The 453034-nt window shown below is 71.9% G+C and carries 423 protein-coding genes, 1 tRNA gene, 6 pseudogenes and 1 riboswitch (2 of these 431 only partly in view); of the genes and pseudogenes, 217 read left to right on the top strand and 213 right to left on the bottom strand.

Annotated elements, in window-relative coordinates; all coding sequences use genetic code 11:
- The 5 genes from SMD20_RS17055 to metX form a co-directional block, all read right to left on the bottom strand.
- Positions 1-2017, bottom strand: partial view of a TIR domain-containing protein gene (locus tag SMD20_RS17055; protein WP_329581786.1) — the 5' portion only. It extends 935 nt beyond the left edge of the window; 2017 of the gene's 2952 nt are visible here — the first part of the coding sequence; the start codon lies at positions 2015-2017; its stop codon lies beyond the left edge, outside the window.
- A 170-nt stretch (positions 2018-2187) separates the two neighbouring features.
- Entirely contained in the window at positions 2188-2361 is a 174-nt protein-coding gene (locus SMD20_RS17050; protein ID WP_329581782.1) for a hypothetical protein, read from the bottom strand.
- Positions 2362-2482: 121 nt separating this feature from the next.
- Positions 2483-2965 carry a CoA-binding protein gene (locus SMD20_RS17045; RefSeq protein ID WP_329581780.1) on the bottom strand — a complete coding sequence of 161 codons (483 nt, stop codon included), beginning with the start codon at positions 2963-2965 and terminating at the stop codon, positions 2483-2485.
- Complete coding sequence (locus SMD20_RS17040; RefSeq protein WP_329581778.1) at positions 2962-4311, bottom strand: O-acetylhomoserine aminocarboxypropyltransferase/cysteine synthase family protein; 1350 nt, start codon at positions 4309-4311, stop codon at positions 2962-2964. Before SMD20_RS17040 ends, SMD20_RS17045 begins: the two co-directional genes overlap by 4 nt.
- Before the next feature lie 22 nt (positions 4312-4333).
- Positions 4334-5548 carry a homoserine O-acetyltransferase MetX gene (metX, locus tag SMD20_RS17035; RefSeq protein ID WP_329581775.1) on the bottom strand — a complete coding sequence of 405 codons (1215 nt, stop codon included), beginning with the start codon at positions 5546-5548 and terminating at the stop codon, positions 4334-4336.
- 79 nt (positions 5549-5627) lie between these two features.
- Between metX and SMD20_RS17030 the strand changes: the two genes are divergently transcribed.
- Together SMD20_RS17030 and SMD20_RS17025 are read left to right on the top strand one after the other, a co-directional pair.
- Positions 5628-6176, top strand: coding sequence for an OsmC family protein (locus SMD20_RS17030; RefSeq protein ID WP_020546081.1), 549 nt, complete (start codon positions 5628-5630; stop codon positions 6174-6176).
- A gap of 10 nt (positions 6177-6186) precedes the next feature.
- A complete protein-coding gene (locus tag SMD20_RS17025) occupies positions 6187-7428 on the top strand; it encodes an NAD(P)-binding domain-containing protein (RefSeq protein ID WP_329592578.1) in 1242 nt (413 codons plus the stop codon).
- On the opposite strand, the gene SMD20_RS17020 is transcribed toward SMD20_RS17025, so the two are convergent.
- From SMD20_RS17020 to SMD20_RS17000, 5 genes are all read right to left on the bottom strand, one after another.
- The gene (locus tag SMD20_RS17020; protein WP_329581765.1) at positions 7388-8362 is read right to left on the bottom strand and encodes a glycosyltransferase family 2 protein; all 975 of its coding nucleotides are present in this window, start codon (positions 8360-8362) and stop codon (positions 7388-7390) included. The two genes, SMD20_RS17025 and SMD20_RS17020, sit on opposite strands and share 41 nt — an antisense overlap.
- Positions 8359-9537 (bottom strand): hypothetical protein, encoded by a 1179-nt coding sequence (locus tag SMD20_RS17015; RefSeq protein ID WP_329581762.1) that lies wholly within the window; start codon positions 9535-9537, stop codon positions 8359-8361. Before SMD20_RS17015 ends, SMD20_RS17020 begins: the two co-directional genes overlap by 4 nt.
- A complete protein-coding gene (locus SMD20_RS17010; RefSeq protein WP_329581759.1) occupies positions 9534-10163 on the bottom strand; it encodes a hypothetical protein in 630 nt (209 codons plus the stop codon). Before SMD20_RS17010 ends, SMD20_RS17015 begins: the two co-directional genes overlap by 4 nt.
- A gap of 113 nt (positions 10164-10276) precedes the next feature.
- Entirely contained in the window at positions 10277-11290 is a 1014-nt protein-coding gene (locus SMD20_RS17005; RefSeq protein ID WP_329581756.1) for a hypothetical protein, read from the bottom strand.
- Complete coding sequence (locus SMD20_RS17000) at positions 11275-12312, bottom strand: hypothetical protein (RefSeq protein WP_329581754.1); 1038 nt, start codon at positions 12310-12312, stop codon at positions 11275-11277. The genes SMD20_RS17005 and SMD20_RS17000 overlap by 16 nt, the downstream gene beginning before the upstream one ends.
- A gap of 164 nt (positions 12313-12476) precedes the next feature.
- On the opposite strand from SMD20_RS17000, the gene SMD20_RS16995 reads away from it, so the two are divergent.
- The 5 genes from SMD20_RS16995 (at position 12477) to SMD20_RS16975 (ending at position 17404) form a co-directional block, all read left to right on the top strand.
- The gene (locus SMD20_RS16995) at positions 12477-13406 is read left to right on the top strand and encodes an NAD-dependent epimerase/dehydratase family protein (RefSeq protein WP_329581752.1); all 930 of its coding nucleotides are present in this window, start codon (positions 12477-12479) and stop codon (positions 13404-13406) included.
- Positions 13403-14533: an ATP-grasp domain-containing protein gene (locus SMD20_RS16990; protein WP_329581749.1), complete on the top strand. Its 1131-nt coding sequence runs from the start codon at positions 13403-13405 to the stop codon at positions 14531-14533. The genes SMD20_RS16995 and SMD20_RS16990 overlap by 4 nt, the downstream gene beginning before the upstream one ends.
- Positions 14523-15317 carry a hypothetical protein gene (locus SMD20_RS16985; RefSeq protein WP_329581746.1) on the top strand — a complete coding sequence of 265 codons (795 nt, stop codon included), beginning with the start codon at positions 14523-14525 and terminating at the stop codon, positions 15315-15317. Before SMD20_RS16990 ends, SMD20_RS16985 begins: the two co-directional genes overlap by 11 nt.
- Entirely contained in the window at positions 15314-15961 is a 648-nt protein-coding gene (locus SMD20_RS16980) for a hypothetical protein (RefSeq protein ID WP_329581744.1), read from the top strand. Before SMD20_RS16985 ends, SMD20_RS16980 begins: the two co-directional genes overlap by 4 nt.
- 261 nt (positions 15962-16222) lie before the next feature.
- Complete coding sequence (locus tag SMD20_RS16975) at positions 16223-17404, top strand: hypothetical protein (protein ID WP_329581741.1); 1182 nt, start codon at positions 16223-16225, stop codon at positions 17402-17404.
- 19 nt (positions 17405-17423) lie between these two features.
- Here SMD20_RS16975 and SMD20_RS16970 read toward each other — a convergent pair whose 3' ends face one another.
- Positions 17424-18617 carry a cytochrome P450 gene (locus tag SMD20_RS16970; protein WP_329581739.1) on the bottom strand — a complete coding sequence of 398 codons (1194 nt, stop codon included), beginning with the start codon at positions 18615-18617 and terminating at the stop codon, positions 17424-17426.
- A gap of 235 nt (positions 18618-18852) precedes the next feature.
- Between SMD20_RS16970 and SMD20_RS16965 the strand changes: the two genes are divergently transcribed.
- Genes SMD20_RS16965 through SMD20_RS16940 form a run of 6 tightly spaced genes read left to right on the top strand, consistent with a single transcriptional unit; the run spans position 18853 to position 28408 of the window.
- On the top strand, positions 18853-20358 hold the full coding sequence (locus tag SMD20_RS16965; protein WP_329581736.1) for an FAD-dependent monooxygenase: 1506 nt from the start codon (positions 18853-18855) through the stop codon (positions 20356-20358).
- A 48-nt stretch (positions 20359-20406) separates the two neighbouring features.
- On the top strand, positions 20407-21258 hold the full coding sequence (locus SMD20_RS16960; protein ID WP_329581732.1) for a phytanoyl-CoA dioxygenase family protein: 852 nt from the start codon (positions 20407-20409) through the stop codon (positions 21256-21258).
- Positions 21258-22295 carry a ketoacyl-ACP synthase III family protein gene (locus tag SMD20_RS16955; RefSeq protein ID WP_329581731.1) on the top strand — a complete coding sequence of 346 codons (1038 nt, stop codon included), beginning with the start codon at positions 21258-21260 and terminating at the stop codon, positions 22293-22295. Before SMD20_RS16960 ends, SMD20_RS16955 begins: the two co-directional genes overlap by 1 nt.
- A 43-nt stretch (positions 22296-22338) precedes the next feature.
- A complete protein-coding gene (locus SMD20_RS16950) occupies positions 22339-23400 on the top strand; it encodes a ketoacyl-ACP synthase III family protein (protein ID WP_329581728.1) in 1062 nt (353 codons plus the stop codon).
- The gene (locus SMD20_RS16945) at positions 23397-27167 is read left to right on the top strand and encodes a type I polyketide synthase (protein ID WP_329581725.1); all 3771 of its coding nucleotides are present in this window, start codon (positions 23397-23399) and stop codon (positions 27165-27167) included. Before SMD20_RS16950 ends, SMD20_RS16945 begins: the two co-directional genes overlap by 4 nt.
- Entirely contained in the window at positions 27164-28408 is a 1245-nt protein-coding gene (locus tag SMD20_RS16940; RefSeq protein ID WP_329581722.1) for a cytochrome P450, read from the top strand. Before SMD20_RS16945 ends, SMD20_RS16940 begins: the two co-directional genes overlap by 4 nt.
- Here SMD20_RS16940 and SMD20_RS16935 read toward each other — a convergent pair.
- The 5 genes from SMD20_RS16935 to SMD20_RS16915 all read right to left on the bottom strand — a co-directional run bounded on the left by SMD20_RS16935 (position 28398) and on the right by SMD20_RS16915 (position 33770).
- On the bottom strand, positions 28398-29411 hold the full coding sequence (locus SMD20_RS16935) for an NAD-dependent epimerase/dehydratase family protein (RefSeq protein WP_329581719.1): 1014 nt from the start codon (positions 29409-29411) through the stop codon (positions 28398-28400). The genes SMD20_RS16940 and SMD20_RS16935 overlap by 11 nt on opposite strands.
- Before the next feature lie 25 nt (positions 29412-29436).
- The gene (locus tag SMD20_RS16930) at positions 29437-30180 is read right to left on the bottom strand and encodes an ABC transporter ATP-binding protein (protein WP_329581716.1); all 744 of its coding nucleotides are present in this window, start codon (positions 30178-30180) and stop codon (positions 29437-29439) included.
- Positions 30177-31274, bottom strand: coding sequence for a FecCD family ABC transporter permease (locus tag SMD20_RS16925; RefSeq protein WP_329581713.1), 1098 nt, complete (start codon positions 31272-31274; stop codon positions 30177-30179). Before SMD20_RS16925 ends, SMD20_RS16930 begins: the two co-directional genes overlap by 4 nt.
- Positions 31271-32296 carry an ABC transporter substrate-binding protein gene (locus tag SMD20_RS16920; RefSeq protein WP_329581711.1) on the bottom strand — a complete coding sequence of 342 codons (1026 nt, stop codon included), beginning with the start codon at positions 32294-32296 and terminating at the stop codon, positions 31271-31273. The genes SMD20_RS16925 and SMD20_RS16920 overlap by 4 nt, the downstream gene beginning before the upstream one ends.
- A 292-nt stretch (positions 32297-32588) precedes the next feature.
- On the bottom strand, positions 32589-33770 hold the full coding sequence (locus SMD20_RS16915) for a hypothetical protein (protein ID WP_329581708.1): 1182 nt from the start codon (positions 33768-33770) through the stop codon (positions 32589-32591).
- 146 nt (positions 33771-33916) lie between these two features.
- On the opposite strand from SMD20_RS16915, the gene SMD20_RS16910 reads away from it, so the two are divergent.
- The gene (locus SMD20_RS16910; protein WP_329581705.1) at positions 33917-34555 is read left to right on the top strand and encodes a class I SAM-dependent methyltransferase; all 639 of its coding nucleotides are present in this window, start codon (positions 33917-33919) and stop codon (positions 34553-34555) included.
- 35 nt (positions 34556-34590) lie between these two features.
- Here the strand turns inward: SMD20_RS16910 and SMD20_RS16905 are convergent, their stop codons facing one another.
- A complete protein-coding gene (locus SMD20_RS16905) occupies positions 34591-35952 on the bottom strand; it encodes an aminotransferase-like domain-containing protein (RefSeq protein WP_329581700.1) in 1362 nt (453 codons plus the stop codon).
- A gap of 58 nt (positions 35953-36010) precedes the next feature.
- On the opposite strand from SMD20_RS16905, the gene SMD20_RS16900 reads away from it, so the two are divergent.
- The 3 genes from SMD20_RS16900 (at position 36011) to SMD20_RS16890 (ending at position 39009) form a co-directional block, all read left to right on the top strand.
- Positions 36011-36637: a LysE family translocator gene (locus tag SMD20_RS16900; RefSeq protein WP_329581698.1), complete on the top strand. Its 627-nt coding sequence runs from the start codon at positions 36011-36013 to the stop codon at positions 36635-36637.
- Between the two features lie 702 nt (positions 36638-37339).
- Entirely contained in the window at positions 37340-38278 is a 939-nt protein-coding gene (locus SMD20_RS16895) for a hypothetical protein (protein ID WP_329581695.1), read from the top strand.
- Positions 38279-38718: 440 nt separating this feature from the next.
- A complete protein-coding gene (locus SMD20_RS16890; RefSeq protein WP_329581692.1) occupies positions 38719-39009 on the top strand; it encodes a hypothetical protein in 291 nt (96 codons plus the stop codon).
- Here SMD20_RS16890 and SMD20_RS48360 read toward each other — a convergent pair.
- Positions 38961-39092 (bottom strand): annotated as a pseudogene (locus tag SMD20_RS48360) (alcohol dehydrogenase catalytic domain-containing protein); the annotation flags it as partial. The gene SMD20_RS16890 and the pseudogene SMD20_RS48360 overlap by 49 nt on opposite strands.
- 265 nt (positions 39093-39357) lie before the next feature.
- A complete protein-coding gene (locus tag SMD20_RS16885; protein ID WP_329581691.1) occupies positions 39358-39765 on the bottom strand; it encodes a VOC family protein in 408 nt (135 codons plus the stop codon).
- 85 nt (positions 39766-39850) lie between these two features.
- Here SMD20_RS16885 and SMD20_RS16880 point away from each other — a divergent pair, with 85 nt between their 5' ends.
- A complete protein-coding gene (locus tag SMD20_RS16880) occupies positions 39851-40447 on the top strand; it encodes a TetR/AcrR family transcriptional regulator (RefSeq protein ID WP_329581688.1) in 597 nt (198 codons plus the stop codon).
- A gap of 70 nt (positions 40448-40517) precedes the next feature.
- Here the strand turns inward: SMD20_RS16880 and SMD20_RS16875 are convergent, their stop codons facing one another.
- The 3 genes from SMD20_RS16875 to SMD20_RS16865 are packed head-to-tail and all read right to left on the bottom strand — an operon-like array spanning position 40518 to position 44074.
- Positions 40518-42116: an ATP-binding protein gene (locus SMD20_RS16875; protein ID WP_329581685.1), complete on the bottom strand. Its 1599-nt coding sequence runs from the start codon at positions 42114-42116 to the stop codon at positions 40518-40520.
- A 21-nt stretch (positions 42117-42137) separates the two neighbouring features.
- Positions 42138-42893, bottom strand: a complete 756-nt coding sequence (locus SMD20_RS16870; protein WP_329581683.1) for an SDR family NAD(P)-dependent oxidoreductase — start codon at positions 42891-42893, stop codon at positions 42138-42140.
- Complete coding sequence (locus tag SMD20_RS16865; RefSeq protein WP_329581680.1) at positions 42893-44074, bottom strand: acyl-CoA dehydrogenase family protein; 1182 nt, start codon at positions 44072-44074, stop codon at positions 42893-42895. The genes SMD20_RS16870 and SMD20_RS16865 overlap by 1 nt, the downstream gene beginning before the upstream one ends.
- A gap of 86 nt (positions 44075-44160) precedes the next feature.
- On the opposite strand from SMD20_RS16865, the gene SMD20_RS16860 reads away from it, so the two are divergent.
- Together SMD20_RS16860 and SMD20_RS16855 are read left to right on the top strand one after the other, a co-directional pair.
- Positions 44161-45546, top strand: coding sequence for an enoyl-CoA hydratase-related protein (locus SMD20_RS16860; RefSeq protein WP_329581678.1), 1386 nt, complete (start codon positions 44161-44163; stop codon positions 45544-45546).
- Positions 45543-46655, top strand: a complete 1113-nt coding sequence (locus SMD20_RS16855) for a CaiB/BaiF CoA transferase family protein (RefSeq protein ID WP_329581675.1) — start codon at positions 45543-45545, stop codon at positions 46653-46655. The genes SMD20_RS16860 and SMD20_RS16855 overlap by 4 nt, the downstream gene beginning before the upstream one ends.
- Positions 46656-46800: 145 nt before the next feature.
- Here SMD20_RS16855 and SMD20_RS16850 read toward each other — a convergent pair whose 3' ends face one another.
- Genes SMD20_RS16850 through SMD20_RS16840 form a run of 3 tightly spaced genes read right to left on the bottom strand, consistent with a single transcriptional unit; the run spans position 46801 to position 50103 of the window.
- Positions 46801-47634 (bottom strand): SDR family NAD(P)-dependent oxidoreductase, encoded by an 834-nt coding sequence (locus SMD20_RS16850; RefSeq protein ID WP_329581671.1) that lies wholly within the window; start codon positions 47632-47634, stop codon positions 46801-46803.
- Positions 47635-47674: 40 nt separating this feature from the next.
- Positions 47675-49309, bottom strand: coding sequence for a class I adenylate-forming enzyme family protein (locus SMD20_RS16845; protein ID WP_329581665.1), 1635 nt, complete (start codon positions 49307-49309; stop codon positions 47675-47677).
- Positions 49294-50103 (bottom strand): enoyl-CoA hydratase/isomerase family protein, encoded by an 810-nt coding sequence (locus tag SMD20_RS16840; RefSeq protein ID WP_329581662.1) that lies wholly within the window; start codon positions 50101-50103, stop codon positions 49294-49296. Before SMD20_RS16840 ends, SMD20_RS16845 begins: the two co-directional genes overlap by 16 nt.
- A 115-nt stretch (positions 50104-50218) precedes the next feature.
- Between SMD20_RS16840 and SMD20_RS16835 the strand changes: the two genes are divergently transcribed.
- The 6 genes from SMD20_RS16835 to SMD20_RS16810 are packed head-to-tail and all read left to right on the top strand — an operon-like array spanning position 50219 to position 56968.
- Entirely contained in the window at positions 50219-51097 is an 879-nt protein-coding gene (locus tag SMD20_RS16835) for a branched-chain amino acid ABC transporter permease (RefSeq protein WP_329581659.1), read from the top strand.
- Positions 51097-52908: a branched-chain amino acid ABC transporter ATP-binding protein/permease gene (locus SMD20_RS16830; RefSeq protein ID WP_329581657.1), complete on the top strand. Its 1812-nt coding sequence runs from the start codon at positions 51097-51099 to the stop codon at positions 52906-52908. The genes SMD20_RS16835 and SMD20_RS16830 overlap by 1 nt, the downstream gene beginning before the upstream one ends.
- Positions 52905-53600, top strand: a complete 696-nt coding sequence (locus tag SMD20_RS16825) for an ABC transporter ATP-binding protein (RefSeq protein ID WP_329581654.1) — start codon at positions 52905-52907, stop codon at positions 53598-53600. The genes SMD20_RS16830 and SMD20_RS16825 overlap by 4 nt, the downstream gene beginning before the upstream one ends.
- A 47-nt stretch (positions 53601-53647) precedes the next feature.
- On the top strand, positions 53648-54859 hold the full coding sequence (locus SMD20_RS16820) for an ABC transporter substrate-binding protein (RefSeq protein WP_329581651.1): 1212 nt from the start codon (positions 53648-53650) through the stop codon (positions 54857-54859).
- 17 nt (positions 54860-54876) lie between these two features.
- Entirely contained in the window at positions 54877-56025 is a 1149-nt protein-coding gene (locus tag SMD20_RS16815; RefSeq protein ID WP_329581649.1) for an acyl-CoA dehydrogenase family protein, read from the top strand.
- Positions 56015-56968 (top strand): acyl-CoA dehydrogenase family protein, encoded by a 954-nt coding sequence (locus SMD20_RS16810; protein ID WP_329581647.1) that lies wholly within the window; start codon positions 56015-56017, stop codon positions 56966-56968. The genes SMD20_RS16815 and SMD20_RS16810 overlap by 11 nt, the downstream gene beginning before the upstream one ends.
- Before the next feature lie 39 nt (positions 56969-57007).
- Here SMD20_RS16810 and SMD20_RS16805 read toward each other — a convergent pair whose 3' ends face one another.
- The 10 genes from SMD20_RS16805 to SMD20_RS16760 form a co-directional block, all read right to left on the bottom strand.
- Positions 57008-57820: a FadR/GntR family transcriptional regulator gene (locus tag SMD20_RS16805; RefSeq protein WP_329581646.1), complete on the bottom strand. Its 813-nt coding sequence runs from the start codon at positions 57818-57820 to the stop codon at positions 57008-57010.
- A complete protein-coding gene (locus tag SMD20_RS16800) occupies positions 57820-58644 on the bottom strand; it encodes an SDR family NAD(P)-dependent oxidoreductase (RefSeq protein WP_329581643.1) in 825 nt (274 codons plus the stop codon). Before SMD20_RS16800 ends, SMD20_RS16805 begins: the two co-directional genes overlap by 1 nt.
- Positions 58641-59747 (bottom strand): acyl-CoA dehydrogenase family protein, encoded by a 1107-nt coding sequence (locus tag SMD20_RS16795; protein WP_329581641.1) that lies wholly within the window; start codon positions 59745-59747, stop codon positions 58641-58643. Before SMD20_RS16795 ends, SMD20_RS16800 begins: the two co-directional genes overlap by 4 nt.
- Positions 59744-60784: an acyl-CoA dehydrogenase gene (locus SMD20_RS16790; protein ID WP_329581638.1), complete on the bottom strand. Its 1041-nt coding sequence runs from the start codon at positions 60782-60784 to the stop codon at positions 59744-59746. The genes SMD20_RS16795 and SMD20_RS16790 overlap by 4 nt, the downstream gene beginning before the upstream one ends.
- Before the next feature lie 539 nt (positions 60785-61323).
- Positions 61324-61944 carry a DAK2 domain-containing protein gene (locus SMD20_RS16785; protein ID WP_329581635.1) on the bottom strand — a complete coding sequence of 207 codons (621 nt, stop codon included), beginning with the start codon at positions 61942-61944 and terminating at the stop codon, positions 61324-61326.
- 4 nt (positions 61945-61948) lie between these two features.
- Positions 61949-62950 carry a dihydroxyacetone kinase subunit DhaK gene (locus SMD20_RS16780; protein ID WP_329581632.1) on the bottom strand — a complete coding sequence of 334 codons (1002 nt, stop codon included), beginning with the start codon at positions 62948-62950 and terminating at the stop codon, positions 61949-61951.
- Positions 62951-62986: 36 nt separating this feature from the next.
- Entirely contained in the window at positions 62987-64066 is a 1080-nt protein-coding gene (locus tag SMD20_RS16775; protein ID WP_329581629.1) for an ABC transporter permease, read from the bottom strand.
- Positions 64063-65106 (bottom strand): ABC transporter permease, encoded by a 1044-nt coding sequence (locus SMD20_RS16770; RefSeq protein ID WP_329581626.1) that lies wholly within the window; start codon positions 65104-65106, stop codon positions 64063-64065. The genes SMD20_RS16775 and SMD20_RS16770 overlap by 4 nt, the downstream gene beginning before the upstream one ends.
- A complete protein-coding gene (locus SMD20_RS16765) occupies positions 65103-66605 on the bottom strand; it encodes a sugar ABC transporter ATP-binding protein (protein ID WP_329581623.1) in 1503 nt (500 codons plus the stop codon). Before SMD20_RS16765 ends, SMD20_RS16770 begins: the two co-directional genes overlap by 4 nt.
- Before the next feature lie 56 nt (positions 66606-66661).
- Positions 66662-67702: a substrate-binding domain-containing protein gene (locus SMD20_RS16760; RefSeq protein WP_329581620.1), complete on the bottom strand. Its 1041-nt coding sequence runs from the start codon at positions 67700-67702 to the stop codon at positions 66662-66664.
- Between the two features lie 187 nt (positions 67703-67889).
- On the opposite strand from SMD20_RS16760, the gene SMD20_RS16755 reads away from it, so the two are divergent.
- Positions 67890-68633, top strand: coding sequence for a DeoR/GlpR family DNA-binding transcription regulator (locus SMD20_RS16755; protein ID WP_329581618.1), 744 nt, complete (start codon positions 67890-67892; stop codon positions 68631-68633).
- 350 nt (positions 68634-68983) lie between these two features.
- Here the strand turns inward: SMD20_RS16755 and SMD20_RS16750 are convergent, their stop codons facing one another.
- The 4 genes and pseudogenes from SMD20_RS16750 to SMD20_RS16740 form a co-directional block, all read right to left on the bottom strand.
- A complete protein-coding gene (locus SMD20_RS16750) occupies positions 68984-69799 on the bottom strand; it encodes an ABC transporter permease (RefSeq protein WP_329581615.1) in 816 nt (271 codons plus the stop codon).
- The gene (locus SMD20_RS16745; RefSeq protein ID WP_442942598.1) at positions 69796-71244 is read right to left on the bottom strand and encodes an ABC transporter substrate-binding protein; all 1449 of its coding nucleotides are present in this window, start codon (positions 71242-71244) and stop codon (positions 69796-69798) included. Before SMD20_RS16745 ends, SMD20_RS16750 begins: the two co-directional genes overlap by 4 nt.
- 90 nt (positions 71245-71334) lie before the next feature.
- A pseudogene (locus SMD20_RS48355) lies at positions 71335-71808 on the bottom strand (ATP-binding cassette domain-containing protein); the annotation flags it as partial.
- Positions 71809-71932: 124 nt separating this feature from the next.
- A complete protein-coding gene (locus tag SMD20_RS16740; RefSeq protein ID WP_329581610.1) occupies positions 71933-72517 on the bottom strand; it encodes a TetR/AcrR family transcriptional regulator in 585 nt (194 codons plus the stop codon).
- 141 nt (positions 72518-72658) lie between these two features.
- Between SMD20_RS16740 and SMD20_RS16735 the strand changes: the two genes are divergently transcribed.
- Entirely contained in the window at positions 72659-73207 is a 549-nt protein-coding gene (locus tag SMD20_RS16735) for a DUF4242 domain-containing protein (RefSeq protein WP_329581608.1), read from the top strand.
- Entirely contained in the window at positions 73204-74289 is a 1086-nt protein-coding gene (locus SMD20_RS16730) for an acyl-CoA dehydrogenase family protein (protein WP_329581605.1), read from the top strand. The genes SMD20_RS16735 and SMD20_RS16730 overlap by 4 nt, the downstream gene beginning before the upstream one ends.
- An 87-nt stretch (positions 74290-74376) precedes the next feature.
- Here SMD20_RS16730 and SMD20_RS16725 read toward each other — a convergent pair whose 3' ends face one another.
- The 5 genes from SMD20_RS16725 to SMD20_RS16705 form a co-directional block, all read right to left on the bottom strand.
- Positions 74377-74586 (bottom strand): hypothetical protein, encoded by a 210-nt coding sequence (locus tag SMD20_RS16725; RefSeq protein WP_329581603.1) that lies wholly within the window; start codon positions 74584-74586, stop codon positions 74377-74379.
- A 167-nt stretch (positions 74587-74753) separates the two neighbouring features.
- Positions 74754-75857, bottom strand: a complete 1104-nt coding sequence (locus SMD20_RS16720; RefSeq protein WP_329581601.1) for an ATP-binding protein — start codon at positions 75855-75857, stop codon at positions 74754-74756.
- A 109-nt stretch (positions 75858-75966) separates the two neighbouring features.
- On the bottom strand, positions 75967-76386 hold the full coding sequence (locus tag SMD20_RS16715; protein ID WP_329581599.1) for an ATP-binding protein: 420 nt from the start codon (positions 76384-76386) through the stop codon (positions 75967-75969).
- 47 nt (positions 76387-76433) lie between these two features.
- Positions 76434-76718 (bottom strand): hypothetical protein, encoded by a 285-nt coding sequence (locus SMD20_RS16710; RefSeq protein WP_329581598.1) that lies wholly within the window; start codon positions 76716-76718, stop codon positions 76434-76436.
- Between the two features lie 142 nt (positions 76719-76860).
- Positions 76861-77148 (bottom strand): hypothetical protein, encoded by a 288-nt coding sequence (locus SMD20_RS16705; RefSeq protein ID WP_329581597.1) that lies wholly within the window; start codon positions 77146-77148, stop codon positions 76861-76863.
- 275 nt (positions 77149-77423) lie between these two features.
- Between SMD20_RS16705 and SMD20_RS16700 the strand changes: the two genes are divergently transcribed.
- Positions 77424-78251 (top strand): helix-turn-helix domain-containing protein, encoded by an 828-nt coding sequence (locus SMD20_RS16700; RefSeq protein WP_329581596.1) that lies wholly within the window; start codon positions 77424-77426, stop codon positions 78249-78251.
- A complete protein-coding gene (locus SMD20_RS16695; RefSeq protein WP_329581593.1) occupies positions 78242-78448 on the top strand; it encodes a DUF397 domain-containing protein in 207 nt (68 codons plus the stop codon). The genes SMD20_RS16700 and SMD20_RS16695 overlap by 10 nt, the downstream gene beginning before the upstream one ends.
- A 94-nt stretch (positions 78449-78542) precedes the next feature.
- Here SMD20_RS16695 and SMD20_RS16690 read toward each other — a convergent pair whose 3' ends face one another.
- Positions 78543-79448 (bottom strand): universal stress protein, encoded by a 906-nt coding sequence (locus tag SMD20_RS16690; protein WP_329581591.1) that lies wholly within the window; start codon positions 79446-79448, stop codon positions 78543-78545.
- 160 nt (positions 79449-79608) lie between these two features.
- Between SMD20_RS16690 and SMD20_RS16685 the strand changes: the two genes are divergently transcribed.
- Together SMD20_RS16685 and nhaA are read left to right on the top strand one after the other, a co-directional pair.
- Positions 79609-80505, top strand: a complete 897-nt coding sequence (locus tag SMD20_RS16685) for an alpha/beta fold hydrolase (RefSeq protein ID WP_329581588.1) — start codon at positions 79609-79611, stop codon at positions 80503-80505.
- A 113-nt stretch (positions 80506-80618) separates the two neighbouring features.
- Complete coding sequence (gene nhaA / locus SMD20_RS16680) at positions 80619-81914, top strand: Na+/H+ antiporter NhaA (RefSeq protein ID WP_329581585.1); 1296 nt, start codon at positions 80619-80621, stop codon at positions 81912-81914.
- Between the two features lie 3 nt (positions 81915-81917).
- Here nhaA and SMD20_RS16675 read toward each other — a convergent pair whose 3' ends face one another.
- Positions 81918-82400 (bottom strand): hypothetical protein, encoded by a 483-nt coding sequence (locus SMD20_RS16675; protein WP_329581582.1) that lies wholly within the window; start codon positions 82398-82400, stop codon positions 81918-81920.
- Positions 82401-82436: 36 nt separating this feature from the next.
- Entirely contained in the window at positions 82437-83360 is a 924-nt protein-coding gene (locus tag SMD20_RS16670; RefSeq protein ID WP_329581579.1) for a ferritin family protein, read from the bottom strand.
- A gap of 143 nt (positions 83361-83503) precedes the next feature.
- On the opposite strand from SMD20_RS16670, the gene SMD20_RS16665 reads away from it, so the two are divergent.
- The gene (locus SMD20_RS16665) at positions 83504-84163 is read left to right on the top strand and encodes a DUF305 domain-containing protein (RefSeq protein ID WP_329581577.1); all 660 of its coding nucleotides are present in this window, start codon (positions 83504-83506) and stop codon (positions 84161-84163) included.
- Here the strand turns inward: SMD20_RS16665 and SMD20_RS16660 are convergent.
- The 11 genes from SMD20_RS16660 to SMD20_RS16610 all read right to left on the bottom strand — a co-directional run bounded on the left by SMD20_RS16660 (position 84145) and on the right by SMD20_RS16610 (position 92745).
- Entirely contained in the window at positions 84145-85023 is an 879-nt protein-coding gene (locus SMD20_RS16660) for an AMIN-like domain-containing (lipo)protein (protein ID WP_329581574.1), read from the bottom strand. The genes SMD20_RS16665 and SMD20_RS16660 overlap by 19 nt on opposite strands.
- A 101-nt stretch (positions 85024-85124) precedes the next feature.
- Positions 85125-85874, bottom strand: coding sequence for a sulfite exporter TauE/SafE family protein (locus tag SMD20_RS16655; protein ID WP_329592577.1), 750 nt, complete (start codon positions 85872-85874; stop codon positions 85125-85127).
- A gap of 42 nt (positions 85875-85916) precedes the next feature.
- A complete protein-coding gene (locus tag SMD20_RS16650) occupies positions 85917-86483 on the bottom strand; it encodes a rhodanese-like domain-containing protein (protein ID WP_329581572.1) in 567 nt (188 codons plus the stop codon).
- A gap of 12 nt (positions 86484-86495) precedes the next feature.
- Positions 86496-87800: an MBL fold metallo-hydrolase gene (locus SMD20_RS16645; protein ID WP_329581569.1), complete on the bottom strand. Its 1305-nt coding sequence runs from the start codon at positions 87798-87800 to the stop codon at positions 86496-86498.
- An 80-nt stretch (positions 87801-87880) separates the two neighbouring features.
- On the bottom strand, positions 87881-88150 hold the full coding sequence (locus tag SMD20_RS16640) for a metal-sensitive transcriptional regulator (RefSeq protein WP_091076783.1): 270 nt from the start codon (positions 88148-88150) through the stop codon (positions 87881-87883).
- 7 nt (positions 88151-88157) lie between these two features.
- Positions 88158-89387, bottom strand: coding sequence for a cytochrome P450 (locus SMD20_RS16635; protein ID WP_329581564.1), 1230 nt, complete (start codon positions 89385-89387; stop codon positions 88158-88160).
- Positions 89388-89450: 63 nt separating this feature from the next.
- The gene (locus SMD20_RS16630; RefSeq protein WP_329581561.1) at positions 89451-90215 is read right to left on the bottom strand and encodes an ABC transporter permease; all 765 of its coding nucleotides are present in this window, start codon (positions 90213-90215) and stop codon (positions 89451-89453) included.
- Positions 90216-90226: 11 nt separating this feature from the next.
- Complete coding sequence (locus tag SMD20_RS16625; protein ID WP_329581558.1) at positions 90227-90991, bottom strand: ABC transporter ATP-binding protein; 765 nt, start codon at positions 90989-90991, stop codon at positions 90227-90229.
- Positions 90991-91389 (bottom strand): DUF1048 domain-containing protein, encoded by a 399-nt coding sequence (locus SMD20_RS16620; protein ID WP_329581555.1) that lies wholly within the window; start codon positions 91387-91389, stop codon positions 90991-90993. Before SMD20_RS16620 ends, SMD20_RS16625 begins: the two co-directional genes overlap by 1 nt.
- Positions 91386-91721, bottom strand: coding sequence for a PadR family transcriptional regulator (locus SMD20_RS16615; RefSeq protein ID WP_329581552.1), 336 nt, complete (start codon positions 91719-91721; stop codon positions 91386-91388). Before SMD20_RS16615 ends, SMD20_RS16620 begins: the two co-directional genes overlap by 4 nt.
- 121 nt (positions 91722-91842) lie before the next feature.
- A complete protein-coding gene (locus SMD20_RS16610) occupies positions 91843-92745 on the bottom strand; it encodes a LysR family transcriptional regulator (RefSeq protein WP_329581549.1) in 903 nt (300 codons plus the stop codon).
- Positions 92746-92841: 96 nt separating this feature from the next.
- On the opposite strand from SMD20_RS16610, the gene SMD20_RS16605 reads away from it, so the two are divergent.
- Complete coding sequence (locus SMD20_RS16605; protein WP_329581548.1) at positions 92842-93216, top strand: YybH family protein; 375 nt, start codon at positions 92842-92844, stop codon at positions 93214-93216.
- 9 nt (positions 93217-93225) lie between these two features.
- Here the strand turns inward: SMD20_RS16605 and SMD20_RS16600 are convergent, their stop codons facing one another.
- Genes SMD20_RS16600 through SMD20_RS16585 form a run of 4 tightly spaced genes read right to left on the bottom strand, consistent with a single transcriptional unit; the run spans position 93226 to position 98483 of the window.
- Entirely contained in the window at positions 93226-93459 is a 234-nt protein-coding gene (locus tag SMD20_RS16600) for a hypothetical protein (protein ID WP_329581543.1), read from the bottom strand.
- 10 nt (positions 93460-93469) lie between these two features.
- Positions 93470-95602 carry a hypothetical protein gene (locus tag SMD20_RS16595; RefSeq protein ID WP_329581541.1) on the bottom strand — a complete coding sequence of 711 codons (2133 nt, stop codon included), beginning with the start codon at positions 95600-95602 and terminating at the stop codon, positions 93470-93472.
- A complete protein-coding gene (locus SMD20_RS16590; protein ID WP_329581538.1) occupies positions 95599-97179 on the bottom strand; it encodes a peroxidase family protein in 1581 nt (526 codons plus the stop codon). The genes SMD20_RS16595 and SMD20_RS16590 overlap by 4 nt, the downstream gene beginning before the upstream one ends.
- 2 nt (positions 97180-97181) lie before the next feature.
- Positions 97182-98483, bottom strand: a complete 1302-nt coding sequence (locus SMD20_RS16585; protein WP_329581535.1) for a cytochrome P450 — start codon at positions 98481-98483, stop codon at positions 97182-97184.
- 209 nt (positions 98484-98692) lie between these two features.
- Between SMD20_RS16585 and SMD20_RS16580 the strand changes: the two genes are divergently transcribed.
- The gene (locus SMD20_RS16580) at positions 98693-99652 is read left to right on the top strand and encodes an acyl-CoA desaturase (protein WP_329581532.1); all 960 of its coding nucleotides are present in this window, start codon (positions 98693-98695) and stop codon (positions 99650-99652) included.
- On the opposite strand, the gene SMD20_RS16575 is transcribed toward SMD20_RS16580, so the two are convergent.
- Entirely contained in the window at positions 99649-100041 is a 393-nt protein-coding gene (locus tag SMD20_RS16575) for a hypothetical protein (protein ID WP_329581529.1), read from the bottom strand. The genes SMD20_RS16580 and SMD20_RS16575 overlap by 4 nt on opposite strands.
- Before the next feature lie 51 nt (positions 100042-100092).
- Here SMD20_RS16575 and SMD20_RS16570 point away from each other — a divergent pair, with 51 nt between their 5' ends.
- Positions 100093-100245: a hypothetical protein gene (locus SMD20_RS16570; RefSeq protein ID WP_329581527.1), complete on the top strand. Its 153-nt coding sequence runs from the start codon at positions 100093-100095 to the stop codon at positions 100243-100245.
- A gap of 41 nt (positions 100246-100286) precedes the next feature.
- Here the strand turns inward: SMD20_RS16570 and SMD20_RS16565 are convergent, their stop codons facing one another.
- Positions 100287-100826: a hypothetical protein gene (locus SMD20_RS16565; RefSeq protein ID WP_329581525.1), complete on the bottom strand. Its 540-nt coding sequence runs from the start codon at positions 100824-100826 to the stop codon at positions 100287-100289.
- Between the two features lie 132 nt (positions 100827-100958).
- Positions 100959-101660: an aspartate/glutamate racemase family protein gene (locus SMD20_RS16560; protein WP_329581521.1), complete on the bottom strand. Its 702-nt coding sequence runs from the start codon at positions 101658-101660 to the stop codon at positions 100959-100961.
- 222 nt (positions 101661-101882) lie between these two features.
- Between SMD20_RS16560 and SMD20_RS16555 the strand changes: the two genes are divergently transcribed.
- Complete coding sequence (locus SMD20_RS16555; protein ID WP_329581518.1) at positions 101883-103661, top strand: acetolactate synthase large subunit; 1779 nt, start codon at positions 101883-101885, stop codon at positions 103659-103661.
- Between the two features lie 80 nt (positions 103662-103741).
- Here the strand turns inward: SMD20_RS16555 and SMD20_RS16550 are convergent, their stop codons facing one another.
- Positions 103742-104491, bottom strand: coding sequence for a DeoR/GlpR family DNA-binding transcription regulator (locus SMD20_RS16550; protein WP_329581515.1), 750 nt, complete (start codon positions 104489-104491; stop codon positions 103742-103744).
- A gap of 130 nt (positions 104492-104621) precedes the next feature.
- Between SMD20_RS16550 and SMD20_RS16545 the strand changes: the two genes are divergently transcribed.
- Together SMD20_RS16545 and SMD20_RS16540 are read left to right on the top strand one after the other, a co-directional pair.
- On the top strand, positions 104622-105299 hold the full coding sequence (locus tag SMD20_RS16545; RefSeq protein ID WP_329581512.1) for an NUDIX domain-containing protein: 678 nt from the start codon (positions 104622-104624) through the stop codon (positions 105297-105299).
- Positions 105296-105907, top strand: a complete 612-nt coding sequence (locus SMD20_RS16540; RefSeq protein WP_329581508.1) for a GNAT family N-acetyltransferase — start codon at positions 105296-105298, stop codon at positions 105905-105907. The genes SMD20_RS16545 and SMD20_RS16540 overlap by 4 nt, the downstream gene beginning before the upstream one ends.
- A 161-nt stretch (positions 105908-106068) precedes the next feature.
- Here the strand turns inward: SMD20_RS16540 and SMD20_RS16535 are convergent, their stop codons facing one another.
- From SMD20_RS16535 to SMD20_RS16520, 4 genes are all read right to left on the bottom strand, one after another.
- Positions 106069-106749: a TetR/AcrR family transcriptional regulator gene (locus SMD20_RS16535; protein WP_329581506.1), complete on the bottom strand. Its 681-nt coding sequence runs from the start codon at positions 106747-106749 to the stop codon at positions 106069-106071.
- 129 nt (positions 106750-106878) lie between these two features.
- Positions 106879-108864: a carbohydrate binding domain-containing protein gene (locus tag SMD20_RS16530; RefSeq protein ID WP_329581504.1), complete on the bottom strand. Its 1986-nt coding sequence runs from the start codon at positions 108862-108864 to the stop codon at positions 106879-106881.
- Positions 108865-109443: 579 nt separating this feature from the next.
- Positions 109444-110040 carry a TetR/AcrR family transcriptional regulator gene (locus tag SMD20_RS16525; protein WP_329581502.1) on the bottom strand — a complete coding sequence of 199 codons (597 nt, stop codon included), beginning with the start codon at positions 110038-110040 and terminating at the stop codon, positions 109444-109446.
- 20 nt (positions 110041-110060) lie between these two features.
- Positions 110061-110981, bottom strand: coding sequence for an alpha/beta fold hydrolase (locus SMD20_RS16520; protein ID WP_329581499.1), 921 nt, complete (start codon positions 110979-110981; stop codon positions 110061-110063).
- A gap of 215 nt (positions 110982-111196) precedes the next feature.
- On the opposite strand from SMD20_RS16520, the gene SMD20_RS16515 reads away from it, so the two are divergent.
- Positions 111197-112408: a hypothetical protein gene (locus SMD20_RS16515; RefSeq protein WP_329581497.1), complete on the top strand. Its 1212-nt coding sequence runs from the start codon at positions 111197-111199 to the stop codon at positions 112406-112408.
- 383 nt (positions 112409-112791) lie between these two features.
- On the opposite strand, the gene SMD20_RS16510 is transcribed toward SMD20_RS16515, so the two are convergent.
- Positions 112792-113487 carry a hypothetical protein gene (locus SMD20_RS16510; protein ID WP_329581495.1) on the bottom strand — a complete coding sequence of 232 codons (696 nt, stop codon included), beginning with the start codon at positions 113485-113487 and terminating at the stop codon, positions 112792-112794.
- Between the two features lie 66 nt (positions 113488-113553).
- Between SMD20_RS16510 and SMD20_RS16505 the strand changes: the two genes are divergently transcribed.
- From SMD20_RS16505 to SMD20_RS16460, 10 genes are all read left to right on the top strand, one after another.
- Complete coding sequence (locus SMD20_RS16505; RefSeq protein ID WP_329581493.1) at positions 113554-115761, top strand: hypothetical protein; 2208 nt, start codon at positions 113554-113556, stop codon at positions 115759-115761.
- 123 nt (positions 115762-115884) lie between these two features.
- Complete coding sequence (locus tag SMD20_RS16500) at positions 115885-117000, top strand: GntR family transcriptional regulator (protein ID WP_329581491.1); 1116 nt, start codon at positions 115885-115887, stop codon at positions 116998-117000.
- A 54-nt stretch (positions 117001-117054) separates the two neighbouring features.
- Positions 117055-118347, top strand: coding sequence for an extracellular solute-binding protein (locus SMD20_RS16495; protein ID WP_329581489.1), 1293 nt, complete (start codon positions 117055-117057; stop codon positions 118345-118347).
- The gene (locus SMD20_RS16490; protein WP_329581486.1) at positions 118344-119276 is read left to right on the top strand and encodes a carbohydrate ABC transporter permease; all 933 of its coding nucleotides are present in this window, start codon (positions 118344-118346) and stop codon (positions 119274-119276) included. Before SMD20_RS16495 ends, SMD20_RS16490 begins: the two co-directional genes overlap by 4 nt.
- A complete protein-coding gene (locus SMD20_RS16485) occupies positions 119269-120081 on the top strand; it encodes a carbohydrate ABC transporter permease (protein WP_329581483.1) in 813 nt (270 codons plus the stop codon). Before SMD20_RS16490 ends, SMD20_RS16485 begins: the two co-directional genes overlap by 8 nt.
- A gap of 30 nt (positions 120082-120111) precedes the next feature.
- The gene (locus SMD20_RS16480; RefSeq protein ID WP_329581480.1) at positions 120112-121119 is read left to right on the top strand and encodes a Gfo/Idh/MocA family protein; all 1008 of its coding nucleotides are present in this window, start codon (positions 120112-120114) and stop codon (positions 121117-121119) included.
- Positions 121116-121886: a sugar phosphate isomerase/epimerase family protein gene (locus tag SMD20_RS16475; protein ID WP_329581478.1), complete on the top strand. Its 771-nt coding sequence runs from the start codon at positions 121116-121118 to the stop codon at positions 121884-121886. Before SMD20_RS16480 ends, SMD20_RS16475 begins: the two co-directional genes overlap by 4 nt.
- Complete coding sequence (locus SMD20_RS16470) at positions 121883-123334, top strand: beta-N-acetylhexosaminidase (protein WP_329581475.1); 1452 nt, start codon at positions 121883-121885, stop codon at positions 123332-123334. Before SMD20_RS16475 ends, SMD20_RS16470 begins: the two co-directional genes overlap by 4 nt.
- Positions 123321-124346 carry an NAD-dependent epimerase/dehydratase family protein gene (locus tag SMD20_RS16465; RefSeq protein ID WP_329581472.1) on the top strand — a complete coding sequence of 342 codons (1026 nt, stop codon included), beginning with the start codon at positions 123321-123323 and terminating at the stop codon, positions 124344-124346. The genes SMD20_RS16470 and SMD20_RS16465 overlap by 14 nt, the downstream gene beginning before the upstream one ends.
- A gap of 1 nt (position 124347) precedes the next feature.
- Positions 124348-125355 (top strand): dihydrodipicolinate synthase family protein, encoded by a 1008-nt coding sequence (locus SMD20_RS16460; protein ID WP_329581470.1) that lies wholly within the window; start codon positions 124348-124350, stop codon positions 125353-125355.
- A 77-nt stretch (positions 125356-125432) separates the two neighbouring features.
- On the opposite strand, the gene SMD20_RS16455 is transcribed toward SMD20_RS16460, so the two are convergent.
- Entirely contained in the window at positions 125433-126578 is a 1146-nt protein-coding gene (locus tag SMD20_RS16455; protein WP_329581467.1) for a mandelate racemase/muconate lactonizing enzyme family protein, read from the bottom strand.
- Positions 126579-126774: 196 nt separating this feature from the next.
- On the opposite strand from SMD20_RS16455, the gene SMD20_RS16450 reads away from it, so the two are divergent.
- From SMD20_RS16450 to SMD20_RS16400, 11 genes are all read left to right on the top strand, one after another.
- Complete coding sequence (locus SMD20_RS16450) at positions 126775-127371, top strand: DUF1707 SHOCT-like domain-containing protein (protein ID WP_329581464.1); 597 nt, start codon at positions 126775-126777, stop codon at positions 127369-127371.
- Between the two features lie 129 nt (positions 127372-127500).
- Positions 127501-128247 (top strand): DUF6461 domain-containing protein, encoded by a 747-nt coding sequence (locus tag SMD20_RS16445; RefSeq protein WP_329581461.1) that lies wholly within the window; start codon positions 127501-127503, stop codon positions 128245-128247.
- Between the two features lie 121 nt (positions 128248-128368).
- Positions 128369-128941, top strand: a complete 573-nt coding sequence (locus SMD20_RS16440) for an MFS transporter (protein WP_329581459.1) — start codon at positions 128369-128371, stop codon at positions 128939-128941.
- 110 nt (positions 128942-129051) lie between these two features.
- The gene (locus tag SMD20_RS16435) at positions 129052-129606 is read left to right on the top strand and encodes an MFS transporter (RefSeq protein WP_329581456.1); all 555 of its coding nucleotides are present in this window, start codon (positions 129052-129054) and stop codon (positions 129604-129606) included.
- A 109-nt stretch (positions 129607-129715) separates the two neighbouring features.
- A complete protein-coding gene (locus SMD20_RS16430) occupies positions 129716-130282 on the top strand; it encodes a sigma-70 family RNA polymerase sigma factor (protein WP_329581453.1) in 567 nt (188 codons plus the stop codon).
- 188 nt (positions 130283-130470) lie between these two features.
- Positions 130471-132726 carry a heavy metal translocating P-type ATPase gene (locus SMD20_RS16425; protein ID WP_329581451.1) on the top strand — a complete coding sequence of 752 codons (2256 nt, stop codon included), beginning with the start codon at positions 130471-130473 and terminating at the stop codon, positions 132724-132726.
- A gap of 216 nt (positions 132727-132942) precedes the next feature.
- Positions 132943-133569, top strand: coding sequence for a DJ-1/PfpI family protein (locus tag SMD20_RS16420; RefSeq protein ID WP_329581449.1), 627 nt, complete (start codon positions 132943-132945; stop codon positions 133567-133569).
- Positions 133566-134558 (top strand): ABC transporter substrate-binding protein, encoded by a 993-nt coding sequence (locus SMD20_RS16415; RefSeq protein WP_329581446.1) that lies wholly within the window; start codon positions 133566-133568, stop codon positions 134556-134558. Before SMD20_RS16420 ends, SMD20_RS16415 begins: the two co-directional genes overlap by 4 nt.
- Positions 134555-135619: a FecCD family ABC transporter permease gene (locus tag SMD20_RS16410; protein WP_329581445.1), complete on the top strand. Its 1065-nt coding sequence runs from the start codon at positions 134555-134557 to the stop codon at positions 135617-135619. Before SMD20_RS16415 ends, SMD20_RS16410 begins: the two co-directional genes overlap by 4 nt.
- The gene (locus SMD20_RS16405; RefSeq protein ID WP_329581442.1) at positions 135616-136437 is read left to right on the top strand and encodes an ABC transporter ATP-binding protein; all 822 of its coding nucleotides are present in this window, start codon (positions 135616-135618) and stop codon (positions 136435-136437) included. Before SMD20_RS16410 ends, SMD20_RS16405 begins: the two co-directional genes overlap by 4 nt.
- Complete coding sequence (locus SMD20_RS16400; RefSeq protein ID WP_329581439.1) at positions 136427-137395, top strand: GlxA family transcriptional regulator; 969 nt, start codon at positions 136427-136429, stop codon at positions 137393-137395. Before SMD20_RS16405 ends, SMD20_RS16400 begins: the two co-directional genes overlap by 11 nt.
- A 51-nt stretch (positions 137396-137446) precedes the next feature.
- Here SMD20_RS16400 and SMD20_RS16395 read toward each other — a convergent pair whose 3' ends face one another.
- A complete protein-coding gene (locus tag SMD20_RS16395; RefSeq protein WP_329581437.1) occupies positions 137447-138631 on the bottom strand; it encodes a DUF2786 domain-containing protein in 1185 nt (394 codons plus the stop codon).
- 215 nt (positions 138632-138846) lie between these two features.
- On the opposite strand from SMD20_RS16395, the gene SMD20_RS16390 reads away from it, so the two are divergent.
- Genes SMD20_RS16390 through SMD20_RS16355 form a run of 8 tightly spaced genes read left to right on the top strand, consistent with a single transcriptional unit; the run spans position 138847 to position 147368 of the window.
- Positions 138847-139980, top strand: coding sequence for a zinc-binding dehydrogenase (locus SMD20_RS16390; RefSeq protein ID WP_329581434.1), 1134 nt, complete (start codon positions 138847-138849; stop codon positions 139978-139980).
- Positions 139981-140017: 37 nt separating this feature from the next.
- The gene (locus SMD20_RS16385) at positions 140018-141379 is read left to right on the top strand and encodes an ABC transporter substrate-binding protein (protein ID WP_329581431.1); all 1362 of its coding nucleotides are present in this window, start codon (positions 140018-140020) and stop codon (positions 141377-141379) included.
- Positions 141376-142266 (top strand): carbohydrate ABC transporter permease, encoded by an 891-nt coding sequence (locus SMD20_RS16380; RefSeq protein WP_329581428.1) that lies wholly within the window; start codon positions 141376-141378, stop codon positions 142264-142266. The genes SMD20_RS16385 and SMD20_RS16380 overlap by 4 nt, the downstream gene beginning before the upstream one ends.
- The gene (locus SMD20_RS16375) at positions 142260-143090 is read left to right on the top strand and encodes a carbohydrate ABC transporter permease (protein ID WP_329581425.1); all 831 of its coding nucleotides are present in this window, start codon (positions 142260-142262) and stop codon (positions 143088-143090) included. Before SMD20_RS16380 ends, SMD20_RS16375 begins: the two co-directional genes overlap by 7 nt.
- 5 nt (positions 143091-143095) lie before the next feature.
- Positions 143096-144256, top strand: a complete 1161-nt coding sequence (locus SMD20_RS16370; protein WP_329581422.1) for a mandelate racemase/muconate lactonizing enzyme family protein — start codon at positions 143096-143098, stop codon at positions 144254-144256.
- Positions 144257-144266: 10 nt separating this feature from the next.
- Positions 144267-144941 carry a GntR family transcriptional regulator gene (locus tag SMD20_RS16365; protein WP_329581419.1) on the top strand — a complete coding sequence of 225 codons (675 nt, stop codon included), beginning with the start codon at positions 144267-144269 and terminating at the stop codon, positions 144939-144941.
- Complete coding sequence (locus SMD20_RS16360; protein WP_329581416.1) at positions 144934-146349, top strand: NAD-dependent succinate-semialdehyde dehydrogenase; 1416 nt, start codon at positions 144934-144936, stop codon at positions 146347-146349. Before SMD20_RS16365 ends, SMD20_RS16360 begins: the two co-directional genes overlap by 8 nt.
- Positions 146346-147368, top strand: a complete 1023-nt coding sequence (locus tag SMD20_RS16355; RefSeq protein WP_329581413.1) for a DUF2804 domain-containing protein — start codon at positions 146346-146348, stop codon at positions 147366-147368. The genes SMD20_RS16360 and SMD20_RS16355 overlap by 4 nt, the downstream gene beginning before the upstream one ends.
- 20 nt (positions 147369-147388) lie before the next feature.
- Here SMD20_RS16355 and SMD20_RS16350 read toward each other — a convergent pair whose 3' ends face one another.
- Positions 147389-147685, bottom strand: a complete 297-nt coding sequence (locus SMD20_RS16350) for a hypothetical protein (RefSeq protein WP_329581411.1) — start codon at positions 147683-147685, stop codon at positions 147389-147391.
- A 72-nt stretch (positions 147686-147757) separates the two neighbouring features.
- Between SMD20_RS16350 and SMD20_RS16345 the strand changes: the two genes are divergently transcribed.
- A complete protein-coding gene (locus SMD20_RS16345) occupies positions 147758-148999 on the top strand; it encodes a DUF5685 family protein (RefSeq protein ID WP_329581408.1) in 1242 nt (413 codons plus the stop codon).
- Positions 149000-149205: 206 nt separating this feature from the next.
- Here the strand turns inward: SMD20_RS16345 and SMD20_RS16340 are convergent, their stop codons facing one another.
- Complete coding sequence (locus tag SMD20_RS16340) at positions 149206-149898, bottom strand: DoxX family protein (protein WP_329581406.1); 693 nt, start codon at positions 149896-149898, stop codon at positions 149206-149208.
- A 156-nt stretch (positions 149899-150054) separates the two neighbouring features.
- Positions 150055-150483 (bottom strand): hypothetical protein, encoded by a 429-nt coding sequence (locus tag SMD20_RS16335; RefSeq protein WP_329581403.1) that lies wholly within the window; start codon positions 150481-150483, stop codon positions 150055-150057.
- Positions 150484-150496: 13 nt separating this feature from the next.
- On the opposite strand from SMD20_RS16335, the gene SMD20_RS16330 reads away from it, so the two are divergent.
- The 3 genes from SMD20_RS16330 (at position 150497) to SMD20_RS16320 (ending at position 153817) form a co-directional block, all read left to right on the top strand.
- A complete protein-coding gene (locus SMD20_RS16330; protein WP_329581400.1) occupies positions 150497-150811 on the top strand; it encodes a cytochrome P450 in 315 nt (104 codons plus the stop codon).
- A gap of 201 nt (positions 150812-151012) precedes the next feature.
- Positions 151013-151138 carry a hypothetical protein gene (locus SMD20_RS16325; RefSeq protein ID WP_329581398.1) on the top strand — a complete coding sequence of 42 codons (126 nt, stop codon included), beginning with the start codon at positions 151013-151015 and terminating at the stop codon, positions 151136-151138.
- A gap of 189 nt (positions 151139-151327) precedes the next feature.
- Complete coding sequence (locus tag SMD20_RS16320) at positions 151328-153817, top strand: excinuclease ABC subunit UvrA (protein WP_329581396.1); 2490 nt, start codon at positions 151328-151330, stop codon at positions 153815-153817.
- Between the two features lie 207 nt (positions 153818-154024).
- Here SMD20_RS16320 and SMD20_RS48350 read toward each other — a convergent pair whose 3' ends face one another.
- The 14 genes from SMD20_RS48350 to SMD20_RS16255 all read right to left on the bottom strand — a co-directional run bounded on the left by SMD20_RS48350 (position 154025) and on the right by SMD20_RS16255 (position 167248).
- The gene (locus SMD20_RS48350) at positions 154025-154261 is read right to left on the bottom strand and encodes a group II intron maturase-specific domain-containing protein (protein ID WP_442942597.1); all 237 of its coding nucleotides are present in this window, start codon (positions 154259-154261) and stop codon (positions 154025-154027) included.
- 148 nt (positions 154262-154409) lie between these two features.
- Positions 154410-154799 carry a DoxX family protein gene (locus SMD20_RS16315; RefSeq protein WP_329581394.1) on the bottom strand — a complete coding sequence of 130 codons (390 nt, stop codon included), beginning with the start codon at positions 154797-154799 and terminating at the stop codon, positions 154410-154412.
- Between the two features lie 233 nt (positions 154800-155032).
- Positions 155033-156274, bottom strand: a complete 1242-nt coding sequence (locus SMD20_RS16310) for a DegT/DnrJ/EryC1/StrS family aminotransferase (RefSeq protein WP_329581392.1) — start codon at positions 156272-156274, stop codon at positions 155033-155035.
- Between the two features lie 15 nt (positions 156275-156289).
- A complete protein-coding gene (locus SMD20_RS16305) occupies positions 156290-156697 on the bottom strand; it encodes an HIT family protein (protein ID WP_329581390.1) in 408 nt (135 codons plus the stop codon).
- Complete coding sequence (locus SMD20_RS16300) at positions 156690-158348, bottom strand: CTP synthase (RefSeq protein ID WP_329581387.1); 1659 nt, start codon at positions 158346-158348, stop codon at positions 156690-156692. The genes SMD20_RS16305 and SMD20_RS16300 overlap by 8 nt, the downstream gene beginning before the upstream one ends.
- Positions 158345-159793 carry a glycoside hydrolase family 3 N-terminal domain-containing protein gene (locus SMD20_RS16295; protein ID WP_329581384.1) on the bottom strand — a complete coding sequence of 483 codons (1449 nt, stop codon included), beginning with the start codon at positions 159791-159793 and terminating at the stop codon, positions 158345-158347. Before SMD20_RS16295 ends, SMD20_RS16300 begins: the two co-directional genes overlap by 4 nt.
- 11 nt (positions 159794-159804) lie before the next feature.
- On the bottom strand, positions 159805-160686 hold the full coding sequence (locus SMD20_RS16290) for an HAD family hydrolase (RefSeq protein ID WP_329581381.1): 882 nt from the start codon (positions 160684-160686) through the stop codon (positions 159805-159807).
- Complete coding sequence (locus tag SMD20_RS16285; RefSeq protein ID WP_329581378.1) at positions 160683-161765, bottom strand: glycosyltransferase family 4 protein; 1083 nt, start codon at positions 161763-161765, stop codon at positions 160683-160685. The genes SMD20_RS16290 and SMD20_RS16285 overlap by 4 nt, the downstream gene beginning before the upstream one ends.
- Complete coding sequence (locus tag SMD20_RS16280) at positions 161762-162286, bottom strand: dCTP deaminase (RefSeq protein ID WP_329581375.1); 525 nt, start codon at positions 162284-162286, stop codon at positions 161762-161764. The genes SMD20_RS16285 and SMD20_RS16280 overlap by 4 nt, the downstream gene beginning before the upstream one ends.
- The gene (gene dcd / locus SMD20_RS16275; RefSeq protein ID WP_329581372.1) at positions 162283-162837 is read right to left on the bottom strand and encodes a dCTP deaminase; all 555 of its coding nucleotides are present in this window, start codon (positions 162835-162837) and stop codon (positions 162283-162285) included. Before dcd ends, SMD20_RS16280 begins: the two co-directional genes overlap by 4 nt.
- Before the next feature lie 40 nt (positions 162838-162877).
- Positions 162878-163840, bottom strand: coding sequence for a diiron oxygenase (locus SMD20_RS16270; protein ID WP_329581370.1), 963 nt, complete (start codon positions 163838-163840; stop codon positions 162878-162880).
- A gap of 69 nt (positions 163841-163909) precedes the next feature.
- Entirely contained in the window at positions 163910-164938 is a 1029-nt protein-coding gene (locus SMD20_RS16265; protein WP_329581367.1) for a polysaccharide deacetylase family protein, read from the bottom strand.
- Between the two features lie 139 nt (positions 164939-165077).
- Complete coding sequence (locus tag SMD20_RS16260) at positions 165078-166064, bottom strand: ROK family transcriptional regulator (protein WP_329581365.1); 987 nt, start codon at positions 166062-166064, stop codon at positions 165078-165080.
- The gene (locus SMD20_RS16255; RefSeq protein WP_329581363.1) at positions 166061-167248 is read right to left on the bottom strand and encodes an MFS transporter; all 1188 of its coding nucleotides are present in this window, start codon (positions 167246-167248) and stop codon (positions 166061-166063) included. Before SMD20_RS16255 ends, SMD20_RS16260 begins: the two co-directional genes overlap by 4 nt.
- A gap of 68 nt (positions 167249-167316) precedes the next feature.
- Between SMD20_RS16255 and SMD20_RS16250 the strand changes: the two genes are divergently transcribed.
- Complete coding sequence (locus SMD20_RS16250) at positions 167317-168501, top strand: ROK family transcriptional regulator (protein ID WP_329581360.1); 1185 nt, start codon at positions 167317-167319, stop codon at positions 168499-168501.
- 54 nt (positions 168502-168555) lie between these two features.
- On the opposite strand, the gene SMD20_RS16245 is transcribed toward SMD20_RS16250, so the two are convergent.
- Both SMD20_RS16245 and SMD20_RS16240 read right to left on the bottom strand, forming a co-directional pair.
- Complete coding sequence (locus SMD20_RS16245) at positions 168556-169581, bottom strand: Gfo/Idh/MocA family oxidoreductase (RefSeq protein WP_329581357.1); 1026 nt, start codon at positions 169579-169581, stop codon at positions 168556-168558.
- Between the two features lie 71 nt (positions 169582-169652).
- Positions 169653-170507: an AfsR/SARP family transcriptional regulator gene (locus tag SMD20_RS16240; protein ID WP_329581354.1), complete on the bottom strand. Its 855-nt coding sequence runs from the start codon at positions 170505-170507 to the stop codon at positions 169653-169655.
- Positions 170508-170785: 278 nt separating this feature from the next.
- Here SMD20_RS16240 and SMD20_RS16235 point away from each other — a divergent pair, with 278 nt between their 5' ends.
- Genes SMD20_RS16235 through SMD20_RS16195 form a run of 9 tightly spaced genes read left to right on the top strand, consistent with a single transcriptional unit; the run spans position 170786 to position 181101 of the window.
- Positions 170786-172858 (top strand): Agd3-related carbohydrate deacetylase, encoded by a 2073-nt coding sequence (locus SMD20_RS16235; RefSeq protein ID WP_329581351.1) that lies wholly within the window; start codon positions 170786-170788, stop codon positions 172856-172858.
- Positions 172855-174267, top strand: a complete 1413-nt coding sequence (gene pelF, locus SMD20_RS16230) for a GT4 family glycosyltransferase PelF (RefSeq protein WP_329581348.1) — start codon at positions 172855-172857, stop codon at positions 174265-174267. The genes SMD20_RS16235 and pelF overlap by 4 nt, the downstream gene beginning before the upstream one ends.
- Positions 174264-175664, top strand: coding sequence for a hypothetical protein (locus tag SMD20_RS16225; protein WP_329581345.1), 1401 nt, complete (start codon positions 174264-174266; stop codon positions 175662-175664). The genes pelF and SMD20_RS16225 overlap by 4 nt, the downstream gene beginning before the upstream one ends.
- A 22-nt stretch (positions 175665-175686) precedes the next feature.
- Positions 175687-176412 (top strand): sugar phosphate nucleotidyltransferase, encoded by a 726-nt coding sequence (locus SMD20_RS16220; protein WP_329581342.1) that lies wholly within the window; start codon positions 175687-175689, stop codon positions 176410-176412.
- Entirely contained in the window at positions 176409-177269 is an 861-nt protein-coding gene (locus SMD20_RS16215; RefSeq protein WP_329581339.1) for an NAD-dependent epimerase/dehydratase family protein, read from the top strand. Before SMD20_RS16220 ends, SMD20_RS16215 begins: the two co-directional genes overlap by 4 nt.
- On the top strand, positions 177266-178153 hold the full coding sequence (locus SMD20_RS16210) for an endo alpha-1,4 polygalactosaminidase (protein ID WP_329581336.1): 888 nt from the start codon (positions 177266-177268) through the stop codon (positions 178151-178153). Before SMD20_RS16215 ends, SMD20_RS16210 begins: the two co-directional genes overlap by 4 nt.
- 1 nt (position 178154) lies before the next feature.
- Positions 178155-179462: a nucleotide sugar dehydrogenase gene (locus SMD20_RS16205; RefSeq protein ID WP_329581333.1), complete on the top strand. Its 1308-nt coding sequence runs from the start codon at positions 178155-178157 to the stop codon at positions 179460-179462.
- Entirely contained in the window at positions 179459-180409 is a 951-nt protein-coding gene (locus SMD20_RS16200; RefSeq protein WP_329581330.1) for an NAD-dependent epimerase/dehydratase family protein, read from the top strand. Before SMD20_RS16205 ends, SMD20_RS16200 begins: the two co-directional genes overlap by 4 nt.
- The gene (locus SMD20_RS16195) at positions 180406-181101 is read left to right on the top strand and encodes a hypothetical protein (protein WP_329581329.1); all 696 of its coding nucleotides are present in this window, start codon (positions 180406-180408) and stop codon (positions 181099-181101) included. The genes SMD20_RS16200 and SMD20_RS16195 overlap by 4 nt, the downstream gene beginning before the upstream one ends.
- A gap of 95 nt (positions 181102-181196) precedes the next feature.
- On the opposite strand, the gene SMD20_RS16190 is transcribed toward SMD20_RS16195, so the two are convergent.
- From SMD20_RS16190 to SMD20_RS16175, 4 genes are all read right to left on the bottom strand, one after another.
- On the bottom strand, positions 181197-181433 hold the full coding sequence (locus tag SMD20_RS16190) for a hypothetical protein (RefSeq protein WP_329581326.1): 237 nt from the start codon (positions 181431-181433) through the stop codon (positions 181197-181199).
- A gap of 124 nt (positions 181434-181557) precedes the next feature.
- Positions 181558-183576, bottom strand: a complete 2019-nt coding sequence (locus SMD20_RS16185; RefSeq protein WP_329581323.1) for an SUKH-4 family immunity protein — start codon at positions 183574-183576, stop codon at positions 181558-181560.
- A gap of 85 nt (positions 183577-183661) precedes the next feature.
- A complete protein-coding gene (locus SMD20_RS16180; protein WP_329581320.1) occupies positions 183662-183964 on the bottom strand; it encodes a hypothetical protein in 303 nt (100 codons plus the stop codon).
- Entirely contained in the window at positions 183961-184587 is a 627-nt protein-coding gene (locus tag SMD20_RS16175; protein WP_329581317.1) for an SDR family NAD(P)-dependent oxidoreductase, read from the bottom strand. The genes SMD20_RS16180 and SMD20_RS16175 overlap by 4 nt, the downstream gene beginning before the upstream one ends.
- A gap of 413 nt (positions 184588-185000) precedes the next feature.
- Between SMD20_RS16175 and SMD20_RS16170 the strand changes: the two genes are divergently transcribed.
- From SMD20_RS16170 to SMD20_RS16145, 6 genes are all read left to right on the top strand, one after another.
- Positions 185001-185675, top strand: a complete 675-nt coding sequence (locus SMD20_RS16170) for a TetR/AcrR family transcriptional regulator (protein WP_329581314.1) — start codon at positions 185001-185003, stop codon at positions 185673-185675.
- Between the two features lie 239 nt (positions 185676-185914).
- Positions 185915-186769: a helix-turn-helix domain-containing protein gene (locus SMD20_RS16165; RefSeq protein ID WP_329581311.1), complete on the top strand. Its 855-nt coding sequence runs from the start codon at positions 185915-185917 to the stop codon at positions 186767-186769.
- A 186-nt stretch (positions 186770-186955) separates the two neighbouring features.
- Positions 186956-187900, top strand: coding sequence for an NADP-dependent oxidoreductase (locus SMD20_RS16160; RefSeq protein WP_329581309.1), 945 nt, complete (start codon positions 186956-186958; stop codon positions 187898-187900).
- Positions 187901-187934: 34 nt separating this feature from the next.
- Positions 187935-188873, top strand: a complete 939-nt coding sequence (locus SMD20_RS16155) for an alpha/beta hydrolase (protein ID WP_329581306.1) — start codon at positions 187935-187937, stop codon at positions 188871-188873.
- Between the two features lie 44 nt (positions 188874-188917).
- Complete coding sequence (locus SMD20_RS16150; protein ID WP_329581303.1) at positions 188918-189502, top strand: cupin domain-containing protein; 585 nt, start codon at positions 188918-188920, stop codon at positions 189500-189502.
- 534 nt (positions 189503-190036) lie between these two features.
- Positions 190037-191875: a cellulose binding domain-containing protein gene (locus SMD20_RS16145; protein ID WP_329592575.1), complete on the top strand. Its 1839-nt coding sequence runs from the start codon at positions 190037-190039 to the stop codon at positions 191873-191875.
- 157 nt (positions 191876-192032) lie between these two features.
- Here SMD20_RS16145 and SMD20_RS16140 read toward each other — a convergent pair whose 3' ends face one another.
- From SMD20_RS16140 to SMD20_RS16125, 4 genes are all read right to left on the bottom strand, one after another.
- A complete protein-coding gene (locus SMD20_RS16140; protein WP_329581301.1) occupies positions 192033-192674 on the bottom strand; it encodes a hypothetical protein in 642 nt (213 codons plus the stop codon).
- Between the two features lie 887 nt (positions 192675-193561).
- On the bottom strand, positions 193562-194383 hold the full coding sequence (locus SMD20_RS16135; RefSeq protein WP_329581300.1) for an alpha/beta fold hydrolase: 822 nt from the start codon (positions 194381-194383) through the stop codon (positions 193562-193564).
- 19 nt (positions 194384-194402) lie between these two features.
- Complete coding sequence (locus SMD20_RS16130) at positions 194403-194972, bottom strand: DJ-1/PfpI family protein (RefSeq protein ID WP_185074998.1); 570 nt, start codon at positions 194970-194972, stop codon at positions 194403-194405.
- An 88-nt stretch (positions 194973-195060) separates the two neighbouring features.
- Entirely contained in the window at positions 195061-195804 is a 744-nt protein-coding gene (locus SMD20_RS16125) for a GntR family transcriptional regulator (protein ID WP_329581294.1), read from the bottom strand.
- 459 nt (positions 195805-196263) lie between these two features.
- On the opposite strand from SMD20_RS16125, the gene SMD20_RS16120 reads away from it, so the two are divergent.
- The 7 genes from SMD20_RS16120 (at position 196264) to SMD20_RS16090 (ending at position 204622) form a co-directional block, all read left to right on the top strand.
- Entirely contained in the window at positions 196264-197610 is a 1347-nt protein-coding gene (locus tag SMD20_RS16120; RefSeq protein ID WP_319708204.1) for an extracellular solute-binding protein, read from the top strand.
- Positions 197611-197657: 47 nt separating this feature from the next.
- Positions 197658-198557 carry a carbohydrate ABC transporter permease gene (locus SMD20_RS16115; RefSeq protein WP_329581289.1) on the top strand — a complete coding sequence of 300 codons (900 nt, stop codon included), beginning with the start codon at positions 197658-197660 and terminating at the stop codon, positions 198555-198557.
- Positions 198557-199468 (top strand): carbohydrate ABC transporter permease, encoded by a 912-nt coding sequence (locus SMD20_RS16110; protein WP_329581286.1) that lies wholly within the window; start codon positions 198557-198559, stop codon positions 199466-199468. The genes SMD20_RS16115 and SMD20_RS16110 overlap by 1 nt, the downstream gene beginning before the upstream one ends.
- Positions 199468-200535 carry an ABC transporter ATP-binding protein gene (locus SMD20_RS16105; RefSeq protein ID WP_329581283.1) on the top strand — a complete coding sequence of 356 codons (1068 nt, stop codon included), beginning with the start codon at positions 199468-199470 and terminating at the stop codon, positions 200533-200535. Before SMD20_RS16110 ends, SMD20_RS16105 begins: the two co-directional genes overlap by 1 nt.
- Entirely contained in the window at positions 200535-201611 is a 1077-nt protein-coding gene (locus SMD20_RS16100) for an ABC transporter ATP-binding protein (protein WP_329581280.1), read from the top strand. Before SMD20_RS16105 ends, SMD20_RS16100 begins: the two co-directional genes overlap by 1 nt.
- 120 nt (positions 201612-201731) lie before the next feature.
- Entirely contained in the window at positions 201732-203192 is a 1461-nt protein-coding gene (locus SMD20_RS16095; RefSeq protein ID WP_329581277.1) for an NAD-dependent succinate-semialdehyde dehydrogenase, read from the top strand.
- A 194-nt stretch (positions 203193-203386) separates the two neighbouring features.
- Entirely contained in the window at positions 203387-204622 is a 1236-nt protein-coding gene (locus SMD20_RS16090) for an iron-containing alcohol dehydrogenase (protein WP_329581275.1), read from the top strand.
- 146 nt (positions 204623-204768) lie between these two features.
- Here the strand turns inward: SMD20_RS16090 and SMD20_RS16085 are convergent.
- A pseudogene (locus SMD20_RS16085) lies at positions 204769-205124 on the bottom strand (ISL3 family transposase); the annotation flags it as partial.
- A gap of 237 nt (positions 205125-205361) precedes the next feature.
- Between SMD20_RS16085 and SMD20_RS16080 the strand changes: the two are divergent.
- Positions 205362-205757 (top strand): DUF2809 domain-containing protein, encoded by a 396-nt coding sequence (locus tag SMD20_RS16080; RefSeq protein WP_329581272.1) that lies wholly within the window; start codon positions 205362-205364, stop codon positions 205755-205757.
- Positions 205758-205838: 81 nt separating this feature from the next.
- Positions 205839-206211: pseudogene (locus tag SMD20_RS16075) on the top strand (transposase); the annotation flags it as partial.
- Positions 206212-206264: 53 nt separating this feature from the next.
- Here SMD20_RS16075 and SMD20_RS16070 read toward each other — a convergent pair.
- From SMD20_RS16070 to SMD20_RS16055, 4 genes are all read right to left on the bottom strand, one after another.
- Positions 206265-209501 carry a BTAD domain-containing putative transcriptional regulator gene (locus SMD20_RS16070; RefSeq protein WP_329581270.1) on the bottom strand — a complete coding sequence of 1079 codons (3237 nt, stop codon included), beginning with the start codon at positions 209499-209501 and terminating at the stop codon, positions 206265-206267.
- A 76-nt stretch (positions 209502-209577) separates the two neighbouring features.
- On the bottom strand, positions 209578-210717 hold the full coding sequence (locus tag SMD20_RS16065; RefSeq protein WP_329581267.1) for a serine hydrolase domain-containing protein: 1140 nt from the start codon (positions 210715-210717) through the stop codon (positions 209578-209580).
- 25 nt (positions 210718-210742) lie between these two features.
- On the bottom strand, positions 210743-211309 hold the full coding sequence (locus tag SMD20_RS16060; protein ID WP_329581265.1) for a dihydrofolate reductase family protein: 567 nt from the start codon (positions 211307-211309) through the stop codon (positions 210743-210745).
- Between the two features lie 31 nt (positions 211310-211340).
- Complete coding sequence (locus tag SMD20_RS16055) at positions 211341-211931, bottom strand: NADPH-dependent FMN reductase (protein ID WP_329581262.1); 591 nt, start codon at positions 211929-211931, stop codon at positions 211341-211343.
- A 178-nt stretch (positions 211932-212109) separates the two neighbouring features.
- Here SMD20_RS16055 and SMD20_RS16050 point away from each other — a divergent pair, with 178 nt between their 5' ends.
- The 4 genes and pseudogenes from SMD20_RS16050 (at position 212110) to SMD20_RS48345 (ending at position 216675) form a co-directional block, all read left to right on the top strand.
- Positions 212110-212460: a DUF1801 domain-containing protein gene (locus SMD20_RS16050; protein ID WP_329581259.1), complete on the top strand. Its 351-nt coding sequence runs from the start codon at positions 212110-212112 to the stop codon at positions 212458-212460.
- Between the two features lie 967 nt (positions 212461-213427).
- A complete protein-coding gene (locus SMD20_RS16045) occupies positions 213428-214459 on the top strand; it encodes a hypothetical protein (protein ID WP_329581256.1) in 1032 nt (343 codons plus the stop codon).
- A gap of 500 nt (positions 214460-214959) precedes the next feature.
- Positions 214960-215337: a hypothetical protein gene (locus SMD20_RS16040; RefSeq protein WP_329581253.1), complete on the top strand. Its 378-nt coding sequence runs from the start codon at positions 214960-214962 to the stop codon at positions 215335-215337.
- Between the two features lie 37 nt (positions 215338-215374).
- Positions 215375-216675, top strand: a pseudogene (locus SMD20_RS48345) (IS701 family transposase).
- A 50-nt stretch (positions 216676-216725) separates the two neighbouring features.
- Here the strand turns inward: SMD20_RS48345 and SMD20_RS16030 are convergent.
- The 3 genes from SMD20_RS16030 to SMD20_RS16020 form a co-directional block, all read right to left on the bottom strand.
- Positions 216726-219053 carry a beta-L-arabinofuranosidase domain-containing protein gene (locus SMD20_RS16030; protein WP_329581248.1) on the bottom strand — a complete coding sequence of 776 codons (2328 nt, stop codon included), beginning with the start codon at positions 219051-219053 and terminating at the stop codon, positions 216726-216728.
- Positions 219054-219161: 108 nt separating this feature from the next.
- Positions 219162-220568, bottom strand: a complete 1407-nt coding sequence (locus tag SMD20_RS16025; RefSeq protein WP_329581245.1) for an arabinofuranosidase catalytic domain-containing protein — start codon at positions 220566-220568, stop codon at positions 219162-219164.
- A gap of 380 nt (positions 220569-220948) precedes the next feature.
- Positions 220949-221545 (bottom strand): GNAT family N-acetyltransferase, encoded by a 597-nt coding sequence (locus SMD20_RS16020; protein WP_329581242.1) that lies wholly within the window; start codon positions 221543-221545, stop codon positions 220949-220951.
- Between the two features lie 76 nt (positions 221546-221621).
- Here SMD20_RS16020 and SMD20_RS16015 point away from each other — a divergent pair, with 76 nt between their 5' ends.
- The gene (locus SMD20_RS16015) at positions 221622-222014 is read left to right on the top strand and encodes a hypothetical protein (protein ID WP_329581240.1); all 393 of its coding nucleotides are present in this window, start codon (positions 221622-221624) and stop codon (positions 222012-222014) included.
- Between the two features lie 123 nt (positions 222015-222137).
- Positions 222138-222995 (top strand): SAM-dependent methyltransferase, encoded by an 858-nt coding sequence (locus SMD20_RS16010; protein WP_329581237.1) that lies wholly within the window; start codon positions 222138-222140, stop codon positions 222993-222995.
- A 109-nt stretch (positions 222996-223104) separates the two neighbouring features.
- On the opposite strand, the gene SMD20_RS16005 is transcribed toward SMD20_RS16010, so the two are convergent.
- On the bottom strand, positions 223105-223419 hold the full coding sequence (locus SMD20_RS16005) for a hypothetical protein (RefSeq protein WP_329581234.1): 315 nt from the start codon (positions 223417-223419) through the stop codon (positions 223105-223107).
- A gap of 951 nt (positions 223420-224370) precedes the next feature.
- On the opposite strand from SMD20_RS16005, the gene SMD20_RS16000 reads away from it, so the two are divergent.
- The 5 genes from SMD20_RS16000 to SMD20_RS15980 all read left to right on the top strand — a co-directional run bounded on the left by SMD20_RS16000 (position 224371) and on the right by SMD20_RS15980 (position 233320).
- Positions 224371-225648 (top strand): ROK family transcriptional regulator, encoded by a 1278-nt coding sequence (locus SMD20_RS16000; RefSeq protein ID WP_329581231.1) that lies wholly within the window; start codon positions 224371-224373, stop codon positions 225646-225648.
- Between the two features lie 209 nt (positions 225649-225857).
- Positions 225858-230780 (top strand): ThuA domain-containing protein, encoded by a 4923-nt coding sequence (locus SMD20_RS15995; protein ID WP_329592573.1) that lies wholly within the window; start codon positions 225858-225860, stop codon positions 230778-230780.
- Between the two features lie 65 nt (positions 230781-230845).
- A complete protein-coding gene (locus SMD20_RS15990; RefSeq protein WP_329581227.1) occupies positions 230846-231481 on the top strand; it encodes a hypothetical protein in 636 nt (211 codons plus the stop codon).
- Positions 231482-231570: 89 nt separating this feature from the next.
- Entirely contained in the window at positions 231571-232587 is a 1017-nt protein-coding gene (locus SMD20_RS15985; RefSeq protein WP_329581225.1) for a COG1470 family protein, read from the top strand.
- 79 nt (positions 232588-232666) lie between these two features.
- Positions 232667-233320: a hypothetical protein gene (locus SMD20_RS15980; protein ID WP_329581221.1), complete on the top strand. Its 654-nt coding sequence runs from the start codon at positions 232667-232669 to the stop codon at positions 233318-233320.
- A gap of 315 nt (positions 233321-233635) precedes the next feature.
- On the opposite strand, the gene SMD20_RS15975 is transcribed toward SMD20_RS15980, so the two are convergent.
- Both SMD20_RS15975 and SMD20_RS15970 read right to left on the bottom strand, forming a co-directional pair.
- Positions 233636-237478, bottom strand: coding sequence for a S8 family peptidase (locus SMD20_RS15975; RefSeq protein WP_329581218.1), 3843 nt, complete (start codon positions 237476-237478; stop codon positions 233636-233638).
- Positions 237479-237650: 172 nt separating this feature from the next.
- Entirely contained in the window at positions 237651-240527 is a 2877-nt protein-coding gene (locus SMD20_RS15970; protein WP_329581216.1) for a helix-turn-helix transcriptional regulator, read from the bottom strand.
- 272 nt (positions 240528-240799) lie between these two features.
- Between SMD20_RS15970 and SMD20_RS15965 the strand changes: the two are divergent.
- Positions 240800-241635: pseudogene (locus SMD20_RS15965) on the top strand (IS5 family transposase).
- 475 nt (positions 241636-242110) lie between these two features.
- Here SMD20_RS15965 and SMD20_RS15960 read toward each other — a convergent pair.
- A tRNA-Ile gene (locus tag SMD20_RS15960) sits at positions 242111-242184 on the bottom strand.
- Between the two features lie 493 nt (positions 242185-242677).
- Positions 242678-243610: a LysR family transcriptional regulator gene (locus tag SMD20_RS15955; RefSeq protein ID WP_329581213.1), complete on the bottom strand. Its 933-nt coding sequence runs from the start codon at positions 243608-243610 to the stop codon at positions 242678-242680.
- 96 nt (positions 243611-243706) lie between these two features.
- On the opposite strand from SMD20_RS15955, the gene SMD20_RS15950 reads away from it, so the two are divergent.
- Positions 243707-243934: a DUF6158 family protein gene (locus SMD20_RS15950; RefSeq protein WP_329581211.1), complete on the top strand. Its 228-nt coding sequence runs from the start codon at positions 243707-243709 to the stop codon at positions 243932-243934.
- Entirely contained in the window at positions 243931-244167 is a 237-nt protein-coding gene (locus tag SMD20_RS15945) for a hypothetical protein (RefSeq protein WP_329581208.1), read from the top strand. Before SMD20_RS15950 ends, SMD20_RS15945 begins: the two co-directional genes overlap by 4 nt.
- 20 nt (positions 244168-244187) lie before the next feature.
- Here the strand turns inward: SMD20_RS15945 and SMD20_RS15940 are convergent, their stop codons facing one another.
- Positions 244188-244349: a hypothetical protein gene (locus tag SMD20_RS15940; protein ID WP_329581205.1), complete on the bottom strand. Its 162-nt coding sequence runs from the start codon at positions 244347-244349 to the stop codon at positions 244188-244190.
- Positions 244346-245977, bottom strand: a complete 1632-nt coding sequence (locus SMD20_RS15935; RefSeq protein WP_329581203.1) for a sodium:solute symporter family protein — start codon at positions 245975-245977, stop codon at positions 244346-244348. The genes SMD20_RS15940 and SMD20_RS15935 overlap by 4 nt, the downstream gene beginning before the upstream one ends.
- 86 nt (positions 245978-246063) lie before the next feature.
- Between SMD20_RS15935 and SMD20_RS15930 the strand changes: the two genes are divergently transcribed.
- A complete protein-coding gene (locus tag SMD20_RS15930; protein WP_329581200.1) occupies positions 246064-246846 on the top strand; it encodes a putative hydro-lyase in 783 nt (260 codons plus the stop codon).
- On the opposite strand, the gene SMD20_RS15925 is transcribed toward SMD20_RS15930, so the two are convergent.
- Complete coding sequence (locus SMD20_RS15925; RefSeq protein WP_329581198.1) at positions 246831-247403, bottom strand: AAA family ATPase; 573 nt, start codon at positions 247401-247403, stop codon at positions 246831-246833. The two genes, SMD20_RS15930 and SMD20_RS15925, sit on opposite strands and share 16 nt — an antisense overlap.
- Positions 247404-247497: 94 nt before the next feature.
- Between SMD20_RS15925 and secY the strand changes: the two genes are divergently transcribed.
- On the top strand, positions 247498-248808 hold the full coding sequence (secY, locus tag SMD20_RS15920) for a preprotein translocase subunit SecY (protein ID WP_329581195.1): 1311 nt from the start codon (positions 247498-247500) through the stop codon (positions 248806-248808).
- Here secY and SMD20_RS15915 read toward each other — a convergent pair.
- Both SMD20_RS15915 and SMD20_RS15910 read right to left on the bottom strand, forming a co-directional pair.
- Entirely contained in the window at positions 248789-249466 is a 678-nt protein-coding gene (locus SMD20_RS15915; protein ID WP_329581192.1) for a response regulator transcription factor, read from the bottom strand. The genes secY and SMD20_RS15915 overlap by 20 nt on opposite strands.
- On the bottom strand, positions 249463-250419 hold the full coding sequence (locus SMD20_RS15910; RefSeq protein WP_329581189.1) for a sensor histidine kinase: 957 nt from the start codon (positions 250417-250419) through the stop codon (positions 249463-249465). Before SMD20_RS15910 ends, SMD20_RS15915 begins: the two co-directional genes overlap by 4 nt.
- Before the next feature lie 464 nt (positions 250420-250883).
- Here SMD20_RS15910 and SMD20_RS15905 point away from each other — a divergent pair, with 464 nt between their 5' ends.
- Positions 250884-251594, top strand: coding sequence for a class I SAM-dependent methyltransferase (locus tag SMD20_RS15905; RefSeq protein ID WP_329581186.1), 711 nt, complete (start codon positions 250884-250886; stop codon positions 251592-251594).
- Positions 251595-251600: 6 nt separating this feature from the next.
- Here the strand turns inward: SMD20_RS15905 and SMD20_RS15900 are convergent, their stop codons facing one another.
- Positions 251601-252509, bottom strand: a complete 909-nt coding sequence (locus SMD20_RS15900; RefSeq protein WP_329581182.1) for a phosphotriesterase family protein — start codon at positions 252507-252509, stop codon at positions 251601-251603.
- Positions 252510-252670: 161 nt separating this feature from the next.
- On the opposite strand from SMD20_RS15900, the gene SMD20_RS15895 reads away from it, so the two are divergent.
- Positions 252671-253123, top strand: coding sequence for a TIGR02611 family protein (locus SMD20_RS15895; protein WP_329581179.1), 453 nt, complete (start codon positions 252671-252673; stop codon positions 253121-253123).
- Positions 253124-253143: 20 nt separating this feature from the next.
- Here the strand turns inward: SMD20_RS15895 and SMD20_RS15890 are convergent, their stop codons facing one another.
- Entirely contained in the window at positions 253144-253464 is a 321-nt protein-coding gene (locus SMD20_RS15890) for a GroES family chaperonin (RefSeq protein ID WP_329581174.1), read from the bottom strand.
- Between the two features lie 63 nt (positions 253465-253527).
- Between SMD20_RS15890 and SMD20_RS15885 the strand changes: the two genes are divergently transcribed.
- Complete coding sequence (locus tag SMD20_RS15885; protein ID WP_329581172.1) at positions 253528-254091, top strand: DUF1349 domain-containing protein; 564 nt, start codon at positions 253528-253530, stop codon at positions 254089-254091.
- A 7-nt stretch (positions 254092-254098) separates the two neighbouring features.
- Here SMD20_RS15885 and SMD20_RS15880 read toward each other — a convergent pair whose 3' ends face one another.
- A complete protein-coding gene (locus tag SMD20_RS15880; RefSeq protein ID WP_329581170.1) occupies positions 254099-255046 on the bottom strand; it encodes an endonuclease/exonuclease/phosphatase family protein in 948 nt (315 codons plus the stop codon).
- Positions 255047-255084: 38 nt separating this feature from the next.
- On the opposite strand from SMD20_RS15880, the gene SMD20_RS15875 reads away from it, so the two are divergent.
- Positions 255085-256338 carry an ArgE/DapE family deacylase gene (locus tag SMD20_RS15875; protein WP_329581167.1) on the top strand — a complete coding sequence of 418 codons (1254 nt, stop codon included), beginning with the start codon at positions 255085-255087 and terminating at the stop codon, positions 256336-256338.
- Here SMD20_RS15875 and SMD20_RS15870 read toward each other — a convergent pair.
- The 4 genes from SMD20_RS15870 to SMD20_RS15855 form a co-directional block, all read right to left on the bottom strand.
- Positions 256289-257584 (bottom strand): FAD-dependent oxidoreductase, encoded by a 1296-nt coding sequence (locus tag SMD20_RS15870; RefSeq protein WP_329581165.1) that lies wholly within the window; start codon positions 257582-257584, stop codon positions 256289-256291. The two genes, SMD20_RS15875 and SMD20_RS15870, sit on opposite strands and share 50 nt — an antisense overlap.
- 117 nt (positions 257585-257701) lie before the next feature.
- On the bottom strand, positions 257702-258508 hold the full coding sequence (locus SMD20_RS15865) for an ABC transporter ATP-binding protein (protein WP_329581162.1): 807 nt from the start codon (positions 258506-258508) through the stop codon (positions 257702-257704).
- Positions 258508-259515 (bottom strand): FecCD family ABC transporter permease, encoded by a 1008-nt coding sequence (locus SMD20_RS15860; RefSeq protein ID WP_329581160.1) that lies wholly within the window; start codon positions 259513-259515, stop codon positions 258508-258510. The genes SMD20_RS15865 and SMD20_RS15860 overlap by 1 nt, the downstream gene beginning before the upstream one ends.
- Entirely contained in the window at positions 259512-260597 is a 1086-nt protein-coding gene (locus SMD20_RS15855; protein WP_329581157.1) for a FecCD family ABC transporter permease, read from the bottom strand. The genes SMD20_RS15860 and SMD20_RS15855 overlap by 4 nt, the downstream gene beginning before the upstream one ends.
- A gap of 87 nt (positions 260598-260684) precedes the next feature.
- Between SMD20_RS15855 and SMD20_RS15850 the strand changes: the two genes are divergently transcribed.
- Complete coding sequence (locus SMD20_RS15850; protein WP_329581153.1) at positions 260685-261707, top strand: ABC transporter substrate-binding protein; 1023 nt, start codon at positions 260685-260687, stop codon at positions 261705-261707.
- On the opposite strand, the gene SMD20_RS15845 is transcribed toward SMD20_RS15850, so the two are convergent.
- Positions 261704-264130: a helicase-associated domain-containing protein gene (locus tag SMD20_RS15845; RefSeq protein ID WP_329581150.1), complete on the bottom strand. Its 2427-nt coding sequence runs from the start codon at positions 264128-264130 to the stop codon at positions 261704-261706. The two genes, SMD20_RS15850 and SMD20_RS15845, sit on opposite strands and share 4 nt — an antisense overlap.
- A 78-nt stretch (positions 264131-264208) precedes the next feature.
- Positions 264209-264703, bottom strand: a complete 495-nt coding sequence (locus SMD20_RS15840; protein ID WP_329581148.1) for an ATP-binding protein — start codon at positions 264701-264703, stop codon at positions 264209-264211.
- A 230-nt stretch (positions 264704-264933) separates the two neighbouring features.
- On the opposite strand from SMD20_RS15840, the gene SMD20_RS15835 reads away from it, so the two are divergent.
- From SMD20_RS15835 to SMD20_RS15810, 6 genes are all read left to right on the top strand, one after another.
- The gene (locus SMD20_RS15835) at positions 264934-265755 is read left to right on the top strand and encodes a helix-turn-helix domain-containing protein (protein WP_329592571.1); all 822 of its coding nucleotides are present in this window, start codon (positions 264934-264936) and stop codon (positions 265753-265755) included.
- Positions 265756-265992, top strand: coding sequence for a DUF397 domain-containing protein (locus tag SMD20_RS15830; RefSeq protein ID WP_049559738.1), 237 nt, complete (start codon positions 265756-265758; stop codon positions 265990-265992).
- A gap of 88 nt (positions 265993-266080) precedes the next feature.
- Entirely contained in the window at positions 266081-266338 is a 258-nt protein-coding gene (locus SMD20_RS15825; protein WP_329581143.1) for a hypothetical protein, read from the top strand.
- 43 nt (positions 266339-266381) lie between these two features.
- The gene (locus tag SMD20_RS15820) at positions 266382-267143 is read left to right on the top strand and encodes a hypothetical protein (protein ID WP_329581140.1); all 762 of its coding nucleotides are present in this window, start codon (positions 266382-266384) and stop codon (positions 267141-267143) included.
- Between the two features lie 22 nt (positions 267144-267165).
- Complete coding sequence (locus SMD20_RS15815) at positions 267166-268050, top strand: maleylpyruvate isomerase family mycothiol-dependent enzyme (RefSeq protein ID WP_329581138.1); 885 nt, start codon at positions 267166-267168, stop codon at positions 268048-268050.
- Complete coding sequence (locus SMD20_RS15810; RefSeq protein ID WP_329581134.1) at positions 268047-268313, top strand: sigma factor; 267 nt, start codon at positions 268047-268049, stop codon at positions 268311-268313. The genes SMD20_RS15815 and SMD20_RS15810 overlap by 4 nt, the downstream gene beginning before the upstream one ends.
- Positions 268314-268317: 4 nt before the next feature.
- On the opposite strand, the gene SMD20_RS15805 is transcribed toward SMD20_RS15810, so the two are convergent.
- A complete protein-coding gene (locus tag SMD20_RS15805) occupies positions 268318-268902 on the bottom strand; it encodes a histidine phosphatase family protein (protein WP_329581132.1) in 585 nt (194 codons plus the stop codon).
- 58 nt (positions 268903-268960) lie between these two features.
- Here SMD20_RS15805 and SMD20_RS15800 point away from each other — a divergent pair, with 58 nt between their 5' ends.
- The gene (locus SMD20_RS15800; protein ID WP_329581130.1) at positions 268961-269929 is read left to right on the top strand and encodes a zinc-binding dehydrogenase; all 969 of its coding nucleotides are present in this window, start codon (positions 268961-268963) and stop codon (positions 269927-269929) included.
- A gap of 69 nt (positions 269930-269998) precedes the next feature.
- Here SMD20_RS15800 and SMD20_RS15795 read toward each other — a convergent pair whose 3' ends face one another.
- Positions 269999-270910, bottom strand: a complete 912-nt coding sequence (locus SMD20_RS15795; protein WP_329581128.1) for a TIGR03621 family F420-dependent LLM class oxidoreductase — start codon at positions 270908-270910, stop codon at positions 269999-270001.
- A gap of 76 nt (positions 270911-270986) precedes the next feature.
- Between SMD20_RS15795 and SMD20_RS15790 the strand changes: the two genes are divergently transcribed.
- The 9 genes from SMD20_RS15790 (at position 270987) to SMD20_RS15750 (ending at position 279263) form a co-directional block, all read left to right on the top strand.
- Positions 270987-271754, top strand: a complete 768-nt coding sequence (locus SMD20_RS15790; protein ID WP_329581126.1) for a phytanoyl-CoA dioxygenase family protein — start codon at positions 270987-270989, stop codon at positions 271752-271754.
- The gene (locus tag SMD20_RS15785) at positions 271739-272695 is read left to right on the top strand and encodes a phosphotriesterase family protein (RefSeq protein ID WP_329581123.1); all 957 of its coding nucleotides are present in this window, start codon (positions 271739-271741) and stop codon (positions 272693-272695) included. The genes SMD20_RS15790 and SMD20_RS15785 overlap by 16 nt, the downstream gene beginning before the upstream one ends.
- Entirely contained in the window at positions 272692-273900 is a 1209-nt protein-coding gene (locus SMD20_RS15780; RefSeq protein WP_329581121.1) for a cytochrome P450, read from the top strand. The genes SMD20_RS15785 and SMD20_RS15780 overlap by 4 nt, the downstream gene beginning before the upstream one ends.
- Complete coding sequence (locus SMD20_RS15775; RefSeq protein WP_329581119.1) at positions 273897-274721, top strand: SDR family NAD(P)-dependent oxidoreductase; 825 nt, start codon at positions 273897-273899, stop codon at positions 274719-274721. The genes SMD20_RS15780 and SMD20_RS15775 overlap by 4 nt, the downstream gene beginning before the upstream one ends.
- A 64-nt stretch (positions 274722-274785) precedes the next feature.
- Positions 274786-275643, top strand: a complete 858-nt coding sequence (locus SMD20_RS15770; protein WP_329581116.1) for a Gfo/Idh/MocA family protein — start codon at positions 274786-274788, stop codon at positions 275641-275643.
- Between the two features lie 206 nt (positions 275644-275849).
- Positions 275850-276800 carry an ABC transporter substrate-binding protein gene (locus SMD20_RS15765; RefSeq protein ID WP_329581113.1) on the top strand — a complete coding sequence of 317 codons (951 nt, stop codon included), beginning with the start codon at positions 275850-275852 and terminating at the stop codon, positions 276798-276800.
- A 2-nt stretch (positions 276801-276802) separates the two neighbouring features.
- Positions 276803-277837 carry a FecCD family ABC transporter permease gene (locus SMD20_RS15760; protein WP_329581110.1) on the top strand — a complete coding sequence of 345 codons (1035 nt, stop codon included), beginning with the start codon at positions 276803-276805 and terminating at the stop codon, positions 277835-277837.
- Positions 277834-278607, top strand: a complete 774-nt coding sequence (locus tag SMD20_RS15755; protein WP_329581108.1) for an ABC transporter ATP-binding protein — start codon at positions 277834-277836, stop codon at positions 278605-278607. The genes SMD20_RS15760 and SMD20_RS15755 overlap by 4 nt, the downstream gene beginning before the upstream one ends.
- The gene (locus SMD20_RS15750) at positions 278604-279263 is read left to right on the top strand and encodes an adenosylcobinamide amidohydrolase (RefSeq protein WP_329581105.1); all 660 of its coding nucleotides are present in this window, start codon (positions 278604-278606) and stop codon (positions 279261-279263) included. The genes SMD20_RS15755 and SMD20_RS15750 overlap by 4 nt, the downstream gene beginning before the upstream one ends.
- Here SMD20_RS15750 and SMD20_RS15745 read toward each other — a convergent pair.
- Both SMD20_RS15745 and SMD20_RS15740 read right to left on the bottom strand, forming a co-directional pair.
- Positions 279230-280906 carry a hydantoinase B/oxoprolinase family protein gene (locus SMD20_RS15745; protein ID WP_329581102.1) on the bottom strand — a complete coding sequence of 559 codons (1677 nt, stop codon included), beginning with the start codon at positions 280904-280906 and terminating at the stop codon, positions 279230-279232. The genes SMD20_RS15750 and SMD20_RS15745 overlap by 34 nt on opposite strands.
- Positions 280903-282906 carry a hydantoinase/oxoprolinase family protein gene (locus tag SMD20_RS15740; protein ID WP_329581099.1) on the bottom strand — a complete coding sequence of 668 codons (2004 nt, stop codon included), beginning with the start codon at positions 282904-282906 and terminating at the stop codon, positions 280903-280905. Before SMD20_RS15740 ends, SMD20_RS15745 begins: the two co-directional genes overlap by 4 nt.
- A 106-nt stretch (positions 282907-283012) precedes the next feature.
- Here SMD20_RS15740 and SMD20_RS15735 point away from each other — a divergent pair, with 106 nt between their 5' ends.
- The 6 genes from SMD20_RS15735 (at position 283013) to SMD20_RS15710 (ending at position 290790) form a co-directional block, all read left to right on the top strand.
- Positions 283013-284488, top strand: coding sequence for a zinc ribbon domain-containing protein (locus tag SMD20_RS15735; protein WP_329581094.1), 1476 nt, complete (start codon positions 283013-283015; stop codon positions 284486-284488).
- Complete coding sequence (locus SMD20_RS15730; RefSeq protein WP_329581091.1) at positions 284488-286215, top strand: serine/threonine protein kinase; 1728 nt, start codon at positions 284488-284490, stop codon at positions 286213-286215. The genes SMD20_RS15735 and SMD20_RS15730 overlap by 1 nt, the downstream gene beginning before the upstream one ends.
- A gap of 82 nt (positions 286216-286297) precedes the next feature.
- Positions 286298-286954: a response regulator transcription factor gene (locus SMD20_RS15725; RefSeq protein WP_329581088.1), complete on the top strand. Its 657-nt coding sequence runs from the start codon at positions 286298-286300 to the stop codon at positions 286952-286954.
- 70 nt (positions 286955-287024) lie between these two features.
- On the top strand, positions 287025-289097 hold the full coding sequence (locus tag SMD20_RS15720; protein ID WP_329581086.1) for a DUF6421 family protein: 2073 nt from the start codon (positions 287025-287027) through the stop codon (positions 289095-289097).
- The gene (locus SMD20_RS15715; protein WP_020546263.1) at positions 289094-289723 is read left to right on the top strand and encodes an SDR family NAD(P)-dependent oxidoreductase; all 630 of its coding nucleotides are present in this window, start codon (positions 289094-289096) and stop codon (positions 289721-289723) included. Before SMD20_RS15720 ends, SMD20_RS15715 begins: the two co-directional genes overlap by 4 nt.
- A complete protein-coding gene (locus SMD20_RS15710; RefSeq protein WP_329581082.1) occupies positions 289720-290790 on the top strand; it encodes a threonine aldolase family protein in 1071 nt (356 codons plus the stop codon). Before SMD20_RS15715 ends, SMD20_RS15710 begins: the two co-directional genes overlap by 4 nt.
- 9 nt (positions 290791-290799) lie before the next feature.
- Here the strand turns inward: SMD20_RS15710 and SMD20_RS15705 are convergent, their stop codons facing one another.
- A complete protein-coding gene (locus tag SMD20_RS15705; protein ID WP_329581079.1) occupies positions 290800-292200 on the bottom strand; it encodes a phytoene desaturase family protein in 1401 nt (466 codons plus the stop codon).
- Between the two features lie 15 nt (positions 292201-292215).
- Positions 292216-292869, bottom strand: a complete 654-nt coding sequence (locus SMD20_RS15700; protein WP_329581077.1) for a DUF305 domain-containing protein — start codon at positions 292867-292869, stop codon at positions 292216-292218.
- A 120-nt stretch (positions 292870-292989) separates the two neighbouring features.
- Between SMD20_RS15700 and SMD20_RS15695 the strand changes: the two genes are divergently transcribed.
- Positions 292990-293700, top strand: a complete 711-nt coding sequence (locus tag SMD20_RS15695; protein WP_329581074.1) for a DUF3105 domain-containing protein — start codon at positions 292990-292992, stop codon at positions 293698-293700.
- A gap of 32 nt (positions 293701-293732) precedes the next feature.
- Here the strand turns inward: SMD20_RS15695 and ald are convergent, their stop codons facing one another.
- On the bottom strand, positions 293733-294848 hold the full coding sequence (gene ald / locus SMD20_RS15690; protein WP_329581071.1) for an alanine dehydrogenase: 1116 nt from the start codon (positions 294846-294848) through the stop codon (positions 293733-293735).
- 119 nt (positions 294849-294967) lie between these two features.
- On the opposite strand from ald, the gene SMD20_RS15685 reads away from it, so the two are divergent.
- Positions 294968-295897, top strand: coding sequence for an excalibur calcium-binding domain-containing protein (locus SMD20_RS15685; RefSeq protein ID WP_329581069.1), 930 nt, complete (start codon positions 294968-294970; stop codon positions 295895-295897).
- Here the strand turns inward: SMD20_RS15685 and SMD20_RS15680 are convergent, their stop codons facing one another.
- Genes SMD20_RS15680 through SMD20_RS15670 form a run of 3 tightly spaced genes read right to left on the bottom strand, consistent with a single transcriptional unit; the run spans position 295898 to position 299784 of the window.
- Positions 295898-297277: an NCS2 family permease gene (locus tag SMD20_RS15680; RefSeq protein ID WP_329581066.1), complete on the bottom strand. Its 1380-nt coding sequence runs from the start codon at positions 297275-297277 to the stop codon at positions 295898-295900.
- 57 nt (positions 297278-297334) lie between these two features.
- Entirely contained in the window at positions 297335-297568 is a 234-nt protein-coding gene (locus SMD20_RS15675; RefSeq protein ID WP_329581063.1) for an EF-hand domain-containing protein, read from the bottom strand.
- A 14-nt stretch (positions 297569-297582) separates the two neighbouring features.
- A complete protein-coding gene (locus SMD20_RS15670) occupies positions 297583-299784 on the bottom strand; it encodes a molybdopterin cofactor-binding domain-containing protein (RefSeq protein WP_329581061.1) in 2202 nt (733 codons plus the stop codon).
- A gap of 94 nt (positions 299785-299878) precedes the next feature.
- Between SMD20_RS15670 and SMD20_RS15665 the strand changes: the two genes are divergently transcribed.
- From SMD20_RS15665 to SMD20_RS15645, 5 genes are all read left to right on the top strand, one after another.
- Positions 299879-301372 (top strand): PucR family transcriptional regulator, encoded by a 1494-nt coding sequence (locus SMD20_RS15665; RefSeq protein WP_329581058.1) that lies wholly within the window; start codon positions 299879-299881, stop codon positions 301370-301372.
- 259 nt (positions 301373-301631) lie between these two features.
- Positions 301632-302975, top strand: a complete 1344-nt coding sequence (locus tag SMD20_RS15660) for a helix-turn-helix domain-containing protein (RefSeq protein WP_329592569.1) — start codon at positions 301632-301634, stop codon at positions 302973-302975.
- 44 nt (positions 302976-303019) lie between these two features.
- Positions 303020-303640, top strand: coding sequence for a copper resistance CopC family protein (locus tag SMD20_RS15655; protein WP_329581055.1), 621 nt, complete (start codon positions 303020-303022; stop codon positions 303638-303640).
- Positions 303637-305610 (top strand): cytochrome c oxidase assembly protein, encoded by a 1974-nt coding sequence (locus tag SMD20_RS15650; protein ID WP_329581053.1) that lies wholly within the window; start codon positions 303637-303639, stop codon positions 305608-305610. Before SMD20_RS15655 ends, SMD20_RS15650 begins: the two co-directional genes overlap by 4 nt.
- A 194-nt stretch (positions 305611-305804) precedes the next feature.
- A complete protein-coding gene (locus SMD20_RS15645; RefSeq protein WP_329581052.1) occupies positions 305805-306218 on the top strand; it encodes a sensor histidine kinase in 414 nt (137 codons plus the stop codon).
- A gap of 15 nt (positions 306219-306233) precedes the next feature.
- Here the strand turns inward: SMD20_RS15645 and map are convergent, their stop codons facing one another.
- Positions 306234-307082, bottom strand: coding sequence for a type I methionyl aminopeptidase (gene map, locus SMD20_RS15640; RefSeq protein ID WP_329581050.1), 849 nt, complete (start codon positions 307080-307082; stop codon positions 306234-306236).
- Between the two features lie 5 nt (positions 307083-307087).
- Here map and SMD20_RS15635 point away from each other — a divergent pair, with 5 nt between their 5' ends.
- A complete protein-coding gene (locus tag SMD20_RS15635) occupies positions 307088-307291 on the top strand; it encodes a hypothetical protein (protein ID WP_344214442.1) in 204 nt (67 codons plus the stop codon).
- Positions 307292-307306: 15 nt separating this feature from the next.
- Here the strand turns inward: SMD20_RS15635 and SMD20_RS15630 are convergent, their stop codons facing one another.
- Together SMD20_RS15630 and SMD20_RS15625 are read right to left on the bottom strand one after the other, a co-directional pair.
- The gene (locus tag SMD20_RS15630; protein WP_329581048.1) at positions 307307-307951 is read right to left on the bottom strand and encodes a cyclase family protein; all 645 of its coding nucleotides are present in this window, start codon (positions 307949-307951) and stop codon (positions 307307-307309) included.
- Positions 307948-308199 carry a CBU_0592 family membrane protein gene (locus SMD20_RS15625; RefSeq protein WP_329581046.1) on the bottom strand — a complete coding sequence of 84 codons (252 nt, stop codon included), beginning with the start codon at positions 308197-308199 and terminating at the stop codon, positions 307948-307950. The genes SMD20_RS15630 and SMD20_RS15625 overlap by 4 nt, the downstream gene beginning before the upstream one ends.
- 72 nt (positions 308200-308271) lie before the next feature.
- Here SMD20_RS15625 and SMD20_RS15620 point away from each other — a divergent pair, with 72 nt between their 5' ends.
- Entirely contained in the window at positions 308272-309225 is a 954-nt protein-coding gene (locus SMD20_RS15620) for a LysR family transcriptional regulator (RefSeq protein WP_329581044.1), read from the top strand.
- A 63-nt stretch (positions 309226-309288) separates the two neighbouring features.
- Here the strand turns inward: SMD20_RS15620 and SMD20_RS15615 are convergent, their stop codons facing one another.
- Complete coding sequence (locus SMD20_RS15615) at positions 309289-309867, bottom strand: hypothetical protein (protein ID WP_329581041.1); 579 nt, start codon at positions 309865-309867, stop codon at positions 309289-309291.
- Positions 309868-309997: 130 nt separating this feature from the next.
- Here SMD20_RS15615 and npdG point away from each other — a divergent pair, with 130 nt between their 5' ends.
- On the top strand, positions 309998-310657 hold the full coding sequence (gene npdG, locus SMD20_RS15610) for an NADPH-dependent F420 reductase (RefSeq protein WP_329581039.1): 660 nt from the start codon (positions 309998-310000) through the stop codon (positions 310655-310657).
- Positions 310658-310668: 11 nt separating this feature from the next.
- Here npdG and SMD20_RS15605 read toward each other — a convergent pair whose 3' ends face one another.
- From SMD20_RS15605 to yczR, 6 genes are read right to left on the bottom strand one after another with little or no spacing between them, the layout of a single operon-like run.
- Entirely contained in the window at positions 310669-311274 is a 606-nt protein-coding gene (locus SMD20_RS15605; RefSeq protein ID WP_329581037.1) for a response regulator transcription factor, read from the bottom strand.
- Complete coding sequence (locus tag SMD20_RS15600; protein WP_329581035.1) at positions 311271-312371, bottom strand: sensor histidine kinase; 1101 nt, start codon at positions 312369-312371, stop codon at positions 311271-311273. Before SMD20_RS15600 ends, SMD20_RS15605 begins: the two co-directional genes overlap by 4 nt.
- 28 nt (positions 312372-312399) lie before the next feature.
- On the bottom strand, positions 312400-313119 hold the full coding sequence (locus tag SMD20_RS15595; protein WP_329581032.1) for an ABC transporter permease: 720 nt from the start codon (positions 313117-313119) through the stop codon (positions 312400-312402).
- The gene (locus SMD20_RS15590) at positions 313116-314039 is read right to left on the bottom strand and encodes an ABC transporter ATP-binding protein (RefSeq protein ID WP_329581030.1); all 924 of its coding nucleotides are present in this window, start codon (positions 314037-314039) and stop codon (positions 313116-313118) included. The genes SMD20_RS15595 and SMD20_RS15590 overlap by 4 nt, the downstream gene beginning before the upstream one ends.
- 46 nt (positions 314040-314085) lie before the next feature.
- Entirely contained in the window at positions 314086-314787 is a 702-nt protein-coding gene (locus tag SMD20_RS15585; protein WP_329581028.1) for an alpha/beta hydrolase, read from the bottom strand.
- 13 nt (positions 314788-314800) lie between these two features.
- Positions 314801-316231 carry an aminotransferase-like domain-containing protein gene (gene yczR, locus SMD20_RS15580; RefSeq protein ID WP_329581026.1) on the bottom strand — a complete coding sequence of 477 codons (1431 nt, stop codon included), beginning with the start codon at positions 316229-316231 and terminating at the stop codon, positions 314801-314803.
- Between the two features lie 59 nt (positions 316232-316290).
- Between yczR and SMD20_RS15575 the strand changes: the two genes are divergently transcribed.
- Positions 316291-317463, top strand: a complete 1173-nt coding sequence (locus SMD20_RS15575; protein WP_329581024.1) for a trans-sulfuration enzyme family protein — start codon at positions 316291-316293, stop codon at positions 317461-317463.
- Positions 317464-317505: 42 nt separating this feature from the next.
- Positions 317506-318441: a serine/threonine dehydratase gene (locus tag SMD20_RS15570; RefSeq protein WP_329581022.1), complete on the top strand. Its 936-nt coding sequence runs from the start codon at positions 317506-317508 to the stop codon at positions 318439-318441.
- A gap of 48 nt (positions 318442-318489) precedes the next feature.
- On the opposite strand, the gene panB is transcribed toward SMD20_RS15570, so the two are convergent.
- The gene (gene panB, locus SMD20_RS15565; protein WP_329581020.1) at positions 318490-319338 is read right to left on the bottom strand and encodes a 3-methyl-2-oxobutanoate hydroxymethyltransferase; all 849 of its coding nucleotides are present in this window, start codon (positions 319336-319338) and stop codon (positions 318490-318492) included.
- 186 nt (positions 319339-319524) lie between these two features.
- Between panB and SMD20_RS15560 the strand changes: the two genes are divergently transcribed.
- The 3 genes from SMD20_RS15560 to SMD20_RS15550 all read left to right on the top strand — a co-directional run bounded on the left by SMD20_RS15560 (position 319525) and on the right by SMD20_RS15550 (position 323237).
- A complete protein-coding gene (locus SMD20_RS15560) occupies positions 319525-320886 on the top strand; it encodes an MFS transporter (RefSeq protein ID WP_329581017.1) in 1362 nt (453 codons plus the stop codon).
- A 181-nt stretch (positions 320887-321067) separates the two neighbouring features.
- Complete coding sequence (locus SMD20_RS15555; RefSeq protein ID WP_329581014.1) at positions 321068-322618, top strand: DHA2 family efflux MFS transporter permease subunit; 1551 nt, start codon at positions 321068-321070, stop codon at positions 322616-322618.
- A gap of 7 nt (positions 322619-322625) precedes the next feature.
- On the top strand, positions 322626-323237 hold the full coding sequence (locus SMD20_RS15550) for a TetR/AcrR family transcriptional regulator (protein WP_329581011.1): 612 nt from the start codon (positions 322626-322628) through the stop codon (positions 323235-323237).
- A gap of 149 nt (positions 323238-323386) precedes the next feature.
- On the opposite strand, the gene SMD20_RS15545 is transcribed toward SMD20_RS15550, so the two are convergent.
- Both SMD20_RS15545 and SMD20_RS15540 read right to left on the bottom strand, forming a co-directional pair.
- Positions 323387-324178, bottom strand: coding sequence for an ABC transporter permease (locus tag SMD20_RS15545; protein ID WP_329581008.1), 792 nt, complete (start codon positions 324176-324178; stop codon positions 323387-323389).
- A complete protein-coding gene (locus SMD20_RS15540) occupies positions 324175-325197 on the bottom strand; it encodes an ATP-binding cassette domain-containing protein (RefSeq protein ID WP_329581005.1) in 1023 nt (340 codons plus the stop codon). The genes SMD20_RS15545 and SMD20_RS15540 overlap by 4 nt, the downstream gene beginning before the upstream one ends.
- A gap of 50 nt (positions 325198-325247) precedes the next feature.
- Between SMD20_RS15540 and SMD20_RS15535 the strand changes: the two genes are divergently transcribed.
- Positions 325248-326003, top strand: a complete 756-nt coding sequence (locus SMD20_RS15535) for a TetR/AcrR family transcriptional regulator (protein WP_329592568.1) — start codon at positions 325248-325250, stop codon at positions 326001-326003.
- Positions 326004-326342: 339 nt separating this feature from the next.
- Here SMD20_RS15535 and SMD20_RS15530 read toward each other — a convergent pair whose 3' ends face one another.
- Complete coding sequence (locus SMD20_RS15530; protein ID WP_329581002.1) at positions 326343-326708, bottom strand: MerR family transcriptional regulator; 366 nt, start codon at positions 326706-326708, stop codon at positions 326343-326345.
- Positions 326709-326787: 79 nt separating this feature from the next.
- On the opposite strand from SMD20_RS15530, the gene SMD20_RS15525 reads away from it, so the two are divergent.
- A complete protein-coding gene (locus SMD20_RS15525; RefSeq protein ID WP_329581000.1) occupies positions 326788-327423 on the top strand; it encodes an SDR family NAD(P)-dependent oxidoreductase in 636 nt (211 codons plus the stop codon).
- An 18-nt stretch (positions 327424-327441) separates the two neighbouring features.
- Here the strand turns inward: SMD20_RS15525 and SMD20_RS15520 are convergent, their stop codons facing one another.
- From SMD20_RS15520 to SMD20_RS15495, 6 genes are all read right to left on the bottom strand, one after another.
- Positions 327442-328509 carry a DNA alkylation repair protein gene (locus SMD20_RS15520; RefSeq protein WP_329580997.1) on the bottom strand — a complete coding sequence of 356 codons (1068 nt, stop codon included), beginning with the start codon at positions 328507-328509 and terminating at the stop codon, positions 327442-327444.
- A gap of 47 nt (positions 328510-328556) precedes the next feature.
- Positions 328557-329120, bottom strand: a complete 564-nt coding sequence (locus tag SMD20_RS15515; RefSeq protein WP_329580994.1) for a MarR family winged helix-turn-helix transcriptional regulator — start codon at positions 329118-329120, stop codon at positions 328557-328559.
- A gap of 4 nt (positions 329121-329124) precedes the next feature.
- Positions 329125-330135: a hypothetical protein gene (locus tag SMD20_RS15510; RefSeq protein WP_329580991.1), complete on the bottom strand. Its 1011-nt coding sequence runs from the start codon at positions 330133-330135 to the stop codon at positions 329125-329127.
- A gap of 40 nt (positions 330136-330175) precedes the next feature.
- Positions 330176-331951, bottom strand: a complete 1776-nt coding sequence (locus tag SMD20_RS15505; protein WP_329580987.1) for an NAD+ synthase — start codon at positions 331949-331951, stop codon at positions 330176-330178.
- A 33-nt stretch (positions 331952-331984) separates the two neighbouring features.
- Entirely contained in the window at positions 331985-333460 is a 1476-nt protein-coding gene (locus tag SMD20_RS15500; protein WP_329580984.1) for a BTAD domain-containing putative transcriptional regulator, read from the bottom strand.
- A 174-nt stretch (positions 333461-333634) separates the two neighbouring features.
- On the bottom strand, positions 333635-334837 hold the full coding sequence (locus SMD20_RS15495; RefSeq protein WP_329580979.1) for an MDR family MFS transporter: 1203 nt from the start codon (positions 334835-334837) through the stop codon (positions 333635-333637).
- 59 nt (positions 334838-334896) lie between these two features.
- On the opposite strand from SMD20_RS15495, the gene SMD20_RS15490 reads away from it, so the two are divergent.
- Positions 334897-335868, top strand: a complete 972-nt coding sequence (locus tag SMD20_RS15490) for a DUF5937 family protein (RefSeq protein WP_329580976.1) — start codon at positions 334897-334899, stop codon at positions 335866-335868.
- Here SMD20_RS15490 and SMD20_RS15485 read toward each other — a convergent pair.
- Positions 335859-336887 (bottom strand): terpene synthase family protein, encoded by a 1029-nt coding sequence (locus tag SMD20_RS15485; RefSeq protein ID WP_329580973.1) that lies wholly within the window; start codon positions 336885-336887, stop codon positions 335859-335861. The two genes, SMD20_RS15490 and SMD20_RS15485, sit on opposite strands and share 10 nt — an antisense overlap.
- Positions 336888-336895: 8 nt before the next feature.
- On the bottom strand, positions 336896-337441 hold the full coding sequence (locus tag SMD20_RS15480) for an EF-hand domain-containing protein (protein WP_329580970.1): 546 nt from the start codon (positions 337439-337441) through the stop codon (positions 336896-336898).
- Positions 337442-337617: 176 nt separating this feature from the next.
- Here SMD20_RS15480 and glnA (SMD20_RS15475) point away from each other — a divergent pair, with 176 nt between their 5' ends.
- Positions 337618-338979: a type I glutamate--ammonia ligase gene (glnA, locus tag SMD20_RS15475; RefSeq protein ID WP_329580967.1), complete on the top strand. Its 1362-nt coding sequence runs from the start codon at positions 337618-337620 to the stop codon at positions 338977-338979.
- Positions 338980-339046: 67 nt separating this feature from the next.
- On the opposite strand, the gene SMD20_RS15470 is transcribed toward glnA (SMD20_RS15475), so the two are convergent.
- Together SMD20_RS15470 and SMD20_RS15465 are read right to left on the bottom strand one after the other, a co-directional pair.
- Positions 339047-340969 (bottom strand): S8 family peptidase, encoded by a 1923-nt coding sequence (locus SMD20_RS15470; RefSeq protein ID WP_329580964.1) that lies wholly within the window; start codon positions 340967-340969, stop codon positions 339047-339049.
- Between the two features lie 162 nt (positions 340970-341131).
- Positions 341132-341758 (bottom strand): AAA family ATPase, encoded by a 627-nt coding sequence (locus SMD20_RS15465; protein ID WP_329580961.1) that lies wholly within the window; start codon positions 341756-341758, stop codon positions 341132-341134.
- A gap of 442 nt (positions 341759-342200) precedes the next feature.
- Here SMD20_RS15465 and SMD20_RS15460 point away from each other — a divergent pair, with 442 nt between their 5' ends.
- Complete coding sequence (locus tag SMD20_RS15460; RefSeq protein ID WP_329580958.1) at positions 342201-342914, top strand: PaaI family thioesterase; 714 nt, start codon at positions 342201-342203, stop codon at positions 342912-342914.
- A gap of 76 nt (positions 342915-342990) precedes the next feature.
- On the opposite strand, the gene SMD20_RS15455 is transcribed toward SMD20_RS15460, so the two are convergent.
- A complete protein-coding gene (locus SMD20_RS15455; protein ID WP_329580955.1) occupies positions 342991-343848 on the bottom strand; it encodes an alpha/beta hydrolase in 858 nt (285 codons plus the stop codon).
- Positions 343849-343912: 64 nt separating this feature from the next.
- On the opposite strand from SMD20_RS15455, the gene SMD20_RS15450 reads away from it, so the two are divergent.
- Positions 343913-344638, top strand: coding sequence for a type 1 glutamine amidotransferase (locus SMD20_RS15450; RefSeq protein ID WP_329580953.1), 726 nt, complete (start codon positions 343913-343915; stop codon positions 344636-344638).
- On the opposite strand, the gene SMD20_RS15445 is transcribed toward SMD20_RS15450, so the two are convergent.
- Positions 344604-345194: an HXXEE domain-containing protein gene (locus SMD20_RS15445; protein WP_329580951.1), complete on the bottom strand. Its 591-nt coding sequence runs from the start codon at positions 345192-345194 to the stop codon at positions 344604-344606. The two genes, SMD20_RS15450 and SMD20_RS15445, sit on opposite strands and share 35 nt — an antisense overlap.
- A 79-nt stretch (positions 345195-345273) precedes the next feature.
- On the opposite strand from SMD20_RS15445, the gene SMD20_RS15440 reads away from it, so the two are divergent.
- From SMD20_RS15440 to SMD20_RS15430, 3 genes are read left to right on the top strand one after another with little or no spacing between them, the layout of a single operon-like run.
- Complete coding sequence (locus SMD20_RS15440) at positions 345274-348201, top strand: bifunctional [glutamine synthetase] adenylyltransferase/[glutamine synthetase]-adenylyl-L-tyrosine phosphorylase (protein ID WP_329580950.1); 2928 nt, start codon at positions 345274-345276, stop codon at positions 348199-348201.
- A gap of 32 nt (positions 348202-348233) precedes the next feature.
- Entirely contained in the window at positions 348234-349265 is a 1032-nt protein-coding gene (locus SMD20_RS15435) for a hypothetical protein (protein ID WP_329580947.1), read from the top strand.
- A gap of 18 nt (positions 349266-349283) precedes the next feature.
- On the top strand, positions 349284-349817 hold the full coding sequence (locus SMD20_RS15430; protein WP_329580944.1) for a GNAT family N-acetyltransferase: 534 nt from the start codon (positions 349284-349286) through the stop codon (positions 349815-349817).
- On the opposite strand, the gene SMD20_RS15425 is transcribed toward SMD20_RS15430, so the two are convergent.
- Entirely contained in the window at positions 349798-350346 is a 549-nt protein-coding gene (locus SMD20_RS15425) for a TetR/AcrR family transcriptional regulator (RefSeq protein ID WP_329580940.1), read from the bottom strand. The genes SMD20_RS15430 and SMD20_RS15425 overlap by 20 nt on opposite strands.
- Before the next feature lie 96 nt (positions 350347-350442).
- On the opposite strand from SMD20_RS15425, the gene SMD20_RS15420 reads away from it, so the two are divergent.
- The 3 genes from SMD20_RS15420 (at position 350443) to SMD20_RS15410 (ending at position 353017) form a co-directional block, all read left to right on the top strand.
- Positions 350443-350895 carry a nuclear transport factor 2 family protein gene (locus SMD20_RS15420; RefSeq protein WP_329580937.1) on the top strand — a complete coding sequence of 151 codons (453 nt, stop codon included), beginning with the start codon at positions 350443-350445 and terminating at the stop codon, positions 350893-350895.
- Between the two features lie 170 nt (positions 350896-351065).
- On the top strand, positions 351066-351767 hold the full coding sequence (locus SMD20_RS15415; protein ID WP_329580935.1) for a B3/B4 domain-containing protein: 702 nt from the start codon (positions 351066-351068) through the stop codon (positions 351765-351767).
- Between the two features lie 803 nt (positions 351768-352570).
- Entirely contained in the window at positions 352571-353017 is a 447-nt protein-coding gene (locus SMD20_RS15410) for a hypothetical protein (protein WP_329580932.1), read from the top strand.
- Between the two features lie 488 nt (positions 353018-353505).
- Here the strand turns inward: SMD20_RS15410 and glnA (SMD20_RS15405) are convergent, their stop codons facing one another.
- Together glnA (SMD20_RS15405) and SMD20_RS15400 are read right to left on the bottom strand one after the other, a co-directional pair.
- Positions 353506-354930 carry a type I glutamate--ammonia ligase gene (glnA, locus tag SMD20_RS15405; protein WP_329580929.1) on the bottom strand — a complete coding sequence of 475 codons (1425 nt, stop codon included), beginning with the start codon at positions 354928-354930 and terminating at the stop codon, positions 353506-353508.
- A gap of 94 nt (positions 354931-355024) precedes the next feature.
- Complete coding sequence (locus tag SMD20_RS15400) at positions 355025-356092, bottom strand: hypothetical protein (protein WP_329580926.1); 1068 nt, start codon at positions 356090-356092, stop codon at positions 355025-355027.
- Between the two features lie 77 nt (positions 356093-356169).
- Between SMD20_RS15400 and SMD20_RS15395 the strand changes: the two genes are divergently transcribed.
- On the top strand, positions 356170-356631 hold the full coding sequence (locus SMD20_RS15395; RefSeq protein ID WP_329580924.1) for an RDD family protein: 462 nt from the start codon (positions 356170-356172) through the stop codon (positions 356629-356631).
- Between the two features lie 60 nt (positions 356632-356691).
- Here SMD20_RS15395 and SMD20_RS15390 read toward each other — a convergent pair whose 3' ends face one another.
- The 14 genes from SMD20_RS15390 to SMD20_RS15325 all read right to left on the bottom strand — a co-directional run bounded on the left by SMD20_RS15390 (position 356692) and on the right by SMD20_RS15325 (position 371840).
- On the bottom strand, positions 356692-357456 hold the full coding sequence (locus tag SMD20_RS15390) for a class I SAM-dependent methyltransferase (protein WP_329580921.1): 765 nt from the start codon (positions 357454-357456) through the stop codon (positions 356692-356694).
- The gene (locus tag SMD20_RS15385) at positions 357456-358133 is read right to left on the bottom strand and encodes a DUF4191 domain-containing protein (protein WP_329580919.1); all 678 of its coding nucleotides are present in this window, start codon (positions 358131-358133) and stop codon (positions 357456-357458) included. Before SMD20_RS15385 ends, SMD20_RS15390 begins: the two co-directional genes overlap by 1 nt.
- A 63-nt stretch (positions 358134-358196) precedes the next feature.
- Positions 358197-360572: a beta-glucosidase family protein gene (locus tag SMD20_RS15380; protein WP_329580917.1), complete on the bottom strand. Its 2376-nt coding sequence runs from the start codon at positions 360570-360572 to the stop codon at positions 358197-358199.
- Between the two features lie 65 nt (positions 360573-360637).
- Positions 360638-361453 (bottom strand): alpha/beta fold hydrolase, encoded by an 816-nt coding sequence (locus tag SMD20_RS15375; protein ID WP_329580914.1) that lies wholly within the window; start codon positions 361451-361453, stop codon positions 360638-360640.
- Positions 361429-361815 (bottom strand): VOC family protein, encoded by a 387-nt coding sequence (locus SMD20_RS15370; protein WP_329580911.1) that lies wholly within the window; start codon positions 361813-361815, stop codon positions 361429-361431. Before SMD20_RS15370 ends, SMD20_RS15375 begins: the two co-directional genes overlap by 25 nt.
- 94 nt (positions 361816-361909) lie before the next feature.
- Complete coding sequence (locus tag SMD20_RS15365; protein ID WP_329580909.1) at positions 361910-362866, bottom strand: helix-turn-helix domain-containing protein; 957 nt, start codon at positions 362864-362866, stop codon at positions 361910-361912.
- An 84-nt stretch (positions 362867-362950) separates the two neighbouring features.
- Positions 362951-363880 carry a lipoyl synthase gene (lipA, locus tag SMD20_RS15360; RefSeq protein ID WP_329580907.1) on the bottom strand — a complete coding sequence of 310 codons (930 nt, stop codon included), beginning with the start codon at positions 363878-363880 and terminating at the stop codon, positions 362951-362953.
- Between the two features lie 42 nt (positions 363881-363922).
- On the bottom strand, positions 363923-364906 hold the full coding sequence (locus tag SMD20_RS15355) for a M48 family metallopeptidase (protein ID WP_329580905.1): 984 nt from the start codon (positions 364904-364906) through the stop codon (positions 363923-363925).
- A 58-nt stretch (positions 364907-364964) separates the two neighbouring features.
- On the bottom strand, positions 364965-365657 hold the full coding sequence (lipB, locus tag SMD20_RS15350) for a lipoyl(octanoyl) transferase LipB (RefSeq protein ID WP_329580903.1): 693 nt from the start codon (positions 365655-365657) through the stop codon (positions 364965-364967).
- 38 nt (positions 365658-365695) lie between these two features.
- On the bottom strand, positions 365696-366433 hold the full coding sequence (locus SMD20_RS15345) for a peptidase E (protein WP_329580901.1): 738 nt from the start codon (positions 366431-366433) through the stop codon (positions 365696-365698).
- A 35-nt stretch (positions 366434-366468) separates the two neighbouring features.
- Positions 366469-367362, bottom strand: a complete 894-nt coding sequence (locus tag SMD20_RS15340; RefSeq protein WP_329580899.1) for a TIGR01777 family oxidoreductase — start codon at positions 367360-367362, stop codon at positions 366469-366471.
- Between the two features lie 96 nt (positions 367363-367458).
- Entirely contained in the window at positions 367459-368916 is a 1458-nt protein-coding gene (gene sucB / locus SMD20_RS15335; protein ID WP_329580897.1) for a 2-oxoglutarate dehydrogenase, E2 component, dihydrolipoamide succinyltransferase, read from the bottom strand.
- Between the two features lie 38 nt (positions 368917-368954).
- Positions 368955-370319, bottom strand: a complete 1365-nt coding sequence (gene lpdA / locus SMD20_RS15330) for a dihydrolipoyl dehydrogenase (RefSeq protein ID WP_329580895.1) — start codon at positions 370317-370319, stop codon at positions 368955-368957.
- A gap of 51 nt (positions 370320-370370) precedes the next feature.
- Positions 370371-371840, bottom strand: a complete 1470-nt coding sequence (locus SMD20_RS15325) for a leucyl aminopeptidase (protein ID WP_329580893.1) — start codon at positions 371838-371840, stop codon at positions 370371-370373.
- Positions 371841-371948: 108 nt separating this feature from the next.
- Here SMD20_RS15325 and SMD20_RS15320 point away from each other — a divergent pair, with 108 nt between their 5' ends.
- The 3 genes from SMD20_RS15320 to SMD20_RS15310 are packed head-to-tail and all read left to right on the top strand — an operon-like array spanning position 371949 to position 374208.
- Positions 371949-372308 (top strand): GntR family transcriptional regulator, encoded by a 360-nt coding sequence (locus tag SMD20_RS15320; protein WP_329580890.1) that lies wholly within the window; start codon positions 371949-371951, stop codon positions 372306-372308.
- Complete coding sequence (locus SMD20_RS15315) at positions 372305-373288, top strand: hypothetical protein (protein WP_329580888.1); 984 nt, start codon at positions 372305-372307, stop codon at positions 373286-373288. Before SMD20_RS15320 ends, SMD20_RS15315 begins: the two co-directional genes overlap by 4 nt.
- Positions 373285-374208, top strand: coding sequence for a CPBP family intramembrane glutamic endopeptidase (locus tag SMD20_RS15310; RefSeq protein ID WP_329580885.1), 924 nt, complete (start codon positions 373285-373287; stop codon positions 374206-374208). The genes SMD20_RS15315 and SMD20_RS15310 overlap by 4 nt, the downstream gene beginning before the upstream one ends.
- Before the next feature lie 24 nt (positions 374209-374232).
- On the opposite strand, the gene SMD20_RS15305 is transcribed toward SMD20_RS15310, so the two are convergent.
- A complete protein-coding gene (locus SMD20_RS15305) occupies positions 374233-375201 on the bottom strand; it encodes an adenosylcobinamide-GDP ribazoletransferase (protein ID WP_329580883.1) in 969 nt (322 codons plus the stop codon).
- Between the two features lie 33 nt (positions 375202-375234).
- Here SMD20_RS15305 and SMD20_RS15300 point away from each other — a divergent pair, with 33 nt between their 5' ends.
- Complete coding sequence (locus SMD20_RS15300; RefSeq protein WP_329580880.1) at positions 375235-376035, top strand: ABC transporter ATP-binding protein; 801 nt, start codon at positions 375235-375237, stop codon at positions 376033-376035.
- Between the two features lie 9 nt (positions 376036-376044).
- Here SMD20_RS15300 and SMD20_RS15295 read toward each other — a convergent pair whose 3' ends face one another.
- Complete coding sequence (locus SMD20_RS15295; RefSeq protein ID WP_329580876.1) at positions 376045-377034, bottom strand: bifunctional adenosylcobinamide kinase/adenosylcobinamide-phosphate guanylyltransferase; 990 nt, start codon at positions 377032-377034, stop codon at positions 376045-376047.
- Positions 377035-377152: 118 nt separating this feature from the next.
- On the opposite strand from SMD20_RS15295, the gene SMD20_RS15290 reads away from it, so the two are divergent.
- The gene (locus SMD20_RS15290; RefSeq protein WP_091076403.1) at positions 377153-377359 is read left to right on the top strand and encodes a hypothetical protein; all 207 of its coding nucleotides are present in this window, start codon (positions 377153-377155) and stop codon (positions 377357-377359) included.
- Between the two features lie 78 nt (positions 377360-377437).
- Here the strand turns inward: SMD20_RS15290 and SMD20_RS15285 are convergent, their stop codons facing one another.
- Positions 377438-378439 (bottom strand): aldo/keto reductase family protein, encoded by a 1002-nt coding sequence (locus SMD20_RS15285; RefSeq protein WP_329580871.1) that lies wholly within the window; start codon positions 378437-378439, stop codon positions 377438-377440.
- A 57-nt stretch (positions 378440-378496) separates the two neighbouring features.
- Between SMD20_RS15285 and SMD20_RS15280 the strand changes: the two genes are divergently transcribed.
- The gene (locus tag SMD20_RS15280; RefSeq protein ID WP_329580868.1) at positions 378497-379486 is read left to right on the top strand and encodes an SMI1/KNR4 family protein; all 990 of its coding nucleotides are present in this window, start codon (positions 378497-378499) and stop codon (positions 379484-379486) included.
- Positions 379487-379599: 113 nt separating this feature from the next.
- Here the strand turns inward: SMD20_RS15280 and SMD20_RS15275 are convergent, their stop codons facing one another.
- Entirely contained in the window at positions 379600-380184 is a 585-nt protein-coding gene (locus SMD20_RS15275; RefSeq protein ID WP_329592567.1) for a DUF3043 domain-containing protein, read from the bottom strand.
- Between the two features lie 152 nt (positions 380185-380336).
- Between SMD20_RS15275 and SMD20_RS15270 the strand changes: the two genes are divergently transcribed.
- From SMD20_RS15270 to SMD20_RS15245, 6 genes are read left to right on the top strand one after another with little or no spacing between them, the layout of a single operon-like run.
- Positions 380337-381149, top strand: coding sequence for a PspA/IM30 family protein (locus SMD20_RS15270; protein WP_329580866.1), 813 nt, complete (start codon positions 380337-380339; stop codon positions 381147-381149).
- A complete protein-coding gene (pspAA, locus tag SMD20_RS15265; RefSeq protein WP_329580863.1) occupies positions 381146-381424 on the top strand; it encodes a PspA-associated protein PspAA in 279 nt (92 codons plus the stop codon). Before SMD20_RS15270 ends, pspAA begins: the two co-directional genes overlap by 4 nt.
- Before the next feature lie 5 nt (positions 381425-381429).
- Positions 381430-382329, top strand: coding sequence for a zinc metalloprotease HtpX (htpX, locus tag SMD20_RS15260; RefSeq protein WP_329580860.1), 900 nt, complete (start codon positions 381430-381432; stop codon positions 382327-382329).
- 5 nt (positions 382330-382334) lie between these two features.
- Positions 382335-382892 carry a PspA-associated protein PspAB gene (pspAB, locus tag SMD20_RS15255; protein WP_329580858.1) on the top strand — a complete coding sequence of 186 codons (558 nt, stop codon included), beginning with the start codon at positions 382335-382337 and terminating at the stop codon, positions 382890-382892.
- Between the two features lie 25 nt (positions 382893-382917).
- A complete protein-coding gene (locus tag SMD20_RS15250; protein WP_329580856.1) occupies positions 382918-384279 on the top strand; it encodes an alpha/beta hydrolase in 1362 nt (453 codons plus the stop codon).
- A gap of 21 nt (positions 384280-384300) precedes the next feature.
- Positions 384301-384948, top strand: a complete 648-nt coding sequence (locus SMD20_RS15245) for an SIMPL domain-containing protein (RefSeq protein WP_329580853.1) — start codon at positions 384301-384303, stop codon at positions 384946-384948.
- A gap of 7 nt (positions 384949-384955) precedes the next feature.
- Here the strand turns inward: SMD20_RS15245 and nadA are convergent, their stop codons facing one another.
- The gene (gene nadA / locus SMD20_RS15240) at positions 384956-386107 is read right to left on the bottom strand and encodes a quinolinate synthase NadA (RefSeq protein WP_329580850.1); all 1152 of its coding nucleotides are present in this window, start codon (positions 386105-386107) and stop codon (positions 384956-384958) included.
- Between the two features lie 179 nt (positions 386108-386286).
- On the opposite strand from nadA, the gene erpA reads away from it, so the two are divergent.
- The gene (erpA, locus tag SMD20_RS15235; protein WP_242381778.1) at positions 386287-386640 is read left to right on the top strand and encodes an iron-sulfur cluster insertion protein ErpA; all 354 of its coding nucleotides are present in this window, start codon (positions 386287-386289) and stop codon (positions 386638-386640) included.
- A gap of 98 nt (positions 386641-386738) precedes the next feature.
- On the top strand, positions 386739-387725 hold the full coding sequence (locus tag SMD20_RS15230; RefSeq protein ID WP_329580845.1) for a carbohydrate kinase family protein: 987 nt from the start codon (positions 386739-386741) through the stop codon (positions 387723-387725).
- Between the two features lie 63 nt (positions 387726-387788).
- Here SMD20_RS15230 and SMD20_RS15225 read toward each other — a convergent pair whose 3' ends face one another.
- From SMD20_RS15225 to SMD20_RS15215, 3 genes are all read right to left on the bottom strand, one after another.
- A complete protein-coding gene (locus tag SMD20_RS15225; RefSeq protein WP_329580842.1) occupies positions 387789-388217 on the bottom strand; it encodes a CBS domain-containing protein in 429 nt (142 codons plus the stop codon).
- A gap of 61 nt (positions 388218-388278) precedes the next feature.
- Positions 388279-388524, bottom strand: coding sequence for a sulfurtransferase TusA family protein (locus tag SMD20_RS15220; RefSeq protein WP_026214000.1), 246 nt, complete (start codon positions 388522-388524; stop codon positions 388279-388281).
- A complete protein-coding gene (locus SMD20_RS15215; RefSeq protein ID WP_329580837.1) occupies positions 388521-389654 on the bottom strand; it encodes a cysteine desulfurase family protein in 1134 nt (377 codons plus the stop codon). Before SMD20_RS15215 ends, SMD20_RS15220 begins: the two co-directional genes overlap by 4 nt.
- 151 nt (positions 389655-389805) lie before the next feature.
- Between SMD20_RS15215 and ctaC the strand changes: the two genes are divergently transcribed.
- From ctaC to SMD20_RS15195, 4 genes are all read left to right on the top strand, one after another.
- Positions 389806-390633 carry an aa3-type cytochrome oxidase subunit II gene (gene ctaC, locus SMD20_RS15210; RefSeq protein ID WP_442942485.1) on the top strand — a complete coding sequence of 276 codons (828 nt, stop codon included), beginning with the start codon at positions 389806-389808 and terminating at the stop codon, positions 390631-390633.
- Complete coding sequence (gene ctaD / locus SMD20_RS15205) at positions 390630-392327, top strand: aa3-type cytochrome oxidase subunit I (protein ID WP_329580831.1); 1698 nt, start codon at positions 390630-390632, stop codon at positions 392325-392327. Before ctaC ends, ctaD begins: the two co-directional genes overlap by 4 nt.
- On the top strand, positions 392327-392740 hold the full coding sequence (locus tag SMD20_RS15200; RefSeq protein ID WP_329580828.1) for a cytochrome c oxidase subunit 4: 414 nt from the start codon (positions 392327-392329) through the stop codon (positions 392738-392740). The genes ctaD and SMD20_RS15200 overlap by 1 nt, the downstream gene beginning before the upstream one ends.
- A 151-nt stretch (positions 392741-392891) precedes the next feature.
- Positions 392892-394100: a L,D-transpeptidase gene (locus SMD20_RS15195; RefSeq protein ID WP_329580825.1), complete on the top strand. Its 1209-nt coding sequence runs from the start codon at positions 392892-392894 to the stop codon at positions 394098-394100.
- Positions 394101-394178: 78 nt separating this feature from the next.
- On the opposite strand, the gene trpD is transcribed toward SMD20_RS15195, so the two are convergent.
- Positions 394179-395216, bottom strand: coding sequence for an anthranilate phosphoribosyltransferase (trpD, locus tag SMD20_RS15190; RefSeq protein WP_329580822.1), 1038 nt, complete (start codon positions 395214-395216; stop codon positions 394179-394181).
- A 6-nt stretch (positions 395217-395222) separates the two neighbouring features.
- On the bottom strand, positions 395223-395621 hold the full coding sequence (locus SMD20_RS15185; RefSeq protein ID WP_033408361.1) for a hypothetical protein: 399 nt from the start codon (positions 395619-395621) through the stop codon (positions 395223-395225).
- Between the two features lie 208 nt (positions 395622-395829).
- Between SMD20_RS15185 and ctaE the strand changes: the two genes are divergently transcribed.
- The 4 genes from ctaE to qcrB are packed head-to-tail and all read left to right on the top strand — an operon-like array spanning position 395830 to position 400077.
- Positions 395830-396483, top strand: coding sequence for an aa3-type cytochrome oxidase subunit III (ctaE, locus tag SMD20_RS15180; RefSeq protein WP_329580819.1), 654 nt, complete (start codon positions 395830-395832; stop codon positions 396481-396483).
- 14 nt (positions 396484-396497) lie between these two features.
- Positions 396498-397307 (top strand): cytochrome bc1 complex diheme cytochrome c subunit, encoded by an 810-nt coding sequence (qcrC, locus tag SMD20_RS15175; protein WP_329580815.1) that lies wholly within the window; start codon positions 396498-396500, stop codon positions 397305-397307.
- On the top strand, positions 397304-398419 hold the full coding sequence (gene qcrA, locus SMD20_RS15170; RefSeq protein WP_329580813.1) for a cytochrome bc1 complex Rieske iron-sulfur subunit: 1116 nt from the start codon (positions 397304-397306) through the stop codon (positions 398417-398419). The genes qcrC and qcrA overlap by 4 nt, the downstream gene beginning before the upstream one ends.
- Complete coding sequence (gene qcrB / locus SMD20_RS15165; RefSeq protein WP_329580810.1) at positions 398416-400077, top strand: cytochrome bc1 complex cytochrome b subunit; 1662 nt, start codon at positions 398416-398418, stop codon at positions 400075-400077. Before qcrA ends, qcrB begins: the two co-directional genes overlap by 4 nt.
- A gap of 162 nt (positions 400078-400239) precedes the next feature.
- Here the strand turns inward: qcrB and SMD20_RS15160 are convergent, their stop codons facing one another.
- Positions 400240-400527 carry an Lrp/AsnC family transcriptional regulator gene (locus SMD20_RS15160; RefSeq protein ID WP_329580808.1) on the bottom strand — a complete coding sequence of 96 codons (288 nt, stop codon included), beginning with the start codon at positions 400525-400527 and terminating at the stop codon, positions 400240-400242.
- A 17-nt stretch (positions 400528-400544) separates the two neighbouring features.
- Positions 400545-402314 carry a DEDD exonuclease domain-containing protein gene (locus SMD20_RS15155; RefSeq protein WP_329580804.1) on the bottom strand — a complete coding sequence of 590 codons (1770 nt, stop codon included), beginning with the start codon at positions 402312-402314 and terminating at the stop codon, positions 400545-400547.
- A gap of 30 nt (positions 402315-402344) precedes the next feature.
- On the opposite strand from SMD20_RS15155, the gene SMD20_RS15150 reads away from it, so the two are divergent.
- The 3 genes from SMD20_RS15150 to SMD20_RS15140 all read left to right on the top strand — a co-directional run bounded on the left by SMD20_RS15150 (position 402345) and on the right by SMD20_RS15140 (position 408003).
- Entirely contained in the window at positions 402345-403853 is a 1509-nt protein-coding gene (locus SMD20_RS15150) for a serine/threonine-protein kinase (RefSeq protein WP_329580801.1), read from the top strand.
- The gene (locus tag SMD20_RS15145) at positions 403843-405279 is read left to right on the top strand and encodes a serine/threonine-protein kinase (protein ID WP_329580798.1); all 1437 of its coding nucleotides are present in this window, start codon (positions 403843-403845) and stop codon (positions 405277-405279) included. Before SMD20_RS15150 ends, SMD20_RS15145 begins: the two co-directional genes overlap by 11 nt.
- Positions 405280-406605: 1326 nt before the next feature.
- On the top strand, positions 406606-408003 hold the full coding sequence (locus tag SMD20_RS15140) for a hypothetical protein (protein WP_329580796.1): 1398 nt from the start codon (positions 406606-406608) through the stop codon (positions 408001-408003).
- Positions 408004-408012: 9 nt separating this feature from the next.
- On the opposite strand, the gene SMD20_RS15135 is transcribed toward SMD20_RS15140, so the two are convergent.
- From SMD20_RS15135 to SMD20_RS15110, 6 genes are all read right to left on the bottom strand, one after another.
- A complete protein-coding gene (locus SMD20_RS15135; protein WP_329580791.1) occupies positions 408013-411018 on the bottom strand; it encodes an FtsX-like permease family protein in 3006 nt (1001 codons plus the stop codon).
- Positions 411015-411824: an ABC transporter ATP-binding protein gene (locus SMD20_RS15130; RefSeq protein ID WP_329580789.1), complete on the bottom strand. Its 810-nt coding sequence runs from the start codon at positions 411822-411824 to the stop codon at positions 411015-411017. The genes SMD20_RS15135 and SMD20_RS15130 overlap by 4 nt, the downstream gene beginning before the upstream one ends.
- Entirely contained in the window at positions 411821-412486 is a 666-nt protein-coding gene (locus tag SMD20_RS15125; RefSeq protein WP_329580786.1) for an ATP-binding cassette domain-containing protein, read from the bottom strand. The genes SMD20_RS15130 and SMD20_RS15125 overlap by 4 nt, the downstream gene beginning before the upstream one ends.
- 209 nt (positions 412487-412695) lie before the next feature.
- Positions 412696-414594, bottom strand: coding sequence for a PH domain-containing protein (locus SMD20_RS15120; RefSeq protein WP_329580783.1), 1899 nt, complete (start codon positions 414592-414594; stop codon positions 412696-412698).
- A gap of 122 nt (positions 414595-414716) precedes the next feature.
- Entirely contained in the window at positions 414717-415208 is a 492-nt protein-coding gene (locus SMD20_RS15115) for a PH domain-containing protein (RefSeq protein WP_442942484.1), read from the bottom strand.
- The gene (locus SMD20_RS15110; protein WP_329580780.1) at positions 415205-415438 is read right to left on the bottom strand and encodes a hypothetical protein; all 234 of its coding nucleotides are present in this window, start codon (positions 415436-415438) and stop codon (positions 415205-415207) included. The genes SMD20_RS15115 and SMD20_RS15110 overlap by 4 nt, the downstream gene beginning before the upstream one ends.
- A gap of 110 nt (positions 415439-415548) precedes the next feature.
- Between SMD20_RS15110 and SMD20_RS15105 the strand changes: the two genes are divergently transcribed.
- Both SMD20_RS15105 and SMD20_RS15100 read left to right on the top strand, forming a co-directional pair.
- Positions 415549-417099 carry a sensor histidine kinase gene (locus SMD20_RS15105; RefSeq protein ID WP_329580778.1) on the top strand — a complete coding sequence of 517 codons (1551 nt, stop codon included), beginning with the start codon at positions 415549-415551 and terminating at the stop codon, positions 417097-417099.
- Positions 417096-417743, top strand: coding sequence for a response regulator transcription factor (locus SMD20_RS15100; RefSeq protein ID WP_329580776.1), 648 nt, complete (start codon positions 417096-417098; stop codon positions 417741-417743). The genes SMD20_RS15105 and SMD20_RS15100 overlap by 4 nt, the downstream gene beginning before the upstream one ends.
- 273 nt (positions 417744-418016) lie before the next feature.
- Here SMD20_RS15100 and SMD20_RS15095 read toward each other — a convergent pair whose 3' ends face one another.
- Entirely contained in the window at positions 418017-419078 is a 1062-nt protein-coding gene (locus tag SMD20_RS15095; RefSeq protein WP_329580773.1) for a phosphotransferase family protein, read from the bottom strand.
- 144 nt (positions 419079-419222) lie between these two features.
- On the opposite strand from SMD20_RS15095, the gene SMD20_RS15090 reads away from it, so the two are divergent.
- From SMD20_RS15090 to SMD20_RS15065, 6 genes are all read left to right on the top strand, one after another.
- On the top strand, positions 419223-420545 hold the full coding sequence (locus tag SMD20_RS15090) for an NYN domain-containing protein (RefSeq protein ID WP_442942483.1): 1323 nt from the start codon (positions 419223-419225) through the stop codon (positions 420543-420545).
- A gap of 113 nt (positions 420546-420658) precedes the next feature.
- The gene (locus tag SMD20_RS15085) at positions 420659-421612 is read left to right on the top strand and encodes a C40 family peptidase (RefSeq protein WP_329580768.1); all 954 of its coding nucleotides are present in this window, start codon (positions 420659-420661) and stop codon (positions 421610-421612) included.
- Between the two features lie 341 nt (positions 421613-421953).
- A riboswitch (cyclic di-AMP (ydaO/yuaA leader) is annotated at positions 421954-422119 on the top strand.
- A gap of 73 nt (positions 422120-422192) precedes the next feature.
- A complete protein-coding gene (locus SMD20_RS15080) occupies positions 422193-422729 on the top strand; it encodes a C40 family peptidase (RefSeq protein ID WP_329580766.1) in 537 nt (178 codons plus the stop codon).
- A 94-nt stretch (positions 422730-422823) separates the two neighbouring features.
- Complete coding sequence (locus tag SMD20_RS15075) at positions 422824-423705, top strand: hypothetical protein (protein ID WP_329580764.1); 882 nt, start codon at positions 422824-422826, stop codon at positions 423703-423705.
- 21 nt (positions 423706-423726) lie between these two features.
- Entirely contained in the window at positions 423727-425109 is a 1383-nt protein-coding gene (locus SMD20_RS15070; protein ID WP_329580761.1) for a M48 family metallopeptidase, read from the top strand.
- The gene (locus SMD20_RS15065; protein WP_329580758.1) at positions 425106-426218 is read left to right on the top strand and encodes a glycosyltransferase family 4 protein; all 1113 of its coding nucleotides are present in this window, start codon (positions 425106-425108) and stop codon (positions 426216-426218) included. Before SMD20_RS15070 ends, SMD20_RS15065 begins: the two co-directional genes overlap by 4 nt.
- Positions 426219-426222: 4 nt before the next feature.
- On the opposite strand, the gene SMD20_RS15060 is transcribed toward SMD20_RS15065, so the two are convergent.
- From SMD20_RS15060 to SMD20_RS15035, 6 genes are all read right to left on the bottom strand, one after another.
- Positions 426223-427089: a carbohydrate ABC transporter permease gene (locus SMD20_RS15060; protein WP_329580754.1), complete on the bottom strand. Its 867-nt coding sequence runs from the start codon at positions 427087-427089 to the stop codon at positions 426223-426225.
- A complete protein-coding gene (locus tag SMD20_RS15055; protein ID WP_329580751.1) occupies positions 427086-427961 on the bottom strand; it encodes a carbohydrate ABC transporter permease in 876 nt (291 codons plus the stop codon). The genes SMD20_RS15060 and SMD20_RS15055 overlap by 4 nt, the downstream gene beginning before the upstream one ends.
- Positions 427961-429307: an ABC transporter substrate-binding protein gene (locus tag SMD20_RS15050; RefSeq protein WP_329580748.1), complete on the bottom strand. Its 1347-nt coding sequence runs from the start codon at positions 429305-429307 to the stop codon at positions 427961-427963. The genes SMD20_RS15055 and SMD20_RS15050 overlap by 1 nt, the downstream gene beginning before the upstream one ends.
- 183 nt (positions 429308-429490) lie before the next feature.
- Positions 429491-429865, bottom strand: coding sequence for a hypothetical protein (locus SMD20_RS15045; protein WP_329580745.1), 375 nt, complete (start codon positions 429863-429865; stop codon positions 429491-429493).
- A 331-nt stretch (positions 429866-430196) separates the two neighbouring features.
- Positions 430197-430820 (bottom strand): DUF6461 domain-containing protein, encoded by a 624-nt coding sequence (locus SMD20_RS15040; RefSeq protein ID WP_329580742.1) that lies wholly within the window; start codon positions 430818-430820, stop codon positions 430197-430199.
- 411 nt (positions 430821-431231) lie between these two features.
- On the bottom strand, positions 431232-432980 hold the full coding sequence (locus SMD20_RS15035; protein ID WP_329580740.1) for an AMP-dependent synthetase/ligase: 1749 nt from the start codon (positions 432978-432980) through the stop codon (positions 431232-431234).
- Between the two features lie 138 nt (positions 432981-433118).
- On the opposite strand from SMD20_RS15035, the gene SMD20_RS15030 reads away from it, so the two are divergent.
- The 7 genes from SMD20_RS15030 (at position 433119) to SMD20_RS15000 (ending at position 438899) form a co-directional block, all read left to right on the top strand.
- Entirely contained in the window at positions 433119-433886 is a 768-nt protein-coding gene (locus SMD20_RS15030; protein ID WP_329580737.1) for a metallophosphoesterase family protein, read from the top strand.
- A gap of 21 nt (positions 433887-433907) precedes the next feature.
- Positions 433908-434345, top strand: a complete 438-nt coding sequence (locus SMD20_RS15025) for an SRPBCC family protein (protein ID WP_329580733.1) — start codon at positions 433908-433910, stop codon at positions 434343-434345.
- A gap of 1 nt (position 434346) precedes the next feature.
- Positions 434347-435507: an ArsA family ATPase gene (locus tag SMD20_RS15020; RefSeq protein WP_329580731.1), complete on the top strand. Its 1161-nt coding sequence runs from the start codon at positions 434347-434349 to the stop codon at positions 435505-435507.
- Between the two features lie 57 nt (positions 435508-435564).
- Positions 435565-435999, top strand: coding sequence for a DUF5304 family protein (locus SMD20_RS15015; RefSeq protein ID WP_329580729.1), 435 nt, complete (start codon positions 435565-435567; stop codon positions 435997-435999).
- A 14-nt stretch (positions 436000-436013) separates the two neighbouring features.
- Positions 436014-436946: an ROK family glucokinase gene (locus SMD20_RS15010; protein ID WP_329580726.1), complete on the top strand. Its 933-nt coding sequence runs from the start codon at positions 436014-436016 to the stop codon at positions 436944-436946.
- 10 nt (positions 436947-436956) lie between these two features.
- On the top strand, positions 436957-437670 hold the full coding sequence (locus SMD20_RS15005) for an endonuclease/exonuclease/phosphatase family protein (protein ID WP_329580723.1): 714 nt from the start codon (positions 436957-436959) through the stop codon (positions 437668-437670).
- Between the two features lie 98 nt (positions 437671-437768).
- On the top strand, positions 437769-438899 hold the full coding sequence (locus SMD20_RS15000; protein WP_329580720.1) for a hypothetical protein: 1131 nt from the start codon (positions 437769-437771) through the stop codon (positions 438897-438899).
- Positions 438900-438933: 34 nt separating this feature from the next.
- On the opposite strand, the gene SMD20_RS14995 is transcribed toward SMD20_RS15000, so the two are convergent.
- Positions 438934-439398, bottom strand: a complete 465-nt coding sequence (locus tag SMD20_RS14995; protein ID WP_329580717.1) for a hypothetical protein — start codon at positions 439396-439398, stop codon at positions 438934-438936.
- A 46-nt stretch (positions 439399-439444) separates the two neighbouring features.
- Positions 439445-440203, bottom strand: a complete 759-nt coding sequence (locus tag SMD20_RS14990) for an alpha/beta hydrolase (protein WP_329580716.1) — start codon at positions 440201-440203, stop codon at positions 439445-439447.
- Between the two features lie 160 nt (positions 440204-440363).
- Between SMD20_RS14990 and SMD20_RS14985 the strand changes: the two genes are divergently transcribed.
- On the top strand, positions 440364-441071 hold the full coding sequence (locus tag SMD20_RS14985; protein ID WP_329580713.1) for a lysophospholipid acyltransferase family protein: 708 nt from the start codon (positions 440364-440366) through the stop codon (positions 441069-441071).
- A 64-nt stretch (positions 441072-441135) separates the two neighbouring features.
- Positions 441136-441558, top strand: coding sequence for a DoxX family protein (locus tag SMD20_RS14980; RefSeq protein ID WP_329580711.1), 423 nt, complete (start codon positions 441136-441138; stop codon positions 441556-441558).
- 76 nt (positions 441559-441634) lie between these two features.
- Here SMD20_RS14980 and mmuM read toward each other — a convergent pair whose 3' ends face one another.
- The 3 genes from mmuM to SMD20_RS14965 form a co-directional block, all read right to left on the bottom strand.
- On the bottom strand, positions 441635-442501 hold the full coding sequence (gene mmuM, locus SMD20_RS14975) for a homocysteine S-methyltransferase (protein WP_329580708.1): 867 nt from the start codon (positions 442499-442501) through the stop codon (positions 441635-441637).
- Positions 442502-442603: 102 nt separating this feature from the next.
- Entirely contained in the window at positions 442604-445045 is a 2442-nt protein-coding gene (locus tag SMD20_RS14970; RefSeq protein ID WP_329580706.1) for a VIT domain-containing protein, read from the bottom strand.
- Positions 445042-445665: a MerR family transcriptional regulator gene (locus tag SMD20_RS14965; protein ID WP_329580704.1), complete on the bottom strand. Its 624-nt coding sequence runs from the start codon at positions 445663-445665 to the stop codon at positions 445042-445044. The genes SMD20_RS14970 and SMD20_RS14965 overlap by 4 nt, the downstream gene beginning before the upstream one ends.
- A gap of 128 nt (positions 445666-445793) precedes the next feature.
- On the opposite strand from SMD20_RS14965, the gene SMD20_RS14960 reads away from it, so the two are divergent.
- Together SMD20_RS14960 and SMD20_RS14955 are read left to right on the top strand one after the other, a co-directional pair.
- Complete coding sequence (locus SMD20_RS14960) at positions 445794-446261, top strand: Dps family protein (RefSeq protein WP_329580701.1); 468 nt, start codon at positions 445794-445796, stop codon at positions 446259-446261.
- Positions 446262-446437: 176 nt separating this feature from the next.
- Positions 446438-447460 carry an alkaline phosphatase PhoX gene (locus SMD20_RS14955; protein WP_329580698.1) on the top strand — a complete coding sequence of 341 codons (1023 nt, stop codon included), beginning with the start codon at positions 446438-446440 and terminating at the stop codon, positions 447458-447460.
- 16 nt (positions 447461-447476) lie between these two features.
- On the opposite strand, the gene SMD20_RS14950 is transcribed toward SMD20_RS14955, so the two are convergent.
- The gene (locus SMD20_RS14950; protein ID WP_329580696.1) at positions 447477-448391 is read right to left on the bottom strand and encodes a bifunctional helix-turn-helix transcriptional regulator/GNAT family N-acetyltransferase; all 915 of its coding nucleotides are present in this window, start codon (positions 448389-448391) and stop codon (positions 447477-447479) included.
- 22 nt (positions 448392-448413) lie between these two features.
- On the opposite strand from SMD20_RS14950, the gene SMD20_RS14945 reads away from it, so the two are divergent.
- Positions 448414-449364 (top strand): lactonase family protein, encoded by a 951-nt coding sequence (locus SMD20_RS14945; protein WP_329580693.1) that lies wholly within the window; start codon positions 448414-448416, stop codon positions 449362-449364.
- A 113-nt stretch (positions 449365-449477) separates the two neighbouring features.
- Complete coding sequence (locus SMD20_RS14940) at positions 449478-450503, top strand: 6-phosphofructokinase (protein ID WP_329580691.1); 1026 nt, start codon at positions 449478-449480, stop codon at positions 450501-450503.
- 186 nt (positions 450504-450689) lie between these two features.
- On the opposite strand, the gene SMD20_RS14935 is transcribed toward SMD20_RS14940, so the two are convergent.
- Together SMD20_RS14935 and SMD20_RS14930 are read right to left on the bottom strand one after the other, a co-directional pair.
- The gene (locus tag SMD20_RS14935) at positions 450690-451508 is read right to left on the bottom strand and encodes an MHYT domain-containing protein (protein ID WP_329580688.1); all 819 of its coding nucleotides are present in this window, start codon (positions 451506-451508) and stop codon (positions 450690-450692) included.
- An 81-nt stretch (positions 451509-451589) separates the two neighbouring features.
- On the bottom strand, positions 451590-452498 hold the full coding sequence (locus SMD20_RS14930; RefSeq protein WP_329580685.1) for an MHYT domain-containing protein: 909 nt from the start codon (positions 452496-452498) through the stop codon (positions 451590-451592).
- Between the two features lie 187 nt (positions 452499-452685).
- Between SMD20_RS14930 and thiI the strand changes: the two genes are divergently transcribed.
- Positions 452686-453034: the 5' end (the start) of a tRNA uracil 4-sulfurtransferase ThiI gene (thiI, locus tag SMD20_RS14925; RefSeq protein ID WP_329580683.1), read on the top strand. Its footprint extends 851 nt past the window's final position; 349 of the gene's 1200 nt are visible here — the first part of the coding sequence; its start codon is at positions 452686-452688; its stop codon lies beyond the right edge, outside the window.

Below are 453034 nucleotides of genomic sequence, written 5' to 3'. Positions count from 1 at the left end.
GCAGCAGCTCTTCCAGACGGCACCAGTACGGCTCCGCCTCCGCGTACTCGCCCATGCCGTCGAGCGCGGCGGCGAGCGCGTGCAGGGCCGCCGCCCGCACCTCGTCAGGGCCCTCCCCGGCATCCTCGCCAGGCGCCGCGGCCGGGGAGCCGGCGGCGCGGGCCGGGGTGGACGGGGGATGGGCGGCGTGGGCCGGGGTGGACGAGGGGTCGGTGAGGGCGAGACGGGCCAGGTCGGCGGCCGGGGCGTAGTCGGCGACGGTTACGAGGAGCAGGGCGGCGCGGGCGGCGGCGGTGCGGGTGCGTGGGGCGTCGTCGCCGTGGTGTTCGCGCAGCCGGGCCGTGAGGTCCCGTGCGTGCCTGGCGGCGGACACGAGGTTCGACGCCCGCTCGTCGATCGCGGCCAGCCTGGACAGCAGGGGCTCGGCGACGTCGGCGGGCAGTTCCTCCAGGGGCGCCAGGTGACGTGCGTGCGCCACGACCTCAGGCCCCGGCTCCGGCGCGGTCAGGTGTTCGGCTACGGCCCGGGCCACCGCGGGCAGGCAGCCGCGCCGGGCCGGCTCCGGCACGGCGCGCAGCACCCTCGCGTGCACCGACACGCATGCGCCCGCCGCGACGACGAGGCACCTGCGGGTCAGCGACTCCAGCGCGGGCAGCAGCCGCTCCTGCGTCTCCTCCCTGCTCCAGCCGTGGAGCAGCGCCGCCGCACGGCTCAGCAGGGCTCGCGGGAGCGGGGCCGGCGCGAGGAACGACGCCAGGCCGAGCACCGTCCAGGCCGGGATGTCCAGCTCGCGCAGGATGTCCGCCAGCACGTTGTCCGCCGTGCCCGCGACCTGGTGGCGGTACTCGGCCAGCGAGATCATGCCGCGGCCCGTCCGCAGTTTGGCGCCGGCCACGCGGAGGTCATGCGGATGACCGCCGAGGCCGCGGACGAGCGCGGCGGCCTCGGCCTCCTCCCCGGGCCCGTACGCGTCCCTGAGCAGGGCGAGCCCCTCGGCCTCCGTCAGGCCGCCCAGCCGTACGGGGCCGCCGAGGTCGGTGAAGCGGTCCTCCTGGCAGGTCAGGATCGTGCGTACGTACCGGGAGGGGATCAGCAGCTCCCGGACGGTCTCGTCGGAGATCCCCGCGGGAAGCTGGTCGACGATCCACAGCGCCGGCTCCGCCCGCCCCCTGAAATGGGCGGCGACATGCGGGAGCAGGCGGTCGTCGGGCACGCCGGCGAGCGGGATCCCGGTGGCGACGGCCATGTCACGCACCAGGCGGCGGTAGTCGAGCAGCAGGTCAGGGCCCGTCTCTCGGGGGTCGAGGGTGAACCAGTGCACCCCGCCGGGAAAGGCGGCGGCGAACTCCTGGGCGTACTGGGCCGCCAGCGTGGTCTTGCCGCTTCCCGGCAGCCCGGAGACCACCGCCACGCCCATCCGAGGCCCCGGCGCGACGAGCGCGGACGCACCCGCGTGCAGGGCCGAGTGCAGGCGCCACAACTCGGCGTACCGGTGGACCGCCTCGCGGTCGGGCAGCGGCTCGCCCGGCCACCAATGGGGCGGCGCGGCGCTCGCCGCCGCGCCCAGCGGCCCGGACAGCGCCGCCACCCGCTCGGCCACCTCTTCGGCGAAGCGCCGGCGTTCGGGCTCGGAGGCGGGCGGCCGCCGGTACTTCAGGTCGCGTAACTCGACGGGCTCGATGTGGTCCGAGCCGTCCTCGGGATTGACCACGAGGACGCGCCCCCGCACCGTACGGCTCCGCTGTGCCAGCAGGAACGCGAACGTCAGCTCAAGCTGGCAGGCCGGCCGCGTCGGATAGGCCCGCGAGTAGTAGGCGAGCAGGACGGCCGACCTGAGCACGCCCTCCGTGATCTTCCTGGTGATGCTCTCGTGGTGGCCGATCGACCGTTCGTCGCGGAAGACGCGCAGGGGCCGGCCGCGCACCTTCGCCCCGCGCAGCGCGTCCTCCAGGGCCCGCGCCTCCTCGCGGTCGTCGCCGGCGTAACTGAGGAAGACGTCGTACTCGTCCGGCCCCATGACCGTCCCCTCGGAAGACTGGTGGACGCCCGATACGGTGTTCGACTGCTCAGGTAGAGGATTATCCACCTTCGGCGGATCGCTGCCATTCAGGATGAAAAAAGCCTCCCAAAGGAGGAGGATCCTCCGTCCGGTTGCGAAGGGCGCTCCTGCCTCTTGGGAGGCTGCTTTCAGTTCCCGCCGACAACCGCCCTGAGGGCGATCAGGAGGATGAACAGCGGGATGGTCATACTCGTTCCGAGAACGGCGAGTATGAGGCACAAGCGGACGGTCCGGGCCTTGCTTTCCAGGGCGTCCCGGACCGTCCGCCCGAATGCGTACGCTTCCTTGTCGTCATTTGTCATGACGAGACAGTCCCGTATCGGCACCCTGACGTGCAACAATGTGAAAATTATTCAAGCGGCATAATCAACCGCCGGGACTAATAATCATGATGTCCGGGATGAGAATCTTGAACGTTCCGCGCTACTGGAGGCCGGAGCGGACCGAGGTGATGCGGCGGGTGTTGAAGCCGAGCCAGTGCATCCGCCCCACATACCGCGCGTGCTCCACCTTGAGGCAGCGGTCCATGATCACGGTCACGCCGCCGTCCTCGGCGATCCGCGCGCCCTCCTCGTTGATCACGCCGAACTGGCACCAGAGGGCGGCGGCGCGGATCGACACGGTCTCCCGCGCGAGGTCCGGCAGCGCGTCGGGGGCGCGGAAGACGTTGACCAGGTCGACCGGCACCGGCACGTCGAGCAGGCTGGGGTAGCTGGGCTCGCCGAGGATCTCCTTCTCGCGCGGGTTGACCGGGATCACCCGGTAGCCGTGCCGCTTGAGGTAGTAGCCGACGAAGTGGCTGGCCCGCAGCTCGTTGCCGGACAGGCCGACGATCGCGATCGTCCTGGTGGAGTGGAGCACCCGCTGGATCGTCAGCGGGTCCTGGTAGCGTCCGAGCTCGGTCATGCCGTCCCCGCCTTCTTCCCGATCGCCGCGCCGACGCGGGCGAAGCCCTGTTCCAGGTCCCAGATGAGGTCCGCGACGGACTCGGTGCCGACCGACAGCCGCACCGTGCCGGGCCCGACGCCGGCCGCCCGCAGCTCGTCGTCGCCGAGCTGGCGGTGCGTCGTGCTGGCCGGGTGGATGACCAGGCTCTTGGCGTCGCCGACGTTCGCCAGGTGCGACCAGAGCGTCAGTCCGCCGATGAGGCCCTGCCCGCCGGCCCGGCCGCCCGCGCAGTCGAAGGAGAACACCGCGCCCGCGCCGCGTGGCAGGTATTTCTCCACCAGGGGCGCGTACTTGGCGCCGGGGAGGCCGGGATAGGTCACGTTGGAGGCCAGCTCGTGCCCGTCGAGGTAGGCCGCGACCGCCCGCGCGTTCTCGACGTGACGGTCCATCCGCAGCGACAGCGTTTCCAGGCCCTGCAGGAACAGGAAGGCGTTGAACGGCGACAGCGCCGCGCCGAGGTCGCGCAGGGTCTCGGCGCGCAGCTTCATCAGGTAGCCGTACTCGCCGAACGTCTCGTGGAAACGCAGCCCGTGGTAGGCCGGCGACGGATCGGCGACGACCGGGAAGCGCCCGTTGGACCAGTCGAAGGTGCCCGCCTCCACGACCACCCCGCCGATGCTGGTGCCGTGGCCGCCGATGAACTTGGTGGCCGAGTGGACCACGATGTCGGCGCCCCACTCGATCGGCCGGCACAGGTAAGGGGTCGCGAACGTGTTGTCCACGACGAGCGGCAGCCCGTGCTCGTGCGCGATGGCCGCCACGGTCTCGATGTCGAGCACGTTGCCGGCCGGGTTGCCGATCGTCTCGGCGAAGAACGCCTTGGTGGCGGGTCGCACCGCCTGCCGCCAGGCGTCCGGGTCGTCCGGGTCCACCCACGTCAGCTCCACGCCCATCTTGCGCAGCAGGTGCTTGAGCTGGTTGACGGTCCCGCCGTAGAGAGCCGAGGACGACACGACGTGGTCGCCGGGCTGCAGCAGCGTGAAGAGCGCGGCGGCCTGCGCGGCGATGCCGCTGGCGAAGGCCACCGCGCCGCTGCCGCCCTCCAGGTTGGCCACCCGCTCCTCGAACACGGCGACGGTCGGATTCATGATCCGTGAGTACGTGTTCCCGTACTCCTGCAGGTTGAAGTACGCCGCCGCGGACTCGGGGTCCTCGAAGACGTAGCTGGTGGTCTGGAAGATCGGCACCGCCCGCGCGCCCGTGTTGGGGTCGGGCCGCTGCCCGGCGTGCAGCTGCCGGGTCTCGAAGCCGAACTCGCGGGCCTGTTCGGCCCGGGGGAGGTCGCGGGGGGACTGGTCGGTCACGAGAAGAACCTCTTCCTCGCTGTCATCCGGCTCCGCCGAGGAACCGGCGGATGATGGGAGTCTGCCGCGCCTCTTCGAGCAGGAAGCAGTCGTGCCCGTACGGGGCCTCGATCAGCTCGTACGAGACCGGCTTGCCGGCGGCCCGCAGCGCCCGCTCGATCTCCTCCGAGGCCGACGGCGGGTAGAGCCAGTCGGAGCTGAAGGCGATGAGCAGCGTCCGCGCCTCGACGCCGGCCAGCGCCCGCGCGAGCGAGCCGCCGCCGTGCCGCCGGGCGAGGTCGAAGTACGTGAGGGCGCGCGAGAGGTAGAGGTAGGTGTTGGCGTCGAAGCGCTTGACGAAGGCGTCGGCCTGGTGGCGCAGGTAGCTCTCCACCTCGAACTCCGGCTCGGTGATGGTGTAGCGGAGGTCGTCGGCGTGCTGCAGCCGCCGGCCGAACTTCTCGGTCAGCGCGGGCGCGGACAGGTAGGTGATGTGGCCGACCATCCGCCCGACGCCCATGCCGGCGTCGGGGGCGCGGCCGGTGCCGTAGTAGCGGCCGCCCTGCCAGGCCGGGTCGCGCAGGATCGACTCGCGGGCGATCGCGTTCCAGGCCACGCCCTGCGGGTGGAGCGCGTGCGTGCTGGCGATGGCGACGACGGCGTCCACCTGGCCGGGGTAGCGCACCGCCCATTCGAGCGCCTGCATGCCGCCGAGCGAGCCGCCGGCGACCGCGGCGAGCCGTTCGATGCCGAGGGCGTCGAGGAACGCGCGCTGGGTCCGTACCATGTCCGCGACCGTGATGACCGGGAAGTCCGGCCCGTACGGCCGGCCCGTCGCCGGGTCCACCGAGGACGGCCCGGTCGTGCCGCGGCAGCCGCCGAGCAGGTTCGTGGAGACGACGAAGAACCGGTCGGTGTCGAACGCCTTGCCGGGGCCGATCATGCCGTCCCACCAGCCGAGCGCCTTGCCGCCCGCGCCGTCGCGCTCCTCGGCGCCGAACCCGTCGCGGGTGCCCGCCTCGGCCGGCGCCGTGGACACGCCCGCCGCGTGGGCGTCGCCGCTGAGGGCGTGGCAGACCAGGATGACGTTGTCGCGCCGGGGGGACAGGGTGCCGTAGGTCTCGTACGCCACCCGGACCGGATGCAGCTCGCGGCCGCAGTCGAGCCGTACGGGCCGGGGCAGGTCGAGGTAACGGGTCTCGACGGCGCCCACAGAGCCGGGGCCGCCGGCCGTGACGGTCCTGGCTGGCTGCGACATGGGCTTATGGTAGCCGCCACGCCCGGTGTATGGTCAAATACCTACCGGAATAGCGGGTAGTGAGGGAAGGGCGGAAGGTATGACCACGGTCTCCAACGGCGTGAACGTGCAGGCGCTGCTGGACGCGCGCGAGGCGCTGAAGGACGCGCCCGAGGCCGCGCGGTTCGTCTGGCGGGCCTCCAGCACCTGGCGGAACGGCGTGCACAGCACGACGACGGTCAAGGAGTTCTTCGGGCTCGGGGAGGAGCGCTCCCACCGCAGCGAGGCGGTGTTCGACGCCGACCACCCCGAGGTCTTCGCGGCCGAGGACAACGGCATCACGCCGATCGAGTACCTGCTCGTCGGCCTGGCGAGCTGCCTGACGGCCGGCGTCGCCTCCGTCGCCCAGAACCGTGGCATCCAGCTCCGCTCGGTCGAGGCGCGGCTCGAAGGCACCCACGACATCCGCGGCATCCTGGGCGCCGACAGCGACGTACGCAACGGCTTCGACGACATCAAGGTGACGTTCGAGATCGACGCGGACGCCTCGCGGCAGGACATCGAGGCCCTGGTGGCCCAGTCCCAGAAGCGCTCGGCGGTGTTCGACGCCCTGACGAACCCGACCAACGTCACCGTCGAAGTCGCCTGAGGGCCGAGCCATCACCGAGCGGGTCACGACGGTCGTCATCGGGGCGGGGCACGCGGGCCTCGCCGCCGGCCACTTCCTCACCGCGCGCTCGATCGACCATGTGGTGATCGAGCGCGGCGAGGTGGCCAACTCCTGGCGCCGCGAACGATGGGACTCCTTCCGGCTGCTCACCCCCAACTGGCAGAGCCGCCTGCCGGGCCTCGCCTACGAAGGCCCGGACCCCGACGGTTACATGACCACGAAGGAGGTGACGCAGCTCATCGAGCGCTTCGCCACGCTCTCCGGATCCCCCGTACGGACCGGCACGGCCGTCACGTCCGTCCGGCCCGACGGCGACGGCTACCTGGTGACGACCGGCCACGGCGAGATCGCCTGCCGGACGGTGGTCGTCGCGACCGGGGCGTGCAACCTGCCGGCGGTGCCGGCCTTCAGCGAGGCGGTGCCGGCGTCGGTGCGGCAACTGACGCCGTTCGACTACCGCGAGCCCGGCCGGCTCCCCGAGGGCGGCGTGCTCGTCGTCGGGGCGTCGGCCACCGGCGTGCAACTGGCCGCCGAGCTGCGCGCCTCCGGCCGGCCGGTGACGCTGTCGGTGGGGGAGCACGTCCGTCTGCCGCGCACCTACCGGGGACGCGACGTGCTCTGGTGGATGGACGCCTCCGGAGTGTGGGACCAGCGCCACGACGAGGTCGAGGACCTGGAACGGGCCAGGCGGCTGCCCTCGCCCCAGCTCGTGGGCACGCCCGAGCGCACGACGCTCGACCTCAACGCGCTCACCGCGATGGGTGTCGAGCTCGTGGGCCGCTGGGCGGGCGTGCGGGACGGCCGGGCGCTGTTCTCCGGCGGGCTGCGCAACGTGTTCTCGCTGGCCGACCTCAAGATGGAGCGGCTGCTGGGCACGTTCGACGCGTGGGCCCGCGAGCACGGCCGGGACGGCGAGGTCGGCCCGCCCGAGCGGTTCGCGCCCACCCGGGTGCCCGAGTCGGCGCGCTGGCAGCTCGACCTGGGCAGCGGCGAGATCAGCACGATCGTGTGGGCCACCGGCTTCCGGCCCGACTACCGCTGGCTCGACGTGCCGGTGCTCGACGCGAAGGGCCGGCTGCGCCACGACGGCGGCGTGGCCGGCAGCCCCGGCCTGTACGCGCTGGGCCTGCCCCTGCTGCGGCGGCGCAGGTCCACGTTCATCCACGGCATCGAGGACGACGCCCGCGAGGTCATCGCCCACCTTGCGCGTCACTTGGCCGCCCGGCACTGACCGGCGGCGGCGGGGTGGGGGCGCCCTGGAAGAGGGTGTCCTCGGGCCGCAGCGGCACGTTCGCCTCGCGGACGTAGTACGCGGGCCGGGGCGGCGCGAGGCGGTGGACGTAGCGGCCGACCACCGCCACGGCGGCCAGCGTCACCGCCGGCACCAGCAGGTGCGCGCCGGGCAGTCCCAGCGCGGCGGCGACCAGGCCCAGCGCGGCCAGCAGGTAGACCGCGTTCAACGGCCGCCAGGAGAACCCGAAGAACAGCTCGAAGGAGTGCCCCGCCAGCCGGGCCAGGCGCAGCTTGGAACGGCCGGCGTCGCGTTCGCGATGGCTGACCTCGACCAGGGTGTGCCGCGCCCCCACCAGCGGCACCGCGGCCATGAACCACGGCAGCCGCAGGTCCGTGATCGTGCGGGCGACGGAGGTGCGGACGAGCCGGAACGTGGACGCCCCCCGGGGCATCTCGATGCGGAACACCGCCCGCGCCGCCCAGTGCATCCCGGCCGAGCCGAGCCTGCGCACGAGGGGGTCGCGCCGCCGGACCCGGCGGCCGAAGACGACGTCGTAGTGGCCGCCGGCGGCGCCGTCGAGCAGCCGCCAGATCTGCGACGGCGGTACTTGCAGGTCGGCGTCGCACTGGACGGTCCAGGGCTGCCCGGCGTGCCGGAACCCGGCCGCCATGACGGCCTCGATGCCGAAATTGCGGGTGAAGGACAGATAACGCACCCGCGGGTCCGTCCCGGCGAGCGCGCGGATGCGGGCGAGGGAGTCGTCGGTGCTGCCGTCGTCCACGAAGAGGATCTCCAGGTCCTCCACGGCGGCCAGCTCCGCCGTCAGCTCCCGGTAGGCCACCTCGACCTGCGTGCCCTCGTTGAAGCAGGGGACGAGCACGGTCAGTCCGGTCGGTGCGCCAGTTGGTGCGCCAGTTGGTGCACCCGTCATCGCGCCCTCCACAATGCCAGGCCGAGGACGAGCGGGTTCGCCCCCAGCGCGTACACGGCCCCGGCCGCCCCGGCCAGGGAGATCGCCACCACGCCCAGCCCGGCGACGGCGGCCAGGGCGACGACGACCGCCCTGGCGTTGGCCCGCAGGTTCGTGTGCTCGACCACGAACGTGGCGCCGCTCGCCAGCGCCTGCATCGGCAGCAGGGTGAGGGCGAGCACGGCGAGCGCGACCGGCCCGTCCAGCCCCCACGCGGCCAGCACGATCCCGGCGATCAGCAGCCACAGGGCCGCGCCCAGCGCGGCGAGCCCGGCCATGCGCCGGGCGAGCACCCGCGCCCCGGCCACGCCGCCTCCCGCCACGCGCAGCGAGAGCTGCGGCTGGTAGATGCGCTGCACGGTGTAGAGGATCGACAGCGCGAACCCCCAGCCGAGCATGACCAGGTAGAGGTCGCCGCTGTGGGCCGCGTACGGGCTGAGCGCCAGCTCCACGAACAGCGCGCCGATCATCGCGTTGTTCATGACGTCGGCCGCGCCCATCAGCAGCACGGTCCCGGCCAGCACGCGGCGCGCCCCCGGCCGTGGCCGCCTCGCGCGCGGCAGCCCCGGCAGCAGCGCGACGTTGAGCGCGGTGACCAGCGCCAGCAGCCCGGTCAGGTAGCCGGCGGGACCGATCCCCGCCAGGAACGCCAGCGCCGCCATCGTGCCCATCCCGACGCCCAGCACGGCGAAGTGCACGGTGTCGCGGGTGTAGTGGCCGAGCGCGCGGTGCAGGGCCACGCCCAGCATGCCGCAGCCCAGCCCCACGTAGTAGGCGACGCCCAGCAGGTAGAGCGTGACCCGCGCGTCCGGGGCGAGCGCCAGCGCGGTCACGGCCGCGAGCGCGGGCGGCAGCGGCACGTAGGCGACCAGCGCGCGGAGCATCCCGGTGAGGTCGTCGCGGGTGCGGCGGGCCCGCGGGATGAGCTTCAGCGCCGCCTTCTCGCCGCCGGACTGCACGACCATGCACAACCAGCCGACCGCGCCCATCACCGCCGCGTAGGCGTTGAAGTCGGGGCGGCTCCAGGCCAGGGCGAGCAGGGCCGCCGAGCCGTACAGCATGAGACGGAAGACGGCCCGGCCGGCCAGCAGCGTCGTCAGCCGGGACAGGCCGACGCGGTGGGAGACGGCGGTCATCCGGCGTCCAGGTCCGCGATCACGCGCTCGCGCAGCGGGTACGAGCCGTCCCGCAGGTGGGCCCGCAGGGCGTCCTCGACCGCCTCGGCGCCGAAGCGGTCCAGCACGCCGGTCGGCGAGGGCCCCCTCTCCACCTGGAACAGCGCGGCGAAGAACGTCCGCAGCGGGCCGGACTCGAAGCGCTCCGGCAGGGGGAGCAGCTTCCGCACCGCCTCCGGGTCCGGCGCGGCGACCGGCGGCGCGGCCGGCCACGTGTCCGCGCGGCCCGGCCCGGCGAACCAGGCGCGTACATGCCCCAGCCGCTCGGCCGCCCACGGGTCGTCCGGCGCGAGCCGCGCCCGGGCCAGCCGCAGGTCGTAGCAGGTGGCGTGCAGGGCCGCGCACACCTGGGCGAAGGCGACGGGCTTGGCGGGCAGGTCGCCGGCCGGGACCTCGCTGACCTCGGCCAGCAGCCCTGCGGCGCTCTCGTCGGTCCTGGCCCGCGCCACGAGCGCGTCGAACTCCCGGTACCAGCGGGTCATGGCGGCCCGGTCCGGCGTGGAGTCGTCGTCGTTGTCGCGGATCCACCGGATCATCCGGGCCGGCAGGTAAGGCTCCAGCGGATCCCCGGCCACGGACCGGGGCACGACCGGCGCCGCCCGGAACACGGCCCCGCAGGAGCGGCACGACCGGCGCCGCCCGCGCAGCCGAACGGGATGCGGGTCACCGCACTGGACGCAGCGCGCCGCGACGGCCCCCTTCACAGCGGGACCGCCAGGGCGGAGGAGGGCCGCAGCTCGGCGCCCAGGTCGCGTTTGACCTCGGCCTGGCCCTTGCCGAGCACCAGCCCGCGCCGGCCCGACCCGATGGCCCATTCGATCATGCGGACGTACCCGTCGAAGTAGAGGTGCTTGCGCCCGCCCTGCTCGGGCGGGACGGCCCCCCAGCTCAGGCAGACGGGCCAGCCGGGGTGGTCGAGGATGAGCGACAGGCCGAGCAGCCTCCGGCCGTCCCGGTACGTCAGCGCGACGCTCTCGCCGCTGCCGATCAGCGTCTCCAGGTAGGGCAGGGGGAGCGGCGGGGCGGGCGACAGCCTGCTGCGGTGCTTGAGGTCGTTCTCGGCGCGCAGGCGGGCGGCCTCGTCCGCGCCGACCAGGTCGCGGGCCGGGCCGACGCGCACCGACAGCTCGGCGGCGAACGTCTTCGCCCGCCTGCGCAGGGAGTCGCGGCGGCGCGGGTCGAGCACGGCGTACCAGTCGTCCAGGCGCGGCCAGGGCAGGGCCAGCCTGGCGAGCGGCGCGGTGGGGATGCGCAGCCGGAGCGGGCCGGGCAGCAGCGCGTCCTCGCCCTCCGACACCTCGCGCCAGACGGTGCTCCGCCAGCCGGGGCCGAGCGCGCGGCGCACCGCGCGGAGGTAGGCGGGCAGGAGCTCGGGGTCGTGCTCGTCCCGCCACCACCAGCCCTTCTGGGAGCGGTTGCCCGGCGCGTGCACGTCCACGACGCCCGCCGGGGCGCGCGAGCCGCCCGGGGGGCCGGCGTACCTGCCGCGCCGCAGCCTCGGGGCGCGCAGCGAGGCCGCCACCGCGCCCGTCGCGCGGCCTTCGCGCCGCAGCACGGCCACCATGACGGGGGCCTGGGCGGCCCAGGCGTAGGCGCGCAGCAGGTCCCAGCGCCAGGTCACGCGCTGCCCCGCGGCCCGGCGTAACTCCTCCCAGTCGCCGGGCTCCGGGTCGTGCCGCGGGTCCAGCAGCTCCACCTTCATCCGAGCGCCCACCGGGGCACCGCCACGAGTCTCATGGGGAGGTATTCGAACCCCAGGGAACGTTTCTCGTCAACGAAGCCGCGTCCGGCGTACAGGCTCTCGGCCTTGCCGGCCACCGCGTGCGCGACGATCCGGGTGTAGCTGTAGAAGAAGAGGTCCTTGCGCCCGCCCTCGGCCGGGGTGAGTGCCGCGAACGGCCCGTACATCGGGGTGACCGGGTGGTCGTAGACGACGGCGACGCCGATCAGCCGGTCGCCGTCGTGGTAGGAGACGGTCCAGACGTCGTCGCGGGGGATCAACTCGGCGAAGTAGGCGGCGGGCAGCGACAGGCGGCGGTCGAACGCGGCGGCCGGCCGGGCGAGGAGCCGGCGGGCGAGGGCGGCCGGGCCCTCGCCCGGCGCGGGGCGCGAGGTGATCCTGACGGCCTGGCGCTCGTGGAGGTCGGCGAGCTCGGCGGGGTCGAGGTCGGTGCGCCCGGCGCCGGTCACGACGCGCAGCGTGCCGTCCTGCTCGACGCGCCGGGCCTGGCGGCGCAGCGAGGCGCGGCGGCTGCCGCTCAGCGTGCCGAGCCAGCCGTCGGCCGACGTCCAGCGCAGGGGTAACAGGGTCGTGCCGGGGGAGGGCCGGACGACCGCGCCGCGCCTGGCCACCAGCGGCAGGGCGGGCTCGGTGACCATGCGGTAGACGACCCCGGCCAGCCACGGGCCGAACTCCTTGCGGGCGGCCCGTTCGAAGCCCCTGATGACCGCGCGGCCCTCCGCGCCGTCCGGCAGGACCCAGGTGGGGCCGTTGGAGTGGGCGGGCAGGCGTACGTCGAGCAGGAACGGCCTCTGGCCCGACCTCAGCGCCCCGACGGCGCCGACGACGCGCTCGCCGTCACGGGCCACGCACAGCAGCGGCCGCGCCCAGGAGCCGTCGAAAGAGGCACGGATGACGTCGTACGACCAGATCGCCGTCAGCTCCCTGGCGCGGCGGAAGTCCTCCCAGCCTGCGGGCTCGGGGTCACGGCCGGGCTGGAAGAAGTCGAACCTCACCGTACGTCCTTGACTGACACGTAATACAACGAATCTGCAACAGAGTCATTTGAGATAAACGATCGCAGTATATGTCTGATTTGATCATCGCCGCGTCCATGATCGGGCGCTCCGCCCATCCGCCCGCGCACCACCGCAGCGCACGGCACTCACCAGGGGAAACCATGAAAGTAGGCGTCACCGGGGGCAACGGCTTCATCGGGCAGTACGTATGCGAGGAGTTAGCCGCCCGCGGCCACACTCCGATCGTCTTCGATCACCGCCAGCGGGGCACGGGCACGTACGAGTTCATGCTCGGCGACATCAGGGACGCCACGGCCATGGTCGAACTGGCCGCCCACGCGGACGCGATCATCCACCTGGCGGCCGTGCTCGGGACCCAGGAGACCATCGACAACCCGCGCCCCGCCGCCGAGACCAACCTCGTCGGCGGCCTCAACTTCCTCGAAGCCGTCGCCCAGTACGACCTGCCCGGCGTCTACATCTGCGTCGGCAACCACTGGATGGACAACAGCTACTCCATCTCCAAGACCGCGGTCGAGCGCTTCGTGCGCATGTTCAACGCCCACCGGGGCACCCGCGTCAACCAGGTCAGGGTCGTCAACGCCTACGGACCGCGGCAGATGGCCGCGCCGCCGTTCGCGCCCGGCAAGGTCCGCAAGATCACCCCCGCCGTCGTCTGCCGCGCGCTGTCCGGCATGCCGGTCGAGCTCTACGGCGGCGGCGCCCAGATCTCCGACATGGTCTGGGTCGGCGACGTCGCGCGGGGCCTCGTCTCCGCGCTGGAGACCGCGGCCGGGCAGGGCCCGCTCAAGCACGTCGTGGAGGTCGGCCCCGCCGAGTCCACCAGCATCCGCGCCGTCGCCGAGATGATCATCGACATGTGCGTGGACCGCGGCTACGACCGCGTCCCGATCGTGGACCTGCCCATGCGGCCGGGCGAGACCCCGGAGACCGCCGTCACCGCCGACCCGCAGACGCTGCGCTCGGTCGGCATCGACCCCGCCACGCTCGTCTCGCTGCCCGAGGGCATGGCCAAGACCGTCGACTGGTTCATCGAGAACCGCGGCACGCACTGGAGCCCGCCGCGATGAGGCGCCTGGTCATCCTGGGCGGCTCGGACGGCACGGTCAGTGCCTTCCGCGCCGCCCGGCGGCTGGGCCTGGCCACCATCTGCGTGGACATGCGGCCGGACGCGCCCGGCGTCGCCGAGGCCGACGAGTTCCTGCACATCAGCACCCGCGACGTCCCCGCCGTCGCGGCCGCCCTGCGCGACCGCGACGGACTGGCCGGGCTGCTCGCCCCCGGCAGCGACATCAACCTCCCGTCGCTGGTCGAGCTGGCCCGCCTGCTCGGCCTGCCGTGCGGCCTGACGGACGCGACGCTGCGCGCCTCGACGGACAAGCTCTATTTCCGCGAGGTGTGCGAACGGCTCGGCCTGCCCGGACCCCGTCACTGCGCGGGTGACGCGGACCCGGGGCTCCGGCCGCCGCTGCCGGTCATCGTCAAGCCCGTGGACTCCGGCAGCTCGCGCGGCATCACGATCTGCCGCGAGCCCGGCGAGCTGCCGGCGGCGATCGCGCACGCGAAGGAGGTCTCCCCGAGCGGGCGGGCCGTCATCGAGGAGCTGCTGACCGGCGAGGACCTCTGCGCCGAGGCCATGCTCCAGGACGGCAGGATCGCGCTGCTCGGGCTGAGCAGGCGGGTCACCGCGCCGCCCGCGGTGGTGGCGGTCGGCCACGACATGGCGCCCGCTGACGACGTCCTGGAGAAGGAGGTCGTCCGGCAGCTCGAACGCGTCTGCGGCGACCTCGGCTACCGCGACGGCCCGCTCAACGTCGATCTGTTCGTGGACGGCGGGCGGGTCACCCTCGTCGAGATGGGCGCGCGGATCGGCGGCAACGGGCTGGGCGAGGCCCTCGGGCTCATGCACGGCGTGGACACGGTCGAGGCCACCGTGCGGCTCGCGATCGGTGAGCGTCCCGGCCTGACCCCGGCCCGGCGCGTTCCCGCCTTCGTCCGGGTGCTGCGCGCGCCCGCGGAGGGGACGCTGGTCTCCATCGACGGGCTGGAGTCGCTGCCGGACGGCGCCGAGGTGGTCGTGGTGGCCAAGCCCGGCGACCACGTCGTGCCCTACACCGAGTGCCGGGCCAAGCTGGGGTACGTCGTGGACCGCGAGCCGGCCGACCTCGACGCGCTGATCAGGGTAGATGTCCGCTAGCGCGTCCGCTGCCCGGGCTCCGGGCGGATTCCCCGGCGTCCTGTGGCGGCTGGCCTACCGGCGGGCCGTCCGGGCCGCCTTCGCCCGCGTGCCCTTCTACCGGGACCAGTGGGTGCGGGCCGGGCGGGAGCTCGGCGCGCCCGAGCCCACGCCGAGCGCGGACCTCGCGGGGCAACTGCACCGGCTGTGCCCGTTCGGTGAGCCGTACGACGCGGGCGCGGAGCCCAGCCTGTGGATCGGCCCCGCCGCCGACCTGCGGGCCGCCCTTCGCACGGTCGGCGTACGCGGGCGGGCGCCCGTGCTGGAGGTGGGCCCGGCGGTGCTCGACCGGCGCGCGCTCGGCCCGTTCCGGCGCTACGGCGTGCTGCTGGCCGCGGGCGCCAAGGTCAGGAACGAGCGGCGGCGGCGCGAGCTCAACGAGCCCGCGCTCCGCCTCGCCGCCGGCGCCGGGCGGGCGGTCCTGGTCGGCGAGCGCGACGCCGTGGCCGAGTTCCTGCCCGCGCTCGCCGGGATCGAGACCCGCGTACTGATCCGCGCCGGCCTGCACGGCGACGCGGAGCTGGCCCATGACCCGCATCTCGGTTACTACGCCGCACGCGCCCGGTGCGGCCACCTTCACCTGCTGTGGCGGCGCTTCCACGCGCGGACGACGGCGGACGGCACGCCCGCCGTCACCGCGCTGCGCCGGCGCAGGCCCGTCCTGGTCGACGTGGTGCCCGACGGCGCCGCCACGCTCGGACGCTGCCCCGTCCACGGCGCCCCGATCCTTGGAGTCCTACCGTGATCAGAGCCAACCTGGTGACGCTCGTGATGGGCGTCGTGGCCGTCGCACTGGCCGGGCTGGTCCGTTTCGTCTTGCCGTACGAGCAGGACATCACCACCCTCTGGGGCTTCCTCGTGAAGCTCACCCCGCAACTGGCCGCCATCGTGGCGGTCGCCTGGCTGGACGTGGAGACCGCCCGCCGGCTGCGCCTGCACCTGATCGCCCTTCCCGCGCTCTTCTTGGGGTTCCTGCTGTACTTCGTGCCCGCGACCTTCATCAGGGCGATGGACATCGAGGACGGATCGGGCACCTTCGAAGACCTCTACCTGCACGTCGTGGTGTTCGTGCCGTTCCTCATCGTCGCGCTGCTGGTGGCGTACCGGATCGGCGGCGGGTCGCGGGAGGGCGTGCTGCGTACGGGGGCGGCCATGTCGATCCTGCACGTGTCCGGGCTGGAGGACCTGGTGGCGGTCTCGATGAACCGCCGGCTCGACGGGATCCCCGAGGTGTGGGCGTGGGCGGACCACATCACCGTGCGGCTCGGCCATCCGGCGACGAAGGCCGAGGCGTACGCCTTCATCGCCGCGCACGTCGTGGCGGCGCTGCTCGTCCTGTTCCTGCCGCGCAGCCTCTTTCGCCGGCGCGACCGGCGGCCGGCCGCCTGACCGACGACGCGCAAGGGGCGCCTCCGTGGACTGCCTCGCACTGACCGCGCGCTGCGCCCTGGGGTTCGTCTTCCTGGTGGCGGTGGTGCCGGCGTCCGCGCCTCCTGCCGCTGCTTCGGCACGGGCTGCACGCTCGCTGCAACAAGCTGACAGGCCGCTTGACACCCGCGTCACCACTATTTAAACGTTTTTGGGAACGGAGGCGCGCCTCGGCGGTGATGCGCGGCTCACTTGCCGTGAAACACCTCACCGGAGGATGCCATGACAGCGGTCACCCCCTCGTTACCCTCGCCCAAGCGCCGGCACCGGATCGCCGCCGCCCTCGCCGTGCTGCTGGGCGCCGCCGGAGCCGCGGTCGCGCCCGGCGTGACCCCGGCGTACGCCGCCGCGTGCGGCGACGGCACCTTCCAGTCGCAGGTGACGGTCAGCGGCAGCACCTGGACCGCCCGCGACAGCGCCGGCGGCACCGTCTACAGCGGCACCGACTTCCGGGCCGCCGTCCAGGCCGGCATCGGCAGCCTCACGGCCGGGCGCACCTCCATCCAGCGGGTCGTGGTGCGCGGCAACGGCACCATGAGCGCCGGCAGCCGGATCTCCCTGCCCAGCTATACGTCACTGTCGGTGTGCGGCACCGTCAACGTCACCGGCTCCGGCTCCGGCGACTACGCGCCCGTCTACTCCCGCGGCACCACGAACATCGAGGTCCCCTATCTCAACGTCACCGGCACCCCCGTCTACGGCATCTTCCTGCGCAACGTCACCAACGTCTGGCTCGGCCAGCTCGACATGCGGCTCGGAGCAGGGCTCGGCGTACGCATCGACAACCGCGGCGACACCAGCCAGTGGACCCGCAACGTCCGGGTCGACAACGTGTACGTCCAGGGCGCGAGCTCACACGCCATGGAGACGTACGGCGTGGACGGCCTCACCGTCGGCACCGTGACGGCGCGCAACGTCGGCGAGTCCGGGCTGCTGCTCAACCAGACCGTCAACGCCACGGTCGGCACCGTGGACGCCGACAACGCCGGCGCCGGCACCGGGTACGCCGCCTTCCGCATGGCCAACCGCAACGGCCGGATCGGCAGCTCCTACCCGAACAACATCCGCGTCGGCACGGTCAAGGCCCGCGGCGGCGGCCGGGGCGTCTTCTGCGTCTCCGAGAGCGGGGGCGCCACCATCGACCGGGTCGACATCGCGGGCACGGGCAACAACTCGGTCCTGGTGGAGAACTGCTACAACGTCGTCATCGCCGGCGTGTCGGGCACGATCAGCGGGGGTGGCGAGGTCCGGATCGCGGCCCGTACGGAGTTCCCGCCGTCGTCGGGCATCAGGTTCCAGAACCTGACGGTCAGCAACACCGGCATCCGCTGGAGCCCGTGCACCGGCAGCAACAACACGATCAGCAACGTCACCCGCAACAACTCCACCCTGACCTGGTGCTGAAGGGCTCGGCTGCGCCCGCTCATCGGTGACGGCCGGCGCCCCAGGTGACCGGCAGCCGGTCCACGCCGTACACCGCCGAGCGGTCGCGGGTCGGCACCTCGGCCGCCGGCACCGCCAGGCGCAGGTCGGGGAAGCGCGCGAAGAGCGCGGTCAGCGCCACCCGGAGCTCGGCCCGCGCGAGATGCTGCCCGAGACACTGGTGGACGCCGTGCCCGAAGGCCAGGTGCCCGGTCGCGGAGCGGGACAGGTCGAGCGCGTCCGGGCAGGGGAAGCGCCCGGGGTCGCGGTTGGCCACCGGCAGCGCCAGCACCACGGTCTCCCCGGCCGCGATGACCTGGCCGCCGATCTCGACGTCGACCAGCGCGGTACGCCGCACGTCGAACTGGAGCACCGACAGGTACCGCAGCAGCTCCTCGACCCCCCGCTCCGGGTCGGCCGCCAGCAGGGCCCGCTGGGCCGGGTCGGTCAGCAGCGCGAACGCCCCGAGCGCGAGCATGCTCGACGTCGGCAGGTGGCCCGTCGCGAGCAGCACCATCCCGAGGTTGGTGAGCTCCTCGTCGCTCAGCTCGCCGGTCGCCGCGGCGTGCGCCAGCAGCCCGCCCTCCGCCGGGTCCACGGGCCGGGCGAGGACGTCGCGCACCGTCCCCGTGATCGTCATGACGGCCGTGGCGACCTGATCCGGGCGCGAGTCGAGGTTGTTCATCACCGCCGTGGCCGCCTGCACGCGCTGCCGGTCCTCCACCGGCACGCCCAGCATCTCGCAGATGACGAGCGCCGGGATCGGCATGGCGAACGCGGTGAGGAGGTCGGCGGAGCCTCCGCTCGCCATGCCGTCGAGCGCCTCGGCGGTGTGCCGCCGGATCGCGGGCATCAGCCCGGCCACCCGCCGGGGCCCGAAGTGGTGGGCGAGCAGGCGGCGGAAGCGCGTGTGCTCGGGCGGGTCCATGTGCGGGAAGATGCCCGGCTCGGCGGGCGTCGGGCGCTCGGTCGCGCGCTCGCCGCCGACCGGCTGGTGCAGCAGCTCACGCCGGGTGCTGAAGCGCGGGTCCGCCAGGATGGCGCGGGTCTCCGCGTACCCGGTGGACACCCAGCCGAGGTGGCCGTCGGGGTAGGCCAGCCTGCTGAGCGGGGGGCGGCGCCGCAGCGCGAGGGGCGGGTCGAAGGGGGTGGGCCGGTCGGTTTCCAGGGACTGGGCGGTCTGGCCGTCGCTCATGGGTTGGCCTCCCCTGCGAGCTGTTGATCAAGGCCGAAGGGGATTATGCATGACAAACACGGAAAATTCCACCACTAGGAATTCTTTGATCATCGACTTAACATCGGCATCGGCTGACAGAACAGTCACCTGTCAACACATCAGCAACAGGACCGCGCACCGGCCGTTCCCGCCGGTTGGCGGCCGGTGATCCGACGATTTCCCCAGCAGTCTCACCCCCTCAGCAGAGGTGTGCATGACACAGGTCGCGATAGTCGGTGGTGGACCGATCGGGCTCTTCCTCGCCTGCGAGGTGGCGCTGCACGGTGTGCCGGTGGTGGTGCTCGAACGATTGCCCGAGATGGAGGAACATCCGAAGGCCGAGGGCATCACCGGGCGGGCCATCGACATCCTGGACCGCCGCGGTCTCATGCTCGGGGTGGACGGGACCCCGGCGCAGCCGACGCCCGAGGAGCGCGAACGCATCGCCCTCGGCGAGCGGCGGCCCGACAGCCTGCAGCCCAAGGCGTTCCCCGGCGCGCGGCACTTCGCCACCATGTTCGTGCTCCGCCCGGAATCTCCCGACCTGCTGGTGCCCCAGCAGGTGCTGGAGCGGGAGCTGGCCCGGCGGGCCGCCGAGCTCGGCGTCGAGGTACGGCGCGGCCACACGCTCACCGGCTTCGCCGAGGACGGCGACGGCGTACGGCTCGACGTCGAGGGCCCCGACGGGCCGTACGCGCTGGAGGCCGACTGGCTGGTCGGCTGCGACGGCGGCCGCAGCACGGTCAGGAAGCTGGCCGGCATCCCCTTCCCCGGCACCGACGGCGTCACGACCGGTTACCGCGCCTTCGCCGAGATCGACGACCCTGACTTCCACCTGCCCGGCTGGTTCCGCAAGGACAACGGGCTCCTGGTGTACGAGGAGGGCCCGCCCCGGTTCATCACCCTGGAGTTCATCGGCCGCCCGGCGAACAGGGACGCGCCCATCACGCGGGAGGAGTTCCAGGAGTCGCTGCGCCGGCTCAGCGGCACCGGCGTGACCGTCACCAAGGTCCACAAGATCAACCGGTTCACGGACAACGAGCGGCAGGCCGCCACCTACCGCCAGGGACGAATCCTGCTGGCCGGCGACGCGGCCCACGTCCAGTCGCAGTGGAGCGGGCCCGGCCTGCGGCTCGGCCTCGGCGACGCGATCAACCTCGGCTGGAAGCTCGCCGCCGTCGCCCGCGGCCGGTGCCCCGAGGACCTGCTCGACACCTACACCGCCGAACGCCACCCGGTCGGCGCGCAGACCCTGGAGGTCCAGCGCGCCTCCATCGCGCTCATGCGCCCCGGCCCGCACGTGGACGCGCTGCGCCGGCTGGTCACCCAGCTGCTGCTCGACGAGCACACGAACCGGCACCTGACCGCGCTGATCGACGACCTGCACATCACGTACGACATGGGCGACCCGTCGCTGACCGGCCCGCTGGCCGGCGGCTTCTGCCCCGACCTGCGGCTGAAGAGCGCCGACGGCCCGGCGCGGCTCGCCGAGCTGCAGCGCGGCGGGCGGCCCCTGCTGCTCGACCTCGGCGCGGACCCCGGACTGCGCGCGCTCGCCGAGCCCTGGGCCGACCGGGTGGACGTGGTCACCGCCGAATGCGCCGAGGCTCCGGCGGACGCCCTGCTGATCCGCCCGGACGGCTTCGTCGCCTGGAGCGCGCCCGCCGGAGGGGCGTCGCTGACCGCCGCGCTCGAACGGTGGTTCGGCCCGCCCGCCTGACCCTCTCGTACGGACCATCCGACCACTCAGCCCCCTGCGGAGGCCGGGATGAGCGATTCCACCCTGACGACCCTGACCACCCTGCCCGCCTCGGCCGCGATCGAGGAGGCGATCGAAGCGGTCGAAGCCGCCGGAGCAGTGATCATCGAGGACTTCATCGACCCCGGGACGCTCGCGGGCCTGTGGGCGGACCTGCGCGCCGACCTGGAGCGCACGGCGGACGGCGACGGTCGGCTGGTCGGCGAGAAGACCCGGATCCTGCCCGGCCTGGTCCGCCGCAGCGCGCACTCGGTCACGGTCCTGCGCCAGCCGCACTTCCTCGGCGCGGCCCGGCACTTCCTGCAACGGCCGGTCCGCGCCTGGCTCGGCGAGCAGCGCATCGAGTTCGTCCCGACGATCCAGCTCGGCATCTCGCGGGCGATCCAGATCCAGCCGGGCGTCCCGGTCCAGGGGCTGCACCGGGACGACACCGCCCACCTGCGCACACATCCCGGCCCGGAGAGCCGGGTCCAGGTCATGATCGCGGCCAGCGAGTTCACCGCGCGCAACGGCGCCACCCGGGTGATCCCCGGCAGCCACCGCTGGGACGACGAGCGAGGGCCGCGCGAGGACGAGGCGGTGCCCGCCGAGATGCGCGCCGGGTCCGCGCTGCTCTGGCTCGGCAGCACCTACCACGGGGCCGGCGCCAACCACTCGGACGGGCCGCGTACCGGCCTGTCGTACGCCCTGGACCTCGGCAACCTCCGCCAGGAGGAGAACCAGTACCTGTCCATACCGCTGGACGTGGTCCGCGGCTACCCCGAGGACGTCCAGCGGCTCCTCGGCTACGAGCCCTGCCCGCCGATGTGCGGCCTGTACGAGCTGGACGACCCGATGCTGCTGCTCCGAGGAAAGGCTTGATGCGTACTTCCGGCACGTACCTGCGCAGCATCGGCGTCCACCTGCCGCCCGTGGTCGGCATCGAGACGGCCGTCGCCGAGGGCCGTTACCCGGCCGCCGAGGTGGAGCACTTCCAGCTCAGAGGCGCGGCCGTGGCGGGCGACGTGCCCGCGCCCGAGCTCGGCCTGCGCGCCGCCCGGCAGGCGTTCGAGCGCTCCGGCGGGCTGTCGCCGCACGACCTCGACCTTCTGCTGTACTGCGACGTCTGGCACCAGGGCCCCGAGGGCTGGGCCCCGCAGTACTACCTCCAGCAGCACCTGACCGGCGGGCACGTCCCGGCCGTCGAGCTGCGGCAGGGCTGCTGCGGCCTGTTCAACGCGCTCCAGCTCGCCGCCGGATACCTGCGTCCCGGCGGCAGCGCGCTGCTCGTCGGCGCCGACAACCACGGCACGCCGCTGGTCGACCGGTGGCGGATGATCGAGGGCACCGTGATGGGCGACGCCGGCTGCGCGCTGCTGCTCACCACCGACACCGGGTTCGCCGAGCTGCTGTCGGTCAACGTACGCGTGGTGCCGGAGGCCGAGGCCGTCAACGACGGCGGCGTGCCGATGTTCCCGCCGGACGCGACCGTGGGCCGGCCGCTGGACTTCGCCGCACGCAACCGGGAGTTCCGCAACCGCCTGTTGCACGGCGACGGTGCCCAGGTGATGCTGGCGATCCAGACGGCGATGCTGGAGCTGGCCGACCGCACGCTCAAGGAGGCCGGGCTCACGCTCGACGACGTGGCGCGGGTCGCCTTCCCCCACGTACGCCGCGACGACGTGGAGCACCGGGGCGTCAACTGGTTCGGGCTGACCCTGGCCGACACCACCTGGGAGTACGGCGCCGGCGTCGGCCACCTGGGGGTCGGCGACCAGTTCGTGGCCCTCGACCACCTGCTCGCCACCGGCGCGCTGGCCCCCCGCGACCACATGCTGCTCCTCGGGTTCGGCGCCGGCACCACCCTGGCCTGCGCCGTGCTGCGGATCCTGGACATCCCTCCCGAGTACGCCTCCTGAGGAGGGGCCGCACCGACCTGTTCCGAACGAGCCAGGAGGCGTCATGGAGACGGCGGACATGTACATCAGCGGCGTCGGGTCGTACCTGCCCGGCACCGTGGACGTGGATCACGCGGTGGCGGCCGGCTGGTACCCGGCCGAGGAGGCCGAACTGCACGGGATCGCCTCGGTCGCGGTGGCCGGCGACGTGCCCGCGCCGGAGATGGCGCTCCGCGCGGCCCGTACGGCGGTGGCGCGCAGCGGCCGCTCGCCCACCGACCTGGACCTGCTCCTCTACACCTCGACCTGGCACCAGGGCCCGGAGGGCTGGCCGCCGCAGGCGTACGTGCAGCGCCACCTGGTCGGCGACGGCGTCCTGTCGACCCAGCTCAAGCAGGGCTGCAACGGCATGTTCGCGGCCCTGGAGCTGGCCGCGAGCTACCTGCGGGCCGAGCCGGGACGGCAGGCGGCCCTGCTGGTCGCCGCCGACAACTACGGCACGCCGCTGGCCGACCGCTGGCGGATGCTGCCCGGCGCGATCGCCGGCGACGCGGGCAGCGCCCTCGTCCTCGACACCGAGCCGGGGTTCGCCCGGCTGGCCTCGGTGTGCTCGGTGTCGGTGTCGAAGGCCGAGGAGATGCACCGCTGCGCCGAACCGCTGTTCCCGCCGGGCGTCACCGAGGGCCGCGCGCTGGACTTCGCCGCCCACAACGACACCTTCCGCCGCCGCGCGGTCGCCGGCGGCGAAGGGACCATGGTGCTGGTGACCCTGGACGAGCGCATGGTCGAGGTGATCGACCGCGCCCTGTCGCAGGCGGGCGTCAAGGCGGCCGACGTGACCCGGCTGACCTGCATGAACACCTCACAGGAGATCGCCGACCAGATCTGCGAGCACCGGCTGGGCATCCCGGCGTCCCGCTCGACCTGGGACTTCGGCCGCACCATCGGCCACTGCGGGGCGAGCGACCAGATCCTCGCCCTGGAACACCTGGTCCGCGGCGGCGAGCTCGGCCCCGGCGACCACCTGCTGATGTTCGCCTACGGCCCCGGCGTGACCATCTCGGCCGCCGTCGTGGAGATTCTGGAGTCGCCCGCGTGGTCGCGGGCTCGGGGAGGGGACGCGTGACGGAGCGACAGTTCGAGGCCATCGCGGTGATCGGGATCGGCTGCCGGCTGCCCGGCGGCGCCGACTCGCCGGAGCGGTACTGGAACCTGCTGTGCGAGGGACGGGACACGAGCGGGCCCGCGCCCGCCGACCGCTGGCGCTCCTACGCCGACCGCGGCCCGTCCTACGCGGCGGCGGCCCGCCGCGCGGTGCCGTACGGCCACTTCCTCGACGGGGTGGCGGACTTCGACGCGGAGTTCTTCGGGCTCTCCCCGCGCGAGGCGGAGCTGATGGACCCGCAGCAGCGCCTGGTGATGGAGACCGCGTGGGAGGCGCTGGAGCACGCGGGGACCCCGGCCGGCGCGCTGGCCGGCACGGACGCGGGCGTGTACGTCGGCGTGTGCACCGGCGACTACGGGCACCGGCTGCTCGAGGACCTGCCCGACATCGAGGCGTGGACCGGGATCGGCGCCGCCACCTGCGCGGTCGCCAACCGGGTGTCGTACGCGCTGGACCTGCGCGGCCCCAGCATGGCCGTGGACACGGCGTGCTCGGCGTCCCTCGTCGCCGTGCACCTGGCCGTGCAGGCGCTGCGGTCGGGGGAGACCGACCTGGCGCTGGCGGGCGGCGTCAACCTCATCCTGTCGCCGGGCGAGACGCTGACCCTGGACGCGGCGGGCACCCTCGCGCCGGACGGGCGGAGCAAGTCGTTCGACGCCGCCGCCGACGGCTACGGCCGGGGCGAGGGCGCCGCGGTCGTGGTGCTCAAGCGGCTGAGCGACGCCGTACGGGACGGGGACGTCGTGCTCGCCACCATCCTCGGCAGCGCCGTCAACCAGGACGGCCACACCGCCGGCATCATGGCGCCGTGCGGCCAGGCGCAGGAGCACGTCATGCGCCGCGCGCTGCGGCAGGCCGGCGTCGAGCCCGGCACCGTCGGCTACGTCGAGGCGCATGGCACCGGCACCGCGGTCGGCGACCCCCTGGAGGCCGCCGCGCTCGCCGCCGTCTACGGAACCGGCCGGGAGCGGCCGTGCCTGATCGGCTCGGCCAAGTCCAACATCGGCCACCTGGAGGGCGCCGCCGGCGTCGCCGGCCTGGTCAAGGCCGTCCTCGCGGTGCAGCGCGGCGAGATCCCGCCGAGCCGGCTGGACACCCCCACCCCAGCCGTCGACTGGGCCGCCGCCGGGCTGCGCGTCGCCGACCGGCCGACGCCCTGGCCCGAGGCCGCGCACCCGCGCCGGGCCGCCGTCTCCGCCTTCGGCTACGGCGGGACCGTCGCCCACGTGGTCCTCGAACAGGGACCCCCGGCGCCCCCACCCGCCGAGGGAGCCGCAGGAAGCCTGTTCCCGATGTCCGCCGCATCACGACCGGCCCTGCGACAGGCCGCGGCCGACCTGGCCGGCGTAGTCGGACAGGTGCCGCCCGCCGATCTCGGGCACACGCTCGCGCTGCGCCGTACCCACCTGTCGCACCGCGCGGTGGTCGTCGCCGAGAACGAGACCGCGCTGGCCGCCGGGCTGCGCAACCTCGCGGCCGGCACCCCGCACGACGCCGTGGCCACGGGACGGCCGCTCGCCGACCCCGGCCCCGGGCCGGTGTTCGTCTTCTCCGGGCACGGCTCGCAGTGGGCCGGGATGGGCCGGGACCTGCTGGCCGCCGAGCCGGCGTTCGCCGCCGTGATCGACGAGCTGGAGCCGGTGTTCGCCGAGGAGATCGGGTTCTCGCCGCGCGAGGCGCTGAGCGAGGGCGAGCTCACCGAGGTCGACCGGGTCCAGACCATGATCTTCGCGATGCAGGTCGGCCTGGTCGAGGTCTGGCGCGCGTACGGCGTGCGCCCCCACGCGGTGATCGGCCACTCCGTCGGCGAGATCGCCGCCGCGGTGACGGCCGGCGCGCTGAGCCGCCTCGACGGCGCCCGGCTGATCTGCCGCCGCTCCCGCCTGCTGCGCCGGGTCGCGGGGCGGGGCGCGATGGCCATGGTGCAGCTTCCGTTCGCCGAGGCGGAACGGCGGCTCGAAGGCCATCGGGGCGTGGTCGCCGCGATCGCGTCGTCGCCCGGGTCCACGGTCGTCTCCGGCGAGCCCGACGCCGTCGCCGAGGTGCTGACCGGCTGGCTGGAGGAGGGCATCCCGGCCCGCCGGGTCGCCTCGGACGTCGCCTTCCACGGACCCCAGATGGACCCGCTCATGCCGGACCTGACCGCCGCCGCGGCCGGCCTGACGCCCGGCGTCCCCGGCATCGCCGTCTACTCGACGGCGCTGGACGACCCGCGGGGGAGGCCCGGCTTCGACGGCGCGTACTGGGCGGCCAACCTGCGCCGGCCGGTACGCCTCGCGGGCGCGGTCGGAGCCGCCGCAGCCGACGGCTACCGCGCGTTCATCGAGATCTCCGCGCACCCGGTCGTCACGCACTCGGTGCTGGAGACGCTGGGCGACGGCGGGTACGAGGACGTCTTCGTGGGCGGGTCGCTGCGCCGCAACCGGCCCGGCCGGACCGCCCTGCTCACCGCCATCGCCGCCGCGCACTGCGCCGGGCTCGACGTGGACTGGCGCCGCCTGCAGCCCGCCGGCGGGCCGGTCACGCTCCCGGCGTACCCGTGGCAGCGGCGCACCCACTGGCGTCCGTCGTCGCCGCCCGACACCGGCGGCCGGGGCCACGAGCCGGACACGCACACGCTGCTCGGCGACCACGTCGATCTCGCCGGTACGGACGTCCGGCTGTGGCGTACCGTCCTCGACGACCACACCCGGCCCTATCCCGGCAGCCACGCGATCGAGGGCGTGGAGATCGTGCCGGCCGCGGTGCTCACGGCGACGTTCCTGGCCGCCGCCGGTGGCGAGGAGCTGTCCGGCGTGACCATGTCGGCTCCGCTGCTGACCGCCGACCGCCGCGAGATCCAGGTCGTCCGCCAGGGCGCCGAGCTGCGGCTGGCCGCCAGGCTCGCGGGCGAGCAGGACGCCGCCTGGCAGCTCATCGCCACCGCCGCGATCCCCGCCGCGCCGACGGTGCCACCCGAGCCCCGGCCGCGGCCGCTCGCCCCTGCCGATCCCGGCCTGGTCATCTCCCGGCTGGCCGCGGTCGGCGTACCGGACACGGGGTTCGACTGGAAGGTCGAGGAGCTGCGGCTCGGGGACGGCGCGGTGCGCGCCCGCGTCCGCTGCGGCCCGGTCCCGTCCGGGGCCTCGCCGTGGACGCCCGTCCTGGACGCGGCCATGTCGGTCGCGCCGAGCGTGTTCCCCGGCGACCCGCTGCTGCGCATGGTGACCAGGATCGACCGGCTGGTCACCTCGGGCGCGCCGGACGGCCCGGTCACCATCGAGGTGCTGCTCGACGACGAGCAGGCCGACACGGCACAGGTACGGATCATCGACGACGCCGGCACGGTCGTCGGCAGGCTGACGGGCCTGCGTTACCCCGTGATCGACGCGCCCGCCCCCGCCGGAAGCGGCGGCGCGCAGGGTGAGCGGCCCGCCGACTCGTTCGCCCACCTGGAGCCGGAGGAGCTGCGTACCTTCCTCGTCGAGGAGGTCGGCGCGCAGATCGCCAAGGAGATGCGGCTCGCCCCCACCGACCTCGAACCGCACCGGCCGCTCATCGAGCAGGGGCTCGACTCGGTGATGACCGTGGTCGTCCGGCGGCGGCTGGAGCAGCGGTTCCGGTGCTCGCTGCCGGCGACGCTGCTGTGGGCGCAGCCGACCGTCGCCGCCGTGGCCGGCCACATCGCCGGGGTGCTGTCCGGTGGGGAAGCGGTCAGCGCCGCCGAGCCCGGCGGGGGAGCGCGGTGAGCGCCGCCGAGCAGGCCCCGGCCCCGACGCCGGCCCCGGCCCCGGCCCCGACGCCGGCCCCGACGCCGGCGTTCCCGATGGCGCGGAGCTGCCCACTCGCGCCGCCCGACGCGTACGCGCGGATGCGGGCCACCGCCCCCGTCGTCCGGGCCGCCCTCCCCAACGGCGCGCTGGTATGGGCGGTCACCCGCCACGCCGAGGCGCGGCAACTCCTCAGCGACCCGCGGATCAGCTCGGCCACCGGCCGCCCGGAACGCCCGCGTGGCCCCGACGACGACCGTCCCGACGACGGCTTCTTCGTGGACCTGGACCCGCCGGAGCACACCCGGTTCCGCCGGGTGCTGATCCCGGAGCTCGGCGTCCGCCCGATGACCGCCCTGCGGCCCGCCCTCCAGCGGATCGCCGACGCGGCGATCGACGAGCTGCTGGCGGCCGGGCCGCCCGCCGACCTCGTCGCCGGGTACGCGCGCCGGGTCCCGGCCCGCGTCCTCTGCGAGCTGTTCGGCGTCCCGCCCGCCGACCACGGCTTCTTCGAGTCACGGCTGCGGATGTTGTCGGTGACGAGCATGGACCCGAGCGTCGCCGCCGAGGCGTCCAGGGACGTGCGCGGCTACCTGCGCGACCTGATCCGCGACGCCGAACGGGAGCCGCGCCACGGCATCATCCGCCGACTGGCCGCCCGGCACCTGCCCACCGGCGAGCTGACCGCCGACGAGCTGGTCAACATGGGTTTCCTGATGCTGCTCGCCGGTTACGACTCGCCGGCGAACACGATCTCCCTGGGCGTGCTCACGCTGCTGCGGCACCCGGAACAGCTGGCCGCGCTGCGCGCCGACCCCGGCCTGCTGCCGGGCGCGGTCGAGGAGCTGCTGCGCTTCCACTCGGTGCAGGACTGGGTCAGCTTCGACCGGGTCGCGACCGCCGACCTGGAGATCGGCTCGGCGCGGATCCGGGCCGGCGACCGCCTGACGGTGCTGGCGGCCTCCGCGAACCGGGACGAGCGGGCGTTCGAGCGCCCGGACACGTTCGACATCCGCCGGTCCGCCCACCACCACCTCGCCTTCGGCCACGGGGTGCATCAGTGCGTCGGCGCGAACCTGGCCCGCGCCGAGCTGCGGGTCGCCCTCGGCACGCTGGTGACCCGGCTGCCGGAGCTGCGTCTCGCGGTCGGGTTCGAGGAGGTGCCGTTCGCGTACGACGCCCCGTTCTTCGGGCCGCACGCGATGCCGGTCACCTGGTAGGGCCGGCGAGGTAGGCGTCCTCGGCCGCGTACGGGAACCAGACGTCGGGGCCGTGCCGTTCGACCAGGTCGGGGAAGACGTCCGGCCAGCCGCCGCCGGCCGCCTCGGCCGCGCGTACGGCGGGCACGGCCCATTCGACGTCCTGGCGCAGCGCGTCGTCGTAGGAGAGGGCGGGGGAGTAGCCGAGCTCGGCGCGGGCCCGCTGGGTGTCGAACACGATCGGCTCGGCCACGTTCCACGGATGGAAGCCCAGGCCGTCGGGGCGTGACGGGCCGGCGAAGGTGACGATCTCCGCCTCGTGGCCCATGACGGCGAAGGTCCTGGCGGCGATCTCGGCGACGGTCAGCGGGTCGTCGGCGATGTTGAGCACCCGGGCCGCGGGCCGCTCGCCGCACAGGCGGATCAGCTCGGCGACGTTCGCGACCGCCGTCGTGGGGAACCGGCTCCGGCCGTCCTGGGCGATCACGACGTACGGCCGCCTGTCCAGCGCCCGCTTGATGAACCACCAGTGGTCCAGCGACGTGCCGTGGGGGCCGTGCAGCACGCCCGTACGCAGGACGCTGACCGGCAGGTCGGGCGTCGCCAGCAGCAGGCGCTCCAGCGCCGCCTTCCCCGCCGGGTAGTCGTGGGCCTCGCGCTCGATCGTCGGCCACGTCTCCGGGATCGGCACCGGCAGGCCGGGAGCCTGATAGACCGCCCCCGACGAGATGACGACCAGGGAGCCGACCCGGCCGGCCAGCCGGGCGAGCTGCGCGCCGTGGTAGGGGGTGAACGCGACCGTGTCCACCACCAGGTCGTGGCCGTCGAGGGCGGCGAGCAGCGCCTCGGTGTCGGCCCGGTCGATCTGTACGGACCGCGCTCCCGGCGGCGCGGCGGCGTCCGGGCGGAGCCGGCGCTGACCGAGGGTGACCGCGTAACCGGCCGCGGCCAGCCGGGCGGCGGTGGCCCGGCCGATCTGGCCCGTGCCGCCGATGATGAAGGCGCTTCGGCCGTGAACCGTCACCAGTTGATCTTACCGCCGCCCGCGATCATCGCTCCTCGTGGAGCCGCTCGAAGACGAGCTGGGTACGGCGCACCGCGCGCACCCCGTACACCTCGGAGATCAGGCCGGGGGTGAGGACCTCGCTCGGCGGGCCGCCGGCCACGACGCGGCCCGCGTTCATGACGTAGAGGCGGTCGCAGAAGGCGGCGGCCTGGTTGAGGTCGTGCAGCACGGCCAGGGTGGCGATCCCCAGCTCGCGGATCAGGTGCAGGAGTTCGAGCTGGTGGCGGATGTCGAGGTGGCTGGTGGGCTCGTCGAGCAGGAGCAGGCGCGTCTGCTGGGCGAGGGCGCGGGCGAGCAGGACCCGCTGTTTCTCGCCGCCGGACAGGGTGGCGAAGATCCGGCCGGCGGCCCCGCTCAGGCCGACCCGCTCCAGCGCGCGGCCGCACACCGCCGCGTCGGCGGCGGCGTCCGCCTTATAGGGCGTACGGCCCATCGCGACGATCTCCGCCACCGTGAAGTCCAGGTCGGCCGGGATCTCCTGGGCGAGGACGGCGGTACGCCGGGCGGCCTCACGGGCCGGCAGCCGGTGCACGTCGTCGCCGTCCACGGCGATGAGCCCGGCGGACGGGCGCAGGGCCCGGTAGACGGCGCGGAGCAGGGTGGACTTGCCGCAGCCGTTCGGCCCGACCAGGCCGACCAGCTCGCCGTCGGCAACCTCCAGGCCGGCCTCGCGCACGATCGGGTGCCCGTCCAGCGTGACGGCCACCCCTCTCAGGTCGAGCCTCATCCGACGGTCACCGCCCGGTCCACAGAACGGCGGCGCAGCAGCCACAGGAAGAACGGCACGCCGAACAGCGCGGTGACGATGCTCAGCGCCAGCTCCTGCGGCGCGTTGACGGTCCGCGCCGCGATGTCCACGAGCTGCAGGAACACGGCCCCGAGCAGGGCCGTCACCGGCAGCACCCGGCGGTGGTCGGCCCCGACGAGCAGGCGCGCGGCGTGCGGCACGATCAGCCCGACGAACGCGATCGCGCCGCTGGTGGCCACCATCACGCCGACCAGCAGCGAGGTCAGCACGAACAGGGTCAGGCGGAACCGGTTGACGTTCACGCCGAGCGAGACGGCCGTCTCCTCCCCGGCGGCCAGCGCGTTCAGCGGACGGTGCTGCACCAGCAGGTACGCCACCCCGACGACGAGCACCACGGCGGGCAGCGGCAGCAGGTGCCAGCGGGCCCCGCCGAGGCTGCCCATCAGCCAGAAGAGCACCTGCTGCGCGGCTCGCCCGCTCTGCGCCAGTTGCAGCACGAAGCTGTAGGCGGCCTGGAACAGGTACGCCAGCGCCACCCCGGCCAGCACCAGCCGCGACGGCGTGAGCCGCCCGGCCCGCTGCGCCAGCACGTACACGAGCCCGAGCGCCAGCAGCGACCCGGCGAAGGCGGCGGCCGACAACGACAGCCCGCCGAGCGCCGAGGCCCCCAGGATCAGCACGAGCACCGCCCCGAACGACGCCCCCGAGGAGACGCCGAGCAGGAACGGGTCGGCGAGGGGATTGCGCACCAGCGCCTGCAGCACCGCCCCGACCACCGCCAGCCCGGCCCCGACCAGCAGCGCCAGCAGCGCGCGCGGCAGCCGGAACTCCCAGATGATCTGCTCCTGGACCGGCGTCCACGTACGCGGCACCGCGCCGGGCACCAGCCGGTCGGCCACGATGCCCCACGCCTGGGGCAGGGCGACCGGCACCGCGCCGATGCTCACCGCGAGCCAGGTCGAGGCGACGGCGGCGACGGCGAGCGCGACGACGAGCAGGACGAACCGGCTCGCCCGCCGGTCACGGAGGACGGGCCCGGCCGGCGCCGGGCTCCGCGTGGTGGTGCCGGTCACTGCGCGAAGGCGTCCGGGTGCAGGAACCGGGCGAGGTCGGCGACGGCCAGGAGGTTGCGGTAGCCGGGATGCTGGGCCGCCACGGGCAGGGCGAGGTAGCGCCGCTCCTTGGCCGCGGGGCTGTTCCTGGCGATGGCGAACGCCTCCTCGGCCTTCGCCGGCGAGCTCGGCGTGTCCTCGCCGCGCAGCGTGGCGTAGTCGCTGACCAGCAGCGCCTCCGGCTGGGACGCGCTGACCTCCTCGGCGCTCACCTCGGTGTAGTCGGCCTTGACCCCGGCCAGCACGTTCACGCCGCCCGCCATGGTGATCATCTGGTTCGTGACGCCGGCGCCGCCGTAGGCGTTGACCGGGCCCTTGCCGCCGTCGGTGGCCAGCACCTTGACCGGCGTACGGCCCTCGACGCGCTTCTTGACGTCGGCGAGCCGTCCTTGCAACTCGGTGACCAGCTTCTCCGCCCGGTTGGGGACGCCGAAGATCCGGCCGAGGTTGCGCAGGTCGGTGAAGGTGTCGTCGAGGGTGAACCGCAGCACCTCCTCGGGGCTGCACCAGCCGCCCAGGATGTAGACCGGGGAGCCGGCCGCGTCCAGCTCCTCCACGGTGGCGTACCCGCCGGCGGCGTCGAAGCTCGCCATCGCGTTGTCCAGGACGAAGTCCGTGCCCTGGGCGAGCATGACCTCCTTCTGCGGCAGCATGATCGTCTCGCTGATCTGCGGGATCTTGTCGTACTGCTCCTGCTGCCCCGGCAGGAACGCGCTCTCACCGAAGAACGTGCGCCCGGCGATCCGGTCGCCCAGGCCGAGGGCGAGCAGGGTCTCCAAGGCGGGGTGGTAGCCGGTCACCACCTTGGACGGCGGGCGGTCGAAGGTGAGCTCACGCCCGCAGTTCTCGACCGTCACCGGGAACCCGGCCTGCGCCGCCTGCCCGTTCTGTTCGACGGTCTCCCGGGCGGCCTCCTGGACGGCCGGCGCCTGCCCGCAGGCGGTCAGTGTCAGAGCCGTCGCAAGGACGAGCAGCCTTCTCATGGTGGTCTCCGGAGGCGAGCGGACGGTCGATCGTGCTGAGAAAACACCACATTCTGCTCATAAATCGCAATTGCTAGCAACTCGCAATAAACTCCTACGTGATGGTGGTGGGACGGTGACATACGCTGTCGCAGCAGGGCGCGGCAGCAGGGCGCGGCAGCAGGGCGCGGCAGCAGGGCGCGGCAGCAGGGCGCGGCAGCAGGGCGCGGCAGCAGGGCGCGGCAGCAGGGCGCGGCAGCAGGGCGCGGCAGCAGGGCGCGGCGGTGGACGGCGGCGGGGGGACTGCAGGCGGTCACAGCAGGCGGTCGCGCCGGGCGGCCGCCGCCTGCCGGACTTCGGCGAAGAACGACGCGATGCGGCGCTCCCGCCATCCCTCCTCATCGAGGTCCTCCGCGTCGGGGGCCTCCGCGTCGGGCCCCTCCTCGCGGGAGACGTCCGTCTCGTCCGTCTCGTCGCGTTCTGTGGCGTATTCGGCGTACAACAGCCAGCAGCCGCGGATCCCGCTGAGCAGGTCCTCCAGGAGATCGAGGGCCGGACGGGCGGGGTCCAGGGGAGTGAGCCGCAGGCCGAGGGCGTCCAGGCGCGGCTCGCGCTGGTCCTCGCGCCACTGGGCGAGCAGCCGTTCGGCGGCGTTGATCCGCTGCTGGAGCTGCGTCAGGTCGGGGATCTCGCCTTCGGCGACCCGCAGGGCCTCGCGGATCAGGGACATCACCGCCTGGCGGGGGGAGGCGCCGTCGGCCATCAGCTCCAGGACGAGGGTGGGCGTCTCGTGGGGGAGCGCCTCGATGGTGTCGGCCTCGACCACGATCTGCGCGGCGGGCAGCCCGGCGTACTCGGCGGTGACGGTGGCCGCCGCGTCCAGCCAGTGTGCGGCGGCGACGGCGGCGGCCGCCGGGTCGATCTCGGTGAAGAGCGTCTCGGGGCCGAACGGGTCGTCGTGCAGCAGGTTGTTCGCCTGGGCCACTTGGACGGGGGAGGCGTCCTCACGGGTGAGGGCGACCGCCTGGCGGGCGCGTTCGGCCAGGTTGCCCAGCTCGGCCTGCTCGATGGCGGCCAGTTCCGCGGCGACGTCGATGGTGACGCGGGTGGTCAGCTCGGCGGCGCCGAGCGCGTGCAGGGCCCGGCCCACCCGGTGCGCGGCCTCTTCGACCCGTACGAAGGAGCGTGCCAGGTAGCCGTCCGAGGGCAGGTTCGGGCTGGTCAGCGCGGTCAGGACGACGGCGAAGGCATCGCGCTCCGCCTGCCGGCGCTCGCCCTCCGAGCCGGGCTCCTGGCTGCCGGCGGCGCTGGCCGGATGGGTGTAACACCGCCAGCAGACCTCGGAGAGCCGGGTCAGCGCCCTGGCCAGGGCGAGGGCGTCGTGACTGGACATCCCGGCGGGAAGATCGGCTACGACCGCCGCGGTGTCCCCCAGCCCGGTGTTCCAGGAGGCGATGAGGGCGTTGCGGCTGCGATCGACGGCGTACCGGGTCAAGAGGGCTCCTCGCAGGTGAGCATGGACGATGCTGGGACACGCTCAGCATGGAGCATCAGAACTCACCCGGGATCCGAATCCGCGCGTCCGCCGCGGAGGGGCGACGGCCGGGCGCGGGCCGCGGCCCTCGGGTAGGGTGGCCCGTCATGATCGAACGCCCCTCCTACCTCACCGCCACGGCGAACGCCTACGACGCTGTCGCGGCCCTGTACGCCGGCCTCTTCCGGAACGCGCTCGACGACCAGCCGCTGGACCGCGCGTCGCTGGAGGTGTTCGCCGAGCTCGTACGGACCAGCGGGGGCGGGCCGGTCGCCGAGCTCGGCTGCGGCCCTGGATACGTGACGGCGTACCTGCGGAAGCTGGGACTGGACGTCTTCGGCCTCGACCTGTCGCCGGTGATGATCGACCTCGCCCGTGAGGCGTATCCGGAGCTGCGCTTCGAGGTCGGCTCGATGGACGCCCTGGACCTGGCCGATGAAGAGCTGCGGGGCATCGTGTCCTGGTATTCCGTCATCCACGTGCCGCCGCAGGAGCTGCCTGCGTACTTCAGGGAGTTCCGCCGGGTCCTGGCCCCGGGCGGCCATCTCCTGCTCGGCTTCTTCGAGTCCGAAGGGGAGCCGGTGACGCCCTTCGACCACAAGGTGACGCAGGCGTACCGGTGGCCGATCGACGAGCTGGCCGCGCTGGCAGGCGCGGCCGGCTTCGCCGAGGTCGGCCGGGTGCTGCGCGAGCCTCACGAGGGGGAGCGGTTCCGCCAGGGCCGCCTGCTGATGCGCCGGCGGTAGAGGCGGGTCTCCCGCCCGAGATCGCCGGAGGGGAGTCACTCGGCGAGGAGATCGTCCGGCGTGGACCGGGCGAGGCCGGCGAGGACGGCCAGGGCCCGGGAGAGGGTCTCCGGTGGGGGTGAGGCGAGGCCGAGGCGGACGGCGTTGGGGGCGCTGTTCCGCCCGACCGCGAACGCGGCCCCGGGGGTGACCGCGATGCCGTGCCGCGCGGCGGCCGCCACGAACGTGTCGGCCCTCCACGGCGCCGGCAGCTCCCACCAGCAGTAATAGGAACGCGGATCGCTGCGTACGGCGAAACCGGCGAGGTGGCTCGCGGCGATCTCCTGGCGCATGGCCGCGTCCTGCTGCTTGGCGTGGGCCACCGACCGCGCGGTGTCGTCGCTCAGCCACCGGGTGGCCGCCTCCAGCGCGAACCGCATCGGCGTCCACCCGCCCGAGCGCAGCGCCGTCGCGACGGACGCGACGGCGGCGTGCGGCAGGACCGCGAAGCCGAGCGACAGGCCGGGCGCGAGCCGCTTGGACAGGCTGTCGACGAGGACCGTGTGCTCGGGGGCGTACGCGGCCAGGGGCGGCAGGTCGTCACGGAGGAACGACCAGATCGCGTCCTCGATCGCGAGCAGGTCCAGGCGGGCGAGGACGCTCGCGAGCTCGGCCCTGCGCTGCTCGGGCATGCTGATCGACAGCGGGTTGTGCATGGTCGGCTGGACGTAGACGGCCTTCAGCGGGGCCTTGCTCGCGGCGTTCGCGAGGTCCGCCGGATCGAGGCCCGCCGCGTCGGTCCGCAGCGGGACGAGCGTGACGCCCGCTCGGGCCGCGATGCCCTTGAGCACCGGGTAGGTGAGCTCCTCCACTCCGAGTCGCCCGCCGGGAGGGACGAACGCGGAGAGGGCCGCCGCGATCGCCTGACGGCCGTTGCCCGCGAACAGCAGCCGCTCGGGGTCCGGGCGCCACCGCCCGCGCGCGAGCAGGTCGGCGACCACGCCGCGGGCCGACGCGGTGCCCGCCGCGCCGACCGGCCGCATGACCGACTCCAGCACGTCGGTGCGGAGCAGCGGGTTGATGCCGTCGGCGAGCAGCTTCGCCTGCCCGGGGACGACGGGATAATTGAGCTCCAGGTCGATCCGGCTGCCGGCGGGCTCGGCCAGGGCCGGCCCCGGCCGAGGATCGGCAGCCCGGACGAACGTGCCGCGACCCACCTCTCCCACCGTCAGCCCCCGGCGGGTCAGCTCCTGGTAGACGCGGGCGGCGGTGGAGCTGGCGATGCCGTGCCTGCGCGCGAACGCCCGCTGCGGCGGCAGCCGGTCGCCCGGCCGCAGCCGCCCCGCCGCGATCTCCCCGGCGATCAGGTCGGCGACTGCTCTGAAGTCCTCCACCTTCGGGCCACCCAATCCCTTCATTGCTCCGACTTCAATTCACCATATTGTACCGAGATCGCGAAGTCGATAGCTTCGTCCCATGGTCGAACAAACCGCGGTGCTCGGCGTGGCGTCCGTGGGTCTCGGGATGGTGCTGTCGCCGGGGCCCAACATGATGTACCTGATATCCCGGAGCACCAGCCAGGGCCGGCGGGCCGGCGTCATCTCCCTGGCCGGCGTCGCCGCCGGATTCCTCGTCTACCTCGTGGCCGCGAACCTCGGTCTGGCCGTGCTGTTCGCCGCCCTCCCCGGACTCCTCACCGTCATCCGGGTCGCGGGCGCGCTGTACCTGCTGTGGCTGGCCTGGCAGACGCTCAAGCCCGGCGGAGTGTCGGTCTTCGCGTCCCAGGACGTGCCGCCAGAGCCGCCGCGCCGGCTGTTCCTCATGGGACTGATGACCAACCTGCTCAACCCGAAGATCGCGCTGCTCTACGTCGCGGTCATCCCGCAGTTCATCGCCCTCGACCAGGGCAACGTCCTGCTCCAGGGCACCGTGCTCGGCTGCGTGCAGATCGCCGTCGCCCTGCTGGTCAACCTCGCGATCGTACTGGCCGCCGGCGGCATCGCCGGGTTCCTGGCCGTCCGCCCCACCTGGCTCCGGGCGCAACGCCTGGTCATGGGGTCCCTCCTCGCCGTACTCGCGGTCACGCTCGCCGTCGTGCCGTAGGGGACCGTGTCCTGAAGGCGGCTGATCACACGCGAGAAGGCGAGGCGCGGCGCCGATCGTGAAGCGGTCCTGCGAGCACCGCCTCCTGCGGGCACCGCCTCCTGCGAGCGCCGCCTCCTGCGAGCGCCGCCTCCTGCGAGCACCGCCTCCCCCCGGCACCTGAGCAGGCGGCCGAGCTCGTCCGGACATTGGGCTGCGTCGAGCCGTCCGCCCCGCCGACCGGATGGAAGAAGCGACCGGGTGGGAGAAGCGACCGCGTGGAAGAAGACGCCCGAGCCGGCGTTCTCCTCCGTACACTGCCGAAAGGTCGCATACGCCGTGAAGGGGCGGTAGGTGTCGGATCCGGAGATTCTCGCAGAAAGCGCCGCGCCGGCATCGCGAGGAGCCGCAGAACGAGATCAACAACCGGCTCAGGCGACCCGCGTCCGCGGCGGCACATGGCTGGCCCTGTCATGTGCGGTCGCCGTTCTGAGCGCGGGGTGCGGCGGCGCGCCTGCGCCCCGCGACGCGCCCGTGCGGACCGCCACCTCCCCCGGCGTCACCGCGGCAACGCGCGATCCCTCTCCGGCCTCCACCGCCCGGGGCCGGGGCTGGGAGCTCGCGCATGTCGGCGATCAGCGCGGAACCCGGCTGAGAGCGGTCGCAGCCGGCGGGCCGCACGATGTGTGGGCCCTCGGCAGCCCCGACGAAGGAACCGGCCCGGTGCTGCTCCTGCACTTCGACGGCCGGCGTTGGCGCGAGCGCCCGGCACCCGAGCTGACGTGGGACTCCAAAGATCACGAGAGGTTTCCCGCACTCGTCGCGACCGGGCCGCGCGACGCCTGGATCTTCGCCGCCACCACCGCTCTGGCCGCGCACCACTGGGACGGCGAGCGCTGGAGCCGGGTGCGGCTGCCGGACCTGGACTACGACCCGGGCGAGCGGGCCGGTGCCACCGCCCTCGCCCCCGACGACGTGTGGCTGGTGGTGGGGGATCACGCCGCGCACTGGGACGGGCGGGCATGGACCGTCATGCGCCTGCCCGCCTGGGCGGCGTCGGTGTCGGCCGCGGCGCCTGACCAGGTCTGGGCGGTCGGCGGCACCGGCCGGCCGCTCGCAGAGGGGAGCGCCAGCTCACAGGCGGCGACCATGCGCTGGGACGGCCGGTCATGGCAGCTCGTCCCCGCGCCTGAGGACCGCACTCCCAGCCACGAGATCAACAGCTCGGGCCGGCCGGACGGCAGCATCCCGAAGATCACGCTCACCCAGGTCGTCGCCCACGCACCCGGCAACGTGTGGGCCCTCGGCACCCGCGAGGTGTTCGACTACGAGGACGGAATCAGCAATACCACGATCACCATGCACTGGGACGGCAGGGCGTGGTCCTGGATGCCGGGCTCGCCGACGGTCAGCGCGGCCGGGGCCGACGGCGCGGACGGGATCATCCTGGTCGACTGGGACGCCGAAGAAGGCGGCCTCAGCGCGACCATCCGCGTGGCGCCCGACGGCAGCCGGACCAAGCTCCCTCCGATGACAGGGGCGAACCGTAGACGAGAGATCGACGTCTCCGCGGTGACCGCGGTGCCAGGGACGAGGACGGTCTACGCGGTCGGCCTCGTCTATGGCAGAGACTTCGGCCCCATGATCGCCCGCTACCGCTGAGTCCCGCCGCACCGGAGTGCGACGCACGGCCACGCCGTCCGCCGTCCGCCGTCAGCGACAAGCATCGGCATCGAGGGCCGGCGGCAGGATCCAGCCGGCTGACGACCCGTTCTATGCGTCGGGCGGTCGCTCGGCGGGGAACAGGATCGCGCTGAGGAGGTAGGGCGTGCGGCCTGGCGCGGGTGTGTTGGCCAGCCGGTCGCGCAGCACCGCGAGCAGGTCGGCCGTCATCGCGCTGAGCTCGTCGGGGCTGAGCCACAGGGTCTTCTGAATCCACGATCGCCAAATAGCGATATGCCGCGCGTATATCGGACCACCGTATTCTCACGGAAAGTGTGATTTCGCCTTGCCGGAGAGCATGCCTGTCGTTCCACGCGCCGAGCCGCTTGGCGGCCTCCAGCCTTGAGGCGGCCAGGTCGACGGCGACGATGTGCCTGGGCGTGAACAGTCGCGCGGTCGTGATGGCCGCCAGGCCGATGGGCCCGGCGCCGACCACGACGACGCTGTCGCCCGGCCGCATCCGGCCGTTGAGCACGCCGACCTCGTACGAGGTGGGCAGGATGTCGGCGAGCATGAGCGCCGCCTCGTCGCTCGCTCCCTCGGGCAGCTCGTGGGTGGAGGTGTCGGCGAACGGGACGCGGACGTACTCGGCCTGGGTGCCGTCGATGCGGTGGCCGAGGATCCAGCCGCCGCGGCCCAGGCGCTGCCCGTACGTGACGGTGCGACAGTAGCGGCAGCGGCCGCACGCGGTGATGCAGGAGACCAGCACCCGGTCGCCCTGCTTGACGGTGGTGACCGCGCTGCCGGCCGCCATGACGGTGCCGACGGCTTCGTGGCCGAGGATCCGGCCGGGCTCGACCGCCGGACGTCGCCCTTGAGGATGTGCAGGTCGGTGCCGCGGATGGTGACGGCGTCCACGCGCACGATCGCGTCCGTCGGCTCGGTGAGCCGTGGACCCGGAGTCTCCTCCACGCGAGCCGGCCTGGCCCGTGATAGATCAGCGCCTTAATCAGGACCTCCACTATCACCTGTGACGGCGGGGGCGGGAGAAGGGGCGAAGGTCCTCGTTCCCGCCGCCGTCAGGAGGGCACGTACTGGGCCGCGTACTCCTCCGACGGCGCGATGGGCGTGATCACGTCCACGAGCACGCCGTTCGGATCGGCGACGATGAAGTGGCGCTGGCCGAAGTCCTCGTCGCGCAGCTCCAGCTCCGGCGTCAGGCCCTCGCGGACGACCAGCCGCTCCCACTCGGCGTCGACGTCGGCGACCTCGAAGTTGAGCAGCAGCCCCGCGACCGGCCGGCGGTAGGCCGCGGGCAGCGTCGGGTGCTCGTGGTCGAGCAGGGCGAGCTCGTACGGCCCGCGGCGCAGGCTCACGTACCAGTCGGCCTCGAAGGTCACCTCATAACCGAACAACCGGACGTAGAAGTCCTTCGACGCGGCCAGGTCCGCGGTGCACACCACCGGATACACGCTGTTCAGCTCCATGCGCTCCTCCTCGTCACGTTCACATACCGCTGGTATGTCGGCGTACGCTATTTGAGATACCATCGGTATGTCAAAGAGGGGCGGAATGACCAGGACCGAACAGAAGGAGCGGACGCGCCGCGTGCTGCTCGACACGGCGAGGCGCCTCTTCGCAGCCCGGGGCTACGCCGGGGTGGGGCTGGCGGAGCTCGTACGAGAGTCCGGCGTCACCAAAGGCGCCCTCTACCACCACTTCACCGGCAAGACCGACCTCTTCCGCGCCGTGCTGGAAGAGGTGCAACGCGAGGTGGCCAGGCGGGTGGCCGAGGCCGCCGAGGCGGAGGACGACCCGTGGGCGCAGCTCAAGGCGGGTTGCGCGGAGTTCGTCGCGGCCGGTGCCGATGCGGAGGTGCAGCGGATCATGCTGATCGACGGCCCCGCGGTGCTCGGCTGGAACGACTGGCGCGCGATCGACGAGGCCACCAGCGTCCGGCACCTGACCGACGCCCTGACCGTGCTCGTCGCGGACGGGACCCTTCCCGCCCAGCCGGTCGCACCGCTGGCCCGGCTGCTGTCGGGGGCGATGAACGAGGCCGCGCTGTGGCTGGCGCAGTCCGCCCCGGCCGACCTGGCCGACACCCAGGCGGCGCTGTCTCGCCTCCTTGACGCCCTGCGTGCTTCGCCCGCCCCGCCCAAATCATGAGCGCCCGCCCCGCCTGGATCATGAGGACACATCTCGAGAGCAGGAGGCGCGCCAGGTGGGGGTCAGACCGTCACACGCGCAGGATGGTGACTTGGCGGCCGGCGGGTGTGGTGGCGTGTTCGAAGTGGCCGCGTTCCTGCCAGGGTGGGGCTTCGGGGCGGCGGTTGAAGATGACCAGGGAGCCGGTGGTGAGGGTCAGGCGGTCGAGGTAGTGGTCGAGTTGGGTGAGGCCGGCGTGGGTGGGGTCGGTTTCGCCTGGTCGCCAGACTTTCAGTTCCATGACCTCGCGTTGGAGCTGCCGTTCGCCGTCGGGGGTGGTGTAGGGCCAGCGGATGAGGACGTCGAGGCGTTTGGTGCCGGCGGCGTATTCGCGGTCGAGGTGGCCGCCGCCGTTGATGAGGCGGTGCAGGAAGGCCATGAGGATGATCTGGCAGGCGGCCTCGTGGTAGCCCTCCTGCTGGATGAGGACTTCGCCGTGTTCGCGCCAGAAGACGACGAACTCCTGCAGCAGGCGTGGCAGGTCGAACCGGCCGTCGGGGAGCACGAAGCTGCGGGGCTCGGCCTTGACGAACCGCTCCGTGCGATCGCCCAGGACTCGTAGCAGGACCTCGCGGTAGATAGGGTTGGCGATCTCCAGGTCCCTGGTTCCGCGGATGAGGCCCAGGTCGTGAACGTAGGAGACGTCATTGTCGAAGGTGGCGTCGGTGTCCGGGTATGTTCCGGCCAGGATCGGTTCGATCACTCGTTCCACCCGTGGTTCGTGCAGTCGTGCCACCAGGGAGTCCAGGTGGGTGGCGCGCGCTCGGATGAGCCGCTCCTTGGCCTCCTCGACCCGCTCGCAGGTGATGGCGCCGGTCACTCTCATCTTGGAGATGATTTCGTAGGCGAGGGCGTTGACCAGCCAGGGCTGGCCCTGCGTCAATTCGAAGGTCCGGTCCACCGCGTCTTTGGTGAACTCCTGGCCGGTGGCCTGGGTGTGCTGGCCGTAGAGCTCGGCGATGTCGTCGGCGGTGAAGTCGCCCAGGCGCAGTGAATCGGCGACGATGTTGAACGGGCTGGCCGGGTTCGACCCGTCGGATGGGCTGCCCGAGGCGACCTTGTAGTCACGCACGTCGCGCAGCCCGCACAGCACCACCGAAGCAGGAAACGGAAGCCCCTTGTGCCGGGCGTTGTGACCGTGGCGGAGCTGATTGAGGATGCTGATCAGGCTGTCGCCCTGCAGGGCGTCGATCTCGTCGAGGAACAGCACCACCCGGCGCGGGCAGCGGCGACACCACTCACGCAGCGCCTTGCCGAACTGGGTTCTCACCGGGTTCTGTGGCCAGGGGGCCGGCGGAAGCAGTTCGTCCGGCCATCCCGACAGCTCGGCGGCCTCGCGAAGGGAGTCCAGCAGAATCGTCTCCGCGGCGGCGATGTCGTCGCCGGCCGTTTTGGCGCGCTCGCACGAGAGCGACAGCGCGGCGATGTCGCCCTCGGCGGTCAGCTCGGAGGCCAGGGTGTCCAGGGTGGTCGTCTTGCCGGTCTGCCGGGGCGCGTGCAGCACGAAGTAGCGGTCCATCTCGATGAGCTCGCGCGCCTGGGGAAGCCGCTGCGTGGGGGGCAGCATGTAGTGGCGTTGGGGATCGCACGGACCGGTGGTGTTGAAGTACCTTGCTCGGGGTAGCCGCATGACTGCATTCTGCCACCGATTTCACTTGGGCCCACCCGCGTGGGCGTGCGCCGCCCGTAGTGCGCCGTCCATCCGGATGACCTCGCCGTTCAGGTAGTCGTGGTGGATGATCGCCAGCGCCAGATGCGCGTACTCGTCCGGGCGGGCCGGCCGCCGCGGGAACGGGACGCCGGCCGCCGGCCCCTCGCGCAGCTCGGCGGGCGTCTCCACGAGGCCCGGGGCGATGGCGTTGACCCGGATGCCGTGCTCGGCGAGGTCGCGCGCCGCGGGCAGGGTCAGTCCGGCGACGCCGCTCGCGGCCGAGGAGTACGCAGCCTGCCCGATCTGCCCCTCGTAGGCGGCCACCGAGGCCGTGTTGACGATCACGCCGCGCTGGCCGTGCTCGTCCGGCTCGGTACGGGCGATCGCCTCGGCGGCCAGCGCGAGCACGTTGAACGTCCCGACGAGGTTGACCTGCACGACCCGCGCGTACAGGTCGAGGTCGTGCACGCCGTTCCCGTCCAGGATGCGCGCCGACGGACCGATGCCCGCGCAGTTGACGACCGCGCGCAGCGGCAGGCCGGCGGCGGCCGTCGCCACGGCGGCCCGCACCTCCTCGGGGCTGGTGACGTCGGTGGGAAGGTACTCCACCCCCCGCACCGGCTCCGCGGCGTCGATGCGTTGCTTGAGATCGAGTACGAAGACCTCAGCGTCCTCCTTGACCAGCAGCTCGGCGGTCGCGGCGCCGATGCCGGAGGCACCGCCGGTGACGATGACGGCCGTGTGGGCGACCTGCATCAGTGCTTCTCCCTGCCGAGCGAGGTGATCACGGGTGGGGTGTTCCCGGCGAGCGAGCGGCCGATGACCATGCGCTGGATCTGGTTGGTGCCCTCGAAGATCTGCATGACCTTCGCCTCGCGCATGTAGCGCTCGACCGGGAAGTCGCGGGTGTAGCCGTAGCCGCCGAGCACCTGGACGGCGTCGGTGGTGACCTTCATGGCGTTGTCGGTGGCGACCATCTTGGCGATGGACGCCTCCCGCCCGAACGGCAGGCCGAGGTCCTTCAGCCGGGCGGCGTGCAGCGTCATCGCGCGCGCGGTCTGCACGGCCGCCTCCATGTCGGCCAGCAGGAACGCCAGCCCTTGGTGCTCGATGATCGGCCGGCCGAACGTCGAGCGCTCCTTCGCGTACGCCACGGCGTGGTCGAGCGCGCCCTGGGCCAGGCCGGTGGCGACGGCGGCGATGCCGAGCCGGCCGGAGTCGAGCGCGGCCAGCGCGATGCGGAGACCGTCGCCCTCCGCGCCGATCCTGCGCTCGGCCGGCACCCGTACGCCGTCGAGCCGCATCGTCGCGGTCGGCGAGGCGGTCAGGCCCATCTTGCGCTCGGGCGGGTCGGCGCTCAGCCCTTCGGCGCCGGCCGGGACGAGGAAGCAGGAGATGCCTTTGCGGTCGTCGGAGGTCCGCGCCATCACCGTGTAGAAGTCGGCGCGCCCGCCGTGCGTGGTCCACGCCTTCGCGCCGGTGAGCACGTAGTCGTCGCCGTCGCGGACGGCGCGGGTGGTCATGGCGGCGGGGTCGGAGCCGGCGTGCGGCTCGCTCAGGCAGTACGCGCCGAGCAGGTCGCCGCCGAGCATGCCGGGCAGCCAGGCCCGCCGCTGCTCGTCGGTGCCGAAGCCGGCCAGCCCGAAGCAGGACAACACGTGCACGCTGGTGCCGACGGCGACGCCGGACCAGACCCGGGCGACCTCCTCCAGCACCCGCAGGTACACGTCGTAGGGCTGACCGCCGCCGCCGTACTCCTCGCGGTACGGCAGGCCGAGCACGCCCATCGCGCCGAGCGTGCGGAACACCTCGCGCGGGAACTCCTCGTCGGCCTCGGCCTTCGAGACGCGGGGGGCCAGCTCCCTGTCGGCGAGGTCCCGGACGATCTCGATCAGGTCGGCGCTCTCTTCGCTGGGCATGACGTGCGATGCGGGCATCCAGGCTTCCTTCGCGCAGTACGGAATCAAGTACCAAAGTATCAGAGACTGTACTGGGCGCCAGAGGGTGCCGTAGAGTCGGTGCCATGCCACCGCCCGACAGGAGCCGCACCCGGCCCGAGGAGACATTGGCGCAGCTCCGCGAGCTGTTCCTGGCCGAGGGATTCGCGTCCTTCAACATCGGCGATCTCGCCGAGCGGCTGCGCTGCTCCCGTACCACCCTGTACGCGGTGGCGCCCAGCAAGGAGCAGATCGTGGTGGCCGCCGTCCGTTCGTTCTTCAAGACGGCGACCGAGCGCATCGAGGCCAAGGTCACCGCCTCCGGCGACCCGGCCCGGCAGCTCGCCGTCTACCTGGAGGCCGTCGCCGCCGAGCTGCAGCCCGCCTCGGCCGCGTTCCTCGCGGACGTGGCCGGCTTCGGCCCGGCCAACGAGGTCTACCAGGAGAACACCCGCTTCGCGGCGGAGCGGGTGCGGAGCCTGGTCACGGAGGGGGTCAGGGCCGGGGTGCTGCGTTCGGTCCACGCGCCGTTCGTGGGGGCCGCGGTGGCCGAGGTCATGAACTCCATCCAGCGCGGCGCCATCCAGTCGGCCACCGGGTTCGACGCCGCGCAGGCCTACCGGCACCTCGCCGACCTGATCCTCGCCGGGCTGACCACCGCGCCGGCCGACGAGCGGGCCGTCACCGGCGGCTCGCTGCGCTACGAGGTCGCCGACGGCGTGGCGACCATCGAGCTCGACCGGCCGGAGTACTCGAACGCGCTGGACTTGCCCACGGCGCGGGCGCTCGGCGACGCCGTCGAGGCCGCCGCGGCCGACCCCGGGGTGCGCTGCGTGCTGCTGCTCGGCCGCGGCCGCAACTTCTGCGCCGGCGGCGACGTCACCGCCATGCACGGCGCCGCCGACCGCGCCCGCTACGTGCTGGAGCTGGCCACGACGGCGCACCGCGCGGTGCTGGCCCTCGCCGGGCTGGAGGTCCCCGTCGTGGCCGCCGTCCAGGGCGCGGCGGCGGGCGCCGGACTGGCGCTCACCCTGGTGGCCGACGTGGTGCTCGCCGGCGAGTCGGCGACGTTCCTGACCGCGTACGCGCAGGCGGGGCTGACCCCGGACTGCGGCACGTCCTGGCTGCTGCCGCAGGTGGTGGGGCTGCGCCGGGCGCTCACCCTGACCTTGACCGACCGCCGGCTGACGGCGGCGGAGGCCGCCGACTGGGGGCTGGTCACCGGCGTCCACCCCGACGACGAGCTCGCCGAGGCGGCCAGGCAGGCGGCGGCGCGGATCGCGGCCGGGCCGTTCCCCGCGCTCGGCCGGACCCGGCGCCTGCTCCGGGACGCGCCGGCCCGGTCGCTGGCCGACCAGCTCGGCGTCGAGGCCGCGGCGGTCGCCGAGGCCGCCGCGTCCGCCGCCGCCGGGGCCCGGCTCGACGCGTTCGTGAACGGCAAGCGCAAGGAGAAAGGTGGAACCCCCCGATGAAGGACGGCCCTCTGGCGGGACTGCGCGTAGTGGAACTGGCCGGGCTCGGCCCGGCCCCGCACGCGGCCATGGTGCTCGCCGACCTCGGCGCCGACGTCGTCAGGATCGAACGGCCGGCGGGCCGCGGGCTCCGGTTCGGCGCCCCTGACGCGACCGACGCCGTGCTGCGCGGCCGGCGGCAGGTCCACGCCGACCTGAAGTCCGCCGACGGGCGGGCCGTCGTCCTCGATCTCGCCGAACGCGCGGACGTGCTGATCGAGGGCCTGCGCCCCGGCGTGGTGGAACGGCTCGGCGTGGGCCCCGACGTCTGCCTCGCCCGCAACCCCGGCCTCGTCTACGCCCGGATGACCGGGTGGGGCCAGGACGGGCCGTGGGCCGGCCAGGTCGGCCACGACATCAACTACATCGGACTGACCGGCGCGCTGCACGCCATGGGGCGCGCCGACCAGGCCCCTCCGCCGCCGCTCAACCTGGTCGGCGACTTCGGCGGCGGGTCCATGCTGCTGCTCGTCGGCGTGCTGGCCGCGCTGTTCGAACGTTCCCGCTCCGGCCGGGGCCAGGTGATCGACGCCGCCATGGTCGACGGCACCGCGCTGCTCAGCCAGATGACGCTCGCCCTGCGCGGCATGGGGGCCTGGCGCGACGAACGGGAGGGCAACCTGCTCGACGGTGGCGCGCCCTTCTACGACACCTACGCCTGCGCCGACGGCGGGTTCGTCGCGGTGGGCGCGCTGGAGCCGCACTTCTACGCGGCGCTGCTGGCCGGGCTGGACCTCGACCCGGCCGAGCTGGGCGAGCAGAACGACCCGGCCAACTGGCCGGCGATGCGCAAGCGGTTCGCCGCCGCGTTCGCCTCCCGGACCCGCGACGAGTGGGCCGCGCACTTCGCCGGCACCGACGCCTGCGTCACCCCGGTGCTCAGCTTCGCCGAGGCCCCCGGCCACCCGCATCTGGCGGCGCGTGGCACGTACGCCGAGGCGGACGGCGTCGTCCAGGCGGCCCCGGCGCCCAGATTCTCCCGCACCCCGGCCGCCCCGGTGGCCCCGGTCCCGCGTACGGCGGCCGACGCGGCGGACGTACTGCGCGAATGGGGCCGCTCGGAGACGTGACCGCCCTGTGCTGCGCGAGCGGGGTCGGCCGGGGGAGCTGACGGCCCTGTGCTGCGCGGGTGGCGCCGGCCGGGGAGCTGACCGCCGCGTCAGAAACGCGAGGGGTCGCGATCAGCCCGGCCGGAGGAACCCGAAGGCGGCATGATCAGCTGGACCCGGCCGCGGTGGAACCGCCGAGCCGGGCCAGGGCCTTCGCGATCGACGACGCCGTATCCCCGGCCGTCCAGCCGGTGACCGGGGTGAGGGTCTCCGGCGCGTACACGCCGAGGTCGGCGCCGTCGAAGCGGACGATCCGGCCGGTCACGCCACGGGTGGCGTCGCTGAGCAGCGCGACCACCACCGGCGCCACGTCCCCGGGCGAGCCCAGCGCGGGCCGGTCGGGGCGGGTGTCCAGGGCGGCCATGCCGGTCTCGGCCAGCGGCGACACGGCGTTGACCCGGATGCCGGCGGACGCGCAGTCCCGCGCCCAGCCGGCGGTCATCGCGGCCACCGCGCCCTTCGTGGCGCCGTAGGCGCTCATGCCGGGGATGCCGAACCGGGCGCCGGACACGACCGTGACGATCGACCCGCCGGCGCCGCGCCGGATCATCGCCCGCATGGCGTGCACCGCGGCGAACTGCACGCCGAGCACGTTGACCTCGGTGATCCGCCGCAGCCGGGCCTCGTTCTCCTCCCACGGCGGGCCGTGGTGGGTGATCCCGGCGTTGGCGACGAGGCCGTCGAGCCGGCCGAACTCCAGCTCCGCCGTCCCGGCCAGTCGCGCCGCGACCTCCCACGACCCGGCGGAGCCGGGTTCGGCCACCGCGTGCCCGTCGGCGGCGGCGATCTCCGCGGCCACGGCGTGCGCGGCGGCCCCGTCCACGTCGTTGACCACGACCGCGGCGCCGTGGGCGGCGCACGCGAGCGCGTACGCGCGCCCCAGACCCCGCCCGGCACCCGTCACGACGACGCAGCGCCCGTCCAGCAGGCCCTCACCCATCAGCCCGCACCGCCCATAAGCCCGCCCATAAGCCCGCCCATCACCCGGTCCCCGGGTCGAACAGCTTGACCACCGCGGACTTGTTGATCTTGCCGGTCGGGTTGGTCGGCAGCGAGCGGACCACCCGCAACAGCTCAGGCTGCTTGTGCCGGGCCAGCCCCTGCCCGGTCACCGCCCGCCCGACCTCCTCCAGGGTCAGGTCCTCCCGGTCCGAGACCACGGCCGCGCCGATCCGCTCACCGAGCCGCCCGCCGGGCACTGGGACGATCGCCACGGCCGCCACGTCGGGATGGCGCACGATGGCCTCCTCGATCTCCCTGGCCGAGAACTTCTCGCCGCCCCGGTTGATGACGTCCTTGAGCCGCCCGGTGATCCGCACCTGCCCGTCGGCGGCCAGCGAGCCGAGGTCCCCGGTACGGAACCAGCCGTCAGGGGTGAACGCGTGCGCGTTCAGCTCCTCGCGCACGTACCCGAGCATCATCTCGGGGCCGCGCAGCAGCAGCTCGCCCGTCTCGCCCGGCGCGGCGTCCCGGCCCGAGGAGTCCACGACGCGCAGCTCCACGCCGGGCGCGAGCCGGCCGTCGGTCTCGGCCCGGAACTCCATCGGATCCAGCTCGTTCGGCAGCGTCGCGGTGGGCAGCTCGGTCATGCCCCACGCCCGGTAGGCCGCGATGCCCAGCTCGCCGGCGTGCCGGATGAGGTCCGGCGGCACCGCCGCGCCGCCGCAGCAGTACTGGCGCAGCGGCGAGCGGTCCCGCCCTTCGGCGGCGTACACGCCGAGCAGTTCACGCAGGAACGGCGTGGCGCCGGCCATGTACGTGGCGCCGGTCCGGTCGGCCAGCTCGGCGCACGCGGCCGGGTCCCACCGTTCCATCAGCACCGCGGTCGCCCCCACCTGGCAGGGGATCATGAAGCCCTGCAGGAGGCCGGTGATGTGCGTGACGGGGGAGGCCATCACCATGCGGTCGCGGAAGGTCAGGCCCCACTCCACGACGGTCGTCCGCAGCTCGTGCCGCAGGCCCGCCACGGAGTGCACGACGCCCTTGGGCTCGGACTCGGTGCCCGAGGTGAACAGCACCAGGCAGGGGTCCTCGGGGGCGGCGGGCTCGACCCCGGACGGCAGCGCGCCGGGGCCCTCCCCGTCCGCCGCCCGCCAGCCCGCCGACCGGCCGGTGGTGAGCAGCCGCGCGGCGGGTTCGTGCCCGAGGTCGCGCAGCGCCTCGTCGAACTCGTCCGGGTAGGCCCGGCGCCGGTCGTCGGCGTACGTGACGACGGCCGCCGGCCGGATCTGGTCCAGCACGGTGCGGATCTCGCGCGGGCCGTACAGCGGCACGATCGGGCTGCTGATCGCTCCGATCCGCCAGATCGCCGCCGCGACGGCGACGGCGTGCGGTCCGGTCGGCAGCAGCCAGCAGACCGCGTCGCCCGGCCGGACCCCGCCGGCGAGCAGGGTACGGGCGACCGCGGCGGACGTGGCGGCCAGCTCGGCGAAGCTCGTCTCGCCGTGCGCGGTGATGATCGCCGGCCGGTCCGGCCAGCGCGTCGCCCCGTGGTCCAGCAGGTCGCCGATCCGCTCCTCGGTGCGGAAGCCCCGGCGCCGCCAGGCGTCCATGAGCTCGGGGGCGACCACCCGCGGCCTGCGCCTCCAGTCGGCCGCCCTCATGACGTCGTCCACTTCGGCTCGCGCTTGTCCAGGAAGGCGGCGGGGCCCTCGACGGCGTCCGGATGGTGCCGGTGCCGCCGGATCAGCTCCCAGCCGAGGTCCATGTCGGCGGCGATGAGCCGTTCCTCGAACGCGCGCAGCACCCGGCGGCTGAGCCGTACGGCCTCCGGCGAGTTCCGCCCGACCATCGCGGCCAGCTCCATCCCACGCCCGAGGAGCGCGTCCGGCTCGACGACCTCGGAGACGAGGCCGGCCCGCTCGGCCCGTTCGGCGGACAGCGACTCGTGCCGGCCGAGCAGGACGAGCCGGGTCAGCAGGTCCGGCCGCATCCGCAGCCGGAGCTGCAGCGGCTCCAGCGCGGACACCTGGCCGACGCTGACGTGCGGGTCCAGGAAGCGGGCCGCCGTGGAGGCGATGCAGATGTCGGCGTCGGCCACGAAGTGCAGGCCGCCTCCCGCGCACACGCCGTTCACCGCGACGATGACCGGGATGCCCAGGCGCGGTCCCGGCAGGAAGTCGAGCTCGTCGGCCGCGGTGTCGCCCACCTTCACCCTCGGCACCGAGAGCATGGACACGTCGGCCCCGGCGCAGAACGCCTTGCCCGCGCCGGTGAGCAGCACCGCGCGCAGCTCCGGCGCCCCGGCGGCGGCCCGCCACAGGTCCGCCAGCGCGTCCATGAGCTCGTCGTCGAGGGCGTTGGCGGACTGCGGGCGGTTGAATGTCACGACCAGCGTCCCGCCGGCGACCGTGCTGAGCAGCACCCCGTCGGCACGTTCCAGGTCTGCTCCGCCGCTCTTGCTCGACACGGGCGCCTCCCCACGGGCGCCGGGACGCCCTCCTTGACTGTCATCCAAATCATATATACGTTTCGCGCCATGGTGAAGAGAGACGTCACATCCCGCGCCGGAACCGGGTCCCCCCATGCATGACTTTCTCCAGACGGTGCTCGTGCCGGGTCTGGCGGACGGCGCGATCTACGGATTGGTCGCGGTCGGCTTCGCCACGCTGTTCACGACGACCGGCGTCATCAACTTCGCCCACGGGCAGATGGTGATGCTCATGCCGATGTCCGTGCTGGTGGCGGTGGGCGCCGGCCTGCCGGTCTGGCTCGCGTACGTGGCCGCGCTCGCCGTGATGGTGGTGGTGGCGCTGACCGTCGAGTGGACCGCGGTGCGGCCGTTCGTCCAGTCGGGCCAGTCCGCCTCCTGGCTGCTGTCCACCCTCGCGGTCAGCGTGGTCCTGGCCGAGCTGCTGGCCGTCCCCTACAGCGGGGAGTCCCGCAACTTCACGTACGGCGTCAGCAAGCACCGCTTCGACCTGGCCGGCCTGGCGGTCTCGCCCGCCGAGCTGACCGCGGTCGCCGCGCTGTTCGCCGTCGCCGGGCTGCTCCTCCTGTTCTACCGGCGCACCCGCGTCGGGCTGGAGCTGCGCGCGATCGCCGACGACCTCGACGGCGCGGAGGCGATCGGCATCTCCCGCGCCCGCGCCTCGCAGATCGCCACGGTGCTGTCCGCGCTGGTCGCCGCGGTGACCGGGGTGCTGGTGGCCTCCACCCAGCTCGTCACCCCGTCGCTCGGGATGTCGTACACCTTCTACGGGTTCGTGGCCACCGCGATCGGCGGCATGGGCAGCATCGGCGGCGCCGTCGTCGGCGGCCTGGTCATCGGCGTGGTCAGCCAGTTCGCCGGGGTCCACGTCGGCAGCCTCACGGTGAACCTGACGGTGTTCCTGCTGCTGGCCCTGGTCTACGTGGTGCGCCCGCACGGCCTGTTCGGCGCGGCGCCGGTGCGGGCGGTGTGATGTCGTACCGGATCTCCGACCTGTCCAGGTCCCTGCGCGCCGCCGCGGCCCGCGGCCGCGACGCCACCCCCGCTCCCGTCCGCCGGGTGTTCGCCAGGCCCGCCGCGCACGGCGCGGCGATGCTGGTCGTCGCGACGGCGCTGCTGGCCCTGTGGGGCCCGCTCTCCTACAACGGCTACGTCCTGCAGCTGGTGTGCCTGTACGCGGTCGCCACGCTCGGACTCAACATCACCACCGGCTACGCCGGCGCGCTGTCCCTCGGCCAGGGCGCGTCGTTCGCGATCGGCGCCTACGTCACCGCCGTCCTGGTGGTCTCGTACGGCTGGCCGATCTGGGCGGCGCTGCCGCTCGCCGCGCTCGCCGGGCTCGCCGCCGGTGCGCTGGCCGGGTTCCCCGCCGGCCGGCTCGGCGCGATCGGCCTGGCCATGATGTCGCTCGGCCTGATGCTCGTCGTCAACGACATGCTCATCCAGTTCCAGTCGGTGACCGGCGGCAACAACGGCCTGGCCGGCATCGACGCCCGGCTCTGGTTCGGCGGCGAGCCGGTCTCGACCCCGTGGGTCGTGGCGATCGTGATCGTCGTCGTGGCGAGCGTCAGCTACTGGCTGCACGCCCGCTACCGGACCTCGCGCCTCGGCCGGGCCACCGTCGCGGTCCGCGACGAGCCGATCGGCGCGTCCGCGCTCGGCGTCTCCGGCTACCTCACCAAGGTCGTCGCCTTCGCCGCCGGATCCGCGCTCGGCGCGCTCAGCGGAGGGCTGTTCTCCTACCTGTCCGCCTACATCTCGCCGGACGCCTTCTCCTCCAACCTGTCCATCCTGTTCCTGGTCATGGTGGTGCTCGGCGGCAGCGGCTCCCGGCTCGGCCCGGTCGTCGGCGCGGTGCTGCTCGTGCTGATCCCGCTGCGCCTCGACGAGTACCCGCACCTGAACAACCTGCTGTACGGCGCGCTGCTCATCGTGCTCATGCGGCTGCGGCCACGCGGCCTGTTCAGCCGCACCGCGGCGCCCGCCCCCGAGGCGCTGCGCGACCTGGCCGCCACCCCGGAGGTGGAGGTGCCCGAACGCGCGCCGGGCGAGCCGATCCTGCGGGTCACCGACCTGCGGCGCAGCTTCGGCGGCGTGGACGCGCTCGCCGGGGTGTCGATGGAGCTGCGGCGCGGCGAGATCGTCGGCCTCATCGGGCCGAACGGGTCGGGCAAGACGACGCTGCTCAACGTCGTGTCCGGGCACTACCCGCCGACCGCCGGCCGGATCACCCTGCACGGGACCGACCTCGGCGGCCTCGGCGCCGCCGCCGTGGCGAGGCGCGGCGTGTCCCGTACCTTCCAGACCCCGAAGACGTTCCCCGGCATGAGCATCGAGGAGCACCTGGCGCTCCCGGCCGTCCACGGGGAACGCGACGAGGCGATGCGGGACGCCTGCCGGCGCGGCGCGCTCACCCTGCTGGAGCTCGGCGGCCTCGACCCGCACGACCCGGCCGCCGGCATGCGGGAGAGCAGGGAGATGAGCCACGGCCGGCTCCGCTTCCTGGAGGCCGCCATGGCACTCGGCACCTGTCCGGAGGTCCTCCTCCTGGACGAGCCCGCGGCCGGGCTGTCGGCCACGGAGATCGAAGGATTCGAGCGCGTCGTCAGTGACGTCGCCGCAGCGGGAGTGGCCGTCGTGATCGTCGAACACCATCTGGACATGATCAGCCGCCTGGTCGACCGGGTCGTCGTCCTCGACCTCGGCAAGGTGCTGTGGGAGGGCGAGCCCGGGGACCTGCACGACGTGGACAGCGTCCGCGCCGCGTACATGGGGGTCGCGTGAACGGCGGCCGGCTCAAGGTGGACGCACTCAGCGTCCGGTACGGCGGCGTCACCGCCGTCGAGGACCTGTCACTCACCGTCGAGCCCGGCACCTGCCTGGCCCTGCTGGGCGCCAACGGCGCGGGGAAGACCTCCACGCTGCGCGGCATCGGCGGGCTGGAGTCCGCCACCGGCGGGATCTGGCTGGACGACCTGCGCCTCGACAACCTCCCCGCGAGCAGGCGGGCCAGGGCCGGGCTCGGCCACGTGCTGGAGGGCCGGCACGTGTTCAAGAGCCTGTCCGTCGCCGAGAACCTCCGGGTCGCCGCCGCCCGCGCCGCCCGCAAGGCCGAACTCGACCCGCTCGACCTGCTGCCCGAACTGCGCCCGATGGAGCGGCGCCTCGCGGGCGGCCTGTCCGGCGGCCAGCAGCAGATGCTCGCCATCGCCCGCGCGGTGGCCGGCGGACCCCGCGTGATCATGCTGGACGAGCCCACGAACGGCCTGTCGCCCAAGCTGGTCGGCCGGACCATCGAGATCCTCGCCGACCTGCGGGACGCCGGGTTCGCCGTCCTGCTGGTCGAACAGCGGGTCGAGGTCGCCCAGAAGCTGGAGGCCGACGTCGTGGTGCTGCGGCACGGGCACGTCGCGCACCGGGTGCGCGGCGCCGACCCGGACCTGCCCGACCTGCTGCAGGCCGCCTACCTCTCCTGACCCACCCCCACCACCCCCCGCGAAAACCCCCCAGGAAGGACACCCCCATGAGGAAACGTGCCACAACGGGCACAGCCGTGGTGTGCGTGGCGCTGCTCGCGCTCGCCGCGTGCGGCGACGGCGGATCCTCCGGCGACGCCGCCGAAGGCACCACCATCAAGATCGGTTTCGTCGGGGCGCTCACCGGCCCGCTCTCCCCGAGCGGCCAGAACTCGCTGGCCGGGCTCAAGGCCGGCGCCGAGTACGTCGAGCAGCACAACCCCGGCACGAAGATCGTGATCGAGCAGCGCGACACCAAGGGCGAGCCGACCGCGGCCGTCGCCGCCACCCGGGCGCTCGCCCAGGACGGCGTGTCCGCGCTCTACTTCACCACCGAGGCGTTCCCGCCCGTCCAGGACGTGCTCAACCAGGTGAAGGTGCCCGGCGACACCGCCGGCGGCATCGGCTCGATCGCCGCCGACGTCGGCGACTCCAAGCGGTACAAGTATGCCTTCAGCACCGGTGCCGGCACCTCCGGCGAGACCTCGATCACGCCGCTGCTGTCGTACGCGGCCTCGGCCGGCAAGACGGTCGCCGTGCTCGACGACTCCTCGGCCTTCGGCACCTCGCAGACCAAGGACACGCTCGCCATCGCGCAGAGCCAGTTCCCCGACGTCAAGATCGTGCAGGAGAGCTTCCCGAACACCGCCTCGGACGTGACCGCGCAGCTCAACAAGCTCAAGGACGCGGGCGCCGAGTCGCTCATCGTCTGGTCGTACGGCGCCCCGCTGGTCGCCACCATGTCCAGCCTGAACAAGATCGGCTGGAACCCGCAGATGTCCGCGGTGCTCGGCATCGGCGACCCGGCGACCACCGAGCTCATCCCGGAGGGCATGAAGAAGACCCTCGCCGCCGGGCCCATCGCCAAGACGTTCCTGTCGTCCTCGACCGGCGACAACTCGATCACGGCGGACTTCGTCAAGCTCTACCTCAAGGCCAAGGGCAAGACCGAGTTCAACGCCCTCGACTCGGTGGGCGCGGTCTCCTTCGACTGGGCGCTGCTGGTGACCCAGGCGGCGCAGCAGGCCAAGTCCACCGAGCCCGACGCGATCAAGAAGGCGCTCGTCTCCGGGGGGACCTTCAAGGGCGCCAACGGCACGTACACCTTCGGTCCCGACAAGCGCATCGGCATCGATGCCGACCAGCTCGGCGTCTTCGTACCCGCTCAGCCGTGCCCGGACGGCAAGTGTGTCGAAGCCGCCGTGAGTGCGGGGGAGTAATGCCCGAGGAGACCTCAGTGGATCTCCGGCTGGGAACGCGGGCGGACGCGTTGCGCGTCCGCCTGCGCGCCCTGCTGGCGGAGCTCCTCCCCGACGACTGGACGACGTCGTTCTCGCCGGACCCGGCGGTCCAGTCGGTGGTGACCAGGGTCGTCGAGCGTCTCGCCGAGGAGCAGCTCCTCACGCTCAGCTGGCCCGAGGAGTACGGGGGCGCCGGCACCGACATCTGGCAGCAGGCCGTCCTGCGGGAGGAGATGTGGGCGCACTTCGAACCCCGCGGACCGCAGTACATGGGCCTGAACTGGGTCGGACCGGTGATCATGGAGGTCGGCACGCCGGAGCAGAAGGCCCTGCACCTGCCGGCCATCTCCTCCGGCCAGGCCGTGTGGTGCCAGGGGTTCAGCGAACCCGGCGCCGGCTCCGACCTCGCCTCGCTGCAGCTCGCCGCCGAGCTCCACGACGGTGAGTGGGTGCTGAACGGCCAGAAGATCTGGACCTCGTACGCGGGACTCGCGCAATGGTGCTTCCTCGCCGCCCGCACCGGCAGGGGCGCGGCCAAGCACGACGGCATCACCATCTTCCTGGTGCCGATGGACTCGCCCGGCATCCGGGTCGTCCCGATCGACTCGATCATGGGGGAGCAGCACCTCAACGAGGTGTTCTTCGACGACGTACGGGTCGCCCCCGGCGCGGTGCTCGGCGAGGTCGGCCGCGGCTGGGACGTCATCCGGCGGGTCATGAAGCACGAGCGGATCGGCATCTCCCGGTACGCCCGCGACGAGCGGGTGCTCGCCGCGCTGGCCGGCCACCCGTCCCTGACCGAACCGGCCGCCCTGCACGAGTACGCCCGCGCCCTGGTGCACGCCCGGGTGGCCAGGCTGCTCAACTACCGCGCCGTCGCGCTGAACGACGCCGGCCGGCTCACCGACAGGGAGGCCTCCATCGCGCGGCTGGCCTCCATCCAACTCGACCAGGAGGTGGCCGCGCTGGCTCTCGACCTCTCCGGCGCCGACGCCCTCGTTCCCGACCCGTCGGCCGGCCTGCTCGGCCACGTCGAGGACGTCTTCCGGTACGCCCGTTCCGCGACCATCGCCTCCGGCACCATCGAGGTGCAGCGCATGCTCGTCGCCCGCTCCTCGATCGAGGGGGACCGGCGTGCGTCGTGACTGGCCACAGGCGGCCGTCGCCTACCAGGAGAGCGTGACCAGGGCCTTCGACGCCCTGGGCGGGGTGGACCTCGCGCGCGCCGCCGAGGCGGACCGGACCCGGCGCGAGGCGCTCGTCGCGCCCGCCCTCGACCGGCTCGACCTGCGCGGCCTCGACCCGTGGGGCGACGAGGACGAGTCGGCCGCCGTCATGCTGGCGGTCCGGGCGGCGGGCGCCGTCGTGCTGCCCTGGCCGCTGGCGCACGAGCTGGCCGTCCCCGCGGACCTGCGCGGCGACGTCGGCGGCGTCCACCTGATCTCGGGGAACGCCCACCGGCTCGACCACGCGGACCTGCTGCGCGACGCCGTCGCCGTCGACCTGGACCGGGGCGTCGCCCGCCGGGTGACGGCCGGAGCGCCGCGCCCGGCGCCGCTGGACCCGTTCGCGTCCGGCGTCGTCCTCGGCGCCGAGGTGCCGGGCGTGGACGCGGCGCGGGTCACGGCGATGCGCCTGCTGCTCGACGCCTTCTGGGTCGCCGGCGCGCTCGCCACCGCCGCCGAACGGGCGGTGACGCACGCGAGGGACCGGCAGCAGTTCGGCAAGCCGATCGGCAAGTTCGGCGAGATCCGGTGGCGCGTCGCGGACCTGTCCCTCGCGCTCGACGGGCTGGAGGAGCTGGCGCTGCACGCGTGGTGGCTGGTCCGCCGGGGCGAGGCGCGCTCGGCCGACCTGCTGGCGCTGCGGGTGCAGATGATCGAGGCGGCGAACACGGTGCTGGCCAACGGGCACCAGGTGATGGGCGCCATGGGCCTGTGCGAGGAGCACGACCTCACCGTGCTCGACCGCCACCTGCAGAGCGTGCTGCACCGGCCGGCCGGGCGGATCGCCTCGACCGGGCTGCTGGCGCGGGCCGTCGCGGCGGAGGGGTTCGACGGCGTCTACCCGGTGGCCGCCTGGCGGTAGCGCGAAGGCCGGCCAGGTCCTGGCCGGCCTTTCACCGGATCAGTCGCGGCCGTCCATGCGCGGGTTGCCGTACTCGTCCAGCACCTGGACGGGCGGCGCGTCGTCCGAGGCGACGTACAGCTGCGACGCCTCCAGATGCGCCCGCATGAGCTTGCCGGCCAGCGCCGCGTCCCCCGCCCCGATGGCCTTCTCGATGGCGCCGTGCGCCCGCAGCACCGCGTGCCGCCGGTCCACCGGCGGGTAGCTCGCCTCGTCGGAGGCCCGGCGGGCCCACCCCCGCTCCTGTACGCTCCAGACGCTCTCCAGCATCCCGACGACCACCCGGAGCGTCTCGTTGCCGGCCGCGTCCACCAGCCCCTCGTGGAACCTGACCGACGCCCCGGTGAACGCCGGCCCGTCCTCCACGACCTGCGCGGCCTCCTCGTTGAGCTGCCGCAGCCGTACGGCGACCGCCTCGTGGTCGTCGCGGCCCGCCGCGTGCTCCGCGCACAGCGGCTCCAGCAGGTTGCGGGCCGCCGCCAGGTCCCGCATGGGGGTGGCACGCGCGTGCAGCAGCAGCCCCATGTGGTACGCGGCCGACCCGGGGGCCGGGGCCTTGATGACGGTGCCGCCGCGCTTGCCGCGGCGGACCACCACCAGCCCCTCCGTCTCCAGGATGCGGAACGCCTCGCGCAGGCTCGGCCGGCTGACCGGGTACTCCTGGAGCAGCACCGGCTCCGTGGGCAGCTCCGCCCCGTCGGCGAGATCACCTTCCAGGATGCGCAGCCTGAGCTGCGCCGCCAGGGCCTCGGCCACCCGCGGTGTCCGCAACGGCATGCGGCGGGGGCGTGGTGGGATCTCGGACTCGGTCATCAGAGTGTTTCACCGCCGTCGATGAAGATGGTCTGGCCGGTGATGAACGAAGCGAGGTCCCCCGACAGATGGACGGCCAGCGCCCCCAGCTCCCTGGGATCGCCGGTGCGCCGCATCGGGATGCGCTCCTTCAACCAGGCCTGACCTTCTGGACTGTCGTGAAGAGCCTGCGTCATGCTGGTGCGGAAGTGCCCCGGCGCGATGGTGTTGACGGTGACGCCGAAGGCCGCCCACTCCTTGGCGAGCGCCCGGGTGAGCTGGGTGATGGCACCCTTGGCGACCTGGTAGCTCACCGTCAGGTTGGCCGACCGGGCGACGCTGCTCGACGCGATGTTGATCACCCGGCCGCGCCTCCGCTCCAGCATCCCCGGCACAAATGATCTCACGAGGTGGAGCGACCCGCGGACGTGCGTGTCCAGCACCGAGTCCCACTCCTCGTCGGTCATGGCGACACTCGCCGGCCCCGAGCCCGGCTGCCCCACCTTCTCCCCGGACGCCTCGTCCACGGGCAGCGGGACGACCGGCCGCTTCACCAGGTTGCCGGCGTTGTTCACCAGGATGTCGACGCCGCCGACCTCGGCCAGCACCGCGTCGCGCAGCCGGTCGAGATCGGCGGGGCTGCGGATGTCGGCCGGGAACGCGTACGCCTGGCCGCCCGCGGCCTTGATCTCCGCCGCGAGGCTCTCCAGCTCCTCGGCGTTGCGGGAGACGCCGCACACCACGGCGCCCGCCCCGGCGAGCGCGGTGGAGATCGCCCGGCCGAGTCCGCGTCCGGCTCCGGACACGACGGCTGTCCTGCCCAGCAGGGGGTGGGTCTCTGTCATGGCGTGCCTTTCGGTAGTCCGAGCGTACGCTCCGCGATGATGTTGCGTTGGATTTCCGACGTGCCGCCGTAGATGGTGGCGGCCAGCGATTCGAGCCGCTCGTCGAAGAGCGCGGGGTCGTCGAACGCCCGCGCCCCGGCGCTCTCCAGCGACAGCAGGGCCGCGCGCTGCACCGACTCCGAGCCGAGCAGCTTGAGGATCGACGACGCGGGGGACGGCAGGCCCGCCCACCGCTGAGCAGCGGTCCGCAGCCCGGTCAGCCGCACCCCCTCCGCGTCCGCCAGCGACCGGCCCAGCCGGACGAGCTGGTGCTCCGACAGCTCCGGCGCCGTCAGCGTGGGCTCCAGCGCGCGGGTGGTCTCCAGCCAGGTGTTGATCCAGATCATGTCCCGCTCGTGTTCGAGGCTGGACATGGCCACGCCCCAGCCGCCGTGCAGCGGGCCCAGCAGCGCGTCCTCCGGCACCTTCACGTCGTCGAGGAAGACCTCGCAGAAGGACTCGACCGCCGGCCCGGCGGTGCGGATCGGCCGGACCTCCACCCCGGGGCTGCGCAGGTCGAGGATCAGGCAGGAGATGCCGCGGTGCGGCCTGGCCTCCGGGTCGGTGCGGACGTACAGCGCGCACCACCGGGCCTCGTCCGCCTGCGTCGTCCACACCTTCTGCCCGTTGACGGTGAACACGCCGTCGGCGAGCGTCGCCGTCGTGCGCAGCGCGGCGAGATCGGACCCGGCGCCGGGCTCCGACATGCCGAGCGCCCACCACTCGTCCCCGCGCGCGGCCGGCCGCAGCAGCCGCTCCCGCTGGGCGGCGGTGCCGTACGACCTGATGGCCGGCGCCGCGACCCCGGCGCCCTGGATGTTCATCAGCCGCGGCACCCGGCGGCGCGCGCCGGCGAGCTTGACGGCCAGCGCGTCGGGGACGCTCAGGCCGCGCCCGCCCTCGCCCCGGTCCCATTCGGGGATCAGCCAGCCCGCGTCGAACGCGGCGGCCTGGTACTCGGTACGGAGCTTCACGTCGCGGCGGTGACGCCGGTAGTTCTCCGCGTAGTCCGCGGGCAGGAAGCCGTCGAGGAACGCCTCGAACTCGGAGGTCACATCCGTCATCGGGAGATCCGCCTTTCGATCCGCGCCGCCGCCAGGTAGAGGGCGTCCGGCTCCCCGAGCAGGCCGGCCGTCTGGTGGGCGCGCCGCAGGAACAGGTGGCAGTCCGCCTCGAAGGTGACCCCCATGGCGCCCATGAGCTGGGTGAACAGCGACGTGACCCGCACGGCGGTCTCGGCGGCGACCGCGTTGGCCAGCAGACAGTCCCGGGCGGTCAGGCTCAGGGCCGCGCCGTAGACGAGACTGCGAGCCCGCTCGACCGCCGTGTAGGCGTCCGCCAGCTGATGCTTGACCGCCTGGAAGGCGCCGAGCGCCCGCCCGAACTGCCTGCGCTGGAGCACATGCTCGACGGCCCCGTCCAGGGCGCCCGCGGCGATCCCGGCCAGGTCGGCGGCGACACAGACCCGAGCCCCCGCCAGCACCCGTTCCAGATCGCCGAGCGTCGACTCCCGCCACTCGGCAGCGGCCACGCCCGCCTCGTGCCCGAGCCGGAAGGCCGGGAGCGGCCGGGACGGATCGATCAGGGTCTCCTGCCCCACCGCCTCGACCCCCTCGGCCCCCGGATCGACCACGACGACCCACGCCCGCTCCGGGCCCTTCACGACCAGGGTGAACGCGGCGGCGCCATGGCCGCCCAGAACGTGCACCCGCTCGACGCGGCACCGGCCGTCCCCGTCGACCACCCCTTCGGCGATCCCGAAGCCCGCGGGCGCCCGCCGGAACTCCTCCCGATGCACCCCGGCCGCGACCTGCGTACGGAACGCGAGCGCCGACGCCAGCAGGGGAGCGGTGAGCAGGGCGCGCCCGGCTTCTTCGAGCATGACCACCAGGTCGATCATCCGGCCGATCCCGCCGAGCTCCTCGGGTATCCCGATGTCGGCGTAACCGCCGTCCGCGACCGTCTCCCACCCGCCCGGCTCGCCGCCGTCGAGCGCGGCCCGCATGACCGCCGGGCCACGCAGCGATCGGAACTGGGCGCGGGCGGTGTCGGCGAGGGCGAGGCTGTCCTCGTCCGGGGCTAGAAGCTGCCAGTCCGTCATCTTTGTCCGGGTTCTCCTCGCTGGAGTGGGATCGCCGTCAGGACAGATGCTACCTGTATATGATTTAGATGTTAAGCGTGGCATGAAGGCGCGGTCCACCGCATCATTGGGTGATGATCCTGAACAGGCAGGGAGGCGAGCGCTGCGCTCGGGCTGTGCCGGCCACCGGCACGCCTACTCTCTGGACGCCGTCGACGAGGAGATCGACGCGCCGAGGTTCCGGCGGCTGTGGCGGGGCGAGCCGTACGTGGAATTCCCGGATTGCCCGCCCCTCGCCTTCGGGGCGGGCCGGCTCACGGAGCTGCGCGGAGGCGGGGGCGGGGGCGGAGGCGGCGCTGGGCCGGGCCGGGCCGCCCGCGTTGGAGGACCGTTCGTCCAAGTGGGGGGCGATGCTGACGCACGGCATGCCGAAGGGCCGGCTCGACCCAGCGCGCGGCGGGTCCGCCGGCCCCGGCCGCACCGGCCGCAGTCCTTCGTGAGCAGGCTTCTTGACGAGCGCGGTGTGCTCCCGCAGCGGTGTCACCCGCGCCCGTCGCGGGTCATCGAGACGAGGTGGCCTGCTGCCAGCTCTGCAGGAACCGCCACATGGCGGTCGCGCCGGGGTCCTGCAGGCCGATGCTGCGTTCCTGCAGCCAGGCCGCGCGCCCGCGCCGGGACTGCAGAGCGCGGGTCTCGATGACGGCCTTCTCGGCGACGGCAGTGGCCGCGTCCAGGCCGGCGGCGCCGGTGGTGGCGGCGCTCAGAGCGTCGGCGGCGGGCAGGATGACGTCGACGATCGTCTTGTCACCGAGCTGGGTCTTGCCGCGCTGGGCGATGTTGTCGCCGGCCGCGCGGACGAACCTGGCGGCGGCCGACACGTCGACGTCCTCGACGTCCGCCCACGTCTTCGATCCCGCGAGCAGGCCCCCCGCGACGAGGGCGGCGAGCGTCGAGGGGTTGGCGTTGGCGAAGGCCTTCGCGCAGGTGCGGGCGATCTCCGCCGGCGTGATGTCCTCGGGAACCGTGTCCAGCGCCTCGATGACCGCGGCGGCCCCCAGCGAGACGGTGATGCCGAGGTCACCGTCGCCCAGTGCCTGGTCGAGGTCACGCAGTTCGTCGGCTACGCCGATGAGCTGCGACAGGCTGCGCTTGATGGTGTCGATCAGCTCTGCCGAGCGCATGGTTTCAGACCTCCAGGAAGAACGGCGAGGACGCCGGCGCGTTGAGAAGTTCGAGGCGGGCGTCGTCGAGCTTGAGCAGGGAGATCGAGGCTCCGGCCATCTCCAGGCTGGTGGCGTACTCGCCCACGTACTTCTTCTCGATCGACAGACCGCGCTCCGACAGCACCTGGTGCGCCCGGCGGTAGATGACGTAGAGCTCTTCGAGGGGCGTGGCGCCGAGGCCGTTGACCAGGACGGCCACGCGATCGCCCGAGACCAGGTCCAGGTCCTCGACGAGCGCGCCGATGATCCGGTCGGTGATCTCGTCCGCCGTTTCGAGCGGGCCCCGGTGGATGCCGGGCTCGCCGTGGATGCCGATGCCGATCTCCATCTCGCCTTCGGCGAGGGTGAAGCTCGGCTCTCCGGTGGTGGGCATGACCGTCGGGGACAGGCCGATGCCCATGGTGGCGGTGTGCTCGACGACGTCCTCCGCGACCGCCGCGACCTGGTCGAGGCTGTCGCCGCGCTCGGCCGCGGCGCCGGCGGCCTTGTAGGCGAACATGATCCCGGCCACGCCGCGTCGCTCGTGCTTGCGCTCCTTCGGCTGGCTGGCGACGTCGTCGCGGCCCAGCACCGTGCGGGTCTCGATGTCCTCGAGTTCGGCGAGGTCGGCGGCGAGGTCGAAGTTGAAGACGTCGCCGCCGTAGTTGCCGTACAGGTACAGCACGCCGGCTCCGCCGTCGACCGCCTTCGTGGCCTCGAAGCACTGCTGGGAACTGGGCGAGCTGAAGACGTTCCCGATCGCCACTCCCGAGCAGAGCCCTCGCCCGACATAGCCCTTGAACAGCGGCAGGTGGCCCGAGCCGCCGCCGGTGACGATGCCCACCTTGCCGGTGACCGGCGCGTCGGCCCGGACCAGGATCCGGCGGTCGTCGCCGGGGTTCTTCACCAGATCGGGATGAGCCAGGACGATGCCCTCGATCATCTCGTCGACGAAGTCACCAGGCTTGTTTATGATCTTCTTCACGCTTCTACCTTCCAGGTGAGTACGAGAGTGCCGACATCACGTGCTTGCGCGCCGGGCGAGTCGCCGGCGCACGGGCCTGGTCCATCGCCGGCGCACCTCGTCGTAGATCATGACGGCGATGAGGATGACCCCCTGCGCGATCGCGTACTCGTAGGCGGACATCCGCATCGCGGTGAATCCGCTCGACACGATCTGCAGCGTCAGGGTGGCCAGCACGACGCCGAGGACGGAGGCGAAGCCGCCGTTGGGGTTGGTCCCGCCGAGCACGGCGATCACGATGACGAGCAGCACGTACGACGCGCCGTAGTCGGCGGAGGCCGTCGGGTTGCGGGCGATGAACAGGATGCCGGCGATGCCGCCGAGCAAGCCGGTGAGAACGTAGGTGTTGAGCAGGATCCGGCGGGTGGCGATGCCCGAGTAGCGGGCGGCGGTCGGGTTGGCGCCCTGCAACTGGATCCGCAGTCCGAGGGGCGTGCGGGTGACGAGGACGCCGAACGCGATGGCGACGAGCACGAAGATGACGAACAACAGCGGGACGCCGCCGATGGTCGACAGCCCCAGGTTGGTCAGAGCCGACGGCGATCCGGACAGCGTCTTGCCTCCGGTCCAGGCGACCGCGATGCCGTTGTAGATCTGCATCGTGCCGAGCGTGGCCAGGATCGGGGTGATGCCGAGGCCCGAGACGAGCAGGCCGTTGACGAAGCCGCCCGCCAGCCCGACGGCGAGGCCGGCGAGCACGATGACCGGGGCGAGCTGCTCGGCCTGGGCCGGATCTCCCGCGGCGATCGTCGTGAACAGCGTCGACATGGTGATCGCGGACAGGTTCGCGATCGACACGAGCGACAGGTCGATGCCGCCGGTGAGCATCGCCAGCATCATCGCCAGCGAGATCACGCCGATCTCCGGTGCGGAGAGCGCGATGTTCTGCAGGTTCGTCGAGCTCAGGAACACGGACGGCTTGAGCACCGAGAAGAGCGCGAAGGCGATGATCAGCAGGATGAGCATGCGCCGCGCCCCGCCCTGCGGCGAGATCCGGTCGAGCAGACGGGCCCAGCCGTTGTCGACGGTGCTGTTCAGCTTGCCCAGCGGGCCTTGCTCCAGTGGGGTGGTCTTCATGCCGTCACCTCCTGCCCGCTGTTGATCTTGACCCGGCTCCGGGCCTTCCTGGTTCCTCTGGCGGCGAGCGCCTGCACCCCGACGCCGATGACGAGCAGGACGCCGACGGCGGTGCGCTGCCATGCGCTGGGCACGCCGGCGAGGGTGAGACTGTTGTTGATCACCTGGATCAGCAGGACGCCGAGGACGGTCCCGAGCACCGAGCCGCGGCCTCCGAAGATCGACGCGCCGCCGAGGACCACGGCCGCGATGATGTCGAGCTCGGTGCCGACGAGCTCATGGGGGTTCGCGCTGCGCCCCATGATCATGTAGATCATGCCGGCGACCGCGGCCATCATGCCGACGATCACGTAGACCACGAGCTGGGTGCGCGTCACCCGGATGCCGGAGCGGCGTGCCGCGTCGAGGTCGCCGCCGATCGCGTAGATGCTCCTGCCGAACATCGTGCGCCGCAGCACGACGCTGAGCGCGAGCGCCAGCACGATGGCCGGGATCACCAGGAGGTGCAGGTACGCGCGTCCGCCCGAGGTGGTGACCTCGATGAGGTTCGTCGTCGAGATCGCCGCCATCGGCTCGGGCAGGTTGGCGATGTACCGCGAGCCGACGTAGGCGAGCAGGATGCCGTTGAAGACGCCCTGGGTGCCCAGGGTGACGATCAGTGTGGGCAGCCGGAACCTGGAGATCAGGAAGCCGTTGACCGACCCCAGTCCCGCCCCGATGAGCAGCGCGGCCGCGAACGCCCCGGCCAGGCCGAGCCCGAGCGGGTCGCCGCCGAACACGGTCACCGTCGTGTAGGCCGCGAAGACCGCGATCGCCGCGAACGACACGTCGATGCCGCCCGAGATGATCACCATCAGCACGCCGAGAGCCATGATCAGCGGCACGATCGAACTGCGCAGGATGCTGAAGGCGGTCGGGAGCGTGAAGAAGGCGGGATTCGCGATCGACATGCCCACGATGACCAGCACCAGGACGATCGCGAGGACGCCCTCGTTGTTGGGTCCTCGCAGCCGGCGCAGGACCGAGCCCTGGGCGCTCATGCGGCCACCTTCTCCCGGATCGCCTCCACAGTGACCTCGCCTTCCTGGAGGATCTCGGCGATGCGCCCGTGGCGCACGACGAGGACGCGGTGGCAGCACGCCACGAGCTCGGGGGCGTCGTCGGAGATGACCAGGACGCCCCTTCCTTCGGCGGCCTCAGCACGGAGGATGGCGAGGATCTCCGCCTTGGACCCGACGTCCACCCCGACGGTGGGGCCGTTGAGTATGAGGACGCGGGGACGGCGGGCCAGCCATTTGGCGAGCACCACACGCTGCGCGTTGCCGCCGGAGAGCGACCTCACCGGAGCGCGGGTGTCCGGCGCCTTGACGCGCAGCCGCTTGAACAGGCCGTCGATCGTCTTGCGCATGGCACGCCGGTTCAGCATCCAGGCGCGGTTCCTGTGCTGGTCGGGCGAGCCGGCGATGATGTTGTCGGAGATCGACTTGTCGAGGAACAGCCCTTCGGTGAGCCGGTCCTCGGGCACGTAGCCGATCCCCGCGCCGATGGCGTCGCGGATCGAGCGCAGCCGGACCGCCTTGCCGTCGACCTTGACGGTGCCGGTGTCGTGCGGCAGGGCGCCGAAGAGGGACTCGGCGATCTCCGTACGCCCGGATCCGAGCAGCCCGGTGACGCCGAGGATCTCCCCGCGCCGCACGGAGAAGGAGACGTCCTGGTACGCGCCGCGCAGCCCGAGCCGCTCGACTTCGAGCACGACGCCGGCATCCGGCCCCAGATCCGTCACCTGCCGGGACTCGTCGAGCTCCCGGCCAGTCATGTACCGGGTGATGGCTTTGGAGTCGAGGTCGGCCGCGTCGCCGGTGATGACGTGCTCGCCGGAGCGGAGCACGGTGACCCTTTGCGAGATCCGCAGTACTTCGTCCAGCTTGTGGGAGACGAAGATGAGGGCCACGCCGCGGGAGCGCAGCCGCTCGACGACGGTGAAGAGCCGGTCCACCTCGGTGTGGGTGAGCGCGGTCGTGGGCTCGTCCATGATCAGCACGCGGGCGTCGTTGACGAGCGCCCGGCAGATCGCGGTCAGCTGCTTGTCCGCGACGGACAACTGCTCGACGTCGGCGTCGAGATCGACGTCGAACCCGAGATCGTCGACGATCGCCTGCGCGGCGGCCTGGGCGGCGCGTCCGCTGTAGAGACGCCGCCGATCGGCGACGGCCGAGGTCAGGACGATGTTCTCGGCGACACTGAGGTTCGGGAACAGGGAGAAGTCCTGATAGATCACCTGGATGCCGCGCTTGATGGCGTCCGTCGGATTCATCGACCGATAACCGGTTCCGTCGATGACGATCTCGCCCGAGTCGGGCCGCTCCACACCAGATATGATCTTGATGAGGGTCGACTTGCCGCTGCCGTTCTCGCCGGCCAGGCAGAGCACTTCGCCGGGCAGCACGTCGAGCGAGACACCGTTGAGTGCGGTGACACCGCCATAGGTCTTGACGATGTCCCGCACTGCGAGGACGGGCGGGGGAGTTGCAGGGGACATGGGGAGGCGCCTTTCCACTGGGGTCCGGCGAGCGTGCCCTGGACCCCCTTCTGCGATCAGAAGTCGTACTTCTTGGCGGTTTCGGCATCCGCCTCGATCGCGGCGTCACCGAGGAAGACGTTGTCGTAACCGTCGAGCTTCGTGAGGTTGCGGTAACCCTCGATGCCGAGGTCCGTTCCGGGCTCGATCTTCCCGCCGGTGGAGAGGATGCGCGCGATCTCGAGCTGTGCCTTGCCCGCCTGCGCGGGGTCCCAGAAGAAGATCTTGTCGATGGAGCCGGTGGCGAGGTACTTCGACGCGGCTGAGGGGATCGACGTGCCCATGACGCACACGTCCTTCTCCTTGCCGGCCTCCTCGACGGCGCGGGCGATGCCGGGGACGTCGTTGCCGGCCGAGCCCTGGAAGCCCTTGATGTTCGGGTGCTTCGCGAGGATCTCCTTGGCCTTCTGGTAGGCGGCGGTCTCGTTGTCGGTGCTCTCGATCGGGTCCTCGACCCGCTTCATCCCGGGGAAGTTCGCCTGCTGGAACTTCTCCGCGGCGCCGACCCACTCCATGTGCGTCTTGGCGGTCAGTCCGCCGACGAACTGCACGTACTCGCCCTTGCCGCCCATGCAGTCGCCAAGGCTCTTCATGATCTTCTCGCCGTAGACGGCGTTGTCGAACGCCTCGATGTCCACGTCCACGTTCTTGATGCCGGTCGCCTCGTGCGCGACGGTGATGATGCCCTTGGCCTTGGCCTGGGTCAGCACGCTGCTGAGGGCTTCCGGAGAGTTCGGCACGACGGTGATCGCCGTCGGCTGCTGGGCGATGAGGTTCTGGATGATCTGGATCTGCTTCTCAGGGCTGACGTCGTCACCGCCTTCGGTGCGGGTGTCGATGCCCTTCTCCTGCCCGTAGGCCTTGACGCCCTCATCCATCCGGTCGAACCACGCGATGCCCTTGACCTTGACAACGGTGACCATCGTGGTGTCCGAGGCGGAGGCGCGGGCGGTGGAGCTCTCGCCGCTTTCGGCTCCGTCGTTCACGGTGCCGCAGGCTGTCACCGACAGGGCCAAGAGCCCGGTGGCCACGACTACTGGTGTGCGCTTCCGCTTCATGCCGTCTCCCGTGCGTACGGATCCTGATTCCGTGCATCATTACCTTGAGCTGGGCACAGACTAGGTGTTACATGAGCATATGTCGATAGTTTCCAGGAGGTTTCCACACGCTTACGTGTAAAGTCCTGCACGGAATCGCGCATCAGGCGGACCCGCGTTATGCTCGCGATCCGATGGAGGGGGTTGGATGGGACGTCGGGAACGCATAGTCGAGCTCCTCCAGGAGCACGGCTTCCAGAGTGTCGCCTCGTTGGCTCGGCAGTTCGGTGTCGATGCCTCCACGATCCGTCGGGATCTCGAACACCTGGCCACCACCGGCACGATCAACCGCACCCACGGTGGCGCCGTTCCCGTGAGCGTTCCCCCGCCGAGTCAGGGAGCGGTGCCGCAACAGCAGGAGAAGCAGGCGATCGGCCTGGCCATGGCCGAGCGGGTGCTGGAGAACCAGACGATCCTCATCGACGGCGGGTCGACGTGCCTGGAGGTGGCACGCCACCTGTCCCGTTCACGCCTGACCGTGGTGACCCACGACCTGCTCATCGCTCTCGAGATCGCCCGCAAGCCCCAGTACAACCTGGTGTTCATCGGCGGTGAGCTCCTGCCGACGACCACGTCCATGTGGGGCCCCACGTCTTTACAACAGCTCGAGAACATGCGGGTCAACGTCGCCGTGTTCGGCGCGGAGGCGGTGCTGGAAGACGGGATCTACGCCAGCTCCAGCTACGCCACCGAGGTCAAGCGCAAGATGTGCTCGATCGCGAGCGAAGCGTTCTTCGTCGCCGACAGCACGAAGTTCGGGCGCGAGGCGCTGTTCAAGGTCTTCGGGTTCGAGCGCTTCACCGCGGGCGTCACGGACACCATGCTGGACCCCATCCGGGCCGCCCACTGGGAGATCCCGCTCATCCGGGTCAATCCCTCCGCCAAAGGGTGAGGCCCCGCTCCGTCGGTCGTCGGCACTGAACGCGTGCGGTCCGCCCACGCCCCTGAGGCGTCTCCAGGTATGCCTCGATGAGGACGCACGTCTTGCAGGGCGGGCTGTGCCGCAGGCGTAACTCGCCGTTCGGACGCGTCGGCCCGGCGGCGCGCGGTGCGGCCGGCCCTGCTCGCCATGAACCATCACCCGACGGCGGCTCCTGCCGCGGTCATGAGCGCCTGCGTGGCGAGACGCGCCGGTGGTGCGGCCTAGGTAGGAGCGCGCCGGTGGTGCGGCCTAGGCAGGAGCGCGCCGGTCGGCCGATCTTCCCCGGTGGCGTAGCAGGCTCACCGGCGGCGCGCCCGCGGTCACGCGTGCTTGCCGCGGCCCGCGCCGACCACGCGGTCGAGCAGGAAGCCGATCCCGCCGATGAGCAGCATCGTCGCCGCCAGCCGCTCGTAGTCCAGGTTGTCGCGGGCGTTGAGCACCGCGTACCCGAGCCCGTTGGAGACGCCGAACATCTCGGCGGGCACCAGCACCACCCAGGCGATGCCGAGGGCCACCCGCAGGGCGGTCCGCAGCGGCCCGGCCAGCCCGGGGATGATCGTGCTGCGGACCACCTCCCAGCGGGTCGCCCCTAGGGAGCGTGCGACCAGTGCCGCGCCGGGGTCGAGCGCTCGCCTGCCCGAGGAGACGCCGAGGACGATCGGCCACAGCGCGGCCAGGGCGATGAGGGTGATCACGGGTGCGTCGTCCGAGCCGAGCAGGACGATGACGAGCGGCGCCCAGGCGAGCGGAGAGGTCATGCGCAGGAACTGGACCACCGGGGCGGTTGCGTACTCGACCAGGGCCCTGGAGCCGAAGAGCAGCCCCAGGGGCACGCCGATCACCGTCGCGATCAGCAGGCCGGACAGCAGGCGTCCCAGCGACGCGGTCACCGCCGAGAGCGTGACCTCCTCGACGAGCATGCCGCCCAGCGCGCCGATCGCCGAGACCGGACCCATGCGGGACACCACGGCGTTCCCTGCGAAGATCACGTTCGCGAGGAGACCCCACAGCAGGACCACCAGGATCACCACGGCGGCCCGCCAGCCGGCCCAGATCGCGGGACGGCGGCGGTGCGGGTCCGCTGTCGTCGCGGGCGCGGCGGCCTCGGGCCTCAGGAAGTCGACCGACGCTTTCACGGCTCGATGACCTCCGTGCGCACCCTGGGCGCACCGAAGGCGCTCAGCCCGCCGGTGGCGTCGAGCGCCGCCGCCGAGATGTCGGTGGCCACGAGGTCGCCGTGCACCTCCCCGGGATCGAGGTCATCGAGCCAGGTCACGTTCGCGTCCACGACTGTCTCCTTCATCGCGCGTACGAGCTCGCCGGTGTAGCCGGGATAGGGATGAGGCTGGAAGTCGATGCGGCGCGAGTCCCATTCGGGATGCCGGACGGCTCCGGACGACACGTAGGCCGGGTCGGTTCGCGCGGTGAAGGTCCGTTCCAGCGCGGGCAGCGGCTGCGGGAGGTAGCGGCCCTCCGACAGCCGGCGGGCGGCGCCCTCGCGGTCGCCCCGGATGGCGAGCTGCGCGGCGATGATCGCCTCGGTGGCCCGGAGCGCGACGTCCGGCCGGTCGCGTACGAGCTGCTCGCGGACGACCGTGACGCAGCACGCGTGGTCCTTCCACACGTCGCCGGTGAAGCGCAGGATCTTCCCGATGCCGAGAACCTCGGCCGCGGCGCAGAACGGCTCGGCGACGATGTACCCGGAGATCGAGCCCGACTGCAGCGCCGTGGGCATGTCGGCCGGGGGGATCACGACGAGCTGGGTCGTCCTGTCCCGGGCGCTCGGCGCGGTGTCGAGCACGGGCTTGATGCCCGCCTTGCGCAGCAGCTTCTGCAGCACGACGTTGTGGACGGAGAACCACGCGGGGACCGCGACCTTCGTGCCGGCCAGGTCCTCCACCCGCTCGACGTCCTTAGCGACGGTGAGGGCGGAGCCGTTCGCGTGATTCCAGGCCAGCACCTTGACCGGCACGCCGGCGTCGTAGCGGAGCTGGATCGCGAGGGGCATCAGCAGGTGGACGATGTCCACGTTGCCGCCCTGGAGGGCCTCGACGAGAGGTGCCCATCCCCGGTACAGCACGGGGGCGGGGGTGGTGATGCCGCGCTTGCCGAACTGGCCGGAGTCGTGAGCGAGCAGCAGCGGGGCGGCGTCGGTGATGGGCAGGTAGCCGATGCGCAGCGTCGCGGACGCAGCACCGCCGGGCCTCGCCGGGGTGGCGGCGGTGGTGGTGGCGGCGGTGGCGGTCCGGTCGCCGGTGCCCAGGAGGGATCCGACGACGGGGGCGGCGAGCAGGGCGAGTGATCCGGTGATGGTCAGCGCCTCCCGCCGCGTGCTCGCCATCCCGGCGCTCAAGGCCGCGGCGGGAGGGTCAGGTGCCTTGCCGTCGTGGCCGCTCAGCTCGTCGCGTTCGGCTGGGGAGCCGAAGCGTGCGAGCAGTTCCCTGCGCGCCGAGCCGTCGGCGAGCTGTTCGCGGCGCGTCACCGGAGAGGTCACCAGCTCCAGAGGACCGGGTCCGGGATGCAGGAGGCCGATCCGGTCGCCGAGGAGCAGCGCCTCGTCGAGGTCGTGGGTGACCAGCACGGTGGACAGGCCGAGCGTCGTGTGCACCGAGCGGAGCCAGTCCTGGAGCTCAGCCCTGGTGAGCGGATCGAGCGCGCCGAAGGGCTCGTCGAGGAGCAGCAGCGAGGGCCCGGCGACGACCGCGCGGGCCACCGCGACGCGCTGGGCCTGGCCTCCGGAGAGCTGGGCCGGGTAGCGGCCGGCCAGCTCGCCGATGCCGAGCTCGGACAGAACCTCGCGCACCCGCCGGTCGGCGGCCTCCTTGCCGCCGAGCGGGCGGCCGCCGTTGGCGCGGTACTCCAGGCCGAGGCGCACGTTGCGGGCGACGGTACGCCATGGCAGCAGGTGCGGGTACTGGAAGACCGATCGGGTCGCACCGCCGTCGTCCTCGGGGCGGTGGACGGTGCCCGACGTCGGCGCCTGAAGCCCGGACAGCACTCGCAGCAGGGTCGACTTCCCGGCTCCCGACGGCCCGACGAGGGCGAGGAACTCTCCTTGTTCGATCCGCAGGTCGATGCCGGACAGCACGTCGTGCCGTCCGTAGCGGACGCTGACGCCGGCCAGTTCGGCGATCTTCTGCTGCATACGGCTGTCCTCTGGTGGCACGGTGGGCGGCGCCGGTCGTCCTGGCGCGCACGGTGAACGGGCAGGCGGACTCGGCACGCCGCCGAATCGCCTCGCCCACAAAACCTACCAGACAAGAAGGTTTTTAACGAGAGGCGTTCTCCGGCGTATTCGCGCCCAGCAGTCCGGCGGCCATCTCGCGCGCCAGGACGATCGGCGCCGTCGAGCGCGCGCACTTGACGCCGGCGATGCCGCCGTCGTACAGGACCTGGGTCCGCGCGACCAGGGAGTCGCGCTCGGGGCCGCGGTCGCCGAGCGCCTCCGACCACCGGGCGCGCACCCAGGCGCGGTGCGCCTCGACCGCCTCCGCCACCGGATGGCCGGGCTCGGGGAACTCGGTGGCCGCGTTGAGATAGAGGCAGCCTCGGTACGAGCGCCGCCCCGCCCCGGCGATGGCCAGGTCGAACGAGGTGAGCACCCGCTCGACCCCGTCCCGGACGCCCGTCACGGCGGCCCGGTAGGCGGCCCGGTCGGCGGCGTCCTGGCGTTCGAGGTAGGCCACCACGAGCGCCTCCTTGGAGCCGAACGCCTGATACAGGCTCGACTTGGCGACTCCGGCCGCGGCGATGACCTGGTCGATGCCCACCGCGCGGATGCCGTGGAGCGTGAACAGACGGGTGGCGGCGTCGAGGAGGCGGTCGGCGGGTCGGAGCGAGGGGAGTGCGGCCATCCCAGGAGTGTATGCCGGGGCGGCCAGGTGGAGCCGGGGATGACACCCGAGTATTCCCCATAAGACAGATCTGTTTTACTGTCTTATGTCAGATCCGCCCCGTCGCGCACGGGGCCGGCCCCACCGACGCCTGGAGGCCCTGTGCCGCTCTATCTGATCGAACTGACCACGACCGCCGCCGACCGGCCCGCCGTGGAGGCCGCCATCGCCGAGGTCGCCCGGCAGGCCGCCGGCCTGGGCGGCGAGCTGATCGAGTCCCAGGTGACGAGAGACCTGTCCCCGGTCTACGTCGTCATCGAGGCCGCCTCGTGCGCCGGCCTGCGTCTCGATCTGGAAGCCCTGCCCGGGATCTCCGCGATCGCGGGCCCGGACGAGGTGCGGCTCGTCGGCGCCGACCTCGACGACGTGAAGTCGGCGAAGAGAACGGTCGATTACCTGGTGGAATGGGACATCCCCGACGAGATCGGGATGGAGGACTACCTCGCCCGCAAGAAGGCCAAGGCGCCGCTGTACGCGGAGGTGCCCGAGGTGAGCTTCCTGCGCACCTACGTGCGCGAGGACACCAGCAAGTGCCTGTGCCTGTACGACGCCCCCGACGAGTCCGCCGTACGCCGGGCACGCGCCGCGGTCTCCACCCCGGTCAGCCGCCTCTACGCCCTCGGCCACGGAAACGAGGGGGAGGAAGGATGACCGTCATGGCGCCTGCCTGGCGGCAGCACCTGCCCGACGTCCTCGCCCACCTCGCCGGCCGGGCGGCGTCCGTGGACGAGACGCCCCACCAGGGCGACGACGGCACGATCGGCCCGCGCGACCTGCTGCGCCACCTCGGCCGGCGGAACCTGCTCAGCCTGGACGCCGGTCCCGGGGACACCGGCGTCGCGGAGGTCGCCTCCCTGATCGACGTCATCGCCGGCGAGTGCCTGAGCTCGGCCTTCTCCTTCTGGGCGCACCGGATGGTGATCGAGTACCTGCGCGAGGCCGGGAGCGGCGGCCCTCTCGGGCCGCTGCGGGCCGGACTCGCCGCGGGCACCGAGGTCGGCTCCACCGCGATGGCCGCCGCCCTGCAGGAGATGGCCGGCATGCGTCCCGTTCCCGTCGTCGCCACGCCGTACGCCGGCGGGTACCGGCTGGACGGCCCGATCAGGTGGGCCTCCAACCTGGTCCCCGGGGCCGCGGTCGTGCTGCCGGCCCGGGTCGGCGACGGCGCGGGGCGCATCGTCGCGGTCGTACGCGTCGGTGACCCCGGTGTCGCGGTCGCCCCGCCCAGGCGATTGCTCGCGCTCAACGCGACCGCCTCGTCCTCGATCACCCTGACCGGCGCCCGGGTGGACGCCGGGCACGTCGTCACCGACGACCTGGCCGGATTCGTGCGGCGTGCCCGGCCGGTGCTCCTGCTGCTGCAGACCGCGTTCTGCCTGGGGCTGGCGCGCCGGTCCCTGGACGAGGCCCGCCGGCTCGTCCAGGGCGAGGCCGCCGCCGTCCTCGTTCCCGATCTGGAGGAGTCGACCGCGCGGCTGGGCGACTACGCCGAACGGGCGCGGCGGGCGCAGCACGCGCCCGCCGCCGCCGACCCCCTTGAGATCACCCGGCTGCGGTACGACGCCGCCCACCTCACCCTGGCGGCCACTCGTCTGGAGGCGACCGCGAGCGGCGGGCGCGGCTACGCCACCGGCACGCCGGTCAACCGGCGGCTGCGCGAGGCGGCGTTCCTCCCGGTGCAGTCGCCGAGCGAGATTCAACTGCGCTGGGAGCTGTCGCAAGCGGCGACCTGACCGCCTCCCGGCCCGGCGTCAGGAAAGGGCGCAGCCTTCGATCGCCTGCTGCAGACGCTTGCCACGGAGTGATCGACCGTTTGGGTGTCACACGCGCAGGACGGTGACTTGGCGGCCGGAAGGGGTGGCCGCCTGCTCGAAGCCGCCGCGCTCCTTCCAAGGCGGGGCTTCGGGACGGCGGTCGAAGATGACCAGGACGCCGGTGTTCAGAGTCAGCCGGTCGAGGTAGCGGTCGAGCTGGGCCAGGCCCTCGGGCTTCGGATCGTCCGCGCCTGGCCGCCACACCTTGAGTTCCATGGCTTCGCGTTGCATCAATCGGTCGCCCTCCGGGCCGCTGTACGGCCAGCGAACGAGCACGTCCAGGCGTTTGGTGCCGGCGGCGTACTCGCGGTCGAGGTAGCCGCCGCCGTTGACCAGGCAGGGACCTGTGGTATTGAAATATCTTGCTCAGGGTGGCGGCATGGTCACAGTCTGCCACCAATTGAGTCTGGGGACCCAAAGATCCTCGTGCGGACCTCGGCCAGCTTCTCGTCGGTGAAAGGTCCCTGCTGTTCCCGGCGTAGCAGGTCGGCGCACAGGGGCGAGTGCCGCAGCAGGAACTGTCGGTAGATCGGGTTTGCGATCTCCGGTGCTCCGGTTCTCCGGATAAGGCCCAGATCGCGAACGTAGGAGACGTCGTCGTCGAAGGACGCGTCCGCGCCCGGCAGTGTGCCCTCCATGATCGCGCGGATCACCTGTTCCACCCGAGGCTCGTAGAGTCGCGCCATGAGAGCGTCCAGGTGGACGGGCCGCTCCTGGATCAGCCGCTCCTTGGCCTCATCGACATGTGCGGTGGCGATGGCGCCGCTCGTCCCCATCCGGAACGTGATCTCGTCGGCGAGGGCGTTGACCAGCCAGGGCTGGCCCTGGGTCAGGTTGAAGACCCGGTCCACCGCGCCTTTGGTGAACGCTTGGCCGGTCGCCTGGCTGTGCTGGTCGTACAGTTCGGCGATCTGGTCGGCGGTGAAGTCGCCCATCCGCAGTGACTCGGTGATGATGGCGAACGGGCCGGCCGGATTCGACCAATCGCGGTTGCCCCCCGAGGCGACCTTGTAGTGGGGCACGTCGCGGTGCCCGCACAGCACCACGGACGAAGGGAAGGGACGGCCCTCATGCCGGGCGTTGTGGCCGTCGCGAAGCTGGCTGAGAATGCTGACCAGGCTGGCGCCGTGGAGGGCGTCGATCTCGTCCAGAATCAGGACTACCCGGCGGCGGCTGCGGCGGCACCATTCGCTCAGCGCCGCACCGAACCGGCTGCCCGGCGCTACCTGGGGCCAGGGATTCGGCGGCAGCAGTTCCTCGGGCAGTGTCGACAAGGCGGCGGCCTCGCGGAGCTTGTGCAGCAGGATCTCCTCCGCGGCGGCGTGGTCGTCGCCGGTCGTCCTGGCGGTCTCGCAGGAGAACATCAGGGCGGCGGTGTCGCCCTCGGCGTTCAGCTCGGCCTCCAGCGTGTGCAGCGCGGTCGTCTTGCCGGTCTGGCGAGGCGCGTGGAGCGCGAAGTAGCAGTCCCTCTCGATGAGCTCGCGCACCTGCGAGAGCTGCGGCGTGAGCGGCAGTATGTAGTGGCGCCTGGGGTCGCAAGGTCCGGCGGTATTGAAGAACTTCGCTCTTGGTGCTCGCATGGTCACAGCTTGCCACCTACTTGGTTGTTGCGCCGAGGGGCGAGCCCTCGCAGACGAACCAGACGATCTTGCCGTCCGGTGTCGGATCGACACCCCATCGCTCGGAGTAGGCCGCGACGATAGCCAGTCCGCGTCCGTGCTCCTCGTCCGGCCCCGCGGGTAGCGGAGTCGGCCAGACGGGGCTGTGGTCGGCCACCTCGCCCCGGACGCTTCGGCCCTGCCGGTGCAGGGAGAGGGTCACCGCGGACTTCGCGTGCACGATCGCGTTGGTGACGACCTCCGACACGACCACGGTCAGGTCGTCGGCCAGAGGGGACAGGCCCCACACCGCGAGGGCCTCGCGCACGAGCCGGCGCGCTGCGGCCACCGCTTCAGGTATGGCGGGCAGGTCCCAGCTTGCTTCCTTGCCGTCTCGTGCGGGGGGCGGAGCCGGCATCGGCGGGATCTCTCCCGGAGAGCCTCGATCGGGAAGGTCATGTGTGTTCACCGCGCCCACCCCTCCAGCAGGGCTGTCCAGAGCTTGATCGCCGCTGCCCTTTGCAGCCAGGGGCTCTCGCTGACGTGGGTGCTCGCGGAGGAGCGTACGGTGCGGCGGATGAAGGCCAGGCCTGCCGCCTCGCACAGCTCGTATGACGTGGGGATGCAGCCGCAGGTGTGACTCCTGACCCTGATGGACACGGCCCTGTCTGTGGAGGCAGACCAGCTGATCTTGGTGAGACCGTTCTTGGCTGGTTTGAGGTGTGCGCTGTGGAAATCCGACGTGCTCATGCCGACCGCTCTACGTATGCATACAGCGCCCGGCCGTGGATCTCGCGGAGAGCTGTTTCCGTCGCCTGGAATCTCGTGAAATCCGTCATATGCGAGGCTTTCCGGAATACCATTTCGGTGACGTCATGGCGAAGGCGCCTTATCATGCGCCCACCTCTGCGGCGATGATGGCGGCGGCATTGTCGGCATGGGCCACCACCCATCTGTCGCGCAGCCACAGCCGTGCCCACCATGGCCGCCAGGTGAACACCCAGCCGCAGTATCGGCGAATGGCGGTGATGTGAAGCCTGACGCCGGTCTTGGTGCACATCTGCAGGACGGGCGAGCCGGTCGCGGGCATGACCAGCGAGATGTCGTGGCCCAGGCCGCGCAGGTCCCAGCCCAGCCGGGCCAGGTGCCGGAATCTTTCGTGCTCTTCGCGTTCTGTCATGCTCCCGCCTTTCCGGGCTTTCCTGTGGGTACGGTCGAACGGCGAATAGCGGTGTCGAGCTATTTGCGCCGGACCGGGTGAATGCTGTGGGCAGGCTTCTGTGTCTGCGCTGGATAAGAAGGTGTGCGTTCAGCGTGCCTTCTCGGTGTAGTGGCGGGCGACTGATTCTCCAGGCCAAGACAGCAGGGCTAATGACGGCAGCCGGTCAGGTGTGGTTTAAAGGAGTCATCAACTCCGCGAGAGTTTCCGTTTTCTCCAGTAAGAGAGGAAATGTCATGGAGGTTGTGCCCTCGATCAATCCGGACTCTCCGCGCGTACGCTTCGGTGCAGAGATGCGGCGGCTGCGGGAGGCCGCCGAGCTCTCCCAGGCTGCGGTGGCGGCCCGGCTCGGCTGCACGCAGACGCAGGTGAGCAGACTGGAGAAGGCGAACCGCACGCCGTCACGGTCGGACGCCGAACGGCTGGACCTGCTCTTCGGCACGTCCGGCGGCGTCTCCTTCGCCCGGCTCTACGAACGCATCGTCGCCCAACCGGGAAACCCTCCCTGGTTTCGTAACTGGGCTGAGGAGATCGAGCCCAGCCTCCTCGTGCTGCGCTCGTGGGATCCCCTGCTCGTTCCGGGTCTCCTTCAGACCGAGGCATACGCTCGCCACATCTTCAGCCATGGGCCTCGGATCACGGCGGAAGAGGTGGATGAACGTGTCGAGGCTCGGATGCGGCGGCAGCGCGTCCTCGATCGGCAGGAACCTCCCATGCTGCTGATGCTCCTCGATGAGGGTGTGCTGTTCCGTAGGATCGGTGAGCCCGAAGTTATGTGCGAGCAACTGGGCCATCTGCTGGAGATGGCCCAACGACCTGGCCTCTTCATTCAGGTCGTCGATCCGGAATGCGTGGCCGGCTTGGCCGGGGCCTTCATGATTGCTGAGTTGCCCAACGGGCAACCTGATGTCGTCAGTTCAGACTCACCGACGCAGGCGCACATCACGGCGGACCGTGATGTCGTGGCCGCCATTTGGCAGCGGTACGAGGCGATCAGGGTGTGGGCGTATCCTGAGCGCGTATCCCTCCAGAAGATTGAGGAAGCGAGACGTACATGGATCTGAGTGCCGCCGTGTGGCGGAAGTCGTCGCGTTCTTCGGATAACGGCGGCCAGTGTGTGGAGGTCGCGATGAATCTTCCTGGAGTGGTCGCCGTTCGTGACAGCAAGGACCCGGATGGGCCCAAACTGCTGTTCACTCGCGATGAGTGGAAGGCGTTCATCGGCGGTGTCATGGATGGCGAATTCGATAGCCGGGCTTAGCTCTCTCGATTGACCTTCATCTCGCCTCTTACAGCACGGATTCTGGCACGCCTATCTTCGTCCCATTCGGACGGCTCACCGGAGTTCGCGGAGGTCAGTCCGGTGGGATTCTCGGTCTCAGGACGGCTGCGGGGGTCACCGCGACCGGGCACCCCGCTTCGGTCAGCGCGCTCTGCGTGACCGGCCCCAGGAGCAGGCACGGACGGGACTCGTTCCCCCGGTTGCCGAGGACGAGGAGCGCGGCGTCCTCGGCCGCGGTGAGCAGCGCGCGTTGCGGGCGTTCCGGTACGAACTCGGTGACCACCGGCACGTCCGGGTGCCGGGCGGCCAGGCGCGTCACGACCTCGCGGAAGCGGTCCTCGGCTCCTCTGCGCAGCGCGTGGGAGTCCACGAAGGGCAGCGGATCCGGCCAGGACGACGATCCGCAGTCCGTCCAGCAGCACAGCGCCGTCACGGTGCCGAGGCGCAGTGCGGCCTCGGCCAGGGCGAAGTTCAGGGCCGTGAGGCAGGCGGGCGAGCCGTCCAGGCCGACCACGATCCGGACGGCGCCGGCGGCGGGTGGCCGGAGCTCCGGGCGTACGACGACGACCGGGGTGACGCAGTGGGCGGGCACCTGGACGGCCGCCGACCCCACCCGCAGGTCGTCGAACCCGCCCTGCCCGCGAGATCCCAGCACGGTCAGCTCCGCCTCGCGCCCGACCTCCAGGAGGACCGCCGCGGGGGTGCCCCGTGCGAGGAGCCCCCGCGCCTCCACCTCGGGGGCGAGCTCGCGGGCGCGGCGGACGCCTTCGTCCACGACCCCCTGCGCCACCTGCTCGATCTGCGCCATCATCTCGGCGGAGACGGGCTTGGTGGTGTACGGCCAGTGCAGGGCATGACAGACCAGTACGGGCCGCCTCCGCAGCCGCGCCTCCTCGACCGCCCAGCGCAGCGCGTTCCGGCTCTCGGTCGATTCGTCGTAGCCGACCAGGATGGGCCGGCCGGTCTGGCCGTCGTTCACTGCCGCCCCCAGGAGAGGAACCCTCTGGTGCTGCCTTCCCCAGGGAAGGTGGGACGAGCCCACGGGAGAGCAAAGGCTCGGCCCGCCGCGCTGATACGGTGAACCTGGTGCGCCGGGAAGCCTGGTCGGCAAGAGATCGTTCGGCTTCCGGGAGACGCAGATGACCGATTCCCTCAGACAGCACCCCGCGGGTGACCTGGTCCTGGCCCGCGTGGGGGCGCGGACGGTGGAGTACCGCACGCACGGCGAGGGCCCCGGCACGGTCCTGGTGTTCCACGGCGGTCACATGCGGGCGCGGATGGCCCTGGGCGAGGACGTCTTCACCGGCGCGGGACTGCGGGTGCTCGTCCCCTCGCGTCCCGGCTACGGGCGCACCCCCTTGATCACGCCCACCGCCCCGGCGGAGGGCTTCGCCGACGACCTCGCCCGCCTGTGCGGGGAGCTGGGCATCGACCAGGTCGCGGCGGTGGTCGGCATCTCCGCCGGCGGGCGTACCGCGCTGACCATGGCGGCCCGCCACCCCGGCCTCGTGCGGCGGGTGATCCTGCAGAGCTCGGTCGCCTTCCTGCCCTGGCCCGGCCCGCGTACCCGTCTGGGCGCGCGGATCCTGTTCGGCCCCGGGACGGAGGCCGTCACCTGGGCGTTCGTGCGCGCGATGATCCGCTTCGTGCCGGAGCTGGGCCTGCGGGCGCTCACCCGCGACCTGTCCCTGCTTCCCGTCGGCCAGGTGCTGGCGCGGCTGAGCGCCGCCGACCGCGCCACGTTGACCGAACTGTACGCCTCGATGCGCTCGGGCCGCGGGTTCGCCGCCGACCTGCTCCCGGTGGCCGACTGCACCTCCCGCGTCGGCCAGCCTGCCCTCGTCATCGCCACCCGCAACGACCGTTCGGTGCCCTTCGCCCACGCCGAGTCCCTGGCCGCGGCGCTCCCACGGGCCGAACTGGTGGAGAGCCGCGCCGACAGCCACCTGATCTGGTTCGGCTCCGACTATCCCGCCGTCGCCGCCCGGATCCGCGCGTTCCTCGGGACCGAGCCCGGCGGGCCCGCGTCCGCGTAGCCGCGGCACCCGCCGAATCTTGCTGTTTGCCCGCTTTGATACGTTGTCACCAGGTGTGCCGGGAAGTCTGGTCGGCAGGTGATCGACCCGTACCCTGTCACGAGCGGAGACCCATGCCCGGCACCCCGACCCGTAACGCGCCACGCCTGCTCCGCCGGAGCAGCAGCTGGCCCGAGGCGCGCCGCATCGCCGACATCCTGCGCAAGGAGACCATCGGCGGCGCGCTGTTGCTGGCCGCCGCGCTGGCCGCGCTCATCTGGGCCAACTCGCCGTGGGCGCAGACCTATCAGGAGCTGCGCGCGGTCGAGGTCGGGCCCGCCGCGCTGCACCTGAACCTCGATCTGGCGACCTGGGCCGCGGACGGCCTGCTGGCGATCTTCTTCTTCGTGGCGGGGTTGGAGCTGAAACGCGAGTTCGTCGCGGGCGACCTGCGCGACCCGTGGCGGGCCGCGGTGCCGGTGGCGGCGGCCTTCGGCGGGGTCGTCGTGCCCGCTCTGGTGTACCTGGCGATCGCCGGGCCGGCCGGGGCGGGGCAGGGGTGGGCGATTCCCACGGCCACCGACATCGCGTTCGCGCTGGCGGTGCTGGCGGTGATCGGCCGCTCCCTGCCGGACGCGCTGCGTACCTTCCTGCTGACCCTGGCCGTGGTGGACGACCTCATCGCCATCGTCGTCATCGCCGTCTTCTACACCTCGCACCTGGCGGTGCTGCCGCTGCTGGGCGCACTCGTCCCGCTCGCGGTCTTCGGCACGCTGGTCCAGCGGGGTGTGCGGTCCTGGTGGCTGCTGCTGCCGCCGGCGTTCGCCACCTGGGGGCTGGTGCACGCCTCGGGCGTGCACGCCACCGTGGCCGGGGTGCTGCTGGCGATGACCGTTCCCGTCCTGTGGCGCAAGAACGGGAACGGACACGGGACCGGGCCGGCCGAGCACTTCGAGCACCGGTTCCGGCCGATCTCGGCGGGGATCGCCGTCCCCGTCTTCGCGTTCTTCTCCGCCGGGGTCGCGCTCGGCGGGCTGAGCGGCCTGGCCGGGACGCTGACCGAGCCGGTCGCCGCCGGGATCGTGGCCGGGCTGCTCGTGGGCAAACCGCTCGGCATCCTGGCCGCGACCTGGCTGGTGGCCCGCTTCACCCGCGCCACCCTGGCCGAGGGCCTGGCCTGGATCGACCTGCTGGGACTGGCCGTCCTGGCCGGCATCGGATTCACCGTGTCGCTGCTGATCGGGGAGCTGGCGTTCGGCGCGGGCGGCGCGGAACAGGTCAAGGTGGCGGTGCTGGCCGGCTCGCTCGCCGCCGCGCTCCTGGCGACGGTGATCCTGCGGCTGCGGGCGCGTGCCCACCGGCGCGTCCACGAGGCGGAGAGCGCCGACGCCGACGGCGACGGCGTCCCCGACCTCTACCAGACCTCCTGAACCTCACTTGGTCCAGACGGACTGGGCTCCGCTGTGGCCCGCCCGCACGATGGCGACGGTGCCGCCCACCCCGCCGACCAGGGCCAGGAGCGCCAGCACGATGATCACGCCGGCGTGCCACCGCGGTCGCGCGACGGCCCCTCCGGGGGCCGCCGGGCGCCCGCGGTGTCCCCTGAACCGGGTCGCCAGGGAGAGGCCCAGCGCGGCCGGCCAGAGCATGATGACGAACGGCAGCACCTGCTCGCCCTGCTCCTCGTGGGCCTCGATGAGCTCGTTCTCCCCGACCGTGGCCGCCAGCGTCTCGCCGCTGCTGATCGACAGCGGTACGGCGATCAGCGCGATGGTGGACACGAACAGCACCGCCGGCCACAGCCGCCGGGCCGCCGCGGGCCAGAACGCCATCACGATGGTGCCGAGCGCCGCGAGCGGCAGGCAGACGACGGCGGCATGCACGATCAGCGGGTGCAAGGGCAGTCCGGTGAACATGTTCCGTTTCCTGTGGAGTGGTCAGGACAGCTCTGATCAGGACAGCTCGTCCAGCGCCTGCTGGAAGGCACGGGCGTGTCCGGCCTCGTCCTCGGCGTCGTTCGAGAAACGTTCGGCCGCCTGGGTGTCGCCCGCCGCCTCGGCGCGCTTGGCGAAGGTCGGATACATGGTCTCGGACTCGTAGCGTTCGCCGGCGACGGCCTTGGTGAGGTTGGCGCGCGTGTCGCCGACCAGCCCGGCGAGCTTGGCCTCACCGGCGAAGTGCTCGTGCAGCTCCACGTCGGAGGTGCCGCGGAACAGTTTCGCCACGGCCGGGTTCTCGGCGTGCTCGGCGAACTGCCGGTACTTGGCGTACGCGAAGGCCTCGCCGTGCAGCGCCTTGTCCAGGGCGGTCCTGGTCCGCTGCGCGCGGACCTCGGGCGGCCCCTGCGGGACCTGCTCCGCCTCGGCCTTCGGCGGTTTCGGCAGCGTGCCCCGGCCGGACTCGACGGCGCGCAGCGCGGCGGCGAACGCCCGCGCGTGCCTGCCTTCGTCGCGGGCGACCTCGGAGAAGCGTCCGGCCGCCCGGCTGTCGCCCCCGGCCTTGGCCTCCTTGGCGAAGCCGGGATACATGGTGCGGGACTCGTAGATCTCCCCGGCCTCCGCGGCGCGCAGGTTCTCGGCGTCGCCGTGCACGAGGCCGGCCAGCGCGGCCGATTCCCTGAAGTGCTCGCCCAGCTCGACGTCGGCGGTGCGCTCGAACAGCCGGGCCACCGACGGCAGGTTCTCCCGCTCGGCCTGGGCCGCGTACAGACGGTAGGAGGCGTTGGCGAACGCCTCACCGCGCATCGACTGGTCGAGATCCTTCTGGGTCTGTGGACTGGGCGGGTCCGCCGGTGAGGCGAGCGCGGCGCCCATGGGCGTGCTCAGTGCGATGGTGAAGGCGCCGGTGATGAGTGCGCGTGCGGACAAGGTGATCATTTCGACCTCCCCGGCCGGGTACGGATACCTACGGCCATCAGGGGAGGGCTTGCCTGGACCGGGTAGTCGATAACGGTCGATATGGCAAAACCCAGCCAAGGACGCGAGCCCAGGTAGGTGTCGGATCGGCGTTTGGGGGACGCATGAAGCGACGCTGTACGAAGACCGCGATGGCCGCCGGAGCAGTCCTGGCCGCCGTCGCCGTGGGTCCCGGGGCCACGGCGACGGCCCAGGGTCCTTCGGACCAACCGACCTGCCCGGGAGCCGGGCAGACGCATCCCATCACCAGCGAGTACGACTACCTGTCGCAGATGGTGCCGCACCACGAGGACGCCATCACGGCGGCGCGGCAGTTGCGGCGTTCCGGGCGGCCCGAGATGCGGCAGCTCGGGCAGTCCATCGTCACGACGCAGACCGCCGAGGTCGGCGAGATGAAGGGCTGGCTGGAGCGGTGGTATCCGGGGAGCCCCGCGCCGAGCCCGCGCGCGACCACGGTGCCCGATCTGTCAGGGCTGTCCGGGGATCAGCTCGACCAGACGTTCCTGCGGCACATGATCCCGCACCACATGATGGCGATCATGATGTCGCAGCAGCTCCTCATGCACGGCGAGGCGCGACATGCCGAGGTGGCCGGTTTCGCCCGCAAGGTGCGCGACGGCCAGCGGGCGGAGGTCCGGACGATGTGGCGGTACCTGACTCAGTGGTTCGGGGAGCAGAGCCTGCCCTGCGTCCCGCATGGGCCCGGAATGCCAGGCATGCCCGGCATGACACCGGGGCCGCGCGGTCACGGCTCCAGGGACTGAGGGACCGAGTCCGTCGGGCCGTCCGGCTGCTGCGTCCTGCCCGCCGCGTCGTAGATCTTCACCCACTTGACGGACGGGAACTGCTTGAGCGTCGGCCTGATCTGGTCGGCCACGGTGAACGCCGCTCCGCCGCCGGAGACCCGGCCCGTCAGATAAACCCGGGCGACGCCGTTCCTGATGGTGAGCTTGCTGAAGCCGGTGGCCTTGGAAGTGACGAAACGCAGCCCCTGCGCCTTCTCCGCCTGCGTCGGGCCGGCGAACAGCCGCTGCAGCGCGCCGTACGCGGTGGCGGGCGCGGCGACCGGACGTGACACCGCCGTGGCGGAGCGGCCGGCGTTCATGAAGTAGGCGCGGACCGGCACCGTACGGTAGGGGGTCACGAGGTCGATGACGACGCGGCTCGGCCCGGTCAGCGTGTGGACGCGGAAGGGCACGCGCCTGGCCAGCCCGGCCCCGAAGGTGAGCGTGGCCTCGAAGTCGCCGGTGTTGACCACCTGGATGACTCCGGGCAGCGCGTACGTCCGGCGCACCGGCCCGTACGTCACGTCGCCGCGCCGGTCGTGACCGGCGGCCTGACCGAAGCGGATCTGCAGCAGCGCGTTTCCCGTGGCGGTCACGGGCTTCCCGGATCCGTCGGCGATCAGCTCGGACACGTACCGGATGTCACGCTGAGCGGGCACACGGCCGCGGAACTCGAAGACCAGCCGATCCAGGCCGTCGTGATGTGCGGCGCGGATGCCCACCAGGACGGGCGTGGCTGCCGGCCGCTGGACGGCCTGCGCGGGCACGGCGAGCAGACCCGTGGAAGCGGCGACCATCGCGGTGGCGATGAGGGGGCGGACCGGGAGCATGGCGACCATCTCTTTCCCCGTGAGTGCTCCTGATCTCAGGGTGCACCAAGACGCCGCAGGAAGATACCAGCAAATGTCCCTGTTTATCGGGCCTTTTCGTGGCGGCCCCGCTAGGCCCGCGCCTGCTGGACGAGCACGAAGACGCCCATGGCCAGCACGAACCAGCCGAACGCCGTACGCGCCCGGTGACCGTCGATCCGGCCGGCGAGGGAGCCGCCGGCGAGCCCGCCGACGACGGCGGCCGCGGTCACCGGGAGCGCCAGTGACCAGTCGATGGGCACGCTGTGCAGGTATCCGGCCAGTCCGGCCAGGGACTTCATGGCGATGACGAGCAGCGAGGTGCCCACCGCCACGCCCATGGGCAGGCCGCCGAGCAGGACCAGCGCGGGCACCACCAGGAAGCCGCCACCCGCGCCGACGAGCCCGGTGACCGCGCCGACGGCGACACCCTCGGCGATCACGTGGAGGACCGGCAGCTCGTGGTCGGCCGGCGCGACGCCTGGGGTGCGGCGGCCGCGGATCATGGCGATGGCCGTGGCGAGCATCATGGCCGCGAAGGCGGCCATGAGCAGCGCCTCGGGCAGGTGCGGGCCGATCAGCCCACCCGCGTACGCGCCCGCCATGCCGGCCGCGCCGAAGACGAGCCCGGTACGCCACCGGATCCGCCCCGCGCGGGCGTGCCCGATCGCGCTGACCGCGCTGGTGACGGCCACGATGAGCAGGGACATGGCGATGGCCTGCCTGGCGGGCACATCGGCGAGGTAGACCAGCACGGGCACGGCGAGGATCGACCCGCCGCCGCCGAACAGGCCGAGCGTGACGCCGATCAGCGCGGCGGCGGCCAGGGTCAGGACGATCATCATTACCCCCGGGGGTATCGACAGGTCATGGGGGAGCCCCGCTCAACCGCTCGCCCGGGAGAGGCGGGTCAACGTGGCTTCGACGTCCACCCCGCCGGCCCGGTTGTACGGCAGTTTGGACAGCAGCAGCCCCATGGCGCAGGTGTCGGTGAGCGCCGCGAACGTCAGGCCCGCCCCGACGAACCCGGCCACCAGCACCATGGCCGGGACCCAGAAACTCGCCACGACCGAGGTGAGCACGATGCTCCCGGCGGCGAGCCGGACCTGGCGCTCCAGGGGCCAGCGGGCCCGGCCTCTGTTGACGGGCGCGCCGGAGGCGATCCAGGCGTTCATGCCGCCGTCCAGGACCACGGCGTCGGGCAGCCCGGCGTCGCTCAGCGCCGCGCGGGCGCGTTCGGCGCGGCCGCCGGACTGGCAGACGAGCAGCATGCGTCCGCCCGCGCCGGCGACGATCCGCCGCAGATGCGCGTCGACCTGGTCGAGCGGCAGGTTGACGGCGCCGTCGATGTGCGCCGTGCCGTACTCGGCCGGGGTGCGCACGTCCACGACGAGGACGTCCGGGTCGGCCGCGATCAGCGCGCGAGCGGCGGCGGTGTCGATACGGGACATAGGTGCTCTCTCCTAATTGATCTTCTCAAGGACGTCGGCGACGCCCGCTCCGGTGAGCGCGATCGGCCGGTAGCCCTCGCGGGCGAGGTACGCGGCCGCGATGGCGGCGCGGCGGCCGGAGGCGCAGGCGACGAGCACCGGCCGCTCCCGGTCGAGCGCGTCGGGGACGTCCCGGGTGAACAGGTCGGGCAGGAAGCGCTCGACCGCGCCCGGCAGCCGTGCCTGCTCCCACTCGCCGGGCATCCGCACGTCCAGGAACTGGGCGTCCGGCCGGCGCAGGAGCCGCACGAAGGCATCGAGGTCCACGAGCCGGTAGGTCTGCGTGGCGTTCTCGCCGAGATCCCGTACGACGCCACGGACGGTGTCGACGCCGATCTGGGCGAGCTGGGTGACGGCCTCGGCGATCTCCTGGCCGGGCTCGGCGACCAGCGTGATCGGCTCGCCGCGGGGGAGCAGCCAGCCGGTCCAGCTGCCGAAGTCGTCGTCCATCTCGATGCCGTACGAGCCGGGCAGCATGCCCTCGGCCTGGACGTGGCGCGGGCGGAGGTCCACGACCTGACCGGTGGGCTCGCTGAGTTCGGGCACGCCGGTGGGCGGCATGGGCGGGACGCCGAGCATGTTCGCCGGGCCCATGTGCCGGTAGAAGGCCGGGATGGGCATCGGAGCGGCCAGCAGGGTGTCGGCGAACTCCTCGGGATCGTCGATGGCCAGCAGCGGGTTGTCCGTCAGCTCCGTGCCGATGGTGGAGGTCAGGCGGCCCGCGCCGGTCGCCGTGCAGAAGGAGCCTTCGCCGTGGGTGGGGTAGAGGGCGGTGCCGGGCGGCAGCGCGGCCAGCCGGCGCAGCGAGAGGTGCTGCAGGCGGGCCAGGGAACGGGCGCGTTCGGGCCCGAGCAGGTCGGGCCGTCCGGCCGAGGCGACCAGCAGGCTGCCGCCGGAGAACAACGCGACCGGCGCGCCGTCGATGAGCACCAGGTAGCTGGTGTGCTCCGGGGTGTGGCCGGGCGTGTGCACGGGCCGCACGGTCAGGCCGTCGCCGCCGTCGAAGTCCTCCAGGTGGAAGGCGGGCGTGTGCCGGTAGGCGGGGGCCGCGGCGGCGGGCAGCACCAGCTCGGCTCCGGTGCGCAGGGCGGCCTGCCCCGCGCCGGAGACGTAGTCGTTGTGCAGGTGGGTCTCCAGCACGAACCGCAGCTCGACGTCCCGCTCGGCGGCGGCGTCGAGAAAGCGGCCGATGTCGCGCTGCGGATCGACGAGCAGTCCGCGGCCGTCGTGGATCAGCAGGTAGGTCTGGTCGCCCAGGCCGGGCGTGCGGAACGACATGACTTCCATGGTCTGATACCCCCTGGGGTATGTGAAGGTCAAAAGAATGCGGCCACGGCATTCCCCGTGGCCGCAGGGCGTCAGGCGAGCGCCAGGAAGAGCTTCTCCAGCTCCGCGACGCTCATGGGCGGCTCGTCGCCGCGCCGCTCGCTGTCCTGGCAGTGTCTCAGGCCGGTGGCGACGATCTTGAATCCGGCCCGGTCGAGCGCCTTGGAGACGGCCGCGAGCTGGGTGAGGACCTTCGTGCAGTCCTCGCCCGCCTCGATCATCGCGATGACCCCGGCCAACTGGCCGTGGGCTCGCTTGAGACGGGTCAGCGCGTCGCCCACCATGCTCTCGTTCAGCTCCATGCGCCCACTATACCCCAGGGGGTACCCTGGCCGCGTCCCAGGTGACCGGGAGGCTCTTGACCCCGTAGATGTCCGCCACCTCCGGGCGCAGCGCCACCTCCTCGGCCGGTACGGCCAGACGCAGCGTGGGGAAGCGGTCGAGCAGCGCGGGGAAGGCGACGCGCATCTCGACGCGGGCCAGCTGCTGGCCCAGGCACTGGTGGATGCCGTGGCTGAAGGCCAGGTGGCCGCCGTCCCGCCGGCGCAGGTCGAGGGTGTGGGGGTCGGGGAAGCGTTCGGGGTCGCGGTTGGCGGTGTTGAGGGACAGGACGACCATCGTGCCCGCCTCGATGGTCTGGCCGGCCAGCTCGACGTCTTCCACGGCGACCCGGAAGAACTGCTTGGCGACGGACAGGTAGCGCAGGAGTTCTTCGACGGCCTGGTCGATGAGGGTGGGGTCGTCGCGGAGGGCGGCGAGCTGGCCGGGGTTCTGGAGCAGGGCGAACGTGCCCAGGGCCAGCATGTTGGCGGTGGTGTCGAACCCGGCCGACAGCAGGATCAGGGCCATGCCCTGCAGCTCCTCGTCGGTCAGGTCGCTGTCGAGGAGGTCGCTGAGCACGTCGTCGGTGGGGTCGGCGCGCTTGGCGGTCACGAGTTCGGCGAGGTAGCGCTGGGTGGCGAGATAGGCGGCCATCACCTCTTCGTCGCCGGCCTCGCCGCCGAGGAACTTGTCGACGTTCTCCTGGAAGAAGGCCCGGTCCTCATCCGGTACGCCGAGCAGTTCGCAGATGACGATGGCGGGGATGGGCTTGGCGAAGGCGGTCACCAGGTCGGCGGTCGGGCCGGCCTGCTCCATGGCGTCCAGGTGTTCGGCGGTGATCTGCTCGACGCGTTCGGTGAGCAGCCGCATCCGGCGGACGGTGAACTTGCCGACCAGGGGCTTGCGGTAGCGGCCGTGCTGCGGTTCGTCCATGAGCAGGAACTCGCCGGGTGGGGCCGGGGGGACCTCGATGTCGCCGAAGTCGATGATCGGGTGGTGTTTCATGAGCTCCCTGCGGGAGCTGAACCGGGGGTCGGCCAGGATCGCGCGGGTCAGGTCGTAGCCGGTGACCAGCCAGCCCTGGTGTCCGTCGGGGAAGGGGAGGCGGCTGATCGGGCTCTGCGCGCGGGCCTCGATCAGCTCCTCCGGCGGGTCGAAGGGGCAGCCGGGCCGGCGGGTGGTGGGCATCGCGGCGATGGTGTGGGGGAAGTCGGCCATGATCTCTCCTTGATCGAGATATATCGCGTCTGAGGGCATGCGGGTTCTGCGTCGATGGATGTCTCAGGCGACCCTGCGGCGGTAGGTCCTCATGGCGAAGCCGTACGCGACGGCGAGGATGCCGACGCACCAGGCCAGCGCGACCCAGATGTCGTCGCCCACCGGCTGCCCGGCAAACAGGGCCCGGATGGCGTTGACGATCGAGGTCACCGGCTGGTTCTCGGCGAAGACGCGCAGCGGGCCGGGCATGGTGCCGGTGGGCACGAAGGCCGAGCTGAGGAAGGGCAGGAAGATGAGCGGGTAGGAGAACGCGCTCGCGCCCTCCATGGTCTTGGCCGACAGACCGGGGATGACCGCGATCCAGGTCAGGGCCAGGGTGAACAGGATCAGGATGCCGCCGACCGACAGCCACGCGAGCACGCCCGCGCTGGAGCGGAAGCCCATGAGCAGGGCCACCAGCGTCACGACGACGAGCGAGACGAGGTTGGCGATCAGCGAGGTCAGCACGTGTGCCCAGAGCACCGACGAGCGGGCGGTCGGCATGGACTGGAAGCGTTCGAAGATGCCGCCCTTCATGTCCATGAACAGCCGGTACGCGGTGTAGGCGATGCCGGAGGCGACCGTGATGAGCAGGATGCCGGGCAGCATGTAGTTCACGTACGACGAGCCGGATCCGGTGTTGATCGCGCCGCCGAACACGTAGACGAACATGAGCATCATGGCGATCGGCATGATCGCGGTGGTGATGATGGTGTCGGGGCTGCGCGTGATGTGGCGCAGGGACCGCCCCAGCAGGACGGTGGTGTCGCCGAAGAAGTGCTTGCTCATGATCGTGTTCCTTAGGCTTTGGTGCCGACGAGGGTGAGGAAGACGTCCTCCAGGGTCGGCTGCTTCTCGACGTACTCGACCTTGGCGGGCGGGAGGAGCTGCTTGAGCTCGGCGAGGGTGCCGTTGACGATGATGCGGCCCTCGTGCAGGATCGCGATCCGGTCGGCGAGCTGCTCGGCCTCGTCCAGGTACTGGGTGGTGAGCAGGACGGTGGTGCCCTGGGCGGCGAGCTCCTTGACGGCCTGCCACACCTCGATGCGGGCCTGCGGGTCGAGGCCGGTCGTCGGCTCGTCCAGGAAGATCACCGGCGGGTCGCCGATCAGGCTCATCGCGATGTCGAGGCGGCGGCGCATGCCGCCCGAGTAGGTGGCCACCTTCCGGCCTCCCGCGTCGGTGAGCGAGAAGCGGGCGAGCAGCTCGTCGGCGATTCCGCCCGGGTCCTTGAGATGCCGCAGGCGGGCGACCAGCACGAGGTTCTCCCGGCCGCTGAGGATCTCGTCCACGGCGGCGAACTGCCCGGTGAGGCTGATGGACTCGCGTACGTCCGTGGCCTGTGTGGCCACGTCGAAGCCGTTGACGCGGGCGGTGCCGGCGTCCGGCTTGAGCAGCGTGGACAGGATCTTCACGGCGGTGGTCTTGCCCGCCCCGTTGGAGCCGAGCAGGGCGAAGATGCTGCCCCGCGCCACGTCGAAGTCGACGCCGCGCAGCACGTGCAGGTCCTTGTAGGACTTCTCCAGGCCGTGCACCTGGATGGCGGGGGGTTGCTGGGTGGTCATCACTGTGTCCTGTCCTGTTCTGCGGCGCGGTCGATGGCGCTGGTGAAGCGCTCGCGCTCGCGTCTCCTGTACTGGCCGAGGGGGTAGTTGGCCATGAACGCCTCGGCGAACTCGATGGGGTCGTCCCCGAAGAGGTCGCGGATCGGGGTGCCGTCGGCCGCGCCCTGCTCGAACAGGTCGGCCAGGTCCTCGTACATCGTCATCGCCTCGGCCCCGTCGGCCGGCCCGAAGTGCATCAGGTAGCGCTCCAGGGCCTCGACCGCGAGGCGGTAGTTGTCGGGCAGCTGCTTGACCCGCGCCTTGTACTGCCGCCAGCGCTTCTTCTCGTCCAGGGGCCCGGTGAGGATCTCCAGGTAGTGCAGGTAGCGGCTCTTGGGCTCGCCGGATTCCGCGGTCATGTCTGCGGGCCTTCCTTGCGGAGTTGTTCGAGTCGTTCGGCGAGGAAGCTCCAGGTCTGCCAGAACTCCTCCAGGTACTCCCGCCCCTGGGCGTTGAGGGAGTAGACCTTGCGCGGCGGCCCCTTCTCCGACGGGACCTTCCGCACGTCGACCAGGCCGCGCTGCTCGATGCGGACCAGCAGGGCGTAGACGGTGCCCTCGGCGATGTCGGAGAAGCCCCGGTCGCGCAGCCAGGCCGTGATCTCGTAGCCGTAGGCGGGCCGGCGGCCCAGGATCGCCAGGACGATGCCCTCCAGCGTTCCCTTGAGCATCTCCGTCACGAGCTTGCCCATGGAACACCTCCTTCCGGCTACTCGGTATTGCTTACTACCGGTACAAAGTAACACTGACTACCAGTACCTAGCAACACCGAATAGCCGAAGGCGCAGGCTTCCCGGACGCCGCCTTCTTCTACTACCGGGCCTCCCGGTCCCGAGGCCGGGCGGAGAAGGCTCGGTGGCAGCAGCGCAGCGCCTCGCGTACCGCAGGGCTGCCGGTGTTTCTGCTGACCAGTGCGAGCAGGGCCGGGGCCTCGGCATCGTCGATGATCAGGGCGGTGAGCCGGTCCCGGTAATGCTGGGCCATGGACTGGCCGAGGATCGCCACCCCGAGCCCCCGTGCGGCCAGATCGGCGATGGCGTCGGGGGCACTGGCCTGCAGCGCGATCGCCGGTCGCACCCCCCGGGCGGCGCATGCCTCGTCGAACACCGTGCGCAACCCGGTGCCCGGCGGCATGCACACGATCGGGTTCCCGTCCAGGTCGCGGAGGGTGACGCGGTCCCGCGCCGCGAGGGGATGTCCGGGTGGGACCGCCGCGACGAGCCGTTCACTGGTGATCGCCGTCGCCTGCAGCCCGTCGGGGGTGGTGGTCGTGGTGCCGACGAGCGCCAGGTCGAGTGTGCCCGCGCGGACCCGCTCCACCAGCCGGTCGGAGCTGTCCTCGAGCAGCGTGATCTGTACGCCGGGATGCGCCGCGTGGAAGGCGGCCAGGGCGTCGAACAACGGCGTGACCGTACAGCCGATCACCATCCCGACCGTGAGGTGGCCGCGGATGAGCGCGGTCACCTCGCCCACCGCCTGGTCCACCGCGGCGGCGGCGGCGAGGGCGGCGCGGGCGTGTTCGAGCGCGGCCTTGCCGGCGGCGGTGAGCGTGGCCGCGCGGGCCGACCGGTCGAACAGCTCCGCGCCGAGCTCGCGTTCGAGCTGGCGGATCTGCGCGCTGACGCCGGACTGACTGATGTGCACCCGCTCGGCGGCGCGGGTGAAGCTGCGCTCCTCGGCGACCGCGACGAAGTACTCCAGTTGCCGCAACTCCATAACCAGAGATTCTAGCTTCCACAATATCTATCTGTTGGACTTCTGGTGAGCGACTCGACAGTCTGGAGGGCGGAGCCGGACAAGGAGACATGAAGCATGAGCAAGGATGAGAACGCCTACGAGAAGGCCATGCGGCCCGAGGACATCACCCGCCTGTTCGTCGAGCGGTCCAACGCCGGGGACGCGGCCGGGGTCGCGGCCCTGTACGAGGAGGACGCGGTGCTCGCCTATCCGCCGGGCAGCCAGACCGTGGGCCGCGCGGCGATCCAGGCGCTGTGGGAGAAGGTGCTGGCCGGACGCCCCCGCTTCGAGCCGGAGGCACCGCTGCCGACACTGGTCAGCGGGGATCTCGCGCTCACGTCGACCCCGCCCAGGGACGGCGCCGGAGCCCGGGCCCAGGTCGTACGACGCCAGCCCGACGGAAGCTGGCTGCGCGTGCTGGACCAGCCCGAGTTCGTCACCCCGAGCTGACAAGGCGTATCAGGGGCTCGCCGCGTCCGCGTAGCGGCTCAGGCGCTCCGCGGCGGTCTCCAGGTCGGCGGCGGCCGCCGCGCAGGCCGCGAGGTGGGCGGTCACCGACGCGTGCAGCCAGTCCGGCGCCCCGCCGCCGGCCTTCAGCCCGGCCTCGATCGCGCGTAGGCGGTCGGCGCAGGCGGCGAGGGCGCGGGCGTCCGCACGCAGGACTTCGGCGTGGGCGGCGATCTCGGCGGACATGGCTCCTCCGTCAGCCCGGCGGCACGGGGACGGCGGCGTCCCGGAGCGTCTGGCGGGTGGTGGCGGACAGGCACAGCAGCGGGCGGGCGCCGTCGAGCCCCAGCTCGCGGAGCCGGTCGGCCAGCGGGTGGGCCGAGCGCGGCTCGACGGTCAGCCGCAGCGACGGCGCCGCGTGCAGCCGGGCCCGCCCGCGGGTCCGTACGCAGGACCGCAGCACGGCGCCGGCCTCGCGGGCGTAGCCGACCAGGCCGGGATCGTTCAGGGGCAGTCCGGGCCCGAGCCGTCCACGCAGGGTGAGGATCAGGTCGGCGGTGAGGTGGGCGGTCCGGGCGCCGAGCCGGAGGTTCAGGGGCGTCAGGTACGTCTCGCCGCCCCACAGCCGCGGGCCGAGCGCGCGGACGATCGGGGTGTCGACGGCGGAGCCGACGAGGTAGCTGCCGGAGCGGCGCAGGTCCGCCGCCCGCAGCAGGTCGACGCAGCCAGGAGAACGGGAGCGCCGGCGGAACGGGCCGGGCACGACGACGCCGACCTGCAGCTCCGCGTAACCGCCCGCCGTGGTGTGCCGGTTCGTGGCGGCGTGCACGGCGACCAGCGCGCGGCCCGCCACCCGTACGGCGGGACCGAGCCCGGTGCCCTCCAGCAGGCCGGCCGCCACCGCCGGGTGCGCGGCGAAGTACGCCGTGAGCGCGTCGCCGTCAGGGCACCTGATCGGCAGCTCGACGCTTCCCTCGGGACCGTCGACGGCGCGGGTGGGCACGGTCAGGAAGGGGAACCCCTCCGGGTCGGGCGGGCGGTCGAACAGCAGGTACGCCTGGGACCGCACGACCCGCCCCCGGAACGGCGCGAGCCGCTCGTCGATGTGGTCGCGAGCCTCGGGCAGGTCGTCGGCGAGGTTGGCGCGGTAGTGGTCGATGCTGTGGCAGAGCGGGAACAAGTGGGTGGAATCGCCGTAGTCGACGACGTACCAGTCGGGGTGCAGGTCGAAGCAGGTGCCGGCGCCCTGCCCGTCGAGGGTGGGGATGATGTCGTGCTGGTTGGTGACGCTGGCCACCCAGGTGCGCGGGTCGGCGGGGCGTTTGAAGTCGACGGGCGAGCCGACGGCGACGGCGTGGGTGACCATGTGGCGGGCGCAGAAGCCGGGGTCCTGCGCCAGGTTCATGATCGCCGCTCCGCCCGCGCTGTGCCCGACGAGCGCCAGCTCGGCGCCCGGAGGCAGCCCGTAGTCGGCGACGGCCAGGGCGAGGGCGCGGCTGTAGGGGCTGCTGGCCAGGACGGCGCTGCTGAACGCGCCGAGCAGGTCCTGGGGCGACTCGCCGTCGGGATGTCCCATGCGCATGCCGGGCGCCTGGAGGACATGGCGGATCACCCCGTCGGGTCCTTCGACGCTCTGGATGAGGGCCCGACCGGTGGTGCCGAGCGCGCTGATGTTGTCCAGGAAGCCGAGCAGCGACCCCCGCGTGCACAGCCGGGCCGACTCGGCCGCGGTCAGCTCGATCCGGCGCGCGGCGCCTTCGCCGGTGTCGAGGACGGCGATGGCTCTGTTGCTCATCCCGGTGATCGGATCGGCGGTGGCGAAGCCCCTGCCGGTCGCGATGAGCCAGGCGGCGGCGTCGTTGAGCGGGTTCTCGTCCAGCAGCGCGCGCAGCGCGAGGACCTCGCCGAAGACCGGGGCGAGCTGGCTGAGCGCGCGCACCACGCCACGGTCCTTGAGCAGGGCGCGCAGGGCCCGGACGGCTTCCAGGTCCCGGTCGGCGGCGGCCGCGTCGATGAGCCTGGCGAGCATGGGGTCCCCGGTCAGCTCGGGGTGGGCGAGCGCCACGGCCGCCACGCGCAGGCGCAGCGACGTGGCCAGCACGCGTACGGCCAGGCTCTCGGCCCCCAGCATCGCGCCGGCCTTGGCGGCCGCGGTGGACAGCGGGCCGCCGCCGGTGAACGCGCACCCGAGGCCCTGGCCGTTCGTCGTGGCCCGCAGCAGCGCGCGGTAGGCGGGCCGGGCCGCCGAGGGCGCGTGCGGCAGGGCGCGCAGCAGCGCGCCGTCGGTGAGCGCGGCCGTGGCGTGGGCCGCCGCGTCCTGGATCGTGAGCGCGACGTCGACCAGCTCGCGGGCCGCGGCGCGCAACTGCCTGGCGTCCTGGCCGGTCATGGCCGGGTGCGCCGGGACATGCTGACCAGGCGGGGGGCCGGGTCCTCCGGCGTGTTGCGGTGCAGCACGTCCGACAGTGTGCGCGTGGCGGCGATGACCCGCATGCCCGCCGGGGAGAACGTGGCGGCGTTGAAGATCCGGGGAGCCAGCAGCGGGTTGGTGAGCGCCTGGGAGAAGGCGTCGATAGCGATGATCTTGGTCAGCAGCGGAGGCAGGATCGCGGCGGGGGACCCGGGTTCCTCGGCGAACAGCCCGACGTACAGGTCGACGTCGTCCACGCCGCGGTAGAGCTCGCGCAGCGCGCCGCTGACCCGCCGGTCGCCGGAGATCTGCTCGAAGGCACGCACTCTGGGGAAGCGGCAGTGCTCGCGGTAGCTGTTGTACGGGGCCAGGTCGAGCGCCCGGGAGTCGGCGATGCTGGACACGTCGATCTCGCCCAGGACGGGGTCGGTGTTGAACAGGCCGATGCGGCCGGCCCGCTGGCAGGAGGCGTCCTCGAACAGCCGCCCGAGGCCGGGGCCGGGGATCAGCGCGCTGCCGAAGAAGGTCTCGGCCATCGGCAGCTCGCGCCCGCCCACCGCCAGGTGGGACGGGATCAGGCTGTGCCAGCGGTAGACGAGATTGAACTCCACCGAGGCCCAGTTCTGCCGGTGCCAGGGCGCGTGGTCCAGCCGCGCCGGCAGCCCCGGGTCCAGGGTGAACCGGAAGTGGTAGGGGGTGATGTGGTTGATGTACTCCTCGACGACCAGTTTGATCAGCAGCACGATGAGGATGTTGCGGGCCGTCTGGAACAGCCGCTCGTCATCCCAGCGCGGATGTTCGCGGGCGAGCAGCCGCGCCACCCGGTTGTGCTCGCGCAGGAACAGCACCGTGAGCATGGTGAAGCCGATCTGGCCGTTGCCCCGGTCGCTGCCGGTGGCGAACAGCGTGTCGCGCTGCGCGCCGGAGAGCCGGTCGAAGCGGATGACGCTCAGCGGGGCGAACTCCGGCTTGATCGCGCCGTTCTCGCACAGGTAGGGCGGGAACTCGCCGCCGTTGATCAGCTGACTCTTGAGCAGCCCGCCGTCGAACGTGCGCAGCGCGGCCGTCGCCGCCTCGTTGAGCCCGTACACCTGGTTGAGGTCGATGTGATGGTTGGAGCTGTTCTTGCGCGGGTCGCGCGGGATGTTGGTGTCGCCGCGCAGGAAACCGTCGGTGAACCATTGGGCGAAGTACGCGAAGAGCACCGTGGAGCGCGGGCACGGGATCATGGACTCGCCGCGGGCGAACAGGCCGCCGGCGATCTCGGGAGTGGGCCGGTTCCCCTCGCGGGCGGGGACCGGGGGCAGGTGCCTGCCGCTGTAGGTGCGATCGGTCAGGGAGGCCCACGAGGTGTAGCCGGCCATGGTGCTCAGCGGCTCGGGGCGCGGCGGCATCTCGCGGACCGCGTGGTCGATCAGCGAGGCGTTGATCCGGCTCCGGAGCGGCCGGCTGGTCTGCAGGAGGTCCCACAACGGCCGGCCGTTGGTCAGGGCCAGGAACCTGAGCCGGTTGACGAGGCCGTCCGTGGCGATGCTGCGTGCTCGGCTCCGCGCCATCGTCAGCCTTCCCGCCCCTCGGCGCCGAGCCCGAGCTCGAAGGCGTCGGGGAAGATCCCGAGCGTCCGCTCGACCCGGCCCGCGGGTGGCGGCAGCGGACGGACGCCGGGACGCAGCAGCAGGCGGCGTACGGTCTCGGCGATCACCGGCCCGGCCACGTGCACGCCGAGACAGGCGTGATGCCCGGAGCCGAAGAACAGCTGATGGTGGCGCGGGCGGTCGAGGCGGAACTCGTCGGGCTCCGGCACCACGTCCGCGTCGAACATGGCGGAGGCCGGTGCCGCGAGCACGAACGTGCCCGCGGGGATCACCGTGCTGCGCGGGGTGCCGGCGGCCAGGACGTGGTCGCGCTCGCACAGCCGGGGGAGCAGCTTGAAGAACGGGCTGAACCGCAGCGCCTCCCAGACGTACGGATCGAACCGCTCGGGGTCCTCGGCGGCGGCCGTGGCCTCCGCGAGCACCATCGGGCGCAGCAGGAGCTGCTCGACCGCCTCGGCCATGGCACCCGGCGCGCTCTCCACGAAGCCCAGCGGCAGCCCGGCCATGTTGGTCACGATGCGGTCGTCGGTCACGCCGGCCCCGGGCGGCAGGGAGGAGCGGACGAGGCGGGCGAAGACGTCGTCGGGAAGGTCTCGTCCGGCCCGCAGCGTGGCCCGCAGCTCGGCGAGGCGGTCCCGCAGATGGGCGACCAGCTCGGCGCCCGCCGCGACGGACGCGGCCTGGAGGTCGGGATCGCCGAGGAAGTTGGCGAAGCCGTCGGTGACGATGGCCCGCGTCCACCGGCCCAGGGTCTGCGGATCGGGGCCGGGAACGCCGAAGTAGCGCGCGGACACGCCGAGGGCGACGGGGCGGAACAGCCCGCCCACGGCTTCGATGCGCCCGTCCGGCCAGGCGGCGTCGAGCAGCTCGTCGGCGAGGCGGCCGGCCAGCTCGCGCACGCCGGCCGCGTCCCGCGGGTCGAGCATGAGCTGCATCAGGCCCTTCTCCCGCCAGTTCATCGGCGTGGCGTCCCTGGCCAGCATGAACGGCGCGCCCAGCGCGGCGTCGAGGCGCGGGCCGAAGGCGCGTACCGAGAAGACCTCCTCGTGGGAGAGCACCTCGACGACGTCGGCGAAGCGGGTCACCACCGTGAAGGCGGGGGTGACGAAGACGGGACACCGCTCGCGCAGCTCGGCGAACAGGCTCCGCCAGTCGGTGCGCATCCACTCCCGGACCAGGCCGAACGCGGCCATCGGGTCCCTGGCCAGCGCCTCCTCGTATCTCTCCAGATGGCCGCCCGTGGTCGCCTGTTCGACAGCACCCATTCCGTGGACCCTTCCGCCAGGTGTCGGAGTGTGAAGCGATGATCACGTTGTGCAATCACAATCTAGATCACCCCTTTTCTCATGGCAGCCGAGTCCACGGTTTTGCTTCCTCAGAGTAATCATTCCGTTACTGTCAGGGCATTGCCGCACTCCGTGGGCCTGGCCTTTGAATAAGGAGCCTGATCGTCCTGAACCGCCCGGGAGGAAACGTGACCTCACCCATGCCGCGGCCGGCCACGGCGGAGACGGTGACGGTCACCACCGGCCGTCGCCTCGCCTACCTGGTCGTCCTGGTGCTCCTGCCCGTGGTGCTGCTGGCCCTCGCGGTGCCGGCCGCCTGGGGCTGGGGCGTCGGTCCCCGCGACCTGGTCATCGCGGTCGTGATGTACCTGGTGAGCATCTTCGGGATCGCGATCGGCTACCACCGCCTCTTCACCCACCGCGCCTTCAAGGCCAACCGGGCGCTCAGGATCGCGCTCATGCTGGCCGGCGGCATGGCCGTCGAGGGCCCGCTCACGCTGTGGGCGGCCGAGCACCGCCGCCACCACAAGTACGCCGACCGCGAAGGCGACCCGCACTCGCCGTGGCGCTACGGCGACAGCGGCCTCGCGCTGCTGCGCGGCATGCTGCACGCCCACATCGGCTGGTTCTACACGGCCCGGCGCCGCTCCAGCCGCCGGCACTGGGTGCCGGACCTGCTGAACGACCCGGACGTGCGACGCTTCGACGCCGCCTACCCAGCGGTCGTCGTCCTGTCGTTCGCGCTCCCGGCCGCCGCCGGCGGGCTGTGGTCGATGTCGTGGCAGGGCGCGTGGAGCGCGCTCCTGTGGGGCGGCCTGGTCCGCTACGCCGTGGTGCACCACGTCACCTGGTCGGTGAACTCGATCGCCCACACCTTCGGCGACCGCCCGTTCCGCACCAGGGACCGTTCGTCGAACGTGTGGTGGGTGGCGATGCTGACGCTCGGCGAAGGCTGGCACAACTGGCACCATGTGGAGCCGACCTGCGCCCGGCACGGCGTGCTGAGGGGCCAGCTCGACCCCAGCGCGCGGCTGATCCGCTGGTTCGAGCGGGCGGGCTGGGCCCACGGCGTGCGCTGGCCGAGCGCCGACCGGCTGACGACCCTCCGCGCGGCGGCCCGGACGTCGCCGGCCGAGCCGTCACTCTAGTTGGTCTCGGCGACCCAGTCGGCGATGAAGACGCTGACGTGCGGCAGGTGGTCCAGGCCGATGTGCTCGGTCGCGCCCTCCTCCGGGGTGAAGACGCGCAGCTCCCGCTTGGGGAAGTTGACCGCCTGGTCGTGGGAGCGGTGGGCGTACTCCAGGGGGATCTGCCGGTCGTTCGCGCCGTGCGCGACGAGGAACGGCACGGTGATCCGCTCGACGACGCCTTCCAGGTTCATCCCGTCGGCGAAGTCGATGAACTCCTTCAGGTCGGTGTGGCCCCACACCCACAGGACGTGCTCCCAGTAGTGCGGGACGGGCCGCTCGCCCTCCCGTTCCAGCCTGCGGCGCTGCACCGACGTCGCGGCAGGGGTGCAGACCGTGGCCGAGGCCAACGGCTCGCGTACTTGGTCGACCGCGTCAGGGTGGGCGAAGGGCGTCCTCAGGTGTACGGCACGCAGTACCGGCAGACCGCCGAAGGCGGGTTCGGCCCGCACCCCATCGAGGATCCCGAGCACCTTGACGAGCGCCGCGCCGAGGTGGGGCTGGAGCCGCACGCTGAGTGCGACCGGCGCATGCGCCAGTACGAGCAGGGCTGAGAACGGCGTCCTCCTCCGAGCGCCGGCGGCTCGGATGCGGCTCAGACGATGGTGAGCGTCGTCAGCCCGGTCGCTTTCGTGAACCCGGTGGTGAGGCACTGCAGCAACCCCGGCTGCACGAGCGTGACGGTCTGCACCGCGGACGCGCCCTGGAAACGGCCTTGCACGACGGTGCCGGTGAACGTCGTGACGACCTGTCCGGCCGCGGCGGTGCTGCTGCCGGTGCCTTCGATGACGCTGCTGTCACCGGTGTTCCACTCGACGACCCGCCGGCCCTCGAACCCGTCGAAGAGGTCGGTGCAGCCGACGAAGAGGGTGAACTGCTCCCCGTACGTCCCGCTCGTCACCTGGCCCGTGCCGCCGAGACAGGAGCTGAACCGCCCGCTCACCGTGATCTCGATGTTCTGCGGCGTGAAGGTGACCCCCGGGCTGTAGGTGACGGTCTCGCTTCCCTGGCACTGCGTGGGCACGGTCGCGTGGGCGGGCCGCATGGCCGGGACGACCATGACGAGGGCGGCGACGGCCAGGAGGGCCGTCAGGACGCGGATGCCTCGGCTCTGCCGAGAGGAACGAGGGGCCACCGGGGTTCTCCCTGATGAACGGAACCATTGGAGCTACGAAGACATGACAGCCCCCATCGTCGGCTCCTCGATATGGCCATGAAGGTTGCAGATTCGTACCTTGTCAACACGCTGGGTGACATCTCCGGCGGGTCAGACCGGCACGCCGAGGGCCAGTTCGACGGCCGTCTCGACGTGGATGCGGGTGGAGTCGAACACCGGGACGGGGCTGTCGGCGGGGCCGACCAGCAGGGTGATCTCGGTGCAGCCGAGGATCACCCCCTGCGCGCCGCGCCGGGCGAGGCCGGCGATGATGCGCCGGTACTCCTCGCGGGAGGAGTCCTCGACGCGGCCCTGGGTCAGCTCCTGGTAGATGACGTCGTGGACGATGGTGCGGTCGGGCTCGTCCGGCACCATGACTTCGACGCCGTGGTGGCGCATGCGGTCGCGGTAGAAGTCCATCTCCATCGTGAAACGGGTGGCCAGCAAGCCCACCGTGGTGATCCCCGCCGCGGCGACCCGGCGCGCGGTGGCGTCGACGAGGTGCACGAACGGCACCTCGACGGCCGCCTCGATCGCGTCGGCCACCCGGTGCATGGTGTTCGTGCACAGCAGCACCATGTCGGCGCCCGCCCGTTCCAAGGTGATGGCCGCATCGGCGAGGGCGTGCGCGGCGTCGTCCCATCGTCCTTCGCGCTGCATCGCCTCGATGTCGGCGAAGTCGACGGTCAACAGGATGCTCTTGGCGCAGTGGTGCCCGCCCAGGCGCTCGCGGATCTCTTCGTTGAGGAGCCGGTAGTACTCGGCGGAGGATTCCCAGCTCATGCCGCCCAGCAGGCCGATCGTTCGCATCATGGTCCGATCGTGCCGGACGGGGCCCGCTCATAGGTAGCCCTGTGCTTTTTGGCTGACCCCCAAGCCGTACTTATGGCACACGTAGTTGACGTTGAGGCGTTCTGAGCGGCTATGGTGTGGATCATGCTTCGCAGTGAACTCCTCGTAGTACTTCGCCGGCGCCCAGGCCGATAGCGAAGCACGACGACCTGCGCGCCGCCCCAGACCCACCGCTCCGGTGGGATGGGGCATTTTTTATGCCCGCGATCGAGCAGCCACGTGAGGAACGAGTCGATGACTGAACGGATGACAGGTGCACAGGCCCTGGTCAGGGCGTTGGAAGGGATGGGAGTGGACACCGTGTTCGGGATCCCCGGCGGCAATGTTCTGCCCGCCTACGATCCCCTCTACGACTCGGTCAAGGTGCGGCACGTGCTCGTCAGGCACGAGCAGGGCGCCGGGCACGCGGCCGAAGGATACGCGCAGGCCACCGGCAAGGTCGGCGTGTGCATGGCGACCAGTGGCCCCGGCGCGACGAACCTGGTGACGCCGATCGCCGACGCGTTCATGGACTCCGTGCCGATCGTGGCGATCACGGGGCAGGTGGCCTCGCCGATGATCGGCACGGACGCCTTCCAGGAGGCCGACATCTCCGGCATCACCATGCCGATCACCAAGCACAACTTCCTGGTGACCGATCCCGGTGACATCGCCCGTACGATCATGGAGGCGTTCCACATCGCCTCCACCGGCCGCCCCGGCCCCGTCCTGGTGGACATCACCAAGGACGCGTTGCAGGCCGAGACCACGTTCTCGTGGCCGCCGGTCATGCAGTTGCCCGGCTACCGCCCGGTGACGCGGCCGCACTCCAAGCAGATCCGCGAGGCGGCCAAGCTGATCGCCGAGTCGCGGCGGCCGGTCCTGTACGTCGGCGGCGGCGTCCACAAGGCGCGGGCATCGGCCGAGCTGCTGCAGTTCGCGGAGCTGACGAACATCCCGGTCGTGACCACCCTGATGGCCCGGGGATCCTTTCCCGACGGTCATCCGCAGCACTTGGGCATGCCCGGCATGCACGGCAGCGTCGCGGCGGTCGGCGCGCTGCAGCAGTCCGATCTGATCATCGGGCTGGGTGTGCGGTTCGACGAGCGGGTGACCGGTGACCTGTCGACGTTCGCGCCGTACGCGAAGGTCGTGCACGCCGACATCGACCCGGCCGAGATCTCCAAGAACCGCCACGCCGACGTGCCGATCGTCGGCGACTGCAAGGAGGTCCTGATCGACCTCATCGCCGCCGTCCAGAAGGGCGACCATGACGAGTGGTGGCGGCTGCTCGACGGCTACAAGACGACCTATCCGCTGGGCTACGAGCAGTTCGAGGACGGCTCGCTGGCCCCGCAGTACGTGATGGAGCGCTTGAGCGCGATCGTCGGGCCGGACGCGTACTACGTGGCCGGCGTCGGCCAGCACCAGATGTGGGCTGCGCAGTTCATCGACTACGAGAACCCCGGCACGTTCATCAACTCCGGCGGCGCCGGCACGATGGGCTTCGCCGTCCCGGCCGCGATGGGCGCCAAGATGGGCCGCCCGGAGAGCACGGTCTGGGCCATCGACGGCGACGGCTGCTTCCAGATGACCAACCAGGAGCTCGCCACCTGCGCCCTGGAAGGTGTGCCGATCAAGGTCGCCGTCATCAACAACGGCAACCTCGGCATGGTCCGCCAGTGGCAGACGCTCTTCTACGACGAGCGTTACTCCAGCACCGACCTGCAGGCGACGCGCCGGATCCCGGACTTCGTGAAGCTGGCCGACGCCTATGGCTGTGTGGGCCTGCGGTGCGAGCGCCCGGAAGACGTGGACGACGTGATCAGGAAGGCCATGGAGATCAACGACGTGCCCGTCGTGATCGACTTCGTCGTCCACCAGGACGCCATGGTGTGGCCGATGGTCCCGGCAGGCACCGGCAACGACGACATCAAGATCGCCCGGGACATGGCGCCGAAGTGGGAGAACGCGGATGAATAGCCACATACTGCGGCACCCGTACGACGAAAGACCGGGATCACAGGGAAACGTGCACGATCATGCAGGCGGCACCGCGGTGTTCAGGTGGCCTGGATGACCGGCACGCCGAGCGCCCGCACCGTGGCGTCGCCCGCGTCGGCATCGGTGACGACGCCGGCCACCTGCGTCAGCGGCATGACGGCGAACCGGGACGCCGCGCCGATCTTCTCCGAGCTCGCCAGCACGTAGGTGTCGGCGGCCTGCCGTGCGAGGGCGCGTTTCATCGCGGCCTCGTCGGCGTCGTCCGTGGTCAGTCCGGTCTCGGGGTGCACGCCCGTCACGCCGAGCAGGAAGAGGTCGGCGTTGACCCCGCGGGCCGCCTCCACCGCCGCCGCGCCGCAGGACACCATCGAGTGCTTGAACAGTCGCCCGCCGATCAGGTAGACCTCCACGTCGTGGTGGCCGGCAAGTGCGCCGGCCACGGTCGGGCTGTGGGTGACGACGGTGGCGCGCAGGTCGAGCGGGAGAGCGCGGGCGACCGCGAGAGCCGTGGTGCCGCCGTCGAGGATCGCGGTGCTGCCGGGCTCGATGAGTGTGGCCGCGGCCGCGGCCACGCGCTGCTTGCCGGGAACCTCGACTCCCTGGCGGGTGGCGTAGTCGGCGATCGCGGGGGAGGCGGGCAGCGCGCCGCCGTACACGCGCTGGCACAGGCCGGCCGCGGCCAGGTCGCGCAGGTCGCGGCGGATGCTGTCCTCCGACAGGCCGAGTTCGGCGGCGAGGTCCTTGGCGATGATCCGGCCGTCCCTCTGGAGGCGTGCCAGCAGCAGGTCCCTGCGTTGCGCGGCCAGCATGCGCGTTTCTCCTTGCTTGTTCCGATTTTTTCCCATTATAGTTTTGCCACGTGATGATTCCTATGGCAAGCCCTCACCGGCCGGGAGGCGGCCCTGCCCGTCCCCGGTGCGTCCCCGCCGGCGCGGCGTCGTGACCGCGGGACTCGACACACCGGACCGCCGCGGCCGCACCGGCCTGGACCAGGCGGGACGCGACCTCACCGGCAACCCCCGGGTCCGGGTGCGCGACGTGCGGCTGCTGTCCTGCAACTGGTACGTGCTGCGCACCACCACCTTCGACTACCGGCACGCCGACGGTCGCTGGAGCACGCAGGAACGCGAGACCTACGACCGCGGCAACGGCGCGACGGTCCTGCTGTACGACGTCGCCCGCCGTACCGTCCTGCTGACCCGCCAGTTCCGCTACCCCGCCTACGTCAACGGGCACGCCGACGGCATGCTGCTGGAGACCGCCGCCGGCCTGCTCGACGACGAGAGCCCGGAGGCGGCCATCCGCCGCGAGGCCGCGGAGGAGACCGGCCACGCGATCGGCGAGGTCGAGCACGTCTTCACCGTCTACATGAGCCCCGGCTCGATCACCGAACGCCTGCACTTCTACGCCGCCCCCTACGACTCCACCACCCGCACCTCGCGCGGCGGCGGGATCGCCGAGGAGGGCGAGGACATCGAGGTCGTCGAGCTCGGCTTCGACCACGCCCTCCGCCTCGTCCGCGACGGCGGCATCGCCGACGCCAAGACCATCATGCTGCTGCAGTGGGCCGCGCTGCACGGTCCCTTCTCCCCTGAGACGGAGGATCTGACCCGGTGAACGTTCCCATCCTCCTGCCGCCGGCCGAGCTGCGCACCGCGCGGCTGCTGCTGCGCCCCTGGCGCCCCTCGGACCTGGAGCCCTTCGCCGCGCTCAACGCCGACCCGTCCGTCATGGAACACTTCCCCGCCACGCTCGGCCGCGCCGAGAGCGACGCGTTCGCGGCCGCCAGTGACGACGCGATTGCCCGCCAGGGCTGGGGACGCTGGGCGCTGGAGCTCCGGGAAACCGGCGAGTTCATCGGCTTCACCGGCCTGCACCGGCCCGCGTTCGAGGCGCCGTTCCTGCCGGCCGTCGAGATCGCCTGGCGGCTGAGCCGCCGGGCCTGGGGCCACGGGTACGCCACCGAAGCCGCCACCGCCGCGCTCGATTTCGCCTTCGACCGCCTCGGCCTGGAGGAAGTGGTCTCCTTCACCGCGACGGTCAACACGCGTTCCAGCGCCGTCATGGAACGCCTCGGCATGATCCACGACTCCGCCGGCGACTTCGACCATCCGGTCCTGCCGCCCGGTCACCGGCTCCGCCGCCATGTGCTGTACCGCCTGACCGCGGCCCATTGGCGCGACCGCCGTCCGGCGTCATCCGGTCGCCCTGGGCCGGGCCGATAGCCGTACCAGGTTTTCCGCGCTAGTCGGTGACCCTGCCATGCGCACGTAGGCGTACGGCCCTCGGGGACAAGGGCCTTCCTACACGCCTGGTTCAGTGTGGCGGTGATGGCTTTCGCCGAACTCGGACCTGTCCGGACGCCGGCCTTGCGTGGATGATGGTGTCAGCCCTTGCCGCTGTCACCGTTCGCCGAGGCCCGTCGCGCGTTCGGTGGAGGAGGGGGGAGGGTGAGGACCGCGCGGACCGCGGTGCGCAGGCGTTCACGGCAGTCCTCCGTGACCACGGGCTTGCCGTCAGCGGTTGGGGCGGTCAGGGCACGGCGGAACAGCGCCGTGGGGAGGTCGACCACGCACACCGTGATCACCTCGACGCCGGCCCCGTCGGCGCGGCCCCAGAGCCCCTGCGACAGGCGGATCAGCAGCGCCACCAGCCGTTTGTCCAGGGCGAACATCGCCTCGGTCAGTGCCTCGGGCACTTCGGGACCGAGGAGCTGATCGCGGCGCACCGATACGAGCATGCGGGCCGCGGCCGGCCGGCGGTCGGCGAACACCGCGGGCGTCCCCGCCACAGCCACCACCGCCTCGGCCGCCGCGTCGGGGCCGCCGGCTTCGTACACGGCGTCGGCGAGTTCGGTCTGCAGGTCGAGGAACTCTCCCGCGGCCCTCAGCCACAGTCGCCCGAGCAGCACGGGCAGGGAGCCGAACGCGTGATAGATGGCTCCGTTCGACACTCCGGAGGCGGCCGCGAGCCCTCGCACGGTGAACCGCTCGGGGCCGTGGTCGGCCACCAGACGCTCGGCGACGTCCAGCAACTGATCAAGATCATGGGTGCGGGGCCGAGCCATCCTCCTAAGCTAGCAGAGCGCATGCTCCGCAACGCTGGCGGCGTCGTGCGGGTGCACGGCTCGAGCCCGGACGCCCCTGCTTCCGGAACGGGAACAGGGGCGTTGTCGTTCGTGCTGGGGTGTCTGGGATCAGTTTCCGCAGGGGTTGGCGGCGTTGGCGGTGGCGGCGCCGTCCTTGACGGTGGAGATGCCGGTGCTGAGGGTGTAGTCGTTGCCGTTGTTGTTGTCCCAGGTTCCTGCGCCGTTGTTGAAGGCGGCTTTGAAGGTGGTGGCGTTGCCGAGGGTGATGGTCTTCTTCTTCCAGCCGGTGCAGGCGGTTTCCATGGGTACGCCAGGGACTGTGGTCCAGGTGCCGTTGATGCCGTAGTGGATGTTGGCCGTGGTCCAGCCCGTCTTGTAGTAGACGGTCGCGGTGTCGGTGGAGCTCGAACCGCAGGGGTTGGCGGCGTTGGCGGTGACGATGCCGTCCTTGACGGTGGAGGTGCCGGTGCTGAGGGTGTAGTCGTTGCCGTTGTTGTTGTCCCAGGTTCCTGCGCCGTTGTTGAAGGCGGCTCTGAAGGTGGTGGCGTTGCCGAGGGTGATGGTCTTCTTCTTCCAGCCGGTGCAGGCGGTTTCCATGGGTACGCCAGGGACTGTGGTCCAGGTGCCGTTGATGCCGTAGTGGATGTTGGCCGTGGTCCAGCCCGTCTTGTAGTAGACGGTGGCTTCCTTGTCGTTCGGCTGGGGGGTTGAGCCGGTGTGGATGGCGACCGCGCTCTTGCCGGGCACGGTGACCGTCGCCCTGCCGCCGGCGTCGACCGTCACCGTGCCGTTGCCCGCCACGTTCGGGTACGTCCCGGCAGGCAGGCCCGTGGTGAAGGTCTGGGTGACGGCGCCGCCCTCGTTGTTGATGGCGATCCAGCCCTTGTCGCCGCGGCTGAAGGCGATCAGGTTGTTTCCGTTGTCGGTCCAGTTGGCGACGTTGGTGCCCTTGACGGCGTTGTGGAAGCGCACCATGCCGGAGACCTGCCGGTCGAAGCAGGTCCACTGGCCGTTGGAGCAGTTGACGTCAGTGGCGTAGCCGCCGTTGGCCGAGGGTGGGCCCGCCTCGCTGTTGTTCCAGGTGTACGAGGCGTACACCTGGGGGGTGCCGAACGGCCAGGCGAGCATGAAGAAGTTGGCCAGCTTGTACGTGTCGCCGTTCTTGTAGGTGAGCGTGGAGCCGCCCCGTTCGGTGTCGTGGTTGTCGACGAACACCACGGCCTTGTCGCCGGGCACCGACAGACCCCAGCTTTCCCCGAAGGTGCGGAGGTTCTTGATCTGGCCGGTGAACTGTTCCCGCAGCTTACGGCCGAACACGAACTCGTCGACGTCGCCGACGCCGGTGTATTGGCTCGGCTGGACGGCCTCCTGATCGCCTTGGATGACCTCCTGGTGGATGTAGGGCGACCCGATGAGCCTCGACTTGATCGCGGACAGGTCGCCGGGGTGGATGTGCTTGGCGGCGTCGATGCGGAAGCCGGACACACCGAGCGAGGTCAGCTTGTTCATGTAGTCGGCGATCTTGCCCCGGACGTACTCGGACCCGGTGTTCAGGTCCGACAGGCTCACCAGCTCGCAGTTCTGGATCCGCCAGGCGTCGTTGCGGTAGTCGCCCTGGTTGATCTGGCAGGTGGGCTGGTGGAAGTCCTGGGAGGAGTAGAGCCCCGGGTAGTTGTACTTGCTGAAGCTGTAGCCGCCGTAGCTGGTGGCGCCCTGACCGGTCATGTGGTTGATGACCGTGTCCACCTGGACCTTCACGCCGGCGCCTCTGCAGGTGTCGACCATGCGCTTGAACGCGGCCTCGTCGCCGAACTTGCTGGTCAGCTCGTAGCGGGCGGGCTGGTAGATGTCCCACCAGACCGAGCCGCCCTTGGTCATCGAGTCCTGGGGCGGTGACACCTGCACGGCGCCGTACCCGGCCGGGCCGAGTACTTCGGTGCACTCCCTGGCCACCGAGTTCCAGCTCCAGTTCCACAAGTTGGCGATCACGCCGACGTCGGAGGCGGCGTGGGCGGGGGCCTGGCCCAGTACGGGCACGGCGATGCCGCTCGCCGCCGCTAATGCGGTGGCGAGGATTGCTTTGTAGAGTTTCATGCGGGGATCTCCAGAAACGTGAGGATGGGGTCCCATCAACGGGCTGGGTGGGCCAACACCCGGCCCGTTTCACTTTCGGGGCTGTTTGCGGCGGACTGATGCGTTCGCCGGCGGTGCTCTGGCAGCACCATGGGGGAGGGGCACCATCAGAACCTCCGCGTTCGGGTTTCCTCGGTGTTGCCTGGAAGTTACTCGGCGATCAAGGGTCATGCAATACTTTGCAGACTTTTGCGGGAGAAATGTCGGGTATGCGTATAATGCGATGATTTATGCCGGTATGGCGCTGCGGTTCTTGCGGGCCCTTTCCGTGGTTTCCATCTTCCGGCGCCACCTGCTGCTGTGTGATGGAAGGTGTGAGAGCAAGCCCAAACGCCTTTAGCTGAGCTGATGGCTGGAGTTCCGGGCATGAGGTCTCTCGTGGAACTGACTTCGCAATTTTTCAGAATCTTGCGAAACAAGGATCCACCCCGTCCGGCGCCGAGGCCGCGCAATGACCGAACGGCCGTGACCTGGATGAGCATTCAGAGGATTGATGTGCGCTTCGGGATGAGGTGGCGCCGGTGCGGCCCAAGCCCAAGGTCAGGCCGCTGCCGGCCCGAACAGGCGGTCCAGGTGGTAGTCGATGATCTCGGTGGCAGCCGCGTGGCTGCGCTGCCGGCTGAGGACACTGGAGGTCAGGCCGTTGGCGAGGGCCAGCAGGCCGGCGACTTCGGTACGCGGGTCACGATCGGGGTCGATGTCCCCGGCCTGCTGCGCGGCGGTCAACCTCGCAGTGAGGAAGTTCTCCAGTGCGTTGGGCAGGGTGACCCCGACTGCGGCGAGCGCCGGGTCGGTGAGGGCGGCGGTGTAGTAGGCGGTCCAGGCCATGGAGTCCAGTTCGCTCTGCTCGTCGAAAGGCAGGATCGCGCCGAGGACGGCGGCGAAGACGCCTCGCGGTGTCAGCTCGTCCGCGGCAGCGGCGGCCCGCTGCTTGACCCGGCGGTCCATGCGGGCGCCCAGCTCGGTGAGGCCGGACTCGAGCAGGGCCTGCTTGTTCGTGAAGTAGTACTGGACGACGCGCAGCGAGACCCCGGCCTCGGCGGCGATCTCACGCATCGACACCGCCTGTAGGCCGCGGGTGCTGGCGATGCGCAGCAGCGCCTCGGTCAACTGGCGCCGCCGCTCATCGTGATCCACCTGTCGGGGCATACCTGTTCCTACCTGTTGTCCGTGCCGGCCTTGGGCGTCGGGGCCCCGGCCCGCGCCTGGCCGGGAAAGCTGAGGATCCGCTCGGCGACCAGGTCCGGAGCCTCGACGGGCAGCGAATGGCCGGTGCCGGGCACGATCTCCACGCGCCAGGACGGCGCGACATCGGCCAGTCGCGCGGCCAGCGCCTGCGCGTCGAGCAGCGCGCTGCGGGCGCCCAGCAGCACCTGCACGGGCACGGACACCCCGCGTATCTGCTCGTCGGTGTAGGCGGGCGGGATGGGCACACGCCGGCGGAAGGACCAGCCGGCCCGCATCAGCTCCACCAGCCCATCCTCGCGCAGCACCCCGTTGTCCACTACGCCGGCCATGCGGTGTCGCAACATACGAGGAAGCATGGAGGCAAGGGCCCCGGCAAGGGCCCACCGGATGAACCGCCTGGGCAACGGCGCGAAGCCGCCCGGGTCCACCAGCGTCAGCGCCGCGACCCGGCCGCCCCCGCCGAGGTGCTGTTCCACTGCGGCCCAGCCGCTGGCGGAGAAGCCTGCCACGTGTGCGCGCTCGGCTCCGACTGCGGCCAGTACGTCGGTGACCCAACCGCCGACGTCGGCGCCGGTCGCGAGCGGCCGCCTCTGAACCGAGCGGCCTGGCTCGCCGAGAGGGTCGACGGCGAGGACCGGGCGCGTGCGCGCCAGCGGCTCGATGTAGCGGTACCAGGCCAACGCGTTCGCACCGGCACCGGCCAGGAGCACCACGGGATCCCCCGCGGCGGGCCCGGCCCGGTGGATCCGCACCATGCCCGCGCGGGTCTCCACGTCGACGGCGTCCACCGGCACCGGCCACAGCTCGCCGAGCAACCGGCCATAGACGGCGTAGTACTTGTCACGGGCAGAGTCGCTGGTGAAGGCGGACGGTCGGTCAGGCACGCGCATGATGACCTCATTTCCCGGAATGGATACAGTCGTATCCTAACAACTGGCCGGCGAGGTCGCGGCCGCGGCCCCGGATGCTCTTGCCGGAGGCGGGCATGTTGACGCCGTTGGTGCGGCATGTTGTGATCCACACATGCGCATTTCGTACTCATTTAGTAGGAAATGAGGTGGTTATGGGGTTACTCCAGCGTGCCGCCGCGGTTGTCATGCTCCTGGTGAGTGCAACGGGCATCCAGGCCGTGCAGAGCGGACCGGCGCAGGCGGCTCTGCCCACCGCCGCCGTCGTGCTCGGCGACAGCTTCGTCAGCGGGGAAGGCGCGGGGGACTACCTGCCCGTCGTTGACGCCTCCGGTACGGCACAGGCCTTCCCCGGCTGGTCGGCGGCCAACAGCAACGCCTACTTCTGTCACCGGTCGGCGAACGCCTCGGTGTTCACGGCGTCGCTCCCGGGCATCCAGCAACGTTTCAACCTCGCGTGCTCCGGCGCCCAGCCCGCCGACATAGCCGCCCCCTCAAGCGCCCGGGCCGAGGGCCGCGCCGTCGCCTCGCAACTCGATCAGTTGCGCGCCGTCGCCCAGACGCACGACATCGACGTCGTCCTCGTCGGCCTCGGCTCCAACAACACCCAGTTCACCTTCGGCGACGTGGCCACGCTGTGCGCCAACCGCTTCATCGCCGACGCCTGGACAGGCTGGTGGGAGTTCTGGGCCTACCTGAAGGGCGAGGTGCCGCAGAAGCCCTGCACTGCCTCGGACCTGGCCACCGACGCCGAGGTCGCCGCCGCCACCACCGAGACCACCGCGGCCCTGCGCCAGATCCTCGACACCCTCGCCCAGGTCGACGCCGACGGCACCCACCAGGTGATTCTGCAGACCTACACCAACCCGCTGCCGCCCGACATCGCCCCGCAGTACTACGACGAGGACGGCCGCACCGACACCCGCGACAAGTTCCGCGCCCTCGGCGCCGAGCGCTACGCCGCCGGGTGCCCGATCCACCGTGCGAGCCTCGCCCCTGGGCACGTGTTCTCCCAGAACCTCGGCTCCCTGGTCAGGAACGCGTACACCACGCTGGCGGCCGAACGCCCGGCGGCCGACCTGCGGGTACTGGACGTCCAGCGGGCTTTCGACGGGGCCAGGCTCTGCGAGAACCCCGGCAGCCCGGCGGGTGCGCTCGCGACGCCGGTCCGGGTACAGGACGGGCCGTCCGGCACGTTCATCACCAGCCTGTCCGGCTGGGACAAGATCGGTATCCAGCGGGCGGCGAACACCTGCGTCACCTACTTCCAGACCTGCCAGGAGTCCTGGCACCCCAACGCGGCGGGCCACACGGTCCTCGGTCAGTGCCTGACCGGCGCCTCCGCCGCGGCGCCGCGGGCGATCGTCACGTGCGTCCGTAACGCGAACGGCACGCTCACCATCTCCTGACGTCTCCTCAGCTTCGCGTCCGGCTGTCCGGAGCCGGACGCGTCGCGCGGTCAGGCGCACGGCTGGGCGGTGCCGCCTGGAATGTTCTGTCGCTCGGCTGTGGCGTGCTGCAATTCTTCCGGCAGCCAGAAGATCAGATCACGGCCTTTGTGCCTCCGTCAGCCTGCCGGTTTCCATGGCTGTTCCGGCAAACTCATGGATGAATACCGTCCACGAATCCCCTGCACTCTCCGTGATTCAAGCTTTCTCCCACTATGTGGGGTTCGCCAAGCGCACGGAGAACCAGACCATGACGGTGTACGTGGCAATCCTGAGCAGCCGGAAACTCAATATGCCGGCGCTGGAGAATGCCAGCGAATTGGTCAAGGAAAGCGTCCGTCCCATCATCGAAGTCGCGGCGGCGGCAACGACACCGAGATCAAGGCTGTGGCCAATCGGGTCGTGGAGTACGTCCGCAAGAGCAATCCAGACGGCCGCATCGACCTGGCGTTGGACACCGCGCCCCTGGCCGGCGGCTTCGGCCCTGAGGGCGCGCCCCCTTCGTCTACGCGCTGCGCGATCCGCGACTGCTTCTCGACCAGCTCGACGAGATCGGAGCGTCCATCCAGCAGGCAGATCTCGTCCTGGACTGCGGCTATGTGAAAGAGCCCGCCAAGACAGGCGACCTCGTGGCGACTCACCGTTGGAGCATCTGCTCGGCCGTCCCTGGCAATCGGTGACGGTGGCGGCGGGAGCGTTCCCGCCGAGACGAGAAGCAGACTTGTGGCGCCTGTTGAGCAGCTACCGGGACAGGGGCAGCTACGGCGACTACGCCGTAGCCGGGTGGCGTGCGACTGCATGGCTTCGACGACGAACTCGGCCACCTGCCGTGGGTGGGCGGCGTCGGCGATCTCGAAGTACAGGTCGTACTGCTCCACGTCGCCTGCGGTGACTGCCCACGTGCCGTGCTCGTCCTTGTCCGGGTTGGTCTGGCCGGGGATGACGGTCCATGGCTTCGGCAGGCCGGTGCTCGACCCGGCAGCACGGACGGAATACATGCCATTTTTTCCCAGCAAATTCGGGGCTATCGTTTCCGCCATCTCGTGGATCGGGCGCCAGAACGTGCTGTTTCTGGCACCAATTCATTCCTAAAGGAGGTGGCTTCCGTGCCCGCAGGACTGTGGAGAACCGTCGGCGCGCTCGTGCTCGCCGTGCCGCTCGTCGGGGCCGTCCCGGGCGCCGCCCGCGCGGCCGATTCGCCGTCGGTGACGATCGACTCCTCGGAGTCCGGACCCGGCGTCGTACGGCTGGCGGGGCGTTTCGCCGGTGCGTACGACGTGTCCCTCGTGGTGAACGGGGAGCGGGTCGAGCGAGCGAGGGTCAGCGACCCGGACGCCGACGACACCGGGACCTGGACCTACGACCTCGACGTCGGCGAGATGGACGGCGAGATCGAGGTCTACGCGAAGGCGACGGTCGCGCAGACGCGGTATGGCACCTGGTCGCCGCCGCTGACCGTGCGCGTGGACAACCCCCGGGCCAGGAAGCCGGAGGTGGAGATCACCGAGCCGGCCGACGAGGCGCGGCTCACCCGGCCCACGCCCGTCCGGGTGCGCGTCGCCGGGACGGACGTGCGCTCGGTGCGGGTCCGCGTCAACGGCGGCCCCTGGCAGCGCGCCACCGGGGCCGCCGGCCGGTACGTCACGCTGGTGAACCCCGCCAAGTACGGCGACGTCATGGCGAGCCTGGAGGCGGAAGCCACCGACGCGCGCGGCCACGTCACCAGGTCGGCCACCCGGTACGTCGCCCTCGGCGCGGCGAAGAAGCGCCGCCCGGAGCCGCACCGGCAGGACCGGGCGATGTGGATCTGGGAGAAGGCCTCCTACAACCTGGTGCTCAACCCGGGGTCGCGCCGCCTGCTGGAGACGGTCCTCCCGCCTGGTTCGACGATGTACCTGGGCGTGGACACGTATCTGGGGCGGGACATGATCGAGGACGCGCGTCCGGAGCTGCGCGACCTCGTGGCCTGGGCGCACGGCCGGGGCATGAAGGTGCACGCCACCGTGGCCGGCGGGACGCGCCCGCCCTACCTGGGGGCGCTCTCCCGCTACCGCGACCGCGCCGTCGGGGAGATGGAGCGCGTGATCGACTACAACCTGTCGTCGAAGCCGGCCGAGCGGTTCGACGGGATCAACGTCGACATCGAGCCGTACATCCTGCCCTGGTTCACCAGCTCCAAGCCCGACCTGCAGATCCAGTGGCTGGACACGCTCCGCGCGATGATCGCGCGGCGCGACGCGTCGGGGCAGCCCCTGCTGTTCGGTCCCGCCGTGCCGCGCTGGCTGGACACCTCCGCCTGCTGCACGGACATCCCGTACGGCGGGACCACCCGCACCCTGGCCGAGCACGTCCAGGACCTCAGCGACTACATCGCGATCATGGACTACCGCGACCAGGCGGACGGCAGCGCCGGCATCATCGCGCAGGCGGCCGGCGAACTCGCCTACGCCGAGCGGATCGGCAAGCCGCTCTCCGTGGTCGTCGGGGTGGAGACCCTCGACATCGCGACGAGCGGCGACCCGGCCACCATCACCTTCCGCGAGGAGGGCAGGGACGCGATGGAGGCGGAACTGGCGAAGGTCGGCCAGGCGTTCTCGGGCAGCCCGGCCTTCGCCGGGATCGCGCTGCACCACTACGACTCCTACCGTGAGCTGCCCACGATCTGGGGCCCGGCGGCGCGGTGGCCCGAGCCGCCCGCCGACTCCGGGCCGCCCACCGGCGTGGCCTCGCCGCCGACGGCGGTCGCGTTCGACCACGCCACGGTCGACCTGACGTACGGGCGGGCGTACGACGACACCGAGGTCGACTTCTACGAGGTGCACCGTTCGACCGAACCCGGCTTCACCCCCGGCCCCGGCACGCTCGCGGGGAGGGCGCGCGGGCTCAGCCACACCGACACCGGCCTGCTGCCCGGCACCACCTACCGGTACCGGATCGTGCCGGTGGACGTGGCAGGGCACCGCGGGCCCGCCTCCGATCCGGTGACCGTGACGACCGGGGCCACCGGCCTTCGTCCCATGGTCGTGGAGTCGATGTCGGTGACGGTTGAGGGAGGCGCGGCGCGGGTGCGGCTGCGCGTCGTGGACAAGGAGAGCGGGCAGCCGGTGGCCGCCACCGTACGCGGGCGCTTCACCTTCTCCGCCGGCCGGTACGTGACGGTGACCGCGGACGCCGACGGCTGGGCCACCGCGACCTCGGAGGCGCTGAAGCAGCCGACCGGCGAGGTCGGCTTCGCCGGTCACCGCCTCACCGCCCCCGGCCACTACTGGGCCACCGCCTACGACCGCGACAAGACCACCACAGCCCGCTGGTAACGGCGCCACCATCGATTCTAGGCGTGAATTCATTCCTAATATGACGTGAATAACGGAGTGAATTAAGGGTTGACATTACTTCGCTAGGACAAGAAGAATTCGGACATGGAGCCACTTGAAGGAATGAATTCCCTCCCAAGGGGAAGGCGATTCCGCACCCTTGCGGCCCGCCTGCGGCAGGAGATCGTGCAGGGCCGCTGGCCGGTCGGAGCCCGGCTGCCGACCGAGTCCGAGCTGGCGCAGACCTACTCGGTCGGGGTCAACACCGTCCGCCGCGCGGTCGACCTCCTGGTCGAGGAGGGACTCGTCCGACGCCGGCAGGGGTCGGGCACCTTCGTGACCAGCTCCGTCACCCCGGGGGCCAGGCCGCGTCTCATCGGCGCGCTGGTTCCGTCGAACACCTACTACTTCCCGCAGGTCGTGCAGGGCATCGAGCGGGCGGCATCCGCCGCCGGCGTGCAGCTCGTGCTGGCCTGCTCCAACTACGACCCCGACGTCGAGGCCGGGCAGATCCAGCAGCTCATCGATGTCGGCGTGGCCGGCCTGCTGCTGGTGCCCAACCTGCACCTCGCCGCCGACCCCGACGCCCACCTGGCCCGCCTGCGCGAGCTGCCCGTGCCGTACGTCCTGGTGGAGCGCCGCCCGGCCGACCCCCGCCCGGCCGACCCGACCTCCTACGTCTGCACCGACGTGCACGGCGGCGGCTACGCGGCCGTCCAGCACCTCAGCGGGCTCGGCCGCGTCCGGATCGGCTACCTCGGCCGGCTCGGCACGGCCAGCTCCGAACAGGTCTTCGCCGGATACCGGCAGGCCGTCGCCGACCTCGGGCTTCCGGAGATCCCGGAGGCCGTGGCCCGGCAGCCCGTCTGGACCGGCCCCGACATGCTGGCCTACGCCAACTCGCTGGTCGCCGAGAAGGTGCGCGCGGTGGTGTGCCTCGGCGACCGCGAGGCCACCGCGCTCCTGCCCTACCTGCGCAGGGTCGGCCTGACGGTGCCCGACGACATCGCCGTGGTGGCCTACGACGACGAGGTCGCCGACCTGTCGGAGGTGCCGCTGACCGCGGTCTCACCGCCGAAGGCCGAGGTGGGCCGCATGGCGACCGAACTGCTGCTGCGCCGGATCGAGCTCGGCCCGGCCGCGCCGGTCTGCCGGGTCGTCCTGCAGCCCCGCCTGGCCGTGCGCGCCTCCTGCGGAGCCGCCTCCGGCAGCCTGGTCGAGGTCCGCGTCCCTTCGTGACGCGGGCGTCCCCCCTCACCCCCTCCCCCCTCTTCGTTCCTGTTGGAGGACCCAATGAGAGTGCGCGTGCTCGCCGCTGCCGCGGTGGCCGTCCTCACCATGGCCGCTACGACGTCGTGCGGCGGCTCGGCCGACGACTCCGGCGCCGTCACCCTGAAACTCGGCTTCTACGCCGCCGCCGGCGACCCGGCCGACACGACCATGCGGCAGCTCGTCAAGGAGTTCGAGGCCGCCAACCCGTCGATCAAGGTGCAGCTCGAGGTCGCGCCGTACGTCAAGTTCTTCGAACGGCTCCGCACCCAGATCGCCGGCAACCAGGCGCCGCAGGTGTGGCTGTCGGACGGCGTGCTCGTGCAGGAGTTCGCCGCCCGGGGCGCGCTCGCCGACCTGAGCGACCGGGTGAAGAGCGTCAACGCCGCCGACTACTCCGGCATCGAGCTGAACCGCGACGCCCAGGGCCGGGTCTTCGGCTTCCCGCAGGGCGCCCAGACCCCGGTGCTGTTCTACAACAAGAAGCTGTTCGCCGAGGCCAAGGTCGCCGAGCCGACGGCCGAGTGGACCTACGACGACCTCGCCGCGGCGGCCAAGAAGCTCACCAAGGACACCAACGGCGACGGCAAGCCCGACGTCTACGGCTTCCGCGCGTACTCGCCGGGCTTCACCGAGAGCTGGTGGCCCATCGTCAAGGCGTTCGGCGGCGACATCGTCACCGACGGGGGACGCAAGGTCGTCATCGACAGCCCGCAGTCCACGGCCGGGCTCGACTGGATGCTGAGCGCCATGGGCAAGGACGGCTTCGCCCCCGACTACGTCACCACCGAGGCCATGGGCAAGGGCGTCGTGCACACGCTGTTCGCCACCGGCCGGGTCGCCATGTCGTACGGCATCTACGCCCGCACGCTGCCCGCGCAGAGCGCGGGCGTCGACTTCGGCGTGGCGCCCCTGCCGAAGGGCCCGGCCGGTCGCGGCAACGTCGCGATCGTGAACTCGTGGGTGGTCAGCAAGGCCGCCTCCCCGGCGCAGAACGACGCCGCGTGGAAGTGGATCACCTTCTTCTCCGGCGAGGGCCCGCAGCGCAAGTGGGCCGAGCTCGGCGAGGCGATCCCGATCAACAAGAAGGTCGCCACCACGGCCCTGGCCCCCGACCGCGGCCCGGTCTTCCTGGAGTCGCTCGACGCGGCCACCGACCTCGGCACCAACGCCGTGTGGTCGGAGTACACCGAGGCGCTGGCCAAGCGCATGAACGAGGCACTGTCGGGCGCGACGCCCGTCGCCACCGCCCTCCAGTCCGGGCAGAAGGAGGCCCAGGAGGTCATCGACCGCTTCTACGCCGGGAAGACGCAGTGACGCTGCTCGCCAGGCGTACCGGGCGGGCGGCCGCCGAGCAGCGGCCGCCCGCCAGGAAGCGGCACGCGGGGGAGCGGATCTGGGCCTTCGCGTTCGCCTCGCCCTACCTCCTCCACCTGGTCGCGCTGGCCGCCTGGCCGCTGCTGGCCTCGCTGTTCTTCAGCATGACCGAGTACGACCTGATGTCCCCGCCGAGGTTCGTCGGGTTCGGCAACTTCACCCGGCTCTTCGAGGACCCGGTCTTCTGGCGCACGCTCGGCAACACGGCGTACTTCGCGGTGCTGTTCGTGCCCGCCCAGACGGCCCTGGCGCTGGCGCTGGCGATCGCGCTCAACCAGCGGCTGCGCGGCATGGCCCTGTTCCGCGCGGCCTACTTCGTCCCGGTCGTCTCCTCGTGGGTCGTCGTCGCCTACGTCGCCGACGCCGTCTTCAACCCGCAGACGGGCATCGCCAACCAGGTGCTCGGCCTCTTCGGGCTGCCCGCCGAGAACTGGTTGCAGGATCCCGCGCTGGTGATCCCCACGCTCGCGGCGGTCGCGGTGTGGAAGGGCGTCGGCTACATGATGGTGCTCTTCCTGGCGGGCCTGCAGGCCATCCCCGAGGAGCGCTACGAGGCGGCGAAGATCGACGGCGCGTCGGCCTGGAACCGGTTCCGGTACATCACACTGCCGGGCATCTCCGGCACCACGTTCCTGGTGCTGGTGCTCACCTCCATCGAGACGCTGCAGTCGTTCGAGCAGGTCTTCGTGATGACGGAGGGCGGGCCGCACGGCGCGAGCGAGCTGACCGTGCTCTACCTCTACCGCCAGGGTTTCCAGTTCTTCCAGATGGGCTACGCCTCGGCCATCGCGTGGGTGCTGTTCGTGCTGGTGCTCGCGCTCACCCTGGTGCAGTTCCGGCTCCAGCGCAGGTGGGTGCACTATGCGTAAGACCGTCTCGTACGTCCTGGTCCTCGCGGGCGCCGCGGTCATGCTGCTGCCCTTCGTCGCGGCGCTCGGGAACTCGCTCAAGAGCTTCGCCCAGTACATCCAGGTCCCGCCCGTGTGGATCCCCGACCCCGTCCAGTGGGACAACTACGCGGAGGTGTGGCGGCGCGCCCCGTTCGGGCTCTACCTGGTCAACAGCGTCGTGATCGCCGTCCTCGCGGTCGTCGGGAACGTGCTCACCAGCGCCATGGTCGGGCACGCGCTGGCCAGGATGCGCCTGCCGGGCAAGCAGGCGCTGCTCACCATGGCGCTCGGCACCATGATGTTGCCCACCGTCATCACGATCGTCCCGAACTTCCTGCTGTTCCGCTCGCTGGGCTGGCTGGACTCGCTGCTGCCGCTCATCGTGCCGTACTGGCTGGCCACGCCCATCGGGATCTTCCTGATGCGGCAGACGTTCCTCGGCATCCCCAAGGACTTCGAGGAGGCGGCGGGCCTCGACGGGGCCAACCCCTGGCAGGTGTTCTGGCGCATCCACCTCCCGCTGGCCAAGCCCGCCCTGGCCACGCTCGCGGTCTTCACCTTCACCACGTCGTGGAAGGCCGTGCTGGAGCCCACGATCTATCTCACCTCACCCGAGAACTACACGCTGCCGGTCGGCGTCCTCAGCCTCAAGGGGCAGTTCGTCGGGAACGACCAGCTTGTGACGGCGGCCGCGATGATGAGCCTGCTGCCGATGCTGATCGTGTTCGTGCTGGCCCAGCGTTACTTCGTCCGCGGAACCATGTCCGCGGGTCTCAAGGGCTGACAGGCCCCCTCCCCGTCCAGAAAGGAAATCGTGTCCACAACATCCGGGCTGCGCCTGGGCGTCATCGGCGCGGGCACCATCGCGGAGTTCCACGTGGCCGCCGCCCGCCAGAGCGCCGGGCAGGTGAAGGTCACCGCGGTGTGCGACGTACGGGCCGAGGCGGCCGAGAAGCTGGCCGCCGAAGCCGGCGCCCGCGTCTTCACCGACCACCGGTCGATGATCGACGCCGGCGGCCTCGACGCGGTCGTGATCACCGTCCCGCACGCGCTGCACGCCCCGATCACCCTCGACGCCGCCGCGGCCGGGCTGCACGTGCTCGTGGAGAAGCCGATCGCCACCACGCGCGAGGACGCCCTCCGCATGATCGAGGCCTGCCGCGCGGCCGGCGTCGTGTTCGCGGTCGGGCACGTCCTGCGCTTCGTCCCGATGCTGCGCGCCGCGGCCGGGTTCCTCGCCTCGGGCGAGCTGGGCCAGGTCGTGGTGGCCTCCGAACGGCGCACCGCCGACTACGGCGACCCCTCGCGCCCTCGCTGGTTCCTCGACGCCGGCATGGCGGGCGGCGGCATCGTGCTCAACGTCGGCACCCACAGCATCGACAAGCTGCAGATGCTCGTCGGCTCGCCGATCGTCGAGGTCACCGCGCACGTCGCCGGGCCCGGCGGCGAGTCGGTGGAGACCGAGGCGGTCGCCCTGGCCCGGCACGCCGACGGCACCCGTTCGACGATCTCCGTCACCGGAACGGGCCTGCCGTTCACCGACGAGGCCGAGATCGTGTGCGGCGAGGGCGCGCTGCGCATCAGCCGCGGCGAGGGCGTCTGGTCCTTCCGCGGCGGCGTGGCCACCCAGGTCGCCGCGCCCGGCAGCGGCGAGATGGCCACGGCGTTCGCCGCGCAGCTCACCGACTTCGCGCGCGCCTGCGCCGCTCGTACCGCCCCCGAGGTCACCGCCGAGTACGCCCTGTCGGTCCTCGACGTCGCCCTGGCCGTCTACGAGTCCGCCCGCCTGGGCTCCACCGTCACCGTGAAGGGACAGTCATGAACCCGCTCGCGTTCAGCACGCTCGGCATGCCGGGCGCCCCGGCCGAGGAGGTCATCGCCACCGCCTCCCGGTACGGCTGCGCCGCCGTCGAGCTGCGCTGCGCAGAAGGCGAGATCGTCGCGCCGGACACCCCCGCCGGCGAGCTGCGCTCGATCGCCCGGACGTTCGCGGGCGCCGGGATCGAGATCGTCGCCGTGTGCTCCTACACCCGCGTGGCCAGGCCGGGCGGTGACCCGGTGGCCGAGGTGCTGCGCCACGTCGAGATCGCCGAAGCGCTCGGCTCGCCGTACGTGCGGGTCTTCGGCGGTGTCGAAGGGCAGGACGACCCGGCCGCCGCCGCGACTCGGAGGCTCGCGGACGTGGCCGGACGGCTGCCCGACAACGGCGTGGACGTGCTGCTGGAGACGCACGACGTGTTCCTGACGGGCGAGGCGGTCGCCGGCGTGCTGGCCGGGGTCGGCTCGCCGCGCGTGGGCGCGCTGTGGGACGTGGTCAACCCGTGGCGGGCGGGCGAGAGCGCCGCCGCGACCGCGGACGCGCTGGCGCCGTACCTGCGGCACGTGCAGATCAAGGACGCGGCCTCGCCTGCCGACCTGGCGCCGGTGCTGCCCGGCCAGGGCGCGGTGGGGGTGCCCGGCGTGCTCGCCGAGCTCGGCCGCATCGGGTACGACGGCTACCTGGCGCTGGAATGGGAGCTCGCCTGGTACCCCGACGCGCCGCCGATCGGCGAGGCCCTGACCGCCTTCCGCAAGGTGCTCGGGCGATGATCCCGCTGGTCGCGTCGGCGCGTACGGACCAGGGGCGGTTCCCGTTGGGCGCGGGCACGCGGGTGAGCGGCCCGCACGCCGGCCTCGTACGGGACCTGCTCGGCCTGGACGCGCGCGACGCCCCCGACGCCCACGGTGAGGTCGTGCTCAGCCTCGTGGCCGACCCGTCGCTCGGCGCGGAGGGGTACACCCTCACCGTCACCCCCGACCGGGCGGTGATCGCCGCGGCGGGCGCCGCCGGGCTCGGCTGGGGCGTGCAGACGCTGCGCCAGCTCGACACGCCCGGCGGCGTGCCCTGCGGCACCGTCCGCGACGTGCCCAGGTACGCCTGGCGCGGCGTGATGATCGACGTGGCCCGCTGGTGGCGCCCGGTGTCGTTCCTGCGCGCGTACGTCGACCTGCTGGCGCTGCACAAGTTCAACGTCCTGCACCTGCACCTCACCGACGACCAGGGCTGGCGGTTCGAGGTGCGCGCGCACCCGCGGCTGACCGAGGTCGGGGCCCGCCGCGCCGAGTCCCCGGCCGGGCACGCGCGGGAGGGCAGGTCCGACGGCACCCCGCACAGCGGCTTCTACACCCAGCAGGAGCTGCGCGACCTGGTGGAGTACGCCGCGGCGCGCGGCGTCACCGTGGTCCCCGAGATCGAGTTCCCCGGGCACTCGCAGGCCGCCATCGCGGCCTGCCCGTGGCTCGGCCACCCGTCCGCGGAGCCCGTCACGGTGCGGACCACGTGGGGCATCTCCTCGCACGTGCTCAACGTGAGCGACCGCGCCGCCGAATTCGCCCGCGACGTGCTCGACGAGCTGAGCGACGTCTTCCCCTCCACGTACGTGCACATCGGCGGGGACGAGGTCCGCGGCGACGCGTGGGCGACCAGCCCGGAGGCGGCGCGGCGGGTGGCGAGCGCCGGGCTCGGCGGTCCGGAGGCGCTGCACGGCTGGTGGGGCCGGCTGCTCGCCGATCACCTGCGCGGGCTCGGCCGCCGCGCCGTGGCCTGGGACGACATGCTCGACCACGACCCGCCGGAGGACATGGTGATCATGGCGTGGCGCGGCGTGGACCGGATCGAGGCGGCGGCGCGGGCGGGCCACGACGTCATCGCCGCCCCGCACACGCACACCTATCTCGACTACGCCGAGTCCGACGCCCCCGGCGAGCCGGTCAGCATCTCGGGCCCGCTGCCGCTGGAGACCGTGTACGGGTTCGACGCGGGCGACGCCGTCCTCGGCATGCAGGCGCAGCTCTGGGGTGAGTACCTGCCCACGAGGGAGCGCTTCGACTACAACGCCTTCCCCCGGCTGTGCGCCGTCGCCGAGGCGGCCTGGTCCTCCGGCCGGGACCTCGGAGACTTCACCCGGCGGCTGACCGCCCACCTGCCGCTCCTCGACCGGCTGGGTGTGGCGTACCGGCGGCCGTACGACCAAGGAGCGGCACGTGTTCACCTCTGAACGGGAGCTCGACGACCGGCTGGCCACCCCCTCGGCCGCGCTGATCGCCGACGCCGGCGCGCTGGACGGCGACCTCGTCGTGCTCGGCGCGGGCGGCAAGATGGGGCCGAGCCTGGTCCGGCTGGCCAGACGCGCGCTGGACGCGGCGGGCCGGGGCTCGGCCCGCGTGTACGCCGTGTCCCGCTGGTCCGACGGCCGCGCGGCCCGGGCGCTGGCGGAGGAGGGCGTGGACGTGGTCGCCCACGACCTGAGCGCCGGCGACGACCTCGACGCGCTGCCCGACGCGGCGAACGTCGTGTTCATGGTGGGTGCCAAGTTCGGCACGTCGGCCGCGCCGTACCAGGCGTGGGCGGTCAACGCGGCGCTGCCGGCCGCCGTGGCCCGGCGCTACCGGGACTCGTCGGTCGCGGTGTTCTCCACCGGCAACGTGTACCCGCTGGTGGACGTGGCCTCCGGCGGCAGCGCCGAGGAGGACCGGCCGGAACCGGTCGGCGAGTACGCGATGAGCTGCCTCGGCAGGGAACGCGTCTTCGAGCACGCCGCCGCCGCGTACGGCACCCGGGTCTCGATCCTGCGCCTCAACTACGCGGTGGACCTGCGGTACGGCGTGCTCGCCGACCTCGCGGTCGCGGTCGCGGCCGGCGAGCCGGTCGACGTCACCACCGGCCACGTCAACGTCGTCTGGCAGGGGTACGCCAACGAGGTCGCGCTGCGCTCGTTGCGGCACGCGCGTGCCCCGGAGCCGTTCACGATCAACCTGACCGGGCCGGAGACCGCGTCGGTCCGGCGCACGGCGACCCGGCTGGCGGCCGCGCTGGGGACCGAGGCGTCCTTCGCCGGCAGCGAGAGCGGCACCGCGCTGCTCAGCGACGCCTCGGCCTGCCACGGCCTGTTCGGCTACCCGGACGTGCCGCTGGACACGCTGATCACCTGGCAGGCCGGCTGGTTGTCGCGCGGGCTGCCCCTGTCGGGCAAGCCGACCAAGTTCGCGGTACGCGACGGGAGGTTCTGAGATGTCGATCGACCTGCTGCGGGAGGGCACGGTCATCCCCGCCCACCCCCTGGCGCTGACCGGCGGCCGTACGCTCGACGAGCGCCGCCAGCGCGCGCTCACCCGCTACTACCTCGCCTCGGGAGCGGGCGGCGCGGCCGTGGCGGTGCACACGACGCAGTTCGCGATCCGCGAGGCGGGGCTGCTGCGGCCGGTGCTGGAGCTCGCCGCCGAGGTCGTGGCCAAGGAGGCCGAGCGGCCCTTCGTCCTGGTCGCGGGGGCGTGCGGCGACACCGCGCAGGCGGTGGCGGAGGCCGAGCTCGCGGCCTCGCTGGGCTACCACGCGGTCCTGCTGTCGCCGAAGGTGCCGGGCGCGGGCGAGCCGGAGCTGCTGGCACGTGCCAGGGCGGTGGGCGAGGTGCTGCCGGTGGTCGGCTTCTACCTCCAGGAGGCGGTGGGCGGGCAGCGGCTCAGCCCGTCGTTCTGGAGGTCGCTGAGCGAGCAGGAGTCGGTGGTGGCGATCAAGATGGCGCCCTTCGACCGGTACCGCACCGTCGACGTGGTCAACGCGGTGGCGGCGTCGGGGCGGGGCGACGACATCGCGCTCTACACCGGCAACGACGACAACATCCTGGCCGACCTGCTCACCCCCGTCGCGGGCCGCCGCGTCGTCGGCGGGCTCCTCGGCCAGTGGGCGGTGTGGACGCGGGCGGCGGTGCTCATGTTCGAGGAGGTGCGCCGGGCCTGGGCCGGGGACGACGACGTCCTGCGGTCCCTGCTGGCCCGCGCCGCGGACCTCACCGACGCCAACGGCGCGGTGTTCGACGTGGCGGGCGGCTTCCACGGCTGCATCGCCGGGGTGCACGAGGTGCTGCGCGGCCAGGGGCTCCTGGCCGGCACGTGGTGCCTCGACCCGGACGAGGGGCTGTCGCCGGGGCAGGCGGGGGAGATCGCGCGGGTGCGCGCGGCCTACCCGTGGCTGGTGGACGACGACTTCGTCGCCGCGCACCTGGACGACTGGCTCCGCTGAGCCACCGCTCTTCGGCCGGCGAGCCCGGGGTGGGGAACATTCCCCGCCCCGGGCTCGCCGGGTGAGACGGGGCCGGGTCAGATGGTCCAGTGGGCCGTGGACAGGGCGCGGACGGCGTCCTCGTCCACCTCGACGCCGAGGCCGGGCCCGGTGGGCACCAGGGCCGTCCCGCCCGTGACCTTCACCGTCTCGCCGCCGACGTACGCCGAGTGCACGAACTGGCGGCCGTTGAGGTCGACCGGGGTGTCCACGCCGAAGGCGGCGAACAGGTGCAGCGAGGCGGCGAACCCCAGGTCGGTGTCCGTCAGCCCCGACCCCATGATGCGCAGCCCGGCGTCCTCGGCGAGCTGGCACAACCTGCGGGAGAGCGTGAGGCCGCCCGACCGCTGCACCTTGGCGATGGCGATGTCCACGGCGTCGAGCTTCACGAACGTGGCCAGGTCGGACGGATGGCGCAGGCTCTCGTCCAGCGCCACCGGCAGCGGGCTGTGGTCGCGCAGCCGGCGCAGCCCGGTGACGTCGTTGGCGGGCAGCGGCTGCTCGAACGCCGACACGTTCAGGTCCGCGAGCCGCCGCGCCATGCGCAGCGCGCCGTCCACCGTGTAGGCCTGGTTCGCGTCCACCCAGAGGGGCGCGTCCGGGGCGGCCTCCCTGACGGCCGCGACGACGGACAGGTCCGTCGCCTCGTCGTGCAGGCCCACCTTGACCTTGTACGCGCCGTAGCCGTGCGCCCGCCCTTCCTCGACCGCCCGCCGTACCTCGTCGGCCGTCTGACCGGCCACGATCCAGCCGAGGGTGATCCGGTCGAGGCGGCGCTGACCCCACAGCACGCCGACGGAGACGCCGAGCGCCCGGCCGAGCAGGTCGTGCAGCGCGATGTCGAGCGCGGACTTGGCGATGGGCGACCCGATCGTCAACCCCCTGTTGATCACCTTCTCGTAGACCGCGCAGGCGCCGTCCAGGTCCCACGCGGGGCGTCCGGCCAGGGCCGGAGCGAGATAGCGGGCGATCGTCGTCGAGATCGACTCCACGGTCTCGTAGGTCCAGGCGGGGGTCGGCGTCGCCTCTCCCCAGCCGGTCACCCCGCCGGCCGTCACCTTGACGAGAACCCGTTCGGCGGGCTTTCCCTCAGTGGTGACGTTTCCACCGGAGATGCTGAACGACCGGATGGACGGCAGTTCCACGACGAATACATCAATCCGCTCGACGACCAGCGATTCCATGTTTCTCCAAGCGGCAGGAATTCATGCTCTTCGAATATCTTCGGCGTCCTGAATCTAGCATGCGGGAAATAATTCACGAATTAATGGAATGAATTCCTGTGCCCGCTTTCCGCGGCATCCTGGCCGGCGCCTGTGCCCGCCGGCGAGGGGCTGGGCGGACGGGCTGCTTCCCCTCATGTCTCCCTATCATTGGGGCATGAACGATTGGCGTCCGGAACCAGTCCGCCGAGATGAGTGGCGCGTCTCGCATGACGAGCGTGAAGCAGTGGTGGAACGGCTGAACACGGCGGCGGCCGAGGGCCGGCTCGACCTCAGCGAGCTGGATGTACGGCTGGAACTGGCGTTGAACGCCAAGACGTACGCCGATCTGGCGCCTCTCACCGCCGATCTGCCGCCGGATGTCCCGGTGGATCAGGAGCCGCTGATCATCAAGGGCGGCATGCACGGCGTGACCCGTTCGGGGCGCTGGGACGTGCCGGGGCGCATCGCCGTGTACGGCGGCATGGGCGCCGTCAAGCTCGACTTCACCGAGACCGAATGCCGGCTGCCCGAGATCCAGATCGAGGCACAAGGCCAGATGGCCGGCATCACGATCATCATCCCCGACGGCTGGGCCGCGGAGACGTCCCGCATGGAAGGGGGCCTCGGGGGTTTCAAGGACAAGACCACGCCGCAGCGCCTCCCCAGAACGCCACTGATCCGCCTCTCCGGCAACGGCGGCGCGGGAGGGGTGGTCATCCGGCACCCCAACAGCTGGGAACGCCGCAAGCAGCGGCGCCTTCAGGGCCGTTGAGGCCGTCTGACTGCCGAGTCCCCATGCCTGCCGTACTCGAGCATCGCCGGATCCCACCCGACGTTCAGAAGCGAGCGCAACCTGGCTGCCGGACCTCCAGTCCGGCGGCCCCCGCAGGAAAGAGGCGACATGCGACGGTCAGAGTATCTGTGGCACCGGTTGCATAGTTACGCGCTCGCCACGGAATTCAGCGCGATATGGGTCGACCGGCTGGAGCTCGACGAACTGGCGCAGCGCGTGGGCGCCGACTTCCGGCAGGCTCGCCGCCGCGACAGAGCCGAACTGGCGGACGAGGCGTTCGACATCCGCGACGCGACGGTGATCTGGGCCGACCGGCTGACCGACGACTGGCTGCAGATCTTCGAGTTCCGGGGATACGCGTGCAGCGGCGCCCTGCGCGAACTGTCGGCTCATGGAGGGCGAGCGGTGAACGTGGGATGGGGGCTGAACGGCGTGCGTGATCTCACGTATGTCTCGGACGGCTACCACACCACCGGATTCAGCATCACCGTTCCCGGCGAGCGGTCCGGCAATGCCCCGGCCGCGCTCGACGCGCTGGCGGAGGGCCTGATGTTCGATATGGATGACACGAGCTGGATGACGGATCCGGAGCTCCCGCCGGAATGGCCGGCCTTCGAGGAATGGTCGGCCTGGATGGAGGAGAACGGATACTCGGTGGGGGACGAAGATGGGGAGCAGCCGCTGCCGGAGGCGTTCGGCGACTTCTATGGTTTGTCGCTGAACGGCTACCATCCGTCCCTGGCCACCTGCGTCACCTCGGCCCTGACCCTGGTCGGGCGGCTCACCGGCAGGGAAATCGACGAGGCGTGGCTGACTGAGTCACACACGCGGCTCACCATCCCCCATCGGTTGTGATGGCCGACGCCGAACCGGTGCTGATGAAGCCCGGGCCGGGGCTGCTCCGCGGGCGTGTAGCCGGCGAGCCATGCGAGTCAGCGGAGGGCGGCCTTCTCGACCGGGTCGTCAGGCTGGGAGGATGAGTGCCGTGTTCGCCCTGGAACGGGTCTCGCGCCTGGCACGCGCCGCTGTCTTCGCCGCGGTGTGCGTCGTCATGTCCGCGGGCGGTCATGTCCTGGCCGGAGGCGTTCCGGTCGCGGTGCCCACGTTGTCCATCGGCGTGCTGGGGGCCTTCGCCCTCGCCTTCGTGCTCAACGGACGACAGCGCGGGCCCGAGACCGTCGTCGCGGCGACGGCGGCCGCGCAGATCCTGCTGCACGAGCTGTTCACCAGGAGCGCCGGCGTCACCGTGGCGGCTGCCGAGCATGTGCACACCGGGACGCCCGGCGCCGGCATGACCGTGGCGCACCTCGTGGTCGCGGTGATGAGCGGATGGTGGCTGTACCGCGGGGAGAGCGCGTTCTGGCTGATGGTCCGGCTGTGGGGGATGGCTCCGCTGCCGAAGCTGCGGCGGTCGCCGGCCGGCGTGGTCGAGCCATTCGCGACGCCGGCCGGGGTCGTGCTCGCGGCCGAGGAGAGGACGTATCGCGGGCCTGAGCTCGTACGGGCGATCCGGCGGCGCGGGCCACCCGTGGCCGCGCACGTTCACTGACGGCCGCCCCGGCCTGTCCACCGGGGTGGACCTTTCCCCGAGCATCGACATGGGCGGCATCGGCCGGCGTGTCGGTGCCGGCTCGCCGCCCTGAGACGACAGCCGGAGTCATGCCCGCTGGAGTGATGTTCCGCCTGCTGCGCACCACGGCCTTCGCTGTGGTGTGCTGTGGGCTGTCCGCGTTCGCCCACCTGCTCGGGGGCGGCAGGGTGACTGCCCTCATGGCGGTGGCGGCTCTGATGGTCTCCTTCGTCGCGGCCATGCCGGCCACCGGCCGGGAGCGAGGTGGGACGGCCGTCTTCCTCCTCCTCGCGGGTGTGCAGGTGGGGTTGCACCTGCTGTTCTCGTTCGCGCCGCCGGTGCTGTCGGTGCTGCCGGTGCTGTCGGGTGTGCCCGGTGGGCATGCGCACTCCGGGCTCGTACCGGGTGTGGGGATGCTGGTCTCCCACGGTCTGGCGACCGTGATGACGGCGTTGTGGCTCGCGCGGGGTGAGGCGGTGCTCTGGGCACTGCTGCGGCACCTCGGGGTGCGTGTCATCGTGCTGCTGCCTCTGGCGCACCGCACGCCGTACTGGACGGTGGTCGTACGCACCGTCGAGCCCGCGCCTCTTCGCTCCGCAGTGCTGGAGCACTCGCTGAGCGGGCGCGCCCCACCGGCTGGCTGAACCTCTCGTTCCTCCCCTTCACCGGACGGATGCACTCCGCCCGGCGGTCGTCGTACGCCCGAAACGGGAGTCCTCCATGCCGGAAACACCAGACCAGAGAGTGATCGATGTGAAACCTGTTGTCGCCGATGAACGTGCCGACGACGATCGGCGCCTGACCGCGCTCGCGCTGGCCGCCCGCGACGGCGCGCCGGCGGACGTCGCGGCCTTCACCGAGGCGGTGTACGGCGACGTACGCCGTTTCCTGGCCTACCTGACCGACGTGCAGTCGGCCGATGACCTGACCCAGGAGACGTTCGTCCGGGTCCTGGGCAGTCTGCCGCGCTTCGCCGGGAGATCGTCGGCCAGGGCCTGGTTGTTGTCCATCGCCCGCCGGGTGGTCGTCGACCGCTTCCGGGCCGCGCGGGCTCGGCCCGTGGTGGCGGACCTGGCGGACTGGCAGGCTGCCGTGGAGCGGTGCCAGCCACGTGACCTGCCCGGATCGCAGGATGCGGTGGAGCTGGCCGAACTGCTGGCCGAGGTGCCTCAGGAACGGCGCCGCGCCTTCGTGCTGACCCAGGTCGTGGGCCTGCAGTACACCGAGGCCGCCGAGCTGCTCGGCTGCCCGGTGGGTACGGTGCGCTCCAGGGTCGCCCGGGCCCGGCATCAGCTTTCGGCGTCCTGGCTGGCCGCCTGACCACCCGGGCACACCCAGGGCAGTTATCCGACGGTGATGCATGTCGAGGGAACTTCCGCCTCGATCCGTCCGACGTCTCGATCATGAGTTTTCGTCGGGCGAGTATCCACGGTCCCGTTGGCGATGAGCCATGCACGCTGACGGAGTCCTGTCTCGGAACAGAGGCCGTCCAGCTCCTCATCGGCGGCATGACCTGCGCCTCATGCGCCGCCCGGGTGGAGCGCAAGCTCAACCGGATGGACGGCGTGAGCGCCAGCGTCAACTACGCGACCGAGAAGGCGACCATCCAGGCCGGTGGCGTCCCGGTGGAAGAGCTGATCCGGACGGTCGAGCGCACCGGCTACAGCGCCGAGGTGGTCACCCCCCAGGCGTCGGCCGCGCCGGAGGACACCGACGACCGGCGCGTGCGGATGCTGGGACGGCGCATGATCGTCGCCGTCGGGCTGGCGTTCGTGCTGATGGACCTGTCGATGGGGATGGCGTTCGTCCCGGAGTGGCACTTCGCGGGCTGGCAGTGGGTGCTGATCGGGCTGACGCTGCCGATGGTCACCTGGTGCGCCTGGCCGTTCCACCGCAACGCCTTCCGCGCCGCCCGGCACGGCGCCACCTCCATGGACACCCTGATCTCGACGGGCGTCATCACCTCCACCCTCTGGTCGGTGTACGTCATCCTGTTCCCGATCGACGCCGGACCTGCCGGGCCGGGCCTGTGGGCGGCGCTGTCCGCACCGGACAGCGCGTTCTATCTGGACGTCGCCGCAGGGGTGACCATGTTCGCGCTGGCCGGGCGATACCTGGAGGCGCGGGCTCGGCGCTCCTCCGGCGCGGTCCTGCGCCGTCTGGCCGAGCTGGGCGCCAAGGATGTCGGCGTGCTGCGCGCCGACGGCAACGAGTACCGCATCGACGTGGCAGACCTGCGCACCGGCGACCTGTTCGTGGTCCGGCCGGGGGAGAGCATCGCCGCCGACGGCCGGATCGAGTCCGGGCAGAGCACGATCGACACCAGCGCCATGACCGGCGAGCCGGTGCCCGTCGAGGTCGCCGAGGGCGACACCGTCACCGGCGCGACCGTCAACCTCAGCGGACGCCTCGTCGTCCGCGCCACCCAGGTGGGCGCCGGCACCCAGCTCGCCGCACTGATCCGGCTCGTCGAGCACGCCCAGGCCGACAAGGCCGCCGTGCAGCGGCTCGCGGACCGGATCTGCGGCTGGTTCGTTCCGGCCGTCTTCGTCCTGTCGGCGCTGACCCTGGCCGTCTGGGTGCTCGCCGGCGGCCAGACCCACCAGGCGGTCACGGCCGCGCTGGCCGTGCTCATCATCGCCTGCCCGTGCGCGCTCGGCCTGGCCATCCCCACCGCCCTGCAGGTCGCCTCCGGCACCGGCGCCAAGCTCGGCGTGTTCATCAAGAGCCATCAGGCCATGGAATCCGCGCGGGTCATCGACACCGTCGTGCTGGACAAGACCGGCACCCTCACTCAGGGCCGTATGAGCGTCGTGGACGTGACCACCACCGAGGGCCTGCCGCCGCAGGAGGTGCTGCGCTACGCCGGAGCCGTCGAGGACGCCTCCGAGCACGCCATCGCCACCGCCATCGCCGCCCACGCCCGCACCGAGCTCGGCGACCTGCCCGAGGCGGACGACTTCATCGCCCTGGCCGGACTGGGCGCGCAGGGGACCGTCGAGGACCGGCGCGTCCTCATCGGCTCGGCCCGGCTGCTGACCCGGCACCACGTCACCATCCCCCCAGTCCTCGACGACGCGCGGACCCACTGGGAAGGCCAGGGCCGCACCGTCGTCCTCGTCGCGGCCGACGGAACGGCCATCGGAGCGCTCGCCCTCGCCGACGCCATCAAACCCTCCGCCGCCGCCGCGATCGCCCGCCTGCACGCCATGGGACTCCGCACACTGCTGCTCACCGGCGACAACGCCACCACCGCCCGCGCCGTCGCCGCCCAGGCCGGCATCACCGAGGTCATCGCCGAAGTGCTGCCCGCCGACAAGGAAGCCACCATCGCGCGGCTCCAGGGCGAGGGCCACCGCGTGGCCATGGTCGGCGACGGCATCAACGAGGCCCCGGCGCTCGCCCGCGCCGACCTCGGACTGGCCGTGGTGGACGGCACCGACGTCGCGCTGGCCGCCGCCGACCTCATCCTGATCCGCGACGACCTCGACGTCGTCCCCACGGCGCTCACTTTGGCCCGCGCCACCCTGCGCACCATCCGCGGCAACCTCGTCTGGGCCTTCGGCTACAACGTGGCCGCCCTCCCACTGGCCGCCACCGGCCTGCTCAACCCCCTCATCGCCGGCGGCGCCATGGCGCTGTCATCGGTGTTCGTCGTCACCAACAGCCTGCGGCTACGCCGCTACGCCCCGCCTCCGGCGACCGGCGACTTCCTCACCGAGCACCTCGACGACGAGGACGAGGCGGTGAGCGAGAAGGTCTGACCCGTCAGCGGGGGGCGTCCTCCAGTGGTCGTACGAAGCCTGGCCGAAGTTCCCGGGAACCAGGGCGGGCTTCGCGACGACTGGTCGGACGAGCCGCTTTGCGCCCATGGCCGTGGCCGGAAGCCGGCGGACGTTGACCTGCCGGCCACTTCCAGGCGAGGGGGCGTCTCGTCACCATGGGGACCCGCGATTCGACACCGAGAACCTGGAGGCTGCATGCGAGCCGACATCGTCGTCTTCGACGGCGCGGACGACCTTGACGTGGTGGGCCCGTACGAGGTGCTTGGCCTGGCCGGCCGCGCCGGGCAGGGCGTCACGGTACGGCTGGTGTCCCTGGACGGGCCGCGGACGGTGACCACGGCGGGCGGTCTGTCCCTGCCCGCGGCCGGCTGGGCGCCGCAGGAGGCCGACGTGCTCATCGTGCCCGGCGGCGGCTACGCCGGGAGCGAGACCTCGGGCGTCCGGGCGGAGCTGGACTCGGGCCGGCTGCCCGCCGCGCTCGCCAGGGCGGCCCGGCCCGGCCTGGTGCTCGCGTCCGTGTGCACGGGCGCGATGTTGCTGGGCGCGGGCGGACTGCTGACCGGCCGGGCCTGCACCACGCACCATCGGGCCGTCGAGGACCTGGTGGCGGCCGGTGGCCGGCACGTGAAAGCCCGGGTGGTGGACGACGGCGACCTGGTGACCGCCGGTGGGATCACCTCGGGCCTGGACCTGGCGGTCTGGCTCGTCGAGCGGTACCGCGGCGCACAGGCCGCCGCGCTGGTGCAGCAGATTTTGGAGTACGAGCGCCGCGAACCGCTGTGGCGTTCCGGCGACCCGGTCGCGTCAGGTGCGGGACGATGAGGCGGCGGCTGACGCTCTGCCTGGTCGCGCTGCTGCCCCTGGCAGCGACCGGCTGCGGCGGCGACGTCCGGCCGGCGGCCGCCGGTTCGTCCATCGTGGTCAAGGACTGCGCGGGCAAGGACGTCATCTTCAGCGCGCCGCCCGCGAAGGTGGTGACCCTCGACGGGTACGCCGCCCAGACGATGGCCCGGCTCGGCCTGACCGGCAAGATCGCCGGCACCGGCTACCCTGCCCCGTTCACCGTGGACACCTCTCCCCACCGAGAGGAACTGGCCAAGATCCCGGTCCTGGCCGAGCGGGTGCCGGTCACCGAGGTCGTCGCCGCACAGCGGCCCGACCTCGTCCTGACCGCCTTCTCCGCCTTCGGCGGACCACCCGGCAGCCCCAAGGACGCCGACCTGGCCACCATGAACGCCAAGGGACTGGCCGCCTGCCTGCCCGGTGGCGACACCCCGTCCGGCCCCGCCCTGGCCGACCTCGCACCCACCTACGACTACATCCGCAAGCTCGGCACCGTCTTCGGCGTCCAGGACCGCGCCGACCGGCTCATCGCCGAGCTGCGCGCCCGCCAGGACGCCGTCAGGACCGGCGGCGCCAAACCGCGCGTCATGATGGTGCAGGACAACCCGGTCGCCGGGCAGCCGATCAAGACCTCCGGCACCGGCACGATCGCCCATGCCCTGCTCACGCTGGCGGGCGGCGAGAACCTCTTCCCCGACGTCCACGCGATGCACGCCGACGTCTCCCCGGAGCAGGTGGTCAAGCGGGACCCGGAGGTGATCTGGGTGCTCACCGACTACAACTTCGCCAAGGTCAAGGGCCGGGAACTGGTCGACGAGGTCAGGCGGAACCCCCTGCTGTCCGGGACCACGGCCGTCAAGCGGGGAAGGGTCTTCTCGACCTCGCAGTACCTGGTCTCCTTCCCCAGCCCGCTCAACCTCGACGCGCTGGAACAGCTCGCCGCCGACCTGCGTGCGGGCGGCCGATGACCGCGATCGTCGGCAGGCTGCCCGCGCGGGTCGCCGCCGTGCCGTACCCGGTGCTGGTCGCCCTGCTCACGGCGGCGCTGGCCGTCTCGGTGGTGGTCGCCACCGGGTTCGGGCCGGTCGGCGTGCCCGCGGGAGAGGTCGCCGGCATCCTCGTCCACCACCTCACCGGCGGCGGCGACAGCACGGCCACCGCCGACCTCATCGTCTGGAGGATCCGCTTCCCCCGTGTGCTGCTCAGCGCGGTGGCCGGCGCCGGTCTCGCGCTGGCCGGGGCCGTCGTGCAGGGCGTGGTCCGCAACCCGGTCGCCGACCCGTACCTGCTGGGCCTGTCCCACGGCGCCTCCGTCGGCGCCGTGCTGGTGCTGACCACCGGCACCGCCGTGCTCGGCGCGCTCACCCTGCCGGCGGCGGCGTTCACCGGCGCCGCCGTCGCGATCGGGATCGTGCTGGCGATGTCCACCAGGCAGCGCCGGCTGCTGCCGGTGCGGCTCATCCTGGTCGGCGTCGCCTTCGGGCACCTGTTCGCCGGGATCACCTCGTTCGTGCTCGCGCGTACCGACAGCTCCGCCGCCCAGCAGCAGATCATCTTCTGGTTGCTCGGCGGCCTGTCCGGCACGAACTGGGCCACCCTGCCCGTGCCCGCGATCGTCGTCGGCGTGGCCACGGGGCTGCTGCTGACGCGGGCCCGCCGGCTCAACGCCCTGGTGCTGGGCGAGGAGGCCGGCGCGGCGCTGGGCCTCAACGCCAGCCGGCAGCGCTGGTACCTGCTCCTGCTCGTCACGCTGTTGACCGGCACGGTCGTCGCCGTGTCCGGCGGGATCGGGTTCGTCGGCCTGATCGTGCCGCACCTGGCCCGGATGCTGGTCGGCGCCGACCACCGCCGCATGCTGCCCGTCACGGTGGTGCTCGGCGCGCTCTTCCTGCTGTGGGCCGACGTGGCGGCGCGGATCCTGATCTCTCCCGCCGAGCTGCCCATCGGCGTGCTGACCGCGTTCCTCGGAGTGCCGTGCTTCCTGCTCGTCATGCGGGCGCGCGGCCTGGCCGCCCAGGAGACCTCATGAGACTCGACCTCGACGCCGTATCGGTCACCCTCGGTCGCAGGACCGTGGTCGACGACGTGTCGCTGACCGTCCCACCCGGCGGATTCGCGGCGCTCGTCGGGCCGAACGGCAGCGGCAAGTCCACCCTGCTCCGCACCATCTACCGTGCCGTGCGACCGGCGTCCGGCACCGTCCGACTCGACGGCCGTGACCTGTGGTCGATGCCGCCCGCGCACGCCGCACGCAGCGTGGGCGTGCTCATGCAGGAGCAGCACACCGGCTTCGAGTTCACCGTCGCCGAGACCGTCGCCCTGGGCCGCACGCCGCACCTGGGCTTCTTCGACCGGTTCACGCGCGAGGACCGCGCCGCGGTCGCGGAGGCCCTGGACCGTACCGGCCTGGCCGCCTTCGCCGGGCGCCGTGTCGGGCAGCTCTCCGGCGGCGAGCGCCAGCGGGTCCTGCTCGCCCGCGCCCTGGCCGGCCGGCCCCGGCTGCTCGTCCTGGACGAGCCGACCAACCACCTGGACGTCCGTCACCAGCTCGACCTCCTCGAACTCGTCCGGGACCTGGACGTCACCGTGCTCGCCGCCCTGCACAGCCTCGACCTGGCCGCCACGTACGCCGACACCGTCGCCGTGCTGCGACAGGGACGGCTCGTGGCGCACGGCCCGGCCACCGACGTGCTGACACCCGCGACGATCGGGGAGGTGTTCGAGGTGGACGCCACCGTGCACGGCGGCTCCGGGTTCGTGCTGCGGCCCCGCTGCGTCTGCCCGGACCGGCCCTGCCACTGGAGCTGCCGCAACCGCACGGAGACCCTGCTGAGCGATGCCCGCTGACCCGCACCTCGTCGCCGTACTCGCCCTGGACGGGGTGGTCGGCTTCGACCTGTCGATGCCCTGCCAGGTCTTCGGCACCGCCTGCCTGCCCGACGGCACCTACCCCTACCAGGTGCGCGTCTGCGGGGTGACCCCGTCGGTGAACGCCACCGCCGGCGGCGTCGGCTACTACCGCATCGAGGCGCCCAACGGCCTGGACGGCGCCGAGGACGCCGACACCATCGTGGTGCCCGGCGTCACCGTCACCCGCCGGGCCCCCGATGCCGTGCTCGACCTGCTGCGCGAGGCCGCGGCCCGCCAGGCGCGGATCGTGTCCATCTGCACCGGCGCGTTCGTGCTCGCCGAGGCGGGCCTGCTGTCCGGGCGGCCGGCCACCACGCACTGGAGGGCGGCGGGCGAGCTGGCCCGCCGCCACCCCGACGTGCGCGTGGACCCCAAGCCCCTCTACGTGGGGGACGGGCGACTGTTCACCTCGGCGGGCGTGGCCGCCGGGCTCGACCTGTGCCTGCACCTGATCCACCGCGACTTCGGCGCGGCGGTGGCGGCGAGCGCCGCCCGCGCGACCGTCATGGCGCCCAGCCGCGACGGCGACCAGGCCCAGTTCATCCCGCGGCCACCGGCCCCCGTCGCGAGCGGCAGCCTGGCCGCGACCCTCGCCTGGATGCGCGAGCACGCGGCCGAACCTCTCACCCTCGCCGACATCGCGCGCCACGCCAACCTCAGCGTCCGTACGCTCACGCGCCGCTTCCAGGAGCAGACCGGTACCACGCCCGCGGCCTGGCTCGCCCGCGAGCGGCTGCTGCTGGCACGGCACCTGCTGGAGACCACCGACCTGCCGATCCCCGCCGTCGCCGACCGCAGCGGCCACGGCTCGCCCGGCGCCCTGCGCGCGCATTTCGACCGCGAGCTGCACACCAGCCCGCACCGCTACCGGCGGTCCTTCCGGCCACGCACCTGAAGCCTCCGGTCCTGGCGGACGCCGGCGATGCGGACCTCGGCACCCGGAGCGCTATCGCTCCCGCGTCCCGAGGCTGGCCTGGTCGGCGGCGGTACGGCCCGCCGCCCAGCCCTCCCGGTCCCAGGACGTGCGGATCGCGTGCGAGACCAGGTTCGGGAACATGCGCTCGACCGCCTGCTCCACCTCCTGCTCGCGGGCCGCCAGCACCGGCACCAGGTCGGTGCCCCGGCTGGCGCTCTCCTGCGCGACCGCGTCCGCCGTGGCCTCGGCGAGCCGCTCCCCGATCCTGGAGGCGAACGCCGACAGGAACGACTGGCGGAACGCCTTGTTCCTCGACCGGCCGGTGCCGTGCTTCTTGGTGCCCGAGTTCACCAGCGCGGTCTGCGCCTGCACCAGCAGCGAGGTGAACAGCATCTCCACCCAGGACAGATCCGCCGAGAACCCCAGCACGGTGGCGAACCCCAGCTCCTGCGACCAGATCACCCGGCACCTGTTGGCCTCGGCGATGAGGTTGAGCAGCACGGCCTTGGGCTGCTCGTACGGCGCGTCGATGCCGACCCGGATGCCCGCCGGGGCGTCACCTCCGCCTGGCTGCGCGTCCAGCATCGCCGCGTCGATGCTGTACTTCGCCATCAGGCTCTGCGCCGCTGACGTGAACGTCTCCGCCTCCGCCTCGTACGTCGTCGACTCCGCCTTGGCGAGCAGCGCCCGCACCCGCGCCAGCGTTTTCTCGCTGACGGTATGCGAGCGTGCCTGGACCGTACGGCGGGCGGCCCCGGGCGGCGGGCTCAACGACTCCAGCCGGGGCAGCCCGGTCAGCAATTCCAGCAGTTGCAGCACGCCGGAGATGGTCACCAGCCGGCCGGCCCGGTCGCGCGCCTGCCGCGCCGCCAGGTAGCCGCCCTTCCACCACACCGCGGCCTCCAGGCCGGCGAGCTGGCCGCGCCAGCGCTCGTCCACCGTGGCCGGCGCGTAAGCCCGCATCTCCCAGGCGATGAGGTCGGCCGCCACTCGCCCGTGCCAGTCGGTCAGCCGCCTGGCCGCGATCCTGGCCACGTCGGCCGGCTGCCAGCCGCTGCGCCACAACCCCGAGATCGTACGGGCCGCGTTGTCCACCAGCACCCGATCGACGTCGTCCCGGTCGGCCAGGAAGGCGGCGGCGGAGTCGAAGGCCGCCTGATCGTCACGGGCCAGCGCCTCCATCGCCGCGCCGATCAGCTCATTGGCCTTGCTCACACGTGCCGCCCGCCTCGAAGAAAGTCCGCCAGAACTTTACCGTGAAGTCACTGGTACACCTTCGCCACTGTGGCGGCCGGCAGTGCTCCCGCGCGTGGCGGTGCAGGCCGGGGTTATACGCGGCCGGAAACATTCCGGTAACAACACTTGACCGACCAAAAACGGACGAACTAGCTTCTTCTGCATTCTATAGAATCCAGAATGCGGAGGCGGGGATGAACGAGACGGCGCGTGCGGCGATCGTCACGGGTGTCGCCGGTGATGTGGAGATCCGTTCATACGATCTGCCCCGCCCCGGCCCCGGCGAGTTCGTGCTCGAAGTGGAGCTGTGCGGCATGTGCGGCACGGACGCCCACATCTACCGCGGCCGGCTGGACAGCGTGCGCTTCCCGGCCCTGCTCGGGCACGAGATCGTCGGCCGCCTGACGGCGCTCGGCGAGGGTGTGCGCGCCGACCACGCGGGCCGGCCCGTCGAGGTCGGCGACCGGGTGGGCGTCTTTCCCGCGCTGAGCTGCGGCCGGTGCTACGAGTGCACCGTCCGCAGGCGGCCGGGAAGCTGCCCGGACCGCCGTCCCTCGTACGGCTTCGCCTCGCCCGCCGACCGCCCGCCGTACCTGACCGGCGGCTTCGCCACCCACCTGTACGCCTCCAACGCGGGGACGGTCTTCTACCGCACCGGCCTGGAGCCGGCGGTGGCGGTGCTGCAGGAGCCGCTGTCTGTGGCCCTGCACGGCTTGGAACGCTCCCGCGTCGGGATCGGCTCCACCGTGGTCGTCCAGGGCGTCGGCGCGATCGGCCTGATGGCGGTCGTGGCGGCCAGGGCGGCGGGCGCGGCCAGGGTCGTCGCCGTGGGCGGGCCGCCGGCCCGGCTGGAACTGGCCGCGGCCCTCGGCGCGGACGAGGTCGTGGACATCGACCGCGTCCCCGACCCCGCCCGGCGCGCGCACGCCGTACGTGACGCGCTCGGCGAGAGCCGCGGCGCGGACGCGGTGATCGGTACCGCCGGCTCACCCGCGGCGTTCACCGAGGCCATCGGCCTGGTCGCCGACGGCGGGACGCTGGCGGAACTGGGCAACTTCACCGACCGCGGCACCGTGCCGTTCAACCCCTTCAGCGACCTGCTCAAGCGCGACATCACGATCGCCGGCGTCTACGGCGCCGGCCCCGACATGCAACGCAGGTACCACAGCGCGCTCACCCTCCTGCGGCGCGGCGGCCTGCCCTTCGATCAGGTCGTCAGCCACCGCGTGCCGCTGTCCGGCGCCCGGCGGGCGCTGGAGGCGCTCGGCGGCGACTACCGGCTCGACGACAGGGAGATCGTCAAACTCGCCATCGACCCGCACGCCTGACCCGAATTCCCCCACCCCCTGCATGGAGAAGCTGATCATGTCACGAAAGATTCGACTGGTCGCGGCGGTGTCCGCGATCGGGCTGTCGCTCGCCGCCTGCGGCTCGGCCACCGAGGAGGTCCCCGCCGACGGCGGCGGCCTCGGCAGCGCGAGCGCCCCGGTGTCGATCCGCGTCATCGCCAACGACGCGTTCGCCAAGCAGTGGCAGGACCAGCTCGTCCCCGAGTTCAACAAGAAGTATCCGAGCATCAAGGTCACGGTGGACGGCATCCCGTACAACGACCAGCTCGCCAAGACGATGCTGGAGCTGACCGGCACCACCGCCACCTACGACGCCGTGCTCGCCGACGACCCGTGGCTGCCGCAGCTCGCCAAGACCGGCGCGCTGTACGACCTCAAGGGCCCCGAGCTGGCCAAGTGGAACGACGCCGGCTACGACTGGGCCGACATCAACCCCACGCCGCTGGCGGCCGGTGAGTGGGAGGGCAAGCAGTACGCGGTCCCGGTCCGCTCGAACCTGCTGCTGATGTTCTACAACAAGAGCCTGTACAAGAAGGCCGGCGTCAAGGAGCCGAGCTCCGCGACGACCTGGGAGCAGTACTTCGCCGACGCCGAGAAGCTCGTCCAGGACACCGACGGCGACGGCAAGACCGACGCGTGGGCCGTCGGCACGTACTTCACCAAGGACCCGCTGACCCCCACCATCTGGCAGACGGTGCTCAACTCCAACGGCGGCAAGCTGCTGGACGACAAGATGCAGGTGACCTTCAACGACGCGGGCGGCGTCAAGGCGCTGCAGACGCAGGTGGACCTGCTCAAGTACGCGCCTCCCGGGGCGAGCACGTACCAGTTCAACGAGCCGCTGGAGGCGTTCCGCCAGGGCAAGACGGCCACCATGTTCATGTGGGGCAGCGTCTTCAAGGGCACGGCCGTCGACAAGGACACCACGACCCTGACGCCCGAGGAGGTCGGCCTGACGACGCTGCCCGCGGGCACGGCGGGCCCCGGCGCGCACCGCGGCATCTGGACGGCCGGCATCTCCAAGCGCTCCAAGCACCCGGCCGCCGCCTGGACCTGGCTGCAGTGGGTCACCTCCAAGGAGGGCGAGCAGTTCACCGCCAAGGCGTTCGGCACGTTCCCCGCGCGTAACTCCACCCTCGACGGCACCCCGCCCGCCGACTGGGCCAAGCCCGTCTACGCGGCGCTGAAGGAGGGCTACGAGGTCACCGCCAAGAACCAGATGTGGCGCCCGCGCCTGCCCGAGTCCGACGCCGTGCAGCAGATCCTCGCACTCCAGACCAGCCGGGCCATGTCCGGCCAGGCGACCTCGCAGCAGGCCATCGACCAGGCCGCGAAGGAGATCACCGAGCTGCTGAAGAGCAAGGGCTACGGTCAGTGATCGGTCGCCGCGTACGGCTGGGAGAGCCGGGCACGGCCTGGCTCTTCATGACCCCGGCCCTGCTCCTGCTCGCCGGCATGCTGCTCTACCCGATCTTCTACACCTTCTGGGTCAGCCTGTCGGACTTCGACCTGGCGACCTTCCAGCCGACCGGCTGGGTCGGCCTGCGCAACTACACGGCCGTGCTGCACGACCCGGGATTTCTGGAGTCGCTCAAGGTCACCGGCGTCTACCTGGTGATCGCGCTGCCGCTGCAGATGGTGCTGGGCTTCGCCATCGCGTTCCTGCTCAACGTCGAGTGGCGGGGGCGGGGCGTGCTGCGCGCCCTGTTCCTGGTGCCGATGGTCGTCGCGCCCGTGGTGGCGGGCGGCGTGTGGCGGATGCTGCTCGACCCGCTCTGGGGTGTCGTCAACTACACGCTCGGCCTGGTCGGGATCGGCCCGGTCGAGTGGATCGGCGATCCCACCCTGGCCATGGCGAGCGTCATCATCATCGACACGTGGCGGTGGACGCCGTTCGTGGTCCTGATCGCCGCGGCCGGCATCATGGCGCTGCCCGGCGAGGTGTACGAGGCCGCCAGGACCGACGGCGCCGGCCGCCTGCAGACGCTGTGGCGGGTCACGCTGCCGCTGCTCGTGCCGGTGATGGCGGCCGCGTTCGTGGTCCGCTGGCTGGGCGCGGTCAAGATGTTCGACATCGCGCTCGCCGCCACGAAGGGCGGCCCCGGCAACGCCACGAACGTGGTCAACCTCTACATCTACGAGAAGGGGTTCAGGAGCCTGGAGTTTGGCTCGGCCTCCTCCATGGCCACGATCGTGCTGGTGATCACCATGGCCCTGACCTATGTCCTGTTCCGCGTCAGCCACCGCCTGGAGAACCGATGGTGAGGCCCCGCCTGGGACGCTGGGCCGCGATCGCCGGCGCCTGCCTGGTGACGCTGCTCTTCCTGCTCCCGGTCCTCTACATGATCAGCATCTCGTTCAAGCTGCCGAAGGACATCTTCACCGTCCCGCCGCGCTGGCTGAGCCCGCTGACCTTCGACAACTACGTCAGCTACTTCCAGCAGGCCCGCATCCTGCCCCGCATGATCAACACGATCATCGTGGCGGTCGGCGCGTCGGCCATCTCGATGGTGGCCGGGTCCATGGCCGGCTACGCGCTGTCGCGGATGAAGACGCGGGGCGCGAACGTGGCCGCCGGGCTCATCCTGGCCTCCCGCGCGGTGCCGCCGATCGCGCTGGTCGTGCCGCTGTTCCTGGTGGCGCGGAAGCTGGGCCTGACCGACCAGTACATCACCGTGATCCTGGCCTACGTCACCTTCCTGGTGCCGTACGTGGTGTGGCTCATGCGGGCCTTCTTCCGCAGCCTGCCGCCCGAGCTGGAGGAGGCGGCGATGATCGACGGCTGCACCCGGTTCGGCGCGTTCTTCCGGATCATCGTGCCCACCAGCATGACCGGGCTGATCTCCACGCTGATCTTCTGCATCATCCTGGCCTGGGAGGAGCTGCTGTTCGCGCTCATCCTCACCAACGACAAGTCGGTCACCATCCCGGTCGCGATCGCGGGCATCGCCGCTGACACCGAGAAGGGCGGCATGTGGGGACCGCTGGCGGCGGTCGGCGTGCTCACCGTGCTGCCCGTGGTGATCTTCGCGCTGGCCGTGCAGAAGTACCTGATCAAGGGTCTCGCCGACGGCGCGACCAAGGGGTGAGACAGATGAGGATCACAGACGTGCGCGGGCGCGTCATCGAGCTGGCCTACCCACGGCCGTTCGCCCCGTCGTGGGCGCCTGAGGGCGCGCACCGGGCGATGTCGGCGATCATCGTCGAGGTCGAGACGGACGAGGGGATCGTCGGGGTGTCCGGCGGCGACATGGGCCACGGCACCGGCCCCATGCTGCTGGAGGCGATCCGCGGCTGGATCCGGCCACAGCTCGTCGGCCTGGACCTGTTCGCGACCACGCACGTGGCGAACCGGCTGCGCTACGTGGCCGAGTACGTCTTCCCCCGGCCCTGGGTCGTCGGCGTGGCCGTGTGGGACGCGGTCGGCAAGGCGTGCGGCCAGCCCCTGTACAAACTGTGGGGCGGCCACGCCGGGACGATCCGCGCCTACGCCAGCTTCGGCGAGGTACGCGGGCCGCAGCAGCGGGCCGAGGACGCCCTGCGGGCGGTCGAGGCCGGCTTCCAGGGCATCAAGCTGCGCGTCCACGCGGCCACCATCGCCGAGGACGTCGCGCAGGTCGCGGCCGTGCGCGAGGCGGTCGGCCCGGACGTGGCCCTCATGGTGGACGCCAACCAGGCCGCCTCCCGCTGGCGGTACGCGCCGGACGGCAGCCGCCTCATCTGGGACTACGACCGGGCGCTGGCCACGGCCAAGGAGCTGAGCGGGCTCGGCGTGGCCTGGCTGGAGGAGCCGCTGCCGCGCCACGACTACCGGGCGCTGTGCGAGCTGACCGCCGCCTCGCCCATCCCGATCGCGGGCTGCGAGCACAACCGGGGCATCGGGCAGCTCGTCCGGATGCTGGAGGACGGTTGCTTCGACATCTTCCAGCCCGACGCCAACGAGAGCGAGGAGATCGGCGCGCTGCGCGACTTCGCCGCGATGGCGGCGGCCCGGCAGCGCCGGGTGATCCCGCACGCCTGGGCCACCGGGCTCGGCGTCGCGGGCAACCTGCAGCTCTGCGCGTCGCTGCCGAACTGCGACTGGCTGGAATACCCCTACGATCCGCCGGTGATCGTTCCCGAGGTTTTCCATGCGATGCTGACCGAGCCGCTGCTGCCCGATTCCTCCGGTCTGGTACGCGTTCCCGAGGGCCCCGGACTCGGCGTCGAGCTGGATTACGCGGCGATCGAACCGCTCACCGTACAGCAGGTCTGAAGGGTTGCCGATGATGGCCGAACCGCGTTCCCCGTTCCGCACCAAGGCCGACCTCGCCGCGGAGCACATCAAGCACCTCATCATGACCGGTGCGGCCGCGCCCGGAACGAAGATCATCACACGGGTCGTGGCGGAGGCCGTCGGCATCAGCGAGACACCGGTCCGCGAGGCCATCAAGCAGCTCTGCTCGGAGGAGTGGCTGGTCGAGCGGCCGCACGTCGGCGCGGTGGTGGCGGCGTTCACGGTGGAGAACGTCCGCGAGCTCTACAGCGTACGGGCCGTGCTGACGGCGCTGGCGTTAGAGCTGGGCGGCGAGGCGCTGACCGGCGAGCGGCTGACCGCCGTGGACGAGGTGCTGGCCGGCTGCGAGATCGCCGTGCGCGACGGCGACGTGGCCACGTTCGCCCGGCTCAACCGGCGCTTCCACTCCCTGCTCTGCGACACCGAGCACAGCAGGCTCACGCACCGCATGCTGCAGGGACTCTGGGCCAGGACGGAGACCGCGCAGCGCGGCTTCCGCCTGGTGCCCTGGCGGCTGCCGCAGTCGCACGCCGAGCACGTGGCGATCAGGGACGTGCTGGTGGCCGGCGACATCGCGCTGGCCAGCCGGCTGCAGCACGCGCACGAGATGGCCGCCATGGAAGCACTGATCGACGGAATACGGGAGACAAGTGGGGATGTCTGAGACAAGCCGGGCATTGATCGGCGGGGAGTGGCACACAGGGCCGCGCACGTTCACCGTGTTCGACCCCGCGACGGGCGCGCCCGTGGGTGAGGTGGCCGACTGCGGCCCCGAGCTGACCGGCCGCGCGATCGACGCCGCCGCGGCCGCTCTGCCGGGCTGGCGCGCGATGCCCGCGCACGAGCGGGCCGAACTGATGCGCCGCGCCGCGGCCGAGCTGACCGGCCGGGCCGCCGAAATCGGCGCCGTCATGACCGCCGAGCAGGGCAAGCCCCTGGCCGAGGCCACCGCCGAGGTGCTCTCCGGCGCCGACCACCTGCTCTGGGCCGCGGAGGAGACCCGCCGCCTGTACGGGCAGACGGTCCCCGGCGCGGCCGAGGGCAACCGGATCTTCCTGCTGCCCGAGCCGGTGGGCGTGGTGGCCGGCATCACGCCGTGGAACTTCCCGGTCTCGATGATCACCCGCAAACTGGGCCCGTCACTGGCGGCCGGCTGCACGGTGGTGCTCAAGCCCGCCGAGCAGACCCCGATGTCGGCCATCGCGGTGGCCGACGCGTTCACGGCGGCCGGGCTGCCGCCCGGCGTGTTCAACCTGGTGCCCACCTCCGAGCCCGCGCGCTTCGCCGAGACCGTGATGGCCGACCCGCGCGTGCGCAAGGTCTCCTTCACCGGCTCGACCGAGGTCGGCAAGGAGCTGATCAGGCGCAGCGCGGACGACGTCAAGCGGCTGAGCGTGGAGCTCGGCGGGCACGCGCCCGTGCTCGTCTACCCCGACGCCGACCCCGTGGCCGCCGCCGCGGCCGTGGCGCGCAGCAAGTTCCTCAACGCCGGGCAGGCGTGCACCTCGCCCAACCGCATCTACGTCCACCGCGACGTGGCCGCCGCCTTCACCGAGGCGCTGACCGGCCACGCCGAGGCCATCACCCTGGGCCAGGACATGGGGCCGCTGATCGACGCGGCCGCGCTGGCCAAGGTCGAGCGGCACGTCGAGGACGCGCTGGCCCGCGGCGCCAAGGCCCTGACCGGCGGCCGCCGGCCGGAGCGGCCCGGTACGTTCTACCCGCCGACCGTGCTCGCCGGGGTCACCGGCGACATGCTCGTCTGCCGGGAGGAGACGTTCGGGCCGGTCGCGCCGGTGATCGAGTTCGACGACGTGGACGCGGTGGTCGCCGCGGCGAACGCGACGCCGTACGGGCTGACCGCGTACGTGTGGACGTCGGACCTGACCCGGACCCTGCGGGTGGCCGAGGAACTGGAGTTCGGCATGGTGACCGTGAACGGCGGGCCGCTGGCACCGCCGCAGGCGCCGTTCGGCGGGATCAAGAACAGTGGGTACGGCCGGGAGGGCGGCAGCCTCGGCGTGTCCGACTACCTGGAGTACAAGTATCTCAGCGTGGGGCTGGGCCGATGACGGAGCACACGATGCACGCCAACGCCGTACACGAGCGGGAGATCACCGCCCGGGTGGACCTGTGCCGGCCCGACGGGCGGCTCAACCCCCAGGCCGTCGGCTGGAGCCGGGTCCCCCTGCACCGCGCCAACATCCGCGGCTGGGGCCGCACCATGCGCTGGGACTACTGGGCCGTGACCAGCGCCGACCTGGTGTTCGCCTTCAGCGCGAGCAGCCTCGACTACCTGGCGGGCGAGTCGGCCTTCTTCCTCGACCGGCACACCGGCGAGCAGGTGACCAGCCGCGGCCTGCTCGTGCCCGCCAGGGACGTCTCCTTCTCGGAGCGCAGCGGCGAGGGCAGCGTGCGCATCGGCGCGGGCCCGGTGCGCATCAGCACCGACGAGACGGCCGGCGGCACCCGGCTGCGGCTCAAGTCGGCCGAGATGGAGGCCGACATCCTGGTCCACCGGGTGCCGGGACGGGAGAGCCTGTCGCTGGTGGTGCCGTGGTCGGCGCGCCGCTTCCAGTACACGGTCAAGGACGTCGGGCGGCCCGCCGAGGGGACCGTACGCGTCAACGGCGTCACGCGAACCTTCTCCGCGGACGACGCGCTGGCCACCCTCGACCTCGGCCGGGGCCGCTGGCCCGGCGACATCCTGTGGAACTGGGGCGCCGGGGCCGGCCGCCCGGGCGGGCGCGACGTGGCCGTGCAGGTCGGCGGCAAGTGGACCGACGGCACCGGCAGCGTCGAGAACGCGCTCATCCTGGACGGCCGCGTCCACAAGATCAGCGAAGAGCTGGTCTGGCGGTACGACACCTCGAACTGGCACGCCCCCTGGCGGATCACCGGCGAGCGGGTGAACCTGGAGTTCGTCCCGGAACACGTACGGGAGGCCGACGTGCGCCGCGCCTTCTACATGCGCAGCCGCGAGGCCCAGGCGTTCGGCCACTACCGCGGCACGGTCGTCGCCGACGACGGCGAGATCGTGAACGTGGACGGCCTTTACGGCTGGGCCGAGGAGGTCTACCGCCGCTGGTGAGCCGAAGGCTCCTCGGAGCATCAGCGGCGTGCCCGGTTCAGCATGATCAGTCCGGCGGTGAGCGACCCGAGCAGGACCGGTGACCCGGCCGCGAGGATGCCCCACACGACGAGGCCGAGATAGCCGAGAGCGGACGAACCGGACGTCGGGTCGGCGTCGGCGACCGCGAACAGCCCCAGGCCGCCGACGACACCGGCCACCGCGATCGCGATCGGTGTCCACAGGAGCACGTGGGCCCACACGCGGTACGTCCGGCTGTAGACCCGCCGGACCGGCGGCACGTGCGGCTGCGGGGGATACCCGACGGATTCGCCCATGCCGCATTTCTATCAGCCTGCCTGGCCGCCTGCTGCTACGTTTGGCTCTCCACTGTGATCATAAGGGGACGTATGTTCGGCATTGTCCGCCCGTGTCGGCACGTCCTGTGCAAGGGGCTCTATGCGGACTGGATGGGCCACTTGTGCGGACTCTGCTTGGCCCTCCGCGACGAGCACGGACACCTGTCCCGTCTGGTGACCAACTACGACGGCCTCCTCGTGTCCGTCCTGACCGAGGCCCAGACGTCCGCGCCCACGTCGCGCCGGAAGGCGGGCCCGTGCGCGCTGCGCGGCTTCAAGGGCGCCGACGTGGTGGAGTCCGAGGGGGTACGGCTGGCGGCCTCGGTGTCGCTGCTCCTGGCGGCCGGCAAGGTGAACGACCACGTGGCGGACGGCGACGGCATGTACGCCCGACGCCCGCTGGCCGCCGGCGCCACCCGCCTGGCGGCCCGCTGGTCCTCCGCCGGTACGGCCACGGCCGGCACGCTGGGCTTCGACCCCACCCCGCTGACGGCGGCGGCCGCCCGCCAGGCCCTCCTGGAGCGCATCCCCGCCCAGAGGCCCCCGGGCAGCGGCGCGGCGCCCGGATTACGAGAGTTGACAGGGCCCACCGAGGACGCCGTGGCGGCGGCGTTCGCGCACACGGGGGTGCTCGCGGGCAAGCCGCACAACCGCGAGGCCCTGGAGGCGGCCGGTCGCGGGTTCGGGAGGCTGGCCCACCTGATCGACGCCGTGGAGGACCTGGCCGACGACCGGGCGTCCGGGGCGTACAACCCGCTGGCCGCCACCGGCACCGGCCTGGACGAGGCGCGCCGCCACTGCGACGCCGCGCACGCCGACCTGCGCGCCGCCGTGAACGCGCTCGACCTGCCTCGCCCCGCCCTGACCCGTGCCCTGCTGGTACGGGAGACCGGCAACGCCGTCTCCCGGGCCTTCGCCACCGCCGGATCGCAAGCCGCGGCGGGAACGCACGGCCCCGGTCACGGCCCCGGCCACTCGCCGGGCCATTCGCCGGGCCATTCACCGGGTCATTCACCGGGCCACCCGCCCGGCGATCCCGGCGCACCGCCGGGACGACGGCCGCCGAAGCGGGATCCCGGCGGGCTGCTGTCCCTGGCGTGCGCCGCGTTGACCTGCTGCACCTGCGGCCTGTACCGGCCCGCCTGGGACGAGGACCGCGAGGGCTCCTGCTGCGAGCGCTTCGACTGTTCCGGTTACGAGTGCTGCAGCAACTGCGGTAACTGTTGTTCCTGCTGCTCGGGCGAGGACGGCGGTTGCGGTTGCGACGGCTGCAATTGCGGCTGCGACTGCTAGCTGCCGAGGCCGGCGTCAGTGCCTTGCAGCAGCTCGAAGCGTTGATCCTCAAACTGGCCCGGGGCGCTGCCGTTCGGCGCCGTCAGCAAAGGTCCGCGGCTCGATCCACCCGCTGATCATCTCTTCCGCTCCTGAGGGTGAGGCCGCCTTTCGCCGATGCGTGCGATGCTGTTTCGTACGCCCACAGCGGTGCCGCGGAACCCTTGTCAGTGAGACATCGGCCGCGACTCGTCGATCCAGCCGAGCTCGACTGCCCACCCGTACGTCATGGCTTCGGCCGCGGGCAGCGTGAGGAACGAAACGGCATACAGAACAACGAGGACCCCGAGCGGAACGGCCCAAGTGCGAGGACGAGTTTCCGAGGGGCCGGCCCCATCCTGTCCAGCGTCGGCAGGGCGATACCGACGGAGCCGCGTCCCCGCGAGCGGACGGTCGGCAGGCCTCAGCGCCCACGACGCGATGGCGCACGTCCCGAACACCAGCGGCACCCCCCACGTCCGAAGACCGTCGCCGGCTATGAGATGCGACGCCACGGCACTCGACCACAGGAAGAAGGCACCCGCATAGGCCCATTCCTTGATCAGTGGGAGCCCGGGCGCGATGATCGCGATGGCTGCAGCGGCCTGCCACACGGCCAAGATATAGGCGAAGAAGTACGGGTATCCCAGGTGGCGCAACTGGGCTTCCACCCATTCGATCGGCAGAAGGTTCCACACCGATCCAGCAGTCAACTCGAAGACGATGACAAACGTGGTGGCCCAAAAGGCGATGGGGCGGATCCGGCTCCAGTTCCAGCCGCTTCGTGCGACGGTGGCCGACGCCTCGACCGTCGCGTTCCGGAACGTTTTGGTTGTTTGATTCTTCATCTCAGCCTCCTCGTCTCGGTCTGGCATGTTCATGAGATTCTCCTTGCGTTGTGAGCGACTTCGGTTCGAAGCCGCAGGTGGCGGTGGATTCCGCAAGGGAGTGGCCGGCCGGGGCCGAGGGTGCTGAACGCGACTTTCCGTTCGCATGCTCGTCAACCCCCGTGAACCGTTCCGCCTGCTCGCCGGTGGTCACGGGGACGTGGAGCTTCGCGGAGCAGAGGCCGGCTGCTCGGGACGCGGGCCGCCCTTGAGCCAGGAGCTCGAACCCGGTTTGCGGGCCTCGCGGCGGATCCTCGACACCCCGAGTTTGCAGGTCGCCTCCTTGATCGCCGCGGCCATGCGCCCGGCGATGTAGAGATTCACCGCGGTGTCGTCCTTGCGGGAGAGCTGTCGTATGCCGGCACGCCGGCCGAGGCTGACGCACGACCCCGTGAAGGCCTGGTTGATCACGGCCGGTTCGGTTCCCGCGATGCGGCTCAGTACTGTGTCGGCGGCCTGCGCCCCGAGCGGTTGTGCGGCCTGGCAGCTCATCCGCAGCGGCCGGCCCGACGGTGCGGCGGCGTCGCCGGCCGCGATGATGCGCCTTTCGTCGACGCTGGTCAGCGTCTCGCCGCGCACGACCACGACGGACGTGGAGATCGCCGGGCATGCCATCCCCGCGGGACCGCTCGTGATCTGCTCGATTCCGGCCGCCAACCGTGACCCTGCCTTGATCGACGACCCCGAGACCCTCGACATCACCCGCGGAGCCGCCGGTCACGTCGCCTTCGGCCATGGGGTGCACCACTGCCTCGGGGCGCCGCTGGCGCGGATGGAGATGCGCATCGCCTTCCCCGCCCTGCTGCGCCGCTTCCCCGGCCTCGCCCTGATCGGCCCGGACGAGCAGGCCGATTTCCGGGTCTTCAGCGCCGTATACGGCTTGAACGCGCTGCCGGTGACCTGGTGAGCGGACGGCCGCCCGCCCAACAGTTCTACGACACCCCGACACGACTGTCCAGCAGATCGCCGATCTGTTCGGCATGCCCCGGCCGACCGAGTACGGGCACCTCGACCAGGCCAAGAGCGGCGATGCCGTTGCGGCAGGACTTGGATGTCCCGCAAGACGGCGTAGAAAACATGACATATGGTGTCGGGTTTTGCGGCAAGCATGGCTTCACTGCACGCACGGCGAGCCGGCGGCACAGGGGACGTGGTCTGCCGCCGGCTGCATCCGCAGTGGATGACCGGCTACGCCGCCGACGTCACGAAGCTCCCTGCGGCGGCCCGGCGCTGATCAGTGGCACGGGACGGCTCGGGGTCGCCAGGTGATGGGAGATCTGATGAGCGCCGCTTGGCCCGATTGATGGCGAGTGGGTGGCCGCATCTGGGTTTGTTCGGCATGGGCGGAGGGCCTGTCCGTGTGTGTTCTGCTGTTGTGAAAGGTGGACGAAGGTTGACTGCATGCGTAGGAGACGTCGCGAGCATGGTGCGCGAGACCATCGACGTGGTGGGAGCTCGTACCAACAATCTGCGGGATGTGTCCGTGAGCATCCCCAAGGGGCTGCTCGTCGCCTTCACCGGGGTGAGCGGCAGCGGCAAGACCTCGCTGGCGATCGACACGCTGCACAACGAGGCCCAACTGCGGTATCTGGAAGGGCTTTCGCCGTTCGTCCGGCAATACATCACCCAGCGCAACCGGCCGAAGGTCGACCGCATCCTGGGACTCGGCGCGACGCTCGCGGTCGACCAGCGCCGACTGAACCGCAACCCGCGCTCCACGGTCGCGACGATCACCGGCATCGACGGGCACCTGGGGCTGCTGTACTCGCGCCTTCCGGGGATCGACGCGGATCCGGCGGCGGGCAGCGGAGATGGACATCTGACAACCGCTCACTTCGACCGCGCCACGCCGGAAGGGAGCTGTGGGGACTGCCACGGGGTGGGCGGGCGCTGGGAGGCGCAGGAGGACCTGGTCATCACCCATCCGGAGCTTCCGCTCTTCCAAGGCGCTTCGCCTTGGTACGCGAAGTGGCGGTCGGGGGAGCACGCGTTCGTACCCGCGCTCGCCGAGAAGCGCGGCGTGGACCTCGGCCGGCCGTGGCAGTCGTTGCCTGAGGAGTTTCGTCACTGCGTGCTGTACGGCACGGGCGACGAGAAGATCGAGGCGACCGTCGACATGACGAACAAGAATGAGACGGCTCTGGTGACCTACACCTCGAGCCAGCCGCTGCGGGGAGCGCTCGCCGAGGTGGAGCGGGTGTTCGTGAACGCCCAGACCCCCAGCGCCAAGCAGCGCTACCTGCCGTACATGCGCAAGCAGCCCTGCGGCACCTGCGGCGGCAGCGGGTACGACCAGGTCGCCCGGTCCGTGCGGCTCGGCGGGCTGACCTATCCCGACCTGATCGAGGTGGAAGTACGGGAGGTGCGCAGCTGGGCGAAACGGGTGGCGGACAACCTGGGCTCCCGGCAGCGCGAGGTGGGCGAGCCGCTGCTGCAGGACCTGGGCCGCAGGCTCGGAATCCTGGACCGGCTCGGCCTGGCCCATCTCCAGCTGTCCCGGAGCGCGGCGACGCTGTCCGGTGGCGAGTTGCAGCGGACCCGGCTCGCCGCTCAGCTCGGCACCGAGCTGAGCGGCATCATCTTCGTTCTGGACGAGCCCGGGACCGGGCTGCATCCCGCGGACAAGGCGCACCTGCTCGACATCGCCCTGGAGTTGCGCGCGGCCGGAAACACGGTGCTCCTCGTCGAGCACGATCCCGAGCTGATCGCCCGGGCCGACTGGGTGATCGATATGGGGCCCGGTGCCGGTCGCCTCGGCGGTGAGGTCCTGGTGTCGGGGCCCCCCGCCGATGCGGCCGCCCACCCGAAGTCACTGACCGGGCGCTACCTGGCCGGTGAGGGGCCGCGGCTACGCCGGATCCGCCGCCCGGTCGGGGCTGACGCCGACTGGGTGGAGCTGCACGGCCTGCGTGCGCGCAACGTGATCGCAGACCAGGTGCGTTTCCCCGCCGGCCGGCTCACTTGCCTGACCGGGGTGAGCGGCAGCGGCAAGAGCAGCCTGCTCGATGCGCTGGCGGCGAGCGTGGAGGCCGCCCTGGACGGAACGGTGACCGACATGGCGCGGGAGGTGACCGGCATTGAACGGTTCAGCTGGGTCGCCGTCGTCGATCAGGAACCGCTCGGGCGGACGCCGCGATCCAACCCGGCCACCTACAGCAAGGCGTTCGACATCGTCCGCAGGCTGTACGCCGAAACCGGTGTGGCGCGCGGGCGCGGGGTCAATGCCTCCTGGTTCAGCTTCAACACCGCGAATGGGGGCCGCTGCGAGACCTGTACGGGATATGGTCGCAAGCTGGTCAACATGCACTTTCTGCCGGATGTGTGGGTGGTCTGTGACGCGTGCGAGGGGCGGCGCTACAAGCCGGAGGCCCTGGACATCAGGTATCAGGGGCTGGCCATCGATCAGGTGCTGGAGCTGACCGTCGCCGAGGCCGTGGAGCAGTTCTCCGAGCCCCGGCAGCTCGCGGAGATCCTGAGAGCCTTGGACCAGGTCGGGCTCGGCTATCTCCAACTCGGCCAGAGCGCCACAGAGCTGTCCGGGGGCGAGGCGCAGCGGCTGAAACTCGCGTCGGCGATCCAGCGAGGTGCTGCGAGCCGCAGGGCCGGCCTTGTCGTTCTCGACGAACCCCTCTCGGGCCTGCACCCGTCCGACGTTCAGCGGGTGGTTGACGCGTTCGATGTGTTGCTCGACTCGGGCAACACCGTCGTTGTGGCCGAGCATGACATCCCCGTCGCCGCGTCCGCGGACTGGGTGATCGACTTGGGGCCCGGAGCCGGTCCGGAGGGGGGTGCGGTGGTCGCGGAGGGCACCCCGGACGCCGTCGCGACTGCGGACACCCCGACCGCGGTTTTCCTTCGGCGGTACGCGGCGGGCCTGCCGCTCCTGGAAACGCGGGAAGGCACGCGCCGATAAGGGGCCAGGGCGCGTCTGGCCTGTGGGGTGCGGAAAACCGTGATCCGCTGGCTGATCTGGATGTACGCGAGTCTGCTCAGGCCGCTTGCTGATACCGGTTGATCAGTCCATCCAACCTCCCGCCGTCGCCTGGGCGGGCCGGCCGAAGTAGCGCACCACCCCAGGATGGACCCGACGGAGCCGGCGCGGCCACGCTCGCCAACATGCTCAAGTTCGGCAACTGGGGCATGAGCGCCGGGCTCTCAACGCACACGGCGCTCTTGCCGGACGGGGTGGCGGTCCAGATCGGGCGGCAGCACCGACCGTACGCCGTCGCGGCGCGAACGCGGGCTGCAGGTGGGAGAAGGTGTGCCTGGCGACCGCGTGCTTGAAGTAGTCAGCCCATCCCCGCTGGATGTAGTTGATGCACACCAGCGTTTCCCTGTAGCTCGGCGATCGCGTCACGCGCGCGCCGCCCAGCAAAGGGTGGAGCGAGGTCGTAGCCGGGGTCTTGCGACTGTCCGGCCGGAACTGAACGATAAGCCTCCGCTGCAGGTCAGAAGGTTGCGAGCTGAGGCGTCGCGGACGACCTCATCCCGGTTCGGCCCGGAACTCAGTAGTAGGCCACGTTCACGGCCAGGGCGGCCGCCGCCAGCGTGAAGAACACGGACCATGCGCCGAAGTGGTGGTCACGGGCCCGCAGGTGAACGCAGAACGCACCGAGGAAGTACAACACGAGGCCGGCGGCGGCGAGCAGGCCCAGCACCGGAACGGCGAACCCCGCCAGCAGTCCCAGCGAGCCCGCCGCCAGCAGCACGCCCAGCGGGAGCGTCCAGGAACGGGGCACGCGAAGCTGGTCCGCCTGTTTCTTGGGGTATTCATGGCCGATGAGGTTGGCGATGGCGGCCAGGCCGACGACGGCCGAGGCGAGGAGGGTGATCACGAGGTAGGCGGCGAACACGATGGTCCCCTTGTCCGTGAGAGTGATAGGCCAGTTGCCCATTACACGGACGAGATGAGGGCCGGGAACGTGACAGGCTCCGGCGTGTCACGGGTCTGCTGAAGGACGCACAGCTGCAGTGCCCCACGAGCTGCTCAGACCGCGATGGCGCGGGTGCACGACCATGCCAGTGTCCAAGGACAGCGAACCTTGAGTTGTGAGAACGAAGTTGGGCATAGCTCTTTCTCCGTGAGCGCCTGATCTGGGTTTCGTCGTCGTGAAGCGGCGGGAGCTGGTCAGGACCGCGAGGGCAGGACGCGGTCCAGGGCGGAGCGGAAGGTGGCGGCCGCCTGGTCGATCTGCTCGGCGCTGCTGCGTACGGTGGCGCCGAAGCCCGCTCCCAGGTAGGTGTCCGAGAGCCCGATGGCCACGGCGATGGAGCGGCCGAGCAGATCGTCGGTGCGCGGCAGCGCGCCGGGACGGTACGACGCGGCGGCGGAGGCCGGCAGCGAGGCGCGGAACGGCGCGGGCGATTGCGGGCCCGCCGCCAGCGCGGGCAGCCCGGGGATGCGGGCGTAGTTGTGCTTGGGGGATTCGGCCAGGACGGTGACGCCGAGTTCGGCCGCCACCGCGCGGGCGTCCGACGCGTCGTCGAAGACGTAGACGGCGAGGGTCCCGCACTCGCCCTCCGCGTCGTTCAGGGTACGGCGGCGCACCCCCGGCCGGTCCGGAATCTGCGCCACGAAGGCGCGCTTGACCTCCCGCGTACGCCGCAGGACCTCGTCGATCTTGCCGAGCTGCGCCCGCGCGATCGCCGCGCCGAACTCGGTGATGTGCAGGTTGAGGCCGAACAGCAGGTCGCCGTCGCCCACCTCGACCCCGCCTGGCAGGAAACCGTGGTCGTGGAAGGAGAAAGCCCGCTGGTGGGTACGGTCGTCGTCGGTCAGCACGAAGCCCCCCTCGCCCGCCGTGATGACCTTGAAGGGGTTGAGCGAGAACGCTCCGGCGTCCCCCCAGGTGCCGAGCGGCCGGCCCCGGTACGTGGCGCCGCACGCCTGCGCCACGTCCTCGATGAGCGCCACGCCGTGCTCGTCGGCGAGTTCCCGCAGCTCCTGCATGGCGCTGGGCGCCCCGAGCATGTGCACGGCCATGATGGCGCGGGTTCGCGGGCCGATCCGGCCCCGCACGTCGGCGACGTCTAGCGTGAAGGAGTCGTCGATCTCGGCCAGCACCGGAGTGGCGCCGCTGTAGACGATGGTGGACAGCGAGGCGACGAACATGTACCCGGGCACGATCACCTCGTCCCCCGGGCCGATCCCGAGCGCGGCCAGGGCCGTCAGCAGCGCCGAGGTGCCGCTGTTGACGGCGACGCAGTGCCGCGCCCCGAACCGGGCCGCCGCCTCGGCCTCGAAACGGCCGATCTGGGACGGCGCGGTGGGCGCCCCGAGGGCTCCCGACGCGTCGCGCCAGTGTCGGACGGCCTCGAGGATGTTCTTCTCCTCCTCCTCGCCGAAAAAGGCATAACCGGGTCCGGGCATCTCTCCTCCAAGGGGTCAGGACAGGGCGAGCAGCGTGCGGATGGGCTCCAGGGTGGCGAGCGGGACCGGATCGGCCTTCCACGGGCGGTGCAGCTGATCGCCCGTGGCCCTGGGCACCAGGTGTACGTGCAGGTGGAAGACGTCCTGCCAGCCCGCGGCGCGGTTGGCCTGGAAGAGCGTGAGCCCGTCGGGGTTCAGGACGTCGCGGATGCGCGCCGCCAGGCGGTGCACCGTACGCATGACGGCGGCGGCGTCGTCCGGCGAGATCTCCCACAGGTCCGCGGCGTGCCGTTTCGGGATGACCAGGGTGTGGCCGGGCGTGACCGCCGTGATGTCGAGGAAGGCCAGGGTGTCGGCGTCCTCGTGGAGCACGGCGGTCGCCGCCCGGCCGGCGACGAAGTCGCAGAACACGCACTCAGCCACGACTGTGTCCTCCGGCGTGGCGGACGGCGGCGGCGACCAGACCGCCGAAGAGCGGATGGGGGTTGGTGGGGCGGGAGCGGAACTCGGGGTGGGCCTGCGTGCCGACGAAGAACGGGTGCGCGTCGGGGGGCAGCTCGACGAACTCGACGAGCCGGCCGTCCGGCGACAGCCCGCTCAGCCGCAGGCCGGCGGCTTCGAGCCGGTCGCGGTAGTCGTTGTTGACCTCGTAGCGGTGGCGGTGCCGTTCCGAGACCTTCGACTCCCCGTACAGGCCGTGCACCACCGAGCCTTCAGCCAGGTCGGCGGGGAAGAGGCCCAGCCGCATCGAGCCGCCCACGTCGCGCTCGCCCGCCAGCACCTCCTCCTGGTCGGGCATGGTGACGACGACCGGGTGCGCGGTGGCGGAGTCGAACTCCGCGCTGCCCGCGCCCGCCAGGCCGCCCAGCGTGCGGGCGACCTCGATGACCATGCACTGCATGCCCAGGCAGATGCCGAGGACGGGCAGGCCGCTCTCGCGGCAGTGGCGGACCGCGTTCACCTTGCCCTCGATGCCACGCACGCCGAACCCGCCGGGGATCAGCACGCCGTGCGCGCCGTCGAGCCGGCGGGCGGCGCCCTCCGCTGACTCGCAGGCGTCGCTGCTGACCCAGCGGATGTTGACGCGGGTGTCGTGGGCGTACCCGGCGTGCCGCAGTGCCTCGGCGACGGACAGGTAGGCGTCCGGCAGGCCGACGTACTTGCCGACCAGCGCGATCGTGACGTCGTCGGCGGGGTGGTGGACCCGGCGCAGCAGGTCGTCCCACTGCCCCCACTCCACGTCGCGGAAGGGCAGGCCGAGGCGGCGTACGACGTAGGCGTCCAGCCCCTCGGCGTGCAGGACCTTGGGGATGTCGTAGACGCTGGCCGCGTCGGCCGCGCAGACCACGGCCTCCACGTCCACGTCGCACATGAGGCTGATCTTGCGCTTGAGGTCGTCGGCGATCGGCCGGTCGGAGCGGCACACGATCGCGTCCGGCTGGATGCCGATGGAGCGCAGCGCCGCCACCGAGTGCTGGGTGGGCTTGGTCTTCAGCTCCCCTGCCGGCTGGATGTAGGGCAGCAGCGACACGTGCAGGAAGAAGCAGTTCTCCCTGCCGGCCTCGTGCCTGATCTGGCGTACGGCCTCCAGGAACGGCAGCGACTCGATGTCGCCGACGGTGCCGCCGACCTCCGTGATGACGACGTCGGCCCCGCTGCCGTCGGCCATCGTCCTGATCCGGTCCCTGATCTCGTTGGTGATGTGCGGGACGACCTGCACGGTGTCCCCGAGATACCCGCCGCGCCGCTCCTTGCCGATGACGGAGGAGTAGATCTGGCCCGTGGTGACGTTGGCCGAGCCGTCGAGGTCGATGTCCAGGAAACGCTCGTAGTGGCCGATGTCCAGGTCGGTCTCCGCGCCGTCGTCGGTGACGAAGACCTCCCCGTGCTGGAACGGGTTCATCGTGCCGGGATCCACGTTCAGGTACGGGTCGAGCTTCTGCATCGTCACGCGCAGGCCGCGCAGGGCCAGCAGCCGGCCCAGGCTGGACGCGGTCAGCCCCTTGCCCAGGCTGGAGACCACGCCCCCGGTGACGAACAGGTGCTTGGCCGGGCGGGCGGCCGGGCTGCTCATGCGCCGGCCGGCGGGTCAGCCAGCAGCTCGGCCACGGCCCGCAGGTTCACCCGGCCCGCGCCGAAGGCGCACACGTACGCCCCGCTCGTCAGCGCCGCGTCGTCGGGCATCCCGACCGGCACCAGGATCGCGTCGGGCCGCTCCGCGAGCGTCTTGATCGTCCATTCGCGCGCCCAGGGTGTCCTGTAGGCGTCGCGCACCGCGATGACCAGCGGCGCGTCGCTACGTTCCCAGGTCGCGTCGGGGCCGTCGATCTGCTGGACGCGGCCGGCCAGCCCGTGTGCCGCCAGCGCGTCGCCGAGGCTCCAGCCCGCGCCGCCGGCGATGGAGTTGCCCTCGGGCCGTACCTCCAGCACCGTCGCGGGACGGGACAGGACGGCGTCGCCGTGGGCGCGGACGGCACGCCTGGCCGCCTCCAGGCCGACGGCGCTCGGCTCCGGGGTGCCCGCGGGTGCCGGCGCGAACCGCCTGGCCAGGCCGTTCACCCGGTTCGCCGCCTGCCGGAGTTCGGCCACGCGCAGTTCACCGCGTTCGAAGGCGTCCACGACCGCCGCGTGGATCAGGTCGTAGAGCGCCTCGTCCACGCCGGGCCCGAGCAGGATCAGGTCCGCGCCGGCGGCCAGCGTCGCCAGGGCGGCGGCGACGGCCCGCTCGGGGCCGTTGCCCGCCTCGATCGCCACGGCGGTGCTGAGCACGACCCCGTCGAAGCCCAGCTCGTCGCGGAGCAGGTCCCGCGAGATCGCCGGGGACAGCGTGGCGGGCGTGCCGGGGTCGAGCGCCGGGTAGATCGCGTGCGCGACCATCAGGCTCCCCGCGCCCGCCGCGACGGCGGCGGCGAACGGCGCCAGCTCCCGCGCCCGCAGCGTGGCGGCGGAGCAGGTGACGGTGGGCAGCGAGAGGTGCGGGTCCACGTTCGTGTCGCCGTGGCCGGGGAAGTGCTTGGCGGCCACGGCGACCCCGGCCTGCTGCATGGCCTCGATGAAGGCGGCGCCGTGCGTGGCGACCAGCTCCGGGGTGGAGCCGAAGGAGCGGACGCCGATGATCGGGTTGCCGGGGTCGCTGTTGACGTCGATGGACGGGGCGAGGTTGTAGTTCACGCCGTGGCCGGTCAGGTCGCGGGCCATCGCGGTGGCGACCCGCCGGGTCAGCCCGGGGTCGTCGATCACGCCCAGGGCCAGGTTGCCGGGGTAGGAGCTGCCGGCGGCGTACTCGACGCGCGTGACGTCGCCGCCCTCCTCGTCGAGGGAGACCAGCGCGTCGGCGCGGTGCTCGCGGGCGGAGGCGGCCAGCCGCGCGACGGTGCCGGGGTCCTCCAGGTGGGGGCCGGGGAAGATGGTGATGCCGGGGAAGCCCGTTTCGAGCCCCCGGCGTACCCAGCCGGGCAGGGTGGTGCCGGTGGCGCCGGGAAGCATGCGGGTGCGTACCAGGTGGTCGAGCTCGCTCAACGCGCACTCCTTCATGGGGTGGGGGTGGCTGTGAGGGGGAAGAGCTGTTCCAGCACCTTCGCGACCCCGTCGTCGTCGTGGTGGCCGATCACGCTGGTGACGCCGGCCAGGACACTGGGGTGGGCGTTCGCCATTCCGTACGAGCGCCCGGCCCAGCGCAGCATGGGCAGGTCGTTGGGCATGTCGCCGAAGGCCACCACGTCGGCGGCGCGGATGCCCAGCCCGGCGGCCAGGTGCGCGAGCGCGGTGGCCTTGCTCGTCTCCTTGGCGATGGCCTCGACGAGGCGCAGGCCGTTGGAATGGTAGACGGTGACGAGGTCGCCGAGGTGTGGCGCGGCCAGCTCGACCAGGCGGTCCGCCGGCAGCCGGTCGTGGCGGCCGAGCAGTTTCGGGGCGGGCCTGGCCAGCAGTTCGGCGTCCGGCAGGCGCCGGAGCGTCACGTCGGCGTCCCACTCCCACGGCTCGTACCGCTCGTCGGAGGCCAGCTCCGTGGCGTACTCGACGGCCAGGCCGATGCCGGGTACGGCCGCGCGCAGCCGGGCGGCGGCCTTGGTGAGGGTGGCGGGATCGATGAGCCGTTCGATGACCGGGCGGCGCGTGGCCAGGTCGTAGACCAGCGCGCCGTTGGAGCAGATGGCCAGTCCCCGCGCGCCGAAGACCCGGCTGATGTCGGCCATCTTGCGGGGTGGGCGGCCGGTCACGAAGACGACCTCCGCGCCCTGGTTCAGCACGTGCCTGACGGCGGCGACGGTGCGGGCCGAGATCGTGCCGTCGCTCCTGACCAGCGTGCCGTCGAGGTCGGTGGCGACCAGCCGGGGCCGGCCGCCCTTCATCGGATCGTCCTCCGCGGGATCGTCCTCCGCGGGGCCGGCCTTCGCGGGGCCCGCTCTCATCGGGTCAGCTCCGCCGACAGCTCGCGCAGCAGGTCCGCCGTACGCGAGAGCGGGAAGCGGCCGGCGTTGGCCAGCCCCGCCTCGCGGGCGTCGGACAGGGCGGCCGGGTCCCGGCGCAGTCGCTCGACGGTCTCGGTCACCGCGCGCACGTAGTCGAGCGCCGGATCCACCGGGATCGCCGAGTCGCCCAGGACCTCGGCCAGGCCGGGCACCGGCCGGTAGAGCACGGGCAGGCCGCACGCCTGGGCCTCCACCGCGACCAGGCCGAAGGCTTCGAGCCTGATCGAGGGCACGACCAGCAGATCGTGTCCGGCGAAGCGGCGCCACAGGTCAGGGCGGGACAACCAGCCGAGGTAGCGCACCCGCGACAGGTCCTCCTTCGCGGCGAGGGCGGCGTACTCCCTGGTGGGCGCGGCCACGCTCAGGGTGACGCCGTCGATGCCGGTCAGGGCGCGCAGCAGGGGGGCGGCGGCCTTCTCCGAGGTGAGGCGGCCGGCGTACAGGACACGTAGCGGGCCCGACGGAGGCTCGCCGCGCACGGGCGGGGCGGTGAGCAGCCGGTCGGGGATGCCCCAGGGGATGTGCGCGACGCGCACCCCGGCGACGTCGGCGAAGCGCCGCAACTGCGCGGCCATCGCCGTCGTGGGCACGACCACGGCCTTCGCGGCGCGTACGCACTCGCGCAGGACCTCGGCCTGCGTGGGGTGGTCGGCGGCGAAGATGAGGTCGGTGCCGTGCACCAGCGCCACGTGCGGGTGGTCGGGGAAGGCGCGCAGCAGGGCGGGCGTCGCGCCGAAGGTGAGGTGCTGGAGGTGGACGAGGTCGAAGTCGGCCTGGGCGAAGCGCTGCTGCACGGCGGCGGCGAGGTTCTTGACGTAGGTCCAGAACCCTTCCCCTTCGAGCTGCTTGCCCGGCACGTCGAGCAGCACGGGACCGCCGGCGCCCGGCGCGCCGGGCCCCGTCAGCATGAAGACCTCCGCGTCGAGCGGGCTGCCGGGTCGCAGGTAGAGGTCCCAGAGAAGTTCGACACTGCCGCCCGGGCTGCCGAGCGGCAGGTCGACTCCGGTGAGGATGGTCAATTGAGCTCCTCGAACAGGCGGGAGTGGTCGATGCCGGCCGTCCGCGTGTACTTGCGGCCCATCTGCTGGTAGCTGGCCTGGTCACCGAACCCGGCGACGAAGATGATCTTCCCGAACGTCATGCGCGGATAGACCCGGATGGGACGGGCGACGCGGATCTCCAGCGTCCACCGGATGGCGTGCCCCATGTGGCCCAGCGGGGCCGAGACGTGCACCCAGATCCCCATGGCGCCCAGCGAACGATCGCCGTTGATCATCTGGGCGAACTTCTCGGAGTGCGTGCGCTCGAAGGTCACGCCGAGATAGAGCCGGCCGGGATGCAGCACCAGACCTTCGGGAGGGATGGTGAGCTGCGCGAACTCGGCCGGGACCGCGGCGTCGAGCTCGCCGTCGCACATCCACAGTTGCTCGCCGAGCCGCCAGTCGTAGGCGTTGGGCGAGACCCGTTCCCGCTGGAAGGGCTCGATGACGATGTCGCCTCTGCCGACCGCCGAGACGATGGCCTGCCTGGTCAGGATCATAACGCCGGCACCCTCGTGTCCCCGGGCACCCGGTGGCCGCGGTCGCGCCAGTAACGGGACTCCTGCGGGCCCTGCGAGGCCTGGTACTTGCCCGCGTACAGGTCGATCTCGCCGACCGAGACGAAGAACATGATCTGGCCGATCCGCATCCCCGGATAGACGCGCAGCGGGCGGACCGGCGACAGCATGAGCGTCCACTGGCCGTGGAAGCCGATGTCGCCGATGGGGGCGGTGATCTCGACGAACAGTCCGCGCCGGCCCACGGAGGAGCGGCCGAACAGCAGGGGGACGTAGCGGTCGGTGCCGACCTGCTCCACGGTGTGGCCGAGGTAGAGCTGCTCGGGTCGCAGGACGTACCCGCTCTCGTCCATGGTGATGGAGTCGGTGGGGTTGGGCTCGTAGGGGTCGATGATCTCGCTGGAGTAGGTGAGGAGAGTGTCACCGAGACAGACGTTGTAGCTGTTGGGGTTGACCTGATCGGGATTGAACGGGGAGATCCGGATGCGGCCGTCAGCAGACGCCTCGATGATCTCCGGGCCGGTGAGAATCATGAAACCTTCCATCGGCTCGGGCTTCGAAGGGACGACACCCTTACGCCGTGACCTGGTTGGTGGTGAAGTCGTAGGCGACGCGGTCCGCTATCTCCAGGTCGCGTACGAGCCGCTCCACCGTGGAGAAATCGGTCACCAGCAGTTCGTTGCCCGGCAGTTGCCTCGTGTCGGCGATGATCTCGTCGGTGCCCTCGACACCGGCGAAGGACAGGATCTCGGGCCACAGCTCGTAGTCCTCCGCCCCGAAGGCCACGATCGCCTCGGGCAGGGCCCGGATGAACAGCTCGCGCTGCTCCTTGTTCAGGTGGACGTAGACGTCCTTCATGACGTCGGCCAGGATCGGCCCGTGGGCCGCCTCGTCCCGGCCGTGCAGCCGCGCCACCAGCGTGTGCATGGGCTGGATGGTGCGGTCGCGCGACAGCAGCTCAAGGAAGGTGTTGATGCTCACCTCGCCCACGACGGTCCACAGCAGGAACATCAGGTCGCGCTCCCACTTCTCGCTCATGTCCGCCGTCAGGCGGTAGAGCCGCCGGTTGGTCACCGGATGGGAGTAGTCCGGCTCGGAGGTGAGCCCGTGGGCCTCCTGCGTGCGCCGCATCGCGGTCATGTGCATGTAGGTGTGCCAGACCTCGTCGATGTGGGACTGCTGGATGGCCTCCTTGACCTCGTAGCGGTCCACGCCGGGGAAGACCCCGTGGCCGAGCATCTCGAAGGTCGGGTTGGCGACGTGCTCCTCGGCCGCGATCACCCGGGCGTTGTACGCCTGCCAGGCCAGCGTGTTCACCAGGCGCCGCTGCTCGGGCGTGGCCTCCAGGAAGCGGGGATGCCCGGAGAAGGGGATCAGGTGCGCGGGATAGTCGGTCAGGTCCCGCTCGTACGGCTGGGGTTCCATGAACCCGGCCATGTCGGTGCGGATGGTGGCCCGGCGGGGCCAGGCCGCGACCAGCCGCTTGAGCGTGCTGGGACCCACGTGTTGCTCGGAGCCGAGAATGTCTTCTTCCACCTGACCGGACAATGTGGTCTGCCTCCTCGTGCCGGAGAGATGAGAACGGGTGGCGCTTGTGCCGGCGCGTCAGCGCGTCGCCAGCTGATCGACGGTGACGAACTCGTAGCCGTCGTCGAGCAGCCGCTCGATGATCGAGGGCAGGGCCGCGACGGTCTGCGACCGGTCACCTCCGCCGTCGTGCAGGAGGATGACGGAGCCGGGCCGCACGTCCGCCAGCACCCGCTCGGCGATCACGCCGGCCCCCGGCAGCGCCCAGTCGAAGGGTTCGACGTCCCATAGGACCGTCGTCGTCCCCAGCTCGACCAGCCAGGACAGGATGTCGGGGCTGCGGGAGCCGTAGGGAGGTCTGAAGAGCGCCGGCGCGCCGCCGCCGGCCGGCAACTGCCGCGCGGTACGGGAGACCTGCTCGGCGAGCCCGTCCTTGGTCAGGTCGGGCAGGTACGGGTGCGACCACGTGTGGTTGCCGAGGGCGTGGCCACCGTCAAGGATGCGCCGGACCACCTCGGGATGGCCGGCGGCGTGCAGGCCCACGCAGAAGAACGTGGCGGGAACCTCGTATCGCCGGAGAACCTTCAGCACCCGGTCGGTGAACAAAGGGTGCGGCCCGTCATCGAAAGTCAATGCCAGCCGTTTTTCCCGGCGGCTGCCGTGGGCCAGGCAATGTCCGGCGCCGATCATCGCCATTTCGGTCGGCCAGGTTTCCTGAATTCCTTTTTGGAGTTCGGTCAGCCGTCCGGTCAAGGTGCCTGTTTCAATTTCCAGTCTGGCCAGCTCGGACAGGTTCATCCTGGCAATTTCCGCGAGTTCCCCGGCGGCCGGGGAGCCGAATTGCGGGGGTGCCGGCAGCTGCCACGGATCGGCCCTGTAGACGTCGAGTCCGGCCGCCATCAGCGTGCCGTCGAGCATGCCGTTGCTGCTGTCGATGACCAGGCATAATCGCTCGTCGCGGCCGTCCTGAAGTGCGGCGACGTAGTCGACGAGGTCGCTCCTGCCCGATGCGGGAAAGTCTTCGGCGGCGACTTCGCGACCGTCCGGTTCGTCAACTACCCGGACATTGTAGCCGTTGCCGTTCCATGCGATTCCACCATAGAGCATGCAGACTCCAAGGAATAGTCCGTGGGGGTCGGTCAATGCTTTCTTCGGTGTGCTCAAACGATTTTGTGGGACCGGTCATCGGATGTCAAGGACGTGCTGATGAATAAAAGTGGCACGGTGTCCTTTCATTTACATTCGGCTACTTTTTGCTCCTGCTAATCACTCCGATTGGGTCCGCCAGCAGCGCGGCGAAGGCCAGCTCCGCCGCGCCGGTGAGCACCGCGTCCGCGCCCAGGGCCGCGCGGACGATCCGCGGTCCCGGCTGCCCCGGGCTCGCGGCCCAGGCGCCGAGCCCGTCCCCGAGAATGATCAATTCGGGCGCGTAAAGGGACTGGAGCCGCTCCATGCCCGCCGCGCAGAGGCAGGGCCGCGCGCGGGAACCGGCGACGAGCGGACCGAGATCGACGCCCTGCCCCTCCTCGCCACCGATCGGGGAGCCGTCGATCATGACGCCCCCGCGCAGCCCGTCCCGGTCCTGGAGCCACAGGACGCTCCGGTGGCCGACGCCCGCGCCGCGCCGATGCTCGGCGATCAGCGCGAGGTTGCTGTCGTGGCCGATCCTGAACGGCAACCCCCGGTACGGCTCCCGCGCCCGCACCGCGCCCAGTGCGGCCAGCAGGCCGGGGCCGTCCCGCTCCAGCGGCCCGGGAACGGCCACGCCGACCCCGGCGCACAGGCCGCTTCCGGCCGCCGCCTGCCCGAGCAGCCGGCCGGCGTGCGCGATCTGCGCCGCCGCGGCGTCCGGGTCGGAGGGGGAGAGGGGCACGGTGTGGCGGTCGAGCACGTCGCCGCCCAGCCGTACCCGGGCCGCGGTGCAGGCGTCCGCGCGCACGTCGAAGGCCAGCACGTAGACGTCGGAGCCGGGACGTACCACGAAGGACGGGCGTCCGGGGCGCGGGGTGCGGCCGTGCGGTGACTCCTCGCGGATGAGCCCGGCGCCCGCCAGCTCCCGCGACAGGGTCAGGATCGTGCTGCGGTTGACGTGCAGCCGTTCGGCGAGCGCGCTGCGCGTGACCGACCCCTGCAGGTGCACGTTGCGCAGCAGCGCCGCGAGGTTGTCGCGGCGGATGCGCTCCTGCGGCGAGCCCATGCCCTGCACGCGGTCCGCCGTCGCCCGGCCCTTCACGCGCTTCTCCGCTCCGCCGTGGTGCGGGCCTCGCCGTGCGTGGCGGACGCCGGGGCGCGGAAGGCCCTGGCACCCGCGACGACGCAGCCCAGGAGGAGAGTGATCAGGAGGAAGGCCGTCTCCAGCGAGGTCGCCCCGGCGATGGCGCCCACGGCCGCGGGTGCGACGAGGTTGGACAGATAGGTGACGGTCGCGACGCCGGCGATGGAGCGGTTCGGGTCGTCGCCACGGTGACCGGCCGAGGCGAACGCGAGCGGGACGACGACGGCGATGCCGATGCCCAGCAGCGCGAATCCGGCGATGGCCGGCGCGGGGTCGCGCCCCATGACGATCAGCAGCCCGCCGGCGACGGAGACCGCGCCCGAGTAGCGGATCACCCGTTCGGTGCCCCAGCGCCCGACCAGCCTGTCACCGCAGAACCGGACGATCCCCATCGTGCAGCTGAAGGCCGTGAAGCTGGCCGCCGCGATGCCCGCCGACGCCCCGGCGATGTCCTCCAGGTAGATCGCGCTCCAGTTGCCCGCCGCCCCCTGGGCGAACTGGGCGCAGAAGCCGACCAGGCCGATCGCCATGGCCGCGCGGGCCGGCCAGACGAGCCCGCCGGTGGCGCTCGCCTCCCTGGCCGGCGGCCGTACGTCCAGGAGGTGGCGGCCACTGGCGATCGACACCGCCACCAGCAGCGCCGCCATCAGCGTCAGGTGCAGCCGCGCGTCCATCCCCGCCCAGGTGGCCAGCGCGCCGAGACCGGACCCGAACAGCCCGCCGACGCTCCACGAACCGTGCAGGCCGGACATGATGGAGCGTCCGTGGCGCCGCTCGACATCGACGCCGCCCGCGTTCATGGCCACGTCGGCGATGCCGGTCGCGGCGCCGTACGCGAGCAGCGCCAGCCACAGCAGCGGCAGGGAGGTGGCCAGGACGGGCGGTATCAGGGTGAGGCTGAGGAGGACGGACATGAGCGTGATGGCCCGGCGGCTGCCCAGCCATCGGGTGACCCTCCCGGACATGGGCATCGTGAAGCAGGCGGAGATCGCCGGCGCCACCAGGGCGGCGCCCAGGGCGACCGGGTCGAGTTCGAGCTGGTCACGGATCCACGGGATACGCGTGGCGAACGCGCCCAGCGCGGCGCCGTGGACGGCGAAGATCATGGTGACGGCCGCACGGCCCCGGGAGATCTCATTCATGACAGACTGGAATTTATCAGGCTACTAGCCGAACAAATAGATCCAAGCGGGAAGAGGCAGCAGACCCCATGAAAGCGGAGAAGGCGAGTGCGAGCCCCCGCACCGCCAGGACCATCAACAACCGGCTCGTCCTCGACCTGCTGCACCGGCAGGGCTCGATGACGGCCGCCCAGGTCAGGAAACTCACCGGCCTGTCGCGGGCGACCATCTCCGACCTGCTCGCCCGCCTCCAGGACGACGGGCTGATCGAGGTACGCGGCGCCTCCGACGCGGTGCAGCCCGGCCCCAACGCCCGCCTCTACCAGCTACGGGCCGGCCGCGCGCACGTCATCGGGGTGGACGCCAGGACGGACTCGGTCTCCATCGGCGCCGCCGACCTGGCGGGCAACCGGCTGCCCGACCGCAGGCTCCCCGTGACCGGCACCGGTGACCTGGGCGGGTTCATCGCCGACGTCGTACAGGTCGTGCGGCGGACCTCCCTGGAGTCCTTCGGCCAGGCCCCGCACACCATCGCCGTCGGCGCGCCCGGCGTGGTGGACCCCGGCACGGGCGCGCTGCGCTCCACCGGCTGGCCGCCCGAGTGGCACGCGGAGATGGTGGCCGCGCTGAGGTCCGCCTTCCGCGCCACCGTGCTGGTGGAGAACGAGGTGAACCTGGCGGCCATCGCCGAGCACCGGCTCGGGGTCGCGCGAGACCGGGAGACCTTCGCCCTGCTTTGGCTGGGGCACGGCGTCGGCGCGGGCCTGCTGCTGGACGGGCGGCTGCGCCGGGGGGAGTCGGGCGGGGCCGGGGAGGTCGGCTTCCTGGTCGTGCCCGACCGTTCCGGCGGCGCCTCCGCCGGGGAGCGGCTGCCCGGCCTGCACGGGCTGGCGGGGGCGGAGCCCGTTCGCGAGCTGGCCCGCCGGCACGGGCTCGACGTGCCCTCCGGCGACGCGGTCCAGGCCGCCGCCCAGGTGGTGGCGCGGGCGGCGGGGGACGGTCAGCCCTTCCTCGACGAGCTGGCCGCCACGATCGCGGACGGCGTCCTGGCGTTGTGCGTGGTCCTGGACCCCGGCTGCGTGGTGCTCGGCGGCGAGATCGGCAGGGCGGGCGGTCCCGCGCTCGCCGCCAGGGTCGCCGCCGCCGTCGGCCGGCTGAGCCCGATCCCGCTGAGCATCCGGGTCAGCGAGGTCGTCGACAACGCCGTGCTCGCGGGAGCGGTCCTGACGGCCCTGGACCACGCCCACGACGAACTGTTCGGCCCGCCTCAGTGACGAACTGTTCGGCCCGCCTCAGTGACGAACTGTTCGGCCCGCCTCAGTGAACGCTCAGGAAAGTGCGATCACCTCGCGGGACCGGGCCGACCGCACGGCGGCGTCGATCACCTCCAGGGCCGGGACGGTCGAGTGCGGATCGACCGGCAGCGGCCCGCCCTCCCGCAGCGCCGTACGCAACCGCTGGTAGAACACCTCGTACGAGCCCGGCTCCGTGGGGACGGCCGCGACGCCGCCCGGCCCGCTCAGCCGCCCCCACGTCTCCTCCGGCGCCACCCCCCAGCCCGGCGAGCCCGGCAGCACCCCGGCGGCCAGCGCGTCCTCCTGCCCGTCCATCCCCTCGACGGTGAAGCACGCCCGATCGCCCAGCACCCGGAAGCGCGGCCCGGAGCCATGGGCGACCGCGCTGGCCCAGAGCTGGGACACCACCCCGTTCACGTGCGTCATGGACACGAACACGTCGTCATCGACCACCGCTCCCGGCCGCCGCGCGGCCAGCTCGGCATAGACCTCCCGTACGGACCCGAACGCCTGCACGGCCTGGTCGATCATGTGCACGCCCAGCTCCGACAGCAGCCCGCCGCCCACCCGGTCCGGATCGACGTCGGCCGCGAACTCCCACCGCGACTCGAACCTGTGCACCGCGCCCAGCGTGCCCGCGCCGAGCAGCTTCCTGACGGTCCGGTAGTCGCCGTCCCAGCGCCGGTTCTGGAAGACGGTCACCGGAACGCCCGCCGACTCGGCCGCCTTCAGCACCTGGCGGGCCTCGGCGGCGGACGGCGCGAACGGCTTGTCCACGACCACCGGCACCCCGGCCTCGACGCAGGCCGTGGCGAAGGGCGCGTGCGTGTCGTTGGGCGTGGCCACGACGACGACGTCCGGCGCGCTCGCCAGCAGGTCGTCCAGGGAGTCCAGCACCTGCGCGCCGGGGTGGCGTTCCCGCACGGCGGCGCGGCGTTCGTCGTGCCTGGTCACGACCGCGGCCAGCGACAGACCTGCGACGCTTTCGATCAGGGGGGCGTGGAAGATCCGGCCCGCCACCCCGTACCCCATCAGTCCTACACGGAGATCAGCTGCCATGCGGTCATTAAAACCGCCGGGACCCGCCCTGGTAAGTGCGTGGCGGACGACGGCCGGCTGTTCCGCACCCGTCAGCGGACGCGTCTGGCGCAGTGGGGGCAGGTCGGCGCGTGGCGGAGGGCGGTGCGGCGGTGTACGCGTCGCTGGGCGCCCCGGGCCGGCGCGGCGGGCGGCGGGGGGCCCAGGGACAGGGAGGCGTCCATGGCCAGGATCGCCATCTGGAGCCGCCGCAGCTCGGGGGAGGGCTCCAGGCCGAGGTCCTCGCTGAGAATGTCCCGCCCGTCGCGATAGACCTCCAGGGCGTCGGCCTGCCGCCCGCTGTGATACAGGGCGATCATGAGCTGGGCCCGGAACTTCTCCCGCAGCGGATGCTCACGGACGAGCTCCGACAGCTCCGGGATCAGATCACCGTGCCTGCGCAGCCGCAGATCGGCCTCGACGCGGTCGGCGAGCGCCGCCAGCCGCTGCTCCTCCAGCCGGGTGGCGTGCTGGCGGAGCAGCGAGATGTCGTTCAGCCCGGACAGCGCGGGTCCTCGCCACATGTCGAGGGCGGCCCGCAGCAGGTCGCTGCCCCTTGCATCGTTCCAGGTGGCGATCGCCTGACGCCCCTGTCGCACCAGGTCCTCGAAGCGCCAGGCGTCCACGGCCTCGGACGGCACGTGCAGCTGGTAGCCCGCGGAACGGTGCAGGATGGGGGCGCAGTCGCCGAGTGTGCGCCGGAGGCGGTGCAGCTGCAGGCGCAGGCGCGCGCCACCGGCGTCGCCCGCCTCGGCACCCCAGAGGGCGTCGATCAGGACGTCACTGTGAGCGACCTTGCCGTGATGGCAGAGCAACAGGGCGAGCAGAGTGCGTTGCTGGATCGAGCGGAGGGATAAATGCTCCTCCCCGTCCACGACTTCCAGCGCGCCCAAAATGCCGAACTGCATGGGTCTCCCCCCCGGCTGCATGTGCCCGACTTTTCAGCTGATCAAGCATAAGTCCAACCTGCCCTGCTATGGGGGCTTGGTCGGGAAACCGAGCTGAAACCGAAGTGAAACGCGAGGTCCGCACACTTTCCCTGGCTGATGGTGTCTATGCCAGGCTTGGGATGCATTCGGGGCTTATGTGCCGAATGGGGGGATATATGAATATTTTTCCGCGTTTGCGACGGACTATTCGTAGGCCGTCACGTGGTGTGATCGCCATCACCGGAGCGTCTGTTCTGGTGACCGGTCTCTTCGCCGGCGGAGCCGCGGCCGCCGCACCGGGGAGCGAGCATGGGCATGCTCACGCCGCCCCCCTCCGCGCCAAGGTCGAGCGCCCGAAGGTGACCAAGCTGGGCCCGCTGCCGAAGGTGAAGATGAAGGGCGGCGTCGCGGTCAAACGCACCACCACGACGGCGAAGACCACCGCCGCGCTGGCCGCCGCGGCCGGCGACCGGGTGGGCCTGCGCGCGCTCGTCGTCGGCGTGGACCAGGACGACTGGGGCGTGGCGACCTGGAAGTCCGTGCTCGACCGGGTCGGCGCCCAGTACGACGTGCTGTTCAGCAAGACCCAGGCGCTCACCGCGTCCGACCTGCTGCGGGCCGACGGCGCGGGCAAGTACAACGCGGTCCTGCTGACCAACGGCTCGCTGCTCTACTTCGACGGCGCCAACTACGTCAGCGGTCTGGACAGCACCGAATGGAACGTTCTATGGGCCTACGAGCGGGACTACGGCGTACGCCAAGTCTCCCTCTACACCGCCTACGGCACCTGGCCGGAAGACTACTGCCTGCGCGCGGGCAGTGAGGGCGGCATCGGCGACACCCCCATCAGCACTGAGCTGACCTCGGCGGGCGCGGGCGTGTTCGACTACCTCAAGACCGGCGTGAACGTGCCGATCTCGCTCTCCTACGCCTACCGCAGCACGATCGCCCCGGGCTGCTCGGCCGAGGCGATCATCACCAGCGGCTCCGACGTGCTCGGCGTCCGCAGCACCTCCACCGACGGCCGCGAGCGCATGGCACTGACGTTCACCTCCAACCAGTACCTGCCGCAGGCCGACCTGCTGACGTACGGGCTGTTCAGGTGGGCCACCAGGGGCCTGTTCCTGGGTGAGCAGCGCCACTACCTCAACGCCGACGTGGACGACTGGTTCAACTCCACCGACCACCTGTACCCCGACGGCCACGTGGAGAGCGACCCGGGCTACCGGACCACCAGAGCCGACGCGGTGAGCACGTACAACCAGCAGAACGCCTTCACCACCGGCAACCCGCTCGCCTCGGGCTTCAAGCTGAACCTGGCCTACAACGGCGAGGGCACGACACTGAGCTCCCCCTCGACGTGCTCCACCCCGCCGTTCGGCGCTGACGGGCTCACCAGCTACTCGCGCTGCCGCGCCTCCTCCTTCACCTGGATCAACCACACCTTCACGCACCCGAAGATGAACTTCACGGACTACGCGACCAGCTACTCCGAGATCCAGGACAACCTCACCAGGGCCGCCGCGCTGGGCCTCAGCGTGGACGCGACCGTGCTGAAGACCGGCGAGTACTCCGGCCTGGGCGTCTACAACCCCGACGTCAACAACGACATCGACCCGCCCACGGACTACGGCCTGGCCGCCTCCAACCCCCACCTGCTGCAGGCCGCCAAGGACCTCGGCGTGAAGTACCTGCACGGCAACATGTCGTTCGGCAGCCACCAGCCGTCCTGCTTCAACTGCGGCATCCACCACCCGCTTGAGCCGTCGCTGATGGTGGTGCCCGACTGGCCCACCAACATCGCCTACCACACCACCACGCCGGCCGAGCAGACGCTGTTCTACAACTCCTACTACGGGCCGAACGGCAAGTTCCCTTACTGGCCGGTGGACCAGACCTACGCCCAGGTCCTGGAGCACGAGAGCGACGTGGCGCTGCAGCACGTCATGTCGGGTTCGATCTACGCGCACACCTTCCACCAGGGCAACCTGCGTGACTACGGGTCGAGCAAGAGCCTGGTCTTCGACTGGCTGAACGCGGTCATGGCCAAGTACAACGCCTACTACAACGTTCCCGTCATCACCCCCGACTGGGGCGGCATCGCCCACTACGTCGAGGACCGGACCAAGCACTTCGCCGGGCTCGCCGGGGTGGACGCCGTCCACGACCGGGTCGCGGGCACGGTCACGTTCGAATCGACCGCGGCCGCCACCGTCTTCGCGACCAACGCCGCGGCCCCGGGCGCGACGACGTACGGCACCGACTCCATCGCCCACCTCACGCTCACCGCAGGCGTGCCCGTCACCGTCACCGCGAGTGTGCGCGCATGAAGGTGACCTTCGTGTCGGAGGGCACGTACCCGTTCGCCATGGGTGGGGTGAGCGTCTGGATGGACCAGCTCATCAGGGGCATGCCCGACTACCGGTGGGACGTCGTCACCCTGACGGTGGACGGCAGGGAGCGCTCGGTCTGGGAGCGTCCCCCCAACCTGGAGAAGGTCATCTCCGTGCCCCTGTGGGCCAGACGACGCCGCCGGCGCCCCTCGCGGGCGCCGGGGCGCGGCTTCAGCGACGTGTACGGGCGCTTCCTGGAGATGGTGCTCACGCCTGCCACCATGGGTGACGGCAGCAAGGAGTTCCTGTCGGTGCTGGAGTCGCTGTACCGCTTCGCCGACTGGGGCGGCGACCTCATGAGCGCGATCACGGCCAACGAGTCGCTCTCGCAGCTCATGGACGCCTGGTACTGGAGCAGGAGCGACGGGCTCAACCTGTCCGACGCGGTCATCGCCAGCGACCTGCTGGGCCACATGCTGCGGCCGCTGGCCGAGCCGCCGCCGCAGGCCGATCTGGTGCACGTCTCCATGAACGGGCTCAGCATGCTCATGGCGATGAGCGCCAAGTGGCGCTACGGCACGCCCGTCGTGCTGTCCGAGCACGGCGTCTACCTGCGGGAACGGTACCTGCAGTACGTCAACGAGCCGGTGCCGCACTCCGTGCGGGTGCTGCTGCTCAGCTTCTTCCGCCGGCTGGCCGGGGCGGCGTACGTCGCGGCCGACCGCATCGCGCCGCACTCGTCGTACAACCGGCGCTGGCAGATCCGCAACGGTGCCGACCCGAGCCGGATCCGGATCATGTACAACGGCGTGGACCCGAAGGAGTTCCCCGTCGCCACCGGCGAACCCGACGTGCCCACGCTGGTGTTCATGGGCCGGGTGGACCCGCTGAAGGACCTGCACACGCTGATCCGCGCGTTCCAGATCGTCCGTCACAGGATCCCCAACGCCCGGCTGCGGATCTTCGGCGGCGTGCCGTCGGGCAACGAGAGCTACCACGAGAGCTGCGTCGAGCTGATCGAGGAGCTGGGGCTGCAGGGCGCGGCCACGTTCGAGGGCCGGGTCGGCTCTCCGGTCGACGCCTACCACGCCGGCCAGGTCGTGGCCCTGACCAGCATCTCCGAAGGTTTCCCCTACACCGTGGTCGAGGCCATGGCGTGCGGCAGGCCCTGCGTGGTCACCAACGTCGGCGGCGTGGCCGAGGCGGTGGGCGAGGCCGGGTTCGTGGTGCCGCCGCGCGACCACCGTGCCGCCGCCGGCGCCATGGTGCGCCTGCTGCTCGACGCCCCGCTGCGCCGCCACCTCGGCGCTCTGTCGCACGCCCGCGTGCTGGAGCGGTTCACGCTCCGGCAGTCGCTGGACGACTACCGTTCGGTCTACAGGGAACTTCTGGGGGCCCGGGCATGACCCAGCCGCCGTCACCCCGGGACATCGACGCCCTCATCGACCCGATGGGCACCGGGGTCTTCCGCGCCGTGGAACCCCTCCAGGTCGCGGCCATGCTGGAGTCCCAGGGGCTCAACGACAAGGTCGCCCGCGAGCTGTACGACCACACCTCCGTGTTCTCCCTGGCCGAGACCGCCTACTCGCACATCAGGTCCAAGGGCGCCCCGCCGCCGGGGTCGAGCGGGTTCCTCAAGCGGGCCAGGCCGGTCGCCCAGATCCTGCACGGCCTGCTGTACGCCCTGCCCGCGGCCCTGCTGCCCGCCGCGTCGGGGCTCGTCGGCACGCAGTGGCTGATGCCAGGACTGGTCTTCACCACCGGCCTCGGATGGGTGATCGGCGGTGCGGCGACCCATCTGGCGTACTCGCTGATCGGGCACGGCCATGTGCGCTCGGCGGGCCGCGTGCTGCGTACCGGGATGCTGGTGGCCGTCCTGGGAGTGGCGATGCTGGCCGGCGTGATCACGGGGCTGCGGGACGGTCCTGTCGAGCTGATCGCCCTGTGCATCATGCAGGTGACCTTCCAGATCGCCTCGGGGATCCTGCTGTTCTACCGGCGCGAGGGCTGGCTCGGGCTGATCATGATGCCGGCCGTCGTCGCCGGGGTCGCCTACATCGTCATCGGCGACAGCGGCATCGGCCTGATGACCCTCGGCGTGGGCTTCGCGTGCATCCTCGCCTGCGTGGCGGCCGCGCTCCGGCTGACCCTCACGAGGAATCCCGCGGGGGACGCCGCCGAGCCGCCGCTGCGCCTGCTGGCCCGCGCGAACGTGCGCGCGCTGCTCCCGTGGGTGCTCTACTCCACGCTGTCGGCGGTGTTCCTGCTGCAGGCCGAGGCCCGGTACGTGCTCGACCGCACCGACATCGCCGTGGCCGGCGCCGGGCTCGTCATCGGCATGGGCATCCTGGAGTACCGGGCGCACGCGTTCGAGGACGAGACCAGGGCGGCGATCCGCCAGGTCCGCTACCCCTCCGACTTCACCCGGCGCGGCCGATGGCTGCTCGCCAAGGGTGTGCTGATCTGCCTGGCGTGGCTGGCGGTGCTGTCCCTGCTGCCGCTGGCCTTCCTGCTGGGCAAAAACGAACTGACCCACGCCAGCATCGCCATGGCCGCCGCCCACGTGATCATCGGGGGCGCGTACTTCGTGGCGTTCCTGCTGGGCAACCAGGGCAGAGTCGTACCTCTTTGCGTGGCACAGGCCGCGGCGCTCGCCGTACACCCCCTCGGCCGTCTTCTCCTGCCCGCAGGGGCGCCGGCGCTGGCCGACGTCCTTCTCTTCGCCGTCGCCGCGTTGCTGTTCCTGCTGATCCTTCTCGTCCTCATGAGCCAGGGCCTCAGGGATGTCAGACAGTACAGCTGATCATTCGACCGGGAGGCATTCCATGCACGTCGTCATTCTCGCGGGCGGAAAAGGGGTCCGTCTGCGCCCGTACACGTCCGCGTTGCCCAAGCCCTTGGTGCCGATCGGGGAGGAGTACGCGATCCTCGACATCATCATGCAGCAGCTGGCCGGCCAGGGCTTCACCACGGCCACGCTCGCGGTCGGGCACTTGAGCCCGCTGATCCGCGCCTTCGTCGGCGACGGCTCGCGCTGGGGCATGACGGTGGACTACACCGAGGAGGTCACGCCGCTGTCCACGATCGGGCCGCTCTTCCCGATCAGGGACCGGCTGCCCGAGCACTTCCTGGTGATGAACGGGGACGTCCTCACCACGCTCAACTACGCGGAACTGCTGACCAGCCACGTGGAGACCGGCGCGCCGCTGACCGTGGCCACCTCGCCGCGCGTGGTGAAGATCGATTTCGGGGTGCTGGAGGCGCAGGGCGGCCGTATCGTCGGTTTCAAGGAGAAGCCGCTGCTCAGCTACCTGGTGAGCATGGGCGTCTACGCGCTGTCGCGCGAGACGATCGCGAAGTACCCGGAGGGCATGTCGTTCGGCTTCGACGAGCTGGTGCTCGACCTGCTCGCCCAGGACACCCCGCCAGGCGTGTACGAGTTCGAGGGCTACTGGCTCGACATCGGCCGCCCCGACGACTACGACGAGGCGAACGCCCGTTTCGAGGAGATCAGACCGCTGCTGCTGCCGTCGCGGGACAAGGTGCGATGAGCCGTACGGTCGTGTTGTTCGGCGCCACGGGCTTCCTCGGGCGCCAGGTCAGGCACCTGCTGGAGGACGACCCGCGGGTCTCGCGGCTGCTGTGTCCCGGCCGGGCCGACCTCGACCTGCTGACCGCGACGCCGCGGGCCGCGGCCGATCTGCTGCGCGAGCTGCGGCCGTCGATCGTGCTGAACTGCATGGGCAGGATGTCGGGCGGCTACGACGAGGTCCTGCGCGGCAACGCCGGAGTCGTCGCCGTCCTGCTGGAGGCCATCGCCGCCGCCGTTCCCGGTGCCAGGTTCGTCCGCCTGGGCTCGGCCGCCGAATACGGCCCTGTGCCGTACGGTCACGCCCAGCGCGAGGACGACCCCGCCCGGCCCACCAGCGCCTACGGCATCAGCCACCTGGCAGGGACGCTCCTGGTCGAGCAGGCGCGCGAGGTCGATGCGATGTCCCTGCGGATCTTCAACCCCGTCGGCCCCGGCCTGTCGGGGGAGAACGTGCTGGGCCGCGCCCGCGACCTGCTGAGGACCGCCACCGGCCACCTCGACATGGGCCCGCTCGGCGCCATGCGCGACTTCGTGGACGTGCGGGACGTGGCCGACGCCGTGGTGCGCGCCGGGTTCGCGCCGGAACCGGCCGAGCGCGTGATCAACGTGGGCAGCGGCCGTGCCGTCGCCGTACGGGAGGCGGTCGCATTGCTGACCGCGGAGTCGGGCTTCACGGGCGAGGTGCGCGAGCGCGAGCCCGAAGCCGCCCGCTCGCGGGCCGTGGACTGGAGCCAGGCCGACATCGAGCGGGCCTGGAACGTGCTGGGCTGGCGCCCGCGCATCCCGCTCGCCGACTCGGTGAAGGCGATGCTGTGAGGATCCTGCTGTCCATCGGCCTGATGCTGGGCTCGCTGGCGTGCTCCGCACCGCAGGTCCCCCTGACCGAGGTGCGGAGTTTCACCTACGTCCTGCAGGACTACCCCAAGGGACGCCTCGACGCGATCGCGCGGGCACCGCACCAGCTGGCGATCATCGACCTCTCGCGCGACGCCACGATCAAGGGCTACTTCACCGCCGCGGAGATCGCCAAGGTGCGTAACAGCGGCAAGAAGGTCCTGGCCTACTTCGAAATCGGCTCGATCGAGACCTTCCGCACCGAGTACCGCACCCTGCCCAGGGACCTGGTGCTCAACATCTGGCCCGACTGGCCCGATGAGCGCTTCGTGCGCTACTGGGACCGGCGCTGGTGGGACACGGTCCTCAAACAGCGCGTCGACCAGGCCCTGCGCGCCGGGTTCGACGGCGTCTACCTGGACACCCCGCTGGCGTACGAGGAGATCGACCTCAAGCGCACGCCCGGCGAGACCCGCAGGAGCCTCGGCAGGAAGATGACGGACCTGATCGTCCGCCTCAGCAAGTACGCCAAGGCCCAGCGCCCGGGTTTCCTCATCGTCCCCCAGAACTCCCCGGAGCTGAGGCTCCACTCCGGCTACGTCCAGGCCATCGACGGCATCGGCATGGAGGAGCTGTTCTTCAAGGCCACGGACGACCCCTGCACCGAGGACTGGTGCGCGGAGAACCTGCGGCACGCCCTCGCCCTCCGCAAGCAGGGGAAGGCCGTGCTCGCCACCGACTACGCCAGACGACCGGTGAACGTCACTGCGGCGTGCGCCCGCTACAGCCGCTACGGCATCGCGGGAAACGCCACCACGGTCGAGCTCGACCGGATCAGTGACCCCTGTTCTAAGAGAGGATCTTGAGATGCCGAAGACAGTCGGCGTGATCGGCATGGGCTACGTGGGCCTGACGCTGACCGCCGCCCTGGCCCGCAAGGGCTACACCGTGTACGGCGTGGACGCCAGCCCCCGGGTGGTCGAGGCGCTGTCCAACGGCCGCATCCACGTGTACGAGCCCGGCGTCGAGGAGGCCTTCGCCGAGCACCTCGGCAGCACCGTCTTCATCTCCGACCGGCTGCCCGAGAACCTGCGGCTCGACGCGGCGATCCTGTCGGTCTCGACGCCCGTGGACCTGTCCACCGGCACGCCCGACCTGCGCAACCTCGCGGACGCCGCCCAGGACGTCGCCGAGCGCTGCGGGCCCGACACCCTGGTCGTCGTGCGCAGCACGGTGCCGATCGGCACCAGCCGGGCCGTCGTGCTGCCCGCGCTGACCGCGCGCTGGGGCAAGGCCAAGCTGGTCATGGCGCCGGAGCGCACCATCCAGGGTCAGGCGCTGCGTGAGCTGGTCGAGCTGCCCCAGGTGATCGGCGGGCTCGACGAGGAGAGCCTGCGGGCCGGCATCGAGGTGTTCAGCGGCCTGGCCAACCAGATCGTGCCCGTCTCCGGCATCGAGACGGCCGAGATGGTCAAGCTGTCCAACAACTGCCACACCGACCTGATCTACGCCTTCGGCAACGAGCTGGCGCTCATCGCCGAGCAGCACGGGCTGGACCCGCTGGAGGTCATCAGGGCCACGAACCTCGACTACCCGCGCCCCGACCTGGCCAAGCCCGGCTACGTGGGCGGCGGCTGCCTGTCCAAGGACCCGTACCTGATGATCGCGAGCACGTCGCGGAGCCCGTACCTGGTGGGCCAGGCGCGCAAGCTCAACGAGCGGCTGCCCGCGCACGTCGCCGAGCGTGTCGTGGAGCTGGTGCGCGAGACGGTCGGCCGCACCGAGGGCGTCAGGCTGTCGGTGCTCGGCTGGGCCTACAAGGGCTGGCCCGCGACCGACGACATGCGCGGCACGCCCATCGCCGACATGATGCCGCTGTTCAGGGCCGCGGGCCTCGTGGTCAGCGGCCATGACCCGCTGGTCTCCGACGAGGTCATCCGCGAGTACGGCGGCGAGCCCGTCAGCCTCGACAAGGCCTTCGCCGACGCCGACGCGATGATCGTGATCAACGACCACCCCGACTACCGCGCCCTTGAGGCCGAGACCATGCTCGGCTCCTCGGACCTGCGCGTCATCTTCGACTCGTGGCGCATTCTCGACGAGGCCGCGGTCATCAGGAACGGCGTGCGTTACGCCGGAATCGGCTACGTGGCCAAGGAGGAGACGACGGTATGAAAGTCCTGCTGTTGGGCGGGGCCGGTTTCATCGGGCTGCACCTGGCCCGCAGGCTCCGCGCGGACGGCCACGCCGTCACCGTCATCGACGACTTCTCCCGTGGCCGCCGCGACGACGAGCTGACCGCGCTGGACGTGGAGGTGCGCTCGGCCGACCTGACCGATCCGGCCTCCTACGCCGCGATCGAGCCGGGCTGGGACCAGATCTACATGCTGGCCGCGGTCGTCGGCGTGCGTAACGTCGAGAAGGACCCGGCCCGGGTGATCAGGGTCAACACGCTGTCGATGATGCACCTGCTCGACTGGCTGCGCCCCGGCGACAAGCTGTTCTTCGCCTCCACCAGCGAGGCGTACGCGGGCGGCGTGACCACCGGCCTGGTGCCCGTGCCCACGGCCGAGGACGTGCCGCTGGTGATCGAGGACGTGGCCTCGCCGCGCTACACCTACGCCATCAGCAAGATGCTCGGCGAGGCGGCCGTGCTGCACACGGCGCGGGCCAAGGGCTTCGAGGCCGTCATCGGCCGTTTCCACAACGTCTACGGCCCCCGCATGGGCGCCGACCACGTCATCCCCGAGCTTTCGCTGCGCGCGATGCGCGGCGAGGACCCGTTCCGGCTCTACGGCGCGGACCAGAGCAGGGCCTTCTGCTACGTGGACGACGCCGTCGAGGCGATGGTCCGGCTGATGGCCGAGCCGCGCGCCATGGGGCAGATCGTGCACATCGGCAACGACGCCGAGACCAACATCGGCGACCTGGCCAAGCTCGTCCTGCGGATCGCCGAGGTGAGCCCCGCCATCGACGACGTGCCCGCGCCCGCGGGCTCGGTCGCCCGCCGCTGCCCCGACCTCACGCTGCTGCGCGAGCTGACCGGGTACGAGCCGCGCGTCGCTCTGGAGGAGGGCGTGCGCAGGACGTTCGCGTGGTACCAGGAAGCGTGGAAGCCATGACCAGGGAACCCATCGCGTTCTACTACGGGGCGGGGGAGCTGGAGCGGCTGTCGAGGTTCGACAAGGTCGTGCTGCAACCGGACTTCTACGGCAGGCAGGAGCTCGACCTCCTGCGCGAGCGCGGCGTGCAGACGCTGGGCTACCTGTCGCTGACCGAGGACGTCGGCCCGCCGGCCCCGTGGCAGCGTGAGGAGCGCAACCCGGACTGGGGCGGCGCGTTCGTGTACACGGGCCACCCCGGGTGGGTGGCGCATGTGGTGGGCCAGGCCACGAGCGCGATGGCGGGCGGGTTCAGCGGCCTGTTCCTCGACACGTTGAACATCGAGTTCAACTACCCCGAGGACCTGCCGCACCTGCTCTACCTCATCGCGGCCATCAGGGAGGAGGCCAAGCCCGACTACCTGCTGGCCAACCGGGGGTTCGGGCTGCTGCCGCAGCTCGCCGACCTGGTGGACGGCATCCTCTTCGAGTCGTTCTCCGCCCGGTGGGTGGACACCGAGTCGTACGGGCCGTGGCCGGACGACGTTCTCGAAGTGCACGCGGAATACGCCGAGCGGCTGCTCGGCATGGATATCGACGTGTACGCCCTCGATTACGCCGAGGACGAGGAACTCGCCGAATTCGCCTATCGCAGGGCGCAGGAGTTCGGCATGCTCTGCTTCGTCACCGACCGGGTGTTGTCGAAGATCTGAGACACGTGTCTCCGGGCTGGTCAGAGCAGGCCCAGCCCGGGGACACCGGCCGCGCGGCCCTCCTGGTCCCAGGACGTGCGGCTGGCGTGAGACCGTCAGGTCGCGGACTGGCAGTTGTTGAAGGCGGCTTCGGCCATTCTGGTGGAGTAGGCGTCATTGAAACCCAGCGAGTGGAACCGCTTGTAGACGGTGTCGAACACGCCATAGCACCCCATGTCGTCATTTATGCCGTCGGGGCTGGCACTGGCAGCGGCGGGCACCGCCGCCAAGGTCGCGCCGGCCACCCCCACCGCCGCGATCAGCATGGCGAGGCGTCTGGTCATGGATGTCATCGCAAATCCTCTACGGCAGGCGGAGGCGACGCGCTCTCGCGCCGCGATCTCCGTTGTACAAAGGCGGTTCCATCGCGTCCATCCTCCTTCTGGCCGAAGATCGACTCCCTCTGGGAGGGCTGGTCTAGGTAAGGAGCGTGTAATCCTCCAGCGTCGGCGGCCAGAGGGCGTCGTCGCCCGCCATGGCCTCCGGCTCGTACGTGTGCAGCTCCAGCGCGAGGTCGTCGGCGCACCAGTAGGCCGCCTCGCGGTGCGTGTCGCGGCCCTCGCACCACAGCCTGCGCTCCCGGTGGATGACGTACACGAAGTAGGCGTACGACTCGACGTCGCGGTGGGCGACGCGGGCGGTCTCCAGCTCTTCGTGCGCCTCGTACACCACGCCGGTGCGGCCGTCGAGGAAGAGGTACCAGGTGCCCGGCCCGTCGAGCATGAACAGTGCGCCGAGGTCGTCCGGCAGGCCCGCGCAGGCGCACAGCTCGTCCACGCTGTCGGGCCAGGAATCGGTCAGGGGCTCGACGAAGCGGCGATGCTCGCCCGTCCAGCCGGGCTGGTTGAGGCCGTCCACGGGCAGGCCGACCTCGGCCAGGAAACGGCGGGTGGGCGCATGCGCGATCGCGGGGTGGATCTCGTCGTCGTGCGGACGGACGACGCCTTCCTGGCCGTACAGGTCTTCCAGCAGCTCGCGCGTGACCCTGGTCGGAGGGCGGCGGAGCGGAAGCGGGGTGACGGCGTCGGGTCCGCCCGCCAGGCGCTCGTGATGGGCCAGGTGGTTGCTGACGTACGCGGGCGGGGACAGCTCGGCCGAGACCGGCCAGCCGCGCATGACGGCGGCCAGCTCCCCGTGCGCCGCCGCAGGCGGGGCGACGGCCTCGGCCAGGGAGGGCAGGCCGATGGCGTACGCGGGCAGGCGCGGCTCGGCCAGGGGCAGCCGGTCCGCGGCCTCCGCCACGCCGCGGGCGGCGGCCTCCGGATCGTCGCGGTGCCGGCCGCAGTGCAGCAACCGCCACGTGTACGGGCCGATCGGGTCGAAGGCGAGGGCCAGCGTGCTGGCGGCGGCGCGGGCGTCCAGCGACAGGCCGTCCAGCCAGGCACGTGCCACCCGTACGTCCATCGGCAGGCCAGGGCCCGGGTCGGCGCCCCCGGCCCGGGCGGCGAACGCGGCGAGCCCCGGCGAAGGGTAGACCTGGCCGGCGGTGAACGGCGACCGCTCCACCCGGTCGGCGTCGTACCAGGCGGTGAAGGCGGCGCGATCGGTGGCCCGCGGGTCGTCCAGATCCAGGACGAACGCCGGCGGGCCGAGACCGACCGCGGCGTCCGAGCGGCTGAGCTCCACGAGCAGGCGGACGTGCGGGTTGACGGCCAGGGGAAGGACGAGCTCGGCGAACGCGCGCTCGGGGTCGTTGCTCCTGTGGGCGTCGGCCACGGTGACGAGCACGGGCCGGTCGAGGGCGGCCAGGTCGGCGCCGTCGAGCTTGAACTGCCCGGCCAGCTCGCCCACGGCGTCGTCCACGTCCATTCCGCGCAGGCAGATCGCCGCCTCGCCGGGGCCCGGGTAGCCCGACCAGTCCCAGACGCCGGAGTAGCTGAACCAGGACAGCAGCCGGGTCTTGCCGGCGGCGGGCGAGCCGGTGACAACGCAGATCCGCGGCCCGTAGGGGTCCTCCCGCCAGCGCAGCAGGGCGTCCGAGGCGGGGGCGCGACCGGCGGTGGGCTCGTCGCGGATGCCGCGCCCGGGGCGCGCCTCCACCCAGGCGGGCACGGCGGCCAGGTAATCGGGGACCGCAGGCGGGCCGCCCAGGAGCGCTCGGGCGAACGTCGCGATGGCCGCGTGGAACTCGGGCATCAGCGCCGCGGTCTCGGCCCAGTCTTCCCGTATCCCGGTCACGCAGGGCTCGTCCTTATGACGGATCAGACTCATGCTGTCGTCGTCGTGATCGTCGGCCAGCTCGCTCAGGTGCTCGAAGAACGCGTCCTGGATCTTCCGCAGCCTGCTGACGTGCTCACGCAGCAGTTGCACCTCCGGGCGCTCGCCGAGTTCGGCCAGCACACCGTCGAAGTGGGCGATCCGCACGTCCGGCCAGGGCAGACCGACGACCTGGAACGCGGTGAAGAGGGGAGAGGGGAGATCGCGCGGCACTTCCATGGTGGCGACGAGTTTAGGGCAGGGCCGCGACGCGCCACTTCGGCGCACCCGCCGGCTGGAGCGGCGGGACCGATGGGCGGCGACCTTAGGCGGGTGCGCCGGCGCCGAGGTTGAAGGTGATGCCGGTGAGCTGTTCGCTCGCCGCCCAGAGCCTTCTGCCCTGGTCGGGGTCGTTCGCGCCCTTGGGGAGCTTGGCGGGTTCGGGGGTGCCGGAGGTCTGGTCGCGTCCGGCTGGGCCGATGAACTGGCCCGACCGCACGTGGGGGCTGGTGGCCGCGTACAGCGAGGGCCAGGCCGCCCCTTCGGGCGATCCCATGAGCAGTCGTTCGGAGATCTGGGTGATGATGCGGGTCAGGAGGCCGGAGCCGTGCTGCTGGAGGTTGGTCATCGCCGCTCCGGGGTGCACGACCAGAGCCTGGAGGGTGCTGTTCGCGGTACGGCGGGCGAGTTCGAGTGTGTAGACGATGTTGGCGCGCTGGACTTGGCGTAGGCGGCCATGCCGCGGTAGTTCTTCTCGCTCATCAGGTCGTCGAGCTTGCCCATCGGCCACCGTGCGGCGTCGGCGCTGACGGTGACCACGCGGGGTGCTGCCGAGCGGTGCACCGCGGGCCACAGGAGGGCGTTGAAGGCGAAGTGGCCGAGGTGGTTGGTGCCGACGGTCATCTCGAAACCGTCGCGGGTGGACTGCCGCTGGGGCAGGTTCATCACACCGGCGTTGTTGATCAGAAGATCGATGGTCTCGGTCTCGGCGATCCTGGTGGCGGCGTCGCGGACGGAGGCCAGGTCGGACAGGTCGAGCACGAGCGTGTCGGCCCGGGCCTTCGGCGCGGCGGCACGGACGGCCTCAGCGGCCTGGTCGAGTTTGGCCTGGCTGCGTCCGGCCAGGATGACGCGGGCGCCGTGCGTCGCGAGCACGCGAGCGGTCTCCAGCCCGATGCCGCTGTTCCCGCCGGTGATCAGCGCGGTGCGGCCGGTCTGCTCGGGGATGTTGTTGGGCGTCCAGTGGTTCATTGCTGCCACGCTCCCTTACTGGTGCGTTTCGGTGACGGGATTCTGGTGGTCGGACTCGGCGAGCGCCTTGGCGACGTCCTGCCTGTAGAGCACCGCGTCGCGGCTGAGCGGTCCAGGAAGCCGTTCATGGCGACCTGGAGGTCTACAGCCGCTATGACGTCGCGGGTGACAACGGCGCCTTCATCGGTGACGTCGACAGCGATGGCGCGCCCCAGACCGCGCGAACTGCCGGTAACGAACCAGCCTGGGACATGAGAACGCTCATTTCGTGTCGTGACAAGAGGGGCGGCACCCCTTTGGCGGTGGGCGCGAACAGCACTCCTCGTTTTCAGACCGGCGGTCTGTTGTGTCGGAACGACTATAAGAGACCGGCGGTCTGATGTCAACGGACCGGTGGTCTGTAATATGCGAGGATGACCGCCTTCCAGCGCGCACGCAGTGAGGAGCAGCGGGAGATCCGGCGTCAGGCCGTCCTCGACACCGCTGACGCCATGCTCAACGAGATGTCCGTCGCTGACATCAGCCTGAACGAGCTGAGCCGCCGCACCGGACTGGCCAAATCCAACGTGCTGCGGTACTTCGAGTCCCGCGAGGCGATCCTGCTGGAACTACTGGACCGCGCCTGGCGCCGGTGGACGGCCGACCTGCCGGCGCAACTGGATGCCGGCATCGACCCAGCCGAGCCGGCGAGCAGGCGCGGCGACCAGTTCGCCGCCGCCATCACCGCATCACTCGCCGAACGCCCGGTCCTGTGCGACCTGCTGAGCTCGCAGGCGGGAGTCCTCGAACACAACGTTTCCGCACAGGTCGCCGCCCGCTACAAGCGGGCAGCGGTGGCCAACGTCAGCGCCATGGCCGCCCTCGCCCGCCACCACCTTCCCGAGCTGGGCGACGGCGCCCCCCAACTGGCCGCAGCGGTGATCATGGCGATCGGTGCCGTATGGACGCACGCGCGGCCATCGGAGGCGATGCTCGCCGCCTACGAGGCCGACCCCTCTCTCGCGATCTACAAGATGGACTTCGCGGCCAACCTGCGTGACATGCTGGCCACCCTCACCGCTGGCGCCCTTGCGCGCGCCTCATCCTGACCCCGCCCACCTCCTCGCCGTCGTCGGAACAGCGTTCCCGGTCGCGATTGATTCCCCTGGAACGAGGCCATGGTCGGTCGGGCTCCTGCGTGGCTGAAGCCGGACGACGTTCGGCTGGAGAGCCGGGCAGGTGAGGGTCCGCGGCACGGGCGGCCAGAGGGCGTGCTGCCGCTGCGGAGCGATGTCGGTGCGACCGCATCCACCCCCTGCTGCCCGGACTGTCCGGGCACAATGGGGCCGTGGAACGTCACGAGTTTGGTGCCGCGGTGCGCCAGTTGCGGGAGAGTACGGCGCCTGCGGCTGTCGGGCTGCCGATCGGCCGTCGGCGGGTGCGCGGGTTGCGGCGGGAGGAACTCGGCGAACTCGCGGGGATGTCCGCGGACTACGTACGCCGGCTGGAGCAGGGGCGCAGCCATCCGTCGGCCGGGGTGGTGAACGCCATCGCCCGAGCGTTGCGGGTCGGACGGGCGGAGTACGAGCGGCTCTGCGCGCTGGCCGGTTACGCCGCCGCTGACGGGCAGGTGCCGAACGAGATCGGTCCGGGTGCGATGCGGCTGCTGGAGCGGTTCACCGACACTCCGATGTTCGTCTCCGACGCGGCGATGAATCTCGTCGCCGTGAACAGTGCGTTCATGGCCCTGGGGCATTGGGAGCTCACCGGGGACCCGTGGGAGTGGAACATCGCCTGGCGTACGTTCTGCGACCCGTTCAGTGGTTTCAAGCAGTCTGCGGATGACGCGACCGATCATCAGGCGGTCCTGGTCGCCCGCCTGACGAGCGCGCTGTTGCGCTACCCCGCCGACGCGTCGCTTGCCGCGCTGGTGGACGAGATGCGGAGCCGAAGCCGCCTGTTCGACACCTTGTGGCGCGCGCCGCGACCGGTGGCGGCCTACGAAAGCAGCGCCGCGTTCATTCATCCGGACGGCGGCTCCGTCACGCTCGTCGGCAACCTGCTCGCCATCCCGGGCGACGATCTGGCGGCTCTGATGCTCACCGCGGCGCCGGGCTCGGCCGATGCGGCGCGTCTGGCTGAGATCGTCGGCGTCGGAGGGGAACCGTCCATCATCAAGGTGGGCCAGCCTGGCCCAGGCTAGTCGCGCCGGATCCTGCGAAATTAGGTGACGTCTCCAGCGACCGCGAATCAAGTGGCTGCCTCCGGGCGGCTTCGGAACGCGGGGCTGGACGCCTTCGCGACTCGAAGCAGGGCGCAGGGTCACCTCTGTGCCGTAATCGCTTCGAGTTCGAAGCACTCGACGGCGCTCACAGAGGCAGGTTCTGTAATGAAGGCAGTACGTTTCCACGAGTTCGGCGGTCCTGAGGTCCTGCGTCACGAGGACGTGGCCCAGCCCGCCCCCGGAGCCGGTCAGGTCCGGATTCGCGTCGCCGCGACGTCGTTCAACGGCGTCGACGGCAACATCCGCGCGGGATACATGCAGGGCCCGATCCCGGTCGAGCTTCCCCACACTCCCGGCATCGACGTCGCCGGCACGGTCGATGCGCTTGGTGACGACGTGGACGACGTCGCGGTCGGTGACCGGGTCGTCGGCCTCCTGCCGATGACGGCGCCCGGGGCGGCCGCGGAGTATGTGATCGCGCCGGCGGAGATCTTGACGGGGGCGCCCAAGAACATCCCGTTGGCCGACGCGGCGGCGTTGCCGCTGGTGGGCCTGACCGCGTGGCAGGCGCTGTTCGACCACGGCAAGCTGACCGACGGTCAGCGGGTGCTGATCAACGGCGCCGGTGGAGCGGTCGGCGGATACGCGGTGCAGTTGGCCAAGGAGGCCCGTGCCCACGTGATCGCCACGGCGAGCCGACGTAGCGCCGAGCGGGTCAAGGCCGCAGGCGCCGACGAGGTGATCGACCACACCACCACCGACGTGACCGAGGCGGTGACCGAGCCGGTCGACCTCGTGCTCAACCTCGCGCCGGTCGCCCCGGAACGGCTGGCCGCGCTGGTCACGCTGGTCCGTGACGGCGGCGCCCTCGTCAACACCACCGTCTGGATGCCCGCCCCGTCCGACGAGGAGCGCAGTGTGCGCGGCATCGACCTGTTCGTCCGAAGCGACGCCGACCAGCTCGCCGACCTGGTCGCTCGTATCGGCACCGGCGAGCTGCGCGTCGACGTCGCCCAGCGGGTGGCGCTGGCCGACCTGCCCGCACTCCACGCCCAAGCCGGCGCGGGTGAGCTACCGGGCAAGACCGTCGTCCTCGCGCCCACCGCCTGACACGCTCACAGGAGAAGCAGTCATGTCTTTGTCTTTGGATCCCGAGATCGCCGAGGCGCTGGCCCCGATGGCTGATGCGATGGCCGAGGCCACACGACCCGAAGTGGGCGACATCGAGGGGCGTCGCGCCTTCTGGGAACCGATCATCGGTGCCGCGAGCAACGCCCAGCCCATGCCGGCCGATGTCACGATGACCGACCACACCGTGACCGCCGCCGATGGCGCGCGGATCACGGTGCGCTGGTACGTCAAGGACGGCGCGACGCCGGGCTCGGCCGTGGTCTTCTTCCACGGCGGCGGATACATCTTCGGTCACATCGACCTGTTCAACGGTCCGGTCGCCCGTTACGTGGCGGCCTCAGGCGTGCCGATGTTGTCGGTGGAGTATCGCCGCGCGCCCGAGTTCCCGTTCCCGACGCCGCTCGAGGACGCCTATGCCGCGCTGCGCTGGCTGCACGACCACTCTCCCGAACTGGGCGTCGACCAGGACCGGATCGCGGTAATGGGAGACAGCGCCGGCGGCGGCCTGGCGGCGGCGCTGGCGATCCTGACCCGCGAGCGCGGCGGCCCGAGGATCGCCCACCAGATACTGATCATGCCGATGCTCGATGACCGCCCCGCCACCCCCGACCCCTACATCGAGCGGTACGCGTTGTGGTCCTACGATGACAGCCGCACCGCGTGGCCGGCGCTGCTCGGCGGGGCTGCCGGCGGACCCGGTGTCCCGCCCGCCGCCGCTCCGGCCCGGCTCCAGGACGCCACCGGCCTTCCGCCTGCCTACATCGAGGTGGGCCAGCTCGACGTCTTCCGCGATGAGGACCTCGCGTACGCGGCCAAACTGAGCTCCGCGGGCGTCCCGGTGGAGTTTCACCTGCACCCCGGAGCTCCGCACGAGTTCGATTCGATCGCCTTCAAGGCCGACGTCGCCCAACGCGCTACTGCCGACCGCATCCGCGTCCTCAAGTCGCTGTAGAGCCGAGCCGTACATCACGGGCGGTGCACGCCGCCGGTGGTCGCATGGTCACCCAGCTTATGCACGCCGACGCCCTTGTCGCCTGGCCGACAGAACCAACCAACCGCACACCCCAGGAGACGACCACGATGATTCCCGACGACGATCCCGCTCGTTCGCTGACCGTGGCGACCCCCGACGACCCCGCCACGACCTACGTCTCCCTGGTAGGCAACACCTACGGCATGCTGATCACCGGCGAGCAGACCAACGGCGCGTACTGCCTGATCGACATGCGCGTGCCCGACGGCGGCGGCCCGCCGCCGCACCGGCACGACTTCGAGGAGATGTTCACGATCCTCGAGGGCGAGATCGAATTCACCTTCCGCGGCGAGAAGCACATCGTGCGGGCCGGGTCCACCATCAACATCCCGGCCAACGCGCCGCACAACTTCCGCAACGTCTCGGGCGCACCGGCCCGGATGCTCTGCATGTGCACGCCGGCCGGGCAGGACGAGTACTTCATGCGCATCGGTGACGCCGTGGCGGGCGTGGACGCGCCTCCGCCGCAGCTGTCGCCCGACGACCTCGCGGAACGCCGCCGCCGCGCGGCAGAGCTGGCCCCGACCTACCGCAGTGAATTTCTGTGACCCCTGCTCACGGTCTTACAGGTGTTCGAGCCTGCCAACCGGATGGTGGTGCGTCCTCTCCCGGCAACGTCCCGTCACGTCCTCGATGCGGGCCTGAATCCTCCACACGTCGCAGAAGGCCGACGAGCCGAGCCCGCTTTTTGGTTCAGGAGCTTTGGAAGCAGCGCGGCCAAGGGCAGGGAAGGGTTGAATTCGGCTCCATGGCTTTCTGAGAGCCTTGCCGTGAAACTTTCAACATGTTTCCAGGCTGAACGACGCGATACGTGCCAGCAAAACGGCATGGGAGCGCCGCCCGTCACGTCAGAGGATCGAGCCGCGCCTTGACGGATCTGCATGCCTCGTATTTGCTCCGTCGCACCACCACCCATCGGCAGGAACGGGCGCGGCAAAGCGATGTGAACGATGACACGGTCTTTCCGCCACGCCCTCCAATCACGCCAGTTCCGCACGGATGAGAGGATTGATCCAGCTAATGTTAACGCTAACCGACGCCCTGGCACCGTCCCTCCCGACGGTGCCACAGGCAGGTGAGTGATGATGCGGCGTAAATCCGTCCTCGCCGCTGTCATCGCGGCGGTGCTTCTCGCGGTGGCCAGCGGTGGTACGGCGCTGAGCAGCAGCGAAACCACGTCACGCGCGGCGAGCGCCGCCGCCGCGACGCCAGGATGCGGCAAGACTCCAACACTCAGAAGTGGCACGCAATCGATCCAGAGCAGCGGCCAGACTCGCTCCTTCATCCTGAGAATTCCCGACAATTACAACAACACCAACCCCTATCGGTTGATCTTCGGGTTCCACTGGAACGGCGGCACCGCCAACGACGTCGACTCAGGCGGCACCAGCGGATTCACCTGGTCTTACTACGGGCTCAGGCAACTGGCGAACAACACTGCGATCTTCGTCGCCCCCCAGGGGCTGAACAACGGCTGGGCCAATTCCGGCGGGCAAGACCTGACCTTCGTCGACGACATGATCAGGCTGATCGAAGCAGACCTGTGCGTCGACACCACGCAACTGTTCGCCGGAGGCTTCAGCTACGGCGGCGGCATGAGTTACGCCCTGGCCTGCGCCCGGGCGACGGTTTTCCGCGCGGTCGCGGTCTACTCCGGCGCACAGCTCAGCGGATGCAGCGGCGGCACCCAGCCCATCGCCTACATCGGGCTCCACGGCCTCAGGGACAACGTACTCAACATCTCGCTGGGCCGGTCGCTGCGCGACACGTTCGTCAGGAACAACGGGTGCACTCCCCAAAATCCGCCCGAACCGGCACAGGGCAGCCTGACGCACGTCGTCACCGCCTACTCGGGATGCCGGTCCGGATACCCGGTCGTGTGGGCGGCGTTCGACGGCGGTCACACCCCTGGTCCAGTGGACGGGTCCACCGCTGACGACGGCGCACGTACCTGGACCAAGGCAGTGGTGTGGAACTTCTTCAGTCAGTTCCAAAGCACGAACGACACCACTCCGCCGACCTCTCCGGGCACTCCCGCCGTCTCCAACGTGACCGCCACCAGCGCCACCCTGACCTGGACGGCATCCACCGACCAGGGCGGCTCCGGCCTGGCGGGTTACAACGTCTACCGGGAGCAGGGCGCCACCGACCCGCTGCTCGGCCAGTCCACCACCAACTCGATCACCCTGACCGGGCTGACCGCCGACACCGAATACCAGGTCTACGTACGAGCACGCGACGGCGCGGGCAACCTGTCGGCCAACTCCGCGTTCGTAACGTTCACCACGACCTCCACCGGCGGCGACACCACGCCACCCACCGCCCCGGGCGGGCTGGCGGCCTCCGGCACCACCGCCGGCGGCACCAATCTGTCCTGGGCCGCTTCCACTGACGACGTGGGGGTCGCCGGCTATGACATCCTGCGCGCACCCGGGGCCACCGGCGGCACCTTCGCCCAGGTCGGCACCTCGGCCACGACCTCGTACAGCGACACCGGCCTGACCCCGAGCACCACCTACCGTTACCAGGTCCGCGCGCGGGACGCCGCCGGCAACCTCTCGCCGGTGTCCAACACCGTCCAGGTCACTACCAGCGGCACCACCACCGGAGCCTGCTCGGCGACGCCGACCGTGCAGTCCCAGTGGGGGAACGGATACGTGATCCAGCCGCTGACCATCACCAATACCAGTACCTCGACGATCACCAATTGGACGGTCACGTTCACGCTCCCGGCCGGGCACACGCTGACCGGCTCGTGGAACGCCACCGTCACCACCAGCGGGCAGACCGTCACGGCCAAGAGCGTGAGCCATAACGGCACGTTGGCCCCCGGAGCCGGCACCACCAGCTTCGGCTTCCAGGCCAGCCGCCCCGACGGCAACACGGCCCTGCCATCCGGATACACCTGCACCAGCGCGTAACCTCCCGACCGACCGGATATCGGCCCAGCCCTCGGCGAACCTCTCGGTGGGGCTGGGCCGTACCCGTTCTTCCCCAGCCGCGTCGCGACGTTCAGCGAACAGCGCGGCGACCTCGGAGCGGTATCCGTACCCGCATGCGAGAAGGGAGGCAGGAGCCTCAGCTGTAGGAGTAGGACTGCGCGCTGCAGCCGGTGATGTAGGGCCCGGGGTAGACCTGCTGGGTGGAGCAGCCCCAGGTGGCGGTCAGGGTCGTGGCCGAGGAGGGAATGCTGATCGCCGGTCCGTTGGTCCAGCCGACCTGGTCGTACTGGTGACCGCCGCTGCAGATGGCCGACACGCTCACCGAGGTGCTGCCGCCGGGCAGGCTGATCGTGAACGACCACGTGTGGTTCGCCGGGTTCGCGACCATCGAGCTGTAGGGCATGGTCACGCCGTACGAAGGAGGCGCGGAGCCGACCGAGACGTACGAGGCGTACCAGTCGCGGGTGTCGCCGGAGTAGTTGACGTTGAGGCAGTCCACCGTGGCGTTGAGCGTCAGGGTTGAGGCGGCGGCGGGATGCTGCATGGTCACGACCATCGCGGCGGTGGTGGCCAGCATCACGCCGACCGCCAGTGCCCGGCGGACCAGGTTGCCAGCGATCATGGGATCCCCTTTCTTCGCGCCGTTGACTGTGGAGATTTCGCCAGAGTTGCCGACCTCGCCGTCCGCCAGGGTCGCCGCCCTGATCGGGGTGAGGCGGACGCGCACGTCGGTGAGGCCGGCGGATCCGTACCCCATGACGTGGTGGTCGCCGGGCACGCACGACACCATGGTGCTTTTATCGGCGTAAGCCACATTGTTCTGATGGGTCTCGGTGGAACCCGGATAGTACCGTCCCGCTACAAGGAGAGATATTCGCCGATGTACAAAACTCCCTGGTTGCAGTGGACACGAGGGCGCGCATTCTGTGAAAAGATTTCCCATCTCTCCCTGCCGGTCGCAATCCAGAGCGCGCGGGCCGCGCGCCCGAGACGCCGCGGGACATGCCTTCTCGAGGGGAGGATCACACAATGGCCACGCACTGGACAGCCCCATATAAAGGACCGCTCTCCGAAACAAGCGGTGAATCGCGGTTTCCGTACGGCCCGTAAAAGGGCGACGATCTCGCCCCACGGATCAACAGGCTGGTCGCAGACCATGTGACGCCGTGCGATGTGGCGGTCGTACCCGCGTCATCACAGTCGTCCGCGCGGCGATGTCAGTGAAACTTCCACACGGGGACGCCTGGCGGCGAGCTGTCGAAGCTCGCCGTCCGAGAGATGGTGAACGCCGCGGGGATCGACCCGCACGGCGCGAACGGATCCGTCTGGCCCTGCGCCTGCCGATGATTTCATCCCTCCAGGTCACGGCCTTGCAGGGCTTCTCTTGCAGGCAGGCAGCTGCTGGCCTGCGACTTCATCGAGACCGTCACCCTTGACGGGCGGCGTCAGTACATCCTGCATCCAGACCGTTCTCACCGGTATCCGGATGCCACGAACGAACGCGATCATGGAGTGGTGGGTGCAGTCGTGCCGCCGCGAGCTGCTTGACCGCTCGGCGGAATCCTCCACGAGTACGCACATGCCGCTTGAACTGCACGGATGGAATTTCCGGCAGGCGCAGCGGTAGGGCGGGCGAGACTTGAACCCACGGCCCACGGATATGAGTCAGGGACCTCGTTCCCGGCCGAGGAAGCACGACAGGAGTCGCCTGAAGTCATGCGGGTGCTCGAGCGCCGGCACGTGCCCGCATCGGCCGAGCACGTGCAGACGGACATCGGCCAGGTGCTCGAGCAGGGGCAGGGCTGCCGTCCCGAGCGGGGTGACCCGGTCCTCGGCACCGTGGACGAGCAGTACGGGCGCGCGCACCCCTGCCAGCGTTCGCGCCGAGAGGGTGAGGTCGTCGGCCCAGCGTGCCCGGGGAGGAGGGAACAACGACGCGAATGCGGCCGCCCCCGCTCGCATCGCGGCCGCACGGGCGGCGACGGCCGACTCGGTCACGAGCGCCTGGTCGAGGACGAGGCGACTCAACATGTCTCGTGCCCCGAGCGGGTCGGCAGGGGCGGCCCAGATCGCGTCGAGCTCGGCGGACAGCGGCGCCCCGGGGGCGCCCATCGTCGAGACCGCCACGACGTGGGTGACCTGCCTGGGACGCGCGGCCGCCAACGCCAGCGCCACGGCGCCGCCCATGGAGTGGCCCACCACGGCGTAGTGCTCGGCACCGAGAGCATCCATCAGGCCCGCGGCCTGCTCCGTCCACAGCCGGAGCCCGCCCCTGGAGCCGGCCGGGATCGGTGTACGGCCGAACCCCGCCTGGTCAGGGGCCACCAGGTGCCAGGACGTGCCCAGCGCCTGTGCCGTCGTCGCCCAGGCGCCGGATCCGGTCGTACCGGGTCCGGAGCCGTGCAGCATCAGCACCGCGGGCCCGGTGCCGCTCTCCAGGACGTGGACGGGGGAGCCGTCGACTGTGACGGTCCGAGATGCCGTCACCGGGACGGGCCAGGTGCGCTCATGCCGATGCGGAGTTGATGGACTTCGAGAAGACCTCCATCATCGCCCTGCCGAATTTCGGCATGTCCGGCCACCCCCTGCAGGAGACGAGGTTGCCGTCCACGACGTCGGGAGCGTCGATGACCGTCGCGCCCGCGTTCTCCATGTCACCGGTGATGGGCGGGAAGCACGCCGTCTTCCGGCCCTTCAGCAGCCCGTACACGGCCGGCACCTGCGCGCCGTGGCACACCAGCGCGATCGGGAGGTTGCGCGCGAAGAAGTGCTCGGTGATGCGCCTGACGTCGGCGTCGACCCGGATCCACTCGGGGGCACGTCCTCCGGGGATGATGAGGGCGTCATAGCGCTCGACGTCGACCTCGGCCCAGGGCACGTCAACCGGCAACTTCCGGCCGTTCTTCTCCACGTAGGCGTCGGAGTTGGGGTCGAACTCGTGGATGACCAGCTGAACGTCACGCATCGTCCGTGACGAGACGTCAACGTCCCAGCCGCCCTCCTGTACGCGATAGTAGGGATACATGGTGTCGAGCTCCTCGGCGGCGTCGCCGGTCAGGAGCAGCGCTCTGGGCACCTGCTTCTCCTCGCATCTGGGGCGGGTGAGGTGGATCCAATCCGATCCGATCGGGGTTGACTTAGCATTCACCGGCCCGGCCCGCCCGTCAAGCCTCTGCCGCCATTCCGTCCGCGCCCTTGGCCTCGTCGAACAACCGCCGGAACCGCTCGCCGGACCGCAGGATGTGCCGGCGCATGGCGTAGGCGGCGGCGTCGGGGTCACGCGCGGCGATCGCGGCCAGGACTTCTTCGTGCTCGGCCATGGCCAGGTGAGTGACCTGGGTGTCGTGGAGAAGCCGGAACAGGTGCACGTGCGTGTGCAGGCGGGCGAGCGCTTCGCGGATGACCTGGTTCTCCGCGCTCAGGGCGACGAGATCGTGAAAGGCGGCGTCGCGCAGCCCGAAGGCGCCATAGGCCATGAGCCCGCCGCCCCCCTCCAGCTCCGCCATCTCCTCCAGCAGCCGCCGCAGACCGGCCACCTGCTGCAAGGATGCGCGTTCGGCGGATCTGCGCGCCGCCGCCGGCTCGAGGAGCAGGCGGATCTCGAGCATGTCCTCGAATCGGTGACGGGTGATCTGGGGGGGAATGCGATAGCCGGCGTGAGGCACACGCACGACCAGGCCCTCGGCCTCCATACGGTTCAGAGCGTCTCGGATCGGCGTCTGCGAGACCCCCAGCTCTCGCGCCAGGGCGTCGATCGTGACGCGGGAGCCCGGCTCGATCCGTAGCGACATCATCTGTCCGAGCAGCGTGTCGTACACCTCGTCGGCAAGCCGGCCGCGAGATCTTCCCGGCGGGATTCCGCCCGTCGTGGCCCCACGGCGCCGCGCGATCATCGCTTCGTCGTCCATCGTGACGTGAGGTCCTTTCTTGCGTCTTCGGGAACCTGCTGGCATCGGCCGCAGCATTGCGGGATGTTGACGCTCCCACTCGGATCGTATAGGAAAGGTGGCGGACGCCAGCCATCCTTCACCCATCGGGGAATCGCCCGCCATCGCTCCGCTTCGATCAGTTGGAGCTCTTATGAGCATGCTCGACGTCCTCTTCGGTTCGCCATCGGGCCGCACCAGGACCGAAGGACTTCCCGACTGCTCGAAGCCCCATGAAGTCGCGGCGTACTCGTGACGCCGGTCTGCTGATCAGCCCTGCGACAGCCGGCAACACGCCTGACCAACCCAGCAACTGCTCGGCGAAGCACGCGGCAAGGCTCCAGAAATCCCCCCCAGAAAGCAGGCAAGAAGATGCGGTATCCAAAGCGAACAGGACGATTGTCGGTTCCCGGTCGAAAGGCGCGGCTGGCTACGGCGGCCATGTTAGTGGCCACGACCGTGGCGGCTTGCGGCGGTCAGGACGGCAGCGCCCCCAAGGCGCCGGCGACCATCCCGGAGCTCACCAAGGATCCGCTGACCCTCAGCTTCATCTGGTTCGACTGGCCCCCCGCCCACGCGCTGGAAGCCTTCGCGAACGCGGAGTACACCAAGGGGCGGCCGAACGTGACCATCAAGGTCAAGACCGTGCCGAACGCGAACTGGCACGACGCGATGTTCACCCAGTTCGCCGCACACAAGACCGACTTCGACATCCCGATCCTGGACTCGCAACACATCGGCGAGGCCGTGACGAACGGCAACATCCTCGACATCACCGACTTCGTCAAAAAGAACATCGACGTCAAGGCCTACAACCCGTACCTTCTGGCGGCCTACGGCCAGTTCCCCCAGGCGGAGACCGGGAAGCGCGACGAGAACGCCAGCCTGTACGGACTGCCGCTGCTCGGCGACACCTGGACGATGATCTACCGTAAGGACCTGATCGGCGACAAGCCACCGCAGACCTGGGACCAGATGATCTCAGTCGCCGAGAAGTGCCAGGCGGACAACCCTGGCGTCAGCGGGCTGGCCTTCCACCAGGCCAACGGCTCCGACGCCGCGGCCGTAACCTACAACACGGTCAACGGCGTCTACGGCGGCAACCTCTGGGACCCCAAGACGCGCAAGATCGACGGCGTCCTCAACGACGCCGCGGGCCAGGAGGCGATGGACGTCCTGGTCAACAAGATGAAGCCGCTGACCGCCAAGGGCTCCGGCAACTGGTTCATCGACGAGGTGAACGCGGCGGTCGCCCAGGGCAAGGCCTGCATCGCGTTCAACTGGATCGCCGCGAGCGGCGGCCTGCTCGACCCGAAGCAGTCGACGCTCGGCACCACGCGGGAGCAGATTCTCGACAAGCTGGGCTTCGCCACCCTGCCGAGCCAGAAGACGAACCTGGTGCCTCTCGGCGGTATGGGGATGCACGTGTCGGCCTACTCGCCCGAGGCGAACCAGGCGGAGGCCCTGAACTTCATGAAGTGGTTCGAGCAGGGTGACATCCAGAAGAAGTGGGCCGCGGCTGGTGGCGTGCCATCGCGTACGGACGCCCTGGAGTCGCCCGAGTTCCTCAACGCCCAGCCGTTCAACCAGGTGTACACCGACTCGGTTCCGCGGATGCGGGACATGTGGAACGTGCCCGAGTACGCGCGCCTCGTCGACATCGAGAACACCAACGTGAACGCGGCTCTCAACGGCGCGAAGGCGCCGAAGGACGCGCTCGACGACATCGCCAAGCAGCAGCAGGGCGTGCTCAACGCCAGCAGTGGCAAGGGCGGCGGCGGACTGTGAGTGACTCCGCCCCTCTGACGACCGACCACCCCGGGCAGGTGGCGTCCGTGACGCCGCCCGCACCGGGCCGGTCCCGCGGCTTGAGCGACCGCGGGCTCGCCGTGGCCTTCACCTCTCCCGCGCTGCTGCTGTTGCTCGCCATGTCGGTGTTCCCGTTGCTGTGGGCGTTGTACCTGTCCTTCACCGACTACTCGGCCACTCGCGGGGGGCCCGCCCAGTTCCTCTGGTTCGAGAACTACACCGCCATCCTGACTTCGCCGCAGGTCCACCAGAGGGCCCTGACGACGTTGATCTACGTGGTCGGCGCGGTCGCCCTGCAGACCGTGCTCGGTTTCGCCATCGCCTACCTGATCTCACGGCGCACGCACGGACGAGGACTGCTGACCACCCTGTTTCTGGTTCCGATGATGCTGTCGCCGGTCGTGGTCGGGCTGTTCTGGCGATTCATGCTCGACGCGCAGTTCGGCGTGATCAACAGCATGCTCGGCTCGCTCGGCCTGGGGCAGGTGGAGTGGCTCACCCGGCAGCGAACGGCACTGATCTCCCTTGTCCTGGTCGACACCTGGCAATGGACGCCGTTCATCATGCTCATCGCACTCGCGGGCCTCACCGCGGTTCCCAGGTACCTGTACGAGGCCGCCTCGATCGATCGGGCGTCCGAGTGGTTCCAGTTCCGCACCATCACTCTTCCGCTGGTGTGGCCGCTGCTTCTCATCGCCGTGTTGTTCCGGGCCATCGAGGCCTTCCGGCTGTTCGACCTCGTCTACATCCTCACCAGCGGAGGCCCGGGGGTCTCCACCGAGACGTTGTCGTTCCACGTCTACAAGGTCGCGTTCCTGGGCTTCAACACCGGAACCGCCTCGGCGTACGGGATCCTCATGGTCCTCATCGTCATCGTCCTCACGCAGCTCTACCTGCGCTACTTGAACAAGCTCAAGGAGGACTGATGGCCCTCTCCGTCGACGAGGCCGTGTCCACAGGTCCTGCCCGGGATCACACGCCCCCCTCGCGCCGCTTCGGCGGCCGGGGCCGCGCCGTGCTGGAGGTCGCGCTGCTGACCGTGCTGGCCGTCGTGATGCTCTTCCCGGTGCTGTGGATGATCGAGACGTCCATCAAGGAGAACCGGGACGTCTACGCCGTCCCGGCCAAGTTCTTCGACTTCAAGGTCACCATGGAGCATTTCAAGGACGTGTTCGTCGCCTCCGGCGGCGGTCGTTCGACCTTGTCCGCCTCGTTCCTCAACTCCGTCCTGGTCGCCGGGGTCTCCACTGCGCTGGCCACCGTGCTGGGGGTCCCGGCGGCCTGGGCCTACTCACGCTTCGCCGTGAAGGCCAAGAAGGACCAGCTGTTCTTCATCCTGTCCACCCGCTTCATGCCGCCCGTGGTGGTCGTGATTCCAATCTTCCTCATGTACCGCCAAGTCGGGCTCATCGACACCAAGCTCGGCCTGATCCTCATCTACACCGCCTTCAACGTCCCGTTCACGATCTGGATGATGAAGGGGTTCGTCGACGAGGTGCCCGCGGAGTACGAGGACGCCGCCATGCTCGACGGCTACACCCGCTTGCAGGCGTTCTGGCGATTCACCCTTCCCCTGCTCCTGCCCGGCATCGCCGCGACGGCGGTCTTCGCACTCATCTTCTCGTGGAACGAGTTCGTGTTCGCCATCTTCCTCACCTCCAGCGACGACGTGCGGACGGCCCCGCCCGCCATAGCCGGCCTCATCGGCGGAACCACGGTGGACTGGGGTCTCGTGGCCGCCGCCTCCGTGGTGTTCGCCCTGCCGGTGCTCGTCTTCGCCTACCTGGTGCGCAAGCACCTCGTCGCCGGTGTGACGCTCGGGGCGGTGCGACGCTGATGGCGGGCATCGAGGTGAGCGCCCTGCACAAGCGCTACCCGGACGGGACGGTGGCGGTCGATCACGTGGACCTGTCCATCCGCGACGGCGAGCTGTTCGTGATGCTCGGCCCTTCGGGTTGCGGCAAGACGACCACGCTGCGGGCCATAGCCGGCCTGGAAAGGCAGACGACGGGCGACATCCGCATCGGCGACACGCTGGTCAACGACCTGCCGCCCGCCGACCGCGACATCGCCATGGTGTTCCAGTTCTACGCTCTCTACCCGCATCTGAGAACCCGCGACAACCTGGCGTTCCCGCTGCGGGCCGAGGGACTGCCCAAGGCGGAGGTGCGCAAGCGGGTCGACGAGGCCGCCGGGCTGATGCGGCTCGGTCCGCTCCTGGACAGGCGACCGCACCGGCTGTCCGGCGGGGAGCAGCAGCGCGTCGCGCTCGCCCGCGCCCTCGTGCGACGACCGCGCGCATTCCTCATGGACGAACCCCTCACCAATCTGGACGCGGAGCTGAGGGCGGACATGCGCACGGAGATCAAGCACCTGCAGGGGGAGCTGGGGACGACGATGGTCTACGTCACTCACGACCAGGTCGAGGCGATGTCGCTCGGTCACAGAATCGCCATCCTCAACAAGGGCCGCGTCGAGCAGATCGGCACGCCGCTGGAGGTCTACGACCGTCCGGCGAGTCTTTTCTGCGCCGCGTTCATCGGCTCCCCGCCGATGAACCTGATCGAGGTGGAGGTGGCCGACGGGAAGCTGCGCAGTCAGGGCGGGCTGGCCCTCACGCCACCGCCGGGCCTGCCGCGCGACCGTCGCCTGGTCGCGGGCGTCCGGCCGGAGGCGCTGGAAGTCACGGAACCAGGGGCGGAACGTTCGGTCCCGGCCCGCGTGGTCTCGGCGGAGTGGCTGGGCGACGAGATCATCTACGTGGTCGACCACGACGGACAGCGCGACGTACGGGTTCGGATGCCGCCGACTGTCCGTTTCACCGCTGACGCACCGGTCGGGCTGCGGCACACCGGCGGGCCCCCGCCGGTCTACGACGTGAGCACGGAAGAGCTGGTGGCCTGATGGGAACCGTGGCAGTGCGCGGGCTGTGCAAGTCCTTCGGCAAAGTCCAGGCCCTGGACGGGGTGACGCTGGACATACCGGACGGCTCGTTCTTCGTCGTGCTCGGACCCTCCGGGGCAGGCAAGACGACGACCCTGCGAGCGATCGCCGGCCTCGAGAAGCTCGACGCCGGGTCGGTGCACCTGGACGGGAGGGACGCGACCGGTGACAGCCCGGCCGCACGCGACCTGGCCATGGTCTTCCAGAACTACGCCCTCTACCCGCGACACACGGCGTACGAGAACATCGCTTCGCCGCTGCGGGCACGCCGCTGTTCCTCGAGCGAGATCGCCGCCGCCGTCGAGCGGATGTCGAGCCTGCTGCACATCGAACGTCTGCTGCAGCGTCGTCCCGCGCAGTTGTCGGGTGGTGAGATGCAGCGGGTCGCCCTGGCCCGGGCGCTGGTCCGTCACCCGCGCGCGTTCCTCATGGACGAGCCGCTGACGAACCTCGACCTCAAGCTTCGCGTCGAGATGCGCACCGAGCTCACCCGCATCCACCGGAGCCTCGGAGCGACCTTCATCTACGTGACCAACGACCAGGTCGAGGCCCTGTCCATGGCCGACCAGGTCGCGGTACTCAAGGAGGGAAAGGTGCAGCAGGTCGGAACGCCGGCCGAGGTGTACGAGCGGCCGGCCAACCAGTGGGTCGCGGGATTCGTCGGCAGCCCGCCGATCAGCCTGCTCGCCTGCCACGCCGAGGGAGATCGTCTGGTCGGGGCGGAAGGCTGGACGCTGCCGCGGCCCCGCTGGACCACGGCTGAGGACGGCCGTCCGCTGCTGCTGGGCCTGCGCGCGGAGGACCTGTCCGTCGAGCAGCGTGGGGACGCGTCGTTGCCGGGTGAGCTCTACGGCCTTGAGCCGCTCGGTGACCGGACGGTGGTCGACGTCCGGGTGGGGAAGGAGATCCTCAAGGTCAAGGCACGAACCACCGTCACCGGTACGCCGGGCGAGCGGCTGCTTGTCACGGTCGACCTGGACCGTGCGCACCTGTTCGATGCGGGCACCGGGCTGGCGCTGTCCGAGGCCGGGAGGTGATCGCGCAGGCGTCGCCCTGCGGCCAGGGCCGAGAGGTCGCGTGACCCGTTCGTCAACGCGCGTGGCGCGATCACTGACGTCACGCCGGCCATCACCGAGAACATCACAGGAGGCGACGCAATGAGTGACCCGATGAACGTCCTGGCCCCCGAGCACCGGCGGCTCCGGATCGGCGACGGCTGGCGCGACGCTGCCGGCGGAGCCACCTTTGCGGTCGAGGACCCGGCCACCGGCGAGACCATCGCCGAGGTGGCGGACGCCGACGTCGTTGACGGGCTCGCCGCTCTGGACGCGGCGAGCAAGGCAATGGCGGAGTGGGCGGCGACCCCACCGCGAAAACGGTCGGAGTTGCTGACCGCGACGTACCGGATACTGACCGAGCGATCCGAGGAGGTCGCCCGGCTGATCACGCTCGAGATGGGCAAGCCGCTCGCGGAGGCTCGCGGAGAGGTGGCCTACGGCGCCGAGTTCTTCCGCTGGTTCGCCGAGGAGGCGGTGCGCGTCGAGGGGCGCTACAACACCGCTCCCGCTGGTGGATATCGCATCCTCACCGTGCCGAGGCCGGTCGGACCGTGCGTCTTCGTGACACCATGGAACTTTCCGCTGGCCATGGGCGCCCGCAAGATCGCTCCTGCGCTGGCGGCGGGCTGCACGACGATCACCAAGCCGGCGGCCCAGACGCCACTCACCATGCTGTTCCTGGCCCGCATCATGGAGGAGGCCGGCGTTCCTCCGGGCGTCGTCAACGTCGTGACGACCAGGCGTGCCGGCGAGGTGGTCTCGGCACTGCTGGCCGACCGCCGGACCCGCAAGCTCTCGTTCACCGGGTCGACCGAGGTCGGGCGCGTGCTGCTCCGGCAGGCGGCGGACAACGTGCTGCGCACCTCCATGGAACTGGGCGGCAACGCGGCCTTGATCGTGTGTGCCGACGCGGACCTGGACGTCGCGCTCGACGGTGCCATGGTGGCCAAGATGCGCAACCTCGGGGAGTCCTGCATCGCGGCCAATCGAATCTACGTCGAGGAGCCGGTGCGCGAGGAGTTCACGGCACGCTTCGCCAAGCGGATGGGCGCGCTCTCGGTGGGCCATGGTCTGGACGACGGCGTGGACGTCGGGGCGCTGATCGACGAGGCCTCGGTCACCAAGATCGACGAGCTCGTCGCCGACGCGGTCGATCGCGGAGCCCGTGTCCTGGTGGGCGGCGAGCGCCCGGATGGGCCGGGCCACTTCTACCCGCCCACGGTCCTCGTCGACGTGCCCGACGACGCGCGGATGCTGGAGGCGGAAATCTTCGGCCCGGTGGCCCCGATCATCTCGTTCACGTCCGACGACGAGGTGATCGCGAAGGCCAACGACACCGAGCACGGCCTGGCCGGATACGTCTTCACCCGTGACCTCCAGCGGGCGCTCCGGTTCGCCGAAGGGCTGGAGACGGGGATGCTCGGCATCAACCGTGGTCTGGTCTCGGACCCGTCAGCTCCGTTCGGAGGGGTGAAGCAGTCCGGGATCGGCAAGGAGGGGTCGCACGAGGGCATCCGCGAGTATCTCGACGTCACCTACGCGGCGATCGACCTACCGTGACCGGCATCCACCGGTGGGGCGGGACCCTGACCATGGCCGGCATGGACCCGCCGGCACCCGGGGACGCCGCCGACTCCGCCGGCGTGCGCGCCCGCGCCATCCGGCAGCCCACCTTGCCGACGCCGTCCCGGTCTCGCAGCTGACCCGGACGTCCGCCCGGCACATCACCGCCGACGTTCCAGAGAGGCACCGACATGCTTGAGACCGTCCGCGGACCACGCCAGCTGATAGTGGGCGAAGGGGTCGCGCAGAACATCCCACGAGTGGTGGCCGAGTGCGGCTCGCGAGTCCTCATCGTGACCGACCGGGTCCTGCTGGGACAGCCGGGCGTGGCCGAGATCGTGGCCGCCGTACGGGAGAAGGTCGAAGTCGTCGGGGTGTTCGCCGACGCGACTCCGGACGTGCCACTCACCGATGTCGCCCTGGCCGTCTCAGCCGCCGCAGAGGTGGACGCCGACGTCATCCTCGCCATCGGAGGCGGCACGGTGATCGACCTCGCCAAAATCGTCGGCGTCATCCGGTGCCACGGCGGGACGCCGCGCGACTTCTACGGGGAGTCGAAGGTGCCGGGGCCGACGACGCCTCTCGTCGCGGTCCCGACGACATCAGGCACCGGCTCCGAGCTCACGCCCGTCTCGGTGCTGACCGACCCGGACCGCGAGCTGAAGGTGGGGGTCTCCAGCGTCCACATCGTGCCCGACTTCGCCATCGTCGACCCCGAGCTCACCTACACCTGCCCTGCGACCGTCACCGCCCACTCCGGCATCGACGCGTTCTGTCACGCGGTGGAGAGCTACACCGCGCGACCCCGGGCCCACGGACCGCGCGACCCGGTGGAACAGGTCTTCCTCGGCCGCAACCCGATCACCGACCACTACGCGCTCCTGGCCGCGGAGCGGATCGCCCGCAGCTTGCCCCATGTCGTCAGGGACGGAGGCGACAAGGACGCGCGCGCGGACATGTCCTATGGGTCCATGCTGGCCGGGCTCGCGTTCTCCCACGCAGGCAACGCGGCTCCGCACGCGCTCCAGTACCCCATCGGCGCAGCCACCCACACACCGCACGGTCTGGGCGTCGGGCTGCTGCTGCCCTACGCGCTGGACGCGGCCAGGGACGCCATCGGCGACCGGTTGGCCATCCTCGCCCGGGTGTGCGGGCTCGACGTGACCGACGCCTCGGATGCCGAGGCCGCGGATACGTTCCTCACCTGGCTCGACGGGCTCCTTGCCGACATCGGCATCCCTGCCACCTTGGCGGACATCGGCGTGGCACGCGCCGACCTCCCACGCTTCGCGGAGATGGCCGGCCGCGTCACCCGCTTGATCCAGAACCATCCAGGCCCGACCGACACCGCCAGCCTGACCGCTCTCCTCGAAGCGGCCTGGCTCGGGGACCGGACCCGGCTTTTCCCGACTCCGAAGCAGAGATAGTGGCTCTGGCCCGTCATCGGTGGTGGCGGTAAGTGACTGTCACGGCAGCAGGATGCGACGGCGTAACAGATCGAACCCGGCGCGGCCATTGTGGTGGGGGAGGGGGAGGGGGAGGGCGGCGTTCACGGCGACGCGGTGGTGACGGGCCGTTCTCCTTCGACTCGACCTTGAGTGATACAGCGGTAGAGCAGTTGAGACTGCCGGTGTAGCCGAGTTCCTTGGTCTCCCGGAACAGCTGCCGAACGGGCACGGCTGGGCCGGTAGCGCGGTGCGCGGCGTGAAGTCTCGGGCCGCTGGGTGCGGGCGTAGCGCTTGACGGTGCCCCGCAACAGGTTCGGGCGGCGGGCGCATTCCAGCAGGCGCAGGCGCTGGGGGAGCGAACCTCGGCGAGGGTCTTGTCGCAGACGTTCGCCCACAGATGCCACCGGTCGCCGACCTGCACCGCATCCGGCAGAACACGTCGAATCGCCTCCCCATAGGCACCCGACCCGTCCCGGCAGATACCGCAGAGCAGCCCACCTCCAGCACAAGGCCGGCCACCGCGCAGTGGAGGCCGTTTCCCTGTGGGGGCTCGGCGACACCCTGCACGATCTCGGACGGAAGGAAGAGGCACGGAAGTGCTGGCACCAGTCAGCTCGGACGTCTTTCAGGCCGAACGCGATCAGCGCGCGGTCATGAGCGACGAGTTCTATGATCAGGTTCGTCCTGATCGCCGAGATACGAAGAAGACGTCAGCCTCATGCGCCGCGCCATGCTCCTTTTAGGTGGTTTCGCCCTTGTCGTCGGCGCGTTCGTTCTCTTCTACCGGGGTCCGGGACAACCGTTCATTCGCGGTTACGTGAGCGACGTCAGCGCCACCATGCTGGTCTACGCGCTCTTGGGACTGTTGTGGCGCGCCACCGCCGCACGCCGCGCCCTGACCACGGCCGCGATCGCCGCCGCCGTCGAGATCTACCAGATGGTCGGTATGACGCCACCGGGCATCGGCGGTGTCCTGGTCGGCGCGTTCCCCGACCCATGGGACCTGGTCGCCTATGCCATCGGTGTGGTCACGGCCCTGGCCTGGGAACGCCGAATGGGCCGACCCGGCGATCAGGCCGGCCGACTTTCGGACACCACCCCACCGGCACACTGACGGTACGGATACATCAGGACAAGCTGGCGGTCGGTGCAGTGCTCGGCACAGGGCTGGCGGTGCCAGTCCGGACCTCGCGGTCTCCTCGCGGCCGGGGACGGCGCGCTGGGCTTCTGGTCGGCGCTGGCCGAGATCTGGAACGCCGAGAGCAAGGACCAGGCGCCGGCCGCGGTCGCCGCCTTCGAGGCCGCCTACGGCGCGAAGTTCCCCAAGGCCGCCGCCGAGGTCACCGACGACATGGGGGAACTGCCGGCCTTCTACGATTACCCGGCCGAGCACTGGCGGCATCTGCGCACCACCAACCCGATCGAGTCCACCTTCGCCACCCTCCGGCACCGCACCAAGGTCACCAAGGGACCCGGCTCACCTGGTCGCTCTGGTCCGCGCCGGGGCCATCTTCATCGACGGCAAGCTCGTCGAACGCCCCGCTGAATCACCCGTCCCCAACTCATGATCCGGGCGGTACGCGACAGCGAGGTATGCGCCTGACGCCGGGACGGATGGGTCCTATCGAGCCGTTTCGAGTCGTCCGGGTCGATCGAGGAGGGCGCGGGCCTCGTCGGGGCGGAGCAGGCGGCCGTAGGCGAACCCCGCGGCGTACGTCTCCTCGCCGAGTGCGGCACGGGCCGCGAGGGCGGTCCTGTCCAGGTCGCCCTGCTCGGCGGGCGTGACCGCCTTCGGGATCGACTCGCGGGCCGCGGCGGCTGCTCCGAGCAGTTGGGCGGCCTCGTGCGGGTGGCCGTCGAGTGCGCAGGCGCCGGCGAGGCCGGACAGCGCCCGCGCGATGTCCGCTCCCGCGCTCAGGTCGCGCGCGATGGCGAAGGCTTCCAGGTGCCGGGCCATGGCCCCCGAGGGGTTGCCGCGCAGCTCCTCGACATAGCCGAGTTCGACCAGGACGCTCGGCGCGTACAGAGGGCGTCCTGGTCCGGTGTGGTGCTCGGCGGCGTCCATGAGGATGCGCAGGTGTGCCTCGGCCGCGTCCAGGTCGCCTTCCCGGCGGGCGGCGAAGGCGAGCCCCATCTCCGCGAACACGGCACCGAGGGGCTGGCCCTGCTCCCTGGCGAGCTGAAGGCCCCGCTCGCAGTGCTCGCGCGCCGACGGGTAGTCGCCGCATTCCATGGCGATCCAGCCGAGCCAGGACAGGCGGCCGGAGAACTCGGGCCAGAGCCCGAGCTCTCCGGCCATGCGCAACCCGTCACGGTGCAGGCGGGTCGCCTGCTCGTAGTCGCCGACCAGAACGGCGTGGGCGCCGAGCCACTCGGTGGCCTGCAGCAGCCCCCACCGGTCACCGAGCCGGCGGAACAGCGCCGCGCTCCGCGCGCCGTCACGCTCGAGCGCGGCGGAGTCGCTTTTCACGTGCGCGTGTTTGGCCCGCAGGCTGAGCGCGGCCGCCACTCCCCACTGATCGTCGACGGCGCGGAACGTGGTCAGCGCGCCCTCGATCAGCTCCTCGGTGGCGGACACGTCGCCGAGGTCGATCTCGGCGAACGCGAGGAACCACTCGGCCCTGGCCCGCCCCGACTTGTCCGCCACCCCTTCGTACGCGTCCAGCACCGCCTGGTGGCGGGCCGGCCAGTCTGCGATGTCGCCCAGCAGGAACGAGATGCCGGCGTGCCAGGCCATGGCCCTGGCACGGGCGGCGGGGAGCGCCTCACCCGTGGCGTCCAATGCCGCCTGGAGCGACCGCCGGGCCTCGGTCAGCCGGCCGCGCAGGAACCAGTACCAGGCCAGCGCGTTGGCCAGGCGCAGCGCGAGGCCGGCCGCGCCCTGCCGGGCCGCGTCGTCGAGCGCGTCGTGCAGGTTGGCCGCCTCGGCGTCCAGTCGCTGCAGCCAGCGCCGCTGGTCGGGGCCGTAGAGGTGGGGCTCGGCCCGCTCGGCCAGCTGGGTGTAGTGGGCGAGGTGGCGCCGCCTGATCTGCTGGAGCTCGCCGGCCTCGTGCATGCGTTGCGTGCAGTAGACGGCCACTGACTCCAGCAGCCGGTAGCGGGGATCGTCGTCGCGGCGGTCGGACACGACCACGAGCGAGCGGTCCACCAGGCGCGCGAGGATGTCGAGTACCTCGTCGGAGCGCACGCCGTCGTCCGCGCAGACCGCCTGGGCGGCCTCAAGGGTGCACCCGTCGGCGTGGATGGCCAGGCGGCGCAGCACCGTGCGCTCGGCCTCGGTGAGCAGCTGCCAGCTCCAGTCGATCATCGCCATGAGCGTCTGCTGTCGCGGCGGAGCACCGCGGTGTCCTGTCGTCAGCAGCCGGAACCGGTCGTCAAGCCTGGCGAGCAGGCCGTGCATCCCCAGCGTGCGCACGCGGGTGGCGGCCAGCTCCAACGCCAGAGGGATGCCGTCCAGCCTGCGGCACAGCACCGCGACAGCCTCCGCGTTGTCGGGGGTGAGGGTGAACCCGTGCGCCGCGGCGGCCGCACGCGTCACGAACAGTCGCACCGCGCTGAACCGCGCCAACGTCGCGGGGTCGGCGCCGTCGCCGGGGCCGGGCACCTCCAGCGCCGGCACGGGCCACACCACCTCACCCGCCAGGCCGAGCGGCTCCCGGCTGGTCGCCAGGACCCGCAGTCCGGGCACGGCGCGCAGCAGCAGGCCGACGAGCTCCGCGACCGGCTCGATCACGTGCTCGCAGTTGTCCAGCACCAGCAGCAGCCGCCTGGCGCGCAGGGCCCGGGCGAGCCGGTCGGCCGGTGCCTCCCGCGGCCCGGCGCCGCCGTCGTGGATGTCCAGGACCGCCATCACCAGGTCGGTGAGCGATCCCATCGCATCCGGCATGCCGGGGCGCAACGCGCCCAGCTCGACGAGCCATGCGCCGTCGGCCATCGGGGCGGCGACGTCGATCGAGAGCCGGGTCTTGCCCACCCCGCCCGAGCCGGTGAGCGTCACCAGCCGGTGTCGCCGCAGCAGCGCGCGCACCTCGGCGACCGCGTCGTCGCGGCCGATCAGGCCGGTGATGGCGCTGGGCAGGTTGGTCGCCGGCGCGGGGCCGACCGGCGCGTGGAGCCCCGGGTCATGAGCCAGGATCGACCGGTGCAGGCCGGCCAGGGCGGGACCCGGGTCCACGCCGAGCTCCTCGGCCAGCTGGGCCCGCGACTCCTCGTAGCTGCTCAGGGCCTCGCCCTGTCGCCCGGCCCGGTAGAGGGCGAGCATGTGCAGGGCGCGTGGCCGCTCCCGCAGCGGGTGGCGGGCCAGCAGCTCGCCGAGCTCGCCGGCGACCTCGGCGTGCAGGCCGAGCGCGAGCCGCGCCTCGGCCAGGTCCTCCATGGCGGTGAGGCGCTGCTCCTCCAGGCGCGCGATCGTGGTGCGGGCGAACGCCTCATCGGCGAAGTCGATGTACGCCGGGCCCCGCCAGAGGGCCAGGGCTCCGGACAGGAGCTCGGCCCTGGCCCGTGGGTCGTCCGTCTCGCGGGCCTTGGCGGTGAGGCTCTCGAAGCGGTGTGCGTCCACCGCGTCGGCGTCGACGCGGAGCAGGTAGCCCGGCGGCGGGGACACGAGGAGCGCCCGCCCGCCCGGCTCGGCCTCCTCCAGTGCCCGGCGCAGGTAGGAGGCCTTCGCCGACAGCGCGCCCGGCGCCTTGCCCGGCGGGTCGTCGCCCCACAGGTGGTCGATGAGCAGGTCGGCGGGCACCGGCCGCCCGTGGTGCACGAGCAGGGCCGCCAGCAGGGCTCGGACCTTGAGACCGGGCACCGTGACGGCGCCGCCGTCGTCGCGCCACACCGTGAGTGGCCCCAGCACCCCGAAGCGCATGACCGCCACCATAACGTGGACCGGCGACACTTTCGCCGGCTCGCGTCCTGAGCGGGGGTGTGGGGCCGCTCGCCGGTCAGCGCGGGCCGAGGGCCTTGGTGACGAGCGCGCCGATGTGGTGGAACGTGCTGTAGTCACCGGCGGTCACGCGGTTCTTGGCCACAGCGACGACCGTTCCGGTGGCGGTGTCGGCGTAGGCCGCGGTCCCCCCGCTTCCGGCCATGCCGAACAGGGTGAGGCTGTCGAGCGGTCCGGGGAAGCCGATGTCGTACCCCAGTCCCCGGGTGGCCGGAGCGCCGGTGACCTCGTCGATCCCGCTGATCGTCACCGTGGTGACCTCTCGGAGCCGCTCGGAGGAGATGAGCCGCACGTCGTCGACCTCGTCCATCAGGGCGGCGTACATGCGTGCCACGGCTCGGGCGGTCATGACGCCGCCCGCCGGGATGTCGGCGGCGAGCACGTCCTCGCGGTTGCAGTAGGCCGCGGTCGGCAGTGCCGCCGGCGGCGCCGCCGTCCATCCGTCCACGATCCTGAAGAACGGCACCTGCTCCGCCATCGCGGCGATCATGTCGGGGGTCAGCTCCATGCCACCCGCCGCCTCCTCCAGTCGGGCCTGCCGGCCGAGTTCGGAGGCCGGCACGCCGAAGAACAGCTCGTCCGCCACGCCCAGCGGCCCGGACACCTCATCGCGCAGCACCTGGGAGATCGGCCGGCCGGTGGCCCGGCGCACGATTTCGCCCGCGAGGTAGCCGAACGACTGTGGGTGGTAGCCGGTCCTGGTCCCGGGCTCCCACCACGGTGTCGCGCCGGCAATCGCCGCGCACATCTTGTCCCAGTCGGTCAGGTCCTCCGGCGTCGTGTCCTGCGGGAGGCCGGGCACGCCGACGGAGTGGTTGAGCACGTGGCGCACGGTGGCGCGCTCCTTGCCGTGCGCGCCGAACTCCGGCCACAGCTCCACGACGGGGGTGTCATACGCGAGAACGCCCTGTTCCACGAGCACGTGCACGACGGTGGAGGTCACCCCCTTGCCGGTCGAGGTGACGTGGAACGGCGTGTCCGGCGTGACCGGCCGGCCGGTCACCGCGTCGGCCTGGCCGGCGACGGCGTCGACCACCAGGTCTCCGCGGTGGTAGACGGCGACCTGCAGGCCCCGTTCGGCGCCGGTCTCGACCAGTTGGTCGATGGCGTCCTGCGTCTGCCGCTGTATGTCGGTCATGGCGATGCTTCCTCTTTCGTCGCACTTACTTCTCGGCAGCGGCTGCCGGCTTGTGCGCCAGGACGACCACTCCCGATGGGAACGTCTTCGTGCCGGTCAGGCGGAACCGTGTCTGGCTCCAACCGGTGAACAGGCTCTGTCCGCGCCCCAGGACGACGGGGTGAACCCAGACCCGGATCTCGTCGACGAGGTCGTGCCGGGTCAGCGTCCGGGCCAGCTCGCCGCACCCGTACATCAAGATGTCCCGGCCGGGCTCTCGCTTGAGCTCGCGCACCGCCTCGGCGACATCGCCCTTGAGCAGGGTCGAGTTCGTCCAGCCGACGTCGTCGAGCGTGCTGGACACGACGTACTTCGGCATGGTGTTGATCCGGCGGGTGAAATCGTCCGGCGCGGGCCCGTCCTCGCTCATCGACGGCCAGGACTCAGCGAAGCCCTGATAGGTGACCCGTCCCATCAGCAGGGCGTCCGCGGCGAACAACTGGTCGCGGGCGTAGGCCTCGTACTCCGCGGTCGAGTACTCGAGGGACCACTCGTGCGGGTCCTGCTGGACGCCGTCCATGGTCGCGAAGACGGAAACGATCACGTTGCGCATGGCACGCTCCTGCGGTTGTAGTGGGCTGCGATCATCGGAAGGTGTACGGACGCAGGTCACGCGCCTCGCGCAGCGCGTACGCCCACCAGGTCAGCTCGTCCAGCGTCGTCCGGACCGTGCTTTCGCACGTCACCGTAGGTTTGGGCCAGCTGCCGTCGGCGGCGTACAACTCCCAGTAGCAAGGCAGCGTGACCAGGGTGCGGATGGCGACGGCATGCAGTTCGCCGAACACCTCACGCAACTGGGCCACGGCGTGCAGACCGCCCGATTCCCTCCCGTAGGCGACGAAGGCGACGGGCTTGGCCTGCCACTCCTCGTAGAACCAGTCGATGGCGGTCTTGAGCGGAGCGGGAAAGCTCCGGTTGTACTCCGGCGTGACCACCACGAACGCGTCGGCGGCGGCCAGCCGGGGAGCGAGGGCTCGTACCGGCTCCGGGACGGGCTCGTCCTGGTCGGTGAGGATGTCGGGCAGACCTGCCGCGGCCAGGTCGACGAGGTCGATGTCCAGTTCCCGGCGCCTGCGGGCCTGGTCGGCGAACCAGGAGGCGACGGTCGGGCCGAACCGTCCGCGGCGGGTGCTGCCGACGATGATCACCAGTCGCAGTGGTGTGCTGTCCGGCATTTCGGGCCTCCCTCGGGTTCGTGTCGTGCTCAACCCTGCGCGAAGGCGTCTCCGGTTTGCTTACGCTCTTTCGCCCGCCGGCGGACCGGGAGGCCGGGGCGAGCGTAAACAGACCGTAAGGACCGCCCCGCATCATGGGTGACGCGTTGAAGCACCCGCAGCCGAGGAGGGCCGTGCCATGTCCAGTGCCGAGGTCGATGAGTTCGTCCGGACCAAGCTGCCGCCACAGCACCAGAGCATCGTCCGTGTCCTGCGCGAGCTCATGGCCGAGGGCGCGCCGGACGCATCAGAGGTGATCAGCCGCGGATCCCCGGCGTGGAAGGGCCGCGCGATCCTCGCCATCATCAGCCACAGCAAGACGCACATCACGTTCGCGTTCGCGCGCGGCGCGGAGTTCGACGACGACCACGGCCTGCTGGAGGGCGTGGGGAAGACCACCAGGCACGTCAAACTCAAGAGCGCGCAGGCCCTCGACCGGCACGCATTGCGTGAGTACATCCGGCAGGCCGTCGTGCTCGACCAGGAATGATCCGCGAGCTCGGCGCGCCCGCGGAGCAGGGAGGCCGTCCCTGCACGATGCTCGTCCGGGCGGGGGCCGCACGAGCCGCCGCCGCTGGCGTCCATGCCCCGGAAGCCGCCGAGCGCGCCGGGCACGGGTGGATGTGCTGCTCAAGGTGTACGCCAAGTGCATCGACGGACAGCGGGAGCGGAACGCAATGGACCCCGGACTTCAACCGGGGTCTTTTGCTATGTGTGACCTGGGAAAACGTCCCGGGATCCATTCCGCGTATGTTCCGCGACGGGCGGCACACGGCTGCTTCCTGCTGCCTGTCCGCGTAACCCAGGTTCTCGCGAAACCCCTGCTCAAGCCAGGGACGCGGTGGTGAGAAGAGTAGGGCGGGTGGGACTTGAACCCACGACCCACGGATTATGAGAATCCTGGTTGACGTCGCCCAGCGTCACGGAGTGCTGTTTTGTACTGTCGTCGCCGGAATTATCCTCGTCGTCGTGTCGGTCTGTGTCGACGCGTGCCGTGCTGTATCGCGTACACGCGAGCAGCCATGCGTTCTCGACCATCGGCACTATGTGCCATTTGTTGGCCCTCTCGGCGCGGCTGTCTGGGGCCGGGCTTGCGTGGTGAGCTCGAATTTCACGGCGGAGCGAACGTGCGCGAGCAATTACCGAGCAGCCATCACCTGGTCATTTGCGTCCGCAGGCAGGATGGCTCGCAGCGGCCCTCGGACGCGACGCATGGTCTGCTCGGCGTGCTGGGACACGATTTTCGGCAGGCGCAGTGCCGGGGCCGCGCTGGCCGTTCATCGCCGCGGCGAACAGCTCTGTCTCGCGGCTGGTTCATCACCTTGACACAGGGGTGAACGCGCCGGTGACCACACGCACGGTAACTCTATGTTCGGTTTTGAAGACGTTTCCGGTCCTGGCCGATATCGTGGCGCGTTGACGATCGGCCAAGTCCGTAAGCCTTCCGGAGCTTCTACATGCGTACCGCAGCGGCGATTCTGTCCTTCATACTCGCCATCACCATCCTGCCCGCACAACCCGCCACGGCCGCGGTTTCCGCCGCGTCGTTGCCGGGCGGCAAGACCACCTTCGTCATCTCACAGGGTCACCTGAAGGCCGCCTCCCAGCAGAACTGGCTACGCCTGGGCAACTACCGCTTCGCCGCGAACGGCACGGTGAGCGCCTCCATGTACCTGTGGTGGCAGCGTCATCCCCAGGCAAGGCAGCGCACCGGCACCGTCCCCGACTCGAGCTGCAGCACCAAGGCGGGTGGCAAGCAGTCGCGGCCTCGCACCTGCGAGGTGCTGACCGCCGGAGGCTTCACCGGGGCCCCCGACGAGAGCCGCACCGGGACGTACACCATGTCAGGGGACGTGCTCACCATCCGGTGGAAGATCGCCCAGACGTGGACGGAGCAGTGGTACGTGCGGACCTCGCCTGACGGCAAGCTGGCCCGCCTGGACCTCAAGCAGAGCACCTTGGCCACGAACGGGTACGGCTACGGCAGCAACGCCGCGATCAGCACGCGCCGCGCGATGAGCTCGGTGAAGGCGTTCCCCGGCTCGCTCAGGCAGGACCTGAGGAGCTGGGCGAGCGGCAAGCTCGTCACCTCCGACAACCAGCCGTTCGGCCTGTCCTCCTTCCGCGCCTGCTCCGCCACCACCTCGTGCCTGACCTACCTGCAGCCCTCCTCGAACAGCGCCTGCAAGAAGGAGGGCGGCTGCCCCAAGTACGGTGGCGGAACGAGCGCCAACATCACCTCCATCCAGTACTACCTGACGATGATCTCCAAGTCCGACCGCCGCGACACGCTGTGGCACTGGTGCACCTGCCTGGCGATGGAGCGGGACGAGTTCTGCTACACCGGCAACTCCCATGTCAAACCGCTCATGCAGATCATCGACGACACCGGAGCCTTCCGCGGCTGGGTCGGTGCTGAGGCATCCTTCTCGACCGGCTCCCGAGCGACGGACATGTTGGCGGTCCTGCGCATCTCCGACTTCCGCTGACCGGCCTTGTCCCCCGCCGCGGTGTTCGTCAGCCGAGGGTCACGATTGGCCCTCCGTGTGTCCGAGTTGAGTGCAATGGGCACGGTGCGCACAGTTGCCGCAGCGTCTCGCGGTCCTCAGTAGAAACACGGCGGTCGCCCGGCGACGCACACGCCAGACCTCGGCTGAGGTCAGCGGCAGGCGGTTAGGTGGTCGCTGTGGCCGGTTGGCCGAGGTGGGGCATGGGAGCTGGTATTTCGCGGTTCAGGTTGTGGGCGTCGGGTCGGCGGGAGCGGGTTCGGCGTGGTGGGTTCGCCAGCGCTGAGGCGGCACGGTGCGCGGGTCGCGAGTTGCCGGCGGCGGAGGCGGATGGGCCGCTTTCCGCTGGGTGCACGGTGGGGCAGTGGCTCCGGTACTGGTTGTCGGTGATGGAGTCGCGGTTGCGGCCGACCGCTGAACCACGCGGTGCGTGAGGACATGATCACGGGCAGCCGGCGCAGGGCGTCCGGTTGCTGGCGCCGGTGCGGACGCATCCGGTGGTGTGGACGGCTCGTCGGGAGGGGGCCTGGCAGCGCGGCGGAGAGCGTCCGGCGGTGGCGGTGTGGACGGTCGAGCAGCTGGCCGCCTTTCTGCGCTTCGAACGTGAGGATCCGTTGTTCGTGCTGTGGTGGCTGGTGGCCTTGCGCGGGCTGCGGTGCGGAGAGGTCGCCGGGCTGCGCTGGGTGGACGTCGACCTGGAGCGGCGCGAGCTCACCATCGCCCATCAGCTGGTGCACACCGACGAGGGGCTGGTCTGGTGCGAGCCGAAGAGCGCGGCCAGCCGGCGGACGTTGGCACTTGATCCGGAGACCGTGCGGCTGCTGCGCCGGCACGAGCGTGCGCAGCTTCGCCCGCTGTGAGCAACGGTCCAACGGTGGGTTGTACCGGCGAGGGCTGATGCTGGACGGGCGGCGCAAATCGATGGTGCCGATGGCTGAGCGGCTGGGCGTGGATCATCAGCGGCTTCAGCAGTTCATCACCTCGTCCACCTGGGACTATGTGGCGGTACGGCGACGCCTGGCGGCCCGGGCGACACAGGTGATCGACGGGGATGCGTGGGTGCTGGACGATACCGGCCACCTTAAGGACGGCGATGCCTCACCGGGGGTGGCCCGCCAGTACAGCGGCACCGCCGGCAAGGTGATCAACTGCCGGATCGCCGTCAGCGTGCATGCCGTCACCGACACCGGCTCGGCTGCGGTGAACTGGCGGCTGTTCCTGCCCGAGAGCTGGGATGACAGCTGCGGCCAGGACCCGGCCGAGGCGACGGCGACCGCTGAGCGGCGCTCGCGCTGCGCCATCCCTGAGATCAGCGGCACCGCCCCAAATGGCAGCTGGCGCTGGACATGCTGGACGAACTCGCCGGTTGGGGGCAGCAACCGCCGCTGGTCGCCGATGCCGGTTACGGGGACGTGACTGCGCTGCGGCTCGGCCTGAGCGATCGCGGCCTGCCTTGTGTCGTCGGCGTCGGGGGCACCACCAGCGTCTATGCCGGCGATGCCGTCCCCGAGGCGGCGCCCTACTCCGGCACTGGCCGCCGGCCGGTGGCCAAGTACCGTGACAAGCCGTCCAGCCTGCGCGAGCTGGTGCTGGCCGCGGGCCGTCCGGTGCTGCACCGCATGACCTGGCGACATGGCAGCAAGCGCACCAAGGGCAACCCCACGGCGAGGATGACCTCCCGGTTCATCGCTCTGCGAGTACGCCCGGCCAACCGCGACATCCCCCGCCAAGCCGATGGCCATCTGCCTGACTGCTGGCTGCTGGCCGAATGGCCACCTGGCGAACCGCCCATCTGTTCCTCACCGAACTCCGCTGACCAGCCCAAAAGCCTGCGGGGCGGCCTGACCTTCTACAAGATCTTGCACATGCTCCAGGTGCCCTTAGCCACTTGGAGCGGCCGATGCCCCACCTGCCGTCAACGACCACCATCACGAACTGACAAAGCACTACTAGCGGCGAAGCGAGCGTTCATTCTTGACATGAGGTCAGTTCCTCCCGGAGCGGATGCAGACCGCGGGACACCGCCTGTCGCGACCCGCTCACCTGGGCCGGACCGGGGACAGGATGCGGCACTGCCCGGAGATCGGCGGTTGACATCCTTGCGATCGATGACATTCCGGTGCGGAGCAATGGGCGGCTCGCGCCGGCGTTCTTCGGCGAGGGGAAGGACGCCAGCGGAGTCGTTGCTCCACGCTTGATCAAATCCTTTTTGCCCGGAATCAAGGTCGGCAGGCCGCTGGGCGGGTGTTCAAGAGTTGCGGACGAGTCGCCACCGGTTGTCGGCGGTTCCGTTGTCGGAGTCCTGAACGGCCTGGGCGCCGTTGGCGGTGGAGTTGTTCTGGATGGCGAGCAGCTTGCCGCTGTTCACGTTGCGGATCTTGTAGGTTCCGTCGCCGTTGTCGACCAAAGTCCACCGGTGGTCGGCTGTGCCGTTGTCGGACCACTGCAGGATGCGGGCACCGTCGACGGTGGACATGTTCTCCACGCCCAGCACCTTGCCGCTGTTGACGTTGCGGAACCGCACGGCGCTGCCGTCGGTCACCATCACCCAGTTGTGGTCCGCGGTGCCATTGTCGGTCCACTGCAGCGCGAGACCGCCGTCCGCTGTGGACATGTTCTGGATGCCGAGGACCAGGCCACTAGCCGCGTTGACCAGCCGGTAGCTTCCGCCGGTGCCCTGCCCGCTGACATTCCAGTAAACGGTGTAGTTGTGCCCCTGCGCATCGTAGAAGGGGATCAGGTTGACCGTCGCGTTATCGGCGGTGGCGGTGAAGGTGAGCGCCGAAGTGCTGGTCCGGGCGATCGAGGAGGTGGTCAGGGCCGGAAGCGACGACAGCGAGGTGTTGCCGTAGTTGCCGGACAGCACGACAGGACCATACGTGATCGCCGCGACGTTCGCGTTGTCGTTGGCCGCCTTCATGGCCACGCGCATGGGCAGGCGCACCGTGACGGTGTCACCGGACGTCCACGAGCGGGTGAGGGTGGCGTAGGAGCCGGGCGTGGTGTCCACGCTCTGCTGCGTGCCGTTGACGCTGATGGTGGCGCCCGACGTCCAGGCGGGGATGCGGATCCGCATCGTCCACGAGCCGCCGACGCTGCCGGTGACCTGCAGGGTCGTGGTGTCACTCGCCGGGTAGGACGTCGTCTGGGTGACCGTGATGCCGCGCTGGGACCAGTTCAGTGTGGATGGCTGGAACAGGTTCACGAACAGCGTGGTGCCGTTGTAGGAGTAGATGGCGTCCACCAGGTTCGTGTTGACCTCCACCCCAGTGCCCTGGCAGCACCAGAACGAGTTGTAGTCAGTGCTCCACGTGCCGCCGCCCCATGCCGGGCCGACCCCACGGCGGCCACCGGGCCGCAGGGGGGTGAAGTAGGTAATGTGCCCGTGGGCGTCCGCCGGGTTCTGGGCACCGATGACGTGGTTGAACAGGGCCCGCTCATAGAAGTCCATGTAGGACGCCTGGCCGGGGTTCAGCAGCCACAGCTCGCGGGTGAGCTTGAGCATGTTGTAGGTGTTGCAGTGCTCGCAGGTGTCGTTGCCGAGGTATCCGGCGATGGCGTTGGGGGCGCGGAAGTGTTCGGCCTGGCTGTTACCGCCGATCACATACGTGTGCGCGTTGACGGTCATGTTCCATGCGTTGTTCGCGATGTCCCGATAGCGGGTGGTGCCGGTCGCCTTGTACTCCCGTGCCGCACCGATCCACTTGGGCACCTGCGTGTTGGCGTGCAGGCCGTTCAGCTGGTCCTGATTGGAGGCGAGCGGGGTGAACACGGCCGCGTGGTCGAATCGCTGAGCCGTCGTGAGCCAGCGCCCGTCACCCGTCTGCTGGTAGATGTCGGTCAGCACCGCGTTCATGCCGCCGAACTCGGTGCCCAGCATGTTCTGCATCTGGCTGGAGCTGAGCCGGGAGGTGCGCTGATCCACCCAACCCGCGAGCGCGAGCAGCACGTCGCGGGCCTGGGTGCTGCCGATCAGGCGCCACACGTCGAGCAGGCCGGCCAGCGTCTTGTGGATGCAGTAGTACGGCACATTGCCGTTGCTCAGCGTGCGCGCTTCGAGGGCGCTGAAGTCCGACTCGGGGAAACCGGAGAGGTAACCGGCGCCGAACCCGGCGGCACCGTTGTTCGCCTGGCATTTGGCGAGCTCGGCGACCATGAAGGTGGCCTTGTCCCGGCAGGTCGTGTCGCCGAGCAAGGCGTACGCCTGGGCCCACGCGGTGAGGAAATGCCCCTGCATGTGGGTGCGGAACGGGAACGACGGGGCGTCCCATCCGCCGTTCGAGGCGGCGCCGTTGGTGGAGAGCCGGTGATTGGCCCGGAAGTTGTACAGCATCCGGTTGACGTCGACGAACCGGAGATAGGAAAGGGTGCGGTTCTGGTTGTCCAGCCAGCGGCCGGAGGTGAGCTGGACCTGCCCGAGGTCGAACAGGTAGGCCGACACGCCGATGTCGGCCCGGGCCGGGGCGACCGCGGCCACGGCGGCCGACGTCCCGGCGGCCTGCCCAACGGCCGACGCGGCAACCGCGACGCCGGCGGTCTGCAAGAGCTGACGGCGGCTGAACGATGGGGATGACACGAGACCTCCAACATGGTGAGCTGCGGTCGCCCGGGGACAACGGGCGACGTCACGGCCGCCTCGCCGCACTCGGCAGCCATGGGACGAAGAGGGGAACAACGGCCGGAATCAACTGCGCAGGGTCCACCGCTGGTTGGCCTGGCCGTTGCAGGACCACAGGATGAGCTTCGTGCCGTTGGCGGTGGCGGCCGCGTTGGCGTCCAGGCACAGCCCGGACTGCACGCCGGTGATGGTGCCGTTGGTGTTGACGTTCCACTGCTGGTTGGCCTGGCCGTTGCAGTCCCAGATGATCACCTGGGTGCCGTTGGCGGTGCCCTGCCCGTAGGCGTCCAGGCACTTGTTGCCGTACACCTGCAACTGCTTGCTTGAGGTGTAGGTGAACCGCTGGTTGGTGCCGCTCCCGCAGTCCCACAACTGCACCTGGGTGCCGTTGGCGGTGCTGCTGTTCGGCACGTCGACGCACCGGCCGGACTGGCCGCCCACGATCTGGACGCCCTGCTGCGGGTTGTCGCCGCCCGCCGGCGCGTAGCCGGCGGCGGCGATGTTGGCCTGTACGGCGTCCTCGGTGGCGGCGGTTGGATAGCCGGAGGTCAACACGCCCTCGAAGAAGGTGCCGCGGCCGGAGACGCTGTTGTCGCCGCCGATGCCGAGCAGGATGGCGCCTTCCTTCTTCATCGGGTGGTAGCCGTTGGGGCGCCGTCCGTCGAAGTAGGTCGTCAGGCCGCCCGACTGTGCGTTGCCGCCCCGGATCGCCCAGTGGTTCGGCTCCCCCTTGACCATCGCCGTGACGAAACGGTGGTTGATCGACGGGATGTTGTTGTAGCCCGCGTTCACCCCCGAGAAGAGTCCCCACTCCAGGTCGGCCATGATCCAGGGACCGGCTCCGGCCCCGTAGCCCCACTGCTTGTCGGCGCCGAAGTAGACGGTCTCCATGATGGCGGGGGAGTCGGCTTGGCCGTCCGTCTGGGCGTTGCCGTAGTCGAAGCAGCACCATTGGTTGTAGTGCGTGCCGTCGACGACGGCGTAGATGCCCTCGGGCTGGTCGCCGGTCGCCACGCCGTTGGTGTTGTTGTTGCGGTAGCCGGTGCCGGGCTCCACGCGGACACCGTACGCCTTCTGGCCGCCGATGGTGATCGGGGCCGCCTTCGCGTCGGCGAGGTTGTCCCATCCGCCCGGAGCGGGGCCCTTCCAGTAGCCGGGCGGCGCCTGCGTGAGGCGGTTGTTGCGGCCGGACTGGTCGTAGATGATCGTGATGACGCAGGTCGTGTTGGCGCAGAACGAGTCCTGCGTGGCCGCGTTGACCATCCCGCCCGCGCTCAGCACCCCGATGTCCCGGGTGGTGTTGTCGGACGAACGCCTGACTTGGTAGAGCGGGCCGTCGTAGGCCGCGTACAGGGCACGCGTGGTGCTGTGCGCCGCCACACACGGCGTCCCGCCCGCCGCGTAGATGTCACACGGCTGCGACGTCGCGGCCTGGGCTGTACCACCGCCGACCAGGCAGGCTGTGGCGAGCAACGCACCCGCCCCGGCCGCGAGTGGCCTTGTCAGGCTGCCAAAAAGCATCATGCCTTCTCTCGATCAGGAATCATGAGCGGACGGCGCCGATACGCGGGCCCGGCAAAAGTTGTGTTAGCGCTAACATCAGTTGCTGGTCGAATCGATTCGTCGGTAACGCCAGTGCGGAGTCAAATCAACGAAGGCCCCGGCGTCAAGAACGTGGATCGAATCTCTCGCCACCCGGGACCACGCTGTCGGCGCTTCGCCTGGGTTCCTACCGTGAAGCGTTCGCCTCATTGCGATGAGATCTCGTGAAACTTTCATCCCCGCGTCCGCCGGGAAGCCTCGTCCGGACAGTTCAAGCGGCGTAGGCGGCGCTACTGGATGCGCAACACCCCTCAAGTTCGGCCCCAGGGCACTAGGCGTGTATCGGAAGTGGAATGGGATGGGTACTCGCCGAGCCCGGGACGGGTGTGATGGCACCCGTCTCGGAGGGGTTTCGGCTCAGAGCTGTCGTAGTAGACCGTGACCGGGAGCGGGATGCACCCGAGCCTCTCGTACAGGGCCCTGGCGGGTGCGTGGAAGGGGTCTCCCCTGGTACCGATCTCGACTACCTCGGCTCCGAGGGTTCGCATCTTTTCGAAGGCGTGCTCGCACAGGGCGGTGCCCACATGGTGTCTGCGGTGCTTGGCCGAGACGGCGAGGATCGTGACGCTGTCGTTCCGGCGAGCCGGGTCGACGCTCCAGGCCACGTAGCCGGCGATGCCGTCTTCGGCCTCGGCGACCGCGACGTACGTGTGCCGCTCGGGTGCATGGAGTTCGGCGATCTGGTCGCGGTAGTCGGCGCGCCAGTTGCCGTGCTGGTTGGCGAAGACGGCCTCGCCCACCAAGGGCCGGAAGGAGTCCTCGTAGAACGGCCGGAACGTCTCGATGGTCAGTTCGGTCAGCAGCGTCGTCTGGACGAAAGCGTTCCAATCGACGATCGGCCTGAGCACCGGGACGCGGCCGAACGGGTGGGAGCGGTCGTACAGCCGCGTCGGCGCTTACGGGCAGTCCAAGCCGGCCAGCCTGATGTTCACCTACGAGCTGCAGCGCCGGCTCGCCCCGCACGGCACCACCGTCGCGGTGGCCGCGCACCCCGGAATGTCCAGCACCGAGCTGAACCGCAACGCCCCGGCGGCGTTCCGGCTGCCGACCGCCTGGCTCGGGTCGCTGGTCACCCAGACGCCCACGATGGGTGCGCTGCCGACCCTGCACCCGGCCACCGACCCCGCCGTGCTCGGCGGCCAGTACTACGGCCCCGCCGGGCGGTTCGAGATCATGGGCCACCCCCGGCCGGTCACCTCCTGCCCGGAGTCGTACGACGTGGCCGTCCAGCGGCGGTTGTGGACCTTCTCCCAAGATCTCACTGGGGTGACGTTCCCCGTCGCCGCGCCCGCTTCAGGAGCGGCCGTCACGGCGTAGCGTGGATTGTCCGTAACGCCGGGCCCGGCAGCGAGGAAACATCTGAAACACATTCCTCGGCGAGGGCCGTCCGCGCCCCCCGTCAGGCCCGGCGTTCGTCGCCGATCCATTCAGGGAGAGATCTTGACGCACAGTGGCAAAGAGACGGACCCGCAGGATCCGGAGTACGCCGACGCCCCGGCTGCAAGGATCAATCCGCACATTCCTCACCCCGCCCGGATCTATGACTTCTTACTAGGCGGCAAGGACAACTTCGCCTCCGACCGTGAGGCCGCCAAGGGACTCATCGAGCTGTCGCCGGGCACCGTTGAGGGCGTGCGCGCCCACCGTGCCTTCGTGAGCCGGGCCGTACGGTATCTGGCGGCCGAAGCCGGCATCACCCAGTTCCTCGACATCGGCACCGGGCTCCCCACCCAGGACCCCACCCACGTCATCGCCCAGCGGGCCGTGCCCGAGGCCCGGGTGGCCTACGTCGACAACGACCCCATCGTCCTCGTGCACGGGCGTGCCCTGCTGACCGGTGACCCGGCGGGCGCGACGGAGATGATCGAGGCGGACCTGCGGCAGCCACAGAAGATCCTGTCCGACCCCGCGGTCCGGGAGGTGCTCGACTTCACCCGTCCCGTGGCCGTCATCCTGGCCGGGATCCTGCACTTCGTCACCGATGACGAGGACCCGTACGGGGTGGTCGAGCAGCTCAAGGCGGCGGTGCCCAGCGGCAGCCACCTGCTGCTGTCGCACATCACTATGGACTTCGCCGACAACCTGAGCCGCGAGGAGTTCACCAAGCCGTACGACAACAGCTCCGCCCCCATGGTGCCGCGCAGCCACGACGAGACGCTGCGCTTCTTCGAGGGCTGGGACCTCCTGGACCCGGGCCTCGTCGAGGTCGTCACGTGGCGGCCGGACCCGGTCGAATACCAGGAACAGATCCCCGGCGGCCACGCCTGGGCCTACGGCGGCCTCGCCGTCAAACCCTGAGACACCCCCGCGTGCGCCGCCCGGCCCACGCGGCCGCGCACGTCACGCCACTACATGAAGTAGCGTGCCTGGAGGCGGAGCAGCTCGGCGTAGAGCCCGCCGGAGCGGCTCAGCGCGTCGTGGGTGCCGACCTCGGCCACCCTGCCCCGCCCAGCCCTACCGAGTCGCTCAGGGTCATCTCCAGGTGGTCGGGGTCCTGGAAGGCCGCCGTGATCCGGGCGCGCCACTGCTCGGGGGGCTCCGCCGGCACGACGGCCGCCCGCTCCGCCGCACCCTCCTCGACGACGTCCAGGAACACCCGGGCGGCCCGGACCGGCGCGAACACCCAGAAGATCTGGCTCAGCAGGGCCTGCGCCTGCCCGACGACCTGGCTGCTGACCGCGACGGCGGTCGTTCCGGCCACGTCGATGAACCGGTGCTCCACCTCGTTCTGGATCTCCTCCGACAGGCTCTCGCCGCCTCGCTGAACAGGCCGAGCAGGATCGCGAGGCCGACCCCGGTCGCCTGTACGAGGATCGCCACGGCCACCACGATCGGGGTCCTGGCCAGGCCGGTGCGGGACCCGAGCGCGAGGACGAAGCGGAATGGGCGGGTCATGACAGGGCCTCCTGGAAACGCTTGGCCTGGAGCCGGAACAGCTCGGCGTAGCGGCCGCCGGCCTCGATGAGGGCGTCGTGCGGGCCGTCCTCGCGCCCGGCGCGTCGGTCATCACCGTGTCCCAGCCGTCCGGAAGCCTGCCGATGAACTCGCGGAGCCCGGCCTGCGCCGCCACCGCGCGCAGGCCCTCGTCGGCCTTGATGGGCGGCCTTCCGCGTGCCCGCCCGCCTGGCGTGCCGGTTGGCACCACCGCGGCGGCACCGAGATCGGCGTCAACGGTGCCGGGTGCGGCTTTGTACGGCCGTTCAGGCGGGCGGGAGTCATGGGTGAAAAAGGGGCGCGGGAGGGTAAGGACGCGGCGTTTTTCCGGCCAATCGAGGGCAGGCGTCATGGCCGCGGCGACGTAAACCCGGACGATCAGGCGGGCGGGGGCTCAGGGACGGGGTGCGGGTCTCGGGGACGGGTCGTGAGGGCTCAGGTGGACCCGCCATCGCTCGCCGAGTCGGCGGCGTGACCGTCGGTCCGGATGTGGTCCACGCTCCTCCTCGATCAAGTCGGGTGGCTAGCCGCATTAAAAGAGGGGACTTTCGCCGACACAAGGGTGAAATCGTTTTCAATTTGGATAACGTTCCGGTAACTAACGCCGAAACGGTCGCTGGCATGCGCAGACATCAGCGATGCCAACCCGTTATGCGACGAAGGGGTTCACGGTCGGACATTCGCGTGTTACAACCCGATTAATTGATCTCAGAGATAAACAAAGGGGCAGGTGGTGCGCATGTCGTACAAGCCACCCAACCGCGCCCCGGGCGGCGCTCCACCGGCGGGTCCTGCCGCGCTGCGCCGGGCGAACCTCTCGCTCGTGCTGCGCGAGCTGCGCGACCACAGGGTCCTGTCCCGCGCCGACATCGCCGAGACGACCGGGCTGCACCGCGCCACCGTCTCCAACCTGATGGCCGAGCTGCTGGAACGGCGTCTCGTACGCGAGGTCGGCGTCAGGCACGCCGGCGCCGTCGGCCGCCCCAGGCGCGCGGTGGCCTTGCACGGCGCGCACGTCGGCGCGCTCGGCATGGAGATCAACGTCGACTACATCGCGGTCCACGGCACCGACCTCAGCGGCCGGGTCCTGGTCGAGCGCCGGATCGTGCACGACGCCGTGGGCAGCGGCCCGGACGGCTCCGTGCGGCGGCTCGCGGCCGTGGCAGGGCAGGCCGTCGAGGCCATGCGGCGGGCCGGAGCGACCCCCGCCGGCATCGCGGTCGCCGTCCCCGGGCTCGTGGACGTCACCCGCGGCGTCGTGGCGCTCGCCCCCAACCTGTCCTGGCACGAGCTGCCCCTGGCCGAGCGGCTGACCTCCGTGCTCGGCCCGTTGCGCCTGCCGGTACGGGTGGACAACGACGCGAACCTCGCCGCCCTGGCCGAGTACACCTCCGGCGTCGCCGCCGGCACGCCCTACCTGGTGTACCTCACCGGCGAGGTCGGGGTCGGCGGCGGCATCATCCTGGACGGCCGGCTGCTGCGCGGCGCGGACGGCTTCTCCGGCGAGGTCGGGCACCTCCAGGTGGACCCCGACGGCGCCCAGTGCGGGTGCGGCCGCGCCGGATGCTGGGAGACCAAGGTCGGCCTGGCCGCGCTCGTCCGCGCGGCGATGCCCGAGCAGGCGTACGGGCTGCCCGGCAGGCCGGTGCCCGACCCCGGCGAACGGGTGAGCGACATCGCCGGCGGCCTGGCCGCGGGCGACCCGCGGATGACGGCGGCGGTGGCGCAGGTCGGCGACTGGCTCGGGCTCGGCGGCTCGATCCTGGCCAACCTGTTCAACCCGCGCGTGATCGTCATCGGCGGCTACTTCGCCTCGCTGGCCCAGTGGCTGCTGCCGCACGCGCAGGACCAGTTGGACCGGCTCGTGGTGGCGGCCCCCGCCGCCCGGTGCCGCCTGGTCGCTTCCACACTCGGCTTCGGCGCCGCCTCCCGGGGCGCCGCCAGCATGGTGGTCAGCGACGTCATCGACGACCCGACGGCGATCATCGGCACATCACCCCGGCCGGCACCCGTCTGACGGCCCCGCAGACCTGGAGACGGCACCCTCCAGCACCCCGCAAGATCCGCTCCACGAAGTGGCAACAGCGCGGCGGCGCGCGCCTTGCCTGACGTCCCCCCGGTCAGGAAGGGTTTTCCATGTCACCACGTCATCGCACGTGGGCCAGGCTGCTCCGTGCGGCCCTGCCCTTACGCGGACGGCGCCTCAGGCGCCGAGCCGTGACGACGATGGCCTTGTCCGCCCTCGTCGCCCCCCTCGCCGTCCCTCTCGTCCCGATCCTCGCGGCGCCCGCGAGCGCCGAGGCCGCCACGGCGGCCGAGCCCGCCTACAAGGTCCTCGTCTTCTCCAAGACGACCGGTTTCCGGCACGACTCCATCCCTCAAGGCATCGCGGCCGTGCAGCAACTCGGCCAGGACAACAACTTCGCGGTCGACACGACCGAGGACAGCGCCCTGTTCACGGACCAGAACCTGGCCCAGTACAAGGCCGTGATCTTCATGTCCACGACCGGTGACCCGCTGAGCACGCAGGACCAGAAGGACGCCTTCCAGCGCTACATCCAGAACGGCGGCGGCTTCGTCGGCGTCCACGCGGCCGCCGACAGCGGCTACACCTGGGAGTGGTACGGCAAGCTGGTCGGCGCGTACTTCAAGAGCCACCCGGCGATCCAGCAGGCCAGAGTCAAGGTCGAGGACCCGGCGCACCCGTCCACCAAGGACCTGCCGACGACCTGGACCCGTAGCGACGAGTGGTACGACTACCAGGCGAACCCGCGCCAGACGGTCCACGTGCTGACGTCGATGGACGAGACCTCCTACACCGGCGCCACGATGGGCGCCGACCACCCGAACACCTGGTGCCAGGACTTCGACGGCGGCCGTTCGTGGTACACCGGGCTCGGCCACATGAAGGAGAACTACAGCGAGCCGAACTTCCTGAAGCTGCTGCTCGGCGGCATCCAGACCGCCGCGGGCGTCGTCAAGGCCGACTGCTCGGCCTCGCAGAGCTCCAGCTTCGAGAAGGTCACCCTCGACGACAACACCTCCAACCCGATGATGGTGGACGTCGCGAAGGACGGCCGGGTCTTCTACATCGACCGCCTCGGCGAGGTCAAGATCATCAAGCCGGCCGGCGGCACCGTGACGGCGGCCGATCTGGACGTCTTCACCGCCAACGAGAGCGGTCTGCTCGGCCTCGCGCTCGACCCCGGCTTCGACACCAACCACTGGGTGTATCTGTACTACTCGCCCACCGGGACGAACGTCGACCGGCTGAGCCGCTTCACCGTCACCGGCGACACCCTGGACCTGGCGAGCGAGAAGACGATCCTCGACGTCCCGGTCCAGCGGGCCGAGTGCTGCCACCACGGCGGCGGCATGGTGATCGACCCGAAGACCGGCGACCTCTGGCTGGGCACCGGCGACAACACCAACCCGTTCGCCTCCGACGGCTACACGCCGATCGACGAGCAGTCGGGCCGGTCGAGCTGGGACGCCCAGCGCAGCGCGGGCAACACCAACAGCCTGAGCGGCAAGCTGCTGCGCATCCACCCCGAGGACGACGGCACCTACACGATCCCATCGGGCAACCTGTTCGCACCGGGCACGGCGAAGACCAAGCCGGAGATCTACGGCATGGGCTTCCGCAACCCGTTCCGCATGGGCCTGGACCCCAAGACGGGTCACATCATGCTCGGCGAGTACGGCCCCGACGCCAACTCCGCCAGCGCCACCCGCGGCCCGCAGAACACCGTCGAGTGGAACATCGTGTCCGAGCCGGGCAACTACGGCTGGCCGTACTGCGTCGGCGACAACACCCCGTACGTCGACTTCAACTTCGCCACCAGGCAGTCGGGGTCGGCGTTCAACTGCGCGGCGCCGGTCAACAACTCGCCGAACAACGACGGCCTGACCAGCCTGCCGCCGGTCATCCCCGCGACGGTCTGGTACCACTACGCGGCCGACCCGCAGCACTTCCCGGAGCTGAGAGGCGGCGCCCCCATGGGCGGCCCGGTCTACCGTGACGACCCCGACCTGCAGTCGGACGTCAAGTGGCCGGCGTACTGGGACGGCAAGGCGCTGTTCGGCGAGTGGAACAACGACAAGATCTGGTCGTTCCAGCTCGACGAGGACGGCACCGAACTCGTCGAGATGAACCCGATCCTCGGCACGTTGTCGTTCAAGAAGCCGATGGACATGAAGTTCGGCCCCGATGGCGCGCTCTACCTGATCGAATGGGGCTCCGGCTTCGGCGGCGACAACGCCGACTCCGGCATCTACCGCATCGAGTACACCAAGGGCACCCGCCCGCTGATCGCCCGCGCCACCGCGGACAAGACGGACGGGCCGCTGCCGCTGGCCGTCACGTTCTCCAGCGAGGGCAGCAGGGACCCGGACGACAAGCCGATCACCTACGCCTGGGACCTCGACGGCGACGGCGAGACCGACTCCACCGACCCGAACCCGTCCTTCACCTACGAGGAGGGCGGCGACTACAACGCCGTCCTGACCATCACCAACCCCGACGGCAGGACCGCCACCGCGAGCGTGGCGATCAGCGCGGGCAACACCCGCCCCACCGTCTCGGTGGACCTGCCGCCGAACGGCTCCTTCTTCGAGTTCGGCGACCAGGTGAAGTTCGAGGTCACCGTCACCGACCCCGAGGACGGCACGATCGACTGCGACCGGGTGCAGATCCAGGCGATCCTCGGCCACGACAGCCACGGCCACCCGCTGGACCAGCACAAGGGCTGTGAAGGCGTGCTGCAGACCCAGCAGGCCGGCCACGGCGAGTACGACAACCTCTTCTACGTCATCGAGGCCAGCTACGCCGACGACGGCGCCAACGGCGCCAAGTCGCTGACCGGGCGGGGCGAGGTCCTGCTGGAGCCCAAGCGCAAGCAGGCCGAGCACTTCTCGCAGACCGGCCGGGTGAGCGGCGGCACCGGCACCGACGCCGCGGGCGTCGCGGCGGAGACGACCAGCGACACCCAGGGCGGCAACAAGCACATCGCGTTCATCCAGGACGGCGACTGGTGGTCCTTCGACCCGGCGAACCTGTCGAACCTGACCGCGATCCGGCTGCGCGCCTCCTCCGGCGGCCCCGGCGGGACCGTGCAGATCCGGGCGGGCGACCCCGAGACCGGCACGCTGGTCGGCTCGGTCGAGGTGCCGCCCACCGGCGGCTGGCAGACGTTCACCGACGTCACTCTCGACCTGACGGAACCGCCGTCGGCGAGCGGGCCGCTGTACTTCGTCGTACGCAAGCCCACGGACGCGGCCGACGACGCCTACCTGATCAACGTCAACTGGGTCGACTTCGTCGGCAAGGGCGCGACCGACAACCAGCACCCGGTGGTGACCGCGACGGCCACCCCAGCGACGGGCGTCGCCCCGCTGCAGGTGGCCTTCACGGCGACGGCCACCGACCCCGAGGACGACCCGCTCACCTACAAGTGGAACTTCGGCGTGGCCGGCGCACCCGAGCCCACCACCGCCGAGGCGAGCCACACCTACACCGCGCCGGGCACCTACACCGCCGTGGTGACCGTCAACGACGACAAGGGCGCGTCGGCCACCGCGCAGGTCCAGGTCAAGGTGGACGCCCAAGCCTCGGTGTGCTTCACCGGCCGGTCCGACGACTTCCTCGGCGACCAGCTCGACCGTGACCGCTGGTCCGTCGTCCGCGAGAATCAGGACCTCAAGGTCGAGGACGGCAAGCTGGTGATCCCGACCTCGACCACCGACATCTACAGCACGGGCGGCAACACGCCGAACATCGTGCTGCAGCCGGCTCCCTCGGGCGCCTGGACGGCCACGGCCAAGCTCACGCTGGACGCGCGGGACGCGTACCAGCAGGCGGGCCTGGTCATCTACGGCGACGACGACAACTACGCCAAGATGGTGCTGCAGGCGCGCTCGACCTCGGGTTCCGACCACGCCAGCCGCATCTTCCAGTTCATCAGGGAGGAGAACGCCGCCCCCAACGAGGTGTCGGAGAGCAACACGGCCTCCCTCGGCGACGCCTACCCCGACACCGTGTACGTGCGTTTCGTCAGCGACGGCAGCACCATCCGCGCCCACTACTCCTCCGACGGCAGCACGTTCACCGCGATGCCGCAGACCAAGTCGCTCGCCGGGATCACCAGCCCGAAGATCGGCCTGATCTCGCTCGCCGGGGCCAACCACCCGGTGGTGGACGCGGCCTTCGACTGGTTCCACATCTCGCCGGACGACACGGCGACCGCGCCCGCCCCGGACGACGAGTTCGACGGCACCGCGCTCGACACGTGCCGCTGGAGCGCGGTCGTGCGCCCCGACGCCACCGCCGCGCGGGTGAGCGGCGGCAAGCTGGAGCTGGACACCACGACGGGCGACATCTACGGGACCACCAACACCGGCCCGAAGAACCTCATCCTGCAACCGGCCCCGGACGGCGACTGGACGCTGGAGACCAAGCTGGACGCCTCGGCGCTCAACGAGCAGTACCAGCAGGGCGGCCTGATGGTCTACACCGGCGACGACGACTACGTGAAGCTCGACTTCCTCACCACCAACTCGCCAGGAGCCACGGTGGCGCGGGCCATCGAGCTGCGCAGCGAGGTCGGCGGCACCGTGCAGAGCCCGCAACCGCAGGCGAACAACCTCACCGGCGGCGAGTGGCACCTGCGGCTGAAGAAGGAGGGCGACACCTTCACCGGCTCCTACTCCTCCGACGGCCAGACCTGGACGGACCTGTCCGCTCCGGTGGAGAACAGCGCCGTGGCCGAAGACGCGAAGGTCGGCGTCTACACCATCGGCACCAACCAGACGGCCTCGAAGACGGTCACGTTCGACTTCTTCCGCCTGACCGGGGCGGCGCAGGTCGAGCTGGCGGTCTCCGCCACGTCCCGCTGTATCGGCACCTCGGCGTACGTGGCGGTCACCGCCGTCAACACCTCCGAGACGGCGGCGACGGTGACGCTGACCACGCCGTACGGCACGAAGACCGTGGCCGGCGTGGCCCCGGGCAAGCAGGCGTACCAGTCCTTCAACAGCCGGGCCGGGCAGATCGACGCCGGCACGGTGACCGTGAAGGGGACGGCGACGATCGGCGGCCAGGAGGTCACCTCGTCGTACGACGCCGCGTACCCGGCGCTCGACTGCAGCTGAGGCAGAACCCCCGGGGCCGGCCGCTGGGCCGGCCGGCCCCGCCCACTCATAGATGGAGCGATCACATGAGAATCAACAAGGCCGCGCGGCTGCTCGCCGCCGCGGTGGTCGGTGTCGCGCTCGCCGGCGCCGGCCTGGCCGGTCCCGCCGTGGCCGAGGACGATCCCGAGGACGGCATCGACGTGTCGGTGACCATCGAGCCGGGCACCACTACCGGCCAGGTGTCCATGACCGTCGCCGACAACGGCGGGGTGGCCCTGCAGGAGAGCGGCTCCGACGCCGCCGCCCGCCAGTTCGTCGGCACCCTGCCGACGGTCACGGTGACCGACACCCGCGATCCCGGGGAGATCCCCGACGGTGACTTCTGGGCGGTCGTGGGCCAGGCCGGCGAGTTCACCGCGACGGACGGCTCCGCGCCGCCCATCGGCCCGCAGTACCTGGGCTGGCGGCCGCGGCTGCTGAGCGACTCCTCGACCGGCGCGGTCGCGGCCGGCGAGCCCGTCTCCAGCGTCATCTCCGACGGCTCGGGAGCGCCCACCGTCGGCCTGCAGGGCCAGGAGCTGCTGGTGTCCACGGCGAACTCCGCCGACGAGATCGGCACCTGGGAGGTGAACGCCGACCTGGCGCTGCGCACGCCCACCGACGTCGCCGCCGGCGAGTACCACTCGACCCTGACGCTCTCCCTGTTCAACCAGTCCTGAGCCATTTTCCGGGGCGCGGGACGCCATCGCCGCCCGGGACCCTGCGGGGTTCCGGGCGGCCACGACGACGAGACTGGAGACATCCTCTGTTGACCATCAACCGTGCGCGAGGCGTCCTCGCCCGCCTCGCCGTCCTCGCCGCCCTGCCGGCCGCCGTCCTGGTGGGGCCGGCGGCCCCGTCGCACGCCGACACCACCTGGTCGGTCGTGCCGGCCAACGCGGGCGGGCCTGACGGCCGCAGCGTCATCGACCTCGAACTCCCCGGCGGCGGGCAGGTGGTCGAGCACGTCGCGGTCATCAACCGCTCCACCGAGCCGGTCGAGTTCGGGATCGACGCCAACGACGGCTACCTGACCTCCAAGGGCTACTTCGACATGCGGCCGTCGGACGTCGCGCCGGTGGACGGCGGCTCGTGGATCACGGTGCCCGAGAAGGTGACCGTCGCCGCCGGTGCCACCTCCGTCGTGCCGGTGACGGTGTCGATCCCCGGCAACGCGACGCCGGGCGACCATCCCGCCGGAGTGACCGCGTCCCTGGAGACGGTCTCCGGGCAGGTACGGGTCCAGAACCGGGTGGGCGTCCGCCTGAACATCCGGGTCACCGGCGACTACGTCGCCAAGGTGGCCGTCAGCGGGGTGCGGGCGGAGTACACGGGCTCGTGGAATCCTTTCGTCCCTGGGACGGTCGAGGTGACGTACACGGTGGCCAATGCCGGAAATATCCGGTTCGTCAGTGACAACCGGGTGCTGTCGTCCACGCTGTTCACCGAGAACTCCTGGAGCGACCCGTCCGCGGCCAGGGCCAGGGAGCTCATGCCGGGCGGCAGCCGTACGTACGTCGCGCGGGTGGTGGAGGCCTGGCCGCTGGGGCCGGTCCGTACGACGGTCGTGGCGGTCCCCTCCCTCGCCGGTGCGGCGGTGCCGGACGTCGCCGTGCGGCCAGCGGAGGTCGCCACCACGGTCTGGGCGCTGCCGTGGCCGCAGCTCGGCCTTGTCGTCCTGCTCGTCCTCGCCTTCTTCGCCCTCCGGCTGAACGCCGCGCGGCGCCGCAGGCGCATCGAAGAACTGATCAGGCTCGCCCGTGAGGGCAGGTCGCAGGAGGCGTGAGTCCCGTCACCCGCCCTCAGAGGTGGCGGCCGTCAACCGGCCCGGGCGCCGGCATCGAATCGCAAGGGAGCCATGTTCCGTGAAGAAGACATCGGCCTACGTCCTGACCCTCCTGCTGTCCTGGGCCGGGCTGGTGCTCGGCGCACCGGCCGCCCACGCGCACGGCGGGCCGATCAAGCTGGAGGTGACGGGTGACGGGGCCGACAACGTCAACGTGCTCGTGACGTACGAGAAGGACGGCCATCCCGTCACCGAGATCGTCGCGGCGACGCTGACCGCTACCTCGTCCGACGGCCGTGCCTTCGGCCCGGTCCCGCTCCGGTCGGCAGGCGAGGGCCAGAATCTCTACCGCTCCGCCGAGCCGCTGCCCAGCGGCGAGTGGCGGGTGACGGTGAGGGCGACCGAGCCGGCCAAGGCGAAGAAGACGGTGAAGGTGAAGGCCGGCGTGGTCGCCGCGCCGGTGGCGGCGACCACGCCGGCACCGGGCCCGACCGCCGCGCCCGCGCCGGGCTCGACGACCGCTCCCGCACCGGGTACGACGGCCGCCCCCGCTCCTGGCCAGGCGTCCGCACCCGCTCACCTGCACGAGGCCGCGGCGGGCGCGGCGGGTAAGACGGACGGGGACGGCGCGATGGGGAGCGTGCTGCGGATCGGCGTCATCGTCCTCGCGGCGCTCGCCGCCCTCGCGGCCTGGCTCGTCCTGGCCCACCGGCACCGGCAGACCCGCCCCTGAGCTGCAGCGGTGCGGGCCCGGCTCCGCGAAGCACCGACACCTCGTGGAGGACCTTCCTGCGGGCTCAGGCGCACCGCCCACCCGACGGGAGCCTGGACGGTTCAGCAGGCCCGCAACCTGCTCATGGACCTCGGGGACCGGGTCAGATCCTCTCGCTTCCTCATCCGCGACCGAGACGCCCAGTTCACTGAGCGGTGGGTACGCGCCGTACGGCTGCCCCGGAGAACACCCAGCTCAGGCCCTATGTGATGAGTTTTGAAGCTGTGCATGCCCGCCACCCTGGGTGGGTGGCGGGCACGGATTCGGGTCCAGGGGTCAGCGCAAGGGGAAGGCGCGGGTGGTGGTCTGTTCGACCTTGTTGCCTTCGGTGTCCCAGGCTTCGGCCTTGAGGGTTACGGCGCCCTTCGTATCCGCGAGGGCGGGGTAGGTGAGTGTGGTGGTGTAGACGCCGGTACCCACCCGGCGGACCTTGGCGTCCTTCCAGGTCTGGCCATCGTCGGTGCTGTAGGCCAGCTTCAGCCCCGCGACGGCCGGCATCCGCTCGGCCGACGGGGAATGGGTCACGTCGATCTGGAACGTGTGCCGGCCACCGGCCCGTACGGAGGTGTCCAGGGCCTGGGTGTCACCCAGGTCGTAGCCGACGAACACCAGCGGCTGCGGGTTGCACGAACCGGACGAGCCCATGGTCGGGTGGCAGTCGGTCGTGGGCGGGACGGTGTCCTCGTCACGGGCCCTGGAGTGGAAGGTCCAGGCGTTGACGGAGCCCGAGCCGCTCTGTTCGAGCCGGTAGACGCCCTCCTCCTTGGTCAGCGTGAACATCGGGAACGCGGCGCCGGCGACGCGCGGGATCTCCTTGCCGTCCCTGAACAGCTTCGCGTTGGTGTTGACGCTGCCGCCGGTCATGGCCAGCCGCCCGTCGCCGGTCACGAAGGTGTAGGCGGGCAGGAACGTGTCGCCGCGCCGGCACATCGCGCACAACACCTTCTGCTCGACGCCGGGGACCTCCGGGATCACCATGCCGCCCGGGGTGGCCGGGCCGGTGCCCCAGCGCCTGGTCTCCCTGCCGGGCTTCTCGATCGTCGTCGCCAGTCCCCAGGTCTTCGTGTCGGTGCCGCTGACGGTCCCCTCGCGCAGCGTGTCCGCTCCGGACAGGCTGAAGTACTCGATCCGCCTGGAGGGGGCGGCGAAGTGGAAGGCCGTCGAGAACGTGACCCGCTCCAGCGGCTTGCGGCTGTGCCAGATCTCCATCTGGTCGTCGAGGCTCATCGGCGTGTGGTACGCGGTGTCCACGGCCCGCAGGCGGCTGTCGGTGAAGCGGTAGACGGGGTCGGGGACCCTGCCGTCCTCGTACTTCAGGAGCTGGTAGGTGTAGTCGATGATCGGGTGGTTTGTGATCTCCAGCGTGACCGGGCCGTCCGCGAGCTGGGCGCGGAGCTGGTCGCCGACGGCCTTGAAGATCTGGACCACCGGCAGTTCCGGCTTTTCGCCCCCGCCGGGCCAGGTGGGGATCGAGCAGCCGGGGTACACGCGGTTGGCGAAGAGCACGACCCCGGCGGCGCCCGCGGCCTTCAGCGCCTGGAGACGCTCGAGTTCGATGAGGCAGGTGTCATCGGGGTCGATCGTCATCAGCGCGAGCTTGCCGCGCAGGTCGCCCTGCGGGTTCGCGCCGCCGCCGACGTACGCGAGGTCGTAGCGGCGGGTGCCGGCCGGGAACGGGATGTCCCAGCCGAGGTCGAAGCTCAGCCCGCGGTCGAAGTACTCATAGGTTCTGGCGTCGATCGCGTACTTCCGCGGGGACACGGCGCGCACGGCCAGCTGCGGGTTGGCGGCCGTGGCCTGCATCGAGAACAGCAGCTTCCCCTTGGTGACCTTCTTGGTGGGGCTGATGTACCAGTCGTTCATGCCGAGGGCGCCCATGTTCCCGGACGACACCGCGGTGCCGTCCCATGCCGTGCGCACGAAGGAGATGGTGCCTCTGGCGTGCCGCCAGTCGATCGGCTTGGGCGTCTGGACGCGCAGCAGCACGGCTTTGCGGGCGTCGAGGGTGATCTCGGCTCCCCCCTCCGGCACGACCACCTCGGGGTCGTACAGCTGCGCGACCGGAGGAGGCCCGCTGTCGGTCGTGTTGTGCTGGATGCCGGCCTGGACGCTGTAGGTGCCCGGCTCGACCATGTAGCGGTAGACGCCGTCGCCGACGAACTCGCCGGAGCTGACGCCGTAGGTGTCGGGGACGTCGACTGCGCTCGCGTCCACCCAGCTCACCACCGGCGAGGGCGGGTTGCCGTACCTGTCGATGAGGTGCACGGTCAACGGCACCTTCTTGGGCCCTCGGCGCAGCCCCACCGGGGTCGTGACGTGCGTACCGGACGGGCCTGTGGCGACCACGGCGCCGGTGTAGCCGCCCTTGGGCAGGCCGTCCGGGCGCAGGGTGACGGTGACGGACGCGGTGCCGCCCGCCGGGACGGTGACCGACGGGGCGCTGAACGTCAGCGCGTCCTTGGCCTCGCCCAGGGTGGCGGCGAGGGTCAGCGTCACCTCGGCGGCGCCGTCGTTGGCGTAGGTGACGGTCTTGTCCACCGTGTCGTTCACGTCTACGGGGATGACGCCGTAATCCAGGTTCGGCGTGGTGGAGACGACGGCCTGGGAGACGGCCCTGGCCACGTCGACGCGGCCGGCGCCCTGCTCGTAGGCGGAGTATCCGGCGTCCTTGGCGGTCGACATCAGCGCCGCCTTGAGCCGCCGGCCGTCCCAGGACGGATGTTCCTGGGCCAGCAGCGCGGCCGCGCCCGCGACGTGCGGGGTCGCCATCGAGGTGCCGTTCAGGCTGGTGTAGAGGGCGTCGACCGGGCTGCCCAGCGAGCTTCCGGCGGCGCGGGCGGCGACGATGCCCACGCCCGGGGCGGCGATGTCCGGCTTGAGCGCGCCGTCCACGGCCCTCGGCCCGCGGCTGGAGAAGCTCGCGAGCCGGTCGGACTTGTCGGTGGCGGCGACCGTCAGCGCGGACGCGGCGGCGCCGGGCGCGCCGATCGTCTCCTTGCCGGGGCCGTCGTTGCCCGCGGCGACCACGAACAGCGCGCCCGTCGAGGCGCTCAGGTCGTTGACGGACTGGGACAGCGGGTCGGTGCCGTCGGTGGGGTTGCCGCCGAGGCTCATCGAGACGATCTTCGCCTTCTCCTCGATGGCGGCCCACTCCATGCCGGCGATGATGTCGGAGGTGTCGCCCGAGCCCGAGTCGCCCAGCACCTTGCCGATGACGAGCCTGGCGCCGGGGGCGACGCCCTTGCGCGTGCCGTGCGCGCCCGCGCCCGAGCCCCCCACGGTCGCGGCGACGTGGGTGCCGTGGCCGTGGTGGTCGGCCACCTCCTGGCCCTCGACGAAGCTGCGGCTGTCGGCGATCCGGCCGGCCAGGTCGGGATGGGTGGCGTCGACGCCGGTGTCCAGCACGGCGACCGTCGTGCCGGAGCCGTCGAAGCCGGCCTTCCACGCCTCGGGGGCGCCGATCAGCGGCACGCTCTCGGCCAGGTCCGCCTTGACCTTGGCGTCCAGCCAGACCTTGCCGACGCCGCCGGCCAGCTTCGTCCTGCCATTGGCCGAGTCGCGCAGGGTGGCCCAGAACTCGTCCGCCTTCGCCTTGTCGACCGTGAGCGCGGCGCCGTGGATGCTCGGCAGCGACCGGGTGGTGGTGCTGTCGGGCAGGGCGCGGGCGGTGCTCTTCTGGGTGCCCTGGTACTGGACGATCAGCGGCAGGCGGTCGGCGGTGCCGTCGGCGTAGCCGTTCTCGGCCAGGTAGCGGACGTCGAACAGCTTGAGGTCCAGGACGCCCGCGTCGAGGGCGGGCTGGGCGTCGTCCGGGATCACGAAGATCCCCTCCGGGCCGGCCTCGCTGCGGAACAACGGGGTGTGACCGTCGGGGCGGCGGACGGCCTCGGGGGTCGCGGTGTAGCGTCCGTCGCCGTCCCTGGCGAGGCGGACGGTGTCGCCGGTGATCAGGGTGAGGTTCCATTCGCCGCCGGCGGCGCCGGGGAGCGTGACGACGCCGGTGTCGCCCTCGTCGGGCGCGGCGAGGGCCGTCGCCGGGGTGAGCAGGCCCGCGGCCAGTGCCGTTACGGCCGCGCCCGCTAACACGCGCGGCCACGGCCGCCTTCTGGTGGTTGGCATCGGGGGTTCTGCCTCTCTCCTCATGCGTCGACCCAGCCCTCTTCGAGTTCCGCCTCGGGTTCGGCCTCGGGCTCGGGTGTGTCCTGCTCGTCCTTCGGATCGGGCTCTTCGGGCATGCGCCTAGCGTCACAGGAGCGACAGATGGCTACCTATGGGGCAAACACCCCAATAGTCAGGCGTCGAGGCGGTGCGCCAGCCCCGCGCGGGAGCGCAGGCCCAGCTTGCGCATGGCCGACCCCAGGTGCTTGTCCACGGTCTTGGCCGACAGGAACAGCTCCTTGGCGATCTCCTTGTTGGTCAGGCCGGTGGCGGCCAGCCTGGCCACCGCGTCCTCCCTGGGGGAGAGCGCGGACCCGTAACCGCGCGGGCCGCCGCGATGCCGGGCCGGTACGGGCAGGCCCCAGCGCCTGCTCAACCGGCCCGCCCGGTCGAGGTCCCAGGCGGCGCCGAGCCCGCCGTACGCGTGCAGGGCGGCCTCCAGCATCGACGCCCCTTGCTCGTCACCCTCGGTGAGCAGCAGCCCGGCCGCGTGCTCGCGCGCCTGCGCCGCCTCGTACGGCGCCCCCAGCCGGTCGTACGACGCCGCCGCGTCCATGAAGCGCACGGCGTCGGCGGACAGGAAGCCCCACGCATGGCCGAGCGCCGCCCGCGCGAGCGGCGCGTCCAGCGCGACGAGCTCGCCTTCGAGACGTGACACCAGCTCCCCGGCCTCCTCGGCCCTGCCCAGCCCCACCAGGGCTTCGACCAGCGCCGGAACCGCGCGCACACCCACCGGCCACAGCCCCTTGGCCGCCCACAACGAGAACGCCTGGCCGGTACGCCCCACGGCCTCCTCGGCCCGGCCCTGTACGACGGCCAGCCGCAGCAGCGCGCTCACCGGCAGCGCGAGCACGTCGGCCGCGCCCGTCTCCAGGTTCGCGCGCACCAGGTCTTCGAGCCGCGCACCGTCGGCCCGCCCGCGCGCCAGGGCCAGGCAGCCGGCCACGGTGTCGGCGGTGAGACGGTAACTGGGCAGGTCGGCGAAGCGCACGCGCAACACTTCGAGCTCGTCCGCCACGCCGTCCCAGGAACCCCGGCAGTACGCCAGCGTCGCCAGGTTCAACCGGCACCTGGACTCGGTCAGGCCGGTGACGTCGTGCTCGGCCGCCTCGGCCAGCGCGGCGTCCAGCAGGCGGTACGCGGTGTCGTGATGCCCGGCCAGGCAGGCGACCTCGCCGATCGAGTCGTAGGCCACCACCTCCCACCGGTTCGTCGGACGGCCGCCGGTCCGCGCCTCGACCTGCCCGGTCAGGCTCGCCCCGCGCGGGTCGCCGACGAGGGTCAGCACCATGGCGACCTTGCCGAGCACGGAGATGCGCCGCTCGGGCTCCGCGATCTCGGGCAGCCGTTCGAGCGCCAGGTCGAGCCAGCGCAGGTGCTCGGCGAGCGGGACACCGGGGGTTCTCGGCATGCCCAGGCCCACCATCGCGTACGCGGCCAGCACCGGGCGGTCGGCGAGATCGGCGACCGCCTCGATCATGGCCCCGCGGGTGAGCTCCGGCGCGGCGCCCCCGGCCTCCAGCTTCAGCCCGATGAGGTAGTTCAGCTCGCCGCGCATCGGTCCGGGCGGCTGGCGGGCGGCGGCGGCGCGCAGCAGGCCGATGAGCTCGTCGGCGCCCAGCGCGTAACCGCCCGCCCAGCCCAGTTTCGCCGCGAGCCTGCCCTCGCGTTCCGGGTCGAGGGGCGCGTGCCGCAGGACCGCCTCCAGCAGGCGTTCGGCCTCCGCGTCGTTGGCGAGGGCCACGGCCTGGTCGGCCGCCTTCTCCGCGGCGTCCACCCACGCGTCGTGCTGGCCGGCGTGACGGTGGTGGTGGGCGATCTGACCGAGCGGCGTGGGATTCTGCCGCGCCACCGCCTTGGCCGCGCGGACGTGCAGGTCCTGGCGTCTGGGCAGCGGGATGCTCCCGTACACCGCCTGGACGGCCAGCGCGTGCCTGAAGCCCGCCGTACCGGCGTGCTCGGCGAACAGGCCGCGGTCGAGGAGCTCGTCCAGGCCCTCGTGGGCGTCCTGCTCCGGTACGCGGCAGGTGGCCACGAGATCGGGCACCGGCACGGCCACCCGCAGCACCGCCGCGGCCTCCGCCACCGCCTGCGCGTTCGCGCTCAGGCCGCGCACCCGTTCCAGTACGGAGTCGCGCACCCCGGCCGGTACGCCGAGCTCGTCGAGCGTCTTGCGCGCCCACCTGGTACCGCGCTGGACCAGGACGCCGCGGGCCCGCAGCAGCGCGACCAGCTCCTGGATGGCGTACGGCAGGCCCGACGTACGCTCGCACAGGTAGGCGGCGAACTCGTCCGACACCTGCGCGGTGCCCAGGATCGAGGCCGTCAGCTCGTTCGTCCGGGCGGCGTCCAGCGGGGCCAGCACGAGGTGGGCATGGGCGAGCTCAGGACGTAACCGCGCGGTGAGCGCCCGCAGCCCGGGACCAGCCTCCTCACCGCGGAACGTGAGCACGAGGACGAGCCCGGGCGGCGGGTCGGCGAGCAGGTAGCCGAGAAACTCGACCGTCTGCTCGTCGGCCCAGTGCAGATCCTCCAGCACCAGGACGGCCCGGCCGAGCGCGGCGAGCAGCTCCGCGAGCCCGCGGAACACGCGATGCCGCAGCCCGGCGGGGTCGTCCAGCGGGCCGGGCTCTGCCGGGAGGACAGCGGCGAGCTCGGGCAGCAGCGGGCGCAGCGCGCCGGTCACCGGCGACAGGCCGCCCTCGGGCAACCTCCCGGCCGCGCCGCGCACCGCCTCGATGACGGGCCCGAGCGGGAACGGCTCCCGAATCTGCGGGCACCCACCGACGAGCGGCGGCCGGTCAGGCGGCTCGGCGACGGGCGGCGGGCGGTCACGCAGCTCGGCGGCCAGTTCGCTGACCAGCCGCGTCTTGCCGATGCCGGCCTCGCCCTCGATCATGACGACGGCCGGGGGACGACGCACCGCCGCCCGCAACCGCCGCAGCTCAGAGTCCCGGCCGACGAGGACGGGCGAGATCACCCGCTCCGCCGCCATTTCGGCATCGTCCATAATCGAGCCATTGAAGCGCCGCACGCATGAAATGTCACGCCTGTCTTACCTGGCGGCTGACCCATTGGGCACGGCCGCCGCGACGGGGGTGGCCGCGGTCCGTCCTGGCCGACTCCTGGGCGGCGAGGTGTACGCGATCGCGACCACCGCCCCGCATGACGGCAAGGGCGACCTGCCCGACAACCACCACTGGGCCCCTGCTGTCCCACCCCGAACACGGGGACCTCCATCTGCCCTACCCGGCCAGGTTCGTGCCGCAGAACGCCTACGGCATGGGCCGGGGTGCAGGACGCCCCTACTCCGACCAAGAGCGCCGGGTGGCCAAGCTGAAGCCATGGGAGGTCAGCGACGAGCTGTGGGCGGCGATCGAGCCGCTACTGCCCCAGCATCAGCGCAGGTTCCGCCATCCTGGGCGCAAGCGGCTGGATGACCGGCTGGCGTTGCAGGGCATCCTGTTCGTGCTGCACACCGGGATAGCTTGGGAGCACCTGCCGCAGGAACTGGGCTACGGCTCAGGCATGACCTGCTGGCGGCGCCTGGCCGAGTGGAACAAGGCCGGCGTCTGGCAGCAGCTCCACGAGGTCCTGCTCGATCAGTTACGGGCCGCCGCCGCACTCGACTTCTCCCGGGCCGCGGTGGACTCCTCGCAGATCAGAGCGCTAAAAGGGGGCGCAGACCGGCCCGTCCCCGGTCGACCGCGGACGGGCCGGCAGCAAGCACCACCTGATCACCGACGCCACCGGCATCCCGCTGGCGGTGATCCTGACCGGCGCCAACCGCAGGCGACGTCACCCAGCTTCGCCCGCTGCTGGACGCCATCTCGAAGGTCCACGGCAAGCGCGGCCGGTCACGCCAGCGTCCCGACGTCGTGCTCGCCGACCGCGGCTACGACCACAACAAGTACCGCGCTTTGGTGCGCGAGCTGCAGATCCGCCCGCTGATCGCCCGACGCGGCACCGAGCACGGCTCCGGCCTGGGCAAACAACGCTGGGTCGTCGAGCAGACCTTCGCCCTGCTGCACGCCTTCCGCCGCCTGCGCATCCGCTGGGAGATCCGCGCCGACATCCACGAGGCCTTCCTCAAACTGGCCTGCGCACTCATCTGCTGACGACGCCTGACCTCATTGCGTCAGGAGCTCTAAGCCTGTGCCCGCGTACGACCTCGTTGGTCGGCCCTCGCGGCCGTACCTCACCAGAACCGAGAGGGTTACAACTCCACTCGTCTGGGGCTGCGTCATTAGGACCCCCGCAACGAGGTCGTACACGGACAGCCTGCTTGGGACTGCGCGAACCAGAGGATCAAAAATCTGCTCGCCCGCGAGGCAAGGCTGGGGGAACATGCTCAGGAGCCGAGAGCTGACCGCATGACTGCCGTGGCTTGGCCGAGCGGGTGCCGGTGCAGGTGTTCCGGCTCGATCTTCTCTTGACCGTCGCTGAGGTCTGTCGTGACAGTGGCGTTCAAACGATCTACCACGTTACACAACCCGTGCCGACGAGCAACCATCGAGCAACCAGCCATGATCAACAGCGAGATCAGATTCGGCGAAGACCGAGAAACCCCAGGTCGAACGTGGTATTGGTGAGTAGGGCGGGTGGGACTTGAACCCACGACCCACGGATTATGAGTCCGATGCTCTGACCGGCTGAGCTACCGCCCCCTGGATTCAGTTGTGTGGCTGTGGCGCGGTCCTGAGTGGATCATGCTGAGCCGGGTGCATGGCTAAGGCTAGAGCATCAGGACCGGTTGTGGGTGCCATGGGCCGGGGGGAGAGGGGTCTCCGCAGACATCATTCCATGTTCCGGGGGCGGTGGCGATCATCAGGAGGGACGAACGTGCGGGTCGTGTACGAGACGCATTCCACCACCGTGGACAACGAGACCGGGGTGGCGACCGGGTGGTTGCCGGGGGAGTTGTCCGCTCGGGGCGGGTGGAGGCGGTCGGGCTCGGGATGCGGCGGCGGGCGGTGCAGACGGTGGAGATCGCGTTCGATGGGGTGGAAGAGATCAGGGTCGATCGGCGGCTTCGGGGGTGTGGTTACGGGGTGTGCAACGGGCGGCCCATGGCGGAGGTGGCAGCGGGGGGACGGTGGTCGCCGGGGTGGGAGTTTGTGGTGAGCGGGGGCTCGTGACGCTGGCAGGGTGCGGGCGGGGTCAGGGGGTGGTGCCGTAGGTCGGGTTGCGGGTGAGCCAGTCGCTGTACGTAGGGCTGCGGCCTATCGCGTCCCGATGGGCCTCCTTGGCCTGGGTGAGCACCCATGCGGCGTCCGCCGCCGTCGGGTGGCGGCCGAGGAGTTGGCGCCAGCGCAGCGGGGCGCCGGCCAGCGGCACCATGACCAGGCCCTGCGCGGGCTGGTGGGTGGCCTGGCAGAGGACCACGGCGCGGCCCACCTGCGCCAGGTGGGTGCAGGTCGGCACGTCCGTCTCGTAGATCGTCACCGGGGTGAAGCCGGAGCGGGCGCAGGCCATCGCGAAGCAGTCGGCGAAGCAGCTGTCCCCCGGCGTCCCCGCCCAGTGCTCGTCGGCGAGGTCGGACAGCTCCACCTCCTTCTCCTTCGCGGCGGGGTGGTTCTCGGAGACGAGGCAGAAGACGGGGTCGAGGCTGATGGTGTCCCAGACGAGCGAGCCGGTGAGGGTGCCGGAGTCGCCGCAGGCGCCGGTCAGCACGTAGTCGAGGCGGCCGAGCTCGACCATGCTGGTCAGCTCGTGGCTCGACCAGGACGTGTACGTCGAGACGGGCCGCTCCGCCGCCAGCCGGTCCACCAGCCCGCCGAGTATCGGGCCGTTCGTGGCGCCGATGCGGTAGCCAGGGGTCGGGGCGTGGGCGAAGCGTACGGCCTCGTCCTGCAGTTCCTTGGCCGCCGGGAGGAGCACCCGCGCGCGGGCGAGGACGAGTTCGCCGAGCCTTGTGGGCCGGGCGCCGTGGCGGTCGCGCTCGAACAGGGCGCCGCCGAGCACCCTTTCGATGCGCTTGAGCTGGGCGGTCAGGGCCGGTTGTGCCAGCCCGAGCGTCAACGCGGCCTTGCTCACGCTTCCCGCGTCCGCGACCGCGCGGACGATCCTGAGGTGCCGGAGCTCGAGGTCCATAACGGGAAGGTAAAGCGGCGGCATCTTACAGACAATGCCTAAATGTCAGGAATTGTGACAGATATTGTCGGAGGACTCCGGGGTAGAGGGGATCCCATGACGACGATGGGAATAGATCCGGCCCAGCTCAGCGATGACGACCTGATCCGCGAGCTGCGCCAGCTCCACCTCACCCGGAGCGACACGTTCTTCCACGGTTCCGACGACGCACTGTCCCGCCACACCTCCCGTACGAACGAGCTGGAGTCCGAGTACCTGCGCAGGTACCCGGACCGGGAGGTGGATCCCGAGCGGCTGCGTGAGGGGGCGAGGCAGCGATCATGACCGAGGGCCACGACGTCCAGGAACTGTCCGACGTCGACATCCACGTGTACGAGGCCGTCGCCTCCCTCACGGTCGAGACGGGCGGAGCCGGGCTCGACACGCTGGTGCACATCTCCGGCCTGGAGGAGGACGAGCTGCGGGCGAGCCTGGCGACGCTCATCGAGGAGGGGTACGTCGTCCCCCGGGGCGACGGGTACGGGCTGGGGCCGCACACCTTCGAGGTCGAGTACTGACATCAGCGGTCCGGGCCCGTTCAGATGCGGCGGGCCCGGGCCCAGGCCACGAACAGCCCGCCGAAGACGGCCATGGCCAGCCCGGTCCAGAGGTTCACCGCCTCGCCCAGCACGCCGGCGACGATCAGGATCACGCCGTAGACCAGGAACAGCCCGCCGATCACCATGCGGATGTCGCTCACAGAATCACCCCGTACATCACGGCGGCCAGCACGACCGCGCCCACGCCCAGCACGACCGGCGACCGGTACCACTTGCGGTCACCGGCCAGCGCGTCGTCCTCCAGGTCCACCGCGCTGAGCCCCCATACCAGCCCGCGCAGCTCCGCCTCCGGTTTCTGCGTGGTGACCAGCGTGACCACCACGGACACCAGCACGTCCACGACGAAGGCGATGCCCGCGCCCCAGAAGCTGGCGTTCAGCTCGGTGCCGAAGTCGATCACCCCGGCCTTATACAGCACGTACGACGCGAACGCGGCCAGCGTCCCGGCCAGCAGTCCCCAGAAACCGGCCCACGGCGTCATCCGCCGCCAGAACAGGCCGACCACGAACGTGGCGAACAGCGGCGCGTTGAAGAACGAGAACAGCGCCTGCAGGTAGTTCATGATGTTGGAGTAGCCGGCCGCGATGAACGCCGTCCCGACGCCGAGCGCGACGCCGGCCACGGTCGCGATCCTGCCCACCTTGAGGTAGTGCCGGTCGTCGCGGCCGGGACGGACGTGCGCCGCCCAGATGTCGTTGGCGAAGACGGTGTTGAAGCCGCTGATGTTGGCCGCCATGCCGGCCATGAACGAGGCCAGCAGCCCGGTCACCGCGATCCCGAGCACGCCGTTCGGCAGCAGGTCCTGCATGAGCAGCGGGATCGAGTAGTTGTACGCCTGCCCCTTGCCGAGGTCGCTGAAGAGCACCAGCGCGATCATGCCGGGCAGCACCGTCACCAGCGGGATGAAGATCTTCGGGAACGCGGCCACGATCGGCGTCAGCCGGGCCGCGTTCGTGTTCCTGGCCGACAGGGCCCGCTGGATCTCGGCGAAGTTCGTCGTCCAGTACCCGAACGAGAGCACGAAGCCGAGCCCGAACACGATGCCGATCCAGTGCGCCTGCATGGGGTTCTGGCCGGCGGTGTCGGCCCAGGTGTGCAGGCCGGGCTCGCCGAGCGGGCCCTGGCGGATCTTGTCGGCCAGCCCGCTGATCCCGCCCACCTTGATCAGGCCGAGCACGGTGAGAGGGATCAGCCCGGCGAGGATGACGAAGAACTGCAGCACCTCGTTGTAGATGGCCGAGGAGAGACCGCCCAGGGTGATGTACGACAGCACGATCACCGCCGACACCACCACCGACACCGGCAGCGGCCAGCCCAGCAGCAGCTCCATCACCAGCGCCAGCGCGTACAGGTTCACCCCGGCGATGAGGATCTGCGCCACCGCGAACGTGATCGCGTTCAGCAGCTGCGTCGCGCCGTTGAACCGCCTGCGCAGGAACTCGGGGACGCTGCGCACCTTGGAGCGGTAGTAGAAGGGCATCATCACGATGCCGAGGAACACCATCGCCGGGACCGCGCCGATCCAGTAGTAGTGCACGGTCATCGCGCCGTACTGGGCGCCGTTGGCCGCCATGCCCAGGATCTCGATCGCGCCCAGGTTCGCCGAGACGAAGGCGAGGCCGGTGATCCACGCCGGCAGGCCGCGCCCGGCCAGGAAGAAGTCCAGGCTGGAGCTGATCCGTTTGCGGGCCGCGATGCCGATGGCGAGCACGGTCACGAAGTAGAGGGCGATGAGCACATAGTCGAGGAGGTTCACATCGAGCCGCACGGCGACACCCGCTACCCCGGAAAACCCGGCCCTCACGCCCGTCCGTGCGGTGGACCGCATGACCAGGGCCGACCTACTGTCGAAGGGTGGAGAACGTCGCCGAACTGAGCCCCGAACGGGCGCGGGAGCGCTTCCGCGCCGGCGAGCGGGTGCCCACCGCCGGCTGGTGCCGGGGCTGGACGCAGGCCAACCTCATCGCCGTGCCCGCGGCGCTCCGGTACGACCTGCTGCTGTTCGCCCACCACAACCCGCAGGCGTGCCCGGTGCTCGACGTGGGGGAGCCGGGCGCGTGGTCGACCGCGCTGTTCGGCGGCGACCTGCGCACCGACCTGCCGGGCTACCGGCTCTACCGCGACGGCCGGCCGGTGGCCGACCTCGGCGAGGTGACGGCGGAGTGGCGTGACGACCTGGTGCCGTTCCTCATCGGCTGCAGTTTCACCTTCGAGGGGGCGCTGCTCGCGGCGGGGGTGCCCGTACGGCACCTGGAGCTGGGGACGAACGTGCCGATGTACGTCACGGACGTCCCCTGCAGATCGGCCGGCAGCCTGTCGGGGCCGCTGGTGGTGTCGATGCGGCCGGTGCCCGAGGAGCTGGTCGGGACCGCCGTCGAGGTGAGCGGCCGCTACCCGCGCGTGCACGGCGCGCCCGTGCACGCAGGCGACCCCGCCGGGCTCGGCATCGGCGACCTCGCCCGGCCGGACTTCGGCGACGCGGTCGAGGTGCGCGAGGGCGAGGTGCCGCTGTTCTGGGCGTGCGGGGTGACGCCGCAGGCGGCGGTCATGGCGAGCGGCGTCGAGTACGCGATCGGCCACCTGCCGGGTCACATGGCGATCCTGGACGCGCGGGACGACGACTACCGCGTGGGCTGAGGGATGCCCGCGGCGGTGAGCTGGTCGGTGATCGGCCGCGCGCCGGGCCGGTTGTCGAGCTCCAGGTGCGGCACCGCCGGCGGCTCGTCCACGCGGATGTCGCGCAGGTAGCGGGCGAAGTCCGCCAGCTTGCCGGCGTCCCTGGCGTGGCCGCGGGCGGTGAGGCGGGCGCGCAGCGTCGGGCCGTCCGAACGCACCCACAGCAGGCGCACCGGCGCGCCGCCCAGCTCCGCCACCCACGCCGCCCACCGCTCCGCGTCGTGCACCTGCGTGGTGAACGGGCCGTCGAGCAGCACCGGGCAGCCGTGGCCGCGGATCTGGCGGGCCAGCCGGGTCAGGCCGGCGTACTCGAAGCGCTTGACGTGCTCGTCGTACCAGGGGCCCTCGCGCTCGCCGCCGGGACGGCCGTGCGCGCGCAGGACCTCGGCCACGAAGTCGCCGTAGACGGTGTCCTTGTCGAGCAGGGCGGGCACGGGGGACAGGCGGGCCAGCAGCTCGGCGGCCACCGTGGACTTGCCCGCGCCCGGCGGCCCGCTGATCACCCACACCGCGGTCATGGGGATCAACCTACGGGATACGCGGATCCGCGTACGCCGGAGCCTCGTCCCGGCGGACGACCCGGCCCCGGCGCGGCGGACAGACTCGGTGACCATGCTGACCGTCTTCGCCAGGGCGTTCCGGATTCCGGAGCTGCGCAGGAAGCTGCTGTTCACGCTCGCGATCATCGCGCTGTTCCGGCTGGGGCAGGTGGTGCCCGCGCCCGGGGTGGACGTGGCGGTGGTGCGCTCGTGCGCCGGGTCGGCCTCCGGGGGGCTGTTCGACCTGGCGCAGATGCTCAGCGGGGGCGCGATGCTGCAACTGTCGGTGTTCGCGCTCGGCGTCATGCCGTACGTCACCGCCAGCATCGTCATGCAACTGCTCGCCGTGGTGGTGCCGCGCCTGGAGGCGCTCAGGAAGGAGGGGCAGAACGGGCAGGCGAGGATCACCCAGTACACCCGCTACCTGACCGTCGCCCTCGCCGTACTGAACGCCGGCACGGTCGTCGCGCTCGCCCGCGGCGGCGGGCTCCTGCCCGGCTGCCCCCGGCCGCTGCTGCGGGACGACGGGCTGCTGCCGTCGGCCGTCATCGTCGTGACCATGGTGGCCGGGGCGTGCGTGGTCATGTGGCTGGGCGAGCTGATCACCGGCCGGGGGGTCGGGAACGGCATGTCGCTGCTGATGTTCACGCAGATCGTGGCCGTCTTCCCCGGGTACATGTCGAAGATCTTCGTGCTGACGCCGGCCGGGGCCGTGGTGATGGTGGTGGCCGGCCTGTTCCTGGTGGCGGCCGTGATCTTCGTCGAACAGGCGCAGCGCCGCATCCCGATCCGGTACGCGCGGCCGGTGGGCCGGCGGGCGTACGGCGGGGGCGGCGCGTACATCCCGCTCAAGGTCAACCAGGCCGGGATCGTCCCGGTCATCTTCACCTCGTCGCTGCTCTACCTGCCCGCGCTGGCGGCGCCGCTGCTCGGCGGACAGGCGCAGACGTGGGTCGAGCGCAACCTCGCCGCCGGGGCGCACCCGCTCTACATGAGCGCGTACGCGCTGCTCATCGCCGCCTTCGCCTACTTCTACGTGTCGATCACCTTCAACCCGGACGAGGTGGCCGACGGCATCCGGCGGCACGGCGGGTTCGTGCCGGGGCTGCGGCCGGGGCGGCCGACGGCGCGGCATCTGGCGTACGTGCTGTCCCGGCTGACCGCGCCCGGGGCCGTCTACCTGGCGGTGCTCGCGCTGCTGCCGCTGGTGGCGTTCGCGATCCTGCGGGACCCCGGCACGCAGCAGAACTTCCCGTTCGGCGGGACCAGCGTGCTGATCATGGTCGGGGTCGGGCTGGAGACCGTCAAGCAGATCGAGGCCCAGCTCCAGCAGCGCGACTACGAGGGGTTCCTGCGCAAGCCGGTCAGGCCGGCGGCAGCGTGAGCCCGGCGCGCATCGCGAACACGACGAGCTGCGCCCGGTCACGGGCGCGCAGCTTCACCATGGCCCGGCTTACGTGGGTGCGGACCGTGTCGGGGCTGATCACCAGCTCCTTCGCGATCTCCTCGTTCGACCGGCCGGTCGCCACCCAGGCCGCCAGCTCCCGCTCGCGCGGGGTGAGCGTGGCGATGCCCTCGACCGGCTCCGTGCCGTGCCGGCCGAACAGGCCGATGACCTTCCTGGTGATCGCCGGGGACAGCAGCGCCTCCCCGGCGGCGACCACCCGTACGGCGTTGACCAGCTCGTCGGGGGCGCTGTCCTTGAGCACGAAGCCGCTGGCGCCGGCCTGGAGGGCGGCGAAGACGTACTCGTCGACGGCGAACGTCGTGACGACCACGATCTTGGTGCCGCGCAGCTCCGGGTCCTCCGCCATCGCCCGCAGCGCGGCCAGGCCGTCCATGCCGGGCATGCGGATGTCGAGCAGCAGCACGTCGGGGCGCGTCCCGCGGACCAGGGCCAGGGCCGCCGCGCCGTCCACGGCCTCGCCGACGCACTCCATGCCCGGCTCCCGCTCCAGGAGCGCCCGCAGGCCCATCCGGACGACGGCCTGATCGTCGGCGATCGCGACCCGGATGTCCGCGCCCGGTCCGTGGTCGGTCATGCCTGTCCCTGATCCGGCGGGTGGGGGAAGCGGGCGGTCACCTGGAAGCCGCCGCCCTCGCGCGGGCCGGCGGTGAGGTGGCCGCCCTCCTCGGTGACGCGGGCGCGCATGCCCCGCAGGCCGCGCCCCTCGGCGGCGTGCCCGGCGCCGGGGCCGCGGTCGGCCACCTCCAGGACGTACGCGGTGGGGGTGTCGGTCACGCGTACCAGGGCGCGGGTCGGGCCCGCGTGGCGCAGCACGTTGGTGAGGGACTCGCGGACCACCCGGTAGACGGTGTCCCGGAGCTGCGGAGGGACGGGAAGTCCCGCGGGCTCGACGTCCACCGGCAGGCCCGCGGCGCGTACGCCGTCGATCAGGGCCGCCAGGTCGCCCGCGGGCGGGTCGATGCCGTCGAGCGCGGCGCGGAGCTGGGCCAGCGCGGCCGTGCTCGTCTCCTTGATCGCCCGCAGGGAGGCCCGCGTCTGCTCGGGGTCGTCGTCGAGGGTCACGAGCGCGAGACCGGCCTGCATGGCGATCGCCGCCAGGCCGTGACCGGCGGCGTCGTGCACCTCCCCGGCGATCCGCGCCCGCTCGGCCGTGATCGCCTGGCGCGGCGGGACCGTGGCCTCCGCCGGGGCGGGAGCCGCCGGGAGCACGGTCGGGAGCACGGTCGGGAGGTGCGGGGTGGAGACGGCGGGGAGCCCCCACGCGGCGCGCGCAACGCCGGCGGACGGGGGCGCGGTGCCGGTGGCGAGCGCTTCGAGCCGGGGCGGCTCGGCGTCGGCGGCAGCGGCGGCGGCCGCCGCCCTCGCCTGGGCGAGGCCGGAGAAGGACCAGGGAACGGCCAGCCAGCCCGCCCACGCCAGCATCACGACGACCGGGATGTCACCCGCCCGCCGCAACCGCGCCAGGGCGGACAACAGCCCGCGCAGCCGCCCGCCCGCGCGTCCGCCGCGCTCACCACCGGCCGCCACGGGCCGCCCCTCGCCGCCGTCCGCCGCAAGGCGGCCGCCCCTCAGAAGGCGGCCGTCAGTTGGGGGGCGGCTGTCCTCCGGGAGGTGGCTGTCTTCTTGAAAGTGGCCGTCCCTTGGGGGGTGGCTGTCCCTTGAGGGGCGGTTGTCCTCTGGGAGGTGGCGGTCCTCTGGGAGGTGGCGGTCTCCTGGGAGGTGGCCGTCCCTGGGCGGGTGGCTGTCTCCTAAGAGGCTGCCGTCTCTTGGGAGGTGGCCGTCTTCGTCGGGGCGGAGGTCGGCGCGGAAGTGGGCGGTTTCACGGGGGCGGGCGTCGGCGGAGGGGAAGGCGGGCAGGGGCGTGTCGCCGTGCTCGTGCACGTTCCCGTGCGTGTGCTCAGTCTCCATCCCCCACCCGGCCCGAGGCTCGCGTAGCCCAGATCCTAATGGCCCGCGACGAGACCGAAGTCGCCCCATATAGCTTCTACGGCGTGACGGACGCGAAGGTGAAGTACAACGACTACGACGGGTTCGCCCGTTCGTACGCCGACGACAACGAGATCAGCCCGTACAACGACCTCTACGAGCGCCCGGCGATCCTGTCCCTCGCCGGTGAGGTCGCCGGGTTGCGGGTGCTCGACGCCGGCTGCGGTGCGGGGGCGCATGCCGCCGAGCTGGTCGCCCGTGGCGCCGCCGTCACGGGCGTCGATCTCAGCGCCGGCCTGCTGGCCCGCGCGCGGGAGCGGCTCGGGCCGGACGTGCCCCTGCTCCGGGCCGATCTGAGCCGGCCGCCGCTTCCCTTCCCCGGCGGCGCGTTCGATCTGGTGCTGTCATCGCTGGTCATGCACTATCTGGAGGCGTGGGAGCCGACCTTGCGCGAGTTCGTCAGGGTGCTCGCGCCGGGCGGCCGGGTGGTGCTGTCCACCCACCACCCCTTCATGGACATGCGGATCAGCGGCAGCGATGACTATCTCGGCACGTACGCCTACACGGACGCCTGGGAGCGCGGCGGCCGGACGATGACCATGCGGTTCTGGCACCGTCCGCTGCGAGCCATGCTGGCGGCGTTCCGGGCCTCGGGGCTCACGGTCGAGGACATCGTCGAGCCCGACCCCCTGCCCGAGGCGGCCGAGATCGCCCCCGACGCCTACCACGGCCTTTCCCGCAGGGCCCAGTTCCTGTTGTTCGCGCTGAGGGCGTGAGCGGGGTCAGGCGGAGCCGGAGGTCAGCCAGCGGAGGGGGTTGTCGCGGGTGATCAGGCGGATCGTGTCCTCGGCGGTGCCCGCCTCGCGCAGGCGCGGCAGCAGGGCGTGGAACAGGTGGGCGTACCCGTGGCCGTCGTACTTGCGGAGCTGGGCGACCCGGCTGAGGCCCGTGCTGAGCAGCAGGCGCTCGGCGTGGCCGTCCTCGATGAGGGCGAGCGCCATCCTGGCCGCCTGGTCGGCGCCGAGGCCGAGGGCGCCGAGGCTCACGTACGCGCCCGCCTCGGCGATCTTGCGGGCGGCGCCCAGGTCGGTGCCCGCGTAGCCGACGGCCACCCGCGCGGCCGGCAGGCCGCGGCCGAGCAGGATCTCCAGCAGGGCGGGGGCGTTGCGCCCGTGCGTGGCGACGGGCAGCCGGGACTGGAGGGCGGCGTGGGCGGCGGCGATCAGGCACCGCTCCTCGCGCGGCGTGGGCTCGGCGCCCCAGGAGCCGACCTCGCCGATGACGCCGGGGAAGACGCCGGTGCCGTCGAGGCCGCTGGAGATCTCGTGCATGAGCCGCCGGGTGAGCTCCTCGACGCCTTCCTCGCGTACGTCGGCGAACGGCTCGGCGAACAGCCCGGTCGAGGCGATGACCGGCACCCGGGCGCCCGCCGCGACGCGGGCCAGGGACGCGGCGTCGCGGCCCATGCCCATGCAGGTCAGGTCCACCACGAGGCCGAGCTCGTCGGACTGGCGCAGCTCGCGCAGCTCGGCGGTGACGGACTGCTCCTCGTCGAGCCAGCGGTGCGGGTCGGAGTCGACGCCCACGCCCCAGCGCAGGTCGTTGCGCAGGTGCTCGTGGGGGAGTACGGCGCCGGTGACGGCCGCGGCTCGTACGGGGCCGGTGACGGTACGGAGCAGGACTTCGGGCATAGGAGACATTAACCGATATTTGCCGGAAGAAGCTGATCAGCGGCGGGATCAAGCCGGAAATTTTACGGTTTGGCGTGTTTAGTGCACTGCTAGTCGCTTGCAAGTAAATCAGGCCGCCGGGCCCGTATCCTGAGTGGCAGACCGACTGCCCGGGGGATTTTGTGCCGATTCAGAACACCGAAGGCGAAGCCGACCTGATCAAGGACGCGGCCGCTGGCCGCTCCGACATGCCCGGACGCCGCGGCGGCCTGCACGGCTGGCTCGACGGCATCCGCGCCACCCGCACCGGCGCGATGACGCTCAAGATCGTGGTCGGCGTCATCGGAACCATCATGGTCGTGGGCGGGCTCATCATGGTGCCCTTCCCCGGCCCCGGCTGGCTCGTGGTCTTCGCCGGCCTCGCCGTGCTGGCCACGGAGTTCCACTGGGCGCACAAGGTGCTGGAGTTCGGCAAGCGCACGCTGCACGCCTGGACGCAGTGGTACAAGCGCCAGGGCTGGACCGTCCGCATCCTCGTGCTGCTCGTCACCGTGGCCTCGGCCGCCGTGATCGTGTACTGCGGGTTGCTCACGATCGGCGTCGACGTGATCGAGCTGGCCCAGCGCTTCATCTGAACGCCGTAAGAAGCGGGCGGTCAGAGGTAGAGGCCGGTGCCGTGGTCGGTCTCCTGGGTGGCCACCGCGTGCAGGTCGCGCTCGCGCATCACGAGATAGACCTGGGCGTGCACCTCGACCTCGAACTGGTCGTCGGGATTGAACAGCACCTTGTCGCCCACCTTCACCGCGCGCACGTTCGTCCCGACGCCGCACACCTCGCCCCAGGCCAGCCGGTTGGCGAGCTTGACCGTGGCCGGGATGACGATGCCGGAGCCGCTGCGCCGCTCCTCCGCCTCCGCCTCCAGCTTGATCATGACCCGGTCGTGCAGCATCTGAATCTCGAACTTGGGCTGTTCCACGGCCCAAGTCTATGAGCAGCCGCACCCCTGGACTTCCGGTACGCCCGCGGAGAAGATGAGGCCATGATCACGGCCTTCGGCGCATCCGGCTGGCAATGGCAGAACGCCCCCCGCGAATGGAGCGCCGGCGACGGACTCACCCTCGTCTGCGAACCGGGCACCGACCTGTGGAACGCGACCCATTACGGCTACACCTACGACACCGCGCACCTGTTCGGCCGCACCGTCCCGGGCGACCTGCGCCTGACGGTGACCTTCGCCGCCGCGTACGCCGAGCAGTACGACCAGGCAGGCGCGATCCTCAGGATCGGCGGCGACGACTGGATCAAGGCCGGCGTCGAGTACGTGGACGGCGCCTTCCACCTCAGCACCGTCGTGACCAGGACGTTCTCCGACTGGTCGGTGCTGCCGCTGGGCCGGGCGGCCGACCGGGTGAGCATCGGCCTGGAGCGGGAGGGCGACGCCGTCACCGTCCGCTACGGGCTGGACGGCGACCCGCCGGAGACCCTGCTGCGGCTGGCCTACTTCCCGCCGGGCGAGCCCGCGCTGGCCGGCGCGATGGCCGCCGCCCCCACCGGCAAGGGCTTCGCCGCCCGCTTCCACGAGGTCGCGATCAGCCAGGGATGACGCCGGGTCAGGGCAGGGTGAGCTCGGCGAAGACCGGGCGGTGGTCGGTGCGGCCGAGCGAGAGCACCGCGAAGTCGCACACCGCCATCCGCCCGTCGGCCAGCACGTGGTCGATCGCCACCCCGGGCAGCCGCTGCTGCGACCCCTCCTGCGGCCAGGTGGCGGTGAGGCCCCGGCCCATGACGTCGGCCGCGTCCCGGTACCCGGCCGCCAGCAGCTCGCGCATCGGCAGATGGTCGAGCGTGGCGTTGAAGTCCCCGGCCAGCACCCGCAGCGCGCCGCCCCCGCGCGGCAGCGCGTCCAGCCCGGCCTGCCAGCAGGGCTGGCGGGCGTACCGTTTGGGCGCGCACGGGTGCACCGAGACGATCTCCACCCGGGCGCCGCCCGGATGCCGCAGCCACGCTCGGGCCTGCCCGAACCCGCCCAGCGAGATCGCCCGTCCGGCGGTGAGGGGGTGCCGGGCGTACACGGCGGACCCGCCGACGCCCTCACGGGACCGCGTCACCGCGTACGGCAGCGCCCTGCGCACCCCCGCCTCCTCCAGCCGCCGCATCGCGTCGGGCGTGAACTCCTGGAGGGTCAGCACGTCCGGCCGCAGTCGCCGGACCAGGCCCATCAGCTCCGCCGTGTCGGCCCGCCCCACCAGCAGGTTGGCGGCCAGCACACGCAGCGTGGGCCCGCCGGCCGCCGGGTTCCCGTCGGAGAGGGCGCGCGGGAGCACCGCCGCGCCCAGCACCACCAGCGCCCAGAACGCCGCCCCGGCCGCGACCGGCCGGCGCAGCGCCAGCGCGAGCAGCCCGCCCAGCGCCGCCGCCCCGGCCGCGTACGGCGTGTACGCCACCACCGGCACCCACGGCCAGTCCGGCTCGAACCCGCTCACCCGCACCGCCGCCCACAGGACGAAGGGCGTCACCGCGATCCAGCTCATCCACGTCCGCACGACCTGTATCGCCATGAGGCCCGAGAGAGGTTCACTGCCCTAGGGTGTGCTCCATGCACGACGTGGAAGCCAAGGTCCTCGACGCCATCGACGAGGCCGAGACCGTCAGCCTGCTCGCCGAGACCGTACGCGTCCCCAGCGTCACGGGCACCGACGCCGAGTCCGAGCTGCAGCACCGGTTCGCCCGCCTGCTCGACGAGGCCGGCATGGACGTGGACGTGTGGAAGCTCGACCTGCCCGGCCTGACCGCCCGGCCCGGCTTCCCGGGCACCGAGGCCCCGCGTTCCGAGGGCTACGGCGTCGCCGCCGTGACCCCGGGCGAGGGCCCGCCGGCGCTGGCGCTCCAGGGCCACGTGGACGTCGTGCCCACCGGCGACCTGGCCAAGTGGGCGGGCAGCGACCCGTTCTCGGCCCGGATCGAGGGCGACGTGCTCTACGGCCGGGGCGCCTGCGACATGAAGGCCGGCCTGGTCGCCAACCTGGCCGTGGCGCGGGCCGTGCGCCGCGCCGGAGTGCGGCTGGCCAGGCCGCTCGCGGTGCACTGCGTGATCAGCGAGGAGGACGGCGGGCTCGGCGCGTTCGCCACCCTGGCGCGGGGCCACACCGCCGAGGCGGCGGTCATCACCGAGCCGACCAGCGGCGCGGTCATCACGGCGAACGCGGGCGCGCTGACCTTCCGGCTGGAGATCGCCGGCCGGGCCGCGCACGGCGCCACCCGCTACGAGGGGGTCAACGCGGTCGAGGCGTTCTGGCCGGTGTTCGAGGCGATCAGGCGGCTGGAGGCCGAACGCAACCGGGACGCGCACGAGCTGTTCGGCGGCAACCCGATGCCCTACCCGATCGAGATCGGCGTCGTACGGGCCGGCGACTGGGCCAGCACCGTGCCCGACCTGCTGGTCGCCGAGGGCCGGCTGGGCGTGCGGCTGGACGAGGACCCGGCGGCGGCGCGGGCGGCGTTCGAGGAGGCGGTCGCCGGGGTCGCGCACCCGTGGCTGCGGGACAACCCGCCGACGGTGTCCTGGCCGGGCGGCCAGTTCGCCAGCGGGCGGCTGCCGGCCGGGCACGAGCTGCTCGGCCAGGTCGCGGGGGCGGTCGCCGACGTGACCGGCGCGCGCCCGGCGGAGTCGGCCGCACCCTACGGCAGCGACCTGCGCCTGTACGCCGCCGGCGGCATCCCGACCCTGCACTACGGCCCCGGGGACGTGCGGTACGCGCACGCCCCCAGGGAGCAGGTGGACCTGGGCGAGCTGCGCGCGGTCACGCGGGCACTGGCACTGCTCGTGGTGCGCCGCTGCGGAGCACTTTGAGCAGCGCGGGCGGTCTCATCAGCGCCGGCGGCGGGTCGTACAGATGCGCCACCCGCAGGAACCGCCTGGCCAGCTCGGGATCGTGCGCCGCGGCGGCGAGGAAGCGCCCCAGATAGGCGTTGACCATCCGCACCCGTGGCGACGGCTCGCCCGCGACCACGGGCAGCCTCAGGTCGCCGCCGACGGTGATCTCCCAGGGGGCGTCCACGATCCGGGCGATCCGCCGGAAGAACGCCCGCGGCGTCAGCTCCGCCTCCAGCAGCACCTTCGCCTCCAGGGCGGCCACCGTCATGCCCTGCCCGTAGAGCGGGTTGAACGCGCACACGGCGTCGCCGGTCACCAGCAGCCCCTCGGGGAAGCGGGTCAGCCGCTCGTAGCGCCGCCGGATCCCGGCCGGGGTGTGGTAGGCCCGCGGCTCCCCGACCGGCTCGGCGGTCGCGAGCAGGTGCCGCAGGTCGGGGGCGGGCAGTGTGTCCGCGAACGCGGCGAACTCCGGCAGTTCGGGGCCGGGGGCGTCGCCGTAGCCGCCCAGCGTGACGATCCAGCGGTCGCCCTCCAGCGCCAGCGCCACCCCGAACCGCGGGCGCTCCGGGGTGGGGCCGATGATGACGAGCAGGTCGCCGTCCAGGTCGCCGGGGCGGCGGCGGAACTCGCGGGTGCTGTAGCGCAGGTCCAGGGCCATGCGCTCCTCGTGGGGCGGCCGGTAGCCCAGCTCGCCGAGCCAGAGCGGGGTGCGTGAGCCCCGTCCTGCGGCGTCCACGACGAGGTCGGCGGGCAGCGGCTCACCGTCGGCCAGCCGTACCCCGGTGACCCGGCCCTCGCGGGCGAGCAGGCCGGTGACCGCGCGGCCGTCCGCCATCCGGATCCCCGGCAGGGCCGCGACCCGGCGTCTCACCTGGCCTTCGAGCAGCGGCCGGCTCACCAGCAGGCCGTCCAGGCCGCCGCCGGCGCCGCGGGCCAGCCGGTGCCCGTCGTGGATGTTGCGGCCCTGGTTCATGGCGTCGCACGGCAGCGCGCCCCGCGCGATCAGCTCGGCCGAGATGCCGGGCAGCAGTTCGTCGATGGTCGCGCAGCCCCTGGAGAGCAGGCCGTGGGCGTGGCGGCTCTGCGCGGTGCCCTTGCGATGGGCGTCCGCCGTGGGCAGCGTGTCCCGGTCGAGCACCGTGACCTTGGCGAACAGGCGGTGCAGTGCGGCGGCGGAGAGCAGTCCCGCCATGCTGGCGCCGATGACGACGGCGTGGTCCATTGGTCTTCCCCCTGGGTCGTGTGGACGTCGGCAGAAGGGTCGCCCGTGCGGCGGCACCGTTCCACGTCTTTTGGTGCGTTCCGCGACGTTCCATCCAGAAGGGAAGCCCGGCTCCGGTCAGCCGGCGGGGGCGGACACGCGGCGGCGCGCCTCCGGGACGATGAGCGGGGTGCCCGACTGCGGATCGACGATGATCTCGCAGCGCAGGTCGAAGACCTCGTGGACCAGCTCGGGGGTGACGATCTCGCCGGGGTCGCCCTGGGCTACGACCCGGCCGGCGCGCATGACGATGAGGTGGGTCGCGTACCGGCACGCCTGGTTCAGGTCGTGCAGCACCGCCACCATCGTGCGGCCCTCCTCGTGCAGGTCGGCGCAGAGGTCGAGCACCTCGATCTGGTGGGAGATGTCCAGGAACGTGGTCGGCTCGTCCAGCAGCAGGATCGGCGTCTCCTGCGCCAGCGCCATGGCCAGCCACACCCGCTGCCGCTGTCCGCCGGACAGCTCGTCCACGATGCGGTCGGCCAGCTCGGCGACGTCCGTGGCGCGCATCGCCTCGGTGACGGCCACCTCGTCGGCCTTCGACCACTGCCGCATGAGCTTCTGGTGCGGGTAGCGGCCCCGGGCCACCAGGTCGGCCACGGTGATGCCGTCCGGCACGATCGAGGTCTGCGGCAGCAGCCCGAGCCGGCGCGCGACCTCCTTCGACGGCAGCGCGGTGATCACGCCGCCGTCCAGGTGGACGGCGCCCGCCCTGGGCTTGAGCATCCGGGCCAGCGCGCGCAGCAGGGTGGACTTGCCGCACGCGTTCGGGCCGATGATCACGGTGAAGGACTCGTCGGGGATCGCCACGCTGAGGTCCGTGGCCACGACCCGCTGGTCGTAGGCGAGGGTGAGGCCGGTGCCGGACAGGCGTACATCGGGCATCAGTGGCGGTCCTTTCGCAGAAGCAGGGCGAGGTACGTGCCGCCGATGGCGGCGGTCAGCACCCCGACGGGTAGCTGGGTGGGCGCGAGCAGCCGCTGGGCGGCGAGGTCGGCGCCGGTCAGCAGCACGGCGCCCATCAGCGCCGAGGCGCCCATGGTGACGCCGGGGGAGCGGGTGATGCGCCGGGCGAGCTGCGGAGCGGCGAGCGCGACGAAGATGACCGGACCGGCGGCGGCGGTCGCCACGCCGGACAGCAGCACGCCGGCCACGATCGCGACCGCGCGCACCGGCTCGACCCTGATGCCCATGGCCTTGGCCGCGTCGTCGCCCATCTCCAGCATGCGCATCGGGCGGGACAGGGCCACGCACACCGGCACCAGCACGGCCAGCGCCAGCCCCACCGGAATCGCGTGCTCCCAGCCGCGCCCGCCGAGGCTGCCGGTCAGCCAGGCCCCTGCGGTGGCCGCGTCGTTGATGTTGGCCCGGGTCAGCAGGTACGAGTTGACCGCGAGCAGCAGCGCGTTGGCCCCGATGCCGACGAGGACCAGCCGGTAGCCCTGCACGCCGCCGCGGAAGGCCAGCCCGTACACGAGGGCGGCGGTCAGCACGCACCCGGCCAGCGCGCCGCCCGCGATCGTCATGGCCGAGCCGCCCGCGATCACCGCGAGGATGCCGCCGGTCGAGGCCCCGGCGGTGAAGCCGATGAAGTCGGGGCTGCCGAGAGGGTTCCTGGTGAGCGACTGGAAGATCGCGCCGCTCAGCCCGAACGCCGCCCCGACCAGCAGCCCGGTCACCACGCGCGGCGCGCGCAGCTTGCTCACGATGAGCTCGGCGACCGGCGTGCCCTCGCCGAACAGCGCCTTGACGATGTCGGCCGCGGGCACGGCGAGCTCGCCCGTGGACAGCGCGGCCACGGTGACCCCGAAACCGACCAGGATCAGGCAGACGCCCACGACCAGGGCGCGGGGCGCGAGCCGTATCGAATAGGGGCCGACGCGGACGTTCACAGCGCGGCCACCCGCCTGCGCCGGGCCAGCAGGATGAAGATCGGCGCGCCGATCACCGCCCACACGATTCCCACCTGCACCTCTCCCGGCCGGGCGATGAGCCGGCCCACCACGTCCGCCCCGAGCAGCAGCACCGGAGCGGCCAGCGCCGAGTACGGCAGCACCCACCGCTGGTCCGGCCCCACCAGGGCGCGCACCGCGTGCGGCACGATGAGCCCCACGAACCACAGCGGCCCGGCCGCCGCGGTCGCCGCCCCGCACAGCAGCGTGACGGCCACGCCGGTCAGCACGCGGGTCCGGCCGATGGAGACGCCGAGCGCGCGGCCCGCGTCGTCGCCCAGCGCGAGCGCGTTGAGCGGCCGGGCCAGCGACAGGCCGAGCACCAGCCCCGCGATCATGAACGGCGCCAGCCGGAGCAGCACGTCGGAGGTCTGCCCGGCCAGTGACCCGGTCAGCCAGAACCGCATCCGGTCGAAGGTCTGCTGGTCCATGCGCAGGATCGCCGAGGACAGCGCGGTGGCGACCATGCCGAGCGCGACGCCGGCCAGCGTGAGCCGGACCGGCCCGGAGCCGGCCCGCCCGGAGGAGGCCAGGCCGTAGACCATGACCGCGGCCAGCGCGGCCCCGCCGAAGGCGAACCACACGTAGACCGCCGGGTCGGTGAGCCCGAACAGGCCGAGCGCCAGCGTGACGCCGAGCGCCGCGCCCTCGTTGACGCCCAGCAGTCCGGGGTCGGCGAGCGGGTTGCGGGTCAGGCTCTGCATGAGCGCGCCCGCCAGGCCGAGCGTGGCGCCCACGCCGAGGCCGAGCAGGGTGCGCGGCACGCGCAGCTCGCGGATGACCGTGTGGTCGTTGGAGCCGTCCGGGGCCAGGAAGGCGTCGATCACCGTGGAGAACGGCACGGCCCGCGCCCCGAGCGCGATGCTCGCCAGCACCATGAGGGCCAGCGCGGCCACGACGACCACGAGCCCGGCGACCAGCACCGGGGGCCGCGCCCACGCGGGCCTCGCGACGGACTCGTCCGTCTCGGCCTCCGGGTCAGGCGTCGCGCGCCTCGCCGTCGTGTTCTCAGCCGGGCGCACCCGACCCCCTTCCGTCACGGTCAAACTTAGGCAAGGCTAATCTAATGGCTCGATAACTAGGCAAGCCTAACCTTAGAGGAGACGTACATGTCGGGACCGGTACTGGCGCGCAGGGGTTTCCTGTCGGCCACGGCAGGACTCGCGGCGGCCCTGACACTGGCGGCGTGCGGCGGCGGCGGCGGCACGACGGCGGCCCCCTCGGGCTCGGCCGCGCCCTCGGGCTCCACGGCGGCCGCGCAGGGCTGGAGCTTCACCGACGACCGGGACAAGAAGCTCGACCTGCCCAAGGTCCCCTCGAGGGTCGTCGCCCAGGTCGGCTCCGCCGCCGCCCTGTGGGACTTCGGCGTGCGCCCCGTCGGCGTCTTCGGCCCGCACAAGCTCAAGGACGGCAGCAAGGACCCGCAGGTCGGCAACGTCGACATCACCCAGGTCCAGGGCCTCGGCAACGTCTGGGACGAGTTCAACGTCGAGCAGTACATCGCCCTCCAGCCCGACCTCCTGGTCAGCAACATGTACGTCAAGGGCACCCTCTGGTACGTGCCCGAGAAGTCCAAGGACACCATCGAGCAGGTCGCCCCCACGGCCGGCATCATGCTCACCGGCAAGAGCGCCACCGAGGTGATCTCCCGCTACGAGGAGCTGGCCAAGTCGCTCGGCGCCGACATGGCCGGCGTGCCCGAGGCGAAGGCCCGCATGGAGGCCGCGACCCAGGAACTCGCGCAGTTCAAGGACCTCAAGATCCTCATGGTCTCGGGCGGCGCGGACGCGTTCTGGATCGTCAACCCGCCGGAGTACCCGGACATCAAGCACCTCACGGCGGCCGGTCTCAACGTCGTCACCCCGGAGAAGGTGGACGAGGGTGGCTTCTTCCAGACCCTGAGCTGGGAGAACGCCGACGAGTACGAGGCCGACGTCATCCTCTACGACACCCGTACGCAGGCGCTGAAGCCGGAGGAGATGATGAAGAAGCCCACCTTCGCGGGGCTCCCCGCCGTCAAGGCCGGCCAGCTCTACCCGTGGAGCGCCGAGACCCCCTTCAGCTACCAGGGCTACGCGACCTTCCTGGAGGAGCTGGTCGCGAACCTGAAGAAGGCCAAGCCGCTCGGCTAGAACGCGCCGCGCACCTCGACGATCTCGGCGAGGGGGAACTCCAGGTAGTCGCCCGCCTCCTCGCACCAGGCGTCGAGGGCGCCGCCCTTCAGCTCGCCGTGGCTGATCGTGGCGGTCAGGCCGTCGGTGAGGGTGATCCCGGCCCGCACCCCGCGGTCGACGACGAACCCGAGCAGCGACTGCTGCGCCGTCGGCAGCCGGGTGGCCATGCGGCCGATCACCGCCCACGTCCGGCCGCCCCGCTCGGTCCCGGCCCGTCCGGCCGCCATCAGCCTGCGGGCGTGCTCGCGCGGGTCGGGCGGCGGCTCGGCCAGCAGGTGGGGCGGGGTCTCCAGCGCGGGGTCCGCCAGCTCGGCCACCTGACCGCCGGGCAGCAGGATGAGCTTGCCCGCGCCGGGCTCGGCGCCGCCGGTCAGCTCGGCGGGACGGGTGCGGCGGATGGTGATCTCGCCGGTGTCGGAGACGGGCACCGGCGCGTAGCCGGCCTCGCGCAGCGCCGCCAGCGTGCGCTCGGCCCCGGCCGCGCTGACCAGCACGGTGGGGGCGAGCAGGCGCAGGCCCAGCCGGGTCAGCCGGCGGTGGGCGGTGATCTCGGCGAGCAGGGCGGGGTCGCCGGCCTGGATGACGCAGCCGACGGTGGTGACGGTGACCTCGCCGTGCCGGCGGGCGGTGTCGCGGACGAGGTATTCGAGCGGCTGCGGGATGGCGCCGACGGCGGCCAGCTCGTCGAGCAGCTCGTCGGGGTCGTGGCCGCGGTCGAGGGCGCGGCGCACGCTCTCGGCGGTGAAGCGCCACACCGAGGCCGCGCCGCGTGACTCGCGGTCGGCGACCCGGTCGAGCAGCGCGGCCAGCTCCGCCGAGGGCGGCCCGGTCACCACGGCGGTCAGGTCGGGGCCGAACAGGGCGCTGCGGCGCACGCTCGCGAGGGCCCGGGTGGAGACCTCGACGAGCACCGGGTCGTGCTCGACCATGGGGACGGAGTCGTCGCTCTCGTCGCCGGGGTGGGCGGTCAGCTCGGCGAGGGCGCGGCCGAGGTCGGTGAGCGCGCCGTTGACCAGCAGGCCGAGCAGGCTCGCCTCGTCGAGCGCGGCGGGGCCGCAGTCGAGCAGGAGCCGGCGTTCGATGAGCGGGGCGTGCCAGTGGACGGCGGCGAGCAGGCCGTCGCGGTCGGCGTACGCGGTGCCGGCGGGCAGGCAGGCCAGCACCGGCAGCACCGCGCGGCGGACCCGGGCGACCGCGGCTCCCGCGGGGTCGTCGCCGAGTACCGTGCCGTAGCGGCCGTCGGACTTGCGCAGCGACGAGCGCTCCATGCGCCACCAGGCCGACAGCAGCACGCGCAGGCGGGCCGCGCCCTCGTCGAGCCGCCAGCGGTCGAAACGCTCGGTGGGGACCAGGCCGCCGGCCTGCTCGTCCCAGGCCAGCAGCCGGGCGACCGTGCAGATCTCCAGCAGCAGTCGGGTCTCGTCCTCGTCGCAGCCGGTCTCCTTGGCCATCCTGCGCACCTCGCGCACGCCCACGCCGCCGGTCTTGAGCAGCGGCAGCGGGCTCTTGGAGGTGTTGTCGAGCAGGGCCGCGGCCCGCTCGACGACGTGCGGGGCGGCCAGCGTCATGAGGTGGTCGACCTCCTCGGGGTCGACCGGGATGGTGGGGACCTCGGGCGGCTCGGGCGCGAAGGGCGGATGGTAGTCGGCGCCGCGCAGGCACAGCGCGACCTCGCGGGGGATCTCGGCGACGTGCCAGCTCGGCCGGAACAGCAGGCCGTGGTCGGCGCACCACTTCTCGGGCGTGCCGGGCGCCACGAAGCGGCCGCCGTCGACGGGCAGCGCGGGGCCGTCCCAGGCGAAGCGGTCGAGCAGCGCCGCGGTGCCGTCGGGGGCGTCGCGCAGCAGGCCGTGGACGCGGGCGGCGTCGCCGAGCGCCTCGGCGACGCGGGTGATCGTGCGGCGTTTGTGGCCCTGGGCGGGCAGGCCGAGGTTGCGGGCGAGGGCGCGCAGGGCGTCGTTGCTGATGGTCCAGGAGTTGAGGTAGTGGTCGAGCGGCTCGCCGAGGCCGAGCGGGGCGGACCACCAGCGGGTGACGCCCTCGGCCAGGCGGATCACGCCGCCGTCGCCCGGCCAGGCGAGTGCGTGGTCGTAGAGGTGGCTGAGCCAGGGGTCCACCTCGGCGGGAGCGGCGTCGACGAAGGCGGCCAGGCGGTCGGCGGTGGGCAGAGGGAGGGCCAGCGCCGCCTCGGCGAGCTGGAGACAGGGCAGGGGGAGCCGCTGGAGGGTCTGCATCACGGCGAACCCGTCGCCGAGACGCTGGGCGAGGGTGTCGAGCCGGCGCGGCCACGGCGGCGCGATGGCGTCGGGCCTGTTCGCGAGGATGCGGGCAAGCCTGTCTTCGTCTAGTGTTCGCAGCCAGCCGAGCAGGTGATCTTCCATCTGTCAGCACTCTCATGGGGTCGCGCGCGGGACTCACCGTGAGCCATGAGCATCCACGGTAATGCAGATCACCCCCGGTCAGGAGAGGACTGCCCAGACGATCTTTCCGTGAGGGGCGAGGGCCGACCAGCCCCAGCGGAGACTGAGCGATTCGACGATGTGGAGTCCGAGGCCGCCGGTGTCGAGGGGGCCAGGGTATCGCAGCACCGGCACCGAGGAGCCTGGATCGGTGAAAGCGCTGGTCACCAGGGACCCCTGGCGGACCAGTGACATGTGGACGGGGCAGGGGCGGCACTGCTCGTCCAGGCGCAGGCCGTGGCGCAGCGCGTTGGTCGCCAGCTCCGAGACCACCAGCTCCATGTTCTCGGCGAGCTCGGAGAGCCCCCATCCGGCGAGGACGCCGGCGGTGTAGCTGCGGGCGGAGTGGACCGACGCGGGGGTGGGAGGGAGCACGAACGTGGCGCTCGCGGACGGGCCTGCGCCCAGCAGATCGCGAGCCGCCTCCGGCCACCAGCCGACCGGGGGCCACCAATCGAACGTGGTCCACTGGCTCGGTGCCGTGGTGGATTGCACGTGATCATTCTGCGCCAAACTCTCGTGCAGGTGCAAGAGCGAATGCACGTGCAGACACACCGTGCACACGCTACGGTTGCCCTCAAATGGTCAATGAGGGGGAAAGGGGATCTTGTCCGCGGCCCATGATCTTTGGGCCGTGAAGTGACAGACTGTGGCGCAAGGAAACGACCAAGGAGCAGCACGTGTCCATTGATCCGCCCGGATCCGGTTCGACCGTTCGGCGCATCATGCTGGGGGCGAGTCTCAGGCGCCTGCGTGAGGCCAGCGGACTCGACCGTGCACAGGCCGGATTCCACATCCGCGCCTCCGAGTCCAAGATCAGCCGGATGGAGCTCGGACGCGTCGGATTCAAGACACGTGACGTGGAGGACCTGCTCACCTTGTACGGCGTCGTCGACGATGCCGAACGCCGAGCCCTGCTGGAGATGGTTCGCGAGGCCAACACCCCCGGGTGGTGGCACAAGTACTCCGCCGAGCTGCCCTCGTGGTTCACGACGTACGTGGGCCTGGAGGAGGCCGCGAGCGTGATCCGTACCTATGAGGTGCAGTTCGTGCCCGGCCTGCTGCAGACGGCCGCGTACGCGCGATCGGTCTACAAGCTGGGCAACCCCGATGCGAGTCCGGACGGCATCGAACGCCGCGTGCACGTGCGCATGCAGCGCCAGGAGCGTTTCACCCAGAAGGACGGCCCCAAGTTGTGGGCGGTCATCGACGAGGCGGCGCTCATGCGGACCATCGGCGGGCGGGAGGTCATGCGCGAGCAGCTCCAGCACCTGCTGGAGGTCGCCGCTCTGCCCAACATCACCATTCAGGTGATGCCCTTCAGGTACGGCAAGCACGCCGCCGAAGGGGGTGCGTTCAGCATCTTGCGGTTTCCCGAGTCCGACTTGTCGGACGTTGTCTACGTCGAGCAGCTCTGGGGTGCCCTGTACCTGGACAAACGTGAGGACATCGATCCGTACCTCACGGCCATGGAGCAGTTGTGCGTGGAGAGCACCACGCCAGGAGGCACCGTCGAGCTCATCGGCGGTCTTCTCAGAAAGATGTAGATGAACCAGACCTACAACGGCATGCCCGCGACCGACCTGACCCAGGTCGCGTGGCGCAAGAGCCGCTACAGCAACTCGCAGGGCAACTGCGTCGAGCTCGCGGAGCTTCCCGACGGCGGGATCGCGGTCCGCAACTCACGTTTCCCCGACGGCCCTGCGCTCATCTATACCCGTGACGAGATCCGGGCCCTGGTGCTCGGGGTGAAGGACGGAGAGTTCGACGGCCTGCTCGTTTAACACGCTGTTCACATCCGGCGCGCCCGCTTAACGGCGGCGCGCCGACGGCGTAACCGCCCGGCCTCGTCGTTCGGACAGGATTCACGTCATGCTCGACCAGATGACGTTGTATCCGATCGCCGACGACGTGCTGTTCGCGCCGGGCGGCAAGGTCGTGGTCCGCACTTATGGCGTCGCGCCCGCCACCACGGGCGCCTCCGTCTCCTACCGCACGTGGGTGACCGGCATCCGCGACCAGCCCCGTTACTGGCACTGGGGCCACTTCGAGGACGCCACCTCCGGGCATCGCCGGGTGCTGGAGTGGCTGACAGGGCGGGGGCCGCAGCCTTCCCAAGCGCCTGCCTGATCGCTAGGCTCAGGCCAAGCAACCGCTTGGTAGAGGAGGCGGCGTGGTGCGGCGCGCGATCCACCTGCTCGAAGAGGTCGACTTCCGGCCCATGAACTCCAGGCGGCCGCTGGACTACCTCACCTGGCTGACCGCGTACAAACGCGAGGACGAGACCCGCGAGGCTCCCGCGCTCACCGCCGGGACGTCCATCAGGTCGCGCGACATCGACCTCGTCGGCGCCTTCTACGCCGTCGGCATCACCGGCCACCAGCAGTTCAAGGCGGTCACCCTCTGGGACTGCCACGGCGGCTGGGACGGCGGCTGGCGGCAGATGATGGAGATCTACCGCGGGGTGGACCAGCGGCTGTTCCTGTCCGACATCGACGACCTGCGCTTCTCCGCCTTCTCCCGCCCGCTCGGCGCCGTGCCCGGCTGCCCGCCGCTGGCCTCGGCGCCCGCCGCCGAGCTGTTCCTGTTCGAGAGCGCCCGCGTCCGGCCCGGCGCCGCCCTCGACTACCTCGCCGCCGTACGCGCCGAACGCGCCCCCCTGCTCGCCGAGCACGGGCACACCCTGGTCGGCCTGTACGAGGTGCTGTTCTGCGACACCGAGGCGGTCACCGTCTGGGCCGTCTCGCTGGACGACCATCTCGCCACCCAGCGGGCCCGCGACGCCGCCCTGGGCCTCGACGACGAGGCCGCGCCCGATCCCCGGCTGCTGGACTGGGCGAAACGGGCGCGCGACTATCTCGACGGCCCCTGGCGTGAGACGCTGCTGGCACCGTTCCCCGGCTGCCGCCTGGCGCCCGGGAGCCCGCCGAGCTGAGGCGCCGGTCGCGGAGGTGGCCATGACGGACTTAGACCTCTCCAACGGACAGACTCCCGACGACCACGTCGCCGCGTGCCCGCACTGCCGGGCGGCGGTCGCGCTGCTCGACCGGCCGGAGCCGGCGCTCGCGCCCCCGCCCGCGCTGCGCGAGACGGTGCTGTCCACGGCCCGCCGCCGCCGCGCGCCGGCCGCGCTCGGGGTCGTCACCGTCGCGGCCCCGTACGCCGAGCAGGTGGCGCTCATGGACGACCTGCTCGCCGGCCTGCGCGGCGAGCAGTGGCAGGCCCCGGTCGCCCGGCACGGCACGGTCGAGGGCCTGCTGGAGCACCTGACGGCCAACGACGCGGCCATCGCCCGCTTCATGGGCGCGCCCGCCGCCACCGGCGCGAGCCCGCACCGGCGCTGGCGCGAGCAGGCCGGAGCGCTGCTCGAACGGGTCTCGGCCGGCAGCGAGGTGCTGCTCGGCGTCGAGGTGGCGCTGGCCGGCGTCCGGCCCGCCCGCGCGCCGCTGCGCCAGGCCCTCGTGCAGCGCACGTTCGAGACCTGGACGCACGCCGACGACATCAGGGCCGCCACCGGCCGCTCCAGGGCCGCGCCGCGCGCCGCGCACGTGCACCAGATCGCGGAGTTCGCGCTGGCGCTGCTGCCGCGCGCGCTCAAGGGGCCGCGCCGGGCCGTCTCGGCGACCGTCGTGCTCACCGGGGCGGGCGGCGGCACCTGGACGATCCCGCTCTCGCCCGCCTCCGGCCACGTGGCCGTGCTCCTGTCGGCGGAGGCGGTGGACTTCTGCCGGCTGGTCGCCGGGCGCCGGCCGCCGGGGGAGTTCCCGTACGCGGCCGAGGGCGAGCCCGGCCTCGCCCGCGACCTGGTCCAGGCCGCCGCGACCCTGGGGTGCGACCGATGAGCGACGGAGACCTGCGCGCCCGCCTCGCCGCCGGCGACCTCGACGCGCTCGCCGGCGCCTACGACGAGCACGCCGCGCACGTGTACGGCGTCGCGATGACGGTCACCGGCAGCCGCGGGGCCGCCGAGGAGGTCACCCAGGAGGTGTTCCTCGCGCTCTGGGAGCGGCCGCTGTCCTACGACCCCCGCCTCGGCTCCCTGCGCGGCTGGCTGGTCGGCCGGGCCCTGCACGCCTCCGCCGTCAGGGTGGGGGTCGGCGGCTGACGGGCTAGTGGGCCGGTGCGTTCCAGGTCAGCAGCACCGGCTCGGCGTGCTCGTGGCCGAGCCGCGAGTAGGTGCCGGTGTCCAGCCTGAACAGCCTGCCCTCGGACGGATCCAGCCCGAGCCAGCGGGCGGCGAGGACGCGCAGGAAGTGCCCGTGCGCCACCAGCACCACCCGCCCCTCCACCGCGCGGGCCCGCTCGATCACCCGGTCGGCGCGGGCCGCCACCTGGGCGGCGCTCTCGCCGGGATGCTCGGCGTCGCCGGGGATCACGCCGTCGCGCCACAGGTACCAGCCGGGGCGGTCCTCCCGGATGCGGGGCGTGGTGACGCCCTCGTAGCCGCCGTAGTCCCACTCCCACAGGTCGGGGTCCACCTCGTAGCCGGTCAGCCCGGCCAGGGCGGCGGTGCGGCGCGCCCGCTCGGCAGGGGAGACCAGCACGAGGCCGAAGTCCCCCTTCTCGACCAGGGGCGCGAGCGCCCTGGCCTGCTCCTCGCCGCGCTCCGTCAGGGGCAGGTCGGTGCGCCCGGTGTGCCTGCCCGCCTTGCTCCACTCGGTCTCACCGTGCCGGAGCAGCAGCATCTCGTCCATGGTGACCATCATTCCGGACGCTTGACCTCAAGCTAGCTTGAGGTAGCAGGGTGGGGTCATGGACGCGATAAGACTGCATGCGTACGGACCTGCTACCAACCTCCGGCTGGAGACCCTTCCCGACCCTGAGCCGGGACCCGGCGAGGCGCGCGTCGCCGTGCGCGCGGCCGGGCTGCACTTCATCGAGACCCTGCTCCGCCAGGGACAGGGCGTCGGGCCGCACCCCGCGCCCGAGCTGCCCGTCGTGCTCGGTTCGGAGGTGGCCGGGGTCGTGGAGGCGGTGGGAGAGGGCGTGCCCGCCGGGCTGGTGGGCCGCCGGGTGGTGACGGCCGAGGTGAGCACGGGCGGCTACGCCTCGCGCGCCGTGGCGCCCGCCGCCGCCCTGACCGAGCTGCCCGGCCAGGTGGGTTTCGGCGCGGCCGTCGCCATGAACACGACGGGGGCGACCACGTACGGGCTGCTGGAGCTGGCCCCGATCGGACCGGGGGACGTGGTGCTGGTGCTGGCGGCGGCCGGCGGCGTCGGGACGCTGCTCGTGCAGTACGCCCGAGGCGCCGGCGCGACCGTGGCCGGGGCGGCCGGCGGGCCCGCCAAGGCCGCGCGGGTCGCGGAGCTGGGGGCCGACCTCGCCGTCGACTACCGGGAGGCGGGCTGGGACAAGTCGGTACGCGAGCTGTCCGGCGAGGTCACCGTCGTCTTCGACGGGGTGGGCGGCGAGCTCGGGCGGGCCGCGCACGGGCTGCTCGGCCGGGGCGGGCGGCACGTGGTGTACGGGTCGGCGTCGGGGGAGTGGTTCTGGCCGGACGCCGCCGAGGCGGAGGCGCGGGGCATCACCGTGTTCGACGGCATCGGCCATCTGCTCGGGCGCGACGGGGGCGTGGCCGAGCTGCGCTTGCGGGCCCTGGAGGCGGCGGCCGAGGGGCTGCTGACGCCGGCGGTGCAGGAGTTCCCGCTGGCCGAGGCCGCCGCGGCGCACGCGGCACTGGAGAACAGGGACACGATGGGCAAGGTCGTCCTCACCGTCTAGCCGGCTCCGGTCGACGGGGACCGGTCGACGGGGACAGGGGTGAAGGCGGGCTTGTCGGCGCGGTCGCCCTCACCCCCCGGCCAGTTCCTCGGCGACGGGGGCGAAGGCGGCGAGGTCGCGTTCGTGGTGGATGACGAAGCAGGAGACGTCGTGCTCGTCGCGCCAGTGGCGCAGCGTGTCGGCGATGTCGTGGCGGGTGCCGAGGAGGACCTGGGGGGTCCCGTCCAGCGCGGCCGACCTGGCCGCGCTCCACGGCTCCTCCGCCTTCCTCTCGCCCACCTGCAGGACGCTCGTGCCCAGCTCCAGCCGGTCGTAGCGGTCGCCGGCCGCCGCCCGTACGCGCCGCAGCCGGGCGAGGAACGCCTCCACCCCGCCGTCGCCGGTGTCGGGGCCGGTGCCGTCGGGGCGTACCCGCATGGTGAGGTTGACGTGGTCGGCCTGCTCGGCGGCCAGGCGCAGCACGCGCGGCCCGCCGCCCCCGACGATCAGCGGCGGGTGGGGCCGCTGCACGGGCCGGGGCCGCTGGTCGAGCCCGTCGATCCGGTAGTGCCGGCCGGTGAAGTGGCACGGCCCGTCCGCCCAGAGGCCCTTGAGCACGGTGATCGCCTCGGCGAGCCGCTCGACGCGGACCCCGGGCGGGTCCAGGGGCAGGCCGGCGCCCGCGTAGTCGGCCGCCATCCAGCCGGTGCCGAGCCCGACCTCCAGCCGGCCGCCGGACAGCAGGTCGAGGGTGGCCGCCTCCTTGGCCAGCACGGCGGGGTGGCGGAAGTCGTTGGCGAGGACCAGCGTGCCGACGCGCAGCCGTTCGGTGGCGCAGGCCGCGGCGGTGAGGGCGGGGATCGGCGCGAGGCGGTCCCCGGCCAGGTGGTCGGGGACGAGCAGCAGGCCGAACCCGGAGTCCTCCAGCCGGCGGGCCTTGTCGGCCCACGCCTTGCCGGACTCCGCCTCGCGGAGCACCGCCCCGAACCTGAACGGCCGCACGGCCCCTCCTCGTCCGATCCAGCGCCTGTGCCCGGCACTCTAGCAAGCGCTTGCTACAGGTGCGAGACTGAGGGCCATGGAGATCCCCGTGCGCGAGGCCACCGACGACGAGGCCGCGTTCTTCCACGAGCACGGCTGGGTGCGGCTCGGCCGGCTCATCGACCCCGGCGCCGCCGCCGAGCTGCGCGAACGCGCCCTCGCCCACCTGCGGGCCCGGGAACGCGGCGGGCGGACGGCGGTCGACCGGGCGTTCGGGCAGTCCAGGGACGTCGCCGCCGCCGACGAGGCGTTCGGCGCGCTCGCGCTCGACCCCCGGATGGGACGCACCGCCGTCCGGCTGCTGCACGGCGTCCGCGCGGTACGCGTGCAGGTCACCAACCTGCTGGTCAAGGAGGCGGGCGAGCACGGCGCCACCGAGTTCCACCAGGACTTCCCCTGGATGCCGATGGACCGCTCGGCCATGCTCACCGTCTGGCTCGCGCTCGCCGACGTGCCCGCCGACATGGGAGCGCTGCGCTTCTACAGCGGATCCCACCGCCACGGCCTGCTCGGGCGCAGCTTCACCCGGCCGGGCGACGACCAGCTCAGCCAGCACCCGTGGCTCAAGGAGCTGGAGCTGTCGCCGCCGCTCGACCTCGCGGCCGGCGACGCCACCGCGCACCACGCCCTGACCGTGCACGGCGCGCCCGCCAACCGGCACGACCGGCCGCGGCTGTCGTTCACGGTCACCTATTTCGACGCCGACGCCCTCTACACGGGCCTGCCGTACGCGCAGACCGACGGGCTCGGCCTGGAGGTCAACCGGCCCTTCGAGCACGAGAGGTTCCCGTGCCCGAGACCCTGAGAGGACCGGTCGCCGACCTCGGCGCGACGCTCATGCACGAGCACGTCTTCGGGCTCAGCCCCGAGATCCTGTGGAACTGGCCGGACATCCCCGAAGGCTGGGACCCCGAGACGCGGGCGCGGGAGGCCGCGGCCAAGCTCGACGCGCTGAAGGCCGAGGGCATCGACACCGTCGTGGACCTCACCGTGCTCGGGCTCGGCCGGCACATCCCCTCGGTACGGCTGGTCGCCGAGCTGACCACGGTCAACATCGTGGCCGCGACCGGGCTCTACACCTACGACGCGCTGCCGCCGTACTTCGCCAACCGGGGGCCGGGGTCGCTGTTCGGCGGGCCGGACCGGCTGGCCGAGTTCTTCGTCCGCGACCTCACCGAGGGCATCGGCAGGACCGGCGTGCGCGCCGCCATGCTCAAGTGCGCCTCCGACCACCTTGGGATGACCAAGGGCTGCGAGCGGGTGTTCCGTGCGGTCGCCGAGGCGCACCTGGAGACCGGCGCGCCGATCACCACGCACTCGCACAGCGCCTCCAAGGGCGGGCTGGAGCAGCAGCGGCTGCTCGTCTCGCTCGGGGTGGACCCGGAACGGGTGGTGATCGGGCACGCGGGGGACTCGGCGGACCTCGCGTACCTGGAGGAGCTGCTGGCGGGCGGCTCCTACCTGGGCATGGACCGGTTCGGCATCGACACGATCGCGCCGTTCGAGCAGCGGGTGGCCGTGGTGGCGGAGCTGTGCGCGCGCGGGCACGCCGACCGGCTGGTGCTGGGGCACGACTCGTACTGCTTCAACGACCGCTTCGACGCCGAGGTCGTCCGCCGCCGCCATCCGGACTACCACCTGCTGCACATCTCCCGCGACGTCCTGCCCGAGCTGCGCAAGCGGGGCGTCACGGACGACCAGATCCATCAGATGCTCGTCGGCAACCCGCGGAGGATCCTGCGATGACCACCCTGCCGGAGGCCCGGGACTTCGACGTCAGCGCGGACTGGCACGTCGCGGACCCGTACCCGTTCCTCGCCCGGCTGCGGCGCGAGTCGCCGGTGTTCTGGAGCGAGCACCTGCGGGCCTGGGTGCTGACCCGCTACGCCGACGTGCGCGCCGCCTACGGCGACCCCCGGCGGTTCTCCTCCCTGGGCTCGCTCACCATCTCCCGCAGCCTGACCGCCGCGACCAGGGAGAAGCTGGGCGAGCACGGCTCGTTCCTGTCGAGCTTCGTCGCCAACGTGGACCCGCCCGTCCACACCCGGCTGCGCCGGTCGGTCTCGCGGGCGTTCACGCCGCGCGCGGTCGCCGCCATGGAGGACGCCTTCCGCCGGCTCAACGAGGACCTGCTCGACCGGGTCGTCCCGCGCGGCGCGGCCGACTTCGTGACCGAGCTCGGGCACGAGCCGTCCGTGAAGCTGACCGCCCGCTTCATCGGCGTGCCGGAGGCGGACGAGGCGTTCGTGCAGGCGCGGGTCAAGGACTGGTTCCAGCTGTTCCTGTCGCCGCAGCCGCCCGAGCGCCAGCTGGAGCTGGCGGGCAGCTTCCTCACCTACCTCGACTACGTGGACCGGCTGGTCGCCGCCCGCGCCAAGGACCCCCGCGACGACTTCACCTCGCTCATGACCGCGCTCATCGGCGACGAGCTGACCCACCGCGAGGTCGTCGAGCTGATCTCCACGATCCTGCTCGGCGGCAACGACACCGTGCCCAACCAGCTCGGCAACACCGTCCTGCGGCTGCTGCGCGAGGGCGCCTGGCCGGTGCCGCCGCCGCTGATCGGCAACGCCGCCGAGGAGTGCATGCGCATCGACGGCGCCTCGCTCGGCTCCTTCCGCCACACCACCGAGGACGTCGTCCTGCACGGCGTGACCATCCCGGCCGGCGCCCTCGTGCTGCTGTCCACCGACTCCGCCGGGCACGACGAGAGCGTCTTCCCCGAGCCGGAGCGCTTCCTCGCCGACCGGCCGAACGCCGCCGACCACCTGGTCTTCGGCTACGGCATCCACTTCTGCGTGGGCGCGGCGCTCGGCCGCCTGCAACTGCGGACCGCGCTGGAGGTGCTCGGCCGCCGCCTGCCGGGGCTGCGGCTCGCGCCGGGGGAGCCGGTGACGTACCGCCGGTCGCTGGTCGGGCGCGGGCTCACGGCGCTGCGGGTGGAGTGGTGACGGGCGGGCGGCTTTCCGGCCGACTTTCCGGGCGGGTCGCGCTGGTGACCGGGGCCGGGTCGGGGATCGGGGCGGCCTGCGCGCTGCGGCTGGCCGCCGAGGGGGCGCGCGTGGGCGTGCTCGACGTACGCGGCGAGGCCGCCGAGGACACCGCCGCCGCCGTACGGGCGCGGGGCGGCGGCGCGCTCGCGCTGGAGTGCGACGTCTCCGCCGAAAAGCAGGTCGCGGCGGCCGTCGGGGCGCTGGTGGCGGCGTACGGGCGGGTGGACGTGCTGCACTCCAACGCCGCCGCGCTCGGCCCCGCCGTGTACGGGCGCGACCGCGGCCTGGAGGACCTCGACGTCGCCGTGTGGGACCGCACCATGGAGGTCAACCTGCGGGGCGCCATGCTGCTGGTCAAGCACGCGGTGCCGGCCATGCCGGACGGCGGCTCGATCGTCCTGACCTCGTCGGTGTCGGCGTTCGTCGGGGACGGGGCGCACGCCGCGTACGGGGCCTCGAAGGCCGCCCTGGTCGGCTTCGCCCGGCACGTCGCCACCATGTACGGCGCCCGCGGCGTCCGCTGCAACGCCGTCGCCCCCGCGCTCGTCCTCACCCCGGCCGCCGAACGCGCCCTGTCTCCTGCTCAGCTCGCCGACAAGGCCGCCGAACGCCTGCTTCCCTGGCCCTGCTCCGTGGACGACGTCGCGAACCTGGTCGCCTTCCTGGCCTGCGACGAGAGCCGCTGCCTCACCGGACAGACGCTGATCCTCGACTCCGGCACGCTCGCCCACCGCCCCCAGCACGCCATCCAGCGGTGGCGCGAACAGCGCCCCGGATGAGGAGTGCGTACGTCAGGATGTGGGGCAGTGGGATGTCCGTGATCCGGGCGTGAAAGGGGTCTTCATGGAGCCGGTGGCGGTCGGGCTCGTGGGCGCGGGACCGTGGGCGAGGATGGCGCACGCGCCGATGCTGGCCAAGGGCCCGCACACGCGGCTGGCGGGCGTCTGGGCGCGGCGTCCCGAGGCGGCGGCCGAGCTGGGCGCCCCCGTGTACGAGCGGATCGAGGAGCTGTTCGACCACTGCGAGGCGGTGGCGTTCTGCGTGCCGCCCGGCGTGCAGGCCGAGCTGGGCGTGCGGGCCGCCCGCGCGGGCAAGGCGCTGCTGCTGGAGAAGCCGCTCGCCGACTCGCTCGACGGGGCGCGGCGGCTGGCCGACGCCGTGGCGGAGGCGGGCGTGGCCAGCCAGATGGTGCTGACCCTGCGCTATGCCGTACAGACCCGGACGTTCCTTGCCCGGTGCGGCAAGATCGAGCCGTTCGGCGGGCACGCGGCGAACATCTCCGGCGTCCTGCTCGGCGACCATCCCTTCGCCACGCCGTGGCGGCTGGAGCGCGGCGCGCTGCTCGACGTCGGGCCGCACGTGATCGACCTGCTGGACGCGGCGCTCGGCCCCGTGGTGGGGGTGCGCGCCCACGGCGACCCGTTCGGGTGGATCGGGCTGCTGCTGGAGCACGAGGGCGGGGCGGTGTCGGAGGCGTCGCTGTCCATGGCGGCCGTCGGCGACCTGCCGCCCGCGACGTTCGCCGTGTACGGCCGGACGGGGAACGCGGTCCTGCTGCCGTTCGACGACGATCCCCTGGACGCGATCGCGGAGGAGTTCGCGCGGACGGTGCGCGAGGGCGGCGGCCACCCCCTCGACGCCGCCCACGGTCTCCGCCTGCAGCACGTCGTCGCCGACGCCGACTCCCAGCTGCGCCGCTGACCCTTGACGTTACGGTGTTTTGGGGGATTGATAACGTTTGTCCGACGCGCAGTGCTGCAGCGAAGTCCGGTGCGAGTCCGGCGCTGTCCCGCAACTGTCATAGCCAGGTCGCCTGCCGCTGCGCCGACGCCATCAACCCTCGTGGAAAAGGGTGATCCGTCGCTCATCGCGGGTCTCTCGGTTCCGACAGTGTGAAAGGACATCTCGTGAGGCCCGTACGCACGGTCTTCGCGGGCGCGCTGCTGGGAACGCTGGTGCTGGCCGGATGCGGCCAGAGCAGCGGAACCACCGCCACCCCCGCCCCCACCACCCCCTCCGCGTCCGCCGCCAGTGAGGGGTTCCCCGTCACGATCGAGGCGGGCAACGGCCAGGTCACCATCGACAAGAAGCCCGAGCGCATCGTCTCGCTCTCGGCCAGCCACACCGAGACGCTGTTCGCCGTCGGCGCCGGCCCCCAGGTCATCGCCGTGGACGACCGCTCGAACTTCCCGCCCGAGGCCCCGAAGACGGACCTGTCCGGCTTCAAGCCGAACGTCGAGGCCATCATCGCCAAGAAGCCCGACCTCGTCGTCCTGTCCGACGACCTCGACAACGTCGTGGCCGCGCTGGGCAAGGTCGGCGTGCCCGTGCTCCTGGAGCCGGCCGCGAAGACGCTCGACGAGGCGTACGAGGAGATCGCCGAGATCGGCGCGGCCACCGGCAACAAGGCCAAGGCCGACGAGGTCGTCACCGGCATGCGGGCGGCCATGGACAAGCTGGCCGCCGAGGCGCCCAAGGACAAGAAGCTCACCTACTACCACGAGCTCGACCAGACGCCGTACGCGGTCACGTCCCAGACGTTCATCGGCCAGGTCTACTCGATCTTCGGCCTCACCAACATCGCCGACCAGGCGCCCGACGCGGCGGGCGGCTACCCGAAGCTGTCGGCCGAGTTCGTCGCCCAGGCCGACCCCGACCTGATCTTCCTGGCCGACGTCAAGTGCTGCCAGCAGAACAAGGCGGCGCTGGCCAAGCGGCCCGGCTGGGCGAAGCTGTCGGCGGTGAAGAACGACCGGGTCGTCGAGCTCGACGACGACATCGCCTCCCGCTGGGGGCCGCGCATCGTCGACTTCGCCGAGAGCATCGGCGCCGCCGTGGCCAAGGCCGGCACGAGCTGACCATGACGGGACAGGCCGGCCCGTCGCGGGCCCGACCCCTGTGGCTGGCGGGCGCCCTCGGCGTGCTGGCCGTCTCCATGGTCGCCGGGCTGCTCGGCGGGGCGGCCGACATGTCGCCCTGGCAGGTGGTGCTCCAGGCGGTGGACTGGCTGCCGTTCGTGCACGTCGACTCGGGGCTCACGCCGGTCGAGCAGGGCCTGCTGTACGAGCTGCGGCTGCCCCGCGTGCTGGTCGCCGCCGTCGTGGGCGGGCTGCTCGCCCTGGCGGGGGCCGGCTACCAGGGCGTGTTCCGCAACCCGCTCGCCGACCCCTACCTGCTGGGGGCGGCGGCCGGGGCGGGGCTCGCGGCCACGCTCGCCATCGTCGTGCTGCCGGCGCTGACGGTCGGCGTCCCGGTCGCGGCCTTCACCGGGGCCGTGTGCGGGGTGCTGCTGGCGTACACGCTGGGGAACACGGCCGGGCGCTCCGGCGGCATGGCCACGCTGGTGCTGGCCGGGGTGGCGGTGACGTCGTTCCTGACCGCGATCCAGACGTTCGTGCAGCAGTTCAAGGTGGAGGAACTGCAGCGGATCTACTCCTGGATCCTCGGCGACGTCGGCGGCGGATGGGAGCAGTTCTGGCTGGTGCTGCCGTACGCGGTGGTCGCCGCCGTGCTGCTCCTGCTGCACGGGCGGATGCTGGACGTGCTGTCCGTCGGCGACGAGGAGGCCGTCAGCCTGGGCGTGGCCGCCGCCCGGGTACGCCTGATCGTGCTGCTCGCCGCCTCGCTCGCCACGGCGGCGGCGGTGGCGGCGAGCGGGCTGATCGGGTTCGTCGGCATCGTTGTGCCGCACGTGGTGCGGCGGCTGGCGGGCGGCTCTTACCGGATCGTGCTGCCGATGTCGCTGCTCGGCGGGGCGGCCTTCCTGGTGCTCGCCGACCTCGTGGCGCGCACCGTGATCGCCCCGGCCGAGCTGCCGATCGGCGTGGTGACGATGTTCGTGGGAGCGCCCTTCTTCGTCGGGGTGCTCAGGATGACGCGGCGGGCGGAGACGTGATCGAGACCCGGGGGGTGACCGTCCGGCTCGGCGAGCGGGACGTCGTCCGCGACGTGGACATGCGGGTGCGCCAGGGCGAGTGGGTGGCCGTCATCGGGCCGAACGGGGCCGGCAAGTCCACCCTGCTCAAGGCCGTGATGGGGCTGGTCGCGCACGGGGGCGAGGTGCTGCTGGACGGGCGGCCGGCGGCCGGGCTGAAGCCGCGGGCGCGGGCCAGGCTGGTCGCGTACGCGCCGCAGACGCCGTCCCTGCCGCCCGACATGTCGGTCTTCGACTATGCGTTGCTGGGGCGGACGCCGTACATCCCCTACCTGGGGCGCGAGAGCGGCCACGACCGGGAGGTGACCGCGTCCGTGCTGGCCAGGCTCGACCTGTCGGAGCTGGCCGGGCGGCGGGTCGGCGAGCTGTCCGGCGGCGAGCGCCAGCGCGTGGTGCTGGCCAGGGCGCTCGCCCAGCAGGCCCCCGTGCTGCTGCTCGACGAGCCGACCACCGCGCTCGACCTCGGCCACCAGCAGCAGGTGCTGGAGCTGGTGGACCGGCTGCGCAGGGCCGACGGCCTCACCGTCGTCACGACCCTGCACGATTTGACCGTGGCCGGCCTGTACGCCGACGCGCTCCTCCTGCTCGCCGCCGGCCGGGCGGCCGCCTCCGGCCTGCCCGCCGAGGTGCTGACCGAGGAACTCGTGGGACGGCACTTCGGCGCCCATGTGAAGATCGAGCCGGGGCCGGACGGCCGGCCGGTCGTGCACCTGGTGAGGAGTGGGTCGTGAAGCTGACGTACCGCACGGAGGAGGGGACGCGGCTCGGGGCGCTGCTGTGGGAGTTCGGGCCCGGCTGGCGGATGATCTCCTCGGCCGTGCTCGGCGGCGGCATCGGCGAACGCGAGTGGGTGCTGAACGCCCAGGTCGTCGCCGGGTACGCGCGCATGGACCCGATCGAGCACCTGACGTCGTTAGGTCCGGGCGGCGCCGGCGTCGGGATGATGACCGCCGCCTCCGTGGACCGCTATGTCCAGTCGTCCGACGGCGGCGTGGACGCCTGGGCGACCGTGGGGCTGCGCGTCCCCACCTGGGCCGCCGCGCCCGACGGCGCCGCCGATCCCGAGCTGGCCCCGGTCAGGGTCGGCACCGTCAACATCGTGGCCGCGCTGCCGGTCGCCATGACCGACGCCGCCCTGGTCAACCTGGTGATGACGGTGACGGAGGCCAAGACCCAGGCGCTGGTCGAGACCGGCTACGCGGGCACGGGCACGGCCTCCGACGCGGTCTGCGTGGCCGTGCCCGCCGGCGGGCCACAGGAACTGTTCGGCGGGCCGCGCTCGGAGTGGGGCGCGCGGGCCGCGCGTGCCGTCCACACCGCGGTCCGGCGCGGCGCCGAGGCGTGGCGGCTGCGTCACCTCACCCCGGCGGACGGGTCGAGACCGTAGTCCTCGGCCGCGCCCCTCGCCGTCACCCGGCCCGCCGCGAGGTCGGCGCGGACCGCCTCCCGGTCCCGCTCGGCGGGCGGGCCGAGGCCGCCGCCGCCCGTGGTCTCCACCACGAATGCCTCCCCGGCGGCGAAACGCACGTTGTTCACCTTCGAGGCGAGCCGTTCCGTGCTGCCGTCGCGTCGCCGCCGGTAGAAGCCGCCGAGCCGGCCGGGCAGGCCGCCGTCGCGACCCGGGGGAGGCAGGCGCAGGCGGTCGCCCCGGGTGGTGACATGGCAGTCGGCGAGGAAACGGTAGACCGTGCGCGAGCCGAGCCCGCCCCGCCACCGGCCAGGACCGCCCGAGTCCGGGACCGTCTCGATGGACTCCACGACGAGCGGGCAGCGGCTCTCCACGGGCTCGGCCTGCGGCACCGAGTTGCGGCCGACGCCGAAGTGCACGCCGGTCGCGTCCGGGCCGTCCAGCCCGCGCCGCGCGCCCACCCCGCCGAAGTCGTAGGCGAGGTGGATCCAGTACGGCGCCCCCACCGCCGCGATCGAGAACGGCTGCAGGATCCCGCTGGCCGCGATCGCGCGCTCGGGCACCGCGTCCGACATCGCCTGGAACACGGCCTCCATGGCGGCGTAGATCGGGACGTACCGGCCGCCGCACGGGTACGGCGAGCGGGCGTTCAGCAGCGACCCCTCCGGCAGGCGGACCTCGATCGCGCGCAGGCAGCCGTCGTTCATGGGGATCGCCGGGTCGAGGAAGCAGCGGATCGCGAAGACGGCGGCGGCCAGCGACTGCGAGGCCGAGGCGTTGATCGCGGCCGGCACCTGCGGGCCGGTGCCGGCGAAGTCGAGCACGGCGCGGCCCTCCCCGAGGGTGACCGTGACCCGCACGTCGTGCGTCCTTCCGAGGTCGATCCCGTCGTCGTCGATCGGGTACGCCGCCGCGTAGCGCCCCTCGGGCAACTCCGCGAGCGAGGCGCGGGTGCGGGCCTCGGTGTGGTCGAGGTAGTCCTCGATGCCCGCCGCCAGCCCCTTCTCGCCGTGCTCGGCCAGCAGCGCCTCCAGGCGGGCGGCGGCCACCGCCGTCCCGGCGACGAGCGCGCGGACGTCCCCCATGACCTTGTCCGGGGTGCGGCTGTTGGCCCGCAGCACGGCCTCGATCGCCGGGTCCAGTCCCGCCTCGGTGGCCAGGCGGACGGGCGGGAGCTGCAGGCCCTCCAGGAAGATGTCCGTGGCCAGCGGGGCCATGCCGCCCGCCGACAGCCCGCCGAGGTCGGAGACGTGGATCATGGTGGCGGTGAAGTACGCCGGCGCGCCCCCGACGAACACCGGCCGGTAGACCAGCAGGTCGTTGGTGTGGACGCCGCCCCGGTAGGCGTCGTTGAGCGCGTACACGTCGCCGGGCCGCATCGTCTCGGGCGGGAGGTCGGCGAGCAGCTCGGGCAGCGCGGTGCGCAGCGCCATGCTGTTCATGAGCGTGGTGGCCATGGACTGCGCGACCAGCCGGCCGCGGGCGTCCAGGACGGCCGCCGAGGCGTCGGACCCCTCCACGATGAACGTCGAGTACGCCGAGCGCACCACGACGATGCTGGCCTCCTCGGCGGCCACGACCAGCGCGTTGCGCAGCACCTCGGCGGTCAGGGCGTCGCTCACGCGCGGCCTCCCCGGGTGAGGTGGACCGCGCCGGCGGGGGCGGGGGCGGCGGTCCAGGAGGGCGGGACCACGATCGTGGACTCGGCGTCCTCGACGATCGCCGGACCGGGCAGCCGCTCCGGCAGGCTCGCCCGGGTGTGCACGGGAACCTCGACATAACCGCCGCACTCGGCGAAGTACGCCCTGCGACTCCCGGCCGCGCCGGAGCGCGCCACGGGAGCGGACGGCGGATGGGCGCGGGCCGACGCGGGGGCGGTGATCCGGACGCGGTAGCCGACCAGTTCGATCTCGCCGCGCTGCGCGATCCCGTACACCTGCCGGTACCGCGCGGCGAAACGGGCGGCGAGCTCGTCGCGGGACGGCGACCAGGCCACCGTGAGGTCGTGCGACTGGCCGAGGAAGCGCACGTCCACCGACCGCTCCACCCGCACCTCCGGATCCGCCGGCGACACCCCCAGATCGGCCGCCGCCTCCGCCACGAGCCCGGCGAAGATCGGCTCGGGGTCGCCCGCGTCCAGCCGGGAACGGACCCGCTCGGTGGCGAGGTCGCCGGCCAGCAGCCCCGCCGCCGAGGCCACCCCGCAGTGGGCGGGCACCACGACCGTCGCGATCCCGAACCGCTCGGCCACCCGCGCCGCGTGCATGGGCCCCGCCCCGCCGAAGGCCACCAGGGCGAAGCCGCGCGGGTCGATGCCCCGCTGCACGGTCACGACGTGCACGGCGGAGGCCATCGCGGCGCTCACGATCTCGTGCACCGCCCGCGCCGCCTCCTCCCGCGCCACGCCGAGCGGCCCGGCGAGCCGGTCGAGCGCCTCCTCCGCGAGGGCCGGCGTCAGCGGGATCGAGGCGGAGGAGAGGTAGCCAAGCACCAGGTTGGCGTCCGTGACCGTGGGCTCCGCGCCGCCCAGCCCGTAGCAGGCGGGGCCCGGGGACGACCCGGCCGAGCGCGGCCCGACGCGCAGCGTTCCCGCCGGGTCCAGCCAGGCCACGCTGCCGCCGCCCGCGCCCACCTCCGCCAGGTCGATGGCCGGGGTCCTGATCGGCACGCCGGTGCCCGCCCGCCGCCCGCCGAAGCTGCCCTTGCCGCCGACGTGGAACTCGTGCGTGATCTCCGGCCGCCCGCCGCGCACCACGCACGCCTTGGCGGTGGTCCCGCCCATGTCGAACGAGATCGCGTCGGCGAACCCGGCCCCGGCCGCCGCCAGCACCCCGGCCGCCGGCCCCGACTCGATCGTGGCCACCGCCCGCCGCGCGGCCAGCTCGGCGGAGACGACGCCGCCCCCGGACTCCATGACGTGGACGGGCGCGCGGATCCCGAGCGCGGCCAGCCGTTCGCGCAGCCGGGACAGGTAGGAGGCCATGAGCGGGCCGACGTAGGCGGACATGATGGTGGTGGTGGCGCGCTCGTACTCGCGGATCTCCGGCCACACCTCCGAGCTGGTCACCACCGACGGCACCGACGCGCGCAGGATCTCCGCGACCCGCCGCTCGTGGGCGGGGTTCGCGTAGGCGTGCAGCAGGCACACGGCGGCCGAGCCGATGCCGCGCCGGGCGATCTCGGCGGCGACCCGGCGTACGGACGCGTCGTCGAGGGGCGTCAGGACCTCGCCGCGCGCCGAGACGCGCTCGGTCACCTCGAAGCAGTCCTCGGGCGCGACCGGGGGAGGGGGCGGGGTGAAGCGGAGGTCGTAGCGGTCCTCCTCGACGCGGGCGTAACGGCCGAGCGGCACGACGCTACGAAAGCCCTGAGTCGTGACATAGGCGACACGTACGCCGGTCCGCTCCAGCACCGCGTTGGTGGCCAGCGTCGTGGCGTGCACCACCCGCGTGACCTGCGCGGGATCCCGGTCACCGAGGGCCCGCGTAACGCCCGCCACGATTCCCGCGATGGGGTCGTAGTGGGTACTCAAGCACTTGGCCACGGAAATCGCGCCGGACGTATCTCGAAGGACCACATCGGTGAAGGTGCCGCCGACATCGACGCCGATCGAGTAGGCCACCCGGGTACGCTACGCCCCCTAGCAAGCGCTTGTCTACGTAGTGGTCTATTGACTTACGACGGGTGATTGGGACGCTGGTCCTAGTCCTTGTGTTGGGAGCGGAGAGATGGCGCGCCTCACAGCTCTTCTCGGTGCCCTCGCGGCGATGGCGGCAGCGGTGTTCCTGACCGCCGCGCCGGTCGCGGCCCACGACCACCCCAGCGGCATCACGGACCTGGTCACCCCCGCCGTGGTGCGCCTGGAAGCGGTCTCCCACGTGGAGATCACCCTGCTCGACCACATCGGCGAGCTGAAACACGTGGAGCGGTCCTACGACATCCCCTTCGCCTCGGGCACCGGCACGGTCGTCAACCCCGACGGCACCGTCGTCGGCCTCCGCCGCCTGGCGGTCAACCCCGACGACGTCGCCGTCTACGCCGCCAACCGGATCTTCGCCGAGCACCACAAGGTGAAGATCCCGGCCGACTACAAGAAGCACAAGCTCTCCGACGACCAGCTCAACCACCACCTGCAGGAGTGCTACCCGCCCAAGACCGACACCGCCACCTGCATCATCGACGTCACGACCGAGATCACCGCGTACCCCAACGTCACCCCGGCCAGCGCCGACGGCTACAAGGTCAAGTGCATCAAGGCCGGCCCCGACCCCGACGACCCCGCGGTGCTGGTGCCGCTGACCCCCGCGACCGGCGTCGGCATGCCGACCGCGCCGCTGGCCGACAAGGTGCCCGACCAGGTGGGCTCGCCCACCAACATCGCGGGCTTCCTCGGCCGCCCCGGCCCGGACGTCCAGCACAGCGTCACGATCGCCCACCTCGGGCAGGGCGGCGGCAAGGGCCAGAACGGCCGGCCGTTCGCCGACCCGGAGAAGAAGGTGGACGAGCCGGTCGAGCTGGGCGCCATGGCCGACAAGGGCATGGTGGGCGCGCCGGTCATCGGCGACAAGGACGGCCACGTCATCGGCCTGCTCATCGGCGGCGGCAAGGAAGGCAAGATGCTCGGGGTCCGCGAGGTCCTGAACGTCCTCACCCAGGCCAAGGTGACGCCGCGCCGCGGAGCCATCGACACCGCGTTCGAGGCGGCGCTCGCCCGCTACCACACCAAGTACTACACCGAGGCCGCGCCGGGCTTCCAGCGCGTGCTGGAGCTCTACCCCGGCGACGTGGTGGCCGCCAACCTGCTCAAGACCACGCTGGCCAAGCGCGGCGGCCCCGAGGACCAGGGCACCAAGCAGCTCGCCGCGCCCCCGGCCTCCTCCTCCCGGCCGCTGTGGCCGTTCCTGGTGGCGGCGGGCGCGCTCTTCCTCGCCGCGGGCGGCGGGGCGTATCTGCTGTGGCGCCGCCGCGCTCCTGACAGACGTACGGAAGAACTGCCGCCACCGCTTGCGACCGGCCCCGCGTTCGACGAAGGCGCCAACCAGACCGTCGTCGTCCGGCGCTCCCAGCCGTTCCAGGTGGTCCCGCAGCAGCAGCAGGTGCTGACGGCGCAGGAGGGCCCGATGAAGTACTGCGTTTCCTGTGGCATGAGGCTGGGCGCCGGCCACCGCTTCTGCGGCTACTGCGGTCACCCCATCGAGACGTGATGCACTTGAACGACAGATCGCTCATCGGCCAGGAGGTGGCCGGGTACTACATCGAGGACGTCGTCGGCAAGGGCGGCATGGCCGTCGTCTACCTGGCGCTCGACCCCCGGTTGAGCCGCCGCGTCGCGCTGAAGATCCTCAACCCGGTGCTCAGCGTCGACGACCGGTTCAGGCAGCGGTTCATCCTGGAGTCCAGGACCGTCGCCAGCATCGAGCACCCCAACATCATCCCGATCTACGAGGCCAACGCCGACGCCGACGGCGTGCTCTACATCGCCATGCGTTACGTGGACGGCCTCGACCTGCGCCGCTTCATCCACGACCGGGGGCCGCTCCCGCTCGGCCCGGCCAACCGCATCTTCGCGCAGGTGGCCGCCGCGCTCGACGCCGCCCACGCCCATGACCTCATCCACCGCGACGTCAAACCGGCCAACATCCTGCTGGCCGGCGACCACGTCTACCTCACCGACTTCGGCATCACCAAGCACCGCTCGTCCATCTCCGGGCTGACCCAGACCGACCAGTTCATCGGCACGCCCCGGTACATGTCGCCCGAGCAGATCAACAAGGAGCACATCGACGGGCGCTGCGACCAGTACGCGCTGGCCTGCGTGGTCTACGAGGCGCTGTCGGGGCGGCTGCCGTTCCAGCGGGAGAACGACATCGCGCTGCTCTGGGCGCACCTCGCCGAGCAGCCCGTGCCGCTGACGCACATCAGGCCCGAGCTGCCGCCGCAGGTGGACGCCGTGATGACGCGGGCGCTGGCCAAGGCGCCCGAGCAGCGCTACGCCACCTGCACCGAGTTCGTCACCGAGCTCCGCGACGCGATCAGCGGCCCCCAGGCCGACCCCGACGCGCTGCTGGGCGGCGGCCTGGTGCCGCGCCCCGGGACGAGCCCGCACTCCGGCCCTTACTCCGTGCCCGGTTCCTCCGGGCCGCGTTCAAATCCGGGCTCGATCCCGGGCTCGATCCCGGGCGCGGGGCCTGGCTCGGGCCCGCACTCCGTGCCGGGCTCGTCCGGGCCGCACTCCTATCCGTACGGAGGCCCGCCGTCCGGCCCGCACCCCAGCCCGGGAACCTACGCCCCCGCGCCGGCCACCAGGCCCGCCGCCCGTGGCAAGCGCCCCGGCCGGGTGCCGATCGTGGCGGTCACGCTGGTAGCCGCCGTCGCCGCGCTGGCGCTGGTGGCGTTCATCGTCTTCAGCCACCGCGGCGACACCTGGACCCGCTACCAGCCCAGCCCGGCCGCGCCGGTCGCCTTCGACTACCCCGGTGACTGGACGGCGCGCACCCACCGGGACCTGTTCGCCGTGGCCTCGCCGCACGCGACGGAGTTCGAGTCGCTGTTCGTGGCCGGTCCCGGCGCCGACTGGTCGGCGATCTCGCAGGTGATCGCCGACGACCCGGAGGGCGCCTCCGGCGTGTACGTGCAGATCTCCGACACCCTGGATCCGGCCGGCGACTCCGACTCGATGAAGGCCAAGATGGACTCCCTGCTGCCCGGCACGGTCGACGTGGGCAAGCCGGTGCAGGACCAGGCGGGCAACAAGCCGGCCACCCGCTTCGACGGCTCCATCATCGACCAGTCGAGCGGCGCGCGGCTCGGCTTCGTCAGCTACGTGATCGCCCGGCAGCCCAAGAACATGCTCGTGATGTACTTCTGCGCCAAGTCGAACTGCGACGACGCGACCCAGGCCCGCTTCAGACAGAGCATCCAGGTCTCATGAGCGGGTCTCGTGACTTGGAACTGACTTGTGCCCGGCTTGACCTGGGTATTCAAGGCATATGCCCGGAGTCTACCCTCCGGCTGTGGGCATACGCATAGTCATCGCGGACGATCAGGCGATGGTGAGGGCCGGGCTGCGCATGGTCGTCGACAGCGACCCCGGCATGGAAGTCGTCGGCGAGGCGGCCGACGGGCGGGAGGCGATCTCCGTGGCGCGGCGCACGCGCCCGGACATCGTCCTCATGGACATCTCGATGCCCCGGCTGGACGGGCTGTCGGCGGCCAAGGAGCTGCTCGACACGCCGTCGCCGCCGAAGGTCATCACGCTGACGACGTTCGACACCGACGAGAACCTCTACGCGGCGCTGCGCGCCGGCACCAGCGGGTTCCTGCTGAAGGTCTCGCCGCCGGAGCAGCTCCTGGAGGCCATCCGGGTGGTGCACGCGGGCGACGCGCTGCTCGACCCGGCGGTGACCAGCCGGGTGATCGCCACGTTCGCCGGGCGGGCCGAGCCGAAGCCGTCGCCGATGCTGGGCGAGCTGACGCCGCGCGAGCTGGAGGTGCTGCGGCTGCTGGCGCGCGGCCTGACCAACGCCGAGATCGCGGGCGAGCTGTTCGTGGGGGAGGCGACGGTGAAGACGCACGTGGCGCGGGTGCTCATGAAACTGTCCCTGCGCGACCGGGCGCAGGCGGTGGTGTTCGCGTACGAGTCGGGGGTCGTCCGGCCGGGCGCGGCCTGAGGTTGTATGCAGACGTCACCCCATATGTGTATATTTTTCGGCATAAGGCGGTCGATACAGGAGATATTTCATGCGCGCGTTCCCCCGGGTGCTGTTCGACGAGGCCCACAGCGAGTCGTGGACCGTGCGGCGCGAGGTGGCCGAGGCCATCAACCCCGCCCATCCCGATGACAACAGCTACGCGCGGGCGGCGGAGCTGCTGCGCCATCTCGGGCACACGGTGACCGCCCGCACCACGGGAACGCTCCAACCTGACGTCCTCGCCGAGCAGGACGTGCTGGTCATCGCGCACCCCTCGGGCGAGCGCTGGGAGCGCACCACCGGCCAGGGCAGCCCCGTTCTGTCCGCCGAGGAGCTCGACGCCGTCGAGGCGTACGTGGCCGCCGGCGGCGGGCTCGTCGTGCTGGCCGAGGAGGAGCAGGACAAGTACGGCAACAACCTGCACGACCTGCTCGCCCGTTTCGGCCTCGGCGTCGGCCACACCACGGTCCGTGACCCCGGCCACGCCCACCAGGGCGTCGCCACCTGGGTACGCGCCGAGCGCGCCACCGCCGGCGGCCTGCTCGCCGGCGTGCGGGACGCCTGCTTCTACCGCAGCGGCGTGCTGACCGTGGAGCCGGGCCGCGACGCCACGGTGCTGTTCACCACCTCCGCCACGGCCGACCCGGCGGGCGCGCCGCTCGCGGTGGCCGTGCGGCACGGGCAGGGCAGGGTCGTCGCGTTCGCCGACTCCGACCTGTTCGGCGACGACTCGATCGACGACTACGACCACCGCGTCCTCTGGGGCAACGTCGTCACCTGGGCCGCCCGCGTCCCCGAGGACCGCGCGGCGGCCGGCGCCCGCGACGCTGCGAAGGCGGAGCTGTTCGGCCGGCTCAAGGACATCGTGGAGGAGCTGCGGCCGCTGCAGGTCAAGGACGGCTCGGTGCCGGAGGAGGCCAAGGAGCGGGCCGCCGTGCTGGTCGAGCGCATCGGCGCCGCCGTCGGCGAGCTGGCGCCGCACTTCCCGCACGACGCCGCGTACCTGGAGGCGGTCCGGGCGGACCTCGCCACGTGGGCCGCGTCCGGGCTCGGCGTCCCCGACTTCCTCGACTCGCTCGACCTGTTCCACCCCGACACCCAGCGCGTGGACGGACTGGAGCACCTGGTCGTCTTCCCGATGTACACCCAGAACGGCAACCCCAGCCGCAACCTGGAGGCCGTCTGGATCCGGACGATCTGGCCGGACTGGCTGGCCCGGCTGGAGGCGGGCGGCTACGACAACCCGATGTTCGTGCCGATCGCCTTCCAGGACTTCACCTCCGGCTACGACACCCACTCGGCCGTGCTCTTCCCCGAGACCGTCGCGGTGCGGCAGACGCCGGCCCGCTTCACCTGGGGCGGCATCTTCGCCGACCGCGAGGCCGCGCGCTTCCGCCGGGTCTCGGCGGCGGCGGCCGAGACGCTCAAGCTGGACCTGCCGCCGGACGCCGCCCGGCTGCTGGCCTCGCAGCAGCTCGCCGAGGACACCTTCGTGCTGTGGGACCTCGTCCACGACCGTACGCACAGCCACGGCGACCTGCCGTTCGACCCGTTCATGATCAAGCAGCGGATGCCGTACTGGCTGTACTCGCTGGAGGAGCTGCGCTGCGACCTGACCGCGTTCGGCGAGGCGGTGAAGCTGGAGCGCGAGGGCGTGCCGCACGCCCGCTACGTCCAGCACGCCGTCCTGTTCGACCGGCTGTTCCGCTTCCCCATCAGCGGTGACCGGGTGCGCAACTACGACGGGCTCGGCGGCCAGCTCCTGTTCGCCTACCTGCACCGCAACGACGTCATCCGCTGGACCGACAACCGGCTGTCGATCGACTGGGCGCGCGTCGCCGACGGCGTGGCCGACCTGCGCGGCGAGGTGGAGAAGCTCTACCGCGACAGCATCGACCGGTCCAAGCTCGCCCACTGGCTGGCCGCCCACGAGCTGGTCAGCGCCTACGTGGCCCCGCACCCGGCGTCCGTCTGGGCCAAGGGCGTCGCGGCGCTGCCGGAGGAGCAGAAGGCCAAGGTGGACGCGGTCCTGCCGGACGAGTTCCCCCTGAGCATGTTCTACGAGGCACTGCGTCGTAAGCTGACGGACGTCGTCGAATCGACTAAGGGGCTGCGCGCATGATCATCTTGGTGACGGGGGCCGGCGGCCCCACCGGCGAGGCCGTGACGGCGCACTTCCGCAAGGACGGCCACACCGTCATCGGCGTCGACAAGGACGACGTCGACCTGCTCGACCGCGCCGCCGTCCAGCGGCTCGCCGAGCGCGTCGAGCGCGAGCACGGCCGCGTCGACGGCGTGGTCCACCTGGTCGGCGGCTGGCGCGGGTCCGCCTCCTTCGCCGAGACCTCGCTCGACGACTGGGACGCGCTGCACGACCTGCTGATCCGCACCCTCCAGCACGTCTCGCTGGCCTTCGAGCCGCTGCTGCGCCGCAGCGACAACGGCCGCTTCGTGATCGTCTCGGCCAAGGCCGCCGAGAAGCCGTCCGCCGGCGGCGCGGCCTACTCCGCGGCCAAGGCGGCGGCGGAGGCGTGGACGCTCTCCCTGGCCGACGCGCTGTCCGGCACCTCCTCGGCGGCCGTCGTCCTCGTCGTCAAGGCCCTCGTCAACGACGCCATGCGGGCCGCCAAGCCGCAGGCCCGCTTCGCCGGCTTCACCGACGTCAACGACCTCGCCGCGGCGATCGGCGGACTCTACGACCGCCCCGCCGCCGAGCTCAACGGCACCCGATTGGACCTCACCTCTTGATCCCCCGGCACGACCCCCATCTCAAGGCGTTCGCCAGCGACAACTACGCCGGCGTCCACCCGGAGATCCTGCAGGCCATCGCCACGGCCAACGGCGGCCACCAGATCGCCTACGGCGAGGACGCCTACACCGAGGCGCTGCAGGACGTCTTCCGCCGCCACTTCGGCGAGCAGGCGCAGGCGTGGCCCGTCTTCAACGGCACCGCCGCGAACGTCGTCTCCCTGCGGGCGATGACCCGCCCGTGGGAGGCGGTCATCTGCGCCGAGACCGCCCACATCAACACCGACGAGGGCGGCGCCCCCGAGGTCACGGCCGGGATCAAGCTCCTGCCCGTGGCCACGCCGGACGGCAAGCTCACCCCCGAGCTGGTCGACCGGCAGGCGTGGGGCTTCGGCGACGTGCACCGCGCGCAGCCGCGCGTGGTGTCGGTGTCGAACACCACCGAGCTCGGCACCCTCTACACACCCGGCGAGCTCGCCGCCCTCTGCGCGCACGCCCACGAGCGGGGGCTGCTCGTCCACCTCGACGGCTCCCGCCTCACCAACGCCGCCGCCGCACTCGACGTGCCCATGCGGGCGCTCACCACCGACGCCGGCGTGGACGTGCTCTCCTTCGGCGGCACCAAGATCGGGCTGCTGTACGGCGAGGCCGTCGTCGTGCTCAACCCCGAGGCGGCGAGCGGCGTCGACTACATCCGCAAGACGTTCATGCAGCTGTCGTCGAAGATGCGCTTCGTCTCGGCGCAGTTCGAGGCGCTGCTCGCCGGCGACCTGTGGCTGCGCAACGCCCGCCAGGCCAACGCCATGGGGCGGCGGCTGGCCGACGCCGTCCGCGACATCCCCGGCGTCGTCCTGCCCCGGCCGGTCGAGGCCAACGCGGTCTTCGCCGTCCTGCCGCCCGACGTCACCGAGCGCCTGCAGAAGCGCTTCCGCTTCTACACCTGGAACGAGGCCACCGGCGAGGTCCGCTGGATGTGCGCCTTCGACACCACCGAGGCCGACGTGGACGCCTTCGCCGCGGCGGTCGCCGAGGAGATGGCGGCCTCACCTCGTACACAGGCCGGCTGAGCCCCGCGGTCAGGGGCGCAGGGCCAGCCGGGCGGCCTGCCAGCCGCCCATGCCGTGCGCCCCGCCGCCCGGCGGCGTGGACGCCGAGCACAGGAACACCCCCGGCAGCGGGGTGCGCCACGGCGCCGGGGACCACACCGGGCGGCGCAGGAACTGCGTGAGGCTGGACAGCCCGCCGGAGATGTCGCCGCCCACCAGGTTGGGGTCGAACGCCTCCAGCTCGGCCGGGCCCATGGCGTGCCGGGCCAGCACTCGGTCGCGGAAGCCGGGGGCGTACCTCTCGATCTGGGCTTCGACGGCGCGGGTCAGGTCGGCGCGCGAGCCGTTCGGGACGTGGCAGTAGGCCCACAGGGTGTGCCCGCCCCGCGTCGGGTCGGCCGCGTACGGCTGCACCACCAGCACGTACGGCCGCGGCGACACCCGCCCGGCGGCCGCCTCCGCCTCGCTGAGCGCGATCTCCTCCAGCGTCCCGCCGAGGTGGACCGTGCCCGCCCCGGCGACCGCCGGATCCCGCCACGGCACCGGCCCGTCCAGCGCCCAGTCGAGCTTGAACACCCCGGGGCCGTAGCGGTAGCGCTCCAGCCGCCGCCGGTAGCCGGCCGGCAGGTCCGCCATGGAGAGCAGCTGCCGGGGCGTCACGTCGAGCACGACCACGGGGGCGCGCACCTCGGCCAGCCGCCGCACCCGGTGCCCGGTGACGGCCTCGCCGCCCAGCGCGCGCAGCTCGGCCACCAGCGCGTCGGCCAGCACCTGCGACCCGCCCCGCACCAGCGGCCAGCCCACCGAGTGGGCCAGGGACGCCAGCAGCAGGCCGTAGCCGGCGCTGACGGGGGAGCGCAGGTCGAGGACGGAGTGCGCGGCCATGCCGGCGAGCACCGCCCGCGCCTCCGTCGTGCGGAAGGCCCGCCGCGCGAACGTGGTGGCGGGCAGCAGCGCCGCCGCCCCGAACGCCGCCGCCCCCGCGAACGCCGCCGGCGGCACGCCGCCCCACGGCCCGAGCGGCTTGAGCAGCAGCTCCACCAGCGGCAGCCCGGCCCGCGCGGTCGCGCCGACGGTCGCCAGCCAGGCACGCCCGTCGCGGCCGAGCCCCGCCGCGGTGCGTACGGGGTCGCGGTGCACCAGCACCGCCGGGCGGCCGTCCAGCGGATGGGCGGCGGGCACGGTTGGATGGACGAACTCCACGCCCTTCAGCTCCAGCCCGCGGAAGGCGGGGGAGGCGAGGGCCATCGCCATGACGGTCGCGCCGAAGTCGTGCACCCGGCCGGGCAGGGTCAGCTCACCGGAGCGGAGCGCGCCGCCGAACCGGTCGGCCGCCTCCAGCAGCAGCACCCGGCGTCCGGCGCGGGCCAGCGTGACGGCGGCGACGAGCCCGTTGGGCCCGGAGCCGACCACCACGGCGTCAGCGTCCACCCCGGGCGCGCCCGCCTACTTCGGCTGCAGGATCGAGGGGAGTGGCTGCGCGCCGCGCTGGCGCAGCAGGTCGGTCATCAGCTTGATCTCGCTGCTCTGCCCCTGGACGATCTTCTGCGCCATGTTCACCACCTCGGGCCGGGTCGACAGGTCGAGCAGGCCCTCGGCCATCTCCACCCCGCCCTCATGATGGCGGATCATGAGCTGCAGGAACAGCACCTCGGCCTGTGTGCCGTCGGCCGCCTTGAGCCTGGCCAGCTCCTCCGGGGAGGCCATGCCGGGCATCAGGCCCGTGCTCGCGGCGGCGGGCCCCGCTGTGTACGTCGCGGCGCCGTGCCCGTGGCCGCTCATCCACGCCATCGGCCTGTCGTGGCCCGCCTGGTCGAGCCCCCACTGCTGCAGCCAGCCGAGGAACATGCCTCGCTGGTTGGCCTGCGTGTTGATGATGTCGAAGGCCAGGCTGGAGATCTCCTTGGCGGGCCGCTTGTCCCTGACGACGAAGGACATGTCGACGGCCTGCGCGTGGTGCACGGCCATGTCGCGGGCGAAACCGGCCTCCGGTGAGGAGTCGCCGGGCGTGCCCGAGCGACCGAACAGCAGATAGGCCGCCGCGGCGAGCACCAGCACGCCGCAGACGATGAGCACGGGGTTCCTGAGGGGCTTGTCCATGACGCGTCCAGCGTACCCACCTGGGGGCGAACCTGAGATCCCTCCCTTACGCCCGCCTTATTCTCCGCATACGCCGGAAGGGCATAAGGTGACCCCTGTTGGTACGCCGATGGAGGAACGATGACGAAGGAGAAGGCGCAGGCGCGGCGCGAGCATCTGCAGAAGATGCGGGCCGACCAGAAGCGCAAACAACGCCGCGCCGCGCTGCTCATGTGGGGCACGGGCGGGCTGATCATCGTCGTCCTGGTCGGTTTGGTGGGCTTCTACCTGGTGAAGCAGGCCCGTGAGACCTCGCTGGACGCCGTCACGAGCGCCAAGTACGAAGCCGGTGAGCACGTCTGGACCCCGGTCTCCTACAAGGAGACCCCGCCGGTCGGCGGCCAGCACAACAACTACTGGCAGCAGTGCGGGATCTACGACAAGCCGATCCACCCCGAGCACGCCGTCCACTCGCTGGAGCACGGCGCGGCCTGGATCACCTACCGGCCCGACCTGCCGAAGGCCCAGGTCGACAAGCTGAAGGAGATCGCCTCGTCCACGGGCCAGCAGGACTACATGCTGATGAGCCCGTTCCCCAACCTGCCCTCGCCGATCGTCGTGTCCTCCTGGGGCCACCAGCTCAAGGTGACCGACCCGGCCGACCCCAAGCTGGCCGCCTTCATCAAGCGCTACCAGAACGGCGCCGACACGCCGGAGCCCGGCGCGACCTGCGGCGGCCCCGACGCCATCACCACCACGGCCGACGAGGCCCCGCTGCCGCCCGAGCCCACGGGCCAGCAGAACACCCCGATGGAGACGCTCAAGCCGTCGGCCAGCCCGTCGCAGCAGTAGCCCGTAAGGACGACCGCCGGCGCGGGACGTGCTCAGCCGAGCACGTCCCGCGCCGGCGTCCATTCCAGCCCGTGCGCCTCGGCCACGGGCTCGCTGGTCAGCTGCCCCTCGTGCGTGCTCAGGCCGCGGGCCAGCGCCGGGTCCTCACGCATGGCCCGCCGCCAGCCGAGGTCGGCGATGGCCAGCGCGTACGGCAACGTGACGTTGGTCAGCGCGAACGTCGAGGTGTGCGGCACCGCCCCCGGCATGTTGGCCACGCAGTAGAACAGCGACCGGTGCACCCGGTAGGTCGGCTCCTCGTGCGTGGTCGGCCGGGAGTCCTCGAAGCAGCCGCCCTGGTCGATCGAGATGTCCACCAGCACCGAGCCCGGCTTCATCCGCGCGACCAGGTCGTTGGTCACCAGCTTGGGCGCCTTGGCGCCGGGCACCAGCACCGCGCCGATCACCAGGTCGGCCTCCGTCACGGCCCGCTCGATCTCCAGCGTGTTCGACGCGACCGTCTGGCAGTGGCCCTGGTAGATGAGGTCGGCCTGGCGCAGCTTGTCGATGTTGCTGTCCAGGAGCAGCACCTCGGCCTGCATGCCGAGGGCGATGGCGGCGGCGTTCATGCCGGACACGCCCGCCCCGATGACGACGACGTGCGCCGCGTGCACGCCGGACACGCCGCCCATCAGCACGCCCCGGCCGCCCGCCGAGCGCATCAGGTGGTAGGCGCCGACCTGCGGCGCCAGCCGGCCCGCGACCTCCGACATGGGGGCCAGCAGCGGCAGCGCGCCGTTCGCCGTCTGGACGGTCTCGTACGCGACCGCCGTGCACCCCGAGTCCAGGAGCGCCCGCGTGCACGGCCGGGAGGCGGCCAGGTGGAGGTAGGTGAACAGCACCAGGCCCTTGCGCAACCGGTGGTACTCCTCGGCGACCGGCTCCTTGACCTTCAGCACCAGGTCGGCCGCGCCCCACACCTCGTCGGCCTCCGGGACGATGACCGCGCCCGCCGCGGCGAAGTCCGCGTCGGGGATCGCCGACCCCTCGCCGGCGCCGCGCTCGACGTGGACCTGGTGGCCGTGGCGGACGAACTCGTGCACGCCCGCCGGCGTCAACGCCACCCGGTATTCGCTGTTCTTGACCTCTACGGGAACACCGATCTTCATCGATCGCCTTCCGTCCGCGCCGATTTTGCGGTCAATCCGCGATCCGTCATGATTACCTTGCCCCGGCCGGTCCTCGATAGGCTCTCCGCGGCCCGAACGTCAGGATGGGAACGTCATCGATGGACAAGCCGGAAGCGCAGCCCCCCGCGGATCCGGAGGAGCCGCAGGCCAGCAGACTCACCACCATCGTGCTGATCGTCTCGCTCGTGCTGGTGGTGCTCGTCGCCGGCGTGCTCGGCACTGTCGCGGTCCTGATGACCAAGAACCCCGACCAGCCGCTGCTCGGCGGCGCCCCGCCGGTCAGGCTGGCGGTGCCGCTGCACTTCGCCCCGGTCAAGGACACCAAGCCCGCGCCGTGCCCCGGCGAGCAGGCCGTGCTCGACGAGGAGCAGCGCACCTGCTACCTCCTGGAGGACGGCGTCACCGTCCTGTCGGTGCAGCGCATCGAGCCGATCAGGGAGAAGGACGGCCAATACTCCGTCCGCATCGCCGTCGCCGCCGGGTTCAAGGACAAGCTGGTCGAGCTCGTCGACGAGCTGGAGCCCGACCAGCGGCAGCTCGCCGTCGTGCTCGCCCCCGCCGAGCCCGAGCAGCCCAAGACGGTGGTGGCCGCGCCTGTCGTGACCGAGCCGATGAGCGGCGACAGCCTGCGCATCGCCGGGTTCACCAAGGAGGAGGCCGACGCCCTGACCACGCGGCTGCTCGGGCCGTCCGGGGGCGCCTCGCCCGCCGCCTCCCCGCCGGGCACCGACCCCGGGACCGACCCCGGGACCGACCCCGGCGCGACCCCGCCGACCACTCCGCCCGCCACGCCGCCCGCGACCCCGCCCGCCTCGTCGGGGACGCAGCCGGGCGCCGCGACCTCTCCCGGCGTCACGAGCCCTGCCTCCGACACCGGCCGCGGCGGCAACGACCCGCGCTACGCCTCCTGCAAGGAGGCCGTGGCGCACGGCTACGGCCCTTACTCCAAGGGCGTCCACACGGAATACACCTGGTACACCGACACCGACCGCAACGGCGTCGCCTGCAACAGCGGCGACATGGGCTGATCAGGCGAACAGCCGCTCCAGCCAGTCGATCGCGAAGTAGGCGAGGAACACCAGCGACACCACCCACAGCAGCCACGGGATCTCGGCGAACCTGCCCCTGGCCGCCTTGATCAGGGTGTAGGAGATGACGCCCGCGCCGACCCCGTTGGTGATCGAGTACGTGAACGGCATCAGCGCGATGGTGAGGAACGCCGGGATGGCGACGTCCACGTCCTGCCAGGGCACGTTCCTGCTCTGCATCATCATCAGCGCCCCGACCAGCACCAGCGCGGGAGCGGCGGCCGCGGCGGGCACCACTCCGGCGAGCGGCGTGAACAGCAGCGTCAGCCCGAGCAGCGCCCCGGTCGCCACGCTGGCCAGGCCGGTGCGCGCGCCCTCGCCGACGCCCGCCGCCGACTCCACGAACACGGTGTTCGCCGAGGCGCTGACCGAGCCGCCCACCATGCCGGCGACGCCGTCCACGGTCAGGATGCGGCCGAGGCGCGGCACCTGGCCGGCGCGGTCCACGAGCCCGGCCTCGTCGCTGACGCCGATGATGGTGCCCATCGCGTCGAAGAAGCCCGACAGGACGAGCGTGAACAGCACGACGGCCGCGGTCAGCGCCCCCGCCCTGGCGAACCCGCCGAACAGGTCGAACTGCCCCACCAGCCCGAAGTCCGGCGCGGCGACCAGCGACTCGGGCACCCGCGGCGTCACGACGCCCCACGACCGGGGATCGACGGTGGCCACGGAGTTCACCAGCACCGACAGTGCCGCGGTCACCACGATGCTGATGAGGATGGCGGCCGGGGTGCGGCGGGCGTACAGAGCGATCATCAGCAGCAGGCCGAAGCAGAACATCACGACCGGCCAGCCCGTCAGATGGCCGGTGGCGCCGAGCTGCACGGGCGTGCCCGAGCCCGTGGCCACGAACCCGGCGTCCACCAGGCCGATGAGCGCGACGAACAGCCCGATGCCGACGCTGATGGCGTGCTTGAGCGCGAGCGGGATGGCGTTCATGATCAGGGTGCGCAGGCCGGTCACGGCCAGCAGGATGATCACGAAGCCGCCGAGCACCACCAGGCCCATCGCCTCACGCCACGTCATGTGGGGGGCGGCCTGGTAGGCGACGACCGCGTTGAGCCCCAGCCCGGCGGCCAGGCCGAAGGGCGCGTTGCCGACGAACGCCATCAGCAGCGTCGAGATCGCCGCCGCCAGCGCGGTGCTCGTGGTCAGCTGCACGATGGAGAGCTGGGCGCCCGTGACGTCCTTCGCCCCTGCCAGGATGATCGGGTTGAGCAGGATGATGTACGCCATCGCCATGAAGGTGGTGATCCCGCCACGCACCTCGCGGCCGACGGTGCTCTCGCGCCGGGTCAGCTCGAAGAGCCGGTCGAGCACGCCTTCCCCCTTTGTGATCAGGGGGAGTGCCCGTTGCCTACCCGGCGCCGCGCTAGATCACGCCTTCTCGTGCCTGCCGTGGCCGACCAGCCCGACGAACTCCTCCAGGCCGATCGTGCCGTCGCCGTCGCGGTCGGCGGAGCTGATGAACGCCTCGATCTCGCTCTCGGTAGCGCCCTGCCCGCCCAGCGCCTCGTTGGCGCTGCGGATCTCGTCGGCGGTCAGCAGACCGTCGCCGTCGGTGTCGAACCGGCGGAACTCGGCCTCGGCGGCCTCGCGCGCGCTCCCCATGATGTACCTCCCCGTCAGGCCCGATTCTTCGCGTCAGGCCCCTTCTCATCAGACAAGGCGATATCTTCCGGCCTGATCGGAACGCGCGTCAACCGGAGCCCGGTCGCCGCCCGTACGGCCGCCGCGACGGCCGGGGTCGAGGACAGCGTCGGGGGCTCGCCCACGCCACGCAGCCCGTACGGAGCCGCCGGATCCGGATTTTCCAGGATTTTCAGTTGCATGGGCGGCATGTCGAGGATCGTGGGGATGAGGTAGTCGGTGAACGACGGATTGGCCACCACGCCGTCCCGTACCTGGATCTCCTCCATCAGCGCCAGCCCGAGCCCCTGCGCCGAGCCGCCGTGGATCTGGCCCTCCAGCGCCTGCGGGTTGAGCACCCGGCCGACGTCCTGCACCGCCGCCAGCTCCACCACCTTGACCAGGCCCAGCTCCACGTCCACGTCCACCACGGCCCGGTGCACGCACAGCGCGAGCTGCGTGTGCGAGTCGCCCTGCCCGGTCACCGGGTCCATCGGGTACGTCGGCCGGTGCCGGTACTCGCGGGTCTCCTCGATCGGCCCGTACCGCTCCAGCGCCTCCCGCGCCGGCAGCCCGCCGAATTGCGCGCGCACGGCCTCGCAGGCCGCCCGCACCGCGCCACCGGTCACGTACGACTGCCGCGACGCCGACGACGACCCCGCCGAGCCCACCGAGGTGTCCGCCGTCGCCACCGTCACGTCGGCGATGCCCAGCTCCGTCCGGGCGATCTGGGCCTGCACCGTGACCAGCCCCTGGCCCACCTCGGCGGCAGCGGTGTGCACGGTCACGTGCGGCTCGCCGTTCACCAGCTCGGCGCGCACCCGGGCCGTGGAGTAGTCGTCGAAGCCCTCGGAGAAGCAGATGTTCTTGATCCCGACGCCGTAGCCGACGCCGCGTCGCACCGACTCGCCGTGCGTGGTCTGGGACACCCCGCCGGGCAGCGCCCGCAGCTCCCCTTCCGGCCGCCCGCCGGGCAGCGGCATGGCCTCCAGGTCGCGCAGCATGTCCGCCAGCGGCGCCGGGGAGTCGATGAGCTGGCCGGTGATGAGCCGCGAGCCCTGCGTGACCGCGTTGCGCACCCGGATCTCCACCGGCGACAGCCCGCACGCCTCGGCCAGCCGGTCCATCTGCGACTCGTAGGCGTAGCACGCCTGCACCGCGCCGAAGCCGCGCATCGCGCCGCACGGCGGGTTGTTGGTGTAGACGCCGGTCGCGACGACGTCCACGTTCGGCACCTCGTACGGGCCCACGCCCAGCGAGGCCGCGTTGCCCACGACGGCGGGGGAGGACGAGCAGTACGCGCCGCCGTCCAGCAGGATGTCCGCCTTGACGTAGACGAGCCTGCCGTCCCTGGTCGCGCCGTGCTCGTAGCGCATCCGGGCGGGATGGCGGTGCACGTGCCCGAAGAACGACTCCTCGCGGCCGTAGCTCATCTTGACCGGGCGGCCGAGGCGCAGCGCCAGCATGCAGGCGTGCACCTGCATGGACAGGTCCTCGCGGGCGCCGAACGCGCCGCCCACGCCCGACAGCGTCAGCCGTACCTTCTCCGGCGGCAGGCCCAGGCAGGGGGCGAGCTGGTCGCGGTCCACGTGCAGCCACTGCGTGGCGACGAACAGGTCCACGCCGCCGTCCTCGGCCGGGATCGCCAGGCCCGCCTCCGGGCCGAGGAAGGCCTGGTCCTGCATGCCGACCTCGTACTCGCCGGTGACCACGACCTCCGCCTCGAAGGTGTCGCCGACCCGCACCGGCTGGCGGCGTACGATCTCGGTGGCCCGGCGCGGGTCGGTCACCGGCTCGCGCACCTCGTACTCGACCACGATCGCCGCGGCCGCCCGGCGGGCCGTCTCGGGATGGTCGGCGGCCACCAGCGCCACCGGCTCCCCCTGGTAGCGCACCTGGTCGACGGCCAGCACCGGCTGGTCCTTGTGGTCCAGGCCGTAGAACTTCTCGCCGGGGACGTCCTCGTGGGTGAGCACCGCGTGCACGCCGGCGATCTTCAGCGCGGGGCCGGCGTCGATCGAGCGGATCCACGCCGACGGGTGCGGGCTGCGCAGCGTCGCGCCCCACGCCATGCCGTCGATCCACAGGTCGGAGGCGTAGGCGAACTCGCCCGTCACCTTCAGCGTGGCGTCCGGCCGCCTGGCGCTCTCGCCCACGCCGCTCAATGTCGTGTACGCCATGTCCGCCGTGTCCGTCATCCTCCGAGTAGAGCACCGTCGCCGTGCCGGGTCCTATGCACGCCGCTGAAATCCCGGTCAAAGCCTGTAACAACCGGCTTGTATATTCCTCCAAGTGCGGATCCGTGACCTGCTGGACATTCCCGGCCTGCGGCTGAGGCTGCTGACCGGCGACCCCGACCGCGAGTTCGCCACGGTGCACATCACCGACCTGCCCGAGCCGGGGCGCTACCTGTCCGGCGGCGAGCTGGTGCTGACCGGGCTCATGTGGCGGCAGGCGCCGGAGGACTCCGCGCGGTTCGTGACCACCCTCGCCGAGGCCGGGGTCGCCGCCGTCGGCGCGGGCGCGGCCCTGCTCGGGCACGTGCCCGACGACCTCGTGGCCGCCTGCGCGGCCGCCGGGCTGCCGCTGCTGGAGGTGCCGACCGAGGTCTCCTTCCGCACCCTCACCGAGCTCGCCGCGCCCCGCCCGTCCGGCGACGTACGGGCCGCGCTCGGCCGGCACCGCAGGCTCGTCGCGGCCGTCGCCGAGGGCGCGGACCTGCGTGAGCTGTTCGAGCTGGCCGCCGCCGAGCTGGGCGTCACCGGCGCGGTCGTGACCGCGTCAGGGCACGTCGTGGTGGGGACGGTGGCCGAGCCCGGGGAGGTCGCGCGGGCGTACCTGACCGCGCCGCGGCTGCCCGCCCGCGCCCACGGCCGCACGATCTTCGCCGTGGGCCGCGGCCACCGCGCCGCGGGCTGGGCGCTGGCCCTCGACGGCGACCTGCTCGACCGCGCCGACCTCGGCTACGAGCTGGCCGCCTGCGTCGGCCTCGAACGCATGCGCGTGGAGGAGGGCCGCCGGGTGGAGCGGCGGCTCGCCGAGCAGCTCGTCGTGGCCGCGCTCGCCGGCGCCGACCCGGCCGAGCTCAACGCCCGGCTGCGCACCTGCGGGCTCGACGCGGCGGAGCCGTACGCGGTGGTCGACGTCACGGCGCCCCGCCCCGGCGCGACCCGCGGGCCGGACCCCGCCACCCTCGGCGGGCAGGTCGTGGAGGAGCTGCTCGGCCGCGAGGTCGTCGCGGCGGCCGGGGCCGACGGCGCGGTGGCCGTGGTGCCGCTGCGCGGAAGCACCGCCGGCGAGCTGGCCGCCCGGCTGCGCGCCGCGGCCGAAGTGCTGTCCGCGCTGCCCGGCACGCGGGTCTGTGCGGGCCTCAGCGGGGCGCTCACGGGGGCGGCGGCGCTGAAGGGCGGCGTCGAGGAGGCCGGGCACGCCCGCCGGCTGGCCGAGGCGCGCGGCGGCGGCGTGGTGACCAGCGACGAGATCTACACCCATGCGTTGCTGCTGGCCACCGTGCCGGCCGAGGTGCGCCGTTCCTTCGCCGACCGGCTGCTGTCGCCGCTGCTCGACTACGACCGCCGGCACCAGTCGGAGCTGGTGCGTACGCTCGGCGTCTTCCTCGACTGCGCGGGCTCGTGGAACGCCTGCGCCGAGCGGCTCCACGTGCACGTCAACACGGTCCGCTACAGGGTGCGCAGGATCGAGGAGCTCACCGGCAGGAACCTGGCCACGATGGCCGACCGGGTCGATTTCTATCTGGCTCTGCGTGACACCGCCCCACCCAGGTAGCGGGCGAGAAGCGGGACGGCAGAGGGGACGCTACGGATGACGCCGGCCTCCGCGGAGGAGCCGGCCCGCGAACACGGTGCGGTTTTCGTGCTCGGAAGGCCCGCGCGCCCCCTCGTGCCGGGGTTCAGTTCAGCAGCAGTAGATCTCCAGGGCAGAACTGATGGAAGACGTGTCGGCACTTGCGGCCGTAACATTGCTTCCAATGGTCACCACGACAGCGATCGCGGTAACCAGGGCGGACAGGGCAATGCGCATACGCATGGGGGTTCTCCCTCGCCTATGTAGTTGCTTGGACATATCTTCTCAGGGAGCGACGACTGTGACCACATCTGACCTAGTCGGACTCCGCATTAAGACGGTTAGGCGACAACGCGGCCTGTCACAGGCACAGTTGGCGCATCCCGAGCTGTCGGACAGTTACGTCTCGTTGATCGAGAGTGGAAAGCGTACCCCGACGCCCGCCGTCCTGGAGCTGCTGGCCCAGAAACTCGACTGTTCGCTGTCCTATCTGATCAATGGCGTCACCGCCGAGCAGATGGAGGACATCGAGCTCGCCCTCGGTTATGCGCGGCTCGCGCTCGAGAACGGCGAAGTCAACGAGGCCCGCAACCGATTCGCGGAGCTGCTGGCCAACAACAACCTGACAGGGCTCACCACGCTGCGTCAAGAGGCCGAGTTCGGGCTGGCGCTCGCCACGGAGGCCTGCGGTGACCTCGCCGAGGCCACCTCCATCCTGCTCCGGCTGCAGGAGAGCGAGCTCCCCGCCGACCGGCGCGTCGAGGTCGCGATGGTGCTCTGCCGGGTCTACCGGGAGAGCGAGCAGCTCACCAAGGCCGTCGAGGTGGGCGAGCGGATGCTGCTCGGCAGCACCCGCCAGCCGTGGGCCGACGGGCTGGTCGAGCTGGGCGCCACGCTGCTGGCCGCCTACATCGAGCGCGGCGACCTGCTGCGCGCCCGCCAGTTCGCGGCCGAGCTGCTCAACGCCGCCGACGCGCTCGGCACGCCGCGCGCGATCGTGGCCGCCAACTGGAACGCCTCCAGCGCCGCCTACCTCACCGGCCACCTGGAGGAGGCACTGTCCCTCGCCGAGCGGGCCCTGGCGGTGCAGCTGGAGCACGGCAGCCCGCGCAACGTCGCCCGCATGCGGGCGGCGTTCCTGCGCAAGCGGCTCACGGCCAGGCCCGCCGAGGCCGCGGCCGTGCGCGAGGCGCTGCGCGCGACGCTCGACGAGTTCGAGCAGACCTCGACGAGCACCTTCGACCGCTGCCACCTCAACCTCGACCTGGCGATGGCCGAATACCTGTGCGGCGACTACGCTGCGGCCGCCGAGCACGCCAAGGTGGGCAGGGACCTGCTGCCGGAGTTCGGGCACGCGCTCGGCGCCGAGGCGGGCCTGCTGCTCGGCCGGGTCCACGGCGCGGTCGGCCACTCGGAGGAGGCCGCCGAGCACGTGGCGTCCGTACGCGACTGGCTGACGCCGCTGCCCGACTCCCGCCGCTCCGCCTCCACCTGGTACGCCACCGCGTTCACCATGGAGGAGCTGGGCGACGAGGAGGGCGCGGTGGATGCCTACCAGCGGGCGCTCGCCTGCGTGGGGCTGTAGCGGGGTCCGGACCGGGCGGTGGCGTCGGTAGCCTGGGGGGTGCCATGAAGACTTCCCCGTTCGCGGCCCTCACCGCGATACTCGCCGCCCTGCTCGCGTCCGGACTGCTCGTGGCCGGCACGGCCGCCCCGGCGCTGGCGCACGACTCGCTGAAGAGCAGCTCCCCGGCCAAGGGAGCCGAGGTCGAGTCCCTCGACGAGGTCCGGCTGGAGTTCAGCGCCCGGGTCCGTCTGCCGTTCGTCGTGCTCAACGGCCCCGGCGGCGCCCAATACCAGGCCGGCGAGCCGGAGCTGGACGGCGCGGTGGTCCGGCAGGCGGTCAAGTCGCCGCTGCCGGGCGGCAAGTACACCATCGCCTACCGCGTCGTGTCCTCCGACGGGCATCCGATCGAGGGCGAGATCCCGTTCACGCTCAAGGCCCCGGCCATCGAGAAGAGCCCGTCGGCGAGCGCCGAGCCCTCGACGCCGGCCGCCCCGTCGGCCGCGCCGGCCTCCTCCGAGGCGGCGGCCCCGCCGGTGTCCTCGGCGGCTCAGGAGCCGGCCGCCGCGCCCGCGTCGGCCGAGGACGGCGGCGCGTCGTTCCCCGTCTGGCTGATCATCGTGATCGGCGCCCTCGTCGGCATCGGCATCGGCTTCCTGCTCAGCGCGCGGAAGAGCAAGCCATGAGCAGGGCGGCGCGGCTCGGCCTCGCGGGCGTAGCGGTCGCGGTCGCCGCCCTCGTCCTCGGCATGATCGCCGGCGGCACGGCCTTCCCCAGGATCATCCCGGGCCTGCCCGACGCCGGCGCGGTGGTCCGATGGGGCCTGCCCGTCTCCAAGATGCTCATGGACGTCGCCGGCCTGCTCACCGTGGGCCTGCTGCTCATGGCCACCGCGCTGCTGCCCAGCGACAAGGGCATGCTCGGCGCCTCCGCGCTCGAATACGTCAAGGCCGCCTCCTGGGCGGCGCTCACCTGGGCCGGCGCGGCGTTCCTCGCCATCGTCTTCGGCGCCGCCGAGTCCATCGGCCGCACCCTGCCGCAGGTGTTCGACGGCGTCCTGCTCAGCAGCTACGCCACCCAGACCACGCAGGGCGTCGCGCTCACCCTCGTCGTGCTGTTCGCCGTGGCCATCGCGCTGTTCTCGCGCGGGGCGATCACCGCCGGCGCCTCGGCGGGGCTGCTGGCGCTCGCCCTCGTCACGATGCTGCCGCCGCCGCTGACCGGCCACACCTCCTCCTCGCCCAACCACGACCTGGCCACCTCGTCGGTCGCGCTGCACCTGCTGGCGCTCGCCCTGTGGGTGGGCGGCCTGATCGTGCTGGCCGGCCACGCCCTGCGCCGCGAGCCGCAGCTCGACGTGGCCGCCGCCCGCTTCTCCCGGATGGCGCTCTGGTGCTACGCCGGGGTGGGGCTGTCCGGCGTGTTCGCGCTGATCGCCCGGCTGGGCGCGCTCTCCGACCTGTGGACCGACGAGTACGGCCTGCTCGCCCTCGCCAAGCTCGTCGCGTTCGTGCTGCTCGGCTACGTCGGCTACTGGCACCGCCAGCGCACGCTCACCAGCCTCCAGGCCGGCGAGCCCGGCGCCTTCGCGCGGCTGGCCGGCGGCGAGACGCTGCTCATGCTCGCCACCGTCGGCCTGGCCGTCGCGTTGTCGCGCACCCCGCCGCCCGACTACAGCATCCCCGCCGACCGCGCCTACGAACTGCTCGGCTTCCCGCTCCCGCCGGAGCTCACGCTCGGCAGGATCTTCAGCCTGTGGTGGCTCGACCTGTTCTTCGCCCTGGTCGCCGCCGTGCTCGCCGGGCTCTACGCGGCCGGCGTCGTACGCCTGCGCCGCCGCGGCGACGCCTGGCCCTGGGGACGCACCGCCTCCTGGTTCGCCGGGGTGGCGCTGCTGGTGTTCGTCACGCAGAGCGGGCTGGCCCGCTACGCCAAGGTCATGTTCGACATGCACATGATCGAGCACATGACGTTGTCCATGGTCGTGCCCATCTTCCTTGTTCTCGGCGGGCCGGTCACGCTCGCGCTGCGCGCGCTCAAGCCCGCCGTCAGGAAGGGCGACCGGGGGCCGCGCGAGTGGATCACCACGATCCTGCACAGCCGCTACACCAAGGTCGTCACGCATCCGGTCGTCGCCACGGTCATTTTCGTCGCCTCGACGTACGCGCTGTACTTCACGCCGCTGTTCGAGTCGGCGATGACCGAGCACCTCGGCCACATCTGGATGACCGTGCACTTCCTCGTCAGCGGATGCCTGTTCTTCTGGGTGATCATCGGCGTCGATCCCGGCCCCAACCGGCTCCCGCACGTCGGCCGGCTGCTCATGCTCTTCGTCACGATGCCGTTCCACGCCTTCTTCGGCATCGCGCTGATGATGACCGGCTCCGTCATCGCCTCCGGCTGGTACGACCAGCTCGGCCGCACCTGGGGCGACAACCTGCTGCAGACCCAGCAGGACGGCGGCGCCATCGCCTGGGGCTTCGGCGAGATCCCGACGCTCATCGTGCTGCTGGCCATCGCCTTCCAGTGGTACCGCGACGACGACCGTCAGGCCCGCAGGAGCGACCGCCGCGCGGACCGGGGCGCGACCGACCCCGAACTCGACTCCTACAACGCCTACCTCGCTCGCCTCAACAAGGCTGACCAGGGCGAGTAGCCGATCGGTCACGGCCCCCTATCTTCCGTTACCCGTCTCTGGACCGCCAGGTAGCCTTGCTCCTAGGGGAGAGGGGCATAACCCTGTCAGCAGGCGGCGCGCAGCCTTGAGGGGGGACGCGCGACCGGGCGGATCGCCGGAGTGGGGACCGGCGTGGGGTGCCGAGGAAGGCGAAACCAGTGGAAGAGACGCGGATGCGTGGGGGGCAAAGCCTGGCCGAGGCACTCGAGAGTTACCTCGCCGAGTGGGGGGAGAGGTCGGGGATCGCGGTGGAGATCTGGGCCCTGCCGGCCGCCGAGGTGCCGGAGGGCGTGTGCGCCGGGGTCATGACCGCCATGCGCGAGGCCCTGGACAACGTCGAGCGGCACAGCGGCGCGAGGACGGTCTCGATCGCCGTCACGGCGGGGAGCGGCGGCCTGCGGGTCACGGTGAGCGACGACGGCCGTGGCTTTCACGGGGCGGGCACGGGGCATGCCAAGGGGTCTGCCGCCGGGCAGGGCATCGCCCGCATGCGGGCGGCGTTCGCCGAGGTCGGCGGCAGCCTGTCGGTCAACAGCGTGCCGGGCGAGGGCACCACGGTCACCGGAGTGGTGCCGAGGCGCCCGTAGCCGCATCCGGGGTCGTCAGGGCAGGGTGAGGATCTCGCTGCCCGTGTCGGTGACCACGATCGTGTGCTCGAACTGGGCCGTGCGCTTGCGGTCGGCGGTGACCGCCGTCCACTTGTCGGGCCAGATCTCATAGTCGATGGTGCCGAGCGTGAGCATCGGCTCGATCGTGAACGTCATGCCGGGCACCAGCTCCACCCGCAGCGACGGGTCGTCGTAGTGCGGCACCATGAGGCCGGAGTGGAAGGTCGCGCCGATGCCGTGGCCGGTGAAGTCGCGCACGACGCCGTAGCCGAACCGTTTGGCGTAGGCCTCGATGACGCGGCCCACGACGTTGAGCTGGCGGCCGGGGGCGACGGCCCTGATGGCCCGCATCGTGGCCTCGCGGGTGCGCTCGACCAGCAGCCGCGACTCCTCGTCCACCTCGCCGACCAGGAACGTCGCGTCGGTGTCGCCGTGGACGCCGCCGATGTAGGCGGTGATGTCGACGTTGACGATGTCGCCGTCGCGCAGCACCGTGTCGTCGGGGATGCCGTGGCAGATGACCTCGTTGATCGAGGTGCACAGCGACTTCGGGTAGCCCTTGTAGCCGAGCGTGCTCGGGTAGGCGCCGTGGTCGAGGAGGAACTCGTGCCCGACGACGTCGAGCTCGTCGGTGGTGACGCCCGGCCTGACGTGCTTGCCGACCTCTTCGAGAGCCTGCGCGGCGATCCGGCCCGCCACCCGCATGCGCTCGATCATCTCGGGGCTCTTCACGTCGGACTCGCCGGTCTTGGGGCGCTTCTTACCGACGTACTCCGGCCGCTCGATGTGCGCGGGGACCTTTCGCATGGGCGAAACTCGCCCGGGCTGGAGCAGTGTCGTCATGAACTATGAGTCTACGGGGCAGAATTGACCCCGTGAGCGAAGGTCAGTGGTGGTTCTGTCTGAAGCACATGCGGGTCGAGCCCGATCAGGGCTGCCCCAACAAGGACCGGATGGGTCCCTACGCCTCGCAGGAGGAGGCGGCCGGGGCGCTGCAACGCGCCGCCGACCGCAACAAGGCGTGGGACGAGGCGGAGCAGGATGACGACTGATCCGCCGGCGGGCGGTCACAGCACCGCGTAGGCCCGTACGGGGAAGGTCCCCATGCCCGCGATCATGGGTGGCGCGGCGTGCAGGCGGAAACCCTCATCGGGCAGGGCCGCCAGGTTCGTCAGGTGCTCCACCAGCGGGATCCCCGCCCCCAGCAGGACCGTGTGGGCGGGGCGTTCGCCGTGCGGCGGGGTGTCGTCGATGTTGAGCGAGTCGATCCCGACCAGCGCCGCGCCCTGCTCGGCCAGCCAGGCGGCCGACTCCGGCGCCAGGTAGGGGTGGCCGTCGAAGTAGGCGTCGGTGCCGAAGTGGCGGTCCCAGCCGGTGTGCACGAGCACGGCCTTGCCGCGCACGTCGAGGCTCCGGTCCACGGTCACCGCGCGGCCCGGCCCCTCGGCCCGCACCACCAGGCCGGGCAGGTCGGCGAGCCGGTCCACCGGCGTCGCGGCGAGGTCCGGGCCGTCGGGGTAGCGGTGGAAGGGCGTGTCCACGTACGTGCCGGTGTTGGCGGCCAGGGTGATCGTGGCGATGTGGAACTCGGTGCCCGGGGCGTACACCGCGCGTGAGTCCTCCCTGCTCAGATGGACGCCGATGCGCGGAGCAGGGATGCCCGGGTAGGTCACCAGGCCGTCGTGGACGCGGTGGCTGAGCTCGACGATCATCGCGTGGCACCGACCTTGGCGAGCTTGACGAGGGCGACCACGCCGATGGCGGCCCAGACGAGGTTGAGCCCGGCCGACGGCCAGGCGGCGCTCCAGGCGCTGTTGACCATGAGCCCGACCGCGCCGAAGAGGTTCATGACCTGATAGGTCAGCCCGTCGCCCTGGATGCGCCCGGACGAGACGAGGGCGTAGGCCGAGAGCAGGACGGCCGCGCCCGCCCAGCCGACGACCGCGAGAAGGAGATCCATGCCACAATTCTCCCGGCCCCTCGCGGTAAAGCACAAATAAAGAAAAGTGAAGTTCCCCGTAAGCTGATCTGCATGGACATCGACCCCCGGCGGCTGCGGATCCTGCACGAGGTCGCCCGCCGCGGCGGCGTCATGCGGGCCGCCGAGGCACTCCACCTGACCCCCTCCGCCGTCTCCCAGCAGCTCGCCCAGCTCGAACGCGAGGTCGGGCTGGCCCTCATCGACCGCTCCCAGCGCAGCGTGTCGCTCACCCCCGCGGGGCGGGTGCTGGCCGGCTACGCCGAGCGGGTGGAGGAGGAGCTGCTGGAGGCCCGGCGCGAGCTCACCCGCTTCACCGAGCGGCTGGCCGGGCCGGTGCGCATCGCGGCCTTCCCCACCTTCATCAAGCACATGCTGGTGCCCGCCCTGCGCGCACTGGCCGAGAGCCACCCGAAGATCGTCCCCACCATCCACGAGATCTACGGCCAGCCCGCGCTGCAGGAGCTGCGGCTCGGCGCGGTGGACGTGCTCATCACCGAGCAGGACATGGGGCTGCCCGCGCTGACCCAGCCGTCGCTCAGCACCCGCCTGCTGTACGTGGACGAGTACCGCATCGTGCTGCCGCCCGGCCTGCCGGACCCGCCGCGCACGGTCGCCGACCTGGCCCGGCTGCCGTGGGTGGCCGGCGAGCCGAACCAGGCGTGCGGGCAGGCGCTGGAGCGGCTGGCGGGGCTGCACGGGTTCGAGCCGCGGAAGGTGCACGTCATCACCGAGTTCGGGCCGACGCTGGCGCTGGTGGCGGCGGGGCACGGGGTGGCGATCGTGCCCGCGCTGGCGCTGCTGGACGTACCCGAGGGCGAGGTGCGGGTGAGCGAGCTGCGGGACGTGGGGGCGCGGCGGCTGGACGCGGTCACCCGGGTGAGCCGGACCAGGTCGGGCGAGCCCGACCCGGTGCAGGCGGTGGTGATCGCCGCGATCGAGGAGGCCACGGCGGCGCTCCAGGCCCCCTTGAGCGGCCGTCTCCGCACCCAGCCCGACCCCGTCTGACCGGCCCGTATCCGCACCCAGCCCGACCCCGTCTGAGCGGCTGTCGGCGGCCCGCCGGGGCCGTCAGTCCGGGAGCTGGGGGCCGCTGACCCTGTCCAGGAGGCGGGCGAGGCGGCCGCGGAGGCCGAGGCGCTGCTCCACCTCGCCGGCCGCCGCGCTCACCAGGTGCTGGGCGCCGTCGAAGGTGACCAGTCCCTCGCGCGGCACCTCCAGCGCGTCGTGCGCGAGCCCGGCCAGCTCCCGGTCGCCGCCCTCGATGGCGAGGATGGTGGCGCCGATGCGGCGGGCGTCGTCCACCCGCTCCAGCAGCGGCACCGGCGCCCGCTGCTCGGCCAGCACGAACAACGTCTCCCCGCGCGCCGCCCGCTCCAGCCGGTCGAGGCCGACGCGCAGGTGGGCGGGGGCGTCGGCGGGCGGCGCCCAGCGCACCAGCGTGGGCGTGAGCTGCGGCAGCCCGGAGAATCGCGCCTCGTCGGCGAGGTGGGCGGTCAGGTGCCAGGGCTCGTCCTCGGGGGTGCCGACCAGCAGCAGCCCGCCAGGGGAGCGGGTGGCGCGCAGCGCCTGGCCGAGGTCACGGGCTCGGTCGAGCCAGCTCGTACGGGCCAGGAGTTCGCGCAGAAGTGCCACCGATCCCGAGTCCATGAGCCCATGGTGCCGGACGGTCTCCTGTGGGGGAGCTCTTTCGGAAGTGATGTTTTGACACCCTGTGCACTCGGGCGGTCAATGAGCCCTCGCGCTCACCAGGCGCAAGGCGGCTGGCATGATGCGAGGCATGACTGACGTGAACGTGAGCGGGCTCTCCATCGGCATCCTCGGCGGCACCGGCGACCAGGGGAAGGGTTTGGCGCGGCGGTTCGCGCTGGCCGGGCATCCGGTGCTCATCGGGTCCCGCAGCGCCGGGCGCGCCCAGGAGGCGGCCGAGACCATCGGCGAGGGCGCGCGGGGCGCGGCCAACGCCGACGTCGCCAAGGAGGCCGACCTGGTGATCGTGGCCGTCCCGTACGAGGGCCACAAGGCGTTGCTGGAGTCGCTGCGCGCCGAGCTGGCCGGCAAGATCGTGGTGGACTGCGTGAACCCGCTCGGCTTCGACAAGCAGGGCGCCTACGCGCTGCCCGTCGAGGAGGGCAGCGCCGCGCAGCAGGCCGCGGCGGTGCTGCCGGACAGCCGGGTGGTGGCGGCCTTCCACCACGTCTCGGCGGTCGTGCTGCTGGACCCGGCGGTCGACAAGGTGGACCTGGACGTGCTGGTGCTGGGCGACGACCGGGAGGCGACCGACACGGTGCAGGCGCTGGCCGCGGTGATCCCGGGGGTGCGCGGGGTGTACGGCGGGCGGCTGCGCAACGCCCACCAGGTCGAGGCGTTCACCGCCAACCTCATCTCGATCAACCGCCGCTACAAGGCGCACGCCGGCCTGCGGATCACCGACATCTGAGCAGCCGATTCTCAGAGCCAGCCGGCGTCCTCGGCGACGCGGATCGCGTCGATCTTGTTGCGGGCGCCGGTCTTGGTGATCGCGGCCGTGAGGTAGTTGCGCACGGTGCCGGACGACAGGTGCAGGCGGGCGGCGATGTCCTCGGCGGACGCGCCCCGCGCCGCCTCCCTGAGCACGGTGGCCTCGCGCGGGGTGAGCGGGCTCTCGCCGTACTCCATCGCGGCCGAGACCAGCTCGGCGTCCAGCACCCGCAGGCCCGCCGCGGTCCGGCGGACGGCGTCGGCCAGCCGGTCGGCGGGGGCGTCCTTGACGAGGAACGCCTCGATCCCGGCGGCCAGCGCGCGCCGCATCTGGCCGGGCCGGCCGAGCGCGGTGAGGATGAGGATCCGGCAGGACGGCAGCCGCTCGCGCAGCTCGGCGGCGGCGGTGATGCCGTCGAGCACGGGCAGGTCGATGTCCACGACGGCGACGTCCGGGCGGACCCGCAGCGCGGCGGGCACGATCTCGTCGCCGCGCGTCACCTCGGCCGCGACCTCGATGTCGGGCTCCAGGCGCAGCAGGGCGGTGAGGGCGGACCTGATGAGGTGCATGTCCTCGGCCAGCAGGATCCTGATCACGCGGGCACCTCCATGGCCAGCAGGAAGCCGCCGTCGCCGGTCGGGGCGGCGGCGCAGGAGCCGCCCGCCTGGGCGGCGCGTTCGGCCAGGCCGGTGAGGCCGCCGCCGGCCGGTCCTGGTTCGGGCGGGACGCCGTCGTTGGCGATCTCCAGCCGCGCCCTGCCGCCGCCGGTCGAGGTGGTGATGGTGCAGACGGTGGCCCTGCTGTGCCGCAGGACGTTGGTGACCGCCTCGCGTACGCCCCAGGCCAGCGCCTCCTCGGAGGGGCGCGGCAGCGTCACCGTGGCCAGGTGCGCCTGGCAGCGCACGCCGGACGACTCCAGTAGCGCCACCGCCCGGTCCACCTCGCCGGCCAGCGACATGGCCCGGTAGCCCCGGGCGACCCGGCGCACGTCCTGGGCGGCCTCCCTGGCGACCCGTACCAGCTCGCCCATCTCGGTGCGGGCGGAGCCGGGGTCGCGGTCCAGCAGGCGGGTGGCGAGGTCGCCCTTGAGCGCGATCGCGGTGAGGCTGCGCCCGAGGCCGTCGTGCAGGTCGCGGGAGATGCGCAGCCGCTCCTTGAGCACGGCGGCGTCGGCCAGCTCCTCCCGCGCCCGCGCCAGCTCCTCCGCGGTCCGGGCGAGGCGGACCAGCGCGTACGTCATCGCCCCCGTCGTCGGCACGCTCACCACGTAGAAGGCGGTGACGACGGCGAAGTCGAGGCCGCCCCACAGGATGAACCCCTCGTACGCCATCGCCGCCCCCACCAGCGCGCACCCCCACCCCAGCGGCAGGAACACCAGCAGCGTCCCCGCCAGCATCGGCGTGGCGACGGCCGAGGCGCCGCCCGGCAGCAGGAAGTCCGGCAGGTACGTGGCCACCGCCTGCAGCACGACCAGCAGCGGGAAGCGGGCGGAGCGCTCGCCGCGCAGCGCCGCCCGCATGTTGAGGTGGTGGGTGCCGACGACGGCGAGCATGATGAGGGCGGACACCACGCCGAAGCCCGCTCCCCACCGGAAGTACATCAGCGCGATGACGGTGTAGGCGACGGACACGGCCGTGATGAGCACGATCGCGAGCCGCCTGGCGGGAACGGGGGGCGCCGGGGTGGAGAGCACAGCCGATTATGTCCCTTCTGCGGCGGTGTCAGGACCGGCGAGGTTCCCAGCGGAACCACAGCCGCAGCGCCACGAGCCCCACCGCCGCCCATCCCGCCAGCACCAGCACCGCCCGGAGCGGCTCGCCGGTGCGCACCGCGTCCACGACCACCGAGGTCGGCAGCAGGTCCAGCGCGGGCCGCAGCCACGACGGCAGCGGGATCGGCCCCATCGCGCCCGCCGACACGCCGGCGATGAGGAAGACCGGCATCGTGTACGCCGCCGCGAGCTCCGCCCGCGGCACCGCCGCCGTGTACGCGGCGCCGAGCAGCGCCATCACGGCCGAACCCGCCGCCACGACCAGCGCGACGACCAGGGCGTTCGGCGGCGGCGCGACCCCGGCGGCCAGGAACACGGCCACCGCGCACCCCACGATCACCAGGAACGTCTGGGTGGCGTTGGAGCTGATCTGCCCGGCCAGGATCTGCCCGTCGGTCAGCTCGGTCGCCCGCAGCCGCTTGAGCACGAGCTGGTCGCGGCGGCCGGTCAGCGCGACCGTGATGTTCATGAACGCGGTGATCGACAGCACGATGGCCAGCGTGGCGGGGAAAAGCTCGGCCGCGGCGGCGGGGCCGTCGGACCGTACGTGCCGCATGAGCAGCGGCATCCCGATCGACAGCCCCACGGGCGTGATGACGGAGGCGAACAGCATGGCCTTGTCCCGCCAGAACAGGCGGGCGCCGAGCCGGTAGGTGGCGGCGAAGCTCATCGGGCGCCTCCCGCCTGCGAGAGCGCGGCGTCCCCGTCGTGGTCGCCGCCGAGGTCGAGGAAGAGGTCCTCCAGCGTGGCCTGGCGCACCTCCAGGCCCGCCAGCCGCAGCCCCCGCCCGGCGGCCCAGGTCAGCAGCGTCTGCGCGGCCAGGTCGGGATCGTCGGCGCGGCACACCGCCCGCCCGTCCTCGACCGCGGCAGGCAGCGGCAGCTCGCCGGGGTCCACGTGCTCGGGCAGCAGGAACGACACCCGCCCGGCCCGCCCGGCCAGCGTCTCGGCCATGCCGCCCGCGGCCACGACGCGGCCCGCGTCCATGATCGCCATGCTGCCGGCCAGGCGCTGCGCCTCCTCCAGGTAGTGGGTGGTCAGCAGGATCGTGACGCCCTCCGCGGCCAGGCCGCGGACGACGTCCCAGGTGGCCGCCCGCGCCTCCGGGTCCATGCCGGTGGTCGGCTCGTCGAGGAACAGCACCCGGGGCCGGCCCAGCAGGGCCAGCGCCAGGTCCAGCCGGCGCCGCTCGCCGCCGGAGAGCTGCCGCACCCGCACGTCCGCGCGCCCGGCCAGCCCGGCCAGCTCCAGGACCTCGGCGCGCGGGCGGGGCGCGGCGACGAAGCCCCGCCAGGTGTCGACGGTCGCGGCCACGGTCAGGTCGGGGAAGAACCCGGCCTCCTGGAGCATGATCCCGGTGCTGCGGCGCAGGGCCGCGCGGGCGGTGTGGGGGTCGAGGCCGAGCACCCGCACCTCGCCCGCGTCGGCCCGCTGGAACCCGGCCAGCACCTCGACGGTCGTCGTCTTGCCCGCGCCGTTCCTGCCGAGCAGCGCGAAGATCTCCCCCTCCGCCACCTCGAACGAGATGCCGCGCACCGCCTCGAAGCCCTGATGGCTCTTCCTGAGCCCGCTCACCTGGATCGTCGTCATGGCTCCGACTATCGCCCGGCGGGCACTCAGGACGGCAGTGAAGAATTCACGACTTACGCGACAACTTCAGCAGCGCGTCCGTGACGGCCTCGGGCTCGACGAGCTGGTGCAGGTGCAGTCCGGGCAGCCGGGTCACCGGCCAGCCGCGCCGGCCGGCCTCCTCGGCCGCCCCCTCGTACGGCGGCCCGAACCACAGGCAGGAGCACCTGACCTCGTCCCATCCGGCGGGCACCGGCACGGACTGCGTGTAGTAGTCGAGCGGCAGCCGCGGCTGCTCGGCCGTCACCCGTACCCGCACGGCGGGGTCGGGCAGCAGGGCCGCCACGTCCTCCTCGTCCCACCAGTCGGTCCAGCGGGGCAGCACGCCGTCGGGGCCGGCCAGGCCGCGCAGGAACGGCAGGAAGTCCTCCTCCGCGACGCGTACGAGGCCGGCGGACGGCGGGACGTGGGCGTCGGCGAACACGCACGCCACCACGCGCTCGCCCAGCCCCTCCTTGATCGCGGGCAGGAAGAACCCGGCGTTGCTGTGCACCACGAGCACGAGCGGCGAGCCGGGCCCGGCGTCCCCGACCACGGCGTCTCTCACGGCGGTCACGACGCGCGGCCAGTAGGGCGGGCCGCCCGCCGAGATGCCGGTCAGGTCGGGAACCACGACGGGGTGGCCGCGCCGCTCCAGCGACTCCGCCACCGGCGCCCAGGTCGAAGGGCCGACCGAGGGGCTGTGCACTAGTACGAAGGTCGTCTCCACGCCCTCCACACTCTCAGACGATCAGGGTGTGCCGAGCCGCCGCGCGGCCCGTGCCGTCGAAGGCCGCCCAGGCCAGGGCCAGGTTGTTCACCGCTCGCGAAAGCTCGTCCGCGGGCAGCAGAAAGTGCAGCCGCATCCGGTCGGCGTGCCCTCCCAGCGGGTCGAACGAGCGGCCGGGCGGCACCGCCACCCCGTGCCGGAGCGCCACCTGGGCGAAGGCGTCCACCTCGCCGCGCGGGACGCGGACCCAGATCGTCTGGCCGCCCCCGGCCGGCTCGAACGTCCACGACGGCAGCCGGGCGCGCAGTTCGGCGCACAGGTGGTCGTGGCGGGCGGCCAGGGCGCGCACCCGCGGGGCGCGTACCTCGTCCAGGCGGCGCAGCAGCGTGGCGGCGGCGAGCTGGCTGACCACCTCGCCCCCGAGGTCGTGCACGGCCCGCAGCCGCGACAGCCGCGACACCAGCGGGGCGGCGGCCCGGATCCAGCCGACCCGCAGCCCGCCCCAGACCAGCTTGCTCATCGAGCCGACGGTGATCACCTGCTCTCCCCGCCCGAACGCGGCGAGCGGCGGCGGCGCCGGTCCCGAGAAGCACAGCTCGGCGCAGACCTCGTCGTCGACCAGCGGCACGTCGTGCTCGGCGGCGAGCGCGGCCAGCCGCCGCCGCTCGGGAACCAGCATGATCGCGCCGTCCGGGTTGCGGGCGGTCGGGACGAAGTAGGCGAGGGCGGGCCGCTCCCGCAGCGCCGCGCCCAGCCCCTCCGGCGTCACCGGCCGGACCACGGCCGCCGCGTGCCGGAACACCTCCAGCGCCCCCGGGTACGTCGGCGACTCGGTCAGCACGGTGTCGCCGGGCGCCACGAGGAGGCCGGCGAGCAGCGTGAGCGCCTGCTGGGCGCCCGTCGTCACCATGATCTCCCCGGGCTCGGTGGGCAGCCCGCGCCCCGTGTAGTACGCGGCCAGCGCGGCCCGGAGCGCCGGGTGGCCCGCCGGCTGGTAGCCCAGGTCGCGCAGGCCGGACAGGGAGCGGGCGGCCTCCTCGTACGCCTCGCGCAGCGCCTCCGGCGGGTCGTCGGGCGCGGCGCAGGTGAGCAGCGCGACGCCGTCCGGCGGATGCAGGAGGTGCAGCAGCAGCGGGTTGGCGGGCACGCCGTCGGCGGTCCTGCTGGCGGGCAGGTCGAGCGCGGCCACCCGGGTGCCGCTGCCCTGGCGGCGCGTCACCCGGCCCTCCTGCTGGAGCAGGTCGTACGCGGCGACCACGGTGCCCCGGCCCACCGCCAGCCGCCGGGCCAGCACCCGGTCCGGCGGCAGCGGCACTCCCGGCGGCAGCACGCCGTCGTCGATCAGCGCCCGGAGGCGGGCGGCCAGCAGCAGGTAGAGCGGGCCGCGCCCGGACGCCCAGCGGCCCAGCAGATCGATGAGGTCGTCCAGATTGGCCCCATTCATGAGCCAATTCTGCCGGATTGGCTCTCAACCAGCGCCGCCGCGCGGGAGATGCTGGTGGTATGACCGATTACCGCCCAGAGACCAGAACCGTGCACATCCCTCAGGCGCCGGTGGACGGCAGCCGCCCGATGACCGTGCCGATCTACCAGACCTCCGGGTTCTCCTTCTCCGACCCGGCCGTCATGGCCGACGCGATGGGGAACCCGTCCGGGCCGTTCGTCTACTCGCGCTACACCAACCCCACCGTCCGCTCCCTGGAGCTGGCCGTCTCCGGGCTGGAGGGCGGCGCGGGCGCGATCGCCACCGGCTCCGGCATGGGCGCGATCAACACCGTCCTGCTCGGCCTGCTCAGGCCCGGCGACCACCTCATCGCCCAGCAGGCGCTGTACGGCGGCACCTCGGCGATGCTGGCCGAGCTCGCGGGCAGGTTCGGGATCGAGGTCACGTACGTGCCGGAGAACGACCCCGCCGCCCTGCGCGCCGCCCGGCGGCCGGAGACGAAGCTCGTCTACCTGGAGACGATCAGCAACCCGACGGCGCTGATCGCCGACCTGCCGGGCATGTGCGCGGCGGCCCGCGAGCTCGGCCTGCTGTCCGTGGTCGACAACACCTTCGCCACGCCGATGCTGTGCCGGCCCATCGAGCACGGGGCCGACGTCGTCGTGCACTCCACCACCAAGTACCTGTCCGGGCACACGGACGTCATCGGCGGGCTGGCCGTCTTCGCCGAGGCCGGGCTGTACGAGCGGGTCTGGCGCTTCGCGATCGAGCTGGGGGCGGCGGCCGACCCGTTCGCGGCCTGGCTGGTGGTGCGCGGGCTGCAGACGCTCGCCTTGCGGATGGAGCGGCACTGCGCCAACGCCGACCACCTGGCCACGCGGCTCGCCGCACATCCGGCGGTGTCGGCGGTGCACTGGCCGGGGCTGGCCTCGCATCCGTCGTACGAGCTGGGGCGCAAGCTGCTGCCCGGGTTCGGCGGGGTGTTCTCGTTCGAGCTGGCGGGCGGGCGCGCGGCGGGGGAGAGGTTCATGAAGGCGGTACGGCTGGCGATGCTCGCCCCCTCGCTCGGCGGGGTCGAGACGCTGGTCATGCACCCCGCGACCACCTCGCACCGGTCGCTGACCGCCGAGGAGCTGGCGGCGAACGGCATCGGCGAGGGCACCGTGCGGATCGCGGTCGGCATCGAGCATCCGGAGGACCTCTGGGCCGACGTGTCGCAGGCGCTCGCGTAGCCTGCGAGACGTACAGTCCGAGCTCGTACCGGGGAGAATGTCATGATCGCCGATGGGACCGCCGTCACCCGTGAGGACGTCGCCGCCGCCGCCCGGCGGATCGCCGGGCTCGTGCTGCGCACGCCCGTGCTGGAGGTCTCGCCGGGGCTGTTCATGAAGCTGGAGCTGCTGCAGCACTCCGGGTCGTTCAAGGTGCGCGGGGCGTTCAACCGGATCCTGTCGGCGGGCCCGCTGCCGGACAGCGGCGTGATCGCGGCCAGCGGCGGCAACCACGGGCTCGCGGTGGCGTACGCGGCGCGGACGCTCGGCGTGCGGGCCGAGATCTTCGTGCCCGAGGTGACCAGCCCCGTCAAGGTGGCGGGGCTGGCGGCGCTGGGCGCGCACGTCACCCAGACCGGGGCGATCTACGCCGAGGCGGCGGAGGCGGCGGCCAAACGGGCCGCCGAGACGGGCGCGCTCTCCGTCCACGCCTACGACCAGCCCGAGGTGATCGCCGGGCAGGGCACGACCGGGCTGGAGATCATGGAGCAGACCGGCGGTGTGGACAGCGTGCTGGTGGCCGTCGGCGGGGGCGGCTTCGCGGCCGGCATCACCCTCGGCACCGGCGACAGCGGCGGTGGCGGGCCGCGGATCGTGGCCGTCGAGCCCGAGCTGATCCCCACGCTGAACGCGGCCCTGGGGGCGGGCGAGCCGGTGCAGGTCGGGGTGAGCGGGGTGGGCGCGGACGCCCTGGGCGCCAGCAGGATCGGCGGGCTGGCCTTCGGCGTCCTGTCCGGGCCGCGCGTGCGCAGCGTGCTGGTGCCGGACGAGGCGATCGTGGCGGCGCGGCGCACCCTGTGGGAGCGGCACCGGGTGGTGGCCGAGCACGCGGGGGCGGCGGCGTACGCGGCGCTGCTGTCGGGGGCGTACCGGCCGGAGGAGGGGGAGCGGGTGGCGGTCGTCGTCTGCGGCTCCAACACCGACCCGGCCGGCCTCTGACCTGCGCGGGAGCGCGCCGCCCCGCCGTGGGGCGGCGCGCCCGCGAGGTCAGCTGTAGGTGTGCTCCGGTGCGGGGAACGCGCCGGAGGTGACGTCGGCGGCGAAGGCGCGGGCCGCGCGGTCCAGGTCGCCGGCGAGGTCGGCGTACCGCTTGACGAACTTCGCCGGACGCGGCGTCAGCCCCATCAGGTCCTGCCACACCAGCACCTGCGCGTCCGTGTGCGCCCCCGCCCCGATCCCGATCGTCGGGATCGCGAGGGACGTCGTCACCCGGTGCGCCAGCTCGGCCGGCACGCACTCCAGCACGACGGAGAACGCCCCGGCCCGCTCCAGGTCCTTGGCGTCGGCCATGAGCTCGTCGCCCGACTGGCCCCGCCCCTGCACGCGGTAGCCGCCGAGCACGTTGACCGACTGCGGGGTCAGCCCGAGGTGCGCCATCACCGGCACTCCGGCCGAGACCAGCGCCTCGACCTGCGGCAGGATGCGCCGGCCGCCCTCCAGCTTGACCGCGTGCGCGCCCGCCTCCTTCATGAAGCGGGCGGCCGACTCCAGGGCCTGCGCCGGCGAGCCCTGGTAGGACCCGAACGGCAGGTCGGCGACGACCAGCGCCCGCGACGAGCCGCGTACGACGGCCGCGGTGAGCGGCAGCAGGTCGTCGACCGTGACCGGCAGCGTGGAGTCGTAGCCGTAGACGACCATGGCGGCCGAGTCGCCCACGAGCAGCACGGGGATGCCGGCCGCGTCGAACACCCGCGCCGTCATGGCGTCGTAGGCGGTGACCATGGGCCACCGCTCTCCGCGCTCCTTGGCGGCGGCGAGGTCGCGGACGGTGACGCGGCGGCCGGCGGCGCCGCCGTACAGCGTCGTCGTGGGGGTGGGGGTGGTGGAAGAGGACATGGATCAACCCTCCTGAGCCGTCTCGAGGCGCCCCAGTGGCGTCCCCGGACCTCCTCCGATGATGGCATGCGAGGTCAAGGGGGCAAACAGGCCGCGAGGGGGCCGTGGGAAGAACGCCGCGCGGAAAACCCAGTGGCGAAAGTGTCGGTGCCTGTTGCCAGAATCTATGCGGAGGTAACGAACACCATGGCTCTCGACCCTTACCGACGGCTGCTCAAAATTCCGGGCGTCCCCACCCTGTTGCTGGTGGGGCTGCTGGCCCGGATGCCGGCCACCGCCACGGGCATGGCGCTGACCCTGCACGTAGCCCAGGTCCTGCACCTGGGCTACGCCAAGGCCGGGCTGGTCACGATGGCGAGCACGATCGGCATGGCCATCGGCTCGCCGCTGTCGGGAAGGCTCGTCGACCGGCACGGGCTGCGTCCCGTGCTCGCCGTCACCACCGTGGCGCAGGCGGCGTTCTGGTCGTGCGCGTGGGCGCTGCCGTTCCCCGCGCTCGCCGCGGCGGCGGCGCTGGCGGGGCTGCTGGCGCTGCCGGTGTTCAGCGTGACCCGGCAGTGCCTGGCCGCCATGGTGCCCGCACCGCAGCGGCGCACCGCGTTCACGATCGACTCGATGCTGGTCGAGCTGTCCTACATGACCGGTCCCGCGCTGGCCGTGGCGGGCCTGACCGCGCTGGGCAGCACCGTGACGATGACGGTCATCGGGGCCGGCATGACGCTCGCGGGCATCGGCCTGCTCACGCTCAACCCGCCCACCCGCTCGGAGGCCGAGAAGGAGCACGAGGCGCGGGGGATCAAGGTGGCGCGGCGCGAGTGGCTGACGCCCGCGTTCGGCGGGCTGATGGCCACGGTGGCGGCGGCCACGTTCGTGCTCACCGCGACCGAGCTGTCCCTGGTCGCCACCATGACCGACGCGGGCGACACCGAGTGGGTGGGCCTCGCCGTCGGCATCTGGTGCGTCTACTCGCTGGTCGGCGGCTTCGTGTACGGCGGGCTGTCGCGCGGCTTCTCGCCGTTCGCGCTGATCGCGGCCATGGGGCTGCTGACGGTGCCCGTCGGGCTGGTGGCCGGCGACTGGCGCTGGCTCGTCCTGGCGCTGCTGCCGGCCGGGCTGCTGTGCGCGCCGGCGCTGTCGTCCACGGTCGACGTCGTCAGCGGCCGGGTGCCGGCGACGGCCAGGGGCGAGGCGATGGGCCTCCACGGCACCGCGCTGCTCATCGGCGGCGCGGCCTCCGCGCCGATCGCCGGGGCGGTCATCGACGGCGTGGGGTCGTCGTGGGCCTTCGCGGTGGCGGGGCTGGCAGGCGTGGCCATCGTGCTGGCCGCGCTGCCGCTGTGGCGCCGCCGGCCTCCCGCGCCGCCGGACATGGCGGACACGGTCCCGGCGCCGCCGGACATGGCGGACACGGTCCCGGCGCCGCCGGAGGAGCCGGCTGCTGCTCCGGGGGTCTCGGAGGCTGCGGAGGTCCCGGGGGTTCCTGCGGCCCCGTCGACCCTGGCTGCGGCTGCGGCTGGTGCGGCGGCTCCGGAGGCGCCGGCGCCATGAGCTGATCGCGCGGCACCGGGCCACGGGGGCGTCGGTGCCGCGCGTTCGTACATGACGTGCCGGTGACGGGAGGGGGCCGCCCGTTCACACGGAATTTACGAAACGGGACCGTTGCGTATCGGAATGCCTTGCGATACGTTTGCGTAGCGAAACTCAGTCGTATCGAAATTAAGGACGTTCCATGGACCCGAATTCGGGGCACCCACGCCGATGGGCCATCCTCGGCGTACTGGTGTTCAGCCTCTTGGCGGTCGTGCTCGACAACACGATCCTCAACGTGGCGATGAAGACCATCGCCGATCCCGCGGCAGGCTTGGGCGCGACGCAGAGCGAGCTGGAATGGGCGATCAATTCCTACACCCTGGTGTTCGCCGGGTTGTTGTTCACCTTCGGCGTGATCGGTGACCGCACGGGCCGCAAGCGCATGCTGGTCGTCGGCATGGTGCTGTTCGGCCTGGCCTCGCTCGCCAGCGCCTACGCCCAGGACCCGATGCAGCTCATCCTGGCCAGGGCGGCGATGGGCATCGGCGGCGCGGCGATCATGCCGGCCACCTTGGCGATCATCTCCAACGTGTTCCCGCCCGCCGAGCGCGGCCGCGCGATCGGCGTGTGGGCGGGCGGCGTGGGCCTCGCCGTCGCGATCGGCCCCATCACGGGCGGCCTGCTGATCCAGCACTTCTGGTGGGGCTCGGTCTTCCTCGTCAACGTGCCGATCGTCGTCATCGGGATGATCCTCATCGCCACGATCGTGCCCGAGTCGAAGGACCCGAAGCCGTCCAAGCTCGACCCGGTCGGCGTGATCCTGTCCATCATCGGCCTGGTCTCCCTCGTCTACGGCATCATCCGCGGCGGCTACCTCGGCACCGTGGCCAGCGCCGAGGTGCTGGTGCCCACCCTCGCCGGAGTGGCGGTGCTGGGCGCGTTCGTCTGGTGGGAGCGGCGCATCGACCACCCGGTCTTCGACGTACGCAGCTTCGCCGACCCCAAGTTCGGCTCGGCCATCGGCATGATGGGCATCGTGTTCTTCGCGATGATGGGCGGGATGTTCTTCCTGACCTTCTACCTGCAGATCGTGCTGGGTTACACGGCGCTGCAGGCGGGAGCGCTGATGATCCCGTTCGCCGCCGCGCAGCTCATCTTCGCGCCGCTCAGCCAGCGGGTGAACGAGCGCGTCGGCGCCAAGCTGGCCGCCACCGTCAGCATGATCGTGATCGCGCTGGTGCTGACCAGCTACGCGTTCATGACCGAGAACACCCCGATCCTGCTCATCGAGGTCGTCTTCTTCGTCCAGGGCGCCGCGATGGCCAACATCATGCCGCCCGCCACGACCGCGATCATGGAGGCGCTGCCCCGGGAGAAGGCCGGCGTCGGCTCGGCCATGAGCAACACCGTCCGCCAGGTGGCCGGCGCGCTCGGTGTGGCCGTGCTCGGCTCGGTGCTGTCATCGACCTACCGTGGGCAGATGGAGCCGGTGCTCGCCGGTCTGCCGGCCGGCGTCCAGCACGCCGCCGGCGAGTCCATCATGGCCACCATGGGCGTGGCCGAGGCGCTCGGCGAGCGCGGCCAGGCCCTGGTCAAGCCGGCGTTCGCGGCGTTCATCGACGGCATGCACGTCACGGCGCTCGTCTCGGCCGCGATCGCGCTGCTCGGCGTCGTCGTGGTGGCCCGGTGGATGCCAGGGAAGCCGAAGCCGGTCCAGCAGGTGGAGCAGAAGGAACCAGCGGTAGTGTGATGCCGCGATGACCATCCAGGGAACAGGGACCGCCCGTCCGGCCGGGCGCCCGCGCAGCGAGAAGGCCGAGAAAGCGATCATCGAGGCGACCCTCGACCTGATCGCCGAGGGCATGGGCGTCTCCGAGCTGTCCATCGAGGCGATCGCGTCGAGGGCGGGCGTCGGCAAGACCACGATCTACCGGCGCTGGTCCAACAAGGAGGACCTGGTCGTCGACGCCCTGGCCACCCTCAAGGCGCCGCTGCCGCCGCTCGCCGGCGTCTCCGTGCGCGACGACCTCATCACCCTGCTCGACGCCATGCGCGCCGAGTCCGGCAACCGGCGCGGCCGGTGCGTGATGAACATCGCGATGAGCGAGGCCGACCGGCACCCGCGGCTGCTGGAACGCTTCGTCGAGCGCGCCGTCGAGCCGCGGCGGCGCGCCCTCCGGGAGGTCCTCGAACGCGGCGTCGCCACGGGCGAGCTACGGCCCGACCTCGACGTCACCCTGGCCATGGCCATCCTGTCCGGCACGATGATGTGGCAGTCGAAGTGGGGACCGGCCGGCGACCTGCCGGAGGACCTCGCCGAACGGGTCGTCGACGTGGTCCTCGCCGGCATGGCCCCGCCCGCCCCGTAAAGCGCCCCGGCGCCCCGGCATGGCTCCGCCCGTGCTGTGCGATGGCGTCCCGGCGCTCCGGCCGACAGGGTCCGCCGCGTGGAGAGAGTTCCGGCGGGGCGGTCCGGCCCCGCCCCACCGGACCAGGGCGTCCTGGCGGGGCGGGCGGGTCACGACGAGGTGCGGCGGCGGAAGAGCAGGGCCGCGACGGGCAGGCTGAGCGCCACGATGCCCGCCAGCCAGGCCGCCGCCACCACCCCCGACGACCCCATCGGCACCCCGTCCAGGAGCAGCGAGCGCAGGGTCGCGACGGCCGGCGTCAGCGGCTGGTTGGCGGCGAAGTCGCGCAGCACGCCCGGCATGGTCTCCGCGGGGACGACCCCGTCCGACACGTACGGCAGGAACAGCACCACGAAGCTGAACGCCCCCGCCGCCTGGGTCGAGCGCACCAGCAGACCCCAGACGGCCGCCAGCGACGACATCGCCAGCACGTACCCCGCCAGCAGGGCCGCCACCAGCAGCCACTCCGTGAGCGTGGCGTGCGGCCGGAACCCGAGGAGCACCGCCGCCGCCAGGGCCAGGCCGCAGGCCACCACGTTGCGGAGCACCGAGGCGAGCACGTGCCCAGCCGGCACCAGCCAGCCGCCGATCGGCAGCGTGCGGAAGCGGTCCATCATGCCGCCGGTCATGTCCTCGGCGATGGTGATGGCGGTCGTGGCGGCGCCGTACCCGCCGGACATCAGCAGCACGGCGGGAACCACGAAGTCGATGTACGCCAGGCCGCTGGAGCCGGTGCTGATCGCGCCGCCGAAGACGTAGACGAAGACCACCATGATGATCACGGGCAGGGCGACGTTCACGATCAGGCCGTCGATGACGCGCAGCTCGCGGCGCAGGTCGCGGACGACCAGGCGGTAGAGGTCGCCCGCCGCGGCCGCCCTGGGCGGGTGGATCGCGCTCATGCCGCGGCCTCCGTCAGCTCGAAGAAGACGTCGTCGAGGGTGGGGCTGCGCAGCTCCACCCGCTCGACCTCGACGGCGGCGCGGTGGAGGGCGTCCAGCGCGCGCCGCAGGTCGCCGGGACCGTGCACGGCCAGCGTGATCTCCCGCCGCCCGGCCCGCTGACCATCCTGCCGGCCGTCCTGTGGCGCTGTCGTCTGCTGTGCTGCTGCCGGTCGGGCGGCGGGTGCGAGGGCGGCGGGGCTGAGGGCGGCGAGGGCCGCGCGGGCCCGTGGCACGTCCTCGGGACCGGCCAGGCTCAGCACCAGCCGCTCGGTCCCCACCTGGCGCTTCAGCTCGGCGGGGGAGCCGTCGGCTACGAGCCGCCCGCCGTGGATCACCGCGACCCGGTCGGCGAGCTGGTCGGCCTCCTCCAGGTACTGCGTGGTCAGCAGGATCGTGGTCCCCGAGGCGAGCAACTCCCGGATCACCGCCCACAGCTCGGCGCGGCTGCGCGGATCGAGCCCGGTCGTGGGCTCGTCGAGGAACAGGATCCGCGGCTCGGCCACCATCCCGGCCGCGAGGTCCAGCCGCCGTCGCATGCCGCCCGAGTACGTCCCCACCTGCCGGTCCGCGGCCCCGGTCAGGTCGAAGCGCTCCAGCAGCTCGCCGGCCCGCCGCCGCGCCGTACGGCGTCCCAGGTGGTGCAGCCCGGCGAACAGCTCCAGATTCTCCCGGCCGGTCAGGAGGTCGTCCACCGTGGCCTGCTGTGCCGTCAGCCCGATCACCCGCCGCACGGCCCGCCCCTCGCGCGTGACGTCGTGGCCGCCGACGGTCGCGGTGCCGCCGTCGGGGGCGAGCAGCGTGGTCAGGATGCGGACGGTGGTCGTCTTGCCCGAGCCGTTGGGGCCGAGCAGGGCCAGCAGCGTGCCCGTCGGCACGGTCAGGTCGATCCCGGTGAGGACCTGGGTCTCCCCGAACGACTTCGTCAGCCCACGGGCGTGGATTGAATCTGTTAATGGCCTACTGTGTATGGCATTCATAGTTTCAACCATAATGCAGAATCCTAGGAGCGAGTCAAGGAGGGGTGAGCATGGGGGAGGAGCGGCGGTTGCCGCCGGTCGTCGCGCGCATGTGGGGGCGCGAGCCGGTGACCCGGCGCGGGCCGCGGCCCCGCCTGGACCTCGCGACGATCACCGCCGCCGCCGTCGAGCTGGCGGACGCGGAAGGGCTCGCAGGGGTGTCGATGGCGAGCGTCGCCTCGCGGGTGGGCGTGGCGGCGACGGCGCTCTACCGGTACGTCGGCAGCAAGGAGGAGCTGCTCACCGCCATGGCCGACGGCGCCGCTCCGCTGCCGCCGGAGCCGGAGGGGCGGCACTGGCGGGCTTACCTGGAGGTGTGGACCCGGGCCCAGCGCGACATCCTGCTCGACCACCCGTGGCTGCTGTCGGTGGCCCGCCTCGCCCCGCCGCTCGGCCCGCGCCGGCTGCTGTGGCTGGACCGCGCCCTGGCCGCGCTCGGCGGCACCGGCCTCCACGACGGCGAGAAGGTGAACGTGGCCACCGCCCTCACGGGGTACGCGCTCACCGAGGCGGCGCTCGTCCACGGCATGGCCGGTGGCGACCCCCAGCTTGAGGAGGCCGGGGTCGCGGGCGCGGCCGAGTACGGCGAGATGCTGGCCGAGGTGCTCGACCCGGACGACTACCCGGCCCTGGCGGCCGCGATGCGCTCGGGCGCGATGAGCGGTGGCGAGGGCTGGGTGGACGACGCCGACTTCGTCTTCGGGCTGAACCTGCTGCTGGACGGCGTCGAAACCCTCATCCGCCGCCGCGCCGGCACCGCCTCCTAGACCGCGCCGTCCCCCGGCCCGCCTCGGCCCGGCGCCGATGAAGGGGACGGCCTCACGCCGCTTCCGTCCGGTCACGGGAGGCGGGAGAGCCCTGCCCTCGACGGGCCCGCCCCGTCGACAGGTGTTTGGAGGCGGGGAGTTGGGGCGCCCGCTGTGCCGCTCCGGGGTGGAGATGCCGCGCTCACGTGGCCTGTTCGGGAGGTGGAGGTGGCCCGCCTGGTTGCGCTGTTTGGGGGGGGCGAAGCTCTGCCCGGTTGTGCCGGGTGAAGGGGATGCAGGTGGCGTGCAGGGCTGCGGCTTGGTGATGGAGGGGCGTGGGCGTGGCCGGTGCGTCCCCTGTCAACCGCATTGAACGGTTGTGGTGAGGAGGGTGTCGAGTGCTTGCTGGGATGTCTGCAGGCGTTCGATGGTGTCGGCGATGCGCCGGCGTTCCCGCCGCAGGTGGCTGAGCATGCCGGGGCAGGCCGCGGCCACCATCCGGCCGCCCTCGTCGTCGTGGACGCAGCTCAGCAGCCGGGCGATGACCGCCGTGGGCAGTCCGGCGGCGAGCAGGGCCCGGATGTGCCGGACCGCGGCGGCGTCCCCCTCGTCGTAGTCCCGGTAGCCGTTGGGCAGCCGCACCGGCCGCAGCAGGCCCTGCTCCTCGTAGTAGCGGAGCAGCCGTTTGCTCACCCCGGTCGCGCGGGCGAGCTCGCCGATCCTCATGATCTCCCTTGACCTTCACATGGATGTGACGCCTTACCGTCCCGACTGTTCAGTCGTAACGCACGGACAGGAGCGGATCATGCCAGGAGCGGTGATCATCGGAGCGGGACCGGGGATCGGGAGGTCGGTGGCGCGGCGGTTCGCGGCCGAGGGCATGCCGGTGGCGCTCGTCTCGCGTACCGGAAGGACCTTGGACGTGGCCGGGGCGCGCAGCTACAGCGCCGACTGCGCGGACGAGGACGCGCTGCGGGCCGCCCTGGACGCGGCCCGCGCGGACCTCGGCGTCCCGGAGGTCGTGGTCTACAACGCGGCGATCATCCGCCCGGACACGGCGGGTGAGGCCACGATGCGCGCCCACCTGGACGCCTGGGCGGTCGACGTGGTCGGCGCGCTCGTCGCCGCCGCGCACCTGGCGCCCGCGATGGCCGGGCGCGGCGGAGGGACGTTCATCGTCACCGGCGGCATGCCGGAACCCAAACGGGAGTACGTGAGCCTGTCGCTCGGCAAGAGCGGCGTGCGGACGCTGGTGGCGCTGCTGGATCAGGAGTACGGCCCGTCGGGCGTGCACGTGGCCTCGGTCACCGTGGCGGGCCCGGTCGCCCCCGGCACCCCCTTCGACCCGGACGACATCGCCGAGCACTACTGGCACCTGCACACCCAGCCCCGCGACCGGTGGCAGCACGAAGTGCTCCACGCGGGCCTGCCTGCCGCCTGACTCCCGGACCCGGGGCCGTCAAGGGGTGAGGGTGAAGGCGGTGGTCGCGGCGGTGCGGCCGTTGAGAATGACGTCGAGCTCCCGCGGGCCGGGCGGCTCGTCGCGGGTGGTCACCGGGCGGAAGGAATGGGACTTGCGCACGACGAACGTGGCCCCCGGCGCGGCCGCCTCCCGCTGCCCCAGGTGGAACACCCGCCGCGAGCCCGGACGGCGGACCGCGTATTTGAGCAGCAGCGGCCCGGCCGCGCCTGAGGTGACCGTGACGGTGAAGGCCAGCCTGCCGCCCACGGCCACCGTGTCGGCCTCCAGGGACAGCGACTCCACCTCGCCGCTGCCCGGGACGGCCCCCACCAGGGCGAGCGCCTCGGGATGGCCGGACCGCAGGAGGCCGCGCACCGCGTGCCGCAGCACCTTCTCGACGTGGGAGCCGCCGTCGGCCCGCCAGCGCGCCAGCAGGGCGAGCGCCGCCTCCGGATGGTCCTTGGCGAGGTCGTTGACGTGGTTGGCGACCGAGCGGCGTACGTATGCGCTGGGGTCGTCGCGCAGGCGGTCGAGCAGGGGCAGCGTGGGGCCGGGGGTCATGAGCCAGCCCACCCGGGTGGCCCAGGGCAGGCGCGGCCGGGTGCCCTCCGACGCCAGCCGCCGCAGGTGCTCGTCGGGCGACTCCGCCCAGGCGTGCATGATCGTGAGTGCGTCGTCGCGATGGCGTTCGAGGTAGGGGCGGACGGCGAACTCGGCGGTCGCGTGGGGCGTGAGCGTGGCCAGCGTCTCCATCGCCGGGTGCAGGTGGTCGAGCCCGTGGACCGCCGTGTGCTCGGTGGCGGGCCAGCCGCTCCACAGGTCGAGCGTGGCGTGCGCGGCGCTCTCGCGGACGACGGCGGCGGCCTGCGGGTAAGGCAGCGGCAGCGCCTCGTGCAGGGCGTCGGCCACGTGCCTGACGCGGCCCTTCAGCTCCAGCCCGGCGAGCCCGCCGAGGGCGCGCGCCACGAACCGCTCGCGGGGGAACGGCGGCCACGCGGCGGCCAGCCCGTCGGCCAGCGTGGAGACGGACCGGAGGTTGATCATGTCCTTGAGAGGTTGCGCCACGTGGGAACTCTGCCAGCCGCCACCGACAGAAACCCGTCAGCGACCCGTCAGGTGACGGTGATGAGGCGGATGAGCTCTTCGCGGAAGCGGTCGTAGTCCTCGACGGCGCCGAGCAGGTCGCCGGAGTCGCGTTCCTTCTCCCGGGCCATGGCGAGGACCGCGTCCCCGGCCGGGGTGAGCTCCACGAGCATGCGGCGGCGGTCGCGGGGGTCGGCGCGCTTGACGACGTGGCCGGAGCGGCGCAGGTGCTCGATGGTGCGGCTCATGGTCTGGTCGGTGACGCGGCAGGCCGCCGCGAGCTCGCGCTGCGTCCGCGGCCCGGGGGTGAGGTGGTGCAGGGCGATCAGCCCGGCGTGGGAGAGCTGGTGGGCGGCGAGGAAGTCGTGGAAGCGCCGCTCGACCAGCCGCGCCGCCACCGACAGCAGCCGGCCCACGGGCCAGGAGCTGACGTCCGCGAGCATGTCGCCGGGGGCGTCCACGAGCAGGTCACGCGCGTCGCCACCGGTGTCCATGAGCGGGTCGCGTGCGTCCGCGAGCATGTCACGAGCGTCGCCGTGGGCCTCCGCGAGCGGGTCGTGCGGGTCGCCAGGGGTGAGCTGTTCCTCCGCCACCCGTTCATTCTTCCAGACGGGCCGCCTCCCGGGGCCGCCCGAGCCGGGCCGCCCGCAGGCCGAGCCACAGCAGCACCGCCAGCACCCCCACGAGCAGGTACTCGATCGCCGGGATGCGCACCACGGCCGACACCCCGCCGAGGTCCCCGCGCAGGCCGTACACGACGAGGGCACCGGCCGCGTACGCCATCCCGAGCGCCCACCGCGTCCCCCGCCCGAGCCCGAGCCCGTGCATCTGGGTGACGACGAACACGCCGAGGAAGCCGAACAGGAACATCGGCCAGCTCCCGTCCGGGCCGCTGTTCATGACGGCCACGAGCGTGCCGTGCGCCGCCACGGCCAGCTCCAGCGTGAGGGTCCACCAGCGGTTGGTGTGCGCCCGGGTGAGGAAGAGGCTGCCCTGCAGGAGCAGCAGGAACATGTACATGAACCCGATGAGGTGGCCGCTGGTGCTCTCCATCGGGTGGTACCAGAACGTGTAGACCGCCGCCCAGCTGAACAGGTAGCCGTGGTAGCGGCGGGCGAAGGCGACGATCTCCTGCCCGATGGGCGCCGGCCGGCCGAGGAACAGGCCGCGCCGCCGGTTCTCCATGAGCAGCACCGCCACGAGCAGCAGGATCACCGACCCCTGCGAGCTGAAGATCGACACGTCCTGCGCGAGGCCGTCGTAGAAGAGCTGGGTCTGGAGCAGGTGGAGGACGACGAAGCCGGTGTTCACGGCCAGCGCAACGACGTTGAGCCGGTGCAGGCCGGAGGTGTAGCCGCGGACGCGGGTCTGGGCGCGGTGAATGAGCCACCAGAACGCGACCTGGTGCGCGGCGTAGCACAGCCAGGCCGAGGCGCGCGTCCAGACGGTGGGCTCGGGCAGCTTCCAGTAGTACCAGGAGGCGCCCTGGTCGGGGAGCAGGGCGATGCCCTGCAGCCGCTGCCCGAGCAGCCAGACCAGCCCGGTGAGCGCGGCACTGGCGGCCACGCCGACGACCAGTACGGGCCCGGTCCGCAATTCCTTCAGCATGCTGAACATTATGCGAATCGTTCAGCATGCTGAACAAGACTCAGGCGGTGGTCTCCCTCCACCGGTTGGTGATCGGCAGGCGGCGGTCCCTGCCGAAGTTCTTCGGCGTGATCTTCGGCCCCGGCGGGTACTGGCGGCGCTTGTACTCGGCGAGGTCCACCAGTCGGATCACCCGCGTCACCAGCTCGGGGTCGTGCCCGGCGGCGATGAGCTCCTGCGAGCCCATGTCCTTCTCGACGTAGTCGTCGAGCAGCCGGTCCAGCACCTCGTACGGCGGCAGCGAGTCGGTGTCGCGCTGGTCCGGGCGCAGCTCCGCGCTCGGCTCCTTGACGATCGAGTTCTCCGGGATCGGCCGCTCGGCCTCCAGCAGGAAGCCGGGACGGGTGTGGGCGTTGCGCCAGCGTGCCAGCTCCCACACCATCGTCTTCGGCACGTCCTTGATCGGCGCGAAGCCGCCCGCCGAGTCGCCGTAGAGGGTGGAGTAGCCGGTCGCGAGCTCGCTCTTGTTGCCGGTGGTGAGCACCAGGTGGCCGTTCTGGTTGGACAGCCCCATGAGGATCATGCCGCGCACCCGGGCCTGGAGGTTCTCGGCGGCCAGGCCCGACAGCTCGATCTCCTTCTCGAACGCGGTCACGATGTCGGCGATCGGCGCGATCCGCGAGTGCAGGCCCTGCCGTCGCACCAGCTCCTCGGCGTCCGCCACGGAGTGGTCGGAGGAGTAGCGGGAGGGCATGAGCACCACGTTGACCCGGTCGGGGCCGATGGCGTCGGCGGCGATCGTGGCGGTCAGCGCCGAGTCGATGCCGCCGGACAGGCCGAGGATGACCGAGCGGAAGCCGTTCTTGGCGACGTAGTCGCGCACCGCGAGCACCAGCGCCGAGTAGACCTCGGCGGGCGGGTCCAGCCGCTCGGCGACGGGCGCGGGCTCGGCCGGGCGGGGCGCGACGGGCTCGGCCGACAGCACCAGGCGGTCGACGGTGATCGTGGTGCCGTCGCCCGCGTCGTACGGGAACGAGCCCGTCGCGGCGTCCGAGACCGGCAGGTCGTCGAGGTCCACCACCAGCAGCTCCTCGCGGAACTGCCCGGCCCGCGCGAGCAGCTCGCCCGAGCGGTCCACGACCAGCGAGTCGCCGTCGAAGACCAGCTCGTCCTGCCCGCCGACCTGGTTGGCGTAGGCCAGCGCGCAGCCGGCCTCGCGGGCCCGCCGCGCGCACAGCTCCAGGCGGACGTCGTCCTTCTCCTTCTCGTACGGCGAGGCGTTCGGCACCACCAGCAGCCCCGCCCCCGCCTGCCCGACGACGGACACCGGTCCGCCGTCCTGCCAGAGGTCCTCGCAGACGGCGACGGCGACGTCCACGCCGTGCAGCCGGAAGATCGGCAGCCGGTCGCCGCGCACGAAGTAGCGGTATTCGTCGAACACCCCGTAGTTCGGCAGGTGGTGCTTGGCGGTGCGGGCGACCACCTCGCCACGGAAGAGGATCGCGGCGGCGTCCAGCGGGGCGCCCTTCGGCTGGCCGACGCGGGGGGCGAGGCCGGCGCGGTCGACGTAGCCGGCCACCACGGGCAGCTCGCCGAGGCCCTCCTCCCGCAGCCTGCGCGCCACCTGCTCCAGGGTGCGGATGCTCGCGTCCACGAAGGACGTACGCAGCACCAGGTCCTCGACGGGATAGCCGGTGAGGAACATCTCGGTGAAGACGACGAGGTGAGCGCCGCGCTCGGCGGCCTCACGGGTCTGCTCGACCAGCCGGTCCGCGTTGGCGCTCAGGTCGCCTACGGTCGGGTTCGTCTGTGCCAGGGCGATGCGCAGTTGTGCCACGCGCCCCAGCCTAGTACGCCCCGATTTTTATCGTCAAAGCGACGAAAAGTGCGCCTTTTCGCCAGGAGTCACCAAACCGGACTCGTACGCCGTCATGACGAGCTGCGCCCGGTCGAACAGCCCCAGGTGCTCGAGCAGCGACTTGACCATCGCCCCGACCTCCTCCTCCGGCAGCGCCAGCGTCTGGCCGATCTGCCGGTTCGTCAGCCCGCGCGCGACGAGTTTCAGCACGTCGAGCCGGGCGTCGGAGAGCCCGGCCAGCGCCGGGGGAGAGGACGGGTCGGTGCGCCCGGCGAACGCCGAGATCAGCCGGGTGGTCATCGCCGGGTCGATGAGCGCGTCCCCGGCCGCCGCCGCCCTGATCGCCGCCAGGAACTGCTCGGGGGGCGCCGTCTTCAGCAGGAAGCCGCTCACGCCGGCCCGCAGTGCCGCGTACAGGTTCTCGTCGCTGCCGAACGTGGTCATCATGACGACCTTGGGCGGATCTTCCCCGGCCAGGATCCGGCGCGCCGCGGCCAGGCCGTCCAGGTGCGGCATCTGGATGTCGAGCAGCACCACGTCCGGCCGGGTGGCGCGCACGCCCGCGATGGCCTCCTCGCCGTTGGCCGCCTCGCCGGCCAGGCGTACGCCGGGATCGCTGGCGATCATGGCCTTCACCCCGGCCCGCACCAACGCCTGGTCGTCGGCGACGAGCACGTGCAGCACACCGCCGGACGCGGCGGCGGGGGCTTCGGCGGGGGCGGACGGGGGAGCGGAGGGAGGGGGCTCCTCCAGCCGCTGCGCCAGCATGTCCGCCTCCAGCCGCTTGAGCCCGGCCGTCAGGTCCAGGCCCAGCTCGTCGCGCCACACCGCGCGGGCCCGGCGCAGCGCGGCCAGCGCGTCGCCCTGGCGGCCCATCCGGTAGAGCGCCACGGCCAGCAGCCGCCAGGCCTCCTCGCGCAGCGGGTGCTCGGCGGCGTGCGCCTCCAGGTCGGCCACCAGGGACGTGGCCCGGCCGAGCGCCAGCCCGGCGTCGGCCCGCCGCTCCACCGCGATCAGGCGCAGCTCCTCCAGCCGGCTCGCCTCCGTCACGGCCCAGCTCAGGTCGGCGAACTCGGCCAGCGCCGGCCCCCGCCACAGCCCGAGCGCGGTCTCCATGTCCGCCCACACCTGGGCGGGCGGGCCGTCGGACTTCACCAGGCTCTCGAAGCGCCAGGCGTCCACCTGTCCGGTGCCGGCCCGCAGGGCGTACCCGGGCGGGGCCGAGACCAGCACCTCCGCCTCCTCGCGCGGCGCGCGGCCGGGTTCCAGGGCGCGGCGCAGGCGGGAGACGTAGCCCTGGATGGTGGAAAGGGCCTGCGCGGGCGGGTTGCCCGGCCAGAGCTCGTCGATGAGGGTGTTCACGGGCACGGCGCGGCCACCGGCCACGAGCAGGCGGGCGAGCACCGCTCGCTGTCTCTGGCCGCCGAGGTCGAGAGGGGAACCGTCCGTCCAGGCTTGGAACGGTCCGAGCGCGGTGAAGGTCAGCATGTCAGGCGTAACTGTAGAGGGAGAACGTGTTCCGGCATATGGCGAATTGTCACAGTTCTGGTCGTGGTCGTCACGGGGGTGCCTTTCGATGTGGTGAAAATTATCGGCGGACTGCCAACAAAAGATCAAAATTTTCTCAACGAGGCCCTTGAGAGGGACTCAGGTGGCGGCCGGTCAGGTGCGGCGGCGGATGGCCGGGCCGAGGGCCAGCATGCCGGCGGCCGAGGCCAGGCCGACCGCGCCGATCGTGAACCACAGCGCCCGCGGCCCCAGCTCCAGCAGCGGCCCGCCGAGCAGCGGGGCCAGCACCGCCGCCGCCGACCAGGCGAGCCCGAACAGCCCGGCGTACCGGCCGCGCAGCTCCGGCGGCGCCAGCGCGGCCACGATGGTGCCGGCGATGCCCGCCGTGACGATCTCGCCCGCCGTCCATACCGCGATGGTCGCCGTCAGCCCCAGGGTGCTGGTGACGAACGCGGTCAGCGCGAACCCCGCCCCCATCACGGCCAGGCCGAGGGCGAACGTACGGGCCGGGTCCCGGCGGCCGAGCCAGCCGGACACCAGCGGCTGCACGACCACGATCAGCACGCCGTTGAGCGCCATGGCCGTGCCGTACTGGGCCGTGGACAGCCCCGCCGCCTCGGTCATGGCCACCGGCAGCATCGTCATCGTCTGCGCGTACACCAGCGCGTTGCCCAGCACGACCAGCGTGAACGCGACCATCACCCGGTCACGCAGCACCGTGCCGAACCCGCCGGCCGCCTGCCGCGCGCCCTCGGGCCGCGTCTCCGGGACGGCCCGCCACACCAGCACCGCGAAGACCACGCACGAGACCGCGTCGATCCAGAACAGCCAGAGGAACCCGAGCCCGGCGAGCCAGCCGCCCGCCGTCATGCCGACGGAATAGCCGAGGTTGATCCCCCAGAACAGCAGCCCGTACGCCCGCGGCCGCTCCGCCGGCCCCACGAGGTCGGCGACCAGCGCGTTCGACGCCGGCCTGTAGAGGTCCATGACCACCCCGAGCACCAGCATCGAGGCGAGCACGGCCGGCAGCGAGACGCTGTAGCCCAGCGCGAGCATGGCGGCGCCGCTGGCCAGCATGCCGCCCGACAGCGTCGCCCGCCGCCCGATCCGGTCCGTCAGCATCCCCGCGAGCGGCTGCGACAGCAGCGAGCCCACCCCGAAGACGCCCATCACCAGCCCCGCGGCGGTCACCGACAGGCCGCGGGCCTGGGTGAGGTAGACGCCGGTGAAGGGCATGACCATGGTGCCCAGGCGGTTGACCAGGGTGCCGCCCCACAGGGCCCAGAACGCGCGGGGCAGCCCGCCCACCTGGGCGCGCAGGAACGACGGCGGCTTCTCGACGGACGTGCTCGACATGCTCCAGAGACTGCGGCCTCCGGGTTGGCCGGGCGAACGATTTAGCCCACACTTAAACGATGTCCGTCACATGGGTGATGCGGCCCGAGGACGTGGCCCGCATCCGGTTCGCGTTCTCCCCGCTGTGGGAACTCGTGGCCAGTCTGCGCACCCTGCGGCAGCCGGCCCGCCAGTCGCTGCACCTGCCGTGGATCAAGGCCGTGCGCCCCCGGCTCGCCGGGCTGGACCTCACCGAGCTGCTGGCGCTCGTGCCGCCGGCCGGCTACCTGGCCGACTTCATCACCCCGCCGCCCGACACGCCGCTGCCCGACTTCGCCGCCGAGCTGGAGCGGGTCAGGCGCACCGCGCCCGAACGGGTCCTCGACGAGCTGACGCACCTGCGTCAGGCCGGCCGGGCCGACCCCGCCGTGCTGGACCGCCTCGCCGCCGACCCGGAGGCCACGGTGACGCGGGCGGCCGACGCGCTGGAGGCGTACTGGGAGACGTGCTTCGCCGAGTTCTGGCCCCGCGTGTACGCCCTGCTCGAACGCGACGTGCTGCGCCGCTCCCGGCAGCTCGCCCAGGGCGGGGCGCGCGAGCTGTTCGCCGGGCTCGACCCGGCCGTCACCTGGACGGGGGAGCGGCTGCTGGTGGACCGGCCCTGGTGCGTCACCGGCGGGCTGCACGGCGACGGGCTGCTGCTCGTGCCCAGCGCGTTCCACTGGCCGTCGGTGGCCGTCATGTCGGCTCCGTACCAGTCGATGCTCGTCTATCCCGTGCTGGGCGTGGGCACCCTGTGGGAGCAGGGGCCGCCGCCCGCGCCCGGCGCGCTGGCCGCGCTCATCGGGCGCAGCCGGGCGCGGATCCTGCTCGCGCTGGCCGAGCCCGCCACCACCTCGGCGCTGGCCGGCCGCATGGCGCTCACGCCGGGCGCGGTCAGCCAGCATCTCGGCGTGCTCAGCGGCGGCGGGCTCGCCGTCGGGATGCGGGTCGGCAAACAGGTCGTCTACCGCCGCACCCTCGCCGGCGACATGCTGGCCGGTCAGGTGTAGCGGGCGGACTCCAGCAGCCAGTCCAGGTGCGCGCGCGGCGCGGCCAGGTAGGCGCAGGCCACCAGGCTGACGTCCCTGGCCGCCTTCGGCGCGAGATCCTGCAGCGGCAGCCGCCGGGCGGCCGTGTGCATGTCCTCGCAGCGCCGTACGATCCGGTCGAGCACCCAGGCGGTCGCCTCCCGCTCGCCCAGCCCGAGCTGGCGCATCGCGAGCACCACGAAGTTGTGCACGTCGCCGCGCTCCTTCGGCCGCGAGGCGACGTCGTTGCACCAGGCGGTGACGTCGCTGCAGGCGTCCACGAGCTGCCGCCACGGCTCCGAGGCGTGCATCCAGTCCGGCACCTCCACCCGCAGGCACGGCTCGACCAGGTCGTACAGGTAGGGGCCGACCGTGCCCCTGCGCAGCGCCGGGTACTCCTCCAGGGTCGGCATGCGGCGCGCCGCCCGGTTGTCGGCCTCGGTACGGCAGGCGTCGTGCTGGCGCTGCAGGCCCACCGCGAACCTGGCCCGCCACTGGTCGCTCATCCGCGCGCTGGTCACCCGCCACAGGTCGGCGAAGGCCGCCTCCAGCGGATGCCGCGCCGAGCCCCTGAGCAGGCCCTGGAAGACCTCGACCGGGCACTCGCCCTCGTCCAGCTCGTCGTCGAGATGGAACAGCCAGGTCAGCCACTGCGCGAACAGCGCCGCCGCGGCCGCGTCGAACTCGGCGAACGCCCGCGCCGCCATCCGGTGGAAGCCGACGCCTGGATCGGCGCGCAGGCCCGTACGCCGCGCCCAGTCGATGACCGCGGCCTCGATCGCGTACACCGAGGGGTGCATCCGGCACGGCTCGGCCATCGCGGGCACCCGCTCGGTCAGCGGCAGCAGCGCCAGCGCCGCCGAGCCGCCCCGGCGCGGCAGCGGCATCATCGAGGTCAGGACCGAGCGCAGCGCGGTGCGCACCGTGGCGAACACGTTCGTGCCCGTCTGCTCTGTGGTGCTCTCCGCCGGATTCCCGGCGCTGTTCACGGTGTTGTTCACAGGGGCGTTCACAGCGGGCCGAACAGCCAGTTGCCCGCGGCGTTCGGGTCCGCGCTGCGGTAGTAGTCGGCGGCGGCCGTGACCAGGCCCGCCACGGTCAGCGTGCCCCGGCCCTCCCGGTCCAGCCGGTCGAAGGCCGCGTCCACGTCGTCGTAGGCGACGCCGAAGGCGCTCAGCATCGTACGGAACTCCCCGATGGTGACGTCGCCGTCCCGGTCGCCGTCGCACAACTCGGCCACCGCCCGCGTGGCCGGACGGAACACCGGGTCGTAGGACTCGCCGTCGACGAACGCGGCCGTCATGGCCACACGGAAGTCCGGGCGGGCGATGCCCGAGTCGCCGTCGCGATCCAGCGTCCGCGCCAGCGTGGCCCAGATGCCGTCGAAGCTCCCGACGAGGCTCGCCCCGGTGACCGAGGTGGGGGACTCCCCGAAGCCCACCAGGATGCGCGCCCCCAGGCCCAGCAGGTCCTCCCTCTCGACGACCCCGTTGCGGTTCGCGTCGATGTGGTCGAAGGCCCGATCGAGCTTGTGATTGAGCAGGTCGATAGCCACCTTGCCTCCCCCGAGACTGACTGCGTTGATCACAGTAAGACGGGGCGGGGGCTTTGTCAGCGAGGCTCGCACCGGCATTGTCGGCGGGCGTCCTCACCGCGACCCCTCGTAACCTGTGCGAAACACGGACACGGCATCCTGATAGGAGACCTGTACTGTCTGCATGAGGGGATGCCTTGGACCGCCAGCAGGAGTTCGTGCTCCGCACGCTCGAGGAACGCGACATCCGGTTCATCCGGCTCTGGTTCACCGATGTTCTCGGCTTCCTCAAGTCCGTCGCCATCGCCCCGGCCGAGCTGGAGGGCGCGTTCACGGAGGGCATGGGCTTCGACGGTTCGGCCATCGAGGGCTTCGCCCGCGTCTACGAGTCCGACATGCTCGCCAAGCCCGACCCGGCGACGTTCCAGATCCTGCCCTGGCGCAGCGAGACGCCGGGCGCCGCGCGCATCTTCTGCGACATCCTGATGCCCGACGGCTCGCCCTCGCACGCCGACCCGCGCTGGGTGCTCAAGCGCACCCTCGCCAAGTGCGCCGACATGGGCTTCACCTTCTACACCCACCCCGAGATCGAGTTCTTCCTGCTGAAGAACCGTCCCGAGGCCGGCCTGCGGCCCGAGCCGATCGACTCCGGCGGCTACTTCGACCACACGCCGCACAGCTCCGGCCACGACTTCCGGCGCCAGGCGATCATGATGCTGGAGTCGATGGGCATCTCCGTGGAGTTCAGCCACCACGAGGGCGCGCCCGGCCAGCAGGAGATCGACCTGCGCTACGCCGACGCGCTCACCACGGCCGACAACATCATGACCTTCCGCCTGGTCATGAAGGAGGTCGCGCTGGAGCAGGGCATCTGGGCCTCGTTCATGCCCAAGCCGTTCACCGAGCACCCCGGCTCCGGCATGCACACCCACATGTCGCTGTTCGAGGGCGACCGCAACGCCTTCTACGAGGCCGGCTCCGAATACCGCCTGTCCAAGGTCGGCCGGTCGTTCATCGCGGGGCTGCTGCGGCACGCCGCCGAGATCACCGCCATCACCAACCAGTGGGTCAACTCCTACAAGCGGCTGTGGGGCGGCGCCGAGGCCATCGCGGGCCAGGGCGGCGAGGCCCCCTCCTACGTGTGCTGGGGCCACAACAACCGCTCGGCCCTGGTCCGGGTGCCGATGTACAAACCGCACAAGGGCGGCTCCACCCGCATCGAGTTCCGCTCGCTCGACTCCGCCTGCAACCCCTACCTGGCCTTCGCGCTCATCCTGGCGGCCGGGCTCAAGGGCATCGAGGAGGGCTACGAGCTGCCGGCCGCGGCCGAGGACAACGTCTGGACCCTCACCAGCGCCGAGCGGCGCGCCCTCGGCATCCAGCCGCTGCCGGGCTCGCTCAACGACGCGATCGAGGTCATGGAGCGCAGCGAGCTGGTGGCCGAGACGCTCGGCGAGCACGTCTTCGACTTCTTCCTGCGCAACAAGCGGGCCGAGTGGCGCGAATACCGCCGCCACGTCACCGAGTTCGAGCTCGGCCGCTACCTGCCGATCCTCTGAGCCCGCCGGTCCCGCGGCCGGGGCCGTCCGGTCCCGGCCGCGTGGGGACGGGACCGGACGGGGCACCCTACTTGTTCACGTGCCGGTTCAGGTAGAGCGCCGCCTTCTTCATGGCGGCCGCGCTCTTGCCCGCGCGGTGCCGCTCGGCGGCGGCCACGGCCTGCTTCAGCGTCGTCCTGCCGTGCACCTTGGCCGAGGAGTCGTACACGCCGTGCGCGTAGTTGAGCCAGGCGGCCAGCAGCTCACGGTCGAGCAGCGCCTTGGCGGCCTTGCTCTTGGTGTTCAGCACCTTGTACGCCTTGCCCAGCGTGCCCGCGCCGGTCAGCTCGGGGAAGACCTTGCTGCCGTTCTGGGCCAGCGTGAGGTAGCAGCGCAGCGTGGCGTCGCTCAGCGAGCCCTTGCCGCGCAGCATCTCCCCGGCCCACGCCTTGGCGCTCAGCGGCTTGCCGCCCCTGCCGCGCGAGCAGGTGTCGGGCACCGGCTGCGGGTCGCCGTAGATGCCGGGGTCGACGTTCTGGTGGCCGTCCTCGGGTGAGGTCGTGGGCGTGGGGGTCGGCGTGGGCGACGGGCCCGGGGTGTGGGTGCCGGTCGGCGCCGGGGTCGGGCTGCCGGTGGGCGTCGGGGTGGGCGACGGGGACGCCTTCGGCGGCAGGGCCGCGGCCAGGTCGATCCGCTTGGTGGTCACGCCGCCGTACGTGATGGCCTTGCCGGTGTCCTGCAGCTTGGCGATCCGGCCCTCGCCGGGCAGCTGCGGGTACGCCTGCCGCACCAGCGCCAGCGCGCCGGCCACGTGCGGGGCGGCCATCGAGGTGCCGCTGAGCACCCGGTAGCCGCCGCCCGGCCCCGCGCTGTTGATCTGCACGCCGGGCGCGAACAGGTCGAGCAGCGCCCCCCGGTTGCTGAAGCCCGCCACGGCGTCCTTGTCGTCGGTGGCGCCGACGGCGACCGCGGCCGAGACGCAGGCGGGGCTGGAGACGCCGTCGGTGAAGCCCTCGTTGCCCGCGGCGACCACGACGGTCACGCCGAAGTCCTTGAGCCAGGTGATCTCGTCCTTCAGCGCGCCGGCCGACGGGTCGGTGTCGCAGTGCCGCGTCTGCTTGGCGCCGCCGCCGAGGCTCATGTTGACCGCGATGACGTTCTTGCCGGCGTGCACGCTGTCGACGTACTGGAGCGCGGCCTTCTGCGCGGAGACGAAGGTGGCGAAGCACGGCGCGGCCCTGCCCAGTTCCTCCTGGCAGACCGGGCCGTCGAGCCGGGTGAACACCTGGATCGGCAGGATGCCCGCCTCGGGGGCGACGCCGTTCGACGGCGCGCCCGCCGCCTTCTTGCCGGCCGCGATGCCCGCCACGTGGGTGCCGTGGTAGCACTGGTTGACGCCGCTCACGACGCACGCGGCGGTCTCGGCGTCCGCCGCGCCCGCGCCGGTCTGGACCGACTGGCCGTTGGGGCAGAGCGGCTTGGCCCCGTAGTACGGGTCCGTGGACGTGGCCGAGAAGCACGCCTCGCCGACGATGCGGCCGGCGAAGAACGGGTGGTCGCGGTCGATGCCGGTGTCCAGGACGGCGATGGTCGAGCCCTTGCCGGTCCAGCCGGCCGCGTTGGCCTTGTCGGCGCCGATGAGCTTGGTGCTGACGTCGAGCGTGGCGACGCTCAGGCGGTCCTCGTAGACGGCGGCGACGCGGTCGTCGGTCCTGACCTCCTCCAGCGTCGCCTTGTCCAGGTTGGCGACCAGGAAGTCGTCGGAGAGCTTCTTGTCGACGACCTGGGTGCCCTTGGACGCCTTCTCGGTGTCGGTGGCCACGGCCTCGACGCTCTGGCCCTTCTTCAGCTCGATGACGGCGCGTACCTTGTGCCCGCCGCGCACCTCGGCCGTGACGTTCTTGGCGATCTCGGGATCGCCCGCCGCGGCGTGGGCGGGGGCGGCGGTCAGCGCGCCCGTGGTGGTGAAGGCGAGCACGGACGCGCCCGCCAGCAGAGACCGAAGTCTCACTGGACCTCCGGGGGGTAGAGGGGGTCCACTCGCCGGCGCTCATGGCGGAGTGCGAGCGGCGCTCAGCGACTCCGCGGCTCCCCGTGGCCGACGTCGGAACGTTCCCCGTTGACGTTGAGGGGCCAGCGTAGGGAGTTACCGGAGAAATCGGTGGGAATGAGGTTATTCCGTTATGGGGAAATCTTCCCTTACCGGATCATGGTCGGGCTCGAACACGATGGCCTCCAGCAGGGCGGCCGCGTTCCTGTCGATGACGTGGGCGACGGCCGCGGGCGCCGGGTCGCCGCTCCTGACGCGCGCCATCAGCTCCTCCCACCTGCGCTGATGCCGGGCGAACGTGCGCGCGGCGACCACCCTGCCGCGCTCGTGCTGGCCCGCCAGCGCCGTCTCCGGCGCGGTGTCCAGCAGCAGCAGGTGCAGCCGCGCCCCGTGCCACCTGGCCAGCTGGTCGAAGCCCCGCAGCACGGACGGCGCGCAGCCCCGGTTGTGCGCCACGACCGCGCGCCCCGAGGCCAGGGCCCGGCTGATCCGGGCCAGGTGCGTGGCGAAGACGACGGCGCGGCGCACCGGCTGCGGCGCCCATCCGAGCCGGCCCGCCCAGCGCTGCTTGGACTGGTAGGAGTCGATCACCACGACCGCTCCACGGGCGACGGGGGCGCTCTCCGCGCCGTGCAGCCCGTACAGGCGGCGCAGCAGGGTCGTCTTGCCCGCGCCGGGCAGCCCGGTCAGGATGACCAGGGAGCCGGGCGGATAACGCACCGCGCCGGCGTAGGCCGGATCGTCCAGCACGCTCCACCGTCTCCTCTTCCCCGTGCGCCCCCTGCGTCTCCTCGCGGGGGGCGGGTGTCTCCCAGCCTGGCCGAGGAAGCGGCCCGGCGCGAATCCGTACGGAACCCGAAGGCCGCTCGTATCGGCCGATTGGTGTGCGGGACGCCGGAAACCCGAGCTAAAGTGCTGTCCGACGCCTTGATCGGTCTCACTCCGGAAGCGCTCGCGGAGTGAGGCCGATTTTCGTTGCTTCTGACCCCCGAGTCACCTCCGCGGCATGTGCGGTGCCTAGCGTCCCGACCAAGGGTGGGAAGTTTCGGACCCCTTCGAGGTGTTACGCGTGTATGGACCGGGACGTTACGACCCCCCTGCCCTCGGGTAAAGCGGGAGTCCAGTAAAATCGGCCCGTTCTTTATGATATTTCAGGACTTCGCGCCCTTGTGGCGACATAGGAGGGTGTGGCATGACGACGGCTGCCCTGCAGACCGTGTTGACCGTTCCGCAGCGCTTCCGCGGCCCGGAAGGAGTCGCCAACGGCGGCTGGATCGCGGGCACGATGGCGGAGGCGCTCAACGGTGGCCGATCAGCCGTCGAGGTCACGCTCCACGCCCCCACCCCGCTGGAGACCGAGCTGCGGCTGGAGCACGTCGCCAACACCGTCTCCCTCTCCCGCGGCGACGACCTGCTCGTCGAGGCCATCCCGGTGGCCGAGGACCTGAAGGGGCCGGGCTTCGTGCCGTTCAACGACGCCGCCCGCGCCGAGGCCGGCTTCGCCGGGCTCAAGGCGCACCCCTTCGCCGAGTGCTTCGCCTGCGGCCTGCGTGAGCCGGGCGACGGCCTGCGCATCTTCCCCGGCCCGGTGCCCGGCTCCGACCTGGTGGCGGCCGGCTGGCGGGTGCCGTTCACGGTCGCCGGCGAGGACGGCGTGCCGGCCTCGATCATCGGCGCGGTGCTCGACTGCATCACCGGCTGGGCCCACTTCGGCCCCGGCGAGAGCGCGCTGCTCGGCCGCCTCGCCGTGCAGATCCACGGCCGGGTGCACCCCGGCGGGCGCTACTCCGTGGTCGCCCGCCCGACCGGCCGCGACGGCCGCAAGATGTTCGGCGAGAGCGGCATCTACGAGGTGGACGGCACGCTGGTGGCCGCCGCCCGGGCCACCTGGATCGCTCCACGCTGACCCCGCCGCGAGAACGTCCCGCCCATCCCGCTCCCCGCGGGGTGGGCGGTGTCTTTCCCGGTGTCGTTTCCGCCGGTCACGGGGCCGTGAGCCGGTCCACGACGGTCGCGACGCAGCGGTCGTCGAACACGATCGTGTAGTGGTTGCAGCCGGGGACGACCTCGTCGCGCAGCCCGGACAGCCGGGCGGCCCAGGGGGCGGCCAGGTCGTCGGGGAGCATCGGCACGTCCTGGTTCAGCAGCCCGCGCGGCGCCCGCAGCAGGGTCATCGGCGCCTTGACCGCCTCCAGCGCGGTCGTGAGCACGGCCTGCTCGGTGTGCAGCCAGCGGCCGTCCTCGCGCACCGCCTCGGGCACCGCGCGCGAGCGCAGCGCGCCCTCGGGGCCGGTCAGGTCGTAGCGTACGTACTCCTCGACGTCATCGCTCCAGTGGCCGGCGAAGGCCGGATGGTTCCTGAAGAACTCCACGTACGCCTCCGCCGACGGGTACGTCTGCCGCAGCCGGTCGAGCGCGGGCCCCAGGGCCGCCGCCAGCGCCGCGTCCGGGTCCACGCCCTCGGGCAGCGGCGGGAACGGCAGGCCGCCGTCCACCAGCACCACGCGGGCGAAGTCGCGCCGCGCGGCGGCGAGCACGGCCACGTACGCGCCCATGGAGTGGCCGGTCAGCACCGTGCCGCCGTCCGCGCCCACGTGCTCGGCGACGCGCAGGACGTCCTCGGCGTGGCGGGGCAGTCCGTACGGGCCGGGCAGGCCCGCGCTGTGGCCGCGGCCGCGCAGGTCCATGGCGACCAGCGTCCAGTCGGCGGGCAGGCGGCGGGCGACCGCCCCCCAGGACATGAGGGAGGCGGTGATGCCGTGGACGGCGATGATCAGGCGGGGGCCGGTGCCGGCGCGGGCGATGCGCAGGCCGTCCACGTCGTCGAATGCGAAGGTCATGCCCGGATCTTAGGTACCGCCGCCGGGGCTGGCCAATGGGGAAGTTTCTCCCATAATTACCGTTATGCGAATCACGGTCATCGAGCACGAGCGGGAAGCCGGGCTCGGCTACCTCGCCGGGTGGCTCGGCATCGCCTACGACGTCGTCCGGCCGTACCTGGGGGAGGAGGTGCCGGCGCGGGCCGCGGACGGGCTCGTCGTGCTCGGCGGCGCGACGGCGGCCTGGGAGGACGAGCGCAGCCCCTGGCTGCCCGCCACCCGCGACCTGCTGCGCCGCGCCGTGGACGAGGGCACGCCTGCGCTCGGCATCTGCCTCGGCGCCCAGCTCCTCACCCTGGCCTGCGGCGGCGCGGTGGAGCGGGGCGGGAACGGCCTGGAGGTGGGGCTGTGCGAGGTCTCCGCCCTGCCCGCCGCGCGCGAGGACCGGCTGTTCGCCGGCGTCGGCACGGTGCCCGCCGTGCAGTACCACCAGGACGCGATGACCCGGCTGCCCGAGGGCGCGGTGCCGCTGATGACCGGCGCGCAGTACCCGAACCAGGGCTACCGCCTGGGCGAGGCGGCCTGGGCCGTGCAGTTCCATCCCGAGGCCACTCCCGAGATCTTCGCCTCCTGGACGTACGAATCCGGCCTGGACGTCGCCGAAGACCTGAACCGGGAGGTCAAGGCGGCGGAGCCGGACCTCGTCGCGGCCTGGCGGCCCGTGGCGCACGCCTTCGCAGCCGTCGTCAGAGAGGGCGCCGTCAGGGAGGGCGCCGTCAGGGAAGGCGCCGCCGGAGCGGGCGGCGCCTGAGCGGCCCGCCCGCCTCCGGGCGGCGGGGGCGCGTGAGCAGGTGCGCCAGGCCGTGCACGGCCCCCAGCGCCAGGGGAAGCGCCGCGAGCCCCGCCGCGCCCGCCCGCCCGGGCCCGTCCATGGGCACCCCGGCGGCTTTGAGCCGTCGCCACGCCCACCACGCGTACGGGATCACCACCACGGGCGCGGTCGCCACCCCCGGCGTGTAGCCGCGGGTGAGCGCCGACTGCGCCAGGTGCATCACCCCGTGCGCCCCGAACCCGGCCAGCACCGTCTGGAACACCGGGCTCCGCCCGCCCGTCGCCGCCCCGAGGGCCGCCGCCCCCGCCACGATCCCGCCCATGAGGCCGATGGCCACGGTGACGTGCGCCTGCGACATCTCCAGCCGCTCCCACGGGACGTCGGGAAACCGCTCCTCCAGCCGGGGCCGGGCCGAGCGCAGCCAGCCCGCCATCGTGACCAGCTCCTCGGCGTCGTGGACGGCCCATGCCGCCAGCAGTCCCCATGCCACGCCCGCCGTCACCGCCGGGCTCCCGTCGCCCAAGCCCTCCGTCATGCCGGCCTCCTCTCCAAACACAACGCAACGTTGCGTTGTCATACTAGGGCGATCAGCGAGACTCCTGCAAAATGGAGAGGTGCCCAGGATCGAATCCACCGCCGCGCGACTCGCCAAGCTAGGTTTCGCCGACGGCGCCCGGGCCGCCCAGCTCGTCCACCAGGCCGATCCCCGTCTCGACGACCTGCTGGAGTCGCTGGTCGACGTCGCCGACCCCGACCTCGCCCTCGGCTCCCTGACCCGGCTGGCCGAACGCGACCCCACCGTGCTCGACGCCCTCCGCGCCGACGCCGGCCTCAGGACCCGGTTGCTCGCCGTGCTCGGCGTCAGCGACGCCCTGGGCGAGCACCTCGTACGCCATCCCGGCGACATCGCCCGCCTGGCCCGCCCCGACCAGGACGACCCGAGGGACGAGCTGCTGCGCGCGGTCGGAGCCGACCCCGCCGCGCCCGAGCCGGCGGCGTCCGGCGAGGACGTCCTGACGGCGCTCCGCGTGGCCTACCGGGGCCGGCTCATGCACCTGGCCGCCCGCGACCTCACCGGGCAGGCCACGCCGCAGGAGGTCATGGCCGAGCTGTCCGACCTGGCAGGGGCCGCGCTGGAGGCCGCGCTCGCCGTCGCCCGCACCGAGGTTGACGCCTCGGACGTGAGCCTCGCGGTCATCGGCATGGGCAAGTGCGGCGCCCGCGAGCTCAACTACATCAGCGACGTGGACGTGATCTTCGTCGCCGAGCCGCGCGAGGGCGCCGACGAGACCAAGGCCCTGCGCACCGCCACCCGCCTGGCCCAGGCCATGATGCGGGCCTGCACCGCGACCACACCCGAGGGCGCGCTGTGGGAGGTGGACGCGGGCCTGCGCCCCGAGGGCCGTTCGGGCCCGCTGGTGCGCACGCTCGCCAGCCACCTCGCCTACTACCGGCGGTGGGCCAAGACGTGGGAGTTCCAGGCGCTGCTCAAGGCCCGTCCGGTGGCGGGCGACCTCATGCTGGGGGAGTCCTACGTCCAGGCCGTCAACGACCTGGTGTGGACGGCCGCCACCCGCGAGCACTTCGTCGAGGACGTGCAGGCCATGCGCCGCCGGGTCGAGGCGAACGTCCGCGCCGAGGGCGAGCGCCAGCTCAAGCTGGGCCCCGGCGGGCTGCGCGACATCGAGTTCGCGGTGCAGCTCCTCCAGCTCGTGCACGGGCGGCTCGACCCGCTGCTGCGCCGCCGGGCCACGCTGCCCGCGCTGGCCGCCCTGGCCCGCGGCGGCTACGTCGGCCGCGACGACGCCCGCGGCCTGGCCGAGGCGTACGCGTTCCTGCGCCGCGTCGAGCACCTGCTGCAGCTCCACCGGCTGCGCCGCACCCACATCGTCCCCACCGCGGAGGCCGACCTGCGCAGGCTCGGCCGGGCGCTCGGCATGCACGCCGACCCGGTGGGGGAGTTCACCGCCCGGTGGCGGCGGCACGCCAGGGAGGCGCGGCGGCTGCACGAGAAGCTGTTCTACCGGCCGCTGCTGCAGGCCGTCTCGCGGCTGCAGGAGTCGGAGGCGCGGCTGTCCACGGCCGCCGCCGCCGACCGGCTGGAGGCGCTCGGCTACCTCGACCCCAACGGCGCGCTGCGCCACATCGCCGCACTCACCTCGGGCGTGTCGCGCCGGGCCGCGATCCAGCGCACGCTGCTGCCGGTCATGCTCGGCTGGTTCGCCGACACGCCCGACCCCGACGCGGCCCTGCTCGGCTTCCGCCAGGTCAGCGACAAGCTCGGCGCCACCCCGTGGTACCTCCGGCTGCTGCGCGACGAGACCGCCGTGGCCGCGCGGATGGCCCGGGTGCTCGGCACCAGCCGCTACGCCACCGGCCTGCTCATGCACGCCCCCGAGGCGGTCGCCATGCTCGGCTCGGACGAGGAGCTCGCCGTACGCTCCCCGGAGTCGCTGGCCGGCGAGGCCGCGGCGGCGAGCTCCCGCTACGTCGCCGACGGCGAACCGGAGACCGCGGTGGCCGCCGTGCGCGCGCTGCGGCGCAGGGAGCTGTTCCGCACCGCCGTGGCCGACCTCTCCGGCCTGATCGACATCGAGACCGTGGGCTGCGCGCTGTCGGCGCTCAACGACGTCACCCTCCAGGCCGCGCTCGACGCCGCGCTCGGCAAGGCCGGCGACGTCACCTCGTTCGCGATCATCGCCATGGGCCGGCTCGGCGGCCTGGAGTGCTCCTACGCCAGCGACGCCGACGTCATGTTCGTCCACCGGCCGCGTCCAGGGGTGGACGAGCGCGAGGCCACCGACGCCGCCTTCGCCGTCGCCAACGAGCTGCGCAGGCTGCTGTCGCTGCCCGCGCCCGACCCGCCGCTGCTCATCGACCCCGACCTGCGTCCCGAGGGCCGCCAGGGGCCGCTGGTGCGCACGCTCGCCTCCTACCGGGCCTACTACGGGCGCTGGTCGTCGCCGTGGGAGTCGCAGGCGCTGCTGCGGGCCAGGTTCTCGGCCGGCGACGCGGAGCTGGGGGCGGCGTTCACCGCCATGGCGGACGAGCTGCGCTACCCGCAGGACGGGCTGCCCGACGACGCCGTACGCGAGATCCGGCGGCTCAAGGCCCGCATGGAGGCCGAGCGGCTGCCGCGCGGCGCCGACCCGGCCCTGCACACCAAGCTCGGGCCCGGCGGGCTCTCCGACGTGGAGTGGGTGGCCCAGCTCCTGCAGCTCCGGCACGCCGGAACGCGCCCGTCGCTGCGCACCACCCGCACGCTCGACGCGCTGCGCGCCGCCGTCGCCGAGGAGCTGCTCGACCCCGCCGACGAGGCCGTGCTGGCCGAGGCGTGGCGCTTCGTCTCCCGCGTACGCGACGCGCTCATGCTGGTCAAGGGCCGTCCCGGCGACAGCGTGCCGCGCGACGCGGGCGAGCGCCGGCTCATCGCCCAGACCCTCGGCTATCCGCCCGACGGCTCGGAGGACTTCCTCGACGACTACCGCCGGGTCACCCGCCGCGCCCGGAAGGTGGTGGAACGGGTCTTCTACGGGGGTTGATGGCCGCCGCTCCACGGGTGTATCAAGGCGCGATGTTATCCGTCTACGTGGATCTCGCCCTCGGCCTGGCCGTGACGTTCCTGCTGCTGTCGCTGCTGGTGAGCGGCGTCAACGAGGCGGTCGTGCGGCTGCTGTCCATCCGCAGCAAGTTCCTGTGGGCCTACCTCAGGGACACGATGGACGGCGCCGACCTGGTCGGATCCTGGCTGCCCACCCGCGTACGCGACGTCTTCACCCGGCTGCCGTTCCTGCGTGACCCGCGGCCCCGCTACAGCGACCTGCCCGCCCCGGCCGAGGCCGGCGCGGTGCCCGAGCCGCAGGCCAAGGCCGGCGACTCCATGATCAAGCTGCTCTACGAGCGGGTACGCGAGATCGACCACGCCAAGCGCGGGCGCACCAGCATCGCCGACATCCCGCCCGGCCGCTTCTCGGTCGCGGTCATGGAGCTGGCGACGCGCGAGGACGGCGACGTGGAGCGCTTCCTCGCCAAGCTCAAGGCCGCCGACAGCCCCCTGTACGGCCACCTGAAGGGCATCTGGGAGACCGCCCAGCGCGACCTCGACCGCTTCCGCCAGGGCGTCGAGACCTGGTTCGACGGCGAGATGCAGCGGCTGTCGCTGCTCTACAAGCGCTACGTCAAGTGGGTGCTCGCCGCGCTGAGCCTGCTGGTGACGCTGGTGTTCACCATGGACGGGCTGGAGTACGCCAAGACGCTGCTGCGCGACAACGCCTTCCGCGCCTCGGTGACCGCCGTGTCCGAGGCCGGGCCCGACGCGTACAGCGAGCTGAAGGCCCGCTGCGCCGGCGCGGACCCCGTGCACTGCGTCACCGAGACGATGAGCCAGCCCGCCCTGGTGCGGATGCTCGGCCAGGCCCTGGTGAGCGTGTCGATCCCGGAGGAGGGCGAGCCGAGCGTCGACTGGAACGGCTACAGCTGGTGGAACCGCCTGCTCACGCCCAGCCACTGGCCGGGCTTCCTGCTGACGTACGTGGCGCTGCTGTTCGGGGCGCCGTTCTGGTGGGACGTCCTGCGCCGCCTGACGGGGATCCGGTCGCGGCGCTGACGCCCTAGTGTTGGTCGGATGGAGACAAAACGGCTGATCATGCGCAGATGGCGCGAGGAGGACCGCGAGCCCTTCGCGGCCATGAACGCCGACCCCGAGGTCATGGAGCACTTCCCCGCTCTGCTCACGCGCGAGCAGAGCGACACCATGGTGGACCGCATCGAGCGGCAGTTCGACGAGCGCGGCTACGGCCTGTGGGCGCTGGAGGTCATCGGCACCGGTGAGTTCATCGGCTTCACCGGGCTGATCTGGCAGACGTTCGACGCGCCCTTCCTGCCCGCCGCCGAGATCGGCTGGCGGCTGGCCCGCCCGGCCTGGGGCCACGGCTACGCCACCGAGGCCGCCAGGCGGGTGGTCACGTACGCGTTCGAGGAGGCCGGCCTGACGGACATCATCTCCATGACGGCCACCACCAACCTGCGTTCGCAGGCCGTCATGCAGCGCCTCGGCATGACCAGGGACCCGGCCGAGGACTTCGACTTCCCGTCCGTGCCGGAGGGCAGCCCCCTGCGCCGGACCGTCCTCTACCGGCTCAGGGCCGGCAACCCCTGAAGATGATCTCCAGCGTGCGGTCCTGCAGCTCCGGCGTCCAGCCGGACAGCAGGGCCGCCTGCGAGGCGGCCGCCAGCAGGGCGGTCACCTCCTCCAGTCGTACGTCCTCGCGGACCGCGCCGGCCTCCTGAGCGCGGCGCAGCAGCGTGCCCAGGGGCTCGTCCAGCGCCCGCAGCGCGCCGCCGAGCCGCAGGCCCGCCCCGCCGCCCGTGAGCAGCTCCGCCACGGTCCTGCGGGCCGCCGCCGCCTCCACGACGCGCGTGAAGAACGCGAACAGCGCCGTCTTCGGATCGCCGCTCCCCGCCAGCTCCTCCGCCTCGGACACCAGCCGGGCGAGCAGCGCCTTGAAGATGGCGGCGAGCAGGTCGTCCTTGGTCGGGAAGTGCCGGAACACCGTGCCGATCGCCACGCCGGCGCGGGCCGCCACCTCCTCCGTGGACGCCGACGCGCCGCGCTCGGCGAAGACCTCCTCGGCGGCGGCCAGGATGCGCTCGCGATTACGCCGGGCGTCGGCACGCAACTGGGCCACCGGCGGTCCTCCCTCTCTCCGTTGACAACCTGAGTGGGCACTCATTATGTTCGCTGAACGTGAGTGCGTACTCATCTTAATCCCGAGGAGGGCGCCATGAGCGCACGCGAGGTGTTCGACCGGCTGCGGGGCTACCTGAGCGGCGAGCACGACGACGAGGAGGTCTGGGCCGAGGACGTCGTCGTGGAGACCCCGTTCGCCGCCCCTGGACGGCCTCGCAGGATCGAGGGGCGGGCGGCGTTCCTCGACCGGGCCCGCCAGGACCGGGCCGCGCTGCCCTTCCGGCTGGAGATGAGCGAGGTCACCGTGCACCAGACCGCCGACCCCGACGTCGTCATCGTCGAGTACGAACTCGGCGCCACCCTCCCGGGCACCGGCGAGCGGCGGTCGGCCCCCTTCATCGGCGTGCTCAGGGCGCGGGACGGGCAGGTCGCGCACTGGCGGGAGTACCAGGACACGCTCCGGGTCGCCGCCGCCACCGGCCACCTCCCGGCCCTCCTGGCCGGCCTCGCCCAGGACTCGCCGGACGTCCAGGACGCCATGGCGTAGCGCACCCCGCGCAGGGCGGGGTCCCGCCCGCGCAGCCACACACCAGCCGCAACGCAGGCGTCGGCGGGAGGCGGGGGCGGGCCCAGGTGGACCAGTGTGCCGCGCTCGCCTGCGCCTGCTACGGCCCGGCTACCGCCCGCCCCCGCCGGATCCGGGTATCGTGACCGGTTGTGCGTTTCCAGCATTCCGCGGTCCTGTGGCGCGACTTTCCCGAGCTGGTGCCCGGCGTCCTCACCGCGCGCGGCCTGAACAGCGCCGTGTCCGTGGACGACCGGCTGGTCCCGTACGCCGAGACCGCCGCCAAGCGCCTGGCCACCGCCACCGAGAGCGAGCTCCCGGAGATCCAGGCCTGGCGGCGGGCGTTCACCCGGATGGGGCTCAAGCCCACCCAGTACAGATGCGCCTCGGAGTCGCTGCTGCGCCGCTTCCGCAAGGAGGGCGCCCTGCCCCGGCTGCATCCCCTCATCGACCTGTGCAACGCGGTGTCCATCGCCTACGCGATCCCGGTCGCCGTCTTCGACCTCTCCCGCGTCGCGGGCGACCTGGAGGTGCGGTACGCGACGGGCGAGGAGACGTACCTCACCTTCTCCGGCGACGACGAGCGCCCGGCGCCCGGCGAGGTCGTCTTCGCCGACGCCGAGGGCCGCGCCCACGCGCGCCGCTGGACGAACCGGCAGAGCGGGCTGTCCGCCGTACGCCCGGACACCGCCGACGTCCTCATCGTCGCCGAGGCCCTGCACGAGACGGCCCGAGCCGACATCGAGGCCCTGATGGACGCGCTCGCGACCGACCTGACCACCCTCTGGCCCGGCACCACCCCAAGCCCGGCCGTCCTCACCCCGTCCGCCCCCCGCTTCGACACCGCCGTCTGACGCGATCAGCAGTACTCATCGCTCACCCGCCGCCGGAAATCTCCTCCGTCAGTCCCTTGCCGCCGTGACAGAGGTGTCACACGGCGAGCACCTCCCAGCGAGCGGCGTGGGAGGGTCCTGCCCAAGCGTGAGGTCCGTGATTGCGCGGACGCCCGCGATGCCTTGCTCATGATCGCGGTGGCTGGGGGAATATTGATCATGCCACTGGTGGACACCCGAGTCGGAACGGATACTTAAGCCGTTCTCCTCCTCGGCCCGCGAGAAGATACGGCAAGATCCTTTTTTCTAGCATGAGGGAGCTGGCGGGGTCCGCAGACGGCAGAAAGCTGGACCAACATGCCGAAAGCGCACAAAGGCAACATCTGGTAATGGCTCGTACCAGATTGATGGTTACCTGCAGACCTGAATGGTGGAGACCGGATCTCCGTGCAGAAGGGTGCCCGACCTGCGCAGACTTGGTGTGATTGGCAAAGTCTGCCGCTGGTGTGGCTGTCCAGATACCTTTGGAATACGTGAGCCCTGTGTAACACATGGGCTGCCTGTGGAGAAAATGAGATTTCCTTGTCTCTCACCCTCTCTTATGGCGTAGTGTGATCTTTCGACCGCGCCGATCTATGATCATGAAAGGGGGGGGGGGTAAGTCCGCAATGTCCAAAGACGATGATCAGCCGCCAAAGGCGTCGGCTGGCCAAAGCGGTTCATCTTCACCGCCGTCCCGTATCAAACGATGGTTCCAGAATGTCTGGGTTCGAGTTACGGGGTGTCTTGCTGTCCTCGCTCTCCTGACTACAGTGGTTCTTCAGATGGAGCAGGTGGCGGCGCTCGTGGAGAAAGTCTTCCTCTGCTGCGACCGGCCAGACAATGATGTGCGGTGGGATGGAGTGGTCGACAAGGCCACAGTTGATTTCTGTAGATCGCTCACACTCGTTGGCGATGTCCCTCCCGACAAGCGGCTCGTTGTAGGGAGGGAGTCGATAGAACGCTTTGGCGGGAACGATCAGATCACCTTCGCGCAGGCTCGGCGTTCCGCCGTAGGGTGGATCGTCGATCCCGGATGGAAGCCTCGATCGGCCAAGGAGGGCGCGAAGGAGTACAAGCTGTACGCCAGGCTTGTCTCGATCAAGGATTGGGATGCCATGGCGGGCGGCACCGGAAAAGCATCGCTTTATTCGATGCCGTCCGCCATGGAGGCGATAGAATCTGCCCCTGATGTACTGGTCTACAGCGCCCCAGGCATAGGTCCCTGTTAGATCGGCACATCGCCCCGTCGGGGCGGTCCGGTTACGTACCGGATCGCCCTTTCGGCTTTTGTGAGGGAGTTTATGTCACATCGGATGACTCTCTCACGTAGTTCTTTGAATGTTATCGCCTCGTAGCCCTGCAGCCCTGCTTGCTTTCCGACGTTGTGCCAGGTAGGGACGTTCGATAACTGCGGACCGTCCGTTAGACCAACCGCTTGCTAGGTGTGAACTCCGATGTCTGTCCCCGAAACGCAGACGCTATGTGTGTTACTGACCGTACTCCATGGAACGCAGAAAGGCATCCGCTTCAGGGCTTCTTGCCGATTGCTACTTTGCTGGACGCAGCAGCATCGGCTGTGGTTCACCCGCGATGAGAGTGGTCCCGAACGCGGAAAACCCGTGACAAGGCGCGATACCTTCTCACGGGCTTTCCTTCGTATGACCGCCGGCGTCCTACGCGAGGACCCCGTATCTGCAGGTCATCGCGCGACCGCTGGTCACACGTCGTAATAGAGCTCGAACTCGTGCGGGTGCGGGCGCAGGCGGATCGGGTCGACCTCGTTCTCCCGCTTGTACGACAGCCACGTCTCGATCAGGTCAGGCGTGAAGACGCCGCCTTCGAGCAGGTAGTCGTGGTCCTCCTCCAGCGCGTTGAGCACGTCGCTGAGCGAGCCGGGCACCTGCGGGATGTTGCGGGCCTCCTCGGGCGGGAGCTCGTAGAGGTCCTTGTCGACGGGCTCCGGCGGCTCGATCTTGTTGCGGATGCCGTCGATGCCGGCCATGAGCATCGCCGCGAAGGCGAAGTACGGGTTGCACGACGGGTCGGGCACCCGGAACTCGATGCGCTTGGCCTTCGGGTTGGAGCCGGTGATCGGGATGCGGACGCAGGCCGACCGGTTGCGCTGGGAGTAGACCAGGTTGACCGGCGCCTCGTAGCCCGGCACCAGGCGGTGGTAGGAGTTGACCGTCGGGTTGGTGAAGGCCAGCAGCGACGGGGCGTGCTTGAGCAGGCCGCCGATGTAGTAGCGGGCCGTGTCGGACAGGCCCGCGTAGCCGACCTCGTCGTAGAACAGCGGCGAGCCGTCCTTCCACAGCGACTGGTGGCAGTGCATGCCGGAGCCGTTGTCACCGAAGATCGGCTTGGGCATGAACGTGACCGTGTGGCCGAACTCCATCGCCGTGCTCTTGATGATGTACTTGTACAGCATCAGGTTGTCGGCGGTCTTGAGCAGCGTCCCGAACTTGAAGTCGATCTCCGCCTGGCCGGCCGTGCCCACCTCGTGGTGCTGCATCTCGACGTCGATGCCGCACTCGATGAGGTTGCGGACCATCTCCGAACGCAGGTCGGTGAAGTGGTCCATCGGCGGCACCGGGAAGTAGCCGCCCTTGTAGCGCGGCTTGTAGCCGAGGTTGCCGCCCTCGGTGGCCTTGCCGGTGTTCCAGGCGCCCTCGATGGAGTCGATGTAGTAGTAGCCGGCGTTCTGGCGGGTCTCGAACCGGACGTCGTCGAAGATGTAGAACTCGGCCTCAGGGCCGAAGTAGACCGTGTCGGCGATGCCGGTGCCCTTGAGGTATTCCTCCGCCTTGCGGGCGACGTTGCGCGGGTCGCGGCTGTAGGCCTCGCCGGTCAGCGGGTCGTGCACGAAGAAGTTGATGTTGAGCGTCTTGTGCTGCCGGAACGGGTCCACGACGGCGCTGGACGGGTCGGGCAGCAGAAGCATGTCCGACTCGTGGATCTGCTGGAAACCACGGATCGACGAACCGTCGAACATGAGCCCGTCAGTGAAGACGCTCGCGCCGAAGTTCTCTACCGGGAAGGTGAAGTGGTGCGTCGTCCCCGGCAGGTCGGTGAACCTGACATCGACGAACTGCACCCCTTCGTCACTGATGAACTTCAGGACGTCGTCGGCGGAGTTGAACACTCTCGAACCTCCCTGGGGACTGGCCATCATTGCGACGCTAGGGCTAAGGCGTTTCCACATGGTGTCCCGATTGTTTCGCACATGTTACGCAGCGTCAGGTGTGCTTGCTCCTCCGGCAAGTCCCGTGCTTGCGGGGCTCGTCGAGGTCGTAGGGGTCGAGGATCGGGCCGGTGCCCTTACTGTCCGTGCCGGGCGTGTCGTCGTAGACCGGATGGATGTAGCCGTCGTCGAAGCCGCAGCGGGCGGGCGTGGCAGCGGCGCTCCAGTTCCTGGGCGCGACGACCAGCCGCCCGCCGTCGCGGTACATGAGCACGCTCCCGGTCGGGTGGGTGGCGAGCCTGATCGTCGTGTCGGGCCGGCCCGGGCGGCGCACCGCGTAGATGATCAGGTGGTTGAGCTTCGCCTCCACGCCGCGCCTGCCGTCCCGCCGGAACGCGCCGAGCGTGATCCGCCCCTTTACCTTGATCACCTCGGTGGCGAGCTCGGCGGTGCCCTTGGCGAGGCTGGTCACGTACACCCGGGTCGTGCGGCGGTCGTCCAGGCCGTCCTCGAACCGGCGGCGCTGCCGCGGCTCCAGCAGCTTGGCGAAGGCGTCAGGCGCGCCTCCCAGCAGCGTCTTCTCGTCGAGGTACGCCGCCGCCAGCAGCTCGCGCGTCCGCTTCAGCCCCTTGGCCACGTCCTTCTCGGAGAGCCCGCCCATGGCCTTGGCCTCGGGCAGCACGAAGCCTTTGACGCCCTCGGCGTAGTGCTCGGCGGGCGAGCCGGCGAACGGGTCGCGCGAGGGGTCCGCGGTGGCGGCCGTCTCCCCGATCTCTCCGGTGGCCTCTCCGATCGCGGTGGGCGGGCTGGTGGCGGTCCCCTCGCCCGCGGTGCCGCCGGGCATCAGCAGGTCGGGCCGGTACGTCACGACCAGCCCCGCGGCCGCGACCACCGCCGACAGGACCACCAGCGCCCGCCCCCAGCGCCGCGGCCGCGTGGGGGGACCGAAGCTCTCCGAGCCGGATGAACGGGTACGGCGGCTCCGCTCTTGGCGCGGTGGGCGGCGGTTCCTGGCCTCCTTGGCGGCCCTGGTCGCCTCGGCGCGCATGCGGCGCCGTTCGGCGTCGTCGATCTGCCCGACCAGCTCGTTGAAGCGCTGGTCGAGATCATCCCCGTGTGGCATGCCGTACATGGTGGCGGGCGGATGACGCGGTTGGGTCACAACGCCGACCGGCCACCCGGGCGGATACCGTTGGAGGCATGAGCAGCAAGCAGCCCCGGTGGACGCAGACGTGGCTCGGCGGGGTCAGGTCCGCCGGCATCGACCTCGGATATCCGGGGGAGCGCCTGGGGCTGCCCCAGGAGGGCAGCGGATCGGTCACCGGATGGGGCCGCCGCATCGTGGCGCTGGTCATCGACTGGATGATCTGCACGTGGGTGGTCGTGCAACTGCTGCTGCGGATGAACCCGGCGGAGTCGCCGTGGGCGCCGGTGGCGGTGTTCGCCGTCCAGTATCTGCTGCTCGTCGGGTTCATGGGGCAGACGTTCGGGCACCGGCTCATGGGCATCAGGGTCGCCGCCATGGACGGCGGCGACCCCCGCCTGCTGCCCGTGCTGGTGCGCACCGTGCTGCTCTGCCTGGCCGTGCCCGCGCTGATCTGGGACCGCGACCACCGCGGCCTGCACGACCGCGTGTCCAACACGATGGTCGTACGCATGTGAGCTCCGGAAAGCATGTGCAGTCCGGAAAGCAGGTGACGTCCGGAAAGCCGGAGGAGCGGGTCAGGGGCGGGCGCAGCTGAAGATGGCGGTGCCCGGCAGGTGCCGGCCGCGCAGCGGGCTCCAGCCGCCCCACACCCGTTCGTGGCCCTCGGGCCACTCCGGCTCCAGCAGCCCGGTGATCGTCAGCCCCGAGGCCACCAGCAGGCCGACCCAGTCGCCCAGCGTGTGATGGTGCTCGACGTAGGTGGGCGTGCCGTGCTCGTCCCGCTCGACGTAGGGGGAGCGGTCGAAGTAGGAGCGGTCGGACGTCAGCCCGCGCGGCCCCGGGTCGTCGGGGAACGCCCACCGCACCGGATGGCTCACCGAGAACACGAACCGCCCGCCCGGCCGCAGCACCCTGCGCACCTCGCGGAAGACGGCCCCCGGATCGGCCACGAACGGCAGCGCACCGAACGCCGAGCACGCCACGTCGAAGGACGCGCCGGCGAACGGCATCGCCTCGGCGTCGGCCTGCACCGCCGGCACCCGCAGCCCCGTGTCGAGGTCGATCCGCCGGGAGTGCTGGAGCTGCCGGTGCGAGACGTCGAACGCGGCCACCTCGGCGCCCTGGGCGGCGAGCCAGCGCGCGCACTGGGCGGCGCCGCAGCCGATCTCCAGGACGCGCCGCCCGCGCACCTCGCCCAGCAGCCGCGCCTCGGCCTCGTCGAGCCCCTCAGGGCACCACACGAACCCCGTGTCGCGCAGGAACTCGCCGTGCTCGACCTGGTAGTCGTCGGCGTTGCCGTCCCACCACCAGCGGTTGGCCCGCGAAGAGGTCGACGGCACTAGCGCATCTTGGGGCGCGGCATGCGGGAGCCCTTGGGCATCGGCCCCTTCGGCAGGGGCATGTTGCGCGGCAGCGAGCGCAGGCGGTCCTTCACCTCGTTGACGGCGGGCTTCTTCAGGTTGCGCGGCAGCTTCATCAGGTGGCGCTGCAGCTTGCCGAGCGGCACCTGCCCCTCGCCGTCACCGCACTGCACGTCGTAGATCTCGATGCCCAGCACCACCCGCGCGACCCGCTTCTTCTCGGCCGCGAGCATCTTCGCCACCCGGTTGCCGGGACCCTCGGACACGAGCACCACGCCGGGGTGGCCGACCACGAGGTGTACGAGGTCCTGGTCGCGGTTGACCGCGATGGCGGGGGTGACCTGCCAGTTGCCCCGCATGCCCTGGAGCACGGCCGCGGCGGCGCCGGTCTGGCCGTGCAGGATCGAGTATTGGGCCTTCTGCGCGAGCTGCCCGAACACCACCAATCCGACCGTGATCGCGGCCAGCACGCCGATGAACAGCGAATACCACAGATAGTCCGTGACCAGGCCGATCACGACGATCACGGCAAGCGTGCCCACCGCGGAGAGGAAGACAATCGGCATCCCCTTGGGGTTGGCCTGCTTGATGATCTGCGCGATCATGCGGAGCTGCTTGATGCGCCCCGGCTTCTCTTGGTCCTCGGACTTTGCCATGCTCTGAAGGATACAAACCAACTGGTGGACAATGGAAAACGCGCCCGCCGATTTCGCGCTGAGCTACATCTCCTGCACGGTCCGCACCGTGATCGACAGGCGCGGATCGGCGACGCTGCGGCCCGCCGTGACGACGTGCTCGCCCCCGGCCGTACGCCAGCCGCCGTCCCACACCTGGAAGGCCCGCTCGTCCAGGAACACGGTGGACAGCACGGTCTGGCCCGGCCCGGCCTCGACCACGTCGAAACCGGCCAGCCGGACGTCCCCCGGCTCCCCGGACAGGTGGGCGTAGAGCTGCACGACCTCGCGTCCCGGCCGGTCCCCGGTGTTGGTGACCGCCACGGTCACCGTCATCGCTCCTGGCGGGCCCTCGGCGGCGATCTGGTCGTACGACCACGTGGTGTACCCGAGGCCGTGGCCGAACCAGAACGCCGGCTCGGTCCCCGCCTCCCGCCACGCGCGGTAGCCGATGCGCGGGCCCTCGTCGTAGGCCACGACCCCGTCCACCGGCGTCACGGCGGACACCGGCGCGTCGGCGAGGCGGCGCGGCCAGGTCGTCGGCAGCCGCCCGCCCGGCTCGGCGTCCCCGAACAGCACCTCGGCGAGCGCCGTGCCCGCCTCCTGGCCGGGGAACCAGGTGAGCAGGACCGCCGCCGCGTCCTCCGCCCACGGCATCTCGACCGGCGAGCCCGCGTTGACCACGACCACCGTGCGCGGGTTGGCGGCGATCACCGCGCGGATCAGCTCGTCCTGGCGGCCGGGCAGCGCGAGGTCCGTACGGTCGAAGCCCTCGCTCTCCACCTCCGGCGTGGTCCCCGCCACCACCACGGCCACGTCGCAGGCGGCGGCCACGCGCACGGCCTCGGCCAGCAGCTCGTCCGCGCCGGGACCGGGGGTGGCGTGGCCCAGCGTGAACGCCACGAACGCGAGGCCGCCGATCGTCCCGGCCGGGGAGGTCACCGTCACCTCGTACGGGCGGCCCGCCGTCATGGGCACGCCCACCCGCCGCTCGGGCGGCGACAGGAACGCCGTCGCCGGATCGCCGGAGACCTCGACGATCTCGTCGAGAACGGTCTCACCGTTCACGGTCATCGTGAACGCGCCCACGCCCGCGACCGAGAGCCGGTGCTCGCCGGAGACGTCCGGCGTGTACGTTGTCACCAGCCGCACCGCGCGCAGCCGTTCGCCGTCCACGTCGGGCGGGAGCTGCCCGATCCAGCGGGCCTCGGCGGTCGGCAGCGGATGCTCGGCCAGCACGCCCCCGTCGCCGTCCAGGAACAGGGCCCGCGCGGGGGAGGGGATCGGCGCCAGGCGGATGCGCGGGTCGGCGCCGACGGCGTGCCGCACCTCGGCGCGGGCGCGCAGGCCCGCCAGCGGGGAGACCACCCGGTCGGGGTAGACCTGGGCGCTGCCGCCGCCCATGACCCTGGCCTCGCCGGCGGCGGCGCCGATGACAGCGAGCGTCGGCGTGCCGCGCAGCGGCAGCAGGCCGTCGTTGGTCAGCAACGTGAACCCGCGCGCCGCCACCTCCCGAGCCAGCGCCACCCCGTCGATGTCGGCGGAGTCCGGGCCCGCCGGGGGCTCGGAAGGACGGAGGGCGCCGACGCGGTGGGCGAGACGGAGGATCCGCCGTACCCGGTCGTCGACGGCCGCCTCCGGCACGCGCCCCGCGCGTACCGCCTCCTCCAGCTTCTCGCCCCACGGCCCGTGAGGTCCCGGCATGGCCACGTCGGTGCCGCCCAGCGCGGCGGCCTCGGTGGAGCGCACCGCCGTCCAGTCCGACACCACGAACCCGTCGAACTCCCACTCGCCCTTCAGCACCCCGAGCACCAGCTCGGCGTGCTCGGTCATGGTGGTGCCGTTGACCCCGTTGTACGCGGTCATGAGCCCCCAAGCCCCGGCCCGCACCACCCGCTCGAACGGCCGCAGGTACACCTCGCGCAGCGCCTTCTCCCCGACCCGCACGTCGGCCGTGAACCGGTCGGTCTCGAAGTCGTTGGCCACGAAGTGCTTGGGCGTGGTCGCGACCCCGCCCTCCTGCACGCCCTCGACGTACGCCGCCCCGATCTCGCCCGTCAGGTACGGATCCTCGGAGTAGCACTCGAAGTGCCTGCCGCCGAGCGGCGAACGGTGCAGGTTGAGCGTGGGCGCGAGCAGCACGTGCACGCCCTTGCGCCGGGCCTCCTGGGCGAGCAGCCGCCCGGCCCGCCGCACCAGGTCGAGATCCCAGGTGGCGGCGAGCGCGGTGGGGCTGGGCAGCGCGATCGACGGGTCGCCGGGGCTCCACCGCTCGCCGCGGACGCCGATGGGGCCGTCGCTCATGACGAGCCGGTCCAGGCCGATCTCGGGGATCGGGGGGAGCGACCACATGTCGGCTCCGGTGAGCAGGCGTACCTTGGCGGCGAGGTCGAGCCGGGCGATGAGCGCGTCGAAGTCCACGCCGCCAGTGTCCACCAGAAAACCGACCACTTACTAGGTTTGCTACCTCCCTGTTATAAAACCGCTCATCTCCGGACGAAGAACTCCAACAGCTCCGGCGCCAGCGCCTCCACCGTCACCGCGTGCGTCTGCTCCTCCAGCACCCGGTGCGCGGCCCCCGGCAGCGCCGCGGCCACGGCCGCGCCCGCCCGGCGCATCCAGGCAGGGCTGTCCTCGCCGTTGAGCACGAGCGCCGGCCGGTCGATCCCGGCCAGCCGCGCGGCCGGCAGCGCGTTGCCCGGCCCCATGACGGCCGCCTCGTACGCCAGCGTGTGCGCCGCCGCCTCGGCCGCCGCCCAGAACGGCTCCGCCCGCATCCCGGCCACGGCCTCGGCGGGCACCTCGGCCGCCTCCACCATGAACCGCTCCACGGCCGTGTCCCGCCGCCCGGCCGCGACCAGCGCGGCGAGCTGCTCGGCGAAGTCGTCCGGCAGCGGCGGCGCGGAGTCGTCCACGTGGTACGGCGGCTCCCACAGCGCGAGCTCGGTCACGCCCGGCAGCCGCACGGCCGCCTCCAGTGCGAGCGCCGCCCCCGACGAACCGCCGAACACCTTGGCGCTCCCATCGGCTGCCGCGATCACCGCGGCCAGGTCCTCGACCTCCCGCTCGACCGCGTAAGGGGCGGTGTCCCCGCTGCCGCCCCGCCCTCTGCGGTCGTAGCTGAACACGGTGAACCACGGCGCCAGTGCCTCGGCCAGGCCCGCCATGGTCGGGTGCGCGCGCTCCATCATGGCCCCGGCCACCAGCACCACCGCCGGGCCCGAGCCGTAGCGGTCGTAGGCGATGGGGGTGCCGTCCGCGGAGACGGCCGTGCCGCTCAGGACGCCGGCTGCACCAAGCACAGCGCCTCCCAGTGGTGGCCGTCGAGGTCGGCGAAACCGCGCTGGTAGCGCACGCCGTCCTCCTGCTTGACGCCCGCCGGGGTCGCGCCCGCGGCCAGCGCCCCGTCCACCAGCGCGTCCACCTGCTCGGGGTTCTCCATGCCGAGCACGAGGATCGCCTCGGTGGTCTTGTCCGCGTCGGAGATCTCCTTGGCGACGTACGAGGAGAACACCGGCTCGGTCAGGAGCATCACCTGCGTCTCCTGGTTGATGATCACCGACGCCATGCCCTCGGCCATGCCGAAGATGGTGAAGCCGAGGCCGGTGAAGAACTCCTTCGACCGGTCCAGGTCCTTGACGGGCAGGTTCACGAAGAGCTGCATTTCCGGATCCTTACTGCCGTATCTGCTTGACACCCCCGATTCTGCCGAGACCGTGAGCGCCGGTCTTGTCGTCGCGTGCCCGGCCGGTTGACGTTCAGCGCACTTCCGAGGCGCGGCGGTACTCCGCCGGCGACATCCCGTACGCGCGCCGGAACAGCCGGCTGAAGTGCGCCGCGTCCGGCAGCCCGTAGCGGGCGGCGATCGCGCTCACCGGCTCCGTGCCGCCCCTGGTCAGCTCCGCGCGGCAGCGCTCCAGCCGCCGCTGCCTGATCCAGGCGGCGACCGTCGTCTGCTCCGGCTCGAACAGCCGGTGCAGGTAGCGCACGGAGATGTGGCAGGCGGCGGCGATCGTGGCCGGGTCGAGCTCGGCGTCGCCGAGGTGCTCCTCGATGAAGGCGTGCACGCGCAGCAGGAGCGTGCGCTGCCGGGAGTCCTCGGGCAGCGTGCGGGTCAGCTCCAGCCGCTCGGCGACCGCGGCGCCGACCAGGTCCATCACCACGGCCGACAGCCGCGCCGCGCTGGCAGGGGAGTAGGTGGCGTGGTCGGCGGCCACCCGCCGCAGCAGCGGCACGGCCAGCGCGCCCGCGCCCGACTCCGTGCCGATCGGGGCCGCGGCCAGCGTGGCGACGGCGTCGACCGGCAGGGCGAGCAGGTCGCGCGGGAGACTGAACACCGCGAGGCGCACCGCGCTGTCGTAGGCCAGCTCATAGGGCCTGGTGAAGTCGTAGATGGCGAACTCGCCGCGGCTGAGCTGGGTGGCCCGCCCGGCCTGCGCCAGCCGCGGGCTGCCGGACAGCGCCAGCACCACGCGGTAGATCTCCGGGTTGCCCTGGCCGATCTGGCCGGCGGTGCGGTGCACGCTGTGCGGCGTCGAGGTGCGCACGGTGCCCACCCCCACCGGGCCGAGCCGGCCGACCTCGATCTCGCCCCGCAGCGGGGCGTCGGGATCGATGCGCAGGTCGAGCGGGCCGAGCGTGTCGCACACGACGCTCCGCCACACCTCGTGGCGGCGCGCGGCCGGTAACTCGCTGGTGCGGATCAGCACCCCCATGGTGATCACCCCGTCGTCGGCGGTGCCGCAATGGTAGACGAGGAAGGGCCCGGAGCCGCGCTCCGAGCCCTTGCCCCGGCCGTCTCAGGCGCTCTGGCGTGCCGCGATGGCCTGCTGGTAGAGCCTGCCCGCCCGGTAGGACGAGCGGACCAGCGGCCCGGACAGCACCCCGGCGAAGCCGATCGCCTCGGCCTCGGCCTGCAGCTCGACGAACTCCTCCGGCTTGACCCAGCGCTCCACCGGGTGGTGACGCGGCGTCGGCCGGAGGTATTGCGTGATCGTCAGCAGGTCGGTGCCGGCCGCGTGCAGGTCGCGCATGGCCTCGACGACCTCCTCGCGGGTCTCGCCCATGCCGAGGATGAGGTTGGACTTGGTGACCAGGCCGGCCTCGCGGGCCATCGTGATCACCTTGAGCGAACGCTCGTAGCGGAAGGCGGGACGGATGCGCTTGAAGATGCGCGGCACCGTCTCCACGTTGTGGGCGAACACCTCGGGCTTGCTGGAGAAGACCTCCTCCAGCTGGCCGCGGTCGCCGTTGAAGTCGGGGACCAGCAGCTCGACGCCGCAGCCGGGCAGCAGCGCGTGGATCTGACGGGCGGTCTCGGCGTAGAGCCAGGAGCCGCCGTCGGGCAGGTCGTCGCGGGCGACGCCGGTCACGGTCGCGTACTTCAGGCCCATCTGCTGGACGGACTCGGCGACCCTGCGCGGCTCGTCGCGGTCGTACTCCTTCGGCTTGCCCGTGTCGATCTGGCAGAAGTCGCAGCGGCGCGTGCACTGGTCGCCGCCGATGAGGAACGTCGCCTCGCGGTCTTCCCAGCACTCGTAGATATTGGGACAGCCCGCCTCTTCACAGACCGTGTGCAGGCCCTCGCGGCGCACGAGCGATTTCAGCTCGGTGTATTCGGGGCCCGTCTTCAGCTTGGTCTTGATCCACGGGGGCTTGCGCTCGATAGGGGTCTCGGCGTTGCGCACCTCCAGGCGGAGGAGCTTTCGGCCTTCAGGAGCAACGGTCACGTCCCCAGCTTACGTCCGCGTCCCGACTCGCCCGGCCGTGGGTCAGGAGATGAGGCCGAAGCCGCGGATCGCCCGTGCGTAATGGGCGCGCAGCTCCTCGTCGATGCGGCCGGAGGCGGCGCCGTCGAGCAGCTCGCCGTCGGGCGCGGAGGTGAGCACGCCGTCCTCGGTGAGCAGGAAACGGGCCAGCGCGCCCTCCCTGATCGCGGCCACGCTCTCGCCGCGCAGCGCCGCCGCCTGGATCGGCGCCAGGTAGCCGTGACCGGCGGCCAGCTCCTCCAGCTCGGCCAGCTCCTCCGGCGAGGCCACGCGCAGGGCCAGCTCCCGCTGCCGCCGCCGGGCCGCCGCCTCGCTCGCGGGGGCCAGCCGGGCCAGCGCGTACCGGGCGAGCAGCACCGGGCCGCCGAGCACCCGGCCGATCAGGCGGCCGAAGAAGCCCGCCACCTCGTACGCGGTGCCCGGTTGGTCGGAGATCCCCAGCGACGAGGCGGTGATCTTCGTCTGGGCCTCCTCCCGCACGCGCAGCGGCGCGGCCTCCATCAGCGCGTCACGCCAGGCGTCCAGCGTCTCCATCGCCCCGCCGACCACCAGCTCCTCGCGGGTCGGCACCCGCGCGTACGCGAGCGCCAGCAGCGTCACCCGCTGCCGGGCGGGCAGCGCCAGCCACAGCGGCAGCCCCACCACCAGCACCGGGCGGCGGAGCGGGCCCACGCGGCCGTACCAGGTGTCGGTCGCGAGGTCGCGCACCGCCACCTCGCGCGGCCGGGGCACCCGGATCCGGTCGGCGACCCGGTCAGCCAGGGCGTACAGCTCGGGCGCCGCCGCGCGCTCCAGCACCTCGGCGTCGTCCGCCATGCCCCGCAGGCGCGGCCGCAGCACCCAGGCGACGGCCAGGCTCAGCCCGCCGAGCAGCCAGGCGAGCGGCGAGGTGACGTGCGCGGCGATCGCCCACCCGCCGAGCGCGGCGAAGCTCAGCGTCATCAGGTGCACCAGCAGCGCGAGAACCAGAGCGATGAGGCGCTTCACATGGGTGATGGTAAATCCGGGAACGTCATCGTTCGGCAGGTCCTCGGCTGCGATTCGGTCACCGTCGGAGCAGGTCCTCCTCGTGCAGCTCGAAGCCCTGCCTGCCGAGCGCCTCGGCCAGCCGCTTCTCCGCGATGGGCATGACCTCCTCGGCCACGATGCGGCGTCCGGTCTCGGCCGACAGCGAGGAGACGCCCACGTCGGGCAGCCCGCACGGCGCGATGCGGTTGAACCAGCGGGGGTCGTTGGCGCAGTTGAGCGCGAAGCCGTGCATGCTGACGCCGCGCGAGACCCGGATGCCGACCGCGCCGAGCTGCCGGTCGGGCAGCCCCAGCGCCGGGTCGCCGATCGCCCACACCCCGGCCCGCCCGCTCACCCGGCGCGCCGAGACGCCGAAGTCGGCGCACACCTGGATCATCGTCTCCTCCAGGCGGCAGACGTAGGCCACGACGTCGGCGACGGCGACGATCGGATAGGCCACCAGCTGCCCGGGGCCGTGCCAGGTGAGCCGGCCGCCCCGGTCGACGTCGACGACCGGGGTGCCGTCGGAGGGACGCTCGGCGGGCGCGGTGCGCTTGCCCGCCGTGTAGACGGGCGCGTGCTCCAGGAACAGGACGGTGTCGGGCAGCTCGCCCGCCACCCGTTTGCCGTGCGCCCAGCGCTGGAGCGACCAGGCCTGCTCGTAGGGGACGTCGACGCCGAGTCGGACGATGGCCAGTGCGTGGGGATCGTCCCCGGGGATGGGGCGCATGAGCCTATTGTGCCGTTCCCTCACCCTTGAAGGGTAATTCAGGGGGTCAGCATGCGCGGTTCGATCCGCAACTCCTTGACCCCGCCGGCCCCGTCGTGCTCCAGCTTGTAGGCGTAGCCGCCGGGCGCGACGCTCACCGCCTGGATGAACTCGGTGCCCACGTAGTGCAGGGCGACGCCCTCGTCGGCGGCGTAGCCGCCGGGCAGCTCGCCGCTCGCCACCGACTGCTGCAGCAGCGGGCGGCGCTGCGGATCGGAGTCGTAGTGGACGCCGCAGGAGTAGGGGAGCAGGCCCAGGCCGTCGGCCCACACGCGCAGCTCGGGGCCGAAGGAGTCGGTGTTGCCGCCCACGTGCCAGCACAGCGCGCCCGCGCTCTGCCCCGACAGCACCACCCCGGCCCGCCACGCCTCGGTCAGCGCCTCGTCCAGGCCGTGCAGCCGCCACAGCGCCATCAGGTTGGCCACGCTGCCGCCGCTCACATAGATCATGTCCTGTTCCAGCAACCAGGCTCTGGGATCGGGCACGTTGGGCATCGGGAACACCGTCAGATGGCTCACCTCGACGTCCCAGCCGGCGAACGCGCCGTACATCTTCAAGATCCAGTCGGCGTCGTCGCCCACGGCCGTCGCCAGCAGACCCAGCTTCGGGCGGTCCTGGCCGGTCAGGTCCAGCCCGTAGCGCAGCAACCCGCTCGCCTCCACGAAGGAGTAGCGCGGGCTCTGGCGGAACGAGCCGCCCCCGATCGCGAGGATGTGCGACTGGCCTGACCGTGTCATCTGGGACTCCCCACCTGCAAAGAAACGAACGGCCACTAGAGTACGGCGCTCAGCGCCTCGTCGAGTCGGGTATGGGCGAAGCGGTAGCCGCTGCCCGTCAGCCTGCCCGGCACGATCCGGTGGCTCGGCAGCAGCCCCGCGCGGGCGAACTCGCCGAGGCCGAGCGAGAGCGCGAACGGCGGCACCGGGATCGGCATGGCGCTCCTGCCGACGGCCTTCGCCAGCGTACGGGTGAACTCGGTGTTGGTGACGGGGGAGGGCGAGGTGAGGTTGACCGGCCCGCGCACCTCCCGCTCCCGGATCAGGTGCAGCACCGCCCCCACCCAGTCGGTCACGGTGATCCACGACCAGTACTGCCGGCCGGTGCCCAGCGGCGCCCCGAGGCCCATGCGGAACAGCGGCAGGACGCGGCCGAGCGCCCCGCCCCGCTTGCTCAGCGCGAGCCCGCTGCGCAGCAGCACGGTGCGGACGCCGGCCTCCTCGGCCCGCACCGCCTCGCCCTCCCACCGCTCGCACAGGTCGGCCAGGAAACCGGTGCCCTTGCCGGCGCTCTCGTCGATCTCCCGGTCGCCGGTGTCGCCGTAGAAGTCGACCCCGGAGGCCGACAGCAGCACCTCGGGCGGGCTGGACAGCTCGCGCAGCGCGCCGACCAGTGTGCGGGTGCCGTCGACCCGGCTGGTGACCAGCTCGCGTTTGTACGCCTCGCTCCAGCGCCGGTCGCCGATGGACGCGCCCGCGAGGTGCACCGCCGCCTCGGCGCCCTCCAGCGCCGTCAGGTCGGAGAGCCGCTCGCCCGGCCGCCAGGACACCTCTCCGGGGCCGCGGGCCGGCCTGCGCACCAGGCGCACGACCTCACGCCCCTCCGCGCGCAGCGCCTCGACCAGCGCCGTCCCCAGCAGCCCCGACGCCCCCGTCACGATGATCGCCATGACTTCACAGTACGCCCGACCGCCCCGCTCCCCGCGGCTGGGACACGAACGGCCGGGCGCCCCCCGAGGGGAACGCCCGGCCGTCCGGGTGGAGCCTTACGCGAGGCCGAGCTGCGCCTCGAAGCGGCCCTCCTCCAGGCGACGCTTGATCGTCGTGAGGAAGCGGGCGGCGTCGGCGCCGTCGACCAGGCGGTGGTCGTAGGTCAGCGCGAGGTAGACCATCGAGCGCACCGCGATGACCTCGCCCTGCGGCGTGTCGAGCACGACGGGACGCTTGACGACCGCGCCCGTGCCGAGCATGCCGACCTGCGGCTGGTTGAGGATCGGGGTGTCGAACAGCGCGCCGCGGCTGCCGGTGTTGGTCAGCGTGAACGTGCCGCCGGTGAGCTCGTCGGGCGTCACCTGGTTGTTGCGGGTGCGCTCGGCGACATCGGTGATCTTCCGGGCCAGACCGGCCAGGTTGAGGTCGCCGGCGTTCTTGACGACCGCGGCGAGCAGGCCGCGCTCGGTGTCGACCGCCATGCCGAGGTTCTCGACGTCGAAGTAGGTGACCTCGTTGGTCTCGTTGTTGATCGTGGCGTTGAGCTTGGGGTGCTGCTTGAGCGCCTCGATCGTGGCCATCGCGAAGAACGGGGTGAAGGTCAGCTTCACGCCCTCGCGGCGGAGGAAGTCGTCCTTCGCCCGCGCCCGGAGCTGCGCGATCTTGGTGACGTCGACCTCGACGACCGAGGTGAGCTGCGCGGCGGTCTGCAGCGACTCGACCATGCGCTTGGCGATGGTCTGACGCAGCCGCGTCATCTTCTCGGTGCGGCCGCGCAGCGTGGTGTCGACCTCGACCGCCTCGGGCGCCGCGGCGACCGGGGCCTGCGCGACCGGGGCCTGCGCGGCCGGAGCCTGGGCGGCGGGAGCGGCCGGGGCGGCCGGGGCCGCCTTCTCGCGCTGCGCCTTGGCGGCCTCCAGCACGTCCTGCTTGCGGATCCGGCCGCCCACGCCGGTGCCGTTGATCGCCTCGAGGTCGACGCCGTGCTCGTTGGCGAGCTTGCGCACCAGCGGCGTGACGTAGGGGCTCTCGCCGGACGACGGGATCGGCGTGGGCTCGGCGGCCGGCTGCGCCGGTGCCTGGGCCTGCGGGGCGGGCTGCTGCGTCGGCTGCTGCGTCGGCTGCGGGGCCGGGGCGGGCGGCGTCGGCTGCGCGGGCGCCGGCTGCGGGATGGAGGAGGCCTGCGGAGCCGGGGCGGGCTCGGGCTCGGGCTCCGGCTCGGGCTGGGCCTGCGGGGCCGGGGCCTCGGCGGCCGGGGCGGCCGCGCCCTCCTGGGCGTTCTCGTCGATGACGGCCAGCTCCGCGCCGACCTCGACCGTCTCGTCCTCGGCGACGACGATCTTCGTGAGGACACCCGCGGACGGCGACGGGATCTCGGTGTCGACCTTGTCGGTGGACACCTCGAGGAGCGGCTCGTCGGCCTCGACGCGCTCGCCCTCCTTCTTCAGCCAACGGGTTACGGTGCCCTCGGTCACGCTCTCGCCGAGCTGGGGCATCTGTACGGAGACCGGCATCGTTATTCTTCTCTCGCGTTCTGATCTCGAGGGCTGGACTAGTTGTGTACGTGCAACGGCTTGCCGGCCAGGGCCAGCATCGCCTCACCCATCGCCTCGGACTGGGTCGGGTGTGCGTGGATGAGCTGGGCGACCTCTGAGGGCAGCGCCTCCCAGTTGTAGATCAGCTGGCCCTCCGTGACGAGCTCGCCGATGCGCCGGCCCACCATGTGGACACCGACGACCGGGCCGTCCTTCTGGGCGATGACCTTCACCGCGCCGGAGGTGCCGAGGATCTGGCTCTTGGGGTTGCCCGCGAGGTCGTAGACCTGCTCGACGATCTCGATGCCGCGCTCGGCGGCCTGGGCCGAGGTGATGCCGACCGAGGCCACCTCGGGGTCGGAGTAGGTGATGCGCGGCACGCCGTCGTAGTTGATGGGCGGCGGGTTGAGGCCGGCGATGTGCTCGGCCACCATGATCCCCTCGGCGAAGCCGGCGTGGGCGAGCTGCGGCGTCGGGATCAGGTCGCCGATGGCGTAGACGCCCGGCACCGAGGTGCGGCAGTGCTCGTCGACCACGACCGCGCCGCGCTCGACGGTGACGCCCTGCTCCTCGAAGCCCATCCCGGCCGAGACCGGGCCGCGCCCGACGGCGACGAGCAGCAGCTCGGCGTCGAGCGTCTTGCCGTTGGCCAGGGTGACCACGACGCCCGTCTCGGTGGTCTTGACGCCGTCGAAGAAGACGCCCAGTTCGTACTTGATGCCGCGGCGGCGGAAGGCCCGCTCCAGCAGCTTGGAGCTCGACTCCTCCTCGGCGGGCAGCAGGTGCGGCAGCGCCTCGACGATCGTCACCTCGGCGCCGAAGGAACGGTAGACGCTGGCCAGCTCGACGCCGATCACGCCGCCGCCGAGCACGATCACCGAGCTCGGCACGCGGTCCATGCGCAGCGTGTGCTCGCTGGTGATGACGCGCTCGCCGTCGATCTCCAGGCCGGGCAGCGACCGCGGGGCCGAGCCGGTGGCGAGGACGAGGTTGCGGCCCTCGTAGACCTCCTCGCCCACCTGGACCCGGTCAGGGCCGACCAGCCGGCCCTCGCCCTCGACGACCGTCACGCCCGCGCCCTTGAGCAGGCCCTGCACGCCCTTCCAGGCCCGCGTGACGATCTTGTCCTTGAAGGCGTGCACGCCCTGGACGTCGATGCCCTCGAAGCGGGCCTTGACGCCGTAGGAGGCGCTCTCACGGGTCTCGTCGGCGACCTCGGCCGAGTGCAGCAGCGCCTTGGTGGGGATGCACCCCCGGTGGAGGCAGGTGCCGCCGATCTTGTCCTTCTCGATCAGGACGACCGACTTGCCCAGCTCGGCGGCCCTCAGCGCGCAGGCGTAACCGCCGCTGCCGCCACCTAGGACGACGATGTCGTAGGCCACAGGAAGGCTCCTTGGTCGGGGTGTTCGTGATGGCTCATCTTTTCATCTGTTTCAGATGCTCGCGTGCCGCTCGGCGAGTCCGATCAGGGTGCGGGTGATCGCGCCGGTGCCGCCCTTGGGGACGTATCCGTACGGCTCGCCCTTGTTGAACGCGGGTCCGGCCATGTCGATGTGGGCCCAGCGGACGCCGTCCGGCACGAACTCCTTGAGGAAGATGCCGGCGGTCAGCATGCCGCCGAAGCGCTCGGGGTGGAGGTTGGCGATGTCGGCGATCGGGGAGTCGAGGCCCTTGCGCAGCTCCTCGGGCAGCGGCATGCCCCAGGCGTTCTCACCGGCGGCGCCGGCCGCCTCGACGACGAGCTCCCTGATGGCGTCGTCGTTGGCCATGACGCCGGCCGTGCGCCAGCCGAGCGCGACGATCTGCGCGCCGGTGAGGGTGGCGACGTCCACGATGAGGTCGGGGCCGTCCTCGGCGGCGCGGGCGATGCCGTCCATCAGCACCAGGCGGCCCTCGGCGTCGGTGTCGAGCACCTCGACGGTCTTGCCGCTGTAGCTGTGGAGGACGTCGGAGGGGCGCTGCGCGGTGCCGCTCGGCAGGTTCTCGGCCAGGCAGAGGTAGCCGACGGCGTTGACCGGCAGGCCGAGGCGGGCGATGCCGACCAGCGCGCCGAACACCGCGCCCGCGCCGCCCATGTCGGACTTCATCCAGTCCATGGCCGCGGACGGCTTGAGCGACAGGCCGCCCGAGTCGAAGGTGATGCCCTTGCCGACGTACGCGAGGGTCTTGGTGGCCTCGGGGTGGGTGTAGGACAGGCGGACCAGCCGCGGCGGGTTGACCGAGCCCTGGCCGACGCCGATGAGGCCGCCGTAGCCGCCGTCGCGCAGCTGCTTGTCGTCGAGCACCTCGACGCTCAGCCCCGCCTCGCCGCCCACCTGCTCGGCGATCTCGGCGAACTTGGCCGGCCACAGGTCGGAGGGCGGCGTGTTGACCAGGTCGCGGACGAGCGTGACGGACGCGGCCAGCACCTCCGCGCGCCCGGTGATGGACTCGGGCTGCCCGGAGAGCACGGTCAGCTCCGCCACGGGCTCCTTCTGGTCGCCGGTGGTGCGGTAGCGGCTGAAGGAGTAGGCGCCCAGCAGGGCGCCGAGCGCGACGGCCTCGGCCTCCTCGGGCGTGCCCGCGGGCAGGGCGAGCGCGGCGCGGGCGGTGCCGGCCAGCGAGCGGACGGCGGCGCCCGCGGCCCTGCGCAGGGCCTCGGCGTCGTAGGAGTCGCCGAGGCCGACCGCGACCAGCAGCGGGGCGGTGACGGCGCCGAAGGTGGGCAGCTTGGCCAGCTCACCGCTCTTGCCGGAGAAGGCGACCGCGCCGAGCGAGGCGGCCAGCTTGCCGCCGAAGGCCGCGTCGAGGGATTCGGCGCCCGGGGCGGGGGCCGGCCCGTCCTGGCCCGCCGTGAAGCCGACGATCAACGCGTCGGTGTCGAGGGAGACGGGATCTGCTGAGTTCAGCCGCACAGTGGTCACGTAAACCGATGCTATCCACGTCTTCTGGCTACTCACAAACAGGGGTTCATCCTACAAATCAGTGGCGGTCGCCGGTTTCTGAGACATGGTGCTAGTGTCATTAGCATCATGCTGCTGACGCTCGACCTCAACGACGCCCGTCCCCTGCACGAGCAGGTCGCGGGCGCCATCAGGCGCGCCATCGGGGAGGGCTCCTACCTCCCGGGTGACCGCCTGCCCCCCGCCAGGGACCTCGCCCAGGCGCTCGGCATCAACCCCAACACCGTGCTGCGCGCCCTGCGCGACCTGCGCGACGAGGGCCTGCTGGAGTTCCGGCGCGGCCGGGGCGTCAGCGTGGCGGGACCGGCCACCGAGCAGGTCGCGGGCCGCGCCCTGCTCGTCCAGCGCGCCAGAGAGCTGCTGGAGGAGGCCCAAAGGTACGGCTACGGCCGTGACGACCTCATCTCGATCCTGGAGGAGCTCCCATGAACCCCCGAGTGACGGCGCGAGTGACGGCGATCGGCTGGGGCCTGCTCGTGACCGCCGCGCAGACAGGGCTGCCCCTTGTGATGCGTGACCGGCTGCCCGACCCGATGGCCTCGCACTGGGGCCTCGGCGACCGGCCCGACAGCTCGCAGTCCTTCACCGCCTACGTGCTCATGGTGACGCTGTTCTGGGTGGTGCCCTGGATCGTGGCACTGGTCACGGCCGTCGAAGGGCGGACGCTGGCCCGCAGGCAGGGCCGCATGGGCTGGTGGGGCGCGCTGTTCGGGCTGGGCGTGCTCGCCTTCGGCGTCAACCTCTCCAGCGTCCTCGCCAACCTCGACGCCACCGACTGGACGCAGGCCACGCTCGGCTTCGTGCACCCGCTGCTGGTCATCGCCGTCGCGCTCGCCACCGCCGTGCTCGCGGGCTACCTGGGCAGGGGCGGGCCGGACGAGTTCCCCGACGAGCGCCGGGAGCCGCCGAGCCTGCGGCTGCGGCCGGGCCAGCGGGCCGTCTGGGTCGGTTACGTGTTCAACCCCTGGCTGGCCCTGATCACCGTGGCCGACGCCGCCGCCCTCCTCGTGCTCGGCGCTCTCCAGCTGCTCGGCGTGACCGACGGGAGCGTGGTGGGCCCGATCCTGCCCGGCCTGCTCATCGTCCTGGTGATCGGGCTGCTGACCACGCAGGCGTCGGTCCGCGTCAGCGGCGACCGGGTCGTCATCGGCATCGGGCTGCTGCGGGTGCCGGCCCGCCGCATCCCGCTGTCGAAGATCGCGTCGGCCTGGTCGGAGGAGCGCTACCCCAGCCAGGTCGGCGGATGGGGCTTCCGTGGCCTGCCCGGCGGGGCCACGATCATGCTGCGCGGCGGCGAGTGCCTGGTCATCGGCTACCGGTCCGGCGGCCGGCTGGCCGTCAGCGTCGACGACGCCGCGCGCGGCGCCTCCCTCATCAATGCCCTCATCGCGGAGCGGGTGGAATCATGAAAAAGCCTCTCATCGTCTTCCTCGTCCTCGCCTTCGGGCTCTCCTGGGCGGCGGCGCTGCCCGTCTGGCTCGGCGGCGGGCTCGGCTCGCCGCTGACCACCGTGGCGGCCACGCTGATGATGTTCACGCCCGCCGTGGGCGTGCTCGGGGCGTGGGCGCTCACCCGCGCGCCGCTCCGTCAGTGGGCCAGGGAGACCGGGCTCACGCTCGGCGACCGCAAGGGCCGCACCGGCCGGTACGTCCTCGGCGCCTGGATCGGGGTGCCCCTGCTGATCTTCGCGGCGCTGGGGCTCAGCGTCGCGATCGGGCTCATGGCCCTGGACCTGGACGAGCTGGGCCTGCTGCGCGAGGTGTACGAGTCGCGCGGCGTGCCCGTCCCCGACGACCTCGGGCAGATGTTCGCGCTGCAGTTCGTGCTCGGCGTGGTCGCCGGGCCCCTGCTGAACGCCATCCCGGCGCTCGGCGAGGAGTGGGGCTGGCGCGGCTGGCTGCTGCCCCGGCTCGTCGACGCGGGCGGTGTCCTGCCCGGGCTGCTGCTGTCGGGCGTGATCTGGGGGCTCTGGCACGCGCCGCTCACCCTGCTCGGCTACAACTACCCGCGGCTCGGGTCGTGGGCGGCGCTGTTCTTCGTCGGGTTCTGCGTGCTGGCCGGGGTGCTGTTCGGCTGGCTGCGGCTGCGCACCGGGAGCGTGTGGCCCGCCGTGGTGGCCCACGGCTCGCTGAACGCCGTCGCCGCCAACGCCCTCCTGCTCGGCGACCCCGCCTCGCCGCCGAACGAGGTGCTGGCCGGGATCACCGGGCTGGTGGGGTGGGTGCTGCTCGCGGTGGTCGGCGCGGTGCTGCTCCGGTTCGCCCCGCCCCGCCCGCCCGTCCCGCCCGCGCCTCAGGAGCCCGCGCCCGCGGCCGAGCCCGCCGTCTGAGCCCGCCGTCTGAATCCGGCCGGCTCAGCCCATGACGGCGTACGCCACCAGCGTCGCCGCCGTGGCGGTCTCCACCAGCGCGCCCAGGACGTCGCCGGTGATCCCGCCGAGGCGGCGGCGGGCCCGCCGGAGCAGCGCCAGAGCGGCCAGCAGGCCGGCGAGCAGAGCGATCGGCAGGGCGAGGAGCGCCGGCAGGCCCAGGCCCCATCCCACGGTCCCCTCGGCGGTGATGACCCCGTCGGACGCCATCGCTCCGAGCCCCCACCCTGAGTCGGTCCCCGTAACGCTTTCGAGGTAGTCGGCGAGTCCGGTGAAGGACTGGCCGGGCTCAGGGGCCCGCTCGTCCGCGCCGGTCAGCCACCCGGCGACGGCCGACGCCCACGTACGGGGCGCCCCGTCCCAGGTCCCGGCGTCGACGCTCAGCCCGAGGCCCGCGAAGGCGAGCAGCGCGGCCAGGGTGACGAGCCAGGGGGCGGCCGGGCGTACCGATCCGGCGACCGCCGCCCCCAGCCCCTCGGGCCGGGCGGCGGGCACCCTCGGCCGGCAGGCCCAGGTCAGCGCCAGCCGTCCCGCCACGCAGGCGGTCACCAGGGCCGCGTACCCCGTGGCCGTGCCCGCCAGCGCCGCCACCTCCACGAGCAGCACGAGCAGCAGCGTCATCACGCCGAACGGCCCGATGTCCGACTTTTTCATGATGCCGAGCGCCTGATCGGCGGGCTTGCCGCTGCCCAGGCCGTCGGCCAGGTCGGCCAGCCCGTCCAGGTGCAGGCCACGGGTCAGCAGCGCGAGCAGTCCGACCGCCAGGGCCGCGCCGAGCAGCGGGGGAGCGGGCAGGAGCAAGGGCAGCCCGGCGACCGCGCCGAGCACCAGCCCGATGACCGGCGCCAGCGTCATCGCCTGCCCCGCGACCTGCCGGTCCACCCGCTCGACGCGGACGGGGAAGACGCTGAGCGTGCCGACCGCGAACCGCAGTCCGTCCATGAGGCGCCGCATGGCGGACGATCCTAGGGCCACTAGGGTGGCGGGATGCACGTGGTTGAACTCGAAGACGTAGCGGTCCGGGTCACCGGCAAGACACTGCTGGACGGCGTGGACTGGCAGGTGGACTACGGCGACCACTGGGTCGTTCTCGGCCCCAACGGCGCGGGCAAGACGACGCTGCTCTCGCTCGCCGCCGCCGTACGGCACCCCAGCGCGGGCACGGTCAAGGTGCTCGGCCACCGGCTCGGCCGGGTCGACCTGCGCGAGCTGCGCCGCCACCTCGGCCTGGTCGCGGCCAGCCAGCGCCTCGTCGACGAGGGGCTGATGGAGGAGGAGGGGGCGACCGCCCTCACCGTGGTGCTCACCGGCCACACGGGCACGAGCGCGCCCTTGTGGGACAAGTACGGCGACTCCGAGCGTGAGCGGGCCCACCGGCTGCTCGCCGACCTGGGCTGCAAGGACCTCGCCGACCGGCCGTTCCGCGTGTGCTCCCAGGGGGAGCGGGCCCGGATCCGGGTCGCGAGGGCGCTCATGGCCGATCCCGCGGTGCTGCTGCTCGACGAGCCGTTCGCGGGGCTCGACCTGCCGGCCCGCGAGGACCTCATCACCGCCGTCGAGGACCTCGCCGCCACCCGGCCCGTCCTCACCACCATCACCGTCACGCACCACCTGGAGGAGGTGCCGGCGACGACCACGCACGCCATGCTCATGCGCGACGCCAGGGTGCTGGCCGCCGGGCCGGTGTCCGGCGTGCTCACGCCGGCCAACCTCTCCGAGTGCTTCGGCCGGCCCCTGCACGTGGACCGGCTCGACGGCCGCTGGTACGCCCGCGCCCTCCGCCCCTGACCGGCCCTCTCACAGCTCCAGGACGCGGCCCGCGACGACGAGGGCGACGTACTCCGACTCGGCGGCGAGCCGTTCGTTCAGCCGCCCGAGCGCGTCGCGGAAGGCGCGCCCGCTGGCCGTGGCCGGCACCACGCCCATCCCCACCTCGTCCGACACCGCCACCACCGCCTGTGGCGCCTGCCGCCAGGCGGCCACCAGCTCGTCGCACCGCCGCAGGACCGGCGCCCGGTCGCCCTCCCACGCCCCGTGCTCGTCGAACACCGCCGCCAGCCACGTGCCGAGACCGTCGACGAGCAGCGGCGTGGTGGCCCCGGAGAGGGCCGCGACCAGATCCGTGGTCTCGACGGTGTCCCAGTGCGCGGGCCGGCGCTCCCGATGCGCCCGTACGCGGGCCGCCCACTCGCCGTCCCCCGCGCCCCCGGGGCCGGTGGCGACATAGGTCACGTACGGCTCCGCCGCCAGCCGCAGCTCGGCCTCGGCCGACTTGCCCGAACGCGACCCGCCCAGCAGCAACGCCCGCCGCCACGCTTGCTGGCCCGCTCCCGTCGCGGGCGTCCGCAGCACGGTGCCGTCCGGCACGGACAGGGCGCCCCACAGGCGCAGCCGCCTGTCCAGCTCCGCCTCCGAGCGGATCCGGTGGTCGAGCCCGACGGCCACCGCCGCGGCCGCCGGATGCGTACGCCGCAGCCGCCCGAGGCGTTCCGGCCGGTCGAGCAGGTCGATGAGGACCAGGTCGAGCCGGTCGGGCAGGTCCGCGGGGAGCTCCAGCCCCGGAGGCACGCACAGCAGCGTCCCGCCGTCCGGGCCGGTCAGCCCGAGCCCGCCGCCCCAGGCGCGATAGCCGGGCGGCACATCGGCGAAGGGGAAGGGGACACGCCCGTCCACCAGCACCTCGAACGGGCGGCGACGACCCGCGGGCAGCCCGTCGCAGGACAGGCAGGAGACGCAGCGGCAGCCGGGCTCGGGCCGGCCCGCCGTGCCGGAGAGAAGCACTTCCACCGCGCCGAGCGTACAGAGAGCCCGCCCGGCGCCGCCCGCTGCGGGCGGTCGTTCACGGGTAGGGTTCCATTGCCGTCGGAAGGCGCGCCGGCGAACCCGCGGAGAAGGAGCGTGTGGCATGACATGGCGGTGGCGTTACGAGAACGCAAGTGGTGGTGAGGTGACGGACCGCCCTTTGCCGCGAGAGGTCTTCCCCAGCCAGGCGGACGCGGAGTCCTGGCTCGGCGAGAACTGGCGTGACCTGCTCGAGTCGGGCGTCGAACAGGTGGCTCTGCTCGACGAGGACCGCGTCGAGTACACAGGTTTGTCGTTGCGCCAGGAGTGAAGCTCCCGAACTGAGGAAAACCCCTTGGGCCCGGCCGCGGCCCAAGGGGTTCTTGCTGTGTTCAGCGCCTGACGGGGGTCACGCCCGGGGGCGGGGGCTCGTGGTCTTGGCCGGGTCGCGCTCGACGATCGGGCCGAGCGCGTCGTCGATGCGCCGCAGCACGTCCTGGTCCAGCTTGACGCCCGCCGCCTTGACGTTGTCGCGCACCTGCTCGGGACGGCTCGCGCCGACGATCGCGCTGGAGACGTTGGGGTTCTGCAGCACCCAGGCGATCGCCAGCTGCGCCATGCTGAGACCGAGGTCGGCGGCGACCGGCTTGAGCTCCTGCACGCGGGTCAGCACGTCGTCGTTCATGAACCGGGCGATCATCGCGCTGCCGCCCGCGGCGTCGGTGGCCCTGGAGCCCTCCGGCGGCTGCCGGCCGGGCAGGTACTTCCCGGTCAGCACGCCCTGAGCGATCGGCGACCAGACGATCTGGCCCACGCCCTCCTTCTCGCTCAGCGGCACGATCTCGCTCTCGATGACCCGCCAGAGCATCGAGTACTGCGGCTGGTTGGAGACGATGCGGTCGAAGCCCATCTCGTCGGCGATCTTCAGCGCCTGGGCGATCTGGTCGGCGGTCCACTCGCTGACGCCGACGTAGAGCACCTTGCCCTGGCGGACGAGGTCGTCGAACGTCTTGAGCGTCTCCTCGAGCGGCGTCTCGTGGTCGAAGCGGTGCGCCTGGTAGAGGTCGACGTAGTCCGTCTGGAGGCGGCGCAGGGAGGCGTTGATGGACTCGGTGATGTGCTTGCGGGACAGGCCGCGGTCGTTCTGGCCGGGGCCGGTCGGCCAGTAGACCTTGGTGAAGATCTCCAGCGACTCCCTGCGCACGCCCTTCAACGCCCGGCCGAGCACTTCCTCCGCCTTGGTGCCGGCGTAGACGTCCGCGGTGTCGAACGTGGTGATGCCCTCGTCGAGAGCCGCCTGCACGCACTGCTTGGCGGCGTCCTCCTCGACCTGGGAGCCGTGCGTGAGCCAGTTGCCGTAGCTGATCTCGCTGACCTTGAGACCGCTGCGACCGAGGTGTCGGAATTCCATAGGTCCGACCTTAATCCCGGCACATGGGGTGATCGGTTTCGGGATAGGGTGCGCGACGTGCTGAAGCTCGTACGGCTGGCGCTGACGGCGGCAGTCCTGACCGCGATCGCGATCCGGCTGCGCCGCCGGGCCCGCCTGCCGGAGCGGCGTACGGAGCCTGCGCGTACGCCCCGGGGCGGGTCCGTGAGCAACGCGCGGATGGGACTGGTCTGGGCGGGCATCGCGGCGCTCGTGGCGCTGGTCCTGACCCTCGCCCTGATCCCGGGGGAGACCCTGGGCGTCACCTCGGCCTCGCCGACCCCCGTCGCGGGCGCGACCGCCACGCAGGGGACGCCCGGCGTCGCCGTGCCCACGGACACCTCTGGACCGCTCCGGCCCGCCACGACTCCGCAGGCGACGGACCCCGCGGCGACGCCGACGCCGCAGGTGGGCGGGAGCGCCTGCGCGCCCGTCTCCCGGCCGGTGGAAGTGCGGCCGATCGACCCCGCCGTGCGGCGGGCCGTGAACCGGCAGTGGCGGCGCGTCGAGCGCTGGCTCAGGGCGAACGCCCCTCGCACCTACCGCACGCTGGCCGGCCCCGGCCGGGCCCGTACGATCGCCGTCGCCGAGGCCCAGATGGGCGTGGACCTCCCCGACGACCTGCGCGCCTCCCTCCTGCGCCACAACGGATCGCGGGGCAGGTGGGCGTTCGGGCTCGGGTTCTGGGCGGACGGTTCCGCCAACCTCGGCATCCGGCAGATCAGGGACTCGTGGCGGCTGCTGTGCGGCCGGTCCGCCGCGGGCGGCTGGGAGGGCACGTGGATCCCGTTCCTCGCCACGACAGGCTCGGCCACGTCCGCGCCGTCGTACGCCGTGGCCGACGCCGTGGGCGGCGGGCTGCTCTGGGAGGGCGCGGACGGCGGCATGACCCCGCGCATGCCGTCCTACTACGTGCTGGTGCGAGCCGTCGCCGACGCCCTGGAGCAGGGCACGCCGCTCGACGGCCGGCGACCGGTCGTGGTCCGCGGCGTCCTGCGCTGGCAGGCGGAGAACCCGCCGCGCGGTTGACGCCCGAGGCGGCGGCGACCCGCCCCGGTGATCGAGGTGACCTCCCGTCGAGGGCCGCGCCCCCCACGAGGAGCGCTCGGGCTCCTCGTCCGCGGTCCCCGTACAGAGGATCTCTAGCGCTTCGGGGGGACCGGCTTGCCGCCGGGCGCCACCGTGGGCGGCGGGAAGCGCAGCTTGCGGATCTGCAGCGCCCGCATGGCGGCGTAGAAGCCCACGCCCTTGACGCTCTCGTCGGGCAGCTTGCTCGCCACCTCCCGCTTCACCTTCCAGGCGACGTAGACGCCGGTGACCACCACGCCGATCATCATGATCGGCCAGCCGACGGCGATCACGATGTTGAGCACCGCCGCGCGGATCTCGGTGGGCCACGGCACCCAGGTGGCCAGCAGGATCAGTAGCGAGAACGGCAGGAAGTACTGGCTCGGCAGCCGCCGGGAGTCGACCCAGTCACGCGCGAACTTGCGCGCCGGGCCCTTGTCCCTGGCCGGGAGATAGCGCTCGTCACCAGCGAGCATGCCCTTGCGGGCGCGATCACGCTCGGCGGCCTGCTTGGCCCGCATCTGCCGGTAGGCCTCTTTGCGGTCCTTCGGCGCGTGCACGGGCTGGCGCCGGCGGCTCTCCTGATCGCGGCGCTTGGGTGTGGGACGTCCTTTACCCTGGGGCTTAGGATCGTCAACGGGGACGGGGGAGTCGTCCACTGAGGTCTGGGAACGGCGTCGCAACACGACGTCAACCCTACCTGGACTGCAACTTAGTGACGCCCCCGTGCGTTATGCGTAGGGTAATCCCAAGGCGGCTGCGCTGCATTGGGTGAACACCAGCACGACCTAGAAGGGGACGGCCGACGCGCATGAGCGTGATGAAGAGACTTTCGATGATCTTCAAGTCGAAGGCCAACAAGGCCTTGGACAAGATGGAGGATCCGCGCGAGACCCTTGACTACTCCTACCAGCGGCAACTGGAGCTGCTGCAGAAGGTGCGCAGGGGTGTGGCCGACGTGGCCACGTCGCGTAAGCGGGTGGAGCTGCAGCTCAACGGCCTTGAGCAGTCCTCCAGGAAGCTTGAGGAGCAGGGGCGCAAGGCGCTGTCGGTCGGGCGCGAGGATCTCGCGCGCGAGGCGCTGCAGCGGCGTTCCGGCATTCAGAGCCAGATGGCCGACCTCAAGATCCAGCACGACAACCTGCAGGCCGAGGAGGAGAAGCTGACCACGGCTTCCCAGCGGCTGCAGGCCAAGGTGGACGCCTTCCGTACGAAGAAGGAGACCATCAAGGCCACCTACACCGCCGCCGAGGCGCAGACGCGCATCAACGAGGCGTTCTCCGGCATCTCCGAGGAGATGGGCGACGTCGGCCTGGCGATCCAGCGCGCCGAGGACAAGACGGCGCAGATGCAGGCTCGCGCGGGCGCGATCGACGAGCTGCTGGCCAGTGGCGCGCTCGACGACGTCACCGGCAGCCGCGGCGACGACATCCAGGCCGAGCTCGACCGCATGGGCGGCGGCATGGACGTCGAGCTGGAGCTGGCCAGGATGAAGGCCGAGCTCGGCCAGGGCCCGGCCCCGCAGTCCGCGATCGAGCAGGGCCAGCCCCAGCAGCAGGCCCAGCCGCACCAGCAGGGCCAGGGTCAGACCCAGCACCTGCGTCAGCCCGGGGAGAACGCATGATCGTCAGAATCATGGGCGAGGGTCAGATCGAGATCTCGCCCGACGACATCGCCGTGCTCAACGAGCTCGACAGCGAGCTCGAAGCCGCCATCGAGACCGGCGACGAGAAGGCGTTCCGCGTCAAGCTGCACGCGCTGCTCGACAAGGTGCGCCATGTGGGCAAGTCCCTGCCGGACGACAGCCTTGAGCCGTCAGAGCTGATCCTTCCCCCCGCGGACGCCTCGATCGAGGAAGTCCGGGAGATGCTGGGCGACCAGGGCCTCATTCCGGGCTGAGCGCCGTGCGCACGCGTTTCGCGCCCGACAGCGGGCTCACCCGCCGGATGGTCGTGACGATGTTCCTGCTCGGGTTGCTCTACGTGGTGTTCGTCGGCGCCCTGATCGCCCTCGGCGTCCAGGCGCTGACCGTGCTGGTGGTGGCCGGCCTCCTGCTGCTGGCGCAGTACTTCCTGTCCGACCGCATCGCCCTGTTCGCGATGCACGGGCGGGAGGTCTCGCCGGAGGAGGCCCCCGAGCTGCACGGCATGATCGACCGGCTGTGCGCGCTGGCCGACATGCCCAAGCCGCGCGTGGCGATCGCGGATTCCGACGTCCCCAACGCGTTCGCCACCGGCCGCAACCAGAAGAACGCCGTCGTCTGCGTGACGACCGGCATCCTGCGGCGCCTGGAGCCGCGGGAGCTCGAAGGGGTGCTCGCGCACGAGTTGTCGCACGTCGCGCACCGCGACGTGGCGGTGATGACGATCGCGTCGTTCCTCGGCCTCGTGGCCGGCCTCATGACCCGCTTCGCGCTCTACAGCGGGCTCGGTGGCCGGCGCAACAACGGCCAGGGCGGCGTCCCGGTCGGCGCGATCATCCTGCTCGTCTCGGTCCTCGTGTACGCCGTCAGCTTCCTGCTCACCCGCGCCCTGTCGCGCTACCGTGAGCTGGCCGCCGACCGCGCGGGCGCGCTGCTCACGCAGCGTCCGTCCGAGCTGGCCAGCGCGCTGACGAAGATCAGTGGTGAGATGGCCAGGATCCCGACCCGCGACCTGCGCGAGGCGTCGGCGTTCAACGCCTTCTACTTCGCCCCGGCGCTGTCCGGCGGTCAGTCGATCGCGGCCCTGTTCTCCACCCACCCATCGCTGGAGCGCCGGCTGGAGCAGCTCGCCGGCATCTCCGCGCAGCTCGGAAGGGGTTGAGCCACATGGGCTGGCTCGATGCGCTGCTCGGCCGGTCGAAGCCGGCCAAGCCCGACCTCGATGCGCTGTTCGCGCTGCCGTCGGCCGCCGTGACGCTCCAGGCGGCGACCGGGCTCGCGCCCACCGGCCTCGGCTCGGTGGCCTTCCGCGCCGCCGAGGGCGGCGCCTTCGCCACGCTCGAACGTGACGTCAAGGCGCTGCTCGGCGAGCGCGTGGTGCAGAGCGACGACGGTTACGGCTACACGTGGCTGCTGGTCAGCCGGCCGCCGGAGGCGGTCGCCGACCTGGTCACCGAGTTGCACGCGGTCAACTCCTCGCTGGAGGGCGCCGGGTTCGGCGCGTCGCTGCTGTGCTCGCTGGTGTCCTTCGCCGATCCCGAGGGGCGCCGGGTCGCCGTGGTCTATCTCTACAAGCGGGGAACGTTCTACCCGTTCGCGCCGCTGCCCGGACAGAAGCGCGACAACGCGCTCGAACTCCAGGTCAGAGGGGTGCTGGAGGGCGAGCTGCCGCTTGAGTCCGATCTGGGTAGATGGTTCCCGGTATGGGGTGCTCCAGGGGTGTAATCACCTTTAGTGGTTCAATCGTCACGTGGAGCGACGATTGTGCGTGCTTGCGGCCACGGCGTTCATCGTGGCGGCCGTGCTGGGCAGCGCCTGGATCACCGGCCAGTTCACGACGCCGGCGGTGGACCGTGCCAACGGCTACGTCAGCGAGCTCGCCGCCCGTGACCAGCCGTGGACGCGCCTGTTCCGGGTGAGCGACGCGCTCGCGGGGCTGGCCTGCCTGCTCGGCGTGGCGCTGGTGCCGCGCGTGGAGGGGGAGGGGCCGGGGTGGGCGGCGCTGGCCGCGTACGGGCTGCTCCTGGCGGTGGGGGCGGCGCTGCCGCTGGACTGCGCGGTGCTCAGCGATCCCGGCTGCGGCGAGACCTGGCCGCCGCCGGGCCGGCTGGCGCACCTGGCGGCCGGAGCGCTGTGCACGGCCTCGGCGTTGTCCGCCATGGCGTTGCTCGCGGCGCGGTGGCGGGCCCGTACGGCCTGGGTGATGACCGCCCTGGCGGTCGCCGCCACGGCGCTGGTCGGCCTCGCGCTGGCCGCGGGGCGCGGCGCGGGCATCGCCGACCGCGCCCTGCTCACGCTCGTCGCCGTCTGGCTGGTGTACGTGGCGCTGCGCCTGCTCGTCGCCGACTGGCCGGTCACCGCGCACGGCCCCCCGCACGTGATCGAGGAGGGCGACGGGCCCGCGGTGCTCGTCACCGGCGGCCAGGCGGGCGCCTGGTTCCACTGGGACGCGGTGGCGCGCGGGCTGGCCGGCGCTCGCCGGGTCATCCGCTTCGACCGGCCGGGGCTCGGGTTGAGCCCGCGCTCGCCGGCCCCGCCCAGCCTGTACGCCGAGGCCGCCCGCCTGGCCGCGCTCGCGCCCGCGCACCCCGAACGGGTCACCGTCGTCGCCCAGGGGGTGGCGTGCTGGCACGCGGAGGCGTTCGCGCGGCTGCATCCGCTGTGTGTGGCGGCGCTCGTGCTCGTCGAGCCGGCCTGCCCGGACCGGCGGCAGCCGCCCGCGGCCGCGTACGCGCTCGGCCGGTGCCTGCCCGCGCTCGGCGGGACGTGGGGCGCGGCGGCGCTGGCCCGCCTGACCGGCCCGGCCGCGCACCGGCGGCTGACCGGGATGCCGGACCCGCACGACGTCTACCGCATGGGCAAGGTGCCCGCCGCGGTGGCGGGGGAGTGGCTGGCCCGCCGCGGCATGGCCGCCGACCTGCGCCGCCTGCGCGAGGACAAGCCGCTGCCCGAGGTGCCGGTGACCGTGCTCGCCGCGCGCCGCGACGACGGCTGCGCCGGGCGGCTGGCCGCAGAGCTGGGCGGCCGGCTGGTCCGCGCGCCGCACGCCCGCCGCCGCCTCCAGCTCCGCGACCCCCGGATGATCGTGGACGCGGTCCTGGCCACGGGATGAGCGGCAGGCGACAATGACGGCGTGCCCGGCCGAGCCGTACCGGAGTCCTGGGAGGACGCCATCGTGGACATCACCGTCGTCGGGGAGGGCGCGGTCCTGGCCGCGCCGGACGTCCTGCGCCTGTTCGCGGGCGTCGAGGCCCGCAGGCAGTCGGCCGCGGAGGCGTTCACCGCGGCCCGCGCCGCCGCCGCCCGCCTGGCCGGGGCGCTGCGCGAGGAGGGCGTCGCGGACGAGGACGTACGCACCGTCGAGCTGTCGCTCGGCCCCGAGTACGAGTCCTACCCCAAGGTGTCGGCCTACCGCGCCGCGCAGGGCGTCGAGGTCGTGGTGCGCGACCTGGCGCGGGCCGACCGGGTGATCGACACGGTCGCCGGGGTCGGCGAGGAGGCCCGGCTGAACGGGGTGGCGTTCGAGGTGTCGGACCCGGCCGCCGCCCTCGCCGAGGCGAGGACGCGGGCCTTCCGCGACGCCGCCGCCAAGGCCGCGAGATACGCCGAGCTGGCCGGCCGCCCGCTGGGCCGGGTGGTGGCGGTCTCCGAGGACGTCAGGGGCGGCCCGCAGCCGCTGGCGTTCGCGGCCGCGGGCGTCGCCGAGGACCGGTCCTCGCTCGCCCCCGGCCGCCAGAGCCTCGCGGTGACGGTCAGGGTCGGCTACGAGTTCGGCCAGTGACGAGTGGCTACGGCAGGGCGAGCATCCGGTCCAGGGCGACCCGCGCCCAGTGGGCGGTGTCGGGGTCGACCGTGATCCGGTTGACGACCTCGCCCAGCACCAGCGACTCCAGCGCCCACACCAGGTGGGGCAGGTCGATCCGGTTCATGGTCGAGCAGTAGCAGACCGTACGGTCCAGGAACGAGACGTTCTTGTCGGGGAACATCCCCGCCAGCCGCTTGACCAGGTTGAGCTCGGTGCCGATGGCCCAGCTCGACCCGGCGGGTGCGGCCTCCAGCGTCTTGATGATGTACTCGGTGGAGCCGACCTGGTCGGCCTTGAGCACGACCTCGTGCCGGCACTCGGGGTGCACCAGGACGTTGACGCCGGGGATGCGGGCCCGTACGTCGTCGACCGACTCGGCGGTGAAACGGCCGTGCACCGAGCAGTGGCCGCGCCAGAGGATCATCTTCGCCCGGTCGAGCTGCTCGCGGGTCAGGCCGCCGTTCGGCCGGTGCGGGTTCCACACCACGCAGTCGTCGAGCGTCATGCCCATCTCCAGGACCGCCGTGTTGCGTCCGAGGTGCTGGTCGGGCAGGAACAGCACCTTCTCGCCCCGCTCGAAGGCCCAGTCGAGGGCCCGGCGGGCGTTGGAGGAGGTGCAGACGACGCCGCCGTTGCGGCCGCAGAACGCCTTGATGTCGGCGCTGGAGTTCATGTACGTGACCGGCACCACCCGCTCGGCCAGCCCGGCGTCCTCCAGCGCCTCCCAGCACTCCTCGACCTGGTCGAAGGTCGCCATGTCGGCCATCGAACAGCCGGCCGCCAGGTCCGGCAGGACGACCTTCTGGGCGTCGCCGGTGAGGATGTCGGCCGACTCGGCCATGAAGTGCACGCCGCAGAAGACGATGTACTCCGCCTCCGGCCGCGCCGCCGCCTGCTGCGCGAGCTTGAAGGAGTCGCCCGTCACGTCGGCGAACTGGATGACCTCGTCGCGCTGGTAGTGGTGGCCGAGCACGAACAGCCGCTCGCCCAGCGCCTCCTTGGCCTTGCGGGCGCGCTCCACCAGCCCCGGGTCCGAGGCGGGCGGCAGCTCGCCGGGGCAGTCGACGCCCTGCTCGCTGTGCGGATCGGCGCCCCGGCCGAGCACGAAGAGCGGAAGCCCAGTCTGGGTGGCCATGGCCACACTCCCCTCATGAGGCACTTATCGTCAGAAAGACGATACTCACTATGACACACGGGGGAAGCCCGTTGTTCCCTGAGGTGGGGGACCCGGGAATGTGTGGCATGGCCCGGGTGTTGGTAGCGTCATTAGGTAGGACGTCGAGAACAAGACAGCCCAGTTAGGGAGTCAGCGAGATGACGGTTGAGAGCAGCGAGACCACGACGCAGGGCCTGATCCTGACCGACGCGGCCGCCGCGAAGGTCAAGAGCCTGCTTGAGCAGCAGGGCGAGGAGGGGCTGCAGCTTCGGGTCGCGGTGCAGCCGGGCGGTTGCTCCGGCCTGCGCTACCAGCTCTTCTTCGACGATCGTTCGATGGACGGCGACGTCGTGTCGGAGTTCGGCGGCGTCAACGTGGTCACCGACCGGATGAGCGCTCCTTATCTCATGGGCGCCTCCATCGACTTCGTCGACACGATCGAGAAGCAGGGGTTCACCATCGACAACCCCAACGCCACCGGCTCCTGCGCCTGTGGCGACTCGTTCAACTAGCCGATGCCGCCAGGGTCCCGCTCGCCTTTGTGCGTGCGGGACCCTGGCGTATTCTCGTGGGGCTTATTGGCTTGCTGACAACGAGGAAGAAGAATCCCGTGCGCATCGCCGTCACCGGCTCCATCGCGACAGACCATCTGATGACGTTCCCCGGCAGTTTCGGCGAGCAGCTCATCGCCGAACAGCTCGACCGGGTGTCACTGTCGTTCCTGGTCGACGATCTGCAGATCCGGCGCGGCGGCTGCGCCGCCAACATCGCCTTCGGCATGGGCTGCCTCGGCCTGCGGCCCGTCCTGGTGGGAGCCGTCGGCAACGACTTCGCCGACTACCGGTCCTGGCTGGAGCGCCACGGGGTCGACTGCGACTCCGTGCACGTCTCCGAGACCCAGCACACGGCGCGCTTCCTGTGCACCACCGACGAGCACCACAACCAGATCGCCTCGTTCTACACCGGGGCGATGGCCGAGGCGCGGCTCATCGAGCTCAAGCCGGTGGCCGACCGCCTCGGCGGGCTCGACCTCGTGCTCATCAGCCCCAATGACCCCGACGCGATGCTGCGGCACACCGACGAGTGCCGCCAGCGCGGCATCCCGTTCGCGGCCGACATCTCCCAGCAGCTCGCCCGCATGGAGGACGGCCAGATCCGCCAGCTCGTCGACGGCGCCGCCTACCTGTTCTCCAACGACTACGAGAAGGGCCTGATCGAGCAGAAGACCGGCTGGTCCGACGAGGAGATCCTGGCCAGGGTCGGCGTGCGGATCACCACGCTCGGCCCCAAGGGCGCCGTCATCGACCGCGCCGGCGAGCCCTCCATCCAGGTCGCGCCCTCGCCCGAGCGGGGCAAGGCCGACCCCACCGGCGTCGGCGACGCCTTCCGTGCCGGCTTCCTGGCCGCGCTGGCCTGGGGCCTGCCGCTGGAGCGCTGCGGCCAGGTCGGCAACCTCACCGCCACGCACGTGCTGGAGCGGGTGGGCGGCCAGGAGTACGAGCTCGGCCAGGCGGCCTTCCTGGAGCGCTTCGCCGCCGCCTACGGCGCGGACGCCGCGGCCGAGGTCGGCGCGCACGTCCGCTGCCACCACCCGTAGCCGCGCCCGCTCCGGAACATGAGAAACGCCCCCGCCCGAGGCGGGGGCGTTCGGTGCGACTCCTCAGTCGCCGCCGTACACCCGGTGCACGAACTCGGCGAGCTGGTCGTCAGGCAGGTGCTTGGCCAGGTCGGCCTCGCTGATCATGCCGACGATCCGGTCGCCGTCCATCACCGGCAGGCGCTTGATGCGGTGCTCCTCCATGCGCGCCAGCGCCTCCTCGACGCTGGTGTCCGCGCTCACCCACACCAGGCCCGTCGCCAGCTCGCCGGCCGTCACCTGCGACGGATCGTGGCCCGCCGCCACGCACTTCACCACGATGTCGCGGTCGGTGATGATGCCCGTCACCCGCTCGTCCGGCCCGCACACCGGCAGCGCGCCCACGCCGTGGGAGCGCATCATCTGCGCCGCCCGGTCGAGCGTCTCGTGCGCGCCGATGCACTCGGCTCCCGTGCTCATCACGTCGCGGGCGGTCTCGTTCCCGCTGGTCATGGCTCACCCCCGGTCGGTCTGCTTCCGTACGAGGAGCCCCTACCCACCCAAACCGGATAAATCAGTAATTGCGCCTCACGTGTATCGCCCAGCCGCCCCCCGGCAGCTCGTACGAGCCCACATGGCGGTGCGACTTCAGCCGGCACCAGGCCGGCACGTCGTTGTAGGCCGCCGGATCGTCGGCCAGCACCGCGACCACCGCGTTCAGCGGCACGGCGTTGATCTGCTCGGCCAGCATGATGATCGGGATCGGGCACTTCTTGCCGAGCGCGTCGATCGTCAAAGCCGGCTGCGTAACCTCGGTCATGCGACTCCTGCGTCCTGGCGGATGCGGCGCACCAGCTCGGGCAGCACGCCGAGGAACCTGTCGACCTCGGCCGCCGAAGCGCCCCTGGGCAGTGACACCCGGACATTGCCATGCGTGAGCACGCCCATCGCTTCGAGGACGTGCGATGGACGAAGCGTACTAGCGGTGCACGAGCTCCCGGACGACACGGCGAAGCCCGCCCGGTCGAGCTCGGTGAGCAGGGCCTCGCCGTCGACGTAGAGACAGGAGAAGGTGACGATGTGCGGCGCCCGGTCCACCGGGTCGCCGATCACCTCCACGTCCGGGACGATCCCCGGCACCGTCTCCCTGATCCTGTCCACCAGCGCCGACAGCCGCGCCTGCTCCTCGGCCGCCTCGGCGGCCGTCGCGCGCAGCGCCGCCGCGGCGGCCACGATCGCCGGGACGTTCTCGAAGCCCGGCACCCGCCGCCGCTCCCGCTCGTCCTCCGGCAGGAACGAGCGGAACCTGGTGCCCTTGCGCACCACCAGCACGCCCACCCCGGGCGGGCCGCCCCACTTGTGCGCGCTGGCGGTCAGCACCGACCAGCCCGAGGGGATCGGCATGCGCCCGGCCGTCTGGGCGGCGTCCACCAGCAGGGGCACGCCGTGCTCGCGGCAGGCCGCGGCGGCCTCGGCGACCGGCTGCGCCGTGCCCACCTCGTGGTTGGCCGTCTGCAGGCAGGCCAGGGCGGTGCCCGGCTGAGCCACGGCCGCCGCGAAGCGGGCGGGATCGACCCGGCCGGTCAGGCCGACGCCCACGGTCTCGACCGTGCCGCCCTCGCGTTCGTGCAGCTGGGCCGCGTGCAGCACGCTGGAGTGCTCGACCGCGGAGACCACCAGGTGGCGTCCGGCCCTGCGCCTTCCGTGTAGGGTGCCGAGGACGCCGAGATGCACGGCCTGCGTGCCGGACGCGGTGAACGACACCTCGTCCGCGCGTGCGCCGAGCACCTCGGCGACCTCCGTGCGGGCCTGCTCCAGCAGCAGGTGCGCGCGGCGGGCCTGGCCGTACAGTCTCGCGGGATCGGCCCAGCCGACGTCGATAGCCGCCAGCAGCGCCTCGCGCGCCTGCGGGTGGAGCGGCTCGCTCGAGGCCGCGTCGAAATACGCCACGAGACCAATCGTCCCACTTGCGGCACCACTGAGGGGTCGCGCGGTGGGGCGGGCCACCTGCACGCTAATGTGTTCTGCATTCAGTTGTGCATGGGAAATACGAGCACCCGAGGGAAAGACCCTTGGGCTTCATCTGTGGGGTAGGCGATCCGTGAGTCCGACTCGCCGTACGCGGCGTTCGTTGGCCCGGCGCAGGGTGCCACGCGCCGCCGCTCTGGCGTTGCTGCTGGCCACTGCTACGGCGTGTGCTAATGACGTGCCCGAGGCCAACTGGTCTCGTGGCTTGCTTCCCGACCACGTCACCGAGCAGGGCGGCATAGTCCAGTCCCTGTGGAACGGGGCCTGGATCGCCGCGCTCGCCACGGGCGCCGTCGTCATCGTCCTGATTCTGTGGGCTTCCTTCTTCCACCGGAAGCGCCGGGCCAAGGCCGACCTGCCGCCGCAGGTGCGCTACAACCTGCCGATCGAGATGCTCTACACCTTGATCCCGCTGGTCATGGTCTCGGTGTTCTTCTTCTTCACCGCCCGCGACAGCGAGGCCCTGGCCAAGGTGAGCGGCAGCGCGCCCGTCAAGGTCAAGGTGGAGGCGTTCCAGTGGAGCTGGCGCTTCACGACGACGTACAACGGCAAGACCACGCAGCCGGTGGCCGGCACGCCGGTGCACGACTACCACCAGGGCCCGCAGCTCGTCCTCCCGGTTGACCAGGAGATCGAGTTCGACCTGCAGACGGACGACGTCATCCACTCCTTCTGGGTGCCGGAGTTCCTGTTCAAGCGTGACATCATCCCCGGCATCCCCGAGGGCAACCCGGGCCGGAAGTTCCAGGTCAAGACCCTGAAGAAGACGGGCGTCTTCGCCGGGCGCTGCGCCGAGCTGTGCGGTGTCGACCACAGCCGCATGCTGTTCTCCGTCAAGCTCGTCTCGCAGCAAGAGTTCGACCAGTACATCGCGACAAACCAGGCTGGGAGCGCCCAGTGACCGCCATCCAAGAACCACCGGTCCGCACCGCGGTCGTCCGGCCCGTCACCAAGGGCCAGATCATCGCGAAGTGGATGTCGTCCACTGATCACAAGATCATTGGGCACATGTACCTCATCACGTCGTTCGCGTTCTTCCTGATCGGCGGCGTGATGGCGCTGATCATGCGGGCGGAGCTGGCGCAGCCGGGGCTGCAGTTCACCAGCAACGAGCAGTTCAACCAGCTGTTCACGATGCACGGCACGATCATGCTGCTCATGTTCGCGACGCCGCTGTTCGCGGGCTTCGCCAACGAGCTCATGCCGCTGCAGATCGGCGCCCCCGACGTGGCCTTCCCGCGGCTCAACATGGTGAGCTACTGGCTCTACCTGTTCGGCAGCATCATCGCGGTCTCCGGCTTCTTCACCCCGGGCGGCGCGGCCTCCTTCGGCTGGTTCGCCTACACCCCGCTGTCCAATGCGATCAACTCGCCCGGCATCGGCGGCGACCTGTGGCTCATGGGCCTCGCGCTGTCCGGTCTCGGCACGATCCTCGGCGCGGTCAACTTCATCACCACGATCATCTGCATGCGCGCCCCCGGCATGACGATGTTCCGGATGCCGATCTTCACCTGGAACATCCTGCTCACCAGCATGCTCGTGCTGATGGCCTTCCCGGTGCTGGCCGCCGCGCTGCTCGCGCTGGAGGCCGACCGCAAGCTCGGCACGCACATCTTCGACTCCGAGAACGGCGGGGCGCTGCTGTGGCAGCACCTGTTCTGGTTCTTCGGGCATCCCGAGGTCTACATCATCGCGCTGCCGTTCTTCGGCATCGTCACCGAGATCCTGCCGGTCTTCAGCCGCAAGCCGATCTTCGGTTACATCAGCCTCGTGGGCGCGACCATCGCGATCGCGGGTCTGTCCATCACGGTCTGGGCGCACCACATGTTCCCGACCGGCCAGGTCCTGTTGCCGTTCTTCTCGTTCATGACGTTCCTCATCGCGGTGCCGACGGGCGTGAAGTTCTTCAACTGGATCGGCACGATGTGGCGGGGGCACCTGAGCTTCGAGTCGCCGATGCTGTTCTCGGTCGGCTTCCTGATCACGTTCCTCCTGGGCGGCCTGACGGGCGTCATCCTGGCCTCGCCGCCGCTCGACTTCCACATCAGCGACACCTACTTCGTCGTCGCCCACTTCCACTACGTGGTCTTCGGCACCGTCGTGTTCGCCATGTTCGCGGGCTTCTACTTCTGGTGGCCCAAGTTCACCGGCAAGATGCTCAACGACAAGCTGGGCAAGCTGCACTTCTGGCTGCTGTTCGTCGGCTTCCACGCCACGTTCCTGGTGCAGCACTGGCTCGGCGTGGCGGGCTTCCCGCGCCGTTACGCCGACTACAGCGCGGCCGACAACTTCACCGACCTGAACATGATCTCGTCGGTGGGCGCGTTCGTCCTCGGCCTGTCCACGCTGCCGTTCTTCTACAACGTGTGGAAGACCTGGCGCAGCGCGCCCAAGGTCACCGTGGACGACCCGTGGGGCTACGGCGGCTCGCTGGAGTGGGCCACGTCCTGCCCGCCGCCGCGGCACAACTTCACCTCGCTGCCGCCCATCCGGTCCGAGCGCCCCGCGTTCGACCTGCGTTTCCCGCACACGTCCGCACACTCGTCGCACAAGAGCGCCACGGCTGACAAGCCGGCCGGGGAGGTCGAGGCCTGATGAAGGTCCAGGGTTGGCTGTTCCTGCTGTGCGGGCTGTTCTTCGCCGGCGTCGACGTCGCCTACTGGTTCTGGACCAAGGCGTCGACGGGCGTGGGTGAGCCGGTCGGCACCACCGCGATGGCCATCTCGGTCGGCTTCGCGTTCATGGTCGGCTACTACCTGATGTTCACCGCGCGGCGCATCGGCCCGCAGCCGGAGGACAACAAGCAGGCCGACATCAGCGACGGCGCGGGCGAGATCGGCTTCTTCAGCCCGAGCAGCTGGTGGCCGCTGTTCCTGTGCCTGGCGGCGGCGTTCGCCTTCGCCGGGTTCGTGATCGGCTTCTGGATGTTCCTGATCGGGCTCTTCCTGGTGATCATGGCCATGATCGGGTTCGTCTTCCAGTACTACCGGGGCAACTTCTCGCACTGAGCGGTGCCCGGCCACGGAGCGGGCGTCTTCCCCACTTGGGGGACGGCGTCCGCTTTTTGGCGTTCTTTACCAGTGTCCGGATGCGCCTATTCGGTCACTCAGGGTAATAAAGGAGGTAGAAGCGGACCGATCTTCGGCGAGGGAGTCACTCTTGGAGCGCGGAGCTTATGGAACGGCCGGCCTGCTGGCCGTGGCCCTGCTGGCGGCCTGCTCGGCGTGTTCGGCGGGCGACGGCGGGAAGGACACGACCGCCATGGCCGGCGGGGTTCGCCCGGCCTCGGTGACGTTCTCGCCGCGCGACAAGAGCGCGAACGTGCCCACCGACCAGACCGTGGTCGTCTCGGCCTCCGGCGGCAAGCTGACCGGCGTCCGCGTGGACGGTGGCAAGGCGGGCAAGCTGCCGGGCGTCCTCAGCTCCGACGGCACCCGCTGGCGCAGCACCGCCACCGCCCGTCCCGGCGCCGCCTACACGGTCACCGCGGTCGCGGTGGACCCGTCGGGCAAGCGGAGCGAGACTACCAGCACGTTCACGACCGTGAAGGGCAAGGGCACGTTCGACATCGCCAACATCACCCCGAACAAGGACGACACGGGGCTGACGGTCGGCGTCGGCATGCCCATCATGATCACCTTCGACAAGCCGGTCACCGACCGCGTCGCGATCGAGCGCAACCTCGTCGTACGCAGCAGCAAGCCGGTCGAGGGCGCCTGGCACTGGTTCGACTCCTCGCACGTGGACTTCCGGCCCCAGGAGTACTGGCCGGCCCACACGAAGGTGCGGGTGGAGGCCAAACTGGCCGGCGTCCAGGGCGCCCCCGGCCTGTACGGCAAGCGCGACGTGAAGCTCGACTTCAAGATCGGCCGCTCGCAGATCACCAAGGGCAGCACCGACGAGCACGTGCTGTACGTGCGCCGCGACGGCAAGCGCATCCGCACCATGCCGATGAGCGCCGGCCAGGGCGGCCAGTGGAAGTACTACACCACCTCGGGCATCCACCTCGCGATGTCCCGCGAGCCGGTCACCGTCATGACCTCGCCGGGCATCGGCCCCGGCCAGTCCGGCTACTACCAGCTCACCGTCTACAACACCGTGCGCATCTCCAACAGCGGCGAGTACGTCCACAGCGCCCCGTGGTCGGTCGGCTCCCAGGGCAACTCCAACGTCAGCCACGGCTGCGTGAACATCAGCCCGGAGAACGCCGCCTGGTTCATCAAGAACACGCTGATCGGCGATCCCATCATCATCACCGGCAGCCCGCGCAAGCTGGAGCCGACGAACGGCTGGGGCCACTGGCAGGAGAAGTGGCACGAGTGGCTGAAGTGGAGCACGCTCAAGGCGGGCCCCACCATAACGTTCTGAGCACGAAAAACCGCACGAAAAACCGCACGAAAAAGGCGCGCCGTCCCTCGCGGGGGCGCGCCTTCGCCGTGGAAGGGCTCAGCAGGAGCCGCTGACCTCCACCCAGCGCTCCAGGACGGCCTTGGCGGCCCCTGAGTCGACCGCCTGGGCCGCGCGGTCGTAGCCGGCCTTCATGGACGCGTCCAGGTCGTCCCCGGGCCCCTCGTGGGCCACCAGGGCCGCGGCGGCGTTGAGCAGCACCGCGTCGCGCACCGGGCCGCTCTCGCCGCTCAGCACGTCGTGCACGGCCTGGGCGTTGAAGGCCACGTCGCCGCCGCGCAGCGCGCCCACGTCGGCGCGGGGGATGCCGAGGACCCGCGGGTCGAACGTGGTCTGCGTGGCCGCGCCGTCCCTGACCACCCAGACGGTGGAGGTGCCGGCGATGGTCAGCTCGTCGAGGCCGTCGTCGCCGCGGAAGACCAGGGCGCTGACGCCGCGCTCGGCGAAGACGCCGGCCATGACGGGCACCATGCGGGGGTCGTAGACGCCGATGGCCTGGGCGGTGGGCCGGGCCGGGTTGGTGAGCGGGCCGAGGAAGTTGAAGATCGTCGGGATGCCGATCTCCTTGCGGGTGGGACCGGCGAAGCGCAGCGCGGGGTGGTAGACCGGGGCGAAGCAGAACGCGATGCCCGCCTCGCGGGCCACCCGCGCCGTCTGCTCGGGCGTGAGGTCCAGGCGGATGCCCAGGTGCTCCAGGACGTCGGCGGCCCCGCACGAGGAGGAGGCGGCCCGGTTGCCGTGCTTGACCACGCGGGCGCCGGCCGCCGCGGTCACGATGGCGGCCATCGTCGAGACGTTGACGGTGTGGGCGCGGTCGCCGCCGGTGCCGACGATGTCGACCACGGGGCCCTCGACCCGCAGCGGCGTGGCGAACTCCAGCATGGTGCGGGCCAGGCCCACCACCTCCGACACCGACTCGCCCTTGGCGCGCAGGGCGGTCACGAACCCCGCGATTTGGGAGGGCGTCGCGGTGCCGGACATGATCTCCCGCATCGCCCAGGCCGTCTCGTCCGAGGTGAGGTGCTCTCCCGCGAGGAGAGCCGACAGCAGGGCGGGCCAGGTCGTCCGGGAGTCCATGGGCACCTACTTAGCGTTGAGTCGGGTGGAATTGCGACGGCGCATGAGGTCGGCCACCGTGTCGGCCAGCACCATGGGCTCCAGGGGCTGGGGGACGACGGCGTCGGCCTTGGACCACTCGGCCAGCCAGCGGTCGTCGCGGCGGGCGATGAGCAGGCAGATCGGCGGGCAGTCGTAGACCTCGTCCTTGGCCTGGCGGGAGACGCCCATGCCGCCGGCGGGCTGGGTCTCGCCGTCGAGGACGGCCACGTCGATCTCCCCGGACCCCAGCCACTGGTGGACCTTCGGCTCGGTGGCGCACTCCACGATCTCGACCAGGGGGACGTCCGCCGCGGGCCGCCTGCCGATGGCCTGGATCACCTCAGCCCTCGTGGCGGCGTCGTCGCTGTAGACGAGGACCCTCATCGTGTCGTCGGTGCTGCCTGATGACGTCACTGTCGCGCTCACTATCGGTCGTAGCGGTATGGTCACCCTGGATCGTACCGGTGCTCCGGCGTGCAGACCCAGGCCGCCGCCCCGGAGGGGCGTTTTGCGGCAATTATCCCAGGTTGGTGGCCGGTTTGTACCTGCTAACGGGGGGTCGTGCGCCGGACCGACTCACAGAGCCGCAATAATGCTGCCCGTGGCGACAGCATCCGCAATAACTTCGACGACGACAGCACAGCCGTTCCGCAGACCCAACCTGGTCAGCGTCGGGACGATCGTCTGGCTGTCCTCTGAGCTCATGTTCTTCGCGGCGCTGTTCGCGATGTACTTCACCATCCGGTCGGTGAGCATCGGCAAGGGCCTCGACTGGGGTCCCGCGCTCCTGCCTGCAGGCGCGCACGCCGCCGAAGCCGCTCACCTGAACATCCCGTTCGCGACGGTCAACACGATCATCCTGGTGCTGTCGAGTGTGACGTGCCAGCTCGGCGTGTGGGCCGCGGAGAAGGGGCAGGTCGGCAAGCTCCGCTTCTGGTACATCGTCAGCTTCATCATGGGCGCGGTCTTCGTGGCCGGGCAGCTGTACGAGTACATGGAGCTGGCGTCAGAGGGCGCGACCCTGTCCGCTAACGCCTACACCTCGGTGTTCTACCTGACGACGGGCTTCCACGGCCTGCACGTGACCGGTGGCCTGATCGCGTTCCTGTTCATGCTGGGACGCACGTACGCCGCGAAGCGCTTCACGCATGAGCAGGCCACCAGCGCGATCGTCGTGTCCTACTACTGGCACTTCGTCGACGTCGTCTGGATTGGTCTTTTCGCGACCATCTACATCATTCGGTAAGGAACGGGATCTCTGTGACTAGGATCACCGCTTGGCGGCGGCATCCCCTCGCGAGATATGCCGTCCTGATTTTGGCGTTGGCGCTGGTCGGGATGGTATACGCCGCCTTTGTCCAGGCGGGTAAGCCTGCCGACGCGGCGATGGCGGCAGGCAAGGTCGATGACGTGGCCGAGGGCAAGAGCCTGTTCGTCGCGCACTGCGCGAGCTGCCACGGACTCAACGCGGAGGGCACCAACACCGCCCCCACGCTCGTCGGCGTCGGCGCCGCGGCGGTCGACTTCCAGATGAGCACCGGCCGCATGCCCGCGGCCAACCCCGGCCCCCAGGCCCCGCGCAAGCCGCTGGCCCCCTGGGTCGACGAGAACGCCATCCGTCAGGTCTCGGCGTACGTGCAGTCGCTCGGCGGCGGCCCGCAGGTGCCCGGCGCCGAGCAGGTCGACCCCAAGGGCGGCGACGCCGGCCGCGGTGGCGAGCTGTTCCGCGCCAACTGCATCCAGTGCCACAACTGGGCGGGCGCGGGCGGCGCTCTGACGCAGGGCAAGTACGCCCCCAACCTCAACTCGGCGTCCCCGACGCAGATCTACGAGGCGATGATCACCGGCCCCCAGGCGATGCCGGTCTTCAACGACACGACGATCACGCCGGAAGAGAAGCGTGACATGATCGCCTACATCGTCCAGGTCCGTGAGCAGAAGGACCCGGGAGGCTTCGGCCTCGGGCGCATCGGCCCCGTGACGGAGGGCATCGCCGCGTGGGTGGTGGGCATCGTCGCCCTCGTACTCGCCGCCATCTGGATCACCGCGAAGAAGCGACAGAAGTCATGACTGACAACGAGCACGAGATCGAGCAGCCGGACGAGCGCGTCCCCAAGCGCGTCATCGGCACTCCCGCACCGGGCACCTCGATGCTCGGCCACGCGGAGGCGGCCGAGGCCGCCGGCAAGGACGTCCCCGGCGTGACGCTGCAGGACGAGGCGAAGGCCCGCAAGGCGGAGAAGATCGTGGCGCTCTGCTTCACGATCACCTTCCTCGCGGCCATCGCGTTCATCATCTCCTACGTGGTGTTCCAGGTGGGCACGCCCGAGTCGACGGGGGTCTCCAACCTCGCGCTGGGCGCCTCGCTCACCGTCGCCATCCTGGGCCTGGCCGTCGGCATCGTCGTCTGGGTCCGGATGATCATGCCGAAGTACGCCCTCGTCCAGGAGCGCCACGAGATGGCCTCCGACGAGCCCGACCGCGAGGTCGTCGCCGACACCTTCGTGCAGGGCGCCAACGAGAGCGGCTTCGTCAAGCGCAAGCTGCTGCGCCGCACCCTGCTGCTGGCCGCGGCCCCGCTGGGCCTGGTGCCGCTGGTGCTGCTGCGCGACCTGGACAACAGCAACATGCCGGGCGCGAAGTTCAACAAGCTGCTGCGCCACACGGTCTGGGGCGAGAAGACCAAGGAGGGCAAGCCGCTCAGGCTCGTCGTCGAGGGCACCGGCCAGCCCATCAGGGCCGCCGACTTCAACTCGCCCGGCGGCATCCTGTCGGTCGTCCCCGAGGGCTACGAGCACGACCTCAACGCCCTGGCCAAGGCCACGCTGATCCTGATCAAGTTCCGGCCCGAGGAGATCAAGGGCGGGGTCAACCAGAACTGGATCCACGACGGCATCGTCGCCTACTCCAAGATCTGCACGCACGTGGGCTGCCCGGCCGCGCTCTACGAGCAGAACACCCACCACATCCTCTGCCCGTGTCACCAGTCGACGTTCGACGCCGCCGACGGCGCCAAGGTCATCTTCGGCCCGGCCGCGCGGCCGCTGCCGCAGCTGCCGATCACCGTTGACGACCAGGGCTACCTGATCGCCAAGGGCGACTTCAACGTTCCGGTCGGCCCGAGCTACTGGGAACGCGGCGACGCCGAGGCCGAGGCCAGAGAGAAGGGAGGCCAGGCGTGAGCGGCGAACTGAACAAGGTGCCCAAGGGCATCGCGGGCCCGTCGACCTGGCTGGACGACCGGCTGGGCGGCGCCAACGCGCTCAAGCGCAACCTGCGCAAGGTCTTCCCCGACCACTGGTCGTTCCTGCTGGGCGAGATCGCGCTCTACACCTTCATCATCCTGCTGCTGACCGGTACGTTCCTGACGCTGTGGTTCAACCCCAGCATGACGGAGGTCGCCTACGACGGCCCCTACGCGCCGCTCAAGGGCGTCATGATGTCGGAGGCCTACGCCTCGGCGCTGGAGATCAGCTTCGAGGTCCGTGGTGGACTGCTCATGCGGCAGATGCACCACTGGGCGGCCCTGCTCTTCGTGGCCGGCATGACGGTCCACATGCTGCGGGTGTTCTTCACGGGCGCCTACCGCAAGCCACGGGAGATCAACTGGCTGATCGGCGTGCTGCTGCTGAGCCTGGCACTGGTCGAGGGCCTGACCGGCTACTCGCTGCCCGACGACCTGCTGTCCGGCGCCGGTCTGCGCATCACGGAGGGCGTGGCGATCTCGCTGCCGCTGGTCGGCACGTACATCACGTTCTTCCTGTTCGGTGGCGAATATCCGGGCGAGGACATCCTTCCGCGCTTCTACTCGCTGCACATCCTGCTCATCCCGGGCATCCTGCTGGCGCTGATCTCGGCCCACATGGTGCTCATGTGGGTGCAGAAGCACACGCAGATGCCGGGCAAGAGCCGCACCAACACCAACGTGGTCGGCGCGCCGTTCTACCCGGCCTTCATGGCCAAGGCGGGCGCGTACTTCCTGTTCACGCTCGGAGTGATCGCGGGTCTGGCGACGTTCGTCCAGATCAACCCGATCTGGTTGTTCGGACCCTACACACCAGCCGACATCTCGGCGGGATCGCAGCCCGACTGGTACATGGGCTTCCTGGAGGGCTCCCTGCGCCTCATGCCGCCGTGGGAGTGGAACCTCTTCGGGACGGCCCACGCCGGCACGCTGCCGCTGAGCGTCATCATCCCGGCGCTGGTGCCGCTCGGCCTCGTCATGACGGGCCTGGCGCTCTACCCGTTCCTCGAACAGTGGGTGACCGGCGACAGGCGTGAGCACCACGTCGCCGACCGCCCGCGCAACAACCCGCACCGCACCGCGATCGGCATCTCGGCGATGACGTTCTACGGCGTGCTGTGGCTGCTCGGCGCGAACGACGAGATCGCGGCGAACTTCCACATCAGCCTCAACTGGACGACCTACATCGGCCGGGCGCTGGTCTTCGTCGGTCCGGCGCTGGCCTACCTGATCACCTACCGCATGTGCCTCGGCCTGCAGCGCTCCGACGCCGCGATCATCTCGCACGGCGTGGAGTCGGGTGTCATCAAGCGGCTGCCGCACGGTGAGTTCATCGAGGTCCACACGCCGCCGGCGGACGACATCGAGGCCCACATGCGCGGCAAGCAGCCGGTGCTGATGCACCCGGTGCGGGAGGACGCCGCCGGCATCCCGCCGAAGGGCATGCGCGGCCCGCTCGGCAAGCTGCGGGCGCGGATGTCCCGTGCGTACGGCGGGGAGAAGATCCCGCTGGACGACGGTCACGGCCACGGTCACGGCGACGAGCACGCCGCCATCGGCTCCGGCGGAGACGACGACCGCAGCCTCACCCACTGACCGCTCCACGGACAGCATCGCCACACCGCGCGGGCCCGGACGACCACTGGTCGTCCGGGCCCGCCGGTTTTCCGGGGTACGCGGCCGCGCCGGAACGCGGGCATGCGAGAAGCCGCCCGGGGACGGTGGTCCGGGTCCGGGCGGCGGGTCAGGGGAGAGGGGTCAGTCGGCCTCGGGGAAGCCGATGGAGAACGCGGCGTCGAGGTCGTGCTTGGAGTAGGCGCGGAAGGCGATGTGCGTCTCGGTGTGCAGCACGCCCTCGACCTTGTTGATGCGCCCGGGGACGACCTCGGCGATCTGCTCGTAGACCGGGACCCGGACCATGGCGAGCAGGTCGTAGTCGCCGGTGATGGAGTAGACCTCGCTGACCCCGTCGATCTCGGCGATCGTCTCGGCGACCTCCGTGATCCGGTCTACCTCGGCATTGATGTGGACGATAGCCGTGACCATGCATCAACTCTATCGGTTCACCGCAAAGGCCGCCCCTCCCGCCCGCGGCCCTGATTGAGGTGCCGGTAGGCGAGGTCGATGCGGGCCTTGTGCCGGGCGGCTCCCTGGGCGGGCAGGCTCCACTCGCCGTCGACCTCCACCAGCCGCACCCCCGGCGACTCCAGCCAGCGCAGGATGCACTCGGTCTCCTCGGCGCTCGCCGCGTGCACGGGGCCGGGCCCCGGCAGGACGGCCTCCGCCGAGGCCGTGAGCGAGGCCACGAACGGCGTGGGATGCGCGCCCTTGGCCAGCACCCCCGCCCCGGCCAGCCGCCCGTAGCGGACGACGTGGACGTCCCAGCCGCCGCCGAAGGCCGGGCTGGCGGCCACGAGCTGCGGGATGCGGGTGAGCGCGCTGAGCCGCTGCATGCGCGCCGCCGTGCGGACGAACGAGGCCAGCCGGTCGCGGTCGACCGACGCCTCCTCGTAGCGCTGCTCGACCGACAGCCGCTCCATGCGCGCCGCGACGGCGGCGAAGACCGGCGTCGCGTCGAGGGTCATGGCGCGCCGGGCGGCCTCGGCGTGCGCGGCGTAGTCCTCAGGGCTCTCCCTGCCCTCGCACGGCGCGCCGCACCGGCCCATCTCGTGCAGCACGCAGGCCGCGCGGCGGGTGCGCGGCCCGAGCGCCTGCGTGCACTGGCGCAGCGGCACCGCCTCGTGCAGCGCGATGCGCGCGTCGTCGGCCTGCCGCGCGCTGCCGAACGGCCCGAGGTAGGTGGCCGCGTCGTCCTTGAGCTCGCGCACGATCGACAGCCGGGGGAACGGCTCGACCGTGAGCTTGAGCCACACCATCTTCTCGGGGAAGCGGGAGCGCCGGTTGTAGCGGGGCTTGGCGCCGCCGATCAGGCGCAGCTCCCTGACCTCGGCCTCCAGCGCGGTCGCGCAGACGATGTGGCGGACCCGGTCGGCGATCCCGATCATCTCCCGGATGCGCGGCCGGGTCTCGCTCGCGGTGAAGTAGGAGCGCACGCGGTTGCGCAGGTTGGTGCTCTTGCCGATGTAGAGCACCTCGCCCCGCTCGTCCTCGAACAGGTAGACGCCGGGCGCGTGCGGCACGGAGTCGGCCAGGTGGCGCTTGCGCTGCTGCTCGGGCGTCGGCGCGCGGACGAACGACTTGAGCTCCTCCAGCGTGTGCACCTGGAACGATCCCGCCCGCTCGATGAGCCCGTGCAGCACGTCGACCGTGGCCCGCGCGTCCTGCAGCGCCCGGTGGCACGGCTCGACCGGGCTGCGGAAGAAACGGGCCAGCGTCGCGAGCTTGGCATTGGGCGTCTCGTCGCGGGTGAGCACCCGGCGGGCGAGGTCGACGGTGTCGAGCACCGGATTGGCGGGCGGAGGGTAGCCGTGGGCGGCGCAGGCGGCCTTGACGAACCGCGTGTCGAAGCTCGCGTTGTGCGCCACCAGCACCGACCCCCGGATGAACTCCAGGAAACTCGGCAGCACCGCCTCGATGCGCGGCGCGGCCACCACCATGGCGTCGGTGATGCCGGTCAGCACCGAGATGAACGGCGGGATCGGCCCCCCGGGATCGACCAGGGTGGAGAACTCGCCCAGCACCTCGCCCGCCCGCACCTTGACCGCGCCGATCTCGGTGATCGCGTCCTCGGCGGGCGAGCCGCCGGTCGTCTCCAGGTCGAACACGACGAACGTGACGTCGCTCAGCGGGGTGCCGAGCTCGTCGAGGGTGCCTTGAACCACTTCCACGAACCAAGACCATAGAGAGACCGACCGACAGGATGGAATAACCATCCCTCTTGGTCGTTCGTTACCCTTCCCTTTATGTCGGCGGGAAGACTCGCCGGCCGCTACTCCCTGCTGCGCCCGCTGGGCGCGGGCGGCATGGGGAAGGTGTGGCTGGCCAGGGACGAGATGCTCGAGCGCGATGTCGCGGTCAAGGAGCTCACGCTGCCCGAGGGCATGGCGCCCAAGGAGCGGGCCGACTCGGTCAAGCGCGCGGTGCGCGAGGCGCAGGCCACCGCGCGGCTGCGCCACCCCGGCATCGTCGCCCTGCACGACGTGGTGGTCGAGAACGACCGGCCGTGGCTGGTCATGGAGCTGCTGCGGGGCCGCACGCTCGGCGACACCGTCCGCCAGTTCGGGCCCATGCCCGCCGGCCACGCCGCCCGCGTCGGCGCCGACGTGCTGGAGGCGCTGACGGCCGCGCACGCCCAGGGCATGCAGCACCGCGACGTCAAGCCGGGCAACGTGTTCCTGACCGAGAGCGGCCGGGTCGTGCTCACCGACTTCGGCATCGCCCGCCAGGAGGGCCAGGCCACGCTCACCGAGCAGGGCCTGATGATCGGCTCGCCCGGCTTCATCGCCCCCGAGCGGCTGGAGGGCCTGCCCGGCGGCCCGGCCAGCGACCTGTGGTCCCTCGGCGCCACCCTCTACGTCGCGGTCACCGGCGCGCCCGCCTACGAGGGGTCGGCCGCCCAGCGGGTGCAGGCCACGCTGCTGTCGCCGCCGCCGGTCGCGCCCGGCCCGCTCGGCCCGCTGATCGCCGCCATGATGGCGCACCACCCGGCCGCCCGCCCCGACCCGCGGGCGGCCGTGTCCGCGCTGCGCGAGGTCGCCGCCGGCCGTCCGCTCCCCGGGCTGCCGGCCGCCTCCGACGTCACCGTGCCCGGCCGGGTCGCCAGGCGCGGCCGTACCGTGGTGTGGGTCGCGGCGGGGGTGGTGCTCGCGGCCGTGCTGGCCGGCGGCGGTTTCCTCGCCTTACGCGGCCTGAGCGGCGGCGACGACGTGCCTGCGGCGTTCACCGCCCCCATGGACGTGTGCACGCTGCTCGCCTCGGAGGAGGTGGGCCGGCTGCTGCTCACCGCCGCCCCGCCCAAGCCGCAGCCCGGCTCCGACGAGGTCGGCCCCAAGTGCGGCTGGCCGATCTCCGGCGCCGGGGTGGGGCTGCAGGTGCAGAAGGACTCCGACACCGTCGACCCGTGGTCGATGACCCAGGCCACGGCCCGCACGCTGTTCCAGAACCAGAAGCGTTACTGGGGCAAGTACACCAGCGTCGACTGGACCTGGCCGGAGATCGGCGTCAAGACCTCCAGGAAGGCCACGCTGACGCCGGTGCGGCAGATCGGCGGGGTCGGCGAGGAGGCGTTCGGCTTCGAGCTGAAGGGGCCCACCGGCCGGGTGCACTCCGCGCACGTCTACTACCGGCTGGCCAACCTCGTCGTCAGCGTCGAGTACTCCACGCTGTCCGACCGGCCCACGGACGAGGACGTCCGGCAGGCGGCGCTGAAGGCCGCGCGGGCGAGCGAGCAGGCGTTGCGCCATGCCGCATGACCTCTACCTGCTGGCCGGCCGCTACCGGCTGATCGAACGGCTCGGCCAGGGTGGCGCGGGCACCGTCTGGCGGGCCATCGACGAGATGCTCGGCCGCCAGGTCGCCGTCAAGCAGGTCCGCGTACCCGACGGCCTTGACCCGCACGCGCGGGCGCAGTTCACCCGCCGGGCCATCCATGAGGCCCGCTCCGCCGGCCGGCTGCGCGACCCGGCGATCGTGGTCGTGCACGACGTCGTGCTGGAGGGCCACCAGCCGTGGATCATCATGGACCTGGTCACCGGCCGCTCGCTCGACCAGCTCGTCAGTGAGCGGGGCCCGCTGCCGCCCGGCGCCGTGGCCAGGATCGGGCTGCGGGTGCTGTCCGCGCTGGAGGTCGCGCACGCCCACGGCCTGCTGCACCAGGACGTCAAACCGGGCAACATCCTGCTCGACGCGGACGGCTCGGCCATGCTCACCGACTTCGGCATCGCGGCTCCCATGGGCGGCCCGGGAGACGTGACGGGCAGCGCGGGCTCGCCCGGCTACATGGCCCCCGAACGCCTCAACGAGCAGCCCTCCGGCCCCGCGTCCGACCTGTGGTCGCTCGGCGCGAGCCTCTACACGGCGGTGGAGGGGCGGGCGCCGTTCGAGCGCGACCTGCCGGCCGCGGTGGCGGCGGCGGTGCTGCTGCACGAGCCGCCGTTCCCGGCCAGGGCGGGGCGGCGGTTCGGCGGCCTGCTGATGGCCATGCTCGCCAAGAATCCGGCGGCCCGGCCCACCGCGCCGCAGATCAGGCAGGCGCTCACCGCCCTGGCCGACGCCGCCGCCGAGCCGCGGCGCCGCCCCCGGTGGCTGCTGCCCGCCGCGCTCGCCGCCGCCGTCGTGCTGCTGGGCGCCGGCGGATGGTACGCCGTCTCCGCCCTCCGTCCCCAGCCCGACGCGGGCCGGTACGCCACCGCGCCCGACCCGTGCACGCTGCTGACCGACGCCCAGGCCGCGGAGCTCATGAAGGTCACGCCGGTGCGCAACGCGAGCCGGCCGGGGGAGTGCCAGTGGATCGTGCGTGAGGAGCCGGGGCGCACGCTCACCGTACGCGCCTGGGCGGAGAAGCCGGACGGCGACCTCGGCGGGCCGCAGGTGGCGCAGCGGCGCTTCGCCAGCGAGAAGGCGACCAGGGCCGCGGGCAAGGGTCAGGAGGGGCGTGACGTGCGCGGCGGGGTGTCCGAGGTGCCGGGGATCGCGGAGTCGGCCATCCTCCAGAACAGCTTCACGTTCTACATCAACACCAACAAAAGCGGCCGATCCGACAGCGTGCTGCTCTTCCGGACGAGTAACCTGCTCGGCGAAGTGGTGTGGCACCGTGACGACGTCCCGGCGTCGAGAGCGGCGGACAAGGAGACGGCCGTCGCCGCGGCGCGACTGGTGGCCGCGGCCCTGGACAGATGACCCGCGCCGTGACAAACGTCGCAAGCATCGTGCAAGGGGTGTGACTAGCATGTTCTCCCGCAAGTCAGGGCGACCCCAGGAGTCCCAGTGAACCCCGGAAGCGCGTACGAGCCGCCGGCGAACCCGTACCCGGACCCGGACCAGGGGCGGGACGGCGACCCCGGCGACAACCCGCCACCCGGCCCCCAGAGCACTCCGTCCGGGCCGCAGGACGGGTACAGTCCTCCGCCCGGGTACGGGCCGCAGGGTGGTGTGGACGTGCCTCCCTATGGCCCGCAGGGCGTGGCGTATGGTTCGCGGGACGTGCCCAATGCGCCGCAGGGCGGGCCCCATGGTTCACAAGGCGGGCCTTATGGCCCACAGGGCAGGCCCTATGGCTCGCAGGACGTGCCGTATGCGCCACAGGCCGGGCCCTACGGTTCGCAGGACGTGCCCTATGGGCCACAGGCCGGGCCCCATGGTTCACAGGACGTTCCGTATGGGCCACAGGCCGGGCCCCAAGGTTCGCAGGACGTGTCCAACGTGCCGCAGCACGGGCCGTTTGGTGCGCAGCACGGGCCGTATGGTCCGCAGGGCGGGCAGCCGATGAGCCCAGGGGGCGGAGCCCCAGGCGGGCCGCCGTCCCCGTCCGGTGGGAGCGCCCACCACCCGGGCCCACCCCCACCCGCCATGCCACCACAAGCCCCTTATGGCCCACCTCAAGGCCCTTACGCCCCTCCCGGGGGCCCGTCCTATGCCTCACCACCTCAGGACCCATCTCCGCAGGGCCCGTCTTACGGCCCTCAAGGTCCGCCCTACGCCTCGCCCACGGACCCGTCTCCTGAGGGCTCGCCTTACGGCCCTCCTCAGGCCCCGTTTCCGGGGCCCGGTCAGGGTGCGCCTCCCCAGGGTCTGTCCTACAGCTCCCCTCAGGGCCCGCCGTACCATGGACCGCCCCCTCATGGGATGCCCCCACAGAGCTCTCAGCCGCCAAGCCCCCCATGGCCGGGCCCGCAGTCCCCGGACGCGCAGCCCTGGGACGGGCAACCGGGGGACCGGCAGGCGCCCGGCCCTCAGCCGCCGGCCCCGCACTCGCCGGTGGGGCAGTCGTGGGGTGCTCAGGCACCTGGGCCGTACTCGTCGGGTGAGCAGGCGGTCGGCCCCCAGCAGTCCGGGCCGCAGTCGTCGGGCGGGCAGCCGTGGAGCCCGCAGCAGTCGGGGCCACAGCCGTCCGGTCCCCAGTCGTTCGGCGAGCAGCCGTGGGGTCAGCCACCGATGCCGCCCACGGCGCCCATGGTGCCGCAGGCGCCATCCGCGCCTGGCCCGTCCGGGCGGCCGGGGTGGCTGATGCCGGCGTTGGCCGCCGGCGTGGTGGTGCTGGTGGCGGCCGGAGGCTTCGGCGTGTTCGTGCTCACCTCTGGCGACGGCCCCGCGGGCTCGCGGGACGCCGACGGCCGGCCGTCGGCGTCCTCCTCGGCCCCCGCCGCCTCCGGCGCGAAGGGCCCGGACGTGTGCGGCATGCTCCCCAAGGAGGAGGCCGACCGCCTGGTGCCCGGCGCGACCGTCGCCAAATCCTCCCGCGACGGCGAGTTCACCGTCGACTTCGGCTGCAACTGGGTCAACCGCCGCATCTCGTTCGGCGAGTACTGGCGCAGCAGGGAGATCGACGTCAAGATCGCCCAATACCGCGGCGAGGGCGCCAAGACCGGCCGCAGCCAGGCCCAGAGCACCTACGAGGTGGAGTACCGCGGCGGCAAGTACGCCGCCACCGCCAAGCCGTCCCTGCACCCCGACGAGAAGGAGTACATCTCCCCGATCAAGGACATCCCCGGCGTCGGCGAAGGCGCGTTCGCCCAGTACACGTGGCGGCGCGACAAGCTGCTGTGGTACTCGTACGGCACCGCCAACGCCCGCGTCGGCGACTTCACGATCAAGGTCAGGTTCCAGGCCGACCAGCAGAAGAAGGACGCCCAGATCCTGTCGAGCGAGACCCGGCAGTCGATCACCGAGGCGAACGCGCTGCGCGAGGTGAGCGGCCTGGTCGCGTACTTCGCCAAGGGCGTGGCGGCCTGGCAGGCGAAGAACCCGAACGTGCTGGCCGAGGCCGACGAGCCCGCCGTCACCTCCTCGCCCAGCCCGAAGCCGTCGGCCTCGCCGACCGTGCTGGCCGCGTTCCCCGCGTTCTGCACGGCCGTCGGCGCTAAGGCCACCGAGCTGGTGCCGAGCCCCACGACGCGGGCGCGCGGGCTGGAGGAGGGCGGCGACAGCCAGACCGAGTGCCGCTGGCTCAACCTGGACCTGCCGGGCGACGACACGGGCACGAAGAAGATCCGCAGCGTGCTGATCACCGTTCACCGTTTCAGCGACCGTACCGGCCAGACCGACGAGACCGGCGCCAAGTCCTACTACGCCACCCAGCGCGGCGGCGACAAGAACATGGCGGGTGCGTCCATGGGCGGCATCACCTGGGGCAAACTGGTCGACCGTGACGACCTGGGCGACCAGGCGTACCAGCAGTTCGTGCAGACCAGGCACAGCGACGTGGCGGCCTCCAGCGGCACGGTGCTCATGCGCAAGGGCGCGGTGGTCGTGCGCGTCGACTACTCCGGCCACCAGCGGCCGAAGGACGCGGCGACGAACTCGCCGAAGGTCCGGCTCATGTCCGAGAAGGAGGCCATGGGCGGGGTGGTGCCGATGGCCAGGGCGTTCATGGAGGAGATGACCAGGCGGCCGGTCGGGAGCTGAGGCCGGCGCTCAGGCGGGGGCGTCGCGCAGGCGTTCGACCCGTACGCCGCGCAGCAGCAGCTCCGCCACCACCGCCGCGGCCACCAGGCTGAGCAGCAGTGCGGCGCCCACGACGAGCGCGACGGGCGCCGCCGCCACGTGGTGCGGCAGCGGCGGCGTCACCGGCGCCACGGCGAACTGCGGGATCCGGCCGAGCGCCGCCCAGGCCGCGAGCAGCCCCGCCGCCAGCCCGGCGAACGTGCCCGAGGCCACCGTGATCACCTGCTCCAGCAGCAGCGCGATCCGCAGCGCGGCCACCCTGGCGCCCGCCGCCTCCAGCGCGGCCAGCTCGTAGCCGCGTCTCCTGGCCGCCGTGTGCAGGGCGAGCACGGTCCGGCCGAGCGCGAGCGCGGCGGCGGCGAGCGCGGAGGCCAGCAGCAGCAACAGCGCCAGCCCCGGCCCCTGCCCGGTGAAGGACGCGGTCAGCTCCGTCACGGTCCGCCGCGACACCACCGACAGCCCCTGGCGTTCCAGCTCGCGTTCCAGTGCGGCGGTGTCGGACAGCCGGGTCCACACCTGGTGGACGGCCTTCTCGTGCACCCCGTACGCGATCCGGTCGGCCTGCTCCAGATCCATGAGGACGCCCGCGTCGGTCAGGCCGGGCCCGGCGGCCGAGGCGACGGCGGCGCGCACCGGCATGGCGTAGCTGTTGTCCAGGCCCGGCACCGCCTTCCTGCCGACGGGTCCGACGACGACGGCGGCCGGCTCCGGCGAGTACGTGTCCGGGCGCAGCGTCTGATTGCCGGCGTAGGTGACGGCGAACGTGCCCTCGCGCGCGTCCGGGTCCTCGTCCACCCGCCACGAGGGCAGCTCCAGCGACCGCCAGCGGCCCTGCTCGCGCACGGCCAGCCCGGCGACGGTCACCTGGACGAACGCGGGCTCCCTGTACTCGGGCGGCGGCACCGGCTCCCCGCGCAGGGCGCGCAGCTCGCACGCCTCACGCGCGCAGGCGGGAGGCAGGTTCCACATGTGCGTCCCGGACGTGCCGGACAGCTCGCCGAGCGGGAGCTGGGCGGCCCGCAGCGTGCCCGGCACGCGGAACACCGCCGACATCCGGATCCGCCAGCCCTCCGGCGGCCGGTCGTGCTGGAGCCGTACACGGAACCGGTCGCCGCGCACCCACACGCGCGGCGACCGCGGCCCCTGCACCGCGGCGGCGGCCTGCTCCAGCGACGTGCCCCCGGCCAGCGCGGGACGCCAGGCCGCGCCGATCGCGGCCAGCCGCGCCGGGTCGGCGGCGACCAGCTGCGGCGGTCCCGGTACCATGATCACGGGCGCGGCGGTCCGGCCGCCGGGGTCGGCGGCGGCCACGGCGGCGATCAGCTTGCGCGGCTCGACCGGCCGCACGGTGATCGCGGTGGCCGCCCCGTTGTGGAACCTGGCCGTCTCCGCGTAGTCGCCCGACGTCGCGCTCCACGCCGACACCGCGAACGTGGCCAGCCCGAACGCCGCCCCCAGCACCACCACGCTGCCCGCCGTGACCGGCCCCCGCGCCACCTGCCGCAGCGCCAGGAACGGCCCGAGCCCGCCCCGCCTGCGGGTCACCGCGAACAGCCGCCGGGTGAGCACCGGCAGCGCCCGCCCGGCCAGCAGCGCCACGCCGAGTGCGATCAGCCCCGGCACCGCCATCGCGCTCGAACCGCGTCCCGACACGTCGGTGAGCACGCCGGCGGCCAGCAGCTCGACCAGCCCCAGCGCGGTGATCGCCAGGACCACGGCGTCCAGCACCCAGCCGCGCGCCGAGCGGCGCGGGGTGCGCCGCCACTCCTCGGTGACCGGCTGGGTGGCCACCCGCCAGGCGACCGGCCCGGCGGCCAGCAGCCCGCCCAGCATGGCCGCCACCCCGGCCAGCGCGGCCGTGGGCGGGAAGGCCACGGGGATGCCGGGCGGCAGCAGCGCGCCGATCATCGCGCCCGCGGCGACGTGCCCGGCGAGCAGCCCGAGCGGCACCGCGGCGGCCAGCAGCAGCAGCGGCTCGGCCAGCGCGAACAGCCACACCCGGGTCCGGCGCAGGCCGCGCAGCCGGGCCAGCGCGATCTCCGGTCCGCGGGCGCGTACGAGATCGCCGACGGTCTGGAAGAGCAGCATCCAGCCGAGCCCGACGAGCTGGGCGATCACCAGGAGCGTCGGGACGCCGAGCGCGTCGGCGTTGGCGGTCATGACCTTGAGCGTGTCGGCCAGCCGGGAGAAGACGATGACCCGGCTGTCGCGGCCCGCCGCCTCGGCCGCGGTCTGCATGGCGCTCAGCCGGTCCAGGTCGGCGCCGTCGAGGCGGGCGGGATCGATGCCGATGACCGCGTAGTCGGTCCAGCCGCCCGACGTGTCGGCGGAGCCGATGGAGACGCCGGAGCTGACGATGTACGTGTCGAGCCGGGTCTGCGGCACCGTGAACAGGGCGTCCGCCTTGTTCGCGCTCGGCTCGCCGGTGGGGGAGAACAGCGTCCGGCCGAACCAGAACGGGTCGGCCGCCGAGCCGGGCCGGTAGAGCCCGACCACGGTGAGCGGCGCGGACTCGCGCCCCGTGGAGCCGGGGCCGCTCTTCATGACCGTCGTCAGCTCGACGGTCTCGCCCACCGCGAACCCGGTCGTCTGGCTCGCCATCACCTCGCCGCCGGCGCGCGGGCAGCGGCCCTCGGCGAGCGTCAGGTGCTCGCACTGCCCGTCCTGCCACACCAGCGAGAACGCCCGCTCGTCGTCACGCCGGCCGCTGGTGAGCTCCAAGCCGTAGATCGGGGCGGTGGTGAAGTCCGCGCCCGCCGTGAACGCCGCCACCTTGGCCTCGATGTCGCCCTCGGTGGTGGTGTAGCGCCAGCCGCGGCCCTCGACCGGGGCGGCCGCGAGCGCCTCCCTGGCGATGGTGGTGCGGGCTGCCGCGGCGTAGATCGGCCCGACGGCCGCCGAGGCGATCGGCACGATCGCGATGAGCAGCACGACCAGCGAGAGCGTGCGGCGTTCCCAGAGACCGCGCAGGATCACGGTTCGGCCCTCCGCAGCGCGATGCCGTCCTCCAGCTCCTCGATCCTGGCCATGGAGCCGGGCGGCAGCAGATGGTGGTATTCGGGCGGCACCTGCACGGCGCCCTCCCTGCCGACGACCACGAAGTCCTCGCCGCGCCGGCCCTCCGCCCCGACCCGGCCGTCCCTGATCGTCACCGTACGGTCCAGCGCCTCGCCCACGGCTGGATCGTGGGTGACCACGACGACGGTCGTGCCGTCGCCTGCGGCGTCCTGGACGAGCTCGATCACCCGCCGCCCGGACTCCTCGTCGAGCTGGCTGGTGGGCTCGTCGGCGAGCAGCAGCCTGGGGGCGTTGGCCAGCGCCACGGCCAGCGCGAGGCGCTGCTGCTCGCCGCCCGACATCCGGCCCGCCGGGCGGTCGGCCGCGTCCGCCAGGCCGACCCGGGCCAGCAGCTCGCGCGCCCGCCGCCGGTCCCGGCGGACGGCGCGCTGGGCGAAGGCGATGTTCTGGGCGGCGGACAGGTGACCGATGAGGTTGCGCGCGGGGTTCTGCAGCACCATGCCGATGTGCGTGGCCCGCAGCCGGTCCAGCCTGCGCTGGTCGAGCCGGCCGAGGTCCGCGCCGTCCAGCCACAGGCGGCCCGCGCTCGGCCGCAGCAGCCCGGCCAGCAGCCACAGCAGGGTCGACTTGCCCGCGCCGGACGGCCCGAGCAGCGCGACCGTCTCTCCCGCGCCGATGGTCAGGTCGACGTCGCGGAGCGCGACGACCTCGACGTCCTGCGCCCGGTAGATCTGTACGACGCCGTCGCACCTGACGAGGCTCACCGGCCCCTCCTCGCCCGCCGGGAGGTGGCCAGCGCCCGCAGCTCGACCACCCGGTCGCAGTGCTCGGCCACCTCCGGGTCGTGGGTGGCCAGCACCACCGTGGTGCCCTGCGCCGCGATCGCGAGCAGCTCGTCCAGGACGAGGGCGCGGTGCGTGGCGTCCTGCTCGGCCGTGGGCTCGTCGGCCAGCAGCACCCGGGGTCGCAGCGCCAGCGCCCGCGCCACCGCCACGCGCTGCTGCTGGCCTCCGGACAACTCCTCGACCAGGTGGTCGGCGAACCGCGCCACCCGCAGCCGGTCCAGCGCCTCCGCCGCCAGCCGCATCGCCTCGCGCGGAGGCCGGCCCGCCGCCCGCAGCGCGACCTCGACGTTCTCGGCCGCCGTGAGCAGGCTCAGCAGCCCGTACGACTGGAAGACCAGCGCCAGCCCGGCCCGCAGCTCCGGCTGCTCGTCCAGGGGCACGCCGTCGACCAGCACCCGGCCCGCGGCGGGCGGCAGCAGCCCGGCCAGGGTGGTGAGCAACGTCGTCTTCCCGGAGCCAGACGGACCCATGAGCGCCACACGCTCGCCCGGCTCGAACTCCAGGGTGAGACTCTCGATGATCGTACGCCCGCCGGCCCGGCAGCTCAGGGTGCGGCAGGCGAGCGCGGGTCCTGGCGACACCCGCGGATCATCTCTTGACCAGTGATCTCCGTCAACGGTTAATACGGCTGCAACTCGGTTGCAAGTGGGCCAAATACCGTTATGTCTGCAAGCACTTGAGCCGCGGGACCTGATTTGTCCAACACAGGGGCATGGGCAAAACAACGAGGTCACGCGGCTCTCTCTTTTCTCCCGGCGGTGCGGCCTCGCCCGCGGCATGCTGGGGCCGCTCACCTGGGCTCACGTGGCGGGGCCGCGTGCTGCCTGTGAGGAGGGCTCGCCCGGGGGTCTCGGGGCAGGCCCGCGTCTGGCCCGTCTGCCGGCCCGTCTGCCGGCCCGTCCGTCGGCCCGTCTGGCGGTCCGTCTGGCGGCCTGCTGGTCCGCCCGTCCGTCGGCCTGCTTGGTGGCCCGTCTGTCGCCCTGACGAGGAACGGCTCCAGCAGGCCCGGGGCCGCCTGCGCGGCCAGCTCCAGCCCGTCGCCGCGGCCCACGTCCAGGACGTCATAGTGGCCGTCACCCGCGGCGGTGGTGGCTGAGACCGTCACCAGGCCGGCCCGCCGCTGGAAGAACGATTCGGTGATCGTCCAGCCCGAGATGCCCGCTCGCTCCAGCGCGACCGTACGCCGCACCACCGCTCCGTGGCGGGTTACCAGATGCCGCCCGGCGAGGGCGTGCCCGAGACTCCGCGCCCCCGTCACGGCGCCCCACCAGGCCACCGGCGCCGCCACCGCCGGCACCGCCCACACCCAGGCCCACATCCAGGGCTGCGGCCACGGCACCGACCGGGACACCACCGCTGCCATGGCGGCAAGCACCACCACGGCCGCGACCGCGCGCACGACCCGCCGCCGCCGTGCCGCGGGCGGATGCCGTACCAGCGCGGTCTCCGGCCCGGTCCTGGCGTTCCCCCTGGCGATGATGCCGGCCAGGCGCCAGGCCAGAGGGCGAGGAAGCGGCGGGGCGAGCGCACCGACGTCCTCGTTCTCGCCGTCGGCGGTCTTGCCGATGCCGGTGGCGATCGCCTTGACACGCGCCCCGCCGCCCATCCGGAGCAGCAGCGGTTCGCTGATCTCCACGCCCCGCAGCCGCCGCTCCTCCAGCGTCAGCGAACGGGCGGTGAGCAGGCCGCGCCGCAGCCGGAGCCGTCCCGGCTCGCGGTCGAGCCGGTAGCGCCCCCACGACTCGGCGAACAGCAGCACCGCCCCGAGCGCCCCTACGGTGACGTTGGCGGTGAGCACCAGAACGACGGCGGGCAGCGGGTGAGCGGTCACCCAGTCCCACACCGGCGCGGCCGCCTGTTCGGCCAGGTCCTTCAGCCCCAGCCGCTCCGCCGCCTTGTAGGCCACACCCAGCACCACCGCCGCCCCGGCGAAGGTCCACACCGTCAGCGGCGCGTATCGGACCCACGACCACCGCAGCTCGGCCAGCGGCGCGTCGCGGTCCACCCCCTCGCCGGACTGCTCGTCCGCCGCCGCGCCGCGCAGCAGCGTACGGCGCAGCGTCTCGGCGTCGTGCCTGGTCAGCGGATCCAGCGTCAGCTCGTCACCGTCGGCTGTGCGCTCGCCGGTGCCGACCTTGACCACGGTCAGCCCGAGCAGCCGCAGCACCGGGTCGGCCCGCAGGTCCACGCTCCGCACCCGGTCGCGCGGAATCGCAAGGGCCCGCCGCACCACGATGCCGGATCGCAGCTCCAGCCTTTCGCCGGTCAGCCGCCATCGGGTGGACCTGAGCCGGGCCACGTCGTACGCCGCCACGCCCCCCACGATGAGCACCGCCGCCGCCGCGCACGCCGTGACCAGCCCCCATGTCGGCCAGCCGGCGCCGGTGAACAGGCGCACCAGCCCGATCACGGCGGGCGCCACAAGCGCCAGCGACTTGACGGCTGACGCCGCGACCGACCGCCCGGCCAGTGCCCGCCAGTCGCCTTCCTCCGCTGAGCGCCCGTCAGAGGGCTGCTGTCCGGCCTTGGTGGCAGTGCGTCCGGTCGCAGTGTGCGCTTGCGTGTCGTTGACGGTGCGTCCTGTTGCTGTGTGCGCTCGGGTGTCGTCCAGCGCGTGGCCGGTCGCCGTCCGCGCTCGGGTGTCGTCCAGCGCGTGGCCGGTTCCCGTCTGCGCTTGGGTGTCGTCCACAGTGGGCCCGACCGCCATCTGCGTTCGGGTGTCGTCCGAAGCGTGGCCGGTCGCCGTCTGCGCTTCGGTTTCATTCACACAGTGCCTGGGGGGCGGCTGCCCCCCAGGCTTGTCCGGGGTGGTCATGTCGCGTCTCCAGGTGTGGCCTGGGTACGGGCGGTCAGGCGTTCGGCCAGGTCGGCGGCGAGCTGGTGGTCGAGAGCCGCGATGGTGATCGCGCCCGCCGACGAGGCCGTGGTCACCGTCACGTCCGCCAGCCCGAACAACCGCTGCACCGGCCCCCGCGCGGTGTCGATCCGCTGGATGCGTGACATGGGCGCCACCTGCCAGGTGTGCGTCAGCCATCCCTTGCGTGTGTAGACGGCGTCGTCGGTGACCTCCCACCGCTCGACCCGGTAGTACGCCCGTGGCGCGGCCACCGCCAGCGCCAGGCAGCCCACCCCGAACGCCGCCACGACGAGCCCCAGACACACCGGCCGGTCGGTGAACGTCCAGTATGCCCAGCCCGCCGTCGCGGCCACCGGCACCATGAGGATCAGCCACTGCACCGTCCACCACGCGACCGCCCGCGGATCGGCGCGGTTGCGCGGCGGGCGCATCGACGTCTCTGTCACCTGCCCTCCTCCCCCTGCGTACGTGACACCGTGTCCGCGATGGAGAGCAGCACGAAGCCGAGCACGCCGATCACGATGGCCGCGAACACCTCGTGCCCCCGCAGGAACCCCAGATAGTTGGCCACGAGCAGCCGCTCGGTCCACGGCCACAGGCCGAGCAGCGAGTTGCCCAGGCCGGCCACGCCCTGCAGGAGCAGCAGCCAGCCGAGCACCGTCAGCACCGTTCTCACGGAATCAAGGCTCGCCCGCCCGCTGCCCGGCGCGCATCGTCCGCAGGTCTCGCATGGCATCGACTTTGGTCGCTATCGGCGCGACCTCGCAGGGCCTAACCTCGATGAACGTGAGCGACGTGCGGGCGGACGACGGGCCGGTGCCCGAGTACCGATGGGTGCTGCCTTCGGTGCTGCTCGGCGACGGCGGCGAGGGCCGGCCGGTGCGCCGCTCCACCCGCGACTGGATCGTGGACGTCGCGATCTTCCTGGTCGCCTGCGGCATCACGCTGCTCAGCCTGTCCGAGGTGCAGGACGAGCCGGAGCCGCTCCTGCTCACCGAGCAGGTGGTGGGCGCGCTGACGTGCGTGTCGGTGTGGTTGCGCCGCCGCTGGCCGGTGGGGCTCGCGCTGGTCCTGATGGTGCTCTCGACCTTCCTGGAGCTGGCCGGCGGTGCGGGGCTGGTGGCGCTGTTCACGGTGGCGGTGCACCGGCCGTTCAAGGTCTCCGGGCCGATCATGCTGCTCCACCTCCTGACGATCCCGCCGTACCTGTGGATCAGGCCGCAGGACGACATAGGGCCGCTGGAGTGGGGCGTCCTGGTGGCGGCCTTGCTGCTGACCGTCTGCGCCTGGGGCATCGTGGTGCGGGCCAGGCGCCAGCTCATCTGGTCGCTGCGTCAGCGCGCCGCGAGCGCCGCCGAGGAGGCCAAACGGCTCGAACGCGAGCGCATCGCCAGGGAGATGCACGACGTGCTCGCTCACCGCATCTCCATGCTCAGCCTGCACGCCGGCGCGCTGGAGTTCCGCCCGGACGCGCCCGCCGCCGACATCGCCCGTGCGGCCGGGGCGATCCGGGCCAACGCCCACCTCGCCCTTCAGGACCTCCGCCAGGTGATCGGCGTGCTGCGCCATCCCGGCTCCGAAGGCGGTGACGACCAGGTGCCCGACCGGCCGCAGCCCACGCTCGCCGACCTGCCGTCGCTGGTCGAGGAGTGCCGCCAAGCCGGCATGGACGTACGGCTGGAGCAGCGGGCGGGCAACGCGCCGGACGGGCTGGGCCGCAACGTCTACCGCATCGTGCAGGAGGCGCTCACCAACGCACGCAAGCACGCCGCCGGGCAGCCGGTCACCGTGACCGTGGCCGGCGCCCCGGGCGAGGAGCTGTCGGCGGAGGTCCGCAACCCGCTCGGCGCCCGCCACCTCCCGCGCCTCCCGGGGGCGGGCGCAGGGCTCATCGGGCTGGCCGAACGAGCGGAGCTGGCCGGCGGCCGGCTGGAGCACGGCCCGACGCCGGAGGGGGAGTTCGTGGTGCGCGCCCGGCTGCCATGGCCGGAAGAGGCGGCGGCTGAAACGGCAGGCCGGGCGACGGAAATGGCGGCGGCGGAAAAGGCGGCGGCGGGGGAGACGGCAGGTCCGGCGGCGGAAAAGGCGGCGGCGGGGGAGACGGCAGGTCGGGCGGCGGGGGAAGCGGCGGCGGGAGAGGCGGCGGAGCAGCCGGTCGCGCGGGTGGTGGGGCAGGCGGCTGATCAGGCGGCGGGTGACACTGCAGGTCGGGTGACGGACAAAGCTGCGGGAGAGACGGCAGCGCAGATGGCGGGGGTGACGGCGGGGCAGGTGGCGGGGGCGGCAGCGCAAGTGGCGGGGGAGATGGTGAGGGAGAAGGCGGGGGAGAGGCTGTGATCAAGGTGCTCGTGGTCGACGACGACGCGATGGTACGTGCCGGCCTGTCGATGATCCTGGGCGGTGTCGATGACATCGCCATCGTGGGTGAGGCCGCCGACGGGGCGGAGGTGCCGCCGCTGGTCGCCGAGCACCGGCCGGACGTGGTGCTCATGGACATCCGCATGCCGGCCGTGGACGGCCTCACCGCGACCGAGGCCCTGCGGGCGACGGCGGCGCCGCCCGAGGTGGTGGTGCTGACCACGTTCCACGCCGACGCGCAGGTGCTGCGGGCGTTGCGCGCGGGGGCGGCCGGGTTCTTACTCAAGGACATCGCCCCCGCCGATCTGGTGCAGGCGATCAGGAAGGTCGCGGCGGGCGAGCCGATCCTGTCGCCCGCCGTGACGCGGCAGCTCATCACGCACGTCTCCGACGGCGGCGCGGGGGAGCGCACCGCACGGGCCCGGCGGCTGCTCGCCCGGCTCAGCGAGCGCGAACGGGAGGTGGCGATGGCCGTGGGGCAGGGCCGTTCCAACGCCGAGATCGCGCGCGAGCTGTACATGAGCGTGCCCACGGTCAAGGCGCACGTCTCGCGCATCCTCACCAAGCTGGCCCTCAACAATCGGGTCCAGGTGGCGCTCCTGGTCTACGACGCTGCGGCCTGACCCATCCGGTGGGCTGACCATGCGGTGATTCAGTCCGTCTGGTGGGCTGATTTGAGCGTGCGGCGGGTCTGCCTATCCGGCTGGCTGATACGAGTGACGGTTCAGCCCATTCGGCGGGCTGATCAAGCGGCGGGTCGGCTCATCCCGTGGGCTGATTCAAGCGGCGGCCCAGCCCATTCAACGAGCTGACCGAGTGGCGGGCCGGCCTGACCGGTGGGGCTGGCCGAGCGGCGGCCGGCCCAACTGCCGGGCTGATCCGGTCGGTGGGCCGGGTCAGGTGGTGAGTAGTTGCTCGATTGTTGCGCGGTGCAGGACGAGGTCGTCGGGGTCGTCCGGGTCGGGCTGCTCGCCGAAGTGGACCCTGCGCTGCCAGATCCTGGCCATGATGATGCCGTGGCGCAGGGCCGCGTACATCTCGTAGAAACCCATGTCGCGCGGCTCGTGGCCGGTCAGTTCGCGGTAGGTGCGGCAGACGTCCTCGGTGCGCATGAAGCCGGGCATGCCGGGCAGCCCCATGGCGACGGTGAGGTCCTGGAAGAAGCGGTGCAGGAAGATCATCCAGGAGAGGTCCAGCTCGCGCGGCCCCACCGCGGCCATCTCCCAGTCGAGCACCGCGACCGGCACGAAGTCCCGGAACATCAGGTTGCCGATGCGGGCGTCGCCCCAGAGCAGCACGTCCGGGCCGGGCCGTTCCGGCCAGTGCGCCTCCAGCCAGGCGAAGGCCCGCTCCAGCAGCGGGATGGGACGCTTGCCGTGCGCCCACCGGTAGTAGGCGTACTGGGCGTCCACGTGCGCGCGCAGGCCCGGGGGGCCGAAAGCGGCCAGTTCGTCCGGGGTGAACGGGGTCCGGTGCAGCGCGGCCACGACGCCGACGCTGGCCTCCTGCAGCCTGCGCTGGTCCTCGGGGGGCGCCTCGCTCAGCCAGCCGCCGAACGTGTACGGCAGCACGTCCGGCGGCACCAGCCCCTCGGCCCGCTCCATGACGAAGAAGGGGGTGCCGAGCGGCGCCGGGTCCGGCTCGAACCAGAGGGTCCTGGGCGCTGGAATCCCAGCTTTTTCCCTGGCCAAACGCATGATCTCGAACTGCGACCGCAGATCGTACTCGGGGAAGACCGGAACCGCTTCTCCCGCAGGTGCCAGCCGTGCCACGCAGCGGGTACGCCGTCCCTCCCAGGTCGCGGTGAAGAACAGGGTCTCGCTCGACATGCCGTTGTCGGTGGGGCGGTCCAGCTCCGACACGGAGGCGTCCACGCCGACCTTGCCGCGCAGCCACGCGGTCACTTGCTCGCGGAGTTCCTCCAGGTCACGGGTGGAAGTACGCATCTGCTCCGTCACGGTGGGCCTCCCGGGTGAACACCTGCCGTTCACCTGTCGTACACCCCCGACCAAGCGCTCGTCCATACACAGGCGGCCGTTACGGTCAGGTACGCGGCAGCCGTACCCTTGTCTGAAAGGGCATGTCACGAAGGGACAAGTGGGATGAGTTCAGCGGGTGAAGGCTTGTCTCGCCCGCTTCCCGAGCAGGTACGGCTCAATGTCGTGGACCTGGCGGCCACGGTTCTCGGGACGCTGCCCGCTGTCTCCATCCCGCCGCCGCTGCGCGGGATCGCCAAGTTCGAGGCGCGCAAGAGGGCCAAACTGGGCAGCGCGCCCATCGCCGCGCAACTGGAGAACGACAAGAAGTTCCGCGAGCTGGTCGCCGAGTCGGTGGCCGCCGGCTGGCCCGAGCTGGTCGCCTCGCTGGCCGACGGCCAGGTCCCGCCCGCGGCCGACCCCGTGCTGGTGGCCGCGGCCGCCTACCTCACCCGGCCGCCCGGCTGGGAGGAGATGATCGAGCTCGCCCGGAGCGATCTCCAGCAGTCCGCTGCGGCGGCCGAGGGCTCCGAGCGCGAGGAGGTGGTCTCCCGGCTGCGCGAGCAACTCGCGGCGCAGAAGAGCGCCGCCAAGGAGGAGGCCGACCGGCTGCGCGAGCAGCTCAAGACCGCCCGCGCCGAGAACTCCGACCTGCGGCGCAAGCTCCACGACGCCCGCGAGCGGGCCAAGGCCGCGCTCGCGAGGACCGAGGAGATGGAGCGCGTGGCCGAGGAGGCCCGCACTGCCGCCGTGGCCGCGGGCAGCGCGGGCGAGTCCGAGCTGCGGCGGCTGCGTGAGCGGCTGGCCGACGTCGAGAAGCAGCTGGAAGCCTCGCGCCGGGCCGCCCGCGAGGGCCGCAGCCTGGAGGATGCCCGCATCCGGGTGCTGCTCGACGCCCTGCAGGACGCCTCGGCCGGGCTGCGCAGGGAGCTCGGCCTGCCGGCGACCATCAGCCGGCCCGCCGACTCGGTCGCGGCCCATCCGGGCGAGCGGCCGGGCGTGCGCGGCGTGCCCGCGCGGGCGCTGGCCGACGACGACCCGCAGCTGCTCGACCAGCTCCTCGCGATCCCGCAGATCCACCTCATCATCGACGGCTACAACGTCACCAAGACCGGCTACGGCACGCTCACCCTGGCCGACCAGCGCAACCGCCTCATGACCAACCTCGGCGGGCTGGCCGCGCAGACCCGGGTCGAGATGACCGTCGTCTTCGACGGGGCCGAGCTCAACGCCCCCGTGCAGGTCGTGGCGCCGCGCGGGGTGCGGGTGCTCTTCAGCGACCCCGGGGAGATCGCCGACGACCTCATCCGGCAGCTCGTCCGGGTCGAGCCGCCGGGGCGGGCCATCGCCGTCGTGTCCTCCGACCGTGAGGTGGCCGAATCGGTACGGCGCATGGGAGCCAGACCGGTTCCGTCTGCTCTGCTGTTGCGCCGGCTTGGTCGCGCCTAGATTACGAATTTAAGGTTTTACCCATTGAGGTGAGACCTCACCCGCCACTTCTGTACTATTCGCCCCAGATGTTTACCCTGGGAGGCGACGCAGTGAGGTTTGGTCGGGTACCGGTGGCCGCGGGGATCGCGTTCGGGCTGGTGCTTACCCCCACCGGGGCCGCGATCGCCGATCCCAAACCAACGCTCGCGCAGGCCAAGGCCAAGCTGGAGAAGCTCAACGACAAGGCGGACAAGGTCGTCGACCGCTACAACACGGCCACGGAGCGGTACAAAAAGGCGAAGTCCACCTACACGGACCTCAACGACAGCTACAAGCGCAAGCTGGCCACCGTCGCCGACCTGCGCGCCCAGGTGATCAGCATGGCCGTCGACAGCTACCAGCTCGGCGGCGACGTCACGTCCCTGCCGGGCTTCCTCGGCGCCGACGATCCCGACGACTTCCTCGCCCGCCTCGCGCTGACCGGCCAGATCTCCAAGGAACGGGCCGAGAAGCTGAACGCCTTCGACCGGGAGAACCGCGGGCTCAAGGCCGAGCGGGACAAGGCGGAGAAGGCCCTGGAGTCGGCCGACAAGGAGCGCGACGGGGTCCAGAAGGAACGCGCGGAGATCCTCAAGCTGATCGCCCAGCAGAAGAAGCTGCTGGAGAAGCTGAACGCCTACAACCCGGGCAACCCGAACAGCACCGGCATGAAGTACACCGGCTCCGCGTCGGGCAACGCGGCCTCGGTGCTGCGCTTCGCCTACGCGCAGGTCGGCAAGCCGTACGTGTTCGGGGGGACGGGGCCGGGCGGCTGGGACTGCTCCGGTCTGACGCAGGCGGCCTGGCGGGCCGCGGGCGTCTCGCTGCCGCGTACGACGTGGCAGCAGTGGGCCTGGGGGGCGAACCGCCGGGTGAGCATCGACGCGCTGCAGCCCGGGGACCTCATCTTCAGCGAAGGACTGGGGCACGTCAGTATCTACGCGGGCAACGGGCAGATCGTTCACGCACCGCAGACGGGCGACGTCGTGAAGGTCGTCAAGCTGTCGGCCTACGGGCGGCGGCTCGTCGGCGCCATCCGTCCCTGAGGCCCGTCCGTACGTCCTCCGCGTCGGCGCGCGGTGCCCTGTTGCTGCCGGGAAAACTGTGACGAAAGTGACAAATCGCCCCTTACTGGACCCTGTCCTGAGAATTGTGAGTATGGTCACATTCCGGTAACGGAGCATGCTCGCCGAGCAGGGGTTTCGATCCTGACTCGACCCCTTGTCTGATCTTGACAAGCCGCCGTCCGCTTTGCCGATTCGTGACGCGTCGGCGTAGCTTCTGGCGTCGCGGTGACACGCCATGTCGCCGCCGATCTCCATCGGTCCCACCCGATGACAATCCGCCGGTCGCCTCCCGTACATCCCCATGAGCAACACCTCGACGGGGCGGCGACCTGCCGAATCCGTGCAGCCAGGAGGCACGGAGCCGGGGAACCACCGATCCCTCTCCCTAGGGGATCAGGGGTGAATCGGCGCTGCTCGAAAGCGCCGTAGGGCTACTTCCAGGCCCGAATCCGTCAGCTAACCCGGTAGGCGTTCGTGGAAGACTCAAGGAGAAATCCTGTCTACCTCCCCGCATAACCCCCGTCTGTCCCGCCTTGCCCTGAGTGGCGCGGCGCTCACCATGACCGTGACGGCCGGAGGTGTCATCCTCCATGCCCCGGCGGCTCAGGCGACGACGACGAGCGACGCGGCCACGACCTCCACGACCACGGTGCAGACCACCACGAAGTCGTCGAAGTCCGCCAAGGCCGTCAAGACCGCCAGGTCGGCCAAGGCGCGCAAGGTCGCTCGGCAGCAGGCGAAGGCCCACCGGGCCGTCGCCGTGGCCAAGAACCAGATCGGGGACCCGTACCGCTACGGCGGCACCGGCCCCGGTTCGTTCGACTGCTCCGGACTCGTCCAGTACGCCTGGAAGAAGGCCGGAATCAGGCTCCCGCGCGTGGCGAGCAGCCAGTTCGCCCGCACCCGGACGAAGGTCTCCTGGAAGAAGCTCAAGCCAGGCGACCTGATGTTCTTCAACGGGCTCGGCCATGTAGGCATGTACGTCGGCAAGGGCAAGATGATCCACTCGCCCAGGACAGGCGAACGGGTACGTATCGACAAGCTGAGCGGATGGCGTAAATCGTCCTTCGTCGGCGCGGTCCGTCCCGGTATGTGACCACAGCCCCGCCCCGATCCCCGTACGGGATCGGGCGGGGCTGTCGCCTTTTCGCACCCCGGGCACCCGTCCGGCCCGGCTACCATCGAGCATCGTGTCCGACCAGGTGAGCCGACGCCGACGAGCCGCACCGGCGGCTCTCCTGCTCCTGGCGCCGCTCCTCGTCGCTCTCGCCCTCGTCCCGGCCGCGAGCGCGCCGATCGCGGCCGCTCCCGCGCTGCCCGCGGGCGCGCGCGGGCTGTGGCCGGGGGAGTCCGTCACCGTCCGTGGAACGCGGTCAGTCGTCGTCGGCCGGGCGGCCCAAGTGGCCTCAACCGCCGCACGCGCCTCCGCCGAGCCCGTCTCGCTCGCCGAGCTGGCGCGACTGGCCGACACGGCCGCGCTCCGCGTCGGAACGGTCCTCGGCGAGCCCGTACGCCCCCTCGTCGTCGTCCCCGCCTCGGCCGCCGAGGCGGCCCGCCTGGCCGGGACCGGCCCGATCGACGGCCTGGCCGCGCTCGCGGACGGCGACCGGGTGCTCGTCGTCCCCGAGGTCTTCGCCCGCCTCAACCCCACCGGCAGAGACGTCGTCCTCGCCCACGAGCTCACCCACGTCGCCGCCGGCACCGACCGCCTCCCGGTCTGGCTGTACGAGGGTTTCGCCGACTACGTTGGCTACCGCGACTCGGGGCTGCCCGTACGGACGGCCGCCGCCGAACTGGCGGACGAGGTGCGCGCGGGACGCCTGCCCGCCGAACTGCCCGGCCCCGCCGCCTTCGCCGCGGACGGGAGCGACCCGGCGCGGCTCGCGCGGGCGTACCAGGAGGCCTGGCTGGCGTGTCGCTTCCTCGCCGACCGGTTCGGTGAGGGGACCCTGGTACGGCTCTATCGTGAAGCCCGGGTGGACGGCGCCGACCGGGCACTCGCCGGGCTCGGGCTCTCCACGGCCACGCTGACGGCCCGGTGGCGCGCGTACGTGCGCGAACAGCTCGCGTAAGAGCGTAAGAGGGGGAGGCAGATGAGCGAACGCCGGCAGCCGGACGGCGCCACGCCCGCGGGCGACGGCGGCGATCGGGCCGTGAGTGACGGCGGCGATCGGGCCGTGAGCGGCGGGCCCGCCTACGACGGCAGGGCCGACTACGGCCGCCCCGACGACGAGGTCCGCCTGCGCCGCCAGGCCGCGCTCGCGCTGGCCGCACTCGCCGCCCTCGTCCTGGCCGTGGCCGCACTCACCACGCCCTGGCGGGCGCTGCTGACCGCCGGGGAGCCACCGGACCCGGCCCGCGACTTCACCGCCGCCCAGCTCGCCCGCTCCCAGGCGTTCGACGCCGCGACGAGCCTGCCGAGCTACCTCTCCCTGGCCCTGACCGTCCTCGTGGCGGGCCTCCTGGTCGCCACCCCGCTCGGCGCGCGGGCGACCGGGTGGCTGCGCGGCCCGTGGTGGCTGCGGACGATCCTGGGCGTGGTGGTGATCGCCGCGGCCACGCAGGCGCTCCGCTGGCCCCTCGGCATGTGGTTCGAGACCGTCCTGCGCGAGTACGGCCTGTCCACGCAGACCTGGCCGTCCTGGAGCGGCGACCGGCTGAAGAACGCGGCCGTCGAGGCGTTCCTGCTCGCCCTCATGGTGGTGGTGCTGGTGGCGCTGGCGCGCCGGTTCCGGCGCTGGTGGATCCCGGCGGCCGCGGGCGCGTTCGGCCTCACGGTGGCGGCCTCGTTCGTCTATCCCGTGGTGTTCGAGCCGATGTTCAACGACTTCACCCCGATGCGCGCGGGCCCGCTGCGCACGAACCTGCTGGCGATGGCCGCGCGGGACGGCGTACCGGTGGAGGATGTGCTGGTCGCCGACGCCTCACGTCGTACGACGGCGCTCAACGCCTACGTCTCCGGCTTCGGCGCCACCCGCCGCGTCGTCGTCTACGACACGCTGCTGCGCGCCCCGGAGGCGGAGGTGGAGCTGGTGGTCGCGCACGAGCTGGGCCACGCGAAGCACGACGACGTCCTGCACGGCACGCTGCTGGGCGGTCTGGGCGCGGCGCTGGGCGCCGTCCTGCTGTTCCTGATCTTCGACCTGGTACGCCGCCGCGCCGCCGTCCCCTCGATCGCCGACCCGCGCGCGGCCGGGGCGCTGGTGGGCCTGATGAGCCTCGGCACCCTCCTCCTCGGCCCCGTCCAGAACGTGGTGAGCCGGCACGTCGAGGCGCGGGCCGACCTGCACACGCTGGAGCTGACGAGAGACCCGGCGACGTTCGTGGCCATGCAGAAACGCCTCGCCATTTCCAACATTTCCGACTTGTCGCCTGATGCGGTGGAATATGTCCTCTATGCCTCCCATCCCCCCGGACCCGAACGCATCGCCATGGCCCGCGCGTGGGCGAGACTGAACGGCGTCAACGCGCCGTGACCCACTCCGCCACAGATCCGGACACCAGGGTGGTCGTCGTCACGAACGACTTCCCGCCGCGGCCGGGCGGGATCCAGTCGTTCGTGCACGGGCTCGCGCTCCGCACGCCGGGGGTCGCGGTGTACGCACCCGCCTGGCCGGGCTGCGAGGAGTTCGACCGGCGCCAGCCGTACCCCGTCGTACGGCACCCGACCCGGCTCATGCTGCCGACCCCCGACGTGGCGCGCCGAGCCGCCCGGCTGGTGGCCGAGCACGGCGCGCGGACCGTCGTCTTCGGCGCGGCGGCGCCCCTCGGCCTGCTCGCGCCGCACCTGCGCCGGGCCGGCGCGCGGCGCGTGGTGATGCTCACCCACGGCCACGAGGCGTCGTGGGCGAGCGCGCCGGGCTTCCGCGCCGTGCTGCGCAGGATCGGCGCGCACGCCGACGTGGTGACCTACCTCGGCGACTACACCCGCCGCCGGCTGGAGGCCGCGATCCCGCCGGGCAAGCTCGTCCGGCTGGCCCCCGGCGTGGACGCCGGGCAGTTCCGCCCCGGCCTGCCGGGGGCCGCCGTGCCGGGGCTCGCGGGCCGTCCCGTGGTGGTCTGCGTGTCGCGGCTGGTGCCGCGCAAGGGCCAGGACCGGCTCATCGCGGCCTGGCCCCGGGTGCTACGGGCGGTGCCGGACGCCGTCCTGCTGCTGGTGGGCGGCGGGCCGTACCGGGGGAAGCTGGAGCGGCTGGCGGGCGGGCACCCCTCCGTCCGCTTCACCGGCACCGTCCCCGCCGCGGACCTGCCGGGCTACTACGCGGCGGCCGACGTGTTCGCGATGCCGTGCCGTACCCGCTGGAACGGCGTGGACGTGGAAGGGCTCGGCATCGTGTTCCTGGAGGCGTCCGCGACGGGGCTGCCCGTGGTGGCCGGGGCGTCGGGCGGCGCGCCGGACGCCGTACGCCCCGGCGAGACCGGCCTCGTCGTGGACGGCGAGAACCCCGCCGAGATCGCCCAGGCCGTCGTCGAACTGCTCACCGATCCCGACAAGGCGCGCAAGATGGGCGCCAACGGCCGCGAGTGGATCACGAGGGAGTGGACGTGGGAGCAGGTGGCGGCCCGCTTCCACGCCCTCCTCTAACGGATCACCCCTTGGTCGCGCCCAGGGTCAGCCCGGCCACGAACTGCTTGTGCAGGAGCTGGAAGACGATCAGTGTCGGCAGCGCCACCAGCACCGAGCCGGCGGCCAGCAGGTTGTAGTCGGTGAAGAACTGGCCGCGCAGGTTGTTCAGCGCCGAGGTGACGGGCAGCTTGTCGCCCGACGACATCAGCACCAGCGCCCACAGGAAGTCGTTGTACATCCAGGTGAACTGCAGCGTGGCCAGCGCCGCCAGCACCGGCCGGCACAACGGCATGGTCAGCCGCCAGTACCGCTTCCACACGCTCGCCCCGTCCACCAGCGCCGCCTCGGTGATCTCCTCCGGGATCGTACGCATGAAGTTCGCCATGACGAACACGCAGAAGCCGAACTGGAACGCCACGTGGACGAGGATCAGCCCGAGGTAGGAGTCGTAGAGCGACTGCGAGTCCGACAGCCACGCGGGCAGCGGGACCATCGTGTAGAGCGTGTAGAGCGGCGTGATGAGTACCTGCGGCGGCAGCAGGTTGCCCGCGGTGAACACGATCAGCAGCGTCCGGCGGCCGGGGATGCGCAGCCGCGCGATCGCGAACGCCGTGAACGACGCCAGCAGCAGCGTGAGCACCAGGGCCGGGATCACGATGATCAGCGTGTTGAGGTAGTAGCGGGGCAGCTCGGCCTGGCTCCACGCCTCGCCGTAGTAGCCGAGGGTCAGCCGCTCCGGCAGCGAGAAGTAGCCCAGGCGGGCCGTCTCGTCGTACGGGCGCAGCGACGCGTACACCGCCAGCGCCAGCGGCAGCAGCCAGCCCAGCGCCACCAGCGCGAGGAAGACGTGCAGGAGGACGCGCAGCGGCCGCACCCGCGCGGCCGTCATCGCTCCTCCCCCCGGAACAGCTGCGACAGGTACGTCACGATGAACCCCAGCGAGATGACCAGCAGGATCACCGCGATCGCCGAGCCGAACCCGATCCGGCTGGCCTCGCCCACGATGTTCTCGGTGACCAGCACCGACAGCAGCTCCAATCCGTTCCTGCCCTTGTTGATGGCGTAGACGATGTCGAAGGCCCGCAGCGCCTCGATCACCGTGATCACCAGCACGATCACGTTGACCGGCCGCAACGTCGGGAACACCACGCGGAAGAACGCCTGGCGCTCGTTCGCCCCGTCGATGGCCGCCGCCTCCTTCAGCGCCGGATCGACCGCCTTCAGCCCCGCCAGGTAGATGATCATGACGTAGCCGACGTGCCGCCAGCCCGCCGCGACCATGACGACCCAGATGTTGACCGCACGGTCGCCGAGCCAGTCCACGTGCAGGCCGCTGACCGCGTTCAGCACGCCGTAGTCGGAGGAGAAGACGAGCTGGGCGATGAAGCCCACGACGGCCAGCGACAGCACGACCGGCATGTAGAGGGCGCTCTGGTAGACGCGCGACATCCGCAGCCGCCGGTCCAGCAGCACCGCGCAGAACAGCCCGAACGGCGTGGCGACCAGCCCGAGGAAGGCCAGCCACAACACGTTGTTGCGGACGGCCGACCAGAACGGCGGGTACGTCCCGGCCAGATCCTCGTAGTTCCGGCCGCCGATCCACTCGATCGGGCCGATGCCGTTCCAGTCGGTGGCCGACAGGCCGACGCTGGCCAGCGTGGGCCCCCAGACGAGGCCCACGTTGACGACGATGGCCACCCCCAGCCCGGCGACCAGGATGGTCACGTCGCGGGCGGAGTAGCGACGGGTCTTCGCGGTCATCAGCGGAAGATGGTGGCCTTCTGCTTCTCGATGCTCGCCAGCAGCGGATCGATCTCGTCCGGTTTGCCGACGAACGACTGCAGCGAGGGGATCATGACCGTGGAGGCGAAGTCGGGCCGGGTGTCGCGGTCGAGGAACTGGGCGATGTGCTTGGCCTGCGACACCAGCTCCGCGCCGCGCTTCTGCAGTGCGCTGTAGCCGGAGGTGTCGGCCTTGGAGTTGGAGGCGAGCGTGCCCGGGTCGAGGCCCGTGGCGATGTTCTGGGACGAGGCCTGGGCGAGCTGCTTGATCAGCGCCTTGGCGCCGTCCACGTTCTTGGCCTTGGCCGAGACCATGTAACCGTCGATCGGGGCGTCGATGGAGTCGGTGCCGTAGGCCGGGTTGATCTCGGGGAAGGTGAAGAAGTCGAGGTCGTCGCGGTCGGCCTCGGGGAACTGCTGGGCGACGAACATGCCGAGCAGGTACATCCCGGTCTTCTTCTGCGCCAGCGACTGCGCGGCCTCCTGCCAGGTGCGGCCCAGCGCCGCCGGCTGGTGGTACTCCATCAGCCCCCGCCAGGTGTCGAACACCTGCCGGACCTTCGGGTCGGTCCACGACTGCTTGCCCTGCATGAGCTGGATGTGGAAGTCGTAGCCGTTCGTCCGCATGTTGAGGATGTCGAACGTGCCCATGGCCGGCCAGCCGTCCTTGTCGGCGAACGCGATCGGGATCAGCCCGTCGGCCTTCATCTTCCTGGCCAGCGCGGTGAGCTCGTCCAGCGTCTTGGGCGGCTGGTAGCCCTTCTCCTCCCAGACGCTCTTGCGGTAGAAGACGGCCCACGGGTAGTAGGTGGACGGCACGAAGTACTGCTTGCCGTCCACGCCGGTCGACTGGTCCTTGAACGCCTGCGTGAAGTCGCCGCCGATGTCGCGCCACACGTCGGAGATGTCGAGGGCGAGGCCCTGCTCGGCGAAGAACTGCATGCGGTAGCCGGCGAACCAGGTGAACACGTCGTCCGGCGTGCCGCGCAGGTAGCGGTTGATGTTCTCCTGGAACGTGTTGTGGTCGACGGTGTTGACCTTGACCGCGCCCTGCGTGAACGCCTTGATCTGGGCTTCCAGCGACTTCTTCGGCACCTCGTCGGAGGCGTTGGAGCCCAGCGTGACGGTGCCGAGTCCGCCGGAGGACGAACCGCCGGGAGCGGGGGAGGGGGCGTCGGATCCGCATCCGGCGAGAATGGCCGGGACGCCGAACGCGGCGGCGCCGAGGAACAGGGATCGGCGGGACAGCGGCGTCGAACCACTGGAGGATGACGCTGTCGACGATGGAATGGCGACATGGCGGGTCAACGGCGGCCGATGGTCCATGTGAGGTCCTCCTACCCGAACCTTCAGATTCCCCCGACTTCGCGCACTTTCATACATCGAAAAGCCAACATTTCCCACTTGTCAACGCACGATTTCATGACAAAGCCCCCACATGGCAGCTACGTACGCATACGAAAGGGCGGGCCCGCCCGACGCGGACCCGCCCTTTGCGCGTTGCCTGGATCAGGCGGCCTCCAGCCTCCGCTGAATGCCGACCAGCACGCCCAGCATCTGCTGCTGCGTCTCCTGTATGCCGCCGAGCCGGCTCTCGACCGCGTCGAGGCGGCTGTCCACAGTGTCGAGGCGGTTGTTCACCGTGTCGAACTTGCCCTCGAACTTGGCGTCCATGACCTTGATGCGCGAGCCGAGGAGCTGGAGCTGGGCGTCGACCGACGAGAACCTGAGCTCGACCTTGGCGTCGAGGCTCTTGAGCCGCCTGCCGACGCCGTTGATGCGCTCGGTGAGGTCCTGCGCCAGCTCACGCTGGTCCGCCCGGATCTGAATGAGCTCGTTCTCCAGAGCCGTGGTGAACGCGGGGCCCGCTTCCTTGATGTCCATGCCGTTCTCCCTTACCGTGAGGTAAGGGACCGGGGATGCTTCAGATTCCCGGTCCCGTTTTCTTTGCCGCAAGAATACCCCGATAGTGACCGCGAGAAAGCCGGAATCGAAAGAAGATTCCCCTGGTCAGGCGGTATATAGGCGATTAAATCGGATTTAATCCGCCCTTTTTAAGAGGTCAGTTACCCGCGCCGTACAGCTCCTCGATCTGCCCGGCGGAATCGCGCAGCACGAGGTCCGCTCTCCTCGGTGATGTCCTGCTCCAGGGCCGCCCTCGTGACGAAGTGCCCGCCGGGCGGACGGTCGCCGAGCTGCGTACGGTGGGTTCTGCTCACCTCGATCCAGGAACGACTCCGCACAGGTAAGTGGACTCCTCCAGCAGTCGCGGCGTCATCGTGATCCCGGTGAGACGCTCGGCCAGGAGGAACGCCGGTCCTTCGTGGGGGTAGGCGATCGGGTGGACGGGGGAGCCGATCCGCTCCAGGATCTCTACGAGTTCGTCCGGCCTCTCCTCTGAGTAGCTTTCATGGGGCCGGAACATGAACTGGATCTTCCCGTCTTGGATCCAGTGGGAATAGCCTTCCTGGTACGCGAACTCGAACCGGATCTTCCCGTCGTCGATCCAGTAGAAGTAGTCCATGTCGTCGACGTCGAGGTAGAAGTGGGAGACGAGACGGGTGCCCGCCGACAGCGGCATGATGATCTCTTCGTCGACGCCGAGCCCGCTGCAGGCCTCGACGAGGAGTACCCAATCCCCAATGGCGACGGCTCCGAAGGTCTGCCGCCGGATCAGCTCATCAAGCGTCACGAGAGAGCACTCTTCAACCCGGACGCCGAGTCGGGTCACCACTTCCTCAGGCGTCAGGCCGCGGACGTAGGTGAAGCAGTAGGCGTCCGCCAGGCCGGGGAAGCGCTCGGGGGAGAACCAGGAGTAGTCGTCAGGAGTCGCGATCATCCCGTCATGCTCGCAGCACCCACCGACACAAGTCTTCCACCAGGACAAATCCATCACACGGACGGTCGCGGCGTGCGGGAGGTGCAGAATCCAGCTGATCAAACGATCACCCCTCGCGTTGGCCGTATGCCAGTGCAGCTCATCCAGCGCGCCCGCAACCGAGCTTCCTGCTTCGGCGTAGTCCGCGTCGGCACGTAGCGGTTCGATCCGGCCCGTGACGGGCTCACCTCAGCGCGGGAATGGCCGCATGAGGCTCCGGCTGCACCGGATCCGCGGTCAGGAGGAGCGTCTGTCGAGCGCTTTCAACCCGCGCTCGAGATCGAAAGGTGGGTCTTGCTGTCTTTCCATGGAAGCGGTGGACAGGGCATGCTCATCCCCGCCCGGCTTCCGAGAGCTCTTTCCGGGGCTGGATCAGTGCCCGCCGTACAGCTCCTCGATCTGCCCGGCGAAATCGCGCAGCACGAGGTTGCGCTTGACCTTGAGCGTCGGCGTCAGGTGCCCGCTCTCCTCGGTGATGTCCTGCTCCAGGATCGCGAACTTCTTGATCTGCTCGGCCTTCGACACCGACTGGTTCGCCCGGTCCACCGCGGCCTGGACCTCGGCCAGCACCTCGGGGTCCGTACGCAGCTCGGCCACCGTCCGCCCGGCGGGCACCGCCTCCGGGTCCAGGGTCACGAGCGCGGCCACGAAGGGACGGCCGTCGCCGACGACCATCGCCTGGGAGATCAGCGGATGGGCCCGCAGCAGGTCCTCCAGCGGCCCCGGCGCGACGTTCTTGCCGGCCGCCGTCACCAGGATCTCCTTCTTGCGCCCGGTGATCCGCAGGTAGCCGTCGTCGTCCAGCTCGCCCACGTCGCCCGTGCGGTAGAAGCCGTCGGCGTCGAGGGCCTCGGCGGTCGCCGCCTCGTTCTTCCAGTAGCCGGCGAAGACGTTGCGCCCCTTGGCCAGCACCTCGCCGTCGTCGCCGATGCGCAGCGTGACGCCGGGCAGCGGCTTGCCCACGGTGCCGATCTTGTTGGCGCCCGGGATGTTGACCGAGCACGGCGCGGAGGTCTCGGTGAGGCCGTAGCCCTCGAAGACCTCGATGCCGACGCCCTTGAAGAAGTGGCCGAGCCGCTCGCCCAGCGCCGACCCGCCCGACACGGCGGCGGTCAGCCGCCCGCCGGTCGCGGCGCGCAGCTTGGAGTAGACGAGCCGGTCGAAGACGGCCTTGCGCAGCCGCAGCCCGAGCGGCGCGCCACCGGCGCTCTCGGCCCGGCTCCAGGCCACCGCCACCTCGACGGCGCTGGCGAAGATCTTGCCCTTGCCGCCCGCGATGGCCTTCTGCTCGGCCCCGTTGTAGACCTTCTCGAACACGCGCGGCACGCCCAGCAGGAACGTCGGCTGGAAGTCCTGCAGGTCGGGGGCGACGTTCTTCATGTTCGGGGTGTGCGCCATGATCGCGCCCGCCTCGACGAGCACGACCTGGATCATCCGCGCGAAGATGTGCGCCAGCGGCAGGAACAGCAGCGCGGCCGGCTCCTTGCGGGAGAACAGCGGCTCCAGCGGCCCCCGCAGCACGTTGAGCGCCGTGAACAGCAGGTTGTCGTGCGTGATCCGGCAGCCCTTGGGCCGGCCCGTGGTGCCGGAGGTGTAGACGATCGTGGCGAGGTCGGCGGCGCAGACGCGGCCGCGCCGCTCGTCCACCTCGGAGGCGGGCACGTCGGCGCCGAGCGGCGGCGCGTCGACGCGCCAGACGGACTTCAGCTCGGGCGCGGCCTCGCGCACCGTCTCCTCGTGCGCGTCCAGCTCCACGAACGCGGCCTTGGCCTCGCTGTCGGAGAGGATCCAGCGCACCTGGTCGGCCGAGGAGGTCTCGTAGATCGGCACCGTGACCGCGCCGATCGACCAGATCGCGTAGTCGACGAGCGTCCACTCGTAGCGGGTGCGGGACATCAACGCCACCCGGTCGCCGTGCTCCACGCCGGCCGCGATCAGCCCGCGGGCCACCGCCACCACCTGGTCGCGGAACTCCGACGCGGTGACCGCGGGCCACCCCGCGTCGGTCTTGCGGCGCATGACGACGACGCCGGGTTCCTGCTCGGCCCGCCGGAAGACCGTGTCGGCCAGGCCGGCCGAGGCAGGCACGTCGACCAGGATCGGGACGCTGTACTCGCGCACGGATCAACTCCTCTTCGAAGGACGCCTGGACGTTATCGCGTTAAGTTACGCGCCGGTAGCCTCGCAGGTCACGTCGTCATGGAGGCGTTATGAAGGGCATTCATCACGCTAGCAGTCACCGCTCGTAAGATTTCCCCCATGCGGGTCCATGTGGTGAGCGACGTCCACGGCAGGGCCGATGCCCTCGCCACCGCCGGGCAGGGCGCCGACGCGCTGATCTGCCTCGGCGACCTGATCCTGTTCATCGACTACGACGACCACGCGCAGGGCATCTTCGCCGACCTGTTCGGCCGGGAGAAGGCCGCCGAGTTCATCGGGCTGCGCACGGCCAAGCGGTTCGACGAGGCCAGGGCCATGTCGGCGGCCCTGTGGGCGACGCTCGACGGCGACCCGCGCGAGCACATCGAGCGCAACGTCCGCGCCCAGTACGCCGGCCTGTTCGCCGCCATGCCCACCCCCGCCTACCTCACCTACGGCAACGTGGACCTGCCCCGCCTGTGGGCCGACTACCTGCGCCCCGGCCACCAGGTGCTCGACGGCCAGAGCGTGGAGATCGGCGGGCTGCGCTTCGGGTTCGTGGGCGGCGGGCTGAAGACGCCCTACCGCACCCCCAACGAGATCAGCGACGAGGAGTACGCCGCCAAGGTCGAGGCGGTCGGCGAGGTGGACGTGCTGTGCTGCCACATCCCGCCCGCCCTGCCCGAGCTGCTCTACGACGTCGTGGCCCGGCGCTTCGAACGCGGCAGCGAGGCCACGCTGGAGGCCATCAGGCGCACCCAGCCCCGCTACGCGCTCTTCGGCCACGTCCACAACCCGCTGCACGCCCGCGCCCGCGTGGGCCGCACCGAATGCGTCAACGTGGGCCACTTCCGGGGGAAGGGCGTTCCCTTCATCCTCGAATGGTGACCCGACCGGTACGGTGTCCTCATGGCTGATCGCACCACTTCGAGCATCACCATCGACGCCGCTCTCGCCGACGTCATGGCGGTCATCGCCGACTTCCCCCGCTACCCGGAGTGGGCCGGGTCGATCAAGAGCGCCGAGGTCCTCGGCGAGGGTGACGACGGCCGGGCGAGCAAGGTCCGCTTCGTCCTGGACGCCGGGATGATCAGCGACACCTACACCCTCGGCTACACCTGGGACGGCGACGAGGGCGTCGCCTGGGAGGTCGTCGATCCCGGCCGGATGGTCTCGCAGCTGCGCGGAAGTTACCGTCTCGCCGCGTCGGGCAGTGGCACCGGCGTGACGTACGAGCTGGCCGTCGACCTCAGCGTGCCGATGATCGGCATGATCAAGCGCAAGGCGGAGAAGGTGATCGTGGACACCGCGCTCAAGGGCCTCAAGAAGCGCGTCGAAGGCCGCTGAGGTGGGTCCCCGGGTCCTGCTGTTCACCGGAAAGGGCGGCGTGGGCAAGACCACCGCCGCCGCGGCCACCGCGACCCTCGCCGCGAGCAGGGGCTTGAAGACGCTCGTCGTCTCCACCGACACCGCGCACTCGCTGGCCGACGCGCTCGCCGTCGAGCCCGGCGAGGTGGCGCCCGGCCTGCACCTGCACCAGGTCGACACGCAGCGGACGCTGGAGCGGCACTGGGGCGAGCTGCAGGACTACGCGAGGAGCGTGCTGTCGGAGCTGGGCCTGGACGAGGTCACCTCCGAGGAGATCACGGTACTGCCCGGCGCCGAGGAGGTCATCGCCCTGCTGGAGCTGCGCGAGCACGCGCGCTCCGGCCGCTGGGACGTCATCGTCGTCGACTGCGCGCCGACCGCCGAGACGCTGCGCCTGCTCGCCCTGCCCGAGGCGCTCGACTGGCACGTCAACCGGCTCCTGCCGATCGGCCGCCGGCTGGTGCGGCTGGTCGCGCCGTTCGTCCGCGGCGTGGCCCGGGTCAGCGCGCCCGGCGAGGAGGTCATGAGCGCCGGCGAGCGCTTCCACCGCGGCCTCATGGAGGTGCGCGAGCTGCTCACCGGCGACCAGGCCTCCGTCCGGCTCGTGCTCACCCCCGAGTCGGTGGTGCTGGCCGAGGCCCGGCGCACCCTCACCTCGCTCAACCTGTACGGCTACCGCGTCGACGGCGTGATCGCCAACCGCGTCTTCCCGCCGGGCGGCGCCGACGAGTGGCGCGCCCAGTGGGTGGCGGCGCAGACGCGGCTGCTGACCGAGGCGGAGCAGTCGTTCGCCCCGCTGCCCGTCCACGTCGTCCCCTACCTGCCCGCCGAGCCCGTCGGCAAGCAGGCGCTGACCGACGTCGGCGCGCGGCTCTACGGCGACAGCGACCCGTTCGCGCCGCCCGCCAGCCCTCCGCCGCTGCGCATGAGCGCCGACGAGCTGACCCTCGACCTGCCCGGCGCCGACCGCGCCGACGTCGACCTGGCCCGTAAGGGCGACGAGCTCATCGTCACGGCGGGCCCCTACCGCAGAATCCTCGCCCTGCCCGTCGCGCTGGCCCGCAGGAAGATCAGCGGGGCGGCGCTCCGCGACGGTGTGCTGCGGGTAGCGTTCAGCCCGGGGAGCGAATCCGGCTCCTGAGGAGTTGAGGAGGATGAGCGACCCCGCAGGCAGGGCCGCCGGTTCAGGGAGGGCCAGATGACCGAGAGCAACGACAGGGATCCGATCGGCACCGTCGCCGACGAGGCGCGCAAGCTGTTCGACTCGATCCAGGGACGCGCCACGCGCCAGGTCGGCAAGCAGGTGTTCAACTCGTTCACCGGCGGCGGCCGGAGGGAGCGCGACGTGTGGGAGGAGGCCGTGTCCGACCCCCACGACGAGTACGTCTGCCGCGCCTGCCCGCTCTGCCGGGCGATCGCCGACCAGCGGGAGTCCGGCTCCGCCGCCGCAGCCGCCGACGTGACCGGTCACCTGATGGCCGCGGGCGGTGAGCTGTTCGCCGCCGTCCGGGGCGCGCTCGACGCGCTGAGCCGCCCCGCCCCGCAGGGCGGCACCAGGACGGACCCGCGGAGGGAGCCGCGGCAGGACGACCGGGCCGGCCGCGACGACGTGGAACACATAGATCTGGGATAGGGAGAACGACGGGCATGCTCACGATCGGTGTCGACATCGGCGGGACGAAGGTCGCCGCGGGTGTGGTCGACGACCAAGGGAAGATCGTCGAACACACGCTGCGGCCGACCGCCGCCGATCGCCCCGACCTGGTGGCCGATACGGTGGCCGACGTCGTTCGCGAGCTGTCCGCGGGCCGGCGGATCGAGGCGGTGGGGGTGGGCGCGGCCGGTTTCGTGGACGAGACCCGCTCGGTCGTGCGCTTCGCCCCCAACCTCGCCTGGCGCGAGGAGCCGCTGCAGAAGAAGATCAGCGACCTGGTCGGCCTGCCCGTCGTCATCGAGAACGACGCCAACGCCATGGCCTGGGGCGAGACCAGGTTCGGCGCCGGGCGCGGCCAGTCCCACGTGGTCTGTATGACGCTCGGCACCGGCATCGGCGGCGGCATGGTGTTCGACGGCGCGCTCTACCGCGGCCGGTGGGGCATGGGCGCCGAGCTGGGCCACATGCAGGTCCAGCCGGGCGGCCGGCCGTGCGGCTGCGGCAACATCGGCTGCTGGGAGCAGTACGCCAGCGGCCAGGCCCTGGTCAAGGAGGCCAGAGAGCTGGCCGAGGCCGCGCCGGAGCGGGCCTCCATCCTGCTCGGGCTGGCCGGCGGCAGGATCGACGGCGAGGAGATCACCGAGGCCGCCCGCCGGGGCGACGAGATCGCGCTGGGGGCGTTCGCGTCCTTCGCCGACTGGCTCGGCCAGGGCATGGCCGACCTCGCCGCGGTGCTCGACCCCGGCTGCTTCATCGTCGGCGGCGGCGTGTCCAGGGCCGCCGACCTGTTCATCGACCGGGCCCGCGAGTCCTTCGCCGCCCGGCTCACCGGGCGCGGCCACCGGCCGCTCGCCGACATCCGGCTGGCCGAGCTGGGCGCCGCGGCCGGCGTCGTCGGCGCCGCCGACCTGGCCAGGCTGCGCTAGCGGCCCGTCCGTGACGGTCCGGATCGGCACGTACAACCTGCACGGACTGCGCGACAGCCTGCCCGCGCTCACGCGCGTGATCGCCGGCCTGCGGGCCGACGTGCTGTGCGTGCAGGAGGCGCCCAGGTTCGGCCGGTGGCGGGCCAGGCGGCGCGCGCTCGCCGCCGCGGCGGGCATGCGCCTGGCCACCCCCGGCCGGCTCGGCGGCGTCGCCGTGCTGACCGGGCCACGGGTACGCGTGCTGGAGGCGCGCAGCCACGCGCTGCGCGTCTTCCTCGGGCTGGAGCTGCGCGGGCTCGCGATCGCCGTGGTGGAGGCCGGCGGGGCGCGGCTCGCGGTCGGCTCGCTCCACCTCGACCTCCACGACCCGGCGCGGGTGCACCACGCGGCCGAGGCGGTGGCGCTGATGGAGCGGGCGGCGGCGCCGTACGGGGCGGCGATCGTGCTCGGCGGCGACGTCAACGAGCGGCCGCACCAGCCGGCCTGGCGTTACCTGGCCGGGCGGCTGTCCGACTGCCATGAGGCGGCGGCGTCCCCGTACGGGGAAGTGCCCGGAGGGCTGACGTTCCCGGCCGCGCGGCCCTCGGCGCGCATCGACGGGGTGTTCGCCGCGCCCGAGGCGCGGGTCGTGTCCTGCGGGGGAGCGGACGTCGCGGCGGCCGACCTCGCGGCGGCCAGCGATCACCTGCCGGTGGTGGCCGAGCTGTGCGTTCCCGGTCGCTGACGACAGAAGGGCACACGAAGGGACAAAGGGGGGCATCCGGGCGCCCGAGTCGGGCACCGGGCGGGCGGAGACCGACGGCCAGCCCGTAGCATTTGTTCATGACCCGTCGCTCTCGGCGGCGTGCGCTCTTTCTGATCTTGGCGACGTCCGTGGCCTTGCCGCAGGTCACGCCCGCCGCGCATGCCGATCCCCGCAGCCCCGCCGCGATCGAGGCGTGGCAGCAGTCGACCAGCGTGCGCCTGCAGGCCGACGGCTCGCTGTCCGACGTGCTCGCCGTCTCGTCCGGCGACGTGTGGGCGGTCGGCCAGCAGCAGATCTGGGACGTGTGGAAGAACCGCGGCACCATCCGCCACTGGGACGGCTCCCAGTGGAGCGAGGTGGCCATCCGCGACGCCACGGCGGCCGGCAACCTGCGCAGCCTCGCCGCGGCCGGCCCGTCCGACGTGTGGGCGGTGGGCGACAGCCACGACGGGCTCCCCTACCTGGCGCACGGCGACGTGACCGGTTTCGACCGGGTCCGCCCGCAGGGGCTGCGCTCGGGCGACTGGCTCGGCGGCGTCGACGCCAAGGGCACCAAGGTCGTGGCGGTCGGCAGCCGCGAGAAGCGCGGCCTCGTACTCACCGGCCAGAACGGCACCTGGACGGTGCAGCAGCTCAAGGACAAGGGCGCGCTCTACGCGGTGGCGGGCGGCTTCGCCGTCGGCGACACCGGCACCGAGCCGCTCATCGCGCACTACTCGGGCGGCACGTGGAAGCCGATGCCGCTGCCCTCGATCCCCGGCGGCTACCTCCGCGACATCCAGACCGACAACGCCAAGCGGGCGGTCGCGGTCGGCGGCGTCTACAGCGGCCCCGGCGACATCGCGCCGCTCGCGCTCGTCTGGAACGGCAAGCGCTGGAAGCGGCAGAGCCTGCCCGTCACCGGCGCCCGGCTCTACGGCGTGACCGGCGACGGCAAGGGCCGCTACTGGATGACCGGCTACGACCCCGACCGGGCGGCCGAGCCGTTCGTGGCGCGCTGCGAGAAGGGCGCGTGCTCGATCATCCGGGGCGGCGCCGACAAGGGCCGCAGCAGCGTGCGGCTCCAGGCCGTCACCTACCTCGCGGGCAAGGGCGCGGTGTGGGCGGTCGGGCACGCGGTCGACACCTCCGACCGCTACACCGACGTCGTGGAGTCGTTCGCCCCGAAGACCACCGCCGCCTCCACCGCCGCCCGTACGAGATCCTGAGCCGGCGGCGCGCCGGCCGGAGCGGTCAGAGCGGTCAGAGCACCGCGCCGTCGTCCCAGCCGGAGTCGTTGGACGGCGGGCCGTCGCCCATGCGCACCACCAGCGCCACGAATCCGCCGATGAACGCCGCCACCGCCGTGAACAGCGCCCACCCCTCCATGTGCCAGTTCGCCATGGCGGCGATCAGGAGGTAGGCGGGGCCGCCGAACAGCGCCACCCACGCCACCTTCGTCGCCAGGTCGACCTTGGGCAGCGGCGGGGGCGGCGGCGGCACGTAGTGCCCCTCCTCCTCGCCGTCCTCGCCCTCGTCGTGCTTGTCCTCGGGTTCGTCGAGGTCCTCTTCGAGCTCCTCCGAGGGTTTCACCACCCGCCGGGTGGGCTCCGCTGGGACGTTCTCGCTGTCCGGCCATGGCTGGTCGGCCGAGTCGCGCTCGGCGGTGTCGTTGAAGGACGCGACGATCTGCCGCCAGACCTCGTCCTCGTCACTCTGGGGCGTCACCTAGATGGGCCTCTCCACAGTGATCGCGACTTCCCCCTGGGTGCGATCAGTCCCTCTGCAAGGGTACCGAGGCATGTGTACGGATGAAGTCGAGGCTGCCGGCAAAGATCGTGTCGGCGTCGTTGTCGAGCGTCGCAACATGATAGCTATCGGTAAGCTCCTCGATCGTGGCGTGCGGGACCCTCCGGCGGATGATCGCCACACTCGTAGGCTTCACCACGTGGTCGTCCACGCTGCGGTAGACCAGCAGCGGCTGCGTCACCTTCGCCAGGTCGGCCTGCACCAGAGCCCACAGGCCGGGCAGCGAGGCCGCCGCCTTGACCGGGGTGCGGGCGTAGGCCAGCTCGCGCGCGCCGGCCTTCTTGACGTCGTTCGCGACGCCGGGCACCGACGGCACGAACCATTTCAGCAGCGGCGCCAGCCGCAGCAGCGGGACGTCGCTGGCGATGGACGGGTTGACCACGACCGCACCCCTGACGGCCGGGCCGTGCACCTCGGCGAGCCGCAGCGCCAGGCAGCCGCCGAGCGACAGCCCCGCCACGAACACCTCGGCGCAACGCCCCTGGAGGTCCTCGAACGCCTTCTCCACCTCGGCGTACCAGTCCTCCCAATGGGTGCGGTTCATCTCCTGCCAGCGCGTGCCGTGGCCGGGCAGGCGGGGCAGCGAGACGCTGAGCCCGTGCGCCGCGAGGAACTCCGCCCATGGCCGCAGCGACTGCGGCGTGCCGGTGAACCCGTGGCAGAACAGCACGCCGACTTGGCCTCCGTCGTGGTGGTAGGGCTCCGCGCCTGGCATGAGCGGCATAACAGCTCCTCCATGCAGTTTCATTCCAGCTGTTCATCCTGGAACGGCCCGATCGTCGCACGTTCAAGGGTGTTTGTGCGAGAGCTGGTGTAGTTGCAAGGCGCTCGGGATGGGAAGATGACTCTGCCCGCGGACAAATTTCCTGGAAAGAGGTGCCGGAGTGTTCTACTGGGTGGTCAAGGCCATCTTGGGGCCGTTCCTCCACCTCGTGTTCAGGCCGTGGGCCGAGGGCGTCGAAAACGTGCCCAGAGAGGGCGGAGTGATCCTGGCCGGCAACCACCTGTCGTTCGCCGACCACTTCTTCGGACCGCTCCAACTCAAGCGCAAGGTCATCTCGCTCGGCAAGTCCGACTACTTCACCGGGCGCGGCATCAAGGGTTTCTTCGCCAGGCTGTTCTTCAGCGGCGTCGGCACCGTGCCGATCGACCGCTCCGGCGGCAAGGCCAGCGAGGCGGCGCTCCGCACCGGCCTGCGCATCCTTCGTGAGGGACACATCCTCGGCATCTACCCCGAGGGCACCCGTTCGCCCGACGGCAGGCTCTACAAGGGCAAGACCGGCGTCGCCCGGCTGGCGCTGGAGTCGCGGGCCCCGGTCATTCCCTGGGCCATGGTCAACACCTACGAGATGATGCCGCCGGGACGGCCGCTGCCCAAGCTCGGCATCCGGCCTGGCGTCAGGTTCGGCAAGCCGCTCGACTTCTCCCGCTACTACGGCATGGAGGACGACCGGCTGGTGCTGCGCGCGGTCACCGACGAGATCATGTACGCCCTGATGGAGCTGTCCGGCCAGGAATACGTCGACAAGTACGCCGTCAGCGCCCGCATCGAGATGGAGCGGGCCGCCCGCGCGACTGGCGCGGCCCAGTAGTGAACTGACGGTAGCGACTCGGTGGCGTAGAGTGATGAGCGCTGTCCGTAGCCGAGGAGACCGCATGCTCGACCAAGCCCGTCCCGTCGTCCTGCTGCTGGCCAGGATCGCCCTCGGGGTGATCTTCCTGGTGCACGGCTATCAGAAGTTCGCCATGGGGATCGCGGGCACGGCCGAGTTCTTCGCCGCCGCCGGCATCCCGCTGCCCGGGCTGGCCGCGCCCGCCGTGGCCGGGCTGGAGGTGGCGGGCGGCCTCGCGCTCGTGCTCGGCGCGGCGCTGCCGATCGCGGGCGCGCTGCTCGCCCTCGACATGATCGGCGCGATCGTCTTCGTCCACGGCCCGCACGGGCTGACCGGCGACGGCGGCTACGAGTTCGTCCTGGCGCTGGCCGCCGCGAGCCTCGCGGTCGGCTTCACCGGCGGCGGCGCGTTCGCCCTCGACAACGCACTGACCCGCCGCCGCCCCGCCCAGCCCGTCATCACCTGAGCCCTGCTCTGCCCTGCCCAGCCCTGCCCTGCCCCGCCACGGCCCGCCCGCCGGTCAGCGGGCGGGCGTTCGGCGTTCAGGTGAGGTGGGCGCGGATCTGCTCGATGTGCTGCGGCGTCGTACGGCAGCAGCCGCCGATGAGCGACGCGCCCGCCCGCTGCCACTCGGCGGCCGCCTGCCCGAACTCCACCGGATCGGCGAGCCCCAGCCAGCGCCGGTGGCCGGCGTCCCAGCTCTCGCCCGAGTTGGGATAGACCACGACCGGCAGGCCGCCCTGCAGGGCCGCGATCAGCGCGGGCATGTGGCGGGGCGCCGTGCAGTTCACGCCGACGGCGACCACCCGCGCGTTGCCCGCGAACAGGGCCGCGGCCTCACGGATCGGGGTGCCGTCGTTCAGCCGCTCGCCGTCGCGGCAGGAGAAGCTGACCCACGCCCTGACGCCGGGCGTGCCCTCCAGCAGCCGGGCCAGGGCCCGCGCCTCCGGGTAGGAGGGGATGGTCTCGCAGGCCAGCAGGTCGGCCCCGGCGGAGGCGAGGACGTCCCACCGGCGGCGGTGCCAGGCGTACAGAGCGTCCTCGTCGAGGTCGTAGTCGCCGGTGTACTCGGCGCCGTTGGCCAGGAAGGCGCCGTACGGGCCGACGGACGCCGCCACCAGGCCGCGCCCGGCCGCGTCGCGGGCCTGCCTGGCCAGCTCCACCGACAGCCTGATCAGCGCCTCCGCGCGGGAGGCGTCGAGTCCGTGGCGCGCGAAGCCCTCGAACGTCGCCTGATAGCTGGCCGTCGTGGCCACGTCGGCGCCCGCCGCGAAGTAGTCGGCGTGCGCCTGGCGGATCAGCTCAGGGCGTTCGAGCAGCAGGCGGGCCGACCAGAGCTCGTCGCTGAGGTCGGCGCCGAGGCGTTCGAGGTGGGTGGACAGGCCGCCGTCCAGGACAAGTGTGGTCACCCGTACAGGGTATTTGCGCCGCGGGCACCTCCGGCGCAAACACAGCATCGCGTGCTCCGGCCGCCCGGGAGCCTGGCGGGCTCCCGGGCGGCGGTTTTCTGGTCAGGAGCGCTTCCAGAAGGGGCCGCGGCGCGGGCCGTCCGGGGCGTCCGGCGGGTTGGGCGGGGAGCCGAGCATGGCGGTCAGGGCCGCGACGGCGTGGTCGTGGAGCGCGCGGGCGTCGGCGCCCGGCCGCTCGGCCGCCTCCAGGTCGCGGGCCAGCTCCTCCAGCCGCTCCTCGCCGCCCAGGTACGCCGCCAGCGCCGCCAGCCGCGTGCCGAGGTCGGCCAGGTACGTCAGGTCGGGCGCCGGCAGGGCCTTGAGCCGGTCCAGCTCGGCGGCGAGCTGCGGGCGTACCGCCTCCACCCCCTGCGTACGGCGCGGCGCGGGCCGCGACTTGCCCCGCCCGCGCAGGCCGCCGCCGGCGGGCGGACCGGCGGGGAAGGGGGCCATCGGCGGCGGCATCGGCGGCCGCCCGGGGAAGCCGGGCCCGCCACCCGGCCGGCCGCTTTCTGGAGCACCGGGCCCGCCGCCAGGAGCGGCCGGACCGGAGGTGAGGAAGTCGGGGACGTCCAGGTCGTCGAAGCCCCCGGCCGCCTCCAGCCTCGGCTCCGGGGCCCGCATCCGGGGAGCGGCGGGCGGCATGGCCATCAGGGCCGCCGCGGCGAAGGTGCCGCCCGCCGGCGGGACCGGCGAGTCCCAGCCGCTCGGCGGCTCGACCGGCTGGATGACATGGTGCTCGGGCTCGCCGCCGGCGACCTGGCGGGTGTCCACGGCCACGTACGCCGTGAAGCGGCACAACACGCCGTTCTCCAGCGAGACCCGCACGATCCGGGATTCGAGGTCGTGCTCGCCCATGGCGTACCGGTCCTCGAGCTCGCGCAGGTGCGCGCGGGCCCAGACGGCGCGCAGGGCCGGGGCGTCCACCGGCACGCCCTCGACCCGCTCCTCCCACGGCCCGCCCGCGGCCACTCCGCGTACGGTCACCGCCGAGCCCTCGCGGCACCGCCCGTACACGCGCAGCGGCACGCCAGGGAAGATCGAGCCGAGGTGGGTGACGGTGCCGGGCTCGACGTCCAGGCCGTCGAGCGAGAGGTCCGTGACCAGGGGGGCGCCGATGCGGCGGTGGATGTGCTCCATGGCGGCGTCGAGGCGGTCCTCCGACTCGACCAGCTCGCACCGGCCGGCGCCGAGCCCGGCCAGGCGGCCGAGGAAGCCGGCGTTCACGGCCCGGTCGATGCCGACCGCGTGCACCCGCATGGCCGAGAGCGCGCCGCCCGCCTGCTCCAGGATCTGGTCCTCGTTGCCCACCTGGCCGTCGGTGACCAGCACCACCACCCGCTCCCGCCCGGCCTCGCCGCCGCCCAGCAGCGTGACGGCCTGGCGCAGCGGCTCCAGCAGCTCGGTGCCGCCGCGGGCGTCCACGCGCGCCAGGTGTTCGACGGCGCGGTAGCGGTTGCGGTCGGACGCCTCTGCCAGCCCCTCGAAGGCCCGCTCCACCACGGAGTCGAACGTCAGCACCGCGAAGCGGTCCTGTGGCGTCAGCGTGTCCACGATGCGGGCGGCGGCCCGGCGCGCGGCCACCATCTTCCAGCCGCCCATGCTGCCCGACCGGTCGAGCAGCAGCACCAGGTCGCGCGGCGTGCGGGTGGCCTGCAGCGGCGGCGGCACGACGGTGAGCGCGAACGTCCGCGTCTCCCCGCCGCCGCCCCCGTCGAGCTGGAGCGACGTGGACGCCTCGAACGACAGGCGCAGGACGAAGTCGCGGTCCAGCCGCTCGCCGGGCTTGAGGCGTACGGTGTTGCCCTCCTCCTCCACGACATGGAGGCTGGAGGCCAGCTCGCGCAGCTCCAGCCCGGCGGCGTCCACGGTCGCGGCGAGCGACAGGCGCACCGGGTGGGGGAAGCCGGGCAGCAGCACCGGCGGCGTGATCCGGGAGGCGTCCGGCACGGCGCCGGTGTCGGGCGCGACGCCGCCGCCCGCGGGCGGGCCGTCGATCGGCTCGCCCGGGATGTAGCGCGGCGCCACGACGAGCGGGAAGCGGAAGGTGGCCGCGCCGTCCTCGTACGGCAGCGGCTGGCTCATCGTCAGCCGCACCGAGACGCGTTCGCCGGGCAGGATGTTGCCCACCCGGATGGTGAAGACGTCGGGACGGTCCTCCTCGGCGATGGCCGCCCGCCTGCCCTCGCGCAGCGCCCGGTCGTAGTCGGCCCTGGCCTGCGCCCGTTCCTTGAGCACGCCCTCGATGACGCGGTCGTCGGCCTCCATGCGGAAGCCGGTCACGGCGGCCCGGTCGGGCAGTGGGAAGACGTAGGTGGCCTCCAGCGTGACGTCGTACGGGTTGCGGAAGCCCTGCGTGACCTCGACCCCGGCGATCAGGCCCGAGATGTCCGCCGCGACGTCCACGCTCTCCAGCGGCAGGTTGCCGCGTTCGGTCAGCAAGGCGCCGAACCCGGCCTCCGGCACCGGCAGGCACCGGGCGGGCTCCAGCGAAGTGATCTTCATGTCAGCTCCCTCTCCGTAAGCACCGCGAGCAGCGGGCCCGCCGCCGCCAGCACCGCCTGGACGTCCTCTTGCGACGGGACCCGGCCGCCGTCCCACACGAGCCGGACCCCGCCTCCCAAGCTGATCCCCGTCACGATCATCGGATCCCCGGCCGCCGCGGGCGCGTTCCCCGAGCCGGTCGCCGGCCGCTCCGCCCAGAACCGCCCGCGCCCGCCCGGCGCCCCGTTGGCGGACGCGACGGGCGGAGGGACAGAGGGGGCGACCGGGGGAGGGGCCGGGGAGTGGGCAGGGGAGTGGGCAGGGGGATGGGCAGGGAGGGACGCCGTCTCCTCCAGGGTGCGGTCCGTCGCCCCCGCCAGCGTCGCCTGGATGTCGGCGATCGAGCGCCCCGCCGCCTGCAGGCGTTTGACGGCGACGAGCTGCAGCAGGTGCCGCCGCCCGTACTGGGCGACGCGGCCGCGCCGGGTGAGCGGCGGGTCGAGCAGCCCGATGGTGGTGTACCACCGGATCAGCCGTTCCCCGGGCACGTCGCGGACCCGCCCGCTGAGCGGCGCGGCGCCGTCGCGCAGGGCGCGCGCCGCGTGCTCGGCCAGCTCGCCGATGGTCCAGGTCTCGCTCATACCTCCACAATGACACTGTCACTATTGCAGTGTCAATGTTAGGCCGCCGCTGAGCTGGGCAGGGGGACAGACGTTGCCGATTGATGGCAAGTAGCAACAAAACCGACGGACGGGGAGGAATCTCGACAATGGCCACGATCAAAGGTCCGCTCTCGGACGACGCCAGGAACACCGTCGCCGAGTGCCTGCAAGGCGCCCTGGTCGACCTGATCGACCTGTCACTGGTCGGCAAGCAGGCGCACTGGAACCTCGTGGGCACTCACTTCCGCTCGGTCCACCTCCAGCTCGACCAGGTCGTCGCGCTCGCCAGGACGCACATGGACACCCTCGCCGAGCGCGCCGTCGCCCTCGGGATCAACCCCGACGGCCGGGCCGCCACCATCGCGAAGGCGACCAAGCTGGCCCAGCTGGAGAGCGGCTGGCTGGAGGACGGCAAGGTCGTCGCGACCATCACGGACTGCCTGGGCGGGGTCAGCAAGCGCATGTACGAGCGCATCCGGCAGACCGAAGAGGCCGACCCGGTGACCCAGGACCTGCTCATCGCCGCGGTCCAGGAGATCGACAAGCAGCACTGGATGTTCCAGGCGATGACCTGAGACGACCTGAGCGGACGAAAAGCCCGACACACCCGGAGCCCGGGGACCGAGGAAGCGGCCCCGGGCTCTCCGCGTGACCGCCCTCCGGCGAGGTTTGCGCAGAGTTTGAACTCGCGAATCCCTGCCATTCATGTCCGTGCGGTCCACTAGCGTGGCACCTAGAGGGAGGCCCCACGATGTCCCACAAGACTCTCCTCCGCACGGGCCCGCTCATGCAGGGCGGCACCAGCCCGTACGGACCGCTCGGCCTGCCGGACGCCGAAGGTCTCGCGCTGCCCTCGGGGTTCACCGCCCGGGTGGTGGCCCGCAGCGGCCACAAGGTCGCCGGGCTGACCTGGCACGCCGCGCCCGACGGCGGCGCCTGTTTCCCCGACGGCGACGGCTGGATCTACGTGTCCAACTCCGAGCTGCCGCTGCTCGGCGGCGCGTCGGCGCTGCGCTTCCGCGCCGACGGCACGGTGGGCGACGCCTACCGCATCCTGTCCGGCACCGATCTCAACTGCGCGGGCGGCGCCACGCCGTGGCACACCTGGCTGTCGTGCGAGCTCGGCCACCGCGGCCGGGTCTTCGAGTGCGACCCCTACGGCGCGCGGGCCGCCCGGCCGCGCCTCGCCATGGGCCGCTTCCGGCACGAGGCCGCCGCCTGCGACCCCGAACGGCGCGTGGTCTACCTCACCGAGGACGAGCCGGACGGCTGCTTCTACCGCTTCAGCCCCTCCGACTGGGGCGACCTCACCGAGGGCACGCTGGAGGTGCTGTCCGGCTCCGGGCACTGGCGAGTGGTGCCGTCGCCGGCCGGGCTGCTGCAGGAGACCCGCCACCAGGTGGCCGACGCGCGCCGCTTCGACGGCGGCGACGCCTGCCACTACGCGGGCGGGGTCTGCTACTTCACCACCAAGGGCGACGCCGGCCTGTGGGCCTACGACGGGCAGACCGGCGCGCTCGACCGGCTGTGCGAGGGGGTGCGCACCATCACGGCCGCGCCCTCCGGCGACCTCTACGCGGCCCGGCGCACCACCCAGGTCGACGTGATCGCGCCCGACCGGGAGGTCACGCCGTTCCTGCGGCTGGAGGGGCAGGCGGGGGTGGAGCTGACCGGCCTCGCGTTCTCGCCGCGTGGCGACCGGCTCTACTTCACGGCCCGGCGTGGCCGCGCGGAGGGTCGTACGTTCGAGGTCACCGGCCCCTTCCGCGCCTGAGAGCCCAGCGGGAGGCTCACAGGTCGAGCGTCCACCACTGCTCGTTGACCTCGACGCCGTTCTCCATGCCCTTCTCCTCCGTCGCCAGCCGGAAGCCGGCCGCCTCGTAGATGCGCCGCGCGCTCACCAGGCAGTCGCGCGTCCACAGCGTGATCCGCTCGCGGCCGTCGGCCCTGGCGTGCCGCAGGCACTCCTCGACCAGCCGCCGCCCGATGCCCATGCCGCGCGCGGACGGCTCGACCAGCAGCATCCGCAGCTTCGCCTGGCCGTCGTCCTCGCGCACGTAGAAGACGCAGCCCACGCGCTCGCCGCCGGCCTCGGCGATCCAGCCGGCGTCCTTGGTGAAGTCGAGGCCCGACACGATGCCGGCGACGGTCTGCTCGAAGGCGGTGCCCCAGCCGTACTCGCCGCTGTAGAGGTCGGCGTGCCGCTGGACGACCCAGCCGAGGTCGCCGGTGCGCGGCGGCCTGATCACGTAAGGCTCCGGCCGGGGCTCCCCGGCGGACAGCAGCGACCTGATCGTGGCCATGCCGCCGACCAGCCGCCCCTGGTCGGCCTCCGGCAGCCCGGACAGCAGGCGCTCGATCTGCTCGGCCGAGCGCCGGTCGAGGTCGGCGTACGTGGCCGAGCCCTTGTCGGTGAGGCGGACGACCTGCTTGCGCGCGTCGGCGGCCGAGCGCTCGCGCCGGATCAGCCCTTCGGCGTCGAAGCGGGTGAGGATCCTGCTGAGGTAGCCGGCGTCGAGGTCGAGCAGCGAGCGCAGCTCCCCGGTCTCCATCGGCTCGGCGTGGGCCAGCTCGAACAGCACCCTGCCCTCGGTCAGCGAGTACGGCGAGTCCAGCATGCCCGCCCGCAGCACGCCGATCAGCTGCGTGTAGAAGCGGTTGAAGGCCCGGACCTCAGAAACCCTTGCTTCCGTCAACGAATCCATTGCCATAGTCAACCATGATTGGATGGGAGTTGTGAAGCTCCTGCGCATCGGCGGCTACGGCCCCGGCATCCTCACCTTCGGCGGCGGCAGCGACGGGCGCTTCGGCGGCGAGGGTGAGCTCACCCGGGTCGCGGCGCCGTCGTTCCTCGCCGTCCACCCCACGCTGCCGGTGCTCTACGCCGTCGGCGAGCTCGAACGCGGCTGGCTCACCGCCTTCGCCGTCCGCGACGACGGGCTCGCGCCCCTCGACGAGCGGCCCAGCGAGGGCTCCAGCCCGTGCCACGTGGCCGTGGACCCGTCCGGCACGCTGCTCGCCGCGACCAACTACGGCGACGGCACGGCGGTGCTCTACCGGCTCGACGCGCGGGGAGCGTTCGAGGGCGAGCCGATCGTGCTGCGCCACGAGGGCTCCGGCCCCGACCCGGAGCGCCAGGAGGGGCCGCACGCCCACGAGGCCGTCTTCCACGACGGCGTGCTGCACGTCTCCGACCTCGGCACCGACGAGATCCGGCGCTACCTGCCCGACGGCACGCCGCTGGAGCCCCTCACCCTGCAGCCCGGCACCGGCCCGCGCCACTTCGCCTTCGCCGGGGGCCGCCTCTACGTCGCGGGCGAGCTCGACGGCACCGTCACCATGATCGAGGAGGACGGCCGGCGCACGATCGCGCCCGCCTCCCGCGTCGCCGGCGTCGCCAACGCCCCCTCCCACCTCCAGCTCGACGGCGATCACGTCTACGTCGCCAACCGCGGCCCCGACACCGTCACCGTGCTGAGCGCCGCGGACCTGGCGCCGGTGGCCGAGGTGCCCTGCGGCGGCGCGTGGCCGCGCCACTTCGCCATCGACGGCGACCGGCTCTACGTCGCCAACCAGCACTCGGGCACGGTGACCGTCCTCGCGCTGAGCGGCGGCGTGCCCGAGCTGACGGGGGAGTCGTACGCGGTGGAGAGCCCCGCCTGCGTGCTGTTGGGCTGATCCTGTCCCTGACGGGGTTCGGCGTTTGGTCTAGACCACTGGCGGGGGATGCGGGCAGAATGCGAGCTGAATACTGAGGTCAGGTTCGTGAACCCCAACGGGAGGAACCCGCCATGCGTATCGGAGTGCTCACAGGGGGCGGCGACTGCCCCGGGCTCAACGCCGTGATCAGGGCTGTCGTACGTAAGGGGGTGAGCGTCTACGGCCACGAGTTCGTGGGCTTCCGCGACGGCTGGCGCGGACCCCTGGAGGGCGACACCATGCCGCTCGACATCCAGGCCGTCCGCGGCATCCTCCCGCGTGGCGGCACCATCCTGGGCTCCTCCCGGACCAACCCGATCAAGATCGAGGGCGGCGTCGACCGGATCAAGGAAAACCTTGCCGCCGGCGGCGTGGACGCGCTGATCGCCATCGGCGGCGAGGACACCCTGGGCGTCGCCAGGCAGCTCTACGAACGCCAGGTCAACGTCGTGGGCGTGCCCAAGACCATCGACAACGACCTGTCCGGCACCGACTACACCTTCGGCTTCGACACCGCCGTCAACATCGCCACCGAGGCCATCGACCGCCTCCACACCACCGCCGAGTCCCACCACCGGGCGCTCATCTGCGAGGTCATGGGCCGCCACGCCGGCTGGATCGCGCTGCACGCGGGCATGGCGGGCGGCGCCAACGTCATCCTCATCCCGGAGAAGCCGTTCGACATCGACCGCGTCTGCGAATACGTCGAGTCCCGCTTCCGCACCCGCTACTCGCCGATCATCGTCGTCGCCGAGGGCGCCCATCCGCTGGAGGGGCAGATGGCGCTGCAGGCGAGCGAGCTCGACGCGTTCGGGCACGTCCGCCTCGGCGGCATCGGCGAGACGCTGGCCAAGGAGATCGAGAAGCGCACCGGCAAGGAGGCCCGCACCACGGTGCTCGGCCACATCCAGCGCGGTGGCACGCCGACCGCCTACGACCGGGTGCTCGCCACCAGGTTCGGGCTGCAGGCGATCGACGCGGCCCACGAGGGCGACTACGGCAAGATGGTCGCGCTGCGCGGCACCGACATCGTCAGGGTGGGCCTCGACGAGGCGACGTCCGAGCTGAAGACGGTGCCGGTGGAACGTTACGCCGAGGCCGAGGTCTTCTTCGGCTAGCGGTCTTCTTCGGCTAGCGGTCTTCTTCGGCCGGCTGCAAGCCGCCTGCAAGCGCCGGCCGTACCTTTGGGCCAGCGGGGTTTCCGCTACCACCCGCTCAAGGGTACGGCTTGCGCCGCGGAGAGTCGGCGGCCCACCACGTGTCGCAGGCCGTACCCCCGCCTATAGAGACGGGGGACGACGACGTCACCTGCGGGGCGTGCCGAACAGGTCGATCTCCGGCACGCCCTCCTCCCCGAGCCCGCGCAGCCGCTCGCGGAACTCCGCCTCGCCGCGCAGCTCCTTCTCCGACGGCGACAGGACGAGCGCGAGCAGCAGCCCCACGGTCACCAGGCTGAGGCCGACGATCAGCGGCAGCAGGAAGTCGATGCCGCGCGCGCCCGGCGGCGTCGCCATCTCCGTGTGTTCCCGCACCGACATGGCGAACATGCCCGTGTAGTGCATGCCGGAGACCGCCACCCCCATCACCAGCGCCGCCGCGCCGACCTTGAGCGCGCCGCTGACCCGCAGCGTGAACCACAGGGCCGCCGTGGCCGCCCCGATCGCGACGAGCACCGACAGCGTCACGACGACGGGGTCGTAGGAGAGGTGGGCGGACAGGTTCATGGCCGACATGCCGAGGTAGTGCATGCCGGCGACGCCGAGCCCGGTCAGCAGGCCGCCGCCCAGCAGGTAGGGCAGCCGCTCACCGCGGTGGGCGGCGAGGAACAGCCCGAGCCCCACGACGACGATCGCGAGCACCGCCGAGGCGGCCGTGCGCGGCACGTCGTAGCGGATGACCGTGCCGCTCACGGAGAAGCCCAGCATGGCGATGAAGTGCATGGTCCAGATGCCGGTGCCGCCGATCGCGAGCGCGGCGCCGAGCAGCCAGTATCTCGCCTCGCGCCCGCCCAGGAGCCGCGCCCGTGAGGTGAGCATGAGGCCGAGCATGCTGCCGGCGGTGGAGATGAGGTACGCCATGACAGGCGTCAGCGCCCCGAAGGAGAAATGGTCGATCGGTGACATGACTCACCAGTCCCTTACGCAGAGATAAGGGAGTATCCACAGTGAGTCGTCAGGGCGCAACCACCTGTTGCGAAACTGTGCCTATGAGACGTGAGGGATCCTCGGCATCCCCGGCTCCTGCGGGCTCCGCGGCATCTGCGGGGTGTGCGGCATCGGCGCGACCGGCGCGCCCGGGCGGGCGAGGCGCTCCTGCCGGGCCGTACGCCGGCGCAGCTCCAGCTTGGCCACGAGCTCGGCGTCCTCGTGCAGCTCCTCCTCGGACGGCGACAGCAGCACCATGAGCAGCATGGTGAGCGTGATCAGGCTGATCACGGTCATGAGCGGGACGAGGAAGTCGAGGGCGTCGGCCCCGGTCGCCGGGGCGGGCTGTCCCTCCGCGGGCGCGTGCATGGTGACGCGCATGGCGGCCATGCCGGTGTAGTGCATCCCGGACACCGCGAGGCCCATGACGAGCGCGGCGCCGGTGATCCAGACCGGCTTCCTGACCCGCAGCGTGAACCAGAGCGCCGCCGTCGCCGCGACCACGGCGATGGCCACCGAGAGCACCACGGTGAGGCGGTCGTAGGAGACGTGGGCGGACATGTTCATGGCGTACATGCCGAGGTAGTGCATGGAGGCCACGCCGAGGCCCGTGAGCAGGCCGCCGCCGAGCAGCGCCGGGAGCCGCCCCCGGCCGTAGGTGACGAGGAACAGGCCGGTGCCGACGACCACGATCGCGACGACCGCCGACGCCACGGTGAGCGGGACGTCGTAGGTGATCCTGGTGCCGTCCACGGCGAAGCCCATCATGGCGATGAAGTGCATCACCCAGATGCCGGTGCCGCCGATGGAGACGGCCGCGCCGAGCAGCCAGCGGGTCCGCGCGCCGCCGCGCGAGGCGTGTGCCTGGGCGGTGAGCCGCAGTCCCAGCATCGATCCGAGGCAGGACATCACGTACGCGAGCGCCGGCGTGAGCGGACCGTGGGTGAAGTGGTTCACAGCGGAGGTCATGGAGCGGAGATCCTCGGAGGTTAGGGGTCACCGGATTCTGCCATCCCGAATGTCCCTTACGCATGGATACTTGAACTATCTGTCAAATGTCCTGTCGGAAACGGCGCGGGCCGCACGCGGACTAAACTCGATGGGTCACGGCGTTGCGATGAAGGCCGTCCCATCCCTGTTCCCCGGAGGTTCCACCATGACGATGTCCGCCCTGGGTGAGCCGTGCGTACTGCTCAAGCTGGGCGAGATCGTCCTCAAGGGCAAGAACCGCGAGCTGTTCGAGCGCCGCCTGATCGCCAACATCAAGCACGCGCTGGAGGGCAGCACCGACCTCAAGACCGACGTGCGCAAGCGGCACGGCGTGATCGCGATCTTCCTGCCCGAGGGCACGACCGTCGAGCAGGCCGAGGTCGTCGCGCAGCGCGTCGCCGAGGTGCCCGGACTCGTCTGGATCCACCGGGCCTGGCGGGTCGCCAAGGACCCCGAGGCCGTGCTCAAGGCCGGCGTGGAGCTGGTCGGCGAGAGCGAGGAGGCCAAGCGCGGCG

This window comes from Nonomuraea sp. LP-02 (assembly GCF_036289125.1).
In the GTDB taxonomy this organism is placed as follows: domain Bacteria; phylum Actinomycetota; class Actinomycetes; order Streptosporangiales; family Streptosporangiaceae; genus Nonomuraea; species Nonomuraea bangladeshensis.
The sequence above is the reverse complement of the archived record's forward strand: the minus strand, read 5'-3'. Positions and strand labels throughout refer to the sequence as shown.

Excerpts from the sequence above, each read along its gene's own strand:
- SMD20_RS17050 (WP_329581782.1), bottom strand. The coding sequence starts at position 2,361 with ATGACAAATGACGACAAGGAAGCGTACGCATTCGGGCGGACGGTCCGG.
- SMD20_RS17045 (WP_329581780.1), bottom strand. The coding sequence starts at position 2,965 with ATGACCGAGCTCGGACGCTACCAGGACCCGCTGACGATCCAGCGGGTG.
- metX (WP_329581775.1), bottom strand. The coding sequence starts at position 5,548 with ATGTCGCAGCCAGCCAGGACCGTCACGGCCGGCGGCCCCGGCTCTGTG.
- SMD20_RS17030 (WP_020546081.1), top strand. The coding sequence starts at position 5,628 with ATGACCACGGTCTCCAACGGCGTGAACGTGCAGGCGCTGCTGGACGCG.
- SMD20_RS17020 (WP_329581765.1), bottom strand. The coding sequence starts at position 8,362 with ATGACGGGTGCACCAACTGGCGCACCAACTGGCGCACCGACCGGACTG.
- SMD20_RS17015 (WP_329581762.1), bottom strand. The coding sequence starts at position 9,537 with ATGACCGCCGTCTCCCACCGCGTCGGCCTGTCCCGGCTGACGACGCTG.
- SMD20_RS16995 (WP_329581752.1), top strand. The coding sequence starts at position 12,477 with ATGAAAGTAGGCGTCACCGGGGGCAACGGCTTCATCGGGCAGTACGTA.
- SMD20_RS16990 (WP_329581749.1), top strand. The coding sequence starts at position 13,403 with ATGAGGCGCCTGGTCATCCTGGGCGGCTCGGACGGCACGGTCAGTGCC.
- SMD20_RS16985 (WP_329581746.1), top strand. The coding sequence starts at position 14,523 with ATGTCCGCTAGCGCGTCCGCTGCCCGGGCTCCGGGCGGATTCCCCGGC.
- SMD20_RS16975 (WP_329581741.1), top strand. The coding sequence starts at position 16,223 with ATGACAGCGGTCACCCCCTCGTTACCCTCGCCCAAGCGCCGGCACCGG.
- SMD20_RS16970 (WP_329581739.1), bottom strand. The coding sequence starts at position 18,617 with ATGAGCGACGGCCAGACCGCCCAGTCCCTGGAAACCGACCGGCCCACC.
- SMD20_RS16965 (WP_329581736.1), top strand. The coding sequence starts at position 18,853 with ATGACACAGGTCGCGATAGTCGGTGGTGGACCGATCGGGCTCTTCCTC.
- SMD20_RS16960 (WP_329581732.1), top strand. The coding sequence starts at position 20,407 with ATGAGCGATTCCACCCTGACGACCCTGACCACCCTGCCCGCCTCGGCC.
- SMD20_RS16955 (WP_329581731.1), top strand. The coding sequence starts at position 21,258 with ATGCGTACTTCCGGCACGTACCTGCGCAGCATCGGCGTCCACCTGCCG.
- SMD20_RS16950 (WP_329581728.1), top strand. The coding sequence starts at position 22,339 with ATGGAGACGGCGGACATGTACATCAGCGGCGTCGGGTCGTACCTGCCC.
- SMD20_RS16930 (WP_329581716.1), bottom strand. The coding sequence starts at position 30,180 with ATGAGGCTCGACCTGAGAGGGGTGGCCGTCACGCTGGACGGGCACCCG.
- SMD20_RS16920 (WP_329581711.1), bottom strand. The coding sequence starts at position 32,296 with ATGAGAAGGCTGCTCGTCCTTGCGACGGCTCTGACACTGACCGCCTGC.
- SMD20_RS16910 (WP_329581705.1), top strand. The coding sequence starts at position 33,917 with ATGATCGAACGCCCCTCCTACCTCACCGCCACGGCGAACGCCTACGAC.
- SMD20_RS16905 (WP_329581700.1), bottom strand. The coding sequence starts at position 35,952 with ATGAAGGGATTGGGTGGCCCGAAGGTGGAGGACTTCAGAGCAGTCGCC.
- SMD20_RS16900 (WP_329581698.1), top strand. The coding sequence starts at position 36,011 with ATGGTCGAACAAACCGCGGTGCTCGGCGTGGCGTCCGTGGGTCTCGGG.
- SMD20_RS16885 (WP_329581691.1), bottom strand. The coding sequence starts at position 39,765 with ATGGAGCTGAACAGCGTGTATCCGGTGGTGTGCACCGCGGACCTGGCC.
- SMD20_RS16880 (WP_329581688.1), top strand. The coding sequence starts at position 39,851 with ATGACCAGGACCGAACAGAAGGAGCGGACGCGCCGCGTGCTGCTCGAC.
- SMD20_RS16875 (WP_329581685.1), bottom strand. The coding sequence starts at position 42,116 with ATGCGGCTACCCCGAGCAAGGTACTTCAACACCACCGGTCCGTGCGAT.
- SMD20_RS16870 (WP_329581683.1), bottom strand. The coding sequence starts at position 42,893 with ATGCAGGTCGCCCACACGGCCGTCATCGTCACCGGCGGTGCCTCCGGC.
- SMD20_RS16865 (WP_329581680.1), bottom strand. The coding sequence starts at position 44,074 with ATGCCCGCATCGCACGTCATGCCCAGCGAAGAGAGCGCCGACCTGATC.
- SMD20_RS16860 (WP_329581678.1), top strand. The coding sequence starts at position 44,161 with ATGCCACCGCCCGACAGGAGCCGCACCCGGCCCGAGGAGACATTGGCG.
- SMD20_RS16855 (WP_329581675.1), top strand. The coding sequence starts at position 45,543 with ATGAAGGACGGCCCTCTGGCGGGACTGCGCGTAGTGGAACTGGCCGGG.
- SMD20_RS16850 (WP_329581671.1), bottom strand. The coding sequence starts at position 47,634 with ATGGGTGAGGGCCTGCTGGACGGGCGCTGCGTCGTCGTGACGGGTGCC.
- SMD20_RS16835 (WP_329581659.1), top strand. The coding sequence starts at position 50,219 with ATGCATGACTTTCTCCAGACGGTGCTCGTGCCGGGTCTGGCGGACGGC.
- SMD20_RS16830 (WP_329581657.1), top strand. The coding sequence starts at position 51,097 with ATGTCGTACCGGATCTCCGACCTGTCCAGGTCCCTGCGCGCCGCCGCG.
- SMD20_RS16820 (WP_329581651.1), top strand. The coding sequence starts at position 53,648 with ATGAGGAAACGTGCCACAACGGGCACAGCCGTGGTGTGCGTGGCGCTG.
- SMD20_RS16805 (WP_329581646.1), bottom strand. The coding sequence starts at position 57,820 with ATGACCGAGTCCGAGATCCCACCACGCCCCCGCCGCATGCCGTTGCGG.
- SMD20_RS16800 (WP_329581643.1), bottom strand. The coding sequence starts at position 58,644 with ATGACAGAGACCCACCCCCTGCTGGGCAGGACAGCCGTCGTGTCCGGA.
- SMD20_RS16795 (WP_329581641.1), bottom strand. The coding sequence starts at position 59,747 with ATGACGGATGTGACCTCCGAGTTCGAGGCGTTCCTCGACGGCTTCCTG.
- SMD20_RS16790 (WP_329581638.1), bottom strand. The coding sequence starts at position 60,784 with ATGACGGACTGGCAGCTTCTAGCCCCGGACGAGGACAGCCTCGCCCTC.
- SMD20_RS16785 (WP_329581635.1), bottom strand. The coding sequence starts at position 61,944 with ATGCGCTCGGCAGAGCTGATCGACACCATCAAGCGCAGCCTGTCGCAG.
- SMD20_RS16775 (WP_329581629.1), bottom strand. The coding sequence starts at position 64,066 with ATGAAGACCACCCCACTGGAGCAAGGCCCGCTGGGCAAGCTGAACAGC.
- SMD20_RS16770 (WP_329581626.1), bottom strand. The coding sequence starts at position 65,106 with ATGAGCGCCCAGGGCTCGGTCCTGCGCCGGCTGCGAGGACCCAACAAC.
- SMD20_RS16765 (WP_329581623.1), bottom strand. The coding sequence starts at position 66,605 with ATGTCCCCTGCAACTCCCCCGCCCGTCCTCGCAGTGCGGGACATCGTC.
- SMD20_RS16760 (WP_329581620.1), bottom strand. The coding sequence starts at position 67,702 with ATGAAGCGGAAGCGCACACCAGTAGTCGTGGCCACCGGGCTCTTGGCC.
- SMD20_RS16755 (WP_329581618.1), top strand. The coding sequence starts at position 67,890 with ATGGGACGTCGGGAACGCATAGTCGAGCTCCTCCAGGAGCACGGCTTC.
- SMD20_RS16740 (WP_329581610.1), bottom strand. The coding sequence starts at position 72,517 with ATGGCCGCACTCCCCTCGCTCCGACCCGCCGACCGCCTCCTCGACGCC.
- SMD20_RS16730 (WP_329581605.1), top strand. The coding sequence starts at position 73,204 with ATGACCGTCATGGCGCCTGCCTGGCGGCAGCACCTGCCCGACGTCCTC.
- SMD20_RS16725 (WP_329581603.1), bottom strand. The coding sequence starts at position 74,586 with ATGGAACTCAAGGTGTGGCGGCCAGGCGCGGACGATCCGAAGCCCGAG.
- SMD20_RS16715 (WP_329581599.1), bottom strand. The coding sequence starts at position 76,386 with ATGCCGGCTCCGCCCCCCGCACGAGACGGCAAGGAAGCAAGCTGGGAC.
- SMD20_RS16710 (WP_329581598.1), bottom strand. The coding sequence starts at position 76,718 with ATGAGCACGTCGGATTTCCACAGCGCACACCTCAAACCAGCCAAGAAC.
- SMD20_RS16705 (WP_329581597.1), bottom strand. The coding sequence starts at position 77,148 with ATGACAGAACGCGAAGAGCACGAAAGATTCCGGCACCTGGCCCGGCTG.
- SMD20_RS16700 (WP_329581596.1), top strand. The coding sequence starts at position 77,424 with ATGGAGGTTGTGCCCTCGATCAATCCGGACTCTCCGCGCGTACGCTTC.
- SMD20_RS16695 (WP_329581593.1), top strand. The coding sequence starts at position 78,242 with ATGGATCTGAGTGCCGCCGTGTGGCGGAAGTCGTCGCGTTCTTCGGAT.
- SMD20_RS16685 (WP_329581588.1), top strand. The coding sequence starts at position 79,609 with ATGACCGATTCCCTCAGACAGCACCCCGCGGGTGACCTGGTCCTGGCC.
- nhaA (WP_329581585.1), top strand. The coding sequence starts at position 80,619 with ATGCCCGGCACCCCGACCCGTAACGCGCCACGCCTGCTCCGCCGGAGC.
- SMD20_RS16675 (WP_329581582.1), bottom strand. The coding sequence starts at position 82,400 with ATGTTCACCGGACTGCCCTTGCACCCGCTGATCGTGCATGCCGCCGTC.
- SMD20_RS16670 (WP_329581579.1), bottom strand. The coding sequence starts at position 83,360 with ATGATCACCTTGTCCGCACGCGCACTCATCACCGGCGCCTTCACCATC.
- SMD20_RS16665 (WP_329581577.1), top strand. The coding sequence starts at position 83,504 with ATGAAGCGACGCTGTACGAAGACCGCGATGGCCGCCGGAGCAGTCCTG.
- SMD20_RS16660 (WP_329581574.1), bottom strand. The coding sequence starts at position 85,023 with ATGGTCGCCATGCTCCCGGTCCGCCCCCTCATCGCCACCGCGATGGTC.
- SMD20_RS16655 (WP_329592577.1), bottom strand. The coding sequence starts at position 85,874 with ATGATCGTCCTGACCCTGGCCGCCGCCGCGCTGATCGGCGTCACGCTC.
- SMD20_RS16650 (WP_329581572.1), bottom strand. The coding sequence starts at position 86,483 with ATGTCCCGTATCGACACCGCCGCCGCTCGCGCGCTGATCGCGGCCGAC.
- SMD20_RS16645 (WP_329581569.1), bottom strand. The coding sequence starts at position 87,800 with ATGTCGTTCCGCACGCCCGGCCTGGGCGACCAGACCTACCTGCTGATC.
- SMD20_RS16640 (WP_091076783.1), bottom strand. The coding sequence starts at position 88,150 with ATGGAGCTGAACGAGAGCATGGTGGGCGACGCGCTGACCCGTCTCAAG.
- SMD20_RS16635 (WP_329581564.1), bottom strand. The coding sequence starts at position 89,387 with ATGGCCGACTTCCCCCACACCATCGCCGCGATGCCCACCACCCGCCGG.
- SMD20_RS16630 (WP_329581561.1), bottom strand. The coding sequence starts at position 90,215 with ATGAGCAAGCACTTCTTCGGCGACACCACCGTCCTGCTGGGGCGGTCC.
- SMD20_RS16625 (WP_329581558.1), bottom strand. The coding sequence starts at position 90,991 with ATGACCACCCAGCAACCCCCCGCCATCCAGGTGCACGGCCTGGAGAAG.
- SMD20_RS16620 (WP_329581555.1), bottom strand. The coding sequence starts at position 91,389 with ATGACCGCGGAATCCGGCGAGCCCAAGAGCCGCTACCTGCACTACCTG.
- SMD20_RS16615 (WP_329581552.1), bottom strand. The coding sequence starts at position 91,721 with ATGGGCAAGCTCGTGACGGAGATGCTCAAGGGAACGCTGGAGGGCATC.
- SMD20_RS16610 (WP_329581549.1), bottom strand. The coding sequence starts at position 92,745 with ATGGAGTTGCGGCAACTGGAGTACTTCGTCGCGGTCGCCGAGGAGCGC.
- SMD20_RS16605 (WP_329581548.1), top strand. The coding sequence starts at position 92,842 with ATGAGCAAGGATGAGAACGCCTACGAGAAGGCCATGCGGCCCGAGGAC.
- SMD20_RS16600 (WP_329581543.1), bottom strand. The coding sequence starts at position 93,459 with ATGTCCGCCGAGATCGCCGCCCACGCCGAAGTCCTGCGTGCGGACGCC.
- SMD20_RS16595 (WP_329581541.1), bottom strand. The coding sequence starts at position 95,602 with ATGACCGGCCAGGACGCCAGGCAGTTGCGCGCCGCGGCCCGCGAGCTG.
- SMD20_RS16590 (WP_329581538.1), bottom strand. The coding sequence starts at position 97,179 with ATGGCGCGGAGCCGAGCACGCAGCATCGCCACGGACGGCCTCGTCAAC.
- SMD20_RS16585 (WP_329581535.1), bottom strand. The coding sequence starts at position 98,483 with ATGGGTGCTGTCGAACAGGCGACCACGGGCGGCCATCTGGAGAGATAC.
- SMD20_RS16560 (WP_329581521.1), bottom strand. The coding sequence starts at position 101,660 with ATGATGCGAACGATCGGCCTGCTGGGCGGCATGAGCTGGGAATCCTCC.
- SMD20_RS16555 (WP_329581518.1), top strand. The coding sequence starts at position 101,883 with ATGGGGCATTTTTTATGCCCGCGATCGAGCAGCCACGTGAGGAACGAG.
- SMD20_RS16550 (WP_329581515.1), bottom strand. The coding sequence starts at position 104,491 with ATGCTGGCCGCGCAACGCAGGGACCTGCTGCTGGCACGCCTCCAGAGG.
- SMD20_RS16535 (WP_329581506.1), bottom strand. The coding sequence starts at position 106,749 with ATGGCTCGGCCCCGCACCCATGATCTTGATCAGTTGCTGGACGTCGCC.
- SMD20_RS16530 (WP_329581504.1), bottom strand. The coding sequence starts at position 108,864 with ATGAAACTCTACAAAGCAATCCTCGCCACCGCATTAGCGGCGGCGAGC.
- SMD20_RS16520 (WP_329581499.1), bottom strand. The coding sequence starts at position 110,981 with ATGCGCGTGCCTGACCGACCGTCCGCCTTCACCAGCGACTCTGCCCGT.
- SMD20_RS16510 (WP_329581495.1), bottom strand. The coding sequence starts at position 113,487 with ATGGCGGAAACGATAGCCCCGAATTTGCTGGGAAAAAATGGCATGTAT.
- SMD20_RS16500 (WP_329581491.1), top strand. The coding sequence starts at position 115,885 with ATGAATTCCCTCCCAAGGGGAAGGCGATTCCGCACCCTTGCGGCCCGC.
- SMD20_RS16495 (WP_329581489.1), top strand. The coding sequence starts at position 117,055 with ATGAGAGTGCGCGTGCTCGCCGCTGCCGCGGTGGCCGTCCTCACCATG.
- SMD20_RS16485 (WP_329581483.1), top strand. The coding sequence starts at position 119,269 with ATGCGTAAGACCGTCTCGTACGTCCTGGTCCTCGCGGGCGCCGCGGTC.
- SMD20_RS16475 (WP_329581478.1), top strand. The coding sequence starts at position 121,116 with ATGAACCCGCTCGCGTTCAGCACGCTCGGCATGCCGGGCGCCCCGGCC.
- SMD20_RS16470 (WP_329581475.1), top strand. The coding sequence starts at position 121,883 with ATGATCCCGCTGGTCGCGTCGGCGCGTACGGACCAGGGGCGGTTCCCG.
- SMD20_RS16460 (WP_329581470.1), top strand. The coding sequence starts at position 124,348 with ATGTCGATCGACCTGCTGCGGGAGGGCACGGTCATCCCCGCCCACCCC.
- SMD20_RS16455 (WP_329581467.1), bottom strand. The coding sequence starts at position 126,578 with ATGGAATCGCTGGTCGTCGAGCGGATTGATGTATTCGTCGTGGAACTG.
- SMD20_RS16450 (WP_329581464.1), top strand. The coding sequence starts at position 126,775 with ATGAACGATTGGCGTCCGGAACCAGTCCGCCGAGATGAGTGGCGCGTC.
- SMD20_RS16445 (WP_329581461.1), top strand. The coding sequence starts at position 127,501 with ATGCGACGGTCAGAGTATCTGTGGCACCGGTTGCATAGTTACGCGCTC.
- SMD20_RS16440 (WP_329581459.1), top strand. The coding sequence starts at position 128,369 with ATGAGTGCCGTGTTCGCCCTGGAACGGGTCTCGCGCCTGGCACGCGCC.
- SMD20_RS16435 (WP_329581456.1), top strand. The coding sequence starts at position 129,052 with ATGCCCGCTGGAGTGATGTTCCGCCTGCTGCGCACCACGGCCTTCGCT.
- SMD20_RS16425 (WP_329581451.1), top strand. The coding sequence starts at position 130,471 with ATGACCTGCGCCTCATGCGCCGCCCGGGTGGAGCGCAAGCTCAACCGG.
- SMD20_RS16420 (WP_329581449.1), top strand. The coding sequence starts at position 132,943 with ATGCGAGCCGACATCGTCGTCTTCGACGGCGCGGACGACCTTGACGTG.
- SMD20_RS16415 (WP_329581446.1), top strand. The coding sequence starts at position 133,566 with ATGAGGCGGCGGCTGACGCTCTGCCTGGTCGCGCTGCTGCCCCTGGCA.
- SMD20_RS16410 (WP_329581445.1), top strand. The coding sequence starts at position 134,555 with ATGACCGCGATCGTCGGCAGGCTGCCCGCGCGGGTCGCCGCCGTGCCG.
- SMD20_RS16405 (WP_329581442.1), top strand. The coding sequence starts at position 135,616 with ATGAGACTCGACCTCGACGCCGTATCGGTCACCCTCGGTCGCAGGACC.
- SMD20_RS16400 (WP_329581439.1), top strand. The coding sequence starts at position 136,427 with ATGCCCGCTGACCCGCACCTCGTCGCCGTACTCGCCCTGGACGGGGTG.
- SMD20_RS16390 (WP_329581434.1), top strand. The coding sequence starts at position 138,847 with ATGAACGAGACGGCGCGTGCGGCGATCGTCACGGGTGTCGCCGGTGAT.
- SMD20_RS16385 (WP_329581431.1), top strand. The coding sequence starts at position 140,018 with ATGTCACGAAAGATTCGACTGGTCGCGGCGGTGTCCGCGATCGGGCTG.
- SMD20_RS16375 (WP_329581425.1), top strand. The coding sequence starts at position 142,260 with ATGGTGAGGCCCCGCCTGGGACGCTGGGCCGCGATCGCCGGCGCCTGC.
- SMD20_RS16370 (WP_329581422.1), top strand. The coding sequence starts at position 143,096 with ATGAGGATCACAGACGTGCGCGGGCGCGTCATCGAGCTGGCCTACCCA.
- SMD20_RS16365 (WP_329581419.1), top strand. The coding sequence starts at position 144,267 with ATGATGGCCGAACCGCGTTCCCCGTTCCGCACCAAGGCCGACCTCGCC.
- SMD20_RS16360 (WP_329581416.1), top strand. The coding sequence starts at position 144,934 with ATGTCTGAGACAAGCCGGGCATTGATCGGCGGGGAGTGGCACACAGGG.
- SMD20_RS16355 (WP_329581413.1), top strand. The coding sequence starts at position 146,346 with ATGACGGAGCACACGATGCACGCCAACGCCGTACACGAGCGGGAGATC.
- SMD20_RS16350 (WP_329581411.1), bottom strand. The coding sequence starts at position 147,685 with ATGGGCGAATCCGTCGGGTATCCCCCGCAGCCGCACGTGCCGCCGGTC.
- SMD20_RS16345 (WP_329581408.1), top strand. The coding sequence starts at position 147,758 with ATGTTCGGCATTGTCCGCCCGTGTCGGCACGTCCTGTGCAAGGGGCTC.
- SMD20_RS16340 (WP_329581406.1), bottom strand. The coding sequence starts at position 149,898 with ATGAACATGCCAGACCGAGACGAGGAGGCTGAGATGAAGAATCAAACA.
- SMD20_RS16325 (WP_329581398.1), top strand. The coding sequence starts at position 151,013 with ATGGCTTCACTGCACGCACGGCGAGCCGGCGGCACAGGGGACGTGGTC.
- SMD20_RS16320 (WP_329581396.1), top strand. The coding sequence starts at position 151,328 with ATGGTGCGCGAGACCATCGACGTGGTGGGAGCTCGTACCAACAATCTG.
- SMD20_RS16315 (WP_329581394.1), bottom strand. The coding sequence starts at position 154,799 with ATGGGCAACTGGCCTATCACTCTCACGGACAAGGGGACCATCGTGTTC.
- SMD20_RS16310 (WP_329581392.1), bottom strand. The coding sequence starts at position 156,274 with ATGCCCGGACCCGGTTATGCCTTTTTCGGCGAGGAGGAGGAGAAGAAC.
- SMD20_RS16300 (WP_329581387.1), bottom strand. The coding sequence starts at position 158,348 with ATGAGCAGCCCGGCCGCCCGCCCGGCCAAGCACCTGTTCGTCACCGGG.
- SMD20_RS16290 (WP_329581381.1), bottom strand. The coding sequence starts at position 160,686 with ATGAGAGCGGGCCCCGCGAAGGCCGGCCCCGCGGAGGACGATCCCGCG.
- SMD20_RS16280 (WP_329581375.1), bottom strand. The coding sequence starts at position 162,286 with ATGATCCTGACCAGGCAGGCCATCGTCTCGGCGGTCGGCAGAGGCGAC.
- dcd (WP_329581372.1), bottom strand. The coding sequence starts at position 162,837 with ATGATTCTCACCGGCCCGGAGATCATCGAGGCGTCTGCTGACGGCCGC.
- SMD20_RS16265 (WP_329581367.1), bottom strand. The coding sequence starts at position 164,938 with ATGCTCTATGGTGGAATCGCATGGAACGGCAACGGCTACAATGTCCGG.
- SMD20_RS16255 (WP_329581363.1), bottom strand. The coding sequence starts at position 167,248 with ATGAATGAGATCTCCCGGGGCCGTGCGGCCGTCACCATGATCTTCGCC.
- SMD20_RS16250 (WP_329581360.1), top strand. The coding sequence starts at position 167,317 with ATGAAAGCGGAGAAGGCGAGTGCGAGCCCCCGCACCGCCAGGACCATC.
- SMD20_RS16245 (WP_329581357.1), bottom strand. The coding sequence starts at position 169,581 with ATGGCAGCTGATCTCCGTGTAGGACTGATGGGGTACGGGGTGGCGGGC.
- SMD20_RS16240 (WP_329581354.1), bottom strand. The coding sequence starts at position 170,507 with ATGCAGTTCGGCATTTTGGGCGCGCTGGAAGTCGTGGACGGGGAGGAG.
- pelF (WP_329581348.1), top strand. The coding sequence starts at position 172,855 with ATGAAGGTGACCTTCGTGTCGGAGGGCACGTACCCGTTCGCCATGGGT.
- SMD20_RS16225 (WP_329581345.1), top strand. The coding sequence starts at position 174,264 with ATGACCCAGCCGCCGTCACCCCGGGACATCGACGCCCTCATCGACCCG.
- SMD20_RS16220 (WP_329581342.1), top strand. The coding sequence starts at position 175,687 with ATGCACGTCGTCATTCTCGCGGGCGGAAAAGGGGTCCGTCTGCGCCCG.
- SMD20_RS16215 (WP_329581339.1), top strand. The coding sequence starts at position 176,409 with ATGAGCCGTACGGTCGTGTTGTTCGGCGCCACGGGCTTCCTCGGGCGC.
- SMD20_RS16205 (WP_329581333.1), top strand. The coding sequence starts at position 178,155 with ATGCCGAAGACAGTCGGCGTGATCGGCATGGGCTACGTGGGCCTGACG.
- SMD20_RS16200 (WP_329581330.1), top strand. The coding sequence starts at position 179,459 with ATGAAAGTCCTGCTGTTGGGCGGGGCCGGTTTCATCGGGCTGCACCTG.
- SMD20_RS16195 (WP_329581329.1), top strand. The coding sequence starts at position 180,406 with ATGACCAGGGAACCCATCGCGTTCTACTACGGGGCGGGGGAGCTGGAG.
- SMD20_RS16190 (WP_329581326.1), bottom strand. The coding sequence starts at position 181,433 with ATGACATCCATGACCAGACGCCTCGCCATGCTGATCGCGGCGGTGGGG.
- SMD20_RS16185 (WP_329581323.1), bottom strand. The coding sequence starts at position 183,576 with ATGGAAGTGCCGCGCGATCTCCCCTCTCCCCTCTTCACCGCGTTCCAG.
- SMD20_RS16180 (WP_329581320.1), bottom strand. The coding sequence starts at position 183,964 with ATGACCAACCTCCAGCAGCACGGCTCCGGCCTCCTGACCCGCATCATC.
- SMD20_RS16175 (WP_329581317.1), bottom strand. The coding sequence starts at position 184,587 with ATGAACCACTGGACGCCCAACAACATCCCCGAGCAGACCGGCCGCACC.
- SMD20_RS16170 (WP_329581314.1), top strand. The coding sequence starts at position 185,001 with ATGACCGCCTTCCAGCGCGCACGCAGTGAGGAGCAGCGGGAGATCCGG.
- SMD20_RS16160 (WP_329581309.1), top strand. The coding sequence starts at position 186,956 with ATGAAGGCAGTACGTTTCCACGAGTTCGGCGGTCCTGAGGTCCTGCGT.
- SMD20_RS16150 (WP_329581303.1), top strand. The coding sequence starts at position 188,918 with ATGGTCACCCAGCTTATGCACGCCGACGCCCTTGTCGCCTGGCCGACA.
- SMD20_RS16145 (WP_329592575.1), top strand. The coding sequence starts at position 190,037 with ATGATGCGGCGTAAATCCGTCCTCGCCGCTGTCATCGCGGCGGTGCTT.
- SMD20_RS16125 (WP_329581294.1), bottom strand. The coding sequence starts at position 195,804 with ATGGACGACGAAGCGATGATCGCGCGGCGCCGTGGGGCCACGACGGGC.
- SMD20_RS16120 (WP_319708204.1), top strand. The coding sequence starts at position 196,264 with ATGTTAGTGGCCACGACCGTGGCGGCTTGCGGCGGTCAGGACGGCAGC.
- SMD20_RS16110 (WP_329581286.1), top strand. The coding sequence starts at position 198,557 with ATGGCCCTCTCCGTCGACGAGGCCGTGTCCACAGGTCCTGCCCGGGAT.
- SMD20_RS16105 (WP_329581283.1), top strand. The coding sequence starts at position 199,468 with ATGGCGGGCATCGAGGTGAGCGCCCTGCACAAGCGCTACCCGGACGGG.
- SMD20_RS16100 (WP_329581280.1), top strand. The coding sequence starts at position 200,535 with ATGGGAACCGTGGCAGTGCGCGGGCTGTGCAAGTCCTTCGGCAAAGTC.
- SMD20_RS16095 (WP_329581277.1), top strand. The coding sequence starts at position 201,732 with ATGAGTGACCCGATGAACGTCCTGGCCCCCGAGCACCGGCGGCTCCGG.
- SMD20_RS16090 (WP_329581275.1), top strand. The coding sequence starts at position 203,387 with ATGCTTGAGACCGTCCGCGGACCACGCCAGCTGATAGTGGGCGAAGGG.
- SMD20_RS16080 (WP_329581272.1), top strand. The coding sequence starts at position 205,362 with ATGCGCCGCGCCATGCTCCTTTTAGGTGGTTTCGCCCTTGTCGTCGGC.
- SMD20_RS16070 (WP_329581270.1), bottom strand. The coding sequence starts at position 209,501 with ATGCGCTTCGGGGTGCTGGGGCCACTCACGGTGTGGCGCGACGACGGC.
- SMD20_RS16065 (WP_329581267.1), bottom strand. The coding sequence starts at position 210,717 with ATGACCGACATACAGCGGCAGACGCAGGACGCCATCGACCAACTGGTC.
- SMD20_RS16060 (WP_329581265.1), bottom strand. The coding sequence starts at position 211,309 with ATGCGCAACGTGATCGTTTCCGTCTTCGCGACCATGGACGGCGTCCAG.
- SMD20_RS16055 (WP_329581262.1), bottom strand. The coding sequence starts at position 211,931 with ATGCCGGACAGCACACCACTGCGACTGGTGATCATCGTCGGCAGCACC.
- SMD20_RS16050 (WP_329581259.1), top strand. The coding sequence starts at position 212,110 with ATGTCCAGTGCCGAGGTCGATGAGTTCGTCCGGACCAAGCTGCCGCCA.
- SMD20_RS16045 (WP_329581256.1), top strand. The coding sequence starts at position 213,428 with ATGCGTACCGCAGCGGCGATTCTGTCCTTCATACTCGCCATCACCATC.
- SMD20_RS16015 (WP_329581240.1), top strand. The coding sequence starts at position 221,622 with ATGTTCACCTACGAGCTGCAGCGCCGGCTCGCCCCGCACGGCACCACC.
- SMD20_RS16000 (WP_329581231.1), top strand. The coding sequence starts at position 224,371 with ATGTCGTACAAGCCACCCAACCGCGCCCCGGGCGGCGCTCCACCGGCG.
- SMD20_RS15995 (WP_329592573.1), top strand. The coding sequence starts at position 225,858 with ATGGCCTTGTCCGCCCTCGTCGCCCCCCTCGCCGTCCCTCTCGTCCCG.
- SMD20_RS15990 (WP_329581227.1), top strand. The coding sequence starts at position 230,846 with ATGAGAATCAACAAGGCCGCGCGGCTGCTCGCCGCCGCGGTGGTCGGT.
- SMD20_RS15975 (WP_329581218.1), bottom strand. The coding sequence starts at position 237,478 with ATGCCAACCACCAGAAGGCGGCCGTGGCCGCGCGTGTTAGCGGGCGCG.
- SMD20_RS15970 (WP_329581216.1), bottom strand. The coding sequence starts at position 240,527 with ATGGACGATGCCGAAATGGCGGCGGAGCGGGTGATCTCGCCCGTCCTC.
- SMD20_RS15955 (WP_329581213.1), bottom strand. The coding sequence starts at position 243,610 with ATGGACCTCGAGCTCCGGCACCTCAGGATCGTCCGCGCGGTCGCGGAC.
- SMD20_RS15950 (WP_329581211.1), top strand. The coding sequence starts at position 243,707 with ATGACGACGATGGGAATAGATCCGGCCCAGCTCAGCGATGACGACCTG.
- SMD20_RS15945 (WP_329581208.1), top strand. The coding sequence starts at position 243,931 with ATGACCGAGGGCCACGACGTCCAGGAACTGTCCGACGTCGACATCCAC.
- SMD20_RS15925 (WP_329581198.1), bottom strand. The coding sequence starts at position 247,403 with ATGACCGCGGTGTGGGTGATCAGCGGGCCGCCGGGCGCGGGCAAGTCC.
- secY (WP_329581195.1), top strand. The coding sequence starts at position 247,498 with ATGCTGACCGTCTTCGCCAGGGCGTTCCGGATTCCGGAGCTGCGCAGG.
- SMD20_RS15915 (WP_329581192.1), bottom strand. The coding sequence starts at position 249,466 with ATGACCGACCACGGACCGGGCGCGGACATCCGGGTCGCGATCGCCGAC.
- SMD20_RS15900 (WP_329581182.1), bottom strand. The coding sequence starts at position 252,509 with ATGCCCGAAGTCCTGCTCCGTACCGTCACCGGCCCCGTACGAGCCGCG.
- SMD20_RS15885 (WP_329581172.1), top strand. The coding sequence starts at position 253,528 with ATGATCACGGCCTTCGGCGCATCCGGCTGGCAATGGCAGAACGCCCCC.
- SMD20_RS15880 (WP_329581170.1), bottom strand. The coding sequence starts at position 255,046 with ATGGCGATACAGGTCGTGCGGACGTGGATGAGCTGGATCGCGGTGACG.
- SMD20_RS15875 (WP_329581167.1), top strand. The coding sequence starts at position 255,085 with ATGCACGACGTGGAAGCCAAGGTCCTCGACGCCATCGACGAGGCCGAG.
- SMD20_RS15870 (WP_329581165.1), bottom strand. The coding sequence starts at position 257,584 with ATGGACCACGCCGTCGTCATCGGCGCCAGCATGGCGGGACTGCTCTCC.
- SMD20_RS15865 (WP_329581162.1), bottom strand. The coding sequence starts at position 258,508 with ATGCCCGATGTACGCCTGTCCGGCACCGGCCTCACCCTCGCCTACGAC.
- SMD20_RS15850 (WP_329581153.1), top strand. The coding sequence starts at position 260,685 with ATGTCGGGACCGGTACTGGCGCGCAGGGGTTTCCTGTCGGCCACGGCA.
- SMD20_RS15845 (WP_329581150.1), bottom strand. The coding sequence starts at position 264,130 with ATGGAAGATCACCTGCTCGGCTGGCTGCGAACACTAGACGAAGACAGG.
- SMD20_RS15835 (WP_329592571.1), top strand. The coding sequence starts at position 264,934 with ATGCTGGGGGCGAGTCTCAGGCGCCTGCGTGAGGCCAGCGGACTCGAC.
- SMD20_RS15830 (WP_049559738.1), top strand. The coding sequence starts at position 265,756 with ATGAACCAGACCTACAACGGCATGCCCGCGACCGACCTGACCCAGGTC.
- SMD20_RS15825 (WP_329581143.1), top strand. The coding sequence starts at position 266,081 with ATGCTCGACCAGATGACGTTGTATCCGATCGCCGACGACGTGCTGTTC.
- SMD20_RS15815 (WP_329581138.1), top strand. The coding sequence starts at position 267,166 with ATGACGGACTTAGACCTCTCCAACGGACAGACTCCCGACGACCACGTC.
- SMD20_RS15810 (WP_329581134.1), top strand. The coding sequence starts at position 268,047 with ATGAGCGACGGAGACCTGCGCGCCCGCCTCGCCGCCGGCGACCTCGAC.
- SMD20_RS15805 (WP_329581132.1), bottom strand. The coding sequence starts at position 268,902 with ATGGACGAGATGCTGCTGCTCCGGCACGGTGAGACCGAGTGGAGCAAG.
- SMD20_RS15800 (WP_329581130.1), top strand. The coding sequence starts at position 268,961 with ATGGACGCGATAAGACTGCATGCGTACGGACCTGCTACCAACCTCCGG.
- SMD20_RS15790 (WP_329581126.1), top strand. The coding sequence starts at position 270,987 with ATGGAGATCCCCGTGCGCGAGGCCACCGACGACGAGGCCGCGTTCTTC.
- SMD20_RS15780 (WP_329581121.1), top strand. The coding sequence starts at position 272,692 with ATGACCACCCTGCCGGAGGCCCGGGACTTCGACGTCAGCGCGGACTGG.
- SMD20_RS15770 (WP_329581116.1), top strand. The coding sequence starts at position 274,786 with ATGGAGCCGGTGGCGGTCGGGCTCGTGGGCGCGGGACCGTGGGCGAGG.
- SMD20_RS15760 (WP_329581110.1), top strand. The coding sequence starts at position 276,803 with ATGACGGGACAGGCCGGCCCGTCGCGGGCCCGACCCCTGTGGCTGGCG.
- SMD20_RS15735 (WP_329581094.1), top strand. The coding sequence starts at position 283,013 with ATGGCGCGCCTCACAGCTCTTCTCGGTGCCCTCGCGGCGATGGCGGCA.
- SMD20_RS15730 (WP_329581091.1), top strand. The coding sequence starts at position 284,488 with ATGCACTTGAACGACAGATCGCTCATCGGCCAGGAGGTGGCCGGGTAC.
- SMD20_RS15720 (WP_329581086.1), top strand. The coding sequence starts at position 287,025 with ATGCGCGCGTTCCCCCGGGTGCTGTTCGACGAGGCCCACAGCGAGTCG.
- SMD20_RS15715 (WP_020546263.1), top strand. The coding sequence starts at position 289,094 with ATGATCATCTTGGTGACGGGGGCCGGCGGCCCCACCGGCGAGGCCGTG.
- SMD20_RS15700 (WP_329581077.1), bottom strand. The coding sequence starts at position 292,869 with ATGGACAAGCCCCTCAGGAACCCCGTGCTCATCGTCTGCGGCGTGCTG.
- SMD20_RS15695 (WP_329581074.1), top strand. The coding sequence starts at position 292,990 with ATGACGAAGGAGAAGGCGCAGGCGCGGCGCGAGCATCTGCAGAAGATG.
- ald (WP_329581071.1), bottom strand. The coding sequence starts at position 294,848 with ATGAAGATCGGTGTTCCCGTAGAGGTCAAGAACAGCGAATACCGGGTG.
- SMD20_RS15685 (WP_329581069.1), top strand. The coding sequence starts at position 294,968 with ATGGACAAGCCGGAAGCGCAGCCCCCCGCGGATCCGGAGGAGCCGCAG.
- SMD20_RS15675 (WP_329581063.1), bottom strand. The coding sequence starts at position 297,568 with ATGGGGAGCGCGCGCGAGGCCGCCGAGGCCGAGTTCCGCCGGTTCGAC.
- SMD20_RS15670 (WP_329581061.1), bottom strand. The coding sequence starts at position 299,784 with ATGACGGACACGGCGGACATGGCGTACACGACATTGAGCGGCGTGGGC.
- SMD20_RS15660 (WP_329592569.1), top strand. The coding sequence starts at position 301,632 with ATGGGGGTTCTCCCTCGCCTATGTAGTTGCTTGGACATATCTTCTCAG.
- SMD20_RS15655 (WP_329581055.1), top strand. The coding sequence starts at position 303,020 with ATGAAGACTTCCCCGTTCGCGGCCCTCACCGCGATACTCGCCGCCCTG.
- SMD20_RS15650 (WP_329581053.1), top strand. The coding sequence starts at position 303,637 with ATGAGCAGGGCGGCGCGGCTCGGCCTCGCGGGCGTAGCGGTCGCGGTC.
- SMD20_RS15645 (WP_329581052.1), top strand. The coding sequence starts at position 305,805 with ATGCGTGGGGGGCAAAGCCTGGCCGAGGCACTCGAGAGTTACCTCGCC.
- map (WP_329581050.1), bottom strand. The coding sequence starts at position 307,082 with ATGACGACACTGCTCCAGCCCGGGCGAGTTTCGCCCATGCGAAAGGTC.
- SMD20_RS15635 (WP_344214442.1), top strand. The coding sequence starts at position 307,088 with ATGAGTCTACGGGGCAGAATTGACCCCGTGAGCGAAGGTCAGTGGTGG.
- SMD20_RS15630 (WP_329581048.1), bottom strand. The coding sequence starts at position 307,951 with ATGATCGTCGAGCTCAGCCACCGCGTCCACGACGGCCTGGTGACCTAC.
- SMD20_RS15625 (WP_329581046.1), bottom strand. The coding sequence starts at position 308,199 with ATGGATCTCCTTCTCGCGGTCGTCGGCTGGGCGGGCGCGGCCGTCCTG.
- SMD20_RS15620 (WP_329581044.1), top strand. The coding sequence starts at position 308,272 with ATGGACATCGACCCCCGGCGGCTGCGGATCCTGCACGAGGTCGCCCGC.
- SMD20_RS15615 (WP_329581041.1), bottom strand. The coding sequence starts at position 309,867 with ATGGACTCGGGATCGGTGGCACTTCTGCGCGAACTCCTGGCCCGTACG.
- npdG (WP_329581039.1), top strand. The coding sequence starts at position 309,998 with ATGACTGACGTGAACGTGAGCGGGCTCTCCATCGGCATCCTCGGCGGC.
- SMD20_RS15595 (WP_329581032.1), bottom strand. The coding sequence starts at position 313,119 with ATGAGCTTCGCCGCCACCTACCGGCTCGGCGCCCGCCTGTTCTGGCGG.
- SMD20_RS15590 (WP_329581030.1), bottom strand. The coding sequence starts at position 314,039 with ATGACGACGATCCAGGTGAGCGGGCTCAGGAAGAGCCATCAGGGCTTC.
- yczR (WP_329581026.1), bottom strand. The coding sequence starts at position 316,231 with ATGAATGGGGCCAATCTGGACGACCTCATCGATCTGCTGGGCCGCTGG.
- SMD20_RS15575 (WP_329581024.1), top strand. The coding sequence starts at position 316,291 with ATGACCGATTACCGCCCAGAGACCAGAACCGTGCACATCCCTCAGGCG.
- SMD20_RS15570 (WP_329581022.1), top strand. The coding sequence starts at position 317,506 with ATGATCGCCGATGGGACCGCCGTCACCCGTGAGGACGTCGCCGCCGCC.
- panB (WP_329581020.1), bottom strand. The coding sequence starts at position 319,338 with ATGTCCTCTTCCACCACCCCCACCCCCACGACGACGCTGTACGGCGGC.
- SMD20_RS15560 (WP_329581017.1), top strand. The coding sequence starts at position 319,525 with ATGGCTCTCGACCCTTACCGACGGCTGCTCAAAATTCCGGGCGTCCCC.
- SMD20_RS15555 (WP_329581014.1), top strand. The coding sequence starts at position 321,068 with ATGGACCCGAATTCGGGGCACCCACGCCGATGGGCCATCCTCGGCGTA.
- SMD20_RS15550 (WP_329581011.1), top strand. The coding sequence starts at position 322,626 with ATGACCATCCAGGGAACAGGGACCGCCCGTCCGGCCGGGCGCCCGCGC.
- SMD20_RS15545 (WP_329581008.1), bottom strand. The coding sequence starts at position 324,178 with ATGAGCGCGATCCACCCGCCCAGGGCGGCCGCGGCGGGCGACCTCTAC.
- SMD20_RS15540 (WP_329581005.1), bottom strand. The coding sequence starts at position 325,197 with ATGAATGCCATACACAGTAGGCCATTAACAGATTCAATCCACGCCCGT.
- SMD20_RS15535 (WP_329592568.1), top strand. The coding sequence starts at position 325,248 with ATGGGGGAGGAGCGGCGGTTGCCGCCGGTCGTCGCGCGCATGTGGGGG.
- SMD20_RS15530 (WP_329581002.1), bottom strand. The coding sequence starts at position 326,708 with ATGAGGATCGGCGAGCTCGCCCGCGCGACCGGGGTGAGCAAACGGCTG.
- SMD20_RS15525 (WP_329581000.1), top strand. The coding sequence starts at position 326,788 with ATGCCAGGAGCGGTGATCATCGGAGCGGGACCGGGGATCGGGAGGTCG.
- SMD20_RS15510 (WP_329580991.1), bottom strand. The coding sequence starts at position 330,135 with ATGCTGAAGGAATTGCGGACCGGGCCCGTACTGGTCGTCGGCGTGGCC.
- SMD20_RS15500 (WP_329580984.1), bottom strand. The coding sequence starts at position 333,460 with ATGCTGACCTTCACCGCGCTCGGACCGTTCCAAGCCTGGACGGACGGT.
- SMD20_RS15495 (WP_329580979.1), bottom strand. The coding sequence starts at position 334,837 with ATGTCGAGCACGTCCGTCGAGAAGCCGCCGTCGTTCCTGCGCGCCCAG.
- SMD20_RS15490 (WP_329580976.1), top strand. The coding sequence starts at position 334,897 with ATGTCCGTCACATGGGTGATGCGGCCCGAGGACGTGGCCCGCATCCGG.
- SMD20_RS15460 (WP_329580958.1), top strand. The coding sequence starts at position 342,201 with ATGACGACGGCTGCCCTGCAGACCGTGTTGACCGTTCCGCAGCGCTTC.
- SMD20_RS15455 (WP_329580955.1), bottom strand. The coding sequence starts at position 343,848 with ATGACCTTCGCATTCGACGACGTGGACGGCCTGCGCATCGCCCGCGCC.
- SMD20_RS15450 (WP_329580953.1), top strand. The coding sequence starts at position 343,913 with ATGCGAATCACGGTCATCGAGCACGAGCGGGAAGCCGGGCTCGGCTAC.
- SMD20_RS15445 (WP_329580951.1), bottom strand. The coding sequence starts at position 345,194 with ATGACGGAGGGCTTGGGCGACGGGAGCCCGGCGGTGACGGCGGGCGTG.
- SMD20_RS15435 (WP_329580947.1), top strand. The coding sequence starts at position 348,234 with ATGTTATCCGTCTACGTGGATCTCGCCCTCGGCCTGGCCGTGACGTTC.
- SMD20_RS15430 (WP_329580944.1), top strand. The coding sequence starts at position 349,284 with ATGGAGACAAAACGGCTGATCATGCGCAGATGGCGCGAGGAGGACCGC.
- SMD20_RS15420 (WP_329580937.1), top strand. The coding sequence starts at position 350,443 with ATGAGCGCACGCGAGGTGTTCGACCGGCTGCGGGGCTACCTGAGCGGC.
- SMD20_RS15410 (WP_329580932.1), top strand. The coding sequence starts at position 352,571 with ATGGAGCAGGTGGCGGCGCTCGTGGAGAAAGTCTTCCTCTGCTGCGAC.
- SMD20_RS15400 (WP_329580926.1), bottom strand. The coding sequence starts at position 356,092 with ATGCCACACGGGGATGATCTCGACCAGCGCTTCAACGAGCTGGTCGGG.
- SMD20_RS15395 (WP_329580924.1), top strand. The coding sequence starts at position 356,170 with ATGAGCAGCAAGCAGCCCCGGTGGACGCAGACGTGGCTCGGCGGGGTC.
- SMD20_RS15385 (WP_329580919.1), bottom strand. The coding sequence starts at position 358,133 with ATGGCAAAGTCCGAGGACCAAGAGAAGCCGGGGCGCATCAAGCAGCTC.
- SMD20_RS15370 (WP_329580911.1), bottom strand. The coding sequence starts at position 361,815 with ATGCAGCTCTTCGTGAACCTGCCCGTCAAGGACCTGGACCGGTCGAAG.
- SMD20_RS15365 (WP_329580909.1), bottom strand. The coding sequence starts at position 362,866 with ATGGGGGTGCTGATCCGCACCAGCGAGTTACCGGCCGCGCGCCGCCAC.
- lipB (WP_329580903.1), bottom strand. The coding sequence starts at position 365,657 with ATGCGCCCCATCCCCGGGGACGATCCCCACGCACTGGCCATCGTCCGA.
- SMD20_RS15345 (WP_329580901.1), bottom strand. The coding sequence starts at position 366,433 with ATGACACGGTCAGGCCAGTCGCACATCCTCGCGATCGGGGGCGGCTCG.
- SMD20_RS15340 (WP_329580899.1), bottom strand. The coding sequence starts at position 367,362 with ATGGCGATCATCGTGACGGGGGCGTCGGGGCTGCTGGGGACGGCGCTG.
- sucB (WP_329580897.1), bottom strand. The coding sequence starts at position 368,916 with ATGCCGGTCTCCGTACAGATGCCCCAGCTCGGCGAGAGCGTGACCGAG.
- SMD20_RS15320 (WP_329580890.1), top strand. The coding sequence starts at position 371,949 with ATGCTGCTGACGCTCGACCTCAACGACGCCCGTCCCCTGCACGAGCAG.
- SMD20_RS15315 (WP_329580888.1), top strand. The coding sequence starts at position 372,305 with ATGAACCCCCGAGTGACGGCGCGAGTGACGGCGATCGGCTGGGGCCTG.
- SMD20_RS15310 (WP_329580885.1), top strand. The coding sequence starts at position 373,285 with ATGAAAAAGCCTCTCATCGTCTTCCTCGTCCTCGCCTTCGGGCTCTCC.
- SMD20_RS15305 (WP_329580883.1), bottom strand. The coding sequence starts at position 375,201 with ATGCGGCGCCTCATGGACGGACTGCGGTTCGCGGTCGGCACGCTCAGC.
- SMD20_RS15300 (WP_329580880.1), top strand. The coding sequence starts at position 375,235 with ATGCACGTGGTTGAACTCGAAGACGTAGCGGTCCGGGTCACCGGCAAG.
- SMD20_RS15290 (WP_091076403.1), top strand. The coding sequence starts at position 377,153 with ATGACATGGCGGTGGCGTTACGAGAACGCAAGTGGTGGTGAGGTGACG.
- SMD20_RS15285 (WP_329580871.1), bottom strand. The coding sequence starts at position 378,439 with ATGGAATTCCGACACCTCGGTCGCAGCGGTCTCAAGGTCAGCGAGATC.
- SMD20_RS15270 (WP_329580866.1), top strand. The coding sequence starts at position 380,337 with ATGAGCGTGATGAAGAGACTTTCGATGATCTTCAAGTCGAAGGCCAAC.
- pspAA (WP_329580863.1), top strand. The coding sequence starts at position 381,146 with ATGATCGTCAGAATCATGGGCGAGGGTCAGATCGAGATCTCGCCCGAC.
- pspAB (WP_329580858.1), top strand. The coding sequence starts at position 382,335 with ATGGGCTGGCTCGATGCGCTGCTCGGCCGGTCGAAGCCGGCCAAGCCC.
- nadA (WP_329580850.1), bottom strand. The coding sequence starts at position 386,107 with ATGGCCACCCAGACTGGGCTTCCGCTCTTCGTGCTCGGCCGGGGCGCC.
- erpA (WP_242381778.1), top strand. The coding sequence starts at position 386,287 with ATGACGGTTGAGAGCAGCGAGACCACGACGCAGGGCCTGATCCTGACC.
- SMD20_RS15225 (WP_329580842.1), bottom strand. The coding sequence starts at position 388,217 with ATGACCAGCGGGAACGAGACCGCCCGCGACGTGATGAGCACGGGAGCC.
- SMD20_RS15220 (WP_026214000.1), bottom strand. The coding sequence starts at position 388,524 with ATGACCGAGGTTACGCAGCCGGCTTTGACGATCGACGCGCTCGGCAAG.
- SMD20_RS15200 (WP_329580828.1), top strand. The coding sequence starts at position 392,327 with ATGAAGGTCCAGGGTTGGCTGTTCCTGCTGTGCGGGCTGTTCTTCGCC.
- trpD (WP_329580822.1), bottom strand. The coding sequence starts at position 395,216 with ATGGACTCCCGGACGACCTGGCCCGCCCTGCTGTCGGCTCTCCTCGCG.
- SMD20_RS15185 (WP_033408361.1), bottom strand. The coding sequence starts at position 395,621 with ATGAGGGTCCTCGTCTACAGCGACGACGCCGCCACGAGGGCTGAGGTG.
- ctaE (WP_329580819.1), top strand. The coding sequence starts at position 395,830 with ATGCTGCCCGTGGCGACAGCATCCGCAATAACTTCGACGACGACAGCA.
- qcrA (WP_329580813.1), top strand. The coding sequence starts at position 397,304 with ATGACTGACAACGAGCACGAGATCGAGCAGCCGGACGAGCGCGTCCCC.
- SMD20_RS15160 (WP_329580808.1), bottom strand. The coding sequence starts at position 400,527 with ATGGTCACGGCTATCGTCCACATCAATGCCGAGGTAGACCGGATCACG.
- SMD20_RS15155 (WP_329580804.1), bottom strand. The coding sequence starts at position 402,314 with ATGGTTATTCCATCCTGTCGGTCGGTCTCTCTATGGTCTTGGTTCGTG.
- SMD20_RS15150 (WP_329580801.1), top strand. The coding sequence starts at position 402,345 with ATGTCGGCGGGAAGACTCGCCGGCCGCTACTCCCTGCTGCGCCCGCTG.
- SMD20_RS15145 (WP_329580798.1), top strand. The coding sequence starts at position 403,843 with ATGCCGCATGACCTCTACCTGCTGGCCGGCCGCTACCGGCTGATCGAA.
- SMD20_RS15140 (WP_329580796.1), top strand. The coding sequence starts at position 406,606 with ATGCCGGCGTTGGCCGCCGGCGTGGTGGTGCTGGTGGCGGCCGGAGGC.
- SMD20_RS15090 (WP_442942483.1), top strand. The coding sequence starts at position 419,223 with ATGAGTTCAGCGGGTGAAGGCTTGTCTCGCCCGCTTCCCGAGCAGGTA.
- SMD20_RS15080 (WP_329580766.1), top strand. The coding sequence starts at position 422,193 with ATGACCGTGACGGCCGGAGGTGTCATCCTCCATGCCCCGGCGGCTCAG.
- SMD20_RS15070 (WP_329580761.1), top strand. The coding sequence starts at position 423,727 with ATGAGCGAACGCCGGCAGCCGGACGGCGCCACGCCCGCGGGCGACGGC.
- SMD20_RS15060 (WP_329580754.1), bottom strand. The coding sequence starts at position 427,089 with ATGACGGCCGCGCGGGTGCGGCCGCTGCGCGTCCTCCTGCACGTCTTC.
- SMD20_RS15055 (WP_329580751.1), bottom strand. The coding sequence starts at position 427,961 with ATGACCGCGAAGACCCGTCGCTACTCCGCCCGCGACGTGACCATCCTG.
- SMD20_RS15050 (WP_329580748.1), bottom strand. The coding sequence starts at position 429,307 with ATGGACCATCGGCCGCCGTTGACCCGCCATGTCGCCATTCCATCGTCG.
- SMD20_RS15045 (WP_329580745.1), bottom strand. The coding sequence starts at position 429,865 with ATGGACATCAAGGAAGCGGGCCCCGCGTTCACCACGGCTCTGGAGAAC.
- SMD20_RS15040 (WP_329580742.1), bottom strand. The coding sequence starts at position 430,820 with ATGATCGCGACTCCTGACGACTACTCCTGGTTCTCCCCCGAGCGCTTC.
- SMD20_RS15030 (WP_329580737.1), top strand. The coding sequence starts at position 433,119 with ATGCGGGTCCATGTGGTGAGCGACGTCCACGGCAGGGCCGATGCCCTC.
- SMD20_RS15025 (WP_329580733.1), top strand. The coding sequence starts at position 433,908 with ATGGCTGATCGCACCACTTCGAGCATCACCATCGACGCCGCTCTCGCC.
- SMD20_RS15015 (WP_329580729.1), top strand. The coding sequence starts at position 435,565 with ATGACCGAGAGCAACGACAGGGATCCGATCGGCACCGTCGCCGACGAG.
- SMD20_RS15010 (WP_329580726.1), top strand. The coding sequence starts at position 436,014 with ATGCTCACGATCGGTGTCGACATCGGCGGGACGAAGGTCGCCGCGGGT.
- SMD20_RS15000 (WP_329580720.1), top strand. The coding sequence starts at position 437,769 with ATGACCCGTCGCTCTCGGCGGCGTGCGCTCTTTCTGATCTTGGCGACG.
- SMD20_RS14990 (WP_329580716.1), bottom strand. The coding sequence starts at position 440,203 with ATGCCGCTCATGCCAGGCGCGGAGCCCTACCACCACGACGGAGGCCAA.
- SMD20_RS14980 (WP_329580711.1), top strand. The coding sequence starts at position 441,136 with ATGCTCGACCAAGCCCGTCCCGTCGTCCTGCTGCTGGCCAGGATCGCC.
- SMD20_RS14970 (WP_329580706.1), bottom strand. The coding sequence starts at position 445,045 with ATGAAGATCACTTCGCTGGAGCCCGCCCGGTGCCTGCCGGTGCCGGAG.
- SMD20_RS14965 (WP_329580704.1), bottom strand. The coding sequence starts at position 445,665 with ATGAGCGAGACCTGGACCATCGGCGAGCTGGCCGAGCACGCGGCGCGC.
- SMD20_RS14960 (WP_329580701.1), top strand. The coding sequence starts at position 445,794 with ATGGCCACGATCAAAGGTCCGCTCTCGGACGACGCCAGGAACACCGTC.
- SMD20_RS14955 (WP_329580698.1), top strand. The coding sequence starts at position 446,438 with ATGTCCCACAAGACTCTCCTCCGCACGGGCCCGCTCATGCAGGGCGGC.
- SMD20_RS14950 (WP_329580696.1), bottom strand. The coding sequence starts at position 448,391 with ATGGATTCGTTGACGGAAGCAAGGGTTTCTGAGGTCCGGGCCTTCAAC.
- SMD20_RS14945 (WP_329580693.1), top strand. The coding sequence starts at position 448,414 with ATGGGAGTTGTGAAGCTCCTGCGCATCGGCGGCTACGGCCCCGGCATC.
- SMD20_RS14940 (WP_329580691.1), top strand. The coding sequence starts at position 449,478 with ATGCGTATCGGAGTGCTCACAGGGGGCGGCGACTGCCCCGGGCTCAAC.
- SMD20_RS14935 (WP_329580688.1), bottom strand. The coding sequence starts at position 451,508 with ATGTCACCGATCGACCATTTCTCCTTCGGGGCGCTGACGCCTGTCATG.
- SMD20_RS14930 (WP_329580685.1), bottom strand. The coding sequence starts at position 452,498 with ATGACCTCCGCTGTGAACCACTTCACCCACGGTCCGCTCACGCCGGCG.